The organism is Flavobacterium sp. GW823-FHT04A11, from assembly GCF_058796535.1.
Genome location: NZ_CM179503.1, coordinates 2,998,913 through 3,460,285, shown reverse-complemented (window position 1 = coordinate 3,460,285; position 461,373 = coordinate 2,998,913). Strand labels below are relative to the sequence as shown.

Genomic DNA, 461,373 nt, shown 5'->3' with positions numbered 1-461,373 from the left:
TTACAGAATCCTTTACACTCCAGGTAAATTTTGAATTTTCCGGCAGTTCCGTAGTGATATTCAAAACTTTGAACCGGTTAATTGTATAAGATTCTTTAAGTACTTCTGTTGCATTTTCATTTCCCTGTTCTTCTTCTCTATCCGTTTGGCATGCTATAAATTCCAGTAACAGAATCGAAAGCAACAGGAACTTTAAGGTTTTAAAAGAATTTCTTTTCATGATTTATTTTTTGGTTATAAAAGCGATATGTGCAGGAATATTTCCTGCTGTAGTTTTCCATTTTAATTTTCCTTCGGGTGTAAAACAGTAGATATAACCCGTCACTACATAATTTTGGGCATCTGTAATATAGATTTCCTTAGTTTCAGGATTTACCTGAAGTCCGTACGGAATCATTATTTGTTTGTCTGTACCGTCTGTAATAATTTTATCGTTGATTATTTTCTTCGTTTTGGTGTCTAAAATTCCGTACGTCACTTTATTACTGTTCGTGAGATAACTCCAGGAAACACTGTAGAAATAAAGCAAATCTTCGACCATGCACATTCCTGAAACCGGAATATCGAGCTGCATTTTTTTCTCATCGGTCTGAGAATCTATCACAAAAAGATTGGAAGGCGTGTTGTAATAATCTCCTCTCGAACTCACATAAATATCACCCCTGCTGTCAATTTGCATCGCATAGAGATTGATACCAACGTCGATTTTTTTTGTTTCAGTAAAGGTTTCAAGATCAATTACAGATACGGTTCTGTCATAATTAGGAACTCTGTAACCGCCGGAATTAGCAACATATAGCTTTCCGTTTTGTACTACCATTTGCTCGGGCTGATATCCTACTGTTACTTTTCGTTTTATTTCTAATGTTGTGGTATCGATCTCGGCAACAAAACCAATTTCTGCATTTGGATCAATAGCCACGGGACCCGAATATGAACTTACATAGGCTTTATCTTTGTAAAAAGCGACATACCGACAATTGGGAATATCTATTTTTTTGATGCGTTTTGCTGTCCATTTATCTATAACTTCAACTTTGTTTGAACAATTTATTACCGCATAAACCTTATTGCCGTAGATTTTTATATCATTGCCTACATCGCCTAATTCTTTTACAACAGTCGGATTGCGTTCTGAATAAACATCGGTAGTATAATTTCCTGTCCGATAATTAAAAATATCGATACTGGCTCTGTTCATCCCCATATTTCCCTCATTCAGAAGATAAAAACCTTCTATATTGCCATCACTTCTTGGGGCGGCAACACTTTTATCCGATGACGGAAAAATGGTTTCTTCTTCCCTGCAGGAAATAAAAGAAGCTGTGATCAATAAACCCAGTATTATTTTTGAAGTTATCTTTTTCATAGTTCCATACTGATTATAAATTTCAACGTTCGCCCCGGCATCGGATAATTGTAAATCACTTCATATTGCTGATTGAGCACATTATTGAGTTCTACCGTTCCTTTTAATTTGTAATGATGTAGCGTAAATGCTTTCTGCACCGATAAATCGTGCGTGTACCAAGGCTGTACTTCGTTGATTCTGATATTGTTTACATTGCCGTTGTATCGTTTTCCAACGTATATAAAACTGTAGTTAAAATTCCAGGTTTCGTAATTGGCATTTAGTATTCCGGATCCGCTGTGCCACGGTGTGTACGGAATCTGATCGCCATAAGAAGATAATTGCAAGCCTCCAAATTTGGTATAATCCCTGCTTTCAGAATAGGTGTAAGTAAGATTCGCGGCAAGGTTTAATTTATTAATATGCATTCTCATATTAAGCACAGATTCGATTCCGTGACCTTTTACTTGTCCCATATTGGTCATCATCCAGCGAAATAAATTTCCTGTTGGAGCGGCAATTATTTTGTCTTTGGTATTCGTATAATAACCATCAACCTGAATAGAGAACTTATCGAAAAAGCTTTTTTTGAGAGGCAGATTATAAGTAAATCCAACATCGTACTGATTCATATATTCTGGTTTCAAAGTACTGGAACCAACCATTGTATAATATAAATCATTGAAAGTCGGCATTCTGAAAATACGTTTTGCAAATGCCCTTATCGTAAAATCATAGGCTTTAAAAGGCGTATAACCCAGAAACAAAGCCGGGGTAAATTCTGTTTTATCAGGCGCTTTTGCATTGTTTCGCACTTCTTCCTGTACATGCGTGCCTACAACGCTTCCCAGAACTTTAAATCCGCCAAGTCTGTACGAACTTGCCAGCGAAAATAATGCGGTGTAACGCTGCGGATACGAAAACAAGGTTTGAATTCCTTTTCTGGTGGCGTTTAATCTATTGTATTGAAAATCTGTAGAAAGCGAAATATCCCAGGTTGGTAAAATGCTGTACATATTTACTGCCGATACATAATATTCCTGCTGGTAATAACTATCGTCAGATTGCGCTCCTTCGGTTACGGTTTCGCCAAGTACATTTGTAGTATCTCTGGCAACATAATGCGTATAATCGTAGGCGTATTTTGCCTTGGCCTGAAATTTATATTTAGCTGTAAAATCTTTTATAAAAGTTCCCTGAGAGAAAAAATTCTTGTCGTATTGTCTAAAACCATCTGAAAATTTATTTTCTACAATTGCTCCGGGAGCGCCTCTTTCTGAATCATAATAATACACTTTGGCGTCCCACGAACCGTTCTTTATTTTTCCGTAAAGACCGGATTCTATCCGTAAAGCTTCTATATCACTGTTGTGTCTTGTCGCGGTAGTATCGTAAGCGACAGTTCCGTCAAGGTTATTTCTTTTGTATCTGAATTTATATTCTCCGTTCGATTTTATATATTCAGAACTCACGCTCATGCTGACTTTGTCGCTTAATTTTTGTTCCCATCTAAAAGAAGGATCAAAATAATTGATGGACATTGTTTTAAAACGAACTAATAAATTTGATTTTTTATCGGCTTCAAAAACAGGTCTTTTTGTTCTTAGATAAATGCTTGAAGCCGCAGCAAAGTCTTTTGCCGACTGAAATATTTCACTTTTTTGTCCGTTGTACATGGTAAGGGATTCCATGTCATCCAGAGAATATTTCCCAAGGTCTGTAACTCCGTTTTGAGCGTTTCCCAGTTGAATTCCATCGTAAAAAACCCCAACATGATGCGTTCCCATATTGCGCACATCAACGGTTTTAAGTCCGCCGAGACCGCCATAATCTTTGATTTGAGTTCCTGCAAAATACCGAAGCGCATCGGCAACATTATGGCTGGCGAGATTTTCAAGCAATTCTCCCGAAAGGCTTTGCACCGGAATTACTTCCTGATACGGTTTTCCTTTTAAAATTACTTCTTTTAAAACCCGCAAACTATCATTAGATACTTGGGAATGAAGCAAAAACGGAACAAATAATATAAAAATGAAAAACGCTTTTTTTGTATTATACATCACTTATTTAATTAAATAAACTGCGTGGCTGTACGAATTAAAAAGCAATAAGAGAGAATCCCGCCATGAGGCAGGTTCCGATTATTGTTGTCAACTTTATTCCACGAAAGTTTTAAACTATGTGATTATGGCAGGTCTCCTGACTTGTTCCATCTTTAAACAGCCTTCTCATTTCGCAAGGCGAAACAATGGCATAAGTAACGTTTAAAGACTTATATAGAACTTACAGTAGCGGGTCTGTTCAGGATTTACACCTGATTCCCTTTTAACTGTTCTTTCCTAAATTTTTAGAAAAAAACAGACCAAAATCTGGGGCAAATATATAACTATCTTTATAAAAATTGATAATAATGCCTTTATTTACATTTCTTTATTGAATTTAAAAGAGTTGGATTTCTTCAAATGAACCGTAAATTTGGATCATCACAAAAACAAAAAATCCCATTTTATTATGAATGGGATTTTGTGTTTCAATTTCTGCTCAAGCAGCATTATTATTTTCTAAATATCTAAAATAAAAGCATTTAAGGTATTTTAATTTAATCGAATATTTTATCAAGTTCAATAATAGAAGTTCTTTTTGGAAATACTTTTGGTGCTTTTGCCAATTTGCCGGCTAAAATAGTAGTGGGCAGTGGTTTGAACTTTTTAAACAGTCCTATTGAATTGACTGCATGCAGAATTTTTGCCATAATTTTTTCTCCCAAACGGTCAGAATCCGGCCTTAAAAGTAAACCTGGTCTGAAAATAATATACTGATCAAAACCAAGCGTCGAAATTCGATCTTCCAGTTTTCCTTTTAATTCAGAATAAAACATTTTGCTTTTTGAAGAAGCGCCGTAAGCAGACAACAAAACAAAAGACGAAACGCCATTTTCTTTGCCTAATGTTGCAAATGATGCTGGAATATCAAAGTCAATTTTCCATTGATTTTCTTTTGAGCCTGCAGCTTTTAGAGTAGTTCCCAAACAAGAAAAAATAACATCGCCAACAATTAAATCTTTGTAATGTTCTGTATTGGAGAAATCAACAATTTGCTCTGTAAGTTTTGGATGCGTTTTTCCTGTTGGTCTTCTCACAAAAATTACAACAGATTCATAATTTTCGTCTGCCAAAAGTTCGTCAACCAAAAATTCTCCGGTTGCGCCTGTTGCACCAATCACTAATGCTTTCATAATTTTAGTTTTTAAATAATAATTTCAAAATATTGAGATAAATTAATGCATTTCATCATTATTAAAATCAACCGTATACAATTTCATAGGCTGTGCTTTGCCTCTTAAAAGTATGTCTCCCTGATGTAGATAAGTTACGGGCAAATTTTCCGGAAATGCTTCTTTTATTGCTTCTGAAACAACAAAATCATGATTAAAATCGTTGCATTTACACTGAATTCTCGAAGTTGTATTGAGAAGATCGCCATGATATACAATTTCTTTCTTTACTTTTCCAACCCAGGTGGTTACGGCGTTTCCAATATGCATTCCGGCCTTAAACTTTGGAATCATGTTATAATTTTTCAGGTAATATTCCTGTCGTTTGTTGATACATTCTTTCAAAAGATAAAAACAATACAAACAGCGCTGCTCTTTTAAACCTGTTGCCCTTTTCCAGGTCAGAATAATTTCGTCTCCGGCATATTGATACACTTCTGCGCGCGAGGCCAAAATTGCATCGGTAAAATCGTTAAACAAATCCTGCAATAATTTACTATACTGAATATCCCCCAATTGTTCTGCCATCGTGGTGGATGATTTTACATCGACAAACATAAAAATCCGCTCTTCCTGCATAGGACGATGATATCGACCGGTAAAATAATTAGAGAAAAACCTGTTGCTTAAAAGACTGCTTATTTCTAAAAACAAGATTAAAAAAATCGATGCTCCAAGCGAGAAAATAAAGTCTCCGAACAAACGATTGGCAATGTATTTACTTAAAGCTTCCTGATAAGTAACATGACTTAAAGGTTCTGCAAATACGAGCACAAAAAAAAGTAAAAACAGCAAAATGCAAATACTGTAAATAAGCGCTTTTAAAAGCGTACTGACAATAAAAGAATAATTGTTTAACTGTGTAAATGTCTTTTCAAAAGTGATTACAATAAAGCTGATAAAAACTCCAATAATGGTTCCGGGCAAGAGTTTTAAATATTCATAATCTGCTCCGGCGTCACTAATTATCGTGTAAAATAAACCTATTATACCGCCAGCAATAATTGCTTTAAAAATCAGACTGTATTTTTGATAAAAAGGAATCTTTGGCAATTGCATATCCGTACTTATTTGAAATTTCAACTTCTTTAATAAATAAAAAAAGAGTATTCTAATCAAAAGTAATACAGAATGTTAAGTATAAAAAATTAATCAATAACAATATCCAATTTAAATTTTGAGCCTTAAAACCAGCCAAATTCTAACCAATAACAAGCGGTAAAAGAATCTTCTCTATGACCGCTTGCTAATATTTAAACTGTTGCAGGTTCTTTATAAGTTTCCCAATCCGTATAGCCGTGGGTTCCTAATCCGTAATGCAAATCACGATTTGGAGGCGTTAATTCCCAATTGTTTTCTAAGCGTTCTACTAAATCCGGATTCGAAATAAAAGGCTCCCCAAATCCAGCAATGTCAATTGTTCCGGCATTAATTAACTGTTCTGATTTTTCTCTGTTCATACCGCCTGCCAGAATAATTACACCATCGTACCAGGAACGAAAACGCTCTATAAAACCATCCGGCAAAGCATGACTTCCTTTTGAAAGCTGATCCATTAAATGGATGTATACTATATTTCTTTTCTTTAATTCTTTCGCCAAATAGTTATAGGTTGCGTCTATTTCATCATAATGTGGTAAATCTCCCAAACCTCCGTATGGCGTTAATCTAATACCTGTTTTTTCATTACCAACAGCGGCAATTACGGCATCGACAATTTCGAGTAAAAAGCGGGAACGATTTTCAATACTTCCGCCATATTCATCGGTACGATTGTTTACAAAAGGATTTAAAAATTGCTCTACCAAATATCCATTTGCACCATGAATTTCTACACCATCAAAACCTGCTTCAATTGCATTTTTGGCAGCATTTGCAAAATCATTAACAACCTCTTTTATTTCATTTGAAGAAAGTGCTTTGGGTTTTGATGCCGGAACAAAACCTTCTGTTCCATTTTCATTATATCCCCACGCCGAAGTATTTTTTGCCTGAATATCTGATGGACCAACCGGCGCAATTCCGTTTGGCTGATTGGATGTGTGAGAAACTCTGCCCACGTGCCATAATTGCGAAAATATAATACTGCCTTTTTTATGAACGGCAGCTGTAACTTTTTTCCAGCCTTTAACTTGCTGCTGCGTATACAAACCCGGAATGTAAAGTACTCCTTTTGCGGTTGCAGATATTGCCGTTCCTTCGGTAACAATTAAACCCGCATCTGCGCGCTGTTCATAATAAAGTGCATTATTCTCGTTTGGAATTCCGTCTTCATTTCTGGCTCTTGTCATTGGAGCCATCGAAATACGATTTTTTAGTTGCAAAAAGCCGATTTGTACCGGTTTAAAAATATCTTTTTTCATAATCTTAATTGAATTTTATAATCCTGTTTTGATGATTTGATAGTGAAGAAATTACCTTCTTCACTATCAAAATCTTTTTTTGTTTCCTGTAAAGAAGAATTACTTATTTTTTAATCAGCCAGCTTTCTACGGCTCTTGAAAAATCGGCTACATCAATTGGATGTCTGCTGGTAATTATATTTCCATCTGTTACTACAGAATCTTCAATTACTGTTCCTCCGGCATTTTTTAAATCCGACTGAATATTCCAGTAACCGGTTAATTTTCTTCCTTTTAAGATATCTGCAGATGCTAACACAACCGGAGCGTGACATATTGCAGCTATTAATTTTCCTGATTTATTAAAGTCCTGAACAAATTTAATAACATCTTTATCGTAGCGAAGATTATCAGGATTCCATGCGCCTCCCGGAATAAATACCGCATCGTAATCACTTACTTTTATCTGATCTGCGGTTTTGTCAAATTTTATCCAACCCACTGGCTGTAAGTATTGAATAGCCATTACGTGCGTTTTTGACATTTCAGGAAATGCAAGTCCGTATCGTTCCGGTGCCGGATTAAATTTTGGAGAAACGATCTCTACTTCTGCCCCCAGTTCTTTAAAATACCAAACCGGACCTGTTAATTCGATTTCCTCAAAACCGTCTGCTACCAAAACAGCAATTTTCTTTCCTTTTAAAACCGTTTTGTCTTTTACCGGAGTAAAAAAGAATGCTTTTAAAGCTTCATTTCCCGGTGCATTCAATAATTTTGTTACGGGCATATTTACCACTGCCGACTGAGTAGATAATTGATTTACAACTTCTAACTCGTTACTGTAATTTGTTTTCATTTCTTTAGTTTTTACTTTTACCTGAGATTCTACATTTAATACTGCAAATACGCTTACTATACTTGCTGCGATAATTTTACTTGTTTTCATTTTTCTTAAGATTTAATAATTAATAATTGTGGTTTAAAATTCAATTTTCATGTTATTCCCGAATAAGCGGTGCAAATTCAATTAGGTTGTGAATTCCATCCTGAAACGGTTGCTTTTTTATACTCGTATTGAGGTAATCAATCACGGGCTGAATTGGAGGGAAATTCAAATGATACTGAAACGCATCGTTGCTTCTAAACTTTTCAAAAGTCACAAACTGCGTACTATCATCGTTAAATTGCGATAACTGATATGTGACTACGCCAGGCTCGCTTCTAAATTCAGGCATTGCGGTGTGATACACATTTTTAAAGTTTTCTTCTGTTCCTGGTTTTGCATCTACAAAAAGCATAATAGTTAACTGATTGTCCATCGCTTTACTGGTTCTGCGCCATTCTTCTTTAGAAATTGGTTCTAAATCTTTTACATAAATTACTTTCTCAGGCGTAACTAATGCCGTTTTTTCCAGCGCTTTAATTGTTTTAGCTTTTGAATTGCTTTGAAATTTCCTGAATTCATTTTGATTCTTCCAACGCTCAAATACCCAGATTACCGACTGATTATTTTGTTCGAAATAAGCTTCTGCCATGATATTACTTTCCTTTGAAAGCGATTCTAAAACATATTCGCGAAGTGCTTTTTGAAATTTCTCGTGAAATTCCTTTTTTACTTCATAACGTGTGATTAAAGCTGTCATTTCCTGTTTTGTAAGTTCGTCAACAGAAGTTCTATTGAAAGACTTAGTTGAGGTCTGCGCTGTTAAAAATGTACTGTACAATACTAGCAGGGCTGTAAAAATTATTAAAACCCTTTTAGAAATTAAGAGATCTGTTTTTGCTGTCATAACTTTTAATTTTTTAATGGTTAATATTTCATTTTAAAGTTTACCAAAATTACCATCAGATGCCTCGTGAAGACAAGGAAGCAAATCACAAAAAAAGTGTGATTTAAATCACTTAAAGAAGAAATAAGTGATTGTATTTCTTTGACTTACATAAGTTTATGAATACTTTTTTTTGACGGTATTTGGTTTTATCCGAATTCTTTTAAATTGTTTTTAGTTGTTTTTTCTATTTCCAAATACAAAAACTCCCAGATAATGAAACAGTAAACCCGTTCCCCATGCAGCGGTTTGCCATAAAGGCCATAAATATGTTTTGTCTGTAAAAAACCATATTGCCCAAATAATCGGATTGGTTAATGCAAATACCAATAAGTGAATTCTGAAGCCTTTTTTTGGGTTAATTTGGGCAACTGTGTGCCCGTTTGCTAAATGTCTCATGATGTTTAATTTTAATGTTTGATTATTTCTATTTAATTTGTTTGTTTTATTCAGTAGACCAAAAATGTGTGGGTGCAATCCCTACGGGATATTTATCGGCGGGTGTCTATTTTTTTTCTACCAATATTTAAATCCTAACGGATTATCTTTTAATATTTTCAGATGTTTTGTTATTAATAATTAGATCCTAACGGATTATCTTTTAATGATTCGGATGTTTTGTTATCAACATTTAAATCCTAATAGATTATCTTTTAATGGTTCCGGTATTTTGTTTCAACATTTAAATCCTAATGGATTATTTTAATGATTCAGATGTTTGTTATCAATATTTAAATCCTAACAGATTATTTTTTATGATCGCTATCTTTTTTGCTACCAACATTTAATCTCAAAAATCATATCCCGTAGGAATTACATATTGGTAGAAAAAAATAAATCGCCCACCAAAATATTGTCCCGTAGGGACTACACTTCACGTTATATTAATTTCGTTCCTAATTTTTCAACCTCTTTCAACCACTTATTTCGCTGGTTTTCTGTTGATTTTCGAATAAATCCAAAAGTTGAAAATTTGATCGGGTCAAATCCTACGTAACCAAAAACAATGTCTTTCAGGATTTGATATTGTGATGCACGATAAATCAGATAAAACCACCATTTTGGCGTATCCATCGTAACCAGAAGTCTTAAGCTTTTGCCTTTTAAAAGTTTTTCGGGGAAAATTTTTCCGGAGTGATGTTTGAATGCGAAGTCCGGCAGTAAAATTCTGTCTATAAATCCTTTGGTGATTGCAGGCATAAAACCCCACCAGTTTGGATAAGACAAAACCACGTGATCTGCCCAGGTAATAAGTTCCTGAGAATCAACTAAATCTTTTTCAAGTTGTAAAGCTTCTCCGTTTTTATATCCATCAGAAAGATTTACATTAAAATCCAATTTAGAGATGTAAATCGTTTTGCAGTTTGCTCCTGTGCTTTCTACTCCTTTTCTGTAAGCGTCTAATAATGCATTACAAAAAGAATTTTCAGAAGGGTGTCCAAGTATAAGTAAGATATTCGTTTTCATTGCAGTTCATTTAATTTGACACTGCAAAGATTTTAAATAATGGAGAGGTATTCCTGACACAAAAGTGTCAAAAACTATTTATGGGCTAATTTTTGGCGAATTCTCGTAAGTGATTGTCTTTCAATACCCAGAAAGCTGCAAAGATGAGAAACAGATACTCTGTTAAACAGTTCCGAATGTCCTTTGATAAAGTCAAGATAACGCTCTTCGGCGGTTTGAAAAATGAAGCTTTCAATACGTGCCTGCTGGCGTTTTAAAATTTCCTCGGCAACCAAACGTCCGTATCTTTCAAATCCCGGTAAGTTTTCATAAATCCATTGTAGATTTTCATACGAAATGCAAATCATAGTTGTTGATTCTAAACATTGTATGGTATATTTACTGGGTTTTTGTGTAATAAAAGCCGGATAATGTGTGGCATAATCACCTTCACAATAAAAACCTACCGTGATTTCGTTTCCTTCGTTGTCTATAAAAGAAGAACGCACTAATCCGCTGGCTATAAAACCAATTGCTTTTTGAACTTTACCAAATTGTAGAAAAAAATCCTTTTTGTTTAATTTCTCAATTGTAAATTTAGTTGCAAACTGCGAAATTTCCTCATCTGTTATATCAGGACAAATTTGCCTAATCGAATTTATAAATATCTCAGCTTCTGATTCCATCTTAAATTCAAATAATACTATTTTGTAGTTTTGATAGTTCTTTAACAAAAATAAAGAAAATATAGAACAGTTGTGAAGATTTGAAAGCAGACTCTGAAAAATTCGACACAAAATCAGATCTCATGGCATTCGTTTTCCATAAATCCATATATTTACCGAATTACGTTATGTCAATATCAATTTCTGTAGCGTTAAGACAATTATTTTAAGCAGTCAAGATGGAAAAACAAACCATATCCGTAGCATCGTCAACTTTGATCGATAATCCAATACCAAATAGTAAGATCAAAAAAGCCGATTTATTGCCGGATTTTGAATCTCGTTTAGATTCCATGGAAATGAAAGAAAAGCCTCTTGGCGACATTGGAATTCCGTTTAGAGATTTGACTTCTGCTGCCACTAAAAAAGAAAGTATTGCGAGACTTATTGATAAACTCGATGTTGAAAATAGCATCAGATACCAACGAACTGTTGAAGATACGTATTGCAATGTGTATTCTTATGATTTTTGCTATTTCTCTAAAGTATATGTTCCAACGGTTTGGTGGACAGATGATGCGCTGCAAAAAGTTTTAAACGGACAGGAAGTTGAGGCAGTTTTTGAGCAAACTGTCGACCGAATTTACTCAAGCGCTATACACGATTGGTTTTTAGAATGGGGCGCAAGTTTTGGCTGGAAAAGAATGTTTACTGCAGATGAAATTCAGAATGAAGTAAATACGAATGGCGGAATTGGAATTATTTGTGCCAAAAGAAAAATAAGAGGACTCTCCGGACATATTGTTCCTGTTGTTCCCGAAACGGATTCACATAAAGCGTATCGCGAAAATGGCGTAGTGGTTTATCCGCTGCAATCGCAGGCAGGAAAATTCAATTACAATTATTTTTCAGAAGTTAGAAAAGACTGGTGGAACGATGAATTGTACTCTTCTTACGTGTTTTATTACCATGAATAATAAAAAAATCTTCAATTAAAGTTTAAAATCTGAAAAATATTGATTTTCAATACATTAAGCATTTGCAAATAAGATAATAAAAAACTACTTTTGCAACCTCGAAAAACAGGATTGGCAATAATTATCATTTGGCTTAATCTTCTACTTTAAATTATTGATATAAAATTGATTAATGACAGTAGTAATTTTTATAACCCCATTATAAAAATTTACTTTTTTTCAATCTTTCCGTCAAAACAAGTACAAATTTCTGAGACTAGAATAAATATTCCTATTATTTTAAAAGTAAAATAAAACTTTTAATGGATGCAACAATCATGCTTACTCCGTTAAGGTTTTTTATCTCTGCTATTTAGCAGATTAGATTCGTGTTTTTGAATAAAATTAAGGCCTTTAAAAAAATTAATCAATCATAAAAAAAGAAAGTACGTATAAATGAAAGACAATCAGACAAAAAAATATTATTGGGGAATAGGATTAGAAAACGAAACCTACATGCAGTTTGAAGAATCCCTAATAGTTTCTGGTGAGTTTATACAAGAAAAAATTGGTTTTGAGAAATATAGCATCGACTATAGAAAATGTTATAAACCCGAAAGCCTCGCTCCTATTTTGAAAAAAGCTTTTGATCTGAAGGAAAACTACAAAGTGAGCCGAATGATGAATAGCCATTCTCTGGAAAAACTCGATATTAATTATCAGCACAAAACATTATCGCCAATAAAGCCCTTAATTGATACTGAAACTGGTGAAGTAAGTGCGCAGCCTGTTGAAAATCCAGATTATCTTGGTAAATCAATCATGGAACTTTTCCTTGAAGATCAGCCATATAATATTCAAAGTATGATTACCCAAAGAAATAAAACGATGGGTTCTGTACATTTTGATGGCGATTCTATCGAATTTGTAACGAAATATTTTGAAAACAGAACAATCGCTGATTCGTGTAAAGAATTAAAAGCAACAAAAAAATTGTTTCTGGATAAAATCAATGAATCATCTGTTTTAAACGGAAAATTAAATTTTCCGGATTACAACAATGGTCTTAATATGTTTATGACCAATCAGGAAAACCTGGTTTTGTTTAATAACGGAACGTACCATTTTCATATTACTTTGCCGTCTTTAACAGAAGATAGCAGAATTGTTGATTATAATGAGTTTGAAAAAACGCACGCCAACGCCATTTATTTATTGCAATGGTTTGAGCCTTTTTTCATCGCAACACTTGGAAGTCCGGATATTATGGGCGTGATCAGTGATAAATACAGTCTGGACAAAAAATTTACTTTGGGTTCTATGCGAAATGCAATGTCCCGATACATTGGCGTGGGAACGTATAATAAAGCAATGCCAAAAGGTAAAATTTTAACCTATAATGTTGATGATTTTAGAAAATTACTAAAATTTGAAAAAGAGGAAAATATCTGGTGGCGCGATCAGATTGAAGCTGATATGGAATATGAAATGCTTTCTGAAGTTGGTCTTGATTTTAATCAGGAAAAAATGTACCAAAGCGGTTTCGAATTCAGAAGTTTTGATGAGTTTCCTGCAGAATATTTAAATGATGTTCTTTTCTCTATAATTTTAATTTGTGAGCATTCTTTAAATCTTCCGGATGTACAATGGGGACATGACAGCAAAGCCTGGAACAATCTGGTTTTTAAAACCTTAAAAATGGGTCATGCAACAGATATCAATGAGGAAGAAAAGAAAGAAGTTTTAGATTTACTACAATTGTTAAATCCATCAGATTCTAATTATGACACGTTAAAATCTGAATTTGAAGCGATTGTAATGTTAGACGAATTTTTCTTTAAAATCCTGGCGGTTTTACACGATAAATACAAAGACAATAATGTTTGTTTAGATGCTATGTGCGGACAAAAAACAAACTTTCCGCCAAAATGGGATAACTTTAATAAATACCAGACAGAAAGACATCTAAAGCAAATTGGGTCTTTTTGTGATAATTAAAAGAATAAATACAAATTATTATAGCCCAAGGTTTAAACCTTGGGATTCGGATAAGCTAAAAACCATTTCATTTTTTTTGAAATGGTTTTTTAGTTTTTATTAAACAGGTATTTTTACTTTACTCAGAGAATTCTAAATAGGTTATTTTTGGATTAAACTTAAAACCATAAAATCACCATTATGCCCTGGACAATTCTTGAAAAACTTTGGGAACGCGCTTTGTATCCTTCCAACCGCTCTACAGCTAATGCTTACACGTGGGACAGCGAAATTAAAACTTTATATCAATTGGGCATTAGTATGGAAGCTGCGCTGCAGTTTTTGTATTTTGAAAAACCAGATTTTGAAAGTTTTAAAGTTTGGGTCAACAAAAAACAGAAAGTCGGAAATATGGAATCAGAAGATTTTACAGGGGAAGTTCTCTCTGTTGAAGATCTTCAATTTTGGAATGAAAACGGATATGTTGTTGTAAAAAATGCCATTTCAGAAAAAGACTGTGAAGCTACACAACAAGCTATTTGGGATTTTCTGAAAATGGATCCCAATAAAAAAGAAACGTGGTATAACAGACACGAAGATCAAAAAGGATTAATGCTTAATTTTTCTGACCACGAAACATTAAACAAAAATAGATTTTCGCCAAGAATAAAAAAGGCTTACGAACAGCTTTATAACACGGATAAAATATATAAAACAATTGATAAAGTGAGTTTTAATCCGCCTGAAACTGAAGAATTTAATTTTTTAGGAAGTCTGCTGCATTGGGATACCAGTTTAAAACGTCCGATGAAATTTGGCTTGCAGGGTCTACTCTATCTCACTGATTGCGGTGCTGATGATGGTGCTTTTCATTGCGTTCCGGGTTTTCATAATATAATAAATAATTGGCTGGATAATCTCCTTCCAAATGAAAATCCAAGAGAAAAAGCCATAGAAACTTTACAGCCAAAACATATAATTGGTAATGCCGGCGATTTTATAATCTGGAACAATGCCTTACCGCATTGTGCCACGCCAAACAAAGGGAAAAGCCCAAGAATGGTGCAATATCTGACGTATTTGCCAAATGATTATAATACATCCGGAGAATGGCTTTAATTTTTATTTTCCTTTTAAAATCAAAATTATTCCAAATTTTAGTTATCTTTAAATCCCCCAAATTTTATAAATTGTTTCCTGACCTTCACAACTTTGACTAACCAAAAATCAAAAAATATGAAATGGTTCACCAATTTAACGCTAGAAAAAATTAGAGGGAAATTTTCAAAATCGAACGTTAGTACAGAATCTGTGCATTTTGAAAAGGGAAAAGAACTTTACTTTGCCGACCAATTTCAAGAAGCAATAATACATTTGGACAATGCTATTATTTCGGGTACGCATCATGAAGCTTATAAGTTAAAAGGAAACTGTTTGCAAAAACTGGATTATCATTATAACGCTATAGAAGATTTTGACAAGGCAATTGAAGCAAATCCGCTGGACTTTTCAAATTATTACAGTCGGGCAATTTCTAAAAAAGCCATTTTAGATTTTACGGGACAAATCGAAGATCTTCATAATGCTATTTATTACTACAAGAAAAACACAATTTTAGAAAACTCGATGTTAAGATCTTTTGAAAATGATCTTTTATTTGCTAAAACAAAAATTGAAGGACTTACTAAAAATGCTGCTGAAATAACCAAAATTCCATCTTTGGAAATTAAATCACTCATAAAAGATTCACTGCAGCTTATCAGACAGGTAAAATTAAAAAATGCAGTTTTAAAATAAAAATTCATTCTTTTTTGAATAAATCTATAGGAGTATTTTAATAATACGCATTATTAGCTATTTCAATTTTTCACGAAGCATTTCAATTATTTCATCTTTTTCCTTTAGTTTACTTTCATATTGTTCGATTAATTTTTCTGAAATTGAGGGTAAATTATTTTTAGTTTGTAAATGTTTCCCAGACAAATTCTTTTGCACGTCGAATAAAATAGAAATTGAAGTATCTAATAAAAATGATAATTTAATAATTTCATCAGGATTGAAATATATTTCTCCTTTCTCCCTTCTACTATATTGTGATTGATCTAATCCTAATTCGTGTGCAATATAACTTTGTGAAAGCTTTTTCTCTTCTCTAATAATTTTTACTTTTTCATTTAGTTTCATCGTTTTCATATTCTACTCCAATTATAACATAGAGGATATTTTTTTTTCAAATATACTAATTAATAAAAAGAATTTTCATACAAATTTAAAAATATTGTAAGTAATATATGCTAAAAATATTGCAATGTAATATTGGGTGTTATTCAAATGAGAATAAAATCTACTATAATTTTAATCATTCTTTTTGGTTACTTCTAAAATAATTATAAAAAAATAAGCCCTGAGATTTCAGGGCTTACTTTTATTTTTTCTTGTTCGATTTTGATTTCGATTTTTTAGCTTTCTTTTTAGCAATTTTCTTTGCTTTCGCTTTATCTTTTGCTTTTTTAGCTTTTGCTTTCTTTTTAGCTTTCGCTTTTAATTTTGCTTTTTTCGCTTTGTCTTTCTTTTTATCCAGTTTCGCTTTTTCTTTTTTCTTCGCTACTTGTTTTTTCTTTTTCTCTTTTTCTTTCTCTTTTTCTTTCATCTTTTTATTCTTCTTTTTAGTATTAGATTTTTTTTCATCAGAACCAATTTCTTCTGTTTCAGTTACAACTTCCTGAGAAGCTTCTTCTTCAACTTCTGAAGCTGAAACTTCGGCTGTTTTTACAGCTTTTGCAGCAGGTTTTTTTCTTGTATTGGTCACTTTTGCCTCTGTTTCGCTGGCAGTTATTTCATTTTCAGCAGAAGTATTGCTTGTCTGGTTTTCATCAACAGCAGTTAGATTGTTGCTTTCTGTTTGGTCCTGGGTAACGTTAATGTCTTTTTCTTTCATGCGGCACGTATTTTTAGAATTTTAGATGGGTTACATTAGGTTTATTCTACTTTAATTTAATGTTAATAAACCATTATCAAATATACCGTTAAAAGAAACGCTCCAATGTTAAGCTTTTGCTCTGAGTGAAAACTTAACATTGGAAATCCAGAATACTATCCACAGCGTCCAAAATCGTTTTTCGATGATAATTAAGTAACTATTTCTGCAAATACTATAAGGCAATTTGTTCCCTTTGAAGTTAATTTTGAATAAAAGCAGAATTTATAACACAATTCAGCAATCAATATCAATCTTAAAAAACATCATTATGATAGCAAATAACGACAGAAATTACGATCAGTATGAAAGTAATTTCACAGAAGAAAATCAAAGTTATGTTGATCAATACCAACAAGAACATACTATTGAAGAAAATAATCAGGAAGAAGAATTACGTCTTAATGAAGATCAAAATTATTTAGACAGTGAGTTTTCAAATGCTTTGGAAAGAGATGATGCCGAAGATCTGGAACAAGATTATAACGATGACGCTCTTGAAGAAGATGATCTTGAAGAAGATGATTTGGATGATGATGATTTGGATGATGATGAAGAGGATTTAGACGAAGATGATCTTGACGACGATTTAGTAGAGAAATATGATGAAAATGATCGTGAACCTGAAACTTTTTCAGACGATGGATATAAGATAGACTAATCGAAAACTGAAATCGTATGAATGCAATTGATAATAAAGAAACACTGAAAAAGGCAAATGCACTTATTACTCAAGGTGATAACGAAGGTTTTCTGTCTTTTTGCACCAACGATACAAAATGGACATTTATAGGCGATCAAACTTTAAACGGAAAAGAAAATGTTCGCGAATGGATGAAAACAGCGTACAAACAACCGCCCAATTTTGAGGTAGAAAATATAATTGCAGAAGATGATTTTGTTACCGCAATTGGAAAAATCACAATGAAAAATGAAAAAGAAATAATGACAACTTATTCCTATTGTGATGTTTGGAAATTTCGTGACGGAAAAATGGCAGAACTGCGTGCATTTGTTATTGAAGCTCAATAAAAAAATTTTAATAGAATAAGCCTTTGCAATACCAAAGGCTTTTTTTCAATCCTTCTCTTTTTATAAAATAGATGCAATAAATGCAAAAATTAGATGTTTATATAAGAAGAATAAAATATTTAAAAAGTATGAAAAAAATATTGTTTTTGATAATCATAATTAGTGTTTCAATACAAGGATATGCACAGGATGAACTTAATAACAAAAATAAAATCCAGCCAAAAAATATAGAAAACAAAGAATCTGTTCCGCCAGCGGAAAATTCTCCAAATACAGATCCGACCATTCCAAAAGATGCCATCACTTTAAAAATTAATCCGGATGAACTTTTCAATAATAATGTTCTTTATAAAAAAGAAGCCAATGTACCGGGGATTTTTTATAGAAGAAATGAATATTTGGGAGGTTTTGTAACCAACGCAACCACATCTACGGTTCGCTACAGAGATGCTGCTTTTGTTGATGGCGATAAAATTAAAGTTTATTTAAACGATAAAGTGATCGAGCCGGAAGTTCTTTTGGACGGAGAATTTAAAGGATTCAAAATTAATTTAGTCAAAGGAATGAATAAAATTGATTTTGAAGCCTTAAACGAAGGTTCCGCATCTCCTAATACTGCTGAATTTCAGGTTTTTGATGATAAAGGAGTCGTAATCGAATCCAGTCAGTGGAATGTTGGTAAAGGTTACAAAGCCGTTATCATTTTATATAAAGAATAAGTCAGAGTTATAAATTATTAATTCAAATTAATTAACGGGAAAAAAAGAAAAACTCTTTGATCCCGTTTTTTTATGTTTAACAGAGACAAAAAAAATATTTTACTGAAAATCAAACATTTATAAAACTTTTATTTATTCTTTTTTGTAAATTTGATCTACCTCATAATAATGATTCATACTTTGCAAACTGATTTTCTCCGAGTAAATAAATATCAATGTAAGTTTTAATAAAAAATTAGTTTTTTTTCGTTAACAAAATTACTAACTTAGAAATTATAATAGAATACAAACATTGTTTCAGACACTGTTTTTCTATCCAATTATACAAACGAAATTCTAATAACAATTAAACTTATTTCTTAAATTAAAAAATAAAAATATGCGAGTATCAATCATTCGAAAAAATATAAAATTTACCCCTGATTCAAAAAGAGTAGTTGCACGATATTTTATGAATGGTGAAGAACGGACACAACAAATGGTGAGCCGTATTATGATGCTTGATGAGAAACAGGTATTGCAAACTTTAGAACAGACACTTCGTGAATTTGCCAGGCGTCATCGAAATATTTCGAGTATATTTTTCAAGCACTGCGAAAAAATCAGATACATCATTGAAGGTATGCAGATTGACTACGAAGCACTTTCTGTAGATCGAAAAATGCTTATTGGTTCTTTTTGTACGATGGAATATGCCATTGAATCTGCCGCAATTTTCAACCCGTCTATTATAGAAGATTTTGATCAGTCTGGTCTTGAAGCCGGCGCAAAACGCGTTATTATTTCTTTTCGTGCCACTGGAGAAGGTCATATTTCTTCAATTGTATTCAGACGCGGAATTCTGGACAAGGATAACAATCTTCAGATAATGAAAATTGGAAATAATATTGATAAGGCCGAAATTGAACACAAAACCTTATACAAAAAAGAGCGCTTTTTATTAAAGCTTTCCGAAATGCATACGCAGGACAAATACATTACGCAGATCATGCAGGATTTGCCGGATGAATTTGAGTTCGCTGTATTAAAAAGCATGGTAAATGCTGCATTGGCAGATCCGTCGATTCGTCAGGAAAGAAGAACCGCCTTAGAAGAAATAATCTGGTTAGCCAATTCATTTTATGATCTGCAATTCAAACACGATTCTGATATTACAGAACGTGTTATTTTTCCAATATCAGACTCAGAAAGCCGAGGTATCGAAGACGCCCGTTTTGTTCGCTTTACAGATGATGACGGATCGACGCGTGTAATGGCAACTTATACCGCTTATAACGGTCACACGATATTACCGAAACTTATTTCAACAGAAGATTTTTATAATTTTAGAGTAATGCCTTTGCACGGTGTTGGTGCTCAGAATAAAAACCTGGCATTATTTCCAAGAAAAATAAACGGGAAATTTGCAATGCTTGCCAGAATTGATGGTGTAAACAATTACATCATGTATTCGGAAAGACAAACGCAATGGAACACTCCTATTTTACTGCAAAAACCGCGTTTTACGTGGGAATTGACACAAATAGGAAACTGCGGATCTCCTCTTTGGACGGCTGAAGGCTGGCTTGTAATTACGCACGGAGTTGGTGCCATGCGAACCTATTGTATTGGTGCTTCGTTATTTGATCTTAATGATCCATCTAAAGAAATTGGAAGACTTAAAGAACCTTTACTGTCTCCATTAGAAGACGAGCGCGAAGGTTATGTACCGAATGTCGTATATTCCTGCGGAGCAATTATTCATAACGACAGCCTTATTTTGCCTTATGCTGTTTCTGATTATTCATCGACTTATGCGGTGGTAAATATGGTAGAATTATTGGATGCGTTAAAAAACAGCCACTAAAATATAATTAAACAATTCGACTTTATAAAACTCTCAACAATGTTGAGAGTTTTTTTTTGATTATAATTTCAATATTTCGAATCCTCTTATTTTCCTATAATTCAAAATAAAAAATTAACTGGCAATCATATAAAATTTCATTTTAAAATTATAAGCATTCTCTTTTTATGCGTATTAGATTTGTTATCAATGATTTGAATGCAAAATTCACAACATACATTCTTAAAAAATTACATCATGGATGAATCAAACAATACCTTAAAAAGCTCCAGTATAACTTCAGGCGATAACGTTTCTTTTTGGATTGATTCTTCACCAATTATTTCTTTCGATAAACCGAATAAAGATATTCAGACGGAAGTATTAATTATTGGTGGCGGAATTGCAGGTTTAACTACCGCTTACAAATTGCTTAAAGCTGGTAAAAAAGTAGTTCTTGTTGAAGATGGTTTTATTGGCAGCGGCGAAACCGGACGCACAACAGCACATTTATCTTCTGCGCTTGACGACCGTTATTTTTTTCTTGAAAATACTTTTGGAGAAGAAAAAGCAAAACTTGCCGCCGAAAGTCATGCAGCAGCGATAGATGAGATTGAAAAAATCGTAACCGATTTAAATATCGATTGCTCCTTTAAAAGAGTAAACGGTTATTTATTCCTGCATCCGACAGATAAAGAAGAAAATCTGGATAAGGAATATGAAGCCACAAAAAAAGCAGGATTAAGAACGTCGATCCTAAAAGGAATTCCCGGACTTTTAAATTGCGAAAAACAACGTTGTCTGGCATTTGCAAATCAGGCGCAATTTCATGTTTTACAATATCTTAAAGGTCTTGCAGATGCTGTTATTTCGCTTGGCGGAATTATCTATACAGAAGCACATGCAACCGATATAACCAAAAAAGGCGCAAAAGTAAACGGTTTTACCTTTTCTGCCGAAAATATTGTTGTCGCAACCAATACTCCAGTCAATGATACGCTGACAATGCACACCAAACAGCATGCTTACAGAACTTACGTAATTGGCGGTAAAATTCCGAAAGGGCTGCTTCCCTACTCGCTTTGGTGGGATACGGGAGATCAGGAATCTAAATGGGTTTCTCAACCATATCATTATGTGCGTCTTGAAAATTATGATGACAAATACGATTTGTTGATTTCCGGCGGTGAAGATCATAAAACCGGTCAGGCCGATGAAGAAGGAATTCCGCAATCTACACGATATGACCGATTGGAAGCCTGGACAAGAGAATGTTTTCCAATGCTGGATGATATCACGTACAGATGGTCTGGTCAGGTAATGGAACCTGTGGATTCATTAGGTTTTATGGGGAAAAATCCCGGCGATGATAACATTTATATTATTACCGGAGACTCCGGAAATGGAATGACACACACTACAATTGGCGCCATGATAATCTGTGACAGTATTATGGGCGTTGAAAACAAATGGGAAGATTTATATAGTCCGTCCAGAATTACTTTAAAAACTACATGTGATTTTATAAAAGAAGCCGGCAATATGGCCTCTCAATATCTGGATTGGATAAAAGGTTCTGATTTGAAAAATACTGCCGATTTACCTGCCGGTGAAGGCGCTGTACTTTCTGAAGGATTGAAGAAAATTGCTGTTTACAGAGATTATGACAATACCTTAAAAGCATTTTCTGCCGTTTGTCCCCATTTGGGTTGTGTTGTTCAGTGGAATGATGATGAAAAGTCTTTTGATTGTCCTTGTCATGGTTCGCGATTTGATACAGAAGGAACGGTTATTAATGGTCCTTCAGAAACAGATTTGCCTAAAATTCACATAAAATAAAAAACAATGAAAGCCATCATATTACTGGGAACCTTAAAAAGCAAAGGCCGGTCTAATACGGAAACTCTCGTTGAATTTTTTGGTGAATATCTGACCAAACAGAACATTGAATATGAAGTAATTAAACTTCCTGACCACAATATTCTTCCGGGAACCTACACGCACATGAATACAAAAGATGACTGGCCGGATATTTACAATAAGATTCTGGAAGCCAAAATTCTATTGTTTGCAACACCAATTTGGTGGAACAGCCATTCGTCTGAACTTCAAAGATGTATAGAACGTCTTGATGAAGTTTATGATATTATTTTGGCTGGAAAAGATTCTCCGCTTGACGGAAAAATTGGTGGCGTGATTGTAACCGGCGATTCAGACGGAGTTGAACATGTTACGGGAAATGTTGGCAATTTCTTCTGTAGCATCGGCGTTACGGTTCCGCCTTATACATCGCTTGGCGTTATTTGGGAAGGTCATGCCAAAGATGCAAAAAAGACCAAAACCCAACTTTTAAATTATTACAAACGTACCTACGCCAAAGATGCCGACGCAATGGCGGAATCTCTAAAAAAAGCAGCCAAATAAGCTTACTTAAAAGAAATAAATACAATTAATAAATAATAGCATGGTAGATAACAAAAATAAAAAAATGATCAATGAGCAAATGTCGAACGAAAGAACATTCTTGTCCTGGATTCGTACCGGCATCGGAATTATGGTTTTTGGTTTCGTAATCGTAAAATTTTCATTATTTGTTAATCAATTACCCGCAACTTTTTTTAAGGATTCAGATATTCCAAAAAATGGATTCACCATATTTTTAGGTATTGCATTAGTTCTTACAGGCGCCCTGACTATATTATTATCCTACTGGAAATACAAACAAACGCATAAACTATTACAGGAAGGCGAATATTTATATTCAACCTTGCTTTTGACCATTTTAACGGTCGTAATTTTTGTAATGAGTATTGTAATAATTGCTTATTTAATCATGGCGGCGTATCCGCTTGTTTTTGATTTGTAAGACTGAAAAAGATAACAAACTGTGAATTATGTAATTAGAATTAGAATATTTGTAAAATTTTCCTTTCTTACAATTCTAAATTTGCACTTATACAAACTTAATTTCTTTGCTATGAACACTTATAACCCACAAAATGATTCTTATTTCACAAATAATGAAATTATGCGCACGATCAATACTCAGGATAGTGCCAAAATTCAGGAAAATTTGATCCCTGCAGATGAAAACACATCTTCAAATTTTAGTGCTCAACAATATAAGTTCACTAATGATTTTGACGATGATGATGAAGAAATTGATCCGAATGATTATTATAGAAGACAAAAACTTTATTGGGATATTATTGACCTTTAATTAGTTGACTCAAATAAAATAGTGTACTTCCCGTTTCGATGTTGTTTTTTTTCATGCTGATATTTAACAAAGTTGAACATTCGGAAGTACATTTTTTTTATAGTAAACATTCAAAATACTCCGATATGAATTTTCATATACTTTTACAAATAGTTATTTCTTCGATTGCGGCGACTTCTTTAATGACGCTTTTTAGCTATGTCATTTCGGCAAGTTTTAGAGAATTATATAAAGAACCCGTATTGCTTACTTATATCTTAACGAAATTGCATATTGAAGTATCGCCAAATACGAAAAGCGTTTTAGCGTGGATTTTGCATTACATCATCGGTTTATTATTTGTAATCGCCTATCACTTCATGTGGGTTTATGATCTTGCAGAATTTTCTTGGCGCGTTGCTTTACTATTTGGAGCTATAAGCGGAATTATTGGAATAATTGGCTGGATCATTATGTTTAAAGCCGTGGATCAAAAACCAAACATCGACATTAAAGGATATTATTTACAGCTTTTTTTCGCTCATGTTATTTTTGGTTTAACTGCATTTTTGGTTTACAAAATGTTCTGAAAACTGAAATTTCCTCTTATATAAAGAACTATCTTAAATAATAATAAAATAAAAATTAGAAATTATGGAAACACACACATCATCTTCGATACAGAAAAAGTCAAAACTTAAAAAAAATATATCTGCGCTTGAAAGAGTTTTAATGGTTACAAGCGGTGGTTATCTCTTGTATTCCGGTTTAACACAGGAAAAAAAGAACATTGGAAAAGCCGGTATTGGCGGATCAATGCTTTTAAGAGGACTTTCTGGATATTGTCCTGTATATGATGCAGTTGATCATCTTAAAAATGACAAAGCATCTAATGTAAATATCAGAATTAACAGCGTAATCAACAGACCTATAAGCGAGGTTTATGCTTTTTGGCGTGACTTTGAAAACTTGCCAAAATTCATGAATCACCTTGTTTCTGTTAATCCGGTAAATTATACAACTTCTGAATGGACGGCTAAAGGACCTCTTGGAATTGGAAAAATATCCTGGAAAGCTGAAGTTGTAAAAGATGAAAAAGAAAAATTGATCAGCTGGAATTCATTGCCGGATTCTTCTATTCAAAATGCCGGAAAAGTTGTTTTTAAACAAAAAGGAAAAGCTACTGAAATTGATGTCACTATTTCATACCACGCGCCACTTGGAGTTGCAGGAGAAAGTGCTGCAAAACTTCTTAATCCTTATTTTGAAAAATTGGTAAAAGATGATATTCTGAATTTTAAATCTTATTTGGAATCTCGTTAATACGATTAGTTTTTCAAATAAAAAGAGCCTGTAATGATAGACGTTGCAGGCTCTTTTTATTTGAAAGAAGTATTTTGCATGCTAAGTAGCACGTTTACAGAATATTATGCAGTAAATAATATAAACATTCATTTAAATAGTGTAAGCATTTGATTTATAAGCACTTTAGCTTTGTAAAATAAACTTAAAAACTTCTCATCATGATCACTATAAAAAATAGTTACGCCGAAAGTTCAAGAACATCAGATAAAAAAGCAGAATCAAAAACAACGTCAGCCAGAAGCAACGAAAAACCACATACAGATTATAAAAAGTCAACTTTAAAAAGATAACTAATTATTAAAACTTCAAATTATGATACAAGAACCAAACGAAAATTTTGACCTTGAAAGTCAAAATTTTCAATTAGCAAGCGAGGGAATCAATTCTGAAACTATGGAAAATAAAGATCCCGCTATCAATCAGCATGAAACTGACAGATCTGATTCTGTTTATGAAGAAACTGATATCGACAAAGAATCCAGAAATGAGTACGACCCATATCAGGATGATTTAGACGACGATGATGTAGACGAAAACATTGATGAAGATCTCGATGATGACGGTGATACAGAAGATGATTTTGACGAAAGTGATCGATCTGATTATTAAAAATTACAAATGAATTATAAATTCAAAAGCCTTCAGGATTCTGAAGGCTTTTGAATTTTTTTTTTGATTAGATTTGATTTTGGTGGTGCGTAATTTTTGGTGAGATAAAAGTTAAATTAATGTTCTGTTTTATTTATTACTGGCTATAATTATTGGTTGTTAAACCTTCAGCTACCTGAAAACAGTTATAGTGTCTGCTAGATTTTCTCTATTAATAAACGCTGCAATAAACTCCTGAACTTCGGTAGTACTCTCTTTTGGAGTTTCAAAAGAATTAATGTGAAATTCATCATCCTGATCAAGGATATGAATAATCTCTGTATAACCTCTGGAAATCAAACTACCTTTTAATTTAATTATATTCAACTGTTGTTGACTATCCAACTCTTTACGTACTTTTAGTTTTATAGCTTTTTCCATAGTTAATATTTTAAATTATTAGACGAATAATCATATTCAAATATAAGTATTAATTTTTTTGGATCGCTGTTAAAAATTTAAACGTAAATCACTATTTATCAACATATTATAAACATTATGTTAAATTCTGAAGTTATTCTTATTTTAACATTTTATAAGTTATTTCCTCAAATTTAAAGATTGAAAATGCAGTTTAATTGCGAAATGAAACTCTTTTTACCTAATAATTTTAAAAATCATTGACGTATTATGCGTCTGAAATTTGAATTATTTTCAAGAAAATGCTTTTTCTTAAATAGATATTATGACTTAAAATCTGCCGGAAATGTCGGTTGTTTATTAGTTTCGATTTCATTTTTAAAGTAAAAAAGCCAGTTTTCTTATTTGAAAACTGGCTTTTTATTTTTTTACGATTCGCAGCTGCTGCAGGAAACAAGACTTGTAACAAGTTCTTTTGAAACACTTTGGCTTCTTTGGTAATAAAGACTTTTTATTCCCAGTTGCCACGCTTCGATAATCAAACGGTTGACTTCTTTAATCGCTAGTTCTGACGGAATATTCAGATTGATACTTTGTCCCTGATCTACATATTTTTGTCTGATAGACGCTTGCTGTATAATCTCCAGCTGACTAATTTCCTTAAAGGTTTTAAAGACGTCTTTTTCATGCTGCGTCAGTTGATCCATATGTTGTACACTTCCGCCGTTTAGCATAATTCCTCTCCAGACTTCTTCATTATCCAGCCCTTTTTCCTCAAGGAGTTTTGTCAGGTATTTATTTTTTCGCATAAAATTACCTTTGCTCAAACCAGCTTTGTAATAATTACTGCTAAAAGGCTCAATTCCCGGAGAAGTTTGTCCTAAAATAGCAGATGATGAAGTGGTTGGTGCAATTGCCATAGTCGTTGTATTACGTCTTCCGTAACCTTTTAAAAGTTCCGGTTCGCCATAAATACGCGCTAATTCCTGTGAAGCTTTATCGGCTTTTTCGCTAATATGTTTGAAGATTTCAGTGGTTTTCATTTTGGCTTCCAGTCCTTCAAAAGGAATCATGTTTTTTTGCAGATAAGAATGCCATCCCAGAACGCCAAGTCCAAGTGCACGGTGTCTTTTTGCAAAACGATTTGCTGCCGTAAGATAATAGTTGCCTTCGGTTTTTTCTATGAATTCCTGCAATACGGCATCAAGAAAAAAGATGGCCAGTTTTACAGCTTCAGTATCTTTCCATTCTTCATAAAGCTCCAGATTCATAGAAGATAAACAGCAAATAAAGGATTCGTCATTTCCTGACGGAAGCATGATTTCACTGCATAAATTACTGGCATTTATAGGCAGATTTTTGTCTTTATAAACCTGAGGTTTGTTCTTGTTTACGTTATCGCTAAAGAAGATATAAGGCAATCCTTTTTGCTGACGGCTTTCCAGTACTTTTGCCCAAATCTGACGTTTTTCATCATCGCCATCAATCATTTCCTGCATCCAGTAATCTGGTACACAAATTCCCGTAAACAAGTTCTGAATTGGGTTTCCAATGCTTTTTATCTTCAAAAATTCCTCAATATCCGGATGATCTACATCAAGATATGCGGCAAATGCACCACGGCGAACGCCTCCTTGCGAAATCGTATCCATCGTAGTATCAAAAAGCTTCATGAAACTTACTGCTCCACTGCTTTTTCCGTTATCCGTAACAGCGCTTCCGCGTCCGCGTAATTCACCAAAATAACCCGAAGTTCCGCCGCCAATTTTCGTCTGCATGATTACTTCGCCTAATTTATGGGTAATGCCTTCAATTTTGTCCGGAACATGCACATTAAAACACGAAATTGGCAAACCGCGCTCTGTTCCCATATTGGCCCAAACCGGTGAACTAATGCTCATCCAGCCGCGCTCGATCATTTCTACAAATGAATCTTTTAACTCCGGTTTGTATAATCTTTTTGCGGCAGCTGTACAAATTCTGTCAATTGCGCCTTCTACCGTTTCTCCTTTTAAAAGATAACCACGGTTTAAAATTTGCTCACTTTCAGAGTTTTTCCACCACATTTTATTATCGGCGTAACTTAATGGCGGAATGTTGGTTTCGTTATTGTGTAAGGTATTCATGATATTATTCCGTTTAAAAAAGGTCGTTTGCAGTAATACTTTTATCGTGTTTGGTATATTCAACCGGTCGTTTTGCAAAGAAATCATCAAGGCTGTTGGCGAATACTTCTTCTTCAAACCACGCCATTGCTTTGTAATCTTCGGGAGCGATATTAAATAAGGTTGGAATTCCGATTTGTCCTAAACTTTCGTCGATTCTAAATTTCATGAAGTTCACCAAATCAGCTTTTTTGATGGTTTCTATTTCTCCTTCTTCAAAAATCCAGTCTAAAATATCAGACTCCACTCCTATTGAATGTTTTACCGTTTCTCTGATCAATTCTAAAGTATTGGCATCAAAATAATCCGGAAATTCCTCGCGTATTTTGTTGATGATATAGATGCCGCCGTTTGCGTGAATTTGCTCATCTATAGAAGTCCAGGCGATAATATTGCTCACATTTTTCATGTATCCTTTAAATCTTGTAAAAGATAAAAGAATGGCAAACTGACTAAAAAGCGATACATTTTCAATCAAAATACTGAATAAGATCAGCGAGACCATATATTTTCTATTGTCCTGAGAACGTGTATCTTTCAAAACATCCGAAAGATAATCGACACGTTTGCGAACCACTTCAATATCCATTAATTTTTCGAATTCATCATTATATCCCAAAACTTCCAGAAGACGTGAATACGCTTCAGAATGCCTGAATTCACATTCGGCAAAAGTGCTTCCCAAACCATTGAATTCCGGTTTTGGAAAATGCTCGTAAATGTTTCCCCAAAAGCTTTTTACAGCCACTTCTATCTGGGCAATCGCCAATAAACTATTTTTGATAGCTGTTTTTTCGGCTAAATTTAAATGCGAATGAAAATCCTGCGTATCAGCAGTAAAATCAACTTCTGAATGTACCCAATAGGCTTTATTAATGGCTTCTGTAAATTGTAGTACCTCCGGATATTCAAAAGGCTTATAATTGATTCTCTTATCGAAAATTGACATAATATATAGTATTAAATGATGACGTATCAGAATATAGTGCTCTTTACGAAGTGGGGTTTAAGAAGCGTTTCTATACATACAAAATTAATCCACAGTTCCATTTTTGAACCTCTTTTGATGTTAAAAAACCTGTCAATTATCAACAGCTGTTAAGGCTTCAAAAAAGAGGAAGAATGTACATTTTATCAACAGGAAGAATACGGTTGGTAATGTCCGAATTATCAGTTATTTAAAAAGAATCTAAATAAAGTTATCAACAGGAAAAACAGCTTTGAAAAGAGCTTTCGAAAAAACACTTATCAACAAGAATATTTCAAAAACTGACTTTTTCCTACAAAATACGCTTATTCAAAAAAGATAAAAACGAAATTATTCTTGTCTAAAATGTTCGTGAATTTTTTGATTATGAAATTATTGTTTCAAAAAACAAAATATCATAATTAATTGATTTTAAAAAACTTACACATACCATTTAAATAAAAATCAATTTTCTTGTGAATGAAATATTCTCTTTTTTTAACTTAAAAAAAAGTGCAAATCGAAATAATTTATGAGTTAAAATCCGATTAAGTCAAAAGGTGTTGATTCAACAATATTCTATAAAAAAAGCTTCATGATTGAAGCTTCTTTATAATATGATCTTATGGTTTCTTTCCATAAAGTAAAATTCTTTTAAAAGAATATATCGCGGGAAGTTTAGGAAAATGCGCTGCAATTCTTTCTTTGTATGTTTTAATAAAAAGTTCCTTTTGATCCCCTTCCAGCTTTTCTATATACGGAATCAAAGCAGAACCTGAAATAAAATTATAAAGCGTGTCGTGATCGTTGGCAATTATAGGATATACTTTTTGCATGACCTGGATATCTTCGAGTCCGCCATCAAAAAGTATTTGCGCATAATCATCAATACTCAAAACGGGCGAATCTCTTTTAAAACCGTTTAAATATGATTTAAATGGTTCTCCATTAACCAATTCTAAAAGGATTTTATTGAGTTTATTTTCCGGCTGAACGGGCATTTGAACCGCAAACTGCCCTTTTGGATTCACCAATGCTATCAATTTCGGAAATAATATTTCATGATCATTTGACCATTGTAAAGCAGCGTTGCTAAAAATCAAATCCCATTTTTCGCCGGATTCAATGGTTTCTTCTGTGGTGGCTTTTTTAAAATGTAAATTATCCGTTTCCAATGCTTTTGATTGCTCCAGCATTTCATCAGAAGAATCAACACCTAAAAATGTAACTTCAGGAAATTTATCTGCCAGAATTGCTGTTTGTTCGCCTGTTCCGCAGCCTAAGTCAATGGCTTTCATCGATGCTACAGGTTTTATAAAATCAATTAAATCATAAAAAGGCTGGTAACGAATGTTTTTGAATTTGTTGTAGATTTCTGGATTCCAAGGCATTTCGTGTTCTTTTATTGTTATTAGCTAAGATACGGAATTATTGTTGGCGGAAAAGTGGTTTTTGATTTGTTGTGATATTTGGATTTTAATTCAATTATATAAGTATTTTCTTATTTTTGTATTTTGATAATGTAAGGATGGAATTTTGGAGGAGTTATAATAGGGATGGATTAAATTATGTGAGACGCGATGTACTGCAATGCTGGGGGAGCATGGGATTATATGAATCAAGAATTAAAATATGTATATGGAAAAATTTCAAAATAAATATCGCATTCCATCTGCCCGATTGCAAAATTGGGATTATGGTGCAAATGGCGCCTATTTTATCACAATATGCACCGATAAAATGGGGCATTATTTCGGGGAGGTTATTGAAGGCGAAATGCAATTAAATGATTTAGGAAAATTAGCCCATGAATTATGGCAAGAGATTACAAATCAATTTCCATATATTGAATTGGGTAATTTTATAATTATGCCCAATCACATGCATGGCATATTAATCATAAACAAATCCACTCCAGTACAGACGCGATTCATCGCGTCTCCAAACAACGATAAGGAAAACAAAGAGAAAACCGATAAGAAAACCGATAAGGAAAACGAAGAAAAAGCCAATGAAAAAACCGACGATAAAAAAGGAGGAATCACAAATAACAAAAACCCAATGCTAAATGAAAACATTTCACGTATCATTAGATGGTATAAAGGAAGATGCAGCTTTGAAATGCGTAAAATACATGCCGATTTTAGTTGGCATTCCAGATTCTATGATCATATTATCAAAGATTTCAGATCATTTGAAAATATTCAAACTTATATAGAGAATAATCCCTTCAAATGGGAAGAAGATAAATTTTATAAATAAAAAAGATACATCAATCTAGTGGATTTAGCCATTAGAAAAATTCCAATTAAAAAATTCCAAATTCCAATAAGTACCGGAATTTGGAATTTGGATTTTCTTAAATTGGAATTTTAATTTTTAACTGTAGCCAGATGCACCGCTCTGTATCTGTTGAAAACGATAAAAATAATACCAATAATAAAGATGAGTGAAATATTGGTTAACCCTAACAAAAACTGACTTTTAACGGCGTATAAATTCACAAAACCATAGCTAAATATTGAACTCACAATATACGTTGCACCGCCTGTAAGTCCGCTTGCAACTCCGGCATTTTTAGAGAAACGGCTTAAACAATATCCGTAAATAATATTAAAGATAAAACCGCCACACATATTGATTCCCATGGTAAAAGCGATTAAAGTATAAATATTACTTGCTATCGAAGAAGTAAAAATCATCAGTAAAACCAAAGTAACCTGCACAGAAACTGCAATTGTAACTTTTTTTGCCAAAGGTTTATGAATTAAAGATTTAGCCGTGATTCCGCCCATCATAACCGCCAAACCGGACAATAAAGAACTGTAACCCGTAGTTATGGCTGAATATCCAAAAACACGTTCTACTATAAACGGACTTGATAAACTATAAACGACAACAAGTCCGAAACAAATACCAAGAATTACAATTCCCAAAGTAAAATCAGCTGATTTTAAGATACTTGTATAGGTTTGTGCGATAGACTTTAGTTTAAATTCATGAAAATATTTTAAAGATTCACCGCTATATAAAAGTTCCAGAATCAGAAATAGCAATGATAATCCGCCAAGGAAATAAAAGTTGGAACGCCAGCCAAAACTGTTTTCTAAATAACCTCCTAAAAACGGCGCCATTATAGGTGCACAAGCCCAAATTATAGAAAACAAACTAATGTAACTTTTCAGTTTTTCACCCGAGTAAAGGTCGACAAAATAGGCTCGTTTTGCTATGACGATAAAAGCAATTGCAATTCCCTGAATGATTCGCATGGCATAAATCACATAAATATCAGGAACTAATGCAATAACAAAACTGGTTAATGAAAAAACAGCAAGCGATGCAATACTAATTTTAAAACGTCCGAAACTATCCAGAATACTGCCAATAAAAACCTGGCTTATGCCGAGGCTGAACATAAAAAATACTAACGAAAGCTGAATTGCTCCCGCAGAAACCTGTAAATCTTTTGCCATAGCCGGAAGCGACGGCAAATAAATATCTGTTGCAAATCCGGATAACGGAATTAATGCAAACGCTAACTTGGTGCTAAAACCTTGGTGGTTTTCTTCTAAATTTCTCATTTTCTTAAATTAATTAATAACACAATAGACCGATCGGTCTAAAATTTGGTAAAAAAAACACGAAGTTTACGGATTATCACTAAACCAATTAGTGAAAATTCGTGCAATTCGTGTTTACAAAACATATCTTTCAAATTCTTCTTTTATACTTTCCAGAATAATCGCCATTTGTTGATTATTACCCAATACTTTTCGACATAAAATTCCGCCTTCGATCATAGCAAAAACTTTGATGCTAAATTGTTCAGCGTTTATTTCAGTCGATAATTCTTTATTCTTAATTCCGTCTTCAACTATGGTAAAAAATCTCTTTTGGGCAGAACGAATTGCGTTTTTTACCTGCTCTTTTATAATAGGATTTGTATCGTCAGCTTCAACTCCGAAATTTAATATCGGGCAGCCTTCTGTCATATTTTTGTCGTTTTCATAAACAGCCAGTAAATTAAAAAGTTTGGCTTTCGCCGAATTACCCTTAGATATTGCCAAATCTAATTTACCCGCTAATTGCGATCTTAAATACAAAAAAGATTCGACGCAAATTTCTTCTTTATTTTCAAAGTTGCCGTAGATTCCGCCTTTTGCAAGCTTTGTGGCTTCCATAATATCACTTAATGAAGTTCCGGCCATTCCTTTTTTATTGATTAAAGGAGCCGATGCTTCGATAATAAATTGTCTGGTACGATCTGCTTTGCTCATGATTTCTTCATTTTACACTGCAAATATAGACCGATCGGTCTTAAATAAAAAATGTTTTAACTTTTATTTAAAATAATACCTATATTAATCGTCAGACGCCATTTTTGTCAAGGTTTAAAACGTTGAAAAAGATTATATCATGCGGAACTTATTTTTCGATAATAATTCAGCATCACGGTATCGACTTTTTATGATATAAATTAAAAATCACGTCTTAAAATTTTAAATCTCTAAACACTAATTCCAACCCATAAGATTTTTTTTACAGCCCAGCAAATCCGCGGAAAAAAAGCAAATTATAAAGATTTGATAATGTAAATCAAGACATATTTTGATTAGATTTACGAACGAATTGACCCCAAATAATATTCCAAACAGAATGGCTTACAACACGAATAATTTGATGCGCTTCTTAGATGCTCAAAATAAACTTTACTTAGTTGCACTTTCAGAAATTAAAAAGGGAAAAAAAGAATCTCCATGGATATGGTTTGTTTTTCCACAAATAAAAGGATTAGGATCCAGTGATACTTCAAAATTCTATGAGATTCAAAATGCAGATGAAGCAATCGCCTATTTGGAACATCCCATTCTTGGAAAACATCTTCTGGAAATTACTAAGGAACTCATTAATACCAATGAAAAAAGTGCTTTGGAAATCTTAGGTTTAGATGATGCCGAAAACTTAAAATCATGCATGACTTTATTTGCTAATATTCAAAATACTGAACCTGTTTTTGAGCAGGTAATCGATAAATACTTTGACGGATCGCATGATTTTCATACGATACAACTTTTATATAGTAACTTATAGTAATTTGATTTATTCTTAATGCTAAAAAAATTTAACTGCCAAGTGCGCAAGGATTGGGCAAGGTTCGCTAATTATATTTACACTATTTTTTAACCAAAGAGTTTACTAAGATTTTCACAGAGGTCACAAAGTTGTATTTACAAAGCTTTGCGACCTTTGTGTTTTTACAAACCTCTATAAATAATAAATCTTTGTGCGCTCTGTGGTAAAACTTACTATATTTTTTACCATAAACCTGGAAACCATTATATTGACGGATTCTATAGAAACATCCAAAAAAATTAATTACATATTAATCTTTATTATTTGGAAAAATTCTAAATAAGCAATAACTTTCGCCCTCGAAATCCGCAAGCAGAAGTTTCGGTACCATATACCTATTTGTTTATATCTCACTTATGAAAAAAATAATCCTTACAGCAATATTGTCTGCGTCATTATTTGTAAATGCCCAGCAAAATAAGCTTCTCGACGCCAATTTCTGGAAAACATCTCCTGATTTAGCCACTGTAAAATCTGAAATTGAAAAAGGAAATAATCCAACAGAATTAAATCAATTTGCGTTTGATCCAACCGTTTTAGCCATTAATAACAGCGCTTCAAACGAAGTTGCAAAGTATTTAATTGATCTTCCGGGCAACGGAGTAAACAAAATTACGCACGACAGCAGAAGTTATTTACATTGGGCGGCTTATAAAGGAAATGCAGAATTGGTCCAATATCTAATCGCAAAAGGTTCTGATATTAACATGGAAGACAGCCATGCCGCAACCCCTATTGCCTTTGCATCTGGTACCGGAGTTGTAAATGCCGCTACTTATGATGCTTTTTTTAAAGCAGGAATTGATCCGAAAAAGAAATACGACGGAGCGAGTTTATTATTACTGGCAATTCCGAATGATAAAGATCTTACCACAACTAATTATCTGGTATCAAAAGGATTATCTCTTAAAGATGTCGACAAAAATGGTTACACTGCTTTTGATTATGCGGCAAGAGCCGGAAATATTGCCCAGCTAAAAACTCTTGTAGAAAAAGGGGTAAAATATACAGATAATGCCATAATATCTGCCGCTTTGGGAATGCGCCGCGCAGCAAATCCTATCGAAGTGTATAAATATCTGGTAGACGATCTTAAATTAAAACCTACAGTAACGAACTCAAACGGGCAAACGGTGCTTCATATATTGGCACGCAAAGAAAAACAGTCAGAAATCGTTCAGTATTTTATCAATAAAGGTGTTGATGTAAACAAAACGGATAAAGACGGAAATACGGCGTTTATTTTAGCTTCTGAAGGAAAAGATCCTGAGTTATTGCAGACTTTATTACCAAAAGTCAAAAACATAAATGCTGTCAACTTAAAAGGAGAATCTGCCTTAACACAAGCTGTAAAAAATAGTTCGGCAGAAATTGTTTCTTTCCTAATAAGCAAAGGAGCTGATATTAATGTGAATGATAATAAGGGAAACAATCTGGCTTTTTATCTGGTAGATTCTTTTAAACCGGCCGGGACTCAGAAAGATGATTTTGCTGATAAATTGGCTGTTCTAAAAAGCAAAGGAATTAATTTCGCAGCGCCTCAAAAAGATGGAAACACCGTTTTTCATACAGCCGTAATTAAAAATAATGTTGAACTTTTGAAAAAACTGGAAGGTTTAAATGTTGACATTAATGCCAAAAATAAAGAAGGTTTTACAGCATTGCAAAAATCGGCAATGGTGGCAAAAGATGATGCCTTACTAAAATATTTGGTAGCAGCAGGCGCAAAAAAAGAGATCAAAACAGAGTTTGATGAAACTGCCTATGATCTGGCAAAAGAAAATGAAGTTTTGAAAAAAAATAATATATCGGTTGAGTTTTTAAAGTAAATAATTATACATGAAATCATTATCAAAAATCTGCCTTGTGGTAGTATTCGCTTGTCTTTTCTCCTTTCAGGCATCGGCACAAACTGACAAATACAAATGCATGCTTCAAATGTCTAATTACGTTGGCGAAGGTGCTTATATCGTCGTATCGCTTATTAATCCGAAAGGCGAATATGAAGAAACACTGTCTGTAATGGGCGATGATAAAAAATGGTACAAAAGCATTAAGGAATGGTATAAATTTTATACTAAAAAACCGGATATCAGTGCAAAAACCGGAGCTTCTGTAACGGGTGGAGACCGCAGTGTAACTACATTTGAAATTGATGCTTCTAAAATTAATAAAGGCTACAAACTGCGTTTTGAAACGGCTGTAGAAGACCAAAAATATCATGTAACAGATGCCGAAATTCTATTAACTACAGAAGGAATTGCAGAAAAAGCAGAAGGAAAAGGCTACATTAGATATGTAAAAATCAACAAGATATAACACGCATGACATTATCCGTTTGGAGATACGCGCATTTAACTCTCGCTCTATTTTCTTCTCTATTCTTAATTTTGGCATCCGTTACAGGAACTGTACTTGCCATAGACGCTGCACAGGAGAAAATACAGCCTTATAGCGTGACAAACTTTGATGATTTGACTGTTGCCCAGGTACTTCCCGTTTTGCAGAAAAACTATATGGAAGTGACGGAAATCAGTATCGATCACAATAAATTTACAACACTAAAAGGTCTTGATGACGATGGTAACGATATTGATGCGATCGTCAATCCTCAAACGGGAAAAATTATTGGAAAAACCCAAAAGAAAAGCGAATTTATTCAATGGGTAACGTCCCTGCATCGTTCTCTTTTTTTGCATGAAACCGGCCGATTTTTTATTGGCGTTAATTCGTTTTTGCTGTTTCTTATTGCTATTTCAGGCATTGCATTAGTCGTACAAAGACAGAAAGGCTTTCGCCGATTTTTCTCACAGATTGTCAAAGAGAATTTTGCACAATATTATCATGTTGTTTTAGGAAGATTAATGCTGATTCCTATTTTTATCATTGCACTTTCGGGAACATATCTTTCGATGTTGAGATTTAAGGTTTTCACCGAAAAACCAATTCAGCCGAAAGAAATTAAAGCGACTACAAAAGTTCCGGAAAAAAAGAATATTGCCGATTTTGAAATTTTTAAAAAGACCAAACTTTCTGATGTTCAAAAAATAGAATTTCCTTTTGATGTTGAAGATCCTGAAGAAGTTTTTATACTTAAATTAAACGATCGCGAACTAAAAGTGAATCAGCTTACAGGTCAGATTGTAACCGAAACGCTCTACTCGACTACTGTTTTATTCGAAAATTTAAGTCTTGACCTTCATACCGGGCGTGCCAATATTATTTGGGCAATTGTCCTGGCGTTGGCGTCAGTAAACATTCTGTTCTTTTTATATTCAGGATTTGCAATGACATTCAAACGCAGGGAAACAAAAATCAAAAACAAACACAAAGCAAAAGACAGCCGTTTTATTTTACTCGCCGGATCAGAAAATGGCAGTACTTTTCGGTTTGCCAATGCCATTCACACGCAATTAATTGCCAACGGACATTCGTCTTATTTGGGAGGATTGAATCAATACGAGACATTTCCCGAAGCAGAACATATTATTATTTTTTCTTCGACACACGGTTTGGGCGATGCACCTTCAAACGGAGGAAAATTTTTATCGCTTTTAAATCAACATCCACAGCAAAAAACGGTAAATGTTTCTGTAGTAGGATTTGGTTCTAAGTCGTATGCTGATTTTTGTGGTTTTGCCAGAGAAATAGACAATTTTCTAGTCAAACAAAACTGGGCAAACAGAATACTGGATTTGCATACTATTGATGATAAATCGCCTCTACAATTTACAGATTGGGTAAAAAACTGGAATCAACAAACCGGAATAAACCTCGCGACCGCTCCGGCAACCTATGCACAAAAGCCAACGGGTCTGCAAAAAATGATGGTTATCGAAAAAACAGCGTTGTCTGAAACCGATCATACTTTTATGCTGACGTTACGACCAAGGAAAAAAATCAAATTTACTTCTGGCGATTTGCTGGCGATTTATCCGGATGGAGATGGCAGAGACCGTTTTTATTCGATCAGTAAAAGCAAGGAAAATATACAATTGGTTGTAAAATTACATCCGCATGGTTTTGGATCAGGTTATTTGTATAATCTTGAAATTGATTTTGTGATCAAAGCCAGAATTGTGCATAATGAAGGATTTCATTTTCCGAAAAAAGTGCCAAAAGTGGCCTTGATTGCCAACGGAACGGGAATTGCCCCATTTCTGGGAATGATTGAAGGGAATTCGACTAAAACAGAAACACATTTATATTGCGGTTTTAGAAATGAAACCGACGCAGTTGCCAAATACAAACAATTTGCAGCAGATCAAATTGGGAAAGAAAACCTGAAAAGTTTTCACATCGCTTTTTCGCGTGAGCAAAATGAATGTTATGTGATGAATCTGATTCAAAAAGATGCTGATTTCTTTGCCGATTTATTGAAAACCGGAGGGGAAATTATGATTTGTGGTTCGCTTGCTATGCAGCAGGATGTTGAGAAAATTTTGGCAGCTATTTGTATGGATAAAAACCAGACCGATCTTGCTCATTATAAAGCTAAGAAACAGATTCTTTCTGATTGTTATTAATCATTGTGTTGAAATATTTTTTCTCGCAGATTTAGCAGATTAAGCAAATTTTATCATAATTTACAAGTGTAGTTTGTCATTTCGACGGAGGAGAAATCACATCCAGAGAGCGACGTACTGTGTGTCTTTACTTTATGTGATTTCTCCTCCGTCGAAATGACATAAAATGAGAAAAAAAATCTGCTCAATCTGTAAAATCTGCGAGAAAAATTAAACGCATTTCTTTCATACCCAACTATGTTTGTTTAAAAAAGTGAAACGCCTTTTTTTAAGAATGCAAAATCTATGTTTCTATGTGTTTAAATAAAAATTATGAAAACTAAATATCTCATGAAATCTATAATAACAGTTTTCTTAATAAGCTGTAGTTTTATATCAAATGCCCAAACAATGCGCAAAAGAACCACACTTCTCATGGGTGGTCGCTTCGACATTACCATTGTCGCAAAAGATTCACTGACTGCAGAAAACTCCATAGATACCGTAATTGCAGAAATTACCAGAATAGAAAACCTAATTTCTGACTGGAAACCAACTTCTCAGGTTTCTGAAGTAAATAGAAATGCCGGAATTAGTCCGGTAAAAGTAGATCGTGAAGTTTTTGAATTAACGCAAAGAGCGCTTGAGTTTTCTAAAATTACAAATGGCGGTTTTGACGTTAGTTTTGCGGCTATGGACAGAATCTGGAAATTTGACGGTTCCATGACAACCATGCCTACAGAAGAAGCAATCAAACAATCTGTTGCGAAAGTTGGGTATCAAAATATTATTCTTGACAGTGTTCAATCAACGATCTTTTTAAAATTAAAGGGAATGAAAATTGGATTTGGCGCTCTAGGCGAAGGTTATGCGACAGACCGATGCCGAGATATGATGTTGTTGCGTCAGGGAATAACGGCCGGAATTGTAAACGGCTCCGGCGATATGACGGCCTGGGGAAGACAGCCAAACGGTAAAGACTGGAACATTGGCATGACAAATCCTTTTGACACCAATAAACTTTTTGCCGTTGTGCCTTTAAATGATGGCGCAGTAACAACATCGGGAAGTTATGAAAAGTTTGTTGTTTTAAACGGAAAACGCTATTCTCACATTATAAATCCCGCCACAGGATATCCTTCTACAGGACTTTGCAGCGTTACGGTTTTTGGTCCAAATGCTGAAAAAGCAAACGGTTTCAGCACGTCTTTAATGGTTTTAGGAAAAGAGGCAGGCTTAAAATTAATCAATCAATATCCGGATTATTCGTGCGTTATGATTACCGATAACGGGAAAATCATTAAATCGAAGAATTTTAAAATCGCCAAATTTCATCCGAAGATTTGAGTGTAATCCCTATGGGATATTTTGTTTAGTGGGTTTGCGTTTTTTCTACCAATATGTAAATCCTAACGGATTATCTCTTAGCAATAACTATTACGCTGCTAATAAATAAATCCTGTGACTTATCTCGTAGAGATTATATATTGGTAACAAACTAACTTACAACCAGTATATTGTCCCGTAGGGACTACACATTGGATTCTTAAAACATCGGATATAATCCCTACGGGATAATTATGTGGTGGGTTTGCGTTTTCTACCAACATGTAAATCCTAACGGATTATCTATACTTTGCAAATTAATGCGGAATGTAAATATTAAAAGTTGCCCCTTTTAAAGGTTCTCCGGTTGCTGTAATAAAACCATTGTGATTTTCAACAATCTTCTTTACAATGGCAAGACCAATTCCGGTTCCTTCGTACACATCTTTACTGTGTAATTTCTGGAAAACACCAAATATTTTTTCATTGTGCTGTGCGTCAAAACCAATTCCGTTATCGGCAAAACGAATGTGGCAGTATTTTTTATTTGGAATTAATTTTTCATCCAATTCTGAGCCATTTGCGACGCGACTGCTAATGTCAATAATTAAAGGCACATCTTCTCTGGCAAACTTAATCGAATTGTAAATTAAATTTTCTAATAATTGTATAAACTGAAACGGAATAATACACGCAAGTCCGTGTAAATTGGTTACGATTACGGCATTTTTTTCCGAAATATTTTCATGCAGCGCCTCTTGGACATCGGCAATAACTTTATTCAGATCAATGGTTTCAAAGCTTCTTTCGACAATAGTCGTGCGCGAAAAAGTAAGCAGACTATTGATCAATTCCCTCATTCTGTTTGTAGAATAAAGGATTCTGTTGAATTTTACTTTTCCATCATCAGATAAATTCGGAGCTTCGTTTGCCAATATCAGATTGGTAAAGGTCTGAATTTTTCTTAACGGTTCCTGAAGGTCATGACTTGAAATATAGGTGAATGCGTCGAGTTCTGTATTTTTCTTTTTAAGTTCTTCGGCGTGTTTTTCAATGGCTGCGTATTGGGCTTCGAGCTTTGTATTGGCTTTTAAAATAATTTCATTTAAGGCTCTGGTTTCTTCTTCCTTAGCTTGCAATTCCTGATTTTTTCTGAATAATTCGGTGAAAACCATCACTTTGGCCTGCAAAATTTCCGGAGACAAAGGCTTAATCATATAATCTACCGCACCGGATTGATATCCTTTAAAGATATATTCGGTGGTATTCATGTTGGCAGTTAAAAAGATAATCGGAACATGTTTTAGTTTGTCACTCTGGCGAATTAATTCGGCAGTTTCAAAACCATCCATTAATGGCATTTGCACGTCCATTAATATGATCGCAAAATCCTGATTTTTCAATAGAATTCGCAAGGCATCTTTTCCGGAAGATGCCTCGACAAATTTATATCCTCTGTCGGCGAGGATTACCTGTAATGAAAGCAGATTTTCTTTTTTATCATCTACAATCAAAATTTTGATCGGATTATCTGCAATTATACTTTTCATTGAATAGGGTATTATTTAAGCCACACACGCATTAACGTGGATAATTGTTCAACATTTACAGGTTTCGTCATATAATCTGAAGCTCCGGATTCGATACATCTTTGTCTGTCACCTTTCATCGCTTTTGCCGTTACCGCAATGATAGTCAGATCTTTATGTTTTTCAACTTTTCTAATGCGTTTCATGGTTTCGTAACCGTCCATTTCCGGCATCATGATATCCATTAAAACAATATCAATTGACTCATCTTTATCTAACATGTCAATCGCTTCCTGACCACTTTCTGCACTGATAACATCAAGTCCGTAACGTTCTAATGCAGTTGTTAATGCAAATAAATTTCGAACGTCATCATCGACCAAAAGTACTTTTTTGCCCTGTAATACATCTTCTTTCAAATAGAAAGATTCAATTCTTTCGCGCATTTCTTCCGGAAGTTCTTTATGAACACGATGCATAAATAAAGCCGTCTGGTCGATCAGTTCTTCTATAGAATCTTTGCTTTTTAAAATAATACTATGCGCAAAACGGTTTAATCTGGCTCTTTGCTTGCTGTTTACATCTCCAGCAGAATGCACGATAATGGCCGTTTCCTGACCCGCAATATTATTCTCGAGATCGCTTATCAGGTCTAAACCATCGGCATCCGGTAAAACCAAATCTAAGATAATACAATCAAATGATTTTTCACTGATTAATGCAACAGCTTCTTTTGCAGATTTTGCACTTAAAACAGCAATATCATCACCGGTAACTGCATCTAATATCCTGTTTAGGTCGTTTTCATTGTCGTCAACAACCAATAAATTTTTCACTTTTTTATTTTTAAAATCGTGAATATCATTAAATAAAAGTGTCAGCGAATCATTTTTTACCGGTTTAAGCAGGAAGTTTCTTGCACCACGTTTCAGACCTTTGTTGCGTTCGTCTTCTCCTGAAATAATATAAACCGGAATATGACGCAAATTAAAGTCGGTTTTTAATCGGTCCAGAATTTTCCAGCCACTGGTGTCCGGCATATTCAAATCCATCGTAATCGCATGCGGATGAAACTGATTGATGAAATCGATAACGTCGTTTCCTTTTGTAGTAACGATAGCTTTGATTCCGTTATTATGTGCCTGTTCCAGCATGATTTTGGCAAAAGTCAGATTATCTTCTGCAATTAATAAAACCTTGTCGTCCGGCTTAATATCAGTTCGGTCATCGCCTACTTCATCCACAAAAAACAAATCAATATCAGATCTGTTAAATCGTTCAGAAGGCAATGATTTAATACGGCCTTTTACATCCTTCACTTCTTTTACATCTGTTTCTTCTGCAACGTCCATGTTTTCTATTTCGGCAATATGAACGTATTTTAAAGGAAGGAATAAAGTAAATTTACTACCAATATTCGTTTCACTTTCCAGTTCGATACTTCCCCCTAATAAGTCTGAAAGTCCACGGCTAATCGATAATCCTAAACCTGTACCGCCATATTTACGGCTGGTAGAACCTTCTGCCTGTTGAAACGCCTCGAAGATGATGTTTTGTTTTTCCTTAGAAATACCAATTCCAGTATCTGAAATTTCAAAAGCAACCACTGCTTCGGCATTCTCAAGACTTATATTACTTGTTTTCCAGTTATTATCTGCTTTGTAGATTTTTAGTTTTACTTCTCCTTTTTCGGTGAATTTGAAAGAGTTTGAAAGTAAGTTTTTTAAAATCTGATTTAATCGTTGCGAATCTGTTTCGATCAGTTCCGGCAGATTTTCATCCATAATAATATTGAAACGAAGGTGTTTCGCTGCCGAAATCGGGTTGAAAGTAGACGCCACAAATCGGCTGATTTCTTCAAAACTAATTGGGTTGTAATCCACGGAAATATATCCGGATTCGATTTTCGATAAATCCAGAATGTCGTTGATTAACTGAATAAGGTCATCCCCGCAAGAGTTGATTGTTTTTGCAAACTGAATTTGTTTTTCGGATAAATTCCCGTCGCGGTTTGCAATTAATTCATTCGCCAAAATCTGCAAACTGTTCAGCGGCGTTCTTAACTCGTGCGACATATTCGCGAGGAACTCCGATTTATATTTAGAAGTTAAAGTAAGCTGATCGGCTTTTTCTTCCAAAGCTTTTCTCGCGACTTCGACTTCCTGGTTTTTAAGCTCTACTTCTTCTTTTTGATTTGCCAATAAGAATGCTTTTTCTTCTAATTCTTCGTTGGTATTTTTCAATACTTCCTGCTGGCTTTTCAGCTCGCTTGCCAATGATTGTGATTGTACCAGTAATTCTTCGGTTCTTGAATTCGATTCAATCGTATTCAATACAATACCAATACTTTCTGTTAATCCTTCAAGGAAATCCAGGTGCGTTTCGCTAAAAGTATCCAGCGATGCGAGTTCGATTACGGCTTTTAACTGTCCTTCAAACAATACCGGTAAAATGATCACGTCTTTTGGTTTTGCATCTCCAAGTCCGGAATTGATTTTGATGTAATCTTTTGGAACATTACTCAAAATAATTCTTTCTTTTTCAACAGCAACCTGACCAATTAATCCTTCGCCCATTGCATATTGCGTAGGCGAATTTTTTCTTTTGATATAAGCGTAAGAAGCAATCAGATTCAGTTTTGAATCATCAAAATTCTCGTCTTCCTGTAAAATATAGAAAAGTCCGTGTTGTGCGGTTACAACCGTCGCCAGCTCAGAAAGGATTTTTTTGGTAACCGAATTCAATTCTTTTTGTCCCTGAAGCATTTGGGTAAATTTCGCTAAATTCGATTTCAGCCAGTCTTGTTCCTGATTACGCAATGTTGTTGCTTTCAGGTTCGAAATCATCTGGTTAATCGTATCTTTTAGGGCTTCCACCTCACCTTTTGCTTCAACACCAATTGTTCGCGTTAAATCTCCCTGCGTTACCGCCGATGCCACCTCAGAAATCGCACGTACCTGCGTGGTCAAATTCGCCGCAAGCTGATTTACGTTTTCTGTTAAGTTTTTCCACGTTCCAGAAGCTCCCGGTACATTCGCCTGACCTCCAAGTTTTCCTTCTGCTCCTACCTCACGCGCCACCGTTGTTACCTGATCTGAGAAAGTGGCCAGCGTATCAATCATTTCGTTGATTGTATCTGTTAATTGCGCTACTTCCCCTTTGGCATCAATAGATAGTTTTTGTTTCAGGTTTCCTTTTGCTACGGATGTTACAACTTTCGCAATTCCACGTACCTGAGACGTTAAGTTCGAAGCCATTAAGTTAACCGAATCTGTTAAATCTTTCCAGGTTCCGGCCACCCCTTTTACTTCAGATTGTCCTCCGAGTTTTCCTTCGGTACCTACCTCACGCGCCACACGAGTTACCTCTGATGCAAACGAATTCAGCTGTTCCACCATCGTATTAAAGGTGTTTTTCAAATCCAGAATCTCCCCTTTTACGTCAACCGTAATCGGTTTTGAAAGGTCACCATTTGCCACGGCTTTTGTTACCTCGGCAATATTACGCACCTGATCCGTTAAGTTCGATGCCATCTGGTTCACCGAATCCGTTAAATCTTTCCAGGTTCCCGCAACTCCGGGAACGAACGCTTGTCCGCCCAGTTTTCCGTCAGTTCCTACCTCACGCGCCACACGAGTTACCTCGGATGCAAAGGCACGAAGCTGATCCACCATCGTATTTACGGTTTCCTTCAATTGCAGAATCTCTCCACGAACGTCGGCCGTAATTTTCTTGGACATATCCCCGTTGGCAACGGCAATGGTTACCTCGGCAATATTACGTACCTGAGTCGTTAAGTTACCCGCCATCTGGTTAACGGAATCTGTTAAATCTTTCCACGTTCCGGCAACTCCCGGCACATTCGCCTGACCTCCCAGTTTTCCTTCGGTACCTACCTCACGCGCCACACGAGTTACCTCTGATGCAAACTCACGAAGCTGATCCACCATCGTATTCAGGGTTTCTTTTAGCTGAAGAATTTCTCCACGAACGTCAACGGTAATTTTTCGGGACATATCCCCGTTTGCCACTGCGATCGCCACATCGGCAATATTACGTACCTGAGCGGTTAAGTTACCCGCCATCTGGTTAACGGAATCTGTTAAATCTTTCCACGTTCCGGCAACTCCCGGCACATTCGCCTGACCTCCCAGTTTTCCTTCTGTTCCTACCTCACGCGAAACCCTGGTTACCTCCGAAGCAAAGCCTCGAAGCTGATCCACCATGGTATTAATTGTATTTTTAAGCTCTAAGATTTCTCCTTTTACGTCAACGGTAATCTGGAGAGATAAATCTCCTTTTGCTACCGCCGTTGTTACTTCGGCAATGTTACGTACTTGTCCGGTAAGATTCGATGCCATCTGGTTTACCGAATCTGTTAAATCTTTCCAGGTTCCACCAACACCTTCTACCTGCGCCTGACCTCCCAGTTTTCCTTCGGTTCCTACCTCTCTCGCTACACGGGTTACCTCAGAGGCGAAAGAGTTCAGCTGACCCACCATCGTATTAATGGTATTCTTCAATTCCAGAATTTCCCCTTTTGTATCAACGGTAATCTGGCGCGATAAATCTCCTTTTGCTACCGCGGTTGTTACCTCGGCAATATTACGTACCTGACCCGTTAAGTTGGATGCCATCTGATTTACAGAATCCGTTAAATCTTTCCAGGTTCCTCCAACTCCTTTTACTTTTGCCTGCCCTCCCAGTTTTCCTTCTGTTCCTACCTCAAGTGCCACACGCGTTACCTCAGAAGAGAACGAGTTCAGCTGATCCACCATCGTATTAATGGTTTTCTTCAACTCCAGGATTTCCCCTTCGGCTACAGCCGTAATTTTTTTAGATAAATCCCCGTTTGCCACCGCCGTTGTTACCTCGGCAATGTTACGTACCTGACCTGTTAAGTTCGATGCCATCTGGTTCACCGAATCGGTTAAATCTTTCCAGGTTCCACCAACCCCTTTTACTTTTGCCTGACCTCCAAGTTTTCCTTCTGAACCTACTTCACGCGCCACACGGGTTACCTCAGAACCGAAAGAGTTCAGCTGATCCACCATCGTGTTGATCGTATTTTTAAGCTCCAGGATTTCTCCCGCAACGTTTACGGTAATTTTTTTAGATAAATCGCCTTTTGCCACCGCCGTTGTTACCTCGGCAATATTACGCACCTGACCCGTTAAGTTCGATGCCATCTGGTTTACCGAGTCGGTCAAATCTTTCCAAACTCCACCAACACCTCGTACTCTCGCCTGTCCTCCCAGTTTTCCTTCTGAACCTACTTCACGAGATACACGCGTTACCTCAGAAGAGAATGAGTTCAGCTGATCCACCATCGTGTTAATCGTATCTTTAAGCTCCAGGATTTCTCCTTTTACGTCAACGGTAATTTTTTTCGAAAGATCTCCTTTTGCCACGGCCGTTGTTACATCGGCAATATTACGTACTTGACCCGTTAAATTCGAAGCCATCTGGTTTACGGAATCTGTTAAATCTTTCCAGGTTCCCCCAACTCCTTTTACCTGCGCCTGACCGCCCAGTTTTCCTTCGGTTCCTACCTCTCTCGCCACACGCGTTACCTCTGATGAAAACGAGTTCAGCTGATCCACCATCGTATTAATGGTATTTTTTAGCTCGAGGATTTCTCCTTTTACGTCAACGGTAATTTTTTTAGATAAATCTCCTTTTGCCACCGCCGTCGTAACATCAGCAATATTACGTACCTGACCAGTTAAATTCGAAGCCATTTTATTTACAGAATCGGTCAAATCTTTCCAAACTCCACCAACACCTCGCACTTTTGCCTGACCTCCCAGCTTTCCTTCTGTTCCTACCTCACGTGCCACACGGGTCACCTCCATCGAGAACAAATTCAGCTGTTTTACCATTCCGTTTACCTCTTTTGCAATCCTGAGGAATTCCCCCTGAAGCGGGTTTCCTTCAATAGAAAGCGGCATTTCCTGAGATAAATTTCCCTTTGCCACCGAAGTAATTACGTGTGCAATTTCAATCGTAGGATGCACAAGATCTGAAATCAACGTGTTTACCGAATCCACGCAGGAACTCCACGAACCTCTTGCACCGTCGAGTGCCACACGATTGGTTAATTTTCCTTGTTTACCAATACTTTTCCCCACCTTTTGAAACTCAAAAACCATTCGTTCATTCAGGTCGATAATTTCATTTAAAGTATCACAAATAGATCGTTTTACCCCACTTTGATCCGTTGGAAAACGCTGGGTAAAATTTCCATTTTTTACCTTAATTAAAATCTTTAGAAATTCAGCATCTGTCAAAACAGATTCTTCGAATTCATCATATGTTTTTTTCATAATTCTTTAGGTGAATAATTATGTTTTATGTTTTTGGCTGGTTTTTTAACTCATAAATATAGTCTACAAGTCGCTATAATTCTAAATCTTTTCTCTATTTTCTTTCCTCTATTCTCTTGCTTCTAAAATCTTTCTTCTTGCATCTATTCTCTTTCTTCAATTCTCCACAACTTATATACTCTCAATCAAAATTTTCCTCAAATGAAACTGCACAAAAGCATCCATAGAATCTGATCTTTTTGTATTGTCATTGTAGTTCAGCGGTTTTATAATATACCCTGAAATTCCTAATTTTTCTGCTTCAAAACGATCATCGCCTTCTGAAGAAGTTGTCATTATAAACACTTTTAAATCCTTCAGTTTTTCATCTTCCCGAAGCACTTTCAAAAACTCTATTCCGTTCATTCTTGGCATATTAATATCCAGAAGAATTACATTTGGATTTAATTTTATTTCCGGATCTCTCAGCAGTTTTAAGGCTTCAATTCCGTTATACGCCGAATAAAGTTCGTATTCTATTTCTAATTTTTTTAAAGATCTCTGCACACTTATAATGTCCAGTTCATCATCTTCTACTAATAAAATGGCTGGTTTTTTCATAATCTAACTATTTCTCCAGGTAAAAATAAATTCAGTACCTGCACCCACTTTCGAAACCACAATAATGTGTTCCTGCTGGTCATCTATAATTTTTTTCACAATCGCAAGTCCAACTCCGGTACTTTCCTGTTCATTTTGTTCGCGAAGTGTCTGGAATATTTCAAATATTTTTTGGTGATATTCTACAGCAATACCAATTCCGTTATCTTTTACCGAAAATTCATAAAAATTAGAATATTTTCTACAGCTAATTTGAATTACGGCATCTTCCCGCGGTGTATATTTTACGGCGTTACTAATTAAATTAGCAAAAACCTGTTCGAGTTTTATACGTTCTGTAAACAATTCCGGCAAGTCGCTAATTTCAAGTTTGAAGTTCCTGGGCACAATCGAATCGGCAATTTCATGAACCAGATTATTGGTATTTATCGTTTCCGGCAATACTTTAATATTCAGTCTTGCATAATCCAGTAAACCGTTGATTAAAGCTTCCATTCGTCTGGTTTTCTGCGGAATAATCGCTAAATATCGTTTTAATTCCGGAGAAAGTTCTCCATCCATATCTTCTTCAATCCAGGTAATTACGTTATGAATGCCGCGTATTGGCGCTTTTAAATCGTGCGAAACCACATAAGCAAACTTATTAAGTTCGGCGTTTCTGTTCTTGAGTTCGTGAATGTTTTTATCCAACTTGCTCGACATACTATTTAATGATGATGCCAAAGCAGTTAATTCATCATTTCTGGTATCTTCAATGCTTGTAAATTTTCCTTTAGAAATATTTTCGGCCAGACTAACCATCGAAGAAATTCGTTTTGTGGTAATCTGCATGATATAAAAAGTACTGCAAATACCAACAATAATGGTTAATGTGAGAAAAATGAGCGAAAAAGTTCTGGTGTGTCGCAACGACGTGAGCAGTTCGTCGCTATGGTGCTTTCTTCTTTTGTATTCTATTCGGTCGAATCTGGTAAATTTTTTAGAAATATCATCGTTTATTTTTTTACCGATGTGTTTTTTCATCGAAACTTCGAAGAAATTATCAAATGAATACGGGCCTTTTTTTCTGGCCTCAATTAGTTTTTGTGAATATAAAAGCCAATTTTTATGAAGTTCGTAAATCGAATCTAAAATTTCACGTTGCGAATTTTCATTGCCAACCCGCAATTTTTGCTCGTTCATTAAAAGCGGTACAATCTTAAGACCTCTAAAATAAGCGTCCAGAAAAATATGATCGTCTGTAACCAGGTAACCACGAAAAGCACTTTGCATTTCGATAATCGCTTTGTGGGTTTTGTTTGAAGTACGGATTATTTCTTCTGATCTTGCCAGAAAATGTGAGTTGAGCTGCACTTTTTTTGACATCATATAATTGGTATACGAGTCTGCAACAGAGAGCAAAATTATCAGTGTAAATGCTAAAAGGATTTGGGTAGATAATTTCATTGTTAAAAATTAAACATACATACGATTGCCCTGGAATTTATTTCAGTAATAAAAATAATAAAAAAATAAACAGATAATCACAGAAAATTTTATCTGTTTTAAGCGTGCAACCGTTTAAAAATTTATGCATACTTAATTTCACAGGCGTATTTGCTTAATATTAGTTTTAAAGCATTGAAATTATTGGGTTTAGAAATATAATCGTGGGCTCCAAGCTGCTTGGCTTCCCAGATAATGTCTTCTAGTTGTGAAGTCGAAAAAATAATAACAGGTATTTCTTTTAGTGTTTCCTGTTTTTTTATTTCTGTTAAAAGTTCTAAACCGGACATAACAGGCATATTAAGATCAAGAAAAATAACGTCTGGTTTTATTTCTTGCCTTAATAGCTTTTGAAAAGCTTCAACAGGATCATTTATTCCTGTGTATGATGAAGTAGAAACCGCATTTAGCGCTTCCATAAACAATTCGCAATCATCTAAATCATCATCGATTTGGAGAAATTTTTTATATGCCATTGGTCTTAATTAAAATTTTGAGAACTGGTCCAGAAGGCATTCTACAGCCGTTTCTCTTTCGTTTTTGTGGTATTACTTAAGCCTCATTTTATAAAAAAAATCATGATGCCAATAAATAAAATTCTTGTATGCTTATTGTCTTACATATCAAATGTAATAATTTAATTATTAATCTAACTAATAACTATCGAAATAAATATTTAGACAGAACGGTCAGTTATATATAATTCCTGAAATTATTAAAAGATTTCCAAAAGTTTATTTTTAGTAAAAATTTACTAAACTTTCTTTTTTTGAACGCTTAGTTTTTCAATTTTTTTCAAAAATTCACTGTCAAAATCCGAGTACGCCCGAAGCTTATATTTTTCGTCTCTGATCTTCATTACAAGCTGAATTTTCTTCACCATGAGCCAAATGGGTTCATACCTTTTGTGACCCAATAAATACTGAATTTGCAATACCGAAAACCTGCGTTTTGAAAGTGTCATTAATTCAATACAAATCATCCAGTGCTTTACCGGCAAGTTCGAATTTTCCATAACAGTTCCGGCGCGAAGTCCCATTCTGTTACCGCATTTTTTGCATTGAAATTTTAAATCTGTTTTTCGGAATGAATGCTGATCATGTTCGCATTTTTTACAAATCAAACCTTTTTCAAGACGTTTGTTTTTCAACTCTTCTATGCAGGTTTCTTCATCAGGATATTTTTCAAAAAATGCACGTAATTCCATTCTTACAATTTCTGTTCTACGCTTTAAATATAAAGCAATCTGAAATATCGGGCATTATTATATTTGGAAAAAACAACAAAAAGGGAATACACCATTTGCGTATTCCCTTCCGATAATAAAAAAAAATATAATTACAATTTTTCTTCGATTTCTTTCTTGTATTTATTAAGAATAGATTTTGTCATTCCTAAGTTTGCTTTTGTGGAGTCTACAGCAAGATAAATAAAATATTCTCCATTATCAGAAACATCAATAATATGAATTTGAGAAGTTAACGTAATCATGATATTGTCAATTTCCTGACCATTCAAACTCAATGCTTTTATGGCATTCATTTTTGCTTTTACCACTTCAAGATTATATGCAGAGGCTAATTCAGGATCAAAATCAGCGGCTACAGATTGAGAATGAAAAGACATTCCGCTTTTAATTTCAGCTACAGAAACGGCAATAAAACCTGGTACATTTTTTTGGAGATCTTCTCCGAATTGTTTTAAAAAATCAGACATAGGTATTTTTTTAGATTTGGCTTATAAAACTTTTTTTTATTTTGAAAGGTGCAAAATTATATATCCATTCCTATTTAATTATCCGCTTTGCGTACCCTTAATTCTTTTTTTTATGAAATAATTCATTTTTTGATTCTAATACTTTAAGTCCATAAAAAAACTCCTACTTTTCAGCAGGAGTCTTTCAAACAAATGATCTATTCTAATTTTAAAGTATTCTGATTTTTATGGTTTGGTTTATTTCTGTTCGGCTAAACCTCTTGTTAACCAACCTCTTTTATTTGCGGTTGCAATAGCATAAGGCGTAATCCAGAACAAACTGAATGTGTAAAAAAGACTGTATGAATATGCCCAAAGAGAATCTTTTAAATTGTATCTTTTTGCATAAAACAATACCGGAAAACTTGACACGATTAAGATGCTTAATAAAGTCGAGCTGAAAAATAATACCGGATGAATGGCGATGAAAAAGAACATGAACAATAAAAATGGATAAGACATTAACATTTTTAAAGATTGGTTGATTAGTAATAATCTTGAACCAAATTTTGATCCTTCTCTAAAATTGGTAAAAACAAATTTAGACATCGCAATATTTTCACGAACATTACTTCTCGCCCATCTGATGAACATTTTATATAATCCTGTGTATTCTTCCGGAACATTGGTCAATACGGTAGCATTTCTTTGAAATAATACGTGATTTCCTTGTTTTAAAATCATGTTGGTCATCGCTCTGTCTTCACCAATATCTGATGGCTGCCCCATAAAAGTCTGGTTGATCCATTCTTCCAGGCATCCAAAAACAGCTGTTTTTCTGTAAGCTGCTGCAGCTCCCGGAGTACAAAGTACAGAACCCAGCATACTTTCTGCAGAACGCATGAACTCAAAACTCATTACAAAACTTACGTTTAACATTTTTGGAAGAATCGCTTTTTTATTATTCAAAACCTGAACATTTCCTGCAACGGCTCCACATTTTTCATTAGTCACAAACGGACTTACTAAATTTCTAAGTGTATCTGCTTTTACGATAGAATCGCTGTCTACGGTTACAAAAATTTCTCCTGTTCCTAATTCAAAACCACGGTAAAGTGCGTGACGTTTTCCTTTGTTTTCCGGTTGTTGAAAAATCGTCAAACGATCTCCTAATTTTATTTTTGCCTGTTGCATCCAGTACCATGTATCATCTTTACTACCATCATCTACAGCTAATAATTGCATTTTTTCTGCAGGATAATCGCTGTCTGCCAAACTTAGTAAAGTGTCCCAAACCAATTTTCCTTCGTTATAAGCAGGAACAATAATGGTAGTTGTTGGCAATAATTCATCGCTTACAGACTCGATTGGTTTGTATCTTAGGTATAAGTAAACATTGTAAAAGAATGCTCCTGACTGAAAGAAAAACAATATCATGGTGACAATCAAAAAGGGATAACCCCATGATGAATTGATTCTGTCTAATTGAAACTGATCGAAATCGTCTTGTAAAAGATACACGATAAAAGCGCCTGCGAACATTAAAAGAAATGTTCCGGCAAGTACAAATAAGTTTAATTTATTTGAAGTTCGTGCAATTTTTTTTGTGGTTTTATCGTTATTAATTCGAAAAATAGAACTGTTTAAAAGTTGTTCGTCATTAAGTGTATCGGCTGAAGTATAAAATTGTTTTGAGATAATTGTTTCACTTTCCATATTGTGTCCTATTTTTTATTTTTTATCTAAATGGCTTTTATTAAATGCGGTTTCTGTATTTGTTCTAAAATTGTTTCAGAAACACATTATCTCAGTTAGCAACCCGCATGCCATTCTGTTTTTCAGCTGTAAGTGAGCGTTTTATCTAATATCGCCAAAAAGCATTGTGTATACTTTTTACACAATTTGGTATACACTATACATATTTTGTCCCAGCAAACACAAGTCTTTTATCATATTGTTTTTAGTTTTTTACCGCAGATAACGCGAAGATTTTTGGAATTTTAGTTCGTGGTAAAACACAAAGTTCACAAAGCTGGTTGAATATAACTTTGCGAACTTTGCGTAAATCTTTGCGGACTTTGCGGTAAAAGTCAGCATCCAAAATATTTTTTATTTTTTTTTCTAAATTTTGTCCAATTCTGAAAGTTCAGTTGTCATTAGGGTATAACATTTAAAATTATACACTATGGAAACTAGAATTAATGTATTCGAAAAAGGTCAAAAAGCATTAGGAACTTTATTTGGAATTAGCGGTTATTTGAAAAAATCAGGACTTGAAAAATCTTTGATTGATTTAGTAGATTTCAGAGTATCTCAAATTAATAGTTGTGCTTATTGTTTAGACATGCATTCAAAAGAAGCATTGGCAGCCGGCGAAACTACACAACGTTTATTTGGTTTGAGTGCCTGGAGAGAAACTCCTTTTTATACTCCAAGAGAAAGAGCAGCTCTTGCCTGGGCAGAAGCTGTAACGGCTTGTCACGTACCAGATGAGATTTATTCTGAAGCAAAAACGCAATTTTCTGATGAGGAACTAATTGATTTGACTTTGGCGATTACGACTATCAATACATGGAATCGTATGAATCTGGCTTTTCCTAATAATGTGGGATCTTACAGAGTGGGGCAATTTGGATAAATAAATTAAGGCTGTTTTTTATATGACGTAAAAGATTAAATTTATGTCTTGAATATAAAACAGCTTTTTTATTATTTGCCACAGATTACAGGATTAGAAAGATTTTTTTTCACGCAGATTCTGCAGATTTAATTTTGATAATCTGCGCATATTTGCTTAAATCATTTTTAAAATCTGCGTGAAAAAATTTTATCTCTCGAAGATTCTGCAGATTGAGCAAATTTAATTTTGATGATGATCTGCGCGTATTTGCTTTAATCTTTTTAAATCTGCGTGAAAAAATATTTGAACGCATAGAAAGATTTTTAATTTTTAATTCTAAATTTTTAATTTAAAAAAAACACCAATGAATGAGTTTTTATTAATTTTCAGAAGAGATTTTACAACCAAAGAAATCCAGCCTTCGCCGGAAGAAATGCAGCAGCATTTTCAGCAATGGCAAAACTGGTTTGGTGGTTTGGCGGCACAAGACAAACTCGCAAGACCTTTGCAGCGCTGGGACGGACAAGGAAAAATTGTTACCAATAATAAAGGGGTTACAGATGGCCCTTTTGTAGAAATCAAAGAATCTATTGGCGGAATGATTACCGTAAAAGCAAAAGATTATGAAGAAGCTGCCGAAATCGCCAAAAACTGCCCTATTTTAAATTTAGGCGGAAATGTGGAGATTAGAATGGCGGTTTAGATTTTAGATTTTAGATTTTAGATTTTAGATTTTAGATTTTAGATTTTAGATTTTAGATTTTAGATTTTAGATTTTAGATTTTAGATTTTAGATTTTAGATTTTAGATTTTAGATTTTCCCAATCTTTGTCAAAGTTTTCAACTTTGACAAAGATTTACGTACGATGGTGTCTTTGCGAGGAACGAAGCAATCTCACTACTGAATCGACAAAGATTGCAATTATGCTTATTTATAAAAGGATATTTTCCTAACATAGCCCGAGGTTTCAACCTTGGGATGCCTATTATAGATTACCCGAAACCCGACAGGTTTTTAAAACCTGTCGGGTTTAAAACGTAATGCAATCGCAATAACAAACAGAAAACCAGATTTCAAAATTATGATCGAAAACAAAGAACTCATACCGAATTTATTCAGAACGGAATACCAGAAAATAGTTTCGGTGCTTAGTAATTTGTTTGGTATTCATCATATCGAAATTGCCGAGGATATTGTGAGCGATACTTTTCTGGCGGCGGCAGAAACCTGGGCGATAAAAGGAATTCCGGAGAATCCTACGGCCTGGCTTTATACCGTTGCAAAGAATAAAACTAAAAACTACTTTAAACGAAATGACGTTTTTGAAAAGAAAATTGCGACCGAAATTAAATACAATTCTCCTTTGAACAATCCGGAAATCGAAATTGATTTATCAGAACAAAATATTGCTGATAGTCAGTTGGCGATGATTTTTACGGTTTGCAATCCCTGTAATTCAAACGAAGCGCAGATTGCATTGGCATTGAATTTATTATGCGGTTTTGGAATCAATGAAATCGCTGATGCTTTTTTATCGAATAAGGAAGTGATTTACAAACGAATAAATCGCGCCAAGGAAAAACTCAAAGAAGAAAACATTAAAATTCAGCATCCAAAACCGGTTGAAATTAAGGAACGAATCGATACCGTTTTAAAAACCATTTATCTGCTGTATTCCGAAGGTTATTATTCGACCTCGCAAAATACTACTTTGCGCAAGGATCTTTGTGCCGAAGCCATGCGCCTCACCTACTTATTGCTGCAGAACGATAGTACAAATTTGGCTGCAGCCAATGCTCTAATGGCTTTGATGTGTTTTCATTCTTCACGATTTGAAGCGCGAACTGCTGAAAACGGCGAAATTATTTTGTATCAGGATCAGGATGAATCACTTTGGAATCAGGAATTAATCGAAAAAGGAACTTATTTTTTAAGTAAATCTTCGACGGGTAATATTCTTTCAAAATACCATCTTGAAGCCGGAATTGCGTATTGGCACACGCAGAAAAAAGATACCGTCGAAAAATGGCAGCATATTTTAGAATTGTATAACAACCTTATTATTTTAGAATATTCGCCAATTGTGGCATTGAACAGGACCTTTGCCCTATCGAAAGCAAACAACAAACAAGAAGCGATTATCGAAGCCGAAAAACTACAACTGACTGATAATCATTTCTATTATTCTTTACTTGGGAATTTATATACTGATATCGACAATAAAAAAGCATTACAACATTATGAAACTGCCTTTGGCCTAGCCAAAACAATTTCGGATAAAAATATCATCAGTAAAAACATAAAACAGCTGAATTTCCTTTAATCAAAATTTTTAAAATAACTTTCATAATTTTTGCGATATTTTACATTATTCCCATGTTTTATATCAAAGCATTTTTGATATGTTCTAATTGTTGCTCAACAGCTGTTAAATCTTTAATAAATATTAATTGTTAATATTACAGGAAAACGTATATTTGAGTCAATAGAATTTAAATATCGTGCAAGAACAAAAAAAATCACATAGTTTTATTTTCCCAAAAACTCCTACTGGAGTTGACGGCCTTGATGAGATTACTGATGGTGGATTTCCGAAAGGACGACCAACTTTAATCTGTGGCGGTGCCGGCTGCGGAAAAACATTGTTATCGATGCAGTTCCTTATTAAAGGAATTACAGAATATAACGAACCCGGAGTTTTCATGTCTTTTGAGGAACCTTCGGATGACCTTACTTTAAATGTAAAATCGTTAGGTTTTGACCTTGAAGAGCTTAAAGCCCAGAAAAAACTCGTTGTCGATCATGTCAGAGTCGAAAGATCTGAAATTGAAGAGGCAGGAGAATATGATCTTGATGGTTTATTTATAAGATTAGGTCATGCGATTGACTCTATAAAAGCAACCCGAGTGGTTCTTGACACAATCGAATCTTTATTTGCAGGCCTTGACAATCAGGCGATTCTTCGTGCGGAATTGCGAAGATTATTTCATTGGCTTAAAACCAAAGGCGTAACAGCAGTCATTACGGGTGAACGCGGTGAAGCAACTTTAACGCGTCAGGGATTAGAAGAATATGTTTCTGATTGTGTGATTGTTTTAGACCATCGTGTGATCGAACAGGTTTCGACAAGACGTTTGAGAATTGTAAAATACCGTGGCTCAACGCATGGTACAAATGAATATCCGTTTTTAATTGATGAAGACGGAATTTCGGTTCTTCCTATTACATCGTTAAAACTGAATAATGAGGTCTCATCAGATGTGGTTCCTACGGGAGTTCCGGGATTAGACGAAATGTTTCAGGGCGGCGGATTTTATCGCGGAAGCAATATATTGGTTTCAGGAACTGCCGGTACGGCCAAAACAACTATTGGATGTTATTTTGCCAATAAACAATGTGAAAATAAGGAACGCGTTATCTATTTTGCATTTGAAGAATCTCCGCAGCAATTGGTTCGAAATATGAAATCAATTGGTATTGACCTTGGAAAACATATTAAAAAAGGCAATTTGCAGATTCACTCTTCCCGCCCGTCTTTAAATGGTCTGGAACTGCATTTGCTTACACTTAGAAAACTAATTAAAGAATTCCAGCCTACAACGATAATTATAGATCCTATCAGTAATCTTATTACGGTGGGAAGCGAGCAGGAAGTGCGTTCGATGCTGGTGAGGCTCATAGATATGCTGAAAGCCAATAATATAACGGCACTTTTTACTTCATTAAATAAACAAACGGATAATTTCAGGCCGGATCTTGCCGAAGAATCTGTATCATCATTGGTAGATACCTGGGTTACAGTTCGTGATATGGAAGGAATTGGCGAAAGAAACCGTGGAATTTTTATTGTAAAAGCCCGCGGAATGGGACATTCTAACCAGGTTAGAGAATTTGTGATTACAAGTAACGGAATTGAATTGCTTGATGTAGAATTAGGTCCGCAGGGAATATTAACCGGTTCTGCCAGAAAATCACATCAGTTCAAGAAAACAATTTCAGATATTAAACTGCAAAACGAAATTAGCCGCAAAGACAGGGAAATTGAGCGTAAACGCAAAGTCCTTGAAGCTAATATTGAAGCTCTTAGAACCGAATTTGAGTCTGCAGAAGAAGAATTAAGTATACTTAAAGCAACAGAATTGCTGCAGGAAAAACTGAATTCTAAGAAAAAATAGCCACAAAATGAAAAAAGAAGTCGTAGCCGAATGGCAATTGCTGCTCTATATCGCCGGCCAGACGCCAAAGTCGATAAAAGCGCTTGAAAATATAAAAAAATATGCCGAAGAGCATCTAAAAGGTAAATATAGTATTGAGATTATAGATTTACTTAAAAGTCCGCAGTTAGCTGAAGGTGACCAGATTTTGGCTGTTCCTACTTTGGTTAGAAAATTTCCTGAACCGATCCGCAAAATAATCGGGGACCTTTCTAATGAGGAAAGAGTTTTGGTGGGACTCAATATTAAACCCGTAAAAGCGTTATAATGAACAATCCATCTGATGTTACAAAACCAGAAAAACATAAGTTCATGCTTTTTGTTTCGGGTATGTCTGTAAAATCAGGGCATGCAATAGAAAATTTACGAATAATATGTGATAAATATCTCGCCGATATGTATGAATTACAGATCATAGACATAAGTCGCGACACAGAGCAGGCTGTTATACATCAAATTGTAGCAATACCAACTTTGATTAAAATAAGTCCGGCGCCAAGAAGAATCATTTTAGGTGATTTGTCAGACAAGGAAAAGGTATTGAAAATACTTAATTTAACTGAATAAATTTGGGTGATAATAATAAACATATCGAATCTTTATTAAAAGAGATAGCTGCTTTAAAAGAAGAGCTTTTTGAATCAAATAGTATTGTTGAAGCTATAAAAGTAGGAGATGTTGATGCATTAGTAGTAAATAATAACGGAGTTCCGCAGCTTTATTCTCTAGAAACTGCTGATTATACTTTCAGGCTTCTTATCGAAAAATTCAGGCAGGGCGCTTTAAGTATTTCCAGAAATGGTCTGATTTTGTACTGCAACGATTATTTTGCAGAACTTGTTGGTGTATCTTCAGAAAAAATAATTGGGAATTATATACAGGAATATTTCAATAATACGGATCATTTTACTGCGCTTCTGGAAGCATTGAAATACGGAATTTCGACACACGAAATTCTATTTAAAACCAATTACAGTACAAGAACCTTTCCGGCCTCGATATCTGTAACAGATCTGGAGCCTTCGGTTCAGGGATTGGGAATTGTGGTTACTGATTTAACAGAAAAGAAAAAGCATGAAAATGCCCTGATTCAGCATCAGAAAGATCTTGAGGAAAAGATCAACGAATTAAACCGGATCAATACAAACCTCGAGGAATTCATTCATGTTATTTCGCATGATCTAAAAGAACCGCTTCGGAAAATGGTGATGTACAGTGAAAGGATCAGCGGCAACGAACTTTCAGAAACGGATTCTAAATTCCTGAATGTAATGAGATTATCTGCTTTAAGATTAAACTCTCTTGTGGATGATTTGGTAAATTATTCTTCGCACACGGCAAAAGAAGAACTTACGCAAGTAAATTTAGTCGAAATAATTGCTGAAGTTAATGAGGATTTAGAACTTATCATTAATGATAGAAAAGCCATTATTCAAATTGGAAACTTACCGATATTAAAGGCATCAAAAGTACAGATGCGCCAACTTTTTTCTAATTTAATTTCAAACGCTATTAAGTATAGTAAAACAGATATTCCTCCGTCAATACAAATCTTTCAAACAGATGATTTTGAATCTGAAGATCCCGGAAAGGCTGATAAATTTGTAAAAATTCAGATAAAAGATAACGGTATTGGAATGGAAAAAAACCACCTGCTTAAAATTTTTACCATATTTCAGCGTTTACATGCTAAGAATGAATATTCAGGAAACGGTATTGGGCTTGCGATTTGTAAAAAAATCATGGAAAACCATTCAGGAAATATAACCGTAGAAAGTAAACTGGATGAGGGTACCACTTTTAATCTTTATTTTCCAATACAATAAAATGACAAAAAACAATCTACATATTATTATTGCCGAAGATGACGACGACGACGCAGATGTGATCACTGAAATCTTTAACAAAAATCCTGATTTTAATAAAGTCAGTCTGGTTTCGAATGGTGAAGAACTTCTGAATTATCTAAAAAATACTTCAAATGAAATTCCTGATGTTATTCTTACCGATATAAACATGCCTATTGTTGATGGTATCGAAGCGTTGCAGGAAATTTTAAATACTGATGGACTAAAAACTATTCCGTGTTTTATTTATTCAACAAGTATAAATCCGGCGTATAAAGAAAAATGTGATTTGCTTGGCGTAAAAGCCTATCTTATAAAACCTTATTCTATTGAAGCTTTTGAGGAAATTCCGAGACAAATTGTTAAAATTATTGAACAGTGATTTAACTGCGAAGCCAATTTTACCGCAAAGACGCTAAGATTTACGCAAAGTTCGCAAAGCTAAATTTAACCACAGAGATCGCTAAGATTACACAAAGTTCACAAAGCTAAATTAATATAGCTTTGTGAACTTTGTGTTTTTGTAAAATCCGAAATGTAAAACTCTGTGTACTTTGTGGTTAAATTATAATGAAATCATTTTTCAGAACTTTGCTCAAATCTTTTCAATTTCAATAATTCAGCAGTTACTTTTTTTATCCATTGCTGTTGATTTTTATTACTTCCAAGTACTTCAGAATCATATAAATCCTGATATTTATTGCATTTTTCAATATTTGATTTATAAATTTCATCATATTGGGCAAAATTGGTAATTTTTTTGACGCTTAAACTATCAAACGATTTTCTAATTTTTCTAACGTGTAATTCTGTTATGTCAAAATGCAACTGCTCGTGCGATAACATTCCGGGATCATCGGTTACGGTCCAGGATTTGCTCTTTATAAATTTACTTTCAATTTTATAATTTTTAGCATTGTGAAATTCAAAATCCATAGTTGAACAAGTTACCGCCACGGTAGATTCGACAGGCGCATCCGGCGGAGTTCCTTTAAAATCTTTCCAGATTAATTTTCTGTTTGGAGACCAGACAATTTCATCGCTTACTTCGGTTTTTCTGTTTTTGTAAAATGTTATATTCGAACAGCAAATTACTATAAACAATGGCAATATTAATATCTCTTTTCTAATTCTCATTTTTATTTTTTTTCCTGTTTTATAAAAGCTCAAAGCCTGTCATCATCCTTTTTTCAATTCGTTCAATCTTCTGAATAACTCAAAAGTATCAAATAATAATCAAAACGGCATAAATAATAATTGGTGTAATGATAGTTGAAAACAAATTATACATTTGTCTCACAACAACCAAAAACCGAGCCACGTGAATCTAAAATTCCGCTTAACCGTTTTCTTATTATTTACTTTTATTGGCGGCATTGTTTATGCACAAAATAGTCAGATAGACAGTTTGAAGAGAATTTTGCGTGTTACCAAAATAGATACTTCAAAGGTAAATCATTACAATACAATTGCCGATTTATATAAGGAGATTGATCCTGATTCGACTTTATTCTACGCTCAGAAAGCGGCAGTTTTAAGTGTAAAAACGTCTTATAATTTTGGTTTGGCTACTGCCTATATCAACAAAGGAAATGCGTCTATTATTCTCGGAAATTATCCTGTTGCCTTAAAATATTTTAAAAATGCCCAAACTGAATTTGAAATTGACCTGAAAAAAAATCCGGACAAAAAACAGCTCAAAAAAGGTTTGGCACGTTCCTATGCAAGTTCAGGCGTGGTTTATTCAGAACAAAGCAATTATATTCTCGCTTTAAAAAATCATGAAAAAGCTTTAAAATTATATCAGGAAATTCAGGAACAGCAAAGTATATCCAAGGTTCTTAACAACATTGGTATTGTCTATAAATCGCAGCTAAATTATCCTAAAGCCTTATATTATCTCAAGGAAGCTTACAAACTTCAAATTATTCTGGGTGAAGCAAATGCGCCAATTACACTTACGAATATTGGTGTGATTTATTTTGAAATGGGCGAATATCAAAATGCAATTAATTATTATGGAAAAGCAAAAAAAGCGTTTGAAAAAAGCGATAATAAACGCGGATTTGCACTCTTAAACAATTATCTGGGCGATTATTATACAAAACAAAACAATCAATCTCTGGCGTTAGAATATTATCAAAAATCATTGCATTTATACGAAGAAATCCAGAATAAATTTGGTGCTTCTCTCGCTTTATACAATATGGGATTGTTGTTGCAGAAACAGCAAAAATATAGTGAAGCACTGCCTTTTGCCATTAAATCTTTAGCGTATGCAAAAGAAGTTGGCGTTCAGGATCAGACCTTTCATACAGAGAAATTACTGAGCGAATTGTACGAGTCTCTAAACGATTCTAAAGCGGCTTTGGCACATTACAAAAATTACATTGTGGCCCGCGACAGCATCAACAATCAGGAAACCAAGAATAAGTTTGCCAAAGCCGAAATGAACTACGAATTTCATAAAAAGGAAGTTTTGCTTTCTGAAAAACATAAAAGAGAAATTCAGCTGGTTGTCTTTTCTATTTTGGGAGGATTATTGCTGATTGTTTTAAGTCTGGTTATTTACAACAGAATGCAGGTAAAACGCCAGCTCACATTGAAAAAAGAAGTAGCAGAATACGAACAGAAAGCTTTGCATTTGCAAATGAATCCGCATTTTGTTTTTAATTGCCTGAGTTCAATATCGAGTTTTATTGTTCAGAACGGAACAGATTCTGCCTTGAAATATTTGTCTAAATTTTCAAAATTAATGCGGCTTACGCTCGAATATTCAAAAGGTTCCCTGATCCCGATTGATAAGGAAATTGAAAGTTTGCAGAATTATCTGGAACTCGAACAGCTTCGTTTTCATGATAAATTCGAATTTGAAATTGAATCCACAGAAAACGTCGAATTTAATATGGGATTACCGCCTTTACTGATTCAGCCATTTGTAGAAAACGCTATTTTGCATGGAATGGTTCCCAAAGAAGGAAAAGGAAAAATCAGCGTAAATTTTGATGTTCAAAACCAACAATTAATCTGCACGATTACAGATGATGGAATTGGTTTATCAGAATCAAAACTTTTAAAAGAAAACTCCGTTACGGCGCATCAGTCTATGGCATTGGATATTACAAAAAAACGATTGAAGATTATGGAATCCATCACTTCTAAATCGGCCAAAATAGAGATTATCGAGCTTAATTCGGCAAAACAAAAAACAGGTACAAAAGTTACTTTGTACCTGCCAATTCAATACATACCATAATATCAAAAAGCAATACCAAAATACCAAATACCAAAACCATGATAACAGCATTATTAATCGACGATGACAAACATTTAAGAACCGGTCTAAAAGCGCTTTTAGAACGTTATACAAATGATATTTTTATTGTTGGCGAAGCCGAAAGTGTAAAAACCGGAATCGCTGCGATAGAAAAATTAAATCCGCAGGTTATTTTTCTGGATATTCATTTAACAGACGGAACCGGTTTTGATATTCTGGAACGTCTTTCTAAAGCAAACGGAAAACTGAAATCGCATGTTGTGTTTATTACCGCGCACGAACAATATGCTTTGAAAGCTTTTAAATTCAGTGCTTTAGATTTTATTCTAAAACCGGTTGATCCCGAAGAACTGCAGCTTACAATGGCCAAAATAAAAGAAGCAGTCGGGAAAAATAATTCGTTTGAAAACATTGATTTACTGCTGGAAAACATCCGTAAAAAAGTCGACAATTTCAAAAGAATTGCCTTATCAACCAGTGACGGAATTCATTTATTTGAGGTTTCGGATATTATTCGCTGTGAAGCCAAAATAAATTACACCCAATTTTTCATCAAAAACCATAAACCTGTTTTGATATCAAAAACACTAAAGGAATATGAAGAATTACTGGCAGAACACGGTTTTGAACGCATTCACCAATCGCATTTAATCAATTTATCTTATCTCAAATCATACATAAAAACAGATGGCGGATATGTGATTATGGCGGATAATGCCAATATTCCGATTGCACAGAGCAAGAAAGAAAAGTTACAGGAATTAATTAATTCCCTTTAAAATCATCCCCAAAATTTTCTAACGAACAACTCAAACCATAATTAATTATGAGAAAAAAAATACTCTTAATGGTATTATTGCTTACCGGAATGGTCAATGCACAAATACTTACCTTTACCGATTCTACACTAAAAAACATGCTGGTAAATGGCGGCGATGCTAACTTTACAGCCTATTCGGGCGGAGTTAAAGTAACGAGAATCGACACCAATTTTGATAATCAGATTCAGGTTTCAGAAGCGGCTTTGATTGACAAACTTTGGATAGAAGGCACAAACGCGCCGTTAGTAACCAACATTCAGGGAATTGAAGGTTTTACCAATGTAACCGAATTGGGTTTTAGGGAAATCAGCGTGACTTCGATAAATTTAAACGGAATGTCAAATTTGAAAACTATTTTTGTAAAAAGTCCAACTTTGGCAACAGCCACAGTTTCAGGAATGAATGCACTAACGGGTATAACCTTTATGGAAAACCCGTTAATGACCACTTTAAACATTTCAAACAATCTTGTTTTATATACAATTGTTGCACAGCAAAATCCCGCTTTTTCTACTTTCAACGTTAGTAATCTCCCAACTTTAGGGCAATTGTATCTTGAAAATAATGTGCTAACGGCTTTGGATTTAACAGGTTGTCCTAATTTGGAATATTTTAATGCGGTAAACAATAAACTAACGGCAATGAATGTTTCCGGTTTAACAAAACTGACTACTTTTTTAATTGAAGATAATCTTGACTTTGCTTCTATAAATGCTTCGGGCTGTACATTGCTTAATTTTCCGCAATCTACCTTTTCGCAAATGCAGCAAATGACAACTGCTGATTTTTCTAACTGTTCCAGCCTGGAATATTTACGAATTCCCAATAACATAATTTCCTCTTTAAATTTGTCAGGCTGCGGCGCTTTGAAAGAAGTAGATATAGAAAAAAATCCTTTAAGCACTTTGCCGTTAACGGGTTGTACAGCCATTACCTTTTTAAATTGTACTTTTAATCAGTTAACAGCATTGGATTTAAGCAACTCGCCAAACCTTGTAGAACTTCAGGCTTCGTCAAATTTTATTGCGAATTTAAATCTTAGCGGAACGACTAATTTGAAAAAAGCATTTTTAAGCGCGAATCAAATTCCGTCTCTCGATCTTTCAGGAAACACCAATCTTGAAATTTTGGATATAGATCTGAACCCAATTGGCAATTTAAATCTTTCAGGATGTACAGCACTATCGAACCTCAATATGCCAACGACCACACTTGCAACCGGTGATTTCTCAAATTGCAGTGCCTTAACTTATATTGGAACGGTCAGCAACGCATTAAGTTCTGTAAATGTACAGGGTTGTACAGCGCTTGAAACACTTTCTTTAAGTGGAAAACCATTAGAAATAGCACCATTAACAGCCTTAAATGTTTCCGGATTAACCAATTTAAAAAGCCTTGATTGCAGTTACAATAATCTTGCTTCACTCAATCTTTCCCGTTGCAGCGCTTTAACATCTCTTTTTTCTATAGATACACAAATTACAGCTTTAGATTATTCTGATTCTCCCAATCTTAACGTCTTGAATGTTACCGGAAGCGCTTTAGAAACCATTGATATTTCCGGTTTAACCAATTTTCAGACTTTATCAGCAAGCAATAATCCGAATCTAAAAATGATTTTTGCCAAAAACGGAAAAACCGAAACAATGTTTTTAGGAAGTGCCGACACAAATCTGACCTTTATTTGTCAGGATGAAGCTGATATCCAAACAACAAAAAACTATCTGTTAAGTTTTCCATTGTCAAACGTCGAAGTCAATTCGTATTGTTCTTTTACGCCGGGCGGAAATTACAATACTATTTCAGGAACAGTAGCTTTTGACCTTGATAATAATGGCTGCGATGCCTCAGATGCTAAACAGCCGAATGTAAAAGTGGGACTAAATGATGGTTTTGTACAAAGTGAAACTTTTACCAAAGCTAACGGTAAATATAATTTTTATACCGGAACAGGAAATTTTGCCCTAACGCCGCATCTTGAAAATGCGTCATTATTCAATATTTCGCCTGTTACGCCGTTGCTTTCTTTTACTGATACTAATAATCACGTTGTTACACAGGATTTCTGCATTACCGCAAATGGATCTCAAAACGATGTCGAAATTGTCATTGCGCCTTTTGTACCGGCAAGACCCGGATTTATGGCCTGGTATCAAATTGTGATTAGAAACAAAGGAAATCAAACAGCAAACGGAAGTTTTAATTTTGCATACAATCAAAATTTAACGCAATTTGTGCAGGCAAATATACCAACAGATGTTCAAAACCCTGGATTATTAGGCTGGAATTACGCTAATTTACTTCCTTTTGAAAGCAGAAGTTATTATGTTAGACTAGACATCAATACGCCAACGCAAACACCTCCGGTAAATTTAGATGATGTATTGAATTTTACGGCCACGATAAACCCAATTGCTGGCGATTTAAACCCTGCCGACAACACATTTAACTTTAATCAGATTGTAATTGGTTCTTATGATCCTAATGATATAATATGTCTGGAGGGCAAAAGCGTGTCTCCAGCTACAATTGGCGATTATTTGCATTATGTCGTTAATTTTGAAAATACAGGAACTGCGCCTGCTGAAACTGTCGTTGTAAAAGTCGTTGTCGACCAGACTAAATATGACATTAATTCCCTGCAATTATTAGACACTTCGCATCCGTCAGACATTAATGTTCACGGAAATGTAGTCGAATTTATTTTCGATAAAATCAATCTTGGTGCCGCTAAAAAAGCAAATCTTACAGCCAAAGATCCTCCGGTTAACGGTCACGGAAATGTTTTATTCAAAATCAGAACATTAAATAATCTTATTACCGGCGACGAAGTTGGAAAAGAAGCTGATATTTATTTTGACTATAATACGCCGGTAGAAACCAATAAAGCCGAAACTATTTTCAAAAATTTGGGAACAAAAGACCATCAGGTTGATAAAAGCGTCGCATTATACCCAAATCCAACCAAAGGAAACGTAACAATAAATTGCGATAATACCATAAAACGTGTTGAATTGTTTGATGTTCAGGGAAGAATCCTGCAAAACAAAATAGAAACGAATAACAACACGCAACTTGATATTTCGAACAAGCCAAACGGACTTTATTTCATCAGAATCACAACTGAAAACGGTATTAAAGTCGAAAAAGTAATCAAGGAATAAATTTAGGAAAATCAATATTCCGCATTTAAAAGCCTTCTAAAATCAACCGATTTTGGAAGGCTTTTTTTATTATCCTTTTTTTTCAGGAGCTATTTCCAGCACCCGAGCCTGAAAGTGCGAACTGGCGAAGCAATCCGCTTGTATCTTTTTCCTGCTTAAAGAAAGCAAGAAAAAGGATACCGCTTCTATCTGGGCTAGGGCATCCGTTTTCATAACGACTATTTTCGTACTTTTAATCCCGAACAAAGCACCTTTACCATGACTTTTTACATTAACACAGAACATTTAAAAAAACAAATTGAATATCCAGATCGATATCAGTCTGAAAATCTTCTGAAAAGCTGTGCGATTGTTTTTGCAGCCATTTTCGTGTTCCTTTTATTGTTTGCGCCATTTGGCGTTTATGAGCCTGAATTCAGGGTAAATTACTTCCTGATTTGTTTTTTACATGCTTTTTCGCCCGCTTTAATCCTATTTTTATATTTCGGAACTTTTAATTATATCAATCGAAATCAACCCAAAAACTGGACTTTGTTACACGAATATATTCACGTTGGCGTATTTCTGCTTTTGGCCGGAATTGCCAGTTTTTTAATGCGCGATATCATTTATAACAATCCAAACAATTGGTCGCTGCGCTATTTATGGGAAGAAGTCCGAAACTGTTTTCTCGCCGGCATCCTTTTTTATTTTTTCCTGCGAATGGCGGGTTTTTATTTCAAATCAAAAAAAGGTTCCCCATTTGTACTTCAGTTTGTGCCGCTTGCCAATGAACCCGAAAAAACCAAAATGGCCTCTACCCTTTTCATCAATACGCAGGTCAAACAAGACGATTTCAATTTAAACTTAGAAGATTTGCTTTTCGTTAAAGCCGATGGCAATTATATCGAAATCACAAAATCGAATCACGAAGAAACAACCACAGAACTCAAACGAATTTCGCTCACACAATTCGAAAAACAAATTGAAGACTATCCGCATTTTTTCAGATGCCACAGAACTTATTTGGTCAACATGTTTAAGATCGAAAAAGTAAGCGGAAATTCTCAGGGTTACCTTTTATCATTCCATAATACCGATACAAAAGTTCCCGTTTCCAGAAATCAGATTGAGAGTTTCAATCAGTGTTACAACCAACTCCGCAGCCTGCAGATAGCCTAAGCTTGTCGTTCGTCACAAAAGCTTGTTAGTGATAACAGGAGTGCTTACAACTGTATTTTCTTGTTGTAGGTTTGCCCTCAGTAACACTAAATCAAAACGATTATGACAACCCAAAACACCACTTTATTACCAGATGTACAACAGCCAAATAAGCTCCATTACATCAATAATATCAAAATACTATTGACCATTTTGGTCATTTTACACCACACATTTATTGCTTACAGCACATCAGACGGATGGTATTATACAGAACCCACTACTATTCTTGGAGTGCTTATTCCGGTAAAAATGATGATTAGCATCAACCAGTCTTTTTTTATGGGCTTTTTCTTTATGCTTGCCGCCTATTTTACCGATGCTTCTTTTACCAAAAAAGGCACTTCAAAATTCATCACAGACCGTTTGATCCGATTGGGAATTCCGTTAGTATTTTACGCAGTATTGATTTCGCCATTTACGAGTTATCTGGTGTATTATTTTGCACAGGAACATCATATTACTTTTTTACAATATTTGCAGGGCTACGACACCTGGATGGATATTGGCGTGATGTGGTTTGTATTGGCTTTGCTCCTTTTTACTTTCCTTTACGTTATATCACAAAAGCTTTTCAAAATCAGTTTTGAAAACACATTGCCCGTTCCTACATCCCGAACAATTCTTTTATTTGCACTAGCGTTGGGTCTTGTAACTTTCGTCGTGAGAATTGCGTTTCCAGTTGGCTGGGTTCTCGAACCATTCGGATTCCAACCCGGACATTTCCCGCAATACATCGCTTTTTTTATCATTGGATTATTGGCTGCCAAAAACAACTGGTTCAACGAATTATCTGAAAGAACCAGAAAACGTCTAACGCTTTCTGCCTGGATTTGTTTATTGCTTTTCCCCGTATTTTTTGTCATCAGAATCACCGTAAAAATGCCCGTAGAATGGTACGCAGGAGGTTTTCACTGGCAACAACTATTATACGCCATCTGGGAACAATGGATCGGACTTTCCATTTTAACCGTTCTACTCATCAAAGGAAGAACAAAATGGAATAAATCAACGCCCTTGCTTGCCAAATTAGCGCGCTACAGTTTTGCCACTTACATTTTTCATCCCGTAGTAATTGTCGCCTTTACCCTAGCCGCAAGAAACTGGAATGTAGATCCGGCACTTAAACTTCTTGTAGTTTTACCGCTGATAGTTGCAGGGAGTTTTGCTTTGGGAGGATTGATCTTATTGATTCCCGGGGTTAAGAAGATTATTTAAAAATCATCAATCAAAAAACGGATTTACTAATTGTGGAAAGCTCAACTTTTGGTAGTTGGGCTTTTTTTATTTGGTGTTTTTATAAAACCACGTATAAATACTTGGTGTCTTGTTTTTATTTATTGTTATTCTTGTTGTGACAAATTTTAGTTGATTATGGTTTTCCGTAAATTTTAGAATTTTTGAATAATGATATTTGCTTAAATAATTTAATATGCAACAGATTTTTAATTATGAAAACTTTTACAATAATGCGCAAACAGATTTTAAAAAAGCATTTCAATTAATTAGAGAGCTTGAGAATCTGTTATGGCATGAAATGCATCTTATCGGAAGTAATAAATTTAACGATGGCGAACAGGAATTTATTAAAGAGAGATTAGCAGATGTATTAAAAAGTATTCAATTAAAATTGGAGTTTGCTTATGAGTTTTTAGAACTAAAATTAATGCGCAAAAGTCTTAGAAAAGAAATCTCTAAATATGAAGAAAGCTTTGGTGATTTAATATTCATTCAGTATTTAGATGTTTTTTATTCTCCTGTACTATCAATACTTGAAAAGCATATAAATGCTCTAACGTCTCATCTAAAGTTAGATAAAAGTAAAATAGAAAACGCAAATTCAAAACTTCTTTTAGAACAAATTATTAAAGGTATACCGAAAATGCTAACAGATAGAAAAATTCAGCCCTCAAATGAAATGGAAGTTAGGACTGAAGTTTATTATAATTTAATTCATGTTTTTCCTGATACCGTGAAAGAAATTCCTATTTCAAAAGTCTCAAAAACCTACAAACCTGATATTGGAATTCGAAGTTTAAAAAGTGCAATTGAATATAAATTTGTAGATTCTGAAAAAGAAGCAAAGATCGCAATTGGAGGGATTTTTGAGGATATTCAGGGATATAATGGATCGAAGGACTGGAAAACATTTTATGCTGTAATTTACATGACGGATAACTTTTTTACACAGGCACAAATTGAAGCAGAATTCAAAATGTCAAAAGCTCCACATTCATGGAAACCAATAATTGTATTTGGAAAAGGTCAAAGAAAAAGTAAAAAAAATATTTTATAAGATCTTTAAATTTAAATTATTAGAGAAAACGATATTATCTTTAATAAAATTCCTATAGGTTAATTATACATTGATAAACAAAAGATGTAAATAATAAAATATTATTTATAAATTTAATCATTAAAGCTAATAAGAGTGATACCAAATTTTGACCACAATAATGTCATTCCTCCTCATTTAGGAACACCAACTCAAAAAAATGAATTGAGTCCATATCGTTGTACAACATTAGAGCTTTGTAAAACATTTGCTACATCAAAAGAAAGAGTGGAAATTCTAATAGGCTTATTATTATTTAGAGAAAAAATGAACCTTCTAGATATAAAACAAGGTTTTCAATGGTTAGATGGCAGTTTTACTGAAAATATAGAAATAAGTGAAAATAGAGCTCCTAGAGATTTAGATTTGGTAACTTTTTTTGGTGGAATAACTATTCAAAATCAAGAAATTATAAACGAAAAATTTGCTGAATTTGTAAACTCGGAAATTTCTAAAGAAACTTATAAGTTAGATCACTATCCAGTTGATTACTGTTATAGCCCTGACGTTACGGTTGAAATGACAAGATACTGGATTCAATTATTTACTCATAATCGCGTCGGGGTTTGGAAAGGAATATTGCGCTTGGAATTAAATACTCCTGATATTGACGCTGAATCAATTGATTATCTTAAAAAATTAGTACTATGAGTTTATTTTGGGAAATTGAACAAACAAAAGCTCAGATTGTTGATACTGAAAGAATGCTTGAAATAGTAGGAGAGCATCCTATTATGTCAAAAAGTATTAATGAAAAATTAATTTTTTTACGAAAAAAATTAGAGAATTTCCCAACAGATCTTATTGAACCTAAAATTAAACTTTTATTTAGTGGCGGTGCGGTAAAGGGATCTCTTGGAATAAAGTCAAGATTTGTAAGCAAAACAATTAATCCTATTCAAGAATTAATAAAAACACAAACTTCTTTGGTTCGTTTTGGTGATGTTGGAAAACGTGGCAAAACAAAGAAAAGTGCTTCTTCTGATTTATATTTAACTTCTTTACCTGTTGGCTCTTTTGGAGTTGAATTATCTCAATTGGAATCATATGATTTATTTGGCGAACAAGATGTAGCCACGGCAATTCATCAAGTTATGGAATTAATTCATGCCGCAACAACAAGCGATGATGATTTTGAAGAGGCAATAGATCACACACCAAAAAGAAATATAAATAATTTAAAAAACTTTCTTAAACAAATTGATGAAGAAAATTCTATTCTTAAAATGGAATCAGGTTCTTATGGGATAAGTATATCAGAAGAACAAATTCATAAAGGCTTTGAAAGAGTTAATCTAACTGTAAATGAAAGTGAAGAGGTCTTTTTATATGGAATTTTGAGAGGATTTCTATTAGATACTGGAAAATTTGAAATAAGTACTGAAGATGGTAAAACAATAACTGGAATCATTAGCCCTGAATTAAGTGAGGAACAAATTCTTAATTATGATAAAGATTATTTGAATAAAGCCTGTACGGTACATCTTAATTTTTACAAAACAATTTTCACATCTGGTACAGAAAAATCAAGCTATGAATTATTGGAGATCTTAAATAAAAAATAACTTAATGACCAATATGAAGATTTTCAACTCTTCTGTACAAAAGCCAGTCTGCCGAATTCGTAGCTACAACATAAGCAAAAACAGGTTTAAAAATATTGGAACGAATGCCAAGTTGAAAAAACTTCGCAGAAGGACGATAAATTATAATAAGACCTTTCAAAAATGCCAAATTCAATATTACATCACTGTAACTCCATAAAATTTTCAATAACTTTGCCCAACTTATGCAGGCAAATCTTAGAGAACATATCGAAAAAATAATTCCGCTTAGGGATAATGAGTTTGCGTTTATTGCTTCTCATTTTACCACTAAAAAATTTAAGAAACACCAATTTCTTATTCAGCAAGGTGATCCGGTAAAGTATTCTTATTTTGTTATTTCGGGACTTTTAAAGTTGGTTTATACCGATAATTCCGCCAAACAGCACATTGTTTCTTTTGCTATGGAAGATTGGTGGGAAAGCGATTATTATGCGTTTTTCACACAAACCGAAGCCACAATGTCTCTCGAATGTATGGAAGATACTGAAGTGTTGTGCTGTACACTCGAAGATTATAAAAAGCTTTGCGACGGTTTGCAAAAAATGGAGCGCTTTTTTCTGGAGAAAGCCACTTTCGGTTTTCTGGGATCACAGCGACGCATTATTTCCTGGCAGACTTCCAATTCCAAAGAACGCTACAAACAGCTTTTAAAACAATATCCTTTACTTTTTCAGCGTGTACCAAAAAGCCTAATTGCTTCATATCTTGGCATTTCCCGAGAAACTTTGAGTCGTTTATCTTCTTAAAGTCAGTTTTCAGTCTCAGTCTCAGTTTTCAGTCTCAGTTAATAATTGGGCCGGAAAAATTGGTTTCACGCAGATTTTGCAGATGTCATTAATACATTTCACTTTTAACTCATAATTCATAATTCATAACTTTCTAACTTCTCCATTGTGACATACCTCACTTTATAATCGTGAGAAATGTCAAGACCTGTTTCCATATGTAATGCCCAACTTTGCAGTATCAATTTTAAACTGTAATCGTGAAAAGAACATCAAAAATTTTAGCATTACTATTATTAACCGCGATGCCAATTTTGGCACAAACTAAAAGAGCGAAACAAATGGAAAAAAGAGTAATTAATCCGTGGGAATGGCAAAATGAACGTAGTTATAACCAAGCCGTAGAAGTTAAAAATCCCGAAGGAACCTTGTACGTTTCCGGACAAGCCGCCGTAAACGCTGATGGAACTTCGAGCAATGAAAACATGGAATCGCAAATAAAACTTGCACTGAATAATCTGGAACAGGTAATATCCAAAGCCGGATATGAACCAAAAGAAATTGTTCGTCTGACGATTTATACTACTGATACGGCAGCACTTTGGCCTAATTTCAACATCATTCAGGATTGGATTGCCAAACACGGAGTGCAGCAAGCGACGACTTTAATGGAAGTAAAAAGCCTGTTTGAAACCCTGAAAGTAGAATTTGAAGCTACTGTCGTGAAATAATTTAGCATTTAGTAAGCTTTGTCAAAGTTTGAAACTTTGACAAAGTTTTCGTTACAAGCATATGAGTTTTTATCAAAGTGAAATGACTTTTTTTATTTCGAGAAATATTAAAATTTTCATAATTATTCAATTACACAAAACCAACTTTCCCATTTGCTCGTAAATAAGGGCAAGACGATGTTCCTGAATGAGATAAGTTCAATAACGAGATAAAGTTCAACATTATTGCGTTTTTTGGAAACACATTGAAATTTATCTTATGCCTGGATTGTCGTCTTAATTTTATTCAATTTTTAAGACGATCAAAACTGTGGACAAATTAAACCTTCAAAGATTAAAAAAGACTTTAAATTATCTGGAAAGCAAACAACGCGAACTCAAAAAAAATCATGAAAATGATACCAGAAGCCTGGAATCAACGATTAAATTCATTAAAAAAGACATGATCGAACAATATAAATTATTAGAGTATGATTTATATATCAAACAAGAAGTTAAAGACACTGAGTCCTTTATAAAAAGTGTAAAAGATATTATTGAAAATAACTGCGAAGCTTAATTTTGATTTTTATGGTAAAATTTCCAATTGAAAAATTATTTTCAATTGGAAATTTTCTGTTTTTATTAAATAGCAATCCTCTTCCAATTTCCTCTTCTGTAAACAATCACACTCAATATTGTAATCAGCGTTTCGGCAACAGGAATAGCGATAAAAACGCCGGTTGGTCCCATTTCATAAAAGTGTACCAAAAGATACGCAAACGGAACCTGAAAAATCCAGAATCCGAAAACATTGATCCACGTTGGAGTCCAGGTGTCGCCTGCTCCGTTGAATGTATTGTTTAAAACCATGCCGAGTCCGTAGAAAATAAAACCAATGCTCATAATCTGCAAAGCTTTGACGGCAATATCCACAATCGTTTGATTGTCTGTAAAAAAGGAAATAAAATAATGAGCGCTAAAGAAACAAACTAACATAATAGAACCCATAAAAATCATATTGTATTTGGCCGTTTTATAAACCGACTCCTCTGCCCTACCAATTTCCTGTGCGCCTAAATTTTGCCCAACCAAAGTCGCAACCGCATTGCTCAGTCCCCAGGCCGGAAGAATAAAAAACATCATAATTCTGATCGCCGTCTGATAACCGGATGAAGCATAATCTCCGCCTGTTGTAGCAACAAGATTCGCAAGGAAAATCCAACTGCAGGAAGCAATTACGTATTGTAAAACGCCCGGAGTGGCGAGTTTTATTATGGACTGAATCAATTTGAAATCAGGAATAAAATAACTCCATTTTATTTTCAGAATTCCTTTTCCGTAAAAAAGGAAATAACATTGGTACAAAACCCCAATTCCTCTTCCGATGGTTGTGGCAACCGCAGCTCCCGTCACACCCATTGCGGGAATAAACCAAAAACCGTTTATCAAAATCGGACATAAAATAATGTTCGAGATATTGGCTATCCAAAGACTTTTCATGGCAATAATGGCATTTCCGGCACCTCTGAAAATTCCGTTGATCAGGAAAATCAGCATTACGAAAACACTTCCGCCCATCATGATTTTGGTGTACAAAACGCCATAAACAACAGATGCTGCCGAAGCGCCCATCAAAAGCAGAATTTCTTCGGCAAAAATAAAACCAAAAACACTAATGAAAACATTGATCGCAATAGCAATTACAATGGCCTGAACTCCGGATTTTCCGGCTTGCGTAACGTCTTTTTCACCTATTCGGCGTGCGACGATTGCGGTTGTGGCAATACTGATTCCGATGGCAATCGAATAAATAATCGCAAAAACAGATTCGGTTAAACCAACAACCTGAATCGCATAATTGCTTTCTCTTAAATGTCCCACGAAATATAAATCGACCAATGCAAAAACCGATTCCATTGCCATTTCTAAAACCATTGGAATGGATAAAATCAGGATTCCTTTTCTGATACTTCCGGATGTAAAATCAAATGATTCTGCATGTTGGAGTATTTTTTTTAAACGTTTGAACATAATTTTTTTTATTGCCACAAAGGCGCTAGGGCGCGAAGTTTTTTTGCTCTTTGTGATGTTTTTAATCGCGCAAAGTCGCAGAGTCGCAAAGGTTTTAGCCACTGATTAAGGGATTAAAATGATTAAAAAAATCTGCATAAATCTGCTCAATCTGCGTGAAACAAAAACTTTGCGACTCTGCGACTTTGCGAGAGATATTTTTTTATATAACTGGAATAAACGCAGCCACCGGATTTTTTAATTTTCCGACAAACTGAAGACTGTCAATAGGATCTGCTAAATCTAACATTTGCTTGTTGTTTCGCAATTGCAAACGGTTTAAACAGCATGAATCAAACTCAGAAGCAAACAGATTGTATTTCTCGAATTGTTCCTTTAAATGCGGCTGATCTTCCTGATAATGAGTAATGCAATCAGCAACACAAGACCAGAAATCTTCTTCGGAAAGTGTGTTGCTTTCGGATAAAATAGCAGAAAGAAAACGGAAATAGAACTGAAAAACGTCATTAAAAATGCATAAGATTTTCAACGGTTCTTTCATGTCGATATGAATTCGTTTTACTTTTTCCGGCAACGGAATTTCTCCATTAAAAACCATAACTTCTTCAGTAATATCTTTCATGATCGCTTTTACAGGAACGTGATTTTCTAAAACCAAAATCAGGTTTTCGCCGTGCGGCATAAAAACCATTTCGTGTTGGTAAAAACAATGCAATAGTGGTGAAAGATAAGCGTCGAGATAATTTTTAATCCACAATTTGGCGCTAATTCCCGATTCTTTTATCAACTCACGGACAAAAGAATTCCCGGACTGATCCACATGCAACAAAGCAGCCATTGTCATAATCTTTTGATTTTTAGACAATTTCGGGATCGGACTTTCGCGCCATAATGTGGCCAGCATTTTATTATGCGGAATACTTCGGCCTAAAGGCTCGTATAAAAAATTGCGATAGCCAAGCGTGGCAACTTCGCCTAATAATGTAAATCCTTTTTGCTGTAAATAAGCGTCATTTTCAACCAGATTTGCCACCCATTCTGTTATTGCAGGTGTACTTTCCATATAATACGGTGAAAGTCCGCGCATGAAACCCATGTTGATGACAGAAAGTGCTGTTTTTGCATAGAATTTCTCCGGAGAAGAAATATTAAAAAACGTGCGGATCGATTGTTGTGCCGAATATTCGTCTTCACCATAACCCAGGCAAACCAAATGATTTTCAGCAATATCCGGTGCAAAAATCAAAGCCAGTTTATTGAACCATTGCCACGGATGGACGGGAAAATAATAATAATCTTCTATATTTAAATTTTGAGATTTCAATACATTCTCAAAACATAAAATAGTTTCAGCATCCAATTCCTGCTGCAATACTTTTTGATAATCCAAATCTTCAATTGCCGTAAAAGTGGCTTTGCTCCTATGTCCCGCCAGCCACAACAATTGTACTGGCGCATTGGCTTCAGGAGAAAATGTGGCAAAATCATCAATATTAAAACCGTTTTTACCGCTGTTTGCCACAAAACACGGATGTCCTTCGGTCATGGCGTGTTCAATGATTTGGTAATCAAGTTCCAGTAAATCTTTAGAACTGAATTTTTCGTTCGCAATTTTATAAGCGGTGCTGTACAACGTACTTGTAATTTCTTCCAGATATGTTGGCAACAGGCTTTCGCCGATGCCTAAAACATCTTTGAATTCAATTATAAATTCTAATAAACGCAAAGACGATTCAGCACCATTTTTAGTTTTTTTAATTGAATCAATGGCAATTGACCAATGATTTAACGCTAAAATGGAAGCTTCAAAAGTATATTCTACCGTTTTATCCGGCGAAGAAATGCTGTATAAATCATCGCCTTTTGCAATTGGAACAATCAATAATTCGTGTGCAAATTCACTTAACGTTTTTTTGAGTAAAAGCCTGTTTGCTTTGTCCCAATTTTCTTTTGTTAAGTGCTGTATATTCTGAGTTGGTATTTCCATTTTCATAATTAAACCTGTTGTAATGCCTTGTAATAATCTTCACGCGTGCAAAACTCTAAATGCGCTTTCTTGTGCGGCAATTCTAAAACATGCTGAAAAACAAATCCTGCTCTTTTATTCAGTAAATGAATTTTGTGATTTCGCGCGTCCGGTTCAACGACAATTCTTTTGCTTTTTGAATCAGAAAAAATGAAATCCAGAATTACCGTAAAAATAGTCCAGGTAAAATTCGGGATTGGATTTTCTGAAGGTGCAACCAGAATATGCATGCCTTTATCGCCTTTTAGCGATTGATAATATTTGCCTACAATATCATTTTGAGGATCGTAACATTCTAATAAAAAAGCCACTTTTCCATTAAAAACCCCCATGTAAACCTGCGTTTTTTCTAAAATATTATAATACGTATTTTTGACTTCTTCTACAGAAAAACCATTCATTTCCCAATAAACGGCATAATCACGGTTTACCCAATTGTGAATCAACGGAATATCGGTTTCCATATCAATTGGGCGCAATTCAAAAACACCTAAACCGGGAATCGTTTTTACAAAAACAACATCAGCTGCGACGTCGTTTTCAGGATGAGTTATTATACTATTCATCATCTGTTTAAGGTTTTAAGCGATTATTTTTTTGTACGGTGCAATTGGGTTTTGCAATTTCCCCTGAAATTGTAACAATGCCACAGGATCGTCAAGATCAATCATGGTTTTGTTGTTGTTCAATTGCAGACGGTTTAAGCATGACAATTGAAATTCATTGGCGAACAAATCATATTTTTCGAATTTAGCTTCCAGATGTAGGTTAGCTTCCTGATAATCAGAGATACATTCTGCTACTAATTCCCAAAAACGATTTTCGCTATAATTATCACTCGAAACCAAAATTGCTGACAGGAAACGGAAGAATCCATCAAATACATCAATAAAAATCGACAATAGTTTTACGTCTTCCGGGACTTCAGCATAAATTCTGTCAATGTTTTTCGGAATTTCAACATCCGGATTCAGAATTACGGCTTCTTCGGTAATATCTTTCATGAAAGAGCGTACGGGAACGTGATTTTCTAATCCTAAAATAAGATTTTCGCCATGAGGCATAAAAACCAAATCATATTGGTAAAAACAATGCAATAACGGACTCAAGTAAACCTTGAAATATTCGGCAAGCCAAGCATCTATTGATAAGGATGAAGCTTTTATAATTTCAGAAACTAACGAATTTCCATCTTTATCTAAATGTAAAAATGCTGCCATCGTCATTAATTGCTCTTCATTTTTGAGTTTTGCTACCGGACTTTCTCTCCATAACGAAGCGATCATTTTATTGTACGGATTGTGTTTTCCGAAGCTTTCAAAATACGGATTGATGTAACTTACAGAAGCCACTTCGCCCAACATTCCGAAACCTACTTTTTGCAGGTATTCGTCGCCGCTTAACAATTGATCCAGCCATTCTGCCATTTCCGGAGCTGTTCCTAAATAAAATACCGGCAAACCACGCATAAAGCCCATATTCAGGATTGAAAGGGAAGTTTTTGTATAGAATTTTTTTGGATTGCTTAAATTAAATAACGTTCTGATGGATTGCTGTGCCTGATATAAATCCGGTCCGTATCCCACACAAATCAGTTTTTGTTTGGCAATTTCAGGCGAAAATAAATTGGCCAGTTTATTAAACCATTGCCACGGATGTATGGGAATAAAGAAATAATCAGCTGGGTTTTGACCTTTTTCCTTGATTGTAGCATTAAATTTTGAAATGGTTTCTGCACCTAATTCCTGCTCAATCAAAGTATCATAATCCAGTTTTTTTGTTCCTGCATAAACCGTTCTGTCGCGATGTCCGGCGAGCCATAAAATCTTAAACGGATTTCCGGCTTCGGGTGCATAGGCTTTGTAATCCATGCTGTTGTACCCAATTCTTCCGTTATTGGCCACAAATCCGGGATGTCCTTCCATCATGGCTTGTTCAATGGTTTGAAAATCAGAATTGGCAAGCGATTTTGAAGTGGAATTTTCTTTTAATAATTTATAACAGCTTCCGTAAAGTGTGCTGATGATTTCTTCAATATAAGACGGTAATAATTGCTCTGAAATTCCTAAACTGTTTTTGAATTCCTGAATAAAATCGACAACATCCAAAGTTTCTATTTCCTCATTTTTATATTTCGAAATAGAATTTACTTCGATGTTTAAATGATTCATTGCCAGTTGTTGTGCCGTAAAAGTGTACTTCACCGAATTATCATCAGAAAATAAGGAATAGCTGTTTTCTGTTTCAGATTCTAAAACCGGTTCTATTAAAAGTTCGTGCGAAAACTCACAAATCGCTTTTTTGATCAATAAACGATTGGCTTTTTTCCAAACTTCGGGTTGTATGTGTGTAATGGCTTTTTCCGGAAATTCTAATTGATTTTCGTTATTCATTTCGGTATAATTGAGGTTAAATGAATCTATTTTTTTGATGAATTGTTCGCGTGTACAAAAAGCAAGTAAAGCGGTTTTGTGCGGTAAATTGACAACATGTGCATCTTCAAAACCTACGCGATGGCAGATATCGAACATTTTTTTGTTTCTGATATCCGGTTCAACCACAATACGCTGAATCGTTAAATCCCTGAAAACAAATTTCATAATACTCGAAAAAATATGCCACGTAAACTGATGAACAGGTTTTGTTGACGGCGCCACGATAACGTGCATACCGCAGTCGTATTCCTGAACCGAATAATAATTCCTGATGATATCCAGTTTTGGATTGTATCTTTCTAATAAAAACGAAACTTCACCATTTACCAATCCGATAAAAACATCTGATTCTTTGGTTATTTTTTCATACTCTAAACGAACTTCTTCCAGCGTTTTTCCCTGCATGCCCCAGTATTGCGCATAATCACGATTGACCCAATCATGGATTATCTTAGCATCATTTTCCAGCTGCAACGGACGAAAATCTATCGTGCCGAAATCCGGAATTGTGGTGGTATAAATAGGATTATATGTACTCATTTTATACTGTTTAATTAAATATTTTATTTCATTGTGTGAATTTTAAACACATAGAAACATAGCTTTACATACTGCAGAAAGGCGTTTCACTACTAATACACATCGCTATGTGAAAAAATCATGATTTATAAAACCAGCTTCAATCTCAATCTAAAAAATCTACGTTTCTATGTGTTTAAAACAAAAATCTGCTCAAATCTGTGAAAATTTGCGTGAAAAATTAAATAATTTGTGGCAAAACACTTTGCGAAGACGCACTGCTGTGCGCCTCTACGATAAAAACCTTCTAGATAATAAATCTATGCTTCTATGTGTTTACAAGAACTTCATTACGATTTTTTCGTTTTGAACGTAATTGCGTTTTGATTTCGTTGTAAGCGAGCTGAATGCTGAGACTTGTTGCAATTACTACCGGAAAAAGACCTAGAACCATCCATTGATCCTGATTCCAGAAACCAATAACATACATTCCCCAATTGATCAAAACCCATTGAATTACGTATAAACTTGTTACGTGTTTACTGCAGAAAGTCAATAAATTAAACACCGGATTATTTTCTTTAAAAAGCTGAACCATAATGTTAACCAGCCAGTATAAAACCAGATTTACTCCGAGTATTAAAATACTTCCGCCGGGTCCTAAATGATAATAATCGCCAAAATGATATTCAGGATTGGTGAAGTTTAAAATTCCGCCAAAAGCTATAAAACCAAGACCAACAAAGAGCATTCTCCTGAAAAATATTTCTTGGTTTTCGTTTAATTCTTTGTACCATCTTCCCAAAAACATGCCGATCAAAATAAACGCACTCCACGGAAAAACAGGGAAATAAACATGAAACTGATTGCTGAAAAATAAATCGCAGATATAATCTAATCCCGCAATTCCAACCCTAAAGCCGCTCAATTCTTTTGCAACTGAAATGATTACCAAAGCCACAATCAGCGGCACATATTTACTTTTGCTGAAATGATTGATTAATCCCATGATAAACAAAGTGATTCCGGCCAATTGCAGAATGTCGCCCAAAAGCAAAAAGAAAATTCCCGTTTCTAATGTGCCTGATTGTAAGCCGTAAGCCGAAACGAAAGCTTCGGGAAGTCCGCCAAAAATAAATTCGGGAACCAGAAATTTCAAAATATTCATTCCGTAACCAACTGCCAGAATGTATAAAGCCCTTTTGCAAACAGCCAGAAAACTTTGTCGTCTTGATAACACAAACGAAATTCCCATACTGACTAAAAATATAGTAGTTCCGCGGCCTAACCACAAAATAATTTCTCCCAAAACGGTATTTGTTTGCGTGGCAATTGTACCGTAAATAAGCATCGTGTGCACCATCATCATTAAGATCACACTGGTTCCTCTGGCAAAATCAATTGCGAGAACTCTCTTTTTTTTCTGAATTGTTTCCATAATTATGCGATTGTTTCAAATGCGGGATTCTCAATAACTTCTGACGCCGGAACTCCAAATTCCTGAAAAGCAATTTTAGTTTCGACAGCGTAATGCTCCACTCCCGTTATTTCTTTGATTATGTATGAATTTCTGTAACAAGCCATTCCTAAATCCGGCGTTACAAAACCGTGCGTATGCAATTCAGCATTCTGAACAAAAACTTCATTGCCATTATTATCAATGCTGTAATTTCTGTTGGCTGCAAAACGTCCTTTGTCGTCCCACTGAATTCTATTGGCAATTCCTTCCAGAAACTGAGGCAGTTTATACCCGTAACCCGTTGCTAAAACCAGTGCATTTGTTTTATGACGGTATCTTTTATCTTGTTCTACCTGATGCAATTCCAGTTCGAAAGTATCGTTATTTTCATCAAAAGATGCTTTTGTACAAGCGGCATTGGTTCTTAAATTCACATCAATTTCGGTAATTACTTTTTTGTTGTAAATGGTGTCGAAAATGGTCGCAATCAAGTCTTTGTTGATTCCTTTGTACAATAATTTTTGATTTTTCAGCAAATGATCTCTTTTCTCAGAAGGGAGATTGTAGAAATAATCCACATATTCCGGAGAAGTCATTTCGAGCGTTAACTTGCTGTAATCCATTGGGAAAAAGCGCGACGATCTTGTGATCCAGTTCAGCTGATAACCGTAAACATCAATTTCCTGCAAAAGATCATTAAAAACTTCAGCAGCACTTTGTCCGCTTCCTAAAACCGTGATTGATTTTTGTTTCTGTAGTTCCGCTTTATTCTGAATATAAGTCGATGAATGAATTGCTTTTCCTTTTAAATTTTGACAGGATTTTGGGATATGCGGTGCTGTTCCGGTTCCTAAAACAATCTTTTTTGTTTGGTAAATGGTCGTAACATTCGTTTTAGTGCAAATTGTATTTACGATATAAAGTTCCTGATTTTCATCGTATTCAATTGCCGAAACTTCTGTGTTAAAATGAATATTAGGCAATTTTCTAATCGCCCACTGGCAATATTGATTGTATTCGTTTCTTAACAATAAAAAGTTTTCACGAATGTAAAACGAATACATTTTGCCTTGTTCTTTGATGTAATTCAAAAAACTAAACGGACTTGTAGGATCTGCCAAAGTCACTAAATCTGCCATAAACGGAATTTGCAAGGTCGTGTCCTGTAGCAACATTCCCGGATGCCAGTTGAAGGATTCGTTTTTATCAAAAAACATTCCGTCCAAATTTTCGATTGGTGCGGTTAAACACGCCAGACTCAGGTTAAAAGGTCCTACTCCAACGGCTATAAAATCGTATGTTTTATTTGTCATGATCATTTTAATTTTTTAATGAATATTCGTTTCCGTGATGTACGATTAGATCGATAACTTCCTCAATATCTTTAGTCGTTGTTAACGGATTTAAAAGAGTGAATTTCAGGAATACTTCATTGTAGACTTTTGTACTTGTAATGATGGCTTTTCCTTCGTTGAAAATCGCTTTACGGATGTAACTGTTTACACCGCAATACGATGTTTCTGTTCCGTTTTCAAATGGTGTGTAGCGAAAAACAACGGCGCTTATTTCCGGTTTATTAATGATTTCAAAATCATCTCTGTGTCTTAGCAAATTGGCGGTAAACTGAGCATTTTCAATGGCTTTGTCCATATACGAACTCAAACCCTTTGTGCCTATCATCCTCAAAGTAAACCACAATTTTAAGGCATCAAAACGGCGTGTTGTCTGAATTGATTTTTTGACCATGTTTGGGATTCCCTCGTCTTCCTGTTCTTTCGAATTCAGGTAATCTGCGTGGTATTTGATATAATCGACAAAAGATTTATCTCTCATAAAAAATCCGCTTGAACTTACCGGCTGATAAAAAGTTTTGTGATAATCGATTGTTGCTGAGTCTGATAATTCGATTCCGTCCAGTTTATATTTGTGAATATCACTAATCAGTAAACCGCCGCCATAAGCTGCATCGACGTGAAACCACAAATCGTTTTCATTAGCTACTTCAGCAATTTCTGTTAACGGATCGATAGAACCAAAATCTGTTGTTCCGGCCGTGCCCACAATTGCAATCGGAATATTTCCTAAATCTTTTTGTTGTTGAATTACTTTTCGTAAAGCATTGGTATTCATCTTAAAATCAGGATCTACGGCAACCGGAATCACCGCATTTTGTCCTAATCCTAATAAGCTCAGGTTTTTCTTTAAGCTAAAATGGCTCACTTCTGAACATAAAACCCTGAATTTTGAAGCCTCCGGTGGCAATCCGTCCATTTTTGGATCGAGTCCGTAATGCTTTTTGATATAATGGTCTCTTGCCAAAAGCAATCCCATCATATTGGATTGAGTTCCTCCACTCGTAAAAATTCCGTCGGCATTTTTGGGATAACCTAATTTTTCAAGCGTCCATTCTACCAGTTTCAATTCGATAAAGGTAGCGCCCGTACTTTGGTCCCAGGTATCCATTGACGAGTTTAAGGAAGATATAAAAGCCTCTGCCACAAGTGTTGGCGTAAGAATTGGGCAGTTAAGATGCGCAATGTATTTTGGATTGTGAAAATGAATACAATCGTCGAGATAAATATCTTTTAATTCATCTAAAACATAATCCAGGCTTTTGCCTTTCTTATTTTCTTCAAGATAAATATTGTCAATTTTTCTTTTAATAGTCGAAATACCCGTTCCGGTAAAAGGTGTATTTCTCTCTTTTAAATGATTTCCAATTGTCTTAATGGCTTTTTTCATGCTTTTTCTATAAATCCCGATTGATTTATTATTGTTCGAAAAAATATGCTTATCATGCACATTATCAATTGCAATTTCTTGCTGTAATGTTATTACTTTTTGTGCTTCCATTTGTGGTATTTATTTAGATTGATTCTAAAGAATAATTTTTAGCAAATGTAGATTTGCAGGAAAATTAAATCAATACCACAAAAAAGCGAAAATTGTTTCTATAAATGAGGTAGAGAAAATACCTCACCTATAGTAGGAAATAAAATATAAAACATCATTAAATCATACGAAAATTACTTTATTTTTTTCTCTAAAGCATAGAGTATCAACTCAGAAGTAGTGTGACGCCCCGTTTTTTTCATGATGTTCTTTCGGTGTGTTCGAAAAGTATGAATACTGATAAAAAGATCAGAAGCTATATTTTTACCGTTGTTGCCCTGAGCAATTTGTTTCAGGATTTCAAATTCTCTCAGCGTCAGTTTTTCATCGGTATCTGCAGCAGGCAAAACCAAAACATCCATAAGGGCGTTTAGGGTTTTAGGGCACAAATAGCGTTCTCCGTTCTGGATTTTATAAAGTGCGTCAAAAATGGTTTGCTCTTCGCAATCTTTTGATATAAAACCATTTATATTATCTTTTAAGAAACTGTCTATGGTTTGTTTGTTTTTAAAATAAGACAGAATTATAATTTTGCAGGAAGGATAGTTTATTTTGATGAGTTTTAAATCATCATCATAAAACAAAAAAATGTTATTTGGGTCAATAATTAGGCAATCAATATCATTTTTATCCAAACATTTAAACAATTCTTCTCTTGAATTCACCACTCTTAAATTCGGTGTTTTGACCCTCTTTTTAAGTGTATGCCTCAATCCAATAATGTGTAGGTTTTCAGAATCGGCTATAAGGAAATTTTTCATTTATTATTTAGATTAATTCTAAACAAAATTAATAATAAAATTGATTTATGGAATAACTTATAGTAAAAAAATAGTTATTTTCTTATAATCAAAGTGACCAGTAGTGAAAAGAGGTCAGTAAAATGGGAGAAGTAAAAGTGATTTATTGGGAAAATAAATATTATTTTTGAAATCTAAAACTTACAAATTGTAAGATTTGTCATTTCGACCGGAGGGAGAAATCACATAAAGTGGAGACACACAGCACGTCGCTCTCTGGATGTGATTTCTCCTTCGTCGAAATGACAAAAAGAGAACAATCAAATGAAATGAAGAAAACTAAGAAGCTTACAGAGACTAAAACAGGTGCAAAATATCGTATAGACAAAAAACTAGATATTGTCAAAAATGTAAAAACAACTTCGAATAAATTGGAAGAACTGAAAAGAATGAATTTTCAATTTACAGCATAAATGAAAACGCCTCAATTGAGGCGTTTTCATTTATAATAAGCTAAACAAAATTATACTTTAGCTTTTCTTTTTACCGTACAGCCAATTTCTTTTGTTTCGGTTATGGCCGGTTTTTGATTGCTTTTTAACGATGCAATTACATCTTCAACATATTTTGTTTTTTCGGTTTTTGTTCCTTCCGGATCGTTGTCAATTGCGCCTGTATATTCTACAACTGTTCCTTTTGACGTTTTTGACACTACAAAAAGATGCGGTGTGTGTTTTGCACCGTATTGATCTGTAACGATTTGTCCTTTGTCAAATAAATAAGGGAATGCATATTTTTTTTCTTTTGCCAAGTCCTGCATTTTGTCAAAACTATCTGCTTTTGAAGCTTCAGGATCGTTTGGGTTAATGGCAATTACGGGATATCCCTGCGGTTTGAATTTTTTATCTAAATCGATAATTCTTTGTTCATACGCTTTTGCATACGGACAAGTGTTGCAGGTAAAAACGACAATAAAACCTTTTGCCTCCGGATAACTGGCAAATGAAATTTCTTTGTTGTCTACATTTTTCAATTTAAAATCCGGTGCTGGTTGTCCTGCTTTAAGGGTTGGAGCTTGTGCCTGAGCAAGAAAAGCACTAAAAATTAAGGCAAGTGTGATTAACTTTTTCATGATTATAGTTTTTTATATTCGGTTAGTAATTGTTCGTAAGTAAGTTCGCTTTCTATAAATTTTTTAGTATCGCCTTTTATGAATAATGTCGCGGGAATACTTCCTGACCACGACGGATCAACGCGATCGATATATTCCTGCGGATTGCTTTCGTTTAATAAAAACACCTGATTTTTAAGGTTTTTTCTTTTTACAAATGGCACCACTGCAGATGTCAGTTTTGATTTAAAATCAACACTTACTAATAATACAGCCAGTTTTTCTGATTTATGCTCTGTGTCTAATTTTTCAAAATGTGGCAATTCTTTAATGCAGGGCGCACACCAGGTTGCCCAAAAATTAACCACATACGTACTGTCTTTTCCGGTTTTGATTCTTTCCTGAAGCTGATCTATTGTGATTAGTTTTACTTGTTGACTATAGGATTTCGGTGCGATTGCCAGAAACAGAAAAGCAAGAATAGTAAAAGCTTTAATTTTTTTCATACAAAGGGTATTTGGCTTTTAGTAAGTAAATGTTCCTTACAAATATAAAACTAATCCATTTTTAAAAAATGTTAATTCTTGTTAATAGTTCTTTTTGAGATTAATTTCTGATCAGGTTTAGAATTGTCTATTTCAAACTTCAATTTGTCCGTTTCGGCAAAATAGTACTGTTTATTCTGAGGCTTTCACCGCAATTTTGTCTCATCAATAATTAAAAATATAAAAAATCATGAATTCAAAAACAACAAAAATTATTTACTGGACTGGCGTAGTATTAACTTCTTTATGGTTTGGCGCAAGCGGATTTTTTGAACTTACCACCAACAAAATTGTTTGGGAAATTACTCAGCAACTCGGTTATCCGGCACACTTTATTTACATTCTTGGTGTCATGAAACTGGCCGGTGTTATCACATTGCTGATTTCGAATAAATTGCTTCGATTGAAAGAATGGGTCTTTGCAGGTCTTTATTTTGACATCATTTTTGCTTTCTTTTCCAAATTGGCTGTTTTGAATTTTGCTGCCGGAATTGATGCTATTATTGCTTTTGTAATGGTAAGTGTTACTTATTTAATGTTTAGAAAATTGTATACCACAACTTATGTTGCTGCATAAATAAAACATTGCTTAATTTTTAAACACATAGAAACATAGCTTTTTGTAACGTTGAAAAAAGGCGTTTGACTTAGTTAAAATAAACATAGTCATAGTATTTTAAAAATATTGATTTCTAAAGACACTTCGAATTGAATTTTTAATTTTTAATTCTCAATTTTTAATTCTTTTTAACTCTATGTTTCTATGTGTTTTACATTACTTCTTCTACTTAATTCTTAAAATAAAAAATCATGAAAAAGTTTCTCTTAATTGTCTTAGCTATTATAATTTCTGCTTTATTATTTCTGAGTTGTTTTATGTTTCCGGAGAATGAAATAGCGGTGAAAAATGCTATTGAAAAACTGAAATAATACACTTTCTCAGTTCTTTAAAAAACTAAATGTCTTATGAAACCTAATGCCTTAGCCCCGATAGAAGTGGAAATCCTTTTTGTGGCGGGGTTCGCCACAAAAGATTGAAACGGATAGCGGGAAATAGCTCCTTATTCTGCTTATCTGTTTTCCAACCAACTCAAAAAGGCTGTTGCTTTTTCTTTTCCTACCAATAATTTTTCTTCAGTTGGGATGGTTAATTTGATAATCAGCTTACGCGAAAAATAATGTTCTGCTTCTCGTATTGCGGAAAAATTGATGAGATATTGCCTGTTGATTCTAAAAAACTGAGTTGTCGACAATAGTTTATGAACCTCATCTAATGATTGCGTGATTTGATATTCTGTTTTATCAAATGTCAAAATGGTTGGGGTTTCATTTTTGATATAAAAAAGTGCAATATTCTCTGTTAGAACCGTTTGATATTTATTGTTTTTGAAAACCAAAAAACTGCTTTTGCCTTTATTTTCTCCGGTTCTGGTTAACAGATAATCAAAATCAGGCATTGCTTTTTTATTTCTTTGGAAAAAATTCTTTAGTTCACCTGCTTTTTTAATGGCTTGAGCAATGCTTTCTCTCGAAAAAGGTTTTAGTACATAATCGATTCCGTTTGACTTGAAGGCTTCGATGGCATAATCATCAAAAGCGGTACAAAATATGACCGGCGAAAGTACCTCAACGTTTTTAAATATCTCAAAACACAAACCGTCTGCGAGCTGAATATCCATAAAAATAAGGTCGGGCTGATCGTTTTCCAAAAGATAACTAACCGCTCCGTCAATACTTTGTATGTACGATAAAATCTGGGCATCCGGCCTGATACTCAATATAAGCTGACCAAGTGCTTTGGCTGTTTTTACTTCATCTTCAATTATTACGATAGTCATAAATCATGGGAATTTTTACTTTAAAAATAGTTTCGGTTTTGTCAATTTCAATTTCTCTGTGAATTAAATGACTAAAACGCTGGTTGATATTATCCAGGCCAACTCCGGTTGATACCGCGCCTCTTTTGAGCTGAATTGGGTTTTCGATTACTAAAAAATCATTTTCGGTATATAATTTAATCTGCAAAGGTTTATCCAGGGAAACGACGTTGTGTTTGATACAATTTTCGATCAATAACTGAAGGGTAAATGGAGGAATTGCCGAATCGTACTGCTTTTGATCGATTTCGTTTATCAGTACAAATCCGTCTTCAAAACGGGCTTTTAGGAGATAAACATAGGAATCCAGAATTTGAAGTTCTTCGCGAAGTGTAATTAAATCGAGTTTTCTGCTTTCGAGTGTAAAACGATAAAAATCAGATAGTTTCAGAATAAAATCAGAACTCTGCGGATCCTGAATATCCACCATCGATTTTAAAGTATTAAGGCTGTTAAACAAAAAATGCGGATTAACCTGCTGTTTCAAAAGTTCGTATTGTGCCTCTAAATTTACGGCCTGAGTGCGCTCTAACTCTACCGCAATTTGCTGTGTCTGATAGTTTTGAAACAACAAATGCAGAAACATATAGACGATCAGATTGATTAAAACGCCTCGTAATTCGAACATTATGGGCGCATCCATTTTTGAGACCTGAAATAATTCCTGATGGGCGATTACTAATATTACCATCACCAGGATTCCCATGATGACACTCAAAAGCAGTTTCCAGTTGAATAAACTTTTATGGGTGCGCTGTGAAGTGAATTTTGGCAGGCTGTAGATGTTGTAATACCAGATGAAAATCGAAAACAATAATGTAATGGAGGAGTTTATAATGATGTCCGGAACGGTCGAAAAAGCATCAAATAATTTGGGTATTGAAGCCAGAATCGCCAGTGCTACGGAGCTTCCCCATATAACACGACGCGATACCTGAAAGCGTTTTACTTTTTCCATTTGTTTGTTGTTTTTGATCTTGCTTGTCAAAGATAATGTATTTTGAAAATTATTTAAGTGGTGGATTTAGTTGGTATATTTAACCGCAAAGAACGCAAGGTTTTTTAATATGCTAAGTTTTAGAAAAACGCAAAGTTCGCAAAGCTTTGTTAGCTTTGCGATCTTTTTCATCGCGTTGTCTTGCTTAAAACTTTGCGAACTTTGCGTAAATCTTTGCGCTCTTTGCGGTTAAAAACTTTTATATTGATGAAGATTGAAAAACAGCTTTATCTACGCCTAAAATGGCTCCGGTTTTAAGATCCTGAACAAAACCAATGATTTCGAAATCTTTTGTATTAAAGTTTTTAGGCAAATGATAGACTGTAATTCCTTTCTTTTTCTTCGATAGGGAAATTAAATGAAGCTGATGTACGATTTGGTAATGGGATAAAGTACGATGTGCATTCTCGCCTCTTTTGACATTGATTTTTGCTGATTTTTGAACTATGGCAATCCATAACTGACCGTCTTTTGCAACGCCTTCTACATTGTAATTTATTTCTACATTATTATTGGTTTGGTTTGCCTGCAGGGATAAATCAACAATTGCAGGTTTTAAAAGTGCTGCTTTAACCGCATTTCTAACAACGGTTTCTTGTGAACCAACGTAATCTGCTTTTCCGTTAATGATTAACTGCGGTGTATAAATGGGTTCTTTTCCCAGAAATTGGGCGTAATCATATTGTCTTTTCGTATAATCGGCATTGCTGAAAATATCTTTCCAGCCTTGTTTGTCCCAATAATCAACGTGATACGACAAAACATATACATTTTTTCCTTCGTATTCACTTTGAATTTTCCCCATCAATTCATCTGCGGGCGGACAACTGGAACATCCTTCGGAAGTATATAATTCTAAAAGGGCAAAACCTTTTTTGTTTGGCGTATTTTGTGCAAAAGCAGTGATTCCTAGCAAAAGAAATAACAGGCTTAAAACGGATATTATTTTTATTTTTTTCATAATGTATTTTTATATCAATTATATTTCTGCAAGGTTTTCAAAACCTTGTAGGTTTGATTTTTAAGTTTAGTACTAAATACTTATACCTACAAGGTTTTGAAAACCTTGCAGGATAAAGGCTTTGATTACAAAATATTAATTTCAACATCAATATTTCCTTTTGTTGCTTTAGAATACGGACAAGTTTGATGTGCCATTTCTGTAATTTTTTTGGCAGTTTCTGAATTGATTCCCGGAAGACTTATGTTTAAGCGCGCCTGCAAAGAATATTCTCCATCTGCATTACACAAATCAACTTCGGCGTCTACGGCGGTTTCTGCGGGAAGTTTGATGTTTAGTGTTCCGGCTGCGATTCCCATGGCACCAATAAAACAGGCTGACCATCCCGCAGCAAAAAGCTGTTCCGGATTTGTTCCCGGACGTGAAGTTCCCGGTGAACTTAATTTGATGTTTAACTGATCATCTGAACTTTGAGAAATTCCTTCGCGTCCGCCTGTTGTGTGTGTTTTTCCTGTGTATAAGACTTTTTTCATGACTTTTTAGATTATAGATTATAGATTATTAAATTTTGTAATTTTTGAAATTTGTTTATTTAACCACAGAGTACGCAAAGTTTTTTTATAATAATGGCTTAGTAAAAACACTGAGATCACAAAGCTTTGTGTTATTATCTGAATGTTGAAATCTTAGTGAGCTTTGTGTAAATCTTTGTGTTCTCTGTGGTTAAATTGGAATTTGGAATTTAATTTTTGGAATTTTTAAAATTATCCACATCAATAATAGCCTGTGCAAATGACTTTGGATCTTCTTGTGGTACGTTATGCCCTATTCCTTTTAAGATTCTGTGTTCGTATTTGCCTGTGAATTTATTAGCATACGCTTTTCCATCCGCGAAAGCGCCGTCAAAATCACTTCCTATTGTAATTGTTGGAACTTTAATCGCTGGTCTTTCTGCCAGACGTTTTTCTAATGCATCGTATTTTGATTCTCCCGCTTCCAGAGATTGGCGCCATCTGTAGTTGTGAATTACGATTGCCACATGATCCGGATTATCAAACGATTGTGCGGTTTGATCGTAAGTTGCTTTGTCGAAATTCCAAATTGGCGAAGCGATTTTCCAGATCAGTTTATTGAATTCGTAGGTGTTTTGGCTGTAGCCGATTTTTCCTCTTTCTGTCGCAAAATAATATTGGTACCACCATCCTAATTCTGCTTGCGGAGATAATGGTTTTAAGTTGGCTTCCAGATTTACCACCAGATAACCGCTTACAGAAACCAATCCGTTTAGGCGTTCCGGCCAAAGTGCTGCCATTACAACTGCGGTTCTTGCGCCCCAGTCGAATCCGCCAATTGTGGCTTTTCTAATTTTTAAGGCATCCATCAAAGCAATAATATCACTCGCTAATGCAGCTTGCTGACCGTTTCTAAATGTTGCATCTGAAAGAAATCGGGTTGTACCAAAACCTCTTAAATAAGGCGTAATCACTCTGTAACCCTTTGCTACTAAAATTGGCACCACTTCATTATAACTGTGAATATCATACGGCCAGCCGTGAAGCAAGATGATTGGATTTCCGTTTGCAGGACCTGCTTCTGTGTAACCCACATTCAAAAGTCCGGCATTGATTTGTTTTAAGGTTCCAAGAGCATTTTCTGATTGGGCAGAAATTGGTGCTATGGTAAAGAAAAGTATTGTAATTAGAACTATTTTAGAAAATAGTAAAGCTAATTTTTGATTTATAGTTTTCATCTTATTTATTATTTAATGTTTTGATTATTAGTTAATTTCTTCGTCAAAAGTATTTCGATTACACCCTTTTTACAATAAGAAAAAAGGTGAAACGGACAAATTAAAAGGCGAAACGGACAGTCCAAAACCTGGATTATTTTTGCATAACCAGAATTGGTTTTCCTTTCTCAACAATATAAGTGGCGAGTTCTGAAGCTTTGCTATTTGTATTCTTTTTTGCTGAATGCACTTTTCCGGCTGGAACAAAAAGTACTTCTCCGGCTTTAAGCGTTATTGGTGCTTCGCCTTCCAGTTGATATTCCAGAGAACCTTCGAGAACATAAATAATTTCTTCTCCCGGATGAGAATGGTTCCCAAAAGCGGAATGAGCATCAAAATCAATTCTTGCCTGAACGGATTCTATTCCCGGAATGCTTAAATCGTGTTTTTGTAAATCGGTACGGGTTATGCCGTTTTGTTGTGCTGAAATTGTAGATGGAATTAAAAATGCCGTAAAACTTAAAATGGCAATTGCCGACAACCAGAAGTTTTTGTTTTTATTTGTTTTCATGATTTTAAATTTTTGATATTGTTATTAATTTCTTTGTCAAAAGTATTTCGATAACAAGCGATTTAAAATCACTAAGTAGCCTAAACGGACGAAGTTGATGGTGAAACGGACATTGGGAAAGTTGAAAATTGTTGTCAAGCTTATATATGTAATAAACTCGACAGGTTTAAAAAACATGTCAGGTTTCATACGCGGATTACTTTGGCGGTATTACCTTTGTCAAAGTTTGAAACTTTGACAAAGGTTTGCGCAATTTTTGCCGAGTTACTTGTGGTCCTTCGACTTCGCTCAGGATGACAATATTGGGGTTAATCTGCTGTTTAAAAAACAATAAAGCATAAAAAAAGCCTAATCTATACAATCAGGCTTGGTTCATTTATTTAAATTCGATTATCCTTTTAAGTCATTGAAATAAGCAGAAGTTTCTTCGATTAGCGAATACATTAATTCCTTTGCTTTTTTGTGTTTTAGAATAGGCGAAATCTGTCCGCCCCAAAATAAAATCATATCCCATTTTTGCTGATCTAGAGCTGCTTTTCGCAATGGCGATATTAAAGTCGTCTGTAACGGAAATGGCAGAATATTTTCTTCTTTGCCCATCATTTCTTTGGCGACTCTGCTCGTGATTCCGCGTCCTAATCTTCCGGTGTAGGCTCTTGATAATGTGGTGTATTTTGATGCATCAGAAAATAACATTTCTCTGTGAATTTGCAATGCGTTCGATTCATCGGTGGCGAGAAATGCTGTTCCTATCTGGGCGGCATCTGCGCCTAATGCCAAAGCTGCTGCAACGCCTTTTCCGTTTGCAATTCCGCCAGCGGCGATAATAGGTATTTTGACTTTTTCTTTAATTAATTGTAATAAAACAAAACTTCCCGTTAAGGATGATTCGGCCGGAGCCAAAAAAGAAGGTCTGTGTCCGCCCGCTTCAAAACCTGAAGCAATAATGACATCTACTCCTGAATTTTCCAGAAAAATGGCTTCGTCTAAAGTTGTTGCGGCGCCTACGGTTACTATTCCTTTTCTACGGGCTTCTTCTAAAACATCGGCCGAAGGAACGCCAAACATAAAGCTGAATACTTTTGGTCGAATGTCTAATATAACGTCTAACTGATTTTCGAATCTGGATTGAAACGACGCAGGTTTTTCCGGTAACGGAATTCCAACTTCATCAAAATAAGGTTTATACTGTTCGATGACTTTAGCAAACTTTTCATCTGTTAAACCTCCTGGCGGAATATCATGATCTGAAACCCAAAGATTGATATTATATGGTTTATTTGTTGCCGATTTTAGCTGTTTGTCTACCTCATAAATCTCCTGCGGACTCATGGTATAAGCTCCGTATCCGCCAAGCCCGCCGGCGTTTGATACGGTTGCAGTCAATTCAACCGAAGATAAATTTCCTCCAAACGGTCCCTGCATAATTGGGTAATCGATACCCAGCATTTCTGTTATTTTTGTATGATTCCACATTGCTTTATCTTTTAGAATTATTCGCTAACGTCGGTCAGCATTTTATTGACGATAAGCCATTGTCCGTTAATCTTATGAAAAGATAAAAAATCCACATAATTAAAATCGTACATTTTTACCTTAATTTCGGCTATGGCTATCGAATTTACGACTTTTATAGTCAAAATTTCTCCTTTAAAAGGTTTTCCTGAATCCTTCGGACTTTGTCTATTTTTAACTCCGTTCAGGTATAAATCGACAGTTTTAAAATATGGCTGTCCTTTTACATCTCCATAAACTAATGTTCCGGGATTAAAAATGCTTGCCAATAAGAGTTCGTCTCCTTCATAAATGCCTTTGAAATAATTGTTTTCTATGGCAGTTCTAATGGCTTCTGTATCTGAATTATGATTTTTCATTGTGTTGCTCTTTTGTGCTTTTATCTCCTGTATATTCAAGAGCATAAAAACGATTAATAAAATTATTTTTGATACTAACAGTTTTGAACTTTGCAGTTTCATGATTTTAAAGTTTAAATTACAATACAAATTTCAAAAGAATAGACAAGGATACTATGTGATCAACATCACTTTATGATGAGAACTAATAATCACTCTGTTTAAATTATTAAAAAGATTTGGTACAGCTGTTTTTCAAACCATACCAAATCAATACAGGAGTTTTAGGCTTGATTATTTTATTTTTGATAATAGCTTAGTGGCTACTTCCTCTGAAGATTGCGGATTTTGCCCTGTTAATAATAAGCCATCTTCTACCACATAAGAACTCCAGTCAGAACCTTGAGAATACTTTCCTCCATGTTCTTTTAATTTATCTTCGAGTAAAAACGGTACTACTTTGGTTAATCCAACCGCACCTTCTTCTGTGTTAGTAAAACCAGTTACTTTTTTTCCATCGATCAGGTATTTTCCATTTTTGTCTTTTACATTTACCAAAGCTGCCGGTGCATGACATACAAAAGCAATTGGTTTGCTATTATTGTAAAAATCCTGAATAAGTTGTATTGAATTTTTATCAGTAGCCAAATCCCACATTGGGCCATGACCTCCCGGATAGAAAACGGCTTTGAAATCCTTTTCTTTGACTGAAGTGATTTTTACTGTAGTCGCCAATGCTTTTTGTGCTTTTTTATCTGCATAAAAGCGTTTGGTTGCAGGAGTTTGAAACGATGGGTCATTACTTTTCGGATCAATTGGAGCCTGTCCTCCTTTTGGAGTTGCAATTACTACTTCAATTCCTTTATCTAAAAAGAAAAAATAAGGCGTTGCAAATTCTTCAATCCATGAACCGGTTAATTCTCCAGTGTCTCCTAATTTATTGTGTGAAGTTAAAACAAACAATACTTTTCCTTTTTTGTTTTCCTGTGCGATTGTCGCAAAACTGCTTATTGCAAAAAGCGCAATAAGTACTGATTTAAGTGTATTTTTCATTGTTATTATTATTTTATGTTTCAATGCTTTATATTTTTACAAAGCATTGAAACTGTTACTGTATTTTTGAAATTAGTTTAAATTGTGTCCGGCACCTTTACCACCGTCAACATTGATTATGGATCCGGTGATAAAAGAACTTTTTGCAACGGTGTATACCATTTCGGCAACATCATCGATCTCTCCTACTCTGTTTAGCAAATGTAATCCGGCGTTCTGATCGGCTTTATCACCGTGCATTGGTGTACGAATAACGCCCGGCGCTACTGTGTTAACACGAATGTTTTGTTTTCCAAATTCTGCCGCTAGCTGAATCGTAAGCGCGTGAATAGCACCTTTGCTTGATACGGGAGCACTAGCCGGCCATCCGCCTAATCCGTGGTTTACAAGCGGTGTTCCGATGTTAATTACAACGCCGTCTTTTTGTTTTAGCATTTGCGCAATTGCCGATTGTGTTGTAAAATAAGTTCCTTTTAAGTTTGTTGTCAGGAATTTATCCAGATATGCTTCATCCACTTCAAGGAATGGTTTACTGTCAAATATTCCGGCGTTGTTGACCAATACATCTACTGAACCGAATTTTTCAAGTGCAATTTTTACCAGTTGTTCCCCGGTTTCTTTTTTGCTGACGTCTCCGGCAAACATAGCCAGATTATCGCCTGCGCCAAATTCTTTATAAGTGCTTTCTAAGGCACTTGGCGTTACTGAATTGATGACCACATTATCGCCTCTGTCCAAAAAATATTTGGCGATTCCTTTTCCAATACCGGAGGCTGCTCCAGTAACGATTATCGTTTGTTTTTTCATGATGTTTATTTTTTATCGGCTGTAATGCCTTTTTCTCTTAATACTGATACTTGTTCGCCTGCATAACCCCAATCGTCCAGTTCTATTTCCTGAATCACCACATGTGTTAAATGCGGATCTTTATTCAAAACATCGGTAATTAGGGTGGTAATGCCGCTTATTAATTCCTGTTTTTGCTCGCGGGTTACTCCTTCGCGGGTCAATTCGATTTTTACGTAAGGCATGATTTTAGTTTTTAGATTGTTTCTGAAAAAACGGCTTCGGCAGTAATATTAAAATCTAAATCAAAGTCATTGTAGATTAAAGTATCACCTAAATCTGTAAAGAAATTTCCTGAACGGAATCTGATGTCGTATTTTGTACGGTCAATAACCAGTTTGCCTGAAAGTCTGATTTGGTTGTTATCATTTTCTATTTTGGCATCAAAACCAACAAGATGTGTAATATCTTTTATGGTAAGATTTCCTTCTAGATGATAGGTTTCATTTGAAATTTCTTTTGCTGAAAGAATATCAAATGTTGCAGTTGGGAATTTTTCGATAGAGAAAAAATCATCTGATGCTAAATGTCCTGCAAACTGTGCGTTTGTGGCAGGATCTGTAACGTCAAGAATTTTTATTGTTGAAGTATTAATAACAATTACTCCTTCTTTGATTTTTCCGTCATTTAAAGTCAAAAGACCTTCTTTGATTTCAATTGTTCCATTATGTGCGCCGGTAACTTTTCTTCCGGTCCAATCGATTTGGCTGTTTGCGCTTACGATTTTAAAATTTGTTGTTTCCATTTTTGTGTGTATTTAAGAGTACAGTACAAAGGAACGGCGGGTATGGAAATTGGTTACGTGATGTAGATCACATTATTGTTTAAGGTGCAAAGAGGCAAAGGTTCAGAGGTGCAAAGGTTTTATTTAACGCAGATTTTAAAAGATTTAAGCAGATAAGGGCAGATGATTTTTAACTGTGTGTTTTTTAATGGAGGAGAAAGGTTTTCCTCATTTTTGTCATCCCGAGGAACGAGGGATCTCCACAAGTAATTCTACAAAGATTGGCGACTTTGTTTGAGGAGTTTCTAGTGTGATCTCTCCTTCGTCGAGATGACAAACTACACGAAAAGTTTTGTTCTCGCAGATTTGGCAGATTTTTAATTTTTAATTTTTAATTTTTAAATCTGCGCTTATCTGCTTAAATTATTTTAAAATCTGCGTGAAATAAAATCAGGAGTTATAAAGCCTACTCAATGTTTCTCTTGAAACGCCAAGATAAGCAGCAATTAAATGTTTTGGAACAAGATTGTAAAGTTGTGGATATAATGCCAAAAGCTCTTCGTAACGGGTTTTGACATTGTTATTCATAAAAGATAAAAGTCGTTTTTGGGAAGCGACATATCCTTTGTTGGTTCGCCAACGGAAAAAATGTTCAATTTGATGGAACTCTGAACACAATTTTTCGCGATCTGCGCTGGAAAGACAAAGTACTACGACATCTGTAATGCAATCTATATTTATGGTTGCTTTTGTCTGGCTGTATAAAGCATTATAATCAGATGTCCACCAGGTTGGCATGGAAAATTGAAGGATGTACATTTTAATTTCATCATTGATGAAAAAAGCTTTCAAACAACCTGAAATTACAAAATACTCGCAATCGACTTTATCACCTGCGCTAATAATCGTTTGCCCTTTTTTAAATGACTGTGCTTTAAAGTGCGAAAAGAAATAGTCGAATTGTTCGTCTGTTAACGAAGCGGTTTTGGCGATATGTTCTTTTAGTAGTTCTTTGGAGTCCATGGAAAAAAGGTTCAAAGGTTCAGAGTGACAAAGGTACAAAGGTTTTTTCTTTAAAGGTTCAAAGGTTCAGAGTGACATAGGAACAAAGGTTTATAATTCCTGTTATCTCTTATGAAAACTGGTGCCTAGCCCTGATTGAAACGGAAATCCTTTTTGTTTTTTTCTTTAAAAAATAAAAAGATTGTAGTGGAAAGCAGGAAATAGCTCCTGAAAATTAAACTCCAAATTTTTTGAATTCCAAATTCCAACTAAAAAACGTTGAATAAAACTTCAGCTTACAAGCCTTCGACTTCGCTCAGGGTGACAAGTGTGGAAACTTAGAATCTTAGTCCCGAAACTTCGGGATAGCAACTTAAAAAAAAAAGACGCACTGCTGTGCGTCTCTACGATAAAATCTTTCAAAAACTTAGAGACTTAGCAACTTAGCATCTCAGAACCTTAGCTACTTAAAGAAGAACCATCCCTCCGTCCATGATGAAATCTGCGCCGGTGATGAATTTTGAGGCATCGCTGCTTAGGTGTGAAACCATTTTGGCAACATCTTCGGTGGTTCCCATTTGTTTTAGGGGAAGTTTGTCTACTACAACATCCATGATCGTTTTAACGGTTTCTTTGTCCAAGCCGACTTTGTTCATGACTTCTGTTTCTGTTGGTCCCGGACTTACGGAATTTACTCTGATTTTTCTTGGCGCTAATTCTAATGCCGCGATTCTCATGACAGAATTGATAGCCGCTTTGCTTGAAGAGTAAATAGAAGATCCGGCTCCGCTCATACTTGCTGTGTTTGAAGACAGAAATACAACGGATCCGCCGTCTTTTAAAATTGGAATAAACTTGCTTAGCGTAAAATAAGCTCCTCTAAAATTGATGTTCATAATGCTGTCAAAAAGCGCTTCGGTTGCTTGTTCGACTGTTCCTAAACCGGCAATTCCGGCATTGATAAACAAAATATCAACTTGCCCAAAGTCTTGTGTTACTTTCGCAACTAAATTTTCAGTATCGGCAACATTTGACTGGTCTGCCACAATTGCGGTTACGCCTAATTGTGAAGCGGCGGTTTCGATAGCTTCTTTTCTTCTTCCGGTGATGATAACCGTTGCGCCTTGTTCTTTTAATTGTTTTGCTGTTGCGTAACCTATTCCGCTATTTCCGCCGGTGATTACGGCAACTTTATTTTTTAAATTATCCATTTTTAATGTTTTTAAATTAACGGGACAAAGTTAAATCTGAAAACATATTGCTTTTTTGATGGTATCATGGAGTATACCGGAATTGTTTTTTTACTATATATTTTTTTTCACCATATAAGTTATATAAGTTCATTTAAAAAAGTTTGCTTATAGTTGCAGTGATATAAATCTAACAGAAGCTTTAATTAGGTTTGCTCTTATATTTTCTTATATCACTTATATGGTTTAAAAGAAAAATAAAATGTTTTTTATACTTTAGTAAAAAATAATATAATGGCACGAAATCAGAAGGAAGAATTTCAGGCGCTTCAGGATACGATATATGTTTTGGGTGGAAAATGGAAACTGCCTATCATCAATTCTATCTGCAATGGCAATACCCGATTTACCGAAATTATGCAGAGTATTCCGGGAATAACTTCGAGAATGCTTTCGAAGGAATTGAAGGATATGGAAATGAATAATCTGGTAAAAAGAACGGAAGATCGAGATGCAAAAGTCCCTATTCTTTATGAGTCAACGGATTATTGCAAATCTTTTGGTCCGATTATTACGGAGATGATCAATTGGGGAATTTCACATCGGGATCATATTAAAAAGCAACAAGAAAAGATATAAAGAGCATTAAAAGCACTTTAAAAAAAGATATGGAACATGAATTAATGCCGGATAAAATAGCGACAAGAGAAAACCCAAAATCGAGATTGAGTTTTATTCCGTATGTTTCTGAAGAACCGCTTGTGAAGGGAAAAAGTCGGTTGACGCAGCACATGATTAGCCTGATTATGAAGGGCGAAAAACATATTTACAGCGATGGCAAACCCATTGTAATTAATCCTGCAAACATATTATTGCTTTCTGCGGGCAATTATATTTTTACAGAACGACCAAACGGAAATCCCGGAATAAGAAGTATAATTGTTTTTTTTGATGATGATTTTCTGCAGGACGCCGTGCGCAATAACATCAAACTACCTAAAGATCCTGCCAAGAAAAGGCCGAATATTTTAGTTCCGAAAGACGATTATATCAATAATTTTATTGGTTCTGTGCAATCACTAATTAATGATACCGTTTTTACCGAATCCATGCAAATTGCCAAGCTAAACGAATTGCTGACATACCTGTGTACGCGATTTCCGGAAGAACTTAATAATTTCCAGAATGTTTCGGTAGCCAAAACACCCGAAGAAAGGATTCAGAATGTCATGCAGCAAAATGTTTTTAATGATTTTTCGGTCAGCGAACTTGCGTTTTTCTGTCATATGAGTCTTTCTACTTTTAAACGAAAGTTTCAGCAAATTTACAACCAACAGCCTGCAAAATGGCTGCAACAGCAACGCCTAACGGCGGCAGCCACTTTATTAAAAAACGGATCGAAACCCAGTGAAATATATTTACAGGTGGGATATGAAAATCATTCCAGCTTTTCTCAGGCTTTTAAAGCTCATTTCGGAAAACTACCAAAAGATTACAACTAAAAGTGAACTTTTGGCGACAGGATTATGAACTTTTGGCGCTATCACTTTCCGGCTGTCTCAAAATAACTTTGTGCTATAAAATTATATATGATGAGCACAGCACAAAACAAGGATTTACTTCTACAATACAATAAAGAGGTAATCGAAAAAGGAGACATGGAATTTTTTCAGCAAATTGCTGCCGACGATTTTATCAATCATTCGGCTCCGGAAGGAATGTCAAACGGAATTGACGGTGTTATTTATTTTTTCGCCAATGTTATTCACACCGCCTTAACGGATATTACAGTGAATGTTTTGGATATGGTTGCCGAAGAAAATAAGGTTGCCACGCGAAAAGAAATAACCGGAATTCATACCGGTTCACTTTTTGGAATACCGGCAACCGGGAAAAAAGTAACGATAAAAGTGATTGATATTTTTACGGTTCTGGATGGAAAATTGAAAGAACACTGGGGCGAAAATAATTTTGCTTCGGTTATTCAGTCCTTGCAATAACTAAAGATTTAAGTATTTCAAAAGGGGTTTTCTAATATTTTAGAAAATCCCTTTTTAGTTGTTTGAAAAACATCGAATAAAATAAATGCATTTAAAGTTTATAAATTATACCAATTGGTATATATTTGCATCGTTATTTATTTTCAAGTTATGAGTAAAGCCGAAAAAACCAAGCAATTTATAATCGAAAAAACTGCTCCTATTTTTAATACAAAAGGATACAGCGGTACTTCCATGAGCGATATTACCGAGGCAACCGGACTTACAAAAGGAAGTATTTACGGGAATTTTGAAAATAAGGACGAAGTGGCGCTTGCTGCTTTTAAGTACAATATCAAGAAGCTTCAGGATACTTTTGCGGCTGAAATTGAAAAGCAAAAAACCTTTAAAGACAAATTATTGGTTTATCCCCGATTGTATTCGCATTATTATGATTTAAGGGTTACAAGTGGCGGATGTCCGATTCTGAATACTGCCACAGAAGCAGATGATACGCACCCTTTGTTGAAAAAGAATGTGGAAAGGGCGATTCTTTTATGGAAAGAAAAACTGATGTATTTTATTGAACAAGGCATTATTGCAGGCGAATTTAAAGCTAAATCAATTGACATAGAAAGAACGGCACTAACTATTATCGCGACTATCGAAGGCGCTGTAATGATTGCGAAAGTGACGGGAGATTTAAATAACCTGTCTACAATCATGATTTCATTAAAAAAAATTATAACCGACTTAGAATAAGTCTTTTTTTACATAAAAATATACCGATTGGTATTTAAAAGTAGTAAGTGTCAATGTTAGAAGTCCACCCATAATTGAAAACTCAAAACCCATAACTAATAACTAATAACTAATAACTAATAACTAATAACTAATAACCAATAACTCAAAACTCATAACTCATAACTCATAACCCAAAACTCAAAAAAAATGGAAACAAAAACCAGATTACAAGTATTGCAAGATCATATTGACAAAGAATTTACAGCTTCACCCTCGCCTTTTATGCTTTGGATGCGTCCGATAGTTTTAGCGGCTGAAGATGGCAGTGTCACTTTTCAATATTTGGTGAGAGAAGAAATGTCAAATCCGGTAAAATCATTACATGGAGGCGTTATCGCAGCAATTGCCGATGATTGTATTGGCGCGACGATGTTTTCACTAGCTGAAGAAAATTTTTATACGACTATAAATCTCAATGTTGATTATTTTGCTCCGGCAAAAGTGGGCGATATTATCCTTGCAAGAACATCCATTATCAAAAAAGGAAGACAATTTGTGAATGCACAATGCGAGATTTGGAATGAAGCACAAACCCGATTAATTGCCACCGCCTATTCTAATCTTTTTAAAACGAATGTTGTCAAGCAAATGTTGTAAAATTTCAGATTGGCATTATCAGAATAAATTTTAATCTCCAAAAAAACAGCTGTTTATACTTTAATTAAAAGTTGTTTTTTTAAATAAAAATATACCGATTGGTATGAAAATAATATGACTGAACTAAACCGAAAACTACTGATTTTTACCGTAATCTTAGCCGCCATCATGGAGCTAATTGATATATCGATTGTCAATGTAGCGCTGTATCACATGAGCGGAAACCTTGGCGCAACGCTCGAAGATACTTCTTGGGTGATTACCGCTTATGCCATTGCCAACGTAATTATTATTCCGATTACGAGTTTTTTGAGCGCCAATCTCGGGCGACGCAATTATTATATTGGCTCGATTGTTTTGTTTACTTTCTGCTCGTTTATGTGCGGACATTCGTCGAATATCTGGATGCTGGTCTTTTTCAGGTTTATGCAGGGAATTGGCGGCGGTGCTTTATTGTCTATTTCACAGGTTGTCGTGTTTGAACTTTTTCCGAAAGACAAACAATCAACGGCGGGCGCTTTATTTGGCGCAGGAATTTTTATCGGACCCACAATTGGACCAACGCTCGGTGGATTCATTACCGAGAATTACGACTGGCCGTGGATCTTTTTGATTAATATTCCCATTGGAATTTTGGTTACGCTATCCTGTTATTTTTTATTAACCGAACCGCCTGTAAAACCAGAAAAAGCAAAAGTCGACTGGACAGGAATTGCTTTGCTTGCCATAGGAGTTGGCGCTTTGCAAACTGTTCTGGAACGCGGTGAAGTCGAAGACTGGTTCGAAACGCGATATATTGTCGTCCTGACGGTTATTGCGGTAACAACCCTGCTCCTGTTTATTTATTGGGAATTGCAAGTTGATAAACCCGTTGTAAATCTTAGGGTTTTGAAAAGTAAAACCTTGAGTATTGCCGCGATTTTGACTTTCGTAACCGGATTCGGAATGTTCATTTCTATTTATATAAGTCCCGTTGTGGCGCAGCGTTTATTGAGCTTTTCGCCTTATCAAACGGGATTACTTTTACTTCCGGGTGCTTTGTTTGCGCTTGTCGCCTTGAAACTGTGCGGAACCTTATTGCAAAAAGGCGTTTCTCCGGTGATTATTATCGCTTCTGGATTTCTGCTGTTTATTTATTTCAACTGGCGAATGTCCGGAATCACTTTAAATACGAGTGCACTCGAAGTTTCGACAGCACTTATTTTTAGAGCATTGGGAATGGCATTGCTTACGGTTCCGTTAACCATGCTCGCTGTTTCTTCTCTCGATGATAAAGATGTTGGTCAGGGAGCGGCTTTAAACAATATGATGCGTCAATTGGGAGGTTCTTTTGGCGTATCGATTATTAACACCTACATAGCACACCGATTTGCCGCACACCGAAACGAATTAATCGCCAATGTAACGCCCGACAACGTCAAAGCAATGGAGAGAATTAACGGATATATCAACTATTTTCAACATAAAGGTTTTGCGTACAACGAAGCCAGAATCAAAGCCCTGAAACTTATGGAAGGCGTTGTAACCAAACAATCATCCTTATTAAGTTACAGAGATGCGTTTTTACTTGTTGGTTTGTTTTTTGCCTTTACGTTACCGCTGTTATTATTGGTAATGGGAAAATCTAAAAAGCCAAAAACAAACATAATTCTGTCGGATCACTAATAAAAAAGATGCTAAGATTCTAAGTGGCTAAGTTTCTAAGTTTTCCCTGGTTGTCACCCTGAGCGAAGTCGAAGGCTTGTTAACCTGAATGGACTTCTCCCGGAGTCTTGGGATGCTTAGCATGACAATGAGCTATGATTTTTTAAACAAATGAAATGCCTTTTCAAAGCTTACAAAATCTATGTTTCTATGTGTTTAAACATTATCCACTAAAAATAAATCATAAAAAATTTGCATATATGACCAATCGGTCATATATTTGTACCGTAATTAAAACTTACATAAAAAAGTAAATAACGCTATCATGGCAAAAGGAGAAGAAACCAGACAATTTATCATAGAAAAAGCGGCCCCAATCTTTAACACAAAAGGGATTGCTGCAACGGCTATGAGCGATATTATGGAAGCTACAAAACTCTCCAAAGGAAGCATGTACGTTCATTTTGAAAATAAAGAAGTGCTGGCCTGCGCCGCCGTCGATCATAATATGAAAATATTGGGAGATAAACTTCTGTTTGAAATCAGCAAGGCGAAAACGGCCAAAGAAGAGTTATTTAACTATATCAATTTCTTTAGCAATGCTGTAAATCCGCCACTTACGGGTGGTTGTCCGTTATTGAATTTCGGAACAGAAGCCGATGACACCAACCCTATTGTAAAAGAAAAAATAAACAAAGGGTGTAACGCAAATCAGCAACTACTGACCAACAGCATCAATAAAGGAATTGCCAACGGAGAATTTAAACCGGACTGGAACGCAGCCGATTTTGCAACGGTAATGTTTGCCATGATTGAAGGCGGACATCTCATATCAAGAATGTCAGGCAGTAATGATAAAATGCAGGTTATCACAAAAACCTTAAAGTCTATGATTGAAGAAAACACATTATAATTTTTTTTATCAAAAAAATGACCGATAAGTCATTTTATGAATAGTTTTTGCCACTACTGATAGCTATCGGGATATAGAATTAAAAAGATTTTATTTTTTGAAAACATTATACTATTCTTTGATATAAAAAATGACCGATAAGTCATATTTAAAGAAACACAAATTAACGATTAAACAAATAAACAGTTCAACAATTTACCATTAACAATTAAAAATTAGAAAACATGTCAGTAAAAACAATTTTAATTTCAGGAGCATCAAAAGGATTTGGAAAAGCCTGGACAGAAGCATTTTTAGAAAAAGGATATCAGGTAGCTGCAACAGCCCGAAATATTGATACACTAAACGATTTAAAAGCAAAATATGGCGATGCCATTTTACCGCTAAAATTAGACGTAAACAATCGTGAGGAATCGTTTGCATTAGTAGAAAAAGTAAAACAACATTTCGGGAAAATTGATATTTTGATCAACAATGCCGGTTATGCCTTAAATGGTGCGGTTGAAGAAGCAAGCGAAAGCGAAGCAAGAGCACAATTTGAAACCAATTTCTTTGGTACACTTTGGTTAACACAAGCCGTATTGCCAATTATGAGAAACCAAAAAAGCGGTCATATTATTCAGGTTTCTTCTATTTTAGGAATCGCGACTTTACCGTTGATTGGTTTATACAATGCGTCTAAATTTGCCGTTGAAGGTCTTACTGAAACTTTGGCTCAGGAGGTAAAACAATTCGGAATCAAAGTGACTTTGGTGGAACCAAACGGTTACGTTACAGACATTTGGGGTAACGGATTCAACAGCGAAAGCATCGACGCTTATGACGGAATCAAAAAAGCGGTTGCAGAAGGACATGATCCAGATACTTTCGGAAAAACTAGCGCTACAGTTCCGGCGATCATTAAATTGGTCGAAGCCGAAAACCCACCTTTACGCTTATTCTTAGGAAAAGTAGCTTTGCCATTTGCTAAACAAACGTACGAACAAAAACTAGCAACCTGGGAAGAATGGGCTGACGTTTCTGTAGCAGCGCACGGATAATTTATTTCTGATTTTTTTAAGTTGATTGAAAACGAGATTGTTTCTTTTTAGGAAGAGATGATCTCGTTTTTTTTTAAAGAAAGTCAACTAGTCGTAAATGTGGTTGGTCGGAAATCCCGACCAACCACTCAATATGTTACTATTGCTGGAAAAACTCAAGAAGTTAAAGTAAATCTACACAACCTCGATGTCATTATTTCTGTTTAATACAGAGTTAAATCATAACAAACATTTGGTGAATTAGTCTGTCGCAACAAACAGATAATTTATTTCTCTTTTTTAAGTTGATTGAAAAATGGGATTGTTTCTTTTTAGGAAGGAATGATCTCGTTTTTTTTTATGGAGTTGTTTTGCACTTATACAAGCTCAGGAAGTTTTAGGCATAAACAGATAAAATTGGTTTGATTATTTTTCGCTTTTAACTATTTCATGTCTCAAAAATCGTACTTTTGTTTTTATACAATGCGTAATAAATTGTCCGGTATCAAATCATTTTGAACGCAACATTCATAGCAAAATATGTTTTTATATATTGCTGTTATTACCCTTAACATTACTTTTAAATTATGAGCACACTATCAAAACCAAACCATATAGGGCGAAAAATTAGCCGAATTCGTGAACTTAGAGACATGAAACAAGAAGCTTTAGCACAAGCTTTAGGAACTAACCAACAGGCTATATCTGCTTTGGAAAATAGTGAAACTATAGATGATGAAAAACTTATTGACGTAGCAAAAGCTTTGGGAGTAAGTGTTGAAGCTATTAAAAACTTTTCAGACGAAGCTGCAATTAATTATTTTAATAGTTTCACCGATAATGTTGTGACGACCGGAAGTATTTTTGCAAATAATTGTACTTTCAATCCTTTAGATAAGTTAATTGACGCTTATGATGAAAATAAAAAGCTTTATGAGAGATTGTTAGAGGCAGAAAAAGAGAAAAATGCTTATTTGGAGAAATTGTTAAAGGATAAATAAAGGAATAAAAGTCTTTTGACTTTTTATTGATAGTTATAAAACGAGATTGTTTCTTTTGGGAGAAATGGTTTCGTTTTTTTTATTAGATTTAATAATCCCGTATAAATACGTAGCTGATAAGCATATCTAAGGATATTATACAAAAATTACGCAAGGTCGAAAACCGTGCGCAATTTTATAAAATATATTAGTAGGCTAAATCCTTGCTAATAAAAATCAACTTAACAAGCTATTATCTTTTACAAAGCTTGATACTGTTAATCGATGCGCTCCTAAAATTCTTCCAATACCGCTATATGATATCTTTTTTTTCAAAAGCTTCTTTATTTCCTCCTCTTTACCTGTAAGTTTCAATGTACTGGACTTACTTCCTATTGGTCTTCCCAGAATTACTCCTTCAGCTTTTTTTCTAGCCAAAGCTTCTTTTGTTCTTTGTGAAATTAAATTACGTTCTATCTCAGCTGATAAACCAAAGGCAAAGGCTAAAACCTTTGAATTAATATTATTACCTAGTTCATAACGTTCTTTAATTGTGAAAACTTGTATATCTTTTTCCATACAATCATGAAGAATTTTCATTATCTGCATTAGATTCCTACCCATTCTTGAAAGTTCAGACACTATAAGCATGTCTCCTTTTTTCATTTTATTTAGCAAATGTCCAAACTTTCTTTGTTCCAGTTTTTTAGTAGCACTTATTGTTTCTTCAATCCATTCATCAATCACTATGCTTCGTTCTTTTGCGTAATTTTTGATTTCAAATTTTTGATTTTGCGTAGTTTGTTTGTCCGTACTTACGCGAATGTAGCCATAATTCATATTGAATAAATTAAATAATTAATATGTTTAAATGTACAGTTTCTGAAGTAAGGAAATATATAAATTTTATTATCTATTGTAGTTAGTACTAATCCAGCGATTATTTTAGTCAAAAATCAAGTTTAATCTGTTTTAATTCAGAAAGTTGGGTTGTGCTTGGCACTATTGAGCAAGAAATAAAGAAAAAGATAGAGATAATAGGAATTCCACTAAAAGATTGGGATATTAAAATTAATTATGGTATTAAAACTGGATATAATGAAGCTTTTATTATTGGAGAAGAAGTTAGAAATGAATTAATTACTAAATCACCTAATTGTGATAAAATTATACGACCGATTTTAAGAGGCAGGGATATTCAAAACTATAAAGCAAATTGGCAAAATTTATTTTTAATATGTAGCTTTCCAAGTTCAAATATTGAAATTGAAAATTATCAAACATTAAAAAGTCATTTATTATCTTTTGGGTACGATAGATTAAAACAAACTGGGGAAAAAGGATCAAGGAAAAAAACATCAAATAAATGGTTTGAAACACAAGATCAAATTGGGTATTGGGAGGATTTTAATAAACCAAAAATTATTTGGAAAAGAATTGGTTCTGTGATAAGGTTTTCTTATGATGAAAGCAAAACTGTTTGTTTAGATAGTACTTGCTTTGCTACTGGAAATGATTTAAAATTTATTTTAGGTTTTCTTAATTCTATAATAAGTAAAAGAGAATTATTAAACAATGCTCCCAAAACAGGCACAGGAGATGTTATAACGAGCGTTCAGGCTCTTGAGCCATTATTAATTCCTAAAGTAACTAAAGACGTAGAAAATGAGATAATAAGATTAGTTGATATATGTTTGCAAGAAAAGGAAAAGGATATCAATGCTGATATAAGTAAATATGAAATGGAAATTAATAATGTTTTTTTTGAAACATTTAGTTTTAATGAAGAGGAGAAAAGATACTTGTTAAACTCTAAAATTGATTAATATAGGCTAATTCAAAATCTTCTAATTCATATAGATTAGATACAATTATATCAATTTTATTTTCTAAATCGTAAGTTGATTTATTTTCCTTTTTTAGAATTATAATTTTATCAACTAAATCTTCAATAATTTTTATATTTGATGTTTTTGGTAAAGGTAATTTTTCTAAAAAAACTTTTTTATATCTAAATCCGTCTTCTCCTAATCCTCCTCCAGCATAAAATTTTTTAAAAAAAAATGAAACTGGTTTTGAATTTAGAAGAGCTAAAATATATTTAATATTTTTCCCAAGCATTATGAAACTTGTATCATTTACAAACATTTTATTAATGTCTAGACAGAATTGTGGCTCTCTTACTATTTCCGAATATACAATCTTTTCCGAATCAAAATCCTGCCAATAGGCGCAAGGACGCAACTCCCACCAATAATCTCCTTTGTCTTCACGTTCTAACAGACCCTTTCCTTTAAATTACTTTTTCATACTTTTAATAAAATGTTCATAAATATGAGGGTATGTGTTTCTAAAATAATTTTCAGGCTCATCATTTCCTCTATTAATATCTGTCCATCCACAAGGAATAGTAATTAACCATTTTTTTTGTTTCAACAAATATTTAAAAATATCCCTGCCTCCTAAAATCGGTCGTATAATTTCGCTTAAATCTGTTGAATATGAATGTTGAATTAATTCATCTTTTGTCTTTTCATCTATGATAAAAGCTTCATTATATCCAGTTAAAATTCCTCTGTAAATTTTGATATCCCAATCTTTTAATGGAATACCGATTTTTTCTACTTTTTTCTTGATATTTAATTCTATATCACTTAAGACTGCCCAACTTTCTGAATTAAAACAGATTAAACTTGATTTTTGACTAAAATAATCGCTCATATTATTTATGCTATGATCTTTTTCCAAAATACAAGAATTAGTTTTACCATCGTAAATCGATTTTTTAGAAATTAAAATGTTTGTATCAACAGTTGCAGTATCAAAAACTTGTACTCCCCCAAAATCTATTAAAATTTCAGGATTTGTTTTCTCAACGAAATATTTCCGTAGACTTTGACCATATCCTGCTCTCATCCATTTATTAGAAGTTATAAAAGTTAGCATTCCATTGTTCTTCAAAATATTAAAACCTAATTCATAAAACAGGCTGTAAATATCCCCCATTTTATTATAGGTTTCAAAACCCATTTTTTGTAAAGCATTACTTTCTTCTCCTAATTTTTGTAGCTGAATATATGGAGGGTTTCCAATTACTGCATCAAATCCTTCAAAATCACCATAACTATTTAAAATATCTGGAAATTCAAAACGCCACTCAAAGGCATTTTCAAATATTTTGTTACTTTTAATTTGTTCAATCTCAAAATCTAATCTAGATATTTCTGCTAATACTATTTTTATTTTTTTCTTTCTTTCTGATTCTTCTTTTTTACTAAGTTCAAATAAACCTGTTTGAGAAGTAAGAATAAAGTGTTCTCCCCTAAGTTTGTATAGTTTAGTTAATTTCGGATCATTAGAATTAATTTCAGTTCTAAAATTGGTTTTTATCTCTCCAATTAAAATTTCCATCTCTTTTTTCTGCTGTTTAGTATCTGCATTTCGATAGGTGTCAACGGCACTTTTATAAACTTCAATTGAGAGCTTGCTTTTTTTTAAAGCCTCTTTAATATCAGTATTCAAATTAAAACGGCTGACTAATGAATTACCACATTTTATATTAATATCAATATTAGGAAGTGTCTCTAATTCATTGGTACTTGTTTTGTAATATGCATTTTTAAGCAACTCAATCCATAAACGTAAACGACATATTTTGACTGAATTTGGATTAATATCAACACCGAATAAGCAATTTTCAATAATAGTTTGCTTTTCATTAAATAAGGTTTCTTGTACTCTTCTACTTTCTTCACTTAATGGATTATATTGAAAAAAACTTCCGTCACGGTCATCAAAAATCATTAATTCATCATTTTCAATAATGATTTGGTAATTCTTTAAAAGTCTACCTTGCTTATCACATAATATTTCAAGTTTGCTCTTAATAGAAATGATTTCATTTAAAGCAGAAACTAAAAAATGTCCGGAACCAACAGCTGGGTCACAAATTTTTAAACTATTTATAATAGTATTAGCTTCTGATATATCATATTTTTTATTTTGTAGATCAAGAAAACTATTACAATCCCAACCTTTAATTTCATTAAATTTTTGAACAACTGATCGACGGATAGTTTCCCTACACATATACATGGTGATAAAACCAGGAGTAAAAAAAGAACCATCTCTATATCCATTTATTTTTTCAAAAATTAATCCTAAAACAGAAGCATTAATTAATGTTTTATTGTCTTCTTGAATATCTTCAGAACCTTCACTAGCAAAATCATAAGAATCAAGAAAAGAGATAAAATAATGTAATGCATTTAATTCCCCTGTTCTCTTTTTACCAAGTAAATCTTTAATTACAGTCGAATTTAGTAATGGCAAAGTTTTATTGTGTTCAAGTTGAGATATTGGAAACATTTGATGTTCCAAATCAGTCATTTCAAAAAGGGAACTATTTAAATACGGTACTTTTTCAAATTGTTTTACATCAGAATTTCGTTCATTGGTTCTTTTAGCTAAAACTTGAAAAAATAAAGTATTAAGATCATCATAATCTTTAATTTTTTCAGAATTCAAGAATGCATAGTCCTTGTTTGTTTTCTGATAAGAAATCAATTGGGCTTCTAGTAGTTTTAAAAATAAAATTCGATTTACCCAAGTAATCGTAAGTTCTAATGCAATAGAAAAGAGCCGTTCTTCGTTGTTATTTCCATAAAGCTTTGGATTTTCAAGACGGGATAATTTATCCATACTATCTAATTGCAATATAACATTCTCCAATAAAGAGCCTGAAAAGCGTTTATTTTCTTTATTACGCTGAATGAGTTTTTTACCTCCTTCCTTATTTTCTGTCAGTCCAATAATATGCAATAACTCTGTGTAAAAATTCTTGTCAAGACTATTGCTATCATTTGCAAACGAAAGTTTAAGTAAATGTTCAGGGGATAATAACTTATATAAGGCAATTAATTGTTTATCGTCAATCTTATTAGAATTTCTAAGTGGCTTATCATAATTTCGGATATCAAAATGTGTGTATTCTAAAGTTGCCGGCAAGGCAGCAATAAATGGAGACACTATTTGGTTATAAAAATAATCAGTACTACTTCCTGATGCTCTTTTATTCTCAAAATCAATAAACTGTTTTACAAATCCTTTGTTCTCTGCAAAAAGCTTATTAAAGAGTTGAGCATCAAAAATAAACCATTCATAAATGTTAGTAACTACAAGATTCTTTAGTTCCGTATTTGTATGTATTATTCTTTCTCGCATGTAATAATATACCAATTCATGCAGTGCTTTTTTATTAAGATTGGCTATTGAAATCATTTCTGATTTATTGACCGGACTTTTTGCTTCAATTATAACGCCTACAAAACTTCCGGGCTCTTTTCCATTATGAATAACTAAATCATTACGTCCTTTAGTATTCATAAAATAGTTTGGATCATAATATGTTTTCTTCAAAAATTCAATGACCAAATTTTTATGAAATTCTTCAGATTCTTTTTCATTTATTCTGTCGAGCAATATAATAAGATTGCTTTTAAAAATTTCAATAAAGCTTCTGCTTGGTTTAATTCTTAAAAAAGCTTTACTAATGGCTTTTCTAGGCTCAAGAAGTATAGTATTCATAATTTGCTAGTTTTGTTGGTTCATTACTTCTTTTTCTGATTTTTCTGATCTTTAAAATAATTTTGAATTTTATAGCTTTTTGATATTAAAAAAATTCACAATATCAATATTTAAATCATTCTAAAATTAATTATCGGTTGATTAAAAATTTTATCATAGTTGAGTTAAAATTTTAACAAATTAATAAATAATTAAGAAATATTAAGCAGGTAGAAATACCTGATTTTGTGTTATTTATAAAGATTTTTACGAGATCTGAATAAAAGTTTCAAAGCAAATAACATTAATAAATAGATTATGCCATTACGGAAAACCATAATTAGATAATTTATTTATAAAATCAATATTCTCGGAACTAGAACAACTATACAATTAAAAAAAATTTATTATATAATTTATTTACATGATGTTGCTTTCCTCTATCGGTTGTTTAATAAAAATCCAAATTTATTGTTTACGTGATCTGTTATAAAACCGGTCATTATAAACATTATAATGACCCTAAAAAATTATAAACTTGATTAATAAACATAATCGCCATAAATTTGTCTCATCAAAATCAAACAATTGATTTAAAAAGCTAAAAAAACGATACGCAAAAAGCGTATCGTCTTTATCAAAAACCAAATCAAAATAACCTACAACTCATTCTGCACCACTAACGGATTCGCGTTAATCTCAGCTATCGGAATCAGCCATTGCCATCTTTTATCTGTGGCAGGAACCGTCATGACTCCGTTTACTGTTGAGGAATCGTGGTTTGCGCCTGTTCTGTCCAGTGCTGAATTTGTTCGTTTTAAATCAAAAAATCTAAAACCTTCTCCCCACAATTCTATTCTTCTTTGCAGGAGTATTTCATCAATCAGAGCTTGTCCGGTGTTTAGGGATAAAACATAAGCGGGATTTCTGGTTTTCTCAAAATCAAAAAGTATTGTGGCGGCATCGGGGTGTCCTAATCTTGCTTTTGCTTCGGCTTCTATGAGGTACATTTCGGCTGCACGCATATAAGGAACATCACATCTGCTGTCTCCGGTACTTACAGACAGAAACTTTTGACTCGTATACGGAAATTTAGAAAATGTTCCCGGCAATGCCAGATTGGGATGTTTACCATCTTTACTAAAAATGGTCGAACGCACATCTGTAGACGGAATGATATTATACAACTTGCTGTTTATTACTCTTGGGCAGGAACGTATTACTGTCGAATTATAGTTTCTTGACATAAAAGCTCCAAAATTTCCAAAATAATCTGTCTGAGATTCTGTTATATGGCTTCCCCACATCCATTCTTTGTTATTATAATCATTAAAACCGGCACTATAATCTGCCATAGACATTAAGCTCATTCCTTGTCTGGCTTTATTGGCATAATCTGCCGCCAGTTTCCAGTTTCCCTGAGTCAGGGCGACACGCGCTTTTAATCCCTGTGCTACTTTTAGATTTAAGTGAGAATTATTTGGTTTCGAATATCCAACCAGTAAAATATTTGCTTCATCCAGATCTTTATTAATCTGTGCATAAACTTCTTCAACTGTAGAACGCGGGAAATTCTCGTTGCCAACAGTCAGGATAATCGGAACGCCTAATTGTGTATTATTTTCACCATTTACATATCTTTTACCATATAATTGTACCAATTGAAAATGGCAAAAAGCACGATACAAAAGCGCTTGTCCCTTTACACTATTTTTATCTTCGGGAGAACCGATTGCAGCATCTGCAGCATTTATTATGGTATTTGCATTTCGAATTATCCTGTAATAGGTTCTGTACGGAAATCTGATATCCTGAGCATTTTCATTGCTTACTGCTGACCAGTTATATAGCGCCAGGAACCAACCGTTTACGGCCGGAAAAACAACATCCTCTCCTACAATATCGGTCTGTTGCATTAATCCGCCCAGACCACAATCACTTTGATTGGATTCGTATCTAACATATAACGATCTGTGAATACCATTTAAGGTTGTCATTAAATTAGCTGTGGTTTTTGTAGCAGCATCATAATCTACAAATTCGGTTGGGGTTTTATCCAGAAAATCATCTGAGCAAGATTGCAAAACAGCCATTGACAGGATACAGAATATCAGTTTTATATAATTTGATTTCATAATATTAAAAATTTAAATTAAATCCCATTGTAATTACTCGTGACGGAATATATCGGTTTTGGGTTGTTCCGTTAAAGGTTTGTGTTGGGTCCATTCCCTGGCGTTTTGTAAACAGCAGAAGGTTTTCTCCATTGACATAAAGGGTAGCATTATCAATTTGAAGTTTCGAAATCAAATCTGCAGGTAATTTATAAGACAGATTAATTTGTCTTAAAGCCAGATAATCTGATTTTTCAAGCCATCTGTCTGAAGCAGCAGTAGATTGCGTGCTTCTGTTAATATCTAATCGGGGAACATCTGTAATATCTCCGGCTTTTTGCCATCTTTTTAAAATATCCGTACTAAAAGCAGCTCCATAATTATTTCCTGTCTGCATTAATGCGGCATAATTTGTATCGTACATTAAACCTCCAAACTGATACGCAAACATCACGTCTAATTTAATTCCCTTGTATTTGAAAGCAGTACCAAAACTTCCAAATAAATCAGGAATTGCAGAACCTGCATAATGATACAACGCTTTATTTTGGTCTGTAGTTACGTTTACTCCGTTTACAGTTCTTCCGATAGGATCGTTAGCAACCATTTTTTCAGGATCGGCAACGTATAAAGCATATCCGTCTGCGGGATCAACGCCGTACCAACTTCTTAACCAATAATCATAAATGGATTGTCCCACTGCAAGTTTTTTTGATCCCGAGATTATTTCTTTTTGTGGCAGACTTGTAATTTCATTATGTATCGTAGAAGCGTTTACATTTAAACTCCACGAAAAATCATTTGTTTTAAGAATTATACCATCTAATGAAATTTCAAAACCTCTGTTAAACATAGAACCAATATTTTCTATTCTGTTGTCTAACCCCGAAGACAATGCATTTGGAACCGAAAAAATAAGTCCGTCCGTATTTCTGCGATAATATTCTATTGTTCCTGTAAGCCTGTTTTTAAACAATCCGAATTCTGCCGCCAGATCTTTTTGAGTGTTCACTTCCCATTTCAAATCGGCTGCAGCTGCGGCATTGTTAATTATTCCTCCCTCGCTTCCGTTATCATATCCCAAAGAATAAGTGGCCTGACTTACATAAAAATTTAAACCTGAATTGCTTGTATGAGAATCATTGCCCACCTCTCCTATTGATGCGCGAAGTTTTAAATCATTTATCCAGGAATTATCCGTCAGAAAATTTTCTTTAGAAATTACCCATGCGCCTCCAAAAGACCAAAAATTACCCCATCTGTTTTTCTGAGAAAATTTTGAAGAACCATCCCTGCGAATCGATGCGGATACAATATATTTATCCATATAGTCATATCCTAGTCTTGAAAAATAAGATTCTGTAGCATAATTTCTTGAATAAGAATTTAAATCCGTAATCGTAGCATAGTTTATAAACTCTATAATATCAGGAACTACCTGACCGGTTTTAACGCCTGTTGTAAAGTTTGTTTCATATTCAAAACTCTCATGACCTAACAATGCAGATATAGTATGATTTTCTATTTTTTTAGAATAGTTAAGTAATTGATTATAAGCAATCCCGGTTAGTATTAAATCTTCTTTACTCATTAAACCTGTAGGCGCGCCGTCTCCTATTTCAGGATTATAAGAATAGGTTCTGTTAAAATAAGACTTATCAATAGAAACATTTGTGGTGAATTTGAAATCCTTCAAAAAGCTTATTTCAAAGTAAGTTCTTGCCGAAAGTGCCAGTCCTTTTTCATTATCAGTATTATTTAATGTTTCGTAAACAATATTTCGCCCGTTTGATGCACCGGAACCTCTTGTTGTTGAATATTCTTTTTCGCCATTTGCATCTACTATATAATCACCATTTTCAGCATGATTAAAAACAGGATAAATAGGCCCCATATATCGTACTGTTCTAAAAACATTATTATAAGCAGATGAATTATCTGCTCCGTCAACTGCCAAAGCAGCGTTTGTTAATGATCCTGAAATATTTATTCCGGTTTTAAACCAATTGTTTAAGCTTGTATTTAAATTTAAACGGCCTGTAGTTCTTTCAAAACCTGATTTTTGAATATAACCTTCTTCCTTTAAATGTCCGAGAGAAGCAAAATAATTCGATTTTTCTGATTTTCCCTGATAAGAGAAATCTACATTTTGACGGACTCCAGCTCTTTCCAACTGTTTTTCCCAATTTAAATCTTCCGGATATAATAATTCTGCGTTTGGATTTAACTTTCCGTCTGTACCCACAATATTTCCTCCAGGTACATTAAATGGATTTGTTACCAATACCACCGGAACTCTTGCTGATGCATACGTATTGGCCGCATCAATTTGTGCCTGAGTTGTCATGGGTCTGCTATTTCGGATAGCTTCCCACTCTAAAGGATAATAATCATATGCATTTACCCTGTCGTATTCTTTTATCGATCGCGAAGTCATTCCCTGACTTACGTTTAAAGAAAATTTATCTTTAGTCGATTTTCCTGTTTTAGTCGTTATAATAATAACACCATTTGCAGCTTTTGAACCATAAAGCGAAGTCGAAGAAGCATCTTTTAAAACCGTAAGACTCTCAATGTCATTCGAATTTAAATTGCCTATATCTCCCACAAACGGAACTCCGTCTACAACATACAATGGCGTATTTGACCCGTTAATCGAGCTAAATCCGCGTATTCTGATTTCCGGTGCTGATCCCGGCTGTCCTGAAGAACTTTGAATCTGAACCCCCGAAGTACTTCCTTCTAAAACTGAAAGCGCATTCGTTAAAGGTCTGTTTTCAAGTTTTTCTGATTTAATTTGAGCTGCAGATCCTGTATACGAAGACTTCTTTGCCTTGCCATAAGCAACGACCACAACTTCGTCTAATGCTTTGCCGTCTTCCTGCATTTTCACATTCATAATAGATGAAGTACTAACGGTCATTACCACATCGCGCATTCCCATATAAGAAAATACAAGAATATCACCGGTTTTTACTTTTACGGCATACTCACCGCTTAAATCGGTTTGAGTAGCGTTTTTGGTGCCTTTTACCATAATATTTACGCCGGTAATTGGCCCGACTCCGTCTGAAACAACTCCAGACACCTTTCTTTCCTGTGCATAAGAAAACTGCATGATCAACATCAGTATTGACACTAGAATCCATTTAAATTTTACCCTCATGTTAAATTTTTTATTATTAATAATCAGGTAAATTTGATAATAATTTCTTACAATAACTAATATATTATAGGCTAAAGTTTATTTAATGTAGAAAAAAGACTATAATTTTAATTTAAATGGATTGTGGTCAACGAATACTGGTTTAACCCTATTATTTTTTTCAATAAAAACTTTATAAATATTTATTACGTGATCTGGCATAAAACCTGATATTATAAATATTTTTAATAACCCTAAAAAATTATTAATTTGATTAATAAATATAACCGCCATAAATTTGTCTCATCAAAATCAAACAACTGATTTGAAAAAATTTAAAAACAACTTTAAAAAATAGAAATCATGAAATTTACAAGAAGAGCAAACGCAAACTGGAAAGGTACAGGAATGGAAGGAAAAGGAACCATCAGTACTCAAAGCACAACATTAAACGAAGCACAATTATCATTCAAAACACGTTTTGAGCAAGGTGTAGGAACAAATCCTGAGGAATTAATCGCAGCGGCACATTCTGGCTGTTTTACCATGCAACTAAGCTTTTTACTTTCTGAAGCGGGATTTGTACCGGAAGATTTAGATACGGTAGCAAAAGTTACTTTCGAAGACGGAACTATCACTTTGATCCAATTAGAACTAACCGGAAAAGTTCCCGGAATTTCTGCAGAAGATTTTCAGCAAACTGCTCAAAAAGCAAAAGAAATTTGTCCAATCTCAAAATTATTAAATACTGAAATTACTTTATCAGTTACATTAAATTAAATTCCAAATTGAAAAATTCCAAATTCCAATTGAAAACATATTGCGCATTCACGCTACTCACTTTGGAATTTGGGATTTAAAAAAATGAGAGTTTATATTCACAAAGTCTATAATCTTAATTCTAAAATCTATAATCTAAAATAATTATGAAAACACTATATATAAAAGAACAATTGAATCGTTATTTCTTGTTCGCCGCTTTGATCTTAAGCTTATTATTTACAATAGTAAATGCAAACGCACAGGCTAAAACTGCTGCGCCGAAAATTAAAAATGTCGTATTGGTTCACGGTGCTTTTGCAGACGGTTCAGGATGGCAGGGTTTATACCAAATTTTGACTAAAAAAGGATATAATGTAACTATTGTTCAAAATCCGTTAAGCTCTCTTGAAGATGATGTTGCGGCAACAAATTTAGCCTTAGACAAACAAGACGGACCAACAATTTTAGTAGGACATTCATGGGGAGGAACTGTAATCACTGAAGCCGGAAATCACCCAAAAGTAGCCGCTTTGGTTTATGTAGCCGCTTTACAGCCTGATAACGGAGAAAATTCTATTCAATGGCTGCAAACTGCGCCTCCTGCTCCTGAAAACGGTGTATTGCCTCCGGATGATAAAGGAATCGCTTATTATGACAAAGCAAAATTTCATGCAGGTTTTGCAGGAGATTTAAGCAAAGAACAAGCTGATTTTATGTTTGCTTCGCAAGGTGCATTTCACGCAAAAGGTTTTGGAACACCAATTACAAAAGCAGCCTGGAGAGACAAACCTTCTTACGGAATCGTTGCTACTGAAGACAAAAGTATCAATCCTGATATCGAGCGTGCGATGTACAAACGTTCTAACACAAAAATTACAGAAATAAAAGGTAGTCACGTAGTGTTTATTTCACAACCTGCAAAAGTGGCGAATGTGATTATTGAAGCTTCGAAATAAGTTTTAAATTCCAATAAAAAAATTCCAAATTCCAAGTCTGTAATGATATTGGGATTTGGATTTTTTTTTTGATTTCGAGTAATGACAAATAAGCAGAGTCTTTTTTGGAATCCAAAAGACATTATATTAAGCCGTATCAATTAAACACATAGAAACATAGATTAATATACTTTAAAAAAAGGCGTTTCACTGGCATTAACAAACATAGCTATGTGTGTTGAAACAAGTGAAACGCCTTTACTCATAAAGAAAAGCTATGTTTCTATGTGTTTAAATAAATGCACTCCAATTAATATTGTAGGAGGCAAATTCTGCAATCTTGTCATTCCGACGGAGGAGGAATCTCCACAAGAAACTCTACAAAGATTGGCTACTTTCTATACGGAGCTACTTGCGGAGATTCTTCGTTCCTCAGAATGACAAAATTGCGTGTATTTTTTAAGTAAAATTCCAATAAAAAAATTCCAAATTCCAAATCGTAACAGACTTGGAATTTGGAATTTAAAAATTGGAATTTAATTTTTATCTACATAAACTTACTAACCGCTTTCACAAAATAAGGCGAATCATTCCAGCGTATTTTTCTATAAGCAAAATCTTTTTTGAGCGTATCCGGAAGGCAATCCCAAATGGCTTCGTTCATTTTTTCTAGCAACAATTTCTTCGAAAAAGAATCTGAAACTACCAGACTAATTTCTCTTACGGGAATTGGTTCTTTAAAAGGCTTGAACAATTTTGACGATGCTTCGTTTAGTATCGAAAGCTGGGGAATAATAGCAAATCCCAATTGTGCGCGAACCAGATTTTTCAGTGTTTCTATCGAACTGATATCGTACGTAAACTGCTCTTTTATTTTATCTGAACCTTTTAAGCCGCAGATATCCAAAAGCTGTGCATTATAGCAAAATTCATGGTGAAGCAGCAATAATTCGGTTTTGTCTCCGGGCTGTAATTCATAAAACTCTTCATTTGCCATTGGGTGCAATTCATTCAAATAGGCAACAAAAGGTTCTTTAAAAATAGGATGTTCAATTAAATTCGGGTTTCCTGTTGGCGTTGCCATAATCGCAACATCAATGGCACCGGTTTCTAAATCCTTCATCAACTGTCCCGTATTGGATTCTCTGATGATAAAATGCACTTTCGGAGCCGCTTCTTTCATCGCTTTTATAAACAACGGAATCAAATAAGGCGATAAAGTTGAAATAATACCGAGCTTCAACTCCCCTTCCAGCAAGTTTTTTTCGTTAACCACAAAATCCCGAATCTCATCCGCCTCGCGAAGGATTTTTTTGGCTTTGTTGATAATCTCCGTTCCTAATAGTGTTGGTGTAAGTGGCACTTTATTGCGGTCAAAGATCTTGATTCCAATTTCTTCTTCGAGGTTTTTTAACTGAATCGTAAGTCCGGGTTGTGTAACCATGCAAACTTCTGCTGCTCTTGCAAAATGGCGTTCTTCGTCTAAGGCTACTATATATTTTAACTGCTGAATGGTCATTGATTATAATTTTATTTTATAAAGATAGAAAAATATCAATTTGAATTATAAAACTATCTTGATTTAACCGCAAAGTGCACAAAGTTTTTTTACTTACAGCACTTAGTAAAAACACAAAGTTCACAAAGCTTTGTAAATATAGCTTCGTGAACTTTGTGTAAACCTTTGTGCACTTTGTGGTAAAACTTTGCGGTTAAATCTTCACACCTTAATTCGGCAATTTTGTATCATCCATCAAAGATTCTAATTTTTTCAGTTTCGATCCCCAGAATTCATCAAAGTATGAAATCCAGGTTTTTAGTTCTTCAAAACCATCTTTTTTCAGACTGCAATAACGTTCGCGTCCGCTGTCTTCTATCGAAATAAAACCGGCGTTATTCAGGATTTTAACGTGTTTTGAAACCGCTGGCCTGCTCATGTCAAAATGATCGGCAAGCGAGTTAATAGTCAGGCGGTCTTCGCAAAGCAATAAGAGCATTTTTCTTCTGCTTGGATCTCCAATAACCTGAAAAACATCAAGAGCAGGTGTTGCCATTTTATGCGTTTATTAAGTTGGCGATTTTTTCGAATTTTTCCACCCATCCGTGATTGAAACCATTGAAAAAACCAAGATTTTCTTCTTTGGCAAAACCATTATGTTCGAGGAATACAGTAGTGCCTTCGGCGGTTGATTCCAGTTTCCAGATCACTACAGAATCAAGTGTAATTTTGCCTTCTCCAGGTCCGGCTTTCCAGGAATAGGAAAGTTTTTTAAACGGTTCAATTTCTAATACCGTGCAATAGAAAATCCCGTCGAAATTTAAACTTTCAATTGCATTTGTCCTAAACTGAAAATCAGTTCCTGCAACGGGTTGAAAATTATTTTTCATTAGCCAAAGCTCCATTAAATCGGAGTTGGTCAAATATTGCCAAACCTTTTCAGGAGAATGGGCAAAGAAATACTGATATTTTATGCTTCTTTCCATAATAAGTAACTTTTAAGTTACACAAATATATAGGTAACTTTTGAGTTACGCAAATAATTTAAAAGAAAATGCACAAAATCAATTATTTGTGCATTTTTTAATTTTTATTGAAAATGAAACGATATTATCAGGAATTATAATTGTATTATAAATTTCCAAATAAAAAAGCGATCTAATAGATCGCTTTTTATATTTTTAGGTAAGTTATTGACAACTTTTTATATTGGCAACTTTACGTTTTCCAATGTTTTTTTTGCAAACTCGATTTTTTCCGGAAATAAATTTTTTCCATTAATTTCATCCGCAACTTTCGATAATCTTTTTCTGGTTGCTTTAGACATTGGTGTTATATTTATTTTTGCCTCTGCTTTTTCTTCATTTCTCATAACAATCAATCTTTTATGCTATACAAAATTATCTATTTTTTCTTATAAACCAGTATTGCGGTATATTTATTTTTAGCTACATAATGAACAAATATTTTCTTTTCTTCATCAAATCCATAAAATATATAGTCATTTGAAAACACTTCAATTTTTTTATCTAAGAAATGAATATACATTCTAATTCTTCTGTGTTTATTTTTACAAATTATATGACACTTTTTAGAGCAGGAATTTCGACATTCTTCTTCGAATAATTCCTGACTATCACTACCTTGAATAAAAATGGGAAAATCCGGATATTCATTTAAAAATTTAGGTATTGTGCTTAATACGGTATTGAATACTTTTCTTGCATCACCATTATTACTACTTATTCTATCAGAAATACTTTTAGTTTCAAAATCATAATCTCCAAAACCTAAATTAAATACAATTCCTCCACTTTTAGTTTCAAATTTAGAATATTCAACTCCTTTAATTAGGTTCTTCTTGCCATGACTTTCAAATAGATATTGAACAGTAGTATCATATGGCAAAAAGGAAGTATCATAACTTTCAATATTTATCAAAACTTTTTTGATGCAATGATAACATATTTTGATAAATTAATCATTAAAAATGTAATACAATATTTACAAAATATATTTATATGAATATTTATTTCTTGACTTCACTCTTCAACTGCAGCGCTCTTTGCAAAAAACTTTGGCGTAAAATCTTGTTTTCGGCTTCATTAATCGCCTGAAGCAAATTATTCTGATTATCTGCAATATCACTTAAAACAGTAGTCATAACTGCCCAGACAGGCTTCATTTTTTCGATAAGCTCCTGCCCTTTTTGCGTCAATTGAAGCAAACGTTTACGTTCGTCGACTTTGTCTTTTTTTGACCGAATCAGTTTCTGTTTTTCCAGTTCTTTCAATAAACTTATTGTTGAAGGATGTGTGTAGCCAATCTCATTTGCAATTTCGACCACGCTCAAAACGTCTTTATGATATAAGGTGTAAATGACAGGAAACCATTTCGGCTCAAAGTCAATTCCGTATTCCTTATAAAGCAAAGCTCCGTCTTTACGCAATTGCTCGCTCAAGCGCTGTAATCGCGTTGAAAGGGCTAAAATTCCTGATTCATCAATTATATTCATTTTAATTCTTTTAGATTTAAATGACAAAATACATTGTCGGCACTCATCACCGGAAATTTTTTCGGAAGCGATTCTTTTTCGATTCTAACAAAATGATTTCGTTCGTAAAAACGCAATGCAGCTTCTAAGATCGATACGGTTCCCAAATATAAAGCATCGATTCCTTTTTCTTTGCAATAATCAATCAAAGTGTCCAATAATTTTTGCGCAATTCCATGTTCTTTTCCGCGAAATTCTTTCTTTACAAACATTTTTCTGATAGCCGCTGCATCGTCATCAAATTTAACTAAAGCAATTGTCCCTACCAGTTGCTCATTGATAAAAGCACCCCAAAATCCGCCGCCACTTGTGTGATAAAAGTTTGTTATGTCTAATAAATCCGGCTGATCTTCTAAAGTAATAGCAATATTAAATTCGTTTTGCTGAATATTCAAAACTAAATCTATTACTGCTTTTGAATATTCATTTTCGATTGGAATAATTATCGGTTTCATATTTTAAATTTTTACAATACAAAACTACGTAGTTAACTACATAAAAACAAATTTTGTTTTAGTTTTTATAATTTGCTTTCAAAAAAATAGCTTCTCACGATAAATAAGAGGCTTAATCAACATCTTAGTATATAAAATAGAAGACGCCAATATTCAATTTTGAAGTTTTAGAAGAAAAATGTAAACAATTGTCTTTGTGACAAATAACAAAATAATTTCTTGTAAGAAATTCAACAAGATATACCTTTTTAAAAGTTAAAATGCTACCAGAACAGTACTTTTATTAGGCAGAAGCTTTGTTTTTCACTACTTTTGCAACCCTTTTTTAAAAACTATTATAATTGCAATGGGATATTCAAATAATGATTTAACGCGTTTTTTAGACGCACAAAATAAACTTTATCTTACCGCTTTTTCTGAAATTGAAAAAGGGAAGAAAGAAACCCATTGGATGTGGTTTATATTTCCACAAATAAAAGGATTAGGCAGCAGCGATACTTCTATTCTGTATGCTATTGCCGATATTAAAGAAGCTACTGAATTTTTAAATCATCCTATTTTAGGAAAACATCTTATCGAAATTTCCGAGTTGCTGTTAACTTTCAAAAGAAAATCGGCAGAAGCAATTCTGGGAGATTTAGATGCCCAAAAATTACATTCGTCTATGACTCTTTTTGCACAGGTAGAAAATGCAAATCCGGTATTTCAGGATATATTAGATGCCTTTTTTTCCGGAAAAACAGATTCGGCTACCTTGGAAATTCTAAATTCCAATACTGAAGCTGTAGAAACTGAAATAGTATAGTTGTAGTCATTTTTTGCATTTAATATTCTTCTAAATTTCTCCGGTCATTAGAATATTTTCTTTTACTCCTTTGTTTTTCAGCATTCTAAAGTGCGAACGAACTGCATGATAAAAAGGATATGAAGTATAAGGAAGATCATATTCCTGCGCATAACGCCTTATAATTGGCGTTATATAAGGATAATACGTATGACCAACGCCCGGGAAAAGATGATGCGCCACATGATGCGTAAAACCTCCGTATAAAAAATTGGCGAGTTTACTGTCTGTGCTAAAATCCTTGGTTACAATCATTTGATGCAAAGCCCAGGTTGCCGAAAGATTTCCGTCATCATCCGTTACAGGAAAGTGCGCATCTTCGTCAACATGTGTCGATACAAGGGCTACAACGCCCAGCATACTTCCGCATAAATGCATCGCAAACCAAGCTCCTAAAACCACATACCAACGCTGATTTAAAACAAACATCGGGATAAAAAGCAAATAGATCAGATTAATGACTTTGGCCACAAATAATTTATAGATTTCTTCTTTTGGAATTTCATCCACAACCTTTTTTACGTAGTTGTCTTTCTTCCCAAAAAAATCTTTAAAATCACGAATATAAATCCAGTTTAAACTATAAAGCGGATAAATAAACCACATGTAAATATGCTGGTATTTGTGATAATTAAGTACCGGACTTGTTGGAAAAATCCGGATTATATCGCTTTGTTTGATATCAATATCCCAATCCGGAACGTTTGGATAAGCATGATGCAAACCAATATGACGGCGTATCCAAAGCCAGTGATTGCTGCCAAAAAGTTCTAAGGCATACGTAAACCATTCGTTGTGTTTTGGCTTTTTAAACAATGCTCCGTGCGCCGCATCATGAAATGCATTTATAAACAATACAATCATCGTGATACCGCACAAAATATAAAAGCCATAAAGTAAAGGCGTGCGATTACCAAACAGCAAAATACAGGTGTAAAATAAAAAAAAGAGCACTAAAAGTCCGATAGACTTTATAATATTGATTCGGTACAATAATGAATTTTTTAAAACCGTTTCCTTCACTTCTCGTTGTAACATTTTAAAAAAATCATCGGTACCGGGTTTAAGATAAACCGGGCGTTTTAATTTTTCCATAATGGTTTTTGGCTATAAATTCTGACATCAAATTTAAAAAAAATCTTAAAACCAAATACCAAATTCAGGAAGTTTTAACGCTAAAAATCACTCTTAAAACCCTTAATACTAGTTTTTTAAACTAATTTATGTTTTCTATTTTACTACAAATCCGTTTTCTTTCAAAGCATTTAAAACTTCGGTAATTATGATAGAACGATTTTTTGAACTGTCAGAATTATTTTCAGATGAAACCCAATATCTAACATTTAATTGCGCCACACCACCGGCTATATCTGCAATAAATGCCGAATCGCTATGTTCTTTATCAGTGACTTCATCATGGTTTTTCAGTACTTGTTTTACTAATTCTATTGCATGATTTAAATCAGAACCATATTCAAGTCCAATCGTAAAAGTCTGCAGTAAAAAACCGCTGCTGTTATAATTAATCAATGTATTTTTAATCAATAAAGCATTTGGAATATAAATGATTTTGCTGTCACTTTTAATTTCGGTGTCCCGAAGATTTAAAGTCAGCACTTCGCCTTTTACACCGTTGCTTTCGATAATATCGCCAATAGAAAATGGTCTTTTGAAAGCCAGCAGAATTCCTGCCAGAAAATTTTCTCCAATATCTTTCAGGGCAAAACCAATTACAAAAGCCGAAATTCCTGCTCCGGCCAGCATGCTTTGTGCGATTCCGTTTAAACCAATGATTTTAAACATAATCAGCAAGCCAATTATAATCAAAACCGATTTAATTAATCGGGCAATAAACGTGGCTAATAAATGATCGTGCATTCGAAGTTTCAGCCTTTTATCTGCAAATATTCCAATTCTTGTGGCAATAAACCACGAAACTAAAATTACGACAATGGCCAAAATAAACTTTGGCGTTAAATCGACTATACTATAATAATATCCTTCTAAATGTTTGTAAACGTCCTGAAAAAAATTGTCCATATATTAAAATTAAAGTCTTAAAATTAAAAAAATGACGACCAAAAAAATTATAGAATATTCCTTTAATATTATAAAAAGTTAATATTTCTGCGACTTCGCAATTTGTTAAATTTATTAACTTATAAATAACTTTAGTAGGTAAAAAAATGTTAAATTTGATTACCCAAATCACAATTTACTAAATAGTTATGAGAAAAAACACACTTTTAAAATCAAATCAGATGAGGCAATTTAAATCATTTTTATTGTACGCTTTCTTTTTATTGATTTCGTGGCAGGGCAATTGCCAGTACATTACACAAAACCTCGCACCTACCGCGGTTATTAAAGAAGGTTTATCATTAGAACAATCATCAGACGGAAGAATTTTTATTGCCGAAAGAGCCGGAATTGTCAAAGTTTTTCAAAACAATGCCGTTTCTACGGTTTTTACTGTTACCACAGTTACCGATGCTGAGCAAGGTTTATTGGGACTGACTTTACATCCTGATTTCGCCACAAACGGTTATATTTATGTATTTTACTCGATTGACGAAGCAGGTATAATCAGACACCGAATCGAGAGAATTCAAATCAACGCGTCCAATCAGGTTTTGGGCCGACAGGAAATTTTATTGCTTGAACCTATTGGCGGCGGATTTCACAACGGCGGCGATTTAAAATTCTTTAACGGATTTTTGTATGTAACGGTTGGTGATAGTCAGCAAAATACAAATTCGCAGGATTTAGATACTTATAAAGGAAAGATTTTACGTTTAACAGAAAACGGATTGCCTGCTCCCGGAAACCCTTATTACGGAAGCGGTTCTGTACAAAAACAAAGCATCTGGGTTTATGGTTTTAGAAATCCGTGGCGACTTGTGGCCAATCCGGTAGCCAATAAATTATTTGTTCTCGATGTAGGAACTTCTTGGGAAGAAATCAACGAAATCAGTAATCCAACCATACGAAACTACGCTTGGGGACATCCACAAGGCGGTGACGGAAAACAAACCGAAACGAATTTATTTACCAATCCCATCTTTACCTACGCAACCGGAAGTATTGGAAATGCCTTGACAAACGGTTTATTATACAACCCGACAACGCCTCGATATCCTAATCTTCTTGGAAAATTTATTATTAAAGATTTTGTTCGAAATGCCATTCGTTCTTTCGATCCAAATGTGGCTGATCCCGTTTCTACTGAATTTTATGAAGCGCCACAGCAACAAGCCCTTGGAATGATGTTAGGCAACGACGGCTATATTTATTACTGTGCCTACGGAAATAACGGTTCTTTAATCAAATTGGATTATATCGAAACCGCAGCGCCTACGATTGTAAATCATCCGCAATCGCAAACTATTATGGAAACTTATCCTGTTACTTTTAATGTAACAGCAAGCGGTGTGGGACAAACGTATCAGTGGCAGTTTAATAGCGTCAATATTAACGGAGCCACCGCTGCAAGTTATACGATTGCAAATGTAACTGCTGCAAATGCAGGACAATACAAAGTTATTGTGACCAATACCGCAGGAAATGTAACGAGTAATCCTGCAACACTTACGGTAACTCCGTTTAGTAATGCGCCAACAGTTGATCTTAAATTTCCGTTAGCCACCTTAAAATGGAATGCTGATGATGTGGTAAATTTTGAAGCTACAGCCACAGATATTGAAGATGGCGTATTGCCTGCAAGCGCTTTCTCGTGGAGTATGGATCTTTTTCACGAAGATGTTCCCGGAGCCGGACATTCACATCCCGGTGCAAGTCCGCAAGGCGTGAAATCAGGAACTTTTGTGACTTCCAATCAAGGTGAAAAAACACCAAACGTATGGTACAGATTTACCGTAAAAGTAACGGACAGCAACGGTTTGATAGCAACAAAATTTGTAGATATAAAACCCAATCTTGTTGATGTTACCGTTACGAGTTCTCCGGCATTGCTTAATTTAGAATTCAACCAAAAACCAGTCACTGCGCCTTCAACAAAACAAGTGGTAGCCAATGCAAAACTCCAAACCCTAAATGCCCCAACGCCGCAATATGTAGGCAATATTCGATATGATTTTGATCATTGGAGTCAGGGCGGAACTGCAAACCAGTCATTTCAGGCGCCAGCAACAGGAACTATAACCTATACGGCATTTTATACCGCAACTACCCTTTCTTCAGCACCTTATCAGGGATTAATTGCTCAAATTCCGGGTATGATCGAAGCCGAAAATTATGATATTGGCCCAAGTGCTTTTCTGGATACAAATGGCGGCGGAGATACCGCTTACAGAGCCGGAGACGGCGTAGGAACGGAAGTTTGCAATGAAGGCGGATTTAATATTTCGTACGTAGCAAAAAACGAATGGCTGAAATACACGGCAAGAGTAAATACAACCGGAAATTATGACATAAAACTAAGAGTAGCAACACCATACAATAATAAAGCACTTCATATTGAAGTTGACGGCATAAACGTTTCCGGCAGATTTGCGATTCCGAATACAACCGGATTTCAGGCATGGCAAACGGCAACAATTCCAAATATTCCACTAACGCAGGGTGTTCATGTGATCACGCTTTGGTTTGACGAAGCAGATGTAAACGTCAACAAAATGGAATTTTCATTGTCTGGAAATGCCACAACGCCGGTTGCTGATTTTGAAGTTAATCCGCAAATGGGTTGTATCAATGCCGGAGTTACTTTTACGTCGGTTTCTACTGGCACAATCGATACTTATGTTTGGAATTTTGGCGATGGCGCAACACCCGCAACTGCAACTGGAATTGGACCTCACACAGTTCTTTATGGTACGGAAGGTGATAAAATAGTTTCTCTAACTGTAACCAATACAGCGGGAACGAATAAAAAAGAGATCGATTATATGGTTCACAACTGTACTCTGGGTGTAGATTTTCCTGCTGAAGATTCTAAAAAAGTACTTGTTTTCCCAAATCCTTCCACAGGAATTTACCATCTTTCAAAAGAAATGGACTGGACAATTTATTCTCCTTTAGGCATTAAAATCAAAGAAGGAAAAGGAAATTTAATCAATATATCAGAACAGGCTTCGGGGGTTTATTTCATCAAAAATAAGGCAACAAGCAAAGCAATTCACATTGTAAAACAATAATTATTTTTAGCTGCGAATTCACGAATTACAGTAACTAATTCGTGAATTTGTGCTAAAACCTTTTGTCTCATTTTTATATTATTGTTTTACTTAGAAAGAAGTATAACTTATAAAAAAGAACATTATGGGAAGAATACATTTATTTGAATTTGAAGATCAAAAATGGTTTCCTTCTTTTTTAAGAAACTACGGAACCGATTTTTTACAATTTCTGTCTAATAAAAGCGGAATGTACAAACCCGTCATCCCTTTATTAGAAGATTTATTGAAAGAAAACAAAACCAATACTATAGTTGATCTCGCTTCCGGCGGTGGCGGCGGATTGATTTGGATCAACTGTGAACTGGATAAAAGAATTCATGACCTGAGAATCATCTTAACGGATTATTATCCCAACATTTCGGCTTTTGAATATACCAAAAAACAATCTGATAATTTTGAATATTACAGCTATAGCGTAGATGCCAGACATGTTCCAGCTGAATTAAAAGGTATCAGAACACAATTTTTGTCTTTTCATCATTTCAAACCAAAAGATGCAGCACAAATTCTTCAAAATGCTGTTGATTCCCGTTCTGCAATTGCCATCTTTGAAGTACAGGAAAGAAGTTTTCCCAGTATTCTGGCCATGATTTTCTCTCCTTTAAGCGTTTTAATTACAACTCCTTTTATCAGGCCTTTCAAAATTGGACGGCTTATTTTTACTTATCTCATTCCCATTGTACCGCTTTTTGTTTTGTGGGATGGCATAATCTCTTCTTTAAGAACTTATTCTGTCGAAGAAATGAAAAATCTGGTACAAAATCTCCACCAAACCGAAACTTTCAACTGGCAAATCAACAGGGTAAAATCAGGACCGGGAGTCGTATTATATTTAATAGGAACGCAGAAAAATTAAGATCTTATTCGCTTAAAAAAAGAGAATTCAATATCTTTACTAGATGATAGAAATAGGAATAGACAGTTTTGCTTCGGCAATGTACGGCGACAATAATACGCTTAGTAGTGTTGATGCCATGGAGCAATTGCTTCAAAGAATAGAGCTTGCCGATCAGGTTGGCCTTGATGTTTTTGGAATTGGAGAACATCATAAAAAAGAATTTTTAGATTCGGCTACAGCTGTAATATTGAGTGCGGCTGCCGCACGAACAAAAAACATACGACTGGCCAGCGCCGTAAGTGTTTTAAGCGCTGCAGATCCTGTTAGGGTTTATCAGGAGTTTGCCACTTTGGATTTAGTTTCAAAAGGAAGAGCAGAAATTGTCGTAGGGCGTGGTTCTTCGATTGAAGCGTATCCCCTTTTCGGATTTAATCTGAATGATTATGACGCGCTTTTTAAGGAAAAATTAGAGTTGTTATTGCAAATTCGCGATAATGAATTTGTGACCTGGTCAGGAAAATTTCGTCCTGCAATCAATAATTTACCCGTATATCCAAGAGCTTTACAGCAAAAATTACCGATTTGGCTTGGCGTTGGCGGAACTCCGGAATCTTTTATACGTGCAGGATCGCTTGGTTTGCCTTTGATGGTTGCCGTTATTGGCGGACAAACCTACCGTTTTCGTTCTTTGATTGATTTATATCGTGAAGCCGGAAAAGCTGCAGGTTATAAACCGGAAGAATTGAAAGTCGGCTTACATTCACCGGGTTACGTTTCCGGAACTACAGAAAAAGCAATCGAAGAATATTATCCGGGTTATGCTGAACTTTGGACAAAATTAGGCAGAGAACGTGGTTGGCCGCCCGTAACAAAAGACAAGTTCGATGGTTTAATCGACGATAAAGGTGTTTTAGTTGTTGGAAGTCCGGAGCGTGTTGCTGAGAAAATCCTGATGCACAGCGAATCGCTTGGCGGTATTTCCAGATTTACGTTTCAAATGGATAATGCGGGACTTACGAATAAACAATTAATGAGCGCCATAGAATTCATCGGAACAAAAGTAATTCCTTTGGTTCGTAAGGGTTAATTTGACAAAAAAAAGTACAAAGTTTGTTTCACGCAGATTTTGCAGATTGAGCAGATTTTTTTATTATTTTCATATAGACTTTATTCTAAATTTAAAAATCAAAAAATCTGCGCTAATCTGCCTAAATCCGCGTCATCTGCGTTCAATAACTCTGCGGTTAAACTATTATTCCTCATACATTTCCATCCACAAACGCGTTTCTTCCAGATCGAGTTCTTTTTCTATTTTTCTGAAAATTTCTTCGTTTACAGAACCGGATTTATGCATCGTTTCCAGTTTTGCGCGTTCTACATTCAGTAAATCGATTTGCAATTTGGTAAAATCATTGAAAATCTCTCCGCCCATTACATTTCCTTTTCCGAAGAAATTCGCCGGAAGTTCGGTTTTTTGCAAACGATTAAATTTGACTTCATATTTACTTTTGATATTATGAAGCAAATCATCATTTAATAAAGAAAAATTATCTTCAATATGCGCAATTGTTTCAGAAACAATAACATTTCGAATCTCATATTCTTCTGCCAATATCGAATAACGCTGAATTTTTAATTTCTTAATCACCCACGGAAGCGTTAATCCCTGAATTACCAAAGTCGAAAGTATGACGCAGAAAACCAGATAAATAATAAGGTTTCGCAACGGAAACACCTCCGTATCATTATTAATCGTTAACGGAAGTGCCAAAGCCGCTGCCATTGAGACAACGCCACGCATTCCCGACCATCCGAAAATAATCATATTGCGATAATCAAATTCTTCGTTAAGACGTATTTTTTTGCTGAGAAATCTCGGAACCATTGTCGCCGGAACCACCCATAAAAACCTAACGACAATAACCACCAAACTCACCGAAGCGCCCCAGATAAACAGTGACATTCCGGAATAATCACCAATTCCCGTAATTATTTGGCGCAGCTGCAATCCGATTAAAATAAAGATTAATCCGTTTAAGATATTCGTCAGCACATTCCAGATTGTATTGGTCATAATACGGCTTTCGTGCGTAAATATAGTTCCTGATCTCGCGGAAAGAAACAAACCCGTTGTAACAACCGCCAAAACACCGGAACATTCAAAATGTTCTGCAATCAAATAAGATGCAAAAGGCGTAAGAAGCGTAAGTGTCGCCTCAATAACATCATCACACACAAATTTTTTATGGATAATACTCATTACATAACCTACCACCAAACCAATAGCGATTCCTAAAGTCGACATGATAAAGAAATTCAATCCTGCCTGCCAAAGCACAAAATTACCCGCGGTGATGGCTGCAAGAGCATATTTATACGCTACAAGTCCGCTTGCATCATTTAGCAAACTCTCGCCTTCTAATATCGCAATAAGGCGTGGATGCAAGCCCAGTCCTTTTGTTATGGCTGTCGCCGAAACAGCATCCGGAGGCGAAACAATCGCACCAAGCAAAAAAGCTAATGGCCAGGAAATATCATTAATAAGATAATGTACGGCGACGGCAACGGCAACTGTGGTAAAAAGCACCAATCCAACCGCGGCAAGTGTGATAGGACGAATGGTTTGTTTAAACTCAGACCAGCTGGTATACCACGCTGCGTGATATAAAAGCGGCGGTAAAAATATGATAAAAACGACTTCGGGATTTAATGCAATTACAGGAAGTCCGGGAATAATACTGATCGTAACACCACAAAGAACCAGCACAATAGGAACAGGAAAATTATATCGTTTACTTAAAAGACTCAGGAATGCCACCCCGAATAACAACATGATGATTACTGTAATATTTTCCATTTTTTAGATTTGCTTTGGTCTGATTTTATATTTATTTGGAGAGTACGAATATAATATTTTATCTCATTTTTGTCATTTTGAAAAAGGAGAAATGACAAACTTTTACGAACAGTAAACCCGACAGGTTTTTAAAACCTGTCGGGTTTAACGAACAAAATCCTTGGAATGACAAAAAATAACAACAACAAAAAACGCCTCAATAATGAGGCGTTTTTCAAGTCATGTATTTAATTAGTGGTGATGATCATCATGGGAATGATTATCTTTTTTATTCGAATTTCCTTTTGGACCATTCGAATTATGTTTATTCGGTTTTTGTTTGTCCGAATTATGGTCCTTTACTGGCTTAGTTCCTCTGTTTTTCTGAGGTTTACCTTTATATCCTTTTGGATAACTGGCTACATGTTTTTGATGGTAAGCATAAGGAGCATCTCCTCGGTAATCATTTAAAACTACTTTGTAACCACTGTAAAGATCATATTGTCTGTATCTTGAAGGCAATCTTCTATCACGAACCCATTTACCACTGTTTTCATAAATATACTGGCTTTGGGCAACATCATAATAAGTATCAATATCAGGCAAATAATAATATCTTGTATCATCATAACCCGCCGGTCCCCAACTTGGAGGTGTACCAATATTTACATTGATCGAAACTTGCGCGTGGGCAAAAACACTCATCAAGAGCATTAGTGCAATTCCTAATTTTTTCATTTTTGTGGTATTAAGTATTATTTGATTTGAATATATCGAAAGTAGTGCCAATTATCGGCTTTCTCCTATCCATTATACCGAAAGGCAAAAGCAATCGACGAACACTGCTTTTTAACCGATCTAAACTTTTTCAAATTACTTACTCCATTCAATAAATTAAGAACTTTTATTTCCATCCTCCGCCCAAAGCGCGATATAAGTCAACCAAAGCACGCAACTTTTGTAAATTATCATTAACACCGTTCAATTGTGCAGCAAGAAGGTTTTGTTCTGATGTTAAAACATCTGTATAATTTGTAGCTGAACTATATTCTAAAAGCTGTTGCGTATAATCAACCGCCTTTTGAAGTGATTCAATTTGTTTTTTTCTTGAATCTTCTTTTTCAATTGCCATTTGGTACGAATACATCGAATTCGAAACTTCCTGTCCGGCTACTAAAAGACTTTGTTGAAAATTATTCAGTGCCTGCAATTGTTGTGACTGCGTTGTAGTTAATCTCGCTTTGTTGACACCCTGATTGAAAAGCGGCTGTGTTAATCCGCCAATTATCGAGTAAAAAATAGAATGATCAAAGAAGTCTTTCAATTCCAGATTCGAAAATCCTCCGCTTGCTGTGAGCGTTAAACTTGGATAAAAATAAGTTCTTGCCAAATTTGTATTTTCAAAAGCAACTCTGAAATTAAACTCTGCCTGACGAACATCAGGACGATTTTGTAATAATTGAGAAGGCAAACCTATTGCAAGATTTTCCGGTGTTTGCTGTTCGTCTAAAACACCTCTTTCTATTGGTCCGGGAGCTTGTCCTAACAATATATTCAAAGCATTTTCAGTTTCACGAATATCTTGTTTAATATCCGGAATCAAAACTTCTGCAGCATAACGGTTCGCTTCACTTTGTACAACAGCAGCGCCGGTAACAATTGCACCTTCTTTTAACGCTTTTATTGTTTCAACGTTTTTAACACGGCTTTCTAATGTTTCCTGCGTAATCTGAAGCGATTTATCATAAGACAATAATAAAAAATAATTGTTGGCAATATCAGCAATCAATTGTGTTTGCACCGCTTGTTTTGCAGCATCTGTCGCAAGATAAGTAGCCAAAGCCGCTCTTTTTGTACTGCTTAATTTTCCCCATATATCAGCTTCCCATGAAGTACTTAAACCTAATTTATAAGTTGTAGTTAAGGTATTGATATTGATTCCTGCCGGAAAATTCAAACCTGCTTCTGATTGTTTGGTACGGGTTACATTGGCATCCAGATTCAAGTTTGGATAATACGCCAATTTACTCTGACGCAGACTTGCACGCGCCTGAACAATATTTTCAATGGCATTTTTCAAATTCAGGTTCTGTTCAAGACCTTTCTGAATCAATGCATTAAGTTTTGGATCTTTAAAAACACTTTGCCACGGCATATTCGCCAGATTGGTAGAATCGGCAGAAGCCTGATCACGATAAATCTTATCTGTCGAAAGTGTCGTGGGGCGTTCGTATTTTTTGGTAACGCAGGCACTTAAAAGTGTCGCTGAGATTACCATTAAAATATATTTATTTGAACTATGAGTCATTTTTGTTTTCTTAATTAAATTACTACTCTTTATGAGCTTCTAATAATTGAACTTCTTCATCGTCATCTTCGTCATCATAACCATCTTTTGCCGGGCCACTCACTTTTTCCTGTAAAGTCTGGAAAACGATAAACAATACCGGAATAACGAATACTCCTAAAACGGTTCCGATTAACATTCCGCCAACGGCTCCCGTACCAATCGATTTATTACCAACCGCTCCGGCTCCTGAAGCAAACATTAAAGGCACAAGTCCTAAAATAAAAGCGAAAGAGGTCATTAAAATCGGACGTAAACGCGCTACGGCACCTTCAATTGCAGATTGAACAATTGGTAATCCTTTTCGTCTTCTGTCCAAAGCAAATTCGACGATCAAAATACCGTTTTTCGCCAGTAATCCAATCAGCATGATTAAAGAAATCTGAAGGTAAATATTACTGTTTAATTTGAATATAATCGAGAACAAATACGCTCCCGCCAATCCAAACGGAATTGAAAATAATACGGCAAAAGGCAAAATATAACTCTCGTATTGTGCACTTAACAAGAAGTAAACAAAGACAAGACACAATATAAAGATGAAAATTGTTTCACTTCCTGATGCTAATTCTTCACGTGTTAAACCAGAGAATTCATATCCATATCCTGCAGGTAAATTTTCTGCGGCTACTTCCTGAATTGCTTTAATGGCATCTCCAGAACTAAAACCAGGATTTGGTGCTCCGGTAATCGAAATAGACGTAAATAAGTTGAATCTTGAAATGGATTCCGGTCCAAAAACCCTGGTCATTTTTACAAATTCTGTAATTGGCGCCATTGTTCCTGAACTGTTTCGAACGAAGATTTTATTTAATCCTTCCGTATTCGTTCTGAATTCCGGTGAAGCCTGAATCATAACACGGTATTGTTTTCCGAATTTATTGAAATTCGAAGCATATAAACCTCCGTAATAACCCTGCATCGTAGACAAAATAGAATTGACTGACACGCCTGCATCTTTGGCTTTAGCCAAATTAACATCCATCATATATTGAGGGAAACCAGGATTAAATGGCGTTGTTGCGTATTGAATTTCAGGACGTTTTGAAAGTTTCTCTAAAAATTCAGTATTTACTTTAAAGAATTCAGCTGTTGAATGACCTCCTTTATCCTGTAATTGGAATTCAAATCCACCACTTTGTCCAAATCCCTGAATAGTTGGCGGTGAAATAAAGAAGATACTGGCTTCACGAATTCCGCTTGTTTTAGCAAAAAGCTGCGCAATTACATCATTTACGCTTAGCTCACGTTCATCCCAAGGCAGCAATTTTACAATAACCATACTGTAAGCACTTCCCGCTCCTGCTGTAAAGTTTTGTCCCACAATACGAAGCGTATTTTTAACACCCGGAATCGTGTGTGCAATACTGTCTACTCTTTTGGCCATAATATCTGAACGTTCCATAGAAGCAGATGGCGGTAAACTAATGTTGGCAAAAACAGTACCCTGATCTTCTGCCGGAACGAAAGCTGATGGCGTGGTTTTCATCATATAAAATAAAGCTGCACCGGCAATTAAAATCGAGGCCAATACAATCCATTTTTTAACAGAAAGGAAACTTACCGAACGTTTGTATCGCTCTGTTACATTATCAAAAGCAACGTTAAACGAAGTGTAAAAACGCTGAATAAAACTTTTATGTTTATGATCGTCTGCATGAGGTTTCAATAATAAAGCACATAAAGCCGGACTTAAAGTCAAAGCGTTAATCGCAGAAAGAATAATCGCAACCGCAAGTGTGATACCAAATTGTTTGTAGAAAACTCCGGTAGAACCCGTAATAAACGTTACCGGAATAAATACCGCCGCCATTACAAGGGTAATCGAAATAATTGCTCCCGAAATTTCATCCATCGCATCGATTGTTGCTTTTTTGGATGATTTATAACCGCTGTCGAGCTTGGCATGCACGGCTTCGACAACAACAATCGCATCATCGACCACAATACCAATGGCAAGAACCATCGCAAACAGTGTCAATAAGTTAATCGTAAACCCAAATAAATTCAGGAAGAAAAATGTTCCTACAATCGCAACCGGAACCGCAATCGCCGGAATTAACGTAGATCTGAAATCCTGAAGGAAAATAAATACTACAATAAAAACCAATAAAAAGGCTTCGATCAAAGTGTGAATTACTTTTTCGATTGAAGCATCAAGGTTTTCGTTAACATCCACAAGAAGCGTATATTTTACTCCTTTTGGGAAGTTTTTTGCCGCTTCTTCAATTAATTTTTTAGAATTGTTGATTACGTCACGCGCATTTGATCCCGGAGTCTGACTAATAGCCATCGCCGCAGATTCTACACCGTTTGTTTTAATTGTTGCAGAATAACTTAGCGATCCTAATTCTACTTTTGCTACATCTTTCAATCGCAGCAATTGCCCGTTTCCAACAGATTTGATCACGATATCACCAAATTCCTGAGCGCTTGTTAAACGTCCTTTATATTTGATTACATATTGAAAAGCCTGATTCCCGTTTTCACCAAATTTACCCGGTGCTGCCTCGATATTTTGTTCTGCCAGAGCAGCCGAAATATCGCTTGGAATCAATTTATATTGCTGCATGATATCCGGTTTTAACCAGATTCTCATCGAATAATCTTTGGCACCAAAAACCGTTACATCTCCCACCCCAACAACACGCTGGATTTGCGGAACAAGGTTGATCTTGGCATAATTTTGAAGGAAAGTCTGATCGTATGCTTTATCGTCACTATATAAGGAGAAGATCAATAAGTTACTACTCTGGCTTTTGGTTACCGTAACCCCGGCCTGAGTTACCTCTACGGGTAATAAACTCGTTGCTCTGGAAACCCTGTTTTGCACGTTTACTGCGGCTAAATCAGGATTTGTTCCTACTTTAAAAAAGATTTTTATAGACGCATTACCATCATTTGTTGCTGTAGAAGTCATGTAAGTCATGTTTTCTACACCATTAATTTGTTCTTCCAGCGGAATTACGATACTTTTTAGTACCACATCTGCATTGGCTCCGGTGTAACTTGCCGAAACGTTTACCGTTGGCGGTGCAATATCCGGATATTGGGAAATAGGAAGTGCTATAAGCCCTAAAACACCCAGAATGACAATAATAACCGATATTACTGTCGAGAGTACAGGTCTTTGTATGAATATTTTAAACATGTAATTTTATTTTAAGTCTGCGTAAACAGTTTCAGCATTCTGATTTTGAGTTTTAATCTGAGTTCCTTCTTTAAGAGATGCAACTCCTTCTAAAACAATCTGATCTCCGGCTTCTAAACCACTGGTTACCACATAATAATTTCCTGCACTATTTTCTAAGATCGTAATATTGGTATTTTTCGTTTTGCCGTCTTTTCCAACAGTAACAGCAAACATCTTGTCCTGAAGTTCGAATGTCGCACTTTGCGGAATAATTAATCCGTCTTTTACTTCTTTCGGAATTCTAACTGTTGTGCTGCTTCCGCTTCTGATAACACCTCTTGGATTTGGAAAACGCGCTCTGATATTTACAGTACCAGTTTCGGTATTGATTAATCCGTTTACGGTTTCGATATGTCCTTTTTGGTCGTAAGTAGATCCATCAGAAAGTAATAAGGAAACTGCCGGAAATTGTTTGATTTTTTGTGCCAGTGTTCCGGAACCTTGTGTGAAGTTTAAAAGTACTTTTTCGTTCATCGCAAAATAAGCATAAACGTTTCCAATACTTGAAACTGTCGTTAAAGGATCAGCAGTATTAGAACTTACCAAACTTCCCAGACGAAATGGAATAGAACCCACAACCCCATCAACCGGACTTGTAACGGTAGTATAACCCAAATTTGTTCTTGCATTGACTAAACTTGCATTGGCCTGAGCCAAAGTTGCCATGGCAGACTCATAATTAAATTGAGCTGTTTCTAATTCGTATTTACTAATGATTTCTTTTTCAACAAGAGGTCTAACCTTATTTACGGCTAGTTTTGCTGAACTTACTGCTGCCTGAGCGCTTTTTATACTGGCTGTTGCCGTACGAACTTCCTGCTCAAATTCAGGAGCGTTGATTTTAAATAAAGGCTGCCCTGCTTTTACAACAGCACCTTCATCAACATAAATTTTCTCGATATACCCTTCCACTCTCGGACGGATTTCTATGTTTTGCTGTCCTTGTATACTTGCCGGATAATCAGTAAATAATGTCGCTGATTCTGGCTGTAACGTTAGCGTTTTATATTCTTTAACTTGTGCTGCAGCTGCGGCCTGAGCTGCTTTGTCATCTTTTTTACCACACGAGGCGATTACGATAGATGCTGCTAAAAGGCTTAAAAATGATTGCTTATTCATTGGATTAATGTGTGATTTCTAAATTACGTAAACAAAATAACTAAATTAAGGTACGCAAAAATTTTGGAATAGACGAAAACCCAGACACAATCGATAGATATAAGTTTAGAGCCGATGGATATTTTTGAAATTTAAACAACTGTTTAATTTAAAAATTCATCGGCTATAACGTGGTTTTTAAGGACTGTAAATCTCTCTTTAGCGATTGCTTCAAAATTGCATCCAAATAAAATGTAATATTGTCAAAAAAAATATTAATTATAATGTGGACAAACATCTTTAGACCCTATTTATTTGCAGGATTACACATTCTTGGCTGGTTATTGTTGGGATTTCTAATGCTGTTTTACATCCCTATAACCTGGAATGTAATTCTGCCGTCTGTTTTTTGGCTCTGGCAGATTATTGTATTGGTTTTACTGATTATTATTTTTTATTCTAATGCCAAAATCATTGTTCCGAAAACCATTATAAAAGACAATATTTCTCCTTTTTTAATTTGGGCTTTCCTCACAATTGTTGCCATGCAGGTTATCGCTTACTTTTATACTTCACAAACAGACCTTCATGCAAAAGTTAGTCTTGTTTTGGGTTTCAAAAAAAACAGAAATCCTTATTTTGACAATTATGCTTTTATGCTGACGTTAATGGTTTTAGGAATCAGTACCAGTCTGGCGATGCTTCAGTATTGGCAGAAAGCCGCACAACACAAGCAAAAACTGGAACAGGATAAAACAATGGCCGAATTGGCGATGCTGAAAGCGCAGATTAATCCGCATTTTTTCTTCAATTCCCTGAATAGCATTTATTCCTTAACCTATACAGATATTGAAGATTCCAGAAATGCACTGCACACACTAAGCAGAATGATGCGCTATTTACTTTACAGCACGGAAGAAACAACAACTTTACTGAAAGAAGCCGAATTTATGAGAGATTTTATTGCTCTGATGAAACTCCGCGCCAACAGCAAACTGACGATTACGACAGATATTCCGGAAAAAATTCACGATTATCCAATTGTTCCAATGTTATTACTACCTTTAGTAGAGAATGCTTTTAAGCACGGCGTTCATGCCACGGATAAGAGTGCGATTCATATTTCGCTGAGACAAAAAGGCAGCACGCTTGAATTTGAAGTAGAAAACACGTATTTCGAAAAATCATCCACATCAAATGAAGGCGGAATTGGATTAACCAATACAAAACGCAGACTGCATTTAATTTATCCGCATAAACATTCATTAATCGCCGGCATTGGTAAAAACGGAATGTATAATGTAAAACTGCAAATAACTTTAGAATAATGACAATATTAAAATGTATAGCAGTCGATGATGAACCTCTCGCATTAAAATTGGTGCAGACTTTTATCGAGCAAACGCCTTTTTTAGAATTGACGGCGAGTTGCGATAATGCCGTTGAAGCCCTTTCTTTAATTCGCGAAAAACAGCCGGATCTTGTTTTTTTGGACATTAATATGCCCAATTTAACCGGAATGGAACTTGCCCGACTTTTGCAGGAACAACCCGGACCATTGCCGAAAATTGTTTTTACAACCGCATACAATCATTATGCTATCGAAGGTTATCGCGTAAATGCGATAGATTATCTCTTAAAACCTTTTAGTTACGAAGAGTTTTTGCGCGCTGCAAATAAGGTTTTGCAGATAACCGAAGAATCTTCGAATCAATATCAACCGATTTCTGCAGATGATGAATTTATCTTTTTGAAGGTTGAATACCAATGGGTTCGGATTTCGCTCAAAGATATTTCGTATATCGAAAGTTTAAAAGATTATGTAAAAGTACATTTCGACGATTCTCAAAAAGCCATTCTTTCGCTCATATCTTTAAAAGCACTTGAAGAAAAATTACCTTCATCAAAATTTATGAGAGTACATCGTTCTTATATCGTTTCTCTCGAAAAAATTAGCGCTATCAGCAAAAATTCCATTTTTATTGATAAAGCCGAGATCACCGTAGGCGAACAATACAAAGAAACCTTCAAGGCAATTGTCGACAAATGGATTAAATAGATTAAATAATACTGTTATGGAAAAAAGAGCAAACAAATATTATCTGACGTTAAGTTTAAAACAATACGCAAACGGCGAAACCGAACCTGCAAAAGAACTGGGAATCGAGTTTACGAATCATGACGAAATATTTGGCATAATTGAAAGAATAAAAGACAAGAATATATTCGAAAATGAAGCTGAGGCCACACAATTTGCACTTGGCCTGAAATTATTCAGCGAGATCAAATTGAAACACCGCAAGAATCCTTTATTTGATGAATTAAATGAAGTATTTCCTCTTTTCATGAAAAAGCTTAAGAGCTTATAAATTAAAAAACGCCACGAATTCGCGAATCTAAAAGTTATTAGTTTTAAAAATTCGTGAATTCGTGACGAAAAATATTCATTCGTAACCATTTTATTTTTCTTAATTTAGTTTAAAAAATAAAGTCATGGAAAAAATAACGAAAGAAGATATCAGTCAGGAAGTATTTGATTTGTATGATGATTACGCTCATAACAAAATCAATCGAAGACAATTTGTCGAAAAACTTTCCATTTTTGCTGTTGGAAGTCTTACACTCCCATCGCTTTTGAGTTTTATGACACCCAATTATGTCGACACTCTTTTAGTTCCACCCACAGATCCAAGATTAAAAAGCGGCTATATCAACTACGATTCTCCAAAAGGCGGCGGAAGCATTAAAGGACTTTTGTCTCAGCCCTCAGATACCAAAAAGAAATTAGCCGGAATAATTGTTGTACACGAAAACCGCGGTCTGAATCCTTATATTGAAGATGTGGGAAGACGCGCCGCCATCGAAGGTTTCATTACTCTGGCGCCGGATGCATTATCGCCATTAGGCGGTTATCCCGGCAATGACGACGACGGACGTGAATTGCAAAAGAAAAGAACACGCGAAGAAATGCTCGAAGATTTTATTGCTGCTTATGAATATCTTAAAGCACACAAAGACTGCAACGGCCATGTTGGCGTAGTAGGATTTTGTTTTGGCGGATGGATTTCGAATATGATGGCAGTAAAAATTCCGACTTTAAAAGCAGCAGTTCCGTATTATGGCGGACAGCCCACTAAAGAAGAAGCTGAAAAAATTACAACGCCTTTAATGTTGCATTATGCAGGTTTAGATACCCGTGTAAACGAAGGCTGGCCTGCTTTTCAGGAAGTTCTCAATAAAAATAAAGTCGAAAATACCGCTTATTTTTATCCAAATGTTAATCATGGTTTTCACAACAATACAACGCCGCGATATGATGAAGCCGCAGCCACATTGTCGTGGACAAGAACTATTGATTTTTTTAAGGAGAAATTAAAGTAAAAAACAGCAGATCTTCTCATAAATGACAAATTCAACCGTTTATTTTTATATTCCAAAACAAATCTCTTTGCTTGATTTGAGCGGTGTTGTCGACGTATTTCAGGAAGCAAATAACCTGGGTTTTGATTATGAATTAAAGTTTGTCAGCGCTGAATCTTCCATCAAATCCAATTCAGGATTAGAACTTTCTTCGTTAATTCCTTTTGCAAAAACAGCTCCGCAAAAAGAAGATATTATCATAATTTCCGGTTTTAGCACGCAGCAAATCGATAAACTTTCAGAAGATGATTTGTTTTTTAACTGGCTGCATAACGCAAATAAAAACCAAACTACAATTTGCAGTATTTGTACCGGAGCATTTTTGCTGGCCAAATCCGGACTTTTAGATCATAAAGAATGTACCACGCACTGGAAACTTATTGAAAAATTCAGAAAAGATTTTCCGCTTTTAAAACCTCAAAAAAATACCCTTTTTACCAAATCTGAAAATATTTATACCAGCGCCGGAATTGTGACAGGTATTGATTTGGCTTTATTTCTAATCGAAGAAAGACACGGAAAAGAAAACGCCACCAAAATCGCCAAAGAATTAGTTGTCTATAAACGAAGAAACGGAACTGACGAACAGGAAAGCGTGTATTTGCAAAACAGAAATCATCGCGACGAAAAAATTCATACCATTCAGGATTGGATAATTTATAATTTAGAAAAAACGTCAACGATTGATTTTCTGGCTGATTTGGTTTATGTAAGTCCGCGTAATCTAACCCGAATTTTTAAAAAAGAAACCGGAATTACCATTGCCGAATACCGAACAAAATTAAGAATCGAAAAAGCCAAAAGCCTGCTCGCCAATTCCGATTACAAAATAGAACATATCGCCCATTTGTGCGGTTACAAAACTTCAAAACAATTAAGAATGGTGCTCGAAGAACATGTTGAAGCCTTGCCAACTGTGCTAAAACTTATGCTGTCTTAAAACGACTATTGTTTGTCCTTTTTCGGCAAAACATACCAAAGTACATTTGTATCAAACATTTAAAAACATACAAATGAAACTTAGAGACAAAAATGCCGCATTAATCTTAATCGATGTTCAAAAAGGTTTTAATGACGAAGCTTTTTGGGGAGGAAACCGAAATAACAAAGATGCCGAAACCAAAATTTCCGAAATTCTAGAAAAATGGAGATCGCTTCAATTGCCAATTTTCCATGTTGTACACAGTTCTGTGCATCCAACTTCAAAATTACACGCGTCAAATCCGGGATTTGAAATCAAAGACGAAGCAAAACCAATTGACGGAGAACCTGTAATTGTGAAAAATGTAAACAGCGCTTTTATCGGAACAGATTTAAAAGAAAGACTGGATAATCAACAAATTACAACTTTGGTGATTGTGGGTTTAACCACCAACCATTGCGTTTCTACCACAACCAGAATGGCAGGAAATTATGGCTATGATACTTTTTTAATTGCAGATGCTACGGCTACTTTTGACCGAATTGGAATTAACGGTGAAAAATTTGATTCGGAGTTAATTCATCAAACCACTTTAGCGAGTTTAAACAATGAATTTGCAACAGTTATTAATACCGATAAACTTCTGGAATTGGTATAAAAAATGTAAATTTGGACTATCAATTTTACATCTTTTAAATATAAATAGATAGTCCAGATGTTAAGGCCTTGGGAATTTGAAATTCAACTCAATAAAAAATCAGACAAAGCACTTTATCTTCAAATTGCCGATGCCATCATCAATGCGGTAAAATCAGGTAATTTAACCAGCGGCAATGCGTTACCCGGAAGCAGACAGCTCGCAGGATTACTGAATGTAAACAGAAATACAGTTATTGAAGCCATTGATGTTTTAATTTCCGAAGGCTGGTTAATTACGATAGATCGAAAAGGAACTTTCATCGCCGATATATTGCCTGAAATCATTCAAAAATCTAAAAATCAGGAAAAAAAGACGTCAGCAATTGAAGAAATAAAACCACATCTTGTTTTTGATGACGGACTTCCGGACAGCAGACTCGCTCCTATGAATGATCTGGCACGCGCGTACAGGGAAATTTTCAACAGAAAATCACGCTGGCAAATCATGGGTTACAGCAACGAACTGGGCGATATTGAGTTTAGAAAAGCCATTGTTCAGATGCTGAATTTTAAAAGAGGAATGAACGTCGCTCCCGATCAAATTTGTATTACACGTGGAAGTCAGATGGCGATGTATCTCGCCGCACATTGCCTGTTTACAAAAGGAGATTATGTGATGATTGAAAACCCGGGATATAAACCCGCCTGGGAAGCTTTTGAAAACGCAGGCGCTGTTTTACTTCCGGTAAATGTAGCTTCAGACGGTTTAAATGTAGAAGAAGTCGAAGCGCATTTAAAAAAACACAACAACATAAAAGCCATTTATGTTACGCCGCATCATCAGTTTCCAACAACTGTGACGATGAGTCTGAAGAAGCGATTAAAACTCATCGAACTCTCAAATAAGTACGGTTTTACGATTATTGAAGATGATTATGACAATGAATTTCATTTTGGGCAGCGTCCTATTTTGCCTATTTCGAGTTATAGCAATGCTCAAAACTTCATTTATATTGGTACTTTAAGCAAAATTGTAGCTCCGGCATTGCGAATTGGATATCTGGCGAGCTCGGCAGAAATTGTTCAAAAAGTGGCTAAACACCGAAAAATGATCGATGTTCAGGGCGATAACATTATGGAAGAAGCCGTTTTACATCTTATTAACGAAGGCAAAATCAAAAGACATCTTAAAAAAACCAACCTTATATATAAAGCAAAAAGAGATTTTTTTGAAACCCTTTGTAATCAACATCTTAAAGATAAAGTAACATTCTTAAAACCCGAAGGCGGACTCGCATTTTGGATTGTTCCAAATGCTGATGTAAAAGCAGAAGAGGTTTGTGAAAAACTCTTAAGCAAAGGCATTAAAACAATGCATCCGGAACGATTTAGTTATCAAAACCCAATTTCAGGCTTCAGATTAGGATATGCTTCCTTAACAGAACAGCAAATGGAAGAAGGAATAATAGCGCTTTCAAAATTATTATAAACGTCTGGGTTTATGATCTTGGCAATCCAATCTGATATCGTTTGTTTCTAATTGAATATTCATTAAACGACATTGCTTTTTTCCGTTTTGTTCGGAAAAATAATGACAATTATGACAGGCATTCTGAACATTAATAACTTGTAAATGATTCAATTGTTCGATTAAAGAACTCATATTTTTCCACAAAATCATTTTATCATTTTCATTGACAGAAGCTACAATATCATACAACGGATCAGTATAATTTTCCGTTAAGAGCACTATTTCCAAGCCTTTTGGTGTTAATGCAACAATGTAACTTCTCGAATCACTGGGCTGAATTTCTTTTGTAATGTATTGTTTTTGTTCCAAAATCTTAATCGTATCGCTAACTGTGGCTTTGGATAGATTAAATTCTCTCGCCAGATAACTCACAGTCGATTTGTTTTTAGAATGATTTTTTATAAAGATCAAAAGCTGAATCTGTATCGGACTCAAATTGTGTTTCTTTGCTTTTTCCCACAATAAAATCCTGAAAACCTGAGACAACCGTTCCATTCCTGCTACGATTTTACCTTCAATAGCGCTATTTTGTATTTCTAAATCAAAAACATTTTTCATATCATCATAAATAAAAATAGACTGAAAGCCCCCAAACTTTCAGTCTATAATAATAATCCTCAAGAACTTAACTAGCCACAGATTATCGGATTAAAAAGATTTTGTTTCACGCAGATTTTACAGATTTAAGCAGATTTAATTTGGATAATCATTTGCGTATATCTGCATTAATCTTTTAAAATCTGCGTGAAAAATTTAATTCAATAACAATTCTCCATTTCGATGATCGAATATCCATTTTTAAGGATTTGATTTTCGATTTCAGCGGGCGCTTTATCGATATGGCAAAACGTACATTCCTTTGAAGTCAAAGGCTGACCTTCTTGAAAAATGGTTTTAAGATAACTTCTTCCAAATTCAAAAACGGTATTGGCATCGTCTGTATTTTCATCTACGAGAATATCAAAATGCATCACTTTTCCGTCTTTTCGGGTTACATAAGTATCCCATACTGCTACTTTCATAATTTGTGTTTTTATATTTTATCCCGTTAGATGTACTACATGAAAAATTTTAATTAAACACATAGAAACATAGATTTTTATGATTTGAAAAAGTAAATCATAACGAAACTAGTTTCTCACACATAGTTCCGAAGCTTCGGGATTGTTAATGCAAGCGAAACGCCTTTTTTACTTTCAACAATCTATGTTTCTATGTGTTAAAAATATTACACCAATAGGGGGTTAATTTAGTTATTTGTTTTTCTTTTAAAATAACCTCTCTGAAATATACAAAGAGGTTATTTTCATTTATCCGATGACATCTGCCATAGAAGCACCAAAATTGATATGCAATACATTTCCGGTTGGCGTTACCAATGCCGGAACTGATTTTACACCTGCTTGTTGCGCATCGGCGATTCTGCTTCTGTCTGTTCCAATGTTCACTACTTCAACAGAAGAAGAACCAATTAAATTTAAAATGTCGTGTTCTGCACTAATGCAAACCGGACAGCCTGCGTGATAAAAAATTGATTTGCTCATTTTGATTTGTTTTAAGTTAAACTTTTATTTCTGAGACAAAATTAGTCAGGATACCTAACCATTAAATCATCCAGTTTTGTGATTTATGACGGTTTACTGGTCCAGTTAGAATTTTAATAAAGTAGATTGAATGATTAATTTTAACACATAGAAACATAGATTTTATAACTTATTTAAAGGCGTTTCACTTGTTTAATAAAACATAGTGAGGTCCTTTGAAAAGAAATCTATGTCCCTATATGTTTAATTTTTCTCGCAGATTTTGCAGATAAAGCAGATATAGAAACTAACTAAAATTTTAGCAGATTAAAATAAACCAAATAAATCTGCTCAATCTGCCAAATCTGCGAGAAACTAAAACTTTGATCCTTGCATATTAAGTCCTAAACTGGACTATCTTAAATACTGCAAACTGGATCTTATTTATAATCCAGCTCATTTCTATTTTTGTATTATGAAAGAGGATATACTTTTTAATTTGAAACAGGTTCACCATCGTATCGAAAATGCCTGTCAACTCTCTGGCAGAAAAGCATCAGATGTTCAGCTTTTACTGGCAACTAAAACTGTTCCTGCTCAAAAAATAAGAATCGCAATTGAAGCCGGAGAAACTTTAATTGGCGAAAATAAGATGCAGGAATTCCGCGATAAATATGCGGAACTGAAGGATTTAAAGATAGAACGCCATTTTATTGGGCATTTGCAAACTAACAAAATAAAAGACGTTTTGAAATATGTAACCTGCATTCAATCATTGGATCGATTAAATCTGGCACAGGAATTAGACAAACAACTTCAAAAAGAAGGAAGAACTTTGGATATTTTTATTCAGGTCAATACGTCATTTGAAGAAAGCAAATTTGGATTGTCTCCAAACGACGTAATACCTTTTATTAACGAAATAAAAAAATACGATACGTTAGAAATCAAAGGATTGATGACGATTGGTTTATTAGATGTAGAAAAAGAAAAGATGCGGCCTTCACTCCGATTATTAAGGGAAATCAGGGATGAAATTTATGCTGAAAAAATAGAAGGCATCAATAATTTAAAGCTTTCTATGGGAATGTCGCAGGATTTAGAATTGGCTATAGCCGAAGGTTCAAATATTGTTCGGATTGGAACTTCCATTTTTGGCAATCGATTTTTAGGAAAAGAAATCTGGAACGAGAATATTGCAGAATAAAATCTAATTTTGCAGCAAATAAAACGCTAATGAATCTGTACGAACTTACGGTAAATGATACTGAAAAAATTGTTTTGAATGATTTGCTTTTCAGCGAAGAAAACAAAGCGGCTTTACTGCAAACCATCAAGGAACATCAATATCTGGACGAATTAAAGAAATATAATCTTCAGGTGGATAATAAAATATTACTGCACGGACATTCCGGTTGTGGCAAAACAACAACAGCAAAAGCGATTGCAACTGCTTTAAACAAAAGTATTGTGATCATTAACCTGAGCACTTTAATCAATGCGAGAATTGGTGAAACTTCTAAAAATGTAAAAGCCATTTTTGACAAAGCCATCCGCGAAAAAGCCGTTTTATTTCTCGATGAATTTGATCAGATCGGAAAAAGCCGTGACAGCGAAGACAAAGATGTTGCCGAAATGAAACGTCTTGTCAACACGATTATTCAATTGATGGATTATTTGCCGAGTGAAAGCTTACTTATTTGTGCGACAAACCATTACCACAATATTGATACCGCTTTACTGCGAAGATTTCAATTAAAATTGAAGTTTCAAATGCCAAATGATAGTGAACTGGATGTGTATTATGATAAAATTCTCGCTCCATTTCCTGTTCATTTACAAGACATTCCACTTAAATACGCTATTTCATATGCCGAAGCAAAAGATTATGTGCATACTTCGATGAAGAAACAGATTATCGCAGAATTAGATTTTCAGCATAAAAAAACAGAGTTTAGAAATAAATCCTAAACTCTGTCAATAAATAACTAACCTAACCAAAATAATAAAGTATAATATTTTATCGGCGCCCTCTAAAACCGCCGCCTCCTCTGAATCCTCCGCTTCTAAATCCGCCACCATTAACACCACCGCTGCTTCGCTGGAAATTTTGAAAGTTTCGCGTTTGCGTTTCACCGCGATCTCTTGCAAAATCAGAATGGTTTAAACCTTCAATTGTACTGGCGCGACCTGCATCTCCAAGGGGTTTATTTGGCTGACCCAAAACTTTATCCGGTTTTTGCAGATTATTGTTTTGAATTCGGTCTCCCGCATTTTGAATTTTATCTCCTGAACGCTGCGTAGAACCTAAAGTTCCTGCCTGTGTCCATCCGCCGTTTCCGTTGTTATAATGACTCCAGTTTCCGTTAGCATCTTTTTTATAAACATGACCATCGTGACCGGCGTATAGATTATTATTGGTATGAATCGTAGTTCCGCCGCCTCTGTGATGTGTGATTACGCCTTCATTTCCACCGGAAGTTTTATATCCAACCACACTTCCCTGTCTTGTCGTAATATGTCCGGTTTGCACCCAGTCGCGACCATTTGATGCCGCGGAATGTCCCCATTGTGCATAGGCATTGTGACCTTGCGCTGTGGCTCCGTAATTTCCTGTCCACGGATTATAGGCATGCGCGACGGTTCTGCCTCCGTACCAGCCCTGAACGCTTGCTGCACGGCCATATCTTCCGGTTGCAGGATTGTACCAGGCTGCAGATCCGGCAGATCCATAAGGACCATAAACCGCTCTTCCCGCTGCCCAACCTCCTGTCCACGGGTTATAAACCGCTCCAATACCGTACGTACAAGGCCACGGACGATAAATAGGATACATTGGACCGTAATAAAAATAAGGCGGATAATAAAATCCAGTCCCGTAGGTAAGAACCGCGCCAAACATAGCGCCAACTATAAAAGCTCCAAAATAACCCGCTGTTGTACTGCTTTTTACGGTTGTATCGGTAACATTTGTCTGAGTAACATACGTCACATTATAAACCGGAGAACTTGGCGGAATCGTATAAATTTCTGTTGGAACTGAATTAGTTACCTTCCACGGACCATTTGGATTTGTTGACATAAACCAAACTGCCTGAAAGCACAAATAATACATATCTCCCACTTTGATCACTTTTTCCTGCGTGTTGCTCGCATATTGAAGCGATGTTCCCTCAATTGGTTTAAACTGAGGCGCTCCGTCATAATTTACTTTTGCTTTTGCTTCAGCATCTGCTTTTTTTATGATGGCTGTTGTAGGAACCTGAGCAAGCAAAACTGCATCTGAGGCTTCCTGAGTGCCAGGAACTGACGATAATACACTGGCACGCGGAGAATCTTTAGGGATTTTTGCAAAATCTGCCGGCAAACTAGTCGTTGCATAAGTCCATGGGCCAGTTAATTCTTTAGATTTGAACCATCTGCCTGACAGTAAAACATAATATTGCCCGTCTTTTTCATCGGCAAAAACGTCATTGTCCGTATTGTCAATATACATTAATTGCGTTCCCGGAACTTTTACAAATTTCGGCGCTCCATTTACGGCTATAAGTTCTGCTGGTTTATTGCTAAAAAAGACTTCTAAATTGACATTTTCTGTTTGTGGCGGAATCATCTTTTTGACATCATCAAAGTTTTGTCCGGACGGCAAATCGCTCATTTCCTTTGGTAAACTTTGAGTTTTTGTCCATTTTCCTTTTAAATCTGTAGCTGTAAGCCAGATATTTTCGACCAATAAAAAGTATTTTTTTGAAGATTTATCAAAAAATAAATCCCAGTTTGTGTTTACAACATAACTTAGATTTGATTTTTCAATTGGCGCCAAAACCGGTTCGCCTTCCACAATTAACAAAATGGACGGATTTGTGCTGTAGTAAATTGGCGGTGCATCATTTTTAACAGCCACGCCTTTTGGCGGATTATTGTTATGACTCAAGTCAGCCATAACGCGGTCTAACGCAATTGGATTTCCAGATTTTGGAATCAATTCTTTAAATAATTTTTCCATTTCCGGTTCTTTTTTTTCATCGAGAGCGGGAAATCTGACGTCTGTAACTTCAAAATTTTTAAAAAAAACATTTCTGGAATCTTTATCAACCAAAGTTTCTGCCTGCATAGAAGCGACTCCCAAAACTTCTTTTCCGCCTTTTGGAGTCAGAGAAAAGGCTATTTCTGCCGTTATTTCTTTAAAATCCTTCCATTGATCGACCTGCGGCTGGTAATACACTAATTTTGATCCGTTTATATTTACTTCACGTGGCCAGCCAATATCTGTTGTGGCGATAGAATCTGCCGTTGATGGTTTTACAACTGCTGCAAGTTCTTCGTCTTTTTTATCCTTTTTACAGGAAAACAAAATCAAAACAAAACTAAATACTACTAGTATAGAAAGTCCTTTTTTCATAATTTAATCGATTATTTGATACCATTTTATTTTATTTCAGTCTCGTATGGGTTCTGCGTTTACTCTTTTCTGATCAGGTAAATCAGTATTTCTTCTTCTAATTCTTTGGATAAATTTTCATATTCTAACTTATGACGAAAGTCTTTTTCAAATTTTTTCCTGTATTTTTCAGTATTTGATTTACTGTTACAATAGTCATCGCACATTGTTTTGAATTTATCGTCTACTAAATATAAAATTTTGAGAGAATCGATATATTCAGCAAATTTTGCGTTGTATAATTCGTTAGGAAGAGACATAGATGTTTCTGTATTAAATAATTAGGTAAAATTAAATCCTCAAAACAATACAAACCGATTTATCAAAACGCTGCATTTTGATAACCACTAAATTATCAATAAGTCTTACACGAAATCTTACAAATAGGTTTCATTCTATAAAATGAAACATCAACTGTGCTATTTTGAAACATCATAAAAACGACAAAAGCCCTTTTTAAAGCCAACAGTGTCACCAAAATATATTTATATTAGCATTTGTAAAAAAGCAGAAAATTCAAAACAATCATTGCAATGACAACAGATATTATCGAATTGAATGATTTTATTGTTTTAATTGAGCAGTCAAACGCATCAGAAACATTTGTCCAGAAATGTGAAATTGACGGCGATGCTGTTGGATTTGCTTTTTATGGTTCCGGAAATGTCGAATTAGAAATAAAACACAACCAGCAAACCAAATATCTAACGAATACCACAGGTTTGGCGATTTGCTTTTTTGGAAATCAGAAAGTAGAATTCGCTCATAAAATAGAACCTGACAAGCCCTTACAATCGATTAGTATTTTTTCGAAATTAAAAAACATGCACTTGTTGTCTCCGGCAGAAAAAGAGATTTTTGAGAAACATTTGCCTGATTTATTAAATCCGAAAGAACATTTTGTCAAAGGTCCGTCGTTTTATATGACGCTTGATATGCAGCTTGCCGTTCAGAAAATTTTCAATACCACTTATACCGGAAACACCAGATTATTGTTTTTAAAAAGCCAGATAAATGAATTGCTTTCTCACTTTTACGGCTTACTGGCAAGCGATCAAAAAAGTGATTTTTCGGAGAAAGATAAAAACAAACTTTATGAAGCCAAAGAGATTGTAACACATCAGTATTCGCAGCCGCCATCGATTACTCAACTTTCTAAAATGGTTGGACTTAACAGCAACAAGCTAAAAAAGAACTTTAAGGAACTTTTTGGCATTCCGGTTTTCAAATATATTCAGGAAGAACGGCTTAATAAGGCTTATGAGTTATTGCAAAATAGTGATAAAACTGTTCAGGAATCAGCTTGGGAAGTAGGTTATGAAAGTCTGAGTTCGTTCTCGAATGCTTTTTATAAAAAGTTTGGGTCACGCCCAAATGAAGTCCGACAAAAATGCTTTTCAAACAAATCGTAATTCTTTTGCAACAAATGATTTAATGCATTCCTGAACATCTTTGTATCAATATTAACCTTAAAAAATATTGATATGAAAACAAAGAAAATTTTAGTTCTTGGAGCTAATGGAAAAACAGGAAAACGCCTAGTTAAACGTTTGCAAAATAATGACGGAATAGAAATCAGAACAGGTTCGCGTACTGCAGAAATTCCTTTTGACTGGGAAAATCCTGAAACCTGGAATAGCGTTTTAACGGAAATTGACGCTGTTTATATTACTTTTCAGCCCGATTTGGCGGTTCCATATGCGCCAGAAATCATTCAGAAATTTACTTTTTTAGCCACGAAACTTGGGGTACAAAAAATGGTTTTATTATCCGGACGAGGCGAAAAAGAAGCACAGATTTGCGAGGAAATTATAAAGAATACCGCCAAAAACTGGACGATTGTAAGAGCAAGCTGGTTTAATCAAAACTTTAGCGAAAGCTTTTTTCTGGAACCAATATTAGCCGGTTTTGTAGCTTTGCCCAGAGCTGAAGCGCTTGAACCTTTTACAGATGCTGACGATATTGCTGATGTGGTTGCAGAGTGTCTTTTGCACGACAAACACAACGGACAGACTTATGAACTTACAGGTTCGCGATTACTGACTTTTCCTGAGGCTGTCGCCGAAATTGCAAAAGCGAGCAATAAAGAGATTCAGTTTCAGGCATTATCTTTAGAAGAATACACTCAAATGCTACAGGAATATCAGGTCCCTGAAGATCATATTTGGCTCATCAATTATCTGTTTGAACAAGTTTTAGACGGAAGAAATTCTTATGTGACAAATGACATCGAAAAGGTTTTAGGACGCAAAGCAACTGACTTTTCAACCTATGCAAAAGAAGCCGCAAAAACCGGAATTTGGAACACTATAAATGTCTAAAATTATCGCTATGAAATATCTTCTAATTTTCTTGCCGGGCTTTTTTGTATGGCTTTGCGTGAGTCTTTCCTTCTATATTTTGGGCTTTATTCCATTAATAAATAATTCCTTTAATACACAAGCTGTAATAGTAATGATTTTCATAGTTTTATATTCAAATGAAAGTGCTTTATTTTATTATAAAAACGGAATAAAACTTCACGGATTATTACTTGGAATTATAATGTCGCTAACAGCCTTGTTTTTAGACGCTTTAATAACGGTTCCTTTTGTCGAAATTCCGAATGGAAGGAGTTATTACAGCTTTTTCAGCAGTCCGATACTTTGGATTTTGGCGACCATAAATTGCATTACTGTTTATTGTTTTTGGTTTATAAAAATTAAACCTAAAAGGTAATTTTTGATAAAAAAGTCTTCTTTAAAACGAGAAAAAAATCCAATTTTAGCAAATTGGATTTTTTTTTATTTACTATTCTATTATCAATTTAAATAAATACAATTAAAAATCTGGTTTACAATACAATTATAAAAAAGTTACACAAAAGTTACATTTTTATTTTGATCAAAAAAGCAATAATTTCAGGTCAAAATAAACTTTATTTTTTACAAGCCAAATCTATAACAATCTTAAAAATAAACTTATCTTAAATCTTCTGATTTTCTACCGAAAGTTTGCTAAAAAAATTTACATTTGGAAACCCTAATTCACACAAAAAATTATGATTCTAAAAAGAAGTTTTATTGGTTTACTAATCTTGTTTTTTGGATTGCTTTTTGCGCCGGTCTCCTATTCGCAAACTGACTCTTCAAAAACGGAAAAGCCGAAAAAAGAAACACGTTCAAAATTATTTGAAGAAAGCGCGACCGACAGCGATTATTTAATGGCAATTGAAAAAGCGAGTGCCGCGATGGAAACTGCTTTTAACGATGCCGATTTTGACGGTGCCAGTCATCACCTGTTTGGCGAAATAAAAAGAACCCAAAGCAAACTTGATTTAATTTTAAACAGTCTGAAAGGTGCGAACCCAAATGCGCGCAATCAGCAAATGTATCGCATTGTTCTAAAAGAAATTCAACAACAGCTTGAGGAACAAAACACGGCGATCAACCTGAGAAATCAGAATCTTGAAAAAATCAAAGACCGATTTATTGAGCTTCGTAAGGATAAAACCCTGATGGGGCTGATAAAAGATACGATTCGCCGCAAGCAATTCAAACAGGAATTTGCCAATCTTAGAAAAAGATACAAAGCCACGGACAGCCTGATGACTAAAAATCAGGGGATTTTGAATAACAACAAACGATTGACTGTTGAAAGAAAAATTGCAGTATCAAACGCTTTGATTGCAGTTGAGAATAAACTGGAACAGTCGGGAATTAGTATGCGCAAAAAAGAATATCCTTTTTTATGGAGCATCAACGATTCTGTACCAAAAGAAAAAGTAGCTCAAAATATCGGAGCAAAAGTCATTATCGAAGAAAGTGTGGCAGCTTATTATTTAAGCTATCGCGCCGGCGGATTAATTTCCCTTGCGATTTTGATGGGAATCCTGGGCTGGTACATTTCGCGCAATTTAAAATACCTGAGAGAAAACGGACATGGTGAAAATTTATCGCTTTTTAATTTCAAATATTTAAACAGAGGTGTAATCATTCCGGTTGCGGTTATTGCTTTAAACATTGCCGTTGTGGGCAATTTATATGCTCCTGCCCTGTTTATCGAGTTTCTTCACCTGATTTTACTGGGACTTCTGACGATTCTTTTCAAAAATAAATGGTCGGGTGTTTCCATGCGAAACTGGCTTTTCCTTTTAGGATTGTTTTTTATCCTTTGCTTTTTAGACTTATTTGTGAGCGTAGGCTTATTTCAACGCTGCTGTTTTATCGCAATCAATATTTTAGGCATCAGATATGGTTTGGTACAAATTAAGAGCTTAAAAAGCGAATTATACATCAAAGGATTTTTTAAATGGGCTACGATTCTGTTTATTGGCTTAAATGTGCTTTCAATTCTGCATAACATTTTTGGAAGGGTTTCTATTTCAAACATGTTGAGTTTAACAGCTTTTATTTCGCTTACGCAGATTGTAGCATTGAGCGTTCTTTTGAAAATCATTCTGGAAATCATCATTTTACAAATTTATACCACCAGAATCAAACGCGGAATCGAAAAGATTTTTGATTACGAACATTTATCCGAAACACTTAAAAAGCCGTTTATCATTGTAATTAGCTATATGTGGCTGGTTGTAATTGCTTCAAATTTGAATGTGTGGGAATCTTTACGCACTTCTTTGGCTTCTTTGCTAAGTCATCCCAACACGATTGGAAGCATCACTTTTACGTTAGGAAACATTGTTTTGTTTTTTATCATTATCTGGGTGGCGCATTTACTTCAAAAATATGTGGCATACTTTTTTGGTGAGATTGATGACGAAAATGAAGAAAACATCAACAAAAGACAACATTCTAAATTGCTTATCACGCGACTTGTCGTTTTAATCGTTGGTTATCTTCTGGCAGTTGCGGCTTCGGGAATGCCTTTGGATAAATTAAGCATACTTTTAGGCGCATTAGGTGTCGGTGTTGGACTTGGACTTCAAAATGTAGTGAACAACTTCGTATCGGGTATTATTTTGATTTTTGATAAGCCAATTCAAATTGGAGATGTTATCGATATTAGTTCAGAATCCGGACGTGTAAAATCGATGGGATTGCGTACGACGAAAATCAACGCGCCAAACGGTGCCGAAATTATTATTCCGAATGGTAATTTGTTATCTCAAAATATCACAAACTGGACGTATACCGACAATTTTAAACTGGTTGATATTTCGATCGAAATAACCGGAGAAACAACTCCCGAAGATATTAATGAAATTATTACTAAATCTTTAGAAAGTCTTCCCTTGGTAAATAACAGCAAACCTTCGCAAATTTATTACACTTCTATTTCTGATGGAAAATATAAAATCCTGATCAAGTTCTGGTGTAGTATTTACAGAACTGAAGAAACCGTTAGTGGCGCTCGTCAGACTTTGTATAGTAATTTTAAAGCGAAAGGATTAACTTTTTCAACATAAAATTTTTAATTCATAATTATAAAAAAAGCCGTCAAACGAAATATTTTGGCGGCTTTTTTATTAATGTTTAAGAATACGCAATTTAGTTGCGTTAAATCATGTACCGATTATTAACAGGCTTTTTTTCAATAACTTATTAAACAATTACTTTAAGTCAATGCTGTGACATTTAGTGTAATCCCTACGGGATATTTTTACTTTGAATCTTGTTAATTCTACCAACATTTAATCTACCAACATTTAACTCCTAACGGAGTAATAAAAAATATTCCAGAGAAATTGTTGGGCAGATTAATTTCAAGTTACCACGACCAATGTTCTAAGTGAAATAAAATATCTCCGAGAGATTATATGTTGGGACTACACTTTATGATTAAAATTTCTCAGCAAATTCTTTTGCAAAATCTTCCAATTTTATTTTTCCATCAACAGAATAATTATTACTCAGGAAATCTTGTGAAATTTTTCCGCTTCTTAAACCCGAACCCATTTCTGTATACAAACCTGCAATTTCTTCCGGTAATCCGGCTTGCGTCATTCCTTGTAGAGATTGTTCGTCTGTAAATTCAATCCATGGTAAATCGGTTTTATCAATTGCAGTTCCTAATACTTTCGCTGCATCGCCTGGCGTGCGAACATCGCTGATGATATAACGGACATTTTTTCCTGTTGTCTCTTTTTGTAATTCCTGTGCCGCAGCCGCTGCAATATCTTCCGGGTGTACAAATGGCATTTTTGTGTCTGAAGGATAATTAGCCCCGATAATTCCGGCGCCTTTTATCATTGGCACATCATTATAAAAATTGTTGAAGAAAAATCCGGCACGTAAAAAAGTAACTGCTGTATTTTCTAATTTACTGTAGATTTTTTCGATTTGGTGCAATCCGGCGATTGGACCCGTTCCGTTCTCCTGATCGGCACCAATACTGCTTAACATGACAACCCGCTTTACTCCTGCTTTGTTTATTGCTGCTGCAAAAGCATTTCCTGCGTTCACTGTATTTTCAATTACGTTTGAACCGCCCAGGTTTGGTGGCGTCATCGTAAAAAGGGAATCGGCGCCGGCGAATGTTTCTGCCAAAAAATCGGCGTCCCTAACAGAACCAATTGCTGCTTTTGCGCCTAAATTTTCAATTTCGGTTTTTCTGTCAGCATTACTGCTAATGATTGTTACTGCGTGTCCTGCGGCAATAAGTTCTTTTGCCAATGGTTTTCCGATGTTCCCTAAAGAACCTGATATGATAATTTTCATCTTAAATAGTTTTTTTATTACAGGAACAAAGGTATATTTGTACTTACTTTTATACAAGTACTTACCCTAAAGTATGTATCATGACAGCAATTAAAGAATCTTCGACTATACAGGAAAATAAGCAATATGCTCTGGACAATTGTCCTGTGACGTATGTAATGGAAAAAATTGGAGGCTATTGGAAACCTATTATTCTCTATCATTTATCGACCGGAACCAAGCGTTACAGCGAATTAAAAAGAGAAATCCCGGCAATAACCGAAAAAATGCTGATTCAGCATTTAAAGCAATTAGAAACAGATGGTCTGGTTATCAGGGAAGCAAAACCTGTTGTTCCGCCCTTTGTCACGTACCGATTAAGCAATGCCGGAAACGGTTTAGTGCCTGTTATTCATGCAATGGCCACTTGGGCGTTTCAGGAAAAAGATGGTGTTTTTAGTGTGGAATAAACAAAATTAACAATCCAATATAAATTTAACAAAATCATTACTATGGAAAATAACGGTAAAATTAGAAAGGTTGCTATTGTAGGTTATAACCGAATCCCGTTTGCAAGGGCAAATACATTCTATTCAGATGTTAGTAATTTGCAAATGATGACTGCCACGCTCAACGGTCTTGTAGATAAATATAACCTGAAAGGCGAATTACTTGGTGAAGTTGTGGGCGGCGCGGTGATCAAACATACAATGGATAATAATCTGATTAGGGAATCTGTTATGAAAACGGCTCTTGATCCTGCAACTCCTGCCTGCGATTTACAGCAAGCTTGTGATACCGGTATTGAAAGTGCCATTTATATTGCGAACAAAATTGCGCTTGGTCAAATTGAATCCGGAATTGCCTGTGGCGTAGATTCTATTAGTGATATGCCAATTGCGGTGAGTGAAAAACTGAGAAAAATATTGCTTGGAGCGAGAAAAGCAAAATCGCTTGGAGAAAAAATAAAATTGTTTTTGCAATTAAGACCAAAAGATTTGAGTCCGCTTGTTCCTCGAAACGAAGAAGCACAAACGGGACTTTCGATGGGCGGACATACAGAAATCACTGCAAAATATTATCAGATTCCGAGAGAAGAGCAGGATAAACTCGCGCTTCAAAGTCATTTGAATATGGCAAAAGCGTATGACGAAGGTTTTTTCGATGATATGATTACGCCTTTTAACGGACTTGAAAGAGATAATAATCTTAGAAAAGACAGTACTTTAGAAAAACTGGCAAAACTACCTCCTGCTTTTGATAAAACAAACGGAACGCTTACTGCAGGAAACTCTACTCCGCTTACGGATGGTGCCTCAAGCATACTTTTAGCCAGCGAAGAATGGGCAAAAGAACATAATTTACCTATTCTGGCTTACATCACACATGCTGAATTGGCAGCGGTTGAATATGTAAAAAATCAGCAAAACTTATTGCTTGCGCCGGTATTTGCCGCTACGCGAATGCTGGAAAAAGCAAATATGACTTTGCAGGATTTTGATTTTTATGAAATTCACGAAGCTTTTGCCGCTCAGGTTCTGGCAACTTTAAAAATTTGGGAAAGTCCTGAACTTAGCGCTTCTTTAGGTTTAAAGAAAACGCTTGGTGCGATCGACAGAAGCAAACTGAATGTAAAAGGAAGCAGTCTGGCAGCAGCGCATCCATTTGCAGCTACAGGCGGAAGAATTATTGGGGTGATGGCAAAACTGCTTAACGAAAAAGGATCGGGAAAAGGATTTATTTCGATTTGTGCTGCAGGCGGTCAGGGAATAACGATGATTATTGAGAAGTAATTTTTTTGCCACGAATTACACGAATTTTCACTAATTTATCTTTGCGTATATGCAAATAAATAATTCGCGAAAATTAGTGCAATTCGTGGCAAACTTTTAATTTTAAAAAGCAAATTCTTCAACGCTTGCCAAAGCTTTTGGTAAAGCAGCTTCGGCAAAATCAGGAATTGCGGTTCCTTCTACACGGAAAACAGAAACATCTGTCATGCCTAAAAATCCTAGTACAGCGCGTAAATAAGGCTCTGAGAAATCATAAGATTTGTACGGACCATCAGAAAATATGGCTCCGGATGCAATTGATAAGTATACTTTTTTATTAGTTACCAATCCTTTTGGCGAACCGTCTGCGTAACTAAATGTCGCTCCTGCCCTTGCCACCTGGTCGATCCAGCCTTTTAAAACTGCCGGAATTCCGAAATTGTACATTGGCACACCAATTACGATAATATCAGCTTCTAATAAATCTTTTATTGCTTCGTTTGAATATTGAACTGCTGCTTGCTGTTCTGCTGTATGGGATTCTGCAGGTGTATAAAATGCACCTAAATTTAATCCGTCCAAATATGGTGAAGGGGCTTTTGAAAGATCAGAAGTTTTCACCTGACTATCCGGATATTCAGCTTTCAGTTTTTCAAGAATAGCATTTGACAATTGTATGCTAAACGAAGCATCTCCTTTTAAACTTGAAGTTATATTCAGAATCCTTTTGCTCATAATTTTAGTATTATTTTGTTTTATGATACAAACTTATCTATATTTACTATCTCTTTTATAGTACTATCCCGGAGGATAGCGCTATCCTCGAAGATAGTAACACAAAAAATATGGAAACAGCGACTGAAGTTGAAAAAATTATTGCAGAAAAAAACTGCGAACCCAAAGAATGCATGGCGGCATTATTACCGGTAAGAGATGCTTTGGAGGTTTTAAGCGGAAGATGGAAATTGCCTATTCTAATCGCTTTGTCTAACCGACCGAAACGTTTTAAGGAAATTTCGAAAGACATTAACGGAATTACGGATAAAATGCTTTCAAAGGAACTTAAAGATATGGAAGTAAATAAACTGGTTACAAGAACGGTTTACGACACGTTTCCGCCAACGGTTGAATATGCACGAACGCAACACAGTCAATCGCTTACGAATGTTATTATGGCTTTGAAAGACTGGGGCGAATTACACCGCAAGGAAATTATTGGAAAATAGATTTTTAATTAAAAATTGAGAATTAAAAATTAAAAATCTTTGGAAAACGTGATTTACTAAACGCAGATTTAATCGCTTTTGTCATCCCGAGGAACGAGGGATCTCCGCAAGTAACTCTACAAAGATTGGTGACTTTTGCTGACGGAGCTACTTGCGGAGATCCCTCGTTCCTCGAAATGACAACTGCATGGAAATACTGTGGAAAAATCAGCTAATCTGCGTGAAATAAAATCTAAAATCTGTATTCTAAAATCTGTATTCTATATTCTATATTCTATATTCTATATTCTATATTCTATATTCTATATTCTTTCTTCTAAAATCTTTTTCTCAATGCGAAAATCCAAATGAAATACTCAGGATAATTATTCCGATGACAATCGTGGTGATAACAACGTACAGATAATCTTTTTCTAAAAGGAAAGAAAATAACGAAAGTAAAACACGAAATACCGGCGTAAGAAACAACAGTATTACACCAAAAAATATAATCGACTCCCCGCTTCCGCTGATTACGCCTTGATAAACGGCTGCAATTACTTCAAAAATATTTCTGTCGTTTTCTTTAAATACAGAATAGTTCTCGATATCGTAACCGTGATGCATTAAATAAATGATTCCTCCTATAAAAGCTACTGATAACGAAATCCATACGCCGTAACGCAATAAATTGCCAATAATGGTTTGAAAATCTTTTTCTCCAAATTTTTCCTGTGACATACTTTTAGATTTTTCCATTAAGTCCGTTATAAATCATGTTTATTGCCAAAACAAAAATCAGGCAGGCAAAAAAGATGCGTAGTTTTTTCGGGTTTGTTTTTACTAATATTTTGGCTCCGGCCATTGCGCCAAACAATACGCCAATTACAACAGGCATACAAATTCCGGGTTCGATATAGCCTTTCTGAATGTAAATAACAGAACTCGCCATTGCGGTAACGCCCATCATAAAATTGCTGGTTGTGGTTGAAACCTTAAACGGAATTCGCATGATATTATCCATTGCAATTACTTTAAAAGCTCCCGAACCAATTCCTAATAAACCGGACATCATTCCGGCAAGTCCCATCATGCTGAAACCACCAATAACATTTTTGGTTCCGTAACGCACGACTTGTCCGTCGTGTGTTGGATATGTTCCTTCTAAATGTAGTTTTTTTGCTAATGGACTTGATTCTAAAACGATGTGTTCTTCTTTTTTTCGCAAAGAATTAATTGCCGAGAAAATTAAAGTCAATCCGAATAAAACGGCTATAAATGAAGTTGGTGCAATGGCAGATAGTAAAGCGCCGCCAACTGCGCCAATTGTAGTGGCAATTTCCAGAAAAATTCCCAAACGCATATTGGTTATTCCTTCCTTAACATAAGCAGCAGCAGATCCTGAAGATGTTGCAATTACAGAAACTAAAGCCGCTCCGATGGCATAATGAATATCAACTCCAAGAACGACCGTTAAAAGTGGTATGATAATAATTCCGCCGCCTAATCCTGATAATGAACCTATAAAACCAGCCAGGAAGGCCCCCAGAATCATAATCAGGGTAAATGTAAGTACTGTCATGTGGTATATTATTTGGCAACTAATTTACGAATACATATTGGCTATTTGAATATTATGTTTTGCATTTCTATAATAAAATGCTCACAATTTGAGTAAACTCATTGTTTTTCAACTAAATAAGTGCAATCTTAAAAATGCCTTAAAAATTCTTAAAAATGCAAAAAATAGGCATTTGATTACGAAAATTATGATTTGGATCTGTAATTTGTTCGCTATGAAATAAATACCGCATTTTCATCTTGAATAAAAGCAAAATCCTTCTTCAAAAAATTGATTTAAAAAAAGCGCTTATTCATTGTTTTGTATTATTTTTAGTGCGCAAAAAAAATTGCGTTATTCTTATAAATCCCAAATTTACAAGACTTTAACTTTTAATAATTTATTTATTGATTAAAAAACTACGCTTATGGTAATTTGTATAAAAAGGCTTTATTTATTGTCATTTTTTGTATTGTCATTTGGTTTGCAGGCTCAGACAGCACCTCAAAAAGCTATTATTTCTTCTGCTTACAACTCTCATTCTTCTTTAATATTCAATACAATTGTAAGCACTTTTGTAAAAAACACTATAATTTCTATTAATCAAAAACAGGATATGCAAATGTTTATTCTTACTGTGTTTTTATCCATTTTGATTTTGATTACGGGACTTTTGGTTCAAACTTACAGAAGTTTGCATGCGCAGCGTTTATTAAACAGTAAACAGGATGAAATCAATTCGCAAAAAATTGACAGCATTTTAAAAGAGCAGGAATTAAATCTGATTAAAGCCTGGATTAGCGGTCAGGAAAAGGAACGCGAACTTATTTCGCATGAAATCTATAATACTATTGGCCGAAATTTAGCTGCTATAAAACTACAGCTTAATCATTTGAACAATAGTAATTTAAACAACATTACAAAAATAAACCTACAGCTCGAAGAAACCTATAAACTAGTACGAAACTTATCACATACAATGGTTCCGAAGAAGTTTAGTCCAACTAAATTCTGCGATGTTTTAGATTCCTATCTTGCCAATTTAAGTGTTGCCAGCCAATTAAAGATCTCGTTTCTTACTTTTCCCAAAAAAGAAATTGATGCAATAAGTGAATTGATTCAAATTGAAGTTTTTAAGATTATTCACGATCTTTTAAACAATACGATTAAACATGCAAAAGCTTCTCAGATTGAAATTCAGCTGAATCTTGTTGATAATGATTTGAGTGTTTTATTTACGGACAACGGCACGAATGTGACTGCAGAAAATTATATTCACGGTTTTAGCCTTCTTAATTTAGAATCCCGAATTAATAAACTGCGAGGTTCTTTAATTATAGATTCTAAACAAAAAAAAGGAACCCTGATTAATATCGAAATTCCGGCGTTGTTGCCAACAATTGAGACAAAATCTAAATTTTCTGTAAAAGGAATCAATTTAAAAAATCAGCTTGATGTACTCAAAAGCAGGTTTTAAATACTTCTAAATCTTCTACTTTTTTCATAACCATCTGTAAATTATGAAATTAACAAACGTTTTTCTGTAAACATTTGCAAAAAAATGCCGGTAAATTTGTGATATTAATTATTTAAACCTTAATATTATGAATACTTCAAGTCACAAAACCAGCAGCACTACCGGTGCAAAAATGTCAGACAAAAAATCTGATATGAAATCAACTGCTTCAAAAAGCACTGCTAAGTCTACAACAGACAAAAAAGCAAATTCTAAGAAAAACTAATGTCATAAAAACATTCTTATGAAAATAGAAAAAAGAGAAGATTACGGTCGTCGCGACCGTAATTTTCATCCTACAGAGCAAGATATGATCACTGATAGACAACGAAGTATTCAACAATTGGGATATTGGGATCTTGAAGATGATTTGAGTATTTATAGTGAAACCGACAGCCATCATCCAAGATATGCTAAAAATCCTGATGAAGAGGAACAGATTATTAATCAGGATGATGCCATAACAAACGATGAAAATCAGGAAGAAGCTGACCAAAAACTGGACGACTATTATGATGAGGAAGAAAATGATCTTTATGAAGAAGATGAAGAGGAAGAATTATTCCGTGATGCTGATTTATCCGGTCGTGGAAGTCCTTTTAGAGATGAGTAATAAAATCAATATCTTTAGAAAATATAAAAAAACCGTTAGCTTTAAACTAACGGTTTTTTTATTGATTTGATTATTGCTGTGTTTCTTTATAAACTAAATCGGCAACAGCGTCAACGGCTTGCTGAATAATTTCGTCAGGGCTTCCGTCAAATTTTAATTTTTCTGCGATTTCCTTATCGGGAAAAATAATATGTACAAAAATAGTTCCTACTGGCTTCTCGGGAGTTTCACTTCCTCCGGGACTGGCCAAACCTGTTAAGGCAACACAAATATCTGAATTTACAAAACGATGAAAATTTTGTGCCATCAATTGGGTTACAAGAGCAGATTCCGGCGTATATTCTTCGATGGTTCCTTTTGGAATTAAAAGTAAATCTTCTTTCATCGAGGAATGATAACAAACCAAGCCTCCAATAAATATCTGACCTGAATCCATTACGGCTGCAAAATCATTGCATAATTTTCCTGCCGAAGCACTTTCGACAAAGCTTATCGTCCAGTTTTTTTTTATGAGTGCCTGGCAGCACTTTATAACATTTTCGCTCGGCATATATATATTTCATTTAAGTTTAAAATTATTTTCCCGTTTCATCATGTGGCGCATCTACAGGTTTTGACTGTGATGAACCTTTCTGACGCAAATAAATGGATAGTACAACAATGGCAAATACTGAAACGAATTCGCTTTGCCAATTTTGAAAAGATTCAAACCAAAAGCGTGATTCTCCTAAATAATGCAGTGTGTCTGTTTGTGGTTTCCCCGTAAGGGAATTAACCAGATTTTCGTCTTTACAGCTTCCGTATAAATGCAGAAAAAAAGAAATTACAAACAATAGCATTAACGAAATAGTGAGTGAATTTTTATATAAAAGCAGCCATAACCCGCCTTTTCTGACGGGCCATGGAGCTGATTTTCTTGTTGGCGACGGTTCTCTGTCGACTTCTTCATCTGTGCCAAAACCTTTAGATTCTGATGATCCTTTTTGTTTTAGAAAAATGGTCAGCCAGACAAATAATCCCATCTGTAAAAATTCACTTTCCCAGTTTTCAAAAGTTGCTTCAATAAAATGTCCTGAAGCAAAATAATCACTCATTTTTATGGCATGACTTCCATTTTCAATTAATTCGTTATTGTATTCATGGAAACCAAAAATAGTCTGACCTACCATTGCTCCAATAAAAAGGAGAAAGAAAACTATGGAAAGACTGTTTTGGTATATAAATTTTTTCATTCCTGTTGAAGTATTTATGATAAGTTAGCTTCTCTTTCCCAAAAGCGGTGTTTTGCGATTGCATCAATAAAAGAAGAAGCAAAATAGCTGTCTCCAATTTTATCGCCTATTAAAACGCCCACATCTCTGTTTGGTCTTTCCTGATCATTATTATTAACGAAGGGAAGAATTTCGATTCCCTGACCTTCGGCAGCAATAAATTTGCAGTGTTTGTAAGCGTCGGTTAAAAATTCTTTTACGTCTCCGTTATTTTTTAAATCCAGAATTCCTTTTCCGGCAGGTACAAAGACGGCATCAAAAAGCACAGAAGCTGCGGTAAGATAACTTTGATCTACTTTAATTTCCTCACCATCTTCAGAAACGATTGTTCCTAAATGAGGCGCAATAATTTTTACGACTGCTCCGGCCTCTTTCAAAGCCAGTTTCATTTTGTTTACAGATGCGGCATTTACGCCATCTGCACATAAAAAAGCAATTTGTCGTGTTGCAATAGTATCTTTACCTGTTTCGCTTTTTAAAATACTTAAGGAATCAGAAGTATCGATTTGGCTTTTTACAAAAGTTGGTTCGTATTTTTCGGGATCTGCATCTGCTCCTACTCCATGGTTCATTGGTTTTTCTGTTTGTTTTGGTGTTTTCAAACCTAAACCTTTTGCCACTTTGCTGACCAAAATTGGATCAACACGCGATAATAAACCAAGCATTCTTTCTCTGATCGCAACTGTTTCTACTTTTCCTAATTCAAAGGTTAGTGCTTTGATAATGTGTTCCTGTTCGGTATCAGTCTGGCTTTGGTAAAAAAGTGTTGCCTGACTAAAATGATCCGAGAAACTCGCACTTCTGTCGCGCACTTTATGAGCATCAACGCGTTCGTTAAAACTGGCAAAACCGCCTTCGTCTATTTTAGCCTGAAACGGACAGCCGCCTCCTAATGAATTTGGATGATAACTTACACGTCCTTCTGCAATTTCCTGACGCATGTGTCCGTCGCGCTGGTTATTGTGCATAGGCGAAATAGTTCGGTTTATCGGAATTTCATGAAAATTCGGACTTCCTAATCGTGATAATTGTGTGTCGGTATAAGAAAATAATCGGCCTTGCAATAACGGATCGTTTGTAAAATCGATTCCCGGTACAACATGTCCGGGATGAAATGCAACCTGTTCTGTTTCTGCAAAGAAATTAGCCGGATTTTTGTTCAGTGTCATTTTACCAATTATGGTTACCGGAACAATTTCTTCAGGAATTAATTTGGTTGGATCCAGTAAATCAAAATCATAATTATGTTCGTCGCTTTCCGGAATGATTTGTACGCCTAATTCCCATTCAGGGAAATTTCCGGATTCGATGGCTTCCCATAAATCCTGTTTGTGAAAATCAGAGTTTTTTCCGGATATTTTTTGTGCTTCATCCCATAAAACACTATGAATTCCTAATTTAGGTTTCCAGTGAAATTTTACGAAATGAGATTCGTTATTTTCGTTTACAAATCTGAATGTATGCACGCCAAAACCTTCCATCATTCTCAAACTTCTTGGTATGGCACGATCACTCATTACCCACATAATCATGTGCATAGATTCGGGCATTAGCGAAATAAAATCCCAAAAAGTATCGTGTGCAGAGGCTGCCTGCGGAATTTCGTTATGCGGCTCGGGTTTTACGGCATGAATTAAATCCGGAAACTTCATGGCATCCTGTATAAAAAATACCGGCATATTGTTTCCTACTAAATCAAAAATCCCTTCCTGGGTATAAAATTTTACGGCAAATCCGCGAACATCACGTGCTAAATCTGTAGAGCCTCTTGAACCTGCAACCGTAGAAAATCGAACAAAAACAGGTGTTTTAATACTCGTATCGTTTAAAAAACCTGCCTTCGTATATTTATCTAATGGTTTATAAAGTTCAAAATAACCGTGTGCAGCAGAACCTCTTGCATGTACAATGCGTTCAGGGATGCGTTCGTGGTCAAAATGAGTTATTTTTTCTCTTAATATAAAATCTTCTAATAATGACGGACCTCTTTCGCCGGCTTTTAGAGAATTATTGTTGTCATTGATTTTAACACCCTGATTGGTAGTAAGAAACTGATTTTCAGCACTTGATTTGTTCAATTCCAGATCGTCCTGCTTGTCATTGGGATGATCGGGGTTTTGGTTTGAATTGTTCATCTTGATAGTTTTATAATTTTTAAATAGGCTTTTAACTACCATTTTTTTGATTGCAAAAATGGCTTGATTTGCTATTGTAGCTTTTAAGTCAAACAAATTTAGATGACAATAAATCTAACTGCTTACATCATTGTTAATAAAGCTTACAACATTTAAACATTTGATTATCAACACAAATTACTATGCTGTCATAGTATTAATTTTACGTTTTATTTTCAATAAATGTTAATTATGAAAGTAGAATTGATTTTTCTATAAGAAGTTATTTCGATTTGGATATTAGCTTTGTTAGGAACATTACAGACCATGAATAAAATATTCTATAACTGATATGAAAAATCTTTATCAATTAAAACAATTTCAAATTTTACTTACTATGAAAAATGAAAACAATAAAAATTACGGTCAGGTTGAACGTAATTTTCACCACGACGAGGATACCATTACAGATACACACAATGATGCTTCGGTAAGAGATTTATTTGATAACGATAAAAATCAATACAAAGAAGACGATCTTCAATATAAAGACGAAGAATTGCACGATGTAAATCACGAAACAAACGATTTTAACCGAAACGAAAATATCCCAAATCAGGAACGTGTTATTGATGAAGATGCATTATCTACAAATGATGATGAAGAACTTCATGAAGAAAAACTCGATCAGGAAATTGAAAAAGATGGAGATCTTGATAATAAGCAAGAGGAAAAACTGGAAGAGAATGACGAACATTTTCATGAAAACCATCCAAGGGAATAATTAAAATTAAAAAAAAATTGTAGCAGAAAGCCGTTATGTTAATTCGTAACGGCTTTTTATTGTTTGAAATTGTATAATAATATCATCAAACTATATAAACGTTAAAAACCGTGTCTGTTGTAATTTTAATAGATTGATGCAAACAATTTAAATCTAAAATATATCAATATGGATATTACAACTCAAATTGTATGGTTATTTATTCTGGCTATTCCTATTTCCTGCATTGCCTGGACAGTAACTCACGAAGAAATTTTTAAGGAACCCCGCGAATGGTGCGTTAAAAATTCTCAAAACGGAAAAACGATATTAGTCAGAAAAGCATTTTATCTGTTTACCTGCGAATATTGTTTTAGTCATTACGTCACTATTTTTTTCATTATACTTTGCGATTATAAACTTTTAATAAACGACTGGCGCGGTTATATCATCGCCGGATTTGCATTGGTTTTTGTGGCCAATGTTTATATGAGTCTTTTTGGTTTATTAAGGCAGGCGATTAAAAAGGAAAAAGTGGAAATTAAAAAAATTGAATCAGAAGAAATCCACGAAACAAAAACATTGTTTTAATAAACATGGGAATTATATAACAAATCGAAAAAATTATATAAATAGCAAATTATTCTCACTTTTATTTTTGCGTATAACCGATTGAACAAAAAAACATAAATCAAACAGAATGAAACATTTAAACTTAAAAAATTTAACCTTCATCGTGTTGATTACTTACATAAGTATTAACTGCAGCGGACATTGTGATGATGAAGATTTGAGAAGAGATAAAAAACAAACAGTAGTCATAAAACACACCGATTCTCTACAAGTTATTAATGACTAATTAAAAAAAAGCCTGTAAATATTACAGGCTTTCTCATCTTGCGTTTTACTTATGGCTTTTTATTTGTGCCCGTTCCGGTATCAGTACCAGTACCAATACCACCATCAGAACCTGAGCCTGTGCCCTTACCTGTACCTATACTATCTTTTCGAGTTTTAGTACCGGAAGGACTTGTTGATTTTGACTTACTTTTATGGTCCTTAGCTGTAGGATCTTTATAAGTCGTTGTAGTCTTCTTTGTTTTCTTTTGCACTACTGTATCTGTAGTGGTTTTAGATTGTTTTGTCTTTTTTTGGGTATCCTGCGCCATCGCGGTTCCAAAAAACATGACCAACAGACATGTCAAAAATAAATTTTTCATAATATAAATTTTAATAATTAATAATTTGATCTAAAGCGATGTATATATAAAACATCTGGCTTTGATACAAATTTTGTAAAGAAAAATCACACATGCTTATATGTTAATTAATTGAATCTTACATGATTACCACATCGCAAACAACCTATCATTTTTATTGTATCTTTGATCTTATAATACTTATTAATCATGAACGTTCCTGATAAGAATCACCCCCCAAAAACAATTCAGGATTTTCCCGTAGTTGGCATAGGGGCGTCAGCCGGAGGACTAGATGCCTTCAAAAAAATACTTAAAAAAATACCTGAAAATTCCGGAATGGCCTATGTTATTGTACAACATTTGTCTCCGGACCATTCAAGCAATTTAACCGAAATATTATCTCAATACACCAATGTACCTGTTCATGAAATAATTAACGACATTAATCTTTCTCCCAATAATATTTATATAATTCCGGAAAGTACAAATCTTGTCGCCGAAGATGGCGTTTTAAAATTACACCAAAGAACCCGAAGCGAAAAGAGAAACAAAAGCATTGATATTTTTTTCGAATCTCTGGCTGAGGTTCATAAAAGTTTTGCTATTGGCGTTATTCTTTCCGGTACTGCTTTTGACGGTACAATTGGATTGAAAAAAATTAAGGAATACGGCGGTGCCACTATTGCGCAGGAACCGGAAAGTGCTATTTTTAAAAGCATGCCGCAAAGTGCCATCGATGCTGATGTAATTGATTTTATACTCGCACCCGATGATATTGCAGCGCAATTAGTTGAAATTCGTAAAAGCTATATTACCAATCATGCGTATAGCGAAGATGAGCACATACCTAAAGACGAAGAAGAAATTCTGAACCAAATTATCAACCTTGTTTTTTTAAGAACCGGTAATGATTTTCGTCATTATAAACAACCTACGATAAGAAGACGTATTGCCCGCAGAATGGTTATTTTGAGAAAAGAAACCATGCAGGATTACTATAATTCGCTTCGAAATGATAAAAGCGAGCAGGATTTGCTTTTTAATGATTTCCTTATTCCTGTTACTTATTTTTTTAGAGACGAGAAATTTTTTGAGACCCTGCCAACTTTGGTATTTCCTCAATTAATAAACAATATTGTAAACAATAATTTACGAATCTGGGTTGCCGGTTGTGCTTCCGGTGAAGAAGCGTATTCACTGGCCATAAGTCTTCACGAATATTTGTCTCAAAAAAACCTGAAAGAAGTACGCGTTCAGATTTTTGCTTCGGATATATCCGAAAAAAGTATTGCAAAGGCAAGAGCCGCTTTATATTCCTCTCAGGATGTACAGCAGGTTTCTGAAACGAGACTGCACAATTATTTTACAAAAAGAGACGGACATTATCATATCAATAAGGTAATTCGTGATATGTGCATTTTTGCGGTTCATAATTTTATAAAAGATCCCCCTTTTGCCAGAATCGATTTGGTTTCATGCCGAAATGTTCTAATTTACTTTGATCCTTTTTTACAGCATAAAGTATTGAGTTCTTTTCATTATTCATTGAAAGAAAAAGGATTTCTGTTCCTGGGAAAATCCGAAACAGCCAACAATGCCCAAAATTTATTTGATACTATAGGTAAACATGAAAAAATATATGTTCGCAAATTTGCTCCCGCACGTTATGTGCCCGAAGCTTTTAAACCTGCGCACATTACAACTCGTGATAAAATGGCCTCTCCTAATTTAAAAAGCGTTCCGGAAACTGATTTTAGAAAAATAGCTTCTGATATTTTATTTTCGAAATACACTCCCGCGAGTGTGATTATAAACGAACATTTAGAAATTGTTCATTTCCATGGCGATACAAGTCCGTTTTTACTGCCTTCTCCGGGAAAACCAAATTTTAATATTCTAAAAATGGCACGCGAAGGTCTTAGTTTTGAACTTCGTAATGCTCTTTTGAAGGTAAAAAATGAAAAAGAGAATTTCCGAAAGGAAAATATTACCGTTAAAGATCAAAATTATCTGGCTTCATTTGAAATTCTGACACTTGCCAATAATGATGAGTTTTTGATGGTTCTTTTTCATAAAAAGCCGTTGCCTGTTATAGAAAATGAGAATAAATCAAGTTCAAAAACTTCTGATCAGCAGCGAATAAAGGAATTAGAAAAAGAACTGAGCCAATTGCGCGAAGATATTAAACGCGTTACTGAGGAACAGCAGACTGCTTTTGAAGAATTGCAGACTACAAACGAAGAATTGTTAAGCAGCAGCGAAGAACTTCAGGCGATGAACGAAGAACTGGAAACTTCGACAGAAGAACTGCAATCGAATAATGAAGAATTAATGTGTGTAAATGACGAACTTCTGGATCGCCAGGAACAGCTTATATCCACACGCAACTATTCTGAATCAATTGTAAAAACGATTCGCGAGCCTTTGCTTATTATCGATAAGGATTTTATGGTAAAAAGCGCCAATCCGGCTTTTTATAAATATTTTCAAACTACAGAAGCAGAAACAGAAGGACATTCGTTTTTTGAAATTGGTGACTGTCAATGGGATATTCCTGAATTTAAGGAACTGATTTTTAAAATGCTGGGCGAAAAAGTGTCTATCGAAGACTATAAAGTAGATACGCTTTGTACCGGACTTGGCAAAAAAGTCATGATGGTAAATGCCCGCAAAATTCTAAATACAAAACCCGAAGGAATGATTCTTTTGGCGCTTGAAGATATTACGGATTTGGTGACAACCAATAATTTATTAAAAATTAAAAATGCCGAATTAGAGAAATATAACGAACAGCTTGAAGCTTTTACTTCATCTGCCAGTCATGATTTGCAGGAACCGCTTCGCAAAATTCACATGTTTTGCAAAAGGGTTTTTGACAGCGAAAAAAGCTTGTCAGAATCCGGCAGACATAATCTTGAGCGTGTTTTGTTTTCCGTTCACAATATGAGTCAGTTAATTACGGATCTTATCAATTATTCGAGAATTAATTTTATCGAAAAAGAATTTAAAAGAACCGATATAAATTTACTTTTAAAGAAAACGATTGGTGATATGAAAGATGTGATTGCAGATAAAAAAGCGATTGTTAAAGTCGATTCTATACCAGAATTAAATGTTATCCCGTATCAAATACAACAATTGTTTACCAATTTAATTTCCAACGCGATTAAATACACTAAAGAAGGTGTTGTTCCTGAAATTAAAATAGAAAAAATACTGCCTTCTCCTGAAGAATTAGATGAAGTTGGCGCAGATCCTGAGACTAATTATATCAAAATTTGTGTGAGTGATAATGGAATTGGTTTTGGAAAAAACTACGAATCCAAAATTTTTGATCCTTTTTACAGATTACACAGTGCAGATCAATACAGCGGCAGCGGACTTGGTTTGACTTTGGTTAAAAAAATTATCTCAAACCATAACGGCTTTATAAAAGCGTCGAGCAAAATTGGTCACGGAACATCTATGATGATGTATCTTCCATTATAATTAGAAGTAAAAAGTTAAAAACAGAAAGTAAAAAGCGGTAATCATTGGTTACCGCTTTTTTAATTTTTAAATTCTCCATTGCCTATTTTACTTTTACCATATTGGGTTATAGATTCTGTTTTACTCCAATATTCGATAATAGTAGCAATGACCTGCTTAAATTTTTCGTAGGTGTATGGATTTACCACATAACTTTGTGTTGGCAGCGAATATACATCAAGCACAAAACACTGATTAAAAACAGTTGTAAAAAACAAACACGGGCAATTAAGTTCTATACTCAGATTTTTGTACGGAATATGCGCTGTTTGTTTATCATCCATATGAAGCAATACAATATCGGCAAAAATTAAAAATGCCGAAACATTATTTGATGTCAGATAATTGTAAGCATCGTTCCCGGAATTAAAGCATAAAATTTTATTAGAAACTTTTAGCTCAGAGAAAATCTGCGTAAATAATTTACGATCTCCCTGATTATTTTCTATAAGTACGATAGGTCCTTTTATATTCATAATAATTCCTTTTTTAGTTATAAATAACATCGAAAGCATCATTTTTTGTGTGCAATTGAATTTTTGAAGCACGAAAAAATGATATAGCAAATATTTCAATTTTTCAGAAATTTTGCTTTATAAGATCGTTAACAAAAATTATATAATTTTCATTAAATGGAAATTTACTGAACTCAAATGTTAAATAAATCATTAAAAACTGTTTCAAAACAAACCTAATATCACAACATACAACACCAACAAATACAACCTTTTACCCTGATAATTATATAAGTACAAAATTTAATTCTATAAAGAAAAAACAGGGTATCGTTTTTAATTTTGGAAAAAGAAGAATTTAAATCAAAACATCATGCTTGAAAAAAATTATGATCCGGATAATGATAATTGCCCGGAAAAAGAAACGGTAGAAAATCTTCATAAATCAAAAGTGAATTCTGATAAACATAACCAAACAACAGAAGAATTTAAAAATGATAATCCGAATCGAATTTTAAAAAACAAAAATGATTTGGAGAATCCTGAAGTTCAAACGAAAAAAGATAAATAGATTTAGAAGATTGCGAAAAAAAATCGAGAGGGAAACCTTTGGAACCTTACAAATGTCAAATTAAAATAAAAAACAAAAATCATGGAAAATTTAAATTTCATTAATCCATTACTACACGGAATTATTCCTGAAGAATTAGAACAAAAAGCATTACAACTTTCTACAAAACACTTAGTTTGTGCAGGAGTTGGAACATTAATTGCCGGTGCTGTATTAAAAAAAGCGGGACATCAAAAAACCGGAGCTATGGTTGCGGGTCTTGCATTGCCAATTTTAGCAACAGCAATCTATAAAAAAATTAAAAAATCGTCTGACGAGAAAAAAGCAACCGCTGAAACAGGAACTGATAATGATTCTGTAACAGAACATGCTTAATATAAATAGGTGTACTTCCGGGTTTCACTTTTGTTTTTAGTTTTAAAATTAAATAGCAGAATGACAACTTGGAAGTACATTTTTTAATTTAAATAATTGTCTATGAATTCATAAATACTTTATTATGTCACTTTCCAAATACAACCAAAAGCGTAATTTTAAGCAAACCGAAGAACCAAAAGGCACCATTGGCAAATCTGAAAAAGACCTCATATTTGTCGTTCAAAAACATGCTGCCTCTCATTTGCATTACGATTTCAGGCTGGAGCTGGATGGTGTACTTAAAAGCTGGGCCGTTCCTAAAGGTCCTTCCCTGGATCCTGACGTAAAACGCCTTGCCATGATGGTCGAGGATCATCCCTATAATTATAAAGATTTTGAAGGTTCTATTCCCGAAGGAAATTATGGTGCCGGAAACGTCATTGTCTGGGATAACGGAACCTATACAACGGCCGATGAAACTTCAACATCGGCCAGAAAAACACTAAAAGCAGATTTAAACAAAGGTCATTTGAGTTTTATTCTTAAAGGAAAAAAACTCAAAGGCGAATTCTCGTTGGTAAAACTGCACGGCAAACAGGAAAATGCCTGGCTTTTAATCAAAAAGAAAGATAAATATGCTTCAGATGAAGATGTTTTGATGAAAGACAAATCAGTACTTTCAAGCAAAACATTAGAATCTCTGGAAAAAGAAACTAAGGCAGGAAAGAAATCTGAATCTGAAACTGAAACTGAAGCCGAAGTCGAAGCCGAAAGCAAAATCAAAACTGCTTCCACAAAAACAAAAACAACAAAATCTGCAAAGAAAGAAAAGACGGAAAAAAAAGAAAATAAAAAAACTATAGACTTTGTTTCTCCCATGCTTGCAAGTATTGTCGACAAACCATTTGATGATCCTGAGTGGGTTTTTGAAAACAAATTTGATGGTTACAGAGCAATTGCTACTATAAATAGGGATGAAGTACATTTGTATAGCCGCAACAAAATTTCTTTTGATACTAATTTTAAGCCTGTTTTAGAAGAACTGAAAAAGATAAAACACGAGGCAATATTAGACGGCGAAGTGGTGGTCGAAAATGGTTCCGGAAAAGCTAATTTTCAATTGCTTCAAAATTATCTTAAAACCGGCGAAGGCATTTTAAAATATTATGTTTTTGATATTTTAAACCTCGATGGTTTTGATACAACTAATTTGACTTTACTGGAAAGAAAAGAACTTTTAAAAATATTGTTAGAAAAGTATTCTTTTTCTAACATTCACTACTCTGAACATACGGACGGTAACGGCCTTAAAAGCCTCGAAATTGCAACTAAAAACAAAAGTGAAGGTATTATGGCCAAGAAAGCCAATAGTACTTATTTAGTTGGAAAACGAAGTACTAACTGGCTTAAAATCAAAATTGCACAACAGGAAGAAGCCATTATTATTGGAATTACCGAACCTAAAAACTCCCGTAACTATTTTGGTGCCTTATTGTTAGGACAATATTATGGTAAAAGACTGGAATATATAGGCAAATGCGGAACTGGTTTTACAGAAGAAGTACTGAAGGACTTATATACCAAATTTAAACCGCATTTTATAAAAGAATCGCCTGTTACGCCAAAAGTAAAACTGAAGGACAAAATTCAATGGTTAAAACCAAAATTTGTATGCCAGGTAAAATTTACGGAATGGACGGAAGATTCGCGCCTGAGGCATCCGGTTTATCTGGGATTGAGAGTAGATAAAAAAGCATCTGAAGTTTTTTTGACTTCAAAAAGTAACAATACTTTAAATACAAAAGTTATGGATACAAAAGAAGATTCTGAAAAATCTCCAAAAGATAAAGATTATGACTTAAAGGTTGGCAAAACTACTTTGCATCTTACCAATCAAAACAAAATATATTTTCCTAACGACAATATTACGAAAGGTGAAATTGTACAATATTACAATGAAGTTGCTGATTTTATTCTGCCGTATTTAAAAGATCGTCCGCAATCGATGAACCGTTTTCCTAACGGAATTGAGGGGCCAAGTTTTTATCAAAAAGATGTGGATGAAGATAAGATTCCGTCCTGGATAAAAACCAAAAAAATCTATTCAGAATCAAACGATGAACATTTAAATTACCTGATTTGCAATGATAAAGCGACTTTACTTTATATGGCAAATTTGGGTTGTATTGATATTAATCCGTGGAATTCGACTGTAAAACATATCGAAAATCCGGATTGGCTGGTGATCGATATTGATCCCGCAAATGATAATTTTGAGGAAGTGGTTCAAACTGCCCTAACCGTAAAAGAAGTTATGGATAATCTGGAAACAGAGTGTTATTGCAAAACTTCGGGCGCTTCGGGATTACATGTTTTTATTCCGCTTGGCGCGAAATACGATTACGATTCTATAAAAATTTTAGCCGAATTAATTGCGTCAGAAGTGCAAAAACGTTTGCCTGAAATTACGTCTCTGGAAAGAAGCATCAAGAAAAGAAATAATAAAATTTACGTCGATTATTTACAAAACCGACGCGGACAAACTCTGGCTGCGCCCTACTCTGTTCGCCCCGTTCCCGGAGCACAGGTTTCAACACCTTTAGAATGGAGCGAAGTAACGCCTAAATTACATCCATCGCAATTTACCATCAAAAACGTGTTAAAGCGATTTGAAAAGAAAGGCGATTTATGGACTCCAATTCTAGGAACAGGCGCGAATATCAAGAAGATTATGCATAAACTGGAGAAATGAGTTTTTGAGTTATGAGTTTTGAGTTATGAATTATGAGTTGAATAATGAAACCGATTGATTAATTAATTTCTATTATATAAAAAAAGACAAAAGTTTACATTGTAAACTTTTGTCTTTTTTGTTTGTATTTGCTTACTACTACTCAAAACTCATAACTCATAACTCATAATTCATAATTTATAACTTACTAAGAAGATTTCTTTTTCTCTAAACTTGCTTTCAGCATGCTTAATAAATCATCGCTTTGTTTGTGTACGACTTCTAATTTTGGAGCTTTTGTTTGTTTTTTACCTTTAGCTTTTTGTTTGATTATTTTCAACAGTTTATCGGTATATTCGTCTTTGTAGGCGCTGATATCAAACTTTTCTGTGAGTTGCTCGATTAGTTTGTTTGCCATATCCATTTCTTTAGATGTCTTTTTGGAAGCTGCAGGAACTTTAAGTTCAGCTGTATCCCTGATTTCCTGTTCGAAACGAATTCGGTTTAAGAGAATAACATTTTTATACGGTTTTAAAATCGCAAGGCTTTCTTTGTTTCTTAAAACAAAACTCGTTACTCCCACTTTTCCGCTAGATGCCAGCGCATCGCGAAGCAAGCCATACGCATTCATGGCGCCTTTGTCAGGTTCCAAAAAATAAGGCTGTTCGTAGTAAATACTCTCAATTTCTTTTTCAAGGGCAAAACTCTGAATGTCGATTGTTTTGGTTTTTACAGCATCGGCAGCTTCAAAATCTTCATCTTCAACAATAACATATTTATCATAAATTCTGTAGCCTTTTACAATATTGGCAAAAGTTACTTCCTTGCCCGTTTTTTCGTTTACACGCTTGAATTTTATATTCGAATGATCTTTTTCATCGAGCATGTCCATATCAAGACTACTTTCCTGCACGGCAGAAAACATTTTAATGGGAATATTGATTAACCCAAAGCTTATTGAACCCGTCCATATTGCCCTCATAATTTTTATTTTTTATAGTTAGTTAACCTGAAATGTTTTTAGGAATTTCTTTAAAAATAAATCGCATAGAATACACTATGCGAAAAATCTAAAATCTAAAGTCTAAAATCTAAAGTCTAAAAAATCTCTTTAAATATTCCCTTCAACCCAGTTTAAAGCTTTATTGAATTCTAATTTTTTAAAACCTTTAAATTCTCCCGGAACGATATAACTGAATCCGTTTGTAAACGAAATAATTTCTTCAGAATCTGAAACGATTGCTGCTCTGTTCCATTTACCTAAATTTTTAAGTCCAATCATGGCGTCCTGAAGCCAAGCGCCTGCAGTAAAGTTTTCAAGATCAGTATCTAAAACCAATAAAAAATTGATTTCATTTAGTTGTTTTACTAGTTTTTCTACAGCCGGAACAACCACACTTTTAAAATCTTCCGTAGTTACTTCTGCTAATGCTCTAAAAGCAACAACATTATCTGTTGTATCTATTTGATGTATCATTTTTTCTTGAATTAAATTATGGTAATTTTTTTATTCTTTCTGTTATTGAAATGCCTGTTTTTGAATGAAAAAATGGCATTTGAAAAGTCAACTCAAATGTAAATAATGTAGGATTTTCTATCTTATATTTTATTGTTTTAATTTTACAGAATCTCTATTTATCAGCAGTTTAATTGATTTTTATAGCGCTAATTTTTGATTTTTTCAGGTTAAGTTATTTTCAGAAATCAGGGTAATTTCGATAGTTACTATTGACCAAAAAACAATCATCATGGAAAAAGAAAAACCAAAGAAATTTCCGGAACAAAAACAAGAACTTCCGGGAAACGAATATAAAATGACTCCACAGCCCGAAATTATAAGAGAGAATTATACCGGAAGCGGAAAACTCTTGGGTAAAGTAGCTTTTATAACCGGCGGTGACAGCGGTATTGGCCGAAGCGTGGCGGTACATTTTGCCCGAGAAGGCGCTGATATTGCGATTGTTTATTATAAAGAAGATAAAGATGCGCACGAAACGAAAGCTTTAATTGAAAAAGAAGGTCAGCAATGTTTGATTATCAGCGGAGATTTGAAAGACGAGAAGTTTTGCAAATCGGCTGTGAAGAAATGCCATACTCATTTTAAAAAAATAAATATTATCGTGAATAATGCTGCCATACAATTTCCGCAAAGCGAATTGGAAAAAATAACGTCGAAACAGCTTCATAAAACATTCGAAACCAATATTTATCCTTATTTCTACATTACTCAGGCAGCTTTGCCGTTTTTGAAAGAAGGCGATACAATTATCAATACAAGTTCGGTTACAGCTTATCGCGGCAGCGAACATTTGGCGGATTACGCGAGTACAAAAGGTGCGATTGTAAGTTTCACGAGATCACTGGCTACTATGATTGCCAAAAGAAAAATACGTGTTAACGGTGTTGCGCCGGGACCCATCTGGACGCCTTTGATTGTCGCAAGTTTTGACAAACTCTCTGATTTCGGAAAAGATAATCCGATGGAAAGAGCCGGTCAGCCCTCAGAAGTTGCGCCTGCTTATGTTTTTCTGGCCTGCGAAGACAGCAGTTATATTACCGGACAATTTATTCATATTAATGGTGGAGAAATTGTGGGGTAATTTTTTTTTAGTTGCCACGAATTGCACAAATTTTCACTAATTCTTTATCTTAAAAAAAGCGGATATACTTTGATGAGTATATCCGCTTTTTTTTGCGCTAAACTGAAAGTTTTATTTTGATACGCAATCTTTCTTTTTGTATTTGTTGAACATGTATTCCGTTAAAGGTCTTAAAGTACTATTGGTTTCGGGATGCCTTCCGTTTCCGCATGAATTAAAGAAATCAACTTCACTTTTTATTTTCGCATACCATACAATAGATTCTCCATTTGCATACCAAGTGGTTGTATCGCAAACCGGTATCTTTTTAAAATCCAGAAGATGAGAATCATACAGAATTATTTTATTTTGATTTCCTTCAATTCCATCTTTACAATCTACAACTTCATAGTGATTATCAGACCATTGCATACATCCTTTATTAAAGAATATGAAATAGCCTGCAGTGATTGTTCCTATAGAAGCGAAAATGATTGCCATTGCAATTATGGTTTTTATAAGCTTCCTTGGGATTTTTTTAGAGAATATATTTTTTAAGTTTCCAAAAAATCCCAATTGATTACTTGCTATTAAAGCACCTTCAAATATATCTTCATCTTCACTTTCATGTTCGTTTTCATTTTCTTCATTTTCCTGATTTTTCTTCTCCTCTTTTTCGTCGGTATCTTCAATACTAAAGGCAAATGGAACTTTTGGACCATCAATCGGTTTTTCCGGCAGAATAATCCCAACTTCTCTAAATTTTTTAAAAGGCCTTGGTTGAAAATCAACTAAAATTGCAGCTAATTCTACAGCATACCTGCTGACTGTTTTTTTATCCTCCTTTAAATAAAAAGAAGCAATAGTTCTAAACTTATCTGTTTCGATTCTAAGTTTTTTCTTTGTCTCTGCATCTAGTGCAAAATTAAACGTGAAGAAAGAAAAAAAGGTACTAAAATCATCTTTACTCTCATTCTCTCTAAATCTTTCCCAGCATAAATCTCTAAGATTGGCTTGAGCAGTAGGATGAAAATGCTTCGCGTATTCTCCTTCTTTTTCAATCTCATAATGAGCTCTAATAGCTTTTTCGTAATCTTTAAAAGTAATTTTTTGCATAAGCATTCAGGATTTTTTAGGAATTCTTAGGAATAACTAAGAAACTTAGGAAATAGCAGGAATTCCCGGAATTCCTTGTAAACAAAGGCTTAACGCCGCTATATCTTTGCCATATCAAATTAGTTAAACGTTTTAATCTGCAGGCTAAAACAAATGTACAAAACTAGTTCTATTAAAAGTATGGAAAACCGTAAGACCGAGTTTATCCGGGAAGTATAAATAAAAATCTTACTGTTCTACATACTTCACTTCCCAAACAAAAATCAAAAACATTCCGCAGAGTGCGGTCTGAAAATCAGCAAAAAAAATTTCGATTTCATTATCGAACAGGCTGATCTACGTCAAATTTTTAATAACGAAGTAAGATGAAAAAAGTTTTTATATTAGCGTGTTTAGTAGTAGCCAGTGCGGCATTCGTATCTTGTACAAATGATGAAGAAGATACAACAACTAAAAAAAGTACGATTCCAACATATGCGGATGATCCGGACACAGGCGGAGGACAAAGTGGGCAAACTCCTATCCCACCTCCAAAACCATAATTGCAATTGTAATTGCAAAGGAGAATTAATTACAACTGATACGAGTCCAAGTTAATTAATTTATTAATTTCGGGAAATGAAACTCTTAAAGGTCCATTTCCCGATTTTTATTTTCCTGCTTCTTATAATCATAAGTATCACATCTTGTGAAAAGGAAAATCCCCTTCCTTCAAAGGGAAAAACAAAAAAAACAGATTACAGCCATTACTTAGCATTAGCTGATAAACATTCTGAAAATCAGGTTTATGACAGCGCTTTTTATTACTACAATAAAGCAAGATTAGAATGCAAAACAGACGAAAATGAGAAGATAATATACGCTTTGCTAAAAATGTCTGTTACGCAGCAAATACAAGGTGATTATTCTGGAAGCGAAACGAGCGCAACAGAGGCTATTCCTTTCTTTCAAAAAGAAACCAACTCTTATTATAAAGTAGCAGTTTACAATATTCTGGGAATTAATTATAAAAACATTTTTGATTTTAGTAACGCTATCCACTATTATAATCTGGCCTATAAATTTTCTGAAGATAATTTACAAAAGGCGATTATAAAAAACAATATCGCTGTAATATACATAGAAAGAGGCTCTTATAAACGTGCTTTAGATATTCTTCTCCCTTTAAAAACAAAGGAACTGGTTGATAATCCTGAAAATAATGCACGTGTACTGGATAATATAGGATATTGTTATTATAAATTAGGAAACCCTAAAGCATTAGATTACTTAAAGAAATCACTGCAAATACGACGCGACATAAAAGATCGTTTTGGAATTACTTCGAGTTTGATGCATTTTTCAGAAATCTATGCTGATACAAATCCAAATCTTGCAAAACAATATGCCAATGATGCTTATAAGGAAGCAACTGAAGTAAATAATGTTGATGATCGTTTATCTTCTTTGGGCTTTTTTATTAAGAATTCAAACGGCGATGAATTGAAAAAAACAACGCTTCTTTATCTAAAAATAAATGACAGTATTGTGAAAGCAAGGCAAAAAGCCAAGAACAAATTTGCCAAAATCAAATACGATTCTAAAAAAGAAAAAGACGAAAATCAGAAACTGAAATTAGAACGGGTTGAAAATTTATTAGCACTTCAAAAAGCCAAATATCAAAGAATATTTTTTGTATTGGGAATTATCATTTTAGTTCTAACGCTGATTTATTTGAGAAAATATTATCTAAAGAAAAACAGAATTGAGAAACTCGAAGCTTCTTACGATACTGAAACCAGAATTGCAAAAGATATTCACGATGAATTGGCCAATGATGTTTTTAATGCCATTACTTTTACCCAGACTCAATCTTTAACTAAAGAAGATATCAAAGAAACTTTACTTCAAAAACTCGATCATATTTATGCCCGCGTACGCGGAATTTCTAGAGAAAACAATGATATTCATACCGGATCTCATTATTCGAAAAATTTAAAAGAAATGCTTTCTACTTACAATAGCGAAACCACAAACGTTATCATAAACGGAATTGAAAAAGTAAACTGGAACGCAGTTGATGATCTTAAAAAAGTGGCCATTCACCGAATATTGCAGGAACTTATGGTAAACATGAAAAAACATAGTGGCGCGCCGTTAGTGGCTTTAACCTTTGACAGCAACGGAAAAACAATATCCATTGATTACGTTGATAAGGGAAAAGGCGCCGATAAAAATAAAATTATTAAAAATGGTCTGCAAAATATGGAAAACCGTATTCTGGCCACAAAAGGAACAATTACTTTTGACACTGAACCTGATAAAGGTTTTAGAGTAAATATAAAAATGCCTAAATAAAAGCCTATGTTTAAAAAAGTAATTATAGCCGAGGATCTTGATGCAATGAATTTAGGAATTCAACAAGTATTAAAAGATTTAAATATTGTAGATTTTCAACATTCAAAATACTGCGATGAAGCTTTACTGAAAATACGAAAAGCCATTCAGGATCATGATCCTTATGATTTACTAATTAGTGATCTTTCTTTTAAAACGGATCATCGCAAAGCAGACATTGCCAATGGCGATGAACTGGTTGAGAAAGTTCGTGAATTACAGCCCAATATTAAAATCATTGCTTATTCTGTAGAAGATAAAAGTTACCGTATTAAATCGCTTTTTGACAAGGCCGGAATTGACGCTTTTGTTTTAAAAGGTCTCAATAGCATCGAAGAACTTAAAAAAGCGATTAACCTCGTTTCCACTTCTGATGACAGATATATTTCGCCGGAAGTTGCTTCTGCCCTACAGGAAAAAAATAATTACGAAATAGACGATACAGATATTAAAATTCTAAAGTATTTATCTGCCGGAACTTCGCAGGATGAAATTATAGAAATCTTTAAAAATTCTGATATAAAACCCAACAGCAAAAGCGCTGTAGAAAAAAGATTGTCTAAACTTAAAGATTTCTTTAAAGCCAATAATACCGTTCATTTGGTTTCGATTACAAAAGATATGGGGATTATTTAAATTCCAGTTTTTACTATTATGAAATTTTAAAGCTCCTTCGGGGGCTTTTTTTATGGCTTTAAATTAAAATTTTACGCATTATGGTTTTCCGTAAAATACTGGTTTTAAATAGGTTTAAGTTTGGATAATTAATCCATTTAATTAAAAAAAATGAAAAAAACTATCTTACAAATTGTTACATTATTTAGTATGTTAATACTATTTTCTTGTAAAAGAACTACAGAACCTGTTACAGAATTGCCAATAGATACAGTAGCTGTAGCTATTGATCCAATCGCACCCGCAGTAACTAATAATTGGAAATATCGCCAATCAATTGATAAAATGACATCAAAATCAGTCAAATTCGCACAAATAAAATCAAATGAAAGCTTAGATCTAGAGTTTCCATATGAAGGAATTAATTATGGAGAACTAACATTAAGAAACAAGGATGGTTTAAATATATATTTAAGTATTGATAAGGGACAAATAAGTGGGGGTTACGATAACAATTATATCACAGCTCGTTTTGACAATGATAAGCCAATAAAATTTAGTTATAGTGAACCGCAAGACGGAAGTAGTAATGTTATTTTTATTAATAATGAAACAAAATTTTTATCAAGATTAAAAAAATCGAAAAAAGTGCTTATTTCAATACCTATATATCATGATGGAAATCAAATACTTGAATTTAGCACCATAGATTTAAAATGGTAATTTTTATAAACTATAAAACAAAAATAAATTATGAGAAAAATTATTCTTTTTTTTATTACAGTTACAATATTGGGCTGTTCAAACAAAACTGAATTATTTAGAGAAACAGATTTGTTTGTTAATTCTCTTCAAACAGAATATGAAAGTTATGGAATTTTTGATGATGGAAATTCTAAAACGACTAGCGATGGATTATACACTATTTCTCCAATTGGTCGATTGATAAATGTAAAAATTCAAAAGGTTGTAAGTTCCAAAGAATATGAAGATTTAAAGAAAGATCTTGAGGATTATTATCAGGATGATCCTAGAGTTAATAGCGTCTATATTTGTCAAGCAGGCACTATTATGATTGATTGTAGAAATTAATTAATTTATAATAATAAAAAAGAGAGGAACTAAAACTTCCTCTCTTTTTTATTTAAAAACTTCTTTAAAAAAATATTTAGATTATGGTTTTCCGTAAAATACTGGTTTTGATTGGATTTACCTTTGAATAATTAATTTAAACAACAATCTAAACTAAAAATCATGGAATACAAAGTAGTACCTTTCGTAGCTTCAATCGATCCTAAAAAAGGAACATCTGATCATGTTGCTGAACAATTGGAAAGTTTAATCAAAAATTACAATAATCAAGGTTGGGAATATGTTCGATTAGAAGGAGTTTCAACATTTGTTCATCCGGAATCAGGTTGCTTTGGAGGAAATAAACCCGGTTATACCACAAATCGTCAAATGGTAGTTTTTAAAAGATAATATGAAATATCTGCTTCTGTTTATTATCAAAATGTATTGGAAGATTATTCCTCCTTCTAAAAGGAAAAAATGCATTTTTAAAAAATCCTGTTCCAACTACGTTTTTGAAGTAACCAAAAAAGAAGGTTTCATAAACGGATTAAAAGCATTTCAATTTCGATATAAAAATTGCAGAGGAAACTTTGCAATTTTTAAAAACCCTGTAACGAATAAAATTCAAATGATTCTTCCTTCTCAAATAATAATTGACAGGGAAGAAATTGCCGAAAGATTAATCAATTAAAACTAATCACATTAAAATAAAATATTATGGAAAAATATGCAAATTATAGTGGAACCTCAGGAGTTTCTGCTTACGAAATAGGATCAGACTACATAAGAGTAAAGTTCTCTTCGGGAAGTATCTATCAATATAGTTATAGAAAAGCTGGACAATCACATGTAGCAAATATGAAACAGCTAGCTATAAAAGGATCTGGATTAAATAGTTACATTAATTCACATGTTAAATTTAAATACGATTAAATTTCATAATCACGTATAACTACTCTTTCGTGAAATATTTGTTCTAATTACATTTATCAAAAAAGCCTGTGAAATCTAAAATTACATTATTAGCTTTTGTTCTCTCCTTTTTAGGCTGCAAAAGAGAACTCGAACTTCCGCCTCCAAAAGTAAATTCATTTTATAAAGAGGTAATTACGCCCGAAGATCGGAAAGTGATAACACCCGAGGAAGCCAAAACCTATCACGTAGATACAGAATACCAATATGAATACCGAACGGGGAAATCCGGGCATTATGAATATAATTATGATGTAAAAGGCGTGAATATTAAAGGTGATTCAGTTTTTGGAAACATTAATGTTGAGGGAAAATGCGGCGCCGGAATTTTAATATTTGATTCGATTGCCGATATTGAAATTAAAACCGAATGGATTGAGTACGGAAAACTTAAAGCTACTGACCAAAATGGAAATGAATATTACTTGAAAGTTAAATAACTGCCTTAACCCCAACCTATCTGATGAAATATATAACGATACTCTTATTTTTGGTTTTGAGTTCTTTTCGTCCCGTTGAAACAAACGTCTATATCTGCGGACCAACGGGCGCAAAAAAATACCATTATAAAGAACATTGCCGTGGTTTAACGGCTTGCAGACACGAATTGACAAAAGTATCTCTTTCGCAGGCGCAAGGTTATGGTTTAACGCTTTGCGGTTGGGAAGATTAATTTTAACTATAGATTTGCAAAAACAAATTATAGGACGAAGGAATGTTATTCTTTTGTCCTTTTTTATTTCGTAAACTTTACATATCAATCTATAAACTAATACGTTATTGAAACATTAAAATTCAGATTATTGAAAAAATATTAAAACTGAAAAGAAAATTTATTTAACTTTAACAATAATTAACATATAATTCTGCTGATAGAATTTAAGAAAATACCCAATCAAATTTATAATTTCATACCAAGGCAAAACAGGATTCTCCCAAGATTACATTAGTACTATTTATTTACGCAGTCTATTAATTAACATATAAACGCTATGTCAATGAAATATAATACACTAATATTCGCCTCTTTATTATTATTCAGCGTCCAGATTTTTGGACAGGTTTATACCGAAAAAATTGTAGGACAAAAAAATCAGGAGCTTAAAGACAGTCTTAAAGTCGAGAAATACCCGTATGCATTGCCCATTTGGGGAGAAAAAGTAGCTCAGAAAGGATATAAATTGCCCTACTCTGCCGGACTTTCTGTTAATTATTTCTGGCAGGATTCTGAAATTGTTATCAATGGTTTAGAAGTTGGTTTTAATAATGGTCCGCAAATTAATCTGGATGAAATTGTACGATTTGATAAATCTTCTGTAGAGGCCGGAGCGCTTACGATCAGACCGGATGTCTGGCTGCTTCCTTTTTTAAATGTTTACGGAATTTTTGGAAAAGGCACATCAACAACCAAAATTAATGCAGGAATCTGGATTCCGGATGCGGATAATAACTGGTCGCAAATTGCGAGTTTCAATACCAAAGCTAATTTTGACATCACCACTTTTGGACTTGGATTAACGCCTACTATTGGTATTGGCGGCGGCTGGCTTGCACTTGATATGAATATGTCGTGGAGCGATGTGAGCGCATTAAACAAGCCTGCTTTTTCGTATGTTTTTGGACCACGATTGGGGAAAACTTTTAAATTATACAAACCTGATCGAAATATTGCTGTTTGGGTTGGTGGTTTTAGGGTGCATATTTCAGGTGATACAGATGGAAACATCAATTTATCTGACGTTTTGGAGTTAGACGGCGCTCAGGAAAAAGTAGACAATGGTTTTGAAAAAGTAGCCAAAAACCAAACTAAAGTCGATACTTGGTGGGATTCTTTAACGCCTGCGCAACAAGCAAATCCGGTTAACGTTGCGAAACATAATACAGCAAACAGAGCATTGGAAAGTGCCGGCAACTTTTTAACAACGATCGACGGAGCTCTGAGTACTGCAGGTTCTTCAACGGTGCAATATTCGCTTCAGAAGAGACCAAAAGATATGTGGAATTTTATTGTGGGAACGCAGTTTCAATATAATAAACATATTATGTTCAGGTTTGAAGCCGGCTTTCTGGGCACTCGTACGCAGTATTTAGGCGGACTTCAATATCGTTTTGGACTTTAATTCTTCAAATATGAAAAAAGGTTTATTATTACTTACCGCTCTGTTTTGCATGAGCAACGCACAATCTCAAGTTTTAATTTCCTTAATTTTTGGAGACAAACTCAACTCGCCTTTTTTGGAATTTGGTCTGGATGGCGGCGTCAATTTCTCGACGATTTCTAATATGGAAACTTCAGGAACTGAACTGGGTTTTAATCTTGGTTTTTATTTTGATATTCGATCTAAAAAAAAACCATCATGGATGATTAATACCGGAGTAATCGTAAAATCGCCAATGGGCGCGCACGGAATGCCGGTGTATTCTTTAAACGATGCTAATCTTGATAATACTTTTGCCGGCGGAAGCGTCGACAGGGAAATTCGGTATTTTAATGTCCCGATTTTAATTAAATACCAATTCAAGAATAATATTTACCTCAAAACGGGTCCGCAATTAGGACTTTTGGCGAAAGCCTTTGATAAATTCCATAAAGAATATGATAAGGATGATGTGGTTTATAAACACAATATTCGCGATCAGATTCATGTTATCGATGCCGGAATTGCACTTGGCGCCGGTTACCATATGAAAGTGGGAAATGGTTTGAATATTACGGTTCAGTATTATTACGGGTTAGTTCCTGTGATGAAAGGCGACGGTCCAAACCAATACAACCGTTCCTTATATGTAACAACCGGAATACCGATTGGCAAAGGAAAAGCAGCTCAAAGACGAGCTGAAAAAGAAGCCGAAATGAATAAGGTGATTCTTCCGGAGGATGAGAAGAAATAAATTCAAACTTCGTCTGCGCATTTTTGTGGTAACTCTACGAAATAAAACAGAAAAAACCTGCTCAAATTAATGAACAGGCTTTTTACTAAAAATAAACTAACACAAAAACTTAATTATATCCTTGATTTTGTTTGAAGACTTTTTGGTCAATTACAGTTTGCGGAATTGGAAACAATCTTCTGGAAGGTTGAGAAGCAGCTTTTGCAGTTCCGGCTAAATCATATTTTCCAAAACGAATGCTTTCCGGTCTTCTTTGTAATTCCCAATACAATTCAAAACCTAATTCTTTATACAATTGCTCTGCATCTACAGCAGTAAGAAGCGGTTTTCCAGGAGCATTTCCGTATAATGCTTCTCTTGTTCTGCTGGTACGCAATTTGTTTAAATCGTCTGTAGCTAAACCTGCATTTCCTTTTCTGAAATATGCCTCAGCTCTCATGGCATACATTCCCCCTAAACGGAATAACGGAATATCAACATTACTGTTACCGTTTCCTCCTTCTGGGTCAAATTCGTATTTAAAAACACGTGCTCCCTGATTGATTTCGTTTTGAGCGAAAACAGCTTTTGTAGGATCTGCAAACGTTAATTTTGGTGTAAAATCCATTCTTGTACCCGTGCTCTTTTCCATCACTAACGGAGAAACTTTTATACGGTTACCCACCATTTCAAAAGCTGCAGAAGTCAATAATACAGGTCCATATTGAGGTCCGGCCTGAATTCCTCTGTTAAAATGGAACCAAGGTGTTGCAGGAGAACTTTTAGGTACGATATCAGTAGCAGGAACACTTACATCTGTGCCATCATTCATAAACCAGGTACCATCAGCATAGCGATAATGCTGCTCAAATCTTGGATCATCATGATTTCCATCCCATGAATTATAAAATTCTTCGGTTGTACAGGCTGCATTTGTTCCTCTATTTCCTGCAGATGTTCTCTGATTACGCTCCATACACACATAAGCAAAACTGTTTGAACCGTTACGGATGTAATCTATCTTTTGAGAAATCGCAAAAATAAGTTCTTTACCATTATCATTATCTCTTGCAAAGTTTTTGAAAAAGTCGCTTTCTAAACTAAATTTCCCTGAATCGATTAGCAAAGAAGTGTAATAAATAACACGATCCATATCTGTTCCTGTACCACTTACAGCAGGTTCGTTAAAATTGAAACTTGACGTTGCATTATAACGATCTTTAAATACAGCACGATTCAAATACATAGTAGCCAAAAATGCATAACCGGCTTGTTTTGTAAAACGTCCGTGGTACGTTCTTTGTGTGCCAATGTCCGCCAAATCAGGTAGTAAAGCTTCCACATCAGTAATTAATTTGTCTATTTGAGTATCTGCTTTTAAAATTTGGATGGGAGCATCTACATTCAACGGATCTCTATACGGCGCTTGTCCGTAAAGATCTAATGTAGTGTAGGTGTAATATGCCAAAAGTGCTTTTGCTTCTGCTAAAAATAATGCCTTTTCAGGAAAAGTATTTTCTTCAGATGATTTAATTGCCGTCAATGAACGCGTAATTCCGTTTGTCAATAAATCCCAGTTACCTACTATAATTGCGTTGCTTGAATTCCATGTAAACTCGTGCATGTCTCTCCATTTTCCACCATCTCCCCAGTCACTTCCTCGGGTTGGCAAAATAGCTTCGTCTGTCGTATATTCCTGCATCGCAAAAACAGCTCCGTGATCTGTAAAAGTTCCGTCGCCAAGTCTGTCATAAGCTGCTGCAAGCGAACCAGCAGGATCTGTAGCGTCAGTTCCTAATTTTTCATCCAGTACTGCTTCATCAAGATCTGTACAGCTGTTTAAAAGAAAAATGAAAGAGAATATAGTTAAAATTTTTATGCTAAAAAATGTCTTTGTCTTCATGATTTATAATTTTAAAGTTGCTCCGAAACTGAACGTTCTGGAAGTTGGATAAGCAGCGTAATCTATACCAATAGACTGGTTTCCTCCATTAGATTTTGGACTGTTGATTAACGGATCATATCCTGAATAATGCGTAATCGTAACCAGGTTCTGACCTGTAATGTAAAGCGTTAAACCGTTTAACCAGCTTACGTTTTTCAAATCAAAATTGTACCCTAGACGAGCCGTATTTAATCTGATAAAGTCAGATTTCTCTAAGAAAAGAGTTGATAAAGTTGGCGCATTTGTTGCATTTGCACCAGACTCATAATAATCTGTAGCCACGTTTCTGTCAGATGCAAGGTTGTTGATATTCAAAGCGTTCAATCCTGTATTATTCAACAAATAACCTCCGGTTTGACCAATGATCGAGAATGAAAAACTAAAGTTTTTATACGTCATATCACTGTTAAGTCCGTAGTAAAAAGTTGGTAAAGCGCCTTCGATAATAACTCTGTCGCTGTTATCAATTTTACCGTCATTGTTTTGATCTTTAAAGATGTTTCCGCCTTTACTGTCAAAACCAATATGTTCTAACAAATAGAAAGAACCTGCAGCATAACCGCTTTTGTAAATATTAGCATTTACACCAGATTGTCCAGGGCCTGAAATAGTTCCCGTTAAGATTTCTGAAACTGGTAAATCTTCAATTTTATTGTTTAATGTTGCTCCGTTTACGTCAACATTCCACTTGAAGTTTTTGTTATCGATTAATTTTGTACCCAACATAAACTCAAAACCTTTGTTCACGATTTTTCCGTCGATATTTGTCCAAACCGTTGTAGTTGGTTTTAAAGGACTTGATGGAACGTTTAAGATCGCATCTGTAGTTGTTTTGTTGAAATAATCAAGAGTTCCGTACAATTTATCACTCCATAAACTGAAATCTAAACCTAAATTATATTGCGTAACAACCTCCCATTTTAAGTCAGGATTTGCTGTTCTGGTTACAGAAACTCCGTTTACCAAATTCAAATCATCATATAAATAATATCCGTCAGGACCAGACAAAGAATAGCTTGCCTTTGTCAATTTGTTTTGAACTTCCTGATTTCCGGTTTGTCCCCAGCTTGCTCTTAATTTTAAATTGTTGATTTCCGTTACATTTTCTAAGAAACTTTCTTTAGAAATATTCCATCCCAAAGCAAAAGAAGGAAAGTAACCGTATTTGTTATTATCTCCAAAACGGGTCGAACCGTCCGCTCTCATCGAAGCTGTTAGCAAATATTTATCGTTGAATGTATAATTTAATCTTCCAAAATAAGACTGTAATTCGTTTTCCTGAGCATAACCTGTAGTTCCGGATTGTGTTCCTGCAAAACCTGGATTAATTGATGGTTTTATACCAACTCCCTGAGCAGCAATTCCGTCAATACTGAAACTTGTTCCCGATTTTTCAAATTTTTGATAGGAGAAACCTCCCAAAACTTCAAATTTATGTTTGTCCAATGCTAAATTATAAGTCAGATAATGCTCGATCAAAGAGTTTTTAGAATCCAGATTATTCTGAACATATTTTCCTTTTGGATTTAAATCGGTTACGTTTGGATAAATCGTCGTGTTTCTTTCTGCTGTAGAACGGTCTACACCTACGTTTAATTTATACTCTAATCCGTCAATAATTCTGAAAGAAGCTTCAAAATTTCCTAAAACTCTCAACGTACGCGTTTGATCCTCATAAATACTCAATAAATAAGCAGGATTATAATGCGCGTTCATGTTAAAGTTGGTATACTTTCCGTTAGCATCAAAAACAGATCTTGTTGGGTTTGCCATTAAAGTATGCACAATCAATTGTCCGTTTGAACCACCGTCGTCACTTGTCGGAACTCCGTCATCTTTAGTTTCACTTGCCGTTAGATTCACTTTTAATTTTAAACGTTTGTTGTCTAAAAATGATTCAGCAGCATTAATTCTACCCGAAAGACGTTTAAAATTACTGTTATTGATAATCCCTTCCTGATCCATTTGCGCAACAGACGCATAATAATTCCCTGATTCTGTTTGTTTTGCAAAAGACAAAGCATTATTTGTCGTAATAGCAGTTCTGTAAATAACATCCTGCCAGTCTGTGTTTCCGCCATGATCAAAAGCAGGATCTTTAATTGCAGTTCTGTATTCGTCAGCGCTTAAAACATCTAGTTTATGCGCCACTTTAGAAACTCCTGTATACGTATCAAAAGTCAAAGTTCCCTCGCCTTTTGAGCCTTTTTTTGTCGTCACCAAAACAACTCCGTTAGAACCTCTCGCTCCGTAAATAGCAGCTGCAGAAGCATCTTTAAGAACCGTAATCGATTCGATATCACTTGTATTCAAAAAGTTTAATGGATTTTTTGCAGATGAAGTTCCGAAACCAACGTTGCTTCCTGTCGGGCTTACTTCATCATTCGATAATGGCATACCATCTACCACAAACAAAGGCGTACTTCCACTTCTGATCGATCCAACGCCACGAATGGTAACGTTTACACCAGCTCCGGGCTCACCGCTTGTGTTCACCACACGAACTCCGGCCACTTTTCCCTGAATTAAATTATCTACAGAAACGTTAACTCCTTGTTTAAAGTTTGCAGCTTCTAATTGTGTTACAGCTCCTGTAACGTCTTTTTTAGATTGTTTTCCATAACCTACAACCAAAACTTCGCTTAACTCTGAAGTATTTGGTGCCAACTGAATGGTCATGAAATTCTTTTGAACGCCAACCGTTTTCGTTGTATATCCTAAATAAGCAATTTCGATCGTTTTTCCTTCTGTAACCGAAAGTTCAAATTCACCATCAAAGTTAGAAACAGTGGCATTTTTTGTACCTGTTTCCATAACCGTTACACCCGGCATTGGCACACCGTTTTCGTCGATTATTTTTCCTTTAACTTTAATTTTTTCTGCTTCTGATGTTGCTTTTACAACTGCTTTCTGAATCAAAACCAATTTGCCATTAATGTTATAATTGAAATTGGCTTTTTTAGAAAGATCACTTAAAATTTCAGCAATAGATTCATTGCTGTAATTTACGGTATACGTCGTGTTATCAGCAATAATAGCTTGTCCGTAGCTAAATTTATAGTTCGTTTGCTGGCTTAATTTTGAAAAAATAGAAACTAATGTTGCTTTTTCTATTTTATTTTCTACTTTTGATTTTTTAAGAATAGTCGTACTGTAACCGCTTTGAACGGACAATGACGCCAGAACTAAAAAGAAAATTCCCTTTAGAAGATTTAATTTTTGAAGTTTAAAATACATGATTTAAGTTATTGGTTTTTCGATACTTAATTATTAATCGCAGTTGTTCTCAGCAACTGCTTTTTTTTTGATTTTAGTTCACTTTTACTGTTTCGCCATAAACATTAAATTTTAGATTAGTGATATAATTTATTTGTTTTAATACGCTTTCCAGCGATGCATTTTTTTCAATAAATACCGTTACAGGAGTATTCAAAACGGCTTTGTTTTCGCATTCAAACGTTACTCCGTATTTGTATTGCAAAACCGTGATTACTTGTTGCAGTGTGGCTTCGTTTAGTGTAATATCTTTTGTATACCAATTTGTTACAAAAGCTTTATCGACAGGAAGTTTGGTTAGTTTTTCATCCGAAAACAATGCTTCTTCATACGGAACCAAATCGACACTTTGCCCTTTTGAAGAAACATTTACTTTTCCGGTTACTACAATTACTTCACATTTTGATTTTGACAACTGAATGTGGAATGACGTTCCTAAAACCCTGGTTTTGATTTCTCCCGAAGCAATAATAAAAGGGTGCTTTTTGTCTTTGGCCACTTCAAAAAACGCATTTCCTTTTAGCAGAGAAACTTTTCTCTCGTCTCCTTCAAATTTTTCAGGATATTGAAATAATGAGTTTGCTGCCAGATAGATTTTCGAACCATCACTTAATGCAATAGATTTGGGGATATCTGATGTTTTAAATGTGAGTTGCTTTTCAGTCGCAACAGTTGGTCTGAATAAAAATCCCAAACCAACAAGAAAAAGAATACTGGCAGCGGCCATATATTTAAAGTACGGTTTAAAGGTTTTCTTCTTCTCCATTCGAAGTTGAATTCCTTCATATATATTTTGAGAAATTTCAGTAGAATTTCCCATTACATTTTCATCCCAGTCTGAATTTTGATATTCGCTTAAAGCAAAATCATTCAGCAGATTTTCTTCTGCTTCAGATGTTTTGTTGCGTGTGCTTTTATCGATAAGATATTCTAAACTATGCTTTAATCTTTTTATCATAATACTTATTGTTAGCCTTGGTGTAATTTTTAACACATATAAACATAGTCTCCGCTAATTCTTAAAAGGGCGTTTCACTTACATTAAAAATCATAGCGCTTGTGTCTTGCTATGTGTGAAAACTTGTTTTTTTAATTCCCTTTTTAAAAGAAAAAAATCTATGTTTCTATGTGTTTAAACAAAAATTGCGATTACACTCAAAAGCTTTTGTTACCTATAAGTACCGGAAACAAGAAATCGTACTATCGGGAAATATTATGAAACCATTAACAGAAAGTTATTTTAAAATTTTTGCTGTAAAAGGATAAATGGAGCCAGCCAGGCAAGATCTTTCAAGCCTTCGCGCAATTGTTTTAGTCCTGAAGAAATTTGGTTTTTAACCGTTTGTTTTGAAATTCCCAATTCATCAGCAATTTGATCAATTGTCATATCCTGCATTTTATACATGAGCAAAACCTCTTTTCGTTTTTCAGGAAGTTTGTCTAATAAAGAATAAAGCAAATCCATAACTTCAGGATCGATCGTCGCAAAGTGATCAATTACATAATCTTCGAATTTATCTTCGAGAATCGTTTTGTCGAACTTATTATTCTGGTAATGTTTAAAGACCTGATTCTTTACTGCCCGGAACAAATAAGGTTCGATGGCGTTTATTTCGACATCACTTTTGCGTTCCCATAAATCGACAAAAACATCCTGAACAATGTTCTGTGCCAAGTCATTATCCTGAGTCATCGTATACGAAAACGCCGTCAGCTTTTTCCAGTATTGCGTGTACGTTTTTTCAAAAATTTCAGGGTTTTTCATTGTTTGTGTGGGTAGTATTTTATGATGTAAAATAATAAAATGTTATACCATTGTTTTTTTCCTGAAGGTTAACTTTCAATTAAGGAATCAATGCGTTTGTTTTATTAATACTACTTTTTTCGATGAAAAATCACAATCCGTTTGCGATTTCTTTTTTTTAATCTAACATCAAAACCAATACTTCATGATACTTTAGTAATCTCAAAATTTGACAAAGTTCACCTGTCTCGTCTCTACCCTATTTATTAATTCCTATTATTTCAATCTATGAAACAAATTCTGTTTACATGCCTATTTTCTATAGCTGTAATTTTCCATTCAAATGCCCAAAGCGACGATTTAAAAATCAACCAATTACAGGTTATTGGTTCGCACAATAGTTACAGACATGCCATCGAAACTGATTTATACAATACGATTCAGGCAAAAGATACTTCGCGTTCCTTAAAAGGTTTGCAATACACGCACATCAGTCTTACAGAGCAATTAAATAAAGGTTTAAGAAATCTGGAAATTGACGTTCAGGGAGATCCAAAAGGCGGAAAATTTGCGCATCCAAAAGGTTTGGACATCGCAAAATCTCAAGAAGCGTATGATCCAAATGGTGAAATGAAAAAACCGGGTTTTAAAGTTTTTCATATGATTGATATTGACTTTAGAACTTCGTGTTATACTTTGCAAAGCTGTCTGGCCGAATTAAAAAAATGGTCTGACGCTAATCCGGATCACGTTCCTGTTTTTATTACTTTGGAACCAAAAGATGACGACAGTTTCTTAGGAACAAAAGCAGAGAAATTTACCCCTGAATTATTCGACGCCTTGGATAAAGAACTTCGCAAAGGTTTAGGAAATAAATTAATCACACCGGATATGGTTCGTGGAAAATACAAAACTCTCGAAGAAGCCGTTTTAAATAACAACTGGCCAACGCTTAAAAAAGCAAAAGGTAAATTCCTGTTTATTTTGGACAATAACGGAGCCAAAAGAGATTTGTATGCCTTAAATCATCCGTCATTAAAAGGACGCGCCGTTTTCATCAATGCCGAGCCAGGAAAACCGGAAGCAGCCACTTTATTCCGCAACAACTCTGAAGATCCGCAAATTACAGATTTAGTCAAAAAAGGATATATCATAAGAACCAGAGCTGATTCTGATACCAAAGAAGCCCGCAAAAATGATTATTCGCATTTTGAAGCAGCAAAAAAATCAGGCGCACAAATCATCTCAACCGATTATTATTTGCCAAGCACATTTTTCGATTCTCCTTATCAGATAAAATATGATGACGGAACTTATGTGAGAGTTGATCCGGTTACTGGAGGGAAATAGTATATAGTCTCAGTTTTCAGTTTTCAATCTGGATGAATAAATTTAACCGCAAAGAACGCAAGGTTTTTACACTTTGTTTGTGCTTAGCAAACGCAAAGATCGCAAAGCTTTATCTTATAAAACTTTGCGATCTTTGCGTAAACCTTAGCGTTCTTTGCGGTTAAATCATTTCAAACTCTTAACTTCCCCACTTTTCAAATCAACACTAAAATGATCTGCAGGAACTTCATGCATGAATTTATTGAAGATAGTCAAAAACAATCGCACTTGGTTTTGAAACGGTTTTTCGTTTGAATTATCCTCTTTATGGTTTTCAAAAAACATTTGAGATAAAAGCTTGTATTGTTTTGCTCTTTTTTCGCCAACATCTACCAATGCCAATTCATCTGCGCTGCGGAAACGGTAAAAATCGACCAGAAAATCGTAACCTGTAAAGTTAAAATCTTCTTTTTTAACTTTGTTTTGAGTTAGGATTTTGTTTGTTTTTTGTTCGGCTTCTGCCCATTCTTTTTGGGAACTTTCTTTGTTCTTCAGGATAAAATCAAAGTCTTTATCTGATTTGATATTCGCGAGAACCAATAATTGTTCACCGGAAATATTCAGAAAAAAGTTCTTGAAATCGGAAGGCCAGTCATCTGATAAAAAGCGCAGACGGACTAATTCTTTTAGATGAAAATCAGTAAAATCGTGGTAGTTTTTGGTTTCTAAAATCGCTTTGTTCCAAATGTCTTTTGTTTTTTGCGATTCTAAAAACTGATATTCCATTTTGTACAAATCAAAAAGTTCGCCGTAACGTTTTACTTTATCAATTGTAATGGTTTGTATGTCGACAAGATTGTCTTTTTGAATCGTCAATAGTTTATAAGCCGGAATATAAGCCGCCAGAGAAGGCGTTTGTATATTAACCAAAGTATTTCCTTTTGCCGTTGTGCGAATTCCCGTGTCGTTAATATGCATGTGACCGCCAAAATGAATCTTCAATCCTGCATCGGCAAAAGTTTGCGCTACTTCTTCGACAGGAACTCTATTCAATTGCCATTTGTTTGGCCCAAGTAATTCTTTTATTTCCGCGGAAGCGTCATCATTAAAATCAATCATCGGGAAATGACTAAAAGCAATCAATGTTTTTCCTTGCTTTTTGGCTTCTGCCGAAATTGCTTCAACCCATTTTATAAGGTGTTTTTTATTCGAAAGTACATTATTATAACCCGTACTTGCTTCAGCATAACTTTTAGAATCTTTCGGATCGCCATCGTTTTTCTTCGGAATATAAACGTTGCCGTCAATCGCCATCAACCAAAGTCCGTCAACGGGTTCAACGACATAACTCACGTCCGGAACTTCATAACCCGGCGCGACTTCGTAAACTCTGTTTGATAATTTTGCGGCTTCAGCAGCTTTTTCAAAACTATAATTCTCACTGTTGTAATTTGAAAATGGAGTTGCCCAGAATTTGTACTTTTGATTTGGATAAAAACCGAAATTTTTCAAACCTTCCGTGATTCCTAAATAACCCATTTTAGCAATATCGGCTGTTACGACAACAGGCTGTTCAATGTTTAAATTTGGCTTATACAGGCCTTCTTTGCTATAAATGGGTTGGCTTTTACCTTCTTTTCCTAAAAAATCTTCTTTGCCGGATTCCTGTGCAAATGGCCCAACGGGATCGTGATTTCCGGTGGTGATGAAAAACTCTATACCATATTTTTTTCTGTATTGATCAAGAATTGCTTCTAATCCGCGAACGTGAATGGGCTGACCATCATCTGTATAATCACCGGGAAGTGCCACGTATTTTATCTTTCGCTTTGCGATATCATCCAAAGCGGCAATGAAAGCAAAATAATTTTCGTTGAAGATTCGGGTTGAATGCAATTGAGAAGCCATGGTTCTCAATAAAGTATATTTTCCGGTTTTTGGATTTAAAACGCCTTGATAATCATTGTCTGAGAATTTACCGAACAAATCCTGCAAATGTACATCTGATAAAAAAGCGACTTGAACGCCGTCAAGTTTGCCTTGTTGTTGTGCCGAAATTGTGCCATTACATACAATTAAAAAGAAAATAAATAATGACGAAGTATACTTTTTATAGGTATTTTTTTTTAACATAAGTTCCTTTTTACAAATGTGCATTGTGATAAAATGTTTGGGCATTTTAAAAAACATCTGCAATTTTATCGATTAAAACCCAAAGTTGTTTTACGATAGTGTTACGGAAATAATAAACTTTGAGGTATTTACGCGTATTCAAACCCGACAGGTTTTAAAAACCTGTCGGGTTTACTGGACTGCAAAGAGTTACTTGTGGAGATCCCTCGTTCCTCGGGATGACAAAAACTTCGTTTTTTTTCTCAGACTTAACTAAAATGAGCAAAAGCTTTGTCAAAGTTTGAAAAAGTGTTAACCGTCAGTTCTTTTTGAATTGCCGTTGGTTTTAACCAACGATGAAAAATTTTAATAAAAAGGCTTTAGCCAAAATGACGGCAATATTTGGCTAAAGCCAGAAAAGCATTCTTATGATTTCCGTTGGTTAAAACCAACGGCTATTCAATAAATATAGATACGCAAGCTTTGTCAAAGTTTTAAACTTTGACAAAGCTGTTATTTATCAATAGAAATAATAAACTTTAAAATATCTTCGGTTGTTAAAATATAATCCGGAGTCATATTTAAGATTGCATTTGATGGCATATAAGGCATCTCTGCAGATATTGGGTCCTGAATTACAGTAACTCCGCCAGCATCATGAATGGCTTTTATGCCTTGAGTTCCGTCTGTATTGGAACCGGAAAGTAAAATTCCGATTAGATTTGTACCATAAACTTCTGCCGCAGATTCGAAGGAAACGTCAATGCTTGGTCTGCTGTAATTTACCTTTTCAGAAGTATCGAGGGCAAAAAAATTATTTTTTTCGAATAATAAATGATAGTTAGAAGGTGCAACGTATATAAATCCGTTTGTTAATTGTACTTTATCTTCGATGAGTTTTACGGGTGTCTGCGCTTTTAATTTTATTAATTCTTCGAGCGTTAGGTCATCCGTTCCTCTTCTGTGCAAAACAATTACAAGCGCATAAGATTTGAATACAGGCAAATCAGGCAAAATTTGTAATAATGCATTCAAACTTCCCGCTGATCCTCCTACAATAACGACTCTTTGATTTAATATTATTTTACCTTCCTCCATATTTTTTCTTTCTCTAACTGTTTGTATTTAGTTGTAGATATAGAATATTTTATGGTCTCTTTTGTTCCAAGTGCCAAAAAACCTAAAACAGCTAAACTTTCATCAAATAAATTGATGACTCTTTTTTGCAAATCATTATCAAAATAAATTAAAACATTGCGGCATAATATAAAATCAAACTCATTAAATGAATTGTCTGAAACTAAATTATGCTGCGAGAATACCATTTTTTCTGATAATTCTTCGTTGAATTTTGCAATTCCGTAATTGGCAATATAATAACTTGAAAAATCTTCCTGACCGCCAGAATCACGATAATTTTCTGAGTATTCTTTCATCATTCTTAAAGGAAAAATTCCTTTTTTAGCCGTTTCCAGCACTTTCGAATTAATATCTGTGGCGTATATTAATGATTTATGCAAAAGTCCGGCTTCTTTGAGCATTATCGCCATCGAATACACTTCTTCGCCGGTTGAGCAGCCTGCGTGCCACAAACGTATAAAAGGTTTTGTGGCAAGCAAGGGCAATATTTGACTTCTGACTATTTTATAAAATGTGGGATCGCGAAACATCTCGGTTACGTTTACGGTAATTTCGTCGATCATTCTTCTGTAATATTCAGGATCGTATCTTACTTTTGATAAAAACTCATAAAAATTTTTGAATCCATCCAGCTGATAAACTCTATTGATACGCCTTTTTAAGGATGCTCTGGAATAACTGCCAAAGTCAAAACCATAATATTCGTAAATATCATTTATAAGGGTTTCTAACTCAATGTCTTCTATCATAACAAATTTAAATTTTACTTAAAACGTGCAGTAATTTATCTACGTCTATAGGTTTTGATACGTAATCATCTGCGCCCGCTTCGAGGCATTTTTCCTTATCGCCTGTCATGGCCTGAGCCGTTACGGCAACTACTAAAACTCCCTTGCGGGAAGGTATGCTTTTTATTATCGGAATCGCCTCATAACCATCCATTTCGGGCATCATCATATCGATTAAAATAGCATCTATGTGTTCGTCAGTTCTTAGTAATCTTATTGCCTCTTCGGCGCTTAAAGAAGACAAACAATCAAATGATTTTGCTCGTAATGTGTTTACCAAAGCAAAAATATTTCTTGAATCGTCGTCAATAATCAAGAGTCGTTTTTTGTCCATATCTTCAATTAACATTAAATTTTATCGTATAACCACACTCGCAATAATGATAATAACTGGTCTATATCTACCGGTTTTGTAATATAATCTGAGGCTCCGGCTTTGATACATTTTTCTCTGTCGCCTGTCATTGCTTTTGCTGTTACGGCAATTAATGGCAATGTCAGGAATTTAGGAATTGTTCTTATTTTTTCGGCCGTTTCATAACCATCCATATTTGGCATCATCATATCCAGCAAAACAATATCGGTATCAGGATGTTCTTCTAATACTTTTATGGCATCTTTTCCGTCAAAAGCTGTAATTACATTCATTTTAAAAACTTCAAGCGCTTTGGTCAATGAATAAATATTTCGAACGTCATCATCTACAATCAGAACTTTTTTCTCGTGTAAAATATTGTTTAGTAAATTCAGTTTTTTATACGCATCTCCTTTGCCGTTTGCTCCTTTATTTTCTTCGACTAAATGTAAAAACAACGAAACTTCATCCAGCATTCTTTGATAAGAATGCGCGGTTTTTACGATAATAGAATCGGCATATTTTTTAATTTTAACTTCTTCCTTAAGCGATAAACTTTTTCCTGTAAATACAATTACCGGAAGATTTTCCAGTCCAGGGCTTTTTTTAACGCTGTCTAAAATTTCATACGCATGTTTATCCGGAATTCCCATATCAAGAATTACACAATCAACCTCGCTTTTGTTTAAGGCTTGTAATCCTTCTGTAACTTCGCTTTTTATTTCAGAATTGATGTTGTACGTTTCTAAGAAATAAGCCAAAGCTTTAGCGTGTTTCGGGTTGTCTTCGATAATTAAAACCTTTTGGGATTCTTTGGTAATTATGTGTTCGATGCGGGTAAAAACTTCCGGAATTCTGTCAAAAGCCACAGGTTTGTCTAAGAAATCGACCGCACCTTTTAACAAACTTTCCTGTTTTAATTTGTGCGATGACATAATATGCACCGGAATATGTTTGGTTTGAATGTTGTTTTTTAATTCTTCCAGAACTTCCCAGCCGCTTTTTATTGGCAATTCGATATCCAGTAAAATTCCGATTGGTTTGTACATCAAAGCAAAGTTTAATGCATAATCTCCACGAACGGCAATAACGACTTTGTAACCGTTGTTTCGGCTAAAGGCAAGCAGCGATTTTCCAAAATTCGGATCATCTTCTACAATTAAAATTACTTTGTCACCTTCCACAATAATATCTCTGTCATCCTCGATTTCTTCAGGAATTACAGTAGATAAATATTTGTTTTTAACCTTTTTTAATTCATCAACTTCTTCGTGCGAAATATCAATTGTTGGCGGTGCTTTGTCTACAATTACTTTTCTGCTCATCGTTCCGTAAACCGGAAGACATAATGTAAACGTACTTCCTTTGCCTTCTGAACTATGCAGCACAATTTCGCCTCGAAGTAATTTTGCTAATTCTCTACTAATTGACAATCCTAAACCGGTACCGCCATATTTTCGTTTTGTAGAACCATCTGCCTGTTGAAAAGCTTCAAAAATTAACGGCTGTTTTTCTAACGGAATTCCAATTCCGGTATCTTTTACAATAAAGCAGATTACTTTATCATCGTCGTCATTTATTTTTATTTCAACGCTAACAGAACCTTTTTCTGTAAATTTAATAGCGTTTGAAATTAAATTTTTAAGAATCTGCTCTAATCTCATTTTGTCTGTTTTAATGACAATTGGAGCATCTTTTGAAAGAATATCAAACTTAATTCCTTTTTCTTTTGCTACTTGCGAAAACAAATTCGATAAGGTATCTGTAATTTCTTTTGTTGAAACATCTAAAAATTCAAGCTCCATTTTTCCGGCCTCGATTTTAGACAAATCCAGAATTTCATCAATTAAACCTAATAAACTATTTCCCGAACTCTGAATCACTTTTGCAAATTCAATTTCTTCATTGTTCATGCTTTTGCTGTTATTTTCAGATAATAATCGGCTTAAAAGCAAAATAGAGTTTAAAGGCGTTCTTAATTCGTGCGACATATTCGCCAAAAACTCTGATTTATAACGAGTTGTAAGCTCTAAAGCTTCAGATTTTTTCTGAATTTCATTGTTTCTTTCTTCTAATAAAACACTTCTTTCAGAAAGTTCTTCGTTCGTTTGTTCCAGTTCTTCCTGCTGCACGCGAAGTTCTTCTTCAGATGCCTGCAGTTTTTCTGTCTGCGCTTCTAATTCTGCATTAATAGCTTCTAATTCACTATGTTGTACACGTAATTCTTCAGATTGTGCTTGTGTTTCTTCTAATAATTCAAGAACTCGTTTACGGTTTTGAGTCGATTTTATGGCGATTCCGATATTATTTCCCACAATTCTCAAAAACTCCAGATGCAAGGCAGAAAATCCGTAAATACTCGCCAATTCCAAAGCACCTTCTACTCTGTTGTCAAGCAACGGAACGGCAACAACATGCGTTGGTTTTATTTCGCCCAAAGCATAATTTATCTGAATAAAATCTGATGCAAGTGATTTTAATTCCAAAATTTCACCCGAAATAATACACTGACCCAACAAACCATCTCCTCTTTGAATTGTTTCTCTGTTTTTTGTCGGAATATAACTGTATCCGCCCGTTACAGCAAGTTCATCTCCTTCGATAACATAAAAAACACCAGCACTGCTATTGGTATAATGGCATAAATATTCGATGACATCTTTTGATAATTCCTGCAAGCTTTTATCGCCCAGCATGGCATTATTCAATCCGGCGACACCACTTTGTATCCATTCTTTTTCTGATAATAAACTGAAAGACTCTTTTAAAGCGCCGCTCATATTATTTAATGATTCTCCCACGCTTCCTAATGCATCTGCTTTAGTGTCGTCTACGCGAATATCATAATTACCGTTAGAAATATTTGATGCAATAGAACTGATTGCTTCAATTCTTTGTGCCGTTTCTATATCTTTTTGCTCTAATTCTTTTTGAAGTATTGAACGCTCGTTGTAATCTTTTAAAATTCTGAATAAGAAGACAATCGAAATTAGAAACGCAATAATAAAAGCTACAACAATCAAAACCGTACTGTAAGTTCCGTAACGGTCAGATGTTTCGTTGCGTTCTTTTAAAAGCGATTGTTCTGTATTTTCAATTCGTTTAAAATAAGTTCTTAACTCATCCATCATTGCGCGGCCTTCATTGAGGTCAAATGTGGTATTGTTTTTACCCAATCGCTTTTTTACAATTTGATTGTTTAAATATTTAAAGAAATTTAATCGAAGCGGTTTTAATTGTGCCAATGCCTTTTGCTGAAGCATATTATCAATTGTCAAATCATCTAATTTATCAAAATAAGCATTTGATTCTGCTTCATACGCATTGTATCGATTTACAAATTGCTCATCTCCTGTAATTAAATAGCCGCGCATACTGGTTTGAGCGTCAGTAAGAGATGATGAAGCCTGATTTAAATTGTAAATAACATCCTGAGTATGGTTGACCCAAAAATTACTTTTCAATAAATTTTTTATACTAATAAATGAAGCTGTAGAACTGATCATTAAAACAAGTAATGAAACCAGCGAACTAATTAGTAAATTTCTTTTAAAATTGTTTTTCATAGGTTATAATCCGATTGATTAGATTTGATTAATTTTCATATTGTAGAGGGAGAACCATAATAAAACTGGCGCCTTTGCCCAATTGACTTTTTGCGGTGATTAATCCGTTGTGTTTGTCGACAATTTTTTTGGCAATGGCTAAACCAATTCCCGTACCTTCATACGTTTGGCGGTCATTTAAGCTTTGAAAAATGATAAATATACGATCGAGGTAAATTTCGTCAAAACCAATTCCGTTATCGGTAACTGTAATTCGGCAAAATTTTCCGTCAGGAGAAACTTCTCCGTTAAAATCTTTGGTTTTTATTAATTCTGAAGTAATTTCAATAACCGGAACATCAACATTTCCGGAGAATTTAAGTGCGTTCCCGATCAAATTTTGAAAAACTTGCCGGAGCTGACTCGGAATACTGTCTATAGTAGGAAGTTCACCTGTTTTTATAATAGCATTTTTGCGTTCGATCAGATAATCAAAATCTGAAAGTACTTCCTGCAGAACAATATTTAAATCTGTTTTTTCAGGCTGTACTTTGGATGATAATCTGGAGTATGCCAGCAAATCGGTAATAAGAGTCTGCATTCTTTCTGCAGCTTTTACGGTACGATCTACATAATCAACAGCTTTTTCTTCTTTCGTTAAATAAAGGTCTTTGATTATTTTTATAAAAATTTGGATCTTTCTGATGGGTTCATTCAAATCATGCGAAACTACCCAGGCAAACTGTTGTAATTCGTGATTTTTCATTTCGAGCTCTTCGTTTTTAGAAACCAGTTCTTTGGTTCTTTCACTAATTTTAACTTCTAAATTATCCTGAGCTTCTTTACGAATTTTGATTTCTTTTGAAAGTAAGTCTTTCATTATTTTCAATTGATTCTGCTGATCGTAAATTTTAAGAAATGTTTTTACTTTTAAGATAAGTAAATCGGTATCAACAGGTTTTGTAATATAATCGACTGCTCCCGTTTCGTAACCTTTAAAAATATATTTTTTTTCGATGTTTATTGCTGATAGAAAAATAACAGGAATTTCTTTGGTTCGTTTATTACCGGAAAGAATTTTAACTACTTCAAAGCCATCTAATCCAGGCATCTGAACATCCATGATGATTAGGCTGTAATTAATTTTTAAAATTTTCTTTAAGGCTTCTTCACCAGATTCGGCCGTATCGACCTCAATATCATGCAGTTCAAGTGTTTTTTTTAAGGCAATTATGTTAGCCCGAATATCATCTACAATTAATATCATTTTATTTGGGGAGTAAAACGTTATGAATTAAATTAATTAATTCGGATTTATACTGGTTATACTTATTTAAAAGTTGATTAATTTTTTAAAAACATTCGCTCAAACTTTCAAATTTATAAAAAAAATAAACCTTACTCTTTTATCAGAATTGAAATAAGTTTCATAATTCCCATGTCAACTTTCAGAATTTCCATTTCACCGTGATTTAGAACCTATTAGATTTGTCTTACAAATTGGTAATTCCCATTTTAAGCGTAGCTTTTTTCATTCAAAAGCTAAAAAACAGGATTTATCGGGCTATTCTTTTTTGTGTTGAAGTTAAGATTACATAAAAGAGTCGGCTATATTTAATGTAGAATAGAATTAGAATCAGGAATTTCGAAAGAACCAAAATACTAAAACCGTACATTATGAATCTAACTGATATTATCGGGCTGTTTGCCGGCATTTGCGTCACCATATCCGTAGTACCGCAAATTGTAAAAGTTTGGAAAACAAAAAAAGTCAGGCAAATTTCGCTGTTAACTTTTAGCGTTCTTACTTTTGGAATTGCAATTTGGGTAGTTTATGGAATTCTTAAAAATGATTTACCTATAATTATTACCAACAGCGTTTCGTTGGTACTGAATTTAATTATGGTTTATTTTATCATTTATTATGAAAAGGAAAAGTAATAAAAAATAAAAAACAGCTTGTATAAAAGCTGTTTTTTGATCTTACAAGTTAAAGGTATATTAGGCTGTTTTAGCTAGCGAATTTTCAGGATAATGTTTGTTTAAAATGTGATATCTGTGTTTTAGTAATCTTGGGATGTAGCTTGTACTTCCAAATCCGATTGAATGTAAGACTTCAGAAAAGTTCATTCCCGAGATTCTTTTTAATTCATCAAATTGTCTGTTAGCCAATCCTATAAACGGAGCAATCATGGTTGCATAATTATAACTATGCTGCCCTATCTCTAATTCTAAAATAGTGCTCATGATACTTTTTTGAAGCAGTTTTCTAACAGTTCCTTTTTGAGGAATCGTTCTTAACTCTACTAATTTCTCTGCAATTTTCGGATTTTGTTGTCCTATATAAATGTAGTTTCCGGATTCATTGGTAAACATCTTTTTTAATTGAGAAATCAGTCCAAATGTTTCGTCTTTTGCAGAAACCGTAATTGGCATGATAATTAAAGAAAACTGAATACGTTTGAAACTTTCAAAATACAAAACTGTATTGATAGCCGACATATTATTTAAAATACCGGTTTGTTGTTTTTTAAGGCTTTTTTTCTCGCCGTTTGCACCGAAACTATGTGTTATGCTTCCTTCTTCGCAATAAGCAAAAAATATTGGCGCACCCTGAAAAGATTCAATGCTTAAACTTACATCATTATGAAACATAAGATCAAAATGCATGTATGAAATTTCTTTTTCAAAATGAGTTCCGGTAATTTTTCCTTTTGCCCATTTTGATTTAATAGCTAAATTGTAGTCATTATCATTTGTAGTTAAATCACCACCGAAGCTATCGCTAAGATCATTAAAAATTGTATTGAATTCTCCTGTATTTAAGTAAAGTTTTTTCATCTTTGTTTGGCTTAATAATTTGGTTAGTACTTCTTTACGTACATATTACAATAGCGTTTTTTATTCCCTTATTATAATATTCAAATTTCATACTTATTGCCAGAAAATTTATTATACAATTTCGGAGAGATTTTTCATAATTAATATCTTACGTTTAAAAAGTATTGGTTTACTATTATACTTATTATTTTGAGTGCAAATTCCGGAAAGGTTTTTACCATAGAGCGCACAAAGGTTTTTGAAGTTTCAGGGCGAAGTAAAAACACCGAGTTTTCGAAGGTTTGTGTAAATGCTTGCGTTTTTTTACCACAGAGTGCACAAAGATTTTTGGAGTTTCAGTGCGTGGTAAAAACACAAAGTTCACAAAGCTTTGTGCAAACTTTGTGAACTCTGTGAAAAACTTAGCGAACTCTGCGGTAAAAAAACCTTAGCGAACTTTGCGTAAATCTTTGCGTTCTTTGCGGTTAAACTATTAGGTTTGTGTAAACATTGTGTACTCCGTGGTAAAAAAACCTTAGTTAACTTTGCGTAAATCTTCGCGTTCTTTGCGGTTAAACTATTAAAGCTTTGTGCAAACTTTGTGAGCTCTGTGAAAAACTTAGCGAACTCTGCGGTAAAAAAACTTAGCAAACTTTGCGGTAGAAAAATTCCAGTAAAAAAAAACAGCTATTCCGGAAATGAATCCTGAATAACTGTCTTTCTGCAAAATAAATAACCTAACCTTTTAAGTCAGTTCATTAATATCTGAGTTCTGAGCATAATTCTCTTCAGGAATATCCTTAAAGAATTCTGCTTCCTCAAGATCCGCCATTGGTCCGTAGCCAATTAAATGTGTTCCTTTTACTTTATCATTGGTTTCAATAATATATAAAATCGACATATCATCAGGATCGCTCATTCCTTCATATCTGTGGTGCGCTACTATATGTATATCCTGAGGTTTATACTCTTTTTTTGTTTCTGAATCAATTAAGGTATTATTAGTAAACAAAAAATTGCTGGTATATCCATCATTTTCATATTTTTTTATATAGTCTGTTTCGTGTTTTGCCATTTCTTTTTTCATGATCTGATATTTTTAGTTAAAAAGCTTAGTATCCTTTACTTCAAATTTCACTATTAAAAAAAAATATACTTAACTCTATAGATATAAATTTTACCTCTATTAAAAATTAAAATTAAGTTGATATTTACGTTATCTGTCCAAAGAATTATATAGTTTTCTTTATAAATTAGTATATTTATTGCACTTTATTAATAGCCTAACTTGCTTTTAGTAAAAAGAAAACAAATTTTCATGAAGGATACAAACCAGGATTTTCTGTCTAAGGGAGGCGAAATGGGTGCTTTGACACGTGCCAAAGATTGGAGCAAAACTGTTGTTGGTCCTGTAGAAACGTGGCCTCAGAGCTTGCGGACAACTTTAGGGCTTTTATTAAATTCAAAGTTTCCTATGTTTTTATTTTGGGGTCCTGAACACATTTGTTTTTATAATGATGCCTATCGCCCAAGTCTTGGCAATGAAGGCAAACATCCGTCTATTTTAGGCGAGAATGGCGCCGATTCATGGCCGGAAATCTGGGATTTTATAAAACCGCTTATCGATCAGGTTCTTAGTGAAGGCGAAGCAACCTGGCACGAAGATCAATTGCTTCCTATATATCGTAACGGAAAAATGGAAGATGTTTACTGGACATTTAGTTATAGTCCCGTAAATAACGAAACAGGAAAACCTGCCGGAGTTTTGGTCATTTGCAGTGAAACAACAGAAAACGTAAAGCTGGTTAAGAAACTCGAAGAAAGTAATACCCGATATATCAACAACATTATGCAAACGCCAAGTGCGATGTGCATTTTTAGAGGTCCGGAATATGTGGTTGAAATTGCTAATGAATTAATGCTTGAATTATGGGATCGAAAAGAATATCAGGTTCTTAATAAAGCTATTTTTGAAGGACTTCCTGAAGCAAAAGATCAGGGTTTAGAAAATATTCTGGAGAACGTTTACAAAACCGGAGAAAAATTTGAAGCGCACGAACATCTGGTTAAGCTTCCGCGAAAAGGCAAAATCGAAGATGTATATATCAACTTTGTATATGAAGCCTTAAAAGAACCGGACGGAACTATTTCCGGCATTGTTGCACTTGCCAATGATGTTACGGCTCAGGTTATCGCCAAAAATGCAATATTAGAAAGCGAGAAAAAATTTAGAAACGTCGTAAAACAAGTACCGCTTGGTATCGCCATATTAAAAGGAAAAGACCTGATTGTAGAAATGGCCAATCCTAATTATCTGCAAATAATCGATAAAAGAGAAAATGATATTTTAGGAAAACCGTTATTCGATTCTGTTCCGGAAGCTAAGGAAAGCGTATTTCCGCTAATTTCAAAAGTGTTGGAAACCGGCACTCCTTATTATACAGATGAACACCGGATTATTTTAAATCGTCATGGAAAACAGGAAATATGTTATTTTAATTTAGTTTTTCATCCTTTAAAAGAAGAAAATAATGCGATCTCTGATGTTATTATTGTCGTAAATGAAGTTACCGAATCTATAAAAGCAAGGTATCTTTTAAAACAGAGTGAAGAGGCATTTAGAAAAATAATCATGCAGTCGCCTATTGCAATGGCTATTTTTAGAGGTAAAGACCATATTATAGAAATGGCCAATAATCCTATGATGGAAATTTGGCAAAAAGACGCAGAAGAAACTGTTGGCAGACCTATTGTTGATGTTTTTCCGGAGTTAATAGAGCAAAAATATCCCGAATTATTAGACGATGTGGTGAATAACGGAATAGTCGTTACGGAAACTGAAGCCATCGCTTATGTCGATATCAGAGGAAAACTGGAACGATTTTATCTCGATTACGAATACACACCGCTATTTGAAAAAGAAGGAACGATATCCGGCGTGATGATTACCGTAAATAATGTTACGGATAAGGTTGAAGCCAGAAAAAAAGTTGAAGATGCCGAAGAAAGAGCCCGATTGGCCGCAGAAATTGCCGAAATCGCCACTTGGGATTTAAATATTGCTACTCAGGAATTAATTTATTCTGAGAATTTGCCCGTGCTTTTTGGACGTGAAAAAAACACAAAAGTTACACGACCGGAAATTGTAGCTCAGATTCATCCGGATGATCGGGAAATTCTGGAAAAAGCTTACGAAGTTGCGCTAAAAACCAGTATTTATAAATATGAATCACGACTTATTAAACCTGACAATTCAATTAGCTGGATAAAAGCCCATGGAAAAATATTTTTTGATGAAAATAATGATCCCATAAAAATGATTGGAACAATCATGGACATTACGGATGAAAAAAATAGCCAGGAAATTTTGAGAAAAAACGAGGAAAAATTCAGGTTGCTGGCAAATTCAATGCCTCAGCACATCTGGACGAGTGATGCCTTGGGAAATATAAATTATTTTAATCAATCTGTTTTTACGTATTCCGGACTTGCTGTTGAAGAAATTGAAAAAAATGGCTGGCTGCAAATTGTCCATCCTGATGACCGTGATGCCAATATCAGGGCTTGGGTCGATGCTATAATTACAGGAACTGACTTTTTGTTTGAACATCGTTTTCGTCGTTATGATGGCGAATACAGATGGCAATTGAGCCGCGCGATTCCGCAGAAAGATGCTGAGGGAAACATACAAATGTGGGTGGGAACAAGCACGGATATTCAGGATCAGAAAAATTTTACCGATAAACTTGAAAAAGAAGTTTACGAGCGTACTGCCGAATTAGAGCTGAAAAACAAGGATTTAATTAATATGAATATTGAATTACAATCTTTCGCTTATATCTCCAGCCACGATTTACAGGAACCTTTGCGAAAAATTCAAACTTTTGCAAGTCGTCTCTCTGATTTAGATGAGCAGAATATTTCGGCGAAAGCGAAAACCTATTTAAATCGTATTGAAGTTTCGGCCAAAAGAATGCAGACTTTAATTCAGGATCTCCTCACCTATTCCAGAACCAATTCTGCCGACAGGGTTTTTGTTAAAGTAAATCTCGATGAAATTGCAGAAGAAGTTATCAGCGATTTTTCGGAACGTATTGAAGAAACGCATGCCGTTATTAATCTTCAGTCTTTGGGCGAAGCGACTGTTATTCCTTTTCAGTTCAGGCAATTACTGCACAACTTAATTGGAAATGCCCTGAAGTTTCATAAGAAAGATCAAAATCCTCATATTGAAATTAAAGCCAGCAAAATTAGAGGTTACGAAATAAAAATTCCGGTTACTTATCCGGATAAAACGTATTATCATCTTACAATTTCTGATGACGGAATTGGTTTTGAGGATGAATATAAAGAACGAATTTTTGAGGTTTTCCAGAGATTAAATACTGAAAGTGAATTCTCAGGCACCGGAATTGGTCTGGCTATCGTTAAAAAAATAGTCGAAAACCACAAGGGAGTTATTCGCGCGCACAGCCAAAAAGGCAAAGGAGCAACATTTGACATTTACTTACCAGAATAAAATAAAAAAAACACCAGACTCTTTTGAATTTGGTGTTTTTGTTTTTTTTATAAGAAGCGCTTATGATTTATAAACGAAATTTTGAGGCCCGGGAACAAATTTTTTCCAGTCGATCTCTAAAGCATGTTCTATAGATTTTACAATATCTTTCATTAAAACAGGCTTTGTAATAAAAAGATTTGCGCCAAGTTTCCGGCATTTTTCGATGATTCCCGGTTCATTTGAAGTTGAAAAAATGACAATTGGAATATTTCTTTTTTCGTCAGAATTTCTAAGTTCAGTCAGCACATCAAAACCGTTTTTACCCGGCATATTTAAATCTAAAAAAACTACATGAGGCGTTGGCGGCGGGTTATAAATCGCCTTTAGCAACTTATCTCCACCATTATACGTCAAAAGTTTAATTTTCTTTGGCAATGATTCAACAGCATCGGCGAAAATGCTTAAATCATCTTCATCATCATCTGTATAGAATACGGTTAAATCTGTCATATTATGAAAGTGGGATTATTACGCTCCAAAGATAATCCAAATTAATAAAAATAGCAATTGATTTTAAATTCTCACAAAACTTTAAAATAGAAATCTCATAACTTCTAATTTTAATTCTATAAAAGAAAAAAACACAAAAAACAGCAACTTTACAAATAGGAATTTTTAAATCATAAAATTACTTAATAAGAAGTAAATCAGTGTTTTAAAAATATAATCATAAATAACTTAAAAATACAAAGTCATGGGAGATCATAAAGACCTAACAAACGAATTTGCTGTAGATAAAATAAAAGATCTTGCAGAAAACATAAAAACGTGCATGTTATGTACTTATAACATAGAAAATAAGCTGCAATCGCGACCAATGTCTGTACAAAAAATCGATGATTTGGGACAACTTTGGTTTTTATCTGACAGAAACAGCAGTCAAAATGCCGAAATTACTCAGAATCCAACAGTCGAAATCTTCTTTTCTGAGCCGCATGATAAGTTTTTAACCTTACACGGAACGGCAAGTATTTTATACAATCCGGAAATTATTAAAGAATTATACGATCCGATTATTAAAGTCTGGATGCCAGGCGGTGAAGACGATCCGAATTTGAGTATCATTAAAGTAATTCCGGAAGATGGTTATTACTGGAACAATAAAAACGGTAAAATGGTGGCAATTGCAAAAATGACCGCGGCTTTTGTTACAGGAAAAACAATGGATGACGGTATTGAAGGAAGTTTGAAATTGTAATTTCTTACCGCATAGTTTCTTAACCGCAAAGTTCGCTAAGATTTACGCAAAGGACACAAAGCAAAGATTAAAAACTTTGCGAACCTTGCGTAAATCTTAGCGAACTTTGCGGTTAAATTTTTACAGCTTCCTTAAACTCTATAGCATTTAAAATCCCTGCTTCGCTTGCGGTATTATTAAAATAAATAAAACCTGATTTATGTGCTATTTTTTCTTTGATGTTTTCTAATTCTTCGGTTGAATAACTGGAATAAAACAACTTTTTATTTCCGTGCATGCGAATATATGTTAGCGGAAATTCTGTTAGAATATCTTCAGGTAATCCAGGATAACTTACGCTGCAAAAAGTAATATTATATTGTTGCAAAGCAGTCCAAACATCCTGATTCCACCAGCTTTTATGGCGAAATTCGACTACATTTTTAAAACTTTTATCTAAGATTTTAATAATATTCTGAAGCCTTTCTTCGGAGTAATTAAAACTTGGGGGAAACTGAAAAAGAATACAGCCTAATTTTTCTTCTAAGCCATCATCACAAACATTATAAAATTCTGCGATTAGCTCTTTGCAGTCGACAAATTTTTTAATGTGCGTAATTTCTTTTGGTGCTTTTACCGAAAACAAAAAATTATCAGGTACTTTTTTATACCAGTTTTCCATGATTCGAAGTGTTGGAAATTTATAAAAAGTACCATTCATTTCATAAGTATTGAAATGCCGGCAATAAAAACTGAACCACTCTTTGGTTGGTAAATCTTCGGGATAGAAAATACCTTTCCAAAAACGGTTATTGTAACTGGAGCATCCTATTAGTACTTCTTTTTTCATGTGTGTAATTGTTGACAGTTGGTACAGAAAAAACTACGGCGTTTTTTGACACCGGTATGTTTTTTTATAAACGGAAGATTACATCTCAAACAAATCTTTTTGGTATGGGCAAGCCAGTGCTTTTTTAATTCAAATTTCTTTTTCCAATCCAAAAATTGAAAACTATAAATCGAACATTCGTCAATTATTTCTTCTATTTTATCCGATGGAATTTTCCCCGTTAAAGATTCCGGATGAATCTGACATCGGTACAAAACTTCATTTTTAATAATATTTCCAACGCCCGAAAATATATTCTGATCCAGAACTGCATCGCAAATCATTTGTTTTGGAATTTTCTCCAGACTTTTCTTTGCTTTTTCGGGATTCCATTTAATATTCATTACATCTTCTTCCCAATCATAATGCTGATTAATATCGCCTTCCAGAATTTTTACAGAACAGGTATAAAAATTAAGTTCTCCGTTCCTGAAAACGAGACTTAATCTCGGCGTTGTTTCTTTTCGTTCGTTAATGCGATAAGTACCAAACATTAGCAAGTGAATTTTAACGGTAAAATCATCAAAACACATTAAATAATGTTTTCCCCAGGTTTTAATTTCCTGCAGTATTTTACCTTCCATTCGATCTAAATCTATAGCGCTGTTTCCCGAAACAGAAATTACTTTTTGTCCCGAAAATTGTTCAGTTTCTTCTTTAAGTATTTGTATTGACGGGCCTTCGGGCATAATGATTGTATTTTATTAATGCTTAATTTGAATTTAAAATGAAAAAGTGCAGTTTTTACACTGCACTTTTAAATATCTTTCGAAGTTTATTCTTCGTCTTCTTCTGCTGCTTCTACATTAATTGCGGCTACGGCAACTTCTGTTAATTTTTTATCTGCTCCTTTTTCTTCATCAAGGGTTAATTCTAATAAAGATGCGGCTTCAGTAAGACCAAGTGTTTCAGCAAATTGTCTTAAAGTTCCATAAGTGGCAATTTCATAATGTTCGATCTTCTGGCTGGCAGCAATAATTCCTGCATCACGAACAACGCCAACTTCAGTTTCTTCAAGGATACTCTTGCCTTCTTCAATTAGCCCCTCCATTGCATCACATTTTTTAGCAGTTGCTTTTTTACCAATACTTTCAAACACTTGTTCTAATCTCGTTACATGTTCTTCTGTTTCGGTTAAATGGTTTGTAAGTGCATCAATAAGTTCTGGCGATGTTGCATTTTTTGCCATAAGCGGAAGTGCTTTTGTCAACGCTTTTTCTGCCCAGTAAATATCTTTTAATCCATCTTCAAAAAGTTCTGTTAAACCTGAAGCTGCGCTTGATTTTGGTTTTACTACGCCTGCTTTAACTGTTGGCTTTGCGGTGGTCTGTTTTTTGTTTTTAGTTTCCATAATAGTGTTTTGTTATAATTAATATTTGTTATAATTCTATTTTGATATAATTAATTTTCTAACATAATATATAATGTGTCGAATTATGTAATGTAAAAGTATATTGTAAGATTATCATTTTGTTATAGCTTTTTACTGATAAATTATATTATAATCATCTGTAAATTATATAATTAGCATAATTAATTCTATAATGAATTCATAGTACTTACACAATAGATTTGTATATTATGAACTTTAAAATGCTTATCATGGAAACTACCGATAAAAGAAATAGCGCTGTAGCAAATAAAGATCCGCGTAATCCTAATTTAAACAGACAAAATACAGTGATGAATGAAAAACTGTATAATAATGACGAAATGAAAAAGGCGAGCCGTCAGGAAGAAATTCAAAATTACGGTTCTTCTATTCGAAACGGATATGATCCTAACAAGGCTATTCCGGATCAGGAACGCATTACAAATGAAGATGATCTGGACGATTTAGATGATGATTTTCATCAGCCGGGCGATCTTATAGATGATGCCGATGATTTGAAAGCCGAAGATGAATTTGACAATCCGTCAGATAATGTAAATGATGATTTTACCAACTCAGCAGATGAATTTGATGAGGAAGAAGATGAAGAATATCTGGATGACGAGGAAGAAGAAGAAGAGGAAGAACTTGACGATCACACACATACAACTGGAGATCTTTTGTATGATGAAAATGCAGATAACTTAAACGATGAATTTGACAATCCGTCAGATTCTGAAGAGTTAACAGAATCAGATAATGATTTACAGGAATTGGATCCTGATGACGATGATGATTTAGAAGATGACCTTGAGCCGGATGAAATTGAGGAAGAAGATTCTGGAGATAATTACCCTGATAATGATCCAAGAAAATTTTAATTTCCGGATATAAAAAAGCCGTTAATAATTGTATTAACGGCTTTTTTATGCTTATAACTTTATAAATTTAATCTCCAATCTTAGAAAGTGTCGGTATATCGTCCATTTTTTCTAAACGTTCTGCAAGTCCCATTCTGGCTTCGGTCAATTCCATTTCGGCTTTGCCTAATTCTTTATACCATTCTTCTTTTCCTGTTACAGAATTTTCGATTTTACGCATAATTTCAAAAATTTCGCCTTGCGCTTCCATAACTGCCAGTCTTTTATAATACGTTAAACTTTCGGTCATGTGTGCCAGTGCAATCATGGCGGTTAAAAACGGATGATTGTTGGTAACATTAACATCTTTGATACGGCCGTGTTCCAATTCTACTTTTAAGGCAAAAGCAAACTCTTCCATATTAAATCGTTCGTGTCTGCTATTTGGATTTAAATACGCCTTAATAGCTTCGACGTTATTCATGGTCGAAAGATCGACATCTGTATACTGGTCTTTATGTAAATCTCTGTATACAACAGCTCCAATGGCTCTTGCTTCTTCTATTGTGGGGTCATTTTCGGGATTTTCAAAATCTCTGACTGACCAATCCCAATTTTCCGGATGAACAGGTTTGATGTATTTCTTACAAAAATCTGTTACATCATCTTTCAAACTTACCATTTTGTCATCTCTTTTGATGTAGACATCCTGATAAGCACCACTTTTCGTTCCCATATTTTTATTTGATTATTATTATAAATAAAACGACACATGTACCGATTGGTAATGTGTCGTTTTGTCCCCAACTTGAATCCCTTTTATATATTTCAAAGTTGCCATATAAAAAGAGATTGTGTTAACTCAAAACGATCAATTTTTAGCTCAATCCGTTTTTTATGAAAATTCGGGTTGAAAATTACTTATCAATTCAGAAAAAGCAATTTCTGAATGTGAAAAATGCGGCTGATTGCTGCGGCATTTTCTGGCTCTGTCAAAATATTGCTGAATCGACCCATCTTCATAACTCGCTACAAGGAGCGGATGTACGTAATAATTTTTACATACATTTTTAGTATTTCCCAAAGCTTCGGCTGTAGTTTCAAAAGCTTCAACAATATTCTTTTTTATTTCTTTTTCGTCAGTTGTTGTTCCAATGCTTGCTAAGGTTTCAAAAAATATTAAGGATGCACCCCATGTTCTAAAATCTTTGGCACTAAAATATTTCCCTGTAATTTCATGCAGATATTGATTGACCATGTGACTGTCGAGCACTTTGCGTTCGCCATTTTCATCATAGTATTTAAAAACTTCCATACCCGGAATTTCCTCGCATCTTCCTACCAATTTTACCAATTGTTTGTTTCTGGTTGTTATGGTGTGTTTTACGCCTTTTTTTCCAACAAATTCAAAACGCAGCGTATTTTTATTGATGTTGATATGTCGTTTTCTTAAAGTCGAAAGTCCGTATGATTTATTGTCTTTTGCGTATTTTTCGTTCCCGATTCTAATATGGGTTTCTTCCATTAACCGAATCACAAGCGCGGTAACTTTATTTTTACACCATTCTTTTTGTTCCAAATCCTTATCGACCTGTTCTCTTATTTTAGGAAGGTATTTTCCGAATTCGGCTATTTTATAAAATTTAGTCTGATTTCTAATCAGATTCCATTTTGGATGATAACGGTATTGTTTTCTGTTTTTAACATCCGTTCCTACAGCCTGAAGATGGCCGTTTGATAAATCTGCTATTCGGACATTTTCCCACGCCGGCGGAAGCACAAGACTGCTAAAGCGTTTTAATTCGCTTTTTTGTTTTACGCATCTTCCATTTTTTTTATAAATAAACTCCTCGCCTTCTTTACAACGCTGAATCGTAAGGCTATGATCACTTACATACACCAAATCTAATTTTTCGAGAACCAATTGAGGTGATTGTATCAATTGCTTCATTAATTTTTCCTGAGAGAGTTTTGCATTCATAATTTATGTGGTAGAAAATAAATTTCTGTCTAGTTATTGCGTAATGATTTAATGAGATTGTTTTTATTCATATAAGAACGTCCGGGAACGCCAACTTTTATCGCTTGCTGGTATAATTCCTCTTTTGTCCATTCTTCGTATGGTTTTGCATTACTGCCCTTTTGACCTGCATCAGGCGTGTTGGCAATACGTGCTGCTTTTTCCTTACTATATCCTATCTCTAACAGAGCTTGATATTGCTTTTCGTTTTTAATTCGAGGATCTGGCATGATAATAAAATTTACGGTTAGAAATTCAGTAAAATGTAAGATCAAAGTTCTTTAAAAACCCCTGTGAAGTCGTTATATAATTATTTTCCAGATTTTCATAATTAACTCTACCTCAAATGATTTCCAAAACAAAAAAATCCCATTCGCCGCGACGAAGGGGATTTTTTTGAATTATGGATTATGAATTCTGAGTTATACGTTTTTATTTGCTTGCAGATAAAGATCAATTTCAAGATATTTTTCCTTCATCAAACTCAAGGCAAAAGCTGCTCCGGAAGCTGTAAAAACCGAATAATCAAACGCGCCTTTTATATTTGTAAAAAAGGTCATCGACAAAGCAAAAAGCAATAATAAATAACCGCTAAGTCTGGCAAACAATTCTGTTTTGAAACCTAAAAGCAAGAATATGGCGAAAACAATTTCTGCCACTGTCGCAAGTATTGCAACAGGATTAACCAGACTTTCAGGAATTAAGGGATTTAATAATTTGGTATACGCTACAAAATTATCCCAATTTCCCCAAGCCGAAACTTCTTTACTCCAAAATCCAAATCGATCTGCAACCGCCGAAAGAAAACCAACGGAAAGTGCTAAACGTAAAAATATTTTAACTGATTTTTGATTGATCATTGATGACATGGTTTTGTGGTTTTGTTTGAGGTAAATTAATTCTGTTTTGTTTTAAAATAAAATAATTCGCTTATGGGTTCGTATCCCTTCTTAAAAATTTACTAAACGTAAAATAGATTACTTCTAAATTATAAAAATAAACTTTTACTCTCGTCTAATTTGAGTTGTTAGAAAATTATAATAATTAGTTCGCATATCACTTGAACATTGAATTAATGAAAATCTAGCAATATTAGAATTAAATTTTTCTATATTGGATTCAACTTTTAAATCCTCTTTTAAATGTGAAGTAAAGGATAAAACATAGCTTATTTTTTTATTAAATAGATTCTTAAATTCTTCGAGAGTTAGGTTGTCAATATTATGTTTTTTATCAACCAGAGCAAAATAAACTTTATCTAATATAGATTTTTCCTCTGTTCCTAAAGCTTCTTTTAATCTTTTCGCAGAAATAGTTACCTGATTAGTTAATTCACGCATATTTGAACTGAATCCATATTTAACATGAATTAAATATAAATTTTCATCATCATATTTTAAAATATCACAAAGTTCTAATCCATCTACAATAATGGTGTCAATCACTATATAATTCGAAAGTTCATTATATTGTAAATTATATGATTTTTCTGTTTTAATAACATTTTTATTCCAACTTAAATTTAAAATATGATTTGGGGCAGCATACGTTTTTAGTATATGTTCTGTATTTATTTTTAAATCATTAATAAAAGAATCTCTCAATAAATACCATTTCGTATCAATTAAAAATATAGGTTTCCCTTGAACAGGAAATTCTGTTGATATATGGAATAAAAATCCCGAAGAAATTGTACTTTTTCTCACGTTATTTTGATAGCATGATATTCTAACACCTTGTAAAAAGACTTTAAAATGAAATCGATCATTATCTCCAAATCTTTCTACTGCTCTTTTTAATACTGCATTATATATTTCTGTTCTGTCATTTACTTTCCCAAAAACTGTATAACCATGTTCTTCATCTTTTTCTTTTAATTTAAATTCATCAGCCTCATAAAATTTTTCAATGTTATTTGGATTAGTAAAATCATGTTCAAACCTCTTGTTAGGATTCAAATTGCGGTTATCAATATTTCCAATATCATTGTAGATTCTGTTTATTAATTCAGGCTTACAAAAATTCTCAATAAAATTCTCATCTGTTATTTCTTGATATGAACTAAGATAATCTGATGGAACTAATTCATTTATAATTGTAAGTTCATTTATAATTTTATGTAGGTTTTGAAAATCAACTGCTTTTTTTATTTTAAATGACTTACCAACACTTACTTGTATTCTATCATTTACCTTAATTTTAAGAAAATTAAAATGCAAATCAGATATTTCCTGACTTAGTTTTAAATGTATTTCTTGTGGAATTTTACCAAATTTAATATAATCAATAATTCTATATTTACCTCTAAATTGTTGATTTTCTCCAATAATTGATCCGGTAATACCTCTCGATTTAATTGATGCCAATTCATCACTTTCTGGCTTCATTATTCTCGCATAAATGTTAAGACCAAAAGAATGGTCAATGTAAGGCAAAATGATTTGATAGGAATTCCCTCCAATAATTGTAAAAATATCAAATTCTGTTTCGATAAATAAAATTAATGATAACTTTTGTTGTTTGAAGTCATCTTCTTTTGTTAACTCATTTGGTAGAAACTCTTTCCATTCAGATACAAAATCATTTGTATTAAATACATATAAAAAATATTTTAAATTATCTATTACAGTTTCTTTTAAATTCTCCGAATTAAAACTTGTAACTATAGAATTATTTATTATTTTTTTTATTATTGATTCTGTAGTCTTTAATCTTTTTAAAAGACGATTTTCTTTATCAATCCTATAGATTTTGGGATTTTGTGTCATATTTCGTCATTTAAATTTTAGCATGATAAAAAATATTTTTACAAAAATATTTTTTTAATCTCTAGCTACTTTAAGGAAAACCATATTCCATTAAAATTAATATTTCCACAAGTGTAGTTATAAATTAAAAATTATAACCAAGTATTTATACTGGTTTATTTAAACCGCAATCTTGAAATCCTGTAACATTATTAAAAAATACTGTAAGACATTCCTGCTACAACCTGAATAATTTTACATCATAACATTTAAACCATAAAATCATGAAAAAGTTATTATTAGCAGGAAAAGTTATTTTAGGCGCCGGACTAATCATTATATTCTTGAATTCTTGCAAAAACGAAACTAAACAAGAGGATCCAAAAGAGGTTGCTGAAGATGCTAACGAAGCTAAATTTGACTCTATCGACAGTAAGGAAGATGATTCTGAATTCTTAGTAGATCAGGCTGAAATTAACTTAGCTGAAATTGAAATTGGAAAATTAGCTCAAACTAAGAGTACAAATACTGAAGTGAAAAAATTTGGTCAAATGCTTGTTGATGAACACACTAAATCAGCTTCTGAAGTAAGTGCATTAGCAAAAACTAAAAACTTTACTTTACCAACTTCACTAACTGAAGAAGGTCAGGAAGAATACAAAAAACTAAACGAAAAATCAGGTGTTGATTTTGACAAAAAATTTGCTGACATGATGATCGATGGTCATGAAAAAGCAATTGATAAACTTAAAAAAGCTTCGGAAGATGCTAAAGATCCAGACGTTAGACAATGGGCTTCTAATAATATTGCCGGTTTAACCGCACATTTAGAACATGCCAAAATGCTAAAACAAAATCTGGACAAAAAATAAAAAATTGGTACTGGTATTTTTTTTGAGAAACCCCTTAAGAGTTGAATTGCTTAAGGGGTTATTTTTTTTAAGACGCTAAGTTGCTAAGGTTCTAAGTGACTAAGTTTTTTTTTCTTAGCATCTTAGCAACTTAGAACCTTAGCTACTTTAAGGAAGCTATATCAATCACAAAACGATATTTGATATCTCCTTTTAGTAATCTTTCGTAAGCGTTGTTTACGTCGTTTACGCCAATTAATTCAATATCTGCGGTGATGTTGTGTTCTGCGCAGAAATCTAGCATTTCCTGAGTTTCAGCAATTCCGCCAATGTTTGATCCGGCGAAACTTCTTCTTCCCATTAAAAGACTGAAAGATGTTACAGGAAGCGGTTCCATTGGAGCGCCAACCAAAACCATATTTCCGTCGACTTTTAGTAAATTCAGGTATTCATCTATATTATGTTGTGCCGAAACGCAATCTAAAATAAAATGTAAACTTTTGGCATATTTAGCCATTTGTTCCGGATCTGTCGACAAAACAACTTCATCTGCACCCAAACGTTTTGCATCTTCGGTTTTTGACAATGACGTTGTAAAAACTACCACATGCGCGCCCATCGCTTTTGCTAATTTGATTCCCATATGTCCTAAACCGCCAATACCTACAACTCCTACCCTTTGTCCGGGACCAACTTTCCAGTGTTTTAAAGGAGAATAAGTCGTGATTCCTGCACATAATAAAGGCGCAACTCCGGCAAGATCAAGTTTGTCTGAAATGTGCAAAACATAATTTTCATCGACAACAATACTTTCTGAATATCCACCAAAAGTTTGTCCGCCCAAATGAACATCCGGAGAATTGAAAGTCAAAGTATTTCCAGGCTCGCAAAACTGCTCTAAGCCTTCTTTACAATGTTCACATTCTCTGCAAGAATCAACCATACAGCCAACTCCCGCCAAATCTCCAACTTTAAAGTTTTTTACATGATCGCCTACTTTTGTAATTCTTCCCACGATCTCATGTCCGGGAACAATTGGATAAACAGTACCGTGCCATTCGTTACGAGCAGAATGCAAATCAGAATGGCAAATTCCGCAATACAAAATTTCGATTTCTACGTCGTGTGCCAATACGCCTCTGCGCTTAATATCTAATGTTTTCAACGGTTCTTCGGCAGCTTCTGTACCAAAGGCTTTTACGTTTTTTATTTCCATATTTAAGGGGGTTTAGTTTTTTGTTTGTTTGTTCCAAGTTTATTTGTTTCAGGTTTCAGGTTCAGCGTACCGTAAACCCGACAGGTTTTTAAAACCTGTCGGGTTTAATACACGGATAAAAATGATCCAATAAGTTCAGAATTATCTAATTATCTAATTGAAAAATTATCTAATTAGCCTATTTTTCCAAAACTAAAATACTCTTCATCACTTACGCTTTGTAACCAGCTTCCTGAACCTTTATCAATCTCTGTAATAATCGCGATGTATGAAAATTTACTGAAAGGTGTTGCGCCGTACCAATGTTCGATTCCCGGTAAAATAGTTACTACTTCATCTTTGTGAAGCAATCTTATCGCTTGTCCTTTTTCCTGAAAATATCCAATACCGTCTGTCGCAATAAGCAATTGCAGACTTGGATTAATATGCCAGTTGCATCTTGCGCCGGGCTCAAAAGCAACTTCTTTTATCATAGTATTTTCAGGGTGAATATTGCTGGTTTGTTTTTTATAGGAAACGTCGCCAGTCATATAAGTATTGGGAACTTTCCCTTCTTCGATTACGGTAGAATAGGTTGTTGACATAATTAGTTGTTTTAAGTTAGTTATTGAAAGCTATTGTATTGAGCATCGGTAACGGGTTCCAGCCAGTCTACAATTCCGGATTCGGTATTGGTGCTGATCGCGATGTGGATAAATTCACTGTTTGGAGTTGCTCCGTGCCAATGTTTTATTTTAGGCTGAATGTTTACAACATCACCCACATTAAGCAGCTGAATTGGTTTTCCTACTTCCTGATAATATCCTGTTCCGTTTGTAACAATCAAAATTTGTCCACCCGGATGTGTGTGCCAATTGTTTCTTGCGCCGGGTTCGAAAACGACATTACCAACTGCAGTATTTAAATTTGGGTCGTTTGGCACTAACATTTTAACCCAGGCATTTCCTGTAAAGTAATCTGCCGAAGCTAAATCGCCTTTAGGAAAAATTTCGTTTAATTGATTTTCTGAAGTTTTCATAATTATTTGTTTTTTACTATCGGGAAAACTAAATCAGTAAAGCAAGAATGTGCTTTTAGAAGTTTTAATTTAGTTCGCAGAAAACCGATAAAGGATTAATACTAATTATTTCGACGCAAAATTACTTTAGTAAATACGATCTCAGATAACGATAATCAAACAAAAAATTAAGAATATGAAACAATTTACATTCTCAATGATTTCGGAATTGTTCCTGTAAGTCTTTTAAAGTAGTTATTAAAATAGCTCGGATATTCAAATCCAAGTGAGTAACCAATGTCTGCAATGCTCCAGTCTGTGTGTTGCAATAAGGCTTTTGCTTCGCCAATAATTCTTTCTGTAATATGCGCTGTAGTAGGCTTTCCGGTAATTTCTTTTACCGAACGATTCAGGTGGTTTACGTGTACGGCAAGACTTTGGGCATAATCTTGCGGGGTTTTTAAAAGGAGTGGCTCATCTTTTGTTTCAATTGGAAACTGTCTTTCTAATAAATCCAAAAATAGTGAAGTTATTCTGGAAGAAGCATTTTTATGTTTAAAGAAATTTTCCGAAGGCTGCATTTTCATCGATTCATGCAAAATCAAATTGATATAATTGCGCATCAAATCATCTTTAAAAACATAATCTGTTTCTTGTTCTTCGATCATTTTTACAAAAAGCGAATCTACAAAAACTTTCTGTTCTGCTGATAATGAGAAAATTGGAGTTCCGCCTATTTTAAACAAAGGCGATTCATGAAGGCTTTCAGAACGATCATTTACCTTCAAAAAATCTTCGGTAAAAACGCAGGCGTAACCATGATAAACAGGCGAAATAATATCCCAGGAATATGGAATATGCGGATTTCCGAAGAACAAAATAGTTCCATCAGTTTCTATTCCGCGATCGGCATAATGAATAAGGCTTTTGCTGGTATTAATACAAATCTTGTAGTAATCCCTGCGGTTATAGGTTGGAATTTTACTCACATCACCATTTACTTCGTAAACTTTAAAACCTTTCAGCTTTAAATCGTTTATACCAAGTTCTGTTGCCTGACATTCTATTTGCTCTTTCATTTTACAAAGTTATGAAAATCAAATAAAAGTTGGGGAAAATATTTGTTTCAGGTTTCAGGTTTGTTTTGTTTCAGGTTTGTTTTGTTTCAGGTTTGTTTTGTTTCAGGTTTGTTTTGTTTCAGGTTTTCCTAAAATGATAAACCCGACAGGTTTTAAAAACCTGTCGGGTTCACTACACTCCTATTGTGTCATCTCGACAGAGGAGAGATCACATCCGGAGAGCGACTAACTGTAATTACGTTATGTGATTTCTCCTCCGTCGAAATGACAAACTATCGACAAAGTTGAACCTGAAACCTGAAACAAAACAAACCTGAAACTTAAAATCTTTATCTTTGTTTTCATGAAAGAAGTAAAACCCGTAATAGATTATATCTCAAGATATGTTGATTTGACAGATGCTGAAAAAACGCATCTGGCTACTTTTTTGAAAATTACCAAAGTCAAAAAAAGACAATTTATTGTGCAGCCGGGATTTGTATGCAAACACAAAAGTTATGTTGTAAAAGGTGCTTTTAGAGGTTATTTAGTTGATAATGAAGGCAAGGAACATACGTTGTCTTTCGCTATAGAAGACTGGTGGATATCTGATTACAGCAGTTTGATTTATCAGGAACCTGCGACTTTATTTGTGGAAGCGCTGGAAGATTCGATTCTCATTCAGATTGAATATGAAGATGAGCAGAAATTTTTGGAGGAAATTCCGAAACTGGAAAAATTCGAACGTATTATTACCCAGCGTTCCCTGGCTTATCACCAAAAAAGACTTTTATCAAATTTCACCAAAACAGCCGAAGAACGCTATGACGAATTCATGAGCAAATATTCGGTAATTGCAAAGCGTGTTCCGCAATATGCATTAGCTTCTTATCTGGGTTTTAGTACCGAATATTTAAGTAAAATTCGGAATCGAAAAATTTCTAAATAAAGATTCTGAGGTTCTGAGTCGCTAAGGTACTAAGGTTTCTAAACTTTGATTTTTTAATCCTGGTGTCTTCTGAAAATGTGTTATTATAAACCTTATATTAAATAGATTATATTTAAAAAAGTTAAACTGGTTCAACCGAATTTCCTAAACCAGTTCATTTTTATTCCCTTTATTCTGTCACAAATTTGCATAGTCAATACTGACAAAATAATTTAATACAATAAAAATGAAAACAACATTTAATCTCAACCCTACAGGAATATATTCTTTATTGCTGTTCTTTTTATTTGCTTTCAACTTTAGCATTCATGCACAAAATAAAACTGAGAGTAAAAAAATCCAGATTTTCCATATTCAGAATTATTTCACTGAGGCTTATCTTGTAAAAGGAAATTCAGATAAATTATTATTAATTGATACGGGAGTTCCGCTTCCCGGATATCAGGACAGTTTGGTAAATTCGATCAAAAAACTTGGATTTAAACCTGAGAACATTACGCTAGCAATTGTAACGCACGGACATGGAGATCATGCAGGAAATGCAGCATTTCTACAACAAACTTTTAAAACCAAAATTGCAGGTAGCAAAGCCGATTTAGGCAAATTTACATCTGGAAAAACAGAACTGTCAAAATCGGAAGATGTGAGTATTTGGGGTACCCGACTTCGTCCTTATTGTGATCTAGATTATAAACCTTTTACTCCGGATGTTATAGTAGAAAATAAAACTATTGATCTTGAAAAATATGGTTTTACAGGAAAAATTATTCCAATTAAAGGCGGGCACACGCCGGGTGACTTATTAATTCTTATTAGAGAAAATCTTTTCGTTGGCGATACTTTTGTCGGGACTTTTAAATCTCAAAATGGCGGTCTTGTTCCTGACGGTCATCATGTAAGAGAACATTTTTATCATGAAAACAAACAACTTGCCGACGAAAATCTAAAACGTATCGAGAAAATTGCAATTGATAATAAGGTAAAAACAATTTATCCTACGCATAATGGTCCAGTTTCTACTTCTGAATTAAGCAAATACATTAAAGAAGAACCTTTATTGCAACTTTTATCCAAACAAAATCAATCTTTAACCGCTGAAGATTTCAGAATTGTTTCTTCTGATGAAAACACCGCTGTATTCACTTATATCGAAGTCCTTAAGGCTGAAGGAAGAGAAGCGAAAAATGTTTCTGTAACGGAAAATTATGTAAAAGAAAAAGGCGTTTGGAAGAGGGTTTCTAAGAAAGAGGCTTTGTAGTTTTTTTGTTTCAGGTTTCAGGTTTCAGGTTTCAGGTTTCAGGTTTCAGGTTTCAGGTTTTCCTAAAATGACAAACCCGACAGGTTTTAAAAACCTGTCGGGTTCACTACGTTCCCAGTTTGACAAAACTGAGTGTAAACTTTAGTTTACAGACAAAGTTGAACCTGAAACCTGAAACAAAAGAAACTTGAAACCTAATTTTTTTTTACAAAAAATGCAGCTTCTCTTCTTCTAAATCAAGATGTAAAATATGTTTACGTACAATTTCCTCATCAATTCTCTCGTCTTTATTTTTATCTCTCAGCCATTGCCTTTGAAGGTCGAGGATTTCTCTGTAGACTTTTTTGGCTTCTTCGGTCATTAATATATCTTCATTTCTGGAAGCGCTTGCATCTTCCCATTTTTCTGCTAATTGTTGCAAAACTCTTTCATTTTCAAGATGTTCGCTGTAATTTGTTTTTAAATGATCTAACGCTTGCTGAGAAAGTAATCGTCTTAATTTATTATACATTTCATCGTCTGGCATAATATAATCAGGATCGGGCATATTTATTTTTTTGATAAGCCACGGAAGTGTCAGTCCCTGAAGTAATAAAGTCGTTAATATGACCACAAAAGTGATAAAGAGAATCAAATTTCTTTGCGGAAACGGAGCGCCGCCTTGTGCATAAACCGGAATCGATAATGCTGCCGCCAATGATACAACGCCTCGCATACCCGACCAGCTAATAATTACAATACCCTTATAACCAGGATGTCTGCTGTCTGCAACGGTTATGAAATTTCTGGCAATCAGGGTTACAATTACGGCCGCATAAGCTGATATTATTCTCGCAACAATTAAAACAAACGTAACCAGAAGACCATATCCAATAGCCGATGGAAGACTCACATTTCCTAATCCCGAAGTAATTTCAGGCAAGTCGAGACCAATAAACATAAATATTAATCCGTTAAGTATAAAACAGAAACTTTCCCAAACATTGACGCCACGCAATCGCGAGGTACTGCTTAAAAACGAAAGCCTGTTGTTGGATAATAATAATCCGCCGCTTACAACGGCAAGAACTCCTGAACTATGAATTTCTTCGGCAACGAGGTAAATAATATAAGGTGTTATCAAAGACAATACAATATCGATATTGGCATCTGTGGGTAAATATTTGTGCAGTTTCATAAAGACAAAACCAATCGCCAAACCAACTCCAACTCCTGCCAATACCATCCATCCAAAACTGGTTACGGCATTGTACCAAACAAATTGTCCGGTTCCGGCGGTTATCAGCGCAAAGCGAAATATAATCAAAGACGAAGCATCATTTAATAAACTTTCGCCTTCTAAAATGGATGACATGCGACGAGGCACTTTTACAAATTTCATAATAGCGCCAACACTTACGGCATCGGGAGGAGAAACAATTCCACCAAGCAAGAATCCGAGTGCTAAAGAAAATCCGGGAATAAAATAATTGGAAACCAGCGCAACCGAAAGTGCCGTAAAAAAAACAACTAAAAAGGCAAAACTCGTTATAATACGACGCCATTTCCAGAGTTCTTTCCATGAAATTTTCCACGATGCTTCATATAATAATGGTGGAAGAAATATAAAAAAAATCAGTTCCGGATCAATACGCAACAGCGGAATACCGGGAATGAAACTGATTGCCAATCCCGCTAAAACCAGCAAAACCGGATAAGCAACTTTTATTTTGTTGCTCGCCATAATTAAAAAAAGAATGACAATGACGATACCTAAATAAAACGCAAGATTATTCAACATTGGAGAGTATTATTTAAGAGTGATAAAATTCGAATTAAAACCATTTAATCTTTTAAATATCAAGATAGGAAATATTCTACAGAAAAATAAATCTCAGACTTTTTAATTCTTAGATTTATTTTTAACCTATAGTAACAAGTGTCATCCTGAGCGTAGTCGAAGGCTTTATACCGTAAAAGGGCTTCGACTACGCTCAGCCTGACAGTAATTTAAGATTACATTTTTTAACAGATGTCTATTTAATATTAATCGTACCCGTTTTTAATCCTTTGGCTGTAGCCGATAAAACAACTTCGCCCGAATTTTCGTCTTTCTGAATAATAACTTGTGCATAACCATTAAAAAGTTTTCGTTTCCAGGATTCTGCCGGAGTAATTACCTGAATAATTCCGGGATCAGTATTCATAACATCCCAGTCTTTATTTTTTTGCAAAGGCGGCGCAATAATCTGAATCGTGTTTAAACCTTGTTTTAAAATAGCCGCATTCAGCACATATTTCTGATCATCTTCTGCACTTGCCGGAATTTTATTTCCGTTGACAAAAACGACTGCATTCACACCAATCTTTTTATAAAAGAAAGTAACAGTATTGGTTTTGAGATTATTTTTCAAATCAAATTTACCTCGATACACATACGCCGGCGCCTGATTTTTATAATCTCTGTCTTTAAAAGCTTCTTTCCAGTTATTATCAGCTTCGTTAATCTGACCTGAAATTTCGGCAGAAGCTAATTTTTTCTCCTCAAAATTAGTTATAACAACAAGATCTATGTTATCAATAAATTTATCTCTTTCTAATGAAGTTGGATTGCCATTTCCTACTCCAAGAATTTTTCCTCCTTTTACAGAAAATGTTATTTCGTGATTTGCAGTTGGCACATGCGCCCCTTTTTCATCTGTTGTTTCAGCCGTAACAACCACAACATTAGCGTTGGAAACGTTTTCATTATCAACAGATAATTTGACATTTTGAGCATTCTCTGTCGTTTTCTGAATATCCGAAAGTACTTTTTTTCCGTTTTTATAACCAACAGCTTCCAGCGTTCCGGGCACATATTTTACTTTCCATTCTAAATGTCCGTACTGTTCCATTTTCTTTTTGCCCAGACTTTCTTTGTTTAGGAAAAGTTCGACTTCATCACAATTAGAATGCACCCAAACATCGATTTCTTTGCCTGCACTCCAGTTCCAATGCGGCATAATGTGTAAAACAGGTTCATTTCCCCACCATGATTTCAAATAGAAAACATTGTCTTTCGGGAAACCGCAAACATCCATCATTCCAAAATAAGACGTAACCGATGGCCAGCCATAAGGCGTTGGTTCTCCGCGATAATCAAAACCTGTCCAGATAAACATTCCCGCTAAATACGGTCTTTCTGCATAAAATTTCCATCCTTCTTCAATACTATAAAAACTCGGACGCGGTTTTCTGTCATAAGCACTTTGATAATGTTTGGCATCATCTGTAAAATAAACACCGCGCGTTGCAAAAGTCGAACCTTCCTCCGTTCCCATTCCCGGTTGGTTTTTAAACTCATTTCTATGCGCATCAATATCTCCGTTTCCAAGATAATTATAACCCATAATTTCAACAACAGACGAAATTCCGCTTTTAAAACCGCTGCTAATTCCCACTGTTACAGGTCTTTTAGGATCAATGCTTTTGCTAAAATCCTGCATCACATTTGTAATGCGTTCGCCCACAATATTACCTTCAACATTCCATTCTTCGTTTCCAACAGACCAGCAAAAAATACTTGGATGATTGCGGTCACGTTTGATCATTCGTTCCAAATCATTCAAATGATAATCGTTAATTCCCATCAAACGCGTTTCATCAATAACCAGCATTCCAAGTTCGTCGCAGGCTTTCAACAATTCCGGCGTTGGCGGATGATGCGAACAACGATAGGCATTTGAACCCATTTCTTTTAGTTTTTTAATTCTAAAATACTGCAGTTCATCAGGCAAAGCCGTTCCAATTCCCGCATGATCCTGATGATTATTCGTTCCTTTTAGTTTTACCGATTTTCCGTTAAGGAAAAAACCTTTTTCAGCATCAAATTTTATGGTTCTTATTCCGAAAGAAGTTTCATAACGATCTGTAATTTTTCCTTCCTGTCTAATTTCAGTGACTAAGCGGTATAAATTCGGATTTTCTATATCCCACAACAATGGATTATTTACCGTTAATTTCGAAGTAAAATTGGTTGTTTTATAAAAAGCCGGAGCTATTCCGTTTTCAGAAACAGTAGCAATTTGTTTTCCTCCAGCATCTAAAATTGTCTGAATAATTTCAATCGCACCTTTATAATTTCCTTTGTTTTCAATCGTAACTTCGGCGCTAATTACTGCGCTTTTATCTTTTATTTCTGAAGTTACGTAAGTTCCGTTTTCTGAAACATGAACTGTATTTGTTTTCTTCAAGTAAACATGTCTGTAAATTCCGGCGCCTTCATAAAACCAGCCTTCTTCCATCGATGCATCAGCACGAACAACGATTGTATTTTCGCCGCCATAATTCACATAAGCCGTTACATCATATTCAAAACCATTATAACCACTTTCTTCTGTTCCGAGGAAATAGCCGTTAAAAAACACTTTTGAATTCCTGAAAACACCGTCAAATTTTAGTGAAATAATCTTTCCTTTATCACTTTCAGCAATGTTGATTTTTTTTCGGTACCAGCCAATGCTTTTTTCAGGAAAACCTTTTCCCGCCGTTTTAAATCCGTGACTAAAACTCGCTTTTTCGCTAAACGATTGTTCAACCGCCCAATCATGCGGAAGATCTAGTTTTCGCCACGCGCGATCATCAAAATTTATTGCTGCCGGGCCATCTCCAAATCCGGTTTTGGTTAAGTATGAAAAATATCCCGTTGCATGACCAAAATCTTTTTCGGTATCAAATAAATGTCCAAACGAAAAACGCCAGTCTTTATCGATTAAAATTAAATCTCTCTCTGATTTATTTTGTGCCGAAGTACAATTGAATATCAAAAAAATAAAGCAGAAAAGAATTCCTTTAGGAAAAATAGTCTTCATAAAAACGCGGTTAACGGAAATGGTTTGTAAAATAGCGATAAAAATATTGTTTTTAATTTGATTAAAATAATAGTATTTCATCAAAACATAATTATTTGTGCCTGATTACGGCTGAAAATTAGGCTTTAAAAATTTAGAATCATTCTATGAGGCGTTCATTGGGAGAATATTGATCTTTTGATGTAATTTTATATAGAAATTGAACAAAAATAGTAGTACCATGAGTGTTATTAAAGACGAAAATACGCTTCTAAGCACTATTAAGCGTATAGACCATGAAATTGACAAACTAAATGATCAAAAAATAATTGTTTTTTTTGAGCATCTTGGCCTGAACGAAAGAGACGACGTACCCAAGAATTACCTGGATTTTGAAACCATCCTTATCGTTGTGCCAAACCGACATATTTCGCATGAACTAAAATTTTTTAAATATTCAATCGCAAGACTTTCTTTCGTAACAAATCCGTATGCGAAAAATATTCACGTTTATGATTTTAAGGAATGGGACAGCAAAACCCGAAATAAAACGCAGTTTCAGGTTCGCGAATTTCTAAAAACAAATTTTGGAGGCGTGCGAACTATTATTGATGGTTTGAATTAATATAAAGAAACAAAATGAAGTGGATTACGCGCGAAAGACCAAAAATTGACAGAATTGCGTGTCCCTGGCTCATCAAAAAATTTGTTGATCCTGAAGCTGAATTTATTTATGTTCCTTTTAATGAAGTCCTTGCGAAAGCAAAAGAATTAAACGCAGTTCCGTTTGATATTCCTGATGTAGAATTTACGCATTATAATGACGAATGCACTTTTGACTACATCATAAAAAAGTATCAGATTAAAGATCCTGCGGTATTAATTATGTCGAAAATTGTTCGTGGTGCAGATACTGATCAGCATGGGATCGCAAAAGAATCCGCAGGACTGTGGGCAATTTCTGCCGGACTTTCTTATAATATCACAGACGATTTAGAATTGCTAAAAAACGGCATGATACTATATGATGCTCTATATAGCTGGGCTACGCATCTTTACAAACAAAATCATTTGCAAAATAGTCCCTTCGAAAACTTACTTCACGAAGTCTATAATAAGTTTTTGAATGAAAAGAAATCAAGCAAAAAAACGCCTTCCTGGGTTAAAGATTTAAAAGATATAATTCAGGATCAAATCGATGCTCAGTTTACTTTTGATCTGAAAAAGATTTCTAATGATTTAGAACTCAATCCGTCTTATCTATCAAGGGAATTTTCAAAATATTTTGAAGATTTAAATTTTGGAGAATATGTTCGGAAATTACGAATCGAAAAAGCCATACATCTAATCCAAACTACAACTTATACTTTAACTGAAATTGCATATATGACCGGCTTTTCAGACCAAAGTCATTTTACCAGAATATTCAAATCACAAACAGGAAAAAATCCTTCTTCCTATAGAAAAAATGCACTAAAAAGTAATCCAGATACAAAAGGTAAATAGCGTTCTATTTATAGTTTTTAAGTCTGTATAGTTTTGTTTCTATAAACCAAACTATCATGATTTCGTTGAAACACTTTTTTACTATTGCTTTATTTTCATTGAGCACTATTGCATCTGCTCAAACTACTTATCCTAAAATAACAGGTTATTTCGGCATTCTTCATCCCATAATTACTGTTAGTAATGAGCAGACGAATTTAAATTTCAGAGATTATTATGCCGTAGGTTTTCCAACGGGAATTAACATCTGGAAGAGCTCGAAAATAGGATTTTCATTTGAAATTGTTCCCAATATAAAAGCCGAAAACGGACAAGATAAGGTTACCAATATACTATTTCATCCTGGTGTTTTAGTCGCATTAGGAGACGGTTTTACTTTTGCCGGAAGAGCTGCCTTTGAAAGCAGCGGAAGATATGGCGTAACTCCGGTAATTAATAAAACGGTGATAAAAAGCGAGAATTGCAGCTATTTTGTCGCTGTTCCGCTTCCTGTGCGTTTTGGCAATGATCACCCAGCAAGTTTTACTGTAGGTTTTCAATTTGGAATTGCTTTTTAAAACTTTGATTAAAATTTTAAGGAGCTGTTTCCTGCTGTCCGCTGTATCTTTTGTGCCGAACCCCGGCACAAAAGGATGCCGCTCCCATCAGGGCTAGGACACTCGTTTTCAAAAGAAATTTATTATCCAAAATCACCCACAATCTTTGTTAAAGTTTAAAATTTTGACAAAGATATTTCGCGTCGTTATTTTACCTTTTTATTTCAAAAATAGTAAGAAACTTTTTCTCTAATTTTTCCCGCTTCTTCTCCTCTTTCCATCTCGAATAGAAAGCCATAAAAAGCAAAAACAAATTAACAATTGTAGATGCTCTTCGAAGTCCTTTGGCAAAAAAAAGAAAAAATATGTTGATTGCGAGAATCAGAATTATGGGAGAAAACCTTGCCCAAAGCAGCTTTAGTTTATCGGTTGGTTCAATACTATAATCTACTTTAAGTCTGTTATTAAGATCTTTATAATTCCCTTTTACAATATAATAGGTTGATGAATCTTTTGAATTTACCGTCAGACTAAAACTGTTATCGTCAAAGAATCCATAAAAAGGCTTTATTGCCCCGGAAATAGGAAATATTCTAACCTGACCCAAAATTGTTTTCGGAGAACCAATCTCTGTATTATCCCTTAATCTGGCACGAAATTCTGATATACTGAGTTTTGATTCCATAATTTGATTTGTTTCAGGTTTTCTTTTGTTTCAGGTTTCAAGTTTCAAGAAGAATCTTTGTCAAAGTTTAAAACTTTGACAAAGATCACAATGCGAGTAAACCCGACAGGTTTTTAAAACCTGTCGGGTTTGATGTACGTTGCATGAATTCCAGTTTAAAAGCAAAGTTTGGAAAAACCTGAAACCTGACACAAACTAAACTTTTACGGTGCTAAAATACTCTTCACCTTTTCATTCAAAGCATTTCCGTGAATGTTTTTGGCTACGATAATTCCGTTTTTATCAATTAAAAAGTTTAACGGAACAGATTGCAGCATATAATCGCCAACAACTGGCGAAGTCCAGTATTTTAAATCGCTTACTTGAATCCACGGTAATTTTTGTTTGGCAATTGCTGCCAGCCAAAGCGGTTTTTTAGTATCCATAGAAACACTGTAAATCGAAAATTTTCCCTGATAGGTGTTGTATAATTTTATTAGTTCAGGTTGTTCCTTAATACTGGGTCCGCACCATGAAGCCCAGAAATCAACCAAAACCAAATCTCCTCTTAAGGAAGAAAGTACCACGTTGTTTCCTTTTGTATCCGGAAGATCAATTTCGGGAGCGATATCACCAATATCAGTTCCAACTACCTGAGCTTTTGAATTTGTAATTAAACACAATAAGAATCCTAGAATAAGTAAAGTTTTTTTCATAGTTTGATTTGTTTGGGGCGTTTTTTTTAGTCTCGCAAAATCGCAGCTTTTTTTCAACGCGAGTAGAAATGACAATGTTTTTAAACTTTGCGTCTTTGCGACTTTGCGCGATTAATTTTCACAAGCAAATATAAATTTTCTTTACTAAAATCTTCCAATTTCTTCTCTTCCATCTTAAATTTTTGCTAAATATTTTTTCCTTAATTGGTATATCGGGAAAAGTCGATATATTTGCACCATGGAACATATAGAAATATTTAAGGCACTCTCGAATAAATCCAGATTACAAATGCTGGAATGGCTGAAAGAACCCGAAATAAACTTTCCCGAACAACTTCAGCATGCTGGATTTGAACACGGAGTTTGTGTTGGGCAAATTCAGGCCAAAGCGGGACTTACACAATCGACAGTTTCTGAATATTTGTCGATTTTACAACGGGCTGGTTTTATCGAAGCCACACGCGTTGGGCAATGGACATACTATAAACGCAACGAAGGTGCCTTTGAAGCACTCAGTAAATTAATTCAAACTAATTTGTAAATTACTTATGAGTACAAACAACCTGTTTTCGCCATTTAACTTAAAAACGTTAAATCTTAAAAACCGAATCGTAATGGCGCCAATGACGCGCTCTTTTTCTCCAAACGGAATTCCAACTGACGAAGTAGCTGCTTACTATCAAAAAAGAGCTGAAGGCGAAGTTGGTCTAATATTATCTGAAGGAACTGTTATCGACAGACCATCTTCATCAAACGACGCCAATGTTCCTCACTTTTATGGAGATGAATCTTTAAAAGGATGGAAAAAAGTGATCGAAGAAGTTCATGCTGCAGGAGGTTCAATGGGACCACAAATCTGGCATATGGGAATTATGGATAATCACCATTCAGGATGGGTTCCGCCAGTTCCGTTTGAAGGTCCGTCAGGATTAAACCGTCCGGATTTCAATAATGGAAATACGATGTCTGAAAAAGATATTGAAGATACTATTCTTGCTTTTGGAAAAGCGGCTGCTGATGCTAAAAGATTAGGTTTTGATACGATCGAAATTCACGGTGCGCACGGTTATTTGATCGATCAGTTTTTTAGGGCCGAAACAAATTTACGTACCGATATTTATGGTGGAAAAACACTTCCTGAACGTAACCGTTTTGGAGTTGAAGTGGTAAAAGAAATCAGAAAACAAGTGGGGAATGACTTTGCTGTTATCATGCGTTTTTCTCAATTTAAACCTTCTGATTATAATTATAAACTGGCAAAAAATCCACAGGAATTAGAAGCGTGGCTTACGCCTCTTGTTGACGCCGGAGTTGATATTTTACATTGTTCTCAACGTCGTTTCTGGGAACCTGAATTTGAAGATTCCGACTTGAATTTCGCCGGATGGGCTAAAAAAGTTACCGGAACACCAACAATTACGGTAGGTTCTGTGGGACTTTCAGGAGATTTCTTCGGCGCTTTTGCAGGAGAAAGTTCTCAGCCAACTTCTCTTGAAGAACTAAACAGACGTTTCGACAGAGGTGATTTTGATTTAGTTGCCGTTGGAAGACCTCTTTTATCTGATCCAAACTGGGTTGCAAAAATCAAAGCCGGAAAAACAGATGAATTAAAAGGTTTTAGTAAAGAAGCTTTGGGGGCATTGGTTTTAGAATAAGTTTTTTTTTAAAGGTGCAAAGTGGCAAAGGTTCAAAGGGACAAAGGTTGCACTGGGAACTTTATAATTCTATATACAAAAGGGATGAAACATTATGTTTCATCCCTTTTTTTGAATATCTATAACTAACAAAATTAGAAATTCAATATTTTTAAAAATAGGTTCAGAGTGGCAAAGGTTCAAAGGAAATAAGTTTTTTTTCTCTGTGCCTTTGCCACTTCAAACCTTTGAACCTTTGTTACTTTGAACCTTTGTCCCTTTTTTGAAGCCACTTACGAACTGGTTCATCATATAATTTCAAGCATAAAAATGCTAATACAATACTTGCAATCAGAACGCCAATTCCTAGTGGATAACCTTCCTGCATAGAAACTTTATTATCTACAACCCAAGCGGTAAACCAATAAATTAATGGATAATGCGTGATATAAATTGGATAGGAAATATCGCCAAGAAGTTTGCATATTTTAGTCGAAAAAGCACTTTTTATTTCTCCGCCGGCGCCAATTGCAACAATAAGAGGAAAGACCAAAATAATACAGAAAGATTCATATAAACCGTTCATCCATAAGGTGTTTTCGTCTCCAAATCTTGGCAATGCCAAAACAATCGTGATTAAGATACTGCAAACCCAGAAAGCGCCTTTTATATGAATCAGTTTTCCTAATCGGCAAAGTAAAACTCCGGCAAAAAACGGGTATAATAACCGAGTAAAACCAACATTCATTTGCTCCAAATTTAGTGACCAGCCTCCTATTACATCTCCTTTTGGACCAAAAACGGTGTAATTAATTAACAGTCCGGCAAATATCAGTACAATAACGGACAGTAGTTTATTCGAAAATTTGCGGAAAAACAAGGCGTACAAAATATTAGCAATATATTCGAAAAAAAGCGACCACGCCGGACCATTTAAAGGATGCATTTCGCCCCAGCCTCTGATTTCTAATGATGGCGGAATTGGAAGCAAAGTAAATCCAATAATCATCGTTAGAATCACTTTCCAGACTTCCATTCCGGCGATCATCGGAAACAAAATATCCGAAGCCTGAAAATAGTAAAAGATAGCTCCAATGATCATTCCCATAATTACCATGGGCTGCAGGCGAATTAAACGTCGTTTGTAAAATTCCCATTGTGACATTCTTGCCCAGCGATCGTCATAAGCATAAGCCACAACAAATCCGGATAAAAGAAAAAAGAAATCCACGGCCAGATAACCGTGATTGATGATTTGTTTAAAACGATTTCCGCCGCTAAAAGCTTCAAAAATGTGAAATGCAACAACTAATATTGCCGCAACTCCACGTAAACCGTCGAGAATTTCATAATGTTTTTTTGGTTGAATATCAGTAGAAATAGAACTCATAAATTGTTTATTTTAGATTGCAGATTTTAGATTTTAGAATTGGAATCGATCGGTAGCGAACAGGCGAAGCAATTTAAAAAATTTGGCATTTACTTATTGATGATTTTTCAGCCATTCCAACCTTCTCTGATCTGGTAAATGTGTCACCTTGAAGTTTTCGAATTTAGCTTCAAAACCTTTTCCATCTGGTGAAGCCGCCATTAAACCAACCATAACCGGCGTATTATCTTGTAAAGGTGCATTTCTGGCCAGGATATAATTTTTATCATCAAAAGAATAAAATATTTCAACAGCATCTAATCTTCTCACGACTTTTATCCATACAAATGGTGGTGCTTTTTCTAAAGTTGTCACGCTCCAATCACTTTTATCGTGCGTTACAACCGTGCTAATATTGAATTTTCCATCCACAAATTCAACTCCGGTTTTGATGTAGTTTTTCTCATCAATACGAAGCATTAATCCCATTTGGTCAAAACGGGCAATATAATTTCCGGTTAATTTTACTTTTGCTTCAAATTCTCCTCCATAAGTGGCGTAATAAAAGGGTGCGTCATCAACGGTAAAACCATAATGAGAAATACGCCAGTAATCGCTGTTTGCCGTAACATTCATAATCAAAGCATTGTTTTTAATTTCCCATTTTTCAGGTTCATTAAACCACTGCATTTTGTTCAGGCTTTGCGCCGAAAGATTATGTGCCAGAAATAAAACAATGGCACTAAGTACAATTTTTTTCATATTCTTTAAATTTAAAAGTAAAGTTTTTCTCCAAAAAGTAAAACTTCTAACACCTAACATTTTACATTTAACTTTTTCACCAAAAGCAAAGCTGCAACTTTTTACATTGCAGCTTTACAACCAACCAATTTAGAAATAATGAAACTATTGAAGTGAAAAACTCACTTTAGATTTTATATCTGTTGAAGATGCGCCAACGATTGCTTCAAAAGCACCCGGTTCTGCAACCCAGTCGTGTTTTTTATCATCAAAAAAGCTCAAAGCTGTTTTGTCAATTGTAAAGGTTACTGTTTTTTCTTCTCCCGCTTTAAGCGAAATTTTGTCAAATCCTTTTAATTCCTTAATCGGACGTACTAATGAAGATTTTAAATCACTGATATACAACTGAACAATTTCTGAACCTTCTCTATTTCCAGTGTTTTTTACATTAACAGAAAATGTGATTTTATCATCTGCAGAAACTTGTTTTTTATCAGCTGTCACTTTTCCGTATTCAAAAGTCGTGTAGCTTAAACCGTGTCCAAAAGAGAACAATGGCTTTGCTTTTTGTTTGTCTGCCCAACGGTATCCAACAAAAATGCTTTCTTTGTATGTTACGTCTTCTCCACCAGGAAATTCTCCTAAAGCGTGCGCTCCGTTATCAGATAATTTTACAGGAAAAGTAAAAGTCAATTTCCCTGACGGATTCACATCTCCAACTAAAACTGCTGCCAAAGCATTTCCTGCTTCAGTACCTAAAAACCAGCCTTGTACAATTCCCGGAACTTCTTTTACCCACGGCATTGCCACAGCATTTCCTGAAATATTTACAAACACTATATTTTTATTGACTTTCGCCAATTCACTTATTAATTCATTCTGACCATAAGAAAGTTCTAATCCTGTACGATCGTGTCCTTCATCATCCTGATTTGGGGCTTTGTTCAAACCTCCAATAAACAGCACAATATCAGCATCTTTGGCCACTTTTAAAGCTTCTGCCGTTAATTCTGCCGGAGAACGTTTTTCTTCTAAACTCACTTTTGCAACAACGCCGTTATAATTACTTGTCGGGTCTCCAACATAACCGCGAGCATACACAATTTCAGCCTGATTGCCAATTCTTTTCTTTAAACCTTCAAGTGGTGTGATTTCGTATCTTGCTTTCAGTGAAGAACTTCCTCCACCAACGGTCATCATTTTAATGGCATTTTCACCAATAACCGCGATTTTTTTAGTTTTAGAAAGATTGATCGGCAATATATTATTGTTGTTTTGAAGCAATACAATTCCTTCTTCAGCAATTTTTAATCCTGCTTTTGCGTGTTCTTCTGTACCAAAAGACCCGAAAGGTCTGTTTTTATTCATTGTTGTTAAGAAAGACAAACGTAAAATACGACGTACTTTTTCGTCTAATTCTTTCGTTCCAACTTCGCCTTTTTTAATCATTTCTGAATATGGTTTTGCCAAATAATAGTTGTCATAAGCATTACTTGTTCCCCATGAAAGTCCGTTTGTCCAGGAACCAAATTCCATATCCAAACCATTATGAATTGCTTGTTTTGTATCATGAACTCCGCCCCAATCTGAGACTACAACACCTTTGAAACCCCATTCTCCACGAAGAATGTCGTTTAACAAAAACTCATTATGGCAACATTGCTGCCCTTTATATTTATTGTAAGAACCCATAATTGCCCATGCATCACCTTCTTGTACAGCGGCTTTAAATGCAGGCAAATAAATCTCATACAAAGCACGATCATCAACAATTACGTTTACCGTATTACGATTGGTTTCCTGATTGTTTAAGGCAAAATGCTTCACACAAGCCGCAACGCCGTTTGACTGCACTCCTTTAATATAAGGAACAACCATTTTTGAAGTTAAGAACGGGTCTTCTCCCATATATTCGAAATTACGACCGTTTAGTGGCGTTCTGTAGATATTTACACCCGGTCCTAATAATACATTTTTATTACGGTAACGTGCTTCTTCACCAATCGATTTTCCATATAAAGAAGCCAACTCTTTGTTCCAGGTGGCAGAAAGTGCGGTCAATGCCGGAAAAGCAATACAGGAATCGTTTGTCCAGCCAGCCTGATCCCATTCGTCCCATTTCACTTCGGTACGAATTCCGTGTGGTCCATCAGTCATCCAGTTTTCCGGAATTCCCAAGCGCTGTACGCCCGGCGAACTGAATTTTGATTGTGCATGAATCATGGCAATTTTTTCGTCGGTGGTCATTTTTGAGAGCGCATCAGCAACACGTTCGTCAATCGACTTTGTATCATCAAGATAAACCGGAACTTTGTTTTGGGCATTGATCCCAACCGAAGTCAACAAAAGTAAAACAACAATTGTTTTAATGTTTTTAAACATAACTATAATTTTATTTAAGCATTAAATTATATATAAGATAGTAAGTGGTCAAAAGTACCTTATAATAATATTGTAAAGCTAAAACGTTATAGTATGCATGAGATTTTTAAACGAAAAAAAGTAGTGAAATAAAAAATTAAATAATTGATTATTAAATAGTTAATATTTTTTAAAGGACAAAAAAAGTAGTGATTTTAAAATAAATCGTTACACTTTCAACGAAATTAAACCTATTTTCATGACCATTTCTTCCAAATCATTTCGCGAAACTGCGGCTTTATTTCGAGCTCTGGTTCTATAGTTGTAAATCGTGCTTAAAGAGTAACGAAGAAAGGCGGCAATTTTTACGCTGTCTGTAATTCCAAGTCGGATTAAAGCAAAAATACGAAGCTCTGTATTTAGAAGTTCTCCTTGTTTCAATACGATTTGTTCTTCTTTAATAAGCAAGTCGTTAAAGTCTTTTACAAATGTTGGATATAAATTGAGAAAGATAATATCAAAGTTTTTATACAATTCTTCCAGTTCATTATCAACCAAAGTAGTTGATTTGAGCATTTTATATATTTCGTCAAACTGTTTCGCCGTTGCTTTTTTGTTTAAGATAATGCGATAGTTCTCTAATTTATTGATGTAAGCGGAACACAGATTGAAAAAATGCGCAATATATTCTTCCTTAACGTGATTGGATTCAGACAATTGCGAATTACGCTCCTGCAACTGATTATTGGTTTCGGTAATATCTTTGTTTAATTCGGCTAATTTTTGACTTGTTTCGTATAATTCTCCCCGAATTCTGGAAACTTTTTTCATCTGTTTGTACACATAAATAACCGCCACTATCAAAAATAAAGAAAGCAGACTAATGCATAAAAGGTACAATTGAAGCTCTGTTTTTCGCTTTGCTTCTCTTTCTAAATAAACCGTATTGATGATCGAATAAACTTCTGACATTAAAAGCGTACGAAATTGTACGTTGCAATAAAGCGCATCTTCAATTGCCGATTGTGTGAGTTTATAGGCCATATCGACATCGCCAACTTCATAAAAAACCAAAGCAAGTTCCTGAAGCGACGCATTGTCTTTATTAGCGTTTTTGATATCTGCGGTTGCCGAAAGCGCGTAATATTTTTTTCTTAATTCCAGTTGGTGTGTTCGCTCATAAATACTTCCCAAAAGGTATGTAATCATCGCATATTGGGGATTATCTTCTTTGGTGTTTTTCAGTAAATCCAATAATTGCTTTTCGGCAGCCCGGATTTTTTGCCGGGACATTCCCTGCTGAATTTTATTAATTTGATAGTTTAGCGTATTTGGATCTAAAACCATCAACAGCGAATCACGGTATTTTCTTATCTGCTGAATGTATTTTATGTCATAACTATTTGCCGCATAATGTTCAAAAAATTCGCGATACGCCACATAATACGTTGGAAGTAATGTTTTTGATAATGTTTTTTTGTTGATGCTTTTTAGAATAGCTTCTGATTCACGGTATTTTCCCGAGGAAGAATAAAGCGTTACCAATTGGATATTCGCCAAATCTGATAAATCTTTATTTTGAAGTTCATCAGCAATTTTGAGGTTCTTTTTTACATAAAAAATAGCCGAATCAGAGTTGAATTTCTGGTATTCTGAATATAAAGTTTTGTTGTAATTGTATTCCTGTTCTTTCGTTAAATCAGCCGATTTGATTTTTTTGAAGTTCAAAATACGCTCTTCTTTTAACTCAACATATCGCTGTTTGTTTTTGAGTGCGTCGTTTAGTTTTTTCAAAATAGTATCTATACTATCCGATGAATAAACAGGACTTCCCAAAAGAACGAACAAACAAAAAAACAGATAATTTTTCAAACTAATTAAGATATAATGAGACTTACAAATATAAGAAAGTGTAGAAATAAAAATGCAATATTTAGTAAGTCGCAAATTTTGAATTTAGTAACAAAAAAATTCAACAATTCATATTATAAAACACGTTTTAAAACAAATCAAAATAATGTTTTCGTAGCTTTGTTTGAACTGAATTCCTCATAATATAAACTATTTTCAACATGCCACATTTTGTTATTGATTGTTCTAAAAACGTAATCCGATTAAAATCTGCAGATGACATTATGCAGAAAGTTTTTGATGCTGCAATGTCTAGTGACTTATTTATTGCTTCCGAAGTGAAAGTCAGAATTAACCCTTTTACTTATTATAACAACGGAAATAGTCTCGATGATTTTATTCATGTTTTCGGATATATTATGGAAGGTCGAAATACAGATCAAAAAGCCAGATTATCGAAAGCCATTGTCACCAAACTGAATGAAATTCTTCCTGAAGTTCCAGTGATTTCAATCAATATCAAAGATTTTGAGAAGGCAAGTTATTTTAATAAAACGATGATTTAAAAGTTTGATTTGTTTTTTGATATAAATAAAATTATCACAAAATTACTTTGATATAAAAAAACACAACTTCACTTTGAATTCAAAAAATGAATTCAAAGTGAAATCATATCCTTAATAGATGATTTTATGTACTTAACAACTTATTTAATTAATGAAAATTTTCATGAATTCTATAGTAGAATCATGAAAAATATAAGTGCTTTTGATAATCATATTGAATATAAAACTAAACTTAATGACCTAGAATACAATGTTATTGAAGGAACTTTATTTGAAGAAGAAATTATCATTTATTTTGAGGGTGAAATAAATATAATAAAAGTATTTATAAAATATAGCCTCTTCATTCATCATGAAGAATATTATAATCGAATTATAGCTTTTGAAAAAAAGTTAATGGATTTATTTTCTGATCTAAATTCATTTCATAGAGTTGATGAAATTTTATTTGAAGATTTAATAATTGAAAACGGTGAATCCTGGCATAAAAAAGAAAATGCATTTGAGATTTTTAGTGAATTTCTCGTTGATCAAGAAAAAGGACATTGGCAGAAAATAAAAAATCCTTACTTATCTATTAGCTATTCAGAATTCACCATTATGAATTTTGAATCTTAAAAAAATGAAAACAATAAGCTTTGTCAAAGTTTTAAACTTTGACAAAGCTCATAAAAAGTCTATTCTCTTTACTCTATTTTCTATTTTCTATATTCTCAATTAACAGCAATCGGAGCAGCTAAACAACTTTCCGGAATATCAAAAGCATTTACTAACGCAACGGCATCCGGACGAATATCCCAACAAAGCTGATTTACCATTTTACGAATTGCTTTCGTTTTAACAGCTTCCATATAACCATCTTCAAGGTACCAGCCTTTGTTTTTTTCTATTTGCGAAAGTGCATATAACTGATATAATTTTGTCAAAATTTCTTTTGAATTGATGTCTTCAACGGTCTTAATCGCTTCCTGAAACTGTTCTAAAACAATTCTTTCAAGATACGCCTGAGCAACGTCAATCATTTGATGCTGAACGACATTAAAAGCATCGTAAGCTTCTAAACCGCCATCAACTAACTTTTTAATACGTCGCGCTGCAGAAGCCAGAATTGTTTTTTCTCTGTGAATAAAAGCCTGCAAATGGAATTCAGAATCCAATAAATGTTCATCATCTGTTCTTCTCGTTGCGATTGGGTTTTTCTCAGAAATAGCCACTTTTGCATTTTCATAAACATAATTGATGATTCCCAAAGAGCCCATTTCACCAAAAGCTTTTCTAAATTCTGATAAGCGGTTTTTGGCCACCAATTGCATCAAAACCGTATTATCGCCTTCAAAAGTCGTGTAAATTTCGGTATCGTTTTTTAAAGCATCGATTCTGTTTTCAGATAAATATCCTTTTCCGCCAATTGCTTCACGACATTCCTGTAAAATATCTCTTGTGCTCCACGTCGAATAGGATTTCATTCCGGCTGCAAGGGCTTCAATTTCCTGCATTTGCTCTTCTGTTCTGTTTAAAAAACGATTCGTAAGATATTGCAAGGCAAAATGAACTGCATAAGTTTTCGCTAAATGCGGAAGCAATCTGCGTTGGTGCATTCTGTAATTTAAAATTGGCACTTCTGATCCGCCTTCAGGTCCAAATTGTCGACGTTGATCGCTATATCGAATCGCAATTGTCAATCCTGATTTGGCTGCAGCCAATGCCGAACGCGGAATCCCGATTCGACCGCCAACCAAAGTTCCTAACATCGTGAAAAAACGTCTGTTATCACTCGGAATTGGACTTTCAAATTCGCCTTTATCATTTACGGATGCAAAACGATCGAGCATATTTTCTTTTGGAATCACAACATTATCAAACGAAATTGTTCCGTTATCTACGCCGTTTAATCCCATTTTATGACCGCAATCGCCAATTGTAACTCCGTTTAACGTATTTCCGTTTGTATCGCGCAACGGCACAACAAAAGCGTTTACTCCGTAATCGTGATCGTCAATAATTAATTTCGCAAATACAGTCGCCATTTGACCGTGAACGGCTGCATTTCCAATATATTCTTTTTGAGCATTTTTATGCGGTGTATGAATCGTAAACGTTTGATCGTTATGATTGTAAGTCGCCGTTGTCTCCAGACCCTTTACGTTTGATCCGTGATGTGTTTCTGTCATTGCAAAACAACCCGGAATTTTTAGTGAACCAATGTCTTTAAGATATTTGGCATAATGTTTATCAGTTCCTAAAGACTGAACGCTCATTCCCCACAACCCAAACTGAACACCAAATTTTATTACTAAACTCAAATCGTGATAACTCAATGTTTCCATTATCGCAAAATAATCGGCTATGTTTTCTCCTCCACCGTATTGCTTTGGATATGCCATATTTCCGAGATTTTCTTCAGCTAAAATTTTACACCAATTGTAAACGGTTTGGCGATATACATTGATATCTGTTGAAGTTTCATAAGCAAATTCAGGTCTCGAAATAACTGATTTTACTTTTTTGATAATCGCAGCTTCTTTGCCGTCTAAAAGTTCGGTTATTTTCTGAATATCAAAATTTGAATTGGTTTGAGAAGTCGCCGTAAAAGAATCGGCTTTTGTTTTAAAGTTCTGAATTACTTCTTCACCTAAAACGCCCAAATCATTTTCCAGTTTTAAAAAATCAGGTTTTAATGTTGAAATATCTACATCTTCTTCTGAAAGTGCTTCGGCAATATCAAAAATCGATTTTATAGATGATTTATCTTTTATACTTTTTTCTATATCTTGTTTCCATTGGGACAATTCATTTCGCGATGGCGGATTTGTAATGTCTAATTTAGAAAGCAGCTGTTGTTTTTCTTCAGGCGAAAGCCAGGTTAAATTATTTATGAATTGCTGAATCGTCCAAAATTCTTTTTGGGTTAAAAGATCGTCTGACCACACTAAATAAAATAAGGGAATGAAGGCTTGTAGTTTTCTAGTTTTCATAAGATTTTGAATCTGGTTATTTGTTTTTGTTTGCCACGAATTCCACTAATTTTCGCTAATTTTTTTATGTTGAAATTTTAAAAAATTACGCAAATAAATTTTGATTCGTGCTAATTTGTGAAATTCGTGGCAACATTTTTCACATGCAATATTGCATAAAAAAACAGAAATGAAAAATACTCATTCCTGTTTAAATATCCTGTTAAGATTCTGGTAATTTTATGATCTGTAAAAATAATCGCCACGAATCTGCGAATTTTATAAAGCTAATTCGTGAATTCGTGGCGGAAAATTTTAGTAACTCTTGTACTTTAAATTAATTGAAAAACCAGCCACAACTTCACGAATGTTCATCAAATCTCATTTGAAATCGGACTATGTCAATTTGGAGTTTTCAGGTTCGTGAAGTTTGTGGCGAAACTTTAAATATTTTTTGAAGCCGGTGTATATCTTTGTTTTAATGCAAAAAGATGATGCGAGTTGAAAACGATTACAGCTATAAAAATAATGCTGTAAGCAGTGATTTGTAATACGGTTATGTTTTCGTGATAAACAAAAGTAGCTAATGCAAAGGCAATCATTGGGTTGATGTTTAACAACATTCCAACTGTTGATGAATTAATACCGGAAAGTGCATATAAATTCAGGAACAACGGGAAAATCGTAAACAAAATGGCAATGGTTTCGATACAGAAATAAAACTTAAATTCTGTTGGAACCGGACCGCTGTATGCCGGATAAAAAGGCAGTAATATCAACGCTGCCAATGTAATATGAAATGTCAGGATTATAAATTTATCAAAACCTTTATTGACACGCTGACTTACCAAATAACAAGCGTAAGTAAGGCCAATAATGATGCTGAAAAACATATCCATTATATCGGCATACGACAAAAGTAAACAGCCTGAAATACTTAATCCGACAGAAATCCATTGGGTTTTGCTTAGTTTTTCATGCAGAAGAAAATACGCCAGTAAAGTGGTTAAGATTGGACAAACCAAATAAGCAAGCGATGTGGCTTTTACGCTGACATGATTCATTACATAAATAAAGGTGAACCAGTTAAGCATTAAAAAAACGCTTCCGCCAATGTTTAGTAAAAGTGCTTTTCTTTTTTCAGATTTTGGTAATGCTTTGAAGATTTCGATTGTTTCTTTTACTTTTTTTCGTTTGAAAGCAAATGAAATCAGTAACATCAAAATACTACAGCTAAATACACGAAAAAATAGAATATCTAAAGAGGCATATTCGTGAATTGGTTTTAGTACAAGACTAAAAAATCCCCAAATAGTGTAAGCGGTTATGGCTGCGATGTAGTATTTTGTTGTTTTCACAAGTTATAGTTTTTGGTTTGGTTTTATTCTGAAACAAATTTCACAAAAATAAATAAGCAATACAGATACAGTTTTTGTAAATTGCACCATAACAGTTTTTATTTATGGGAAATTCTAATTACTTATACCTGCAATTTGCTGACCGAATTGAAAAGCAAATCAAATCGGGCGTTTTAAACGTTGGCGATAAACTGCCTTCTATTCGTGAAGTTTGTGCCGAAACGGGTTACAGTATGAGCACTGTGAGTAAAGCGTATTATGAAGTTGAAAGCAGATCTTTGATTGAAGCGCGACCGCAATCAGGCTATTATGTGAGTAATACTTCGGCAAGGATAATTGCAGAACCTACGCCAAGCAGTCCGGTTTTGAAGTCTTTGAATATCGATCGCGAAGATTTAATTGATCAGGTGTATCGCAATATGACGGATAAAAATATTACGATGCTTTCTTTGGGTTTTCCGTCGAATGAACTTTTGCCTATTGCGAAATTAAATAAGGGAATTATTCAGGCGACACGCCAACTCCCAAACAGCGGAACGAGTTATGAAGAAGTGCAGGGAAATCTGAATTTGAGGAAAGAAATTGCACGCTGGTCTTTTACCTGGGGCGGTTCTCTGACTGAAAATGATATTATCACAACACCGGGCTGTACGAGTGCTATCTCTCATTGTTTGATGACTTTAACGAAACCCGGCGATACAATTATTACCGAAAGTCCGGCCTATTTTGGAATTCTGCAACTGGCTAAATCACTGGGTTTGTATATTATGGAATTGCCTACCAATATGACAACTGGAATAGAACTGGAGGCTTTAAAAAAAGCGCTTTCTACAAAAAAAGTAAAACTTTGCCTTTTGATGAGTAATTTCAGCAATCCGTCTGGAAGTATGATGCCGGTTGAACATAAAAAAGAGGTTGTCAAACTGATGGAATTTTATGATATTCCGTTGATTGAAGATGATATTCACGGTGATTTGTATTTTGGATCAAGCCGGCCAACCAATTGCAAAACCTATGATGAAAGCGGAATTGTGCTTTGCTGCAGTTCGGTTTCTAAGACTTTGGCTCCGGGTTATCGCGTGGGCTGGGTTTCTCCGGGGAAATTTAAAAAACAAATTCTGCGTAATAAAATTTATCACACGCTCTCCTCGCCTACTATTACGCACGAGGTTGTGGGCGATTTCCTGAAAAACGGACGTTATGAAAATCACCTGCGTAAGATTCGCCAGATTCTGAATCAAAATTGTAATAATTATATCAATACGGTTCTGGAATCTTTTCCGGAAGGGACAAAAGTAAGTCAGCCTCAGGGCGGATTTTTTCTTTGGATTGAATTAGATAAAAAAATTGATACAGCGGCTTTTTATCATTTGGCGATGCAACATAATATTAGTTTCGCGCCGGGAAGGATTTTCTCTTTTCAGGATCAGTTTTCGAATTGTATGCGATTGAGTTTTGGTTTGCCGTGGACAAATGAATTGCGACATTCGATACAGACTTTGGGGAAATTGCTTAAAACATAGTTTTAGTTTTTTTTTATGATTGCGATAAACCCGACAGTTTTTTAAAACCTGTCGGGTTTGATACCAGTTTGTCATTTCGACGGAGGAGAAATCACATAAAGTAAGGACATACAGTACGTTGCTCTCTGGATGTGATTTCTCCCTTCAGTCGAAATGACAAATAGCCCTTATGAAAACGAGTGCCCTAGCCCCGATAGAAGTGGAAATCCTTTTGTGGCGGGGTTCGCCACAAAAGATTGGAACGGATAGCGGGATTAGCTTCTAATTAAAATTCCAATCTTTTTTAAATTCCAAAATCCAATTAAATGTGAAAATGAAAAAACCAGACAACGCACAAAAGCGTCATCTGGTTTACAATTAAATAGACTAATATAAATTAAAGAACAAAGTACTCGTTTCCGGTAAGCGCTTTAGGCTCAGGTTTAAGATCGAATTCTTTTATGATGTCAAATTCGACCTGAAATTCATTTAACATCTGCATCAAATTCTTTTCAATTGCGTTTGAAATAGCCGTTACAGGCGTATCTGTTGGTCTGTTTTCGAAGGGATCCTGAAGGTGAATTGCCATTCTTTCGATCAAAAAGAAAGTTCCCGCGATAATTGTAATTAACGGAATCGCAAACCAGCTTAATAAATCGATTAAGCCAAAAGGCAATAAAACAATGAACAAACACAATGTCAACCTGATGTACATGCTGTATGTTGTTGGAAAAATCGTGTTTTTAATTCTCTCACATTTCCCCATTGCATCACACAATCTTGTTAAGGTATTGTCGATTTCTACTTGCTGATAGGTGTTGAAACGCTTGTCTTTTCTGGCGTTTCTTAAATCTCTGGCGTGTAGTAAAAGAATCGCATTTGGAATATTCTGATGGTTTTTTACAAAGTTTAATTCTTCTTCGCTAATGAAATTTTTAATGGGTTTTATAGCGTCTTTATTTCGTAAAGCCTGCCCTAAACTGTAACACCATGCAATTTGTCTTTTGGTGAAATTTTCCTTGAAATCATTTGCTTCTACCGAAAAATCAGGATCTTTATAGAACGTTAATACTTGTCTAATCAACGTTCTGGATTCATTTACGATTGAACCCCAGATAATTCTGGCTTCCCACCATCTGTCATAAGCCTGATTTGACTTAAAAGCTAATAGTAAGGATATAATTGTTCCAACCATTGTTGGAATTGCGATTGGAATATCTACAGAGATATTGATGAAATAGTGATGAAAAACTTCGAATAATATGGTATAAGCCATTACAAGACCTAACTCCACCTTAATTTTTCCGAGAACGTACCTCATTGGAATTCTTTTCTTTAATAACATATCTTGAGTTTTAAATTTAACTTAATTGTTTTGAAGTCAGTTTTTTAGGCTAATTCTTCGTAAAGCGATAAAACAGGAAGTCCGAGTTTGTCGCTGCTGTTTTCTTTTTTTGTTTTTTTGAATTTGATTTTTTCGCCTTTACGGGTTTCTACCAATAAATCAATATCGTATTTTGAAATAGCTTCAGATAAATAAGGCGCAAATTGCTCGTAATTATCATCAAAATTGGATGTCTGGCTCACAATTTCATAAGAGAAATTTTGGCTCAAAAAGTGCTGAACATCTTTCACATGCATATTTGCTTTTGCATTTTCGATGTAAAGCGCTTTACTAAAATCGTCTTTAAGAGATTCTGTTCCTAAATGTAAAATTGGGCCTTTTTGGTTTCCGGCTAATTTTACAACATATTGATGAATGCGTTTTGTTTCCTGCTTATAAGAATGAGTTAGGATGACCAATTTTATAGCAAAAGCATCAATAATTCCTTTAAAAATAGGTGCCGAAAGTCCAAATTGATTGTGAATTTTTATTTTGCAGTTTGGCGTGTGCTCGATAATGTAACGGCAGGTTTCCAAAACTTCATCCTGACTTGCAGTTAGGCTGGTTTTCATTTCACGTAAAAATTGTGAAGCCGAAAAGGTGTCCGGCGTATCAGAAACCATCATTAATATAATCTCGCAATTGGTGTTTTTTGCCTGATTAATTGCCGATTTTACAGCGCTGATCGTATCTTGTTCTAGTGTGGTAGGTATAAGAAAATTTTTCATATGTATAATCGTTTAGTTTATACATACAAAATAACACCCTGTAAATTAGAAGGATCTTAATGTAAAATTAGAATTTTCTAAGATTCAACATTAGAATTTTTAATGTTGGATTTTTTAATGTCTTTTTTAAAGACAATTGTTACGATTGTACCTTTATTTTGTTCTGATTGTACCTGAATTTCACCATCGTGCATTCGGATAATTTTTGATGCCAAAGGAAGTCCTAAACCGTAACCTATATATTTGGCCGCAATTTTTCCTCTAAAGAAAGGTTCATACAAATGCGGAATATCTTCCGGTGGAATTCCTATTCCGATATCGTTAATCGAGATTTTAATCGCTTCTGTATTAGCCGAAAGCGTAACAAAAACCTCATTATTGTCAGAATATTTAACGCCGTTTGTAATGATGTTATTCATTGCCAGTTCCAGAAGTGGCTTATTACACGGAATTAAAAGCAAATTAGAATCTTTTGGCGCAAAATTCAGTTTAATACTCACGCGGTTATCCGGATAAATTTTATCCAAATCTGATTTTACATCCATCAATAATTCATCGATTCTGGCGATATCGAGAACTTGTTTTTTCCCGTCGTAACCGGTTTGGGTTAATTTTAATAAACTTTCGGTTAGATTTCCTAATCTCGAAGCCTGACCATAAATATTCTGCAATGATTCGATATATTCTGAAACCTCTCTTTCTTTCAAAAGCATAATTTCAGATTCGGCAATAATTGTTGTAATTGGCGTTTTTAGTTCGTGAGAAGCATTATTAATAAAGTTGGCCTGAATTTCAAAAGAGGTTTCCAATCGGTCCAGCATATCATTAAAGGTATGTGTAAGATCTGAAATCTCATCTGAATTCTTGACTTCAGGCAATCTGTTATGAAGATTTGAAGCACTGATCCGGTTCACTTCTCTGGTAATTCTCGCTACGGGATTAATAACTCTTTTCGCCAGAAAACGGCCTAAAAAGAAAGCTAAAAGTACAAATCCAATTCCGCCAAAAATTAAGATTTTGGCAATATAAATGGTTGTCGTTTTTCCGCGTCGATCCCGTGCGCCCACAATTACAATATATTTCTGATTGTTTTCGGTGAAAACCTGACCTAAATAATATTTACTGTCAATTTCAAAATAGTCTTTTCCTGTTTCCAGAATAGTGGCATAAAATGAGTTGGGTAAATTTAGTTTGGTATTGTAATCAAAACTATTGGCACTGTTTATTTTAAGAACATATTCTTCTTCTTCAATAAGTTCTTCCAGTCCGTTTTTTTTAAGATTGCTGTAGTATTTTATTTTTTCGGGATCGTCCTGAAAATGAATCGAAGCCACGATTTTTGCCCTGTCTTCTAATCTTTTTAAGAAATGATATCTGTTGTTTTCGCGAAATAATACAAAAACTATTATGCATAATAATAATGTACTAAAAGTGGAAAGGGCAACATAAGTAAAAGTAATTTTTTTTCTTATATCCATTTTATGGCTGTATAACATAACCCAAACCTTTCATGGTATGAATAAGTTTGGTTGTGTAAGGTTTGTCTATTTTTTTTCTTAAATAATTGATATAAACATCCACAACATTGGTGTTCATATCAAAATTAATGTCCCAGACATTGTCTAAAATCTGGTCTCTGGATACAATTCGGCCTGTATTTTTGGCCAGATAATACAATAATTTAAATTCCTTGGCTGTTAAAACAATAGATTCTCCTTCGCGTTTTACCGTTTTGGCCTGACTGTTTATTTCTAAATCGCCAATTATGATCGAATCTGTTTTTTCAGTTTCCTGATGCGCTCTTCGGTTTAAGGCATTTACTCTTGCGTCGAGTTCTCCAAATTTAAATGGTTTAACCAAATAATCATCGGCGCCGGCGTTGAGTCCGGTTACAATATTTTCTGAAGTTCCAAGGGCAGTTAAAAGCAAAATGGGAACAAAATTTTTATCGGCACGTAATCTTCTGCAAATTTCGATTCCGTTAATATCGGGAAGCATAACATCTAAAATAACTACATCAAAGTTGTAATTCTGAATCATTTCCAAAGCCGTTTTGCCATCAAGAGCCACGCTGACATCATTGTTGTTTTCAGCGAAACCTTTGCGTAAAATGGAGAGTAGATTTGGTTCGTCTTCGACTATTAGTAGTTTCATTCTAAATGTATTTCTAACAAAAATAGCAATTGAGTTTAAAATATAAATCAGAATAATTTAGAATTATGAATTTATTGTGAAGAAATCAATTTTATGGGAATAAAAATAAATTTCTCATTATTAATATTTACAATACTGCCGAAGTCTTATTTTAAAAGGTCTCGCCCGCATTCAGATAAAATCCTTTTGACTGATTTCCCCAGGAATAATCTGCAATTAGATTCGTTCTGGTAGCTTTATCAATTAAAATGCGCAATCCAATTCCCGCTGCGGGCTGAACAGAGCTAAAAAGTTTTGTATTTGTATCCGGATTACTTGTTGTGACGAAATTAGTAAAAACAGTTCCGCTTAACATTTGATTACACGTTATTGGAAACCTGAATTCTGTGGAAAGGTAAACTAAATTTGTGCCTCTGAATAGTCCCTGCGTATATCCTTCTCCGCTTCTGCTTCGCTGATCCCAGCCAATGGCGGGTAAATTTAAATACGGCACTTTTCCTCTGGTTACAAATTGCCCGTAAGTCCAAATTGCTAAAATATAGCGTTCATTTTTCTGCGAAAGCGGAATAAAATTGCGGTACTCTGTATACAAGACATTACTATAACGCTGATTATTAAACAATACCGGATTAAAACGGTAATTAATATTAGCAAACCAGCCATGCGTTGCATTCACCTGATTATCTCTGGAATCGTAAACCAAATTAAGACTCATGCCGGTTAGAAAATATTCCAGATTATTAAATCCGTATTTTTGGCTGTAATCGTAATGATAGGTGAATTTTTGGTTTTCAATATCCAGTTCTTTATCAGAAATATTAGAATACCAATCGATATTGATTCCGCCGCCCACATAAAAATTCTTTTTTACTTCGAAAGAAGCCGTTTGGTGAAATTTTAAATAATTATAATCCATTGGCTGCGCTAGAGAATCAATGCTAAATCCCGGATCCTGATCTCGCTTAGGCGGAATAATATTCGTTCCGAGTCCATAATTGGGCTGTGAAAAAAGATACAACCGATAATCGCCGCTTAGAAATATTCTGTTGTTTTTTAATAAAATATTGTTTTTGACATTCACCAGCCATTGATTTTTTACGGTATAGGTTATGCCCAAATTTGCGATCGAATATTTATCGGATTTTTGTTTTCCTTTAAAAGTATATTGCGCCACTGCACCAAAGAAAAAGCCGGTTGCCGGTTGTGTACCAATTGCCGGAATAATTAAAAAGAAGCTGTTTTTAACGGGTTTAACGACATAAACAGAATCTTTCTTTTTAAAGATTTCTAATATCGTTTTAGGCGAACAAATTTCCCGATTAATAGAATCATTTTGAGCAATCAAGGCAAATTGAATAAAAAACAGCAATCCGAAGATTTTATATTTTTTGTGAAAGACATTATTTTTTAAAAATTTCACCATCTGAAAGTCTTAATTTTTTGGAACAATAATTAACCTTATTGTAAATATAAGTCTTATTTTCAATGTTTTACAAAATCATTCTCATAAATTCAAAGAGCATTTTAGTAGAAAATTAAAAATACAGCACTTAAAATCCTTCAATATCCTGTCGTAATTATTATCTTTTCACTCTTAAATAATCAGCAAAAATCAGCATTGAAAAAAGAGTCCGAATATTTTCTTGATAAAGAATACGAAACCATAATTTATAGCCGGGATGATCTTAATTTTAAGGATTTTGAATGCTGTGTTTTTAATAATTGCAACTTTTCTGCCTGTACTTTTTTAGCCGTTACTTTTATCGATTGCGTTTTTAATGATTGTGTTTTTAATGAGGCCAAAATCAATTATGTAGCTTTTAGAACGGCTACTTTTAATCGATGTGAAATTAAGGAAGTGAATTTTGCAATGTGCGATAAACTGATTTTTGAGGTTCATTTTTACGATTGCATTCTGGATTTTTCGAAGTTTTATACTTTAAAAATAAAAGGAACAACGTTTACCAATTGCAGTTTAATTGCGGTTGATTTTATGGCTACAGATCTTACAAGCGTACTTTTTGAAAACTGTGATTTATACCGCTCAGAATTTGATAAAGCCATTGCCAACAAAGCCGATTTTAAAACAAGTTATAATTATACTATTGATCCATCAAAAACCAAATTGAAGAAAGCTATTTTTTCTTTGAAAGAAGTGAAAGGGCTGCTGTTTAAGCATGATGTGGTTGTAAGTTAAGTTCAAAGAATAAAAAAAGCCAGTATAAAACTGGCTATTAATATATTTTTACATGGAAATTACCCTACTATAACATCTCTTTTCATGATAAATAATTTTAAATTAATTTATATAAGCAATATTAATAATTAAATGAACTAAAGACAAATTATAAATGTTAATTGTTATACAACACCTAAATCATCTCCAGATTTAAATTTTCGGGATGTTATTGAATCCTTCGAATGAAAATCCTGAACAAATATATTTGTGAAACCAGATAAGGAATGTTTAGCAATTACTGTTAGTCTAATATAAGATGAAGAATCAACCCAATTAGCTTCTATATCTTCAGTTGTTCTAACTCTCATAGCATGCAGGCTATTCGTGTCACTTTTTTTTCTACAAGGAATGTATGAAATAAAATTATCTTTTAATTCGATATCCTTTCCCTGAATATTCATTCCTCCAACTCCACCGACTTGTTTATAAAAAGTAGGTTCAATTCGAATATCAAATATTTCCAAATTTGTTTTATTGATAAATTTGAAAAAGTAATTTGTCTGTCCTTCAAAAGTAACTTTACTTATATGTGGTGATATTTCTATTTTTACTCTCTTCCTTTTTAGAAAACAAATTAAAAATAAATAAGACGACATTACGCCTGTTATAATACTAATAAATATTCCTAAAAGTACTTCTGTCATTTTACCTGATGATTGTTCAGCAAAATTACATTTTTAATTTTAACAAGTAAAATATTATTTTATTTTTATATTACAATTTCTTCTTCATCACATAATCTTCCATTAAATATCCATTTCCAATTTCAATATTGACTTCATCTACAATTTCAAAACCTATTTTTTTATAAAATCCCAAAGCCGAATTAAATCGATTTACGTTTAAAGATAAAATTGTTGAATTGTTTTCTAAAGCTAATTTTCCAATTTCGTCAATCACTTTTTTACCAATTCCTTTTCCTTGTGTTTCCGGTAAAAGATAAATTTTATGGATTTTAGTGATGGTTTGTCCTTTATAATGATGTTCAATTCCGATGAATCCAATATTCGTTTCATCTTCATAAATCATGTAAAATAACTGCTCTTTTTTATCGTATTGTTCTGTTAAAGCTTCAGTAGAATAAAAAAGATCCAGCATATAACTCAATTGCTCTTTTGAAAGGATTTCTCCATAAGTGATTGGCCATGTTATGTGTACTATATTCTGAATTAGCTTAATATCGTTTATTGTCGCTTCTGAAATTGTAATCATATTCTATTTAAAAATGATTTTTATTTGGTGAAAATTTGATTTTCCTGTTCGCTTACTCGTATGAAAGTAGTTCGTTTGGTAAGTTCTTTTAATCGTGAAGCACCAACATATGTACAAGTACTTCTTAGTCCGCCTAAAATATCCAAAACTGTATTAATTACTTTTCCTTTAAAAGGAACCTGAACTGTTTTGCCTTCACTTGCCCTGTATTCTGCAACCCCGCCAACATGTTTGTCCATTGCTGTTGTAGAACTCATTCCGTAAAATTGTTTGAATTTTTCTCCATTCACTTCGATTAATTCTCCTCCACTTTCTTCATGTCCGGCTAACATTCCGCCCAACATTACAAAATCAGAGCCTGCTCCAAAAGCTTTTGCTACATCACCCGGAGTGCTACAGCCGCCATCGCTGATAATGTGCCCGCCTAAACCGTGAGCCGCATCGGCACATTCGATAATAGCAGAAAGCTGCGGATATCCAACGCCTGTTTTGACACGAGTTGTACAAACTGAGCCCGGACCAATTCCGACTTTTACGATATCGGCTCCAGCCAATAATAATTCTTCGACCATTTCTCCAGTGACAACATTTCCGGCAATGATTACTTTATCAGGATATTGTTTTCGGGTTTGTTTTAAAAACTGGACAAAATGTTCTGAATAGCCATTTGCAACGTCTATACAAATAAATTTCAACAAGGGATTTTCAGTTATTATCTGACCTATTTTGGTAAAATCTTCTTTTCCTGTTCCGGTACTTATCGCAATATAATCGTAGAAATCTGGTGTAACTTTATTGAGGAAAGTTTTCCATTCTTCAGGGGAATAATGTTTGTGAATGGCTGTAAAAAGTTTTTCTTTGGCGAGAACTTCTGCCATTTCAAAAGTTCCAACAGTGTCCATATTTGCCGCCATAATCGGAATTCCCGTCCAATTTGTGGTGCTGTGCAAAAATTTAAAATTTCGTTCTAAAGAGACTTCAGATCTGCTTTTAAGTGTTGATCTTTTAGGGCGAATCATTACATCTTTAAATCCTAATTTCAAATCAGTTTCTATTCTCATGGTTTTAAATTTTCGTTACTCTCAAATATACAATTTTAGATTGTTGATTTTAGATTTTAGATTATTTAAAACTTTGAGGTTAATTGGCACGCGCGTTTCGACTACGCTCAACGTGACAAACGTAAAAAAAACTGAGACTGAGACTGAGACTGAAAAAAACTGAGACTGAAAACTGAGACTGAAAACTAAAACCTACCCGTGAATCGTTTCTCCTTTTCCGTAGTTTTTAATAATTGATTCTTCATAAGCAAGCCATTCTCTCCAGCGTTTTTCAACATCAATTCCAACTCCGTATTTTCTGGCGTAAGTGATGAAAGTAGTGTAATGTCCGGCTTCGCTTTCCATTAATTCTCTGTAGAAAACAGCTAATTCTTCGTCCTGAATATTTTCTGATAAAACTTTGAAACGTTCGCAGCTTCTGGCTTCAATCATGGCTGAGAATAATAATCTTTCTACAAGACCTGAAACTCTGCTACCGTCGCCGCTTTTTTTCATATATAAATACAATTCATTTACATAATCGTCTTTGCGTTCACGGCCTAGTTTTAAACCTCTTTTGATAATAATATTGTGAACCTGTTCAAAATGATCGATTTCTTCTTTGGCTAAAGCCAATAAATCTTTAACCAAATCCTGATGTTCAGAGTTATTCGTGATAATTGTAATCGCGTTTGTTGCTGCTTTTTGCTCGCACCAAGCGTGATCGGTCAGGATTTCTTCAATATTTTTTTCTACAATATTTACCCATCTAGGGTCTGTTGGTAATTGTAATCTTAGTACGCCCATGTCTTTTTTTGTTTTATTTGTTTTAGGTTTCATGTTTCACGTTCTTTTAGGAACGAAAAAAGTTTAAAGTTTTGTTTTACGTTTTTTTACGTGTTACAAAACTTTAAACTTGAAACTTTAAACCTGAAACTATATTAGTATACGAAAATCGGTCTTTCGCTCATCATTTCATTTACTTCGTTTGCTACTTCTTCGATAACCGCTTCATTTGTGTGATCAGCTAATACTTTATCGATAAGAGCTACGATAGTTTCCATATCTTCTTCAACTAAACCACGAGTCGTGATTGCAGCTGTTCCTACACGAATTCCAGACGTGATAAATGGTGATTTATCATCAAACGGAACCATGTTTTTATTTACTGTAATTTCTGCTTTTACTAATGCATTTTCAGCTTCTTTTCCAGAAATATTTTTATTTCTTAAGTCAATAAGCATCATATGATTATCAGTTCCGCCAGAAATGATTTTGTATCCTCTTTTTACAAAAGCATCTGCCATAGCATTTGCATTTTTTTGCAATTGCATTGCGTAAGTAAAGAACTCATCTTTTAATGCTTCACCAAAAGCTACAGCTTTAGCAGCAATAATGTGCATTAAAGGTCCGCCTTGATTTCCTGGGAAAACTGCAAGATCTAATAAAGATGACATCATTCTGATTTCTCCTTTCGGAGTTTTTAATCCTTGTGGATTTTCGAAATCTTTCCCCATTAAAATCAAACCTCCACGTGGTCCACGCAATGTTTTGTGTGTAGTTGTAGAAACGATATGACAATGAGGAATCGGGTCATTCATTAATCCTTTTGCAATTAATCCTGCAGGGTGAGAAATATCAGCAAACAAGATTGCTCCTACGCTATCAGCAATTTCTCTGAAACGTGCAAAATCCATATCACGAGAATAAGCAGAAGCTCCCGCGATGATTAATTTTGGTTGTTCTTTAGTAGCAATTTCCTGAATTTTATCATAATCTAAACGACCAGTTTCAGCATCTACACCGTAAAAAACAGGACGGTATAAACGACCTGAAAAGTTTACCGGAGAACCGTGAGTTAAATGACCACCGTGAGATAAATCAAAACCTAAAATAGTATCACCCGGATTTAAACAAGCGTGGTAAACTGCTGTATTTGCCTGAGAACCAGAGTGTGGTTGTACGTTTGCATATTCAGCACCAAATAATTCTTTTGCTCTGTCAATTGCAATTTGCTCAATAACGTCAACTACTTCGCAACCGCCGTAGTATCTTTTGCCAGGATATCCTTCGGCATATTTATTTGTTAAAACAGAACCAGCTGCTTCCATTACTTCGTCACTTACAAAATTCTCCGAAGCAATAAGTTCTAATCCGTGAATTTGTCTGTCTTGTTCCTCTAGTATAAGGTCAAAAATTTGTTCGTCGCGTTGCATTTTTTCGTTTTTCGTTAATTTCCTGCAAAAATACAAAAAAACGTTTGTCAAACTGTTAGATTATGATATATTTGACATAGAATTTTTCAACAAATAATTAACATTCACATGCCAATAACCGCTAACGATACCAAAAGAAAATCATGGTTAGAAGTACCAGAAAATAGTGACTTCCCTATTCAAAATATTCCTTTCGGTGTATTTCTTACTAAAGAAAATGTCGTTACAGTAGGAACTCGAATTGGCGATTACGCTATAGATTTAGGGGCTTTACAACAATTAAACTATTTTGAAGGAATAGATTTAACCGATGATATGTTCATGCAGGACACGCTTAATGATTTTATTTCTGATGGAAAAAAAACATGGCGATTAGTTCGAAACCGTATCGCTGATATTTTCGACGAAACCAATCCACAACTTAGAGATTCAACAAAAGATCGCGATATTGTGATTTTTAAAATCGATGATGTCGAGATGCAATTGCCGGTTTTAATTGGTGATTATACTGATTTTTATTCGAGTAAAGAACATGCAACAAACGTTGGTAAGATGTTCCGCGATCCTGAAAACGCTTTATTACCAAACTGGTTACACATTCCGGTTGGTTACCATGGCAGAAGTTCTACTATTGTTCCATCAGGAATTCCGGTTCACAGACCAATGGGACAAACTTTGCCGGCAGGTGAAAAATATCCTGTTTTTGGTCCGTCCCGTTTAGTAGATTTTGAATTAGAAACCGCTTTTATTACAACCGATGTCAATATAATGGGAGAAAATATCCCAACTTATGAAGCAGAAGATTATATTTTCGGAATGGTTTTACTGAATGACTGGAGTGCGCGCGATATTCAGAAATGGGAATATGTGCCTCTTGGACCCTTTTTAGCTAAAAACTTTGCAACTTCAATTTCACCGTGGATTGTAACTATGGATGCACTGGAACCTTTTAGAACTAAAGGACCAAAGCAAGATCCATCGCCGCTTCCTTATTTACAAACTAAAGGGAAAAAAGCTTTTGATATTCATTTAGAAGTTTCTATACAACCTGAAAATCAGGAAGAAACCATTATTTCTAAATCAAACTTTAAATATTTGTACTGGTCAATGGCACAGCAATTGGCACATCATACTTCAAACGGATGCCGTATAAATTCTGGAGACATGATGGGTTCAGGAACAATTTCAGGTCCTACTCCTGATAGTTTTGGCTCTATGTTAGAATTAACCTGGGGAGGGAAAAATCCGCTGAAATTAAAAGACGGAAGCGAACGTAAATTTATCGAAGATAATGACACGGTAATCATCAGAGGTTTCTGTGAAAATGCTGAAGTAAGACTTGGTTTTGGAGAAGTTTGCAGCCAATTATTGCCACCTTTTATCAGACCGTGAAGAGAAAATAAAATTGATTAATTTAATTCGTTAATCTTTAGAAATAAAAAAAAGCTTGTTAGTGTTCTAACAAGCTTTTTTATTTTAAGCTAAAATTTTTATTGAAATATAATCTAAGGTTTCTCCTGCGGATTTCTTGAAGTATGAAATAAAGAATGAATAACAATATCATTTTCGATAATTTCATAAATAATTACAAAAGGAAACTTTACCAAAGGCAATTCTCGATAATATGGTTTCTTTTTTATTTCAAATAATTTTGGATTTATCTTTAAAACTTTTAGATAAGATTTCAGATAGGATAAAAATTGTTTCCCTAAACCTTTATTTCTGCTTTCATAAAATTTAATAGTTTCGTCTATTTCTTTTTCTGCTAATGGTAAAATTCTAAGATTAAAGACCATATTTAGCATTCAATCGCTGTTCTACTTCTTCCCAAGAACTTGCTTTATTTTCTCTCGAAATATATTTCTCTCTTTCTTCAGCAACTATGTTATAATGAGAATCGGAAACCATAGATTTTTGTTCATCAAGATTTATCGCGTCAAAAACACTTTCTAAAATTTCCAGTTTGGAATCGTCTTGTATGAATTTTCCAAAATCTTTTATTAGTTTTCGTCTTAATTCCTTTGTTTCCATTTTTCTAATATTTACTTCAAATTTAAGCTTTTCAATTTTACCATCAGCTAAAATTTAAGACACTTCAATTAAATCTAAAAAAACTTTGCGACTTTGTGCCTTAGTGGCAATTAAGCCGGAATCTGTTGACTCAAGCAATGTAATGTTCCGAATCCCCAAATGAAATCGATACAGCTTATTCCTATTACTTCTCTGTCCGGGAAACATTCTGATAATATATTTAAGGCAACTCTATCATTGCTATCATTGAACGTAGGAACCAACACACAATTGTTCAGAATTAAGAAATTAGCATAACTCGCCGGTAATCTTAAATCTTCAAAATCTACACGTTTTGGCATTGGTAATGCAACAATTGTTGGCGATTTTCCGTCTTCTAGTTTTGCATTTTGCAAACGTTTCAAATTATCCTGTAATGGTTTGTAATTTGAATCATTTTTGTCTGTTTCTACAATTATAACGATGGTGTCTTCATTTACAAATCGGCATAAATCATCGATATGTCCGTGAGTATCATCGCCTTCTATTCCGTCTCCAAGCCAAATTACGTTGGTAACGCCAAGATATTCTTTAAATACAGCTTCGTAATCTTCTTTGGTAAAATTTTGATTTCGAACCTGAATTGATGGATGCATCAAACATTCTTCTGATGTTAATAAAGTTCCTTTTCCGTTTACATCGATCGCACCGCCTTCAACAATTACGGGTTTTCCTTTATACATCACTTGTGTAAGCGGAACATCAATAAAATCAGCCACTTTAGACGGAACAAATTTATCTAATTGATAGTTTTTGTATTTTGCCCATCCATTAAAATTAAAATTTAAAGCTTCTCTTTTCGAACCATTTTTTACGATAATTGGACCAGAATCACGCATCCAGCTTCTGTTTGTTTTATGAATAATAAAGGAAACATTGGCAATATTTACACGAGCGCTTTCAAGCATTCCGGCTACTTTTTCTTTTAGTTTTTCATCGGCTACGACCAAAAAAACTGTTTCAAAAGTGGCTACTTTTTTAATAAACTCTACAAAAGCCCATTGAACTGCTTCATATTTTCCCGGCCAATCATTTCCGTTATGCGGAAAACACAATACAATTCCTTGTTGTTTCTCCCATTCTGCCGGAAATCTTCTATTATTTGCTGTCATAAAAAGTTTCTAAAATTAAAAGTGTACAAAGATAAACATTCGTGAGGATAATAAAATAGTATAAAACACTCAGATCTGTATTTAGGAAAAATATCTTCTAAAATTAAGTTAAAGATTAAATAATGAAGCCTTAATATACGCTCCACAATCAGGAATTACTTTTGGCGAAACTAAAAACTAAAATAATATGAAAAAATTAAGTCTTTCATTATTAGCATTAATGACAATTTTCGCAAGTTGTAATAATGACGATAATTCTAACAACGAAGAACCAGAAGTTGTTGTCAATGAAAATCCTGCAACCTTTAAAGAAATTGGTTCTGTAACCATTGGCGGAGAAGCTGCAGCAGAAATTTCTGCTTATGATGAAAAAACTAAAAGATTATTTACAGTTAACAATAGCGAAACAAATCAAATTGATGTAATTGATATTTCTGATCCGACAAAACCAACCAAAATTGGTAAAATTGATTTAACTTCTTATGAAGGTGCTTCAAACAGTGTTTCTGTTTTTGATGGAAAATTGGCTGTTGCTTTAGAATCAACTGTTAACAAACAAGCAAACGGAAAAGTTGTTGTTTTCAACACTTCTGATTACAGTTTAATCAAACAAGTTACGGTTGGTGCTTTGCCTGATATGATTACTTTTTCGCCAGACGGAAAATATATTATGACGGCTAACGAAGGCGAACCAAGCACAGACTATTTACAAGATCCAAACGGAACAATTTCTATTATCGATGTAACTAATAATTATGCTGTTACTACTTTAGATTTCTCTTCTTTTAGTAGTCAGGCTACAACTTTACAAAAAGAAGGTTTCAGAATTTCGAAGTTTGCAAAAAGTTTTGCTCAGGATATTGAGCCGGAATATGTAACTATTTCTGATGATTCGAAAACTGCTTGGGTAACTTTACAGGAAAATAACGGTGTTGCAAAAGTAGATTTAACTTCAAAAACAATTATAGCAATTTATCCTTTAGGTTTTAAAGATTATAATACTGCTGATAATGCAATTGACGTAAGCGATAAGGACGACAAAGTTGCTTTTAATCCTTGGAAAGTAAAAGGTATGTTTATGCCGGATGCTATTAGTCATTTTTCTGCAAATAATGTTCCTTATTTTGTTACTGCCAATGAAGGTGATACAAGAGAATATACTGCTTATACTGATTTTAAAAGAATGAAAGACATGACGTTAGACGCAACTGTTTTTCCTGATGCTGCTACTTTAAAATTAGAAACTAATTTGGGAAGATTAAATCTTGTTGCTGATATGGGAGATACTGACGGCGACGGAGATCTTGACGAAATGGTTTCTTTTGGAGCGCGTTCTTTTACAATATGGAATGGAAATACCGGAAAAATCGTTTATGACAGCAAAAATGATGTTGACAAAAAAACATATGAATTAGGTACTTATGATGATAAACGCAGCGATGACAAAGGTTCTGAACCGGAAGCTGTGGTTGTTGCAAAAATGGGAAATCAGAATATATTATTTGTAGGTTTAGAAAGATCTGATGCTTTTATGACGTATGATGTTACAAATCCTGCTGCTCCTCAATATTTACAAACTGTAAAAACCGGTGATGCACCAGAAGGAGTTTTATTTATTCCTGCATCTAAAAGTCCAACAAAAAGAAGTTTGCTTGTTGTAAGCAGCGAGGGTGACGGAACTGTAAAAATCTTCCAACCGGATTTGAAGTAATTCTTCCTCTTTAAATATCAAAAAAGGGACAAATAATATTTGTCCCTTTTTTTGTTTTCTTACATTTTTAGATTTCTTTAACTAATTCTCATAAAAATCAGCCAAAAGGTGGGAATTATATAAAATCGCCATGAAATCTATGGAACACGCGATGCTTATCATTATTTTAAGTTTGTCATGAGTTTAAAAAAACTTACAAAATCAAATTTAAATTAAGATATCATGAAAAAGAAATTAGCTTCAGTAACGCTATTATTACTATCAATTGCAGCAAGTGCACAAAATATGGCAACTACATCAGCTCAACCAACTGTTGACAAACCTGCATATGATAAATGGTCTATCGAACTAAATGGTGGTGTAAACAAACCAACAAGAACAATGACTCCGGGTTATTCTACTGCAACACTTAATCCATTTCACGCAGATTTAGGTGTGAGATATATGTTTAGTCCAAAATTTGGGGTAAAATTAGATGTTGGTTACGATCAATTTAAGGAAAGAGATGATACTCCTGACTTCGAAAGCAGATATGTTAGAGCAAGTTTACAAGGTGTTGTAAACATTGGACGAGCTTTAAATTTTGAAACGTGGACTAACACAATTGGTGTATTAGCGCATGGTGGATTTGGAGTTTCGCAAATAAGCACTGAAACCGGCTTTGGAGGACAAGATTACATGGGGCACGGAATCCTTGGATTAACGGGACAAATCAAACTAAGTAATCGTGTTGCTTTAACAGGAGATCTTACGGGAATTGTTAATGGAAGACAAAACTGGAATTTTGACGGAATGGGGAACACAACAACCGGTTCGTTTGACGGAGTTTTATTAAACGCTTCTGTAGGTTTGACTTTTTACCTGGGTAAAAATGGAAAACATGCGGACTGGGTTGGTGAAGAAGACAGATATGATGAGTTAGAACAAAGAGTTGGATTGATCGAAACTGGTCTTTTGGATACTGATAAAGACGGTGTTGCTGATTTATATGATCTTGAACCAAACACAATTACAGGAGTTGCTGTAAATACAAAAGGACAATCTATTGATAATAACCAAAATGGTGTTCCGGATGAATTAGAAAGCTACCTAGAGAAAACTTACGGACAAAATGGTAAAGGTGCAACAAATAGTACTGTTGAAGAATTAATTAACGGAGGATATGTAAACGTATACTTTGATTTTAACTCTTCTAAACCAACAAATGCTTCTTTATCCGGTGTTGATTTCTTAGTGAAATATTTGAAAAATAATCCAGGTAAATCGGCTGATATTATTGGATATGCTGACGAAATTGGAAACTCAAGCTATAACACTGAATTATCAAGAAAAAGAGCTGAAGCTGTGAAAAAAGTGGCTATAAACGCTGGAATTGATGCTTCAAGATTGAATGTTATTGCTAATGGTGAAGATACTTCTGTGAATAAAAATTCTAAAGAAGCTCGTCAAATCGTGAGAAGAGTAACTTTCCAAGTGAAATAATTCTAAAAAGAATAGATCTAGAAAAGGCAGTTTCAATAATTTGAAACTGCCTTTTTTCTTTTAAATAAAAAAAGGACAAAGTTTACGCTTTGTCCTTTTTTTGTATGCAGATAAATTAGTTATTTATCAATCGCTCTTTTTGTAATATCGCCAAAAGCATCAATTCTTCTGTCTCTGAAAAACGGCCAGTTCTGACGCACATTTTCCTGTAAATCTAAATCTACTTCGGCAATAAGAATTTCTTCTTTATCGTGAGATGCCTGAGCTAAAATTTCACCTTGAGGCCCAGCGATAAAGGAAGCACCCCAAAACTGAATTCCGTCAGTTCCGTCAATATATTGCTCTAAACCAATTCTGTTTGCAGCAGCTACGAAAACTCCGTTTGCAACAGCGTGACCTTTCATAACGTTCATCCAGGCTCCGTATTGGTTTTCTCCGTATTGTTCTTTTTCTTTTGGATGCCATCCAATTGCTGTTGGGTAGAATAAAACTTCCGCACCTTTTAAAGCAGTAATACGAGCTGCTTCCGGATACCATTGATCCCAGCAGATTAATGTTCCAACTGTTCCTTTTTTAGTTTCAATCGCCTGAAAACCTAAATCTCCCGGAGTGAAATAGAATTTTTCATAGAAATGCGGATCGTCCGGAATATGCATTTTGCGGTATAATCCGGCTTCTGTTCCGTCTGCATCAATAATGTAGGCGCTGTTGTGGTAAATTCCGGCCATTCTTTTTTCGAAGAAAGGAACAATAATTACAACTCCTAATTCTTTTGCCAATTCGCTAAAAGCAATAAAAGAAGTACTGTAAAGTGGTTCTGCTAATGCAAAATTGTCTACATCTTCGCTTTGGCAAAAATAATGGCTGCTATATAATTCCGGCAATAAGATAACTTCTGCGCCTTTATTGGCTGCGTCTCTTACCCAGCTGATACATTTTTTAAGATTATTTTCGGCTACGTCGTTAAGATTTAACTGAACAACGGCAATTTTATATTTTCTGTTTGGCATGTCATAAAATTTAGAGTGCAAAAATAGTAATTTTTAGAGGAATGACAAAGCAGGTTAAGATTGCCTTATGAAAACTAAAACTTCTGCTCTAGCCCTGATAGCAGCGGTATCCTTTTTCTTGTTTCTTTAACAAGGAAAAGATATAGCGAATAGCGGGACAAAACGTTTTATGAAAAATGATTTTTCTGCTTCAAAAAAAAACACCGGCCTTTCGACTGGTGTTTTACTATATTTTGATATGAGCTTAAACTGCAGATTGTTTCTTTTTAAAGATCTTTTTAAAAAGATTTATAATTCCTAAAACTACAAAACCTAATACGAGACCAATTACAAATTCTTTTATAATTGTCGGCAATTTAATTGTAGGTACGATATGGTGAAAAAACGGAATATAATGTACGAAGATACCGCCGGCAACTAAAATTAAAGCTATTGTACCTATAACGGTTAAACTTTTAATGACTAACGGAAGCGCTTTTACCAGTATATTACCAATAAATTTTGAGATACTTTTTTCTCTTTTACTAAACTTAATAAGCTTATAACCAGCTTCATCCATTCTAACAATAAGAGCTACAATTCCGTAAACTCCTATCGTTGCAATTACGGCAATGATTGAAGTTACGATTATTTGTTGTGTCAGAGGTTGTCCAATAACGGTTCCTAAAGCTATAATTACAATTTCTACAGATAATATAAAATCGGTTACAATTGCTGATTTTATTTTGCCTTTTTCTGCGGCTAAAATTTCTTCTTCGGTTAAAACTTCTTCCGTAATTCCCTCAGATTCTTCATGCTCGTGCGGGAAAATGAATTCGTAGATTTTTTCGGCTCCTTCATAAGCTAAAAATAGTCCGCCAAGAACCAGAATAACAATAATTGCAACAGGTAAAAATGCACTTAATAAAAAAGCGATTGGCAAAATGATAATCTTATTAAGAAGTGAACCTTTGCTAATGGCCCAAAGTACAGGAAGTTCTCTTGATGAAGCAAATCCTGAAGCTTTTTCGGCATTTACAGCTAAATCGTCGCCAAGAATACCGGCAGTTTTTTTTGCTGCCACTTTACTCATTACTGCAACATCATCCATAATTGCTGCGATATCATCTAATAGTACGAAAAAACCTGATGCCATTCTGTTTCTTATTTATGATCTGTGCCTTATTTGAAATAGTAATTCAAGAAGACAATTTAAATTTTTACTTCTGCGAATCTACCACTTTTGCTTTAATTTATCCTTATTTAACGGCTACATTGTCCCAAAAGAACCCAAATAATTATAAAAACCAAAATTGTTCCGAAGCATCCGCCTCCTAATTTTTTTGCACCGTAACCTGCCAATAATCCTCTAAATAAGTTATTCATAATACTTTAGTTTAAATTAAAATTTTAATATTAGTTAAATTGTAATGTAAAGATCTGAACTTAAAAAAGATTTTTTTTTATATCAATATGAAGAAAAGTTTCATTATTCACGGTTAGTAATTTTATTGCATAAAAAAACACCAGCATCTCTGCTGGTGTTTCCTTCTCAAAAAAATAAAATCAAATAATTATTTTACGGTTTCTGTCTGATTTCTAAAAACCAGTTTCCCATCAAACGCATCAATTAAAATAATACTGTCAGTTGTAATATTTCCTGCCAGGATTTCTTTAGACAATTGATTTAAAACTTCTCTCTGAATTACTCGTTTTACAGGTCTTGCACCAAATTCAGGATCAAAACCTTTGTCTGAAAGATATTTGATTCCCTCCGGAGTTGCATCCATTGTAATGCCTTGTAATGCCAGCATTTTACTAACACTTTTCAGCTGTAAACTCACAATTCTCGAAATATTATCGACTGTTAATGGCGTAAACATTACGATTTCGTCAATACGATTTATAAATTCGGGACGAACGGTTTGTTTCAATAATCCTAAAACTTCCACTTTTGCAGCTTCGGTTGCGGCTTCAACACTTCCTTTCAGGTTTTCAAATTTCTCTTGTATAATCTGACTTCCCATGTTAGAGGTCATAATGATAATCGTGTTTTTAAAATCAGCCAGACGACCTTTGTTATCCGTTAATCGGCCTTCATCAAGAACCTGCAATAAAATATTGAAAGTATCCGGATGCGCTTTTTCGATCTCATCTAACAAAATCACAGAATATGGTTTTCTACGCACGGCTTCTGTTAATTGCCCGCCTTCATCATAACCTACATATCCCGGAGGCGCACCAACTAAACGGCTCACACTATGGCGTTCCTGATACTCACTCATATCGATACGCGTCATGGCATTTTCATCATCAAAAAGATATTCTGCCAAAGCTTTTGCCAACTCTGTTTTACCAACTCCGGTTGTTCCTAAAAATAAGAACGTTCCAACCGGTTTTTTCATATCCTGCAATCCGGCGCGGCTTCTGCGAACAGCGTCACTCACGGCTTCAATCGCTTCTTCCTGACCAACAACTCTTCTGTGCAATTCTTCTTCAAGATGAAGCAGTTTTTCTCTTTCTGTCTGAAGCATTTTCATTACCGGAATTCCGGTCCATTTTGCCACCACTTCGGCAATATCTTCACGGGTAACTTCTTCTTTAATTAACGAAGTTCCTGATTGGTATTCCTGCAATTGTTTCAATAAAACATCAAGACGTTCCTGTGCTTCTTTTATTTTTCCATAACGAATTTCAGCTACTTTTCCGTAATCTCCGTCACGTTCTGCGCGTTCTGCTTCGTATTTAAAATCTTCAATTTCTAATTTTACAGCCTGAATTCCGTCAACAACATCTTTTTCAGATTTCCATTTGGTGTAGATTTCGTTGCGTTCTTCTTTCAGATTAGCCAAATCCATATGCAGGATTTTAAGCTTGCTTTCTTCTTTTTCACGTTTAATGGCTTCAATTTCAATTTCCAACTGCATGATTCTTCGATCCAAAACATCCAGTTCTTCTGGTTTGGAATTGATTTCCATACGTAATTTAGAAGCTGCTTCGTCCATCAAATCGATCGCTTTATCCGGTAAAAAACGATTTGTAATATAACGTTGCGAAAGTTCAACAGCCGCAATAATAGCTTCATCTTTAATCTGAACTTTATGATGTGTTTCGTATTTTTCTTTGATTCCACGTAAAATCGAAATCGCACTTTCAGTATCCGGTTCATCAACCAAAACCTTTTGGAAACGACGTTCTAAAGCTTTATCTTTTTCAAAATATTTTTGATATTCATCTAAAGTTGTCGCTCCAATCGCTCTTAATTCTCCACGAGCCAAAGCCGGTTTCAAAATGTTGGCTGCATCCATTGCGCCTTCTCCTCCACCCGCGCCTACAAGCGTGTGAATCTCATCAATAAACAATACGATATCACCCTCTGCCGCTGTAACTTCTTTTACAACAGATTTTAAACGCTCTTCAAATTCTCCTTTATATTTTGCACCGGCAATAAGCGCTCCCATATCCAGAGAAAAAACAATTTTATCTTTTAAGTTTTCAGGCACGTCACCATCAACAATCCTGTGCGCTAAACCTTCTGCAATAGCAGTTTTACCAACTCCGGGTTCACCAACCAGCATCGGATTATTTTTCGTTCTACGAGTCAGAATCTGCAACACACGGCGAATTTCCTCGTCACGGCCAATAACCGGATCCAGTTTTCCTGTGCGTGCTAACTCGTTTAGGTTTTTAGCATATTTATTTAAGGCATTATACGTTTCTTCTGCCGAAGCCGATGTTACTCTTTCACCTTTTCTAAGCTCTTCAATAGTGGCTTTTAACCCTTTTCCGGTAACGCCCTGATCTTTTAAAATTTGGGCAACTTTACTTTTAGAATCAAAAATAGCAAGGATTAAATGCTCGATCGAAACGTATTCATCGTTCATTTTTTGCGCAATAATTTCAGCTTCATTCAAAGCTTTGTTTGCATCTCGCGAAAGCATGATATCGCCTCCCGAAACTTTTGGAAAACTCTGAATTGTACTGTCTAAAACTTGCAAGAACAATGGAACATTTACGTTGAGTTTTTTCAAAATAAATGGCGCTACATTTTCATCAACTTCAAAAATGGCTTTAAAAATGTGCTCATTTTCTATCTGTTGTTGTCCGTAACGCTGAGCCAACTGTTGTGATAACTGAATGGCTTCCTGAGATTTAGTAGTAAATTTATTTATATTCATATTTTTATACGATTTATGATTGATTTTTTTGTTTTTAAATTATTCGATAACATTAAAATTAGAATTTATTGCATCAAGTTTTAACTTTAAATAGGCTAACTTTGCTTGCATATTTCAAAATATATTCCATACTAAAATTACAGACAAAATGGCACTTAAAACAGCTTTTTAGCTAATTTTTAACGTCAAAAAGTCATAAAACAAGTCAAATATGAGTTTTTTAAATTCAATCTTCGGAAATTCAGAGAATACAGATTCTCCAAAAAGCAATATAAACTGGACAGAATTAACTGACGTATTACAGTTACAGGAAATTGAAGCCATATCGAATGAAAAGCCGGTTGTGATTTTCAAACATAGCACAAGATGCAGCATTAGCAGAATGGCTTTGAAACAATTTGAAAGAGAATTCGATTTAAACGATACAGTGGATGCCTATTTTTTAGATTTAATTGCACACCGCGATATTTCAAATGAAATTGCGCAAAGATTTAATGTATATCATGAATCTCCGCAATTAATTTTAATTAAAAACGGAAAAGCAGTTTACGATGTCTCACACAGCGATATTGATGCTGAGGCGTTGAAAAATAAAGTGTCGTAATTTTATGGATGTCCAGACGGCTTATCAAAAAACAATAATTTTTGCCACTCTCAAACATTTAGAAAATAATCAGACTATTGGAGATTCCAATCTTCCTTATGTTATTCATTTGAGCAATGTTGCGATGGAAATTTTAATTGCGTCAAATCATACAGCAGATTTTGACTTATATTATGCCACTCAGGTTGCATTATTGCACGATACTTTAGAGGATACCAATACAACATTTGAAGAATTAGAGCGTGAATTTGGAATTGAAGTTGCCGAAGGAGTTTCTGCTTTGACAAAAAACGACAATTTACCAAAAGAAGAAAAGATGCTGGACAGCCTAAAAAGAATTTCAAAACAGAGAAAAGAAGTCTGGGCTATAAAATTGGCAGATAGAATTACAAATCTGCAGAAACCACCGAAAAGCTGGGATAATCTTAAAAGAATAAATTACAGAAAAGAAGCTTTAATTATTTTAGAGAAATTAAAAGGCGGAAACGAGTATTTAGAAAATCGCCTGAAAATAAAAATAGAAGAATACGAACAATATCTTGATTAACCTTATTCTTTAATGAAATAAAAAACGCTGCAAATTGAAATTGCAGCGTTTCGTTTTTTATTACTATTTAAAAGCTTCCATCGGAACCACCACCGCTAAATCCTCCTCCTCCAAAATCCATTGGAGAATCTGTTTTAATTTCTGGTTTTAAACCAAATGTCGAAGCGACTATTAAAGTTTGCGCATTTAAGAAAGCATTCGAATTATTGATTCTGTCCGGTTTAAATGTCAATCCGTTTTCTTTATTTTTTAATTTTTGAATGGAGAAATATGCAATTCCAAATAATACTAATCCACCAAGCGTCAAAGCAACTTCAATTGGCAAAACTGAGTAATAAAATCGGATTGTAAAAATGGTGAAAGCAATGGCTAAAAAGCTGATCCAAAGCATAATTCTGTCTTTTGTTTTTAATGCCTGGACAAGATAAACTATTGGAACAATAAGCGTAAAAGCATAAAAGAAATAAGCAAACGGAATATCCTGCCCGGGAAGAACATCTGTTCCTAAAAGTTCTGACGAAAGTTCTCTTACAACCAAATAGTTACAAGAAAGATAAAACAGCACCAAACAGAAACTATTGGCAAATAAAAGTCCGCTATAATAATAAACTTCACTCAGATTTTTGATGCTTTTCTTTGTAAAAAAATAAAATCCGGCTGAAACTAACATTGCAGCAAAAGGCAAAATTGATTTTCCGATATCTCCAATTTCATACAATCCAAAAAATAAAACTGCTGTGCACGACAAACAAAATACAACCATCGAAGGCAAATGCAAATATCGTTTATAGGTTATAAATGAAGCTATTGCAACAACTATGGCAGGGACTAAACCTGTATTAAAGTCTTCTGTAGTTAAAAAGACTGCTCCGCCAATATTTAAAAGTATTCCTAAAATAAAAGCATCGTCTAAGCCGTGTCTGTAAAATTTTTGATTGGCTAATAATTCTGCACCCACAATACCAATTATGACAAAAAGATAACAGCAAATTTTAAAGAAACTTTCTGCACCGGATAATCCTACCAGTGAAATCATACTGCAAATGGATGAATACAGAAATGATCCCAGTAAAAAGAAGCCCAAGCGAACTAAAATATTGTTTTGAACCTTGAATGAGGGCAATTCATTTTTAATGATTTTCTTTTGCTCTTTGCTTATAAATCCTGCATTTTCAAGAGAATCTGCTTCTTCAATTAAAGCTAAATTGTTTAGTAAATTTTTATCGTGTATAATCATTCGGCGATTTCTTTATTGAAGTTTTTAATTAGTTTGATAAACAACACGATCGAAACTATAAAATAAGCGGGTAAAAGGATAATAAATAACATCCATATATCAGAAAAGTCAATTTTTTCAAAGATTCTGAATATAAAAATATTAATTCCGATGTAAGCATAAATAATCATAAAAACGTAGAGCGAAATTGCTTTAAGCTGATGACTTATTTTGTAAAAATAAACAGAAGAACCTGCCAAAATTAAAGCAAAAAGAAACCAGATCATTTCATCTCCAACCATATTACTTATCGACGTAATACTTATAATATGAAGTGCAAATGTGAGATAAACCAGAGCAAAATGAGTTTTTAAATTGTTTTTGAAACTGTAAATCGTCCAGGCAATAAGCAAAACTCCCAAACCAATCGCCGAATAACTCAAACTTTGATTCGCATAAAAATTATTACTATCATTGAAAATATCCTGTGGCGTAACCGAAAGACCAATATAAGCCGCTAAACCTGTAACCGCAATGGTTAAAACGCTTTTGTTATCGAAATAATAAGCACAAAAAAAGCTGACAATTGTGGGAACTAAAGTTGCGACACCATAATGCGTTCCAAAAGCCTCATATTGAAACTGCACATAGCCTATAAAAATACAAGTCAGAATGTTGGCAATCAAAACCAGATATTCAAGAAACGGAATTTCAAATGTGGTTTCTATTTTTTGAAAACCTTTCGAATTTTTAAAACAGTAATAAAAACAACCGCAGGTAATCGCAAATAAAATAGAAAGTAAAGCGATGTGACCAATGCTATCGATATTATCGTAAATAAGAATCCCTATTCCGGAAGTAAACATTAAAACTGCGATAGATAGCAAAAGTTTTAATTCTACATTTAAGGAGAAAATATTCAGACTTCGGTATTGCTTAATTTCCTGAAACTGGTTTTCAGTTATGAGATTTCTTTCTAAAAGCGATATAGTAGCCTTATTATCAAACTTATTCATAATTTATCTTTAAAAGGTCTTAATCAAAAATAGTCTTTTTGTTTGAATAAAACTTATTAAAATGTCTTACAAATTATTTAGTAATTGAGAATTATAATAATATTTTACAAAAATTATTAATTGTAAACTATATTAAATTAAATTCGTGCAATCGATTACATTAAAAAACTATCTAAACAAAAACCACAAAAAATTATTTTACAAATGAAAAAAAACATTCTTTTACTCTTTCTATTATTTAGCCTATCTAATCTTTCCGCACAAAATTATTTTATGAATTCTCCTGAAGGATTTGGTGCTGCAACTACAGGCGGCGGGAATTCTGCTCCGGTGATTGTTAGCACTTACACTGATTTGGCAGCAAAAATAAAATCTGATACCCCGGCTGTAATTTTGGTGTCGGGAATAATTACCATTCCAAGTGGAAAACCTATTCAGGCAGTTGTCACCAATAAAACAATAATTGGTTTGCCGGGTGCAAAACTTGTCAATGAAAATCAATCAAATCCCGGAGCCGGAATTTTGTATTTAAAAACCGGATCTGATAATGTGATTATAAGAAATCTAATTTTTATTGGCCCGGGATCGTATGACATTGACGGACAAGATAATCTAACGGCAGATTGCACGAATCTTTGGGTAGATCACTGCGAGTTTCAGGATGGCCAGGACGGAAATTTTGACAATAAAGGAAAAGCGGATAATGTCACTATTTCCTGGTGTAAATTTACATATTTGAAAATGGCAAAATCCGGAGGTTCCGGTGGCGCTGATAATCACAGTTTCAGCAATTTAATTGGTTCAGGCAAGAATGATTTCCCTGCTGATGGGCATTATAGTATTACCTTCAAAAATTGCTATTGGGCAGAAGGATGCAAACAAAGAATGCCTCGTGCCAGAAATGCTGAAATTCATATTTTAAATTGCTACTATAATACATCAGAAACCGGTTCTGTCGCAATTGGTTTAGGCGGAGGAGCTAAAAATTCAACGTGTTATGTGGAAGGTTGTGATTTTGCAAAAGTAGAAAAGGCTTTTAAAGAATATATCAGCACAGATGGAGGAACAGTTGGAATTGTTTTTGATCATTGCCGTAAAGGTTCTTCGGATTTTGGAACAGCAGTAAGCAAGCCAACTTATCCTTACACAACAATTCCGCTTGAAAAAGTAGAGGAATATGTCGCTAATAAATCGTGTGGCGCCGGAGCTACACTTCAGGTTAATTCTAATGGTTTAATTGCTACAAATTGCAGTAACAAAAGTTAAGCAGCGATTAATTTACATATAAAAAAAGCCGATTTGTAAATAATACAAATCGGCTTTTTTGTTGATGAAAGATGTTTAAAACGCTGCTTTCATTTTATCTTTAATAGCATCCAAACACAAATTATTAATACTGCCTTCGTGTGTGTGTTTTGTTTCTTTTGGAGATTGATACGTTCCGGCTTCCAATTGTTCTGCAACTGCTTTGTATGCATCTCTAAACGGCATTCCTGCTAAAACCATTTCATTTAAAGTATCAACTGTAAAAAGGTAATCGTATTTTTTATCTTTTAAAATGTTGTCTTTTACGGTAATATCCTTTACAGAAAAAATCGCAATATCCAGACATGCTTTTAAGTTTTGAAGCGCAGGAAATAAACCTTCTTTCAAAAGCTGTAAATCTCTGTGGTAACCACTTGGCAAATTATTGGTAATTAAGGTGATTTCGTACGGAAGCGCCTGAATCTTATTGCATTTCCCTCTGATTAATTCGAAAACATCAGGGTTTTTCTTGTGTGGCATAATGCTCGATCCTGTTGTAAGATGCGCCGGCAAGCCGATAAAATCAAAATTTTGGCTCATATACAAACAAACGTCCATTGCAAATTTTGATAAAGTTGCCGCAACACTGCTCATCGCAAATGCAACTGTTTTCTCTGCTTTTCCACGGCTCATTTGAGCGGCAACAGCGTTGAATTTCAATGTTTCAAAACCTAATTCCTGTGTTGTAAAAGTTCTGTTGATTGGGAAAGAACTTCCGTAACCTGCCGCAGAACCTAATGGGTTCTGGTCTACGATTATTGAAGCTGCATTCAGCATCGTTACATCATCAATTAAACTTTCTGCGTAAGCAGAAAACCACATTCCGAATGACGATGGCATGGCGATTTGCAAGTGTGTATATCCCGGCAATAAAACATTTTGGTGTTTCTCTGCCGATTCAATTAACAAGTCAAACAATGTTTTAACTTGTTCTTTTAAAGCTTTTAACTCATCTTTTAAATATAAATGGACGTCTACTAAAACCTGATCGTTACGAGAACGGGCCGTGTGGATTTTCTTTCCGGCATCACCCAGTTTTACAGTTAAAAGATATTCGATTTTAGAATGTACATCTTCAAAACTATCTTCAATTTCGAAATTTCCGATTACAACATCAGCGATGATTTCGTTTAAAGCATCAACTAAAGAAGTCGTTTCTTCCTGAGTTAACAAACCAATCTGCCCTAGCATTTTAGCATGTGCAATTGAACCTAAAGCATCATATTTTGCGAGTACCAAATCAAGCTCACGATCGTTTCCAACGGTGAAATGTTCGATTTGTTTATCTGTTGGTATTCCTTTTTCCCAAAGTTTCATAGGTAGTATTTTTTTTCGCCACGAATTCACGAATTATTTTTGATAATCTATGAAGATATAAATTCGTGAATTCGTGGCGGTTTTTCTTTTCTTATAATTTAAAGAAATCAGTTAGTATTTTGATATACAAGTCGACTCCTTCTTCGATTTCGTTGATGAAAATAAATTCGTCTGCTGAATGTGACCGTAATGTTTCTCCTGGTCCTAATTTTAATGACTGACAACTCAAAACAGATTGATCTGAAAGTGTTGGTGAGCCGTAAGTTGTTCTTCCTAAAGCGATTCCGGCCTGAACTAAACCGTGTGCAACCGGAATTGATGACGCATTTAAATGCATTGATCTTGGTGTAACTTCGGCGTTTACATTGGCTTTTACCACTTCCAGAATTTCGGTATTTGAGTAACGATCCGTTACACGAATATCAACAACTAAATCACATTCTGATGGAACGACATTATGCTGTTTTCCGGCGCTGATTTGCGTTACGGTCATTTTTACGGGACCTAAAACATCTGAGATTTTATCGAATTTATAGTTTTTAAACCATTCCATTACCGGAATTGCTTTGTATAATGAATTATCGTCGTTTTGATGTGCAGCGTGACTTGCGGTTCCTTTTACTTTTACGTCAAGAACTAACAAACCTTTCTCAGCCACAGCCAATTGCATTAAAGTTGGTTCGCCAACAATAGCGCAATCCAACTCCGGTAAATGTTTTAAAACGCTGTTTAAACCGTTTTTTCCGCTGCTTTCTTCTTCGGCGGAAGCCACAATTACAATATTATGAGATAAATTTTGATTTTCGTAAAAATGTACAAAAGTCGCCAGTAACGAAACTAAACATCCTCCGGCGTCATTGCTTCCCAGACCAAATAATTTTCCGTCTTCTTCGATAGCTTTAAAAGGATCGTTTGTATAAGCCTGATTCGGTTTTACGGTATCGTGATGAGAATTCAGCAAAAGTGTTGGTTTATTTTGGTCGAAATATTTATTGAAAGCCCACACATTATTGTTTTCTCTTTTAAAAGGGATTTCGTTTTGATTGAACCAATTCTCTATCAAAAGTGCCGTTTGATCTTCTTCACTTGAAAATGAAGGCGTTTCAATTAGATTTTTCAATAAGTTAATTGCCTCTTGGGTAAGCGTTTCTATATTTTTCATAGGTGTAGGTTCTTTGCCACGAAGGCACAAAGTCACAAAGTTTTTAATTGAATCTTTTAATCGATTTGTGACGATTTTAATTTGCGCAAATTTCTAAAATTAATATTTAAAATGCCTTGCGCGCTTGTATTTTTTTGCCACGAATTGCACAAATTTTCGCTAATTTTTTCTAAATCTTGATTCGTGAAAATTCGTGTAATTCGTGGCAACTCATTCTATAACGTAATTGTGGTGTGCAGAACATCTGGATTTTGAAGCATTTTATGATGCCCAATTTTGATTTTCTGAACGCCTCTTGATAAACTATTGAAGCAATTATCCAGTTTTGGAATCATTCCGGAATGGATTACTTTTTCTTCTTTTAGTTTATTGTATAATTTTTCGTTGATTTCTGTTATTACAGAATTATCATCTTCTGAATCCTGTAAAACACCTTGTTTTTCAAAACAATAGGTTAAAGTAACATCAAAAACTTCTGACAATGCAATTGATAATTCACTCGCAATTGTGTCAGCATTTGTATTTAATAATTGTCCGTTTTTATCGTGTGTAATCGCACAAAAAACTGGTGTAATTCCGGCTTCTAATAAAGTTGCTAATAATTTGGTATTGACTTGTTTTACATCGCCTACAAATCCATAATCGATTGTAGGGTGATTTCGTTTTGTCGATTGAATCAAATTCCCGTCAGCACCTGAAAAACCAATTGCGTTATTATCTTTTGCTTGCAATTGTGCCACAATATGTTTGTTGATTTGTCCGGCATAAATCATCACGACAACATCAAGCATTGGAGCGTCGGTAATTCGTCGTCCTTCAATCATTTGCGGAACCAAACCAATACTCTCCGCCATCTTTGTAGCCGATTTTCCACCGCCGTGAACTAAAACTTTATAACCTTCGATTTTAGAAAAATCAGTTAAGAATTGTTCTAACTCGGTTGGATTATCAATTATATTGCCGCCAATTTTTATTACTTTAACGTTCATTTCTTTCAAGGTTCATAGGAACAGAGCTTCATAGGAACAAAGGTTTTATTACGGTTTAAAAACCTCTGAACCTTTGTCTCTTTGAGCCTTTGTACCTCAAATTATAACTTTTTTAAAATTTTCTGTAAAACCAATTGTGCCGAATACGTTCTGTTATTCGCTTGTTGAATTACGATTGAATTTTCACTGTCGATCACTTCATCAGTCACAATAACATTACGACGAACTGGAAGGCAATGCATGAATTTTCCATTATTTGTCAAAGCCATTTTTTCTGCGGTAACAGTCCAGTTTGTATCACTGTTGGTTACTTTTCCGTAATCGTTGAAATTACTCCAGTTTTTCACGTAAACGAAATCAGCATTTTCAAATGCTTTATTTTGATCGTATTCTATTTTGCAGTCTTTAGTAATTTCAGGACTTAATTCGTAACCTTCTGGATGCGTGATTACAAAATCCATGTCTTCTTGCATTTGCATCATTTCTACGAATGAATTCGCAACTGCCTGAGGCAATGCTTTTGGATGCGGCGCCCACGAAAGCACTACTTTTGGTTTGTGTTTTGTCTTGTATTCTTCCATTGTAATGGCATCCGCCAAAGATTGCATTGGGTGACGCACAGCACTTTCCATGTTTACAATTGGCACAGTTGCATGTTTCAAAAATCCTGAAATTACCGTTTCAGCATAATCTTTTTCTTTGTCGACTAAACCTGCAAAAGCACGAATTGCAATAATATCACAATATTGAGAAACTACTTCTGCAGCTTCTTTTATATGTTCTGATGCTCCGGAATTCATTACGGCTCCGTCTTCGAATTCTAAAGTCCAGCCTTCGTTGGTAAAATTCATTACCATAACATTCATTCCTAAGTTTATAGCCGCTTTTTGAGTACTCAAACGCGTTCTTAAACTTGGGTTGAAAAATAACATTCCTAAGGTCTTATCTTTCCCTAATTTTTTATTTTTAAGCGGGTTCTTTTTTATTTTTAATGCGCTTTTTACCCATTTTGATAATGAGTCGATATCTTGTATTGAAATATAATTCATCTCTTTTTGTATTGTGTTATTTAGACGCGGATTAAACAGATTCGCTAAGCGAAAACGCGGATAAAAACTGATTTTTTCTTTTTTTTTACTTTCTTATTTTTCTGCTATTTTCGAAAACTTTCCGTTTGAATTCTGGTTTCTTTCCGAAATTTAAGAGTAAACCGACTTCACAATTTGTTCCTCTTAAATAATTTAATATTTGATTTTCAAAAGCTGGTGCAATACTATCAGCCGCTTTTAATTCAAGAATAACTAAATTTTCAACAATTAAATCTGCATAATATTCTCCAACTTCTATTCCTTTATAATAAACTTCTATTTTTCTTTGAGCTTCAACATTTAAACCTTTAGTTTTTAATTCCAAGTATAGAGAATTTAAATAAACTCTTTCTAAAAATCCATATCCTAATTCATTATATACTTCATAAAAAGTTTTAATAATAACATCGGTTAACTCTTCCTGTAACAATTCCATAATTTTAAAAATTTGAATGAAATATACTACATATTTATTAGAATTAAATAGAAAATCCGTTTTTTATCCGCGTTTTCGCGAAGCGAATCTGTCTCATCCGCGTCATAATCATACTATTTTTGTAAAAGGAATTTCGTCCTTCAAAGCTTTTAAAATAAAATTATCATTTAATCCATTCACAATCCAGGTTTCAATGTTGGCTGCTTTTGCAATTCCGGCGGCTTCGATTTTGGATTGCATTCCGCCTGTTCCGTGTGATGATTTTGATTCGCCGATTTCTTTTTCTAATACTTTCAGATCATTTACCAATTTAATGGTTTCAGGATTTTCATCGTGAATGGAATCTTTCGTGTAAATACCGTTTGTATTGGTTGCAATTATCAGAATATCAACATTTAGCAAAACCGCCGTTAATGCTGCTAATTTATCATTATCTCCAAACCGAATCTCATCTGTGGCAACGGTATCATTTTCATTAATAATCGGAATGTAATTGTTCTCGACCAAAACATTTATGGTATTGACAATATTTACTTTCGATTGCTCTTTTTCGAAATCAGAATAAGAAAGCAAACATTGAGAAGTCAATAATCCTAAATCGCTGAAATTTTCATGAAAAATCCGCATTAAATGGGGCTGACCAATTGATGCTAAAGCTTGTTTTAACGCAATTTCTTTGCCTTTACTTTCTAGTTTTACAAATTGTTTTGCGGCTGCGATTGCTCCTGAACTTACAATTACAAATTCGTAATCTTTGTTTAAAGCGGCGATTTGCATACCAATATCTTCGATCTTTCCCCGCGAAATATGGTTGGTTTCTTTGGTTAAAGTATTACTTCCTATTTTTAATAAAATCCGTTTTTTGCTCATGTTTTTCTAAGTGGCTAAGATTCTGAGATACTAAGAATCTAAGTTTTTTTTAATCTCAATTGGACATTTTCTAATTATCTAATTGACAAATTATCTCAATTATCTAATTTGCCCTTCCCCGTAAACGTACCATTTGTTTGTTACAAGATGTTGTAAACCAATTGGTCCGCGTTGATGCAATTTATCTGTACTTATCGCTAATTCACCGCCTAAACCAAATTGTCCTCCATCTGTAAAACGGGTTGACGCATTGTGATAAACGGCCGCAGCATCAATAGATTCCATAAATTTCTTTGCACTTTTGTCCTCTTTTGTAATTATTGCAGCTGAATGTCCGCCACAATATTTATTAATTTTTTCGATTGCATGTTCTTCAGAATCAATTGTTCCGATGACAATTTTATAATCCAGAAATTCTTCGTACCAAATATCTTCGTTTTGAAGTGTTTCCGTATTTTCGAAATTTTGTAATGACTTATCAACGATAACTTCCACTTTAGATTCTATTAAAGCTTCGATTAACATTGCTGTAAAACCTTCAAAATTGGGTAATTCTGAATCAATTAAAACTTTATCTAAAGCATTACAAGCTGATATTTTAGATGTTTTAGCATTTAAAATTACTTTTAAAGCCAAATCCGTATCAGCATCTTTATGAACGTAAACAAAATTATTTCCGCGTCCGCTTACAATTACCGGACAAGTTGCGTGCTTTTTGACAAACTCAATTAATTTTTCTCCTCCTCTCGGAACAATTAAATCTACTTTTTGAGTTGGTTTTTCTAAAAATTGCTGCGTTTCTTCCCGATTAAAATTGAGGTATTCAACCCAATCTTTCGAAACTCCATTTTCTTCAAGCGCCTGATGCCATAAAGCAACAATTTTTAAATTTGATCTTAAAGATTCTTTTCCTCCTTTTAATAAAATCTTATTTCCGGACTTAAAGGCAATTCCGCCAGCTTCAATCGTAACGTCGGGACGAGATTCGTAAATAATTAATATCGTACCAAAAGCAGCGGTTTTATTGACCACTTTGATTCCATTATCATGAACAAAATGAAAACGCTCAACTCCAACCGGATCTTCTTGCGAAGCCAATTGATTCAACGATAAAATCATCTCGTCGACTTTTTTATCATCAACTTTCAGGCGTTCTTCCATCGCTAAATCCGAGCCGTCATAAGCCAGTAAATCTTCCTTATTAGTGAGAATTATTTGACTCCGCTCCTCTCCGACCAGCTTTGCCATAGATCGCAAAACCAGATTGCGTTTTTCAATTGATAATGGATTCATTTTTTTGGTTTAATTGGTCAATTCGTGTAATCGTGTAATCGTTAATTCGTTTATTTGTTTAATCGATTAAACGATAAACGATTAAACAAACATTATAGTTCTTCCAAGCTTTCTTTTAAAGCTTTTACAAACGTATCAATATCAGCTTTTTTCACAGTTAATGGCGGTAAAATTCTCAACAGATTTTTGTTGTTGGCACTTCCTGTAAAAATATGTTTTTCGATAATTAGTTTTTTTCTCAACGCTGCAACATCAAAATCGAATTCGACTCCCAGCATTAAACCTTTTCCTTTTACTTGCTTGATTCCCGGAACTTCTTTGATTTTTTCTAAGAAATATGCATAAACTTCGTTTACATTTTTCTGCAAATCCAGTTTTTCAATTACATCCAAAACCGCAATTCCTGCTGCACAAGATAAGTGGCTTCCGCCGAAAGTGGTTCCTAATAATCCGAAACTTGCTTCAAATTTTGGAGAGATTAAAATGGCTCCTACCGGAAATCCATTACCCATTCCTTTTGCAACTGAAATAATATCAGCGTTGATTCCGTGATGTTGGAAAGCGAAGAATTTTCCACTTCTTCCGTAACCCGATTGCACTTCGTCTAAAATCAAAACAACATCATGTTTTTTACATGCTTTTTCCAAAGCCTGAAAAAATTCTGTTGTTCCCTGATCTAAACCTCCAACTCCCTGAATTCCTTCGATAATTACTGCTGTAACATCGCCTTTGGCCAATTCAGCTTCAACCAATTCGATTTGGTTCAGAGGTAAAAAAGTAACTATTTGCTGAGCATTGATTGGCGCAACGATTTTCTTATTATCTGTAACAGCAACGGCTGCAGAAGTTCTTCCGTGAAAAGAATTATCAAAAGCTACAACTCTTGATTTTCCGTTATGGAAAGAGGCTAGTTTTAATGCATTTTCGTTCGCTTCAGCTCCGGAACTGCATAAAAACAATTCGTAATCTTCTAATCCTGAAAGTTTACCTAATTTCTGAGCCAACTCAACTTGTAGGGGATTCTGAATCGCATTCGAATAAAATCCTAAATGATCTAATTGATTTTTTAGTTTTTCAACATAATCAGGTTGCGTGTGGCCAATCGAAATTACACCATGTCCGCTATATAAGTCTAAATATTCCACTCCGTTATTGTCTGTAATGGTGCAGTCTACTGCTTTTACAGGAGTTATGTCATAAAGTGGGTATACGTTAAATAAATTCATTTTTTGTTGTTTAATTGTTTAACCGTTCATTTGTTTAATCGATTAACCGAATAAACGATTAACCGTTTTGACAACAATTTAAAATCCGCTTGGTTTCAAATGTAAACCTGTGGTTTCTTCAAGTCCGAACATTAAATTCATGTTTTGAATGGCTTGTCCTGAAGCACCTTTGGTTAAGTTGTCAATAATTGACGTGATTAAAATCCGGTTTCCTTTTTTCAGTAAACTGATAATACATTTGTTGGTTTGCACGACTTGTTTCATATTGATGTTTGTCGTTGTCACGGTTACAAATGGTTCGTTCTTATAAAAATCTTCGTATTTGGCAACAGTTTGTTCAAGAGTTTCGTCAGATGTTGTATATAAGGTTGCAAAAATTCCTCTTGGAAAATCTCCTCTGTTTGGAATAAAAAGCAATTCACTTTCAAAATCATCCTGCAACTGAACCAGACTTTCTGAGATTTCTCCCAAATGCTGGTGTTCAAAAGCTTTATAATGCGACATATTATTATTTCTCCAACTAAAATGCGAAGTTTCTGAAAGTCCAACTCCAGCGCCTGTGCTTCCGGTTGTTGCATTAATATGAACGTCGTTATTCAATAAATTATTTTTAGCTAAAGGCAATAAAGCCAATTGAATAGCTGTAGCAAAACAACCCGGATTTGCAATAAAATTTGCTTTTTTTATGTCTGATTTATTCAGTTCCGGCAATCCGTAGATAAAATCTTTTCCTTCGAAATGAGCATCTTTGTTCAATCTAAAGTCATTTCCTAAATCGATGATTTTAGTGTGGCTTGCAAACTGATTTTCCTGCAAAAATGAAATCGATTTTCCGTGTCCAAGACATAAGAAAACAACATTTACATCCGGATTTATCTTATCAGTAAAATTCATTTCAATATCTCCCATCAAATCGTGGTGCGCTACAGAGAGCGGTTTACCCGAATTTGTTGTGCTGTAAACAAAATCAATGTTTACATTGGGATGATACATTAATATTCTGATAAGTTCTCCGGCCGTGTAGCCCGAACCACCAATTATTCCGATATTAATCATATTTTTTACTTTTTAAATATATTGTTAAATCGAATTCGATTTTTAATATCTTTTGTGTTTTTAGATTAGCCAATTTTAAAAAGTTGTCTAATCTCCTAGTTTTTTTTAATCAATAGCCAAAACAAATTTTGCGGATACAAACTTTATGTAATATGCTTTTATCTGCTCAGGACTTAATGATTGTGTGTCATGTGGAGATTCAACATTATAAACTTCTGTATAAGTAGAATTTGCACCAATTTCAATATATGGAGGAACTCTTTTAATAGGAGTTAATATCAATCCGTTATAATTGGCAGTTACGCTGGATGTTCCTTTTACAGCAACATTATTTGGGTTATTATATTTTATTTCATAATGTAATCGAGATGAATTATTACCTGTGTCGGCTGTAAATTCAAATAATAAAACTTCATAGGTAATCTCTTTTAATTCTTCTTTTTCAGGTGCGACAGTATCACTTGAGCAGCCCAGAAACATTAAAAGAATTGGAAATAGAAAAAATACTTTTGCTTTCATAAAAATTAAGTTTTATTTTTTGAATAAATCATCACAAATTAATCGTGTTCTAAATGGTTTACAGATGAAAATATGTTTTGTGCATTTCCTAAAATCTTAATAAATCCTTTTGCATCGTCAGACGTCCAGGCGTTGTTCATTTCTCCGTATTGCCCGAAACCTGTGTTCATTAAATCATTTTTAGATTCAATTCCGTCAAGCGAAAAATGATATGGTTTTAAAGAAACTGTTACCGTTCCATTTACTGTTTTTTGTGTGTCTTGTAAAAATGTTTCGATATTACGCATTACCGGATCTAAAAACTGACCTTCATGAAACAACATTCCGTACCAGTTTCCTAATTGTTCTTTCCAGTATTGCTGCCATTTTCCAAGTGTATGTTTCTCTAATAAATGGTGCGCTTTGATGATAATTAACGGAGCAGCAGCTTCAAAACCAACTCTTCCTTTAATCCCGATAATAGTGTCTCCAACGTGAATATCTCTACCAATTGCATAAGCATTTGCCAGTTTTTCCAACTTCACGATATTATTTTCAGGAGCATCTTTTTTACCGTTTAAAGCCACTAATTCTCCTTGTTCAAAATGCAAAGTCACTTTTTCTTCGCCTTCTTTTTGCAATTGTGACGGATAAGCTTCACTTGGCAAAGGCTGGCTTGAAGTTAAAGTTTCTTTTCCTCCAACACTTGTTCCCCAAAGTCCTTTATTGATGGAATATTGTGCTTTTTCCCAAGAATAGTGTACGCCATTTTTAGCTAAGTAATCAACTTCTTCCTGTCTTGATAATTTCAAGTCTCTGATTGGTGTGATAATTTCAATTTCCGGAGCAATAGTCTGGAAAATCAAATCAAAACGAATCTGGTCATTTCCTGCACCTGTACTTCCGTGTGCTATGGCGCTTGCTCCTACTTTTTTAGCATATTTAATGGCTTCAATTGCTTGAAAAACACGCTCTGCACTTACTGATAATGGGTAAGTATTGTTTTTTAATACGTTTCCGAAAATCAAATATTTAATCGCTTTATCGTAATATTTGTCTATGATTGTAAGATTGGCGTGTTGCGCACTTCCTAATTCGTAGGCTCTTTTTTCAATCGCTGTTAATTCTTCTTCACTAAATCCTCCTGTATCTACAAGTACGGTATGAACTTCGTATCCTTTTTCATTTTTTAAATATTTCAAACAATACGAGGTATCTAATCCTCCACTATAAGCTAATACAACTTTTTTCATTTTTTATAATTTAGGCTAATACTTTCGTATTTAGCAAGTTTGAGATTTCTTTTTCTAGTTTCTATTCTTAAGATAAAAAAAACAAAGACAGTATTTTGTTTAAGAATAAGGCTTGTTTTATTTTCTTTAATCTGCTCAAAACAACTTCGTTAAAAGGATGTCTTGGCGGATCTTTTGGTTTATCTTTTGGATCGTACAACATTCCTGTACACAAGCACATTTTGTTTTCTTTACTTTGAAGAATTTGAAAATTGGTACAGGTTTTACAACCCGCCCAAAAACTTGGATCTGTTGTCAATTCCGAGAATGGAACAGGTTTGTACCCCAAATCAGAGTTGATTTTCATTACAGCCAAACCGGTTGTAATCCCGAATATTTTTGCGTCAGGATATTTCTGCAGGGAATAATCAAAAACTTTCGATTTGATCTGTTTTGCCAAACCTAAGTTTCTGTAATCCGGATGTACAATTAAGCCGGAATGTGCCACGAATTTTCCATGTTCCCAACTTTCGATATAACAAAAACCTGCAAATTTTCCATCTGCCAAAGCAATCATCGCATCACCGTTCGACATTTTTTTCTGAATGTATTCAGGAGTTCTTTTAGCAATCCCCGTACCTCTTAATAAGGCAGATGATTCTATCGTATCGCAAATTTCCTGTGCGAATTTGAAGTGTTCTTCCTGAGTTACAACAATAGAGATTTTCATTTCAATAGTTGAAGTTAGAGTTAAAAATTAAAACGTATTGTTTAGTTTGAAATCCGGAAAAACATCCAATAAAAATAGACAAAATAGAAGTAACATTCTCAAAATCAAAAACTTGATTTAGAAAAAATTTAATATAAGATGTACTTTTAGTATATGTTTGTCCAATGGACAAATTGTGTGATTTCAAAATGAAAAATGAATATAAATAAATACGCGGCGAAAAACTCTGTGAATACTATAGAGATAGCATCCGTACTTCGGGAGAAGTTACAGGTGAGTTTGTCCGTGACAAAGAAGTTATATGTAAACTTATTTTATTCATCGGTGCAAAAGTACACTATTTTTTAATTTACAAAACAAAAAAATAAAATTCTAACATTTTTTTAATGTAATGTTATTTTTTTTTAAAGAGGCTAAGGTTCTGAGTTTCTAAGATTCTAAGTTTTCTGAAAAACTCAAACTTGAAACGTGAAACTTGTAATTGAAAAAAAACAAAAAACCCGATAGTCATACTGTAACTATCGGGTTTTTAATATTTTACAAATATTTGATTTAGTTCTTTGTAAACGGAATTACTTGTCCATTTCCTAAAACAATCATATCAAATCCGGTTTTTGCTTCATTAAATTTGAATTTTAAACCTGCTCTTTTCGATTGAAAAGTGTCTTTTTCACCTGCAACCGGCTCAACAGAAAACTTAGGATAATTAGTGATTTCAGCACTAAGAACACTGTTTTTTTCTGAGAATTCAATTTTTAAAGGTGCTTTTGAAGTAGAATAATTCCCGATGTAACCATCCAGAATAATATCTTTTTCAACTTTTCCCTTTCCCACAGTCCACACATTATTACTTTCGTTATAATCTGGAAATGCGTGATCAGGATCTAATGTAATGCTTTCTATTTCTTCTGTAGAATTATGTTTGAAAGACCATTCATTGTTACGCTGCCAGATTTCTACAGGCAATTTAACTCTCGTTACTTTTCCGCTTTTTGTTTTTACATCCAAAACAATTGGCATTGGCATTTTGTCGAAATTTTCAACTGTAATCACAACTCCTTTTGCCGGATCATTTTTTACATATTTAATAGAATTGATTCCCTGGTCAAAACGCCAGTTGTTTACGAACCAGCTTCTCCAGAACCAGCTTAAATCTTCTCCCGCAACATTTTCAATTGTTCTGAAAAAATCATCCGGAGTTGGATGTTTATAAGCCCAACGCTCCACATAAGCGCGTAATGATTTGTCAAAACGCTCTTGTCCTAAAACTTGTTCTCTCAAAATTACCAAACCTGCACTTGGTTTTGCATAACATAAAACACCAATATTAGCTTCCTTCATATTATCAGGAGAACTCATAATAGTTTCTAGTTTTGGACTTGTATAATATTCTGCATCTTCGTGCAAATTAGCAGCAGGCTGTTTGTATTCGCCATTATTGAAATCATAAGAACTTACAGAATTGATAAAAGTATTAAAACCTTCATCCATCCAGGCAAAATAACGCTCGTTTGAACCTACAATCATCGGGAACCAAATATGTCCAAATTCGTGATCTGTAACTCCCCATAAATCATCTCCTTTAGATTTCCATCCACAGAAAACAATTCCCGGATATTCCATTCCGCCTTCATTTCCTGCTACGTTTGTTGCTGCCGGATAAGGATATTCAAACCATCTTTTTGAATAGTTTTCTATTGATGATTTTACATATTCTGTAGAACGTCCGTAGGCACCGTTTCCGGCACTTTCTACCGGATAAGCAGATAAGGCTAAAGATTTTTTACCACTTGGCAAGTTTATTTTTGCTCCGTCTAAGATAAAAGCCGGAGACGATGCCCATGAAAAATCACGCGCATTTTTAATTTGATAATGCCATGTTTTTTCGCCTGTTGCATTGGTGTTTGCAGTTGCAGCAACTTCTTCTGCAGAACGAATCATAACTGTTTTGTCGCTTTGTTTCGCTTCTGTATAACGTTTAAATTGCTCAGCAGGCAATACTTCGGCTCCATTTAATAATTCACCCGAACCTACCACATAATGATTTGCCGGAGTTGTGATTTTTACATCAAAATCACCATATTCTAAGTAAAACTCAGAAGCTCCTAAATAAGGCGCAGTATTCCAGCCTCTTACGTCATCATATACGCACATACGCGGGTACCATTGTGCGATTGTGAAGATTTTTCCGTTTTGAGTTTCTAAAACTCCCATTCTGTCTGATCCTTCAAAAGGTGCGATGAATGAGAATTCGATTTTAATTTTTACAGATCCTCCTTTTGAAGCCAATTCTTCAGGAAGAAAAATTTGCATTCTTGTATCTGTAACAACATATTTTACATCAGTTTCTGTTTTTTTCTTTCCAGAAATTACTTTTACTGATTTTATTTTATTTCCTCCGTCAAAAACCTGACCCTGAGCTCCGTTACGGCTTCCGGTTAAAGGCACAACAGCGTTTCCTCTTGAATCTTCTTTGAATAAATTCTGGTCTAAATTCAACCAGACAAACCCTAATTTATCAGGACTATTATTTGTATACGTAATTTCGTCTGTACCAACAATCTCGTTTGATGTTGCATTCAATTTTGCCGTTATTTGATAATCGGCTCTGTTTTGCCAGTATTCTGCTCCCGGCTGACCGCTGGCAGAACGGGTTGATGTACCATTTTTAGTGTAAAAATGTGGTGCAAAAGCATCATGGTAATTGTAATTATTAACAGGAGTAACTGCTGTTGTAGCTGGCGTTTGCTGTGCCCAAACAGAAGAAATCCCCACAAACAAAGCCATGGTTAATAAGGCTTTTGAAGATTGTTTTTTCATATTTTTTAGCTGTTTATGTAGCAAATTAATGAAAAAAAAAGCTATTCGCAGAGAAAAACTTAACCTTAAATTAAAATTTAGCAAAAATTTATAAAAAAAATAATTTGAGCCATTTTCCTAAAAAAACTTAATTTTATAAAATATATTTACATCACTTTTAAAACTAATTCTTTTCAATTATACTATTTTGAATACAACTATATCAAATTCAACACTTAAAGCTTCGATCAAACATGCCGGAGCTGAATTATTTTCCTTAAAAAACAACCAAAACAAAGAATATATCTGGGAAGGCAATCCTGATTTCTGGGGAAAACATTCACCGGTTCTTTTTCCGATTGTGGGAACTTTAAAAAACAACATTTATACAATTAATGATAAAGAATATCAATTGTCAAGACATGGTTTTGCACGCGATATGGAATTTGCATTAATTAATAAAACTGAAAATAGTGCGACTTTTTCTTTGCAGTCAAATGCTGAAACACTAAAAAAATATCCTTTTGAGTTTGAGTTACAACTTATTTATACGCTTAAAGAAACTACTTTGGATATTGAATATAAAGTAATTAATAAAGGGGAAAGTAAAATGCCTTTTTCTATAGGCGCACATCCCGCAATTGCATTACCGGAAAATTTTGAGAATTATGCTTTTAAATTTGAGAAAGAAGAAGTTCTTAAATACTCACTTTTAGAAAATGATTTGATTTCGAATAAAACAGAAACTTTAGAAACGACAAATAATTTAGTTCCTTTAAACTATAAATTATTTGAAAATGATGCTTTGGTTTTTAAAACTTTAGAATCAAATTCGCTTACTATTCTTGAAAATTCAAAGCCTTATGTAAAAGTTGATTTTGCAGATTTTCCAAGTTTAGGAATCTGGACAAAAGATCAGGCTCCGTTTGTGTGTATTGAGCCGTGGTTTGGATATTCAGATACGGCCGAAAATTCAGGTGATTTATTCGAAAAAGAAGGAATTTTGATTTTGGGTGCCAAACAAACATTTAATTCAAAATTCAGTATACAAATATTATAAAATTAAAAAAATGCTGGAATTTAATTTTTCTCCATTTCCAATTATAGAGACTGAACGTTTACTTTTAAGAAGGATTACGAATGACGATGTCAACGAAATTTTTGATCTGCGTTCGAATCCCGAAACTATGAAATACATTCCGAGACCTTTAGTGAAAAATACTGAAGATGCACTCGCCCATATTGCCATGATCGATGAAAAAATTGATACCAATGTTGGAATTAATTGGGCACTAACATTAAAAGGAAATCCGAAATTACTGGGTGTGATTGGCTTTTACAGAATGCAACCCGAAAATTATCGTGCTGAAATCGGGTATATTTTATTACCGGAATTTCATGGAAAAGGTATTATCCCTGAAGCCGTAAACAGATTAAACAGATATGGTTTTGATTATTTGAAATTACATTCTATCGAAGCGGTTATTGATCCTGAGAATTTTGCTTCGGAAAAAGTATTGCAAAAATGTGGTTTTGTAAAAGAAGCCCATTTTAAAGAATCTGAATTTTATGAAGGGCAGTTTTTAGATAAAGTAATTTATTCGTTATTAGATAAGTAACCATCTATTACAAAAAAAATGTAGTTAAATACAGTATTTTCACAATAGCAAGTACAGTATTGCGTTATATTTGCACGCGAAATAAGTATTGAAATCTTATTTCTTTGCTCCGAAATCTCTCTTTATGAAAAAATTATTTGTGCTGTTTGTTCTTTTCTTTTCAATTCAATTGCAAAGTCAGACTTACTTGAAATTTAACGCAGCCACTGCTCTATTTGCAATACCAAATATTGGAATTGAAACAAGTATAGGCGAGAAAACTACTTTTAGTGTTGATGTTATGGCTTCTTTTTGGGAATCTTTTAATGGACATTCTCCAATGAAATTTTACACTCTAACGCCAGAAGTTCGTTACCATTTTAAAGAAAAATACAAGGGATTTTATGTTGGTGTGCATGCTGGACCGGATGTTTACGAACTGCAAAAATGGAATTATTGGGACAGCGCTAGATACGAACATGGTTTTGGTTATCGTTTAGGTGCTACTATTGGTTATAACATCAAACTAAACGAAAAATTTGTTCTCGATATTTTTGCGGGAGGTGGCTGGCACCAGGGTTTTTATCATGGCTATTACAACGACGGAACTCCCGGAAGATATGAGAAAGCACAGAACTGGAACAAAAGTGGCGAATGGCTCCCTTATCGTGGTGGTGTTATGATTTCGTATAAATTATAATTAGACCGTAAACTTCGGTAAAGTCTTTACATACAATTCTTCTACTTTTTTGCGCGCCCAATCGGTTTTTCTTAAAAAAGTTAAGCTTGATTTTATACTTGGATTTGAAATAAAACATTTTATCGGGATTAATTCTCCCAATGTATCAAAACCATAATGAGCGACTAACTTTTCTAAGATTGCCTGAAGTGTGATTCCGTGTAATGGATCTTTGGATTGATTTTGCATTTTTTACTTTTAAAATAATATAAAAGACCGTACTCAAAAAAGTACGGTCTTTCTTTTTTACAAAATTAACGATTTGAAATTAAATCAATCGACTAGTATTTAGAATATAAATTTAAATCCGACAGAAAGTGGCGTTGTTAAACTAGTTCCTCCGGCTAAATATGCTGAATCAACATTTGCCATATGCGCTAATCCAAAATTAGTTACGGTAGTTTTTTCACCAACTGTAGGGTCAATTGTAGTTGATGTAAAATTCGCCAGATCATAAGAAAACTCAACTGAGAAATTTTTCGTTACGAAATAATCAAAACCTCCTGATACAGATAAACCAAACTGGTTTATTTTTGTGTCACTTTCTTTTTCTTTACCCGTAATAACAGGTAAAGCTGCTTGTCCGAAGAAATAAAGAGAACCAGCTATATTCCAATATTTTCGTGCTAATGGCTCAATTACAATTAAATCTGTTTTTGCTGCCGTCCCCGCTTTTGAATCTGACTTCATATTAATATACCCCAATCCTGCTCCAACTGCTACTGATGGCGTAATAAATGTACCAACAATTGGAATTACCGATAAATTTGTGTTTTTCACATCTGCCGTTTTAGTTTGCTGGTAACCAAATTGAGATGTTGCAAACCACGCTCCCTTTAAACCCTGAGCTGAATCCTGAGCTTTCGCAGTTAAACCTACTAATACAATACTGATTAATGTTACAATTTTTTTCATTTTATAGTTTGTTAAATTATTTAACAAACTTACCAGTAAGGCTTTTTCTTAAAAATGATTAAAATCATAGATTAAAAAAAATCTTTAACTATCTTAGATTCCATTTTAATTATCTTAGGACTACAAAAGTTTTTAATTTTGTTTTACATTTGCACACTATGTTAAAAACAGTCAATATACTTAATAAAAGAGCTCGATTTGATTATGAAATCATCGACACTTATACTGCCGGAATAGTTTTGACCGGAACAGAAATAAAATCTATACGTTTAGGAAAAGCGAACATTACCGAAAGTTTTTGCGAATTCAGTAATCTGGAACTTTTCGCTATTAATACTTACGTTGAAGAATATTCTTTTGGAAATCAGTTCAATCATAAATCAAGAAGCGAACGAAAATTACTTTTAAATAAAAAAGAATTAAAAAGCCTTCATAAAAGTGTTCAGGCAAAAGGATTAACGATTGTTCCGTTAAAGTTATTTACCAACGAAAAAGGTCTTGCAAAACTGCAAATTGGTCTTTGTAAAGGAAAGAAAAATTACGACAAACGTGAATCGTTGAAAGAGCAGGACACAAAACGAGATCTTGATCGTATTAAAAAAGCATACAACTAAATCTTAATTCGCTGTAAAAGAACGATTTTAAATATTTTATTCTTATTTTTACTACAATAATTTTAAAAATAAGATATGAAAAGGTATTTAATTCTATTAGCTGCTATTATCCTTTCGGGTTGTGGCAGTAATACTTCGATTGTAAACAGTTGGAGAGATCCCAAAATAACTGTTGCTCAGGAACATTTTAAAAAAGTTTTGGTTGTTGTTTTAGTAAAAGACGAAGCTTCACGAAGAGTTGCCGAAAATAGAATTGCTGCCAGTAATGAAATTTTTAAGACTTCTTATCAATATTTAAACGAAACCACTTCAAGCCTCACTAAGGAGCAAAAATTAAAAATTCTACAAGACGAAAATTTTGACGGAGTTGTAACAATGCGTTTGGTAAGTACTGAAAAAGAAACCAATTATGTTCCCGGAACTTATACCGGAATGTATTATGGCGGTTTTGACGGTATATATAGCGGTATGTACGGATATGGTTTTGGGAATTGGTACGGAATGTATTCTACAGACTTTTACGATCCCGGATATTATCAGGAAACTACTTCTTATTTAGTAGAAACCAATATTTTTTCATTGAAAGAAAATAAATTAATCTGGACAGGAACTACAAAATCAGATTACGTGACCGATTTAGGTCAGACAGTTGATGCTATTATGCAGGCTGTTGTTGGCGAAATGAGAAAAGACGGTTCTTTGCCTCCGAACTAGAAACAAAAACAAAAAGCGATATCTTTAAAGTATTGCTTTTTTTGTGACATAATAAATGACTAAATTTGTCACGACTCAAATTTTCATATAAATGAAATCACTTTTAAAAAATGCCAGAGAAAAGAAAGGATTAAAAACGAGAGAAGTGGCACAACTTCTTGGAATTGATCAGGCATTAATCAGTAAATTTGAGTCGGGAACCAGAAAACCTACTAAAGGCCAAATAACCAAATTAGCACAGCTTTTAGAAATTGATTATGAAACATTAATGATTGTCTGGCTTAAGGAAAAAATACTTTACGAAATTGGTGATGAAGAATTTGCTCTAAAGGCTTTGCTTTTAGTTGAACAAGAAATTCAAAAAAATAAAAAAGAAATCAATTCGATAATAATATCATCTGTCCAAACGATTTTAGACGAAATTGAAATATTAAAAAATAAAATACAATCTTTTAATCATTTTGAGTTACGCCAGATTTCAAAAGCATTAGAATTAGAATTTATATTTAAAAGCATTCGTTTAAATGGAAATCCTTTAACATTAGAAGAAACTAAATCTATCCTAAATGATGGTTTGACAATCAAAGGCAAAAGCATGCAAAATCACCTTGAAGCTATTAATTTTCAGGAAGCTGTATTATATATTAAAGATTTAAGTCAAAAGAAGACATCTTTAAATGAAAAAGATTTACTTATAATGCACAATTTGATATTCAAAGAAATCGAATCTGAAAATTCGGGAAAATATAAAAATGATTCATTAGTTATGCGTGAAATGAATCAATTTTATAACTGGTATGAATTGCAAAAAAATAATTTACATCCAATAATTCTCGCATCTGAAGCACATCTAAAAATACTCGAAATCAATCCTTTCGTAAATGGAAATCTTCAAATGGCGAATTTAATATTAAACTGGATTTTACTTCAATATAATTACACATTTGCTTCAATAGAAGAAAATAACATAAATGAATATTTTTCAATTTTGGAAGAAAGTCAACTTCAGAACGATAAATCTATATTCATTAATCATATCGTTAAAATTGAAAAAGAAAATCTAAAACGAGCCATAGAATTAGCTATAAAATAAAAGCCCGACTTAAACCGGGCTTTTTATTAATTTTTATCTTCTAACAAAGGCACAAATCGAAACTCTCCAAATTCATGTTTTTCAAATTGTGTTTCGTTTTTGCGAATTAATAAAGTCATGATCTGGACATCTTCTCCTAACGGAATAACAAGCCTTCCTCCTATTTTTAATTGCGCCATTAAAGGCTGCGGAATAAATGGTGCACCGGCTGTAACTATAATACTATCAAACGGAGCATGATTTGGCAACCCTTTATAGCCGTCTCCAAACGATAAATGTTTTGGACGAATATTTAATTTTGGAAATAAATTTGAAGTTGTTTTAAACAATTCATTTTGTCTTTCTATACTATACACCTTTGCGCCCAACATAAACAAAACGGCCGTTTGATACCCTGATCCGGTACCAATTTCGAGTATTTTATGATCTTTTTTAACTTCTAACAATTGCGATTGAAACGCAACTGTATAAGGTTGCGAAATAGTTTGACCAGCTCCTATAGGAAATGCCTTATCCTGATAAGCATAATCTTCAAAACTGGAATTCAAAAAAAGGTGTCTTGGGATTTTTTTTATCGCATCCAAAACCGCTCTGTCAGTAATTCCTTTTTGTTCTAAAGTGCTTACTAATTGATTACGAAGTCCTTGATGTTTGGCAGTATCTTTCAAAATGGGTTTATTTTATTTTTGTAAAATTAATAAACTAAATACTAAATCAAATATTGATTTTTAATTATTAAATCGCTAAATCTTTATTGCATTCATTTTTACATTCAACAAATAAATTCTATTTTTGTTTAAAATACATTCTCATGTTAAAAGTAGGAGTTTTAGGTGCTGGTCATCTAGGTAAAATACATTTACGCTTATTACAACAATCTGACAAATATGAATTAGTTGGATTTTACGACGAAAATCAAGAAAACGCCGAAAGAATTTCAAAAGAATTTGGCTATAAAAACTTCAGCACAATTGCAAAATTAATCCACGCTGTTGATGTAATCGATATTGTAACGCCAACACTTTCTCATTATAAATGTGCAAAAGTAGCGATCAAATCAGGAAAACACATCTTTATAGAAAAACCAATCGCCAATACCGTTGAAGAAGCCGAAGAAATTATCGCTTTGGCAAAAGAATACAACGTAAAGGGTCAGGTTGGTCATGTCGAGCGTTTTAACCCTGCTTTTATTGCTACAAAAAACATGATCGAAAATCCGATGTTTATAGAAACACATCGTTTGGCCGAGTTTAATCCGCGTGGTACAGATGTTCCTGTGGTTTTGGATTTGATGATTCACGATATTGATGCTATTTTGAGTGTAGTTCATTCAAAAGTAAAAGATATTCATGCCAGTGGTGTTTCTGTAATCAGTGATACTCCTGATATTGCCAATGCCCGAATTGAATTCGAAAATGGCTGTGTTGCGAATTTAACGGCAAGCAGAATTTCGATGAAAAACATGCGTAAAACACGTTTCTTTCAAAGAGATGCCTACATTTCTGTTGACTTTTTAGAGAAAAAATGTGAAGTAGTCCGTATGAAAGATGCGCCAGAAACTCCTGGAGATTTTGATATGATTCTGCAAAATGCCGAAGGTGTAAAAAAACAAATCTACTTTACTAATCCTGATGTTGAGCAAAACAACGCAATTCTTGACGAATTAGAATCATTTGCAAATGCTATCAATACTGATACTACGCCTGTTGTAACGCTTGAACAAGCTACAGATGCTTTAAGGGTAGCGTATCAAATTATTGATTGTTTCGATAAATAATATAATTTTAAAAAATAAAATTAGCCACGAATTCACTGCTTAACTAGTGAATTCGTGGCTAAATCATAAATATAATACCAATAAAAAAATGAAAACTATAGCTGTAATTGGTGCAGGAACAATGGGTAACGGAATTGCTCATACATTTGCACAAAGTGGTTTTACCGTAAAACTTATTGATGTTTCTGAAAAATCATTAGATAAAGGAATGGCAACGATTGCCGCTAATTTAGACCGAATGTTGTCTAAAGGAACTATCACTCAGGAAGATGTTGCCAAAACAATCACCAATATTATTACCTATACTGATATTAAAGATGGAGTTGTTGGCGTTGATTTAGTAGTTGAAGCTGCTACAGAAAATGTAGAGTTGAAACTGAATATCTTCAAGCAATTAAACGAAGCTTGTTCTCACAATACTATTTTAGCTACCAATACTTCTTCAATTTCAATTACACAAATTGGAGCCGTTGTTGCACATCCTGAACGCGTTATCGGAATGCACTTTATGAATCCAGTGCCCATTATGAAATTAGTTGAAATCATTCGTGGATACAATACCAGCGATGAAGTAACTAAAATTATCATGGATTTATCCGTAAAATTAGGCAAAACACCAGTTGAAGTAAACGATTATCCAGGTTTCGTAGCAAACAGAATTTTAATGCCTATGCTAAATGAGGCAATTGAAACGTTATATAATAAAGTTGCCGGGGTTTATGAAATTGACACTGTTATGAAATTAGGAATGGGACATCCGATGGGACCGCTTCAACTAGCTGATTTTATTGGTCTTGACGTTTGTCTTGCAATCTTAAACGTTATGTACGAAGGTTTCAAAAACCCTAAATATGCGCCTTGCCCATTATTGGTAAATATGGTGAGAGCCGGAAAGTTAGGAGTAAAATCTGGTGAAGGTTTTTATGATTACAGCGAAAGTAAAAAAGCTGAGAAAATTTCTAAGCAGTTTGTTTAAGGATTTTAAATATGATAACATTTGAGAGCGAATATAAAAATTTCAATCAACGCCTTTTTACAGTAAGAAATTTGGCATTCGTAATTGAATTCTTTATTTATTTATCTCTAATTTTATTTTTTAATCTTCCAAAATTTTATACAATTATAATTGGGTTGTTTCTATTAGCAATCTGTGGCTTTATAATTATTAATAGAAGTAAAAGCAATGTTGATATAATAACTTTAGAAGAAAATAGTATTATATTACATGGTGAAACGTTTAATACGCAATGGATAAAATCACTAAATATAAAACAAACTTCTATCAAAATACAGAGTAATGGTTCTTCTAGGCGAGGATTATGTGGTGCAAATTTTTACCTAAAAATAAAAACCAAAGAAGATAATTACATCATAAATTCATTCGAAACATATTCTGATGAAGGAATAATACAGATCTTCAATGAATTTAAAAAATCCAAGAATGAAAAGATAATTGTAGACGAAAGACTAATTATATTGAGAATTCAAGAAAAAATAGAAAAATGTCAATAGCATCAAATTTAAATACAATCAAAACAAGTTTGCCTGAACATGTAACATTAGTTGCCGTTTCAAAAACCAAACCTGTTTCTGACTTAATGCAGGCTTACGAAGCCGGTCAACGCATTTTTGGAGAAAACAAAATCCAGGAAATGGCTGATAAGTACGAAGAAATGCCAAAAGATATTCAATGGCACATGATTGGTCATGTTCAAACGAATAAAGTCAAATTTATGGCGCCATTTGTAAGTTTGATTCATGGTGTTGACAGTTTGAAATTATTACAGGAAATCAACAAACAAGCTTTAAAAAACAACAGAATTATCGATTGTTTGCTTCAAATACATATCGCTGAGGAAGAAACTAAATTTGGTTTAGACGAAAATGAATTAAATGAACTTATTTCTTCGTCTGAGTTCAAAGAAATGAAAAATATTCGTACCTTAGGTTTAATGGGAATGGCAACATTTACAGAAGATCAAAACCAAATTAAAAAAGAATTCCAGCATTTAAAATCGATTTTCGACTCCATTAAAACATTGCAGACTGAAAACTGCAAACTGAATACTATTTCAATGGGAATGTCCGGTGATTACCAACTTGCCATAGAATGTGGCAGTACAATGGTACGAATTGGAAGCAGTATTTTTGGAGGAAGATAAACTTACTAACTACCGTGAAGATGCACTACTGTGCATCTCTACATACAACTGAATACATAATTTGTACGCAATATTAGACATAGAAACTACTGGTGGCCAATTTAATGAAGAAGGAATTACCGAAATTGCCATTTATAAATTTGATGGACACGAAGTAGTTGATCAATTCATTAGCCTTGTCAATCCTGAAATTCCAATTCAGCCCTTTGTGGTAAAATTAACCGGAATTAATAATGCTATGCTGCGTTCTGCTCCAAAGTTTTTTGAAGTCGCAAAAAGAATTATAGAAATTACTTCAGATTGTATTATTGTGGCCCATAATGCTTCTTTTGACTACCGAATCTTACGCACGGAATTCAGACGATTAGGTTATGATTTTGAAGCCAGAACGCTCTGTACTGTAGAACTAGCCAAAAAATTAATTCCGGAACAGCCTTCTTATAGTTTAGGAAAACTCGTTCGCGCACTTGGAATTCCAATGGCAGACAGACATCGCGCCAGCGGAGATGCTATGGCAACCACAAAACTTTTTAAAATGCTTCTGGAAAAAGATCTGGAAAAAACAATCGTAAAAGATTTTATAAAGCTCGAAGTCGAAAAAGGAATTTCTCCTAAATTGATGGATTTAGTTGGACAAATGCCTTCTAAAACCGGTATTTATTATATTTATAATGAAGGCGGTACATTAATTTATATCGGCAAAAGCCAGAATATTCGAAAAAGAGTAAATCAGCATTTTACAGGAATCACGACCAAAAGCAAAAAAATTCAGGCCGAAGTTTTTACTATAACTTATGATGAAACCGGAAGCGAATTAATTGCATTATTAAAAGAAAGCGAAGAAATAAAAGTAAACCGTCCAAGACATAATCGTTCACAGAAAAAAACTTTTTTTCCGTTTGCCTTATATGCAGAAAAAGACGCCAATGGATATCTGAACTTAAAACTTCAAAAAGCAGATGGCCGTAAAAAGGAAATTACATCATTTATTTCTTTGCAGGAAGGTAAAAATATGCTTTTCAAATTCTCTGCAAATTATCATTTGTGCCAAAAACTGACAGGTTTATATCAAACCAAAAAAGAATGTTTTCAATATAAAATCAAAGAGTGTGATGGAGCTTGCATTGGTGAGATTACACCTGAAATATACAATGCTCGTGTACAGCAATTTATCTCAGAACATAGTTTTGAAAACAAAAGCATGATTATTATTGACAGAGGCCGTAACGTAAACGAACGCAGCGCAGTATTAATCGAAAATGGACAATACAAAGGATATGCTTTTTATGATTTGAATTATCAAATTATGAATAGCGATATTTTAAAGAATATTTTGATTCCGATGCAAAACAATCGTGATGTCAAAAACATCATCCAGCAATACATCCGTAAAAGTAAATCAGTTAAAATTCTAAATTTTTAACAAATAAAAACTTTCATTATCTTTGACGGTATGAAAAAAACAAAATCAAAATACGAGATTTTCAGAGAAAAAATCAAGATCATTCTTTATGGTACCAATACAATTTTAGGACGAATGTTCGATTTGGTACTTCTTGGATTGATTTTATTGAGCGTTCTTTTGATTATGATGGAAACAGTTCAGGGAATCAATCAAAAATATCATTCACAACTTATTATCTGCGAATGGGTTATCACCGGATTTTTTACCATTGAATATATTTTAAGGATAATTTCAATTCAAAAACCCGTTAAATATGTTTTCAGCTTTTACGGAATTATAGATTTACTGGCCGTTTTGCCTATGTATTTGTCTATATTTTTTCCCGGCGCCAGCATACTTTCCATCGTTAGGGCATTGCGCTTTTTCCGATTATTCAAAATCCTGCATATTCCGCAAATATCACATCAGTCTTATCAACTTCGCGAAGCCATCGAAGCCAGTAAAGAAAAAATTCTCGTTTTCATATATTTTGTGCTAATAAGTACCATACTAATTGGTTCTATAATGTATTTGGTAGAAGGCAAACAATCTGGATTTACAAGTATTCCGATGAGTATTTATTGGACTATTGTAACTTTAACGACAGTTGGGTATGGCGATATTTCTCCGCAAACTCCTTTAGGACAATTTATTGCAGCTTTAGTAATGATTTTAGGTTACGGAATTATAGCCGTACCAACCGGAATTGTAACAGCAGAATTTGCAAAAAGCAGTCTCAAAAACAACAGCGTAAGCGGAAAAAGAACCTGCAAAAATTGTAATTCGCAAACCCATTTTGATAGCGCAAAATATTGTTATGAATGCGGAACAGAATTACCGAATTAATTTAAGAAGCAATTCCAGCTGTACATTACAACTCCTCCTTATCTTTGTTGTTTTTTTAAGGCATAAAAGGAGCTTCTAAAGTCGCTCTTTTATCCCAAAAAAAACGAACAAATATAAGTCCGGGGTTTCCATTTCCATCTGGGCTAAAAAATATGAAACATTTAATCACCATTGTCGGACCAACCGCTATAGGCAAAACAGCCTTGAGTATTGCTTTGGCACAACATTTTAACTGCGAGATAATTTCTTGCGACAGCCGTCAGTTTTTCAAAGAAATGACTATTGGTACCGCTGTTCCAAATCAGGAAGAACTTAATTCAGCCACACATCATTTCATTCAGAATAAATCAATTTTCGAAAATTATACCGTTGGCGATTACGAAAAAGAAGCACTTTTAAAACTGGAAGAATTGTTTCAAAAAAATGATTTCGCAATTTTAATTGGAGGTTCAGGTTTATATGTCGATGCTATTTTAAAAGGCTTTGATGAATTTCCCGAAATTGATCCTTCAGTTAGATCTGAAGTAAATTCAAATTACGAAAAACTGGGAATCAATTATTTACAAGAGCATTTACAGCTTTTAGATCCGGAATATTATCAAAAAATAACTTTAGAAAATCCGCAGACTTTACAGAATCCGCAACGCATTATGCGTTTTGTAGAAGTTTGTATCGGAACCCAAAAACCCTATTCTTCTTTTTTAAATCAAAAGAAAAACAACAGAAACTTCACTCCTATTTTAATCGGTTTAGAAGCAGACAGAAATATCATTTACAACCGTATTAATCAGCGTGTTGACATCATGATGAACCAAGGTTTACTGGAAGAAGCAAAAGCACTTTATCCAAATAAAGCGTTAAATGCCCTGCAAACCGTGGGTTATAGAGAATTATTTAGTTATTTTGACGGAGATTTCTCTTTGCCATTTGCCATCGAAGAAATTAAGAAAAATACCAGACGTTTTTCCAAAAGACAACTTACCTGGTTCAAAAGAAATGAAACCACAAAATGGTTTGATTATGCCACGGATCGAAAAGAAATAATAAATTACATAGAAAATCTTCTAAGGTAAAAATCTATTTTCTATAATCTATATTCTTTTTTCTAAATAAATATTCTAAAATTTAAAATTACAAAATGCCAATATCACCAAATTTCACATCGGTTTTAAGCAAAGACTGGGAAATCAATTTTACGCAATGCACGCCAAACGGCTTTTTAAAATATACAGACTTATGTAATATTTTACAACTCACCGCCGCGGCACATTCTGAAGTTGGCGGAATCAGCTTTTTTGACATGCAGGAATTTCACCAGGCTTGGGTTTTAAGCCGAATGCGCGTTGAAATTAGTGCTTTACCAAAATGGCAAGATGTTGTAACAGTTAAGACCTGGATCAATAGTTTAGAAAATTCCCGTTCGGTTCGTGCGCTTGAAATGTATGTTAATGGCAAAAAAATAGTAGGCTGCGAAACCTATTGGGCCGTTTTTAATACACAAGCGCGTCGCCCTGAACCATTAGCTTTGCCTTACGAGCATTTTGAATTATTCCCTGAAAATCGTGCTACAAAAGAAGGTTTTTCGAAAATAAATATCAACCATGAAAAAGGCGCTATTTTTGAAAAGACAGTTTATTTATCAGATTTAGATATTGTAAATCACGTAAATAATGTCAAATATTTAGAATGGTGTTTAGATCATGTTGATGAAAAAAGAATCCTGAAACAACAAGTGAAAAGTTTTGAAATGAACTTTATGAAAGAGCTTTCCCTAAAAGATAAAGTTGTCATTCATGAAAGTGAAGATGATGATCACACAACAGCAACCTTCAGCATTACAAAAGGCGAAAAAACCTGTTTTGCTTTAGAATTGCACTGGAAATAATTATTGCTCACAGATTAAACGGGTTGAACGGGTTTACACCGATTTTGGTTTATTAAAATTCGTGTAAATTAGTGCAATTCGTGGCAAAAAAAAACAAAAAACGATGCAATTTTGCATCGTTTTTGTTTCATCTCAAAATTATTTTGATTTCTTTTTAGAATCCTTTTTTGATTTTTTAGGTTTCTTTTTATCCTTCATCAAATCAATTTTTCCTTTGATTCTCTTTTCTGTTTCTGCAATATCCGAATCAAAAGTGAACTGTAAGGAACTAAGTTTAGCTTCTTTAATTGCTCTCAATGCTTTTTTAAACTCCCGCTTCGCTTCTAAAAGAATCGCTTTCTTTACAAAAATTTCAGATTTGTTTATTCCTTTTATAGTTAATGCAAAATCAATAAGTTTTTGAGCTTCTTCATAATCTTCATTCAAAATTAAAGTTTGTAAATAGTGCGGATATACTTCAAATGCATGAATATTTATAGCTAAAGCTTCCTGAAAATAAGACTTAGCTTCCTCATAATTCCATAATTGCTCTGCCTGAATTCTTCCGTACAAACACAAAACCATCGTGTTTTTATCATTATAAGAAGAAGCATAATCTAAAGATTCGATAGTTCCTTCAAGCCAATACGGATAATTATCCAAAGCCTGAAAAAGGTATTTATCAATTGTTTTCATTTCGTAAGTCTGTTTTTAATTTCTGTCGAATTCCTTTGTAACTTTTCTCGATTTTATTCTTTTTAAAATCACTTCCGGTAAAAACCCTCACAGGATTTCCACGTTGAATATTCAGTTGGTTTTCCCATTGTTTACCAACATGATTTTTGAGTTGCTGTAAGGTTTCGTCTTCTAATTTTTTTAATAATCTTTCTGTTGCCAGTTTTTTGTTTTGGTGTTGCGAACGGCTGTCCATCGAAACGACTGCAATTCCGGTTGGAATATGTGTTGCTCTAATCGCCGAACTCACTTTGTTTACATGCTGTCCGCCGGCACCTGAACTTCGCATTGCCTGATACTGAATGTCATTTTCTGAAATTGATGCATTGTTCTGCGGTTCAATCTCAAAAATGCCTATAAACCAGTTTTTGCGTTTGTGCATTTTGCGAAACTGGCTCTGCCCAATCCATTGAATTGTTCCAATCCAGGAAGCAGCAAAACCTGCAGCATTTTTTCCTTTTACAGAAATTGTTGCCGTTTCAACAGTTCCATTTTCCTGACCAACTTCTCTTTGCAGTAAAGTAGTTTCCAATTGTTGCTCTTCGGCTTCTTCCAAAACTTTTTTAAGCACTTGGGCAACTACCCAAGTGCATTCTGCAGGTCCACGACCCGATGTTATCTGAATTATTTTTTCCATTTTAATTTCTTTTATCGATCCATTCTAACGATTTTCGGAGTGAAAGTTCCCAGAACTTCAACCAAATCTGTTTGGTTTGCCATCACTTTTGTAATGTCTTTGTAAGCCATTGGGGCTTCATCAATATTGCCGCCAATTAAGGTTACATCATTAGCTTTCAATACCTTTTTAATTTCACTTTGCGTAAAAGTGGCTTTGCATTTAGCTCTCGAAAATAAACGTCCGGCACCGTGCGAAGCTGAATTTAAACTTTCTGGATTTCCTTTACCTTTCACAATATATCCCGGAGCTGTCATTGATCCCGGAATAATTCCTAACTGACCTTCTGCAGCCGGAGTTGCGCCTTTTCTGTGCACGATGCATTCCTGTCCGTTTACCATTTCCTTCCACGCAAAATTGTGGTGATTTTCAATCGTTACTACTACTCGCTTTCCTATTGCTTTTGCAATTCGTCTGTGAATATCGTCGTGACAAGCTTTTGCATATTCTCCCGCTAAATTCATCGCTAACCAATATTCCTGACCATCATGCGTGTTCAAATCAAGCCAGGCCAGATGCTGCACATTTTTTGGTAACGGACATTGTTTCGTTGCCAGATAGGTATAATGTTTGGCAATATTTGCACCTAAGCCACGTGAACCGCTATGCGACAAAACTGCAAAATATTCACCAACGCCTAATTTCCATTCATTCTCTGGATTATCAATTTTTGCTACGCCAAACTCGACAAAATGATTTCCTCCTCCTGAACTTCCCAATTGCTTATACGCTTTTGGTAAAAGGTTCTTTAGCAACGGAATATCCTGAAACTCGCTTCTGTAAAAAACATCATGATCTGCCTTCGCAGCATGCGTTTCATTCATTCCGAATTTTGTATTGTCTTTTAAAATTGCTTCTAACTGATGTTCTTTTCCTTTGAAATGCGAAGCCGGTAAATCAAAAATCGACAGGCTCATTCTGCATCCAATATCGACTCCAACTCCGTATGGAATAACGGCATTATCTGTTGCCAAAACTCCGCCAATCGGTAATCCGTAACCTGAATGTGCATCCGGCATTAAAGCTCCAGCAACTGAAATTGGCAATTTTAAAGAATCATACAACTGAAATTTAGCCTGTTGATCAATTTCATTTTCACCAAAAATCGTAAAAGGTGCTCGGGTTGCCTTCAACTGATGCATCCTAACCTGAACCGGGTTAATTAAACCTTCAACTACTTTTCCCCAGGTTCCATTTCCTTCAAATTTTTCAGGATGTAGTAAAACCTCTTTCGCTTCTGTTAGAATGGATTCCTTTTTTTCTCTTTTTCTATATCTGTTTATTTGCCCTAAAGCAATATTTATTGAATTGTTTTTTGGAAAGCCTAATTTAATCAGGTCTTTTCCGTATAATTTATTTCCCATAAATTTTTATTAAATATTGTTTGTTGGCAAGCAGATGTCTCCAAAATTTAATTTGAATAAAACATAAGCATGCTGAATCTTTTACCTTTGGGTAAATATTAAACTGTCTTTCGGGAAAATTTGAAGTGTCTAGAATAAAAAAAGCCCGAAACTAAATGTCTTCGGGCTTTTTTATATATCTAAAAATGAATTTCTAAGATTGAAATAAGCCACGAAGAAGCGCTGCACCAAATCCGTTTGGTGTGAAGCTTTGAGATGATGATGTAAATACAAACATTTTCTTCGTTTTTAAAGGGTTATTATTTTTTTCGTGTGCAAATATTGTGAATACTTTTTTGAATTTCCAAATTTAATTTAAAGAAAATTTGGATTAAAAATATCCCATACCTTTTTGTGAACTGAATTTCACAAGTTATCTACCTGAATACTAAATCACTAGCCCTGATAGAAGCGGTATCCTTTTTCTGGCTCCTTTAGCCAGGAAAAGATACAAGCGGATAGCAGGAAATAGCTTCAAATTATTTTAATCTCAAAAATAAATATCAAAAAAAAATCAAAATTCTATTTTTCGGCCTCTTGTCATTTCTCGTTCCTCGAAATGACAAGATTGGGCATAATTAATTTCTCAAAAATAAACCACAAAAAAACCCTGATTTCTCAGGGCTTGTATGTTTTTTAGGTGGCTTTTTTGTTATTCAGTTACTTTGCTTTTAACAACTAATCTGAAACCTTCTCCGTGAATGTTAAGGATTTCAACATCTTCATCAGATTTTAGATATTTTCTAAGTTTAGCAATGTAAACGTCCATACTTCTTGAAGTAAAGTAGTTATCATCTCTCCAGATTTTTGTTAAAGCTAATTCTCTTGGCATTAAATCATTTTCATGAAGAATTAACATTTTAAGCAATTCGTTTTCTTTTGGAGATAATTTTATTGGCTCTTCGTTTTCAAAAGTTAAGAATCTAAGTTTAGAATTTAAGTGGAATTTACCAATATTAAATTCAAACTGTACTTGCTCTGCTTTAGTATCAGCCGATTTTCTTTGAATAATAGCCTTGATTTTCATTAACAAAACTTCTGAGTCAAAAGGTTTGTTTAAGTAATCATCAGCACCGGCTTTATATCCTTTTAACACATCTTCTTTCATAGATTTTGCTGTTAAAAATATAATTGGCACTTCGCTATTTTTCTCTCTAATCTCTTTTGCCAAAGTGTAACCATCTTTATAAGGCATCATTACGTCAAGAATACATAAATCATATACATCTTTCTTGAATTTCTCGAAACCTTCCATACCGTTTTTAGCTAAAGTAACTTCAAAGTCATTTAACATTAGATAATCTTTAAGAACTGCCCCAAAATTAAGGTCATCTTCTACTAAAAGTATTCTTTTGTTATTATTTTCCATATTTTAATTTATTAATGGTATTTTTATTATAAAGGTGCTACCTTTTCCTTTTTCGCTTTCAACATATACTTGACCATTGTGATCCTCAACTATTCTTTTTACATAAGCCAGACCTAAACCGTGGCCTTTTACATTATGTAAATCTCCGGTATGCTCTCTGTAAAATTTCTCAAAAACTCTTTTTTGAGCTATCTTACTCATACCAAGTCCGTTATCTTTAACTTTTATCAGAATCATATCTTTAATATTTTCTGTAAAAATTTCAATTTCAGGAACATCAGGAGAATATTTTATTGCATTTTCTAAAATATTAACCAAAACATTTGTAAAATGAACTTCATTTACTAAACAAGTTGTTCTGGCAGCATTTAAGTGTTTTACAACTGTACCGTGTCTGTCTTCCAGAATTAGATTTACGTGCTCAATTGCGTCATCAATTATATCATGAATTGCAGTTGGTTCCTTTGTAATATCAAGTTCTCTTTTTTCCAGTTTAGAAATACGAAGTACATTTTCTACCTGAGCGTGCATTCTTTTATTCTCATCCCTAATCATTTGAAGATATCGATATACTTTTTCTTTATCTTCAATAATTTTTGGATTTCTTATCGCATCGAGTGCTAAATTTATGGTTGCAATTGGAGTTTTAAACTCATGCGTCATATTATTTATAAAATCTGTTTTGATTTCAGAAATATGCTTTTGACGCAATAATTGGTTCAATGCACTTGTATAGGCTACTATTATAATCAGTGTAAAAACGATTGATAATATGGTTATACTTAATAATTCTGATAATAAAAATTTCTTTTTGTGTGGAAATGTTATGAATAATTCATATTTACTATTTCCTTCATTATCAGTATATATTGGTATATGATAACTGGCATCTTTGTCATAATGAAAGCCATCAGATTTTATTTTTGTAGCTATACCGCTATTGAGCACTCCAAACTCGAATTTGGTTTTAACACCGTATTCTTCTAATTCTTTTTTTAACAGTTTTTGTAACTTGTCTTTTGTAATTCTGCCTTCAATTGGAGTTAACGAAGCAATATCTTTATATTGTATCTGTTGCTGAACTTTATTTAAAATATCTAAACTTCCAGATTTTTCAATCTTTAAATCCGGTATAATACTTTGTCCTAAAGTATTGTTATCGATATTGTTATTGTTGTTATAAATTTCAGTTACTCTTTTTGAGCTAAAATTTTTAAATCTTTCGCTGCTGAACTTTTTATTAAAAAGCGATCCGCTTATATCATAGTCTTCTGATGTAAGGGTATTAGAATAAACTATTGTTTTATTAGTTTTTGTATTTCTTTGCACATACAAAACTTCCAGTAAATCTTCCTTTTTTGGAATTTTGCCTGTACTGTCTTTTATGCGGTTGTATTTGTCATAAAAACTATATTCTTCCTGCTGTTCAAGTTTATCAGCAACATTCCCAATTACTTGGGTAACGTGGTATTTAAATTGTTCATCATTGTTTTTAAACGAAGAATTGAACCAAAATACCTGAACAAGAATTATCCCTATTAAGGACAAACTCATCAATAAAACAAGTATTCTAAAAAATAATTTATTCATCGAAACAAAATTAATATTTTAACAATATACTAAATAATACATTAACCAAATATTAACATTTAAGACTGATTTTGTTTTATATCTAAAATTTTAAGAATTTTAACAACTTCTTCCTTAGCATTTTTAAGATTATCGTTATTAATTACAAAATTGCTTCCAGAAATTCGTTTTTCATCATTCCACTGCATCTCCATTCGGCTTAAAACGTGCTCCCGGGTGGTATTATCGCGTTTTAAAACTCTTTCAATTCTTACTTCTTTTGGAGCTGTTACTGTTATTACAACATCACATTCTTTATATCTTCCGCTTTCAAATAAAATAGCAGCTTCATAAATGACGTAGGCATTGTTTTTATGCTGCAATAACCATTCCTCAAAATCCTTTTTTACAGCCGGATGTACTATTCCGTTTAATTGCGCTAATTTATCTTTATCATTAAAGACAATTTCAGCAAGTTTAGCACGATTTAAAATATTGTTTTCAAAAAGGTTTTCACCAAATAAAGTTTTTATTTGTTTAACAATATTTTCAGATTGCATTACTCTTTTTGCACCGTCATCTGCAATATATACGGGTACACCCATTTCCTGAAAATAATTGGCGATGGTTGTTTTTCCACTCCCTATTCCGCCTGTCAAACCAATAACTTTTGTCATACTATACTTTAAAAAACATACGAGGAAAAGCTTCTTGTGGTTTTTTCTTTAAAATGATGATTTTTATGAAAGATTCTAAAAAGCCTATTCCGTAACCGTAAAATTGTTTCCAAACCGCAATAATAGATAAATATCCAATTTTAATACTTCTATTCTGAATGCTTGCTGTAAGAAAAATTATAACGAAATATACGAAATATAATTGTAATAAAATATCTATATTGAATATTAATAGTAAAAAAGCTAATAATAATCCTAATATAAACACGGTTGGAAAGAAGAAAGTAAGCTTATTATGTTCTGGATACCAACTATTTAATATTGGTCTTGCCTTACCAAATTTATTTACCTGAATGGCAAATTTTTCCCAGTCAATTCTGCGTTTATGATAGACAAAAGCCTCAGGAAACAGTCTGGTTTCAAAACCTAAATTCCATAAACGAATAGATAAATCAGGATCTTCGCCAGGATGAATATTACCAAAACCTTTTGAAGCTTCAAAAGCCTTTTTCGAAATTCCCATATTAAAACTGCGAGGCTGAAACTTATTGATTTTTTCTGATCCGCCACGAATTCCTCCAGTTGTAAGAAACGATGTCATTGCAAAATTAATCGCTTTTTGAATGTTCGAAAAACTGGCTAATGCTTTATCAGGACCACCAAAACAATCTACATAACTTTTATTCAGCTCTTTTCTAACTTCTGTTAAGTAATTTGGCGGGATTATACAATCTGAGTCAAAAATGATAAAGTAATCACCTCTGGCTTTTTGCATTCCAAAATTTCTCGAATCTCCCGGTCCTGAATTCTCTTTAAAATAATAAGAAATGTTTAGTTTTCCCTGATACGTCATCACAACATCTTTACAAGGAATTGAAGAACCATCTTCTATCAGAACAATTTCAAAAGCTTCATTATAATCAGATTTTGTTAAGCTTTCTAAAAGTTCATCAACTTCATCCGGACGATTATACACGGGTATAATTAGAGAAAAAATCATAGTGGAAAAGGCGTTATTAAAGTAGCAATTGTTTTAAATTTCAATATTTCAGCAAAGATATGTTATATTAACAAAAAAACCATTCGCAGCAACGAATGGTTTTTATTTGTAGTACTAATTTGTACTTATTTTATACTTTCAATATCAACAACTTCATTTGCTTCGGCTTTATAATCAACACCAGCAAATTCAAATCCAAATAAATTTAGGAAATCGTTTCTATATCCTGCTAAATCACCAATTTGAGGTAAAGTTTCAGTAGTTGCTTCTAACCAAAGTTTTGCCACTTTTGCCTGAACATCATCACGCATTTCCCAATCGTCGATTCTGATTCTTCCTTTATCATCTACAGGAACTTCTGATCCTGAATATAATCTGTCTTTAAATAAACGTTGAATCTGTTCGATACATCCTTCGTGAATTCCTTCTTCTTTCATAATTTTATATAAAAGAGAGATATATAATGGAATAACAGGAATTGCAGAACTTGCTTGTGTAACCAACGCTTTGTTTACAGAAACATACGCCTTTCCTCCTATTGATTTCAAACTGTCTGTGATAGAAAATGCAGTAGCTTCCAAATGGTCTTTTGCACGACCAATTGTTCCTTTACGGTACACAGCTTCTGTCAATGATGGTCCGATATAAGAATAAGCAACTGTTACAGCTCCTTCAGCTAATAAATTTTCAGCTTTTAAAGCATCCATCCACATTGCCCAGTCTTCACCGCCCATTACGGCAACTGTGTTTTCAATATCTTCCTCATTTGCAGGAGCTATTGAAACTTCAGTCACATTTCCTGTATGAAAATCTACTGTTTTGTTTGTAAATGTTTGTCCGATTGGTTTTAGAACAGAACGATGCGTAACTCCTGTAACCGGATGCACACGAACTGGCGAAGCCAAACTATAAATTACAAGATCAACTTGTCCTAAATCTGCTTTTATTAAATCTAAGGTTTGTCTTTTTATTTCGTTTGAAAATGCATCTCCGTTGATACTTTTTGCATACAAACCTGCTTTATGAGCTTCATTCTCAAAAGCTGCTGAATTATACCAGCCCGGAGAAGCAGTTTTTCCTTCAACCGGCGGTTTTTCAAAAAATACTCCAATTGTAGCTGCATCAGACCCGAAAGCACTTGTAATTCTTGAAGCCAATCCGAAACCTGTTGAAGCACCAATAACCAGTACTTTTTTTGCTCCGTCAATTGGACCTTTTGATTTTATATATTCTATTTGATTTTTTACGTTTTGCTCGCTTCCTTTTGGGTGTGCAGTCAAACAAATAAATCCTCGCATTCTAGGTTCTATAATCATCTTGTAATTATTTATTGTATTAATTCAATTTCAGTTTTAATTTTTCAAAAATAGACATTTTATCCTTAACCCTTTTCATGTTGGCGTTCATATTGTCAATAAAATTTGGGTTTAAAGCATTTTTCTTAGCCAATTTGTAATAGTTATAAGCCGCAGTATACTGATTTTCATACTCTGCCATTCTTCCTAATTCGCTGTTGAAAGATGAATGATCTACATTTTCAAGATTGTTAAATGTAAAATCAATGTGCTCTTTTGCTTCTGCATATCGACCAATATCGATTAACAAATAAGTATAATTCAAATAAGGAGCAGGATATTTTGGCTCAAATTTCATAGCCAGTTTATAATGATAAATTCCTTTATCATAATTACTTAACTTGTTGTAGTAAATCCATCCTAAATGATTGTGGGCTTTTCCAAAATCAGGATATTGAGACAGTATTTCTTCAAGCATTTCTTTTCCGTCGGCAATATTTCCTTCAGATATTAGTGAATCTGCTTTAATAAATTGATTTTCGTAGAAACTTAAACTTTCCATAAATTATCTTAATTTAATAATTCTTTTGCGTGATTTAATGCCGAATCAGAAATATTAGCTCCTGAAAGCATTTGTGCTATTTCTATAATACGTTCGTCCGGCGCTAAAAGTTTCAATTCAGATTGTGTATCATCAGCAACGGTAGATTTGAAAACTTTAAAATGCGAATCGCCTTTTGCTGCAATCTGAGGTAAATGTGTAATGGCAAATATCTGCATTTTAGCGCTCATTTCTTTCATGATTTCTCCCATTCTAATGGCAATTTCGCCCGAAACTCCGGTATCAATCTCATCAAAAATCAAAGTTGGCAATTTTGAATATTGTGCCAAAATTGCTTTAACAGCCAACATTATACGTGACATCTCTCCGCCTGACGCTACTTTTTTCAATAAACCAAAATCTGTTCCTTTGTTAGCCGAGAACAAAAACTGTAATTCGTCTTTTCCGTTTTGAAAATAGGTTTCTGATGGCAAAAGTTCCATTTTAAAACGAACATTTGGCATTCCCAAAGTCTCTAAAATCGAAATTAACTGATTTGATAAAACCGGAATAGCGTTTACTCTGTTTTGATGAATCGTTGCTGAAAAAGCATCTAACTCAATTACCTTTTCTTCAATTGATTTTGATAAAGCCGCTATTTCTTCTTCGATATTACCCAATTCAAGAACCGCATTTTCAAGATTTGACTGAATTTCAATTAATTCATCTACAGAAGTTACCTGATGTTTTTTCTGTAAATTATAAATCAACTGTAATTTTTGATTGGTCAATTCTAATTTTTCAGGATCATTCAATAATTTTTCAGAAGCATTTTGCAATTCTCTCGAAACATCATCAAATTCAATCGCAACACTCGTAATTCTTTCAAATAAATTTTGATATTCAGATGAAAACGGAGCAATTTTCTGTAAAGAAGCTTTGATTTCATTTAAATTATGAAAAACGCCAAATTGCTCTTCATTTGCAAGTACCAATGATTTATCGATTGATTCCTTAATAATTTCAACATTATTAAGCTTTTCAAAATCAGATTCCAGTTCTTCCTGTTCTCCTGATTTTAATTTGGCCGCAATCAATTCGTTTAATAAAAAAGTATTGTACTCCTGTTCTTTTCCGGAATCACTTTGTTTTTTTAGTAAAGCGTTTAATTTCGATTTATCTGATTTGTATGTTTTTAATAATTTTTGATAAGCCGAAATGGTATCAAAATTATTAGCGATGGCATCAATTATTTTAAACTGAACACTTTCATCTGACAATTCCTGAGTTTGCTGCTGCGAATGTATATCAATCAAAAACAAACTTAAATCCTGCAATTCCTGAAGATTTACGGGACTGTCATTAATGAAGGCGCGTGATTTTCCAGAAGGTAAAATCTCACGTCTTATTATAGTATCATCTTCATAATCAAGATCATTTGCCTGAAAAAACTCTTTTAGATTGTATTTTGAAATTTCAAATTGGGCTTCAATTACACATTTTTCTTCTTTATTTTTTAATGAAGTCAAATCAGCTCTTTTTCCTAAAACCAATCCTAATGCTCCTAAAATAATGGATTTACCAGCACCTGTTTCACCTGTAATGATAGAAAAACCTTTTGAAAAATCAATAGACAATTTTTCAATCAGGGCATAGTTTTTAATCGACAGCGAAGTTATCATAAGATAAATATGTAAAAATAAAATTAATGAAGAAAGTTAAAATTGAAAAATCAATTAAAATTTAATTTGAGACCATTTAGTAGAATTCAAAGGCGAAACTTTATTCAAAACATCCGTTAAATCTGTAACCGGAATACTTGGTCCGCCGGAGAAAATAGAAACAATTTCATCTGATTTTGCATCAAAAAATACCCGTGTCAAAAAAGCGTTTGGTTTAACTGAGTTTAATTTCCCTATTAATGCAATTGATGATTTGACTTTTTCTTTTGATGCTTTTAAATCTACAGTCATATTATCCAATCCAGTATGATATAAAAACAGAGTCTGGCGTAAATCACTGTAAGTTGGTGACACCAAATCACTTATTAAATAATAACGATTTTGAAGCCCGTCAGACTGGCTCCATCCTTTCGAACCGCCTTGTTGTGCTACGTTTGCTATATTTTGAGCTGTTTCAAAATACGGACTTCCGGCACCCATCTGGAAAGTATCTGCGTCTAATCCTAAAATTATATAACTGTAAAAAGAAATCACAGAAACTAAATTTGACTCAAAAGTTGTTGGATTAAACAATAAAGGTTGATATTCCGTGTAATTGAAGTTAAAATCTTTATCATTAAAATTAAAAACCGGCGAAGAATAAGTCGAGTTATAAATTAATCTTGAAGATTGTACCTGAATTGTACCCGAAAATTGATCTGAACTATTTGACGAAAGTGTAATATACATCGAACAATTGATTCGCTCATTTTGTTTCAAAACCGATCCTGTCCAGTCTGTTTTATTTACAAATTCAGACAATGAAGTCTGAAGTGTTTTAAAAACCTGCTGATTCGGGTTTGGGAGTCTTTCTGTATTTATAGTTACAGTACAATTTAGCTGTTGTGCCTGTGCAAAGCCAAATATTAAAAATACCAAAAGAGTAACTATTTTATTGTTCATACAAATATAATATTTGCTTTTATCGCAATACGACTTAGCTATTTTTATTCCTTTTTTTGATTAAAAAATCTGTGGTATTTAAGAAAAATGTGAAATTACTTTATTTAAAATATCTTCAGCAACAGATTCTTTTGCTTTTAATTCCATTGGCTCAATTTTAAAATTTTTATCAATAAAAGTAACTTTATTGGTTTCTTTTTTAAAACCTGCCCCTTCATCCTGTAAAGAATTAAGAACTATCAAATCTAAGTTTTTTTTCTGAATTTTCAGCTTAGCATTTTCAATTTCATTTTCGGTCTCTAAAGCAAATCCAATTAAAAACTGATTTTTTTTAATTGCACCCATTGATTGTAAAATATCTTTAGTTTTTTCGAGTTCAATAGAAAATTCACTGGCTGCTTTTTTAATTTTCTGAACAGCAACTGTTTTCGGTTTATAATCAGCAACAGCAGCCGCAGCGATCGCAACATCTACATCATTAAAATAGGCATGACATGCATCGTACATTTCCTGTGCTGAAATTACATTTACCAATTCTATAGAAGTATTTTTAACTTTATAATGTGTTGGCCCCGAAATTAAAATAACATCTGCACCTAAATTAGCTGCAGTATTTGCAATGTCAAACCCCATTTTTCCCGAAGAATGATTCCCTATAAAACGTACAGGATCTATTGCTTCGTATGTAGGTCCGGCAGTAATTAGTATTTTTTTTCCTTTTAATGGCAATTTACTTTCTAAATCTGCTTCAAGAAAAGCTATAATATTTTCCGGTTCTGCCATTCGTCCTTCGCCGGATAAACCGCTTGCTAATTCCCCGTTTTCTGCAGGAATCATTACGTTTCCAAATTGTTTTAAAGCATTAAAACTTGAAATTGTTGACGGATGTTTGTACATATCCAGATCCATTGCCGGAGCAAAATAAACAGGACATTTAGCCGATAAATAAGTAGCAATTAAAAGATTATCACAGTTTCCTGTTGCCATTTTAGACAACGTATTTGCTGTTGCAGGAGCAATTATCATTAAATCGGCCCAAAGACCTAATTCAACGTGATTGTTCCAGACTGCATCTTGATCATCTTCATTAAAGAAAGTAGAATGTACAGGATTTTTTGATAACGTAGATAACGTAAGTGGAGTTACAAAATCCTTAGAAGCAGGTGTCATGATCACCTGGACATGTGCACCTGCTTTTATAAAGAGTCGTACTAATGTGGCTGTTTTATACGCTGCAATTCCACCAGAAACTCCCAGTAAAATTTTTTTTCCGTTTAAAACTGACATTATACTGTATTATTTGTTTGAACTTCTGTGGTAAGTTTTACCGTCTAGCCATTCCTGAACAGCTAACGCATGTGGTTTTGGTAATTTTTCGTAAAATTTAGAAACTTCAATTTGTTCTTTATTTTCAAAAACTTCTTCAAGACTGTCATTATAAGTAGCAAATTCTTCTAATTTCTCAGTTAATTCTTTTTTAATTTCAGAATTAATTTGGTTTGCTCTTTTAGCCATAATGGTAATTGCCTCATACACATTTCCTGTTGGCTCTTCAATAACTGTTTTATTGTATGTTATTGTATTTACAGGAGCATTCGTCTTTTTTAAATCCATGACTTTATTTTATTTAGTAAATTTTTGTAAATCAGTTTCAACTCTGGCATTCATTTCGTCTGCCTGTTTTTTGTATTTTGTAGCGCTGTTAAACTTAATCAAGTTATTGTAAGCTACTTTAGCAACATTTAAACGTTCCTGCATTTTTGAAGGTACACTGTTTATTGCCAATTGATATGCTGAATCGTATTTGTAAAACAATGCATCTTCTTTAAAAGGTGTTCCGGGAAAATCAGCGATAAAATTATCAAAAGCAATTAATGCCGATTTATAATCTGAAATCGTATTGTATCCTTTTGCATTTTCATATGCTTTTTTCTCTAATTTACCATTCAAAACCTGAACCGCGGCATTTGCCTGAGGCAGATATTCTGAATTTGGATAATTATCAATAAAAGCTTGTAATTTCTCTAAAGCTTTAACTGTATCTGTCTGGTCTAAACTGTAAACAGGAGATAATTTTGAATAGCTGTAAGCTCCCAAAAATGCTGCTTCCTGAACTTTTTCGCTTCGTGGATAACCAGAAACAAAACTTTCAAACTGATAACCAGCTAAATAATATTGTTTTGTTTTATAATAAGACTGAGAAAACATATAAAATAGTTTTTCTGCCTGAGGTTTACCTCTATATGTAGGTGCTAATTGCTCAAAAAGGCGAATTGCTTTATTGTATTTACCTGCCTCATACATTTTTGTTGCTATTTCAAACTTTGCCGCAACATCTTCATTTTTTAATGCTTTCTGGTAATCACTACAAGAACAAAAAAGGACAACAACAATTAATAGAGATACTATTTTTTTCATTTTCTTACTTTTATTATGATTTCTTAGACAATTGTGCCAAAGCAAAATCACACCGAAGTTCCGGTGGCAAATTTAGTTATTAATTTAGCTACTACAAAATATTTTTTGGTATATTAAAATACCCTTAATCCTGCTCTACTTTGATGCTGTGTTTTACAAATTCGTTTAATCTGTTTGCCAACGAATCATCGACAGAAACCAGTGGCAAACGAACTGTATTCTCAGCAATACCAAGGGCTTCAAACACTTGTTTGATTCCGGCAGGATTTCCCTGTTCGAAAATCATATCAATACAATCTGATAAAAAGTATTGTGTTTTAAACGCCTCATTTACTTTTTTATTCAGACCTAAACGAATCATTTCTGAAAATTCTTTCGGAAAACCTTGCCCGATTACTGAAATTACGCCTGCTCCGCCCGCTAAAACAATCGGCAAAGCGATCATATCATCTCCGGAAATTACAAGGAAATCTTTTGGTGCATTTTTTATCAGTTGCATCGCTTGTGCCATATCTCCGGCAGCTTCTTTTATCGCTACAACATTGTCAAAATCTTTTGCAAGGCGAATTACTGTTGATGGCAGAATGTTACTTGCCGTTCTTCCTGGTACGTTATATAAAATTACCGGAATTGGAGATGCTTCGGCTACAGCCTTAAAATGCTGATAAATGCCTTCCTGCGTTGGTTTATTATAATAGGGTGAAACAGAAAGAATAGCTTCAAAAGCAGAAAAATCTCTTGTTTTCAATTCTTCCACAACCTGCATTGTATTGTTACCTCCAACACCAAGTACCAAAGGCAATCTTCCTTTATTAATATCAATTACTGCATTAATAACCTGTTCTTTTTCTGCTTGTGTAAGGGTAGCATTTTCTGCTGTTGTACCCATTACTACAAGATACTCAACTCCTCCGTCAATCGAAAAATTAACGATTCGCTGTAAAGCTTCAAAATCAATTGAGAAATCTTTTTTAAATGGTGTTACAAGTGCAACGCCTGTTCCTATTAATGATTGCATATTCTAATTTATATTTTATTTTATACTTTTTAAATACTTAAACAGTTCAGAAATGAAAAGTTTATAATTCTCTAAATCAGTATTTATCATCCATCGATTTAATTTTTCATCGACTGATGCAAACCCGACTTTAAACCTCGCTTTTGATTTGCTTGTTATCATCATCAAAATTGGTTTTTCGATTTCATAATAACTAATCAAAAGGTCAAATTCTGTCTCGACAAATTCTGTTAGAAAATCTACTGTGATTCCGCCCTTCCAATTGATGTGTTTTTTACCAAAAGTAGTCTCAGAATACGTTTTTTTCTTCTTTAATTTACCTCTATACGAAACAAATTTTATGTTTTCCGGCGCAATTCCATTCCCGATTAATTCATTGATTAACTCTTTTGAATGTCTAAACTTACTCTCATCAACCAGTAACCCAATTGTTTGCACATTACTTGTAAATACTTCGTTTTTGACCTTATTCAGGTTATTATTTAATGATTTTTTTACAAAAAATTCCTTTATATAATTTAAAAACATAGTACTTTTACAAATTACAAAATTAATTATTTAAGTCGCATTTAAGATGGTAAAACTAAAAAAGTATAACGAAGTTTTAAAACTTTTTGTTATATTCTTAACACTTTTTTTTATAGTTTCTTGCAGCAACAAAAACTACAATTTAACTAAGATTGAAGGAAAACAACTTCCGATAACTGAAAAAAACGCTCAAACCCCTGAAATTGAGAGCTTCATTAAACCTTACAGAGATCATATTAATAAAGATTTAGACAGTGTTTTAGCGTATTGTCCCGAAACTTTAGATAAAAGTACGGGAAAATGGCAAACTACAATTGGTAATTTAATGGCTGATGTTTGCGTAGAAAGAGGAAATCTTGTTTTTAAGGCGCGTGAGAAAAAAAGTATCGATTTATGTTTATTGAATCATGGCGGGATAAGAGCCATTTTACCTAAAGGAAATGTGACCAGCAGAAGTGCCTTTGAAATTATGCCTTTTGAAAACAGTTTGGTTGTGATGGCGTTAAAAGGAGATCAGATTCTTGAAATCGCTTCTTATATTATTAAGGAGAAAAAACCGCAGCCATTATCTGGTATGACTTTTACAATTGCAAAAGACAAAACCGCAAAAAATATTTTAATTCAGGGAAAACCTCTTGATCTTAATAAGATTTATTACGTTGCTACAAATGATTATTTGGCCAACGGCGGTGACAGCATGAATTTTTTCGCTAAAAGCGTTCAAAAATTTGATTTGAATTATAAACTTCGAAATGTATTGATCGACTATTTTAAAGAAGTTGATACGATTCCGGTACCAAGAGATATCCGAATTACAGAAGAATAAATTTTAAAAAAGTTAGCCATAAATTATATTAGTTTTCACGAATATATAAATAAAAATTAGTGCAGATTCGTGCAATTCGTGGCAGAAAAAAAATACAGCATAAAAATATCGTTTTCCAAAAACACATAAAATGAAAAGAAGAGAATTTATCGAAAAAACAGCTGCAAGTACCGCTTTATTGAGTTTAGGTTTGTCATTAAGCAGTTTTGAAACTAACGATATTAAACATTTAACTGTTTTGCATACTAATGATGTTCACAGTCATATAGATCCGTTTCCGGCTGATGATCCTCGTAATCCAAATAAAGGCGGTGTTTCTCGTCGTGCAGCACTTATAGAAACTATTCGTAAAGAAAATCCAAATGTGCTTTTGCTTGATGCGGGTGATATTTTTCAGGGAACTCCGTACTTTAATTATTATGGCGGTGAACTTGAGTTTAAATTGATGAGCATGATGAAATATGATGCTTCGACTATTGGAAATCACGATTTTGATAATGGTCTTGATGGTTTGTACGCACAAATGCCTCATGCTACTTTTGAATTTATCAACTCAAACTACGATTTTAAGAATACAGTCATGAACGGACTTGTAAAACCGTATAAAATTTTTAATAAAAACGGAATTAAAGTAGGCGTTTTTGGTGTTGGAATCGAGCTTGCAGGTTTGGTAGACAAACAAATGTATAAGGAAACGGTATATAACGATCCTGTAGAAGCGGCACAGGATATGACACAATTATTAAAGAAACAGGAAAAATGTGATTTGGTAATTTGTCTTTCGCATTTGGGTTATAACTACAAAGATGACGAATCTAAAATCTCTGATTTAAAATTCGCAGCCTTAACTCAGGATATCGATTTGATAATTGGCGGACATACGCACACTTTTTTAGATAAACCAACTATTGTCAAAAACAAAGCAGGCGAAAATGTTTTGGTAAATCAAGTGGGATGTTACGGAATCAATTTAGGGCGTATCGATTTTTATTTCGATAAGAATAAAGCACATACTAATGAAGGAAAATCAATTATCGTATAATATTTTTTTATACGATTTTGCTTTTTCAAGAAAATAAGCGACCATAAAATAGTACGCTAAAATTTGCGTACTATCGCGAATTACAGTAAGTATAATGGAATGCGAAAAATATTTACTGAAAACATAAAAGATATCTGAAAATATATAGCAGATAGCCATTAAACTCATTAAGAAAGTTACATAACTTCCTTTTGTAATGTAATTTACAAATGCATAATAACTTAAAAGGCTCAAAACAATTCCGTAAAAAGTATAAAGCCAATTGAACTTTTTCATGCTGTCTGACTGTAAACTTAACACAGAAAACAGCAAGTAAACAATAAAAATGACCACAATTGATATTGGTAAAATATCTTTTTTACGAAGTTTTATTCTTTCATGACCCACAATAAAAATCCTTATCAGCAATATATAAACAATCAGAAAACTTACTACTCCGCCAATTTCTGAGATTTCAATATCCATCAATTCAAAAACTTGTCCTATAAAACAAAATGCAAAAATAAGTCCTTCAGTTTTTCCTATTTTATAATGGCTGCTAATTAAAAAATAGAAAAAAATTGAAGGCAACACAATGGCTTTGGCATAAACCGCCAAAACATCATGTTGCATACAATCAAATATAATGGTAAACAACAACGCTAAAAAATACAAAATCAACGAAGGTTTATTCGCTTTCATTTAGTTTGTTTATAAAATCCTTTTCAGATAATATAGGAATATTTAATTTAGTGGCTTTTTCTAATTTAGCTGGGCCCATATTATCTCCGGCAACTACAAAATCTGTTTTTGCAGAAATGGAACTTCCTACTTTTCCACCATTGTCTTCGATTGTTTTCTTTAATTCATCTCTTGAAAATTGTTCAAAAACACCTGAAACTACAAATGTTTTTCCAATGAATTTTTCCGTTGCATCTGGGTTTATATTTTCAACAATTTCAAATTGGACTCCGTAACTTTTTAATCGTTCAATGATTCTTTTATTGGCTTCATTCTCAAAAAACTCAATTACGCTTTTGGCAATTCGCTCGCCAATTTCGTCTACTAAAATCAAATCCATTAAAGAAGCCTGACTTAATGCATCGATTGTTTTATAATGTTTGGCTAGTTTTTTAGCAACGGTTTCACCAACAAAACGAATTCCGAGTGCAAAAAGAACGCTTTGAAACGGAATTTCCTTTGATTTTTCTACGCCATTTACCAAATTCTCGGCTGATTTTTGCGCCATTCTTTCCAGGTGCAAAATATCATCCACTTTCAATTCGTATAAATCCGCATAATTATGAACTAAACCATTTTTGTAAAGTAAGGCAACCGTTTCGCCGCCAAGACCTTCAATATCCATGGCTTTTCTTGAAATATAATGCTGAATTCTGCCTATAATCTGCGGCGGACAACCATAAAAATTAGGGCAATAATGATTGGCTTCTCCCTGATTTCTAACTAATTCTGTCTGGCATTCGGGACAATGTGTGATGTATTTTGTAACTTCTGAATTTTCAGGACGTTTATCTAAATCTACAGCGATGATTTTAGGAATGATTTCTCCTCCTTTTTCAACAAAAACAGTATCATTTATTCTAATATCTAATTTTTCAATTTGATCTGCATTGTGTAAAGAAGCTCTTTTTACAATAGTTCCTGCCAATTGCACGGGCACTAAATTGGCAACCGGAGTAATGGCTCCTGTACGGCCAACCTGATAGGTAATGGAATTTAATTTGGTGGAAACCTGTTCTGATTTAAATTTATAGGCAATTGCCCAACGTGGCGATTTTGCGGTATAACCCAGTTCTTCCTGGTGTTGAATGCTGTTTACTTTTATTACAACTCCATCAGTTTCATAAGGTAATTTATGCCTGTGTACATCCCAGTAATCAATGAAGTCGAAAACTTCCTGCATATTGTTAACCAATTTTGCTTCACTTGGAACTTTAAATCCCCATTTTTTTGCAGATTCAAGTCCTTCAAACTGAGTAGAAAAAGGCAAATTATTTCCTGTTACAAAATACAATAAACATTCTAACGGGCGTTTTGCAACCTCAGCACTGTCCTGTAATTTTAAACTTCCTGAAGCAGTATTTCTTGGGTTTGAATATGGCGTTTCTCCTATTTCGATTAATTCCTGATTCATTTTTTCGAATCCTTTGTATGGCAGAATAATTTCGCCTCGAATATCGAATTTATCCGGAAAATTTCCTTTTAATTGTAAAGGAACTGATTTGATCGTTTTAATATTATTAGTAACCTCATCACCCTGAAAACCATCTCCACGCGTTAAAGCCTGAACTAATTTTCCGTTTTCGTATGAAATACTGATTGAAGCTCCGTCGTATTTTAATTCGCAGGTATATTGAAGATTTACATTTCCCAGAACTCTTTGAATTCTGTTTTCCCAATCGATTAAATCTTCTTTTGAATAGGAATTATCCAAAGAATACATGCGGTATTGGTGTGCAATGGTTTTGAAATTTTTAGTGACCGTTCCTCCTACTCTTTGCGTTGGCGAATTCTCGTCAAAAAATTCCGGATGTTTGTTTTCTAAATCCTGAAGTTCCTTTAATTTAATATCAAAATCATAATCTGAAATTGTGGCATTATCAAGTACATAATAATTGTAATTGTGTTGATTAAGTTCGTTTCGTAAAGCCTGAATTGTCTCTTGAATACTCATAAAATATTAAAATGGTGCTGATTGTAATTTAGAATAACTGTAACCTCAAAATTAGGATATTTTTGTTGAAAAGCACTTAAAAACAAAAAGTTTTAAAAATCAAAAATCAAGCTGCAAATAAATGCAACTTGATTTTCTTCTTGTCCATTATCCTTTAAAAAAATCAACAAATCTTAAAAAGGATCAAACAAAAACCAACTTCCAAATGGTTTTAACATTATATTCAGGACTGATAAAAAAGTTTAAGTATAAACTTTCAGATGTAATTATTTTTAAACACATAGAAACATAGCTTATAGAAATGAATAAAGACATTTCACTTTACATTAAAGAACATAGCTATGTGTGAGAAACTTGTTTTTTTTATTTTTTTAAAGCATAAAATCTATGTTTCTATGTGTTTAATTAAATTTTTACTGCATTACATTCAACGGGTTAAATAATAATACTTTTTATTTTTGAATGATGATAAAATCAGAACGTCTGTTTAAGACATGTTCTTCATCGGTACATTTAACCCCGTTTTTACATTTATTGATTAATCGGCTTTCGCCATAACCTATTGCGCTTTCTATTCTTGACGCATCAATATTTTGTGAAATAAGATAATCGCGGGTTGATTTTGCTCTGTTATCTGAAAGTTTTAAGTTATAAGCATCTTTTCCGCGAGAATCTGTGTGAGATTCAATTTTGATACGGATGTTTGGAAATTTCTGCATCACAAAAACAACTTTTGCCAATTCTTCTACCGCTTTCGGAGTGATATCAAATTTGTCGTAATCAAAATAAATTGGATTCACATCGACTTTTTCCACTCCTTTTTTCTTCACAACCAAATCGTCGTAATTGCTTAGTTCGAAATTAATATTCGGAATTTCGCCTTCGTTTTCCAATGTCGTTTCTACCGTTTTTTCATCGCTGCTGTAATTTGGTTTTGCAGCAATCATTTTAACTGTTTTTCCGCACGGAACCACTAAAGCATATTTCCCTTCGTAATTGGTTTTTGTTTCGCCAAGAATATCACTGAAAGAATTATAACCCATAATAGTCACATCTGTGAGCGGTTTTTTGGTTTTTCTGTCTACCGCCATTCCGGAAATAGTCTGGTTGCAAACCGGATCTCCTTTTGTAAAGGAATAGATATCGTCATCCCCTTTTCCTTCTGCTCTGTTGGAAGACATATAACCTGCGTGACCGGTTTTGTCAATTATAAAAGCAAAATCATCTTTATTACTGTTTATTGGTGCTCCCAGATTTTTTGGGTCTGAAAAACTTCCATCAGATAAAAATTTACTTTCATATATGTCCAAATCACCTAAACCGTAATGCCCATCAGAAGAAAAATAAAGCATTCCTTTACTGAAATATGGAAAAACATCGTTACCAAGGGTATTAATTTTTGGTCCCAGATTTTGCGGTGAACTCATTGTGCCGTCATCTGAAATTTTGACTACATACAAATCGCTTTCCCCAAATCCGCCTGGCATATCTGAGGCAAAGAAAAGCCATTTTCCATCTTCGCTTAAAGAAGGATGTCCTACGGAATAATCATCACTGTCGAAAAATACTTTTTGAGGATTCTCCAGTTTATTTCCATCTAAAGTTCCTTTTATAATCTGGAAGTTATTGATTTTTGAATCATCTACAACCAATTTATTTTTTTTGACAATGTTGGTTGTATAGTAAATTGTTTTTCCGCTGGCATCAAAACTGGCTGTTGCTTCGTGGTATTTTGTCATTACGTTTGGTAAAAATACCGTTTCGTTAAACAAACTCGCATCGGCCGGATTTATTTCGGCAACATATAAATTCAAAAATGGCTGATTGTTCCAGGTATACAATTTTTCACTGAATTTTGTTGTATCTCTTGCGGAGGTAAAAACAATTTTGTCCTGAAAAAAAGCGGTTCCAAAATCAGATTTAGTAGAATTTATAGCCAGATTTTTGATTTCATAAAGCGATTTCGATTTCGCGAGACTGTCCAATTGGAATTTTTGAACCAAATATCGATTGATCTCATTTTTATCGCCTTTTTTATCCAGATATTCTTTTGTCACTCTATTGGCTTCGTCATAATCCATTACGGCTTTCATGGATTGAATATAACGCAGATAGTAAATATCGGTTAAATTATTTCCCTGCACTTCGTATAATTTTCTGTACCATTTAAGTGCATTTCTTGAATCGGAAATAAAGTAATACGAGTCGGCTGCATTCTTTAAGGTTTGTGCCGAAGGACTTTTTATGTTTGCCAAAATTTCTTCGTAGGCTTTTGAAGCATCAGCATAAGAATAATTTCTAAACAATGCATCGGCCTTTTTTAAATTAGTGGTCTGAGCCAAACAAACCGTGAAGCTCAATACCAAGCTAAGGATATATAGTTTTTTCATAAGGTTTGTTTTTAGAAGAATCGTGGGGATTTAATTTTACTTTCGCCTCTGTTAAATTGGTAACGCAATATGATTTCGTGCGAACCGTCGTTGTATTTGTTCAGGTCGCTCACGGTGTAATCAAAAGCATATCCGATGTAAAAACTTCTGGAGATTTGAAATCCTGCCAGAACACTTACAGAATCATCTGTTCTGTAAGCTCCACCGATTACAAATTTTTCTGCAATCATAAAATTCGCCGAAACATCTGCAGTAATTGGTGCTCCGCTTACGGCTTTTACCAAAAATGCTGGTTTGAATTTTAAATTCGGATTCAAATCAAAAACATAACCTCCCATTAAATAATAATGCAAACGATCATAATCTATTGATTCCTGCACATCATCATAATAGCTGTTTTCTATAAAATTAGGAATTGAAGCTCCTATATACCACTTATCTGTATAATAATAAATCCCTGCTCCAACGGCCAATTTCATCTGATTGTCGATATTCTGGTTTAACAAAACATCGTTATTATTATAGTATCTTCCTTTTGACCAGTCTACGTTTAGCATTCTCATACCGGCTTTAAATCCAAAGGCTAACCTTTTTTCATATCCAAGAGGTACTGAATAGGCGAAGTTTCCGTCAAGATACAATTCATCAGATGGTCCAATTTTGTCGTTAACCACACTTAATCCCAAACCAATGTTTTCGTTGGCAAGAGGTCCGTGAATGGAGAATGATTGTGTTTCTGGCGCTCCGTCTATACCAATCCATTGTGAACGATATAAAAGTGTTGCTTCCAATGATCCGGTAGACCCCGCATAAGCAGGGTTTACGGCCATAGTATTGTACATATATTGTGTGTACTCCGGATCTTGTTGTGCACTTGCACTAAATGTTATAATAGAACATATTAAGATTAAATATATTTCTAATGATTTTATATATAGTTTCATAACGATACTTATTTAGTTAAATTAATTAGAGGATTAATAATGGCGCTTATCTCATGATAGATAACCATCCTTTTTTAACCTTTCCGTCTCCCATGTCTATCACATAAAAATAAGTACCTGTAGGCAGCATATCTCCTCTATTTATAACTCCGGATACATTTGCAGTTCCGTCCCAGTCGTTTTCATATCCTTTTTTGCTGTATACTAATGAACCATATCTGTTATATACTTTTAATTCATTGTTTGGATATGATTCGATACAATCAATTCTGAAAAGATCGTTTGCTCCGTCACTGTTTGGCGTGAACTCGTTATAAACCGTTAAACAAATTGGTTCTACAAAAGCAGAGGCCGTATTGTTTGTTGGATCAACATCTAATGGAGTTGAAATTTCGATCGTTGCTACGTTGGTGTAATCACCGCTTGGCATTACTGTAACTCTGATTTCAAGTGTTTCGCTTTCTCCTGCATTTAATGTTGGAATTGTCCAAAGTCCTGTTAAAGGATCGTAAACTCCGTTTGTTGTTGAAGTTGATACTAATTCGTATCCACTTGGAATTAAATCACTAACAATGGTGTTAATAATAGTTCCCTGACCAACATTGTTTACGGTTACTGTAAAGATGATTTCTTCGCCAAAATTAGGAGTTGGATTACTAACTGTATTCGTTATCGTAAGATCTGAACATGTTGCTACTGTAACGTTTAATGTTTTTGTAGTGGTTTCATCACATGTGTTAGTATAGGTAACTGAAACTGTTCCAGAACCAACATCTCCCCATGCAATTGTCACAGATCCGTCTGCATTTCCTCCACCTGAAGTTACTGTTCCTGTTCCGCTAGTGATTGACCATACATAATTTGATTTTCCATTTGCTACTGAATAGGTTATGCCCTGGAAAACACATGGTGTATCATCGCTTGCGGTAATAGGATACATCGCATCATTTATGAAACTTACCGCTATTGCTAAACGTGTTGCATTAGTACAACCATTTGTTGTATTGTTAAGGGTTGTTGCATAATACGTTGTTGCTGTAAGTGGTGTATTTGCTGCTAATGGTGTTCCACCTGTTGCAGTGCTGTACCAAACTACATTTGCCTGATTTACCTGAATATTAGCAACGGTTGGCGCTGCTGATAAACAAAATTCCTGCGTTGTATCTGTTGTGGTTACCACTTCCGGTGTATTTACATTTACTGTAACTACTAATCGTACAGGGTTTTCACATCCTATAGGGCTTGAAATTGCTCCGTAATATGTTCCTGTCGCCAAAGCTGTTGTTGCTGGTATTGCAGTTCCGCCTGTTGCGGTGCTGTACCAAACTACATTTGCTTCGTTTACCTGAATGTTAGCAACTGTTGGTGCATTTATTGAACAGAAATCCTGTGTATTATCTGTAGTTGTTGGCGTTGCAGTAGGATTATTAATAGTTACGGTTACCACTAATCTTGTGGTACTTTCACAACCTGAAGCAGGATCTAAAATGGCTCCATAATAAATTCCGTTTGACAGAGCTGTTGTTGCAGGAATTGCAGCACCGCCTGTTGGCGTACTATACCATACTACATTTGGCTCATTAACCTGAATGTTCGCAACTGTTGGCGCATTAGAAATACAGAAATCTTGTGAATTATCTGCAGTTGTTGGTGTGCCCGGATCAGTTACTGAAATAGTTACTGCTAATCTTACAGCGCTTTCACAATTTGTTACAGGATCTAAAATGGCTCCGTAATAAACTCCGCTTACCAGAACGGTTGTTGGTGCAAGAGCTGTTCCGCCGATTGCAGTTGTATACCAAACTACATTTGCTTCATTTACCTGAATATTGGCAACTGTTGAGGCATTTATTAAACAGAAATTCTGTGTGTTATCCGTCGTTGTTGGCGTTCCCGGATCAGTTACTGAAATAGTTACTGCTAAGCGAACTGAACTTTCACAACCTGTTACAGGATCTAAAATAGCTCCGTAATACACTCCACTTGTCAAAGCTGTTGTTGGTGCAAGAGCAGTTCCGCCAGTTGCATTCGTATACCAAACCACATTTGCTTCGTTTACCTGAATATTGGCAACTGTTGGCGCATTTACTAAACAGAAGTCTTGTGTTGTATCGGCAGTTGTTGGCGTCAACGGATCGGTAACGGTGATTGTTACGGCTAATCTTGTTGCACTTTCACAACCTGAAACAGGATCTAAAATGGCTCCGTAATAAATTCCGTTTGCCAGAGCTGTTGTTGATGCGATTGCAACTCCACCAGTTAAAGTGCTATACCAAACTACATTTGGTTCGTTTACCTGAATGTTCGCAACTGTTGGCGAATTCACTAAACAGAAATCTTGTGTATTATCTGTTGTAGTTGGTGTACCCGGATCAGTTACTGAAATAGTTACTGCTAATCTTACAGCGCTTTCACAATTTGTTACCGGATCTAAAATGGCTCCGTAATATACTCCGCTTGTTAAAGCAGTTGTTGGTGCAATTGCTGTTCCGCCTGTTGCGGCGCTATACCAAACTACATTTGGTTCGTTTACCTGAATATTGGCAACTGTTGGTGCATTTACCAAACAGAAGTCTTGTGTATTATCAAGAGTTGTTGGCGTTCCCGGATCAGTTACTGAAATAGTTACTGCCAAACGAACTGAGCTTTCGCAACCTGTTACAGGATCTAAAATAGCTCCGTAATACATTCCACTTGTCAAAGCAGTTGTTGATGCAATTGCTGTTCCGCCTGTTGCAGTGCTATACCAAACAACATTTGCTTCATTTACCTGAATATTGGCAACTGTTGGCGCATTTACTAAACAGAAGTCTTGTGTTGTATCGGCAGTTGTTGGCGTCAACGGATCGGTAACGGTGATGGTTACGGCTAATCTTGTTGCACTTTCACAACCTGAAACAGGATCTAAAATGGCTCCGTAATAAATTCCGTTTGCCAGAGCTGTTGTTGATGCGATCGCAACTCCACCAGTTAAAGTGCTATACCAAACTACATTCGCTTCGTTTACCTGAATATTAGCAACTGTTGGTGCATTTACCAAACAGAAATCTTGTGTATCATCTGTTGTAGTTGGTGTGCCCGGATCAGTTACTGAAATGGTTACTGCTAATCTTACAGCGCTTTCACAATTTGTTACCGGATCTAAAATTGCTCCGTAATATACTCCGCTTGTTAAAGCAGTTGTTGGTGCAATTGCTGTTCCGCCTGTTGCGGCGCTATACCAAACCACATTTGGTTCGTTTACCTGAATATTGGCAACTGTTGGTGCATTTACCAAACAGAAATCTTGTGTATTATCTGTCGTTGTTGGCGTTCCCGGATCAGTTACTGAAATAGTTACTGCCAAACGAACTGAACTTTCGCAACCTGTTACCGGATCTAAAATTGCTCCGTAATACATTCCACTTGTCAAAGCAGTCGTTGATGCAAGAGCAGTTCCTCCAGTTGCAGTTGTATACCAAACTACATTTGCTTCGTTTACCTGAATATTGGCAACTGTCGGTGCATTTACCAGACAGAAGTCTTGTGTTGTATCGGCAGTTGTTGGTGTCAACGGATCGGTAACGGTGATTGTTACGGCTAATCTTGTTGCACTTTCACAACCTAAACCATCAACAAGAGCACCATAATAAATTCCGTTTGTTAATGCAGTTGTGGCAGGAATCGCTGTTCCGCCTGTTGCTGCATTATACCAGATTACTCCGGTTTCATTTACCTGAATATTGGCAACTGTTGGCGCATTCACTAAACAGAAATCTTGTGTATTATCTGTAGTGGTTGGTGTGCCAGGATCGTTTACAGTAATCGTTACTGCAAGACGAACTGAACTTTGACAGCTTGTTACCAGATCTAAAGCAGCTCCATAATATACTCCGCTTGTTAAAGCTGTTGTTGGAGGAATCGCTGTTCCGCCTGTTGCGGTACTGTACCAAACTACATTTGGTTCGTTTACCTGAATGTTTGCAACTGTTGGCGCATTTACCAAACAGAAATCTTGTGTATCATCTGTAGTGGTTGGCGTTAACGGATCGTTTATTATTACGGTTGCAGCCTGAAGTGTTCCTGCGATATTTTCACAAGTTGTATCACTTGAAACTCCAACATAATAAGTAATCGGACTCATAGCACGTGTTAAACCGGAAATTGTTAATGCTCCGGCAGCGCTAATAGTATAAGCTGCCCCATTTATAATGGTTCCATTTGCAATAGGCTGTGTTTTTGCATTATCAAAATACCATGTAAATACAGGATTCGTTAATGTACTTGCAGTTGGTGTTAATACCGCTGCGACATCATGACAAACTGTTACATCATCTACTGCAATATCATTTTCATTTGATGGAGGCAATATTGTAAACGTAATTTGTTTTCTGTCTGCTTCAGCGGTTTGACAAAACTCATCAGAACTTACTCCGACATAATAAGTATATGTTCCCGGAACTAAACCATTTACAACTAATTGATTTGTTGTTTCTCCCGGAATTAACTGAGCTGTTGTTCCGTTAAAAGAATACCAGTAGTAAATTGGGTTTGTTAATGCCGGTGTTCCGCTTAATGTTGTTGCTAAAGTTACGGTTCCTGTTGGAGAACAAATTGAAGTTGTTGTGGCTCCGTTTAACGTAATATTTGTTAAAGCATTTTCCGGAGTTGAACCACTTACCTCAACTGTTACTTCTCCTCTCGCAAAAGTTTCACAACCGTAACGAACAGGCTGTATGTAATATTTATAAATTCCTGCTGCTAATGTGCTTGGAACTGTATAAGTAACTCCCGTTGCCACAACTGAGCCACCTGTTGGTGAATCATACCATGTATAAGTTGAACACGCATCTTCAGGAATCTGGAGCGTGACAGCTGCTCCCGGACAAACGGTTACTTTATTATTTATGTCGCTGCCAATGACTTTTGTATTTCCTACGCGTTCAACAGTATGAACTCTAAGGAATTCCAAAACTCCGGCAACTCCTCCAAAACGAATTCTAACGCGATCGTAAGGTTCTGGCTGAGAAGATACAAGTACCATTGACATTGTATTTCCAGGCAACAATCTTACACTTAAGAATGTACTTGTATTTTGAATTGGAGCTCCCACCGCAACATTACCTAAATAACGCTGAATGGTAAATCCTGTCAATAAATTTACATCTAATAAAACGCCTGGTTTTGAAACCACGATTCTTAATGTATCGCTTGCAATCGCAGGTGTTTTAAACGCAACTGTTAAATCGGCTGCAGCCAAAGCACCAACTCCGCTGTACATTGTTGCAAAAGTTGTAATATCATTATCGGCAACATTCCAGGAATCAGTAACACCAACCGTAGCTGTTAACGCTCCTATTGGAAGTCCTAAATCTGTAGCTCCATAATAAACATCCTGAATATCTCCGGGAGTACAGGTTACCGTTGGAACTGATCTGTTATAATAAGCATCAAATACTTTTGTGTTTTGAGCCACACTTAATAAAGAAGCTGACTGAATTCTCACTCCATTATAATCTTGTGGTCCTGTACCATCTGCCGGAACAAAAGTATATTCGAAACTATTATCACCGGATAATAAATTCAATAATGATCCTGAAACTGATTGTAAAGGTCCGATATCAACTCCATTCAAAGTTCCTACTACTGAGAGGTTTTGTCCTACTGCAACTGCACTATACTCAGATCCTAATTTAATAGTTACCGGAGTACCTTTTACAATATTGGCTGGCCACGTCAAAGTTTGCCAGGTTGTACCAACTCCTAAAAGTCCTAATCCTGTTGTTATAGTTGAATACGTTTGAGGATTGCCATCAACAGCATTTGCTCCGTTGGTAACTCCTCCAGTTATAATAGAACCTGAAGTCTGCGCATTTGCATATACTCTTTCTGTTAATGACTGACAAGTATTTGGATTGATAACATTAACAGAAACAGTTCCTGTTACTGTACAATTAAGTGCGCTTGTTGCCACTACTGTATACGTGTAAACTCCCGGAGTATTTAAAACACCAGTTGTAAACGGAGGTCCTGCTATGGCATTTCCTTGTGGATCAAACCAGGTTAATGTTCCGTCTGAAGTAGCGTTTAAAGCTACTGTCGAACCAACATTTACAGAAATTGAAGGCGTTACAACCAAAGTTGGCAGCGGGTTAATAGTTACTGTTACTTGTTGAACAGCAGACGGACATGTAACCCCGTTACCCTGAGCCTGAATGGAATAAACACCGCTTGTATTTACATTCGCTGCAGCATTTGCAGGTAAAACATTATTTGACGGATCGTAAAAAGTATAAGTTGTGTTTCCTGTTGTATCGAAACCTGTAATGGCATTTGCCAAATTCACAGTTCCGCAACCTACTAAAGGCGTAGCAATAACTGCTAAAGGTGTAACAGTTGGAAAAGTAACCGTTACTTGTTTTAAAGTATTGATATCATTTTCGCAAGTAGCACTATTTACAACAGCAAGATAATAGTTATAAGGTGCTCCGGCAGCAGTTAAACCCGCGATTGCTAATGATCCTGTTGTAGGATCTTTAACAAAAGTTGCTCCCGGTTGTCCGGCAACTGTAGAACCTGATATAATTTCCTGTGTTTTATTTTGATCTGTATAATATCTAAATTGTGCTCCAACCAAAGGTGATGTTGGAGACAATGTAATTTCTCCCGCACATGAAGCTTCCTGCGGACTCGGTATTGTTACATCTGCAGCAGTTGCAAATGGCGCCACAGTAACCGTTACCGGCTGGCGAACGCTGTTGATACAAGTTCCGCCGCGGGTTGCTTCTAAATAATAAGTTGTAGTTGCAGTTAAATTTGGCGTAGTATATACTCCTGTTGCAGAAAGTTGAGTTCCTGCACTTGCAGCATTGTACCAGCTAAATGTTTCACCTAATACCGGAGAAGTAGCTGTTAATGTAGCCTGTTGTCCGTTACAAATTGGTGAGGCAGCGCCTGTAACAGTAGCATTACTAAATCTGTATGAAGCTCCGTAAATATCTAAGCCAGTTGCTACAGTTGCCACACCTCCTAATCGAACTTCTACAGCTGTGAAAGGTCCGGCAGCTACAAAACTAGCTTTTAAACGCGTAGATGATAATAGTTGAATATCAACTAAAGCCCCAATATTTGTCTGATCAGCATTTGGAGTTGCTCCATTATAACTTCTTAAACTTATGTATGAAAGCGCTGTTACATTTACAATTCCGGCCGGAATTCCTAACTCCACATCTATAATATCACCCGCTTGTCCCGGAGTAGAAAATGTCAGCATTTGCTGGATGTAATCGGTTACTAAGCCTGCAACAACTGAAAGATTTGCTGCTGTTGCCGGATTGGCATCTATAGAATTTCCTTCATTTGCAGAAGTACATAATAAACATCCTGTAAGTCCGCCTCTTGAAGTTACCTGAGCATTTACCTGCAAACAAGTACTGATCGTGTTACTTATTATAACATTAATGGCAGTTCTTGCACTGCTTGTACAGCCTGATGTTGTATTTCTTGCCGTTACGTAATAAGTTTGATTTCCTGTTAATACCGGCGTTGTGTAAGTAGTTGTGCCACTTGCAACTGCTACTCCACCCGTTGGTACAGTATACCAGTCGAAAGTAACATTCGAATCCGGACTTGAAACCTGCAAAGTTGCAGTCTGCCCTGACTGAATTACGACATTTGATGATGCGGCAACCGGTGCAGCAGGCAACGGGTTAACTGTTACAGTAACTGCAGTACGGGTTGCACTTGAACAACTTCCAATCCCAGCTTCAACATAATATGTTGTATTAGCAGTTAAATTGGGAGTTGCAAAAGAATTTCCTGTAAATAGCAGATTTCCTGCCGTAGCTGCATCATACCAGTTATACACAGTACCCGCAACTGGCGCCTGCACATTTAATGTCGTCGTTTGTCCGCTGCAAATAGTCGTACCAGCTGCGTCAATAACAGGAGCTACCGGATTATCGATTGATATCGCTACCGGAAAACGCTCACTATTTACACAACCATTTCTGGCTATTTCTATATAATAAGTTGTCGGAGCAGTTAAAACTGGTGTTGTATAAGTTGCAGTATTGGCAAGAGATGCTCCTCCTGTTGCTGCAGCATACCAATTAATAGTTTCTCCAACTGCAATATTTGCCACCAAAGTAGTCGTTTGTCCGCTACAAATAGTAGTATTGCCCGCTATAGTTGGTGCTTTATATCTGTAAGTAGCCTGATAAATATCCACACTTGTTAAAACAGTGGCCAATCCTCCCAATCGAATTTCAACACGATCAAAATTAGCCCCTGCAACCACACTCGCTCTAAAACGATTACCTGATAGTAATTGTAAAGTTATCAGCGGATTATTAATTAAGATTCTGTCGTTATTAAAAGTTGCTCCATTATAAGTAGCCAAACTAATAGCACCTAATAATTGAACATCAGCAAGTCCGCCTGGTAATTCTAATTCAACATCAACAATATCACCCGCTTTCCCCGGATTATTAAATTGCAAAGTCTGCTGAACCCATCCGTTTAATAAACCAACAGGAACCGAAAGTCTCGCTGCTGTTGCAGGATTTCCATCCACAGAATTATTAGGATTTGTACTGCTGCACAATAAACATAAACCGTTTTGAAGTGTTTGCTGACTGCCGGCTTCTAAACATCCGCCTAAAGCTGATGGTATAACTGTTACCGTTACAGGAACTCTTGTTGCACTTACACAGTTTCCTGCCGCGCTTTGAGCTTCAACATAATATGTTTTTGTAGCGGTTAAAACCGGAGTTGTGTATGTTGCTGTATTGGTTGCAAGTGCAGTTCCGCCTGTTGCAACATCATACCAATTTAAAGTAACTCCTGCCTGAGAAGTCGCAGCATTTAAAGTAGCGTTTTGCCCGGATTGAATAGTAACACTTTGCGTTAAAACCGTTGGAACATCAGGAACAGCATTCGAAATTACATCAACCTGAGTTCTTGCAGGGCTTAAACAGCTTCCTATTGCAGCCTCTACATAAAAACTGGAAGTTCCCAAAGGCACCGTTGGAGAATAAGAAGTTCCGGAAGCCAATGCGACACCTCCGGAAGCTACATTATACCAATTATAAGTAGTTCCCGGAATAGGATTAATAACCGATAATGTGGTTTGTTGAGTTGTTCCGGTTGAACAAATTGCCGTACCAGTCGTGCTAATCGCGGGAGCAACAGGATTTGATACATTAATAACAACAGGTACTCTTTCATTTCCTTCACAACCTGCCGCTCTTGTAACTCCTATATAATAAGTTGTATTGGCAGTTAAAGTTGGCGTAGTATAAGAATTTGTAGTTGCCAACGCTGTTGTTGAAGTTGGAGAACTATACCAGGCAACTGTAGTTCCGGCAGCCGGAGTTGCTGTTAACGTCGTAGCTGAGCCTGAACAAATTGTTTGATTTAAACCTCCTGTAACAGTTGGCGCAGCAAATTCTAAACGTACATCATAAATTCGCAAATCAGTTAGTACGCTTACCAAGCCTCCTAACTGAACCTGAACCTGATTGGCATCACCTGTCAGAGTATATCTTACTACTCCAATAGTGTTTCCCGGCAATAGTGCAACATTTAGCAAAGGATTGTTTACTGCTAATGCAGCACCAACATTGGTACCATTTAATTTTGGCTGAATTGTACCTGTAGATAACAATGACAGATTAAGTAAACCTGCACCGCTTCCTATATACAATACAATCTGATCGCCTGCCCGGGCGGTTTGGTTGAGAACCAAAGTCTCCTGCGCAGAGCACAAAACCCCAACAACCGTACTCAGAGTTGTAAATGTCGTTAAGCCCGCGTCATTGTCGTAGGCCGCCGTAGGATTAGTTACACTTGAACCAATGCATACACCAGAAACACTGTTTGTATTTGATACTGGTCTGCAAAAAGTTTGTGCAACTGCATTATTACATAGAAGTAATAAAAACAATAGTCCTAACAATCTCTTCTGAAAGATGAGACTACAAAAAGTAAAGAATTTTTTCATAATTTGGAAGATTAGAAAATGGACAATAAAATACCTGTTGCGAAAAGCATGTATGCTTAAGCAATTATAAAAAACGTTAATAATCAATTAGTTAAATCCGAAATTTAAAATCTCCTGTTGTCAGATTTTAAATTAGATTTCATGAAAAAATCATGTTGTATTGTGTATACCAAAGTATACGAAAGAGTATTTTTTATCCCCTGAGAATAAAAGATAGCTCAAAACTTTTGGACAATACTGATCTGCATCAGCCTTCCAAACGGAGTGATTTGTACTAGGACTAATTTTCATAAAAGAATTTTAGTTTAGATAATATGGGGGATTTTATTAATATAGAGAATGACTCAATATCATAGAAAGTTGATTAGGCGATCTACAAATTTGTTATTTAGAATTTAGATTCTAAAAATTGAATCATGATTTTTTTCTGCGAAAGCAAATTGAATTTAAAATTAAACACAACAATACTTTTCATTTACAAATCCTCTACCGGGGTTTGGAAATAAAAAGCGTCCTTTATGTTTAAAATTATAAAACAAATTTGCAATTGAATTAAAATTGACTTTTGGAGTAAATTTGATTTTATCCAAATTATTAAGAAATAAAGCCAAAATGATAAGTATACTTAACGCAAATTTGATAAAGAGAGTAGATGTCAATTCCATAAATTAAATGAATTAAGTTATATTAAAAATTTTCACTTTAATAAGACATCAAAAACAGTAATTAATATTATTTGATAAAACAATTCAACTATGTTATTGGTGTCATTTGCGAAAAGTACAAAAGTGATTTTGTTTAACTTTTCTTTTACTAAAATTAAGAAAAACCAAAATATAAAACAAGAATAAAATTCCTATATTTTTAAAATGATGAAATTTTTAAAAATAAGAAACCCTACAAAAACTCAATAAAATCAAGGCTTTACAACAGAAAATGAAGTGTTAGAGAAATCATAAAAAAAACGATATTTTTTTATAAAAATGTTAAAATGTAAGTTTAGGATTACTTTTTATATTTTATAACACGTTGAACAACAGCTAAAAAATATTATTTGAAAAGTAAAACTTACATATTTTTATACAAATCCAAAACTTTGCACATTTCGAAAAAAACAGGTAAAAATACGGGGTAAAAAAAACAGAAAAGTTTAAACAAAAGTTAAATCACCTAAAAAAGGTAAATAATTTAACATCAATCATTTACCTTTTTAAAAATTTAACTATAACGATTAAGCTTCAATAATGGTATTAATTTGCTTAAACAACTGTCCGTCACTCAAAAAAGCACCTTGCTGAATCAATTCAAAAATAGAAGCATTTCTATCTTCAGTGAATACTTTTTTCCCTACTTTCATTTCAATCGTTTCAGTAAACATATTATCACTTAGCCATTGCAAACCTTCTTTAGTTAAAAAATCAGTTTCCGGAACCAACGATTTTAAAACGATAGATTGAACATGTTCTTCAAAACACTGAAATAAAAAGATATGGTTTTTAGAAAAATGTTCTAAAAATTCAGCTCTCGACAAAACACCTTCCCAAATTAAATCTGAAAAAACATCCAGTTCCTGTTCTGCTACTTCTGGTTTATTTATCTTAATAGAATCCCACTCTGCTTTATCAATTGCCTGTGTAGCCAAAAAACTGGCAAATTCTGCATGCAATTCATCAAATTGCTCTTTTGTTAATCTTGCGTATTTCATTATCTTTTCTTTTATTAAAAACACTTATAAGGCTTTATGAATTTATAAACGTAAAATATAGTCCATAAAAAAGCCCTCACAAATGCGAGGGCAAATTTATAACTTTTTTTTGCTTACTAGAAGATATATCTGATACCAAATTGCGCCTGCCATCTAGATGTTAAACTGGCATCATAACTAAACGTTTTGGTTTGCGTGTTATTAAAAGTATATGTTGGCGTATTTCCAACTACTGTAACTCCAATTGGCTGAACGCTTGTAGGAACCTGAACAACTCCCCAATCAGAATTAATTAGATTTCCGAAATTCAAAATATCGATACTAAACTGAATCGTATTCTTTTTCTCCGATGCCGATGAAACCCTGAAATTATAATCCTGTAATAATTTCAGATCACATCTTCCTCTCCACGGCGATATTGCTCCATAACGCTCTGCATATTGCCCTCTCCTGTCTCTCATATATTTATCCTGAGAAATATATCGGTCAAAAGCTTCGCCTTGTCCAGGCGCGCTAAAGTTCATCAACGCAATTTCTGCTGTTGTAGGGATATAAATTAAATCATTTACACTAGAACCGTCCCCGTTAATATCTCCTCCGTAGGTGTAGTTAAAACGTCCGCCCTGAGCATATTCAAGAAATGTCGAAACAGTTGTTGCCCATTTGTCTTTTCCATATTTCCATTTTTTAGAAGCAACTCCAATAAAACGATGATTATCTCCGTATTTTGAATTCGAAAGAACTGCAGTATTCACATTTCCCAAAGCCGGATTAAATGAAAAAGCATCTCCCGTAATTTCAGCCTCAATAGAGTTCACATCTTGTGATTTTAGATAATTGTATGCGACACTTGCATATAAACCATTTTCAAAAGTTTTCTGCAATTTAACCGATGCGTTAAAAGCGCTTCCTTTATCAGAATTTGTCATGACATAAGCATTATTAGCGCCATGATCTGCCGCAACATAAATTGCTCTGTTGTCAACGCCGGCCAAAACTCCCGTTGGATCCTTTAATCCCCAGTTTTGAACCTGCACCGCATTTATATCTTTATTATAAGATAAATCAACCGTTACAATGTAGTTACTTTCAAATCTATGATCGAATCCTAAACTTGATCTCCAGACTTGTGGCCATTTATAATCAGGATCCATAATCTGGAAGAAACTGTCATCAGCACCACTTACCTGATTTCCTAACCAGACAAACGGAATTCTTCCTGTAAAAATTCCGGAACCTCCACGAAGCTGAGAAGTTGCATCTCCTTTTACATCCCAGTTAAAACCAACTCTTGGCGACCAAAGGATTCTGTCACTTGGCAAATCGGTAGAAATTAATTTCACAGCCTGACCCGTTTGCGGATCGTAATAATCGATACTATTATCTCTTCCTGAACCGCCGTTATCCGTGTCAATATATTTCTGAATCAAATCTGCCGTATTAAAATACAAAGGTTTATCAATTCTTAATCCTACAGATAATTTAAAATCATCATGTAAACTAATATCGTCTTGCGCATAAAAAGCTAATTGACCTACATTTAATTCAGCCAGTTTCCATCCGCCATCAGTTCCAACTTCAAAATTGCTTTTGGTATTATAAACATCCTGAGCATATTGCAAATTTTGCGCAATAATACTGGTTGCATAAGGCTGTGCAGCATCATTTAGGAAATCCTGTGTGGTGAAATAAGGAGTGAAAAAAGTTCCTGCATAACCATTCGGGTTTCCGAAATTATCATAACCGCCCAGATTAAAAGAGTTTTTAAATCCGAATTTTTCGAAAGAAGCACCAAAAGTAAACGCATGTTTACCAACTGCGTAAGTCAAATTATTAGTAATCTGAATCACTTTTTGATCTAAAGTATTATTGATCGAAAATGGTTCATGTCCTGCAATAATATAATTTGATCCTGCTCCATCCTGAATATTAATTACCGGTGCCGGAACAGAAAACGGAACCCTGTAGTCATTAAAATGAGAATATCCTGCCTGAAATTTATTCGAAACTTTCTCGCTGAATTTTGAGTTCAATTCAATTAAAAAAGAACTTAGATTATTATTAATCTGGTATCCCGAATTTTGAAATTGCAAAATCGATGCATTCGGACCTCTAAATCCAAGGGCTGTCGGATGCGCCGGTTTATCTTTGGAAGCATCCAGAAAATTATAAATAACAGCCAGTTTATGGTTATCGGTAATATTCCAGTCCACTTTAATAATTCCTTTATTGGAGTTTGATTCGTGAATAAATCCCTGATAAGCGCCCGGGTCATATCCTAAGCCTTTCAACGCATTTGAAACTGCAATCAAATCAGATTCTAAAACTCTCGATTCATTAATTCCCGTAACGCCATCATTATTATTGGCTACAAAATTGGAACCTAAATCGCTTCTTTTATCAATTTCAAAATTTCCAAAAATGAATAATTTATTTTTAATAATGGGAGCTCCCAAACTAAAACCCGCCTGAGTTTGTTCTAATGTTGGTACAAATATTTTTTCTCCTTTAATTTTGCTTCCCGTTAAATCCTGATTTCTGTAAAATGCATAAGCGGTTCCATGAAACTCATTCGTTCCTGATTTTGTAACGGCATTTACAGAAGCGCCTGTAAAACCGGACAAGGTTACATCATAAGGAGCAGTCGCAACCTGAATTTGTTCGATTGCATCTAATGAAATAGGCTGTGCACCCGTTTGTCCTCCCGGAGTTGCAGCATCCAATCCAAACGGATTATTAAATACCGCACCATTTAAAGAGTAATTGTTATACTGATCATTTCTTCCTCCAAAAGATCCGCCGCTTGCAGTTGGCTCTAAACGAGTAAAATCCTCAGCCGATCTGGAAATTGTTGGTAATGCCGTTAATTCTCTTCTGCCAATAGTAGTTTCTGCACCGGTTTTTCCGCTTTTAAAAACTTTATCTTTCGCAACTACCTTAACTTCTTCCAGCGCCTGACTTGCATCAGCTAAAATTACATCTATATTAAATGGTTTTCCTAAATCAAGATATATGTCATTGTATTCCTGATCCTGAAAGCCTACAAAAGTCACTGTAATTTTGTAAGGCCCGCCAATTCTCATATTCAAAATATTAAACCTTCCGTCTTCATTGGAAACAGCTGAATATTTTCCGCCAGTCGGAGTATGAATGGCTAAAATACTAGCTCCGGGTAAAAGCTCGTTGGTTGAACTTTTTACAATACCCTTAATACTCGACGTTGTTGTTTGCCCTGTGACCGTGGTTAAGGCCAGCAAACATACCATTAATGCAAAGATTTTTTTCATTTTCCTGATTTTGAGTGAGTTATTTCATTCAAAATTAGGCAAAAAAAAACCACTCCTAAGAGTGGTTTTTATATTTTATTAACAAGAAGTTAACAAAATGTTATTTTTCAGCTACAATCTCGTATGGTAAGTCAACGATAACATCTCTGTGTAAACGGATGCTAGCAGAATATTTTCCTGTACGTTTTACGATTCCGCTTGTGATGAATTTTCTATCAATAGCGTTACCTGATTTCTCTAAAGCTTCAGCAATGTCGATGTTTGTGATAGAACCAAAAAGTTTCTCTCCACCAGCTTTTGCAGTAAGTTTAATTTCAAGAGCTTTTAAAGTTTCAGCTAATGCTTTTGCATCAGCAACAACTTTAGCTTCTTTGTGTGCTCTTTGTTTTAGGTTTTCAGCCAAAACTTTCTTTGCAGAAGGTGTAGCCAATTGCGCGAATCCTTGAGGAATTAAAAAGTTACGACCGTAACCAGCTTTTACTGATACTACATCATCTTTAAATCCTAAGTTTTGTACGTCTTGTTTTAAAATAAGTTCCATGTTGTTGTCCTTATATTTTAGAAGTTAGGTTCTGCATAACAGAAACCAGCGACTAGAGAGTTTTTAATTATTTTAATAAATCGGCCACGTATGGCATTAAAGCTAAGTGACGAGCTCTTTTTACAGCTACAGAAACTTTTCTTTGGTATTTTAATGAAGTTCCAGTTAAACGACGAGGAAGAATTTTTCCTTGCTCATTAACGAATTTCAATAAGAAATCAGCATCTTTATAATCAATATATTTGATTCCTGATTTTTTGAAACGACAATACTTTTTAGTTTTGTTAGTTTCGATGTTTAAAGGCGTTAAATATCTGATATCTCCGTCTTTTTTTCCTTTTGCAGATTGCTCTATTGTAGACATAATAATTAAGCTTTAGTAGATTTTAATTTTGCTCTTCTTCTCTCCGCCCATGAAATAGCATGTTTGTCTAAACTTACAGTTAAGAAACGCATAACTCTTTCGTCACGTCTAAATTCAGTTTCAAAAGCAATTAGAACTTCTCCAGCTACTTTGAATTCGAATAAATGGTAAAAACCACTTTTTTTGTTTTGGATTTCGTAAGCCATTTTTTTCAGACCCCAATCCTCTTTCGATACCATTTCAGCTCCTCTACTAGTAAGAAATTCTTCAAATTTCGTTACTGTTTCCTTCACCTGAACCTCAGATAAAACGGGATTTAAAATGAAAACAGTTTCATAATGATTCATAAATACAATATTTATTTGTTAAAATTGGGTGCAAAAGTAATTATAATATTTAAATAAACAACTCTTTTTTACGTTTATTCGTTGTAATGTAAAAAATAAACGCCAAATTTAGTTTTTTTACTAAAATAATAATATATTTACTACTGCTATCCCGATTTTATTTAAATTTTAAATGTTATGAAACTAAACTGTGTTGTTGTAGATGATAGTTCTATACAAAGGACGATTATTGCCAAATTAGTCAATAATCATCCCGGTTTGCATTTAATTGGTGACTTTTCAAACGCAATTGAAGCTAAAAGCTGTATTGCCTTAAATAATATAGATTTAATATTTCTAGATATAGAGATGCCTGTTATTAATGGTTTTGATTTCCTTGACGGATTAAAAACAAAACCACAAATTATATTTATCACATCTAAGGCAGAATATGCTCTGAAAGCCTTTGATTATGACGCCACCGATTATCTTCAAAAACCTATCGCCGTAGATCGATTTAATGCTTCTGTAAAAAGAGCAATAGATATGCATTTACTTAAAAAAGATGTCAAAGAAGAAGAAGGAGAACATATTTTCATCAAAAGTAATCTAAAAAAACTCAAAATTTTCACCGCAAAAATCAAATGGATTGAAGCTTTTGGAGATTATGTAAGAGTTGTAACTGAGGATGATAGTAATCTGGTTCTTTCTACAATGAAATCTTTTGAAAACGATTTATCAAAAGATAAATTCATTCGTGTACACAAATCTTATATTATTAATATTGATAAAGTAGAACGCTTTAACAGCAAATTTGCCGAAATTGGAATTACAAAAATTCCATTAAGCCGAAACAAAAAAGAAGATCTGGTAAAAGCATTATCTACCCCGTCTTAATAAAAATCGACGTTTACAACTGTCTTAATAGCTCTGTATTGAGCAACAGCCTCAAAACTATTCAACATTTTCTGAATAGTTTTTTTTGTGCCTCCTAACGGCAGATTCTGAGGGATTTTTATCAAAATAGTTCTTATATATTCATTTCGTATTCTGCTGATTGCCGGCTCTTCCGGACCTAAAACAGGCATATTCAAATTTTGACTCAAAACCTGATACAGCCACATCGAACCTTCTTTCAATTTATCAAAATCACGATGTTTCAGAGTCAGTTTTATAATTCTGAAATAAGGCGGGTATTTATAAATCTGGCGATCATACAATTGCTCCTTATACATACCTAAATAATTATGTGTTGTAACCTGCTGTATGGTATTATGATCCGGATTATAAGTCTGAATAACAACTTTTCCCTGTTTTTCTGATCTTCCTGCCCTTCCCGCAACCTGTGTCATCATTTGAAAACTACGCTCAAAAGCTCTAAAATCAGGATGATGCAGCATATTATCGGCATTCATGATACCAACCAGACTTACATTATCAAAATCCAGACCTTTGGCCAGCATTTGTGTTCCGACCAGAATATCAATTTCCCGATTTTTAAACGAATCAATAATTTTTTCGAAACCATACTTTCCACGTGTAGTATCCTGGTCCATTCTTCCGGTTTTTGCATTCGGAAAAAGAGAAATTAATTCTTGCTCAATTTGCTCTGTTCCAAAACCTTTCGTTGTTAAATCTATACTCGAACAACTGTGGCAATGCGTTGGTTTTGCAATTGAGTAGCCGCAGTAATGACAACGCAATTGATTTTTATGTTTATGAAAAGTCAGACTCACATCGCATTGCTGACAATGCGGAACATGACCACAAGTCATACATTCTATGATAGGCGAATAACCGCGTCTGTTTTGAAACAAAATCACTTGTTCGCCCAAAGACAACGCTTCTGCAATTTCCTCTATTAAAAGATCGCTAAAATGCCCGGTCATTTTTTTTCTGAAGTGTTTGTCTTTTAAATCAACCAAAAGCACTTCAGGCATTCGAACATTATTAAAGCGCTCCGTAAGCGTCACCAAACCATATTTGTCCGTTTGTGTATTAAAATAGGTTTCAATACTTGGCGTTGCAGAACCTAAAAGCACTTTGGCATTATGAAAATTCGCCAAAACTATTGCTGCATCTCTTGCGTGATATCTTGGCGCAGGATCGGTTTGCTTAAAAGTCTGCTCATGCTCTTCATCGACAATTAATAATCCTAAATCAGAAAAAGGCAAAAACAAAGACGACCTTGCTCCTATTATAATTTGAGCTTTATTTGCATTTTCAAGCGTTTGTTTCCAGACTTCTACCCTTTCATTATTACTGTATTTCGAATGAAAAACAGCCACTTTATCTCCAAAATGAAGTCTTAAACGAGAAACCAATTGTGTTGTCAAAGCAATTTCCGGAAGCAAATACAAAACTTGTCTTCCCGTTGCCAGATATTCTTCAATTAGTTTAATATAAATTTCTGTTTTTCCGCTTGACGTAACACCGTGAAGCAGACAAACTTCTTTCTCTTCAAAATTTTGTTTGATTGCTGTAAAAGCCGTTTCCTGCGCGGCACTTAATTGCAATTGTTTCTCTGAAGCTTTTCCATCAAAAGAAACCCTGTCTTGCTGTAAAAGATATTCCTCAAAGATTTCTTTATCAATTAAAGCTTTTACAACTGCTGCAGAAGAATTCGAAACTTCGACAAGTTTTTTTACCGTTATAGGTTTCTTTTCTGAAGCACGTAACTGAAAAAAAGCTAAAACAATTTCCTTTTGTTTGTTGGCATTTTTCAACACTTCCAGTAATTCGTTTAAACCTTGATCTGATTCATATTTAGAATGTAATTTCACATAACGAATCAATTTTGGCTTGTAACTTTCTTTTATTTCTTCTTCTAAAACAATAATATCCTTGTCCATCATTTTTTGAAGAATGGGGAAAATATTTTTTTTATTTAAAATAGAAATAATCTCCTGAACTTTTAAAGAACTCTGATTTTGCAAGGCTTCATAAACCAAAAATTCTTCGTCAGAAAGTTCGTTTTGATTTACAATAACATCTGTTTTATGCGAAATAATAGTTTCACTTTCCAACAATAATCCACTTGGAAAAGCGCCGCGATAAACATCGCCAATTCCGCACATATAATAATTAGCAACCCAAAGCCAGTGTTTAATCTGAATTTCGGTTGCAATAGGTTTTTCGTCTAATATTTGATGAATTTCTTTTGCATCATACAAAGTTGGTTCGTTTTGATGCGTATCAATAACCAGAGCTGTATAAATTTTGCTTTTACCAAAAGGTACCGCAACCCGCATTCCTTTTTTAATGAAATGAAATTCGGCCTCAGAAATACGATAAGTAAAGGTTTTGGCTAAGGAAAGTGGTAAAACAACTTCGACAAAAAACATGGAGATAATTTATAGGATTTGAATAATTTAAAATTATTCTGAAAGCATTTTTTCTACTTCAGTTTTAAGAATTGGAAGCTGTTTAATAACGATTCCCCAAATTATATCATCAGATACTGAGTCGTAACCATGAATAATTCTATTTCTTACTGCAACAATTTTTCTGGAATCTGAAATTTGAATTTCACTGTTTTCTTTTAAAATTCTATTCATTGCTTCACCAATGATTTCTATATTCCTTTCAACTGCACGTTTTGTGCGTAAATCATTTTGATATTTTTGAAATTGCATTGGCTGACCTGTAAAATAGCTTTCAATTTCATTTATAGAACTTAAAATATCAAACAACCACGTTTTAATATTATTATCCATAAATTAATTGTCTTTGTTTATCAAGATTCTGCTTAAAATAAGGGTTTTTAATCGCTTTTTCTTCCAGTAAATCAATTGGTCGTTTTAAAATTTCTTCTAATGAAAACTTAAGATCAAAATAATTATCGGCATAATCCAAAACATCTAAATTTTGAAAATCGACTACTAAATCTACATCACTTTTATCATCAAACTTTTCTGTAAGTACGGAACCAAAAGCATATAAAGCCTTTACTTTATGACTTTCACAAAGTTTTGATATATCCGATAAATGATTTTTTAAAAAGTTCATTAGTCTTAATTTAATTTTCAAATATAAGCAAAAATTACTTTTTATTTAATGCCTTAGCAGAAGCAGCATTATAATCCTGAACTAACTTTAAAGTATGATTTAAAGATTGCGTATTTTTCCAGTCTTCGTGACCCGGAATAATATAAATTGGTTTTTTAAATTTTGTCTGCACTTTTTTAATAGATTTCTCCCATTCTTTCACGTCAGAATTAGCCAGATATCCTAAATCTTTTGCCTCAGCACTTTTTATAAAACAGGCTCCATAAAGCACTTTTTCTTTATCAAACCAAACCACAATATTATCTGGTGCATGTCCTTTTCCCGGATAGTATACTTCAAAAGTATGCTGACCAACAGTAAATGTAGTATCATTAGGAACTATATATTCAGCTCTTTTCTTGTTTTCCTTTTTAAGAATCTCGTCTGTTAATTTGCCCGAATACGTTTTTACACCCTTTTGTCTGTAAAATTCCAGACCGGCCGACCTGTCATCGTGAGAATGCGTTGCAAAACACATCACGACATCTTTTTTATGTCTCGCTTTAATAGTATCTAATAAAGGCTGAAATTGTGTTTCATCCCAAGGTGCATCAAACAATACAACTCCTTTATTAGTAACAAGATACATGGCGTTTGCAGAAATCATGGTTCCATCATAATCATGAAAGGTTCTATAAACATAAAAGTCACCCGTAAGATGACTTATTTGTAATGGCGAATTCTTAGTTTGTGCAAAAGTATTTGACAGCACTAAGAATAAAATTATTGATGCTAATTTTCGCATTTTATTTTATTAAATTAATTCTTTGCTCTTACCCAGTACTGTGTTCTTCCCATGATAGCAATTCCCACGTAACCGCGAAGTTTTAGTTTATCAGCAGATTCAAGTTCTATATAACACTTGTATTTTTTACCGTTTGTAGGATCCAAAATTGTTCCTCCGCTATATTCAGAACCGTCTTTCTTAAGACCGTTAATGATCACCATACCCAGAATTGGTTTGTTTTTGTCGGCGCCTTCACATTTGGCGCAAACATCTTTTTTATGATCGGCACGAAGTATGTCTACCACCTTACCGTATATCTTTCCTGATTTTTCGTAAATCTCTACTACTGATTTTGCTTCTCCCGTTTCATCATCAATTGTTTTCCATTTTCCAATTACACTTTGGCTTTGAATTGTACCTAATGTTAGAAAAAACAACCCAATCGTTAACATCCAATTTTTCATACTATTTATTTTTTTTTTGTTTTAATTTTCTGATACTAGCGTTCAATTCAAACCCTAAAAGCAGAATCATACAGTTTATCCAAATATAAAACATTAGAATTAATAATGTGCCAATAGAACCATAAAGTTCATTATATTTTGAGAATTTTATAACCCAAATCCCAAAAAAGAATGAAGATATAACAATTAAGACCGTTGTAAAAACAGATCCAATACTAATAAAAGGTACTTTGCTGTATTGTTTTGTTCCGTAACGCAATAATATTGAGGATGTTACTAAAATCATTGTCAAAACAAACAAATACCGGCCCAAAATGATAAGGGGAATACGATCACTCAAGACATCCTGAATAATTGTCTTTTGAATAAATACCTCAAAAACAACAATTGTTGCCACAGTTACAAATAATATAATAGTCATAACCAGCGAAATAGCCAGGGCGACTAAATATTGACTAAAAAATCCGCGTTTATCAAAGACATGTTTCGATGATTCAAAACCACTTAAAATTCCGTTTACACCATTTGCCATCAAAAAGATAGAAAGCAAAAATCCCGAGGATAATAATCCGGAATGACTATTATTTAAAATATCACTGATGATTTTATTAATGGCGTCATAGGTATTTGGCGGAACACTTTGCTGCACAAACAACAAAAAATCGGCCTGGAAATTATCAATTGGAATAAAAGGAATTAAGTTTAAAATAAATAAGGCAAATGGAAATAAAGCCATAAAAAAGCTAAACGAAACGGCACTCGCATGATAAGAAAAAGCCCCTTCGAGTATACCAAGTGTATACATTTCGAGCAAATCGTACAGCGAAAAACCTTCCAGCCAAGGCAATTTTATATTCTTAAAAAACCGGACTATCAATCGTACTACCGGTACTTTTTCGAGCCGAGCTTCTATCTCCTGAGACATATTTTTGATTTTAGATTGATGAGTTCAGATTTTAGATTTTAGTCCAATCCCGAAACTTAGAGCGGGAAATATTTTTTAAACTCATAACTTATAACTCACAACTCCTAACTTAAAAAGCCTTTAGGCTTAAATCCATATTATAAACAGAATGCGTCAAAGCTCCCGAAGAGATATAATTAACACCGCATAAAGCATATTCACGAATGGTTTTTTCGTTGATATTTCCAGAAGATTCTGTTTGGCATTTGCTGCCAATTAAAGCCACTGCAGTCTTAGTATCTTCGTAATTAAAGTTGTCGATCAAAATTCTATGAACGCCTTCACTCAATAAAATTTCACGGATTTCATCTAAATTTCTGGCTTCAACAATAATTTTCAAATCTAAATTATTGGCTTTTAAAAATTCCTTAGTTTTTTTGATTGCCAAAGTTATTCCGCCCGCAAAATCAATGTGGTTGTCTTTAAGCATCACCATATCATACAATGCAAAACGGTGGTTTTCACCGCCTCCAATTTTCACTGCCCACTTTTCGGCAACTCTAAAATTTGGTGTTGTTTTACGTGTATCTAATATTTTTGCGCCCGTTCCTGCCAAAAGCGCTGCGTATTGATTGGTTTTTGTAGCAATTGCAGACATACGCTGCATGGTATTTAAAACGACTCTTTCTGATTTTAGAATTGATTGTGAACTTCCGGAAACCTCAAAAACAACATCACCATATTCTACATGCGTTCCATCTTCTATATACGTCTTAACTTTTAGCTTTGGATCTACAAATTCAAAAATCATTTTCGCCAACGCGACACCGGCAATAATTCCCTGATCTTTTACTAATAATTTAGCCTGACCGTGCGCCGTATCCGGAATACAAGCCAATGAACTATAATCTCCCGTGCCTACATCTTCTCGAATTGCGTTGCTAATCAATAATTGTAATTCGGCTTGAAATTGTATTTCGCTAATCATTTTTCTTAAATTTTATGAAATGCTAAAGTAGAACATATTTTGTGGATTTGAAAGTGTACTGTCTGTGAAAAATTTATTAAAAATAAAAACGCCTATTTAAATTATAAGGAAAACGCTTATTTTTTAAACACATAGAAACATAGATTTAATACTTAAAAAAAGGCGTTTCACTTCGCATGAATTCACATAGCAACATACATTGAGCTATGTGTTAAAATCTGGATTTTTTAAAAATACCTTTTCTATATAATTTAAAATCTATGTTTCTATGTGTTTATAATTTCATGTAGAATCTCTAATTTTAATTGGAAACATTAAATATCTTTGAAGTTCATTCAAACAAAATCATGGGATTAATTAAAGATATATATTCGGTTAGTTTTTACGAAAAATTTGGTCAGGCTGTCGCCGAAGTAAATCCGGCATTTGATAAACAAAAATTTATCGAAAGCATTTATGAAGGCGATTTTGCCCAAAAAGAATGGAAAGACCGCATGAAACATACTACAGTAGTTTTGCATCAATTCATGCCTGAAAATTTTCCCGAAGCCGTTTCTTTAATTGATAAAATCATCGAAAATTTAAAGAAAAACAATTTTACAGATGGAAATCTGGCCTTTATCTTTTTTGCCGATTACATCGAAAAATATGGTTTAGACGACTTCAAAACTTCGGCGAAAGCCTTTGTATCAATCACACAATTTATAAGCTGTGAATTTGCCGTGCGACCTTTTATTTTAAAATACAAAGAAAAAATGATCGAAGAAATGACAAAATGGTCACTTCACGAAAATCATCATGTTCGAAGATTAGCCAGCGAAGGAAGCCGACCGAGATTACCGTGGGCAATGGCGATTCCGTTTTTGAAAAAAGACCCTGCTTCTATTCTTCCTATTTTAGAAAATTTAAAAAATGATCCATCAGAATATGTACGCCGAAGCGTTGCTAATAATTTAAACGACATCGCAAAAGACAATCCTGAAATTGTCTTGGAAATTGCAGCAAAATGGAGAGGAAAAAGCAAAGAAACCGACGCAATTATCAAACACGGCTGCAGAACTTTATTAAAACAAGGACATCCTGAAATCCTGAGCCATTATGGTTTAGAAAGCACTAATATTAAACTTTCTGCTTTTGAAATAAAGACTCCAAAAGTAAAAATTGGCGATTATCTGCAGTTTCAATTTCACTTGAACAATAAAAATAATGAAGCCAAAACCATTCGTTTAGAATATGCAGTTCATTACAAAAAATCAAAAGGACATCTGGCGAAAAAAGTCTTTAAAATCAGTGAGAAAATCTATCAGCCTAATCAAATCACTAAAGTGGAAAGAAATCAATCTTTCAAATTAATAACAACACGTGTTTTTCATACAGGAATGCATCAATTGTCTATAATCATTAACGGTACAGAAAGTGATGCTTTAGAATTTGAATTGATTGAATAGCGTTTTTTAAACACATAGAAACATAGTTTTGATTGTCAATAAAGTCTTTTCACTTAAAATTAAAAGCTTAGCTCTGTGAAAAATCTGGATTTTCTAAGATTTCTTCAACACTTAATTTTAACCTATGTTTCTATGTGTTAAAACAATTACGCAAAAACAAGTTTGTTATTATTATCTAAAAAAATACAATCTATTTAAAATCATCAGCATTTTATCTTTATTTTTACTGCGTGAAATGGATTAACATCATATTATCGGTTTACTTAATCGTCCTGTCGTCTTTGCCTTGCGAAGATAAGATAGCGAGCGAAACAAACTCGCATACAACCCAAATAGTAGATCAGTCACACGATCAATCTCACGAAACCGGATCAGATCTTTGCCCGCCCTTTTGCAGCTGCAATTGCTGTATGGCACAAGTATTAAATGCTGCGCCCGTTATTTCATGGAGTTTTAATAACGATTCTTCACTTATTAAAAAGCCATTATCTTCTTATTATTCCACTTCTGTTTCTAATTTCTACGGAAGTATCTGGCAGCCGCCCCAACTAGTATAATGTTTTGCCCGTCCCGACGCTTTGGGATATGGGTGAATTGAGTATTGTGGTATTTCCACAAACAAACGGACGAATTCTGTCCCGATTTCTCATACATTATATCTTAAAAAATGTTAGATAAAATTATACAATTCAGTATAAAGAATAAATTCATTATACTGCTGCTTACCCTAGTATTGATAACCTGGGGAAGCATTTCACTTAAAAATTTACCGCTAGACGCACTTCCTGATATTACCAATAATCAGGTTCAGATTATTACGACCGCGCCTACACTTGCCAGCCAGGAAGTAGAGCAATTAATTACGTATCCGCTGGAACAGGCCGTAAAAACGATTCCGAAAATAATCGAACTTCGAAGCATTTCCCGTTTTGGATTATCCGTCGTAACCGTTGTTTTTGAAGAAGATGCCGATACCTATTGGGCACGCGAACAGGTTTTTCAACGCTTGAAAGAAGCCGAAGAAAATATTCCAAAATATGCAGGAACACCAGAATTAGCACCAATTACAACAGGACTTGGCGAAATTTACCAATATGATGTCTATGCCAAAAAAGGCTATGAAAATAAATACGACGCTACAAGTTTAAGGACCATTCAGGATTGGATTATTGTTCCGCAATTGCAAGGTGTAAAAGGCGTTGCCGAAGTAAGTACCTGGGGAGGAAGCGTAAAACAATACGAAATCGCAGTTGATCCCAACCGCTTAAACAGCGCAGGAGTTACGATTACCGAAATTTTCGACGCCCTTGAAAAAAACAACCAAAATACCGGAGGCGCCTATATCGAAAAAGATGAGTTTGCTTATTTTATCCGTGGTGTCGGAATGGCTTCGGGAATTAAAGATATAGGCAATATTGTGGTTAAAAACAGAAACGCCACTCCTATTTTGATTCGCGATGTAGCAACAGTTCAGTTAGGAAATGCTATTCGTTTTGGCGCTACAACCAAAGACAGAAAAGGCGAAATCGTAGGCGGATTAACGCTAATGCTGAAAGGAGAAAACTCTAAAGCCGTTGTAGAACGTGTGAAAGAAAAAATGATTCTGATCAATAAAATGCTTCCCGAAGGTGTTGTTGCCGAAGCTTTTATAGACAGAAGTAAATTAGTCGATAATGCCATAGGAACTGTTACCAAAAACTTACTCGAAGGAGCCTTAATCGTGATTTTTGTACTGATTTTATTTCTGGGAAATCTTCGTGCCGGATTAATAGTCGCTTCTGTGATTCCGTTAGCGATGCTTTTTGCCGTCATTTTAATGAATGCTTTCGGCGTAAGCGGAAATTTAATGAGTTTAGGAGCAATTGATTTTGGAATTATTGTCGATGGCGCCGTAATCATTGTCGAGGCAACCATGCATCATTTGCAGAAGCTGAAAAACAAAAAACAATTATCACAATCTGAAATGGATGAAGAAGTATATGCATCGGCTTCAAAAATTAGAAATAGCGCGGCATTTGGAGAAATTATCATTTTGATCGTTTATCTGCCCATTTTGGCTTTGGTTGGAACCGAAGGAAAAATGTTTAAACCAATGGCCATGACCGTAGGATTTGCCGTTATTGGCGCTTTTGTTTTATCGCTGACTTATGTGCCGATGATGAGTGCGATGTTTCTATCCAAAAATACAGAACACAAATCAAATTTTAGTGATCGAATGATGGACTGGTTTGAAAAAACATATACCTCATTTTTAGAGAAAGCATTGCGGTTTAAAAAAGCAGTTTTAGGTGTTGCATTTGCCTTTTTTGTTGTTGCCATTATCATTTTTCAAAACATGGGCGGAGAATTTATTCCAACCATTGAAGAAGGAGATTTGTCTATAAATGCTACTATTATGACGGGAAGTTCATTATCGCAAATGATAAAAACTACAACGCAATATGAGAAAATGCTGAAAGCTAAGTTTCCCGAGATCAAAACCATAGTATCTAAAATTGGAAGCGGTGAAATCCCGACAGATCCAATGCCGATAGAAAGCGGTGATTTAATTATTGTCCTGAAAGACAAAAAAGAGTGGACCAGCGCTGATAATTGGGAAGATCTGGCACATTTAATGAAAGAGGAAATGGAGAAAATTCCCGGTGCCAATATTGAAGTTTCGCAACCCATCCAAATGCGTTTTAACGAATTAATGACCGGAAGCCGAAGTGATATTGCCATTAAAATATTTGGCGATAATCTCGATGTTCTCGAAAGAAAAGCCAATGAATTAATTCAGAAAATCAATAAAATTGAAGGCGTTGGTGACTTAAAAGCGGATAAAGTAAGCGGTTTGCCTCAAATTACAATTAAATATGATTATGATAAAATCGCTTTGTATGGTTTGAATATTGAGGATTTAAACAAAATTCTGCGTTCGTCTTTTGCCGGAGAAGCCGCAGGAAAAATTTACGAAGAAAACAAACGATTTGATATTGTGGTTCGAATGAACAAAGACAATCGTACCGATATTAATGATGTCAGCAATTTATTTATTCCGTTGCCAAACGGCATGCAAGTGCCGCTTTCGCAGGTTGCTATTGTCGATTATGAGCAAGGTCCGGTTCAGGTAATTCGGGAAGATGGAAAACGCAGAATCACAATTGGACTCAATGTTCGCGGACGTGACGTAAAAAGTGTTGTAGAAGAAATTCAGCAAAAACTGGATAAAAACTTCAAACTTCCCGCAGGATATTATGTTACCTACGGCGGACAATTTCAAAACCTGATCGAAGCCAATAAACGACTTTCTGTTGCATTACCAATTGCGTTGGGTTTAATTATGGTCTTGCTTTATTTTACTTTTAAAAGCGTTAAACAAGCCATATTAATTTTTACTGCGATTCCGCTTTCTGCAATTGGCGGTGTCTTTGCTTTATGGATGCGAGGTATGCCTTTTAGTATTTCTGCAGGAATTGGTTTTATTGCTTTATTCGGAATTGCGGTTTTAAACGGAATCGTATTGATTTCTTACTTCAATCAGCTAAAATCCGAAGGCATTAGCAATCCTTTACAACGAGTTTTAATTGGTACAAAAACAAGATTGCGTCCCGTTTTAATGACGGCAGCAGTAGCTTCTTTAGGTTTTCTGCCCATGGCATTATCAACAAGTGGCGGTGCTGAAGTGCAAAAACCATTGGCCACAGTGGTTATTGGCGGATTATTTTCTGCCACCTTATTAACGCTGATTGTTTTACCAATACTGTATTTATTATTCGAAAAGAAGATTAAAACAAAGAAGACAATGATAAAACCAATAATAACACTCTTTTTATTGCTGATAAGCTGTTTTTCTTTTGCCCAAAATCAGCCCGTAACATTGGAAAAAGCGATTGAAATGGCAAAATCAAACAGTATCAACCTGAAAATTGCCAACAAGGAAATCGAAAAACAAACGGTACTTAAAAAAACGGCTTTTCAGGCAGATCCTTTGCAATTGCAATATCAGGGCGGACAATTTAATACTGCAGATTATGACAGCAACGTTTCTGTACAACAATATTTCCCTGTCGGAAAAATTACCAAAGCCAACCGCCAGTTACAGGAAGAATTGGTAAAACTGGCAGAAAAACGAAAAGCAATGTCTGAATATGAAATTGAAAAAGCCGTGACATTAGCTTATTACCAATATTTATATGGCGTTTCTGTTCAAAAATTAAACACAGAATTATTGGATGTTTATGCCTTATTTCTTAAAAACGCAGAACTTCGTTTCAAAACCGGAGAAAGCGGTAATATCGAGGTAATTAGTGCAAAAGCAAAGATGAAGGAAATCGAAACCCAAAAAGCACAATTAGAATACGATTTGGCCATTTATCAGAGACAATTACAGTTTTTTGTTCAAACGAAAGAAAATATAATTCCTGATACAACTTCTCCGTTGCAATTTTCTGCTCTAACTGAATCTAATAAATCAAAAGTGCAGGGTTTACTGACTGATTATCATCAACAGCAAATTTCTGTTTATCAAAAAGAAGTCAATACATTTAAGGCACAGCGAACGCCAAAATTGGGCGTTGGTTATTTTGCCCAGACTATCGAAACCAAAGCGTTGTTTCAGGGTTTTACGGCCGGTTTACAAATTCCGCTTTTTGGCGGAGTGAATACAGCCAAAGCAAAAGCTGCAGAAATAAGTATGGCACAATCGGAACTGGAATTAGAAAAAAGTCAATTTTCATTGGAATTGCAAATGCAGGAACTCAAAAATGAATTTGATAAACAGGAAAAAGGGTTGCAATATTATAAAACAGAAGGGTTGCAATATGCAGAACAAATCATCGCAACGGCACAAAAAAGTTATGCAAATGGAGACATGAGCTACTGGACGTATATCAGTTTTTTAAATCAGGCCATTGACATCAAAAAACAATATGCCGAAACGCTGAATACATACAATCAAAGTGCGATTCGATTACAGTTTCCATCAATTTCCAATAATTAATATTCAAATAATGAAAAATATAACAAACACAATCAGTCGTACTTCTACCCTGTTTTTTATTGCTTTTTTGATGTTACTAATCACATCCTGCAACCAAAAGAAAGAGGAAGAAACACATGAAGAAGAAGAAAAGGAAAGTGAAATCGCTTTAACTCCGGCGCAATTTAAAACGGTGGGAATCAAATTTGGAAAAATTGAAAACCGCAACCTGAATACCGTTATTAAAGCAAATGGATATACAACGGTTCCTCCACAAAAATCAGCAAAAATCGCCACATTATTAGGCGGAACAGTCAAAGATATTTTTGTTCTGGAAGGCACATTTGTAAATAAAGGAAAAGTTTTGGCTACCATTCAAAACCTGGAAGTGGTGGGAATGCTCGAAGATTATAAATCGGCTGCAGCCAATATTGAATATTTGCAATTAGAATACAATCGCCAGAAAACTTTGTCTGATGAAAATGTAAATCCGCGAAAAACATTTCAGGAAGTAAAAGCAAAATTAGCCGTAGAAAGAGCAAAAGCGCAAGCTGCCAAAAACAGATTATCGGCTCTAAATGTAAGCACATCTAGCAATAGTGCCTTAATTCCTATTATTGCTCCAATAAGCGGTTATGTGGGAAATATTAATATTGCCAAAGGTGCATTTGCAGAAACCGGAATCCCTTTGTTTGAAGTCGTAGATAACAGCCAAATGCACCTGGATTTGAATGTATATGAAAAAGATCTGGGTTCTATTTCAATTGGTCAGGAAGTAGATTTTATCCTTACGAATCAATCTAATAAATCGATAAAAGGAAAAATATTTGGGATCAATAAATCGTTTTCTAACGAAAGTAAAACTGTTGCCGTTCATGCTAAAATCAATCCTGATGATGCAAAAGGCTTAATTTCAGGAATGTACGTTTCTGCCAACATCAATCTGAATAATGCAACAGTTCCTGCTTTACCAAAAGGAGCCATTGTTAAAAATGGCGATAAATTTTTTATCTTTATAAAGGAAAACAATGTTGCGGAAAAAAACACAAAACATAATCCTAAAGAGTCTGAAGAAATACATTTTAGCGCCATAGAAGTTATTCCCGGCGCTACAGATATGGGTTTTACCGAAGTAAAATTTATAACTTCAATTCCTTATGATAGCCAAATTGTTACAGAAGGAGCTTTTTATTTATTATCCGCACAAAAAGGTGGCGGAGAACACACACATTAATAGAAATTTATGATACATACTTCAGATACAAAATGCTGTGAAACAGATCAAAAAACGGCTGTTCAAAAGAAAAATGCAGGCTGCTGTTCTCATGATGAAAATGAAACTCACGACGACCATGACGGACACGATCATTCTATAGGAAATCAAAATACGCTTCAATTGTTTGCTCCGGCTATCATTAGTTTTATTTTACTGATTATCGCTATTGTTTTTGATAATTATTATCCACAAACCTGGTTTACAGGATGGATTAGAATAATTTGGTACGCAATTGCGTATTTACCTGTTGGTCTTCCGGTAGTCAAAGAAGCTTGGGAAAGCGCTATAAAAGGATCTTTTTTCTCCGAATTTTTACTTATGGCAATTGCCACAATTGGTGCTTTTGCTATTGGAGAATATCCTGAAGGTGTTGCCGTTATGTTGTTTTATGCTATTGGAGAAAATTTTCAGACACTGGCCGTTACAAGAGCCAAGGCAAATATTAAAACATTATTAGACCAGCGTCCGGATGAAGTTAGTATTTTAGAAAATAATCAGCCGAAAATCGTTAAAGCAAAAGAAGTTCAAATTGGCGCGATTGTTCAGCTTAAGCCCGGTGAAAAACTAGGTTTAGATGGTGAATTATTATCTGATAATGCGTCGTTTAATACCGCAGCTTTAACCGGCGAAAGTAAACCTGATACCAAAACCAAAGGTCAAAGTGTTCTTGCCGGAATGATTAATCTGAATTCTGTTGCCGAAGTAAAAGTTACAACTTTATACAAAGACAGCAAATTATCTAAAATCTTAGAAATGGTTCAGGATGCGACTGCCAAAAAAGCGCCAACTGAATTATTCATTAGAAAATTTGCCAAAATCTATACACCATTTGTGGTTTATGCAGCGATTGCCATCTGCTTTCTGCCGTATTTTTTTGTTGATAATTACGTTTTTAGAGACTGGCTTTACAGGGCATTAGTGTTTTTGGTAATTTCATGTCCGTGTGCCTTGGTGATTTCTATCCCGCTAGGATATTTCGGCGGAATTGGAGCAGCGAGCAAAAACGGAATTCTGTTTAAAGGTTCTACTTTCCTCGACACAATGGCTGCTATTCAGATCGTGGTCATGGATAAAACCGGAACATTGACAAAAGGAGTTTTCAAAGTTCAAAAAGTAGTACCAAACGAAATAGCAGAAAGTGATTTAGTAAAATATACAGCCGCACTCGAAACTAAATCAACACATCCCGTAGGAACTGCGATAATCGAATATGCAAATGGAGCTGAAAAAGAAGCTGTTGTTACAGATGTAGAAGAAATTGCCGGTCACGGACTAAAAGGAAAAGTCGATGGCAATGAAATTCTGGCAGGAAATATCAAATTAATGAAGAAATTCAACATTGATTATGATGCTGAAATCGATGCTACGCCTTTTACCATAATTGTAATTGCCATCAACCAAAAATATGCCGGATACTTTTTAATTGCCGATGAAATCAAGGAAGATGCAAAACAGGCGATTCAGAGTTTACATCGAATAAATGTAAAAACGGTTATGCTTTCCGGCGATAAAAGTGCTGTTGTAAGCGCCGTTGCAAAAGAGCTTAATATCGATGAAGCTTATGGAGATTTATTACCTGAAGATAAAGTCGAAAAAGTGACTTTTTTCAAAAACCAGAATTTAAAAATTGCCTTTGTTGGCGATGGTGTAAACGATGCCCCGGTTGTGGCGCTTGCTCATGCCGGAATTGCAATGGGAGGTTTGGGAAGTGACGCTACTATTGAAACTGCCGATATCGTAATTCAAAATGATCAGCCCACAAAAATTTTTACTGCTATAAACATCGGTAAAAAAACAAAACAAATTGTCTGGCAGAATATTGGTCTTGCATTTGTTGTGAAAGCTATTGTACTAATACTTGGTGCCGGAGGTTTGGCAACAATGTGGGAAGCTGTTTTTGCAGATGTTGGCGTTGCGCTGCTTGCGATATTAAATGCAGTAAGAATTCAGAAAATGAAATTTTAAAAATACTGGAATACTAATAAAAAAGGACGTTTGTACAAATGTCCTTTTTTGCCTATATGTAATCTTAACACATAGAAACATAGGTTTAAAAGACGTTAAAAGACGTTTTACTCATTTTAAAAAACATAGCTATGTGTAAGAAACTTAGTTTCTTTTCATATTCTTATTTATAGAACATGAAAATCTATGTTTCTATGTGTTTAATTCCTTATTTTTATATTTCAAAAAATCAAAAACAAATTTTCTTAATCTAAATTAAGCCAAAGATTGTCGCTACAAGTATAAATTTGCTTCAACCAAAACAAAGAACATGTCAAATATTAGTTTAATCATCGAAGAACGCGCTGCCAATATTGGCAATTTTATGGTAGGCAGATTATTGCCTTTCCGTGAAAAAAGAGCTGTTGGACCATTTGTATTTATCGATCATATGGGACCGGCACATTTAAATCAATACGAAAATATGGATGTTCCGCCGCATCCGCATATCGGACTTTCAACTTTGACTTTTTTGTTTGAAGGAAGCATTATGCACCGCGATAGTTTAGGGACGGAATTAGAAATAAAACCAGGCGCCGTAAACTGGATGACCGCCGGAAAAGGAATCGTTCATTCTGAAAGAACGCCTGAATATTTAAGACATTCTGATAAAATACTTCACGGTTTGCAGATTTGGGTGGCTCTTCCAAAAGAATTAGAGCAAATGGATCCAAATTTTGCGCATGTCGAAGCTGATGATATTCCGAGTTGGGAAGAAGACGGTGTTTCCTATAAATTAATTGCCGGAGAAGCTTTTGGCAAAAAATCACCCGTTCCGGTTTATAGTCCGTTGTATTTTATTGAAATTAAAAGTAGCCAGGCGAAGAAAATCAATATTGGTAAAGATTTATTCGGCGAAAGCGGATTGTATATTTTAGAAGGAAGCATTAAAAGCGGTGAACACGTTTATGATCCGAAACAAATTTTAATTACAAACGACAGCACTTTATGTGAGTTTGAATTAGCCGAAAAATCAACCGTTTATATTTTTGGCGGACAAGCATTTCCTGAAGAACATTTTATCTTTTGGAATTTTGTTTCTTCGGATAAAAACCTAATCGAAAAAGCAAAAAAAGACTGGACAGAACAAACCTTTCCGAAAGTTCCGGGCGAAACTGAATTTGTGCCTTTACCTGAACCTAGAATTAAATAAATATGAATACCATTTCAGCAAAAATAGATACCCGCTTGTATCGAACGGAAATCACATCAGCCAGCGAAAATGTTTTAATTTCTGATGAACCTCAGGAATTGGGCGGTAAAAATTTAGGATTAAATCCAACAGAACTTCTGGCAGCATCACTCGCTTCCTGTACCGTAATTACGCTGCGAATGTACATTAATCGCAAACAATGGAATGTTTCTGAAATTGATGTCAAAATTGATTTTGAAAGAGATTCAGAACGAAATGTATCTTTATTTACCCGAAAAATTGAAGTAATCGGCGAGATTGACGATACACAAAGACAACGTTTAGAAACCATTGCCAACAGTTGTCCAATTCATAAAACATTAACGCACGCAATTGAAATCAAAACCACATTAATATAATTATCATGGAAATTCAACAAATAAACGATATAAAAAGAGGCCATTTTGAAGCCACAGAAGACGGAAAAGAAGCCGGAAAAATGACGTATACCTGGGCCGGAGATTCTAAATTCATCATCGATCATACCGAAGTAAGTGATGCATTCGGCGGAAAAGGCGTTGGCAAAAAACTCTTAATGGCAACCGTAGATTATGCCAGAAATAATAACCTGAAAATTATTCCGCTTTGTCCTTTTGCAAAAAGTGTTTTTGATAAAACGGAAGAAATTCGTGATGTATTGTTTTCTTGAGGTTCAAAGCTACAAAGGTGCAAAGGTTCAAAGTTTTTATTTTATTGACGTAGAGACGCACTGATGTGCGTCTTTTTTTATTTTTAATAATTTCTTGTAGACTTTGTTCCTCTGATCTTTGAACCTCTGTCACTCTGAACCTTTGAACCTTTAAAAAAAACATTTTTTAAATCTCCTCCAAAACCTGTATATTTGCATGTAATTTAAACTTAGAGTATGTCAAGGATAATTACACTTTTCTTTTTTTTCATAGCGCAAATCGGCTTTTCTCAAACGGCTGAAAATTATTTAGAAAAAATCAGAAATAACGAAGCTCTCTTAACAGCTTTCTTTCAACAAATGCCAAAAGGCGGCGATTTACACCATCATTTTTCAGGATCAATTTATGCAGAACCTCTTTTGGAAAGAGCCATTGCAGAAGATTTCTATTTGAATCTTGAAAATATGGAAGTTTCTAAAACCAAACCTGCCAAAGGAAACTGGGAAACTTTTTCTTCGCTAAAAAATAATGGAAAACTGGCTCAATACGAACAACAAGTCATGCAAACCTGGTCGGCTAAAGATTATAACGGTTCTGTCCCTTCTAATGATTTATTCTTTGATTCTTTTCAAAAATTTGAACCCACTATTGCAGGTCATTTTGCAGAAGGAATGCTGGAATTGAAAAAACGTGCCATTGCTGAAAATGTATCTTATATCGAAACACAATTATCTACAATTCCATGTGATATGAATATTGCTGATTTAACAGATTTCAATTCAAAATTGCGTAAGGCAGCAACTCAGAAGGATGAAAAAGCGGTTTTAAAAATTTTAGACGAATTGTATAAAGCCCTTCAACAAAAAGATGCTAAAAAATATGCTGAAGATTTCAATACCAATTTTATAGCAAAACTGCATAAAGATTTAAAAATTGATGACGACCGTTTTACAATGCGTTATCAAAATTTTGTGCTCCGTTTTATGGATCCGGTTGATTTATTCAAAAACCTGACGATTGCTTTTATCTCTGCAAACGACAGTAAACTGGTTGCGGGTGTAAACATTGTTTCTCCTGAACATGGCGAAAATTCCATGAAAGATTACTGGTTGCACATGGTGATGTTTAAATACTGCCATTCAAAATATCCGGATGTAAAATATACGCTTCACGCGGGTGAATTAACTTTAGGTTTGGTTCAGCCCGAAGATTTAACCTGGCATATAAACGATGCTATTTATATTGCAGGAGCAAACAGAATTGGTCACGGTGTTGATATTGCTTACGAAGCAAATTCGTATGATTTATTGAAATATATGTCTAAAAATAATATTCCGATTGAGATTAATTTGACTAGTAACGAATTCATTTTGAAAGTAAAAGAAAATAGACATCCTTTTACACTTTACAAGGAATTTAATGTTCCAATCGTAATCAGTACAGACGATGCCGGAATTTTAAGAACCAATATGACGGAACAATATGTTTTGTTAGCCAAAAGATATCCTGATGTTTCATACGCTACAATAAAACAATATGTTTACAACAGTATCAATTACAGTTTTATCTTGGACGCATCGGTCAAAAAACAATTATTAAAAGATTTGGATTCAAGATTTAAAACTTTTGAAGCTAAATTTTCTAAAAACTAAATCGATAATCTGGTCGTAAATTGCACGCAGATTAGAACAGATTAAAGCGGATTAACGCAGATTATTTTAAAAAAAACTGCCAAATCTGCGAGAGAAATTAAGTCCCGCAGATTTAGCAGATCAAGCAGATTAGCACAGTTTTTTAATTTTTAATTCGTGCTCATTCGTGCAATTCGTGGCAAAAAAGAATAACTAAATGAATATCAAACTTATCGCCATAGGCAAAACCGACAATAAATCGCTTCAGACTTTGATTGACGATTATACCAAACGCTTGTCTTTTTATATCAAATTTGATCTGGAGATTATTCCGGATATCAAAAACGTAAAGAATTTATCTGAAAGCCAACAAAAGGAAAAAGAAGGCGAATTGATTCTGTCAAAATTAACACCAACAGATCAATTGATTTTATTGGATGAAAACGGAAAAAACTTCTCCAGCGTTGGTTTTTCTGAAGAATTGCAAAAGAAAATGAACTCCGGAATCAAAACCCTTGTTTTTGTAATTGGCGGTCCTTACGGATTTTCGGATACGGTTTACAGCAAAGCGCAAGGGAAAATTTCGCTTTCATTAATGACGTTTTCGCACCAAATGGTTCGGTTATTTTTCATCGAACAATTGTATCGAGGATTCACGATTTTACGCAATGAACCTTATCATCATCAGTAAAAGTTTTGTTTCAGGTTTCTTTGTTTCAGGTTTGAGAACTAAAAAATGAATTCTTTTGGAATTTCGTCGTTATAAGAATCTAATTTTCTGAATTCAATTTTATTTTCAATGTATTCCTGATAACTCATATTTTTATCGAACAACAAATATACTTTTGGCTTTACAAAAAATGCTATTCGGCCAATATGTTCTAAGGTTTCTTCTTTTTTAGTTTCTTCATTATTTACCAAAACAATGTTACTTCCTTTCTTAAAAGTAATTACTAAGTCACCATTTGTTGGTTTTTCCATTGCATAATACACTTTCGTGAAAGGCAAAAAAGCTAAATTCTTCCCAACAGAATCCGCGTAGGAATAATAATTTTCGGCTTTTTCGTTTTTATGAGCTTTTTCGGCACGCTTTTTTTCCTGAAGTTTCATTACTTCCGGAATTACCAATTTTAAAGGCAAACGTTTGTCAATATTGAAAATCCAATTGGTTGAAATGATGCTGTTTTTTCGGTTTACATCTGCGATAGTGTCTTTTCCTTCTGTTTTGAAAAAGATATAAATCGGTGAAAGATCCTGAACGTCTTTTACAATAGAAGTATTTGATTTTGGAAGTAAAACATCTTCTTTAGTTGCGCAGGAAAAAAGAAGAAAAGCAATAAATAAGGTAAAGTATTTCATATGGTTATTATTTTTTAAACATAATTTTTGTCATCTCGAACGAAAAGAATGGATTAAAATCTATTCCAAAGTAAGCACAATATTGTCATTCCGAGGAACGAGGAATCTCCGCAAGAAACTCCTCAAAGAAAAGCAATTTTTTGTCGATTTAGCAACAGCGATTCTTCATTCGAAATGACAAACTAAACGATTTTTGCTATTATATATTCATTTTTTCAAACAAAGTAACACATTCCATTGCTTCTTTTACATCATGAACACGCAGGATTTTTGCACCTTTCGTTAAAGCAATTGTATTTAGAAATGTTGTTCCGTTTAAGGCTTCTTGTGGGGTGATTCCAAGTGTTTTGTAAATCATGGATTTTCTCGAAACGCCTGCTAAAACAGGTAATTCCAATAAATTGAAAAGTTCCATTTTTTGTAAAACTTCATAATTCTGATCTGTTGTTTTCGCAAATCCAAAACCGGGATCTAAAATTAAATCATTGATTCCGAGACTTCTTGCTTTGTTTACTTTTTCAGAAAAATAGAAAAGCATTTCTTTTACAATGTCATCATAATGTGTCAGACTCTGCATCGTTTGCGGATTTCCGCGCATGTGCATCATAATATACGGCACATTATATTGCGCAATTACATCAAACATTTTATCGTCTAATTCTCCTGCTGCAATATCATTTATAATCGCTGCACCGCTTTCTATACTTGCTTTTGCAACTTCAGCTCTAAAAGTATCAATCGATAATAAAGCGCTGGGGAAATGTTTTAAAATCAATTCAATTGCAGGAACAATTCGGTCAATTTCTTCTTGTTCCGATACAAATTCTGCACTTGGTTTACTTGAATAGGCACCAATATCAATAAATGTCGCGCCTTCAGATAACATTTTATCTACCTGCGAAATAATCTCGGCTTCGTTCTTATATTTCCCTCCGTCAAAAAAGGAATTTGGCGTCACATTCAAGATTCCCATTACTTTAGGAATCGACAAATCAATAAGTTGGCCTTTACAATTAATCAACATTTCGTTTAAGTTTTAATTTGTTTCAGGTTTCAGGTTCTTGAACTTGCGCAATCTGCATCAACTTGAAACCTGAAACTTGAAACCTTAATTATATTATTTTTGCAGTTTCAAGTTGCTGGCATTAACATTTTGTTTACAAAAAACTTGAAACAAAGAAAACCCGAAACTTGAAACTCTTTAATATTATGCCTATTTTTGAAGAAATTTTAGCAAATATACAGCAATAAATGAAGAATACTTCCCTTGAATTTGATAATGTAATTACGGTTTGCCGAACTCTCTTTATCAATAAAATGAAAGATTATGGTAGTGCATGGCGCATTTTAAGATTGCCTTCACTGACCGATCAGATATTCATAAAAGCACAAAGAATCAGAAGTCTACAGGAAAATGAAATCCGTAAAGTGGATGAAGATGAAAAAGGAGAATTTATCGGAATCATCAATTATTCGATTATGGCTTTGATTCAGCTGGAATTGGGAGTTGTAGAACAGCCTGATCTTGATGTAGAAAAAGCAACCGAATTATACGACGCTAAAGTTAAGTTAACCAAAGAGTTAATGGAAGCCAAAAATCACGATTACGGCGAAGCCTGGCGTGACATGCGCGTAAGTTCATTGACAGATTTGATTCTGCAAAAATTACTTCGCGTAAAGCAAATTGAAGATAATAAAGGAAAAACTTTAGTTTCTGAAGGTATTGATGCTAATTATCAGGATATGATTAATTATTCTGTTTTTGCATTGATACTAGACCCATTGAAATAAAAATTTAGCCACGAATTTACTAATCAACACGAATTAATTTGTGACAATTCGTGGCGAAAAAAAACACAAAACCATGAAAAACATCATTACTCAATTTTCAAGATTATTTGTCGGCGTATTATTTATTATTTCAGGATTAATTAAACTGAATGATCCCGTTGGATTCTCTTATAAACTGGCTGAATATTTTAGTGAACCGGTTTTTAATATGCCATTTTTAGAGCCTTTGGCTTTAGGATTAGCCATATTTTTAGTGATTTTAGAAGTCGTTTTAGGAGTTATGCTTCTGGTTGGCTACAAATCAAAATTAACGATTTGGGCTTTATTACTTTTAATCGTTTTCTTTACTTTCCTTACCTTCTACTCTGCTTATTTTGATGTAGTTAAAGATTGCGGTTGTTTTGGAGACGCTTTGCATTTAACGCCTTGGCAATCTTTTACAAAAGATATTGTATTGCTTTTCTTTATTTTGATTTTATTCATCAACAAAAAATTCGTAAAACCTTTATTTTCAAATACTGTAACCAATATCATAACTTTTGCGAGTGTTGTATTGTGCATTATTATGGCAGTTTGGGTTTTAAATCACAATCCTATTAAAGATTTCCGTCCTTATAAAGTAGGAACAAACATCGAAAAAGGAATGGAAATTCCGGAAGGCGCTCCAAAATCTGTAGTTGAAATGACATTTATTTATAAAGTAAATGGCGTTGATAAAGAATTTACCGAAAAAGATTTAGCAAATATTCCTGAAGGTGCAACTTTCGTTGACAGAAAAGACAAAGTAATTACGGAAGGTTATGTTCCGCCAATTCATGATTTTTCGATGACAAAAGACGATTCTGATTATAAAGAAGAATTTTTAAAAGAACCTAAATTGCTAATTTTTGTAACGTATGATTTGACTTTATCAAATCCTGAGGGAATGAAAAAATTAGAAGCTTTAAATAAAGAAGCGAAAGCAAAAGGGTATAAAGTTATTGCAATGACAGCTTCAGGAGCTGATGAAATTGCAAAAGCCAAAAAACAATATGGTTTAAATGTTGATTTTTACTTCTGTGATGCAACGACTTTAAAAACAATCGAAAGAGCAAATCCAAGTATTGTAGTTCTGCACAACGGAACTGTAGCTCAAAAAGTTCACTATAATGATATTGATGATTTGAAATTATCTGATGTTGCTTATGGGATTTAATAAATGTAAATAAATAACAAGAACGCCAATATTCTATCTTAGATTTATTGGCGTTTTTTTTGCCTGAATATTTTATTTTATCATAAAAATTAACGTAAACTATTTTTCTTACATTTGTTAAAACTATTCCAAAGACCAAACTTATTTATGAAACAATTTCAAGGATTCTTCTTTACTTGTTTATTCACTATACTTTCTGTTTGTATAGGTTTTAGCCAGGAAAAAACATCTAATCAGAACCAACGTTATATCTTCTTTTTCCATAATAAATTTGTTGAAGAAAATGACTTGAATACCCCACATCCAGAATATGGCAAAGCCGAATACAACGAAATACTAGCTTCATACAAAAAAGATAATTTCATCGTTTTTAGTGAAAAAAGAAGCAAAAACACTAACGCTGCCCGATACGCCGAAAAGATCGTCAAGCAGATTAAAAAATTAATTAAAGAAGGCATTTCTCCAAATAAAATTACCGTTATCGGAACTTCCAAAGGCGGTTATATTGCGCAATATGTTTCTACTTATCTCGCAAATCCTGATGTGAATTTTGTTTTTATCGGATGTTTTAGAGATTCCGATATTCAGGAAATTCCGGATATTAATTTCTGTGGAAACATTTTGACGATTTATGAAAAATCAGATATTTATGGTGTTGATGCTACTAAACGAAAAGAAACTTCGAAACTGAAAATAAATCATTTCAAACAAATTGAATTAAACACCAATCTTAAACATGGCTTCTTATTCAAAGCTTTGGATGAATGGATTTTACCCAGTAAAAAATGGGCAAATGGTGATTATGAATTGAATTAAAAAAAAACTAAACCTATAACTAATTAACCAAACCACTTTTATGAAACAATTATTTAAACTATCTTTTTTATTTCTTTTAATGGCTGCTTTTGGATGTGACGCTGACGGAAATCACGTTGATTGCACAACTCCTCCAGAACGCTTTATCTTTGAATTTATTGATAAAGATACAGGTAAAAATTTATTTGCTACCGGAGATTTTGATGCGACAAAACCTGTAACTATAGTTGATTTGACTACAGGTAAAGTGATACAAACTTTATACATGAAAAGCGATAATTTATATCGTATTGTTATTGATTCTATTGGCTGGCAAACAGGAGTATTTAATTACTCTATAAATTATGATGGAAAAAGTGTTTTAGAATTGCACGTGTCGGCTGAGAGAGTAAGTGAAAACCATTGTAATTTTACCAGAATCAAATCTGTAGAATTTAATAAAACCGGAGTTGAATTTGATAAAACTACGGGAGTTTATAAAATCCCTTTTACTGAAGCAAATTAAAAATATTTTATCGAAACAAAAAGGGCATGATTTTATGCCCTTTTTTGTTTTTTAGAATTAGTGGAAAAGTAATATCCAGACGTTTTTTTGAAACTTTACATTGCTTTAAAACCTAAAAAAAATATTTTTCTTCTCTCTTCTCCGTCTGTTTTGAAACAAAAAAAATAAAAACTGACTTTTTCAGGCCAACTATTACGATTTCATTCCCTGTTTTTTAACCGAAATTTCCTGTTTTGTGATAAAATAAACGACTCTTCAAATTTTGTTAATCTCCATTTGGCATTCGATTTGTTTGATTAACTTTGTTCGGAACCTTAATTTATGAAATTGCCCTGATTTGAATTTGCAGATTCATTCCGGAAAAGCAATTCATAATATTTTAAAACTTTAATTATAATATGAAACAAATAGCTTTAGTTCTTATTGCATTTATTACTTTTTCATGCTCACAAGCTCAGAAAACAAGTTTTTCGAAAGAGGCTTTGTCTGAAAAATTATTAACTCTTGATGGAGGTCAGACTTCTTTCAAAAACATTTTAAAAAAATACAAAGGTAAAACTTTGGTTATCGAAGTTTGGGCTTCATGGTGCGGCGATTGTGTAAAAGCAATGCCAAAATTAAAAGAATTACAAGCCAATAATCCTGACGTTTCTTACTTGTTCCTTTCGGCTGATAAAACGGCTGACAAATGGAAAGCAGGAATTGAAAAACACGAATTAAAAGGCGATCATTTTATGATGAACGACGGTATGAAAGGTGTTTTTGGAAAAGCAATTGACTTAGACTGGATTCCGAGATATATTATCGTTGATAAAACAGGTAAAATTGTTTTATACAGAGCAATCGAAACTGATTTTGATAAAATCAATGAAACATTGCAAGGTTTAAAAGCAAAATAATTGGCTTTAAATTCCACAAACACAAAAAAACAAAAGATTAAATAAAAACTACCAAAATGAGAAAAAAGATTGTTGCAGGAAACTGGAAAATGCATAAAAACGCAGGACAAACTGAAGAATTATTAAACGAATTAATTACTAAAATACCAGCTCAAACTACTGCTCAGGTAATTGTTGCTCCAACATTTGTAAACTTACAAGCTGCTGCTGCAAAAGTAAAAAACACAACTATTGGTGTTGCTGCACAAAACGTTCACCAAGCTGAAGGTGGTGCTTTTACAGGAGAGATTTCTGCTGATATGTTAACTAGTATTGGTGTAAACACCGTAATTCTTGGTCACTCTGAGCGTCGTGCTATTTTTCACGAAACTGATGCATTAATCGCTAACAAAGTAGATACTGCTTTGAAACACGACATGACAGTTATTTTCTGTTTTGGAGAAGAATTAAAAGATCGTCAGTCTGGAAATCACTTTAATATTGTGGAGAACCAATTGCGTGACGGAATTTTTCATATTACAAAAGAATCATGGTCTAAAGTTGTTTTAGCTTATGAGCCTGTTTGGGCAATTGGAACCGGAGAAACTGCTTCACCGGAACAAGCGCAGGAAATGCACGAATTTATCAGAGAAACAATCCGTAAAGCTTTTGGAGCTGAAATCGCTGATGAAGTTTCTATTTTATACGGTGGTTCTGTAAAACCGGATAACGCTAAAGAAATCTTCGGTAAACCAGACGTAGACGGTGGTTTAATTGGAGGTGCTGCCTTAAAAGCAGAAGACTTTTTAGCTATCGTTACGGCTATCTAATTTTAGATTTTAGATTTTAGATTTTAGATTTTAGATTTTAGATTTTAGATTTTAGATTTTAGATTTTACTATAAAAAAAGCGTTCGCTGTGCGAACGCTTTTTTTATATACTTACTTGTCCTTCTACTCAAAGTCAAGCTTAAATTATCTTATATCACTTATATGGTGAAAAAAAAGTCAATTTATAAATGCCTGTAATAACGGACAATTGTACTTTTTAAAAGTTGGTGTTGTTTTGTAAACCGAATAAAAATTAACCAGCTCCTTCCCTGCCTTAAATGGATTTTTTTCTTCTTCATCCGCAGAAACCAGATTCGCGTAATGACTGTAATAATTGCATTCAAAAATCATTAAACTGGCTAAGGCTTTTTCGTTGTTACTTCTGGACATTTTCAAGGCTTTTTCATAATACATTTTAGCCATTGTTAAACTGTAATAATTGCCTTTTTGGTATGATTTCTCCTTTTCAGTATTGTCTCCGTAAACATAATCAACATATGATTCTCCTGATGTCCAGTCGTATGCCACCATCATCCAGGAATTCCCTAAATACGAAACATTAAAATAAGCATGCGCCAATTGCAAATTAGCCAAAGCCGTATTTTGCTTTTTTAACTGAATTAATTTGGCAATAAAATCGGCTTTATTAAAACGGTAATCGAATTTTCGTTCTTTGTCTTTTTGCAGGATTTTAGGCGTAAACGGATTCTCATTCAGGTAATCTGCAAAAGCATAATTCTTCTCCCAAAAATCTTTTGGCATGCTTGAAAAAGTTTCATAAGCCAATTCTAAATTGTTATTTCTAAAGGCTATCGTTCCTTTTAAATCTTTGTAATAGTCAATATTTGGTGCTATGGTTCCTGAACAAAGGTATTTTTCAAAAGGTGTTTTATCTTCTTTTTGTTGTAAAGCTATCAATTTATCGACATCTTCTACGGTTGCAGTTCGGTCGAAATAACCAATAGAACTATAGAAATAAGGATTATTGTAAACCGAATATTCTCCTTCGTTTTTAAGATCTGATTTCATCATTAATAATCCCGCCGTAACACGATCGCCTTGTTTTGCAAAATCTGCGCTGGCAATTCGGTATAAACTGTATAGATTTTTAAATAATCCGTTATCTGTTTCTACCAAATTTTCAACAGAATCAAAGTAGTTGAAAAGTTGATTTTGAACTGTCTCGTTTTTCAAATCATCTTGTTTTAACGAAACCAAAGCCAACTGAATATTTTTCTGCATTTGGATCGAAGCATTCGCTTTATCAGAAATCATATTGGTATATTTTTTCCCTAATTCAATTTGATCGTCCATAAAACAAAGCTGCGCAATTGCCGCAGTAATATAATCTTTTTGCTCGCCCGAAGTTTGTTCGCGAATCGCAATCAAAAAATATTCTAATTCTCTTAAATATAATATGTCTTTATTAAAGTTTTCTTCTTTTGCTTTTGCATAATCTTCATACCAATTAGTTCCTTCAAATACAACCGAAGGAGTTCCATCAGTTGTATATTCCGGTGTAAAAATCCAGTCTTCAAGTTTGTTGACTTCTCTTCCAATCAAAAAGCTGAAATTAATACTGTTTGGACTCAATTTAAAAACTTCCTGAATTGTTTTTAAATCCGGCGCAGGATTTCGAAAACTTTCTATAGAAAGAATTACGCTTCGTTCTTCATCATTTTGGGCTAATGCCAAAGTTTGTTCGGTTAATTTCCAATTATAATGCAGTAAAACGGCAAATGATTTTTCTTCGCAGGAAGCAAAAACTTTACTCAATAAATAATTTTGTAAAGGAAAATCTTCAATACATAAAGCCTTATAATACAAAGCCCAGGGTTCTAAAATGGTGTTTTTGTTTTCTGTAAAATAAGTGTCATATAATCGAATCACTTCATTTTTATCTTCCGCATAAAAACTATATCTGAGCATTAAAAAAGCATAACGCTGTTTTAAAAACGAATCTTTTGCGGTTTTGATTTTCTTCTCAAAGTCTTCTAAATCTGCCAGTTTATGGTCTTTACTGCCATAACCAACTTGTTCCCAAGATTCCCATTTTACGTCATTATTACTGTTGTATTCCAGTTTTTTAGCAAATAAAATATAGTTTAAAAACGCTTTGTTTTTTGATAATAACAACGCCTCTATAAAAGTATTTTTTTCGAATACTTTTTTTAATGATTTAGATTTAAAAGCGTTTTCAAATTGTTCAGAATCTGTTTCATACAAAATCGTATGAACATCTTTTGGATCGATCGTATTGCCAAGTTTTTTCTTCCATTCCAAACAATTCAATTCCTGATCGACGCCGGAAACTGTATTAGTCGAATAGTAATAATCTGCTGAATAATAAAAAGGTGTTAGTTTAAAGAAACCTTCTCGCTGTGCTTTAAACAAAGCCAATCTGCTCGTTTCCGGCGAAACACTCCAACCACAGGCAAATGAAACCTGAAAGCTTAAAACTAAAAGTAAACTGCTAAAAACTTTCATAATAACCTGATATATTTTGGGTTCCATAATCGTTGATGTATTTTTTATCAAAAGAGAAAAACGTCACTTTCGTTTGATTATCAATCTTAACTTTATCTTTTAAAACAGAAATCATTTTCCCGATTTCATCTTCTGAAATTTTTTCAATTCTGATTTCATCTCCATTTCGCAAATACGTTTGGCCAATCAAAACATCGTCCTGCAGCACATATTTCGAGTCTGATGTTTTCTTCAGTTTCATCGAATCGTTCCGCAATTGATCATAATCTGATAAAATTCCTTTAAACTGATTTCTCCTAAAAACTACCGCCCAACTGTACAACGGCAAAGCAATATCAAGTTTTAATTTATATTGATCGTGTGTAATATATTCTGCCAATTCGTCGCTGGTTCCTATCGAATTTTTAGTTTTAAAATCTTCAGGTTTTGTCAAATTGTAACACATTAGCAAACCTTTATCAACTGGCGGAATTCCGGCTTTTGATGCATATTTATATTGCCAAAGTCTTATAGTTGCTGAAATTTTTGCAGTTGGAAATCCCTTTTTGATTTGCTGCAATAAATAGAAATAATTGTTTTTAGATTTTTCTGTCCAGTCACAATCGATTAGAATTTCCTTAAAATCAACTTTTAGTTTCGCTAATTCAATCGCTTTTACTGAATCATAATTGATGCGTTTATAGTTTTGCTGCTTGTAATAATCTTTCGGGTAAACAATGGCGTTGGCAATTTTATCGGCTTTTGTTTCATTCATTTTTATGCCAATTTGCTCCACGCGTTTTGCAATTCTGCCTGCGAGGCTATCCAGTTGATTTTTATTGGATTGCAAAACCACTTCATTGGTTATAAAAATACTGGGCGTGATTTCAGGATTACTTTCATTTAGTCCAATATTTTGGATTGTCGCAACCGGCAGAGGTTCTTTTGCATACGGATTCCAATCAATATCAAAAAAACGGACATACAAGTGTTTTACGTTCAATTCCCTTATTAAAGAATCGTCTTCTTTTTCAAAATTCAAATTGGTTTTCCAATAACAAAATGACCTGACAACTTCGTGTTCTTTCTCGCAGCCAGCTCCATTTAAGAGGGCAAAAAGCAAAATAAAAATGATACTCTTCATATTTTAAAACCTATTCAAATTCAAATCAAAATTAACATTAATCTTTCTGAGAATCTGATTTATTTTTAAAGAACTTCAACTTTCGATTCTTACCTTTGCAAAAAAATTATTTATGTCGAATATATATTTAGGATATCATTTTACGATTGAACCAAAAGAACCGGGTTCAGAAATTTTAATTGCTGAATTAGGCGAAAAAGCGTTTGAAACTTTTACAGAAACTGAAACGGGAATTTCGGCTTATGTGAAGAAAGATTTATGGGATGAGAATATTCTGGATGACATTTATATTTTTGAATCTGAAGAATTTAAAATTGAATATACCGTTGAAGAAATCGATCAGGTAAACTGGAACGAGGAATGGGAGAAAAACTTTGAAGCGATTGATGTTGACGGAAAATGCCATGTTCGTGCTCCTTTTCACGAAAAAACAAATGCCGAATTTGATATCGTAATCGAACCAAAAATGAGTTTTGGAACCGGTCATCACGAAACGACACACATGATGATTCAGCATTTACTTGAAATGGATGTGAAAGGTTTGAAAACGCTTGATATGGGTTGCGGAACTGCGATTTTAGCTATTTTGGCTGAAATGAAAGGTGCTGAGCCAATTGATGCGATTGACATTGACAATTGGTGTTATTTGAATTCTATCGAAAATGCGGAACGCAATAATTGCAAACATATTACCGTTTATGAAGGCGACGCTGCTTTATTGACCGGAAAAAAATACGATTTGATTATTGCTAACATCAACCGTAATATTTTGCTGAACGATATGCAAAGTTATGTTGATTCTTTGAACCCAAAAGGAATTATACTTTTTAGCGGTTTTTATGAAGAAGATATTCCTTTTATCGATGCTTCCTGCACTGAAAAAGGATTGACTTATGTTAAAAAGTTTCAAAGAAACAACTGGGTTTCATTAAAATACGTAAATTAGTTAGTAATTACAACAGTACAAAAACCTAAAAAACATGAGTACTAAAGAAAAAGTAAGAGAAAGAGTTCGCGAGAAAGAAGCGACGGGTTTTAATAACGAAATCATTGTTTATAACGACGATGTAAACACTTTTGATCATGTTATCGATACTTTGATGCGTGTTTGTAATCATACACCGGAACAAGCAGAACAATGCTCATTAATTGTACATTACAACGGAAAATGCACCGTAAAAACAGGTCCGCTGGACAAACTGAAGCCACAATGTACACAACTTTTAGAAGCCGGATTGAGCGCTGAGATTGTTTAATTACGAATAATTTAAAAATTGTTATAAAATATTCTATATTTGAATATTTTATAACAATTTTTTTATGGAAGAATACGGAAAGATATTAATTATCGCTACGCCTATTTTTTTAGTTTTAATTATATTCGAAAAATTATACGGCATCTATAAAAAAGAAGACACTGCACCTTTAATTGACAGCGTATCAAGTATTAGCTCCGGAATTACTAATTCTGTTAAGGATGTTTTGGGTTTAAGTCTTACCTTTATTTCTTATGAATGGCTGGTTTCTAAAATTGCCGTTTTTCATCTTGAAGCTTCCGTTTTATCTTATTGTATTGCCTTTTTCGTTATTGATTTTTACGGATATTGGAGTCACAGATTAGCGCATCAAATTAATTTTCTTTGGAATAAACATGCGATTCATCATAGCAGCGAGGAATTTAATTTAGCCTGTGCTTTGCGCCAACCCATTGCGAGCTTGGTTAATTTGTTTACTTTTTTATTGATTCCCGCCGCTTTATTGGGCGTTCCGGCTACCGTAATTGCGATTACGCTGCCATTGCATTTATTTTTACAGTTTTGGTATCATACCAAACACATTAAAAAAATGGGTTTCATCGAACACATTTTGGTTACGCCATCTCATCATCGTGTCCACCATGCTATAAATCCGGAATATTTAGATAAAAACCATTCGCAGATTTTTATTTTCTGGGATAAACTTTTTGGTACTTTTCAAGCTGAATTAGATGATGTTCCGCCTGTTTTTGGCATTACAAGACCGGCACAAACCTGGAATCCTATTAAAATTAATTTTCAGCATCTTACATTATTAATTAAAGATGCCTGGCGTGCCGAAAACTGGAAAGATAAACTCACTATCTGGTTTAAACCAACCGGCTGGCGACCAGAGAATTTTGAAGAAAAATATCCGGTACACAAAATTGAAAATGTTTACAATTTTGAAAAATATGGTACACAAAATTCTCAAAAACTAATTTATTGGTCAGTGGCTCAAATGCTGATTACGCTATTATTCGTCACTTATTTATTTGATAATATTGCCAAAATTGGTTTGCCAAATATCTTTATTTATGGCTTTTTTATTTTGATTACTATTTACAGCTACTCAGAATTGATGGATAAAAGTAAATATGCCGTTTTTTGGGAGGGATTACGCTTTATAATTGCAATTGCGATTATACTTTATTATGGAGATTGGTTTGGATTAAATCAGGTTTTTTCTTTTGCAAATTATGTCATTTTCAGTTATTTGAGTTTTTCATTTCTAGCCACAATTTATTTTGTCACTGTCGATTTTAAAACCACTCAAAATCTACTAATCAATTCTTAACATCATCATGAAACATACTTTATTTTTTAAAATTTATATTGCCGTTAGCTGTATTTATCTCATTATTTTATTTTCGGGAAATGAATCTTTAGATTTATATTTAAAACCTGTTTTAATTCCGTTATTGGGATTTGCGGTTTATGCCTATAAAAGATTTCCATCACGAAATACGCTTTTGGCAGCGCTGGCATTTTCATGGATTGGCGACGTTATTTTGTTATTTGCTGATATCGCCGAAATCTATTTTATTTTGGGATTAGTTTCTTTTCTAATTTCTCACATTATTTATTGTACACTTTTTAACAAACAAGAGCACACTGGAAGTAGAAATAATATTGTTTTTAGAATTGGATGTGGTGTAATTGCTGTTTATTTAATTGGAATGCTTTTGGTTTTATTACCTACCTTGGGTGACTTAAAAATTCCGGTTATTGTGTATGCTTTTGTGATTTCTACAATGGTTTTATTTGCTTTTAATGGCTTTTTAACCTGGTCTAAACCCGGAAATAAATATGTTTTTGCAGGAGCAGTAATTTTTGTACTTTCTGATAGTATTCTGGCTATGGATAAATTTCATGCTCCAATAGAAAAAAGTGCTTTTATCATTATGCTGACCTATCTTCTGGCACAATATCTGCTTGTAGATGGTATATTAAAACTGAATCCTAAAAAGACGGAATAGGTAATTTATTTTTTCACGCAGATTTGCAAATTGAGCAGATTTTATTTTTTTAATCTGCATCTCAATAATTAATTTTTAAATGAATTGAAATTTGTAGAAATTCGTGAAATTTTTGGCATAAAAACCTTTTACATTTGTACCACTAATATCAATAACCATGAAAAAAATAGCGCTTTTTATTGTTTTACTAATTTCTGTAACTTCGTGTATAAGTACAAAATCGACTTTGAAAAATGTAGATGATAACGCGCCTGATTTAGTTTTAAAGAAAGACAATACTTTTGTAATTACTCTTTTTAGCAAGGACAAAAAATACGGTTACGATCCTGATTATCCTGTGAATATTTTTTACAGAAACACCAGAGACGAAGCTTTAAATGAAACTCGTTTCTTAAATGCGTTAGCCGGACCAAATGGTGAAAAAATCACTTATACCCGATTAGAAACCTGTTGTCCTTTTCCAACTAAACGAAGCGATATGGGTGCCGGATTCTTAAATGTTTATGAGTTAAAATGGGCAGGACAAAAAAAACCGGTTATACTTTATCTGAATATTTATGAAAAAGGAATTTTAATGGTTCCGATGGGGTTGAGTTTGAAGAAGGAGTAGAAAACACAAAAACTAATCAAAAACGAACATTTTTAATGGTTAAAACTAAAATAGCTTTTATAATTTTTACAGTTTTAACTGTAATTATATTTCCTTATTATATTTTTATTCTCAGTATTGATTCTGATTTTTTAAATTCAATAATTCCCGGGTGGTATACTACTATTTTTCCGGCAAGAATAATTTCAAATCTATTTAAGTTTTTAATTCTTGTTGTTATTTCGTTTTATTATTGGAAGTTATCTAAAATTGAAAATGAAATAAATTTAAAAAAATTTCTAATTCATTTTTTCCTGACCATTCCAGCGATTTTAATTGCAAAATTAAATGTATATGAGTTTTTTAGAATGTTTTCATATAGTCCTGAAAGCTTTTTATCACTAATTAAAGTGGTAGTTTATATTAATATTTTAGTTAATATTTTATTTTTTATCGGACAGGTTTTCTTTCTACAATTATATACAAGAATTATAAAAAAATGATACACAAACTATTTTTTCTTATATTATTAGTATTTCAAACTTCTTATTCTCAAGATATAAAAATTAAGGAAAAAGAATTATTTAAAATATTTAAAAAAACAATTATTCAGGATAAAAAAGGAATAATTCAAATCAGTTCTAATCCATGGTTTACTGATAATTCAAATGATAATTACTTTAAAAAGGATACTATTATCTTTATAAATACCAAAAGTTATAATAGAAATTACTGCAAAATAATCAATTGGAATTTCTATAAAAAAAATGCTTTAATAATTGGTGATGCTGACTATTGCAACGAACCTCCTAGCCAAAAGGTAACTAAACCTAAAGATTGGATTAAATTAAAAACTTATAATTCTAAAAATGATTTGATTTTAGAATTATATAATCAAAATACGTTAGTAGAAAAATTTAAAGTTTTATCAGTTGAAGAAAACCAATCAAAATATAATAAAGATCAAACTGATTATATTTTAAAGCTTCTGAGGATAAAAACTATAAATAATTAAATAAAACATTCATGCACACGAAGGAGTTTATCATTCGACGGGGAATAACCGATAATTACCCTCGAAAATTAATTTTAACTGAAAATGAATTAAAATTTGACAGCAAAGATTTAAAAAATAATTCTTTTATAACTTTTCAAAAAAATGAAATTGCCGAATATAATTTTGGGGTAAAATGGATGAGATATAAATTTGTTTTTGGAAGAGAATATGTTATATTAATTCGTAATCACGATAATCAAATTATTAAGATTAATTTTAAAACTTATTTTGGCAGAAAGAAAAATGAATATCATAAACTGTGTAATGAAATTTTAACCTCTTTGTGGGAACTATATTTTAGTGAAATAGCAACCAATTATATTCAGAGACATGAAGCAGGAGAAGAAATTAAAATTGGACAAGTAACAGTTACAAAAGATGGCTTAACAATTCTTAGCACTGCTTCACTGAAACCTAAAAATGAATATATTTCCTGGGATCAAGTCAGAATAAAAAATTATGTTACCTATTTTGCGATTTACTCTAAAAATGATGCAATAAATGTAAACCGAGGTTATAGTTATTTAAACGATTGGAATACCAATGTTTTACATAGTGTTGTTAAAACTCTTTTAAAGAGAAAAGGAATTGAAAATGATTAAGTTTTAATAAACTTATAGAAATACTTACTTTAAAAATCCCTGAAAAATAAGTTAAATTAAATCTTTCCTTTCATAAATGCTTTAATTTTGATTGTATTGATAAAATGCAAAAAAATTAAAATGGAACAATTAAAAAATAACTATAAAATTGAAGCTTCTAGTTTCAATTTACAGCAATATTTAAAGAGAATCAATTTTCAGGGAGAAATTCAATTGAATATAGAAGGCATAAAAAAATTGATGCAGAGTCAAATATTTAGTGTGCCCTTTGAAAATATCGATGTTCAGGCCGGGAAAGCTATTTCTTTACTTGGTGATGATATTGTAACCCAGATTGTGAATAAAAATCGTGGCGGATATTGCTACCAAATTAATGGTATATTTTCGTTGATGCTTCAGGAAATTGGTCTTCCGCATTATTATATAGCAGTTCGTCCGTTGGTTAATCCTGCTCCGAATGCTAAAACGCATTTGGCAATAATTGCGACAATCGAAAATGAAGAATATCTGATTGATCTGGGATTTGGCGGAAACAGTATTAGAGAGCCTTTAAAGCTGAGTGAAATTGGAACTGAAATCCAGCATGGTTCTGACACTTTTACTTTGGTTAAAACAGAGGAAGACGAATATTTACTGCAAATACAAACTGGGCAGGAATGGACTAATTTGTATTCGTTTGATTTGACACCACAGAGATGGATCGATTTTAAACCTGCCAATTATTTCAATTACTCGCATCCGGAGTCGGTTTTTACCCAGAAACTAATTGTGGTTTTACAAAACCCTTTGGGTAAAAAAATATTATCAAAAAATTCCTTAAAATCAGTGGTAAACGGAATTGCTGAAATTATCACTTTTGAGGATGATCAACTGGATACTATTTTGGAAACAGAATTTAATTTGAAGGTATAATTAGAAGTTATTTTGCGGAATAATTTCTCATGAAATCCTATAATTCCACAAGAGTTTTAGCCCTGATAGCAGCGAAAATCCTTTTTTGAGAAAGCCTGTTTTTTCTGGTTTTTGCAGAGCGACCGGAGGAAGCTCCTGCAAAGACCAAGAAAAAAAGGGTTTAGAGAAAAAGATTGTAGCGAATAGCAGGATTAGCTTCTTAAAATAATCTTAAATCTTCATCTCGTATTCATAAATCATGACTACCTTTGCACTGTCAAAAAATCATATTATGAACATACAACATATTCCAAAAATTAAGCATACTGATAGTGGGAATTTCTTTTTATTGGCGGGACCTTGCGCTATTGAAGGAGAAGAAATGGCTCTCAGAATTGCTGAAAAATTAGTTGGTATCACCGACAAACTTCAGATTCCTTATGTATTTAAAGGATCATTTAAAAAAGCCAACCGTTCCAGAATTGATAGTTTTTCGGGAATTGGTGACGAAAAAGCATTAAAAATTTTAAGAAAAGTTTCTGAAACTTTTCATATTCCAACTGTAACAGATATTCACACGAATGAAGATGCTGATATGGCTGCGCAATATGTTGATGTTTTGCAGATTCCTGCTTTCTTAGTACGTCAGACTGACCTTGTTGTGGCGGCTGCAAATACCGGAAAAGTGGTGAACCTGAAAAAGGGACAATTTATGAGTCCGGAAAGCATGAAACATGCTGTGCAAAAAGTGTTAGACTGTAATAATGAGAATGTTATAGTTACGGATCGTGGTACTATGTTTGGTTACCAGGACATGATTGTTGATTATAGAGGAATCCCTACTATGCAACAATATGCAACAACGGTTCTTGATGTAACGCACTCGTTACAACAACCTAACCAAACTGCCGGTGTTACGGGCGGAAGACCTGATATGATTGAAACTGTAGCCAAAGCGGGTATTGCTGTGGGTGTTGACGGTATTTTTATCGAAACTCACTTTGACCCTGCTAATGCAAAAAGCGATGGCGCTAATATGCTGCATTTAGACTATTTTGAAGGTTTAATGACTAAGTTGGTTGCCATTAGAAAAACAGTTAATTCATTCTAATTTTAATACTATTTCATTGAAAACAAAAATTTTATTTTTCTTTCTGATGTGTATTTCATTAAACACATTTGCTCAGGAAGAAATAGCAGTAGAAAGATATACAGCACATAACAAAGGAAAATTCTTTGTTTCCTGGGGAGGAAACAGAGATAGCTACACAAAATCTGATGTAAACTTTAGAGGTAAAGATTACAACTTTACAGTGGCAGACATGAAAGCGCATGATAAACCAAAAGGATATCATATTGATTATGTAAATCCGGCAAACATGACGATTCCTCAAACTAATTTTAGAATGGGGTATTTCATTAACGATCATTATAGCGTTTCTATTGGTTGGGATCACATGAAATATGTGATGACGCAGAATCAAACGGCAAATGTTACGGGTTATATTAATTTACCTGCTGATCAGCCCGGATCTATTCACAACGGAGTTTATAATAACACTCCTGTAGATATGTCTCAAGGTGGTGCTGCAGAAGGTGGTAATCCGGATACTAATACTGCTTTTTTAATGTACGAACATACAGATGGTTTGAACTATATTAATAGTGAGGTTTCCAGACATGACGATATTTCGAAATGGTTTGGTTTGCCAAATATAGATAAGGTTCAAATTAACTTAACTGAAGGTTTAGGCGGAGGAGTTTTATATCCTAAAACGAATGCAACCCTTTTAGGAAAAGAACGTCACGATGATTTTCACGTTTCCGGTTTTGGATTCTCTGCAAAAGCCGGAATCAACTTTACTTTTTACAAGTATTTTTATTTACAAGGCGAGCTAAAAGGTGGTTACATCGACATGCATGATATTAGAACTACGGTAAGTAATGAGGATAAAGCTTCACAACACTTTTTATTCTTTCAGAGGATTATTGCTGTTGGAGGAATTTTCAGAATCTAATATTTCTCAAAAAAATATTTAAAAAATAGCTATCATTTATTTGGTAGCTATTTTTTTTATTATTTACTTTGCAATACAAAGTACTTTTTATTTATTTTTATTTAGTAAAAAATAAACAAATGCAAAACACAAAAAATAGTACTTTTAGAGCTTAAAATTAGATCATGAAAAAATCAAGATATCTTTTTCCAGTCGTTACATTTTTACTCAGCTTTTGCTGTGCTTTATTTGTTGCCATGAAGGTTTTTCCAAATAATCCGTTTTCGGGAACTAAACCTGAGACTAAGATGTTTGATAAAATTCAGGATGGCGATATTATTTTTCAAACTTCTGAATCTAAACAATGTGAAGCGGTGCGAATTGCTACTAATTCTAAATTTTCGCATTGCGGAATCGTGTTTTTTATAAACGACAGACAGTTTGTTTATGAAGCGGTTCAGCCAGTTAAAATTACGCTGTTGGACGAATGGATTTCTCATGGAAAAGAAAACAAATATTTGGTTAAAAGATTGAAAAATGCCGAAAAGGTTTTGACTGTAGAAACCTTACAGAAAATGAAAGATTATGGCCAGCAATTTAACGGTAAACAATATGACGCTTATTTTGAATGGACAGATAATAGAATTTATTGTTCTGAATTAGTTTGGAAAATTTACAAAACCGGAGCTGACATTGAATTGTGCCCGCTTCAACAATTAAGGGATTTTAATTTGAAGGATGAAAGAGTGCAAAAAATATTAAAGGAAAGATATGGAAATGAGATTCCGCTTGACGAAAAAGTAGTCTCGCCTTCTAACCTTGCAGATTCAAAATTATTAAAAACAGTAATCGATACGTACTAAAATCTAAAAAGCTGATTCAGATAAAAATTGGCTTTTTTATTTCTTAATTTACTTTGAAATTCAAAGAACTTTTAATTTATTATATGAAAGATTATCTTATAGAGAAAATGTATGAATGGTCGAGAAAACCGTATCAAAAGTATTTTAAAAAAAGTATTCCGTGGGAAATTGATAAGGATAAATTGCTGCAATATCCTAAAGATTCGCTTGGATTTGGATTAGGAGATTTTCTGAACAAAAATCATTTTGATATGCAGCCAAAACTGGAAGATCATGATGTTATTCATGTTTTAACGAACACCGGAATTTCGGTTGCCGATGAAATCGGAATGCAATATTATCTTTTGGGAAACGGAAAGAAAAGTTTGTATTTATATGTTGTTATTCTATCCGGAACTCCATTTTACATCACTCAGATAAAGTACTTTTTGCAGCAATATAAAAAAGGGAAACGAGCACTTCCCTTCCATTATCTGGATTTCTCAAAGATGCTTTCTGTACCTGTTGAATCAATTCAAAAAACATTTAATATTTAAATTATGAAAACCACTGATGAACCTTTTGAAGAAAAACAATCAACTGAATTGGCAATTGGCAGTTTTATTGTCAGCACGATTTTATTTGTACTTTATATTGTTACAAATGCTAGTTCTAATGTTTTAATTATTGCCTTTCCATTTGTTGTTTCGGCAATAGTTCTTAATGCCATAATGTTATTTCATCTTATTGATAAGTTTATTTCCTTACCCGAATATAGAAAAGATATTGCAGTTAAAATTTTAATTCTGCTGTCTAATATCCCCATTACACTTTTGTATTATTCGATTGTAATGAAAGTCTAATAAAAAAAGAAGCAGTCTCAAATTGAGGCCGCTTCTTAAAATTAATAAATGGATGAAATAAATGACTACTTAAAAAAATAACCAATAGTTATTTGGAGAACTCTGTTTTTCATATCATTGTCAATGAAATGATTTGTATCTCCGTCTTTGAATACATTTGAATAAGAAATATTATATCTTAAATCTGTATAAAATTTATCTTTAAATTGATACCCCAATCCAACATTTACAGAAGTATCTATTCCGCTTGAATACTCTTTTAAATCGAAACTTTCCTGATTATCATAACCTAAAAAGTTATCCTTATACTTATTATTTGCTTTTAAAAGTATCCCGATCTGAGGTCCGGCTTGTACGCTTAAACCTTCGATTACGTAATATTTTAGCATTACAGGAATGTTTAAATAATTCAGTTTAATAGTGCTTTGATAATTCGAATTTGTAACATCAGAATCTGAAAAGGAAATTTTTGTTCCTTGCTGACTATACAAGATTTCAGGTTGAAGAGAAAATTTTTTCGTCATTGGAATTTCGACCATAACTCCTGCAGTAAATCCGGCTTTGCTTGATGAATCTAATTCACTTTCGTCAAAAGTAAGCGTAGCAAGATTCAAACCTGCCTTGATTCCCAATTTGACTTTTTGGTCCTGAGCAATGGCACTCGCACTCAAAAATAGTGTGCATAAAATTATTATAGTTTTTTTCATTTTTATTCGTTTTAAGAATAGCAACTCTCAAAAGTGAGAGCTGCTATGTTCTACCTGTAATTTGTTACTTCTTAATAATTTTTGCTGTATATTTTTTGCCTTGTACATGGCAGTCTAAAACATAAACTCCAGGATTTAATGTACTTACATTTATATTTGATGGAATACTTGTATACGTTTTACTCCAAGCTTCTTTACCATCCATTGCAAAAATTTTGATTTGTGCTTCTCCTTCAATTTTATCTGCTAAGAAGATGTTTACAGTATCAACAGCCGGATTAGGGAATACTCTGAAAGAATTCGTTATTTTCCCCACCAACATTCCTTTTGAATCAAATGGCGCCGAAATACTATTACAACCATTACTGTTTGTTATCTGAAGGGTATAATTTCCTTCCCAAACTGTGATTATAGATTTTTCGGTTGCATTTGGTATTGGCCTGTCATTTAAAAACCATTGATAAGAACTTCCATCAACTGAAGAAGTTAATTTTTTATCACCAATAACTTTAATTTCCGGTACAATACTGTTTTCCGTAATGGCAATAGTAGTACTGAATGTTTGTCCAATTCCATTTTCATTAAAAACAGTTACAAAATAATCTCCACTTTCTGTAGCAGTATAAGTTGGATCTGTAGAGCCGTCGAACCATTCGTATGATGCGTAATCTCCCGGAGATAAAACAACTTCAGGTCCACAAACATCTCCGCTTACTAAATCTGATTCGAAAATATCAAAGATTACCTTTAAGGTTTCTGTAAGTGTACATCCATTTTTCGTCACCACGCTTACTTCATAATCTCCCGCCTTATTTATTTCAATGCCACTAGAAACCTCGCCTGTTTTCCATTTGTATGAAGCAACTTTTAATTTACCAGCATTAAAATTAGTCTGTGCATCAACATATAAGCTTTTACCTTCATATCCATGAATTACTGATTTGTCAAATATTTTAAAATCTGATGTAACTCCCTGATAGATATAATTTGTTATTTCATTATTTTGTGGGATACCATCATTTTCCAATTTCGCAATAACATTAAATACATGAGAATCTCCGCTTGTATCCAGTTTAGGCTGCTTCTTGAAAATATATTCTATGCTTTCACCCATCGGAATTTCTGCTTCAATAGGCTCTGAAACTACTTCATCTGTGTTGATATATTCTAAATCTAATTGAATACTGTTTGCCGGAATTGCAATTTGTCCTTCATTTGTCAGTTTCACTTTAAATTCAGATCCGCCACAGATATCTTTTGGTGACAATATTTGTACCGATACATCTAAAACCGGTTCGCTAATTATTTTTAAATCATCTAAAACCATGTAAGAGAATCCACCTTCTTTTGCATGTGTAAATCGCAGCATTATAGATTTTCCTGCATATTTAGTTAGGTTTACTGCTCCTTTTTTCCATTCTGTGTCTGAATAAGTTCCTTGCTTAGAATCTCTCCAGATCTCAGTCCATTCGCCGCCTGTCGTTTTAATATCAATGCTAAGGGAATTGATATAATTGCTTTGCATTCCGTAATAAAATTCTAAAGAAGTTGCATTTGCAGCTAACTTATACATTGGCGAAACTAACTCTCCTTTAACAGCGTAATACTCAAGCTGATTGTAAAGCATTGTTGCCGCAGTATCTCCTGTATGATCTTTTTTAGGAAGCGTTAGATTCGTATTATCAGGGGCAGTCACAGCTCTCCACGGATAATTATCATCACTTTCATTGGAAGCATATCCTTTTGATCCAAATATTGAGCCCTGGGCTATATTTGAAAAGTTTTCAGCATCTAATTGTAGTGCCTGACCAACAACCTGAAAAGATTTTGTAAGCGTTGCTGCCTGATCTTTTGCCTGACCGTTTGTTATTATTTTTACAGTAACTTCATAATTTCCTGCTGGTAATTGCGGAAAACCATCTAGTGTATAAACAATAGTCTGGTATTGCAGGATCTGATCATTTCGCTCTAATACAATTGGTTCACCCACAGCTTTGCCATTTTGGGTAATTTGATATTCAATCGTAGCTTTTTCAACTTTTTTGTAAAATACATTTCTTGCCGCTACAAAAAATTGGTGAGAAGGTGCATCTTCATAAATAATTTCAGGTACACTTAGATTAGACAACTGTAAATATTCTGATTTCTCTGTAATTTTGATATTATCCACAGCAAAACCATCAGCATATAAGCCATTATCATCATGTTTGAATGCTACCAGAACACAAGGTTTTCCTGCATACGGAGTCAAATCTACATGATATTCGATCCAGTTATTAATGTAATACATTTTAAAAACCGTATCCCAGGTTTTACCGCCATCGGTACTTACTTTTACATATCCGTCTGAAAGTCCTGCTCCATCTCCAAAGCCATCAAATGTTAAATGTGCTTCTTTATAATTACTCAAATCTAAAACAGGAGACGTTAACATGTCATTTGAAGAATCACAACTACAAATATCATCGTTACTCGCCATAAATTTTGTATGCTCTGTTAAGTAAAAACTTGGAGATCTTAAATCTAAATCTGTCCCCAGTTTCCAGCCTGCAGCGCCTTTGTTTTCAGACGTTCTCCATCCCTTATATCCATTAGGATCTTCAAAATCCATAAGATAAGGAAGCGCAGTAATTTTCATATCTTCATTATTCCAGTTATCGTAATTAAAAGTATACGAATTATCTTCTGGTCTTATATCCTGAGTCACATCATTAGGAAAAACAGAAACTTTAATGGTATTATCGCCAATGTTTTTTAAATCAATATTCGGAATAGTATATGTTATGGTATCTCTAAACTTGGCAAAAACTAATGATACTTTTTCTGTTTTTGAATAGACTTCATTTTGCAAATTATCAAGAATTTGTACGGCAACATTAACCTGCTCTGCTTTTGTCGCAAAATTATTGATAATTTTAGTTGTTACTGATGCATTCTGATTGTCAATTTTACAACCACCAGCATCTATACTTGCAGCTAAAAGCACTAAATCATAAGGCGCCTCCTCTACATGGATATTATCAATAAAAGCTCCTAAAAATCCATCGTTATAATCATCTGTGGCAACACGGAAACGAACAGCTCCTTTTTTACCTGCAAGTTCAGTTAAACGAACACCAATTGGTTTTTTCTCAAAATCATTGTTAATTCCGGTAAACCATGGACCCGATAATACCCCTTGATCATCGTGATGTAAAGTAGAAGGATAATCGATACCTGTAATTTTTTTCCAGTTTTGATTATCTTCAGAATATTCAAGAATTAATCCGTCATATCCGTTATGAAACAATGAAATAAGATCAAACTCAAGATATGGGAACGCAATATTGGTAAAATCAAATACCGGCGATTGTAAAGTAAAATCAGCGTTTAATGCCATTCTTTCGCTGGTTCCAAGTTGCTCTGTAGCCCACAAATATTTAGAATTAGTATCTCTAAAAGTATAAGCAGATGCCTGCCAAATAAATTTTTGATTGGTAGCCAATGATTTTGAATACCAGCCTCCCGGCGTTCGTTCAAAATCCTGATTGTAAGGAAACTGCGTGATTATACCACTGTACGAAGCACCTATACCGCTATTATTAGCTGCAACAGGATCCTGACTATAGGATACAAAAGCTTCATAAGTATGCAAGCCTGCTGCTGATAAATCGATTGTGCCATCAAAAGAAACTGTCATTTCTGTGTTTCCTTTAAATGCGGTACTCAGCGTAATATCTTTCCAGATAATTTCATTTCCCGGGGCTGTATTTACATATCCTACTTTTAACTGAGATCCGACTAGTATATCCTTACAGCCCACATTGTAGATTGTTGCCGTTAATGCATGATTTGCTGACAACGCTGTGCCTGTATATTCCGGAAGATTTAATCCTAAAACCTTAAGGTCAAAATCTTTTTGCTCAGGAACAACCATAAAACTTGTAGTAAAAGAGATTCCGTCTTTTGCGCCAAATTCTGTAACAGGGTCAAAATCAAATTTAACTTCTACATAGTTTAACTTCGTTGTGCTAATTTGGTAAGGAAGTTTTTCCTGAACTTTTACAATCGTTTCTTCGCCTGATGCCAAATCTTTATCAAAATTAATAACTCCATTGTTGCTATAAATTTCATTCAATCTGCCTCCAAAACCCGGAAACATTAATCTCAACTTATAGTTTAAAACCTCATTTGCTTTAATTAAAGTTGAACCTGTATTTTTAATTTTGATATAAAAAGGCTCATCTCCTTTTAAAGAACCACAAGAAGCAACAGGTTTTTCATAGGAAATTAGGGCTATTTGTTTATCTGCATATTGAGTTCCAATACCAATCGCATACCAGGCATTACTAACTTGTTTGTATTCATCAGAACTAATTCCGTACAAATCTTCCGTAACCATTAAAGTTGCCTGACGCATATCGCTAAAGTTTGAAGAAGGCGATAAATATTCCGTAAGCGTTATGTAGGCAATTTTTTCTGCCTTAGCAAGACCAATTGCTTTAACATCATAACTATTTTTAAGGTCATTTACACCCTGACCGCCTTCGCTTAAAAGGTAAAACCAGTAATTAGTGATTCCGCTGTTAATGTGCACACCGCCATTATCGTATGAAACGTTTGTTGGACTTACCCAATTTATTCCTCCGTAAGTGTCAGGCTGACTCTGAGCTTTAGGGTTAGACATATTCCTCATGCTGCCATGTGTATACAATTCACTCCCCAGCCTCCATACATCTTCTTTTTTATCTTTTCCAACATAAAATTCAACAGCTACACCAAAAATGTCGCTGAAAGATTCATTCATGGCGCCAGATTCTCCCTGATAAATTAAACCCGCAGTAAAACGTGTTACACCGTGCGTCAATTCATGCGCTGTGATTCCCAAACCAACATAAGGATTATTATCAAGACCATCTCCAAACTGCGCCCATCCGCCAGTCCATGAAGCATTTTCGACATTAGTCCCTAAATGGGCAAGACCAATAATTGTCATTCCTTTGTCGTCGATACTGTTTCGGTTAAATTTTTCGCCATAATATTCGATGGTTTTTTGCATTCCCCAATGAATATCCATAGCAACTTCATCATGACTTTTATTATATAAATCATTCCAAATATTATCATCATCCACAAAATCAGTGATTACTTCATCTGAAGCCTGATCTGCGTGATTCATGTTCATGGTATACATTGGCACATTATATTTTCCCTGCAGCCCTTCCAGTCTGTATCCATCAGCATATTGTTTGGTATTAAAACTTACTTCTCCGGAATATCGCGATTTTCCTTTCCCTAAACTCTGGCCTGCAAATTCAGCATCACTGCTTAGATTTATGGTAAGAATTACTTTTCCGGAGTTTGCATCGACATACATTGTCTGGCTTGATTGCGGATTGGTCGCATAAATATCAAATTTCCATGCCAGGTAATATTCTTTTAATTGGGAAGAAAAATTAGGTCCGACATAAACCAATTCCCCTTTTGGTTTTTCGCTTATCTTTTTATCAAGTAAAGCACCTAATTTTTTACTTTCCCAAATATATTGTTTCGCATTTACTTTTCTAAGTGCATTCTCTAAAGCTGTGGCTGCATTTATTTTATAATTGCTGTTTAAAGACAATTTTTTGGCCGTAGATCCAAATGCATCAATCTTCGCTTTATTTTCACGAATTTTATAAATCGCCCCTTCAACAGGAATAGAATTATGCAATTGCTGATACGTAGCCAGCGTTCTGCCATGATTATCAGAAATTGATTTTAACTGCATTTTATCCGATTTGGACAATTCAAAATCTGCTTTTTTAACTTCGAATATATTCTTCGCGTTCAAATTTGAAGATTTGGCAAAAGACTTTACGTTTGTTTTAACGGAATCCTGTGCGTTTGTTTTCGCAATACTATTTGTTAGATTTTGACCAGATAAATTTTGGCTTTGCTGTTCTTGTTTCAGCACTGATTCGCTTTCCGCTGCAGAAAGTTCTTTACCCTTTATCTTTTCTTCTTTCGGAGTAAAAAGATTATTTGAATCACTATTCTGACCAGAATTTGGGTCACTTGTTTTCTTAGAAACCTGAGCTTTTGTCTGGCTTGTAACCGGCGATCCTAATGCTGTTATTGCATTGCCCTTTAGTTTGTTTGGAAAAGGGGACTGAGCCATTCCTACGGAACAGACAAAGAATCCTAACAAAACAAACAGATACCTGGTTTTGAAGTAAATTTGGTTCATTCGTTTGAATTTAAAAATTAATATTATGGTTTTGTTGGTTAATAATCTGCTTTACCGGTTTATAGCAAAACCAATAAGCAGTTTGATCAAAATCAATTCGGGGTTTGATTTTCAGGATTATCTTTTGTTATTTTTTGCAGAATCTTTAAAAGAATTTCCTTTTTCGTTTTTGCTTCTTCTAAAAGCTGTTCTAAACTTTTAGGAGATTCCTTCTTCTTTTTTCCGTTCATTTTAATTTATTTACATCGATTGGGTAAATGTAGAACGGAGTCATAGGTTTTGAAAAAAAAGGACTATTGCAAAAACACTCGCGGGCAAAAAAGTATCACCAAAAAAACACTCATAAAAAAATAAACCAAACTAAATCAGATCATTAGTTTGGTTTTTATTTTATGTTTATTCAGATTTAAATGTATTGAGATAAGTGGAGAGATTGACCTTTTCATTAGTCAAATCGAACTTTTTACGAAGTCGTGTTCGCGCATTTTCGATCGCTTTAAAAGATTGACCTGTAATTTGAGAGATCTCTTTTGTCGTTAAATCAAGATACAAAAGAGCACACAGCCTTCTGTCTTTTGGAGTAAGAGAAGGATAATCGGTATTTAATTTTTCAAAGAAAGATTGATGTACCTGCTCAAAACTTATTTCAAATTCTTTCCAGATGTCTGTATTCAAATTCTTTTCCAAACGCTTCAGTACTATATCAATTGCCTGTTGCATTTCTTTATTAATGGTTTTGAGTTTAATTTGTTTAAGATCCATAAGAATTTCATTAATACTATCTGTACGATGTATTTCTGACATTGCTTTGCCTATCAGCATCATATTTTTTGCTTTCAGACTTTGATCTAAAGCTTGCATATTGGTTTTTAATTTTTCTTTTTCAAGCTGATTTTTAATATTTCTGTTTCGGTATTTAATCAGTAAAATGATCAGAATCAATATACCTACAACTAATATTAGTCCCACTAAAGAATACTTGAAAAGCCTCTTTTGTTCTATAAGCGTTTTGATTTGGGTTCGGGCTTTGTAATCCTGTTCCAGCTTTATTCTTTCAATGTTTACTGCTTTTTCTTCCATATTTATGCTGTCTTTGATGGCATTATATTTCTGAAAATAATAAACAGCATTTTTATAATCTTCTTTAATTACATAAACCTCATAAAGCATTTTATTAAGGTTTAAACCCGAAGAACTATAGGTGTTTTCTTTGCATAATTCTAAACCTTTCTTTGCATTTACAATTACGATATCATAGTTTTTTTCTTTTAAGTTATATTCAGAAAAAGACTGATATACAAAAGCCTGCAGTAAATTATCAACGTGATTGTTTAATAGAGAAAAAGCTTTATCAAAATACGCATCAGCCTTTGCCTTATTTTTTTTTAAGACATAAGCTCGTGCTAAATTTGTAGAAACGTAAACCTTTAGATCGTCGTCTTTTAAGCTTTTATTTACTACTTCCGCCTTATGAAAATAATACAAAGACGAATCTAAATTTCTGCTTAAATATAAGGTTCCTATATTGTTTAAAATTTTTACCAGTTTTACATCATCCTTCTTTGACTTTTGAAAGCGATACACATTTAAAAAATATTGTAATGCTTTTTCCTTGTTTTTTCCCTGTGCATAAATAATCGCAAGATTATTTTCTAATTTGGATACTTCCTCAAGATTGTCATTTTTTTTGTATAAATCATAGGCTTTCAAATAATACTGAAGGGCAACATCTAATACCTCTCTGGCAGAATACATTTTACCTGATGTAATGTAAACGCCAGCCAGAGTACTCTCTGGTTCTTTTGTTTTTTTAGCTTCAGTCTCAGCCAGTTCTATGTATTTTATAGCTCTGTCCCAATCTGTTTTTTGCAGTCTTAATGCAATTTTAGTGCACAGTTCTACTTTTTTCAAATGATCGCTAATAGTATTTACACTATCGATCATCTCTTTTGTAGAAGATTGTGAGTAAATGCTAAAAGAAAGAAGAAGAAAAAATATAGAAAATAATCGTGTCATAATATATATAAAAAACTCAAAAAGAAAAGTTTCAAATTTAAACAAAATATAGGATTAATAATACACAAATAACTAAATAAGAAATAGCATTTATCGTGAATTTGAAAGTATAACTATTTTAAACAACTATTATTATAATTAAAGTCATTCAATTAAAAAGCCGTCTCAAATTAAGTCTTGAGACGGCTTTTATTTTATTATTTAAAAAAAAATTAATTCGCAGTTGGAAGAACAATTCCCGTTTGGTCTAATAAATAAATTAAACTGGTCATTGTTGCCGCTCCAAGTTCTAATTCTCTTTTATTTACAGCGTCAAATTTATCATTTGCTGCGTGGTGATAATCAAAATAACGTTGAGAATCTGGTTTTAAACCTGCCTTAACAATCGTTTTAGAAGTTAAATGATCAATATCAGATCCTGCATGTCCAATTGTAAAACTGTGAACCAAATACGGTTCAAAAAAGTCTTTAAATCCTTGTATCTTTTTAAAATTGGCATCATCTGACTGAATAGAAAATCCTCTTGGACTGAATCCGCCTGAATCACTTTCTAAAGCAAAAATATGATTCTCGTTCTTTTGTTTTGCAACTTCTTCGTATTTAGCACCACCTTTTCCACCGTTTTCCTCATTCATAAATAAAACCACACGAATCGTGTTTTTTGGCTTATAGTTCAGATTTTTAAGTATACGAACTACTTCCATACTTTGCACTACTCCTGCTCCATCATCCTGAGAACCGTCGGCTAAATCCCATGAATCTAAGTGACCACCAACAACCATAATGTTTTCAGGAGTTACTGTTCCTGTCAATTCTCCAATAACGTTATACGACAATGCATCAGGCAATGTTTCGCAAGATTGTTTGAAATAAAATTTCAAAGCAGGATTACTTTTTAAAGATTTACTCAATAATTCAGCTCCGTTTGTACTTATTGCAGCCGTTGGAATATATTGCTCTTTTGGCAAATCACCATAACTTTGAGCTCCTGTATGAGGAAAATCGTCTAAACGTAAATTCATCGAACGAACAATTGTTCCCACAGCTCCAAGTTTTGCAGCTTCTTTTGCTCCTGCAAATCTTTGGTCTACACAAGCTCCGTATGATTTAAAAGTTTCAATATTTTCAGGTTCCATTGGTCTGTTAAAAAACACAATTTTGCCTTTTACTTTATCTCCTAATTCACCAAGTTCTTTTATACCCTGAACCTCGATAACCTCTGCCGTAAGTCCTGTTTTTGCTGTAGCTACAGAACCTCCCAAGGCACAAATCGGCACTACGGTTTTAATTTTTCCATCAAGAATATAAGCCGTTTCTTTTTCACCGCGAACCCAATGCGGCACCATAACTTCTTGTAAATACACTTTATCAAGTCCTAAACTTTCCAGTTGTGACTTGGTGTAATTAACTGCCAGCTGTGCATTTTGAGATCCTGATAAACGGGCTCCAATATCGTTTGACAAATACTCTAACCAAGTATAACATTTTGACTCGGTTAAGGCTTTTTTATAAAATAATTTAATGTTTTTTTCATCGTTTGATTGTGCAAAAGATGTCAATCCGTTTAAAACTAAAACAGTTAAAAGAATCGTTTTTTTCATAGGTTAATGGCTTTTTTCAGGTTACTTAATCTGCTATGTGATAGCTACGCAAAGGAACAAAATTCTTTTTATAACTCATGGAAATTTTAGCGAACCTTTTCTGAAAAATAGTTATAAAAATTATTTTACCTCGATAAGTTTAACCTTTGTACTGATTCCGTTTTCATTAAAAGCTTCAACCGTAAAATAATACTTCGTTCCTTTATCTAAACCTCTAAAATCATACGAACTTTCATCATATACCATAATCGTATTGTATAATTTATCCGGAGCAATTCCGTAATAAATATTATATCCTATGGCATCAGTTTGTTTTTTCCAGGTAATCATTGCATTACGGGAATCTTTGGCATTTCTATTAATTTTAAAATCAGAAACCGGTTTTGGTTTTGCTGCTAATCCGTTTCCGAAAACCCTGAAATCCGATACAGCAAATAATCCCGAAGCATTATGAATGTTTTCCATTTTGATGTAGCGCGCCTCGATTGGTTTTGATAATTCTACATAATCATGCGGAACATCTTTATCATTTTGAGATTTATCAACTACCAAAGTCCAGTTTACAGCATCATCAGACATGAATATTTTGTATTGATAATAAATATCCATTGCTTTATTGTATTGCGTTGCTTTATGATCTGCATAATTGATTTGCAACGCATTAATCTGCATTTTTCTTCCCAGATCAAGCTGTAACCATTCCCCCGCATTACTTGTTTTCGCAGACCAGTACGTCTGAATATTTTCATCGGTTAAATTATTGGCACCATAACAAAATTTCTCGTAGACTTTTTTGCCTCCGTTATCCATTCTGTGTGTCTCCACTTCCATACATTCTTCAGAAGAAGAAACTGTTACCGGTTTTTTATACGATAATAACATCCAGCCAGAAGAAGCTCCTTGCTCATGATTTCGCAGTTGTGTTGGCAATTTTATCGGGAAATCTCCATAAGATGTATTCGAATACATGACATCATCTTTATCAAATCCGGCCGGAAACATATCGATACGACGCTCAAAACGGTCTTTTATCGAAATTTTACAGGTTCCCGTATTCCAGTAATTTCCATAAACATCCGCAAAAGTATTTCCGTGTCCGGCACCAATTACAAATCCCCCCGGTTTATACGACATCGGATTGTGTTTTTGATATACAAATGGCCCTAACGGATTATCACCTACATGAACTCCGTTTGCATACCCTTTAAATTCAGTTGCAGGAGCACCGTATTGCATGTAATATTTACCATTGTGTTTGGTCATCCAGGCACCTTCAATAAAATTTCCCCAAGGTGCAGGTTCCATGTCATTATTGGGTCCAAAACGTTCCCAGCCATGCGAAGCCGGATCTAAACCAACAACCGCTTTTGCCTGACCATAAGGTTTTTGAATATCTTCAACTTCAGTTGCGGCATATAATTTTGCATAATCTGCCTGATTTCCTTTTGGAAGCCATGTTTTATAATCTACTTCAACGCCTATAAGAGGTAATTTTCCACTTGAACCGTAGTACATGTATACCTTTTTGTCATCATCCTGAAAAATGGCAGGATCCCATGTTGGCAGCATTGCTTTATCAACGTGTCGTAACCATTTTCCAGATTTTGGATCCGCAGTTTTCCAAACCGGATGATCTTTTTTCCATGTTGATCCGACATAAAACAAAGTATCATTTACCACCCATGCCGCTGGCGCACATTGGTCATCATCGCCCGGCTGTCTTTGAAAACTTCCATAAACAAAATTCCAGTCAGACATGTCTTTACTCCAAAAGAAACCTGCCTGATTGGTAGCAAATAAATAATATTCGCCTTTGTACGTAATAATAACCGGATCTGCACTCGAACGGCGCGATTCAGGAATTCCGTTGTGATTAAATGTCGTATAATTGTACCCAATATTGATTGGATTACAATAAGTTGATGCCGGTTTATTAGGATCAAACCATTCCGTTTTTCCAGGAATACTGGATTTTTGTGCCCAGATAGTGCTATTAAATCCTATCAAAAGCAGCAAAAGCGATATAGACGATAGTTTATACATTTCTTTTTATTTTTATGTGATGAGTTATTCGTTAGGAGTTATTTGTTAAAAGTATTCTTAACCCTTAATTCTTTACTCTTTACTCTTTACTCTTCACTCTTTATTCTTTACTCTTTATTCTTTATTCTTTACTTTTTATTCTTTACTTTTTATTCTTTACTCTTTATTCTTTACTCTTTATTCTTTACTCTTTATTCTTTACTCTTTCCATCAACAATTCCGGTTCATTCGTTGTGATATAATCAAATTTGTTTTTAATGATCCAGTCCATAACGGCAGCATCATTTACGGTCCAGACATTTAATGTGATATTATTTTCTTTGGCTTCTTTTATCCATTCCGGATGTTTTTGAAAAACCGAATAGTGAAAATCTACACCGGATATATTGTCTGCTTTTACTTCTTTTGGAGATTTATTTCCTTCCAGATATTGCAGAGAAGTTTTAGCATCTACTTGTCGAATTTGTTTCAGAATCTCATAATCGAAACTGATGTACGAAGTAATTTTATCCGCTTTAAGTTTCTTTATGACTTCAACTGTTTTTAATGCCGTTTCTTTTCCCCTTTGTTTACTTATTTCCGAAGGCTTTATTTCGCAAACCAAAAGTGTGTGTTTATTATCTTTTTTGCCTTCTGTGATGTACTCGTGCAAAGTGGGAAGCTTTTCTCCATTTGAAAGTTTAAATTTTATCAAATCGGCATAATTTGTTTCCTCAATAAGAAGCTTGTTATAATGTGCATCGTGATTGATGACGAGTGAATCATCGGCGGTTCTCCAAACATCAAACTCTGAGCCAGCCAGTTTTAAATCAATTGCATGTCTTAAAGAAGCGATTGAATTCTCGGGTAAATTATTGGTTTTCCAGGCTCCGCGATGCGCGACAACTGCGTTTTTCTTCGCATTACAAGAAGAAAAAACAACCGACATCATCACAAAAAGAAAAACGCTAAATATTTTGATAGTATTCATTATACAGAAAAATTAAAATTGTAAGATTTAAATATTTTTTTTTGTAAGATTAAAAAGTTATAAAAAAGCCCTCCGTATAACCAGTACGAAGGGCAATTACTAATTAACAAACCAACTATTTAGTTAACTCAAAACTAACTTTCTTATCGGCATTTGAATTTCCTCCAACGAAAACATCAAACTGCCCCGGTTCTGCTACAAATTGTAAATCAGAATTATAAAATTTTAAATCTTCAACAGTAATATCAAAAGTCACTGTTTGTTTTTCTCCTTTTTTAAGTGTTATTTTTTGGAAATTTTTCAATTCTCTAACTGGTCTTGTTACAGAACCTACTAAATCTCTGATGTATAACTGTACGGTTTCTTTACCGTCATAATTTCCTGTGTTTGCAACGTCAACCGTAACTTTTACCTTTCCGCCGGCATTCATTTTATCAGATGAGATTTTCACGTTTGAATATTCAAAAGATGTATAACTTAAACCAAAACCAAATGGGAATAATGGCTCGTTTCTTTCATCGATATAATTTGATCTGAATTTTTCGAATTTACCTTCTGTATTAGAAAGTGGTCTTCCAGTATTTTTGTGTGCATAATAAATTGGCAACTGACCAACGCTTCTTGGGAAAGTTGTTGTTAATTTCCCTGAAGGATTTACATCCCCAAATAAAACATCAGCAATAGCATAACCTGCTTCGCTTCCTGCAAACCAAACGTTTAAAATAGCTGGTACGGTTGCATTTTCGTCATTAATTACTAACGGACGTCCGTCGAATAAAACTAAAACAACTGGCTTTCCTGTTTTTAATAATGCATTTAATAAATCTTTTTGTGCTTGCGGAATTTCTAAATTCGTACGGCTGCTTGATTCTCCACTCATTTCAGCAGATTCTCCCAATGCAGCTACAATTACATCGGATTGATTCGCTACTTTTAAAGCTTCCGCTAATAATTCTTCTTTCGAACGTGCATCTCTGTGTAAAGTTTTACCAAACATTGTTGCATTCGTTTCAAAAGTTTCATCGTAATCTAAATTACTTCCTTTTGCATATAAAACTTTTGTTCCGGCTCCGGCAACTTCTTTGATTCCAGCTAATAACGAAATCGCATTTTCCATTTTTGTAGCCACACTCCACGTTCCCGGCATGTTTTCTTTAGCATCTGCTAATGGTCCGATAAGCGCAATCGTTCCTGATTTTTTAAGAGGCAACAGCTGATTTTGATTTTTTAATAAAACCAATGACTGAGCTGAGATTGATCTTGCTTCTTTTCTGCTGCTTGCTGTAAAAATTTCTGTTTTTGCTCTTTTTTCATCGCAATATTTATATGGATCTTCAAATAATCCTAAATCATATTTTGCTTCTAAAATTAGTTTTACGGCATTGTCAATTTGTGAAATTGTAACTCTCTTTTCGTCTAATGATTTTTTCAAAGTTGTTAAGAAACCTTCTCCAACCATATCCATTTCAACACCTGCGTTTAAAGATAAAGCAGAAACATCTTGTAAATTACCCATTCCGTGTTCGATCATTTCAGGAATTCCTGTAAAATCTGTTACCACAAAACCTTTAAAACCCCATTGTTTTCTTAAAACATTGGTCATTAACCATTTGTTTCCTGTTGCAGGAATTCCGTCAACTTCATTAAAAGAAGCCATCACAGAACCTACACCGGCATCAACGGCTGCTTTGTAAGGAGGAAAATAATCATTAAACATTCTGATATGACTCATATCAACAGTGTTGTAATCACGTCCGCCTTCCGGAGCTCCGTATAAAGCGAAGTGTTTTACACACGCTAAAATCGAATTGTTTTTAGATAAATCATGTTGCTGATATCCGTTTACCATTGCTTTTGCAATCTGGCTTCCTAAGTATGGATCTTCTCCAGAACCTTCAGAAACTCTTCCCCAACGAGGATCACGGGAAATGTCTACCATTGGCGAAAAAGTCCAGTTGATACCATCAGCACTTGCTTCCTGAGCTGCAATCTGAGCACTTCTTTCGATCAGATTCATATCCCAGGTACAAGATAATCCAAGCGGAATTGGAAAAGTCGTTTCGTAACCGTGAATCACATCCATACCAAAAAGCAATGGAATTTTTAAACGGCTTTGTTCTACGGCTATCTTTTGTACTTCCTTAATTTTTTGTACCGATTTGATATTGAATAAACCTCCAACTTTTCCTTCGGCAATATTTTTTGCAACATTAGAACTATTAGCTTGTCCTGTAGTTATATCTCCAGAAGTTGGTAAATTTAACTGACCCAGTTTTTCGTCTAAAGTCATCTTTGAAATTAACTCGGCTACAAACTCAGATTTTGGCTTAATTTTTACGGTATTTTTAGTGTTCTTTTTTTGGGCGTAACCCAAAACAGCACATCCTAAAAATAGTAAGACTAATTTCTTTTTCATTCTATTGTTTTTATTTATTTGTATTTGTTTTATTCTGTTTAAGCATCCAGTTATAAATCTCCGGATTGTCATAAACTTTTGTCCAGCTGTCATGTCCTGCGTCATCAAAAATGGTCAACTGAACATCTTTTGCATTACATTTTTTTAATTCTTTATAAATGCTGATTGCGTAATCAACCTTTACCACATCATCTAATAATCCATGGAAAATACGAGTTGGAATATTGGCAATTTTACAGGCGCTTTCCAGTTCTATAAGATCAACAAAACCAGAAATAGGAACTATTGCCGCAAACTTTTCCGGATAGGAAAGTGCTAAATTCCAGGCTGCCCAGCCTCCGGAACTTAAACCGGTAACATATATTCTGTCAGCATCAATTTTATTTTCTTTCTGAATTTTTAAAATCAATTCATAAATAGATTCAATGCTCCATTTCTCATTTTCCTTGCATTGCGGAGCCAAAACGTAAGCGTCTAATTCGTGTGTTTTTAAATATTTTAAAGGCCCGTGAATTTTTACTTTTTCAATATCAGTTCCTTTTTCTCCATCACCCGATATAAAAACTACTAATGGCTTTTTATCCTTTGTATTGGCCGGTTTGTGTAAGGCATAACCCAATTCATAATTGGCCATGATAACCGTTTTTATTTTTCCATTTGTTTCGCTTTGGGCAAAACCCATTACAGAAAACAAGAGAATTAATAACGTAGCTTTATATTTCATTGAGAATGTTATTAAAATCCGTATTTCCCGGATTTGAAACCAAGCTTAACTAATCCTTGTTTTACTTCCGGAGCGTTCATGAATAATTTCCATAGTAAACCCGTACGATAATTTTCGATCATTACGACTTCCGGTCCCTGATCGATTGCTAAATAACGTTTTGCAACCCATTTATTCTGTAAACTTAAAGCGTCATAAAAACCGGCATTTCCCCAGGTTTCTTTTTTATGATTATCATATAAATTGCGAATTACCGCCATAGATTCTTTTGGTGTGTAAACAATCGAGCTTATTGCTGCCGTTGGCGACATAACGCCCTGATCGTTGCTTGGCATGTGTGCATTGTAGCCAATTGATCCGTCAGGATTTCTTGAATACGAAGCGCTTAATCCCCAGTAATCGGCACCATAACCATTCTTCGGATTTTCTACACAATACTCATAATTGATTTTGGTTTGATTTACGTTCAAATCCCAATAATTCGCGTATTTATCGCTCAATTGAGTTGGATCAAGTCCTACATAAGAATAATGTGCCCAAAATAAAGGTCCGCCAAATTCCTCAGCTCCATTGTGTTTTAAAATCAAGGGAATATTGTATTTTGTTTTTGCTGAAACAATTCCTCCGCTCCTTGCCCAGCCTTCATGATAGGCTTTTGCATCAATTGTGTGCGTTGGCGATGAGGCTGCCAAAACATAAGTGATTAAACATTCGTTATATCCTTCAAGCGGAAAATTCATTTGCCAATCGTATGATGGCGACCAATGCCAGTACAAAACGTTTTTGTTGTTTGTATACCAATTCCATTCTACACCTTTCCAAAGTGCGTCATATTTTTGAGCAACAGCTTTTTCCTTTTCAGAACCGTCTTTCAGATATTCGCGAACTGTAATCATTCCCGCAACCAAAAATGAAGTTTCAACTAAATCTCCACCATTATCCTTGGTTCCAAAAGGCTTTACTTTTCCTGTATTTCCGTCTATCCAATGTGACCATGCTCCGTGAAAACGATCGGCTTTGCCTAAAAAGTCTACAATTTTGTTAAGTCTCTCAACACCTTGATCTTTTGTAATATATCCTTGTGAAATTCCGGAAACAATAGCCATTAAGCCAAAACCTGAACCTCCTGTTGTTACAATATTTGCATCATTGTCAGGATAAATTCCATCCGGATGGTAACGTTCTCTTGCTAATCCAGAGTTTGGTTCTGCGTAATCCCAGAAATACTTAAAGGTTTCTTTTTGAACCACGTTTAAAAGTTGTTCATCAGTTAATTTCTCCGTAGCAGTATTTCCTTCTGTATTCTCTTTTTGCTTGTCAGTATTTGAACCGCAGCCAAAAAAAGTAAAAGCTATTATTAAAACCGAAATTCTAATCATTGTAAAAAAATTATGGAATTTATAAATAATCACTTCCTTCAAAATTGAAGGAAGTGATTTAAAAAATTAATTTGAGTAAAGAGGATTTTGTTGTGATAATCCTGCGGCTTCTCTAATAAATGAAGATGGAACCGGAAATACTTCATTCTTACCTTCTGTAAAAGTTTTTCCATCAATCGCAAAAGCTGCTTTTGCTTGTCCAGTTCTAACTAAATCAAAAAATCTATCGTGTTCAAATGCTAATTCAACTCTTCTTTCTTTCCAGATTGCGGTTCTCACATCACCTTGTGATACTGCAGGAGTGTCTCCCAAATTAGCTCTATGTCTAATTTGATTTAATAATGGAATTGCATCACCTGTTTGTCCTAATTCATTCAAAGCTTCAGCTTTCATCAATAAAACCTCTGCATATCTTAAGTATCTGATATTTGCGTCAGCTTTACCTTGATCTGTATAATTAGAAGAATATGCTTTATAATTTGCTGCTTTTGGAAAACCAGCAGTTATTTCTTCTTTAGTAAGTGCAGGAACTATGCGTCCATCATATAATGTTGAACCTGGAAAAATAATTGTTGCTGCCTTTCTTACATCTCCTGGCTCATAAGCATTTATTAAACTTTGAGATGGAGCATTGAACCCCCAACCCCAACCTCCGTTGCTACGGATGCCCTGAGATACAGAATAGTTATCGATACCTAATGCAGGAGCTGCACCTACGGAATTAATTTCAAAAATTGATTCAGGACCAAATTCGCCGGTAACTTTATACATTGAAGCATAATCGCCAACAATAGAGTAGCCTGTAACTTTATTACAATTATCTACAACCTGTTGCCACTTCTTTTGATATAAACTAACTTTAGCAAGTAAGGCATAAGCTGCACCTTTTGAAGCTCTTGAAACATCAGATGATGCGTAAGCAGATTTCTCAGGCAATGCTGCTGCTGCCTCAGTTAAATCTTTTTCGATAAAAGCATAAACTTCCGTAGGAGTTTTACGTGTTAATTGCATAATTCTATCCGCTTCAACTCCCGGAACCGGTATATGATCAATAAGCGGAACTGCTCCGTAACATTTTACTAAAGTAAAGTACATAAATGCTCTTAAAAACTTAGCTTCTCCTACAAGTCTTGATCTTAAATCACTGTTTGCCTTATCTAATTGCGGAACTATTACTATAGCTTGATTTGCTCTGTTGATACCAACATAATTTGCTTTGAAAATAGTTTCTACAGATGGATTTGATCCTTCATAAGTAAGTGCATCTAAAATATCCTTATCAGCACCTGTATCACCTGGTATAGAGCCTTTATCAGCGTCATCAGATGCAATACTTGAGATTCCGTTCCAAGCAAAAGAAGACATTTCCCAACTTAAAAATTCATTGTAAACAGAAGTCACAAATGATTTTGCACCAATGTCATTATTATACAATTCTAAATCTTCTACCGGAATAGACTGACTTGGTTTAACATCTAAATAATCATCAGAACAACCTGCAAAGATGAGGGCTGAGAAGACCGACATCGTTATATATATTTTTTTCATGTTTTTAAAATTTAAAATTAGCACCAATTACAAATGATCTTAATGCCGGATAAGCATCTAATTCTACACCCTGGCTTTTTGTTGGATCTCCATCACCATTTAATTCAGGAGTGAAACCTGAGAATTTTTGAGTGATAAATGGATTAATTGCATTAATGTAAATTCTGCAAGAGGTAATAAATTGATCTTCTTGAAGCGGTAATTTATAGCCTAGTGTAATATTATTTATTCTGAAGAAATCTCCAGATTCCATATAATAAGTCGAAGCTACAGGAACTTGATTAAATGGTGCAGGATTTGTAGATGTTGTATTAGTTGGTGTCCAGAAATTTGTGGCAACCGAAGCTTCTACATTTTCTCCAGAGAAACGCTGCGCTTTTTTACCATTGTAAACTTTAGCTCCACCAGTACCATAACCATCAACAGAGAAATCAATGCTTTTGTAAACTAATCCTAAAGTAACCCCATAAGTTGAGCTAGGTAAAACTGAACCAAAATATTTTTTATCCTTGTTACCATCCAAAAGATTTTGGGTTACTTTTTGGCCTGCTGAATTATAATATAACATACTTCCATTAGCTGGATCTACTCCTGCATATTCATATAAATAGAAGCTGCCCAATGGTCTGCCTACAGATGAATAATCAAGTATTTTAGTATCCTGACCATTTCCTAATCCTCCACCAATTGTTGGTACGATTTGCGTATCAGTTATCTTTGCTAATTCATTTTTATTGTAAGCATAATTACCACCAATCCAGTAACTTAAATTATCATTGATTTTGTCATCCCAACGTAGAGAAATTTCATATCCTTTATTAGAAACTTCACCAACGTGTCTTGCTGCTTGTTGATCAATTCCAGAAGTCATTAAAGGTTTAGTATATAAAATAGTGTTTTTAGTTTCTTTATCATATACATCAAAAGATCCTTTTAATCTGCTATTTAAGAATTCAAAATCCAATCCAGCAGAGGTTTCTTCTACAATTTCCCAAGATAAAGTTGGATCTACCTGAATATTGATTGTATTTCCATTTGCATCTAGCCCAGGGAAATAATAACCATAACCAGATGAGAAGGTTTGCGCATTAAGCGGTACATTTTGGTTACCTAATTTACCCCAACCACCTCTAAGTTTAATCAAATCAACTCCTTTAATATCAGACAAGAAGTTTTCTTTAGTCATAATCCAACCTAAACCAAAAGAAGGAAAAGTTCCCCAACGATAATCATTACCATAATTAGAAGATCCATCACGTCTCACAGTACCGGTAACCAAATATCTGTCTAACAACTTATATTGGAAACGAGCAAAATAAGATGCTAATTTTAATTCATTATAATTTTCATCCTGATATTTAAGTATATCAGCAGCAAAATTATACTGATCTCCTACTGGCGCCCAGTAATTAGAATCAGGAGTTACATTCTTTCTGTCAATTGTTAATTTTTCTTTATGCCCTCTTACATTTGTTTCAATACCTGCAGTTACTTCTACATCATGAATTTCTGCAAATACTTTATTATAAGTCAAATAATTAGACAAATTCCAGTTAAAATATTGTTCTCTCCCTTTTGTCAATACATTTATGTTTCCTGAAGTTGGATAGTTGCTTGCAATACGAGTCGGATCTGCAGCTAACCATTTACCTTTAGTATCAACATAATTATATTGCTTCCAGTTATAATATTCACCATTAAATTGAGATGTGAACTTTAATCCGTCTGTAATAGAATAATCTAATTTTAGACCTCCTTGCAACATCACACTACGCTGTTGTTCATCATAAAAATTCAATTGAGAAACCGGATTTTCTACAGTGTTAAAAGCAGACCCTGTTTCACTAGCTACACCATTAGATACAAATGGTACTCCGTATTTTCCATCAGGAAAATAAACCGGAACAATTGGAGATTGTCTGTAAGCATTAGTAAATGCACTAAGAGGTTGTGGGGCAGATTTTACAGAACTGAAACTAAAGTTTTGACTTAATGTTACTTTTTTAGAAATCTTATATTCATTATTGTTTCTAAAAGTTGTACGCCCATAATCCATACCATTCAAAATAGCCTTTTCTTCATAGTTGCCAACACTAAAAAAGTATTTAATGTTTTCAGACGATCCTGAAACCGAAATGTTATTTTGAGTATAACTTCCTGTTCTGGTAATCTCATCAAACCAATCAGTATTTACCGGTTGATTTGTAGCAAATGTATTAGCTCCCAACGCTGCATTAGAATAAGCAGCAAATTGATTGCTATTGGCCATTTTTACTTTTTTTAATGGAGTTCTTACTCCACCAAAACTTTCAACTTCAACAGTAACCTTGTTTCCTTTACCACTTTTTGTAGTAATCATAATTACACCATTTGCACCTCTGGTTCCATAAATAGCCAAGGATGAAGCATCTTTAAGGATCTCGTAAGAAACAATATCATTTGTGTTAATATTGTTAATATTATCTGTAGGCATTCCGTCAACAACATATAAAGGAGTTCTTCCTCCTAATGCCGTACCTACACCTCTAATAACCACAGATGGAGTACTGCCAGGTGCATCGGATGAAGTAACCTGAACTCCCGCAGCTTTTCCCTGAATAGCTTGTGAAGCATTCATTACTTTAGTTCTGGCAACTTCTTCTCCTTTTAATGAAGATATTGCCGTGGTATTATCAATTTTCTTTCTCGTACCATATCCAATTACAACCACTTCTTTTAAAGCAGTATCGCCTGCTTCTTTTAAAGTAATTGACATTGGTGTAGCTGTTGCCGGTACAGAAACTGCGTCAAAACCTAACATTGAGACCTTTATAATCTCACCCACTTTGGCATTTATCGTAAAATTTCCATCGAAATCAGTATCAGCAGAAGCTTTTGAATCCGGCGCGCTAATAATCGCTCCGGGAACTCCCATTCCGCTGCTATCTACTACTTTTCCTTTAATTGCTTGTCCAGACATATATGCTGGAAGAAGCAAGAGCGCTAAAAAGCTAAAAATAAAATTTTTCATACAGTTCGTAATCGTTTAAGTTAGTAGAGCCAAATTAAACAATTACAACGTTGTAGTACATCAAATACCACTACTACATAGCTACATCATTATGTTAAATCAATTATGTATACTACTAATTTTCAGTATTTTAAATGTTAAATTATTTTCATTAACATTACCTTATGATGTAGTAATGATGTATTGTAATTATATAAAAAATGATGTAGAAAAATATAATATCCGTAAAAAACAAATGCAAATCTTACAGACTTAATAAAAACTTTGAGAGGTTTTCGTCCTGGGTGAGATTTAATTTCTTTCTTAGGCGATATCTGTGCAATTCTACACCTCTGAAAGAGATATTCATCATAGGTGCAATTTCTTTAGAAGAGAGGTTCATTTTTAGATAAACGCACAATTTTATATCTTTTGGAGTTAAATTTGGATACTTTTTAGAAAGATTAATAATAAACTCATTATGGATTTGATTCAGATTGGTTTCAAAAATTTCCCATTCGTGTTTATTGACTTCATTAATCTTAATTGCTTTTTTGATTTCACTTTTAAGCTTATTAAAATCTTTCTCTGAATCCAGAATACTTTGAATATTTTCGATCATTTCACTTTGCTTGGCTATAGACAAAGATTTTCCGGCGACTTCAGATGATTTTGTCTGAAGTTCAAGTTCCAGAATATGTTTTTCGTACTCTTGAATATTTAATTCATTTTCTGCTTTTAATTCCATTTCAAGAATTTCGCGCTGATGTTTCAATTCTTCTGCCTGTAATTTTAATTTTTGCAGATAACGAAGTTTATTCCATTTATAATAGAAAAATAAAACGGTTCCTATTACTAATAAATACAATAGAATCATCCAAAAAGAAAAATACCACGGCTGTGCCACTTTAAATTCAAAGTTGGACACTCTGTCATAACTCGCTCCGTCATGTTTGTATACTTCAATAGTATGGTAACCGCTGCTTAAATTATTCAGCAAAATTAATCCATCAGAAATTGGCGTAAATTCTTTGCTTTTATTCAGTCTATAGAATAAATTTGGTTTACTGGCGCCATAAATTCCGGATATAATATTGATTTTAAGTTCTGTATTATATTTAATTCTGGAATCATTTTCAAGTAAATTTCCATTATTAAAAGCTTCAACCTTAATTTCTGTATTTTGTTTGTTTTCATATTTCAACTGAAGAGATATGAAACCGTCATCAAGGTTTAGTAAATAATGATTGTTATTTTTAAAAATTCGTAAGTTATCGTTGATTAGCTTTCCTTTATAATATTTCTCCTGAATTATATTCCAGACAAATTTATTTCCGTTGACATAAATATGATACAAAATTCCATTTTGAAGTACCATAAAATGATCTTCATCTATGCTAATAACATCGGATACATTTTTAAAATTCTCATTAAACAATTCATTTTCCTCCAATTTATTGGTTATCGAATTGTGAGTATACCAGGTATTGTTTATTAAAAAGAGGATTTCGTTTCTAAATTCAAATATCTTAACGCCAAAATCATTTTTGATTTTACTGAGCTGAGTTGCGTTTTCAATTTTTTTAGTTTTATAATTATCATCATATAAAACACGATATAATCCGCGATAATTATCTGCCGCCCAAATTTCATTCTTCTTATTTTGAGCAACATATTTTATAGGTTTCGAAAGATCATTGATTCTTTTATATTGGGTTAAATCTGCAAGATTATCATAAACCAAAACTCCACTGTAAGTCGATTGAAAATAAGTATCATTAATACTGCTTTTTGATAAATTCCAGCCACCGCTTACTTTGTTTATTTTGCTGAACGAGCCATTATCATAAGAAAATGTTCCGTCATTATGACCAATAATATATTGATTGTTGATTTTCGTGATATTCCACGCTTGTCCCTGTGTATTTGGGATCATTTTGAATTTACCGGAATCAAATTCAAAAACGCCATGATTTGAAGCTATTAAATAACCCTTATTTGTTGTGGCAACAGAATAAATCGACCCTAATGTTCCTGAATTATCATAAAAAAATGAGATAGGCGAATTTACTTCAACATGTGCAATTCCGTTATCCAATCCCAGCCATAAATCATTTTCTTTATCAAAACCAATGCTCAGAATAGAGTTATTCATCAAAACATTACTTCTGTCAATATTTTTATAAGTATTTGTATTAAAATCATAAATAAAAACCCCTCTGTTTCCTGTTCCTACAACAAGTTTATTCGTTTTGATAAATTTGGCAACGTTAATTGTTGCCGCTTTTAAAGTTTCATTTAAAGGATTATTCCATGGTTTTAAACCTTCTTTTTCGATGGTAAAAATTCCTCTTTTCTGGGTAAAAATATACGATTTGCCATTATATTTTTCAATCGCGTGAACTACGGTGTTTTTTAAAACATTCCAGCCTATTGGATTCGAAATTTTTGACCCATCCATTTTAAAAAGACCTTTTTCTACAGAAGCAACATAGACATTGTTATTTATAACAAAACAGTAAGAAATTAAAAAAGGAAATTTAATTTTTTGAATATGCTTGCCACTGTAAATAAAAATATCATTAAAAGACTGAAAATAAATGGAACCATTAAATCTGAAAATTTTCCAAATTTCCTCATTGTCTTTTTCATCAAATAAATGGAGGTTTTTTGTAATGGAAACATACCTCATTTTACCATCTTTTCTATACCAATACCCAAATTCCTTATAAGATCCGGAATAAATTTTATCGCCTTCAATCATAATAGAGCGAATAATGGTTTTATTTGGCAAGGTATATTTTTCCCACATTACACCATCATATCGCAATAAATAATGGTTATTGGCAAAATACATGGCTTTATCATTTCCCTGAGCCACATTCCAGATTTGATTGTCGCCCTGATAATCAGATTTATTATAGTTTTCTACGAAAGGAAGTAACTCTTGTGCTTGAATTTGAAAAGCAATGAAAAAGAAGAAAAATGATTTTATATATATTGATTTCAAAGTATTCGGATTTATATTCAAAGATACTGACAAATATTTAATATCTAAAAAGTAAAAAGCTCCTCGATTGAGAAGCTTTTGAGTCAAAATTTATATTTTAAATTAGTTTTCAAGCAATTGATACACCTGATTTGCAATTTCGAATTCTTCATCAGTTGGTACAACCAAAACTTTTGTTTTTGAATTTGCTGTGCTTATTTCTCTAATGGCTTTTGAACGAATCTGATTTTTCTCGTTATCTAATTCAATTCCAAAATAATCCATATCTGTACAAACCAGTTTGCGCATATAAGAGGAATTCTCACCAATTCCGGCCGTAAATATAATAGCATCCAGACCATTTAAAGCAGCGGTGTAAGATCCAATATATTTTCTGATTCTGTATGCGTTCATTAATAAAGCCAATTGACAATCTGTATTTCCTTTTTCGGCTTCTGCTTCAATATCACGTAAATCACTATAGCCTGTAAGCCCAAGCATTCCGCTTTGTTTCAGTAAAATAGCATTTACTTCATCAGCAGTATAATTTAAATTTTTAGTGAGATAAAAAATAACAGACTGATCAATATCACCGGCACGAGTTCCCATAATTAAACCATTTGAAGGCGAAAAACCCATTGTATGATCAATACTTTTTCCGTCTTTAATGGCGGTCATACTACAGCCGTTTCCTAAGTGAATGGTGATTATTTTCGAATTATCTTTTAAATAAGCAATCGCTTTTTCAGATACATATTTATGACTTGTTCCGTGAAAACCATAAACGCGGACTTTATTTTCTGTTAAAAGATAATTTGGAATAGCATATTTATAAGCTTCAACAGGAATTGTCTGATGAAAAGCGGTATCAAAAACGGCTACTTGTTTTGCATCTGCAAAAATTTCTTCGGCAACTGTAATCCCAACTAAATGAGCGGGATTATGTAAAGGCGCTAATTCTGAAAGTTCTTTTATTTTTTCTTTAACTTCTTCTGTAATAATTGTTGTGTCCGAAAAATAACTTCCTCCATGCACCACGCGATGACCAACTGCTCCAATTTCTGAAGTCGATTTTATAACTCCTTTTTCTGTATCCAAAAGCATATCGGCAACTTTTTGCAAACCTACTTTATGATTCGGAATGGGTAATAGTTCTTCAATTGAATCTGACGAAGTTTTAAAGGTTACATTTGAAGTTTCCAATCCAATTCTGTCGATCATACCGCTGCAAATTACTTCGTTTGTCGGCATAACCATTAATTGATATTTTATTGAAGAGCTTCCTGAGTTTATAATTAATATTTTCATTTTCGAGTATTTTGCCACTAAGGCGCTAAGTCACTAAGTTATTTTTTGTGACGAAACTCCAGAGTTTTTCTGATTTTTAATTTCTAATTTTTAATTGATTATAATCCCTGCGCTTGAATTGCTGTAATAACTACCGTATTTATAATATCGTCTACAGTGCAGCCACGGCTTAAGTCGTTTACCGGCTTGTTTAAACCTTGTAACATTGGCCCAATAGCCAGGGCTCCGGTTTCTCTTTGCACTGCTTTATAGGTATTGTTTCCTGTATTTAAATCAGGAAAAATAAGTACGCTCGCCTGCCCTGCCACTTCAGAATCCGGCATTTTGCTTAAACCGACGGCGCGATCTACTGCGGCATCATATTGAATTGGCCCTTCAATTTTTAAATCAGGACGTTTTTGTTTTACAATTTCGGTTGCGGTTCTTACTTTTTCTACTTCATCTCCTTTTCCTGATGATCCCGAAGAATAAGAAAGCATGGCGATTTTTGGTTCTATTCCAAAAGCCGCACTCGATTCTGCTGATGAAATCGCAATTTCGGCCAATTGTTCTGCAGTTGGATTTGGATTTATTGCGCAATCTCCAAAAACAGAAACTCTGTCTTCTAAACACATAAAGAATACGGATGAAACTACAGAAGAATTTGGCTTGGTTTTAATGAATTGCAACGCCGGTAAAATAGTATGTTGGGTAGTATGTGCAGCTCCGGAAACCATTCCGTCAGCGTGACCTTTATACACCATCATAGTTCCAAAATACGAGACGTCTTCCATTAAATCCCGCGCCATTGTAATACTTACATTCTTGTTTTTTCTAAGTTCATAATACGTATTGGCGTAATCGTCGTAGTTTTTAGATTCTATTGGATTAATGATATTTACTTTAGAAAAATCAAAAGTGATTCCTAGTTCGGTAACTTTACTTTCGATCTGTTTTTTGTCTCCAATTATCGAAATATCAACTACATCCATATCCAATAATCTTGAAGCTGCGATGATAATTCGGTCGTCATTTCCTTCCGGTAAAACAATATGTTTGCGATGTTGTTTGGCTCTTTTCACCATATTGTACTGGAACATTTTTGGTGTCATTCCTTCCGGTACAAAAGTGATTAATCGTTCGGATAAAGCTTCATTATCCACATATTTTTCAAACGTGCTGATCGAAGTTTCAATTTTATGCGTATTGTTGGCATAGATTTTCGATTTTATAGATCCAATTTTATTGGTAATATGATACGTTCCGCCATCAACAGCAATAATAGGAACAATCGCCGAAAGTCCTTCTATAAGTTTCAAAATGCTTTCTTCCGGAACAATATTGCCAGTTAGAATAATTCCTGAAATTGTTGGATAATTAACTGATTCATTGGCTTGTAAAGCGCCTAAAATAATATCAGAACGGTCTCCTGGCGTAATTACAAGTGCATTATCATTTAAGTGAACTAAATAATTGTGCAATTGCATGGCGCCGACGCTAAAATGTCCGATTTCATTATTGAGATAATTTTCTCCAAATAAAACCTTAGCATCCAGCTCATTTACAATTTCCTGCATCGTTGGATTATCCAAGCTCGAAATTATCGGAATTGTATTCACTAAAACATTCGAAGGCAAACTTTTCTGAAGACTTTTTGTAACCAGTTCTATGTTTTCCGGCTGTACTTTATTCGCAAAAACAGACAAAACTTCCACATCTTTTACTTTAAAAGAATCATAAACCAAATAAAGGCTGTCTACTAATTCCTCTAATGTTTTTCCAACTCCAGAACCAATAATTATGGTTGGAATTCCAAGATTTTTGGCGATTAAAACATTCAAATCCAATTCTATAGAAGTTCCTTCGCCGGTAAAACTGGTTCCTTCCACAAGAACAAAATCAAAACGTTCTTCGAGCTTTTTATATTTTTCGATAATAAGGTCTAAAACCTCTCCTATTTTTCCTTTATTTTTTTTCTTGATCAGTTTGCTTTTCGTGATGGCATACGCATCTTCAAACTTAATATCAAGGTCAAAATAAGACAAAACCGTTTCAATATGATTGTCTAATTCGCCATCGACAAAATCTTCGACTATCGGCCTGAAATAACCTACTTTGGCCGTTTTACCAATCAAAATACTCATCAAACCGAGTGTTATGATCGATTTTCCGCTATTTTGGTCGCTTGTGGCGATATATATTGCTTTACTCATAATTTATATTTTGAAACTAAATATTATGTATTTAATTATAGTTTAGAATTAAAACCAACGTCTTTTTTTGAAATAAATGATTAATCCCAAGACAAGCAGAAACATGATTCCCAATACCACAAAATAACCGTTTTGGGTCTTGAGTTCCGGCATGTTTTCAAAGTTCATTCCATATACTCCCACAATAAACGTCAGCGGAATAAATATTGCCGAGATAATAGTCAGCGTTTTCATGATTTCATTCATTTTCCGACTTTGTTCCGAAAAATAAAAATTAGAAGCGCTTTCTAATGCGCTCATATCCGATTCTATTTGTTCTAACAGCTCTAAACTTTTTTGATGTAAGCGTATAAAAAAATTGAAAGTGTCTTTCTGTATTAAAGAATTGGTATCATCATCTTTTATCGTTTTCAAGTAATACAGCGAATCCCGAAGCGGTACAATAGAACGTTTTAAAAAATTGAAATTATCGCGATGGTTTTCTATTTTTTCCAAAATAACAGGATCAGCGCCTTTTTTGGTTAAATTGATTAAATCCTCAATTTTCTCTTCTTCATCTTCAATTGTAATGTAAAAATTTTCCATAACGGCATCTAATAATAAATACAGTAAATAGTCTACTTTTTTAGTCCTTACAATTCCTGCATGTGTACGAAGACGTTCCCGAATATGAGCAAAAAAATCGCTTCGTTTTTCCTGAAACGAAATTAAAATTCCCTCTTTCAAAATAAAACTGATTTGCTCCACACTAATATTATCTGAATATTCAGAAGGTAAAAGTGATTTTATATTGAAGAATAACACATTTTGCTGTTCTTCTAATTTGGTTCTTTTGGTAGTATTTAAAATATCGGCGAGTAAAAAATCGTCCAGTTTAAAATGAGCACCAATGGTTTTTATAAGATTGATATCATTTAAACCGTGAACATTAAGCCAGTTATTTTTAGTATAATCAAAGCAGGAATTCAAAGCCTGAACGGTAAACTTATCATATTCAACAACATCGGCATCATCATATACAAAAAGCTGCATTTCGGTTTGATGCTCTTTGTGTGTACCTGTATATTCTAAAGTTATATGTTGAAGCTTGCGTCCCTTTTTGTATTTGATCTTTCTCATTCAAAAAAATTTACAATAGTAATATTACGAAAAAGAATCCGAATGGGAAATGACAATTATCATTTTGATGGGAAAGATTAACAAATAATCCTGATTTTAAAAAGTAATCTTTTTATTACTTTTAAATATTCAAATGTAACAACAAAACATAAAAAAACCGGATTATTTCTAATCCGGTTTTTACTATTATTAAAGAAGAATTATTTTACTTCTTCGAATTCAACGTCTTCAACATTGTCACCTTGCGATTGCTCTTGTTGTGGAGCTGCTTGTTGACCTTGTTCACCTTGAGCATACATAGCTTCTGTAGCTGTTTTCCAAGCTGCATTGATGTTGTCAAGAGCCGTTTGAATAGCTGGAATGTCTTGAGATTGGTGAGCCATTCTCAATTCAGTTAAAGCGTACTCTACAGCAACTTTGTGATCGTCAGCTAATTTGCTTCCTAACTCTTTCAATTGACTTTCTGTTTGGAAAATCATGCTGTCAGCTTCGTTTAATTTCTCAGCTCTTTCTTTAGCTATTTTGTCAGCGTCAGCGTTAGCTTCAGCATCTTTTTTCATTTTTTCGATTTCTTCAGCTGTTAATCCAGAAGAAGCTTCGATACGGATATCGTGAGATTTTCCTGTTCCTTTATCAGTTGCAGAAACTTTGATGATACCATTCGCATCGATATCAAAAGTAACCTCGATTTGAGGAACTCCTCTTGGTGCTGGTGGAATACCATCTAAGTGGAAACGACCAATAGTTTTGTTATCAGCAGCCATCGCTCTTTCTCCTTGCAATACGTGGATTTCAACAGATGGTTGAGAATCAGCAGCAGTAGAGAATACTTGAGATTTTTTAGTTGGAATAGTTGTGTTAGACTCAATTAATTTAGTCAATACACCACCCATAGTTTCGATACCTAAAGAAAGAGGTGTTACGTCAAGTAACAATACATCTTTTACATCTCCAGATAAAACTCCACCTTGAATAGCAGCTCCAATAGCAACAACTTCATCAGGGTTAACACCTTTAGATGCCTTTTTACCAAAGAATTTTTCCACTTCGTCAGCAATTCTTGGCATACGAGTAGAACCTCCAACAAGGATTACTTCGTCGATATCAGATGTAGATAAACCTGCATCTTTTAATGCTTTAGCAACTGGCTCCATAGAACGTTTTACTAAAGTATCAGATAATTGCTCAAATTTAGCTCTTGATAATTTTTTCACTAAGTGTTTTGGTCCAGAAGCAGTAGCAGTTACGTAAGGTAAGTTGATTTCAGTTTCAGCAGAAGATGATAATTCAATCTTAGCTTTCTCTGCAGCTTCTTTCAAACGTTGCAATGACATTGGATCTAAACGTAAATCAATACCTTCTTCAGATTTGAATTCGTCAGCTAACCAGTCAATAATAACCTGGTCAAAATCATCTCCACCTAAGTGAGTATCACCATTTGTAGATAATACTTCAAATACACCGTCTCCTAATTCAAGAACAGAGATATCAAAAGTACCTCCACCTAAATCGTAAACAGCAATTTTTTGATCAGTTCCTTTTTTATCTAATCCGTAAGCAAGTGCAGCAGCAGTTGGCTCGTTGATGATACGCATAACTTTAAGACCAGCAATTTCACCAGCTTCTTTAGTAGCCTGACGTTGTGCATCATTAAAGTAAGCAGGAACAGTAATAACCGCTTCAGTTACAGTTTGACCTAAATAGTCTTCAGCAGTTTTTTTCATTTTTTGAAGTGTCATTGCCGACAATTCTTGTGCAGTGTATAAACGACCGTCAATATCCACACGTGGTGTATTGTTGTCACCTTTTACAACACTGTAAGGAACTCTTTTTGCCTCATCCTGAGTTTCAGCAAAAGTGTGTCCCATAAAACGTTTAATAGAAGCAATCGTTTTTGTAGGATTCGTTACCGCTTGTCTTTTTGCAGGATCACCTACTTTAATTTCTCCACCTTCAACAAAAGCGATGATAGATGGCGTTGTTCTTTTTCCTTCTGCGTTAGGAATAACAACTGCTTCGTTACCTTCCATTACAGAAACACAAGAGTTCGTCGTACCTAAGTCAATTCCGATTATTTTACCCATTTTTTATATATTTAATTTTGATATACATTTTATAACTCAGGTGGCATAAGTCAATCTTTGTGCCAATATAAAAAACCAAAGTAAATTGTCAGTTTTCATGTCGGCACTATAAAAATCATCTGACAACATGACATTTTTAAAACCTGACATTCGTGGCATATCAGCACTTTACGTGTCATTATCAGGAGCTGTTTCCTGCTATCCGCTATATCTTTTACGGCGAACCCCGCCGTAAAAGGATGCCGCTCCTATCAGGGCTAGGGATTTAGGTTTCATTAGAAAATTATCATAATCTGATACTATAATATCTTTCCATACTTTTAAATAAAACCCGAAATACTTACATTAGCATTTTTCTAAATTATCCAAATGGAAAACTACAGCATCATTATTTTTATACTCGCCATCGTAATTGGTCTTTCCGCTTTTGCCGATAAAGCAAAATTACCCTACCCCATTCTTCTGGTAATTGTTGGAATCGCAATTGGTTTTATTCCCACAATGACAGAAATTCAAATCAATCCCGAAATTATCTTTCTGATCTTTCTGCCACCTTTATTATATGATGCGTCTTTTAATATTTCTCCAAAAGATTTCAAAACCAATATTAATACCATCAGTACACTGGCCATAACTTTGGTTTTCCTTACCGCATTTTGGATTGCTGTAGTGGCTCACTATATGATTCCAAATATAACCTGGCCTCTCGCATTTGTACTAGGCGCAATTCTTTCAGCCACCGATGCCGTAGCCGCTATAAGTATTACAAAAGGACTCGGAATACCTCATAAAACGATTACAATCCTGGAAGGCGAAAGTCTTATAAACGATGCATCGGCACTTGTGGCCTACCGTTTTGCCGTTGCTGCCGTATTGGGCTCCACTTTTATTATATGGAAAGCAACACTGCAATTTGTATTTTTATTAGGAGGCGGTTTCCTTGTTGGTTTTATAATGGCAAAAATCCTTGCTTTTATATTAAGCAAAGTCCATAAAAATGTAAACGTTACCATCAGTCTTATGCTCTTGATGCCCTTTATAGCTTATTTAGTGGCAGAACAATTTCATGTTTCAGGCGTAATTGCAGTAGTAATTTTAGGGCTGGCAATTGCCCGTTTTAGTAAAAAAATATTTCCTGAAAGTTTAAAAAACAGTTCACGAAGTTTATGGGATATTATCATTTTTATCTTAAATGGTTTAATCTTTATCCTAATCGGACTTAATTTCAGATACATTTTAAAAGACATTGATAACGACATGATTTTGCCTTATATTGGTTATGCTTTTATCATTACAATTGTCGCTTTATTAATTAGAATGGTCAGAATATTTCTTCAAAAAATTAACCTTCAAAAAGCTTTTCAAAAAAACCATAAAGGAAAAAGAAAAATAAGTGAAGATGCCCTTTTGGATTTCAACAATAGTATTATTCTCGGCTGGTCAGGAATGCGCGGTATTGTATCTCTTGCCATCGCGATCGGACTTCCAAAATTCCTTGAAGACGGCAGCCCTTTTCCGGAAAGAAATACTATTATTTTCATCTCAATTGCTGTCGTGCTTTTTACTCTCATCGGACAAGGACTTACGCTTCCGTGGATTGTAAAAAAATTAAATAGTAAGAAGGAATCTTAAAATTAAGTACATTCGTTGAAAAAACATATGGAAGAAAAATACCCTTTTATGATTGAAAGAATACAATCAATACTAATTGATTCTGTTTTAATAATAGCATGTATGATCATTATTTCTGATATTTTATCGAACTTTAAAAATGTACCAGATTCATTAAGGGCTTTTTTATTGATCTCTCTTTTCTTGTACGAACCTATTGCGACAACTTTTGGCGGAACAATTGGAAATAATATTAAAGGAATTAGAGTTCGAAAAAATTCGAATGAAGATCAAAAAATTAGTCTTTTTCAAGCAATAATTCGTTATTTTTTTAAGTTTCTATTAGGCTGGCTATCTTTTCTTTCTATATTTTCAAGTAGTAAAAAGAGAGCTATTCATGATATTATAAGCGGTACTGTAATGATTAAAATTCAACCAATATCGGTGAAAAAATCAAGTTAAAATATAGACAAACAGCATTATTTAAATATCTTAAATTTATTTAATCCATGAAAAATACTATTGCAGTTTACGGCGCTTACGGACACACGGGAAAATTCATCTTAGCTGAGCTTAAAAGACAAGGTTACAAACTAATTCTTTCCGGCAGAGATCAGGAAAAGTTATTAGATTTACAAAATGACTATCCTGATTCCGTGATAAAAGCAGCCAATATTCACGATACTAATTCATTAGACGAAGCATTTTCCGGAGCAAAAATTATTATAAATTGTGCCGGTCCATTTCTGGATACAGCAAAACCTATTATAAAATCGGCTTTGCGTTTAGGAATTCATTACATCGATTTAAGTGCCGAACAAAAAGCTGTTTTAGATGTATTCGAACAATTTTCTGAACAGGCAAAATCAAAAGAAATCTTAGTTATTCCTGCCGTAGCTTTTTATGGCGGATTAGCTGATTTATTAAGCACTGCAATAACTCAGGATTGGAATGAAATTGACGAGATAAACGTTTATATCGGCTTAGATTCCTGGCATCCAACAAAAGGAACCAGATTAACCGGAGACCGCAATCATTATATAAGACTGACTTTAAAAAACAAGCAATTACAAGAACTTCAACCGGGTTCACCAATAAAATGGGATTTCAAAAATCCTATTGGAATTAAAGAAGCTGTTGCGTTACCGCTTTCCGAAATTATTACCATTTCGCGCCATTTAAACGTAAAATCAATCAATACATTTCTAAGTCAGAACTCTTTGGATGATCTTCGAAACGAAGCTACGCCAGAGCCTAAACCTACCGACGAAAAGAATAGATCGTCTCAGCTTTTTTCTGTTGAAGTTGTCGCAACAAAAGACAATAATAAGAAAACTATTTTGGCGCAAGGCCAGGATATTTACGCCGTAACAGCGCCTTTGGTTGTCGAAACGGTAAACAGAATACTATCCGGAACAACAAAGAAAACCGGCGTAACAACAATAGGCGAAGTATTCGATGCATCCGATTTTCTAAACGCTTTAAATGAAGATGATATCACAATTTCAGCCATTGAAGAATCTAAAATTAAATAATTAAAATGCCAAAATCTCTATTTCTTTTTGTCTTTCTTTTTTCTGCAATGTTAGCTGCCCAAAATAATTTTTCCAAAGAAATTACAAAAGTAAAAGGCGATTTAAACAAAGATGGTTTATCAGATTATGTTCAGGTTTTACAAGATACCGTAAGTGAAACTGCGCCTTATAAACTCGAAATATATTTTGCCGAAACCAATGGGAATTTCAAAAAAGTAGTTTCTACAGTAAAAGCAATCGACGCGCAATATCCCGAAGGAAGAAATGGATATTCTAACGGAAATTCCTTTTATGAAATCACCATTACAAAAGGAATTTTAAGCATTCACAATGAACTTATTCGGGGCAATTTTGAACATAAATTCAGATATCAGAATGGAAATTTTGAATTGATTGGTTTCTCTGAAGTTTATTCTGACGGGCAGGGAACAATGAGCAATATCGATTTTAATCTTTCAACGGGAATCCGCATTAAAACAACAGAACCTTACGGCGAAGACGATTTCCCGAAAACAAATACCAAAAAGAAAATCATGATTCGACCATTGCCAAAACTACAGGATTTCGCACCTTTTAAAACCGAATATTATTAATATTAAGTACATTATGTCAAGCTTTGTCAAAGTTTAAAACTTTGACAAAGCTCAAAATGGGTTAATCAACTCTATCGGCTATGTTTGTTGATGCAAGTGAAACGCCTTTATCCATTTCTACAAACTATGTTTCTATGTGTTAAAAAATATTACACTCAGCGGATTTAACTTTTCAAAAAAGTTGCCTTTGCTTTTTTATTTGTACTTTCGATTTTCAAAAAATTATAAATAAAAAATGGCTTCATTTACCAAACAAATATCTTTTCGCTGGTCAGATCTTGACCCCAATTTTCATGTTAGACATAGTGCTTATTACGATTTTGGTGCACAACATCGTATCGAAATTCTCGAAGAATTAGGCTTAACTTTAAAAGTGATGCAAACGCAGGGTTTTGGACCTGTTTTGTTTAGAGAAGAATGTGTTTTTAGAAAAGAATTAAAACTTTCAGACAAAATATTCATTCACACCAAAACTTCAAAAATGAAAGCCAATGCTTCGCGCTGGTCTATCATTCATGAATTTAGAAAAGAAGATGACACGCTTTGTGCCGTAATTACTGTTGATGGCGCGTGGATGGACACAAAATTGCGTAAACTGGCTTCTCCAACGCCTGAAATTGCTATTCAAGCTTTAAGTATTTTTCCTAAAACGGATGATTTTGTTGGTCTTTAAATTAAAATCACACTTATAAATATTAAAACCGTTACAAATGAATGTAACGGTTTTAATATTAGAAAAAATTGCTGAGTGTGATTTATTTAACACATGAAACATAGATTTTAAAAACTTAAAAAAGGCGTTTTACTTTTCTAAATACATAACTATGTTTGAGAAACTAGTTTCTTTTTGTACTCTTTTTTGATAAATATAAGCCTATGTTTCTATGTGTTTAATAAAGCTTTAGGATCATTTGTTTACAAATATTATTCAGCCAAAATTTTAAAACTCTTATTTAAATCTTCAGAAGAAATATTTAATACATACATTCCTGATATTTTTTTATTGCCAATGTTTAAAGCAAAAAGTCCATTTCCATCCGAAGTGATTTTTTCTTTCAGAATAATTTTTCCCGTCATATCGCTTAAAATTGCCGTTGCAGAAGACGATCCGTAATTCGGAATATTGATGAAAATCTGGTCTTTTACAGGATTTGGATATACAATCGCATTATTCTTGTTTTGAGTAAATTTATCCGTACTTAAAAAATCCTGATTAAACAATTCCAATACTTCGGTCGTATTTAAAGGATAATTAAAAATCTGAAGCTCATCAAATTGCCCTTTATAAGGCGCAGGCGCAGTTCCTGATGCAAGTTCAAGCTCTCCGATATTTCCTATTACTAAATCTGTTTCTTCAGAAATTCCGGTAACAGCAGTTTCATCGAGTTCAGCTGAAAAAACGCCGTTGGTATAAATCCTCATTTTATGAGCAATAACATCTCTCATAATCACAACATTTACCCAGTCATCTGTAAAATATTTGGCTGCCGCTGTTGTGACTTCTTTTTTGGTTTTATCATCATCGATCGCAAAACGCAAAAGACCGCCTTTGATTTCGATATTATATCTTCTTCCTGTTGCGCCCGTTGTGGTATTCTTGGTAAACGAACCTTTGCACAACACATAAATACTCGTTGCCGAAGAACTTGGCAATAAAGCCGGAGCTGCTTTCATCCAGAATGAAACCGTAAACGAATTTTTATCAAACAATAAATGATCCTGATTTGGAATATTTACCATCGATTTATTATTTGCCGAAGTCGAAAAATCAATTGCATTATTGGCTTTTCCCGGCACTCTTACATTAGCATTATCATATGCAACATCCAGCACACCATGATTGGCATAACTGGTAATATCTGTAATTTGCTCTCCCTGAGACGCTGCTTCTTTAAACGGCCAATGACCAACCAAACCTGGCGTAAGCGCGCGGAAACTCCAAACATCTCCCGTTGCGGTTCCTTTGTCATTTACAGCGTCAATTCTCCAGTAATAATTTATTGCCGGACTCAAACCTGTAACAGCATAAGACGAACTGGCAGTATAAGCAATATCACCCAACTTCGTCAAATTTGAAGGATTTGTGCCAAAATAAACCGAATAAGTTGTCGTGTTGGAGCTTCCACTCCATTTTAAAGTCAAATTGCCACTTGTGAGTTCTGCATTAACAAATCCTGAATTAGGAATTGGAGCACTTGCCTTAGTTGGTGCTAACGGAATTGGCGGTGTTGTTAACGATGCCGTTTCATACACCGAAGATTCTGTATTATTTGTTGCTTTTATACGATAATAATATTTCGTATTTGGCAATAAACCCGTGTCATTATAAGTCGTTGTATTTGCACCCAATGTAGTGATTACTGAAAAATCAGTACCATTTAAAGAACGTTCAATGACATAATTATTCTCATTTGTAGCGCTGTCAATCCAGTTAACGGTTAAAGAACTCGCAATCGGAATTTCTGTCGAAACCACATTTGTAAAATTTATATTCGAAGGCGGAATAATAAAATCCGGAGGCGTTTCATTTGTTAATCCGTTAATATAAACTTCAATATTAAGGTACGGCGCATGCGATGAACTTACCGATAAAGCATCAGCGGTATTTTTATCTAATTCATTTGCATCTTCCCAGGCGTCGGGCATTCCGTCATTATCCGTATCCAAAGGAGCCGGCGCGCCATAAACATGTCCTGCGCCGCCGTTAATAAAACCAAATTGCTGCGTTAAGTCTGTTTGAACATAAACGTAAGTTGCCGCTGTTCCTTTCGACATCAAATCAGAAACCATTAAATTATCAACCTGATCACGTCTCGGATAAGAAGCGCCAACGCCTGAAACTATCTTATTATAAGCATCTTCAGCGCTTAAAGTGGTATTTTTCATTGGATAATCATACGGTGTTGACAAAATCGTCGCAATATCTCCCGTAGGATATCCCGTTAAATCCGAAGGAACCAAAGTACCGTTTAAAACACCGTCTTTATTATTATCGAAATAATTTCCGGAACCGTACAAAGAAAAATTATCATTTCCGCGATTAAAAGGCGTCGAAATAGTCGTGCTGGTATTAGGTCCGCCAATAAAATAATTATTGATAATATTTACATCAGAACTTCCGGCAGAATCGCCACCCATAATATACGCATCGCCGGATTCGGTATGTCCGTAAGTATTACCATAATTTCCCCAATTATAAACAACATTGTTTACAAACTCGTTGATGCCTTTTATCTTATTATTTCGCGTTTTGTTACAGATATATAAATTTCCAATCAGACTAATCTTTCCGCCGGAAGGCTGTATCAATCCACCTGCAGAATGATTATGACGGTGTAAGCCCTGCCCGATAATAGAATTCTGAATGGTAATATTATCCGGACTCAGACCTTTATTATCCCAATTGATCGAAAAAACTTCATCAGTTCCCCACGTAAAAGTCATGTGATCAAAAATCATATTGGCACCGTTTGCAAGTCCTGATGCATCCTGATTTTGAGCCGTTCCGCCGTAACGAATCCTGAGATATCGCGCAATTGTGTTACTCGCTCCCGTAAAGGTAACTCGTGTCCCTAAAAATACAATTCCCTCGCCGGTTGCCGTTTGTCCTGCAATCGTCGTATTGCTTGCCACAACAACCTGAGACAATAAATTCACAATACCGCCTACTCTAAAAATTACAAATCTTCCTTCCTGACTCACCGCATCCCTAAAAGAACCCGGGCCACTGTCGTTTAAATTGGTTACCAGATAAATTTGAGGATTTGCCGCGCCTCTTGCACCCGTGGTAAATCGCCCAAAACCAGTTGCTTCAGGAAAAGCTAACGTTTGAGCTTGTAGATTAACAAAACTGTTAATAAATCCATATATCATAAAAATTTTGACTAAAAATTTAAATGATTGGTTACTTTTTTTCATAAATTTTGGTTATATGTTAGTATAACTAATTTACTTAGAAGCAAAAAAGAGCGCATCCTGTCCTATCCTGCTTCATCTTACTAATCCTCAATATATTATACTTTTCAGATTTATGAATTATCACTTTTACCCATTCAAATAGATCCTAAATTTGTAGAACTATTACTGCTAATAATAGGCAGATGAGTACAAAACTTCGTAAATTAGCTTTTCTAACTTTTAGAATTTTTATAAAAACTAAAAAGCTTATGATCGATTTTACAAAAGATTTTAGAATAGCTATCATTATCGGCATTATTGCCGTTACCACAATTATTTTAGGCGCAGTAACAGAAAAAGTATTGCGTTATTTTTTGTATCGAAAATTGACCGATAAAGAATATGATGCAACCGGATTTAGGTTTTTAAAACATCTAATTATCACCGTAATCTACATTTTAGGATTTGCCTTTGCCTTAATCCAAATTCCTGAATTTAAGATTATCGGGCATTCGTTTTTAGCCGGTGCGGGAGTAATTTCTCTGGTTGCTGGTTTGGCGTCTCAGCAAGCTTTGAGTAATATTGTAAGCGGTATATTTCTGGTTATTTTTAAACCTTTCAGAATCAACGATAAAATCACCATTAATAATTTCGTTGGTACGGTTGAAGATATTAATTTGAGACAAGTTGTTTTAAAAGATGCCGAAAACAACCGAATCATTATTCCAAATTCTGTCATTAGCAATCAGATTATCGTGAATACCAATATGCATGACACAAAATGCTGTAAAATAATCGAAATCGGTATTGGTTATGAATCCGATGTTGATAAAGCGCTGGAAATCATGAAAGATGAAATTGCAAAACATCCTCTTTTTATAGATACCAGAACCGCCGAAAACAAGAAATCAAAAACTCCTTTGGTCGTTGCACGCGTAGTCGCTCTGGCAGATTCAAGCGTTACCTTAAAAGCTTGGGCGTGGGCAAAAAATTCAACAGATGGATTTGTCATGTATTGTGATTTATTGCAAAGCATCAAAAAACGTTTTGATGAATCTGATATTGATATTCCCTATCCGCAGCGGGTTGTAACATTCAAGAAATAGTTTCTTTCAAGTTTTTTCTGATAACTTTAAGATTTTAAGTTTTGCCTTTAAAATCGTAAACCTTAATTTTATAGTTAATGCAAACCAATACTAAACTGAAATGAAAAATATACTATATATACTCTTTATGCTTCCTTTCCTATGTTTTTCGCAGCAGGAAAAGATAAAAGCACTCGATATTAATTTAACCAATTATGAATATCCATTTCCGGTTCAATTTTTAGAATTAAGCAATCAGCGTCAGCTTTTAAAAATGGCGTACATGGATATTAAACCCGAAAATTACAATAATAAAAATATTGTGCTGTTACACGGTAAAAATTTCAATGGCGCTTATTGGGAAACCACCATAAAAGCGCTTACAAAAGAAGGTTTCCGCGTAATTGTTCCGGATCAGATCGGTTTTGGAAAATCTACAAAACCAGAAAATTATCAATATAGCTTTCAGCAATTTGCGCTAAATACCAAGAAATTACTCGATCATTTGGGAATTGAAAAAACTACTATTTTAGGTCATTCTATGGGCGGAATGTTAGCCACAAGATTTGCCTTGATGTATCCTGAAACAACTCAAAAATTAGTACTCGAAAATCCAATTGGTCTAGAAGACTGGAAACTCGTTGTTCCGTATCAAACCATAGATTCGTGGTATGAAAGTGAATTAAAACAAAATTATGAAGCCATCAAAAAATACCAAATGGCGAATTATTATGATGGAAAATGGAATGCTGATTTCCAAAAATGGGCAGAACTAAGCGCAGGCTGGACTTCGGCTCCAAATTACGACAGAGTGGCCTGGAATTCCGCTCTTATGTACGATATGATTTTCACACAGCCTGTTGTATATGAATTCAAAAACATCAAAAGTCCCACTTTACTAATCATCGGAACAAGAGATAAAACAGCCATAGGAAAACAATTCGTTTCTGAAGAAGTCAAAAAAACATTAGGAAATTATGCTGAATTAGGGAAGAAAACGCAAAAGACTATTCCGAATTCTAAACTAGTAGAAGTTCCAAACACAGGGCATTTGCCACATATTGAATCTTTCGATCAATTTATAAAACCATTAATCGTATTTTTGAAATCGTAATTTTTTTGTTCGCCACGAATTGCACGAATGATCACGAATTATTTTTGCAAGGTTTACGTATAAAAAATTAGTGTAAATTCGAGTAATTCGTGGCAACCCTTTTTTAAAATCAATAATCTCAAACCAAAATATTATGTTTACAATCGAACAAATAAAAGAAGCACATGCCAAGGTAAAAAGCGGTGCTGATTTTCCAAATTACATACAGGATTTAATTATTTTAGGCGTAAAAGGATATGACACTTTCGTGAATGACGGGCACGTAGAATATTACGGTGTCAACAATTATAGTGTTACTGCCGATGAAAAATATCCTGAAATTAAAGTCGAAGCCGTTGCAAATAAAGAACGTTTTATCGAATTTTTAGTGATGCATCAGGACGGACAAACCGATTATCTTACTTTTTGCAATCATGCAGCACAATGCGGAATTGCAAAATGGAGAGTTGATATTATCGAAATGACCTGCACGTATTTTGATAAAGCAGAGAATGAAATACTGATCGAAAAAATCCCTGATTAATCAAAAAATTCAATGCTAACTTTAGATAAGAAAAAGTATTCAACAACTAAAAAAAGTATTTTATTAATACTTTTTTTAGTTTGTTTTACAGCATTTCCGCAACATAAAAAAAGTAATTCTAAATTTAAAGTAATCGCTTTTTATACCGCAAAAAATGATCAGGCACATATTAGTTTTGTGCATGAAGCCAATAAATGGTTTCCAAAAGCAGAGCAGGAAAATCATTTTGAATATGATTCCACCAGCAATTGGGATAATCTAAACGCGAAATTTTTAGCCAAATATCAGGTTGTTTTATTTCTGGACACAAGACCGGAAACTCAAAGTCAAAGAGAAGCATTTCAGAAATATATGGAAAATGGCGGCGGCTGGATTGGTTTTCACTTCTCGGCTTTTGCCTTAAACGATTCCGATTATCCACAAAACTGGAATTGGTATCACAATACTTTTCTAGGTTCAGGTGAATATGGAAGCAATACCTGGCGGCCAACATCGGCGGTTTTACGAGTTGAAAACCAACATCAAATCACAAAAAATATTCCCAAAACCTTTACATCTGCGCCAAATGAATGGTACAGATGGAGTAACGATTTAAGAAAAAATCCGGATATTAAAATTCTTTTAGCCATCGACGAATCCAGTTTTCCATTAGGAACAGGGCCAAAACAACATGAAATTTGGCACAGCGGTTATTATCCTGTAGTCTGGACCAATACGAAATACAAAATGCTCTATGTAAATTTGGGACATAATGATATTGATTATGAACATGGAACTAATAAAACTCTTTCTTATACTTTTGCAAATGAAACGCAGAGCAAATTAATTCTGAATGCATTACTTTGGTTGGGAAATTCTAAAAAATAAAATTTATTTAAGATGTCAGATAAAATTTCACCTATTATAAATCCTGAAGATTTAATACAACTTAAGGATTCAGCAGAAATTATTTTAATTGATGCCAGAGCCGGAATCAATGCCGAAGAGAATTATGCAAACGAACATTTAAAAAATGCCCGTTACGTTGACTTAAATCGGGATTTAGCAACAGTCGCAGATCCTGCAAAAGGCGGAAGACATCCTTTGCCTTCTTTTGAAAAGTTCTCTGAAATACTTTCAAAACTCGGAATTTCACCTCAAAGTCATGTCATTATTTATGACGATAAAAACGGATCAAATGCAGCTGCTCGTTTTTGGTGGATGTTAAAATCTATTGGACACAAAAACGTACAAGTTTTAAACGGAGGTTTGCAAGCAGCAATGAAAGCTGGCTTTCAAACTAGTTCAGAAATTGAAAGCTTTGAAACGACTCGAAATTATCCAATTACAAAATGGAACTTGGCTCTTGCCGATATTGGAGAAGTAGAAAAAGCCAGAAATAACGATGAGAATATTGTAATAGATGTCAGAGATAAAAATCGTTTTGATGGTTTAACAGAACCCTTAGATTTAATCGCAGGACATATTCCGGGCGCAATAAATGTTCCGTTTAGTGAGAATTTAGATGAAAATGGTTTTTATAAATCAGCAGAAGTTTTAGCTAAAAAGTATACTGAAATTTTAGGTGATACAAAACCAGAAAATGTAATTGTACATTGCGGTTCAGGAGTTACGGCTTGTCATACTTTATTAGCAATGGATTATGCGGGAATCGAAATTCCAAAACTTTACGTCGGGTCCTGGAGCGAATGGTCCAGAAATGATCGTGAAATGTTTACACAAAAAACAGAGTAAAATTCATTGAAAAGAATTCAAAAATAAACAGGTTTCTAACACATAGCTATGTGCATTTAAATAAGTGGAAATGCCTTTTTTAAGTTTACAAAATCTATGTTTCTATGTGTTAAAAACATACACAACGATTTAAAAATACAAATACAAAAATGCAGCATTGGGATATACTTTTATCAAACTTAGTCAATAAAAAAGCCTTTATACAAACAATACTTTCAGGCGAAGCAAAAGGAGAATTAGCGATTTTCAACAATCAAAAAGGAATTTTGTTTTCTGATATTGCAATCGAAAAATTCATCGAAAAAGAATACCAATACGATTCAGTAGAAGCTTCTCCGGAATCGCACAGACAATTGCGTACTTTTTCTTCCGGCGAACGCAAGAAAGAATTCCTGAAATACTGCATTAATCAAAAACCGGATTTCATCATTTTCGATAATCCGTTTGATCATTTAGATCAGGCTTCACGCGTAATTCTGGCAGAATCACTAAAAGATTTATCTAAAATTATTGCAATTATCCAAATCGTAAATCGCGTTACAGATGTGCTCAATTTTGTTGAGAACAAAGCTCAGATTAAAGACAATACTTTTGAATTACATCCTTTTTCACAAACTGAAAATCATTTTAGAACATTAAATACCGCTGCAATTCCAAAAGCAATTGAACCGCATTCCTTCCACGAAAGTGTATTAATAAAAATGGAAAATGTTTCAGTTAGTTATGACGAACGTAAAATTGTAGACAACATTTCGTGGACCATCAAACAAGGTGAATTCTGGCAGTTAATTGGTCCGAACGGTTCGGGAAAAAGCACCATATTATCTTTAATAACAGGAGATAATCCAAAAGGATTTGGTCAGAATTTGTATTTGTTCGGAAGAAAAAAAGGAAGTGGAGAAAGCGTTTGGGACATCAAAAAGCAAATCGGAATCTTTGCCACTTCCATGACCGATTTATTTCAAAAAGGACATACTTTAGAAGAAATGATTCTGTCCGGATTTTTCGATTCCATCGGACTTTATATCGAACCAACGACGCATCAAAAACAAATTGTTTCCCAATGGCTTGAAGTAATCGAAATGACCCATTTAAGAAAAAAACGATTCATAGACCTTTCTATCGGCCAGCAAAGAGTTGCTTTAATTGTTCGTGCCGTTTTAAAACATCCGCCATTATTGATTCTCGACGAACCTGTAGAAGGTTTGGACGACGAAAATGTAGATTTAGTCATTCAGCTTATCAACACCATAAAGCAGGAAACAAACGTGAGCATTTTATGCGTTTCACATCGTATAGAACCTGGCCTAGCTCCTACTTCGGTATTCGAACTTTTACCATCTCCAACCGGATCAATTGGTAAAATAAAATACCATTCAGAATTAAATTAAAACACAAATTCCACTAATTTACACGAAATTAATCTGTGCAATTAGTGGAATTTCTATATTCTATATTCTATATTCTATATTCTATATTTTATATTCTATATTCTATACTCTTTATTCTAAAATCTAAAGTCTAAAATCTAAAGTGACTTATTCTTCCTCTTCCGTATTATGCGATTTCACATAATTACGCCATTTATCAATACAATCCTGAAAATCCTGAGGTAATTCAGTATCAAAACGCATCATTTCACCAGTATTGGGATGCACAAAACCAAGTGTTTTAGCATGCAAAGCCTGACGTGGCAACGCTTTAAAACAATTCTCGATAAACTGTTTGTATTTTGTAAACGTAGTTCCTTTCAAAATCAAATGACCGCCGTAACGTTCATCATTAAACAACGGATGTCCGATGTGTTTCATGTGCGCACGAATTTGGTGCGTTCTTCCGGTTTCTAGTTTGCAGGAAATCAAAGTCACATAACCAAAACGTTCCAGCACTTTATAATGTGTAATCGCCGGTTTTCCAATTTCAGGATCAGCAAAAACAGCCATTTGCATGCGGTCTTTTAAATGTCTGGCAAGATTTCCTTCAATCGTTCCTTCCTCTTCGGCAACATTCCCCCAAACAAGCGCAATATATTCACGCTCAGAAGTTTTAGCTTCAAATTGTTTTGCCAAATGTGTCATTGCCGCTTCGGTTTTGGCAACCACCAAAAGTCCTGATGTATCCTTGTCAATTCTATGAACCAAACCTGGACGTTCGCTGCTGTTCATTGGCAAATTATCAAAATGATGCGCCAAAGCATTAACCAAAGTTCCTGTATAATTTCCGTGACCCGGATGCACAACCATTCCCGGTTCCTTATTAATCAATAAAAGCGCGTCATCTTCATACACAATATTCAACGGAATATCTTCCGGCAGAATATGGTTTTCAAACGGCGGATGCGATAACATAACCGTCACAACGTCAAACGGTTTAACTTTATAATTTGATTTTACCGGAATATCATTTACAAAAATATTTCCTTCAGTTGCGGCGTTTTGAATTTTGTTGCGCGTCGCATTCTGAATCAAATTCATTAAATATTTGTCAATACGCAAAAACGCCTGACCTTTTGGGACTTCAAATCTAAAATGTTCGAATAATTCGTCTTCCAGATCTAAATTTTCAATATTATTGTTCATCTTTTGGGGTTTCTGGAGCTGGCTCAGCTAAGCTGTCTGTTGCCTGACTTTCATCTACATAAGTTGCTTTTCCGTCACCTAAAACCAAGTCGATTTTAGAAGCTTTCAGCACACGGTCTCCTACTTTTAAGTTTCTTCCTTTGTAACGCATTTCCAAAACCATATCTTTTCCTAAATTCGGAATATAGGTAATCGTTCCCGCTTCAAGCCCTAAAGCCTTCAAAGTTGGAACCGCTTCACGATATGTTTTTTCGATTAAATCCGGAATTCTAACAGACGAAAATCCGGACGCATTTATTTTAATATATATTTTTCGACCCTCTTTTACTTTTGTTCCCGGCAACGGATCTTGCTCAACAACACTGTATTTAGGAAATCCGCTTCGGTAATCAACACTATCCAAAAGCACATAATCCAGGTCTAATTCATCCAATTTTGATTCTACTTGCTCCTCTGTCAATTTAGACAAATTCGGAACCGTAATTTCATGTCCGTGATCAGTTGTAAAAGTCAACCAATGCATAAACAAATAACCTAAAACGGCAATAATAGCAGCCGCACCCAATATTTGTAAAAAAAACACACGGCTTGTTAAATACTTACGTAAACTCATAAATTTATTTTTAGTTGTCGCAAAGATAAAGCTATTTCGTTTCAAAAAAAATGATAATTTTGTTTAAAACAAGAAAGTCACAAGATTGTCATCCTGAGCGAAGTTGAAAGATGATTTTGGGATTTGGAATTTGAATTTGGAATTTAAATTTTAAGGAGCTGTTTCCTGCTGTCCGCTGTATCTTTTGCGCCGAACCCCGGCACAAAAGGATGCCGCTCCCATCAGGGCTAGGGCTTTAGGTTTCATAAGAAGATTTCGATATTTTCAGACTGAGCAAAGTCGAAATCACAATCTTGTCAGAATGAGGGAAACCGAAGTCACAATTTTGTCAGACTGAGCGGAGTCGAAGTCCCGCAAAGTGATTCAATTCCGCTCAGTCTGACAAACGAAACGAACAAAAAAATTAGTGAAAATTAGTGCAATTCGTGGCAAAAAAAAACGATTAAACAAATACACCATATAACGATTAAACATCAAATCAATGAAAAACATAGCCATCATCATGGGCGGATATTCTAGCGAATATAAAATCTCACTTATCTCAGGAAACGTTGTATATCAATATCTTGACAAAACAAAATACAACGGATTCCGCGTTCATATTTTTAAAGAAAAATGGGTTTATGTAGACGCAAACGACGCTGAATTTCCAATCGATAGAAATGATTTTTCTGTTACGGTAAATGGAGAAAAAATCACTTTTGACTGTGTTTTCAATGCAATTCACGGAACTCCGGGCGAAGATGGATTAATGCAGGCTTATTTTGAATTATTAGGTATTCCGCAATCTTCCTGCGATTATTACCAATCGGCATTGACGTTCAACAAACGTGATTTGTTATCCGTTTTAAAACCGTACGGAATCAAAACCGCAATTTCTTATTACTTAAACAAAGGCGATATTATCAATACAGATGAAATAGTTAAAAAAGTAGGTTTGCCATGTTTCGTAAAACCAAATAAAGCCGGTTCAAGTTTTGGAATCTCAAAAGTAAAAACCGCTGAAGAATTGCCAATCGCCATTGAAGTAGCGTACAAAGAAGACAACGAAATCATCATAGAGAGTTTCCTCGACGGAACAGAAGTTTCTGTTGGGGTAATCAATTATAAAGGAGAAATCAAAGTTTTACCCATTACAGAAATTGTATCAGATAATGATTTCTTTGATTATGAAGCCAAATACGAAGGAAAATCACAAGAAATTACACCAGCACGCATTTCAGACGAACTAACACAAAAAGTAGGTGAAACTGCAAAACGTGCTTACGAAGTCTTAAAAATGAAAGGTTTCTCAAGAAGCGAATTCATCATCGTAGACAACGAACCATATATGCTTGAAATGAACACAATTCCGGGTTTAACAACCGAAAGTTTGATTCCGCAGCAAGCAAAAGCAGCCGGAATTTCACTTGAAGATTTGTTTACTAATGCAATTGAGTTAGCGCTTGCTTAAAGAAAGTTTCTAAGGTTCTGAGATTCTAAGTTACTGAGATCTTGGAATCCTAGAACCTTAATTTCAATCACACAATATTGTCAGACTGAGCGGAGTCGAAGTCCCGTATGCTGAATCACTTTGCGGGACTTCGACTCCGCTCAGTCTGACAATCAATAAAAAAATAAGCAACTCAAAACCTTAGCCACTAAAACAAAAACCTTTGAACCTAAAAAATCTTAGTAACTTAGAACCTTAGCAACTTAGCACCTTTAAAAAAATGAAAGAAATATTCGAATGGAATAGAATTTTTTACAATGATTTGCCCGAAAATTTCGCTTTAGAAGTTATATTTCGTTCTACAGTAATGTTTACTATTTTGTTGTTGACCTTAAAACTGGCCGGCAAAAGAGGTGTTAAACAATTGTCGATTTTCGAAACCGTAATTATTATTGCGTTGGGTTCAGCAGCCGGCGATCCAATGTTTTATGAAGATGTTGGTATTGTACCCGCTGCAATCGTATTTACCGTAATTATTATTTTGTATCGAGGTGTAACTTGGCTGACAGGAAAGAGCAAAAAATTTGAAGAATTCATAGAAGGCAAAACCGAATGTTTAATTAATAATGGTAAATTTTCTATCGCTACTTTCAAAAAAGAAAGTCTGGCGCAGGATGAATTTTTCTCAGAACTTCGCATTAAATCTATCGAACATCTTGGTCAGGTAAAACATGCTTTTATAGAAACAAGCGGAGAAATAAGCGTATTTTTTTATGAAGATGAAGAGATAAAATACGGTTTACCAATCTTACCCGCTGCATTCAATAAAAAAAATAAAATTATTGAAAATGATGGTATTCACGCGTGTACATTTTGTGGTCATACCGAAGAACAAAAACCCGGAACCGCTACATGCGAAGTCTGTAAGAAAGACGAATGGGTTCCTGCGATAAAAACAAAAAGAATAACGTAAGATAAAATTCTAATTTTCATCCCGAAGCTTCGGGACCAAAAAGCTTCAAAATCTTTTAATTTCTTAAAAATAAAAAATCTTAGAAACTTAGTTACTCAGAACCTTAGAAACTAAAAAAACTTTGAACCTTTGCAACTTTGAACCTCTGAACCTTAAAAACAATGAGAAAAGCCATATTCCCGGGATCATTTGACCCTATTACACTTGGACACGAAGATATTATCAAAAGAGGAATTTCACTTTTTGATGAAATCGTAATCGCCATTGGTGTCAACGCCGAAAAAAAATACATGTTTTCACTTGAAGAAAGAAAGCATTTTATCGAACAGACTTTCAAGGACGAACCAAAGATTTCGGTTATTACTTATGAAGGTTTAACAATAGATTTAGCCAAAAAACAAAAAGCTCATTTCATATTAAGAGGTTTGCGCAATCCCGCCGATTTCGAATTCGAAAAAGCCATTGCACACACCAACAGAAAGCTTTCTAAGATAGAAACCGTATTTTTATTAACCGCCGCAAGTACATCTTATATCAGTTCAAGCATTGTTCGTGATGTATTGAGAAATGGCGGTGAATATGAAATGCTGGTTCCGGATGCGGTTAGGGTAAAAAAATAACACAAATACAAGTCATTGCGAGGAACGAAGCAATCACACTAATCAAGAATCTTAATAAAAGATATACCTGATGAGATTGCTTCGTTCCTCGCAATGACAAAAATCAGCGCGAATCGGTTTCACCTGTAAAATCCGTGCGCCAAAACACAAACTTGCAAGCGAAGCAAATTATAAGTAATTTCGCATTTTTAAATAAACAATCAATAATGAGCATCGAAAGAGAATTAAACAAACGCAGCGGGTCAAAATGTGAACTTTGCGGAGCCGAAGAAAACCTAAAAGTATATACCGTATTGCCAACTAAAAAAGGCGGACTTGATGAAAGTATCCTTGCGTGTACTACTTGTATTGACCAAATTGAAAACCCTGATAATGTAGATTTAAATCACTGGAGATGTCTTAACGACAGCATGTGGAATGAAAATGTTGCCGTGCAAGTTGTTGCGTGGAGAATGTTAAGCCGTTTGCGTGCTGCAGGATGGCCGCAGGAATTGCTTGATATGATGTATTTAGACGAAGATACGCTTGCTTGGGCACAAGCAACCGGAGAAGGCGAAGATGACGAAAATAAAATCGTTCACCGTGATAGTAATGGCGTAATTTTAGAACACGGAGATTCTGTAGTTTTAATCAAAGATCTTAAGGTAAAAGGATCAAGTATGGTGGCAAAACAAGGAACTGCAGTTCGTAACATCCGTTTAGATCATGAAAATGCTGAATACATCGAAGGAAAAGTTGATGGACAGCAAATTGTAATTATCACGCAGTACGTTAAAAAGATATAATTTTAAAGTGGCTAAGGTTCTGAGTTGCTAAGATTCTAAGTTTTTTTAACTTGAAACCTGAAACAAAAAATAAACCTGAAACAAAACAAAAAAGGCTATTCAAATCTGAATAGCCTTTTTTAGTTTTATACTTAAAGTAAATTATTTTTGGAATAATTTATTGATCTGATCTTTTACGAATGGCTCAGAAACACTGCTTGTTGCAGAAGAAGCTTCTTTTGAAGAAACCATGAACTGAACTGTAGCTTTCTCAGGAAGAACACTTCCTGTGTAGTGCAACCAAATATAGTTATTTGGTAATTCTAATTTAATATCATACAAAGGGCTTGCAGTAAAACCGCCCATAATGATATTATAAAGGCTATTGTAATCGTTGTTTACGTTTTTGAATGAAAACTTTCTTAATGCAGAAGATTCATCATCATTTTGAATACTAGTGTAATAAACAGTATATTCATCTCCAATTTTTTGAATATAGTTGTTATTTACTTTTCCTAATTTCTCAACAGGAACAGTCTCAAGAACCTTAATCTGTGCAAACGAAACAACACTAAAGAACAAAGTGGCAAGGGTAATAATCTTTTTCATAACGGAATTTGGGGTTAATTTGTACTACTATAATAAACGCCGAAATTATGAAAAATTACTTCTAAAAACACTCTTTTATTAACATTAAATTGTGATTTTTGTTTAAATCTGTTTCTATTCCTAGCAAAATTCACGCAACTTTTTAATAATCAATAAATTATATTTAAAAAATTAATTATTAGAACTTTATATTTTTATAAAAAAGTTCTAATAATTTAATAAATTACCTTTCCTCTTCCTTCTTTACAACTTTACGAGCCACTTCAATTTTGAACTTTTTACCTTTCATTTTCTCGTCTTTTACGTTCTTCAGCAAGTCTTTTACTTTATTAAATCTTACGGCTGCAAACGAAATAAAATCTTTTACTTCAATTAAACCTAAATCGCCTTTTTCAAGTTTTCCTTTTTGAGAAAAGAAACCCACGATGTCAATTTTATTCAGTTTTGTTTTTTTACCGCCACTAATATAAATTGTCTGGTATTCCGGTGGTTTTGGTAAGGTCGTTGCATTTTCGACATTCAAAACTTCCATTCCGTAGTCGATATAATCCAGTTTTTTTTCACTTTCGTGAATGATGGTATATGCTGTTCCAGTTGCCTGCATACGCGCTGTACGACCGTTACGATGCGTAAATTCGTCTTCTTTTAAAGGTAAATGATAATGAATAACGTGTTTCATTTCCGGAATATCCAGTCCGCGGGCAGCAAGATCTGTTGTAATTAAGTAACTCATGCTTCCGTTTCTAAACTGAATCAACGCACGCTCACGTTCGTCCTGATCCATTCCGCCATGATAATAGGTAGAATAAATTCCCTTTTCGTTTAGTGTATCGCTGATACGTTCTGCAGCATCACGATGATTACAAAATATAATAGCCGATTGCGATTTTAGCGAACAAATTAAATTAAATAAACTTTCCAATTTATCTTTTGCCGGCGAAACAATCATTTTCATCGAAAGATTCGCTTTTTCTTCTTCCTCCGGAATAAAATCTAAAACCGTTGGATTGATCACTCGCGTATATCTCGGAATCTCAATATCTGAAGTTGCTGAAACCAAAACACGTTTGTTCAGCTTCGTTAATTTACCAATGATATAAGACATTTGCTCGTGGAAACCCAATTGCAGTGATTTGTCAAATTCGTCTAGAATCAACGTCTGAATTTTATCGGTACGGAAAGTATCTCTGTCGATATGATCTGCAATTCTTCCCGGAGTTCCAATTAAAACTGCCGGCGGATTGCTTAAATTTTTGATTTCGGTATCAATGGAATGTCCGCCATAGCAGATATTCACTTTGTATTGCGTTCCCATTTTTTTCCAAACCTGCTCGATCTGCAAACCTAATTCGCGCGAAGGCACTAAAATTAAACATTGAACCGAAAGAATTTCGGGTTGTAATAATTCTAAAACCGGTAACAAAAAAGCCAGTGTTTTTCCTGATCCTGTTGGAGAAAGAAGTAAAACATTATTGTCGTTTAAAATTGCGTCCTGAGCAACTTCCTGCATTTCGTTTAGGGTCTCAATTCCTAAGTTCGAAAGTATATTGTTGGAATGGTGATTTTTATTCATTTTGCAAAAGTAGTCAAAAAAAGTTGTTTCAAGTTTCAGGTTTTCTTTGTTTCAAGTTTTTTTTAACCGCAAAGAGCGCCAAGTTTTACGCAAAGGCCGCAAAGTTATATTTGCACAACTTTGCGAACTTTATTTTTACAAACCTAATATATTAAAAACCTTTGCGCTCTTTGCGGTAAAATGCCAAAGTTGCTCTACCCTCATTTCAACCTGAAACTTGAAACCTGAAACAAATAAAACTTTATATTTGACTTTTCTATTAAAACCAAAATCATGAAATTTTTCACCATTATCCTTTCACTTTTCACCATCACAATTTTCGCTCAGAACAATAAAAAATACGATACTTTTTTTGAAAAAGGAAACGGAAATCAATCTGCTACTTACGAAGAAACTATCGCCTATTTTAAACTTTTAGCGCATGATTTTCCAACGATTCAAATTAAGGAAATGGGGTTGACAGATTGTGGTGAACCTTTACATATGGTCGTTTACAATCCTGAAAAAGAATTTGATTTTGAAAAAATCCAGAAAAACAAAGCCGTACTTTTTATCAATAACGGCATTCACGCCGGCGAACCTGACGGAATAGACGCTACAATGCAATTCTATAGAGATCTGGCAATTGGAAAACTAAAAGCGCCAAAAAACACCGTGCTTGTTACAATTCCGGTTTATAATATTGGCGGTGCTTTAAACCGAAATTCTACCACAAGAGCCAATCAGGACGGACCGGAAGTTTATGGTTTTAGGGGAAATGCCCGAAACTACGATCTAAATCGGGATTTGATGAAATCAGACACTCGAAATACGAAGAGTTTTGTGGAGATTTTCCAGAAAATAAATGCAGATGTTTTTATTGATAATCACGTCAGCAATGGTTCTGATTACCAATACAAACTGACTTATATTATGACGCAGCATAACAAACTGGGAACTGTTTTGGGCGATTTTATGAATAACGAAATGATGCCCGCTTTAGTCAAAGATTTGCAAAATAAAAAGATTGAAACAACGCCTTATGTGGATTCTTTTAAAGATACGCCCGACAAAGGTTTTGGTCAGTTTGTTGATAGTCCGCGATATACAACGGGTTATACTTCGTTATTTAATACGATTGGTTTTGTGGTAGAAACCCACATGCTGAAAAAATACGCCGAACGTGTAAAAATGACTTACGAATACACAAAATCAACTTTGGATTTTACCGATGCCAATTATCAAAAAATAAAAGAGCTTCGCGTTAAAAATTTAGAGCAATATCAGCCTAAAAAACCATATACTTTAAAATGGGAATTAGACAGCACAAAAGCAACCACTTTTTCGTTTTTAGGTTATGAAGCCGGATACAAAAAAAGTGACGCTACAACGGGAAATCGCTTGTATTATGACCGAAAGAAACCCTACAAAAAAGATGTCCCGTATATCAAAGAATTCAAATCAGTAAAAGACGTTGTTATACCATCTGCTTATATCATACCGCGTGGATATTGGAATATTATTGATCTTTTAAAGAACAATAATATCTCCTTTAACCAATTGAAAAACGACACTATTATTGAAGTTGAAAGTTACAGAATTGCCGATTTTAAAACAGTTCCTTCTGCTTATGAAGGTCATTATCTACACCGAAATACAACGGTAACTTCTAAGATTGTAAAAATGAATTTTGCCAAAGGAGATTATTTCGTGCCAACAAACCAAAAAGGTGTAAAATATCTACTTGAAGCTTTTGAACCGGAAGGTGTTGATTCGTTTTTTAACTGGAATTTCTTCGATCCTATTTTACAGCAAAAAGAACATTACTCTGAATATATTTTTGAAGATACAGCAGCGAAAATCTTAAAAGATAATCCAGCTTTAAAAGCCGAATTAGAAACTAAAAAACAAACTGATGCTGAATTTGCGAAGAATCCTGAAGCGCAATTAGATTGGATTTACAAACATTCTGTCTATTATGAAAAGGCGCACATGCAATATCCTGTTTATCGTGTTTTGTAGATTTTTTTAATTGGTACGTTTTTTTAACGCAAAAGATCATATAAGAGCGTGGTCAAAAAATTACAAGAAAACTACAATTGAAGTTGGAGAACCGGATCTTTCATTTGCTGCATTTTGGAAATTATATTCATCTAATCCCCTTTCAAAGAAAAAGCTAGCTTTGGAAAGATGTAATAAATTGAAAGAAGTTGATCGCATTAAAATCTTTTTAAAAATGCCTGAATTTATAAAAGAGAAAAACAAACAAAAGGAGCGTTTTCCTTATGCAGAAGTTTATATAAATCAAAGATGGTAGGATCAATATCTACAATGGAAAGCGGCTCATAAATGAGCCGCTTAATTGTGGAGAGTACAGGATTCGAACCCGTGGAAGTGTAACCTTCTTCTGATTATTAGACAGATGCCTTAAACCACTCGAGCCAACTCCAAAAAAATAATATTTTACTCATTTGGAATCATCGTGAAGCTAAAAATCATCATTAATAATGTCATTAAAAACATCATCTATACCATATACTCTATCAAACAATATTTGATATAGATCTTTAAAAGTTTCGTACGCTTCAACCGTATTTAATTGTTTTGTAGAATAACTTGCAATGTTTGGTATTGGTGATCCCCAAGATCTACTATTTATAATATCAGTTAAATCTTCGCCAACCAAATCATCAGGTTTAGCAGGGAAAAAATTGATAACATAAAATTCATTCCAAGTCTCACTTACCTTTTGTATTGACCATTTATGCTTACCATCATAAAGAAAATAAAATTCTTGACCTTCTGCAATTACATTTGTAATCTTATCTTTATTGGCAATCATTGAATTTATGACTAAAACTATTTTCATCTTTTTAAATATTATGTAATTGAATCTCCAAAGTTTGATACATCTAAATTTCGAACACATTCTTTTAACTCACTTACTAAGCTTCTTTTTTGAGGTTCTTCTAATCGTACTGGATTACGGGTAAAATTATTTATTTTTTTAAGTTGGTCTGCCAATTTTTCTTTTAAATACTTATTTCCCAGTATATGACCTTCGATCTCATGTAGCAGATTAATTACTTCATCTTTTTGGTCTGGAGTAGTAGTTTTAAAATCATTAAGTTTCTCAATTTTATACTTTAGGTCAGCTAAGGTTAATTGATTTGAATAATTCAAAATAAAATTGAATGCACTTTTGATTTTATCCTTATTAGTTATAAAAATGTAGATAGCTAAACCAGCAGTTATGATGGTCATAGTATTACCTACTATATTTATAATTAAGTCAATTAATGTCCAAAAAGCTTTATCCATACTACAAACATAACAAATAATCTTAAAATGTAAGATTAAAACGAATAACATTTTAATTCAAAAGTTACGGTAATCAGTAAACTAAAATAAAAACAACTTAATACATTTGAAATAGTGCAGATAAATATTAAAACATAATTGATAAAATTATGAAGAACTTCCTTTAACACTTAAAGAAATTGACACAAAGTACAATTGAAAAAATTACTGGTAATATGCATTGCATTCATAATAATTTCACTAATATTTACTTATTTTTTTTATGTTTGTTTCAACTAAAACCTCACCAATGAGCCTTTCCATATCAGATTTAATACAAAGTACAATAGATTCTTCAAAGGAGCGAATAAAAACCCCAATTACGGGAGCTTATATTTGCTCCTTTGTTATTTATAATTGGCAACCATTATTAATTTTATTATTTTCCGACTGTACTATTGAGGCACGGATTGGAGAGGCTAAGCCATATTTCAAAACTATTTCATTTCTATGGCCATTGGCTATGGCACTTTTTTTTACAATTCTAATTCCACTTTTAATGTGGGGGTTGGATAGTATAAATATGTTTGCAAAGAAAAAAAGATTGGCTAAAAGTTTTCAAAATAGAAGAAATCTAATAAAAGAAAAAATGGATATAGCTGATGATGTAAATGCATTAAAACATAAAGAATCAGGTAATAAGGAAATCCAAGACTATATTGATCAGATTAAGGCTTTAGAAGATTCAAAAACTCAATTAGAACAATCAATAGCGCAAATTAGAGAAACAGATAAACTTACAATAGAACAATTAAATCAGTCACTTGCAGAATCTAACACGATGATTCAAAATTTAAGAAATACAATGAATCATGAATCAAATCGAGATATTGTTTATGAAGAAACTATCGATGGACAGGAAATCAGAGAAACTATAGCGGGGATATTCCGAAAGACAAACATTACTAGTGAAGGTCAAGTTTTAGAATCAAATGAGGGTAAACTAAACTTTATGTTAATGGGTGGCTACATAGAAAAATCCGACTCAGGTTATCGTTTAACTAAAAGAGGAAAGAGTCTATGGAATCTTCTAAATTGATTAATGCATAATAAATTTCAAAATTTACCTTTAAAACAAATAAAATGAAAAAAATAATTATACTCGCACTTTTTCTTTTAGCTAATTTTAGTCATGCTCAAGAAGTATCCCCGCTAGCGCGAGCGTCCCGCTCGTGAACGCAATCAAAATCAAGATAATTGAAAAATAGTCACGAGCGGGACGCTCGCGCTAGCGGAAACTGTAAAATATAAAAGCCTAGTAAAAATATATTTACTAGGCTTTTAAATTGTATAAGAAATGAAAGAATTATTTATCCTTCAATATATTCTGCAAAAACTCAACTTTGTCTTTTTCAGCCTGAACTAGACGTTCGTAAAGTTTTTTATTTTCTTCGTAAGCCTCAACTAACTTATCAAGTGGATTAAAATTACAGGTATTATTATTTCCGAAATTAGTGCCATGACTTCCACTATTATCATAGAAATTATTAAAAAAATTAATTGCAGCTTCGTCAGAGAAATTTTTAAGCGCTTCAACACTTACTCCCAAAGCTTTTGCTACATCAATAAGTTTTTCATCGCTAATATTTTCGCTATTTTCAAGAGCAGATATGGCTTGTTGGTTTGTGCCTAAAGCTTGTGCTAATGCTTCTTGTTTCATATCACGAAGTTCACGAATTCGGCTTATTTTTCGCCCTATATGATTTGGTTTTGATATTGTGCTCATAATTCAAAGATAATATTAAGGTTAATAACAGGCAATAGATAAAAAACACATTTTGCTATGTACGATACTGTCAAAATGATTGGGTATAATCCCTATTTATTGCTTATTGTGTGTTGAACAAAAGTACGATTTTTGAGACATGAAATAGTTAAAAATCAAAAATTATAAACCTAAAAGCCGAAACCTGAAACAAGGCTAAAAGACAAAGTGTAGCTTTGCGTGAGGGATAGAAGCTGGCTACCGAAGTAGCGCGGATAGCCCGACAGTATTTAAGAAAAGGCCTAATGAACGCAAAGTTGATTAGGCCTTTTTTTAAATAGTGGCACGCCCAAATTAAGGTTCTAAGTGGCTAAGTTTCTGAGGTGCTAAGTTTATAAAACTCTATTTCTATACTCTTTTTTCTATACTCTTTCTTCTATACTATTTCTTCTTAATTAAGAAACAGTGTTCTCTTCTTCAAAAAGCAATTTGATGTTTTCGTAAGAGTTTTTTAGGGCTTCTTTGATTTGCTCGGGGTTTAACCAGGCTACTTTTTCGATGCCTTCGTTGGCCTGACCAACCGGAGTTCCTTCAAAATCGGATTGCATTTCGAACCAATGCGTGATTTTGAGTTTGTATTTTCCGTTGCGTTTGAAAACGTGATAGGTTTTTTCGAGTTTATCGGTGATGCGGAGTTTGCCTACGCCGGTTTCTTCTTCGACTTCGCGCATGGCGGTGTCTTCAATTTCTTCTCCTTTTTCGATTCCGCCCTTTGGTAAATCCCATTTTCCGTTTCTGAAAATGAATAAAACTTCGCCTTTTTTATTGTATACAAGGCCTCCACCCGCTTTATTAACATGGATTTTGGCTTTTAAAGTCTTCATAATTTCCTTTTCGTCAGGATAATACAAATAAGCCTTTTGAATTTTATTTTGAAACATTTTGACGATAAGATGCTCGATATCAATACTCTCTAACAAGAATAATTGAAAATCGGTCTCTTTCGAGATCTCATTTGTCAAAAAAAGTGGTTTGTCGTTCACAAAAACTTTATACATTTGTAGTATGATTTTTAATAAAGATACTGCCGAAAAAACAGCCGAATTGCTTTTGCAAATAAATGCAATTAAATTGAATCCCGAAAATCCTTTTACATGGGCTTCTGGTTGGAAATCTCCTATTTATTGCGATAATAGGTTAATTCTTTCATTTCCGAGCATCCGAAACTATGTTCGTGATGAGTTTGCGAAAAATATTGAAAAACAATTTGGGAAACCAGATGTTATTGCCGGTGTTGCCACTGGAGCTATTGGAATTGGGATTCTTGTTGCCGAAAGCCTTGGATTGCCATTTGTATATGTGCGTCCGGAAGCGAAAAAACACGGAAGACAAAACCAGGTTGAAGGTTTTTTACAAAAAGGCCAAAATGTTGTGGTTGTCGAAGATTTAATTAGCACAGGAAACAGCAGTTTGATGGCTGTGGAAGCTTTGCGCAATGAAGGTGCCAACATAAAAGGAATGGCGGCGATTTTTACGTACGGTTTTCCTGTTGCAGAAGAAAACTTCAAAAACGCTAATATTGACTTGTTTACGTTAAGTAATTACGAGAATTTACTGGACTTAGCGGTTCAAAAACAATATATTACCGAAGACCAACAATCGACTTTGCAGGAATGGAGCGAAAGTCCGTCGACTTGGTTGCAGGATGAGGAGTAATTTTTAGATTTTAGATTTTAGATTTTAGATTTTAGATTTTAGATTTTAGATTTTAGATTTTCCAAAAAAAAAATCGCTTTGCTCTTTTTTTTGGAATTTGGGATTTAGAAATTGGAATTTAATTAATTGCGGAAAAAAAATACAGATAAAAAAAAATAAAAAATATGAACTTAGAAAGTCCAAAGGTTACTGTTCAGAAATCAGCTCAGGAATTATTTGATTTGTTGACTGATGTTAAGAATTTCGAAAAATTAATGCCGGATAATATCGCTAAATTTGAAGTTATTGGCGAAGATGCTTTTATTTTTGGATTGAAAGGTATGCCGGAAATAAAATTAAAAATGAAAGAGAAAGTAGCGCCAAACAAAATCGTTTTGGGAGCTGCAAGTGATAAACTTCCGTTTACTTTGGTTTCGAACATCGAAAGTGTTTCTGATGCTTCAAGCGCTGTTCAATTGCAATTTGATGGCGAATTTAACGCTATGATGGCCATGATGATCAAAGGACCAATCAGTAAATTCATTGAAACTTTGGCAAACAATATGACGAAGCTTTAAATTTCAATTATTAATTGTGAATTATAAATTATAAATGCCTGATTTAACGATCGGGCATTTTTTTTGCACAGATTAAAGGGTTATTTTTTCACGCAGATTTTGCAGATATAGCAGATTTGTTCTCCCGCAAAGACGCAGAGTCGCAAAGTTTTTCCATTTAGAAAGTTTAAAGTAAGACTTTGCGAGATTATTAAAAAAAAACTTAGAATCTTAGCACCTCAGAACCTTAGCAACTTAGTAAAGCATTTGCACTTCCTTTATATCAAATTCTGAAACAGAATCATCTTCTAATAAAATCTGAATTTTTCCGATTGGAGAAACGCCCTGAATGATTCCCATAAAGTTTTGTCCGGAGCCGTTTTTAAACGGCATTGGAATTCCTTTTCTAAATAAAGTATTGAAATATTGTTTCCAGAAAATGGCTGAATCTGTTTCCCAAGCCTCTATTTTTTGTTGTATTTTTTCGATTATTAGAGCCGGAAGAAGATCTTTGTCAAATGTGTTTCCGGCAATAACTGCCAGTGATGACGCATTTGGTAATTCGGTGAAATTGGTCTGATTTACATTTAAGCCTAATCCTACGACTGACACGATTCTGCCATCGCTTTTTAGGGTATTTTCTATAAGTATGCCACCGATTTTTTTATTGTATGACATAATGTCGTTTGGCCATTTTATACTTAAATCAGGAATATCAAGAGATTTTAAAGTTTCGATAACGGCTAATGAAACAATAATACTTAAATTAAAAACCTGTTCGTTATCATAGAGAAAATCCTTTACCAAGGCACTCATAATTAAGTTTTTACCTGATTCAGATTGCCATTTAGACCCCATTTGCCCCTTGCCTTTTGTCTGATTTTCAGCCGTTACGACGGTAAAATTATCAAGCTCGTCCTGACTTGCTAGGGCTTTTAGGAAATCATTTGTTGAATCTATGGCATCGAGTTTGATTAGTTTCATTAAAATAATTTATTATACTTAATTTAATATTTTGTTAAGGTTCAAAATTAATCACAAAAATTGGTAACTTTACAAAATCATATAAAATAATTCATGGCGAAAAAGACTATTAATAATGATGTTCTATTGGCGAACATAATCAAAGGAATTGAAGAAGTAAAAGGAAATGATATCGATATTCTTGACTTAAGAGACATAGACACGGCTGTTTGTGACTATTTTGTTATATGCAACGGTAGCTCTAATACTCAGGTTAACGCCATTGTGAACTCAATTCAAAAAACAGTATCAAAAGACTTAAAAGATAAACCGTGGCACGTAGAAGGAACCGATAACGCTGAATGGGTTCTGATGGATTATGTGCATATCGTGGTACATGTTTTCCAGAAACACATTCGTGAATACTATAATATCGAGAGCCTTTGGGGTGACGCCAAAATAACTACAATCGAAAACAAATACTAAAGAAAATTTCTTCTAATGGCTAAAGATAATAATCCAAATCCGAGTAAATTTAAAATAAGTCCCTGGTTAATATACACTGCAATACTTCTAGTTTTTTTATTTATAAGCTTTGCAACCGGTGGATCTAACTTAAGCGAACCTGCTCAATTAACTTCTTCTAAATTCAATGTATTATTAGAAAAAGGACAAATTGAAAAAGTAATCGTTTATAATAAAGCTGAGGCTGAAGTATATTTAAACGCTGCAGCTCTTAAAGATGCTGCCAATAAAAAAGTAGCTAAAGATATTTTTGACAGACCAAACAAAGGTCCGCACTATACTTTAGAAATTGGTAACGATCAAATTTTTCAGACTAAACTGGAAAAAGCGGTTGGAGAAGGCAAACTGAAAGATTTTAATTTCCTTCAAAAAAACAACTGGAGCGATATTTTAATCAGCTTGCTTCCTATCATCATCATTATTGGTGTATGGATTTTCATTATGCGTAAAATGTCAGGCGGTGCCGGTGGCGGTGGCGGACAAATTTTCAATATTGGAAAATCAAAAGCGAAACTGTTTGATGAAAAAACAGATATCAAAACTACATTTAAAGATGTTGCCGGTTTAGAAGGTGCAAAAGAGGAAATACAAGAAATTGTTGAATTCCTTAAAAACCCTGAAAAATACACGAATCTTGGAGGTAAAATTCCAAAAGGTGCTTTACTTGTAGGACCTCCGGGAACTGGTAAAACATTGCTTGCAAAAGCTGTTGCCGGTGAGGCTCAGGTTCCTTTCTTCTCTTTATCAGGTTCTGATTTTGTGGAGATGTTTGTAGGTGTTGGTGCTTCACGTGTTCGTGATTTATTCAAACAAGCTAAAGAAAAATCTCCTGCTATTATCTTCATCGACGAAATTGATGCTGTTGGTAGAGCAAGAGGAAAAAGTAATATGTCTGGCGGAAACGACGAAAGAGAAAATACTTTGAACCAGTTATTGACAGAAATGGATGGTTTTGGTACAAACTCTAATGTAATTGTTTTGGCTGCGACAAACAGAGCTGATGTTCTTGATAAAGCCTTAATGCGTGCAGGACGTTTTGACAGACAAATTTTTGTTGACTTACCGGACATTCGCGAAAGAGCTGAAATCTTTAAAGTCCATTTAGCGCCTATCAAAAAAGTAGAAGGTCTTGATCTTGATTTCCTTGCAAAACAAACCCCGGGATTCTCTGGTGCTGATATTGCCAATGTTTGTAACGAAGCTGCCTTAATTGCTGCCCGTAACAACAAAGCTGCCGTAGACAGACAAGATTTCCTAGATGCTGTTGACAGAATCATTGGCGGACTTGAAAAGAAAAATAAAATTATTACTCCAGAAGAGAAAAGAGCAATCGCAATTCACGAAGCTGGTCACGCGACTGTAAGCTGGATGTTAGAGCATGCTGCACCGCTTATTAAAGTAACTATTGTGCCTCGTGGGCAAAGTTTAGGAGCTGCATGGTACTTACCGGAAGAAAGACAAATCGTAAGAACAGATCAAATGTTAGACGAAATGTGTGCTACAATGGGCGGAAGAGCTGCTGAAAAAGTAACTTTTGACAGAATTTCAACCGGAGCATTAAGCGATTTAGAAAAAGTAACACGCCAGGCTCGTGCTATGGTAACGATTTACGGTTTGAATGATAAAATCGGAAATGTTACGTATTACGATTCAAGCGGACAAAGTGAATACAACTTCTCTAAACCATATTCTGACGAGACAGCGAAAGTTATTGACAAAGAAATTTCAGAATTAATTGAAGGTCAATACCAAAGAGCAATTCAAATTTTAGAAGAAAACAAAGACAAGCTAAATCAATTGGCTGATATCTTAATTGAAAAAGAAGTTATTTTTAAAGATGACTTAGAAACGATTTTCGGAAAACGTACTTTTGACAAAAATTTGGAAGAAGTGGTTTCGTAAATTGTACTTAAATATGCAATATTTTTTAAAATCTTAATTCAAAATAGCCTTTTGAATTAAGATTTTTTTATCTTTGAACGTTTTCAATTAACATGTAAAGTATTTCATATAAAAATGAATTTTTTCAAAAAAATATTTGGTTCCAGCGATGCCGCTTCTGATGAAGAAAACGAAAGTGAATATGCAGGTTCTCCTGTTCAGGATAGTCATTTGTCTATAGATGAAAGATTCATTTTTAACTTTAAGAAAAATGGTGGTAAATTTTTGTATTGTGAAAACAAACAAGAAGTAGCTGAACAGTTTGAAAATATCCTTGAAGAAAACGATTGGTTCGAAAATGAAGTTTTATGTTACGAGCCTGCCCTTTTTAGTTTATTAGAAGAGAATAAATTACCTTATCATTCTCCGGCTAATCCAAAATTTTTACTTGCAACCTGCGAAAACCTAATTGCTGATGAAGGTTCTATTTTATTTTCATCAAAACAGATCAAACAAAATAAACCAAACGAGTTACCGCCAAACATTGTAATTATAGCCACAACAAGCCAGATGCTTCCAATGAAAAGCGACGGACTTAGTGCTATCAAACGCAAATACGAAAGAGACTATCCTACCAATATTACCACAATAAAATATTTCGAAAAAGCTAAAGAAGAAGATTTTACACAATACGGAAGTGTTGCCAAAAATTTGTATTTACTGCTTTTAGAAGATCTTTAAGATGAATGAAACTCTCAAGAGGACCATTTCTGGTGCTGTTTATATCGCTTTACTTGTAACTTCAATTTTGTTTTCTACAGAGAGCTTTATCATTCTTTTTGGCATTTTTTTGGTTATAGCAACTTATGAATTTTGCAACTTAGTTAAGATCAACAAGTATTTTGCTATACTATTTGTTTCTCTTTTTTATTCGACTGTTTCCCTGATCAGTTTTTATAAAGCTGAAACTCAAAATTATATCAGCAAACTTTTAAAAGAAGATATTTTAATTACCCTTGATACAGATATGTTATTTCTTGTATTGCTTGTAATTACATTAGTTGTATCTGTAAAATGTATTGTATTTTTATTTGATGATACTCAAATCATCAGCAAAATATCCAAATACGTTTATCTGATAGGATACATTATGCTTCCCTTCCTTTTTATTGTAAAGATTTCTTTTGGAATAAAAGATTACAATCCCAAAATCATTATTGGATTATTTATTCTGATCTGGACAAATGATACTTTCGCTTATTTAGTAGGCAAGTCTATTGGAAAACATAAATTATTCGAACGCATTTCTCCTAAAAAAACCATCGAAGGATTTCTTGGCGGAGTTGTTTTTGCTGCACTTGCCGGTTTTTTAATTTCAAAATTCTATATTCGCCCAAATCCTGAATTTAGCAGTAAATCTATTTTAATATGGATGATTATTGCTTTGATTGTTAGTGTTTTTGGAACAATAGGAGATTTGATTGAATCAAAATTTAAAAGAATTGCAGGCGTAAAAGACAGCGGTTCGATAATGCCGGGACACGGAGGTGTTTTAGATCGATTAGATAGTGTTATATTTGTAGCACCAGTTATATATTTATTTTACCAAATTTTATATTATGTTTCATAAAGAGGGAGGCCCGTCCATTTTATTAGGTACTGTTTTTGCAGTTGCTGTGCTTTTAATTGCTGACAAATTCATTGATATTACCTGGCTAAGAATGCTGGTACAAATTGCCGGCGTTGTAGTTTTGATTATCATTCTGCAATTTTTTAGAAATCCGAAAAGAATCGCAATCAGAAACAGCGATCACATTCTTGCTCCGGTAGACGGAAAAGTTGTGGTAATTGAAGAAGTTTATGAAGGTGAATTTTTTAAAGACAAACGTTTACAGGTTTCGATCTTTATGTCACCTATAAATGTACACGTAACGCGTTATGCGATGGACGGTATTATTAAATTCAGTAAATACCATCCTGGTAAATTTTTGGTAGCATGGCATCCAAAAGCCAGTGAAGAAAACGAAAGAACGACGGTGGTTATCGAAAATGAAACTTTTGGTCAAATATTATACAGACAAATTGCAGGAGCTTTAGCCCGCAGAATTGTAAACTACGCACAAGAAGGAATGCAGGTTGTTCAGGGTACTGATGCCGGATTTATTAAATTTGGTTCAAGAGTAGATTTATTTTTACCTTTAGGTACACCAATTAATGTAGAATTGAACCAAAAAGCAATTGGCGGTAAAACAATTATTGCTACAAAAGCTTAAATGACGCAAAAAGATTTAGATACTCGCTTTTTAGAGGCTGTAGAAACTGCTTTAAAGATGACACAGGCTTCGCTGCCGCAAGATGTGCAGTTAAGGCTTTATGCGTATTACAAACAGGCAACTTTTGGAACCGCAGTATACAATCAATCTGAGAATTTTGATTTGCGTGATGCATTTAAAACCAATGCATGGATGCAAATTAGCCATATTTCAATTGACGAGGCAAAAGAAAATTACATTGCAATAATTAATTCTCTAACATCAAAATAATTTCTATCATGAAGAAAATCATCACGTGTTTGACTATTTCGGCTTCATTTTTACTATTATTTTCTTGTAATGATAATAATAAGCTAACTGAAGTAGTTGAAGTTCCTTTGCCAACAAAAGAGGAAAAAATAACAATTGGCAGTCCTGACGAAGTAAAGGCAGAACCCGGTTCTTTCGGACTTACCAAATTGCCTTTTCCTTACGATGGATTGGCACCGGATATTCGTTCTCTAACTTTAGAAACGCATTATTCAAAACATTATGTAACGTATACCAATAATCTAAACAAGGAAATTGTTTCTACTGAATATGAAAATATGCCTATTGAGGATATTTTGAAAAAGCTGGATCTTAATAATGCCAAGCTTCGTCAAAATGCCGGTGGATATTACAATCATACGATGTATTTTAATCTTTTAACACCAAAAGAGCAAACTCCAAAAGATACTCTTATTGGCGCCATCGATAAAGAATTTGGTTCATTTAGCAATCTTACGAATCAGTTTAAAGGTCAGGCTACAAAACAATTTGGGTCCGGCTGGGTTTGGTTAGTCGTTGATAAACTTGGGAAACTTCAGGTAACTACAACAGAGAATCAAGACAATCCTTTAATGAAAAATGCCCTGATTCCGGGAACTCCAATTTTAGGAATTGATTTATGGGAGCACGCTTATTATCTCGATTATCAAAATAGAAAAGGCAGTTATATAGATGCTTTTTACAAACATATTAATTGGGAAAAAGTAAACGAAAATTATGTCGAAGCTTTGAAGAAAGTTAAGAAAGTATAAAACAGAAAAGCTGATACAAATAAAGTATCAGCTTTTTTTTTGCGTTAAAAACTTTCAAATTAATTCAATTCGGGATTAATTGAAATAAAAGCTGATTTCTGTTTTTTACAAAAGAAAATTGTGCTACCTTTTTATTACAAAAATTTAGCAATGAACAACATGACAGATATAGCAAAACGTTTTCCGGAAAACCCATTAATATTACCTGCCGATTTATCCCCAAGCAAAGAAGGATTAGAAATTACCTGTTTATTAAATCCGGGAGTATTTCAGTACCAAAACAAAACCTGGTTAATAGTTCGCGTAGCAGAAAGACCCAAACAGAAAGAAAATATAATATCATTTCCAATCCTTACAGAAACGGGAGCCATTACAATTGTTGAAATTGCCACAAACGATCCTGATTTATTCGCAACTGATTCTCGTGTGATAAATTATAAAGGAGATGATTATTTAACGACACTATCACATCTGCGCTTATTATGCAGCGAAAATGGACGCGATTTTTATGAACCTGAAGGTTATCCTCAATTAGTTGGCGAAGGTATTTTAGAAGCATTTGGAATAGAGGATTGCCGCGTTTCGCTGATTGAAGGAACTTATTACTTAACCTTTACATCAGTATCCAGCAATGGTGTTGGTGTTGGTTTACGCACTACAACCGACTGGAAAAATTTCCAAAAACAAGGCATGATCTTTCCTGCTCATAATAAAGACTGCGCGATTTTTGAAGAAAAAATAAATGGCTTGTTTTACGCTTTACACCGTCCGAGCAGTGTAGATATTGGCGGTAATTACATCTGGATTGCATCGTCTCCCGATGGTATTCACTGGGGAAATCATCATTGCATTATCAGAACACGAAAAGGACTTTGGGACAGTAAAAGAGTGGGCGCCGGAGCTGCACCTATAAAAACAGAACAGGGTTGGCTAGCCATTTACCACGGGGCAAATTTTGAACATCAATATTGTTTGGGCGCTTTTTTAATGGATTTAGAAGATCCTACAAAAGTTATTGCAAGAACCGAAGATCCCATTATGTCACCTACTACAACTTATGAATTGATCGGCTTTTTTGGAAACGTTGTATTCACAAATGGCCATATTGTAGAACCAGATGGAGATACTATCACCGTCTATTATGGTGCTTCTGATGAATATGTTTGTGGTGCAGAATTTTCGATCAAAGAGATTTTATCACTTCTAAAACCAATTAATATTTAAACTTATAGCTGAAATTTTAGTTTCGATAGTAAACCTGACAACTTTTAAAGCTGTCAGGTTTAAAATTTTAGTCTATTTTACTTCAAAAATAAAAGATTCCGAAGGCGCAATTTTTATTCTTGCCATTCCTTCTCCATTATTTACTTTTAATAAAAATTCATTCTTGAGATACAATTGATCTGTTAATTTGTACTCGCCGTCTTTTAAATTCCACTTTGAAATAATATCTGACGGAATTTTCAAATCAAATTCACTTGTTTTATCCGAAGAAAAATTCGCGACAACAATCAGTTTTTGATTTTCTGACCAACGTACATACGAATAAATCGATTCGTCATAACCGGGATTTTCCTGTCTGTTTGCAGATTGAATTTCCTGAAAGCTTCCCATTAAAGCGGAACTATTAATCGAAAAGTTTAATAATCGTTTGTAGAAATCACGTAAATTTTTCTCTGATTCAGAAAGCTGTCCTCCATCGAATTTTCCGTCATTCATCCAACGCTGATGATTTGGAACTCCGATATAATCGAAAATAGAAGTTCTCGAATGCGTTCCAAATCCTGCATTTTCATTTCCGGCCTCGCCTACTTCCTGACCAAAATAAACCATTGTTGGCGAAGTACTAATTGTTGTTGAAACTACCATTAAAGGTTTTCCTCTTTCGGGAGTTCCGGCAAATTCAGGACTTGCTAATCTTTGTTCGTCATGATTATCCAGAAAATGAAGCATATGATGTTCAATATCCGACATTCCTTTTTGAATATCTGATAATCCATCAGGCGAAGATTTTCCACGAATAATATCTTTTAGTTTATCATACGTTTCAACTTTATCATACAAATAATCCATTTTTCCTAAACGGATGTAATTTCGATATTCGTTTGGATTATAAACTTCCGCCAATAAAAAAGCGTTTTGATTTTTCATTTTGATAGCAGAATTCATATAACTCCAGAATTCATACGGAACCATTTCGGCCATATCATAACGAAAACCGTCTACACCTTTTGCTGTCCAGTAAAGCGCGATAGATTTAAACTTTTTCCAGGAATCCGGAATGTCTTTATCCTGCCAAAAAGCAAAATGTTCCTGATACGATTTCTGATCAAATCCGGCAGGAAGCTCGGGAAAATCTTTAGAACCATCCGGACGAATTCCGTAATTTACTTTTACTGTTTCGTACCAGTCATTTTGATCCGGTTTTACTTTTCTCGAACCGTTTCCTGTCCATTTTGCAGGATTTTCATCGAAGAAACCATCAATCATAGGATTCTTTTCTCCATTTAACGGAATATCTCCATCGGGAATTTCAAAATGATTATTGGGAATGTAATAAAAATTATTATTTCTGTCGTATTCTACGTTTACGTTATCATCAGCACCAAAATCTTTTACGCCTTCCGGATTATTTTTTCCCTGATATTTTCTCGCAATATGATTGGGAACAATATCGATAATTACTTTTAGTCCGGCTTTGTGAGTTCGTGCAATTAAATCTTCAAATTCCTGTAATCGATTCGCCGGATTTACGGCCAGATCCGGATTTACATTATAATAATCTTTAACTGCATAAGGCGATCCTGCACGGCC

At 34.2% G+C, this 461,373-nt stretch carries 417 protein-coding genes, 1 tRNA gene, 1 pseudogene and 1 riboswitch (2 of these 420 only partly in view); of the genes and pseudogenes, 194 read left to right on the top strand and 225 right to left on the bottom strand.

Annotated elements, in window-relative coordinates; translation table 11 throughout:
- From AC3QL1_RS14935 to AC3QL1_RS14885, 11 genes are all read right to left on the bottom strand, one after another.
- Positions 1 to 220, bottom strand: partial view of a cell surface protein gene (locus AC3QL1_RS14935; RefSeq protein WP_492492548.1) — the 5' portion only. It extends 992 nt beyond the left edge of the window; only the first 220 of its 1,212 coding nucleotides appear in the window; its start codon is at positions 218 to 220; the stop codon falls past the left edge of the window.
- 3 nt (positions 221 to 223) lie between these two features.
- The gene (locus tag AC3QL1_RS14930) at positions 224 to 1,369 is read right to left on the bottom strand and encodes a YncE family protein (RefSeq protein ID WP_492492547.1); all 1,146 of its coding nucleotides are present in this window, start codon (positions 1,367 to 1,369) and stop codon (positions 224 to 226) included.
- Positions 1,366 to 3,411: a TonB-dependent receptor gene (locus AC3QL1_RS14925; RefSeq protein ID WP_492492546.1), complete on the bottom strand. Its 2,046-nt coding sequence runs from the start codon at positions 3,409 to 3,411 to the stop codon at positions 1,366 to 1,368. The genes AC3QL1_RS14930 and AC3QL1_RS14925 overlap by 4 nt, the downstream gene beginning before the upstream one ends.
- Positions 3,412 to 3,523: 112 nt before the next feature.
- Positions 3,524 to 3,733, bottom strand: a riboswitch (cobalamin riboswitch).
- A gap of 217 nt (positions 3,734 to 3,950) precedes the next feature.
- Positions 3,951 to 4,586 (bottom strand): NAD(P)H-binding protein, encoded by a 636-nt coding sequence (locus AC3QL1_RS14920; RefSeq protein WP_492492545.1) that lies wholly within the window; start codon positions 4,584 to 4,586, stop codon positions 3,951 to 3,953.
- A gap of 42 nt (positions 4,587 to 4,628) precedes the next feature.
- On the bottom strand, positions 4,629 to 5,708 hold the full coding sequence (locus tag AC3QL1_RS14915; RefSeq protein WP_492492544.1) for an adenylate/guanylate cyclase domain-containing protein: 1,080 nt from the start codon (positions 5,706 to 5,708) through the stop codon (positions 4,629 to 4,631).
- Positions 5,709 to 5,878: 170 nt separating this feature from the next.
- Positions 5,879 to 6,988: an alkene reductase gene (locus AC3QL1_RS14910; protein WP_492492543.1), complete on the bottom strand. Its 1,110-nt coding sequence runs from the start codon at positions 6,986 to 6,988 to the stop codon at positions 5,879 to 5,881.
- Positions 6,989 to 7,091: 103 nt separating this feature from the next.
- On the bottom strand, positions 7,092 to 7,913 hold the full coding sequence (locus AC3QL1_RS14905) for a DJ-1/PfpI/YhbO family deglycase/protease (protein WP_492492542.1): 822 nt from the start codon (positions 7,911 to 7,913) through the stop codon (positions 7,092 to 7,094).
- A 52-nt stretch (positions 7,914 to 7,965) separates the two neighbouring features.
- Positions 7,966 to 8,757 carry a putative quinol monooxygenase gene (locus AC3QL1_RS14900; protein WP_492492541.1) on the bottom strand — a complete coding sequence of 264 codons (792 nt, stop codon included), beginning with the start codon at positions 8,755 to 8,757 and terminating at the stop codon, positions 7,966 to 7,968.
- 213 nt (positions 8,758 to 8,970) lie between these two features.
- A complete protein-coding gene (locus AC3QL1_RS14895) occupies positions 8,971 to 9,195 on the bottom strand; it encodes a 2TM domain-containing protein (RefSeq protein ID WP_492492540.1) in 225 nt (74 codons plus the stop codon).
- A gap of 480 nt (positions 9,196 to 9,675) precedes the next feature.
- Positions 9,676 to 10,263: an NAD(P)H-dependent oxidoreductase gene (locus AC3QL1_RS14890; protein WP_492492539.1), complete on the bottom strand. Its 588-nt coding sequence runs from the start codon at positions 10,261 to 10,263 to the stop codon at positions 9,676 to 9,678.
- Positions 10,264 to 10,337: 74 nt separating this feature from the next.
- Positions 10,338 to 10,928 (bottom strand): Crp/Fnr family transcriptional regulator, encoded by a 591-nt coding sequence (locus tag AC3QL1_RS14885; protein WP_492492537.1) that lies wholly within the window; start codon positions 10,926 to 10,928, stop codon positions 10,338 to 10,340.
- A 218-nt stretch (positions 10,929 to 11,146) separates the two neighbouring features.
- Between AC3QL1_RS14885 and AC3QL1_RS14880 the strand changes: the two genes are divergently transcribed.
- The 4 genes from AC3QL1_RS14880 to AC3QL1_RS14865 all read left to right on the top strand — a co-directional run bounded on the left by AC3QL1_RS14880 (position 11,147) and on the right by AC3QL1_RS14865 (position 15,637).
- Positions 11,147 to 11,884, top strand: coding sequence for a hypothetical protein (locus tag AC3QL1_RS14880; RefSeq protein ID WP_492492535.1), 738 nt, complete (start codon positions 11,147 to 11,149; stop codon positions 11,882 to 11,884).
- 435 nt (positions 11,885 to 12,319) lie between these two features.
- Entirely contained in the window at positions 12,320 to 13,861 is a 1,542-nt protein-coding gene (locus tag AC3QL1_RS14875) for a hypothetical protein (protein WP_492492533.1), read from the top strand.
- A 180-nt stretch (positions 13,862 to 14,041) separates the two neighbouring features.
- Positions 14,042 to 14,959, top strand: a complete 918-nt coding sequence (locus AC3QL1_RS14870; protein ID WP_492492531.1) for a phytanoyl-CoA dioxygenase family protein — start codon at positions 14,042 to 14,044, stop codon at positions 14,957 to 14,959.
- A gap of 117 nt (positions 14,960 to 15,076) precedes the next feature.
- Complete coding sequence (locus AC3QL1_RS14865) at positions 15,077 to 15,637, top strand: tetratricopeptide repeat protein (protein WP_492492530.1); 561 nt, start codon at positions 15,077 to 15,079, stop codon at positions 15,635 to 15,637.
- A gap of 57 nt (positions 15,638 to 15,694) precedes the next feature.
- Here the strand turns inward: AC3QL1_RS14865 and AC3QL1_RS14860 are convergent, their stop codons facing one another.
- Positions 15,695 to 16,024 (bottom strand): helix-turn-helix transcriptional regulator, encoded by a 330-nt coding sequence (locus AC3QL1_RS14860; protein WP_492492528.1) that lies wholly within the window; start codon positions 16,022 to 16,024, stop codon positions 15,695 to 15,697.
- Between the two features lie 241 nt (positions 16,025 to 16,265).
- Positions 16,266 to 16,778, bottom strand: a complete 513-nt coding sequence (locus AC3QL1_RS14855; protein ID WP_492492526.1) for a hypothetical protein — start codon at positions 16,776 to 16,778, stop codon at positions 16,266 to 16,268.
- Between the two features lie 310 nt (positions 16,779 to 17,088).
- On the opposite strand from AC3QL1_RS14855, the gene AC3QL1_RS14850 reads away from it, so the two are divergent.
- The 12 genes from AC3QL1_RS14850 to AC3QL1_RS14795 all read left to right on the top strand — a co-directional run bounded on the left by AC3QL1_RS14850 (position 17,089) and on the right by AC3QL1_RS14795 (position 25,566).
- Positions 17,089 to 17,478 carry a hypothetical protein gene (locus AC3QL1_RS14850; protein WP_492492524.1) on the top strand — a complete coding sequence of 130 codons (390 nt, stop codon included), beginning with the start codon at positions 17,089 to 17,091 and terminating at the stop codon, positions 17,476 to 17,478.
- A 17-nt stretch (positions 17,479 to 17,495) separates the two neighbouring features.
- Positions 17,496 to 17,849 (top strand): nuclear transport factor 2 family protein, encoded by a 354-nt coding sequence (locus tag AC3QL1_RS14845; protein WP_492492523.1) that lies wholly within the window; start codon positions 17,496 to 17,498, stop codon positions 17,847 to 17,849.
- A 128-nt stretch (positions 17,850 to 17,977) separates the two neighbouring features.
- Positions 17,978 to 18,568, top strand: coding sequence for a hypothetical protein (locus AC3QL1_RS14840; protein ID WP_492492521.1), 591 nt, complete (start codon positions 17,978 to 17,980; stop codon positions 18,566 to 18,568).
- Positions 18,569 to 18,947: 379 nt separating this feature from the next.
- Positions 18,948 to 20,414, top strand: a complete 1,467-nt coding sequence (locus AC3QL1_RS14835) for a glycoside hydrolase family 130 protein (protein WP_492492520.1) — start codon at positions 18,948 to 18,950, stop codon at positions 20,412 to 20,414.
- Positions 20,415 to 20,651: 237 nt separating this feature from the next.
- The gene (locus AC3QL1_RS14830) at positions 20,652 to 22,232 is read left to right on the top strand and encodes an FAD-dependent oxidoreductase (protein WP_492492518.1); all 1,581 of its coding nucleotides are present in this window, start codon (positions 20,652 to 20,654) and stop codon (positions 22,230 to 22,232) included.
- A gap of 6 nt (positions 22,233 to 22,238) precedes the next feature.
- Entirely contained in the window at positions 22,239 to 22,817 is a 579-nt protein-coding gene (locus AC3QL1_RS14825; protein WP_492492516.1) for a flavodoxin family protein, read from the top strand.
- A gap of 40 nt (positions 22,818 to 22,857) precedes the next feature.
- A complete protein-coding gene (locus tag AC3QL1_RS14820) occupies positions 22,858 to 23,259 on the top strand; it encodes a YidH family protein (RefSeq protein WP_492492514.1) in 402 nt (133 codons plus the stop codon).
- A gap of 111 nt (positions 23,260 to 23,370) precedes the next feature.
- Positions 23,371 to 23,613 carry a hypothetical protein gene (locus AC3QL1_RS14815; protein WP_492492512.1) on the top strand — a complete coding sequence of 81 codons (243 nt, stop codon included), beginning with the start codon at positions 23,371 to 23,373 and terminating at the stop codon, positions 23,611 to 23,613.
- Positions 23,614 to 23,738: 125 nt separating this feature from the next.
- Entirely contained in the window at positions 23,739 to 24,182 is a 444-nt protein-coding gene (locus AC3QL1_RS14810; RefSeq protein ID WP_492492510.1) for a hypothetical protein, read from the top strand.
- 64 nt (positions 24,183 to 24,246) lie between these two features.
- The gene (locus AC3QL1_RS14805; protein ID WP_492492508.1) at positions 24,247 to 24,915 is read left to right on the top strand and encodes an SRPBCC family protein; all 669 of its coding nucleotides are present in this window, start codon (positions 24,247 to 24,249) and stop codon (positions 24,913 to 24,915) included.
- Between the two features lie 200 nt (positions 24,916 to 25,115).
- Positions 25,116 to 25,247: a hypothetical protein gene (locus tag AC3QL1_RS14800; protein ID WP_492492507.1), complete on the top strand. Its 132-nt coding sequence runs from the start codon at positions 25,116 to 25,118 to the stop codon at positions 25,245 to 25,247.
- A 22-nt stretch (positions 25,248 to 25,269) separates the two neighbouring features.
- The gene (locus AC3QL1_RS14795) at positions 25,270 to 25,566 is read left to right on the top strand and encodes a hypothetical protein (RefSeq protein ID WP_492492505.1); all 297 of its coding nucleotides are present in this window, start codon (positions 25,270 to 25,272) and stop codon (positions 25,564 to 25,566) included.
- A gap of 171 nt (positions 25,567 to 25,737) precedes the next feature.
- Here the strand turns inward: AC3QL1_RS14795 and AC3QL1_RS14790 are convergent, their stop codons facing one another.
- The 4 genes from AC3QL1_RS14790 to AC3QL1_RS14775 all read right to left on the bottom strand — a co-directional run bounded on the left by AC3QL1_RS14790 (position 25,738) and on the right by AC3QL1_RS14775 (position 30,488).
- A complete protein-coding gene (locus AC3QL1_RS14790; RefSeq protein ID WP_492492503.1) occupies positions 25,738 to 25,986 on the bottom strand; it encodes a hypothetical protein in 249 nt (82 codons plus the stop codon).
- Between the two features lie 407 nt (positions 25,987 to 26,393).
- Positions 26,394 to 28,091, bottom strand: coding sequence for a ribonucleoside-diphosphate reductase subunit alpha (locus AC3QL1_RS14785; protein ID WP_492492501.1), 1,698 nt, complete (start codon positions 28,089 to 28,091; stop codon positions 26,394 to 26,396).
- 13 nt (positions 28,092 to 28,104) lie between these two features.
- A complete protein-coding gene (locus AC3QL1_RS14780; RefSeq protein WP_492492499.1) occupies positions 28,105 to 29,079 on the bottom strand; it encodes a ribonucleotide-diphosphate reductase subunit beta in 975 nt (324 codons plus the stop codon).
- A gap of 641 nt (positions 29,080 to 29,720) precedes the next feature.
- Positions 29,721 to 30,488 carry a methyltransferase domain-containing protein gene (locus AC3QL1_RS14775; RefSeq protein ID WP_492492498.1) on the bottom strand — a complete coding sequence of 256 codons (768 nt, stop codon included), beginning with the start codon at positions 30,486 to 30,488 and terminating at the stop codon, positions 29,721 to 29,723.
- A 247-nt stretch (positions 30,489 to 30,735) separates the two neighbouring features.
- Between AC3QL1_RS14775 and AC3QL1_RS14770 the strand changes: the two genes are divergently transcribed.
- Positions 30,736 to 31,359: a transposase gene (locus AC3QL1_RS14770; RefSeq protein WP_492492496.1), complete on the top strand. Its 624-nt coding sequence runs from the start codon at positions 30,736 to 30,738 to the stop codon at positions 31,357 to 31,359.
- A 110-nt stretch (positions 31,360 to 31,469) separates the two neighbouring features.
- Here AC3QL1_RS14770 and AC3QL1_RS14765 read toward each other — a convergent pair whose 3' ends face one another.
- Positions 31,470 to 32,678 carry an MFS transporter gene (locus AC3QL1_RS14765; protein WP_492492494.1) on the bottom strand — a complete coding sequence of 403 codons (1,209 nt, stop codon included), beginning with the start codon at positions 32,676 to 32,678 and terminating at the stop codon, positions 31,470 to 31,472.
- Positions 32,679 to 32,792: 114 nt separating this feature from the next.
- Positions 32,793 to 33,374 (bottom strand): TetR/AcrR family transcriptional regulator, encoded by a 582-nt coding sequence (locus AC3QL1_RS14760; RefSeq protein ID WP_492492493.1) that lies wholly within the window; start codon positions 33,372 to 33,374, stop codon positions 32,793 to 32,795.
- 331 nt (positions 33,375 to 33,705) lie between these two features.
- On the opposite strand from AC3QL1_RS14760, the gene AC3QL1_RS14755 reads away from it, so the two are divergent.
- The 5 genes from AC3QL1_RS14755 to AC3QL1_RS14735 all read left to right on the top strand — a co-directional run bounded on the left by AC3QL1_RS14755 (position 33,706) and on the right by AC3QL1_RS14735 (position 40,082).
- Complete coding sequence (locus tag AC3QL1_RS14755; protein WP_492492491.1) at positions 33,706 to 34,188, top strand: DUF1810 domain-containing protein; 483 nt, start codon at positions 33,706 to 33,708, stop codon at positions 34,186 to 34,188.
- Between the two features lie 398 nt (positions 34,189 to 34,586).
- Complete coding sequence (locus tag AC3QL1_RS14750) at positions 34,587 to 36,059, top strand: ankyrin repeat domain-containing protein (RefSeq protein ID WP_492492489.1); 1,473 nt, start codon at positions 34,587 to 34,589, stop codon at positions 36,057 to 36,059.
- 10 nt (positions 36,060 to 36,069) lie between these two features.
- The gene (locus AC3QL1_RS14745; protein WP_492492487.1) at positions 36,070 to 36,549 is read left to right on the top strand and encodes a DUF2271 domain-containing protein; all 480 of its coding nucleotides are present in this window, start codon (positions 36,070 to 36,072) and stop codon (positions 36,547 to 36,549) included.
- 5 nt (positions 36,550 to 36,554) lie between these two features.
- On the top strand, positions 36,555 to 38,756 hold the full coding sequence (locus AC3QL1_RS14740; RefSeq protein ID WP_492492486.1) for a PepSY domain-containing protein: 2,202 nt from the start codon (positions 36,555 to 36,557) through the stop codon (positions 38,754 to 38,756).
- Between the two features lie 330 nt (positions 38,757 to 39,086).
- On the top strand, positions 39,087 to 40,082 hold the full coding sequence (locus tag AC3QL1_RS14735) for an FAD:protein FMN transferase (protein ID WP_492492484.1): 996 nt from the start codon (positions 39,087 to 39,089) through the stop codon (positions 40,080 to 40,082).
- 296 nt (positions 40,083 to 40,378) lie between these two features.
- Here the strand turns inward: AC3QL1_RS14735 and AC3QL1_RS14730 are convergent, their stop codons facing one another.
- The 8 genes and pseudogenes from AC3QL1_RS14730 to AC3QL1_RS14695 form a co-directional block, all read right to left on the bottom strand.
- Positions 40,379 to 41,611 carry a sensor histidine kinase gene (locus tag AC3QL1_RS14730; RefSeq protein WP_492492482.1) on the bottom strand — a complete coding sequence of 411 codons (1,233 nt, stop codon included), beginning with the start codon at positions 41,609 to 41,611 and terminating at the stop codon, positions 40,379 to 40,381.
- An 11-nt stretch (positions 41,612 to 41,622) separates the two neighbouring features.
- Positions 41,623 to 47,916: a HAMP domain-containing protein gene (locus AC3QL1_RS14725; protein ID WP_492492481.1), complete on the bottom strand. Its 6,294-nt coding sequence runs from the start codon at positions 47,914 to 47,916 to the stop codon at positions 41,623 to 41,625.
- A gap of 171 nt (positions 47,917 to 48,087) precedes the next feature.
- Positions 48,088 to 48,516 carry a response regulator gene (locus AC3QL1_RS14720; RefSeq protein ID WP_492492479.1) on the bottom strand — a complete coding sequence of 143 codons (429 nt, stop codon included), beginning with the start codon at positions 48,514 to 48,516 and terminating at the stop codon, positions 48,088 to 48,090.
- 3 nt (positions 48,517 to 48,519) lie between these two features.
- Complete coding sequence (locus AC3QL1_RS14715) at positions 48,520 to 49,962, bottom strand: ATP-binding protein (RefSeq protein ID WP_492492477.1); 1,443 nt, start codon at positions 49,960 to 49,962, stop codon at positions 48,520 to 48,522.
- Positions 49,963 to 50,084: 122 nt separating this feature from the next.
- Positions 50,085 to 50,477: a response regulator gene (locus tag AC3QL1_RS14710; RefSeq protein ID WP_492492476.1), complete on the bottom strand. Its 393-nt coding sequence runs from the start codon at positions 50,475 to 50,477 to the stop codon at positions 50,085 to 50,087.
- Between the two features lie 284 nt (positions 50,478 to 50,761).
- Positions 50,762 to 51,208, bottom strand: a pseudogene (locus AC3QL1_RS14705) (transposase family protein); the annotation flags it as partial.
- 131 nt (positions 51,209 to 51,339) lie between these two features.
- A complete protein-coding gene (locus tag AC3QL1_RS14700) occupies positions 51,340 to 51,717 on the bottom strand; it encodes a hypothetical protein (RefSeq protein WP_492492475.1) in 378 nt (125 codons plus the stop codon).
- A gap of 237 nt (positions 51,718 to 51,954) precedes the next feature.
- Entirely contained in the window at positions 51,955 to 53,412 is a 1,458-nt protein-coding gene (locus AC3QL1_RS14695) for a glycosyltransferase family 2 protein (RefSeq protein WP_492492473.1), read from the bottom strand.
- 469 nt (positions 53,413 to 53,881) lie between these two features.
- On the opposite strand from AC3QL1_RS14695, the gene AC3QL1_RS14690 reads away from it, so the two are divergent.
- The 8 genes from AC3QL1_RS14690 to AC3QL1_RS14655 all read left to right on the top strand — a co-directional run bounded on the left by AC3QL1_RS14690 (position 53,882) and on the right by AC3QL1_RS14655 (position 60,760).
- Positions 53,882 to 54,334, top strand: coding sequence for a carboxymuconolactone decarboxylase family protein (locus AC3QL1_RS14690; RefSeq protein ID WP_492492472.1), 453 nt, complete (start codon positions 53,882 to 53,884; stop codon positions 54,332 to 54,334).
- A gap of 346 nt (positions 54,335 to 54,680) precedes the next feature.
- Positions 54,681 to 55,019 (top strand): YciI family protein, encoded by a 339-nt coding sequence (locus tag AC3QL1_RS14685; RefSeq protein ID WP_492492470.1) that lies wholly within the window; start codon positions 54,681 to 54,683, stop codon positions 55,017 to 55,019.
- A gap of 382 nt (positions 55,020 to 55,401) precedes the next feature.
- Positions 55,402 to 56,640 carry an RNA polymerase sigma factor gene (locus tag AC3QL1_RS14680; protein ID WP_492497583.1) on the top strand — a complete coding sequence of 413 codons (1,239 nt, stop codon included), beginning with the start codon at positions 55,402 to 55,404 and terminating at the stop codon, positions 56,638 to 56,640.
- A gap of 178 nt (positions 56,641 to 56,818) precedes the next feature.
- The gene (gene kaiC, locus AC3QL1_RS14675; RefSeq protein ID WP_492492468.1) at positions 56,819 to 58,492 is read left to right on the top strand and encodes a circadian clock protein KaiC; all 1,674 of its coding nucleotides are present in this window, start codon (positions 56,819 to 56,821) and stop codon (positions 58,490 to 58,492) included.
- Between the two features lie 7 nt (positions 58,493 to 58,499).
- Complete coding sequence (locus AC3QL1_RS14670) at positions 58,500 to 58,799, top strand: circadian clock KaiB family protein (RefSeq protein WP_492492466.1); 300 nt, start codon at positions 58,500 to 58,502, stop codon at positions 58,797 to 58,799.
- Entirely contained in the window at positions 58,799 to 59,098 is a 300-nt protein-coding gene (locus tag AC3QL1_RS14665) for a circadian clock KaiB family protein (protein ID WP_492492465.1), read from the top strand. Before AC3QL1_RS14670 ends, AC3QL1_RS14665 begins: the two co-directional genes overlap by 1 nt.
- 2 nt (positions 59,099 to 59,100) lie before the next feature.
- Complete coding sequence (locus AC3QL1_RS14660) at positions 59,101 to 60,357, top strand: sensor histidine kinase (protein WP_492492463.1); 1,257 nt, start codon at positions 59,101 to 59,103, stop codon at positions 60,355 to 60,357.
- 1 nt (position 60,358) lies between these two features.
- The gene (locus AC3QL1_RS14655; RefSeq protein WP_492492462.1) at positions 60,359 to 60,760 is read left to right on the top strand and encodes a response regulator; all 402 of its coding nucleotides are present in this window, start codon (positions 60,359 to 60,361) and stop codon (positions 60,758 to 60,760) included.
- A 194-nt stretch (positions 60,761 to 60,954) separates the two neighbouring features.
- Here the strand turns inward: AC3QL1_RS14655 and AC3QL1_RS14650 are convergent, their stop codons facing one another.
- The gene (locus AC3QL1_RS14650; RefSeq protein WP_492492460.1) at positions 60,955 to 61,515 is read right to left on the bottom strand and encodes a hypothetical protein; all 561 of its coding nucleotides are present in this window, start codon (positions 61,513 to 61,515) and stop codon (positions 60,955 to 60,957) included.
- Between the two features lie 184 nt (positions 61,516 to 61,699).
- Between AC3QL1_RS14650 and AC3QL1_RS14645 the strand changes: the two genes are divergently transcribed.
- From AC3QL1_RS14645 to AC3QL1_RS14635, 3 genes are read left to right on the top strand one after another with little or no spacing between them, the layout of a single operon-like run.
- The gene (locus AC3QL1_RS14645; RefSeq protein WP_492492458.1) at positions 61,700 to 63,634 is read left to right on the top strand and encodes a tetratricopeptide repeat-containing sensor histidine kinase; all 1,935 of its coding nucleotides are present in this window, start codon (positions 61,700 to 61,702) and stop codon (positions 63,632 to 63,634) included.
- A 38-nt stretch (positions 63,635 to 63,672) separates the two neighbouring features.
- Positions 63,673 to 64,434, top strand: a complete 762-nt coding sequence (locus AC3QL1_RS14640; protein ID WP_042563725.1) for a LytR/AlgR family response regulator transcription factor — start codon at positions 63,673 to 63,675, stop codon at positions 64,432 to 64,434.
- A 47-nt stretch (positions 64,435 to 64,481) separates the two neighbouring features.
- A complete protein-coding gene (locus tag AC3QL1_RS14635) occupies positions 64,482 to 67,640 on the top strand; it encodes a T9SS type A sorting domain-containing protein (RefSeq protein WP_492492456.1) in 3,159 nt (1,052 codons plus the stop codon).
- A 69-nt stretch (positions 67,641 to 67,709) separates the two neighbouring features.
- On the opposite strand, the gene AC3QL1_RS14630 is transcribed toward AC3QL1_RS14635, so the two are convergent.
- Positions 67,710 to 67,853, bottom strand: a complete 144-nt coding sequence (locus AC3QL1_RS14630; RefSeq protein WP_492492454.1) for a hypothetical protein — start codon at positions 67,851 to 67,853, stop codon at positions 67,710 to 67,712.
- Positions 67,854 to 67,898: 45 nt separating this feature from the next.
- Between AC3QL1_RS14630 and AC3QL1_RS14625 the strand changes: the two genes are divergently transcribed.
- From AC3QL1_RS14625 to AC3QL1_RS14590, 8 genes are all read left to right on the top strand, one after another.
- On the top strand, positions 67,899 to 68,801 hold the full coding sequence (locus AC3QL1_RS14625) for a LytR/AlgR family response regulator transcription factor (protein WP_492492452.1): 903 nt from the start codon (positions 67,899 to 67,901) through the stop codon (positions 68,799 to 68,801).
- Between the two features lie 102 nt (positions 68,802 to 68,903).
- Positions 68,904 to 70,058 carry an acyltransferase family protein gene (locus tag AC3QL1_RS14620; protein ID WP_492492451.1) on the top strand — a complete coding sequence of 385 codons (1,155 nt, stop codon included), beginning with the start codon at positions 68,904 to 68,906 and terminating at the stop codon, positions 70,056 to 70,058.
- A 319-nt stretch (positions 70,059 to 70,377) separates the two neighbouring features.
- Positions 70,378 to 71,136, top strand: a complete 759-nt coding sequence (locus AC3QL1_RS14615; protein ID WP_492492449.1) for a PD-(D/E)XK nuclease domain-containing protein — start codon at positions 70,378 to 70,380, stop codon at positions 71,134 to 71,136.
- A gap of 135 nt (positions 71,137 to 71,271) precedes the next feature.
- The gene (locus tag AC3QL1_RS14610) at positions 71,272 to 71,826 is read left to right on the top strand and encodes a DUF6932 family protein (protein WP_492492447.1); all 555 of its coding nucleotides are present in this window, start codon (positions 71,272 to 71,274) and stop codon (positions 71,824 to 71,826) included.
- Positions 71,823 to 72,740 (top strand): hypothetical protein, encoded by a 918-nt coding sequence (locus AC3QL1_RS14605; RefSeq protein ID WP_492492445.1) that lies wholly within the window; start codon positions 71,823 to 71,825, stop codon positions 72,738 to 72,740. Before AC3QL1_RS14610 ends, AC3QL1_RS14605 begins: the two co-directional genes overlap by 4 nt.
- A 224-nt stretch (positions 72,741 to 72,964) precedes the next feature.
- A complete protein-coding gene (locus AC3QL1_RS14600) occupies positions 72,965 to 73,528 on the top strand; it encodes a Crp/Fnr family transcriptional regulator (RefSeq protein ID WP_492492443.1) in 564 nt (187 codons plus the stop codon).
- A gap of 320 nt (positions 73,529 to 73,848) precedes the next feature.
- Positions 73,849 to 74,238, top strand: coding sequence for a RidA family protein (locus AC3QL1_RS14595; RefSeq protein WP_492497581.1), 390 nt, complete (start codon positions 73,849 to 73,851; stop codon positions 74,236 to 74,238).
- Between the two features lie 310 nt (positions 74,239 to 74,548).
- Complete coding sequence (locus AC3QL1_RS14590; RefSeq protein ID WP_492492441.1) at positions 74,549 to 74,797, top strand: hypothetical protein; 249 nt, start codon at positions 74,549 to 74,551, stop codon at positions 74,795 to 74,797.
- 65 nt (positions 74,798 to 74,862) lie between these two features.
- Here the strand turns inward: AC3QL1_RS14590 and AC3QL1_RS14585 are convergent, their stop codons facing one another.
- From AC3QL1_RS14585 to AC3QL1_RS14550, 8 genes are all read right to left on the bottom strand, one after another.
- Positions 74,863 to 76,251 (bottom strand): MATE family efflux transporter, encoded by a 1,389-nt coding sequence (locus AC3QL1_RS14585; protein ID WP_492492439.1) that lies wholly within the window; start codon positions 76,249 to 76,251, stop codon positions 74,863 to 74,865.
- 202 nt (positions 76,252 to 76,453) lie between these two features.
- Complete coding sequence (locus AC3QL1_RS14580; protein WP_492492437.1) at positions 76,454 to 78,244, bottom strand: IucA/IucC family protein; 1,791 nt, start codon at positions 78,242 to 78,244, stop codon at positions 76,454 to 76,456.
- Between the two features lie 2 nt (positions 78,245 to 78,246).
- Positions 78,247 to 78,846, bottom strand: a complete 600-nt coding sequence (locus AC3QL1_RS14575; protein ID WP_492492435.1) for a GNAT family N-acetyltransferase — start codon at positions 78,844 to 78,846, stop codon at positions 78,247 to 78,249.
- Positions 78,847 to 78,858: 12 nt separating this feature from the next.
- A complete protein-coding gene (locus tag AC3QL1_RS14570) occupies positions 78,859 to 81,252 on the bottom strand; it encodes a GNAT family N-acetyltransferase (protein WP_492492433.1) in 2,394 nt (797 codons plus the stop codon).
- A gap of 307 nt (positions 81,253 to 81,559) precedes the next feature.
- A complete protein-coding gene (locus AC3QL1_RS14565; protein WP_492492431.1) occupies positions 81,560 to 82,669 on the bottom strand; it encodes a heparan-alpha-glucosaminide N-acetyltransferase domain-containing protein in 1,110 nt (369 codons plus the stop codon).
- Between the two features lie 2 nt (positions 82,670 to 82,671).
- Entirely contained in the window at positions 82,672 to 84,003 is a 1,332-nt protein-coding gene (locus tag AC3QL1_RS14560) for a lysine N(6)-hydroxylase/L-ornithine N(5)-oxygenase family protein (RefSeq protein WP_492492429.1), read from the bottom strand.
- Positions 84,004 to 84,010: 7 nt separating this feature from the next.
- On the bottom strand, positions 84,011 to 85,543 hold the full coding sequence (locus AC3QL1_RS14555; RefSeq protein WP_492492427.1) for a pyridoxal phosphate-dependent decarboxylase family protein: 1,533 nt from the start codon (positions 85,541 to 85,543) through the stop codon (positions 84,011 to 84,013).
- A gap of 173 nt (positions 85,544 to 85,716) precedes the next feature.
- A complete protein-coding gene (locus tag AC3QL1_RS14550) occupies positions 85,717 to 86,343 on the bottom strand; it encodes a LuxR C-terminal-related transcriptional regulator (RefSeq protein ID WP_492492425.1) in 627 nt (208 codons plus the stop codon).
- Between the two features lie 308 nt (positions 86,344 to 86,651).
- Here AC3QL1_RS14550 and AC3QL1_RS14545 point away from each other — a divergent pair, with 308 nt between their 5' ends.
- A complete protein-coding gene (locus tag AC3QL1_RS14545) occupies positions 86,652 to 86,795 on the top strand; it encodes a hypothetical protein (RefSeq protein ID WP_492492423.1) in 144 nt (47 codons plus the stop codon).
- Between the two features lie 50 nt (positions 86,796 to 86,845).
- On the opposite strand, the gene AC3QL1_RS14540 is transcribed toward AC3QL1_RS14545, so the two are convergent.
- Both AC3QL1_RS14540 and AC3QL1_RS14535 read right to left on the bottom strand, forming a co-directional pair.
- Positions 86,846 to 87,454, bottom strand: a complete 609-nt coding sequence (locus AC3QL1_RS14540; protein WP_492492422.1) for a thioredoxin family protein — start codon at positions 87,452 to 87,454, stop codon at positions 86,846 to 86,848.
- A 2-nt stretch (positions 87,455 to 87,456) separates the two neighbouring features.
- Positions 87,457 to 87,939 carry a TlpA family protein disulfide reductase gene (locus tag AC3QL1_RS14535; protein ID WP_492492420.1) on the bottom strand — a complete coding sequence of 161 codons (483 nt, stop codon included), beginning with the start codon at positions 87,937 to 87,939 and terminating at the stop codon, positions 87,457 to 87,459.
- Between the two features lie 229 nt (positions 87,940 to 88,168).
- On the opposite strand from AC3QL1_RS14535, the gene AC3QL1_RS14530 reads away from it, so the two are divergent.
- Positions 88,169 to 88,555: a DoxX family protein gene (locus AC3QL1_RS14530; protein ID WP_492492419.1), complete on the top strand. Its 387-nt coding sequence runs from the start codon at positions 88,169 to 88,171 to the stop codon at positions 88,553 to 88,555.
- Between the two features lie 493 nt (positions 88,556 to 89,048).
- On the opposite strand, the gene AC3QL1_RS14525 is transcribed toward AC3QL1_RS14530, so the two are convergent.
- From AC3QL1_RS14525 to AC3QL1_RS14460, 14 genes are all read right to left on the bottom strand, one after another.
- On the bottom strand, positions 89,049 to 89,816 hold the full coding sequence (locus tag AC3QL1_RS14525) for a LytR/AlgR family response regulator transcription factor (RefSeq protein WP_492492417.1): 768 nt from the start codon (positions 89,814 to 89,816) through the stop codon (positions 89,049 to 89,051).
- On the bottom strand, positions 89,797 to 90,813 hold the full coding sequence (locus tag AC3QL1_RS14520) for a sensor histidine kinase (protein WP_492492416.1): 1,017 nt from the start codon (positions 90,811 to 90,813) through the stop codon (positions 89,797 to 89,799). The genes AC3QL1_RS14525 and AC3QL1_RS14520 overlap by 20 nt, the downstream gene beginning before the upstream one ends.
- 238 nt (positions 90,814 to 91,051) lie before the next feature.
- Positions 91,052 to 91,813 carry a DUF1223 domain-containing protein gene (locus AC3QL1_RS14515; protein ID WP_492492414.1) on the bottom strand — a complete coding sequence of 254 codons (762 nt, stop codon included), beginning with the start codon at positions 91,811 to 91,813 and terminating at the stop codon, positions 91,052 to 91,054.
- A 125-nt stretch (positions 91,814 to 91,938) separates the two neighbouring features.
- Complete coding sequence (locus tag AC3QL1_RS14510; protein ID WP_492492412.1) at positions 91,939 to 92,346, bottom strand: organic hydroperoxide resistance protein; 408 nt, start codon at positions 92,344 to 92,346, stop codon at positions 91,939 to 91,941.
- Positions 92,347 to 92,555: 209 nt separating this feature from the next.
- Positions 92,556 to 93,563, bottom strand: coding sequence for an alpha/beta fold hydrolase (locus AC3QL1_RS14505; RefSeq protein WP_492492410.1), 1,008 nt, complete (start codon positions 93,561 to 93,563; stop codon positions 92,556 to 92,558).
- Positions 93,564 to 93,696: 133 nt separating this feature from the next.
- A complete protein-coding gene (locus AC3QL1_RS14500) occupies positions 93,697 to 94,113 on the bottom strand; it encodes a cupin domain-containing protein (RefSeq protein WP_492492408.1) in 417 nt (138 codons plus the stop codon).
- 390 nt (positions 94,114 to 94,503) lie between these two features.
- Positions 94,504 to 95,589, bottom strand: coding sequence for an NAD(P)H-dependent flavin oxidoreductase (locus AC3QL1_RS14495; protein WP_492492407.1), 1,086 nt, complete (start codon positions 95,587 to 95,589; stop codon positions 94,504 to 94,506).
- 17 nt (positions 95,590 to 95,606) lie between these two features.
- On the bottom strand, positions 95,607 to 95,987 hold the full coding sequence (locus tag AC3QL1_RS14490; protein WP_492492405.1) for a nuclear transport factor 2 family protein: 381 nt from the start codon (positions 95,985 to 95,987) through the stop codon (positions 95,607 to 95,609).
- Positions 95,988 to 96,260: 273 nt separating this feature from the next.
- Positions 96,261 to 97,019: a type 1 glutamine amidotransferase domain-containing protein gene (locus AC3QL1_RS14485; protein ID WP_492492403.1), complete on the bottom strand. Its 759-nt coding sequence runs from the start codon at positions 97,017 to 97,019 to the stop codon at positions 96,261 to 96,263.
- Positions 97,020 to 97,091: 72 nt separating this feature from the next.
- Positions 97,092 to 97,826: an SDR family NAD(P)-dependent oxidoreductase gene (locus tag AC3QL1_RS14480; protein ID WP_492492402.1), complete on the bottom strand. Its 735-nt coding sequence runs from the start codon at positions 97,824 to 97,826 to the stop codon at positions 97,092 to 97,094.
- 5 nt (positions 97,827 to 97,831) lie between these two features.
- The gene (locus AC3QL1_RS14475; RefSeq protein ID WP_337965954.1) at positions 97,832 to 98,050 is read right to left on the bottom strand and encodes a tautomerase family protein; all 219 of its coding nucleotides are present in this window, start codon (positions 98,048 to 98,050) and stop codon (positions 97,832 to 97,834) included.
- 11 nt (positions 98,051 to 98,061) lie between these two features.
- The gene (locus AC3QL1_RS14470; protein WP_492492400.1) at positions 98,062 to 98,610 is read right to left on the bottom strand and encodes a YceI family protein; all 549 of its coding nucleotides are present in this window, start codon (positions 98,608 to 98,610) and stop codon (positions 98,062 to 98,064) included.
- Between the two features lie 429 nt (positions 98,611 to 99,039).
- Positions 99,040 to 99,612, bottom strand: a complete 573-nt coding sequence (locus AC3QL1_RS14465) for a Crp/Fnr family transcriptional regulator (RefSeq protein WP_492492399.1) — start codon at positions 99,610 to 99,612, stop codon at positions 99,040 to 99,042.
- A 446-nt stretch (positions 99,613 to 100,058) separates the two neighbouring features.
- Positions 100,059 to 100,802: an SDR family oxidoreductase gene (locus tag AC3QL1_RS14460; RefSeq protein ID WP_492492397.1), complete on the bottom strand. Its 744-nt coding sequence runs from the start codon at positions 100,800 to 100,802 to the stop codon at positions 100,059 to 100,061.
- A gap of 273 nt (positions 100,803 to 101,075) precedes the next feature.
- Here AC3QL1_RS14460 and AC3QL1_RS14455 point away from each other — a divergent pair, with 273 nt between their 5' ends.
- From AC3QL1_RS14455 to AC3QL1_RS14415, 9 genes are all read left to right on the top strand, one after another.
- Complete coding sequence (locus AC3QL1_RS14455) at positions 101,076 to 101,420, top strand: winged helix-turn-helix transcriptional regulator (RefSeq protein ID WP_492492396.1); 345 nt, start codon at positions 101,076 to 101,078, stop codon at positions 101,418 to 101,420.
- A gap of 29 nt (positions 101,421 to 101,449) precedes the next feature.
- Entirely contained in the window at positions 101,450 to 102,283 is an 834-nt protein-coding gene (locus AC3QL1_RS14450) for a helix-turn-helix domain-containing protein (protein ID WP_492492395.1), read from the top strand.
- A gap of 90 nt (positions 102,284 to 102,373) precedes the next feature.
- Complete coding sequence (locus AC3QL1_RS14445; protein ID WP_492492393.1) at positions 102,374 to 102,781, top strand: ester cyclase; 408 nt, start codon at positions 102,374 to 102,376, stop codon at positions 102,779 to 102,781.
- A gap of 150 nt (positions 102,782 to 102,931) precedes the next feature.
- Positions 102,932 to 103,522, top strand: a complete 591-nt coding sequence (locus AC3QL1_RS14440) for a TetR/AcrR family transcriptional regulator (protein ID WP_492492391.1) — start codon at positions 102,932 to 102,934, stop codon at positions 103,520 to 103,522.
- Between the two features lie 189 nt (positions 103,523 to 103,711).
- Positions 103,712 to 104,161 (top strand): PaaI family thioesterase, encoded by a 450-nt coding sequence (locus tag AC3QL1_RS14435; protein ID WP_492492389.1) that lies wholly within the window; start codon positions 103,712 to 103,714, stop codon positions 104,159 to 104,161.
- 114 nt (positions 104,162 to 104,275) lie between these two features.
- Positions 104,276 to 105,826, top strand: a complete 1,551-nt coding sequence (locus AC3QL1_RS14430; protein WP_492492387.1) for a DHA2 family efflux MFS transporter permease subunit — start codon at positions 104,276 to 104,278, stop codon at positions 105,824 to 105,826.
- A 304-nt stretch (positions 105,827 to 106,130) separates the two neighbouring features.
- Positions 106,131 to 106,718 (top strand): TetR/AcrR family transcriptional regulator, encoded by a 588-nt coding sequence (locus AC3QL1_RS14425; protein WP_492492385.1) that lies wholly within the window; start codon positions 106,131 to 106,133, stop codon positions 106,716 to 106,718.
- A 224-nt stretch (positions 106,719 to 106,942) separates the two neighbouring features.
- Positions 106,943 to 107,758, top strand: a complete 816-nt coding sequence (locus AC3QL1_RS14420) for an SDR family NAD(P)-dependent oxidoreductase (protein ID WP_492492384.1) — start codon at positions 106,943 to 106,945, stop codon at positions 107,756 to 107,758.
- A gap of 566 nt (positions 107,759 to 108,324) precedes the next feature.
- A complete protein-coding gene (locus AC3QL1_RS14415) occupies positions 108,325 to 108,738 on the top strand; it encodes a helix-turn-helix domain-containing protein (RefSeq protein WP_492492382.1) in 414 nt (137 codons plus the stop codon).
- A gap of 216 nt (positions 108,739 to 108,954) precedes the next feature.
- On the opposite strand, the gene AC3QL1_RS14410 is transcribed toward AC3QL1_RS14415, so the two are convergent.
- A complete protein-coding gene (locus AC3QL1_RS14410; RefSeq protein ID WP_492492380.1) occupies positions 108,955 to 109,557 on the bottom strand; it encodes a master DNA invertase Mpi family serine-type recombinase in 603 nt (200 codons plus the stop codon).
- 152 nt (positions 109,558 to 109,709) lie between these two features.
- On the opposite strand from AC3QL1_RS14410, the gene AC3QL1_RS14405 reads away from it, so the two are divergent.
- A complete protein-coding gene (locus AC3QL1_RS14405) occupies positions 109,710 to 110,543 on the top strand; it encodes a TaqI-like C-terminal specificity domain-containing protein (RefSeq protein WP_492492379.1) in 834 nt (277 codons plus the stop codon).
- On the opposite strand, the gene AC3QL1_RS14400 is transcribed toward AC3QL1_RS14405, so the two are convergent.
- The 4 genes from AC3QL1_RS14400 to AC3QL1_RS14385 form a co-directional block, all read right to left on the bottom strand.
- A complete protein-coding gene (locus AC3QL1_RS14400; protein WP_492492377.1) occupies positions 110,530 to 110,961 on the bottom strand; it encodes a TaqI-like C-terminal specificity domain-containing protein in 432 nt (143 codons plus the stop codon). The genes AC3QL1_RS14405 and AC3QL1_RS14400 overlap by 14 nt on opposite strands.
- Positions 110,962 to 111,015: 54 nt before the next feature.
- Positions 111,016 to 114,303 carry a DUF7149 domain-containing protein gene (locus tag AC3QL1_RS14395; protein ID WP_492492376.1) on the bottom strand — a complete coding sequence of 1,096 codons (3,288 nt, stop codon included), beginning with the start codon at positions 114,301 to 114,303 and terminating at the stop codon, positions 111,016 to 111,018.
- Positions 114,304 to 114,941: 638 nt separating this feature from the next.
- Positions 114,942 to 116,417 (bottom strand): RagB/SusD family nutrient uptake outer membrane protein, encoded by a 1,476-nt coding sequence (locus AC3QL1_RS14390; RefSeq protein WP_492492375.1) that lies wholly within the window; start codon positions 116,415 to 116,417, stop codon positions 114,942 to 114,944.
- Between the two features lie 4 nt (positions 116,418 to 116,421).
- Positions 116,422 to 119,535 carry a SusC/RagA family TonB-linked outer membrane protein gene (locus tag AC3QL1_RS14385; protein WP_492492373.1) on the bottom strand — a complete coding sequence of 1,038 codons (3,114 nt, stop codon included), beginning with the start codon at positions 119,533 to 119,535 and terminating at the stop codon, positions 116,422 to 116,424.
- 369 nt (positions 119,536 to 119,904) lie between these two features.
- Between AC3QL1_RS14385 and AC3QL1_RS14380 the strand changes: the two genes are divergently transcribed.
- Positions 119,905 to 120,321 carry an OsmC family protein gene (locus AC3QL1_RS14380; RefSeq protein WP_042564539.1) on the top strand — a complete coding sequence of 139 codons (417 nt, stop codon included), beginning with the start codon at positions 119,905 to 119,907 and terminating at the stop codon, positions 120,319 to 120,321.
- Positions 120,322 to 120,467: 146 nt separating this feature from the next.
- On the top strand, positions 120,468 to 121,259 hold the full coding sequence (locus tag AC3QL1_RS14375; protein WP_492492371.1) for an alpha/beta hydrolase: 792 nt from the start codon (positions 120,468 to 120,470) through the stop codon (positions 121,257 to 121,259).
- Positions 121,260 to 121,785: 526 nt separating this feature from the next.
- Here AC3QL1_RS14375 and AC3QL1_RS14370 read toward each other — a convergent pair.
- The 7 genes from AC3QL1_RS14370 to AC3QL1_RS14340 all read right to left on the bottom strand — a co-directional run bounded on the left by AC3QL1_RS14370 (position 121,786) and on the right by AC3QL1_RS14340 (position 125,745).
- A complete protein-coding gene (locus AC3QL1_RS14370; RefSeq protein WP_492492369.1) occupies positions 121,786 to 122,757 on the bottom strand; it encodes a hydrogen peroxide-inducible genes activator in 972 nt (323 codons plus the stop codon).
- Between the two features lie 208 nt (positions 122,758 to 122,965).
- Positions 122,966 to 123,292, bottom strand: coding sequence for an ArsR/SmtB family transcription factor (locus AC3QL1_RS14365; protein WP_492492368.1), 327 nt, complete (start codon positions 123,290 to 123,292; stop codon positions 122,966 to 122,968).
- 1 nt (position 123,293) lies between these two features.
- Positions 123,294 to 123,722, bottom strand: coding sequence for an SRPBCC family protein (locus AC3QL1_RS14360; protein ID WP_492492367.1), 429 nt, complete (start codon positions 123,720 to 123,722; stop codon positions 123,294 to 123,296).
- 218 nt (positions 123,723 to 123,940) lie between these two features.
- Positions 123,941 to 124,108, bottom strand: coding sequence for a hypothetical protein (locus AC3QL1_RS14355; RefSeq protein ID WP_492492365.1), 168 nt, complete (start codon positions 124,106 to 124,108; stop codon positions 123,941 to 123,943).
- A gap of 32 nt (positions 124,109 to 124,140) precedes the next feature.
- Positions 124,141 to 124,677 (bottom strand): DUF6934 family protein, encoded by a 537-nt coding sequence (locus tag AC3QL1_RS14350; protein WP_492492364.1) that lies wholly within the window; start codon positions 124,675 to 124,677, stop codon positions 124,141 to 124,143.
- Between the two features lie 88 nt (positions 124,678 to 124,765).
- Complete coding sequence (locus AC3QL1_RS14345; protein WP_492492363.1) at positions 124,766 to 125,251, bottom strand: MarR family winged helix-turn-helix transcriptional regulator; 486 nt, start codon at positions 125,249 to 125,251, stop codon at positions 124,766 to 124,768.
- A complete protein-coding gene (locus AC3QL1_RS14340) occupies positions 125,248 to 125,745 on the bottom strand; it encodes a GNAT family N-acetyltransferase (RefSeq protein ID WP_492492362.1) in 498 nt (165 codons plus the stop codon). Before AC3QL1_RS14340 ends, AC3QL1_RS14345 begins: the two co-directional genes overlap by 4 nt.
- A 346-nt stretch (positions 125,746 to 126,091) precedes the next feature.
- Between AC3QL1_RS14340 and AC3QL1_RS14335 the strand changes: the two genes are divergently transcribed.
- Positions 126,092 to 126,550: a DUF1810 domain-containing protein gene (locus tag AC3QL1_RS14335; RefSeq protein ID WP_492492360.1), complete on the top strand. Its 459-nt coding sequence runs from the start codon at positions 126,092 to 126,094 to the stop codon at positions 126,548 to 126,550.
- Between the two features lie 30 nt (positions 126,551 to 126,580).
- Here the strand turns inward: AC3QL1_RS14335 and AC3QL1_RS14330 are convergent, their stop codons facing one another.
- Both AC3QL1_RS14330 and AC3QL1_RS14325 read right to left on the bottom strand, forming a co-directional pair.
- Entirely contained in the window at positions 126,581 to 127,684 is a 1,104-nt protein-coding gene (locus AC3QL1_RS14330; protein WP_492492358.1) for a fatty acid desaturase family protein, read from the bottom strand.
- Between the two features lie 135 nt (positions 127,685 to 127,819).
- Positions 127,820 to 128,629, bottom strand: a complete 810-nt coding sequence (locus AC3QL1_RS14325; RefSeq protein ID WP_492492356.1) for a mechanosensitive ion channel family protein — start codon at positions 128,627 to 128,629, stop codon at positions 127,820 to 127,822.
- A gap of 221 nt (positions 128,630 to 128,850) precedes the next feature.
- Between AC3QL1_RS14325 and AC3QL1_RS14320 the strand changes: the two genes are divergently transcribed.
- The 3 genes from AC3QL1_RS14320 to AC3QL1_RS14310 all read left to right on the top strand — a co-directional run bounded on the left by AC3QL1_RS14320 (position 128,851) and on the right by AC3QL1_RS14310 (position 133,709).
- Complete coding sequence (locus tag AC3QL1_RS14320) at positions 128,851 to 131,742, top strand: PQQ-dependent sugar dehydrogenase (RefSeq protein ID WP_492492354.1); 2,892 nt, start codon at positions 128,851 to 128,853, stop codon at positions 131,740 to 131,742.
- A 124-nt stretch (positions 131,743 to 131,866) separates the two neighbouring features.
- Positions 131,867 to 132,640 carry a hypothetical protein gene (locus AC3QL1_RS14315; RefSeq protein ID WP_492492353.1) on the top strand — a complete coding sequence of 258 codons (774 nt, stop codon included), beginning with the start codon at positions 131,867 to 131,869 and terminating at the stop codon, positions 132,638 to 132,640.
- Positions 132,641 to 132,686: 46 nt separating this feature from the next.
- Positions 132,687 to 133,709 (top strand): LLM class flavin-dependent oxidoreductase, encoded by a 1,023-nt coding sequence (locus AC3QL1_RS14310; RefSeq protein WP_492497580.1) that lies wholly within the window; start codon positions 132,687 to 132,689, stop codon positions 133,707 to 133,709.
- A 165-nt stretch (positions 133,710 to 133,874) separates the two neighbouring features.
- Here AC3QL1_RS14310 and AC3QL1_RS14305 read toward each other — a convergent pair whose 3' ends face one another.
- The 5 genes from AC3QL1_RS14305 to AC3QL1_RS14285 all read right to left on the bottom strand — a co-directional run bounded on the left by AC3QL1_RS14305 (position 133,875) and on the right by AC3QL1_RS14285 (position 142,117).
- Entirely contained in the window at positions 133,875 to 135,479 is a 1,605-nt protein-coding gene (locus tag AC3QL1_RS14305) for a Na+/H+ antiporter (protein WP_492492352.1), read from the bottom strand.
- Positions 135,480 to 135,710: 231 nt separating this feature from the next.
- Positions 135,711 to 136,196, bottom strand: coding sequence for a hypothetical protein (locus AC3QL1_RS14300; RefSeq protein WP_492492351.1), 486 nt, complete (start codon positions 136,194 to 136,196; stop codon positions 135,711 to 135,713).
- 166 nt (positions 136,197 to 136,362) lie between these two features.
- Entirely contained in the window at positions 136,363 to 137,766 is a 1,404-nt protein-coding gene (locus tag AC3QL1_RS14295) for an efflux transporter outer membrane subunit (protein WP_492492349.1), read from the bottom strand.
- Positions 137,767 to 137,788: 22 nt separating this feature from the next.
- The gene (locus AC3QL1_RS14290; protein WP_492492348.1) at positions 137,789 to 140,956 is read right to left on the bottom strand and encodes an efflux RND transporter permease subunit; all 3,168 of its coding nucleotides are present in this window, start codon (positions 140,954 to 140,956) and stop codon (positions 137,789 to 137,791) included.
- A gap of 6 nt (positions 140,957 to 140,962) precedes the next feature.
- Entirely contained in the window at positions 140,963 to 142,117 is a 1,155-nt protein-coding gene (locus AC3QL1_RS14285) for an efflux RND transporter periplasmic adaptor subunit (RefSeq protein ID WP_492492346.1), read from the bottom strand.
- 263 nt (positions 142,118 to 142,380) lie between these two features.
- Between AC3QL1_RS14285 and AC3QL1_RS14280 the strand changes: the two genes are divergently transcribed.
- From AC3QL1_RS14280 to pdxR, 7 genes are all read left to right on the top strand, one after another.
- Positions 142,381 to 143,424, top strand: coding sequence for a sensor histidine kinase (locus AC3QL1_RS14280; RefSeq protein ID WP_492492345.1), 1,044 nt, complete (start codon positions 142,381 to 142,383; stop codon positions 143,422 to 143,424).
- Positions 143,424 to 144,155, top strand: coding sequence for a LytR/AlgR family response regulator transcription factor (locus AC3QL1_RS14275; RefSeq protein ID WP_492492343.1), 732 nt, complete (start codon positions 143,424 to 143,426; stop codon positions 144,153 to 144,155). The genes AC3QL1_RS14280 and AC3QL1_RS14275 overlap by 1 nt, the downstream gene beginning before the upstream one ends.
- A gap of 16 nt (positions 144,156 to 144,171) precedes the next feature.
- The gene (locus AC3QL1_RS14270; protein WP_492492342.1) at positions 144,172 to 144,465 is read left to right on the top strand and encodes a DUF3861 domain-containing protein; all 294 of its coding nucleotides are present in this window, start codon (positions 144,172 to 144,174) and stop codon (positions 144,463 to 144,465) included.
- A 124-nt stretch (positions 144,466 to 144,589) separates the two neighbouring features.
- Complete coding sequence (locus AC3QL1_RS14265; RefSeq protein WP_492492341.1) at positions 144,590 to 145,477, top strand: dienelactone hydrolase family protein; 888 nt, start codon at positions 144,590 to 144,592, stop codon at positions 145,475 to 145,477.
- 22 nt (positions 145,478 to 145,499) lie between these two features.
- A complete protein-coding gene (locus AC3QL1_RS14260; RefSeq protein ID WP_492492339.1) occupies positions 145,500 to 146,456 on the top strand; it encodes a GlxA family transcriptional regulator in 957 nt (318 codons plus the stop codon).
- A gap of 73 nt (positions 146,457 to 146,529) precedes the next feature.
- Positions 146,530 to 147,096, top strand: coding sequence for a cysteine hydrolase family protein (locus tag AC3QL1_RS14255; RefSeq protein ID WP_492492337.1), 567 nt, complete (start codon positions 146,530 to 146,532; stop codon positions 147,094 to 147,096).
- A gap of 57 nt (positions 147,097 to 147,153) precedes the next feature.
- Positions 147,154 to 148,566 carry a MocR-like pyridoxine biosynthesis transcription factor PdxR gene (gene pdxR / locus AC3QL1_RS14250; RefSeq protein ID WP_492492336.1) on the top strand — a complete coding sequence of 471 codons (1,413 nt, stop codon included), beginning with the start codon at positions 147,154 to 147,156 and terminating at the stop codon, positions 148,564 to 148,566.
- Here the strand turns inward: pdxR and AC3QL1_RS14245 are convergent.
- The 3 genes from AC3QL1_RS14245 to AC3QL1_RS14235 form a co-directional block, all read right to left on the bottom strand.
- The gene (locus AC3QL1_RS14245) at positions 148,561 to 149,166 is read right to left on the bottom strand and encodes a MarR family winged helix-turn-helix transcriptional regulator (RefSeq protein ID WP_492492335.1); all 606 of its coding nucleotides are present in this window, start codon (positions 149,164 to 149,166) and stop codon (positions 148,561 to 148,563) included. The two genes, pdxR and AC3QL1_RS14245, sit on opposite strands and share 6 nt — an antisense overlap.
- Before the next feature lie 200 nt (positions 149,167 to 149,366).
- Positions 149,367 to 149,630: a DUF2024 family protein gene (locus AC3QL1_RS14240; RefSeq protein WP_492492334.1), complete on the bottom strand. Its 264-nt coding sequence runs from the start codon at positions 149,628 to 149,630 to the stop codon at positions 149,367 to 149,369.
- Positions 149,631 to 149,918: 288 nt separating this feature from the next.
- Positions 149,919 to 150,152 (bottom strand): thioredoxin family protein, encoded by a 234-nt coding sequence (locus tag AC3QL1_RS14235; RefSeq protein WP_492492332.1) that lies wholly within the window; start codon positions 150,150 to 150,152, stop codon positions 149,919 to 149,921.
- A 454-nt stretch (positions 150,153 to 150,606) separates the two neighbouring features.
- Between AC3QL1_RS14235 and AC3QL1_RS14230 the strand changes: the two genes are divergently transcribed.
- Positions 150,607 to 151,338 (top strand): YggS family pyridoxal phosphate-dependent enzyme, encoded by a 732-nt coding sequence (locus AC3QL1_RS14230; protein ID WP_492492330.1) that lies wholly within the window; start codon positions 150,607 to 150,609, stop codon positions 151,336 to 151,338.
- A 29-nt stretch (positions 151,339 to 151,367) separates the two neighbouring features.
- Positions 151,368 to 152,102 (top strand): AAA family ATPase, encoded by a 735-nt coding sequence (locus AC3QL1_RS14225; RefSeq protein ID WP_492492329.1) that lies wholly within the window; start codon positions 151,368 to 151,370, stop codon positions 152,100 to 152,102.
- Between the two features lie 49 nt (positions 152,103 to 152,151).
- Here AC3QL1_RS14225 and AC3QL1_RS14220 read toward each other — a convergent pair whose 3' ends face one another.
- Together AC3QL1_RS14220 and AC3QL1_RS14215 are read right to left on the bottom strand one after the other, a co-directional pair.
- Entirely contained in the window at positions 152,152 to 154,533 is a 2,382-nt protein-coding gene (locus AC3QL1_RS14220) for a hypothetical protein (protein WP_492492327.1), read from the bottom strand.
- Positions 154,534 to 154,592: 59 nt separating this feature from the next.
- Positions 154,593 to 154,832: a hypothetical protein gene (locus AC3QL1_RS14215; RefSeq protein WP_492492325.1), complete on the bottom strand. Its 240-nt coding sequence runs from the start codon at positions 154,830 to 154,832 to the stop codon at positions 154,593 to 154,595.
- 273 nt (positions 154,833 to 155,105) lie between these two features.
- On the opposite strand from AC3QL1_RS14215, the gene AC3QL1_RS14210 reads away from it, so the two are divergent.
- From AC3QL1_RS14210 to AC3QL1_RS14195, 4 genes are all read left to right on the top strand, one after another.
- Positions 155,106 to 155,984 (top strand): helix-turn-helix domain-containing protein, encoded by an 879-nt coding sequence (locus tag AC3QL1_RS14210; RefSeq protein WP_492492323.1) that lies wholly within the window; start codon positions 155,106 to 155,108, stop codon positions 155,982 to 155,984.
- A 72-nt stretch (positions 155,985 to 156,056) separates the two neighbouring features.
- Entirely contained in the window at positions 156,057 to 156,893 is an 837-nt protein-coding gene (locus tag AC3QL1_RS14205) for an NmrA family NAD(P)-binding protein (protein ID WP_492492322.1), read from the top strand.
- A gap of 10 nt (positions 156,894 to 156,903) precedes the next feature.
- The gene (locus AC3QL1_RS14200) at positions 156,904 to 157,290 is read left to right on the top strand and encodes a DUF5367 family protein (RefSeq protein WP_492492320.1); all 387 of its coding nucleotides are present in this window, start codon (positions 156,904 to 156,906) and stop codon (positions 157,288 to 157,290) included.
- 322 nt (positions 157,291 to 157,612) lie between these two features.
- Entirely contained in the window at positions 157,613 to 159,976 is a 2,364-nt protein-coding gene (locus AC3QL1_RS14195; RefSeq protein ID WP_492492318.1) for a mechanosensitive ion channel family protein, read from the top strand.
- Positions 159,977 to 160,349: 373 nt separating this feature from the next.
- On the opposite strand, the gene AC3QL1_RS14190 is transcribed toward AC3QL1_RS14195, so the two are convergent.
- Entirely contained in the window at positions 160,350 to 161,228 is an 879-nt protein-coding gene (locus AC3QL1_RS14190) for an SDR family oxidoreductase (RefSeq protein WP_492492316.1), read from the bottom strand.
- Positions 161,229 to 161,308: 80 nt separating this feature from the next.
- Here AC3QL1_RS14190 and AC3QL1_RS14185 point away from each other — a divergent pair, with 80 nt between their 5' ends.
- Entirely contained in the window at positions 161,309 to 161,677 is a 369-nt protein-coding gene (locus tag AC3QL1_RS14185) for a winged helix-turn-helix transcriptional regulator (RefSeq protein WP_492492315.1), read from the top strand.
- Positions 161,678 to 161,719: 42 nt separating this feature from the next.
- Positions 161,720 to 163,000, top strand: coding sequence for an acetyl-CoA C-acetyltransferase (locus AC3QL1_RS14180; protein WP_492492313.1), 1,281 nt, complete (start codon positions 161,720 to 161,722; stop codon positions 162,998 to 163,000).
- 102 nt (positions 163,001 to 163,102) lie between these two features.
- On the opposite strand, the gene AC3QL1_RS14175 is transcribed toward AC3QL1_RS14180, so the two are convergent.
- Positions 163,103 to 163,714 (bottom strand): FMN-dependent NADH-azoreductase, encoded by a 612-nt coding sequence (locus AC3QL1_RS14175; protein ID WP_492492311.1) that lies wholly within the window; start codon positions 163,712 to 163,714, stop codon positions 163,103 to 163,105.
- Positions 163,715 to 163,824: 110 nt separating this feature from the next.
- Here AC3QL1_RS14175 and AC3QL1_RS14170 point away from each other — a divergent pair, with 110 nt between their 5' ends.
- Positions 163,825 to 164,205: a winged helix-turn-helix transcriptional regulator gene (locus tag AC3QL1_RS14170; RefSeq protein ID WP_492492309.1), complete on the top strand. Its 381-nt coding sequence runs from the start codon at positions 163,825 to 163,827 to the stop codon at positions 164,203 to 164,205.
- 330 nt (positions 164,206 to 164,535) lie between these two features.
- Here the strand turns inward: AC3QL1_RS14170 and AC3QL1_RS14165 are convergent, their stop codons facing one another.
- The gene (locus tag AC3QL1_RS14165; RefSeq protein WP_492492307.1) at positions 164,536 to 164,925 is read right to left on the bottom strand and encodes a DUF1634 domain-containing protein; all 390 of its coding nucleotides are present in this window, start codon (positions 164,923 to 164,925) and stop codon (positions 164,536 to 164,538) included.
- A gap of 4 nt (positions 164,926 to 164,929) precedes the next feature.
- A complete protein-coding gene (locus tag AC3QL1_RS14160; RefSeq protein WP_492492306.1) occupies positions 164,930 to 165,766 on the bottom strand; it encodes a sulfite exporter TauE/SafE family protein in 837 nt (278 codons plus the stop codon).
- 406 nt (positions 165,767 to 166,172) lie between these two features.
- Here AC3QL1_RS14160 and AC3QL1_RS14155 point away from each other — a divergent pair, with 406 nt between their 5' ends.
- The 3 genes from AC3QL1_RS14155 to AC3QL1_RS14145 all read left to right on the top strand — a co-directional run bounded on the left by AC3QL1_RS14155 (position 166,173) and on the right by AC3QL1_RS14145 (position 167,874).
- The gene (locus tag AC3QL1_RS14155; protein WP_492492304.1) at positions 166,173 to 167,222 is read left to right on the top strand and encodes a sensor histidine kinase; all 1,050 of its coding nucleotides are present in this window, start codon (positions 166,173 to 166,175) and stop codon (positions 167,220 to 167,222) included.
- A gap of 127 nt (positions 167,223 to 167,349) precedes the next feature.
- Positions 167,350 to 167,487, top strand: a complete 138-nt coding sequence (locus AC3QL1_RS14150; protein WP_492492302.1) for a hypothetical protein — start codon at positions 167,350 to 167,352, stop codon at positions 167,485 to 167,487.
- 84 nt (positions 167,488 to 167,571) lie between these two features.
- A complete protein-coding gene (locus tag AC3QL1_RS14145) occupies positions 167,572 to 167,874 on the top strand; it encodes a hypothetical protein (RefSeq protein ID WP_492492300.1) in 303 nt (100 codons plus the stop codon).
- A 70-nt stretch (positions 167,875 to 167,944) separates the two neighbouring features.
- Here the strand turns inward: AC3QL1_RS14145 and AC3QL1_RS14140 are convergent, their stop codons facing one another.
- From AC3QL1_RS14140 to AC3QL1_RS14130, 3 genes are read right to left on the bottom strand one after another with little or no spacing between them, the layout of a single operon-like run.
- Positions 167,945 to 168,424: a CinA family protein gene (locus AC3QL1_RS14140; RefSeq protein ID WP_492492298.1), complete on the bottom strand. Its 480-nt coding sequence runs from the start codon at positions 168,422 to 168,424 to the stop codon at positions 167,945 to 167,947.
- A 25-nt stretch (positions 168,425 to 168,449) separates the two neighbouring features.
- Complete coding sequence (locus AC3QL1_RS14135) at positions 168,450 to 169,106, bottom strand: DUF6766 family protein (protein WP_492492296.1); 657 nt, start codon at positions 169,104 to 169,106, stop codon at positions 168,450 to 168,452.
- 14 nt (positions 169,107 to 169,120) lie between these two features.
- On the bottom strand, positions 169,121 to 171,280 hold the full coding sequence (locus AC3QL1_RS14130; protein WP_492492294.1) for a catalase: 2,160 nt from the start codon (positions 171,278 to 171,280) through the stop codon (positions 169,121 to 169,123).
- A gap of 376 nt (positions 171,281 to 171,656) precedes the next feature.
- Here AC3QL1_RS14130 and AC3QL1_RS14125 point away from each other — a divergent pair, with 376 nt between their 5' ends.
- Positions 171,657 to 172,043 carry a hypothetical protein gene (locus AC3QL1_RS14125; protein ID WP_492492292.1) on the top strand — a complete coding sequence of 129 codons (387 nt, stop codon included), beginning with the start codon at positions 171,657 to 171,659 and terminating at the stop codon, positions 172,041 to 172,043.
- A gap of 168 nt (positions 172,044 to 172,211) precedes the next feature.
- The gene (locus AC3QL1_RS14120) at positions 172,212 to 172,613 is read left to right on the top strand and encodes a hypothetical protein (RefSeq protein WP_492492291.1); all 402 of its coding nucleotides are present in this window, start codon (positions 172,212 to 172,214) and stop codon (positions 172,611 to 172,613) included.
- Positions 172,614 to 172,930: 317 nt separating this feature from the next.
- On the opposite strand, the gene AC3QL1_RS14115 is transcribed toward AC3QL1_RS14120, so the two are convergent.
- Positions 172,931 to 173,242 carry a hypothetical protein gene (locus tag AC3QL1_RS14115; RefSeq protein WP_492492290.1) on the bottom strand — a complete coding sequence of 104 codons (312 nt, stop codon included), beginning with the start codon at positions 173,240 to 173,242 and terminating at the stop codon, positions 172,931 to 172,933.
- A gap of 189 nt (positions 173,243 to 173,431) precedes the next feature.
- Here AC3QL1_RS14115 and AC3QL1_RS14110 point away from each other — a divergent pair, with 189 nt between their 5' ends.
- Entirely contained in the window at positions 173,432 to 176,713 is a 3,282-nt protein-coding gene (locus AC3QL1_RS14110) for a CheR family methyltransferase (RefSeq protein WP_492492288.1), read from the top strand.
- Between the two features lie 59 nt (positions 176,714 to 176,772).
- Here the strand turns inward: AC3QL1_RS14110 and AC3QL1_RS14105 are convergent, their stop codons facing one another.
- A complete protein-coding gene (locus tag AC3QL1_RS14105) occupies positions 176,773 to 177,228 on the bottom strand; it encodes a response regulator (protein ID WP_492492286.1) in 456 nt (151 codons plus the stop codon).
- Between the two features lie 352 nt (positions 177,229 to 177,580).
- Between AC3QL1_RS14105 and AC3QL1_RS14100 the strand changes: the two genes are divergently transcribed.
- From AC3QL1_RS14100 to ligD, 3 genes are all read left to right on the top strand, one after another.
- Positions 177,581 to 177,778, top strand: coding sequence for a hypothetical protein (locus AC3QL1_RS14100; RefSeq protein ID WP_492492284.1), 198 nt, complete (start codon positions 177,581 to 177,583; stop codon positions 177,776 to 177,778).
- Between the two features lie 81 nt (positions 177,779 to 177,859).
- Positions 177,860 to 178,153 (top strand): PrgI family protein, encoded by a 294-nt coding sequence (locus AC3QL1_RS14095; protein WP_492492282.1) that lies wholly within the window; start codon positions 177,860 to 177,862, stop codon positions 178,151 to 178,153.
- A 124-nt stretch (positions 178,154 to 178,277) separates the two neighbouring features.
- Positions 178,278 to 180,887 (top strand): DNA ligase D, encoded by a 2,610-nt coding sequence (gene ligD, locus AC3QL1_RS14090; RefSeq protein ID WP_492492280.1) that lies wholly within the window; start codon positions 178,278 to 178,280, stop codon positions 180,885 to 180,887.
- Positions 180,888 to 181,074: 187 nt separating this feature from the next.
- On the opposite strand, the gene ku is transcribed toward ligD, so the two are convergent.
- Together ku and AC3QL1_RS14080 are read right to left on the bottom strand one after the other, a co-directional pair.
- Positions 181,075 to 181,848, bottom strand: a complete 774-nt coding sequence (gene ku, locus AC3QL1_RS14085; protein WP_492492278.1) for a non-homologous end joining protein Ku — start codon at positions 181,846 to 181,848, stop codon at positions 181,075 to 181,077.
- Between the two features lie 129 nt (positions 181,849 to 181,977).
- Complete coding sequence (locus AC3QL1_RS14080) at positions 181,978 to 182,343, bottom strand: SpoIIAA family protein (RefSeq protein ID WP_492492276.1); 366 nt, start codon at positions 182,341 to 182,343, stop codon at positions 181,978 to 181,980.
- 271 nt (positions 182,344 to 182,614) lie between these two features.
- On the opposite strand from AC3QL1_RS14080, the gene AC3QL1_RS14075 reads away from it, so the two are divergent.
- Entirely contained in the window at positions 182,615 to 183,466 is an 852-nt protein-coding gene (locus AC3QL1_RS14075; RefSeq protein ID WP_492492275.1) for an SDR family oxidoreductase, read from the top strand.
- 111 nt (positions 183,467 to 183,577) lie between these two features.
- On the opposite strand, the gene AC3QL1_RS14070 is transcribed toward AC3QL1_RS14075, so the two are convergent.
- On the bottom strand, positions 183,578 to 184,561 hold the full coding sequence (locus tag AC3QL1_RS14070) for a hypothetical protein (RefSeq protein WP_492492273.1): 984 nt from the start codon (positions 184,559 to 184,561) through the stop codon (positions 183,578 to 183,580).
- A gap of 365 nt (positions 184,562 to 184,926) precedes the next feature.
- On the opposite strand from AC3QL1_RS14070, the gene AC3QL1_RS14065 reads away from it, so the two are divergent.
- The 12 genes from AC3QL1_RS14065 (at position 184,927) to AC3QL1_RS14010 (ending at position 192,490) form a co-directional block, all read left to right on the top strand.
- Entirely contained in the window at positions 184,927 to 185,103 is a 177-nt protein-coding gene (locus tag AC3QL1_RS14065; protein ID WP_492492271.1) for a hypothetical protein, read from the top strand.
- A 76-nt stretch (positions 185,104 to 185,179) separates the two neighbouring features.
- Positions 185,180 to 186,898 carry a tetratricopeptide repeat-containing sensor histidine kinase gene (locus tag AC3QL1_RS14060; RefSeq protein ID WP_492492269.1) on the top strand — a complete coding sequence of 573 codons (1,719 nt, stop codon included), beginning with the start codon at positions 185,180 to 185,182 and terminating at the stop codon, positions 186,896 to 186,898.
- A 6-nt stretch (positions 186,899 to 186,904) separates the two neighbouring features.
- Entirely contained in the window at positions 186,905 to 187,573 is a 669-nt protein-coding gene (locus AC3QL1_RS14055; RefSeq protein WP_492492268.1) for a response regulator, read from the top strand.
- A 150-nt stretch (positions 187,574 to 187,723) separates the two neighbouring features.
- Positions 187,724 to 188,275 carry a hypothetical protein gene (locus tag AC3QL1_RS14050; RefSeq protein ID WP_492492266.1) on the top strand — a complete coding sequence of 184 codons (552 nt, stop codon included), beginning with the start codon at positions 187,724 to 187,726 and terminating at the stop codon, positions 188,273 to 188,275.
- A gap of 30 nt (positions 188,276 to 188,305) precedes the next feature.
- Positions 188,306 to 188,644 carry a hypothetical protein gene (locus tag AC3QL1_RS14045; protein ID WP_492492264.1) on the top strand — a complete coding sequence of 113 codons (339 nt, stop codon included), beginning with the start codon at positions 188,306 to 188,308 and terminating at the stop codon, positions 188,642 to 188,644.
- Positions 188,645 to 188,806: 162 nt separating this feature from the next.
- On the top strand, positions 188,807 to 189,034 hold the full coding sequence (locus AC3QL1_RS14040) for a hypothetical protein (protein WP_492492263.1): 228 nt from the start codon (positions 188,807 to 188,809) through the stop codon (positions 189,032 to 189,034).
- A 1-nt stretch (position 189,035) separates the two neighbouring features.
- The gene (yidD, locus tag AC3QL1_RS14035) at positions 189,036 to 189,317 is read left to right on the top strand and encodes a membrane protein insertion efficiency factor YidD (protein ID WP_492492261.1); all 282 of its coding nucleotides are present in this window, start codon (positions 189,036 to 189,038) and stop codon (positions 189,315 to 189,317) included.
- 26 nt (positions 189,318 to 189,343) lie between these two features.
- A complete protein-coding gene (locus AC3QL1_RS14030; protein WP_492492259.1) occupies positions 189,344 to 189,559 on the top strand; it encodes a hypothetical protein in 216 nt (71 codons plus the stop codon).
- A 68-nt stretch (positions 189,560 to 189,627) separates the two neighbouring features.
- Entirely contained in the window at positions 189,628 to 190,038 is a 411-nt protein-coding gene (locus AC3QL1_RS14025) for a hypothetical protein (RefSeq protein WP_492492257.1), read from the top strand.
- Positions 190,039 to 190,061: 23 nt separating this feature from the next.
- Entirely contained in the window at positions 190,062 to 190,271 is a 210-nt protein-coding gene (locus AC3QL1_RS14020) for a hypothetical protein (RefSeq protein ID WP_492492256.1), read from the top strand.
- A 325-nt stretch (positions 190,272 to 190,596) separates the two neighbouring features.
- The gene (locus tag AC3QL1_RS14015) at positions 190,597 to 191,718 is read left to right on the top strand and encodes a hypothetical protein (protein ID WP_492492255.1); all 1,122 of its coding nucleotides are present in this window, start codon (positions 190,597 to 190,599) and stop codon (positions 191,716 to 191,718) included.
- 10 nt (positions 191,719 to 191,728) lie between these two features.
- Positions 191,729 to 192,490, top strand: coding sequence for a porin family protein (locus tag AC3QL1_RS14010; protein WP_492492253.1), 762 nt, complete (start codon positions 191,729 to 191,731; stop codon positions 192,488 to 192,490).
- Between the two features lie 109 nt (positions 192,491 to 192,599).
- On the opposite strand, the gene AC3QL1_RS14005 is transcribed toward AC3QL1_RS14010, so the two are convergent.
- The 4 genes from AC3QL1_RS14005 to AC3QL1_RS13990 form a co-directional block, all read right to left on the bottom strand.
- Positions 192,600 to 194,372 carry a RagB/SusD family nutrient uptake outer membrane protein gene (locus AC3QL1_RS14005; RefSeq protein ID WP_492492251.1) on the bottom strand — a complete coding sequence of 591 codons (1,773 nt, stop codon included), beginning with the start codon at positions 194,370 to 194,372 and terminating at the stop codon, positions 192,600 to 192,602.
- Between the two features lie 3 nt (positions 194,373 to 194,375).
- Positions 194,376 to 197,651: a SusC/RagA family TonB-linked outer membrane protein gene (locus AC3QL1_RS14000; RefSeq protein WP_492492249.1), complete on the bottom strand. Its 3,276-nt coding sequence runs from the start codon at positions 197,649 to 197,651 to the stop codon at positions 194,376 to 194,378.
- A 73-nt stretch (positions 197,652 to 197,724) separates the two neighbouring features.
- Entirely contained in the window at positions 197,725 to 198,648 is a 924-nt protein-coding gene (locus AC3QL1_RS13995; RefSeq protein WP_492492247.1) for a FecR family protein, read from the bottom strand.
- 282 nt (positions 198,649 to 198,930) lie between these two features.
- Positions 198,931 to 199,455: an RNA polymerase sigma-70 factor gene (locus AC3QL1_RS13990; RefSeq protein WP_492492246.1), complete on the bottom strand. Its 525-nt coding sequence runs from the start codon at positions 199,453 to 199,455 to the stop codon at positions 198,931 to 198,933.
- Between the two features lie 267 nt (positions 199,456 to 199,722).
- On the opposite strand from AC3QL1_RS13990, the gene AC3QL1_RS13985 reads away from it, so the two are divergent.
- Positions 199,723 to 200,784 (top strand): phosphatidylinositol-specific phospholipase C1-like protein, encoded by a 1,062-nt coding sequence (locus AC3QL1_RS13985; RefSeq protein ID WP_492492244.1) that lies wholly within the window; start codon positions 199,723 to 199,725, stop codon positions 200,782 to 200,784.
- A 165-nt stretch (positions 200,785 to 200,949) separates the two neighbouring features.
- Here AC3QL1_RS13985 and AC3QL1_RS13980 read toward each other — a convergent pair whose 3' ends face one another.
- The 6 genes from AC3QL1_RS13980 to AC3QL1_RS13955 form a co-directional block, all read right to left on the bottom strand.
- On the bottom strand, positions 200,950 to 202,896 hold the full coding sequence (locus tag AC3QL1_RS13980) for a metallophosphoesterase (protein WP_492492243.1): 1,947 nt from the start codon (positions 202,894 to 202,896) through the stop codon (positions 200,950 to 200,952).
- Between the two features lie 492 nt (positions 202,897 to 203,388).
- Entirely contained in the window at positions 203,389 to 203,973 is a 585-nt protein-coding gene (locus tag AC3QL1_RS13975) for a chemotaxis protein CheB (protein ID WP_492492241.1), read from the bottom strand.
- The gene (locus tag AC3QL1_RS13970) at positions 203,955 to 204,764 is read right to left on the bottom strand and encodes a CheR family methyltransferase (RefSeq protein ID WP_492492239.1); all 810 of its coding nucleotides are present in this window, start codon (positions 204,762 to 204,764) and stop codon (positions 203,955 to 203,957) included. The genes AC3QL1_RS13975 and AC3QL1_RS13970 overlap by 19 nt, the downstream gene beginning before the upstream one ends.
- Before the next feature lie 7 nt (positions 204,765 to 204,771).
- Complete coding sequence (locus AC3QL1_RS13965) at positions 204,772 to 205,152, bottom strand: response regulator (RefSeq protein WP_492492237.1); 381 nt, start codon at positions 205,150 to 205,152, stop codon at positions 204,772 to 204,774.
- Positions 205,152 to 208,724: a response regulator gene (locus tag AC3QL1_RS13960; protein ID WP_492492236.1), complete on the bottom strand. Its 3,573-nt coding sequence runs from the start codon at positions 208,722 to 208,724 to the stop codon at positions 205,152 to 205,154. Before AC3QL1_RS13960 ends, AC3QL1_RS13965 begins: the two co-directional genes overlap by 1 nt.
- A gap of 28 nt (positions 208,725 to 208,752) precedes the next feature.
- On the bottom strand, positions 208,753 to 209,970 hold the full coding sequence (locus AC3QL1_RS13955) for a hybrid sensor histidine kinase/response regulator (RefSeq protein ID WP_492492234.1): 1,218 nt from the start codon (positions 209,968 to 209,970) through the stop codon (positions 208,753 to 208,755).
- A gap of 410 nt (positions 209,971 to 210,380) precedes the next feature.
- On the opposite strand from AC3QL1_RS13955, the gene AC3QL1_RS13950 reads away from it, so the two are divergent.
- A complete protein-coding gene (locus tag AC3QL1_RS13950; protein WP_492492232.1) occupies positions 210,381 to 210,644 on the top strand; it encodes a SemiSWEET family sugar transporter in 264 nt (87 codons plus the stop codon).
- A gap of 60 nt (positions 210,645 to 210,704) precedes the next feature.
- On the opposite strand, the gene AC3QL1_RS13945 is transcribed toward AC3QL1_RS13950, so the two are convergent.
- Both AC3QL1_RS13945 and AC3QL1_RS13940 read right to left on the bottom strand, forming a co-directional pair.
- The gene (locus tag AC3QL1_RS13945; RefSeq protein ID WP_492492230.1) at positions 210,705 to 211,544 is read right to left on the bottom strand and encodes a hypothetical protein; all 840 of its coding nucleotides are present in this window, start codon (positions 211,542 to 211,544) and stop codon (positions 210,705 to 210,707) included.
- A 724-nt stretch (positions 211,545 to 212,268) separates the two neighbouring features.
- Entirely contained in the window at positions 212,269 to 212,610 is a 342-nt protein-coding gene (locus AC3QL1_RS13940; RefSeq protein ID WP_492492228.1) for a hypothetical protein, read from the bottom strand.
- A 231-nt stretch (positions 212,611 to 212,841) separates the two neighbouring features.
- Here AC3QL1_RS13940 and AC3QL1_RS13935 point away from each other — a divergent pair, with 231 nt between their 5' ends.
- Positions 212,842 to 216,042: a PAS domain-containing protein gene (locus tag AC3QL1_RS13935; protein WP_492492226.1), complete on the top strand. Its 3,201-nt coding sequence runs from the start codon at positions 212,842 to 212,844 to the stop codon at positions 216,040 to 216,042.
- 60 nt (positions 216,043 to 216,102) lie between these two features.
- Here AC3QL1_RS13935 and AC3QL1_RS13930 read toward each other — a convergent pair whose 3' ends face one another.
- Complete coding sequence (locus AC3QL1_RS13930) at positions 216,103 to 216,534, bottom strand: response regulator (RefSeq protein ID WP_492492225.1); 432 nt, start codon at positions 216,532 to 216,534, stop codon at positions 216,103 to 216,105.
- 244 nt (positions 216,535 to 216,778) lie between these two features.
- On the opposite strand from AC3QL1_RS13930, the gene AC3QL1_RS13925 reads away from it, so the two are divergent.
- A complete protein-coding gene (locus tag AC3QL1_RS13925; protein WP_492492223.1) occupies positions 216,779 to 217,282 on the top strand; it encodes a pyridoxamine 5'-phosphate oxidase family protein in 504 nt (167 codons plus the stop codon).
- A gap of 112 nt (positions 217,283 to 217,394) precedes the next feature.
- Here AC3QL1_RS13925 and AC3QL1_RS13920 read toward each other — a convergent pair whose 3' ends face one another.
- From AC3QL1_RS13920 to AC3QL1_RS13910, 3 genes are all read right to left on the bottom strand, one after another.
- Complete coding sequence (locus AC3QL1_RS13920; protein WP_492492222.1) at positions 217,395 to 218,111, bottom strand: DUF72 domain-containing protein; 717 nt, start codon at positions 218,109 to 218,111, stop codon at positions 217,395 to 217,397.
- On the bottom strand, positions 218,108 to 218,839 hold the full coding sequence (locus AC3QL1_RS13915) for a DNA-formamidopyrimidine glycosylase family protein (RefSeq protein WP_492492220.1): 732 nt from the start codon (positions 218,837 to 218,839) through the stop codon (positions 218,108 to 218,110). The genes AC3QL1_RS13920 and AC3QL1_RS13915 overlap by 4 nt, the downstream gene beginning before the upstream one ends.
- Positions 218,840 to 218,925: 86 nt before the next feature.
- The gene (locus AC3QL1_RS13910) at positions 218,926 to 219,501 is read right to left on the bottom strand and encodes a YciE/YciF ferroxidase family protein (RefSeq protein WP_492492219.1); all 576 of its coding nucleotides are present in this window, start codon (positions 219,499 to 219,501) and stop codon (positions 218,926 to 218,928) included.
- A gap of 251 nt (positions 219,502 to 219,752) precedes the next feature.
- Here AC3QL1_RS13910 and AC3QL1_RS13905 point away from each other — a divergent pair, with 251 nt between their 5' ends.
- The gene (locus AC3QL1_RS13905) at positions 219,753 to 220,403 is read left to right on the top strand and encodes a hypothetical protein (RefSeq protein WP_492492217.1); all 651 of its coding nucleotides are present in this window, start codon (positions 219,753 to 219,755) and stop codon (positions 220,401 to 220,403) included.
- Between the two features lie 67 nt (positions 220,404 to 220,470).
- Here the strand turns inward: AC3QL1_RS13905 and AC3QL1_RS13900 are convergent, their stop codons facing one another.
- The 5 genes from AC3QL1_RS13900 to AC3QL1_RS13880 form a co-directional block, all read right to left on the bottom strand.
- The gene (locus AC3QL1_RS13900) at positions 220,471 to 221,118 is read right to left on the bottom strand and encodes a DUF5661 family protein (protein WP_492492215.1); all 648 of its coding nucleotides are present in this window, start codon (positions 221,116 to 221,118) and stop codon (positions 220,471 to 220,473) included.
- 159 nt (positions 221,119 to 221,277) lie between these two features.
- Positions 221,278 to 222,363, bottom strand: a complete 1,086-nt coding sequence (locus tag AC3QL1_RS13895) for a DNA topoisomerase IB (protein ID WP_492492213.1) — start codon at positions 222,361 to 222,363, stop codon at positions 221,278 to 221,280.
- Positions 222,364 to 222,392: 29 nt separating this feature from the next.
- Entirely contained in the window at positions 222,393 to 222,632 is a 240-nt protein-coding gene (locus AC3QL1_RS13890) for a DUF7218 family protein (protein WP_492492211.1), read from the bottom strand.
- A 192-nt stretch (positions 222,633 to 222,824) separates the two neighbouring features.
- Positions 222,825 to 223,271, bottom strand: coding sequence for a DoxX family protein (locus tag AC3QL1_RS13885; protein ID WP_492492209.1), 447 nt, complete (start codon positions 223,269 to 223,271; stop codon positions 222,825 to 222,827).
- A gap of 135 nt (positions 223,272 to 223,406) precedes the next feature.
- Complete coding sequence (locus AC3QL1_RS13880; RefSeq protein ID WP_492492208.1) at positions 223,407 to 225,170, bottom strand: hypothetical protein; 1,764 nt, start codon at positions 225,168 to 225,170, stop codon at positions 223,407 to 223,409.
- A gap of 263 nt (positions 225,171 to 225,433) precedes the next feature.
- Between AC3QL1_RS13880 and AC3QL1_RS13875 the strand changes: the two genes are divergently transcribed.
- A complete protein-coding gene (locus tag AC3QL1_RS13875) occupies positions 225,434 to 226,021 on the top strand; it encodes a DUF4142 domain-containing protein (RefSeq protein WP_492492206.1) in 588 nt (195 codons plus the stop codon).
- A gap of 142 nt (positions 226,022 to 226,163) precedes the next feature.
- Here AC3QL1_RS13875 and AC3QL1_RS13870 read toward each other — a convergent pair whose 3' ends face one another.
- From AC3QL1_RS13870 to AC3QL1_RS13855, 4 genes are all read right to left on the bottom strand, one after another.
- Positions 226,164 to 227,216, bottom strand: coding sequence for an NAD(P)-dependent alcohol dehydrogenase (locus tag AC3QL1_RS13870; RefSeq protein WP_492492205.1), 1,053 nt, complete (start codon positions 227,214 to 227,216; stop codon positions 226,164 to 226,166).
- A gap of 173 nt (positions 227,217 to 227,389) precedes the next feature.
- Positions 227,390 to 227,800 (bottom strand): cupin domain-containing protein, encoded by a 411-nt coding sequence (locus AC3QL1_RS13865; protein ID WP_492492204.1) that lies wholly within the window; start codon positions 227,798 to 227,800, stop codon positions 227,390 to 227,392.
- A 20-nt stretch (positions 227,801 to 227,820) separates the two neighbouring features.
- Positions 227,821 to 228,234, bottom strand: coding sequence for a (R)-mandelonitrile lyase (locus tag AC3QL1_RS13860; protein ID WP_492492203.1), 414 nt, complete (start codon positions 228,232 to 228,234; stop codon positions 227,821 to 227,823).
- Between the two features lie 185 nt (positions 228,235 to 228,419).
- Positions 228,420 to 229,292: a helix-turn-helix domain-containing protein gene (locus tag AC3QL1_RS13855; protein ID WP_492492201.1), complete on the bottom strand. Its 873-nt coding sequence runs from the start codon at positions 229,290 to 229,292 to the stop codon at positions 228,420 to 228,422.
- Positions 229,293 to 229,635: 343 nt separating this feature from the next.
- Between AC3QL1_RS13855 and AC3QL1_RS13850 the strand changes: the two genes are divergently transcribed.
- Positions 229,636 to 230,220: a Crp/Fnr family transcriptional regulator gene (locus AC3QL1_RS13850; RefSeq protein ID WP_492492200.1), complete on the top strand. Its 585-nt coding sequence runs from the start codon at positions 229,636 to 229,638 to the stop codon at positions 230,218 to 230,220.
- A 226-nt stretch (positions 230,221 to 230,446) separates the two neighbouring features.
- Positions 230,447 to 231,478, top strand: a complete 1,032-nt coding sequence (locus AC3QL1_RS13845) for an MBL fold metallo-hydrolase (protein ID WP_492492198.1) — start codon at positions 230,447 to 230,449, stop codon at positions 231,476 to 231,478.
- A 205-nt stretch (positions 231,479 to 231,683) separates the two neighbouring features.
- Here the strand turns inward: AC3QL1_RS13845 and AC3QL1_RS13840 are convergent, their stop codons facing one another.
- Together AC3QL1_RS13840 and galA are read right to left on the bottom strand one after the other, a co-directional pair.
- The gene (locus tag AC3QL1_RS13840) at positions 231,684 to 233,258 is read right to left on the bottom strand and encodes a Na+/H+ antiporter (protein ID WP_492492197.1); all 1,575 of its coding nucleotides are present in this window, start codon (positions 233,256 to 233,258) and stop codon (positions 231,684 to 231,686) included.
- 235 nt (positions 233,259 to 233,493) lie between these two features.
- Positions 233,494 to 236,307, bottom strand: a complete 2,814-nt coding sequence (galA, locus tag AC3QL1_RS13835; protein WP_492492195.1) for a beta-galactosidase GalA — start codon at positions 236,305 to 236,307, stop codon at positions 233,494 to 233,496.
- 220 nt (positions 236,308 to 236,527) lie between these two features.
- Between galA and AC3QL1_RS13830 the strand changes: the two genes are divergently transcribed.
- Genes AC3QL1_RS13830 through AC3QL1_RS13820 form a run of 3 tightly spaced genes read left to right on the top strand, consistent with a single transcriptional unit; the run spans position 236,528 to position 238,349 of the window.
- Positions 236,528 to 236,911 carry a hypothetical protein gene (locus AC3QL1_RS13830; RefSeq protein ID WP_492492193.1) on the top strand — a complete coding sequence of 128 codons (384 nt, stop codon included), beginning with the start codon at positions 236,528 to 236,530 and terminating at the stop codon, positions 236,909 to 236,911.
- A gap of 14 nt (positions 236,912 to 236,925) precedes the next feature.
- Entirely contained in the window at positions 236,926 to 237,792 is an 867-nt protein-coding gene (locus tag AC3QL1_RS13825) for a chromate resistance protein ChrB domain-containing protein (protein ID WP_492492191.1), read from the top strand.
- Positions 237,793 to 237,848: 56 nt separating this feature from the next.
- Complete coding sequence (locus AC3QL1_RS13820; protein WP_492492189.1) at positions 237,849 to 238,349, top strand: hypothetical protein; 501 nt, start codon at positions 237,849 to 237,851, stop codon at positions 238,347 to 238,349.
- 190 nt (positions 238,350 to 238,539) lie between these two features.
- On the opposite strand, the gene AC3QL1_RS13815 is transcribed toward AC3QL1_RS13820, so the two are convergent.
- Positions 238,540 to 239,013 (bottom strand): hypothetical protein, encoded by a 474-nt coding sequence (locus AC3QL1_RS13815; protein ID WP_492492188.1) that lies wholly within the window; start codon positions 239,011 to 239,013, stop codon positions 238,540 to 238,542.
- Positions 239,014 to 239,216: 203 nt separating this feature from the next.
- Positions 239,217 to 239,708, bottom strand: coding sequence for a TlpA family protein disulfide reductase (locus AC3QL1_RS13810; protein ID WP_492492186.1), 492 nt, complete (start codon positions 239,706 to 239,708; stop codon positions 239,217 to 239,219).
- Between the two features lie 238 nt (positions 239,709 to 239,946).
- Between AC3QL1_RS13810 and AC3QL1_RS13805 the strand changes: the two genes are divergently transcribed.
- A complete protein-coding gene (locus AC3QL1_RS13805; RefSeq protein WP_264537251.1) occupies positions 239,947 to 240,249 on the top strand; it encodes an ArsR/SmtB family transcription factor in 303 nt (100 codons plus the stop codon).
- Between the two features lie 7 nt (positions 240,250 to 240,256).
- The gene (locus AC3QL1_RS13800) at positions 240,257 to 241,363 is read left to right on the top strand and encodes an NADH:flavin oxidoreductase (protein WP_492492184.1); all 1,107 of its coding nucleotides are present in this window, start codon (positions 240,257 to 240,259) and stop codon (positions 241,361 to 241,363) included.
- Between the two features lie 238 nt (positions 241,364 to 241,601).
- Here the strand turns inward: AC3QL1_RS13800 and AC3QL1_RS13795 are convergent, their stop codons facing one another.
- From AC3QL1_RS13795 to susR, 4 genes are all read right to left on the bottom strand, one after another.
- On the bottom strand, positions 241,602 to 242,732 hold the full coding sequence (locus AC3QL1_RS13795; RefSeq protein WP_492492182.1) for an acyltransferase family protein: 1,131 nt from the start codon (positions 242,730 to 242,732) through the stop codon (positions 241,602 to 241,604).
- 93 nt (positions 242,733 to 242,825) lie between these two features.
- Entirely contained in the window at positions 242,826 to 243,473 is a 648-nt protein-coding gene (locus tag AC3QL1_RS13790) for a DUF1349 domain-containing protein (protein WP_492492180.1), read from the bottom strand.
- A gap of 144 nt (positions 243,474 to 243,617) precedes the next feature.
- On the bottom strand, positions 243,618 to 245,834 hold the full coding sequence (locus AC3QL1_RS13785; RefSeq protein WP_492492178.1) for a glycoside hydrolase family 3 C-terminal domain-containing protein: 2,217 nt from the start codon (positions 245,832 to 245,834) through the stop codon (positions 243,618 to 243,620).
- A gap of 207 nt (positions 245,835 to 246,041) precedes the next feature.
- Entirely contained in the window at positions 246,042 to 247,685 is a 1,644-nt protein-coding gene (susR, locus tag AC3QL1_RS13780) for a SusR family glycan utilization regulator (protein WP_492492176.1), read from the bottom strand.
- 200 nt (positions 247,686 to 247,885) lie between these two features.
- Here susR and AC3QL1_RS13775 point away from each other — a divergent pair, with 200 nt between their 5' ends.
- Positions 247,886 to 248,230: a 5-carboxymethyl-2-hydroxymuconate Delta-isomerase gene (locus AC3QL1_RS13775; protein ID WP_492492175.1), complete on the top strand. Its 345-nt coding sequence runs from the start codon at positions 247,886 to 247,888 to the stop codon at positions 248,228 to 248,230.
- Positions 248,231 to 248,413: 183 nt separating this feature from the next.
- Positions 248,414 to 248,848 carry a hypothetical protein gene (locus AC3QL1_RS13770; protein ID WP_492492173.1) on the top strand — a complete coding sequence of 145 codons (435 nt, stop codon included), beginning with the start codon at positions 248,414 to 248,416 and terminating at the stop codon, positions 248,846 to 248,848.
- 95 nt (positions 248,849 to 248,943) lie between these two features.
- Here AC3QL1_RS13770 and AC3QL1_RS13765 read toward each other — a convergent pair whose 3' ends face one another.
- Both AC3QL1_RS13765 and AC3QL1_RS13760 read right to left on the bottom strand, forming a co-directional pair.
- Positions 248,944 to 251,205: an acyl-CoA dehydrogenase family protein gene (locus tag AC3QL1_RS13765; protein ID WP_492492171.1), complete on the bottom strand. Its 2,262-nt coding sequence runs from the start codon at positions 251,203 to 251,205 to the stop codon at positions 248,944 to 248,946.
- A gap of 422 nt (positions 251,206 to 251,627) precedes the next feature.
- A complete protein-coding gene (locus AC3QL1_RS13760; RefSeq protein ID WP_492492169.1) occupies positions 251,628 to 252,542 on the bottom strand; it encodes an EamA family transporter in 915 nt (304 codons plus the stop codon).
- A 104-nt stretch (positions 252,543 to 252,646) separates the two neighbouring features.
- On the opposite strand from AC3QL1_RS13760, the gene AC3QL1_RS13755 reads away from it, so the two are divergent.
- Positions 252,647 to 254,065 carry an aminotransferase-like domain-containing protein gene (locus tag AC3QL1_RS13755; RefSeq protein WP_492492168.1) on the top strand — a complete coding sequence of 473 codons (1,419 nt, stop codon included), beginning with the start codon at positions 252,647 to 252,649 and terminating at the stop codon, positions 254,063 to 254,065.
- A gap of 376 nt (positions 254,066 to 254,441) precedes the next feature.
- Here the strand turns inward: AC3QL1_RS13755 and AC3QL1_RS13750 are convergent, their stop codons facing one another.
- The 5 genes from AC3QL1_RS13750 to AC3QL1_RS13730 all read right to left on the bottom strand — a co-directional run bounded on the left by AC3QL1_RS13750 (position 254,442) and on the right by AC3QL1_RS13730 (position 259,733).
- On the bottom strand, positions 254,442 to 255,389 hold the full coding sequence (locus AC3QL1_RS13750) for a bestrophin family protein (RefSeq protein ID WP_492492166.1): 948 nt from the start codon (positions 255,387 to 255,389) through the stop codon (positions 254,442 to 254,444).
- Positions 255,390 to 255,433: 44 nt separating this feature from the next.
- Complete coding sequence (locus AC3QL1_RS13745; RefSeq protein ID WP_492492164.1) at positions 255,434 to 256,156, bottom strand: hypothetical protein; 723 nt, start codon at positions 256,154 to 256,156, stop codon at positions 255,434 to 255,436.
- A gap of 77 nt (positions 256,157 to 256,233) precedes the next feature.
- The gene (locus tag AC3QL1_RS13740; RefSeq protein ID WP_492492163.1) at positions 256,234 to 257,634 is read right to left on the bottom strand and encodes an ATP-binding protein; all 1,401 of its coding nucleotides are present in this window, start codon (positions 257,632 to 257,634) and stop codon (positions 256,234 to 256,236) included.
- Between the two features lies 1 nt (position 257,635).
- Complete coding sequence (locus tag AC3QL1_RS13735; protein WP_492492161.1) at positions 257,636 to 258,310, bottom strand: response regulator transcription factor; 675 nt, start codon at positions 258,308 to 258,310, stop codon at positions 257,636 to 257,638.
- A gap of 151 nt (positions 258,311 to 258,461) precedes the next feature.
- Complete coding sequence (locus tag AC3QL1_RS13730) at positions 258,462 to 259,733, bottom strand: BamA/TamA family outer membrane protein (RefSeq protein WP_492492159.1); 1,272 nt, start codon at positions 259,731 to 259,733, stop codon at positions 258,462 to 258,464.
- Between the two features lie 195 nt (positions 259,734 to 259,928).
- Between AC3QL1_RS13730 and AC3QL1_RS13725 the strand changes: the two genes are divergently transcribed.
- Positions 259,929 to 260,507, top strand: a complete 579-nt coding sequence (locus tag AC3QL1_RS13725) for a pentapeptide repeat-containing protein (RefSeq protein WP_492492157.1) — start codon at positions 259,929 to 259,931, stop codon at positions 260,505 to 260,507.
- Between the two features lie 164 nt (positions 260,508 to 260,671).
- On the opposite strand, the gene AC3QL1_RS13720 is transcribed toward AC3QL1_RS13725, so the two are convergent.
- From AC3QL1_RS13720 to glyA, 5 genes are all read right to left on the bottom strand, one after another.
- Positions 260,672 to 261,193, bottom strand: a complete 522-nt coding sequence (locus AC3QL1_RS13720; RefSeq protein WP_492492155.1) for a hypothetical protein — start codon at positions 261,191 to 261,193, stop codon at positions 260,672 to 260,674.
- 70 nt (positions 261,194 to 261,263) lie between these two features.
- Positions 261,264 to 261,761 (bottom strand): GNAT family N-acetyltransferase, encoded by a 498-nt coding sequence (locus AC3QL1_RS13715; protein WP_492492153.1) that lies wholly within the window; start codon positions 261,759 to 261,761, stop codon positions 261,264 to 261,266.
- Between the two features lie 20 nt (positions 261,762 to 261,781).
- Positions 261,782 to 262,822, bottom strand: a complete 1,041-nt coding sequence (locus AC3QL1_RS13710) for a GMP reductase (protein WP_492492151.1) — start codon at positions 262,820 to 262,822, stop codon at positions 261,782 to 261,784.
- A gap of 192 nt (positions 262,823 to 263,014) precedes the next feature.
- The gene (locus AC3QL1_RS13705) at positions 263,015 to 263,641 is read right to left on the bottom strand and encodes a MiaE family protein (RefSeq protein ID WP_492492149.1); all 627 of its coding nucleotides are present in this window, start codon (positions 263,639 to 263,641) and stop codon (positions 263,015 to 263,017) included.
- Positions 263,642 to 263,742: 101 nt separating this feature from the next.
- Entirely contained in the window at positions 263,743 to 265,017 is a 1,275-nt protein-coding gene (gene glyA / locus AC3QL1_RS13700; protein WP_492492147.1) for a serine hydroxymethyltransferase, read from the bottom strand.
- A 108-nt stretch (positions 265,018 to 265,125) separates the two neighbouring features.
- Between glyA and fahA the strand changes: the two genes are divergently transcribed.
- Entirely contained in the window at positions 265,126 to 266,409 is a 1,284-nt protein-coding gene (gene fahA / locus AC3QL1_RS13695; protein ID WP_492492145.1) for a fumarylacetoacetase, read from the top strand.
- Between the two features lie 113 nt (positions 266,410 to 266,522).
- Here the strand turns inward: fahA and AC3QL1_RS13690 are convergent, their stop codons facing one another.
- From AC3QL1_RS13690 to AC3QL1_RS13680, 3 genes are all read right to left on the bottom strand, one after another.
- Positions 266,523 to 266,813, bottom strand: coding sequence for a type II toxin-antitoxin system RelE/ParE family toxin (locus AC3QL1_RS13690; RefSeq protein ID WP_492492143.1), 291 nt, complete (start codon positions 266,811 to 266,813; stop codon positions 266,523 to 266,525).
- On the bottom strand, positions 266,803 to 267,048 hold the full coding sequence (locus tag AC3QL1_RS13685; protein ID WP_492492141.1) for a hypothetical protein: 246 nt from the start codon (positions 267,046 to 267,048) through the stop codon (positions 266,803 to 266,805). Before AC3QL1_RS13685 ends, AC3QL1_RS13690 begins: the two co-directional genes overlap by 11 nt.
- Before the next feature lie 110 nt (positions 267,049 to 267,158).
- Positions 267,159 to 268,199 carry an agmatine deiminase family protein gene (locus AC3QL1_RS13680; RefSeq protein WP_492492139.1) on the bottom strand — a complete coding sequence of 347 codons (1,041 nt, stop codon included), beginning with the start codon at positions 268,197 to 268,199 and terminating at the stop codon, positions 267,159 to 267,161.
- 187 nt (positions 268,200 to 268,386) lie between these two features.
- Between AC3QL1_RS13680 and AC3QL1_RS13675 the strand changes: the two genes are divergently transcribed.
- Both AC3QL1_RS13675 and AC3QL1_RS13670 read left to right on the top strand, forming a co-directional pair.
- On the top strand, positions 268,387 to 269,910 hold the full coding sequence (locus tag AC3QL1_RS13675; RefSeq protein WP_492492137.1) for a choice-of-anchor I family protein: 1,524 nt from the start codon (positions 268,387 to 268,389) through the stop codon (positions 269,908 to 269,910).
- 222 nt (positions 269,911 to 270,132) lie between these two features.
- Positions 270,133 to 271,392, top strand: coding sequence for an OmpA family protein (locus tag AC3QL1_RS13670; protein WP_492492135.1), 1,260 nt, complete (start codon positions 270,133 to 270,135; stop codon positions 271,390 to 271,392).
- A gap of 119 nt (positions 271,393 to 271,511) precedes the next feature.
- Here the strand turns inward: AC3QL1_RS13670 and AC3QL1_RS13665 are convergent, their stop codons facing one another.
- From AC3QL1_RS13665 to clpB, 4 genes are all read right to left on the bottom strand, one after another.
- Positions 271,512 to 272,402: a carbon-nitrogen hydrolase gene (locus AC3QL1_RS13665; protein WP_492492133.1), complete on the bottom strand. Its 891-nt coding sequence runs from the start codon at positions 272,400 to 272,402 to the stop codon at positions 271,512 to 271,514.
- Positions 272,403 to 272,646: 244 nt separating this feature from the next.
- Entirely contained in the window at positions 272,647 to 273,537 is an 891-nt protein-coding gene (locus AC3QL1_RS13660; protein WP_492492132.1) for a DUF808 domain-containing protein, read from the bottom strand.
- A 107-nt stretch (positions 273,538 to 273,644) separates the two neighbouring features.
- Complete coding sequence (locus AC3QL1_RS13655) at positions 273,645 to 273,767, bottom strand: hypothetical protein (protein ID WP_264537223.1); 123 nt, start codon at positions 273,765 to 273,767, stop codon at positions 273,645 to 273,647.
- 188 nt (positions 273,768 to 273,955) lie between these two features.
- Complete coding sequence (gene clpB, locus AC3QL1_RS13650) at positions 273,956 to 276,559, bottom strand: ATP-dependent chaperone ClpB (RefSeq protein WP_492492130.1); 2,604 nt, start codon at positions 276,557 to 276,559, stop codon at positions 273,956 to 273,958.
- 211 nt (positions 276,560 to 276,770) lie between these two features.
- Between clpB and ytxJ the strand changes: the two genes are divergently transcribed.
- Positions 276,771 to 277,163: a bacillithiol system redox-active protein YtxJ gene (gene ytxJ, locus AC3QL1_RS13645; protein WP_492492128.1), complete on the top strand. Its 393-nt coding sequence runs from the start codon at positions 276,771 to 276,773 to the stop codon at positions 277,161 to 277,163.
- 4 nt (positions 277,164 to 277,167) lie between these two features.
- Positions 277,168 to 277,710 (top strand): HD domain-containing protein, encoded by a 543-nt coding sequence (locus AC3QL1_RS13640; RefSeq protein WP_492492127.1) that lies wholly within the window; start codon positions 277,168 to 277,170, stop codon positions 277,708 to 277,710.
- A 67-nt stretch (positions 277,711 to 277,777) separates the two neighbouring features.
- Here AC3QL1_RS13640 and AC3QL1_RS13635 read toward each other — a convergent pair whose 3' ends face one another.
- Together AC3QL1_RS13635 and AC3QL1_RS13630 are read right to left on the bottom strand one after the other, a co-directional pair.
- Positions 277,778 to 278,947, bottom strand: coding sequence for a hypothetical protein (locus AC3QL1_RS13635; RefSeq protein ID WP_492492125.1), 1,170 nt, complete (start codon positions 278,945 to 278,947; stop codon positions 277,778 to 277,780).
- A complete protein-coding gene (locus AC3QL1_RS13630; protein WP_492492123.1) occupies positions 278,944 to 279,942 on the bottom strand; it encodes a DUF2157 domain-containing protein in 999 nt (332 codons plus the stop codon). Before AC3QL1_RS13630 ends, AC3QL1_RS13635 begins: the two co-directional genes overlap by 4 nt.
- A 273-nt stretch (positions 279,943 to 280,215) precedes the next feature.
- Between AC3QL1_RS13630 and AC3QL1_RS13625 the strand changes: the two genes are divergently transcribed.
- On the top strand, positions 280,216 to 281,208 hold the full coding sequence (locus tag AC3QL1_RS13625) for a pectate lyase family protein (RefSeq protein ID WP_492492121.1): 993 nt from the start codon (positions 280,216 to 280,218) through the stop codon (positions 281,206 to 281,208).
- Positions 281,209 to 281,283: 75 nt separating this feature from the next.
- Here AC3QL1_RS13625 and argH read toward each other — a convergent pair whose 3' ends face one another.
- The 13 genes from argH to AC3QL1_RS13560 all read right to left on the bottom strand — a co-directional run bounded on the left by argH (position 281,284) and on the right by AC3QL1_RS13560 (position 295,964).
- Positions 281,284 to 282,564 carry an argininosuccinate lyase gene (gene argH, locus AC3QL1_RS13620; protein WP_492492120.1) on the bottom strand — a complete coding sequence of 427 codons (1,281 nt, stop codon included), beginning with the start codon at positions 282,562 to 282,564 and terminating at the stop codon, positions 281,284 to 281,286.
- 91 nt (positions 282,565 to 282,655) lie between these two features.
- Positions 282,656 to 283,726, bottom strand: a complete 1,071-nt coding sequence (locus AC3QL1_RS13615) for a M20 family metallo-hydrolase (RefSeq protein ID WP_492492119.1) — start codon at positions 283,724 to 283,726, stop codon at positions 282,656 to 282,658.
- A 215-nt stretch (positions 283,727 to 283,941) separates the two neighbouring features.
- On the bottom strand, positions 283,942 to 284,715 hold the full coding sequence (gene argB, locus AC3QL1_RS13610; protein ID WP_492492117.1) for an acetylglutamate kinase: 774 nt from the start codon (positions 284,713 to 284,715) through the stop codon (positions 283,942 to 283,944).
- 101 nt (positions 284,716 to 284,816) lie between these two features.
- Positions 284,817 to 285,764, bottom strand: coding sequence for an N-acetylornithine carbamoyltransferase (locus AC3QL1_RS13605; protein ID WP_492492116.1), 948 nt, complete (start codon positions 285,762 to 285,764; stop codon positions 284,817 to 284,819).
- Positions 285,765 to 285,849: 85 nt separating this feature from the next.
- Entirely contained in the window at positions 285,850 to 286,239 is a 390-nt protein-coding gene (locus AC3QL1_RS13600) for a GxxExxY protein (RefSeq protein ID WP_492492114.1), read from the bottom strand.
- Positions 286,240 to 286,347: 108 nt separating this feature from the next.
- The gene (gene proB / locus AC3QL1_RS13595; protein ID WP_492492112.1) at positions 286,348 to 287,109 is read right to left on the bottom strand and encodes a glutamate 5-kinase; all 762 of its coding nucleotides are present in this window, start codon (positions 287,107 to 287,109) and stop codon (positions 286,348 to 286,350) included.
- 99 nt (positions 287,110 to 287,208) lie between these two features.
- A complete protein-coding gene (locus AC3QL1_RS13590; RefSeq protein ID WP_492492110.1) occupies positions 287,209 to 288,402 on the bottom strand; it encodes a glutamate-5-semialdehyde dehydrogenase in 1,194 nt (397 codons plus the stop codon).
- Between the two features lie 92 nt (positions 288,403 to 288,494).
- Positions 288,495 to 289,628 carry an aspartate aminotransferase family protein gene (locus AC3QL1_RS13585; protein ID WP_492492109.1) on the bottom strand — a complete coding sequence of 378 codons (1,134 nt, stop codon included), beginning with the start codon at positions 289,626 to 289,628 and terminating at the stop codon, positions 288,495 to 288,497.
- Positions 289,629 to 289,706: 78 nt separating this feature from the next.
- Positions 289,707 to 290,684, bottom strand: a complete 978-nt coding sequence (gene argC, locus AC3QL1_RS13580; RefSeq protein WP_492492107.1) for an N-acetyl-gamma-glutamyl-phosphate reductase — start codon at positions 290,682 to 290,684, stop codon at positions 289,707 to 289,709.
- Positions 290,685 to 290,789: 105 nt separating this feature from the next.
- Positions 290,790 to 291,203 (bottom strand): hypothetical protein, encoded by a 414-nt coding sequence (locus tag AC3QL1_RS13575; protein WP_492492105.1) that lies wholly within the window; start codon positions 291,201 to 291,203, stop codon positions 290,790 to 290,792.
- 38 nt (positions 291,204 to 291,241) lie between these two features.
- Positions 291,242 to 292,435 (bottom strand): argininosuccinate synthase, encoded by a 1,194-nt coding sequence (locus AC3QL1_RS13570; RefSeq protein ID WP_492492103.1) that lies wholly within the window; start codon positions 292,433 to 292,435, stop codon positions 291,242 to 291,244.
- Between the two features lie 67 nt (positions 292,436 to 292,502).
- Positions 292,503 to 293,144 carry a GNAT family N-acetyltransferase gene (locus tag AC3QL1_RS13565; protein ID WP_492492102.1) on the bottom strand — a complete coding sequence of 214 codons (642 nt, stop codon included), beginning with the start codon at positions 293,142 to 293,144 and terminating at the stop codon, positions 292,503 to 292,505.
- A 552-nt stretch (positions 293,145 to 293,696) separates the two neighbouring features.
- A complete protein-coding gene (locus tag AC3QL1_RS13560; RefSeq protein WP_492492100.1) occupies positions 293,697 to 295,964 on the bottom strand; it encodes a M1 family metallopeptidase in 2,268 nt (755 codons plus the stop codon).
- 187 nt (positions 295,965 to 296,151) lie between these two features.
- Here AC3QL1_RS13560 and AC3QL1_RS13555 point away from each other — a divergent pair, with 187 nt between their 5' ends.
- From AC3QL1_RS13555 to AC3QL1_RS13545, 3 genes are all read left to right on the top strand, one after another.
- The gene (locus AC3QL1_RS13555; protein WP_492492098.1) at positions 296,152 to 297,003 is read left to right on the top strand and encodes an aldose 1-epimerase family protein; all 852 of its coding nucleotides are present in this window, start codon (positions 296,152 to 296,154) and stop codon (positions 297,001 to 297,003) included.
- 10 nt (positions 297,004 to 297,013) lie between these two features.
- Entirely contained in the window at positions 297,014 to 297,562 is a 549-nt protein-coding gene (locus tag AC3QL1_RS13550) for a GNAT family N-acetyltransferase (RefSeq protein WP_492492096.1), read from the top strand.
- A 124-nt stretch (positions 297,563 to 297,686) separates the two neighbouring features.
- Positions 297,687 to 298,241: a DUF3575 domain-containing protein gene (locus tag AC3QL1_RS13545; protein ID WP_492492095.1), complete on the top strand. Its 555-nt coding sequence runs from the start codon at positions 297,687 to 297,689 to the stop codon at positions 298,239 to 298,241.
- Here AC3QL1_RS13545 and AC3QL1_RS13540 read toward each other — a convergent pair whose 3' ends face one another.
- Together AC3QL1_RS13540 and AC3QL1_RS13535 are read right to left on the bottom strand one after the other, a co-directional pair.
- The gene (locus AC3QL1_RS13540; RefSeq protein WP_492492093.1) at positions 298,242 to 298,469 is read right to left on the bottom strand and encodes a VF530 family protein; all 228 of its coding nucleotides are present in this window, start codon (positions 298,467 to 298,469) and stop codon (positions 298,242 to 298,244) included.
- A gap of 99 nt (positions 298,470 to 298,568) precedes the next feature.
- Positions 298,569 to 299,195 (bottom strand): outer membrane beta-barrel protein, encoded by a 627-nt coding sequence (locus tag AC3QL1_RS13535; RefSeq protein ID WP_492492091.1) that lies wholly within the window; start codon positions 299,193 to 299,195, stop codon positions 298,569 to 298,571.
- A gap of 158 nt (positions 299,196 to 299,353) precedes the next feature.
- Here AC3QL1_RS13535 and smpB point away from each other — a divergent pair, with 158 nt between their 5' ends.
- The 3 genes from smpB to AC3QL1_RS13520 all read left to right on the top strand — a co-directional run bounded on the left by smpB (position 299,354) and on the right by AC3QL1_RS13520 (position 301,616).
- On the top strand, positions 299,354 to 299,809 hold the full coding sequence (gene smpB, locus AC3QL1_RS13530; protein WP_492492089.1) for an SsrA-binding protein SmpB: 456 nt from the start codon (positions 299,354 to 299,356) through the stop codon (positions 299,807 to 299,809).
- A gap of 75 nt (positions 299,810 to 299,884) precedes the next feature.
- A complete protein-coding gene (locus AC3QL1_RS13525) occupies positions 299,885 to 300,523 on the top strand; it encodes a hypothetical protein (protein WP_492492087.1) in 639 nt (212 codons plus the stop codon).
- Between the two features lie 91 nt (positions 300,524 to 300,614).
- Positions 300,615 to 301,616, top strand: coding sequence for a helix-turn-helix domain-containing protein (locus AC3QL1_RS13520; RefSeq protein ID WP_492492086.1), 1,002 nt, complete (start codon positions 300,615 to 300,617; stop codon positions 301,614 to 301,616).
- 26 nt (positions 301,617 to 301,642) lie between these two features.
- Here the strand turns inward: AC3QL1_RS13520 and AC3QL1_RS13515 are convergent, their stop codons facing one another.
- Entirely contained in the window at positions 301,643 to 302,284 is a 642-nt protein-coding gene (locus AC3QL1_RS13515) for a protein-L-isoaspartate(D-aspartate) O-methyltransferase (protein ID WP_492492084.1), read from the bottom strand.
- A gap of 143 nt (positions 302,285 to 302,427) precedes the next feature.
- Between AC3QL1_RS13515 and AC3QL1_RS13510 the strand changes: the two genes are divergently transcribed.
- From AC3QL1_RS13510 to AC3QL1_RS13475, 8 genes are all read left to right on the top strand, one after another.
- A complete protein-coding gene (locus tag AC3QL1_RS13510; RefSeq protein WP_492492083.1) occupies positions 302,428 to 303,393 on the top strand; it encodes a Gfo/Idh/MocA family protein in 966 nt (321 codons plus the stop codon).
- A gap of 88 nt (positions 303,394 to 303,481) precedes the next feature.
- Positions 303,482 to 304,369 carry a 3-hydroxyacyl-CoA dehydrogenase family protein gene (locus tag AC3QL1_RS13505; protein WP_072971110.1) on the top strand — a complete coding sequence of 296 codons (888 nt, stop codon included), beginning with the start codon at positions 303,482 to 303,484 and terminating at the stop codon, positions 304,367 to 304,369.
- Positions 304,370 to 304,380: 11 nt separating this feature from the next.
- Positions 304,381 to 304,905, top strand: coding sequence for a hypothetical protein (locus AC3QL1_RS13500; RefSeq protein WP_492492080.1), 525 nt, complete (start codon positions 304,381 to 304,383; stop codon positions 304,903 to 304,905).
- Positions 304,896 to 305,555 carry a YggS family pyridoxal phosphate-dependent enzyme gene (locus AC3QL1_RS13495; RefSeq protein ID WP_492492079.1) on the top strand — a complete coding sequence of 220 codons (660 nt, stop codon included), beginning with the start codon at positions 304,896 to 304,898 and terminating at the stop codon, positions 305,553 to 305,555. The genes AC3QL1_RS13500 and AC3QL1_RS13495 overlap by 10 nt, the downstream gene beginning before the upstream one ends.
- A gap of 61 nt (positions 305,556 to 305,616) precedes the next feature.
- A complete protein-coding gene (locus tag AC3QL1_RS13490; RefSeq protein WP_492492077.1) occupies positions 305,617 to 306,978 on the top strand; it encodes an exonuclease domain-containing protein in 1,362 nt (453 codons plus the stop codon).
- Positions 306,979 to 307,008: 30 nt separating this feature from the next.
- Positions 307,009 to 307,845: an ion transporter gene (locus AC3QL1_RS13485; protein ID WP_492492075.1), complete on the top strand. Its 837-nt coding sequence runs from the start codon at positions 307,009 to 307,011 to the stop codon at positions 307,843 to 307,845.
- A gap of 152 nt (positions 307,846 to 307,997) precedes the next feature.
- Entirely contained in the window at positions 307,998 to 308,918 is a 921-nt protein-coding gene (gene miaA / locus AC3QL1_RS13480) for a tRNA (adenosine(37)-N6)-dimethylallyltransferase MiaA (protein WP_492492074.1), read from the top strand.
- A 65-nt stretch (positions 308,919 to 308,983) separates the two neighbouring features.
- Positions 308,984 to 309,730: an acyl-[acyl-carrier-protein] thioesterase gene (locus AC3QL1_RS13475; RefSeq protein WP_492492073.1), complete on the top strand. Its 747-nt coding sequence runs from the start codon at positions 308,984 to 308,986 to the stop codon at positions 309,728 to 309,730.
- A 138-nt stretch (positions 309,731 to 309,868) separates the two neighbouring features.
- Here the strand turns inward: AC3QL1_RS13475 and AC3QL1_RS13470 are convergent, their stop codons facing one another.
- The 16 genes from AC3QL1_RS13470 to AC3QL1_RS13395 all read right to left on the bottom strand — a co-directional run bounded on the left by AC3QL1_RS13470 (position 309,869) and on the right by AC3QL1_RS13395 (position 325,562).
- Positions 309,869 to 310,405: a hypothetical protein gene (locus AC3QL1_RS13470; RefSeq protein WP_492492072.1), complete on the bottom strand. Its 537-nt coding sequence runs from the start codon at positions 310,403 to 310,405 to the stop codon at positions 309,869 to 309,871.
- Complete coding sequence (gene prfH, locus AC3QL1_RS13465; RefSeq protein WP_492492071.1) at positions 310,392 to 311,081, bottom strand: peptide chain release factor H; 690 nt, start codon at positions 311,079 to 311,081, stop codon at positions 310,392 to 310,394. The genes AC3QL1_RS13470 and prfH overlap by 14 nt, the downstream gene beginning before the upstream one ends.
- An 11-nt stretch (positions 311,082 to 311,092) precedes the next feature.
- Positions 311,093 to 312,484, bottom strand: coding sequence for an RtcB family protein (locus tag AC3QL1_RS13460; protein ID WP_492492069.1), 1,392 nt, complete (start codon positions 312,482 to 312,484; stop codon positions 311,093 to 311,095).
- 691 nt (positions 312,485 to 313,175) lie between these two features.
- Complete coding sequence (locus tag AC3QL1_RS13455) at positions 313,176 to 313,892, bottom strand: response regulator transcription factor (protein ID WP_029269611.1); 717 nt, start codon at positions 313,890 to 313,892, stop codon at positions 313,176 to 313,178.
- Positions 313,893 to 313,895: 3 nt separating this feature from the next.
- On the bottom strand, positions 313,896 to 315,482 hold the full coding sequence (locus AC3QL1_RS13450; RefSeq protein ID WP_492492067.1) for a sensor histidine kinase: 1,587 nt from the start codon (positions 315,480 to 315,482) through the stop codon (positions 313,896 to 313,898).
- 59 nt (positions 315,483 to 315,541) lie between these two features.
- Entirely contained in the window at positions 315,542 to 316,138 is a 597-nt protein-coding gene (gene coaE / locus AC3QL1_RS13445) for a dephospho-CoA kinase (protein ID WP_492492065.1), read from the bottom strand.
- 1 nt (position 316,139) lies between these two features.
- Positions 316,140 to 317,138, bottom strand: a complete 999-nt coding sequence (locus tag AC3QL1_RS13440; protein ID WP_492492063.1) for a glycosyltransferase family 2 protein — start codon at positions 317,136 to 317,138, stop codon at positions 316,140 to 316,142.
- A gap of 125 nt (positions 317,139 to 317,263) precedes the next feature.
- On the bottom strand, positions 317,264 to 318,454 hold the full coding sequence (gene fabV / locus AC3QL1_RS13435) for an enoyl-ACP reductase FabV (protein WP_492492061.1): 1,191 nt from the start codon (positions 318,452 to 318,454) through the stop codon (positions 317,264 to 317,266).
- 19 nt (positions 318,455 to 318,473) lie between these two features.
- Positions 318,474 to 318,995 carry a hypothetical protein gene (locus AC3QL1_RS13430; RefSeq protein ID WP_492492060.1) on the bottom strand — a complete coding sequence of 174 codons (522 nt, stop codon included), beginning with the start codon at positions 318,993 to 318,995 and terminating at the stop codon, positions 318,474 to 318,476.
- Positions 318,996 to 319,003: 8 nt separating this feature from the next.
- On the bottom strand, positions 319,004 to 320,656 hold the full coding sequence (recN, locus tag AC3QL1_RS13425; RefSeq protein WP_492492058.1) for a DNA repair protein RecN: 1,653 nt from the start codon (positions 320,654 to 320,656) through the stop codon (positions 319,004 to 319,006).
- 54 nt (positions 320,657 to 320,710) lie between these two features.
- On the bottom strand, positions 320,711 to 321,598 hold the full coding sequence (gene porD, locus AC3QL1_RS13420) for a type IX secretion system protein PorD (RefSeq protein WP_492492057.1): 888 nt from the start codon (positions 321,596 to 321,598) through the stop codon (positions 320,711 to 320,713).
- Between the two features lie 78 nt (positions 321,599 to 321,676).
- Complete coding sequence (gene coaBC / locus AC3QL1_RS13415) at positions 321,677 to 322,885, bottom strand: bifunctional phosphopantothenoylcysteine decarboxylase/phosphopantothenate--cysteine ligase CoaBC (RefSeq protein ID WP_492492056.1); 1,209 nt, start codon at positions 322,883 to 322,885, stop codon at positions 321,677 to 321,679.
- 9 nt (positions 322,886 to 322,894) lie between these two features.
- Positions 322,895 to 323,212, bottom strand: a complete 318-nt coding sequence (locus AC3QL1_RS13410; protein ID WP_008463064.1) for a DNA-directed RNA polymerase subunit omega — start codon at positions 323,210 to 323,212, stop codon at positions 322,895 to 322,897.
- 9 nt (positions 323,213 to 323,221) lie between these two features.
- Complete coding sequence (locus AC3QL1_RS13405; protein ID WP_492492054.1) at positions 323,222 to 324,016, bottom strand: outer membrane protein assembly factor BamD; 795 nt, start codon at positions 324,014 to 324,016, stop codon at positions 323,222 to 323,224.
- A gap of 124 nt (positions 324,017 to 324,140) precedes the next feature.
- A complete protein-coding gene (dapA, locus tag AC3QL1_RS13400) occupies positions 324,141 to 325,034 on the bottom strand; it encodes a 4-hydroxy-tetrahydrodipicolinate synthase (protein ID WP_492492053.1) in 894 nt (297 codons plus the stop codon).
- 15 nt (positions 325,035 to 325,049) lie between these two features.
- Positions 325,050 to 325,562, bottom strand: coding sequence for a DUF6913 domain-containing protein (locus AC3QL1_RS13395; protein ID WP_492492051.1), 513 nt, complete (start codon positions 325,560 to 325,562; stop codon positions 325,050 to 325,052).
- A 46-nt stretch (positions 325,563 to 325,608) separates the two neighbouring features.
- Between AC3QL1_RS13395 and AC3QL1_RS13390 the strand changes: the two genes are divergently transcribed.
- Together AC3QL1_RS13390 and AC3QL1_RS13385 are read left to right on the top strand one after the other, a co-directional pair.
- The gene (locus AC3QL1_RS13390; RefSeq protein WP_492492049.1) at positions 325,609 to 326,388 is read left to right on the top strand and encodes a 5'-nucleotidase C-terminal domain-containing protein; all 780 of its coding nucleotides are present in this window, start codon (positions 325,609 to 325,611) and stop codon (positions 326,386 to 326,388) included.
- 130 nt (positions 326,389 to 326,518) lie between these two features.
- Positions 326,519 to 327,430, top strand: coding sequence for a bifunctional metallophosphatase/5'-nucleotidase (locus AC3QL1_RS13385; RefSeq protein WP_492492048.1), 912 nt, complete (start codon positions 326,519 to 326,521; stop codon positions 327,428 to 327,430).
- On the opposite strand, the gene AC3QL1_RS13380 is transcribed toward AC3QL1_RS13385, so the two are convergent.
- The 10 genes from AC3QL1_RS13380 to rpsF all read right to left on the bottom strand — a co-directional run bounded on the left by AC3QL1_RS13380 (position 327,416) and on the right by rpsF (position 349,664).
- Positions 327,416 to 328,111 (bottom strand): lysoplasmalogenase family protein, encoded by a 696-nt coding sequence (locus AC3QL1_RS13380; protein WP_492492047.1) that lies wholly within the window; start codon positions 328,109 to 328,111, stop codon positions 327,416 to 327,418. The genes AC3QL1_RS13385 and AC3QL1_RS13380 overlap by 15 nt on opposite strands.
- Positions 328,098 to 330,104: an NAD-dependent DNA ligase LigA gene (ligA, locus tag AC3QL1_RS13375; protein WP_492492046.1), complete on the bottom strand. Its 2,007-nt coding sequence runs from the start codon at positions 330,102 to 330,104 to the stop codon at positions 328,098 to 328,100. Before ligA ends, AC3QL1_RS13380 begins: the two co-directional genes overlap by 14 nt.
- Before the next feature lie 452 nt (positions 330,105 to 330,556).
- Positions 330,557 to 332,494 (bottom strand): OmpA family protein, encoded by a 1,938-nt coding sequence (locus tag AC3QL1_RS13370; protein WP_492492044.1) that lies wholly within the window; start codon positions 332,492 to 332,494, stop codon positions 330,557 to 330,559.
- Between the two features lie 11 nt (positions 332,495 to 332,505).
- Complete coding sequence (locus AC3QL1_RS13365) at positions 332,506 to 333,438, bottom strand: PorP/SprF family type IX secretion system membrane protein (protein ID WP_492492043.1); 933 nt, start codon at positions 333,436 to 333,438, stop codon at positions 332,506 to 332,508.
- Positions 333,439 to 333,484: 46 nt separating this feature from the next.
- Positions 333,485 to 343,420: an Ig-like domain-containing protein gene (locus tag AC3QL1_RS13360; protein ID WP_492492042.1), complete on the bottom strand. Its 9,936-nt coding sequence runs from the start codon at positions 343,418 to 343,420 to the stop codon at positions 333,485 to 333,487.
- 1,231 nt (positions 343,421 to 344,651) lie between these two features.
- Positions 344,652 to 345,125 (bottom strand): DUF6495 family protein, encoded by a 474-nt coding sequence (locus tag AC3QL1_RS13355; protein WP_492492040.1) that lies wholly within the window; start codon positions 345,123 to 345,125, stop codon positions 344,652 to 344,654.
- Positions 345,126 to 345,241: 116 nt separating this feature from the next.
- Positions 345,242 to 348,412 carry a TonB-dependent receptor gene (locus AC3QL1_RS13350; RefSeq protein ID WP_492492038.1) on the bottom strand — a complete coding sequence of 1,057 codons (3,171 nt, stop codon included), beginning with the start codon at positions 348,410 to 348,412 and terminating at the stop codon, positions 345,242 to 345,244.
- A gap of 100 nt (positions 348,413 to 348,512) precedes the next feature.
- Positions 348,513 to 348,953, bottom strand: a complete 441-nt coding sequence (rplI, locus tag AC3QL1_RS13345) for a 50S ribosomal protein L9 (protein ID WP_294932810.1) — start codon at positions 348,951 to 348,953, stop codon at positions 348,513 to 348,515.
- 67 nt (positions 348,954 to 349,020) lie between these two features.
- Positions 349,021 to 349,317 carry a 30S ribosomal protein S18 gene (gene rpsR, locus AC3QL1_RS13340; protein WP_002987043.1) on the bottom strand — a complete coding sequence of 99 codons (297 nt, stop codon included), beginning with the start codon at positions 349,315 to 349,317 and terminating at the stop codon, positions 349,021 to 349,023.
- Positions 349,318 to 349,322: 5 nt separating this feature from the next.
- Positions 349,323 to 349,664 (bottom strand): 30S ribosomal protein S6, encoded by a 342-nt coding sequence (gene rpsF / locus AC3QL1_RS13335; protein WP_007810575.1) that lies wholly within the window; start codon positions 349,662 to 349,664, stop codon positions 349,323 to 349,325.
- Positions 349,665 to 349,841: 177 nt separating this feature from the next.
- Here rpsF and AC3QL1_RS13330 point away from each other — a divergent pair, with 177 nt between their 5' ends.
- Positions 349,842 to 350,540, top strand: coding sequence for a LytR/AlgR family response regulator transcription factor (locus AC3QL1_RS13330; RefSeq protein ID WP_492492037.1), 699 nt, complete (start codon positions 349,842 to 349,844; stop codon positions 350,538 to 350,540).
- On the opposite strand, the gene priA is transcribed toward AC3QL1_RS13330, so the two are convergent.
- The 7 genes from priA to nadC form a co-directional block, all read right to left on the bottom strand.
- On the bottom strand, positions 350,537 to 352,987 hold the full coding sequence (gene priA, locus AC3QL1_RS13325; RefSeq protein ID WP_492492035.1) for a replication restart helicase PriA: 2,451 nt from the start codon (positions 352,985 to 352,987) through the stop codon (positions 350,537 to 350,539). The two genes, AC3QL1_RS13330 and priA, sit on opposite strands and share 4 nt — an antisense overlap.
- A 33-nt stretch (positions 352,988 to 353,020) precedes the next feature.
- Positions 353,021 to 353,359 (bottom strand): HepT-like ribonuclease domain-containing protein, encoded by a 339-nt coding sequence (locus tag AC3QL1_RS13320; RefSeq protein ID WP_492492033.1) that lies wholly within the window; start codon positions 353,357 to 353,359, stop codon positions 353,021 to 353,023.
- A complete protein-coding gene (locus AC3QL1_RS13315; RefSeq protein ID WP_492492032.1) occupies positions 353,352 to 353,651 on the bottom strand; it encodes a nucleotidyltransferase family protein in 300 nt (99 codons plus the stop codon). The genes AC3QL1_RS13320 and AC3QL1_RS13315 overlap by 8 nt, the downstream gene beginning before the upstream one ends.
- Positions 353,652 to 353,685: 34 nt before the next feature.
- Positions 353,686 to 354,435 (bottom strand): subclass B1 metallo-beta-lactamase, encoded by a 750-nt coding sequence (gene bla-B1-FLAV / locus AC3QL1_RS13310; protein WP_492492030.1) that lies wholly within the window; start codon positions 354,433 to 354,435, stop codon positions 353,686 to 353,688.
- 14 nt (positions 354,436 to 354,449) lie between these two features.
- On the bottom strand, positions 354,450 to 354,881 hold the full coding sequence (locus AC3QL1_RS13305; RefSeq protein ID WP_492492028.1) for a DUF2147 domain-containing protein: 432 nt from the start codon (positions 354,879 to 354,881) through the stop codon (positions 354,450 to 354,452).
- Between the two features lies 1 nt (position 354,882).
- Positions 354,883 to 355,806: a YihY/virulence factor BrkB family protein gene (locus tag AC3QL1_RS13300; RefSeq protein ID WP_492492026.1), complete on the bottom strand. Its 924-nt coding sequence runs from the start codon at positions 355,804 to 355,806 to the stop codon at positions 354,883 to 354,885.
- A 109-nt stretch (positions 355,807 to 355,915) separates the two neighbouring features.
- Complete coding sequence (nadC, locus tag AC3QL1_RS13295; RefSeq protein ID WP_492492024.1) at positions 355,916 to 356,773, bottom strand: carboxylating nicotinate-nucleotide diphosphorylase; 858 nt, start codon at positions 356,771 to 356,773, stop codon at positions 355,916 to 355,918.
- 347 nt (positions 356,774 to 357,120) lie between these two features.
- On the opposite strand from nadC, the gene AC3QL1_RS13290 reads away from it, so the two are divergent.
- The 10 genes from AC3QL1_RS13290 (at position 357,121) to rlmH (ending at position 370,604) form a co-directional block, all read left to right on the top strand.
- The gene (locus AC3QL1_RS13290) at positions 357,121 to 358,221 is read left to right on the top strand and encodes a DNA alkylation repair protein (protein WP_492492023.1); all 1,101 of its coding nucleotides are present in this window, start codon (positions 357,121 to 357,123) and stop codon (positions 358,219 to 358,221) included.
- Between the two features lie 230 nt (positions 358,222 to 358,451).
- Positions 358,452 to 358,778, top strand: coding sequence for a DUF6660 family protein (locus tag AC3QL1_RS13285; RefSeq protein ID WP_492492021.1), 327 nt, complete (start codon positions 358,452 to 358,454; stop codon positions 358,776 to 358,778).
- A gap of 110 nt (positions 358,779 to 358,888) precedes the next feature.
- Complete coding sequence (locus AC3QL1_RS13280; protein WP_492492019.1) at positions 358,889 to 363,202, top strand: CusA/CzcA family heavy metal efflux RND transporter; 4,314 nt, start codon at positions 358,889 to 358,891, stop codon at positions 363,200 to 363,202.
- A gap of 10 nt (positions 363,203 to 363,212) precedes the next feature.
- Positions 363,213 to 364,415 (top strand): efflux RND transporter periplasmic adaptor subunit, encoded by a 1,203-nt coding sequence (locus tag AC3QL1_RS13275; protein WP_492492017.1) that lies wholly within the window; start codon positions 363,213 to 363,215, stop codon positions 364,413 to 364,415.
- A gap of 9 nt (positions 364,416 to 364,424) precedes the next feature.
- Positions 364,425 to 366,422 (top strand): heavy metal translocating P-type ATPase, encoded by a 1,998-nt coding sequence (locus AC3QL1_RS13270; protein ID WP_492492015.1) that lies wholly within the window; start codon positions 364,425 to 364,427, stop codon positions 366,420 to 366,422.
- A gap of 310 nt (positions 366,423 to 366,732) precedes the next feature.
- Positions 366,733 to 367,614 (top strand): pirin family protein, encoded by an 882-nt coding sequence (locus tag AC3QL1_RS13265; RefSeq protein WP_492492013.1) that lies wholly within the window; start codon positions 366,733 to 366,735, stop codon positions 367,612 to 367,614.
- 2 nt (positions 367,615 to 367,616) lie between these two features.
- Positions 367,617 to 368,012 (top strand): OsmC family protein, encoded by a 396-nt coding sequence (locus tag AC3QL1_RS13260; protein ID WP_492492011.1) that lies wholly within the window; start codon positions 367,617 to 367,619, stop codon positions 368,010 to 368,012.
- Between the two features lie 5 nt (positions 368,013 to 368,017).
- Complete coding sequence (locus AC3QL1_RS13255; protein ID WP_492492009.1) at positions 368,018 to 368,302, top strand: GNAT family N-acetyltransferase; 285 nt, start codon at positions 368,018 to 368,020, stop codon at positions 368,300 to 368,302.
- Positions 368,303 to 368,518: 216 nt separating this feature from the next.
- A complete protein-coding gene (locus AC3QL1_RS13250; protein ID WP_492492007.1) occupies positions 368,519 to 369,934 on the top strand; it encodes an amidohydrolase family protein in 1,416 nt (471 codons plus the stop codon).
- 196 nt (positions 369,935 to 370,130) lie between these two features.
- Complete coding sequence (rlmH, locus tag AC3QL1_RS13245) at positions 370,131 to 370,604, top strand: 23S rRNA (pseudouridine(1915)-N(3))-methyltransferase RlmH (RefSeq protein ID WP_029269532.1); 474 nt, start codon at positions 370,131 to 370,133, stop codon at positions 370,602 to 370,604.
- Positions 370,605 to 370,642: 38 nt separating this feature from the next.
- Here rlmH and AC3QL1_RS13240 read toward each other — a convergent pair whose 3' ends face one another.
- Together AC3QL1_RS13240 and folP are read right to left on the bottom strand one after the other, a co-directional pair.
- A complete protein-coding gene (locus AC3QL1_RS13240; protein ID WP_492492005.1) occupies positions 370,643 to 371,272 on the bottom strand; it encodes a hypothetical protein in 630 nt (209 codons plus the stop codon).
- Positions 371,273 to 371,471: 199 nt separating this feature from the next.
- A complete protein-coding gene (folP, locus tag AC3QL1_RS13235; protein ID WP_492492003.1) occupies positions 371,472 to 372,296 on the bottom strand; it encodes a dihydropteroate synthase in 825 nt (274 codons plus the stop codon).
- 227 nt (positions 372,297 to 372,523) lie between these two features.
- On the opposite strand from folP, the gene AC3QL1_RS13230 reads away from it, so the two are divergent.
- The 6 genes from AC3QL1_RS13230 (at position 372,524) to tpiA (ending at position 377,287) form a co-directional block, all read left to right on the top strand.
- Complete coding sequence (locus AC3QL1_RS13230) at positions 372,524 to 373,063, top strand: DUF1599 domain-containing protein (protein ID WP_492492001.1); 540 nt, start codon at positions 372,524 to 372,526, stop codon at positions 373,061 to 373,063.
- Between the two features lie 73 nt (positions 373,064 to 373,136).
- Positions 373,137 to 374,258 carry a BT_3928 family protein gene (locus tag AC3QL1_RS13225; RefSeq protein WP_492491999.1) on the top strand — a complete coding sequence of 374 codons (1,122 nt, stop codon included), beginning with the start codon at positions 373,137 to 373,139 and terminating at the stop codon, positions 374,256 to 374,258.
- A 147-nt stretch (positions 374,259 to 374,405) separates the two neighbouring features.
- Positions 374,406 to 375,074 (top strand): alpha/beta hydrolase, encoded by a 669-nt coding sequence (locus tag AC3QL1_RS13220; RefSeq protein ID WP_492491998.1) that lies wholly within the window; start codon positions 374,406 to 374,408, stop codon positions 375,072 to 375,074.
- 40 nt (positions 375,075 to 375,114) lie between these two features.
- A complete protein-coding gene (locus AC3QL1_RS13215; RefSeq protein WP_492491996.1) occupies positions 375,115 to 375,579 on the top strand; it encodes a hypothetical protein in 465 nt (154 codons plus the stop codon).
- 398 nt (positions 375,580 to 375,977) lie between these two features.
- Positions 375,978 to 376,478 (top strand): TlpA family protein disulfide reductase, encoded by a 501-nt coding sequence (locus tag AC3QL1_RS13210; protein ID WP_492491995.1) that lies wholly within the window; start codon positions 375,978 to 375,980, stop codon positions 376,476 to 376,478.
- A gap of 56 nt (positions 376,479 to 376,534) precedes the next feature.
- A complete protein-coding gene (gene tpiA, locus AC3QL1_RS13205) occupies positions 376,535 to 377,287 on the top strand; it encodes a triose-phosphate isomerase (RefSeq protein ID WP_492491993.1) in 753 nt (250 codons plus the stop codon).
- Positions 377,288 to 377,464: 177 nt separating this feature from the next.
- Here the strand turns inward: tpiA and AC3QL1_RS13200 are convergent, their stop codons facing one another.
- Both AC3QL1_RS13200 and AC3QL1_RS13195 read right to left on the bottom strand, forming a co-directional pair.
- Positions 377,465 to 379,801, bottom strand: a complete 2,337-nt coding sequence (locus AC3QL1_RS13200) for a hypothetical protein (RefSeq protein ID WP_492491991.1) — start codon at positions 379,799 to 379,801, stop codon at positions 377,465 to 377,467.
- Positions 379,761 to 380,897 (bottom strand): hypothetical protein, encoded by a 1,137-nt coding sequence (locus AC3QL1_RS13195; RefSeq protein WP_492491990.1) that lies wholly within the window; start codon positions 380,895 to 380,897, stop codon positions 379,761 to 379,763. Before AC3QL1_RS13195 ends, AC3QL1_RS13200 begins: the two co-directional genes overlap by 41 nt.
- Positions 380,898 to 381,009: 112 nt before the next feature.
- Here AC3QL1_RS13195 and prmA point away from each other — a divergent pair, with 112 nt between their 5' ends.
- The 13 genes from prmA to AC3QL1_RS13130 all read left to right on the top strand — a co-directional run bounded on the left by prmA (position 381,010) and on the right by AC3QL1_RS13130 (position 391,012).
- Positions 381,010 to 381,843, top strand: a complete 834-nt coding sequence (gene prmA, locus AC3QL1_RS13190; protein ID WP_492491988.1) for a 50S ribosomal protein L11 methyltransferase — start codon at positions 381,010 to 381,012, stop codon at positions 381,841 to 381,843.
- A 34-nt stretch (positions 381,844 to 381,877) separates the two neighbouring features.
- The gene (locus tag AC3QL1_RS13185; protein WP_492491986.1) at positions 381,878 to 382,153 is read left to right on the top strand and encodes an ATP-dependent Clp protease adaptor ClpS; all 276 of its coding nucleotides are present in this window, start codon (positions 381,878 to 381,880) and stop codon (positions 382,151 to 382,153) included.
- Between the two features lie 64 nt (positions 382,154 to 382,217).
- Positions 382,218 to 383,489 carry a sterol desaturase family protein gene (locus AC3QL1_RS13180; RefSeq protein ID WP_492491984.1) on the top strand — a complete coding sequence of 424 codons (1,272 nt, stop codon included), beginning with the start codon at positions 382,218 to 382,220 and terminating at the stop codon, positions 383,487 to 383,489.
- A gap of 7 nt (positions 383,490 to 383,496) precedes the next feature.
- Positions 383,497 to 384,171 (top strand): lysoplasmalogenase, encoded by a 675-nt coding sequence (locus AC3QL1_RS13175; RefSeq protein ID WP_492491982.1) that lies wholly within the window; start codon positions 383,497 to 383,499, stop codon positions 384,169 to 384,171.
- Positions 384,172 to 384,328: 157 nt separating this feature from the next.
- Complete coding sequence (locus tag AC3QL1_RS13170) at positions 384,329 to 384,781, top strand: 2-dehydro-3-deoxyphosphooctonate aldolase (RefSeq protein WP_492491981.1); 453 nt, start codon at positions 384,329 to 384,331, stop codon at positions 384,779 to 384,781.
- A gap of 478 nt (positions 384,782 to 385,259) precedes the next feature.
- A complete protein-coding gene (locus AC3QL1_RS13165; protein ID WP_492491979.1) occupies positions 385,260 to 385,775 on the top strand; it encodes a hypothetical protein in 516 nt (171 codons plus the stop codon).
- 11 nt (positions 385,776 to 385,786) lie between these two features.
- A complete protein-coding gene (locus AC3QL1_RS13160) occupies positions 385,787 to 386,419 on the top strand; it encodes a hypothetical protein (protein ID WP_492491977.1) in 633 nt (210 codons plus the stop codon).
- 120 nt (positions 386,420 to 386,539) lie between these two features.
- Positions 386,540 to 387,331, top strand: coding sequence for an arylamine N-acetyltransferase family protein (locus tag AC3QL1_RS13155; protein WP_492491975.1), 792 nt, complete (start codon positions 386,540 to 386,542; stop codon positions 387,329 to 387,331).
- A 271-nt stretch (positions 387,332 to 387,602) separates the two neighbouring features.
- Positions 387,603 to 388,421 carry a 3-deoxy-8-phosphooctulonate synthase gene (kdsA, locus tag AC3QL1_RS13150; protein ID WP_492491973.1) on the top strand — a complete coding sequence of 273 codons (819 nt, stop codon included), beginning with the start codon at positions 387,603 to 387,605 and terminating at the stop codon, positions 388,419 to 388,421.
- 16 nt (positions 388,422 to 388,437) lie between these two features.
- The gene (locus tag AC3QL1_RS13145; protein ID WP_492491972.1) at positions 388,438 to 389,328 is read left to right on the top strand and encodes a hypothetical protein; all 891 of its coding nucleotides are present in this window, start codon (positions 388,438 to 388,440) and stop codon (positions 389,326 to 389,328) included.
- Between the two features lie 164 nt (positions 389,329 to 389,492).
- Positions 389,493 to 390,170 (top strand): YiiX family permuted papain-like enzyme, encoded by a 678-nt coding sequence (locus tag AC3QL1_RS13140; RefSeq protein ID WP_492491970.1) that lies wholly within the window; start codon positions 389,493 to 389,495, stop codon positions 390,168 to 390,170.
- 83 nt (positions 390,171 to 390,253) lie between these two features.
- Entirely contained in the window at positions 390,254 to 390,706 is a 453-nt protein-coding gene (locus AC3QL1_RS13135; RefSeq protein WP_492491969.1) for a hypothetical protein, read from the top strand.
- Positions 390,707 to 390,709: 3 nt separating this feature from the next.
- On the top strand, positions 390,710 to 391,012 hold the full coding sequence (locus tag AC3QL1_RS13130; protein WP_492491967.1) for a hypothetical protein: 303 nt from the start codon (positions 390,710 to 390,712) through the stop codon (positions 391,010 to 391,012).
- 65 nt (positions 391,013 to 391,077) lie between these two features.
- On the opposite strand, the gene AC3QL1_RS13125 is transcribed toward AC3QL1_RS13130, so the two are convergent.
- The 17 genes from AC3QL1_RS13125 to dnaK all read right to left on the bottom strand — a co-directional run bounded on the left by AC3QL1_RS13125 (position 391,078) and on the right by dnaK (position 423,305).
- Positions 391,078 to 391,719, bottom strand: coding sequence for a porin family protein (locus AC3QL1_RS13125; protein WP_492491966.1), 642 nt, complete (start codon positions 391,717 to 391,719; stop codon positions 391,078 to 391,080).
- A 64-nt stretch (positions 391,720 to 391,783) separates the two neighbouring features.
- A complete protein-coding gene (locus AC3QL1_RS13120; RefSeq protein ID WP_492491964.1) occupies positions 391,784 to 397,927 on the bottom strand; it encodes a M4 family metallopeptidase in 6,144 nt (2,047 codons plus the stop codon).
- A gap of 92 nt (positions 397,928 to 398,019) precedes the next feature.
- On the bottom strand, positions 398,020 to 398,157 hold the full coding sequence (locus AC3QL1_RS13115) for a hypothetical protein (RefSeq protein WP_492491963.1): 138 nt from the start codon (positions 398,155 to 398,157) through the stop codon (positions 398,020 to 398,022).
- Between the two features lie 166 nt (positions 398,158 to 398,323).
- Positions 398,324 to 399,871 (bottom strand): tetratricopeptide repeat protein, encoded by a 1,548-nt coding sequence (locus AC3QL1_RS13110; RefSeq protein ID WP_492491961.1) that lies wholly within the window; start codon positions 399,869 to 399,871, stop codon positions 398,324 to 398,326.
- Positions 399,872 to 400,155: 284 nt separating this feature from the next.
- On the bottom strand, positions 400,156 to 401,544 hold the full coding sequence (locus AC3QL1_RS13105) for a M20/M25/M40 family metallo-hydrolase (protein ID WP_492491959.1): 1,389 nt from the start codon (positions 401,542 to 401,544) through the stop codon (positions 400,156 to 400,158).
- A gap of 120 nt (positions 401,545 to 401,664) precedes the next feature.
- Positions 401,665 to 403,587, bottom strand: a complete 1,923-nt coding sequence (locus AC3QL1_RS13100; RefSeq protein WP_492491957.1) for a discoidin domain-containing protein — start codon at positions 403,585 to 403,587, stop codon at positions 401,665 to 401,667.
- Between the two features lie 184 nt (positions 403,588 to 403,771).
- On the bottom strand, positions 403,772 to 404,557 hold the full coding sequence (locus AC3QL1_RS13095; protein WP_492491955.1) for a glycerophosphodiester phosphodiesterase family protein: 786 nt from the start codon (positions 404,555 to 404,557) through the stop codon (positions 403,772 to 403,774).
- A gap of 115 nt (positions 404,558 to 404,672) precedes the next feature.
- The gene (gene bglX, locus AC3QL1_RS13090; RefSeq protein ID WP_492491954.1) at positions 404,673 to 406,973 is read right to left on the bottom strand and encodes a beta-glucosidase BglX; all 2,301 of its coding nucleotides are present in this window, start codon (positions 406,971 to 406,973) and stop codon (positions 404,673 to 404,675) included.
- A gap of 10 nt (positions 406,974 to 406,983) precedes the next feature.
- Positions 406,984 to 407,697 carry a carboxylesterase family protein gene (locus AC3QL1_RS13085; protein ID WP_492491952.1) on the bottom strand — a complete coding sequence of 238 codons (714 nt, stop codon included), beginning with the start codon at positions 407,695 to 407,697 and terminating at the stop codon, positions 406,984 to 406,986.
- 11 nt (positions 407,698 to 407,708) lie between these two features.
- Positions 407,709 to 409,076, bottom strand: a complete 1,368-nt coding sequence (locus tag AC3QL1_RS13080) for a glucoamylase family protein (RefSeq protein ID WP_492491950.1) — start codon at positions 409,074 to 409,076, stop codon at positions 407,709 to 407,711.
- A gap of 66 nt (positions 409,077 to 409,142) precedes the next feature.
- Positions 409,143 to 410,624 (bottom strand): RagB/SusD family nutrient uptake outer membrane protein, encoded by a 1,482-nt coding sequence (locus tag AC3QL1_RS13075; protein WP_492497578.1) that lies wholly within the window; start codon positions 410,622 to 410,624, stop codon positions 409,143 to 409,145.
- A 4-nt stretch (positions 410,625 to 410,628) separates the two neighbouring features.
- Positions 410,629 to 413,634: a SusC/RagA family TonB-linked outer membrane protein gene (locus AC3QL1_RS13070; RefSeq protein WP_492491948.1), complete on the bottom strand. Its 3,006-nt coding sequence runs from the start codon at positions 413,632 to 413,634 to the stop codon at positions 410,629 to 410,631.
- 244 nt (positions 413,635 to 413,878) lie between these two features.
- The gene (locus tag AC3QL1_RS13065) at positions 413,879 to 416,623 is read right to left on the bottom strand and encodes a LuxR C-terminal-related transcriptional regulator (RefSeq protein ID WP_492491946.1); all 2,745 of its coding nucleotides are present in this window, start codon (positions 416,621 to 416,623) and stop codon (positions 413,879 to 413,881) included.
- A 102-nt stretch (positions 416,624 to 416,725) separates the two neighbouring features.
- The gene (locus AC3QL1_RS13060) at positions 416,726 to 417,910 is read right to left on the bottom strand and encodes an acetate/propionate family kinase (RefSeq protein ID WP_492491945.1); all 1,185 of its coding nucleotides are present in this window, start codon (positions 417,908 to 417,910) and stop codon (positions 416,726 to 416,728) included.
- A 98-nt stretch (positions 417,911 to 418,008) separates the two neighbouring features.
- Positions 418,009 to 420,102 (bottom strand): phosphate acetyltransferase, encoded by a 2,094-nt coding sequence (pta, locus tag AC3QL1_RS13055; protein WP_492491944.1) that lies wholly within the window; start codon positions 420,100 to 420,102, stop codon positions 418,009 to 418,011.
- Between the two features lie 48 nt (positions 420,103 to 420,150).
- Positions 420,151 to 421,221, bottom strand: a complete 1,071-nt coding sequence (gene corA, locus AC3QL1_RS13050; protein ID WP_492491942.1) for a magnesium/cobalt transporter CorA — start codon at positions 421,219 to 421,221, stop codon at positions 420,151 to 420,153.
- Between the two features lie 200 nt (positions 421,222 to 421,421).
- Entirely contained in the window at positions 421,422 to 423,305 is a 1,884-nt protein-coding gene (dnaK, locus tag AC3QL1_RS13045; RefSeq protein WP_492491940.1) for a molecular chaperone DnaK, read from the bottom strand.
- 369 nt (positions 423,306 to 423,674) lie between these two features.
- Here dnaK and AC3QL1_RS13040 point away from each other — a divergent pair, with 369 nt between their 5' ends.
- The 5 genes from AC3QL1_RS13040 to AC3QL1_RS13020 all read left to right on the top strand — a co-directional run bounded on the left by AC3QL1_RS13040 (position 423,675) and on the right by AC3QL1_RS13020 (position 427,717).
- Complete coding sequence (locus tag AC3QL1_RS13040) at positions 423,675 to 424,937, top strand: Na+/H+ antiporter (RefSeq protein WP_492491939.1); 1,263 nt, start codon at positions 423,675 to 423,677, stop codon at positions 424,935 to 424,937.
- A 27-nt stretch (positions 424,938 to 424,964) separates the two neighbouring features.
- Positions 424,965 to 425,378, top strand: a complete 414-nt coding sequence (locus tag AC3QL1_RS13035; RefSeq protein ID WP_492491938.1) for an RDD family protein — start codon at positions 424,965 to 424,967, stop codon at positions 425,376 to 425,378.
- Positions 425,379 to 425,425: 47 nt separating this feature from the next.
- Complete coding sequence (locus AC3QL1_RS13030; protein WP_492491936.1) at positions 425,426 to 426,451, top strand: saccharopine dehydrogenase NADP-binding domain-containing protein; 1,026 nt, start codon at positions 425,426 to 425,428, stop codon at positions 426,449 to 426,451.
- A 5-nt stretch (positions 426,452 to 426,456) separates the two neighbouring features.
- Positions 426,457 to 427,044, top strand: coding sequence for a hypothetical protein (locus tag AC3QL1_RS13025; protein WP_492491934.1), 588 nt, complete (start codon positions 426,457 to 426,459; stop codon positions 427,042 to 427,044).
- Positions 427,045 to 427,279: 235 nt separating this feature from the next.
- On the top strand, positions 427,280 to 427,717 hold the full coding sequence (locus AC3QL1_RS13020; RefSeq protein WP_492491932.1) for an acyl-CoA thioesterase: 438 nt from the start codon (positions 427,280 to 427,282) through the stop codon (positions 427,715 to 427,717).
- A gap of 251 nt (positions 427,718 to 427,968) precedes the next feature.
- Here the strand turns inward: AC3QL1_RS13020 and AC3QL1_RS13015 are convergent, their stop codons facing one another.
- On the bottom strand, positions 427,969 to 430,917 hold the full coding sequence (locus AC3QL1_RS13015) for a LamG-like jellyroll fold domain-containing protein (protein ID WP_492491930.1): 2,949 nt from the start codon (positions 430,915 to 430,917) through the stop codon (positions 427,969 to 427,971).
- A 227-nt stretch (positions 430,918 to 431,144) separates the two neighbouring features.
- On the opposite strand from AC3QL1_RS13015, the gene AC3QL1_RS13010 reads away from it, so the two are divergent.
- The 6 genes from AC3QL1_RS13010 (at position 431,145) to AC3QL1_RS12985 (ending at position 436,788) form a co-directional block, all read left to right on the top strand.
- Positions 431,145 to 432,047: a mechanosensitive ion channel family protein gene (locus AC3QL1_RS13010; protein ID WP_492491929.1), complete on the top strand. Its 903-nt coding sequence runs from the start codon at positions 431,145 to 431,147 to the stop codon at positions 432,045 to 432,047.
- A 100-nt stretch (positions 432,048 to 432,147) separates the two neighbouring features.
- Positions 432,148 to 433,140, top strand: coding sequence for an alpha/beta fold hydrolase (locus AC3QL1_RS13005; protein ID WP_492491928.1), 993 nt, complete (start codon positions 432,148 to 432,150; stop codon positions 433,138 to 433,140).
- 133 nt (positions 433,141 to 433,273) lie between these two features.
- On the top strand, positions 433,274 to 433,663 hold the full coding sequence (locus tag AC3QL1_RS13000; RefSeq protein WP_492491926.1) for a DUF1398 domain-containing protein: 390 nt from the start codon (positions 433,274 to 433,276) through the stop codon (positions 433,661 to 433,663).
- A 12-nt stretch (positions 433,664 to 433,675) separates the two neighbouring features.
- Positions 433,676 to 434,530 (top strand): ThuA domain-containing protein, encoded by an 855-nt coding sequence (locus AC3QL1_RS12995; protein ID WP_492491925.1) that lies wholly within the window; start codon positions 433,676 to 433,678, stop codon positions 434,528 to 434,530.
- 12 nt (positions 434,531 to 434,542) lie between these two features.
- Positions 434,543 to 435,397 carry a sulfurtransferase gene (locus tag AC3QL1_RS12990; protein WP_492491923.1) on the top strand — a complete coding sequence of 285 codons (855 nt, stop codon included), beginning with the start codon at positions 434,543 to 434,545 and terminating at the stop codon, positions 435,395 to 435,397.
- A 149-nt stretch (positions 435,398 to 435,546) separates the two neighbouring features.
- Positions 435,547 to 436,788 (top strand): ATP-binding cassette domain-containing protein, encoded by a 1,242-nt coding sequence (locus tag AC3QL1_RS12985; RefSeq protein WP_492491921.1) that lies wholly within the window; start codon positions 435,547 to 435,549, stop codon positions 436,786 to 436,788.
- A 147-nt stretch (positions 436,789 to 436,935) separates the two neighbouring features.
- Here AC3QL1_RS12985 and AC3QL1_RS12980 read toward each other — a convergent pair whose 3' ends face one another.
- Both AC3QL1_RS12980 and AC3QL1_RS12975 read right to left on the bottom strand, forming a co-directional pair.
- Complete coding sequence (locus AC3QL1_RS12980; protein ID WP_492491919.1) at positions 436,936 to 437,976, bottom strand: RluA family pseudouridine synthase; 1,041 nt, start codon at positions 437,974 to 437,976, stop codon at positions 436,936 to 436,938.
- Positions 437,966 to 438,589 carry a PASTA domain-containing protein gene (locus AC3QL1_RS12975; RefSeq protein WP_492491918.1) on the bottom strand — a complete coding sequence of 208 codons (624 nt, stop codon included), beginning with the start codon at positions 438,587 to 438,589 and terminating at the stop codon, positions 437,966 to 437,968. Before AC3QL1_RS12975 ends, AC3QL1_RS12980 begins: the two co-directional genes overlap by 11 nt.
- A 481-nt stretch (positions 438,590 to 439,070) precedes the next feature.
- Here AC3QL1_RS12975 and AC3QL1_RS12970 point away from each other — a divergent pair, with 481 nt between their 5' ends.
- The 4 genes from AC3QL1_RS12970 (at position 439,071) to AC3QL1_RS12955 (ending at position 442,399) form a co-directional block, all read left to right on the top strand.
- Positions 439,071 to 440,042 (top strand): D-alanine--D-alanine ligase, encoded by a 972-nt coding sequence (locus tag AC3QL1_RS12970; protein WP_492491917.1) that lies wholly within the window; start codon positions 439,071 to 439,073, stop codon positions 440,040 to 440,042.
- 259 nt (positions 440,043 to 440,301) lie between these two features.
- Positions 440,302 to 440,994, top strand: a complete 693-nt coding sequence (locus AC3QL1_RS12965) for a DUF421 domain-containing protein (RefSeq protein WP_492491915.1) — start codon at positions 440,302 to 440,304, stop codon at positions 440,992 to 440,994.
- Between the two features lie 161 nt (positions 440,995 to 441,155).
- Positions 441,156 to 441,614, top strand: a complete 459-nt coding sequence (gene coaD, locus AC3QL1_RS12960) for a pantetheine-phosphate adenylyltransferase (protein WP_492491913.1) — start codon at positions 441,156 to 441,158, stop codon at positions 441,612 to 441,614.
- 206 nt (positions 441,615 to 441,820) lie between these two features.
- Positions 441,821 to 442,399 (top strand): PhnA domain-containing protein, encoded by a 579-nt coding sequence (locus tag AC3QL1_RS12955; protein ID WP_492491912.1) that lies wholly within the window; start codon positions 441,821 to 441,823, stop codon positions 442,397 to 442,399.
- A 141-nt stretch (positions 442,400 to 442,540) separates the two neighbouring features.
- On the opposite strand, the gene AC3QL1_RS12950 is transcribed toward AC3QL1_RS12955, so the two are convergent.
- Both AC3QL1_RS12950 and AC3QL1_RS12945 read right to left on the bottom strand, forming a co-directional pair.
- Positions 442,541 to 442,987, bottom strand: a complete 447-nt coding sequence (locus tag AC3QL1_RS12950) for a hypothetical protein (RefSeq protein WP_492491911.1) — start codon at positions 442,985 to 442,987, stop codon at positions 442,541 to 442,543.
- Between the two features lie 223 nt (positions 442,988 to 443,210).
- The gene (locus tag AC3QL1_RS12945; protein ID WP_492491909.1) at positions 443,211 to 444,560 is read right to left on the bottom strand and encodes a DEAD/DEAH box helicase; all 1,350 of its coding nucleotides are present in this window, start codon (positions 444,558 to 444,560) and stop codon (positions 443,211 to 443,213) included.
- Positions 444,561 to 444,833: 273 nt separating this feature from the next.
- On the opposite strand from AC3QL1_RS12945, the gene AC3QL1_RS12940 reads away from it, so the two are divergent.
- Complete coding sequence (locus AC3QL1_RS12940; protein ID WP_492491908.1) at positions 444,834 to 446,561, top strand: M14 family metallopeptidase; 1,728 nt, start codon at positions 444,834 to 444,836, stop codon at positions 446,559 to 446,561.
- Positions 446,562 to 446,571: 10 nt separating this feature from the next.
- Positions 446,572 to 446,856 carry an LvrA C-terminal domain-related protein gene (locus AC3QL1_RS12935; RefSeq protein ID WP_492491907.1) on the top strand — a complete coding sequence of 95 codons (285 nt, stop codon included), beginning with the start codon at positions 446,572 to 446,574 and terminating at the stop codon, positions 446,854 to 446,856.
- Between the two features lie 48 nt (positions 446,857 to 446,904).
- Here AC3QL1_RS12935 and AC3QL1_RS12930 read toward each other — a convergent pair.
- The 3 genes from AC3QL1_RS12930 to AC3QL1_RS12920 form a co-directional block, all read right to left on the bottom strand.
- Positions 446,905 to 446,988: transfer RNA gene (locus AC3QL1_RS12930), tRNA-Ile, on the bottom strand.
- 39 nt (positions 446,989 to 447,027) lie between these two features.
- The gene (locus AC3QL1_RS12925; protein WP_492491905.1) at positions 447,028 to 447,408 is read right to left on the bottom strand and encodes a hypothetical protein; all 381 of its coding nucleotides are present in this window, start codon (positions 447,406 to 447,408) and stop codon (positions 447,028 to 447,030) included.
- A gap of 11 nt (positions 447,409 to 447,419) precedes the next feature.
- The gene (locus AC3QL1_RS12920; RefSeq protein WP_492491904.1) at positions 447,420 to 447,860 is read right to left on the bottom strand and encodes a hypothetical protein; all 441 of its coding nucleotides are present in this window, start codon (positions 447,858 to 447,860) and stop codon (positions 447,420 to 447,422) included.
- Positions 447,861 to 448,149: 289 nt separating this feature from the next.
- Here AC3QL1_RS12920 and AC3QL1_RS12915 point away from each other — a divergent pair, with 289 nt between their 5' ends.
- On the top strand, positions 448,150 to 448,938 hold the full coding sequence (locus AC3QL1_RS12915) for a hypothetical protein (RefSeq protein ID WP_492491902.1): 789 nt from the start codon (positions 448,150 to 448,152) through the stop codon (positions 448,936 to 448,938).
- A 267-nt stretch (positions 448,939 to 449,205) separates the two neighbouring features.
- On the opposite strand, the gene AC3QL1_RS12910 is transcribed toward AC3QL1_RS12915, so the two are convergent.
- Together AC3QL1_RS12910 and AC3QL1_RS12905 are read right to left on the bottom strand one after the other, a co-directional pair.
- The gene (locus AC3QL1_RS12910; protein ID WP_492491900.1) at positions 449,206 to 449,625 is read right to left on the bottom strand and encodes a helix-turn-helix domain-containing protein; all 420 of its coding nucleotides are present in this window, start codon (positions 449,623 to 449,625) and stop codon (positions 449,206 to 449,208) included.
- Between the two features lie 434 nt (positions 449,626 to 450,059).
- Entirely contained in the window at positions 450,060 to 450,662 is a 603-nt protein-coding gene (locus AC3QL1_RS12905) for an NUDIX hydrolase (RefSeq protein ID WP_492491899.1), read from the bottom strand.
- Positions 450,663 to 450,669: 7 nt separating this feature from the next.
- Here AC3QL1_RS12905 and pyrE point away from each other — a divergent pair, with 7 nt between their 5' ends.
- Both pyrE and AC3QL1_RS12895 read left to right on the top strand, forming a co-directional pair.
- Positions 450,670 to 451,320 (top strand): orotate phosphoribosyltransferase, encoded by a 651-nt coding sequence (pyrE, locus tag AC3QL1_RS12900; protein ID WP_492491898.1) that lies wholly within the window; start codon positions 450,670 to 450,672, stop codon positions 451,318 to 451,320.
- Between the two features lie 164 nt (positions 451,321 to 451,484).
- Positions 451,485 to 451,877: an SRPBCC family protein gene (locus AC3QL1_RS12895; protein ID WP_492491897.1), complete on the top strand. Its 393-nt coding sequence runs from the start codon at positions 451,485 to 451,487 to the stop codon at positions 451,875 to 451,877.
- Between the two features lie 234 nt (positions 451,878 to 452,111).
- Here the strand turns inward: AC3QL1_RS12895 and AC3QL1_RS12890 are convergent, their stop codons facing one another.
- Positions 452,112 to 452,840: a biotin--[acetyl-CoA-carboxylase] ligase gene (locus tag AC3QL1_RS12890; RefSeq protein ID WP_492491895.1), complete on the bottom strand. Its 729-nt coding sequence runs from the start codon at positions 452,838 to 452,840 to the stop codon at positions 452,112 to 452,114.
- 93 nt (positions 452,841 to 452,933) lie between these two features.
- Here AC3QL1_RS12890 and rsfS point away from each other — a divergent pair, with 93 nt between their 5' ends.
- The 8 genes from rsfS to AC3QL1_RS12850 all read left to right on the top strand — a co-directional run bounded on the left by rsfS (position 452,934) and on the right by AC3QL1_RS12850 (position 459,783).
- The gene (gene rsfS / locus AC3QL1_RS12885; protein ID WP_012024667.1) at positions 452,934 to 453,305 is read left to right on the top strand and encodes a ribosome silencing factor; all 372 of its coding nucleotides are present in this window, start codon (positions 452,934 to 452,936) and stop codon (positions 453,303 to 453,305) included.
- Positions 453,306 to 453,320: 15 nt separating this feature from the next.
- Positions 453,321 to 455,246: an ATP-dependent zinc metalloprotease FtsH gene (gene ftsH, locus AC3QL1_RS12880; RefSeq protein ID WP_492491893.1), complete on the top strand. Its 1,926-nt coding sequence runs from the start codon at positions 453,321 to 453,323 to the stop codon at positions 455,244 to 455,246.
- Positions 455,247 to 455,360: 114 nt separating this feature from the next.
- A complete protein-coding gene (locus AC3QL1_RS12875; RefSeq protein WP_492491891.1) occupies positions 455,361 to 455,966 on the top strand; it encodes a lactate utilization protein B/C in 606 nt (201 codons plus the stop codon).
- Between the two features lies 1 nt (position 455,967).
- The gene (locus tag AC3QL1_RS12870; RefSeq protein WP_492491889.1) at positions 455,968 to 456,855 is read left to right on the top strand and encodes a phosphatidate cytidylyltransferase; all 888 of its coding nucleotides are present in this window, start codon (positions 455,968 to 455,970) and stop codon (positions 456,853 to 456,855) included.
- Positions 456,845 to 457,498 (top strand): phosphatidylserine decarboxylase family protein, encoded by a 654-nt coding sequence (locus AC3QL1_RS12865; protein ID WP_264537091.1) that lies wholly within the window; start codon positions 456,845 to 456,847, stop codon positions 457,496 to 457,498. The genes AC3QL1_RS12870 and AC3QL1_RS12865 overlap by 11 nt, the downstream gene beginning before the upstream one ends.
- The gene (locus tag AC3QL1_RS12860) at positions 457,499 to 457,768 is read left to right on the top strand and encodes an acyl-CoA-binding protein (protein WP_042564262.1); all 270 of its coding nucleotides are present in this window, start codon (positions 457,499 to 457,501) and stop codon (positions 457,766 to 457,768) included. It abuts the gene before it with no gap.
- A gap of 8 nt (positions 457,769 to 457,776) precedes the next feature.
- Complete coding sequence (locus AC3QL1_RS12855; RefSeq protein ID WP_492491887.1) at positions 457,777 to 458,559, top strand: superoxide dismutase; 783 nt, start codon at positions 457,777 to 457,779, stop codon at positions 458,557 to 458,559.
- A 150-nt stretch (positions 458,560 to 458,709) separates the two neighbouring features.
- Complete coding sequence (locus tag AC3QL1_RS12850) at positions 458,710 to 459,783, top strand: glycoside hydrolase family 130 protein (protein ID WP_492491885.1); 1,074 nt, start codon at positions 458,710 to 458,712, stop codon at positions 459,781 to 459,783.
- A gap of 72 nt (positions 459,784 to 459,855) precedes the next feature.
- On the opposite strand, the gene AC3QL1_RS12845 is transcribed toward AC3QL1_RS12850, so the two are convergent.
- A protein-coding gene (locus AC3QL1_RS12845) for an alpha-amylase family glycosyl hydrolase (RefSeq protein WP_492491884.1) crosses the window boundary here: on the bottom strand, positions 459,856 to 461,373 show its 3' portion. The gene runs 354 nt beyond the window's last position; the window shows 1,518 of its 1,872 coding nt (coding positions 355-1,872); its start codon lies off the right edge, out of view — the gene reads right to left on this strand; it ends in the stop codon at positions 459,856 to 459,858.

What these genes read in the sequence shown, in the direction of transcription:
- AC3QL1_RS14930 (WP_492492547.1), bottom strand. Translation starts at nt 1,369, where the DNA reads ATGAAAAAGATAACTTCAAAAATAATACTGGGTTTATTGATCACAGCT.
- AC3QL1_RS14925 (WP_492492546.1), bottom strand. Translation starts at nt 3,411, where the DNA reads ATGTATAATACAAAAAAAGCGTTTTTCATTTTTATATTATTTGTTCCG.
- AC3QL1_RS14920 (WP_492492545.1), bottom strand. Translation starts at nt 4,586, where the DNA reads ATGAAAGCATTAGTGATTGGTGCAACAGGCGCAACCGGAGAATTTTTG.
- AC3QL1_RS14910 (WP_492492543.1), bottom strand. Translation starts at nt 6,988, where the DNA reads ATGAAAAAAGATATTTTTAAACCGGTACAAATCGGCTTTTTGCAACTA.
- AC3QL1_RS14905 (WP_492492542.1), bottom strand. Translation starts at nt 7,913, where the DNA reads ATGAAAACAAGTAAAATTATCGCAGCAAGTATAGTAAGCGTATTTGCA.
- AC3QL1_RS14900 (WP_492492541.1), bottom strand. Translation starts at nt 8,757, where the DNA reads ATGACAGCAAAAACAGATCTCTTAATTTCTAAAAGGGTTTTAATAATT.
- AC3QL1_RS14895 (WP_492492540.1), bottom strand. Translation starts at nt 9,195, where the DNA reads ATGAGACATTTAGCAAACGGGCACACAGTTGCCCAAATTAACCCAAAA.
- AC3QL1_RS14890 (WP_492492539.1), bottom strand. Translation starts at nt 10,263, where the DNA reads ATGAAAACGAATATCTTACTTATACTTGGACACCCTTCTGAAAATTCT.
- AC3QL1_RS14885 (WP_492492537.1), bottom strand. Translation starts at nt 10,928, where the DNA reads ATGGAATCAGAAGCTGAGATATTTATAAATTCGATTAGGCAAATTTGT.
- AC3QL1_RS14880 (WP_492492535.1), top strand. Translation starts at nt 11,147, where the DNA reads ATGGAAAAACAAACCATATCCGTAGCATCGTCAACTTTGATCGATAAT.
- AC3QL1_RS14875 (WP_492492533.1), top strand. Translation starts at nt 12,320, where the DNA reads ATGAAAGACAATCAGACAAAAAAATATTATTGGGGAATAGGATTAGAA.
- AC3QL1_RS14870 (WP_492492531.1), top strand. Translation starts at nt 14,042, where the DNA reads ATGCCCTGGACAATTCTTGAAAAACTTTGGGAACGCGCTTTGTATCCT.
- AC3QL1_RS14865 (WP_492492530.1), top strand. Translation starts at nt 15,077, where the DNA reads ATGAAATGGTTCACCAATTTAACGCTAGAAAAAATTAGAGGGAAATTT.
- AC3QL1_RS14860 (WP_492492528.1), bottom strand. Translation starts at nt 16,024, where the DNA reads ATGAAACTAAATGAAAAAGTAAAAATTATTAGAGAAGAGAAAAAGCTT.
- AC3QL1_RS14855 (WP_492492526.1), bottom strand. Translation starts at nt 16,778, where the DNA reads ATGAAAGAAAAAGACATTAACGTTACCCAGGACCAAACAGAAAGCAAC.
- AC3QL1_RS14850 (WP_492492524.1), top strand. Translation starts at nt 17,089, where the DNA reads ATGATAGCAAATAACGACAGAAATTACGATCAGTATGAAAGTAATTTC.
- AC3QL1_RS14845 (WP_492492523.1), top strand. Translation starts at nt 17,496, where the DNA reads ATGAATGCAATTGATAATAAAGAAACACTGAAAAAGGCAAATGCACTT.
- AC3QL1_RS14840 (WP_492492521.1), top strand. Translation starts at nt 17,978, where the DNA reads ATGAAAAAAATATTGTTTTTGATAATCATAATTAGTGTTTCAATACAA.
- AC3QL1_RS14835 (WP_492492520.1), top strand. Translation starts at nt 18,948, where the DNA reads ATGCGAGTATCAATCATTCGAAAAAATATAAAATTTACCCCTGATTCA.
- AC3QL1_RS14830 (WP_492492518.1), top strand. Translation starts at nt 20,652, where the DNA reads ATGGATGAATCAAACAATACCTTAAAAAGCTCCAGTATAACTTCAGGC.
- AC3QL1_RS14825 (WP_492492516.1), top strand. Translation starts at nt 22,239, where the DNA reads ATGAAAGCCATCATATTACTGGGAACCTTAAAAAGCAAAGGCCGGTCT.
- AC3QL1_RS14820 (WP_492492514.1), top strand. Translation starts at nt 22,858, where the DNA reads ATGGTAGATAACAAAAATAAAAAAATGATCAATGAGCAAATGTCGAAC.
- AC3QL1_RS14815 (WP_492492512.1), top strand. Translation starts at nt 23,371, where the DNA reads ATGAACACTTATAACCCACAAAATGATTCTTATTTCACAAATAATGAA.
- AC3QL1_RS14810 (WP_492492510.1), top strand. Translation starts at nt 23,739, where the DNA reads ATGAATTTTCATATACTTTTACAAATAGTTATTTCTTCGATTGCGGCG.
- AC3QL1_RS14805 (WP_492492508.1), top strand. Translation starts at nt 24,247, where the DNA reads ATGGAAACACACACATCATCTTCGATACAGAAAAAGTCAAAACTTAAA.
- AC3QL1_RS14800 (WP_492492507.1), top strand. Translation starts at nt 25,116, where the DNA reads ATGATCACTATAAAAAATAGTTACGCCGAAAGTTCAAGAACATCAGAT.
- AC3QL1_RS14795 (WP_492492505.1), top strand. Translation starts at nt 25,270, where the DNA reads ATGATACAAGAACCAAACGAAAATTTTGACCTTGAAAGTCAAAATTTT.
- AC3QL1_RS14790 (WP_492492503.1), bottom strand. Translation starts at nt 25,986, where the DNA reads ATGGAAAAAGCTATAAAACTAAAAGTACGTAAAGAGTTGGATAGTCAA.
- AC3QL1_RS14785 (WP_492492501.1), bottom strand. Translation starts at nt 28,091, where the DNA reads ATGAATACCTTACACAATAACGAAACCAACATTCCGCCATTAAGTTAC.
- AC3QL1_RS14780 (WP_492492499.1), bottom strand. Translation starts at nt 29,079, where the DNA reads ATGTCAATTTTCGATAAGAGAATCAATTATAAGCCTTTTGAATATCCG.
- AC3QL1_RS14775 (WP_492492498.1), bottom strand. Translation starts at nt 30,488, where the DNA reads ATGCCTTGGAATCCAGAAATCTACAACAAATTCAAAAACATTCGTTAC.
- AC3QL1_RS14770 (WP_492492496.1), top strand. Translation starts at nt 30,736, where the DNA reads ATGGAAAAATTTCAAAATAAATATCGCATTCCATCTGCCCGATTGCAA.
- AC3QL1_RS14765 (WP_492492494.1), bottom strand. Translation starts at nt 32,678, where the DNA reads ATGAGAAATTTAGAAGAAAACCACCAAGGTTTTAGCACCAAGTTAGCG.
- AC3QL1_RS14760 (WP_492492493.1), bottom strand. Translation starts at nt 33,374, where the DNA reads ATGAGCAAAGCAGATCGTACCAGACAATTTATTATCGAAGCATCGGCT.
- AC3QL1_RS14750 (WP_492492489.1), top strand. Translation starts at nt 34,587, where the DNA reads ATGAAAAAAATAATCCTTACAGCAATATTGTCTGCGTCATTATTTGTA.
- AC3QL1_RS14745 (WP_492492487.1), top strand. Translation starts at nt 36,070, where the DNA reads ATGAAATCATTATCAAAAATCTGCCTTGTGGTAGTATTCGCTTGTCTT.
- AC3QL1_RS14740 (WP_492492486.1), top strand. Translation starts at nt 36,555, where the DNA reads ATGACATTATCCGTTTGGAGATACGCGCATTTAACTCTCGCTCTATTT.
- AC3QL1_RS14735 (WP_492492484.1), top strand. Translation starts at nt 39,087, where the DNA reads ATGAAATCTATAATAACAGTTTTCTTAATAAGCTGTAGTTTTATATCA.
- AC3QL1_RS14730 (WP_492492482.1), bottom strand. Translation starts at nt 41,611, where the DNA reads ATGAAAAGTATAATTGCAGATAATCCGATCAAAATTTTGATTGTAGAT.
- AC3QL1_RS14725 (WP_492492481.1), bottom strand. Translation starts at nt 47,916, where the DNA reads ATGAAAAAAACATATGATGAATTCGAAGAATCTGTTTTGACAGATGCT.
- AC3QL1_RS14720 (WP_492492479.1), bottom strand. Translation starts at nt 48,516, where the DNA reads ATGAAAAAACCAGCCATTTTATTAGTAGAAGATGATGAACTGGACATT.
- AC3QL1_RS14715 (WP_492492477.1), bottom strand. Translation starts at nt 49,962, where the DNA reads ATGAAATTATCTACCCAAATCCTTTTAGCATTTACACTGATAATTTTG.
- AC3QL1_RS14710 (WP_492492476.1), bottom strand. Translation starts at nt 50,477, where the DNA reads ATGGCATATAAAAAATTTCTCCAAATCGATGATGATTTAGATGATTGC.
- AC3QL1_RS14700 (WP_492492475.1), bottom strand. Translation starts at nt 51,717, where the DNA reads ATGTCTGATTTTTTAAAACAATTCGGAGAAGATCTCCAAAAAAATGTA.
- AC3QL1_RS14695 (WP_492492473.1), bottom strand. Translation starts at nt 53,412, where the DNA reads ATGGAAAGTGAAACAATTATCTCAAAACAATTTTATACTTCAGCCGAT.
- AC3QL1_RS14690 (WP_492492472.1), top strand. Translation starts at nt 53,882, where the DNA reads ATGGAAACTAGAATTAATGTATTCGAAAAAGGTCAAAAAGCATTAGGA.
- AC3QL1_RS14685 (WP_492492470.1), top strand. Translation starts at nt 54,681, where the DNA reads ATGAATGAGTTTTTATTAATTTTCAGAAGAGATTTTACAACCAAAGAA.
- AC3QL1_RS14670 (WP_492492466.1), top strand. Translation starts at nt 58,500, where the DNA reads ATGAAAAAAGAAGTCGTAGCCGAATGGCAATTGCTGCTCTATATCGCC.
- AC3QL1_RS14665 (WP_492492465.1), top strand. Translation starts at nt 58,799, where the DNA reads ATGAACAATCCATCTGATGTTACAAAACCAGAAAAACATAAGTTCATG.
- AC3QL1_RS14655 (WP_492492462.1), top strand. Translation starts at nt 60,359, where the DNA reads ATGACAAAAAACAATCTACATATTATTATTGCCGAAGATGACGACGAC.
- AC3QL1_RS14650 (WP_492492460.1), bottom strand. Translation starts at nt 61,515, where the DNA reads ATGAGAATTAGAAAAGAGATATTAATATTGCCATTGTTTATAGTAATT.
- AC3QL1_RS14640 (WP_042563725.1), top strand. Translation starts at nt 63,673, where the DNA reads ATGATAACAGCATTATTAATCGACGATGACAAACATTTAAGAACCGGT.
- AC3QL1_RS14635 (WP_492492456.1), top strand. Translation starts at nt 64,482, where the DNA reads ATGAGAAAAAAAATACTCTTAATGGTATTATTGCTTACCGGAATGGTC.
- AC3QL1_RS14630 (WP_492492454.1), bottom strand. Translation starts at nt 67,853, where the DNA reads ATGAAAACGGATGCCCTAGCCCAGATAGAAGCGGTATCCTTTTTCTTG.
- AC3QL1_RS14625 (WP_492492452.1), top strand. Translation starts at nt 67,899, where the DNA reads ATGACTTTTTACATTAACACAGAACATTTAAAAAAACAAATTGAATAT.
- AC3QL1_RS14620 (WP_492492451.1), top strand. Translation starts at nt 68,904, where the DNA reads ATGACAACCCAAAACACCACTTTATTACCAGATGTACAACAGCCAAAT.
- AC3QL1_RS14615 (WP_492492449.1), top strand. Translation starts at nt 70,378, where the DNA reads ATGCATCTTATCGGAAGTAATAAATTTAACGATGGCGAACAGGAATTT.
- AC3QL1_RS14605 (WP_492492445.1), top strand. Translation starts at nt 71,823, where the DNA reads ATGAGTTTATTTTGGGAAATTGAACAAACAAAAGCTCAGATTGTTGAT.
- AC3QL1_RS14600 (WP_492492443.1), top strand. Translation starts at nt 72,965, where the DNA reads ATGCAGGCAAATCTTAGAGAACATATCGAAAAAATAATTCCGCTTAGG.
- AC3QL1_RS14595 (WP_492497581.1), top strand. Translation starts at nt 73,849, where the DNA reads ATGGAAAAAAGAGTAATTAATCCGTGGGAATGGCAAAATGAACGTAGT.
- AC3QL1_RS14585 (WP_492492439.1), bottom strand. Translation starts at nt 76,251, where the DNA reads ATGTTCAAACGTTTAAAAAAAATACTCCAACATGCAGAATCATTTGAT.
- AC3QL1_RS14580 (WP_492492437.1), bottom strand. Translation starts at nt 78,244, where the DNA reads ATGAAAATGGAAATACCAACTCAGAATATACAGCACTTAACAAAAGAA.
- AC3QL1_RS14575 (WP_492492435.1), bottom strand. Translation starts at nt 78,846, where the DNA reads ATGATGAATAGTATAATAACTCATCCTGAAAACGACGTCGCAGCTGAT.
- AC3QL1_RS14570 (WP_492492433.1), bottom strand. Translation starts at nt 81,252, where the DNA reads ATGAGTACATATAATCCTATTTATACCACCACAATTCCGGATTTCGGC.
- AC3QL1_RS14565 (WP_492492431.1), bottom strand. Translation starts at nt 82,669, where the DNA reads ATGGAAACAATTCAGAAAAAAAAGAGAGTTCTCGCAATTGATTTTGCC.
- AC3QL1_RS14560 (WP_492492429.1), bottom strand. Translation starts at nt 84,003, where the DNA reads ATGACAAATAAAACATACGATTTTATAGCCGTTGGAGTAGGACCTTTT.
- AC3QL1_RS14555 (WP_492492427.1), bottom strand. Translation starts at nt 85,543, where the DNA reads ATGGAAGCACAAAAAGTAATAACATTACAGCAAGAAATTGCAATTGAT.
- AC3QL1_RS14550 (WP_492492425.1), bottom strand. Translation starts at nt 86,343, where the DNA reads ATGAAAAATTTCCTTATAGCCGATTCTGAAAACCTACACATTATTGGA.
- AC3QL1_RS14545 (WP_492492423.1), top strand. Translation starts at nt 86,652, where the DNA reads ATGAAGAAAACTAAGAAGCTTACAGAGACTAAAACAGGTGCAAAATAT.
- AC3QL1_RS14540 (WP_492492422.1), bottom strand. Translation starts at nt 87,454, where the DNA reads ATGAAAAAGTTAATCACACTTGCCTTAATTTTTAGTGCTTTTCTTGCT.
- AC3QL1_RS14535 (WP_492492420.1), bottom strand. Translation starts at nt 87,939, where the DNA reads ATGAAAAAAATTAAAGCTTTTACTATTCTTGCTTTTCTGTTTCTGGCA.
- AC3QL1_RS14530 (WP_492492419.1), top strand. Translation starts at nt 88,169, where the DNA reads ATGAATTCAAAAACAACAAAAATTATTTACTGGACTGGCGTAGTATTA.
- AC3QL1_RS14525 (WP_492492417.1), bottom strand. Translation starts at nt 89,816, where the DNA reads ATGACTATCGTAATAATTGAAGATGAAGTAAAAACAGCCAAAGCACTT.
- AC3QL1_RS14520 (WP_492492416.1), bottom strand. Translation starts at nt 90,813, where the DNA reads ATGGAAAAAGTAAAACGCTTTCAGGTATCGCGTCGTGTTATATGGGGA.
- AC3QL1_RS14515 (WP_492492414.1), bottom strand. Translation starts at nt 91,813, where the DNA reads ATGAAAAAAATAAAAATAATATCCGTTTTAAGCCTGTTATTTCTTTTG.
- AC3QL1_RS14510 (WP_492492412.1), bottom strand. Translation starts at nt 92,346, where the DNA reads ATGAAAAAAGTCTTATACACAGGAAAAACACACACAACAGGCGGACGC.
- AC3QL1_RS14505 (WP_492492410.1), bottom strand. Translation starts at nt 93,563, where the DNA reads ATGAAAACTATAAATCAAAAATTAGCTTTACTATTTTCTAAAATAGTT.
- AC3QL1_RS14500 (WP_492492408.1), bottom strand. Translation starts at nt 94,113, where the DNA reads ATGAAAACAAATAAAAACAAAAACTTCTGGTTGTCGGCAATTGCCATT.
- AC3QL1_RS14495 (WP_492492407.1), bottom strand. Translation starts at nt 95,589, where the DNA reads ATGTGGAATCATACAAAAATAACAGAAATGCTGGGTATCGATTACCCA.
- AC3QL1_RS14490 (WP_492492405.1), bottom strand. Translation starts at nt 95,987, where the DNA reads ATGAAAAATCATAATTCAGATACAGAAGCCATTAGAACTGCCATAGAA.
- AC3QL1_RS14485 (WP_492492403.1), bottom strand. Translation starts at nt 97,019, where the DNA reads ATGAAAAATACACTTAAATCAGTACTTATTGCGCTTTTTGCAATAAGC.
- AC3QL1_RS14480 (WP_492492402.1), bottom strand. Translation starts at nt 97,826, where the DNA reads ATGAAAAAACAAACGATAATCGTTACTGGAGCAGCCTCCGGTATTGGA.
- AC3QL1_RS14475 (WP_337965954.1), bottom strand. Translation starts at nt 98,050, where the DNA reads ATGCCTTACGTAAAAATCGAATTGACCCGCGAAGGAGTAACCCGCGAG.
- AC3QL1_RS14470 (WP_492492400.1), bottom strand. Translation starts at nt 98,610, where the DNA reads ATGGAAACAACAAATTTTAAAATCGTAAGCGCAAACAGCCAAATCGAT.
- AC3QL1_RS14465 (WP_492492399.1), bottom strand. Translation starts at nt 99,612, where the DNA reads ATGGACTCCAAAGAACTACTAAAAGAACATATCGCCAAAACCGCTTCG.
- AC3QL1_RS14460 (WP_492492397.1), bottom strand. Translation starts at nt 100,802, where the DNA reads ATGGATAATTTAAAAAATAAAGTTGCCGTAATCACCGGCGGAAATAGC.
- AC3QL1_RS14455 (WP_492492396.1), top strand. Translation starts at nt 101,076, where the DNA reads ATGGCACGAAATCAGAAGGAAGAATTTCAGGCGCTTCAGGATACGATA.
- AC3QL1_RS14450 (WP_492492395.1), top strand. Translation starts at nt 101,450, where the DNA reads ATGGAACATGAATTAATGCCGGATAAAATAGCGACAAGAGAAAACCCA.
- AC3QL1_RS14445 (WP_492492393.1), top strand. Translation starts at nt 102,374, where the DNA reads ATGAGCACAGCACAAAACAAGGATTTACTTCTACAATACAATAAAGAG.
- AC3QL1_RS14440 (WP_492492391.1), top strand. Translation starts at nt 102,932, where the DNA reads ATGAGTAAAGCCGAAAAAACCAAGCAATTTATAATCGAAAAAACTGCT.
- AC3QL1_RS14435 (WP_492492389.1), top strand. Translation starts at nt 103,712, where the DNA reads ATGGAAACAAAAACCAGATTACAAGTATTGCAAGATCATATTGACAAA.
- AC3QL1_RS14430 (WP_492492387.1), top strand. Translation starts at nt 104,276, where the DNA reads ATGACTGAACTAAACCGAAAACTACTGATTTTTACCGTAATCTTAGCC.
- AC3QL1_RS14425 (WP_492492385.1), top strand. Translation starts at nt 106,131, where the DNA reads ATGGCAAAAGGAGAAGAAACCAGACAATTTATCATAGAAAAAGCGGCC.
- AC3QL1_RS14420 (WP_492492384.1), top strand. Translation starts at nt 106,943, where the DNA reads ATGTCAGTAAAAACAATTTTAATTTCAGGAGCATCAAAAGGATTTGGA.
- AC3QL1_RS14415 (WP_492492382.1), top strand. Translation starts at nt 108,325, where the DNA reads ATGAGCACACTATCAAAACCAAACCATATAGGGCGAAAAATTAGCCGA.
- AC3QL1_RS14410 (WP_492492380.1), bottom strand. Translation starts at nt 109,557, where the DNA reads ATGAATTATGGCTACATTCGCGTAAGTACGGACAAACAAACTACGCAA.
- AC3QL1_RS14395 (WP_492492376.1), bottom strand. Translation starts at nt 114,303, where the DNA reads ATGAATACTATACTTCTTGAGCCTAGAAAAGCCATTAGTAAAGCTTTT.
- AC3QL1_RS14390 (WP_492492375.1), bottom strand. Translation starts at nt 116,417, where the DNA reads ATGAAATCAAATTATATAAAACTGATATTCTGTATCCTGTCAATGGCT.
- AC3QL1_RS14380 (WP_042564539.1), top strand. Translation starts at nt 119,905, where the DNA reads ATGAAATTTACAAGAAGAGCAAACGCAAACTGGAAAGGTACAGGAATG.
- AC3QL1_RS14375 (WP_492492371.1), top strand. Translation starts at nt 120,468, where the DNA reads ATGAAAACACTATATATAAAAGAACAATTGAATCGTTATTTCTTGTTC.
- AC3QL1_RS14370 (WP_492492369.1), bottom strand. Translation starts at nt 122,757, where the DNA reads ATGACCATTCAGCAGTTAAAATATATAGTAGCCTTAGACGAAGAACGC.
- AC3QL1_RS14365 (WP_492492368.1), bottom strand. Translation starts at nt 123,292, where the DNA reads ATGGCAACACCTGCTCTTGATGTTTTTCAGGTTATTGGAGATCCAAGC.
- AC3QL1_RS14360 (WP_492492367.1), bottom strand. Translation starts at nt 123,722, where the DNA reads ATGGAAAGAAGCATAAAATATCAGTATTTCTTTGCCCATTCTCCTGAA.
- AC3QL1_RS14355 (WP_492492365.1), bottom strand. Translation starts at nt 124,108, where the DNA reads ATGAGAAATGAAGAAAAAGCAGAGGCAAAAATAAATATAACACCAATG.
- AC3QL1_RS14345 (WP_492492363.1), bottom strand. Translation starts at nt 125,251, where the DNA reads ATGAATATAATTGATGAATCAGGAATTTTAGCCCTTTCAACGCGATTA.
- AC3QL1_RS14340 (WP_492492362.1), bottom strand. Translation starts at nt 125,745, where the DNA reads ATGAAACCGATAATTATTCCAATCGAAAATGAATATTCAAAAGCAGTA.
- AC3QL1_RS14335 (WP_492492360.1), top strand. Translation starts at nt 126,092, where the DNA reads ATGGGATATTCAAATAATGATTTAACGCGTTTTTTAGACGCACAAAAT.
- AC3QL1_RS14330 (WP_492492358.1), bottom strand. Translation starts at nt 127,684, where the DNA reads ATGGAAAAATTAAAACGCCCGGTTTATCTTAAACCCGGTACCGATGAT.
- AC3QL1_RS14325 (WP_492492356.1), bottom strand. Translation starts at nt 128,629, where the DNA reads ATGGACAATTTTTTTCAGGACGTTTACAAACATTTAGAAGGATATTAT.
- AC3QL1_RS14320 (WP_492492354.1), top strand. Translation starts at nt 128,851, where the DNA reads ATGAGGCAATTTAAATCATTTTTATTGTACGCTTTCTTTTTATTGATT.
- AC3QL1_RS14315 (WP_492492353.1), top strand. Translation starts at nt 131,867, where the DNA reads ATGGGAAGAATACATTTATTTGAATTTGAAGATCAAAAATGGTTTCCT.
- AC3QL1_RS14305 (WP_492492352.1), bottom strand. Translation starts at nt 135,479, where the DNA reads ATGGAAAATATTACAGTAATCATCATGTTGTTATTCGGGGTGGCATTC.
- AC3QL1_RS14300 (WP_492492351.1), bottom strand. Translation starts at nt 136,196, where the DNA reads ATGAAAAAATTAGGAATTGCACTAATGCTCTTGATGAGTGTTTTTGCC.
- AC3QL1_RS14295 (WP_492492349.1), bottom strand. Translation starts at nt 137,766, where the DNA reads ATGACTCATAGTTCAAATAAATATATTTTAATGGTAATCTCAGCGACA.
- AC3QL1_RS14290 (WP_492492348.1), bottom strand. Translation starts at nt 140,956, where the DNA reads ATGTTTAAAATATTCATACAAAGACCTGTACTCTCGACAGTAATATCG.
- AC3QL1_RS14285 (WP_492492346.1), bottom strand. Translation starts at nt 142,117, where the DNA reads ATGAATAAGCAATCATTTTTAAGCCTTTTAGCAGCATCTATCGTAATC.
- AC3QL1_RS14280 (WP_492492345.1), top strand. Translation starts at nt 142,381, where the DNA reads ATGTGGACAAACATCTTTAGACCCTATTTATTTGCAGGATTACACATT.
- AC3QL1_RS14275 (WP_492492343.1), top strand. Translation starts at nt 143,424, where the DNA reads ATGACAATATTAAAATGTATAGCAGTCGATGATGAACCTCTCGCATTA.
- AC3QL1_RS14270 (WP_492492342.1), top strand. Translation starts at nt 144,172, where the DNA reads ATGGAAAAAAGAGCAAACAAATATTATCTGACGTTAAGTTTAAAACAA.
- AC3QL1_RS14265 (WP_492492341.1), top strand. Translation starts at nt 144,590, where the DNA reads ATGGAAAAAATAACGAAAGAAGATATCAGTCAGGAAGTATTTGATTTG.
- AC3QL1_RS14260 (WP_492492339.1), top strand. Translation starts at nt 145,500, where the DNA reads ATGACAAATTCAACCGTTTATTTTTATATTCCAAAACAAATCTCTTTG.
- AC3QL1_RS14255 (WP_492492337.1), top strand. Translation starts at nt 146,530, where the DNA reads ATGAAACTTAGAGACAAAAATGCCGCATTAATCTTAATCGATGTTCAA.
- pdxR (WP_492492336.1), top strand. Translation starts at nt 147,154, where the DNA reads ATGTTAAGGCCTTGGGAATTTGAAATTCAACTCAATAAAAAATCAGAC.
- AC3QL1_RS14245 (WP_492492335.1), bottom strand. Translation starts at nt 149,166, where the DNA reads ATGAAAAATGTTTTTGATTTAGAAATACAAAATAGCGCTATTGAAGGT.
- AC3QL1_RS14240 (WP_492492334.1), bottom strand. Translation starts at nt 149,630, where the DNA reads ATGAAAGTAGCAGTATGGGATACTTATGTAACCCGAAAAGACGGAAAA.
- AC3QL1_RS14235 (WP_492492332.1), bottom strand. Translation starts at nt 150,152, where the DNA reads ATGAGCAAATCAATTTTTTATCACGCAGGCTGTCCGGTTTGCATTAGT.
- AC3QL1_RS14230 (WP_492492330.1), top strand. Translation starts at nt 150,607, where the DNA reads ATGAAAGAGGATATACTTTTTAATTTGAAACAGGTTCACCATCGTATC.
- AC3QL1_RS14225 (WP_492492329.1), top strand. Translation starts at nt 151,368, where the DNA reads ATGAATCTGTACGAACTTACGGTAAATGATACTGAAAAAATTGTTTTG.
- AC3QL1_RS14220 (WP_492492327.1), bottom strand. Translation starts at nt 154,533, where the DNA reads ATGAAAAAAGGACTTTCTATACTAGTAGTATTTAGTTTTGTTTTGATT.
- AC3QL1_RS14215 (WP_492492325.1), bottom strand. Translation starts at nt 154,832, where the DNA reads ATGTCTCTTCCTAACGAATTATACAACGCAAAATTTGCTGAATATATC.
- AC3QL1_RS14210 (WP_492492323.1), top strand. Translation starts at nt 155,106, where the DNA reads ATGACAACAGATATTATCGAATTGAATGATTTTATTGTTTTAATTGAG.
- AC3QL1_RS14205 (WP_492492322.1), top strand. Translation starts at nt 156,057, where the DNA reads ATGAAAACAAAGAAAATTTTAGTTCTTGGAGCTAATGGAAAAACAGGA.
- AC3QL1_RS14200 (WP_492492320.1), top strand. Translation starts at nt 156,904, where the DNA reads ATGAAATATCTTCTAATTTTCTTGCCGGGCTTTTTTGTATGGCTTTGC.
- AC3QL1_RS14195 (WP_492492318.1), top strand. Translation starts at nt 157,613, where the DNA reads ATGATTCTAAAAAGAAGTTTTATTGGTTTACTAATCTTGTTTTTTGGA.
- AC3QL1_RS14190 (WP_492492316.1), bottom strand. Translation starts at nt 161,228, where the DNA reads ATGAAAATTATCATATCAGGTTCTTTAGGGAACATCGGAAAACCATTG.
- AC3QL1_RS14185 (WP_492492315.1), top strand. Translation starts at nt 161,309, where the DNA reads ATGACAGCAATTAAAGAATCTTCGACTATACAGGAAAATAAGCAATAT.
- AC3QL1_RS14180 (WP_492492313.1), top strand. Translation starts at nt 161,720, where the DNA reads ATGGAAAATAACGGTAAAATTAGAAAGGTTGCTATTGTAGGTTATAAC.
- AC3QL1_RS14175 (WP_492492311.1), bottom strand. Translation starts at nt 163,714, where the DNA reads ATGAGCAAAAGGATTCTGAATATAACTTCAAGTTTAAAAGGAGATGCT.
- AC3QL1_RS14170 (WP_492492309.1), top strand. Translation starts at nt 163,825, where the DNA reads ATGGAAACAGCGACTGAAGTTGAAAAAATTATTGCAGAAAAAAACTGC.
- AC3QL1_RS14165 (WP_492492307.1), bottom strand. Translation starts at nt 164,925, where the DNA reads ATGTCACAGGAAAAATTTGGAGAAAAAGATTTTCAAACCATTATTGGC.
- AC3QL1_RS14160 (WP_492492306.1), bottom strand. Translation starts at nt 165,766, where the DNA reads ATGACAGTACTTACATTTACCCTGATTATGATTCTGGGGGCCTTCCTG.
- AC3QL1_RS14155 (WP_492492304.1), top strand. Translation starts at nt 166,173, where the DNA reads ATGGTAATTTGTATAAAAAGGCTTTATTTATTGTCATTTTTTGTATTG.
- AC3QL1_RS14150 (WP_492492302.1), top strand. Translation starts at nt 167,350, where the DNA reads ATGAATACTTCAAGTCACAAAACCAGCAGCACTACCGGTGCAAAAATG.
- AC3QL1_RS14145 (WP_492492300.1), top strand. Translation starts at nt 167,572, where the DNA reads ATGATCACTGATAGACAACGAAGTATTCAACAATTGGGATATTGGGAT.
- AC3QL1_RS14140 (WP_492492298.1), bottom strand. Translation starts at nt 168,424, where the DNA reads ATGCCGAGCGAAAATGTTATAAAGTGCTGCCAGGCACTCATAAAAAAA.
- AC3QL1_RS14135 (WP_492492296.1), bottom strand. Translation starts at nt 169,106, where the DNA reads ATGAAAAAATTTATATACCAAAACAGTCTTTCCATAGTTTTCTTTCTC.
- AC3QL1_RS14130 (WP_492492294.1), bottom strand. Translation starts at nt 171,280, where the DNA reads ATGAACAATTCAAACCAAAACCCCGATCATCCCAATGACAAGCAGGAC.
- AC3QL1_RS14125 (WP_492492292.1), top strand. Translation starts at nt 171,657, where the DNA reads ATGAAAAATGAAAACAATAAAAATTACGGTCAGGTTGAACGTAATTTT.
- AC3QL1_RS14120 (WP_492492291.1), top strand. Translation starts at nt 172,212, where the DNA reads ATGGATATTACAACTCAAATTGTATGGTTATTTATTCTGGCTATTCCT.
- AC3QL1_RS14115 (WP_492492290.1), bottom strand. Translation starts at nt 173,242, where the DNA reads ATGAAAAATTTATTTTTGACATGTCTGTTGGTCATGTTTTTTGGAACC.
- AC3QL1_RS14110 (WP_492492288.1), top strand. Translation starts at nt 173,432, where the DNA reads ATGAACGTTCCTGATAAGAATCACCCCCCAAAAACAATTCAGGATTTT.
- AC3QL1_RS14105 (WP_492492286.1), bottom strand. Translation starts at nt 177,228, where the DNA reads ATGAATATAAAAGGACCTATCGTACTTATAGAAAATAATCAGGGAGAT.
- AC3QL1_RS14100 (WP_492492284.1), top strand. Translation starts at nt 177,581, where the DNA reads ATGCTTGAAAAAAATTATGATCCGGATAATGATAATTGCCCGGAAAAA.
- AC3QL1_RS14095 (WP_492492282.1), top strand. Translation starts at nt 177,860, where the DNA reads ATGGAAAATTTAAATTTCATTAATCCATTACTACACGGAATTATTCCT.
- ligD (WP_492492280.1), top strand. Translation starts at nt 178,278, where the DNA reads ATGTCACTTTCCAAATACAACCAAAAGCGTAATTTTAAGCAAACCGAA.
- ku (WP_492492278.1), bottom strand. Translation starts at nt 181,848, where the DNA reads ATGAGGGCAATATGGACGGGTTCAATAAGCTTTGGGTTAATCAATATT.
- AC3QL1_RS14080 (WP_492492276.1), bottom strand. Translation starts at nt 182,343, where the DNA reads ATGATACATCAAATAGATACAACAGATAATGTTGTTGCTTTTAGAGCA.
- AC3QL1_RS14075 (WP_492492275.1), top strand. Translation starts at nt 182,615, where the DNA reads ATGGAAAAAGAAAAACCAAAGAAATTTCCGGAACAAAAACAAGAACTT.
- AC3QL1_RS14070 (WP_492492273.1), bottom strand. Translation starts at nt 184,561, where the DNA reads ATGCAAAAAATTACTTTTAAAGATTACGAAAAAGCTATTAGAGCTCAT.
- AC3QL1_RS14065 (WP_492492271.1), top strand. Translation starts at nt 184,927, where the DNA reads ATGAAAAAAGTTTTTATATTAGCGTGTTTAGTAGTAGCCAGTGCGGCA.
- AC3QL1_RS14060 (WP_492492269.1), top strand. Translation starts at nt 185,180, where the DNA reads ATGAAACTCTTAAAGGTCCATTTCCCGATTTTTATTTTCCTGCTTCTT.
- AC3QL1_RS14055 (WP_492492268.1), top strand. Translation starts at nt 186,905, where the DNA reads ATGTTTAAAAAAGTAATTATAGCCGAGGATCTTGATGCAATGAATTTA.
- AC3QL1_RS14050 (WP_492492266.1), top strand. Translation starts at nt 187,724, where the DNA reads ATGAAAAAAACTATCTTACAAATTGTTACATTATTTAGTATGTTAATA.
- AC3QL1_RS14045 (WP_492492264.1), top strand. Translation starts at nt 188,306, where the DNA reads ATGAGAAAAATTATTCTTTTTTTTATTACAGTTACAATATTGGGCTGT.
- AC3QL1_RS14040 (WP_492492263.1), top strand. Translation starts at nt 188,807, where the DNA reads ATGGAATACAAAGTAGTACCTTTCGTAGCTTCAATCGATCCTAAAAAA.
- yidD (WP_492492261.1), top strand. Translation starts at nt 189,036, where the DNA reads ATGAAATATCTGCTTCTGTTTATTATCAAAATGTATTGGAAGATTATT.
- AC3QL1_RS14030 (WP_492492259.1), top strand. Translation starts at nt 189,344, where the DNA reads ATGGAAAAATATGCAAATTATAGTGGAACCTCAGGAGTTTCTGCTTAC.
- AC3QL1_RS14020 (WP_492492256.1), top strand. Translation starts at nt 190,062, where the DNA reads ATGAAATATATAACGATACTCTTATTTTTGGTTTTGAGTTCTTTTCGT.
- AC3QL1_RS14015 (WP_492492255.1), top strand. Translation starts at nt 190,597, where the DNA reads ATGAAATATAATACACTAATATTCGCCTCTTTATTATTATTCAGCGTC.
- AC3QL1_RS14010 (WP_492492253.1), top strand. Translation starts at nt 191,729, where the DNA reads ATGAAAAAAGGTTTATTATTACTTACCGCTCTGTTTTGCATGAGCAAC.
- AC3QL1_RS14005 (WP_492492251.1), bottom strand. Translation starts at nt 194,372, where the DNA reads ATGAAGACAAAGACATTTTTTAGCATAAAAATTTTAACTATATTCTCT.
- AC3QL1_RS14000 (WP_492492249.1), bottom strand. Translation starts at nt 197,651, where the DNA reads ATGTATTTTAAACTTCAAAAATTAAATCTTCTAAAGGGAATTTTCTTT.
- AC3QL1_RS13995 (WP_492492247.1), bottom strand. Translation starts at nt 198,648, where the DNA reads ATGATAAAAAGATTAAAGCATAGTTTAGAATATCTTATCGATAAAAGC.
- AC3QL1_RS13990 (WP_492492246.1), bottom strand. Translation starts at nt 199,455, where the DNA reads ATGAAAAACCCTGAAATTTTTGAAAAAACGTACACGCAATACTGGAAA.
- AC3QL1_RS13985 (WP_492492244.1), top strand. Translation starts at nt 199,723, where the DNA reads ATGAAACAAATTCTGTTTACATGCCTATTTTCTATAGCTGTAATTTTC.
- AC3QL1_RS13980 (WP_492492243.1), bottom strand. Translation starts at nt 202,896, where the DNA reads ATGTTAAAAAAAAATACCTATAAAAAGTATACTTCGTCATTATTTATT.
- AC3QL1_RS13975 (WP_492492241.1), bottom strand. Translation starts at nt 203,973, where the DNA reads ATGGAGGAAGGTAAAATAATATTAAATCAAAGAGTCGTTATTGTAGGA.
- AC3QL1_RS13970 (WP_492492239.1), bottom strand. Translation starts at nt 204,764, where the DNA reads ATGATAGAAGACATTGAGTTAGAAACCCTTATAAATGATATTTACGAA.
- AC3QL1_RS13965 (WP_492492237.1), bottom strand. Translation starts at nt 205,152, where the DNA reads ATGTTAATTGAAGATATGGACAAAAAACGACTCTTGATTATTGACGAC.
- AC3QL1_RS13960 (WP_492492236.1), bottom strand. Translation starts at nt 208,724, where the DNA reads ATGAAAAACAATTTTAAAAGAAATTTACTAATTAGTTCGCTGGTTTCA.
- AC3QL1_RS13955 (WP_492492234.1), bottom strand. Translation starts at nt 209,970, where the DNA reads ATGATATTAATTGTAGATGATATTCGGGCTAACATAATTGCCTTAAAA.
- AC3QL1_RS13950 (WP_492492232.1), top strand. Translation starts at nt 210,381, where the DNA reads ATGAATCTAACTGATATTATCGGGCTGTTTGCCGGCATTTGCGTCACC.
- AC3QL1_RS13945 (WP_492492230.1), bottom strand. Translation starts at nt 211,544, where the DNA reads ATGAAAAAACTTTACTTAAATACAGGAGAATTCAATACAATTTTTAAT.
- AC3QL1_RS13940 (WP_492492228.1), bottom strand. Translation starts at nt 212,610, where the DNA reads ATGAAAAAAGAAATGGCAAAACACGAAACAGACTATATAAAAAAATAT.
- AC3QL1_RS13935 (WP_492492226.1), top strand. Translation starts at nt 212,842, where the DNA reads ATGAAGGATACAAACCAGGATTTTCTGTCTAAGGGAGGCGAAATGGGT.
- AC3QL1_RS13930 (WP_492492225.1), bottom strand. Translation starts at nt 216,534, where the DNA reads ATGACAGATTTAACCGTATTCTATACAGATGATGATGAAGATGATTTA.
- AC3QL1_RS13925 (WP_492492223.1), top strand. Translation starts at nt 216,779, where the DNA reads ATGGGAGATCATAAAGACCTAACAAACGAATTTGCTGTAGATAAAATA.
- AC3QL1_RS13920 (WP_492492222.1), bottom strand. Translation starts at nt 218,111, where the DNA reads ATGAAAAAAGAAGTACTAATAGGATGCTCCAGTTACAATAACCGTTTT.
- AC3QL1_RS13915 (WP_492492220.1), bottom strand. Translation starts at nt 218,839, where the DNA reads ATGCCCGAAGGCCCGTCAATACAAATACTTAAAGAAGAAACTGAACAA.
- AC3QL1_RS13910 (WP_492492219.1), bottom strand. Translation starts at nt 219,501, where the DNA reads ATGGAAACTAAAAACAAAAAACAGACCACCGCAAAGCCAACAGTTAAA.
- AC3QL1_RS13905 (WP_492492217.1), top strand. Translation starts at nt 219,753, where the DNA reads ATGGAAACTACCGATAAAAGAAATAGCGCTGTAGCAAATAAAGATCCG.
- AC3QL1_RS13900 (WP_492492215.1), bottom strand. Translation starts at nt 221,118, where the DNA reads ATGGGAACGAAAAGTGGTGCTTATCAGGATGTCTACATCAAAAGAGAT.
- AC3QL1_RS13895 (WP_492492213.1), bottom strand. Translation starts at nt 222,363, where the DNA reads ATGAATGCAAAACTCTCTCAGGAAAAATTAATGAAGCAATTGATACAA.
- AC3QL1_RS13890 (WP_492492211.1), bottom strand. Translation starts at nt 222,632, where the DNA reads ATGCCAGATCCTCGAATTAAAAACGAAAAGCAATATCAAGCTCTGTTA.
- AC3QL1_RS13885 (WP_492492209.1), bottom strand. Translation starts at nt 223,271, where the DNA reads ATGTCATCAATGATCAATCAAAAATCAGTTAAAATATTTTTACGTTTA.
- AC3QL1_RS13880 (WP_492492208.1), bottom strand. Translation starts at nt 225,170, where the DNA reads ATGACACAAAATCCCAAAATCTATAGGATTGATAAAGAAAATCGTCTT.
- AC3QL1_RS13875 (WP_492492206.1), top strand. Translation starts at nt 225,434, where the DNA reads ATGAAAAAGTTATTATTAGCAGGAAAAGTTATTTTAGGCGCCGGACTA.
- AC3QL1_RS13870 (WP_492492205.1), bottom strand. Translation starts at nt 227,216, where the DNA reads ATGGAAATAAAAAACGTAAAAGCCTTTGGTACAGAAGCTGCCGAAGAA.
- AC3QL1_RS13865 (WP_492492204.1), bottom strand. Translation starts at nt 227,800, where the DNA reads ATGTCAACAACCTATTCTACCGTAATCGAAGAAGGGAAAGTTCCCAAT.
- AC3QL1_RS13860 (WP_492492203.1), bottom strand. Translation starts at nt 228,234, where the DNA reads ATGAAAACTTCAGAAAATCAATTAAACGAAATTTTTCCTAAAGGCGAT.
- AC3QL1_RS13855 (WP_492492201.1), bottom strand. Translation starts at nt 229,292, where the DNA reads ATGAAAGAGCAAATAGAATGTCAGGCAACAGAACTTGGTATAAACGAT.
- AC3QL1_RS13850 (WP_492492200.1), top strand. Translation starts at nt 229,636, where the DNA reads ATGAAAGAAGTAAAACCCGTAATAGATTATATCTCAAGATATGTTGAT.
- AC3QL1_RS13845 (WP_492492198.1), top strand. Translation starts at nt 230,447, where the DNA reads ATGAAAACAACATTTAATCTCAACCCTACAGGAATATATTCTTTATTG.
- AC3QL1_RS13840 (WP_492492197.1), bottom strand. Translation starts at nt 233,258, where the DNA reads ATGTTGAATAATCTTGCGTTTTATTTAGGTATCGTCATTGTCATTCTT.
- galA (WP_492492195.1), bottom strand. Translation starts at nt 236,307, where the DNA reads ATGAAGACTATTTTTCCTAAAGGAATTCTTTTCTGCTTTATTTTTTTG.
- AC3QL1_RS13830 (WP_492492193.1), top strand. Translation starts at nt 236,528, where the DNA reads ATGAGTGTTATTAAAGACGAAAATACGCTTCTAAGCACTATTAAGCGT.
- AC3QL1_RS13825 (WP_492492191.1), top strand. Translation starts at nt 236,926, where the DNA reads ATGAAGTGGATTACGCGCGAAAGACCAAAAATTGACAGAATTGCGTGT.
- AC3QL1_RS13820 (WP_492492189.1), top strand. Translation starts at nt 237,849, where the DNA reads ATGATTTCGTTGAAACACTTTTTTACTATTGCTTTATTTTCATTGAGC.
- AC3QL1_RS13815 (WP_492492188.1), bottom strand. Translation starts at nt 239,013, where the DNA reads ATGGAATCAAAACTCAGTATATCAGAATTTCGTGCCAGATTAAGGGAT.
- AC3QL1_RS13810 (WP_492492186.1), bottom strand. Translation starts at nt 239,708, where the DNA reads ATGAAAAAAACTTTACTTATTCTAGGATTCTTATTGTGTTTAATTACA.
- AC3QL1_RS13805 (WP_264537251.1), top strand. Translation starts at nt 239,947, where the DNA reads ATGGAACATATAGAAATATTTAAGGCACTCTCGAATAAATCCAGATTA.
- AC3QL1_RS13800 (WP_492492184.1), top strand. Translation starts at nt 240,257, where the DNA reads ATGAGTACAAACAACCTGTTTTCGCCATTTAACTTAAAAACGTTAAAT.
- AC3QL1_RS13795 (WP_492492182.1), bottom strand. Translation starts at nt 242,732, where the DNA reads ATGAGTTCTATTTCTACTGATATTCAACCAAAAAAACATTATGAAATT.
- AC3QL1_RS13790 (WP_492492180.1), bottom strand. Translation starts at nt 243,473, where the DNA reads ATGAAAAAAATTGTACTTAGTGCCATTGTTTTATTTCTGGCACATAAT.
- AC3QL1_RS13785 (WP_492492178.1), bottom strand. Translation starts at nt 245,834, where the DNA reads ATGTTTAAAAACATTAAAACAATTGTTGTTTTACTTTTGTTGACTTCG.
- AC3QL1_RS13775 (WP_492492175.1), top strand. Translation starts at nt 247,886, where the DNA reads ATGCCACATTTTGTTATTGATTGTTCTAAAAACGTAATCCGATTAAAA.
- AC3QL1_RS13770 (WP_492492173.1), top strand. Translation starts at nt 248,414, where the DNA reads ATGAAAAATATAAGTGCTTTTGATAATCATATTGAATATAAAACTAAA.
- AC3QL1_RS13765 (WP_492492171.1), bottom strand. Translation starts at nt 251,205, where the DNA reads ATGAAAACTAGAAAACTACAAGCCTTCATTCCCTTATTTTATTTAGTG.
- AC3QL1_RS13755 (WP_492492168.1), top strand. Translation starts at nt 252,647, where the DNA reads ATGGGAAATTCTAATTACTTATACCTGCAATTTGCTGACCGAATTGAA.
- AC3QL1_RS13750 (WP_492492166.1), bottom strand. Translation starts at nt 255,389, where the DNA reads ATGTTATTAAAGAAAAGAATTCCAATGAGGTACGTTCTCGGAAAAATT.
- AC3QL1_RS13745 (WP_492492164.1), bottom strand. Translation starts at nt 256,156, where the DNA reads ATGAAAAATTTTCTTATACCTACCACACTAGAACAAGATACGATCAGC.
- AC3QL1_RS13740 (WP_492492163.1), bottom strand. Translation starts at nt 257,634, where the DNA reads ATGGATATAAGAAAAAAAATTACTTTTACTTATGTTGCCCTTTCCACT.
- AC3QL1_RS13735 (WP_492492161.1), bottom strand. Translation starts at nt 258,310, where the DNA reads ATGAAACTACTAATAGTCGAAGACGAACCAAATCTACTCTCCATTTTA.
- AC3QL1_RS13730 (WP_492492159.1), bottom strand. Translation starts at nt 259,733, where the DNA reads ATGGTGAAATTTTTAAAAAATAATGTCTTTCACAAAAAATATAAAATC.
- AC3QL1_RS13720 (WP_492492155.1), bottom strand. Translation starts at nt 261,193, where the DNA reads ATGACAGAAGTACTTTTAGGAATATTTATTAGTATTATAACAGGCGTA.
- AC3QL1_RS13715 (WP_492492153.1), bottom strand. Translation starts at nt 261,761, where the DNA reads ATGATTACAATTTCAGAAGCGACAATAAACGATATTAAGCTAATTCAG.
- AC3QL1_RS13710 (WP_492492151.1), bottom strand. Translation starts at nt 262,822, where the DNA reads ATGAGAATAGAAACTGATTTGAAATTAGGATTTAAAGATGTAATGATT.
- AC3QL1_RS13705 (WP_492492149.1), bottom strand. Translation starts at nt 263,641, where the DNA reads ATGAAACCTAAAACAAATAAAACAAAAAAAGACATGGGCGTACTAAGA.
- glyA (WP_492492147.1), bottom strand. Translation starts at nt 265,017, where the DNA reads ATGCAACGCGACGAACAAATTTTTGACCTTATACTAGAGGAACAAGAC.
- fahA (WP_492492145.1), top strand. Translation starts at nt 265,126, where the DNA reads ATGCCAATAACCGCTAACGATACCAAAAGAAAATCATGGTTAGAAGTA.
- AC3QL1_RS13690 (WP_492492143.1), bottom strand. Translation starts at nt 266,813, where the DNA reads ATGGTCTTTAATCTTAGAATTTTACCATTAGCAGAAAAAGAAATAGAC.
- AC3QL1_RS13685 (WP_492492141.1), bottom strand. Translation starts at nt 267,048, where the DNA reads ATGGAAACAAAGGAATTAAGACGAAAACTAATAAAAGATTTTGGAAAA.
- AC3QL1_RS13680 (WP_492492139.1), bottom strand. Translation starts at nt 268,199, where the DNA reads ATGACAGCAAATAATAGAAGATTTCCGGCAGAATGGGAGAAACAACAA.
- AC3QL1_RS13675 (WP_492492137.1), top strand. Translation starts at nt 268,387, where the DNA reads ATGAAAAAATTAAGTCTTTCATTATTAGCATTAATGACAATTTTCGCA.
- AC3QL1_RS13670 (WP_492492135.1), top strand. Translation starts at nt 270,133, where the DNA reads ATGAAAAAGAAATTAGCTTCAGTAACGCTATTATTACTATCAATTGCA.
- AC3QL1_RS13665 (WP_492492133.1), bottom strand. Translation starts at nt 272,402, where the DNA reads ATGCCAAACAGAAAATATAAAATTGCCGTTGTTCAGTTAAATCTTAAC.
- AC3QL1_RS13660 (WP_492492132.1), bottom strand. Translation starts at nt 273,537, where the DNA reads ATGGCATCAGGTTTTTTCGTACTATTAGATGATATCGCAGCAATTATG.
- AC3QL1_RS13655 (WP_264537223.1), bottom strand. Translation starts at nt 273,767, where the DNA reads ATGAATAACTTATTTAGAGGATTATTGGCAGGTTACGGTGCAAAAAAA.
- clpB (WP_492492130.1), bottom strand. Translation starts at nt 276,559, where the DNA reads ATGAATATAAATAAATTTACTACTAAATCTCAGGAAGCCATTCAGTTA.
- ytxJ (WP_492492128.1), top strand. Translation starts at nt 276,771, where the DNA reads ATGAGTTTTTTAAATTCAATCTTCGGAAATTCAGAGAATACAGATTCT.
- AC3QL1_RS13640 (WP_492492127.1), top strand. Translation starts at nt 277,168, where the DNA reads ATGGATGTCCAGACGGCTTATCAAAAAACAATAATTTTTGCCACTCTC.
- AC3QL1_RS13635 (WP_492492125.1), bottom strand. Translation starts at nt 278,947, where the DNA reads ATGATTATACACGATAAAAATTTACTAAACAATTTAGCTTTAATTGAA.
- AC3QL1_RS13630 (WP_492492123.1), bottom strand. Translation starts at nt 279,942, where the DNA reads ATGAATAAGTTTGATAATAAGGCTACTATATCGCTTTTAGAAAGAAAT.
- AC3QL1_RS13625 (WP_492492121.1), top strand. Translation starts at nt 280,216, where the DNA reads ATGAATTCTCCTGAAGGATTTGGTGCTGCAACTACAGGCGGCGGGAAT.
- argH (WP_492492120.1), bottom strand. Translation starts at nt 282,564, where the DNA reads ATGAAACTTTGGGAAAAAGGAATACCAACAGATAAACAAATCGAACAT.
- AC3QL1_RS13615 (WP_492492119.1), bottom strand. Translation starts at nt 283,726, where the DNA reads ATGAAAAATATAGAAACGCTTACCCAAGAGGCAATTAACTTATTGAAA.
- argB (WP_492492117.1), bottom strand. Translation starts at nt 284,715, where the DNA reads ATGAACGTTAAAGTAATAAAAATTGGCGGCAATATAATTGATAATCCA.
- AC3QL1_RS13605 (WP_492492116.1), bottom strand. Translation starts at nt 285,764, where the DNA reads ATGAATTATATTTCAATACAAGATATCGACTCATTATCAAAATGGGTA.
- AC3QL1_RS13600 (WP_492492114.1), bottom strand. Translation starts at nt 286,239, where the DNA reads ATGGAATTGTTACAGGAAGAGTTAACCGATGTTATTATTAAAACTTTT.
- proB (WP_492492112.1), bottom strand. Translation starts at nt 287,109, where the DNA reads ATGAGCAAAAAACGGATTTTATTAAAAATAGGAAGTAATACTTTAACC.
- AC3QL1_RS13590 (WP_492492110.1), bottom strand. Translation starts at nt 288,402, where the DNA reads ATGAATCCATTATCAATTGAAAAACGCAATCTGGTTTTGCGATCTATG.
- AC3QL1_RS13585 (WP_492492109.1), bottom strand. Translation starts at nt 289,628, where the DNA reads ATGAATTTATTTAACGTATACCCACTTTATGACATAACTCCTGTAAAA.
- argC (WP_492492107.1), bottom strand. Translation starts at nt 290,684, where the DNA reads ATGATTAATATCGGAATAATTGGTGGTTCGGGCTACACGGCCGGAGAA.
- AC3QL1_RS13575 (WP_492492105.1), bottom strand. Translation starts at nt 291,203, where the DNA reads ATGAAAGCAAAAGTATTTTTTCTATTTCCAATTCTTTTAATGTTTCTG.
- AC3QL1_RS13570 (WP_492492103.1), bottom strand. Translation starts at nt 292,435, where the DNA reads ATGAAAAAAGTTGTATTAGCTTATAGTGGAGGATTAGATACCTCGTAT.
- AC3QL1_RS13565 (WP_492492102.1), bottom strand. Translation starts at nt 293,144, where the DNA reads ATGAAAATCTCTATTGTTGTAACTCAGGAAGAACACTTCAAATTCGCA.
- AC3QL1_RS13560 (WP_492492100.1), bottom strand. Translation starts at nt 295,964, where the DNA reads ATGAAAAAACAATCTTCAAAAGCCTTATTAACCATGGCTTTGTTTGTG.
- AC3QL1_RS13550 (WP_492492096.1), top strand. Translation starts at nt 297,014, where the DNA reads ATGCTGGAATTTAATTTTTCTCCATTTCCAATTATAGAGACTGAACGT.
- AC3QL1_RS13545 (WP_492492095.1), top strand. Translation starts at nt 297,687, where the DNA reads ATGAAAAAATTATTTGTGCTGTTTGTTCTTTTCTTTTCAATTCAATTG.
- AC3QL1_RS13540 (WP_492492093.1), bottom strand. Translation starts at nt 298,469, where the DNA reads ATGCAAAATCAATCCAAAGATCCATTACACGGAATCACACTTCAGGCA.
- AC3QL1_RS13535 (WP_492492091.1), bottom strand. Translation starts at nt 299,195, where the DNA reads ATGAAAAAAATTGTAACATTAATCAGTATTGTATTAGTAGGTTTAACT.
- smpB (WP_492492089.1), top strand. Translation starts at nt 299,354, where the DNA reads ATGTTAAAAACAGTCAATATACTTAATAAAAGAGCTCGATTTGATTAT.
- AC3QL1_RS13525 (WP_492492087.1), top strand. Translation starts at nt 299,885, where the DNA reads ATGAAAAGGTATTTAATTCTATTAGCTGCTATTATCCTTTCGGGTTGT.
- AC3QL1_RS13520 (WP_492492086.1), top strand. Translation starts at nt 300,615, where the DNA reads ATGAAATCACTTTTAAAAAATGCCAGAGAAAAGAAAGGATTAAAAACG.
- AC3QL1_RS13510 (WP_492492083.1), top strand. Translation starts at nt 302,428, where the DNA reads ATGTTAAAAGTAGGAGTTTTAGGTGCTGGTCATCTAGGTAAAATACAT.
- AC3QL1_RS13505 (WP_072971110.1), top strand. Translation starts at nt 303,482, where the DNA reads ATGAAAACTATAGCTGTAATTGGTGCAGGAACAATGGGTAACGGAATT.
- AC3QL1_RS13500 (WP_492492080.1), top strand. Translation starts at nt 304,381, where the DNA reads ATGATAACATTTGAGAGCGAATATAAAAATTTCAATCAACGCCTTTTT.
- AC3QL1_RS13495 (WP_492492079.1), top strand. Translation starts at nt 304,896, where the DNA reads ATGTCAATAGCATCAAATTTAAATACAATCAAAACAAGTTTGCCTGAA.
- AC3QL1_RS13485 (WP_492492075.1), top strand. Translation starts at nt 307,009, where the DNA reads ATGAAAAAAACAAAATCAAAATACGAGATTTTCAGAGAAAAAATCAAG.
- miaA (WP_492492074.1), top strand. Translation starts at nt 307,998, where the DNA reads ATGAAACATTTAATCACCATTGTCGGACCAACCGCTATAGGCAAAACA.
- AC3QL1_RS13475 (WP_492492073.1), top strand. Translation starts at nt 308,984, where the DNA reads ATGCCAATATCACCAAATTTCACATCGGTTTTAAGCAAAGACTGGGAA.
- AC3QL1_RS13470 (WP_492492072.1), bottom strand. Translation starts at nt 310,405, where the DNA reads ATGAAAACAATTGATAAATACCTTTTTCAGGCTTTGGATAATTATCCG.
- prfH (WP_492492071.1), bottom strand. Translation starts at nt 311,081, where the DNA reads ATGGAAAAAATAATTCAGATAACATCGGGTCGTGGACCTGCAGAATGC.
- AC3QL1_RS13460 (WP_492492069.1), bottom strand. Translation starts at nt 312,484, where the DNA reads ATGGGAAATAAATTATACGGAAAAGACCTGATTAAATTAGGCTTTCCA.
- AC3QL1_RS13455 (WP_029269611.1), bottom strand. Translation starts at nt 313,892, where the DNA reads ATGGAAAATAATAACAAAAGAATACTTTTAGTAGAAGATGACCTTAAT.
- AC3QL1_RS13450 (WP_492492067.1), bottom strand. Translation starts at nt 315,482, where the DNA reads ATGAATAAATTATTTTTTAGAATACTTGTTTTATTGATGAGTTTGTCC.
- coaE (WP_492492065.1), bottom strand. Translation starts at nt 316,138, where the DNA reads ATGACAAAAGTTATTGGTTTGACAGGCGGAATAGGGAGTGGAAAAACA.
- AC3QL1_RS13440 (WP_492492063.1), bottom strand. Translation starts at nt 317,138, where the DNA reads ATGATTTTTTCTCTAATTATACCCGTGTATAATCGTCCGGATGAAGTT.
- fabV (WP_492492061.1), bottom strand. Translation starts at nt 318,454, where the DNA reads ATGATTATAGAACCTAGAATGCGAGGATTTATTTGTTTGACTGCACAC.
- AC3QL1_RS13430 (WP_492492060.1), bottom strand. Translation starts at nt 318,995, where the DNA reads ATGGAAAGTTTAAGTTTCTACGAAAATCAATTTATTAAAGCAGATTCA.
- recN (WP_492492058.1), bottom strand. Translation starts at nt 320,656, where the DNA reads ATGATAACTTCGCTGTCGATTAAAAACTATGCCCTGATTGAAAAATTG.
- porD (WP_492492057.1), bottom strand. Translation starts at nt 321,598, where the DNA reads ATGAACAATAAAATAGTTACTCTTTTGGTATTTTTAATATTTGGCTTT.
- coaBC (WP_492492056.1), bottom strand. Translation starts at nt 322,885, where the DNA reads ATGTCAGTTTTAAACGGAAAAAAAATTTTACTGGGAGTTTCTGGTGGA.
- AC3QL1_RS13410 (WP_008463064.1), bottom strand. Translation starts at nt 323,212, where the DNA reads ATGGATTTAAAAAAGACGAATGCTCCTGTAAATACAATAACATACAAT.
- AC3QL1_RS13405 (WP_492492054.1), bottom strand. Translation starts at nt 324,016, where the DNA reads ATGAAAAAAATAGTATCTCTATTAATTGTTGTTGTCCTTTTTTGTTCT.
- dapA (WP_492492053.1), bottom strand. Translation starts at nt 325,034, where the DNA reads ATGCAATCATTAATAGGAACAGGCGTTGCACTTGTAACACCATTTAAA.
- AC3QL1_RS13395 (WP_492492051.1), bottom strand. Translation starts at nt 325,562, where the DNA reads ATGTTTTTAAATTATATAAAGGAATTTTTTGTAAAAAAATCATTAAAT.
- AC3QL1_RS13390 (WP_492492049.1), top strand. Translation starts at nt 325,609, where the DNA reads ATGGTAAAACTAAAAAAGTATAACGAAGTTTTAAAACTTTTTGTTATA.
- AC3QL1_RS13385 (WP_492492048.1), top strand. Translation starts at nt 326,519, where the DNA reads ATGAAAAGAAGAGAATTTATCGAAAAAACAGCTGCAAGTACCGCTTTA.
- AC3QL1_RS13380 (WP_492492047.1), bottom strand. Translation starts at nt 328,111, where the DNA reads ATGAAAGCGAATAAACCTTCGTTGATTTTGTATTTTTTAGCGTTGTTG.
- ligA (WP_492492046.1), bottom strand. Translation starts at nt 330,104, where the DNA reads ATGAGTATTCAAGAGACAATTCAGGCTTTACGAAACGAACTTAATCAA.
- AC3QL1_RS13370 (WP_492492044.1), bottom strand. Translation starts at nt 332,494, where the DNA reads ATGAAAAAACTATATATCCTTAGCTTGGTATTGAGCTTCACGGTTTGT.
- AC3QL1_RS13365 (WP_492492043.1), bottom strand. Translation starts at nt 333,438, where the DNA reads ATGAAACTATATATAAAATCATTAGAAATATATTTAATCTTAATATGT.
- AC3QL1_RS13360 (WP_492492042.1), bottom strand. Translation starts at nt 343,420, where the DNA reads ATGAAAAAATTCTTTACTTTTTGTAGTCTCATCTTTCAGAAGAGATTG.
- AC3QL1_RS13355 (WP_492492040.1), bottom strand. Translation starts at nt 345,125, where the DNA reads ATGAAATACGCAAGATTAACAAAAGAGCAATTTGATGAATTGCATGCA.
- AC3QL1_RS13350 (WP_492492038.1), bottom strand. Translation starts at nt 348,412, where the DNA reads ATGAAAAAAATCTTTGCATTAATGGTATGTTTGCTGGCCTTAACCACG.
- rplI (WP_294932810.1), bottom strand. Translation starts at nt 348,953, where the DNA reads ATGGAACTTATTTTAAAACAAGACGTACAAAACTTAGGATTTAAAGAT.
- rpsR (WP_002987043.1), bottom strand. Translation starts at nt 349,317, where the DNA reads ATGTCTACAATAGAGCAATCTGCAAAAGGAAAAAAAGACGGAGATATC.
- rpsF (WP_007810575.1), bottom strand. Translation starts at nt 349,664, where the DNA reads ATGAATCATTATGAAACTGTTTTCATTTTAAATCCCGTTTTATCTGAG.
- AC3QL1_RS13330 (WP_492492037.1), top strand. Translation starts at nt 349,842, where the DNA reads ATGAAACTAAACTGTGTTGTTGTAGATGATAGTTCTATACAAAGGACG.
- priA (WP_492492035.1), bottom strand. Translation starts at nt 352,987, where the DNA reads ATGTTTTTTGTCGAAGTTGTTTTACCACTTTCCTTAGCCAAAACCTTT.
- AC3QL1_RS13320 (WP_492492033.1), bottom strand. Translation starts at nt 353,359, where the DNA reads ATGGATAATAATATTAAAACGTGGTTGTTTGATATTTTAAGTTCTATA.
- AC3QL1_RS13315 (WP_492492032.1), bottom strand. Translation starts at nt 353,651, where the DNA reads ATGAACTTTTTAAAAAATCATTTATCGGATATATCAAAACTTTGTGAA.
- bla-B1-FLAV (WP_492492030.1), bottom strand. Translation starts at nt 354,435, where the DNA reads ATGCGAAAATTAGCATCAATAATTTTATTCTTAGTGCTGTCAAATACT.
- AC3QL1_RS13305 (WP_492492028.1), bottom strand. Translation starts at nt 354,881, where the DNA reads ATGAAAAATTGGATGTTAACGATTGGGTTGTTTTTTCTAACATTAGGT.
- AC3QL1_RS13300 (WP_492492026.1), bottom strand. Translation starts at nt 355,806, where the DNA reads ATGTCTCAGGAGATAGAAGCTCGGCTCGAAAAAGTACCGGTAGTACGA.
- nadC (WP_492492024.1), bottom strand. Translation starts at nt 356,773, where the DNA reads ATGATTAGCGAAATACAATTTCAAGCCGAATTACAATTATTGATTAGC.
- AC3QL1_RS13290 (WP_492492023.1), top strand. Translation starts at nt 357,121, where the DNA reads ATGGGATTAATTAAAGATATATATTCGGTTAGTTTTTACGAAAAATTT.
- AC3QL1_RS13280 (WP_492492019.1), top strand. Translation starts at nt 358,889, where the DNA reads ATGTTAGATAAAATTATACAATTCAGTATAAAGAATAAATTCATTATA.
- AC3QL1_RS13275 (WP_492492017.1), top strand. Translation starts at nt 363,213, where the DNA reads ATGAAAAATATAACAAACACAATCAGTCGTACTTCTACCCTGTTTTTT.
- AC3QL1_RS13270 (WP_492492015.1), top strand. Translation starts at nt 364,425, where the DNA reads ATGATACATACTTCAGATACAAAATGCTGTGAAACAGATCAAAAAACG.
- AC3QL1_RS13265 (WP_492492013.1), top strand. Translation starts at nt 366,733, where the DNA reads ATGTCAAATATTAGTTTAATCATCGAAGAACGCGCTGCCAATATTGGC.
- AC3QL1_RS13260 (WP_492492011.1), top strand. Translation starts at nt 367,617, where the DNA reads ATGAATACCATTTCAGCAAAAATAGATACCCGCTTGTATCGAACGGAA.
- AC3QL1_RS13255 (WP_492492009.1), top strand. Translation starts at nt 368,018, where the DNA reads ATGGAAATTCAACAAATAAACGATATAAAAAGAGGCCATTTTGAAGCC.
- AC3QL1_RS13250 (WP_492492007.1), top strand. Translation starts at nt 368,519, where the DNA reads ATGTCAAGGATAATTACACTTTTCTTTTTTTTCATAGCGCAAATCGGC.
- rlmH (WP_029269532.1), top strand. Translation starts at nt 370,131, where the DNA reads ATGAATATCAAACTTATCGCCATAGGCAAAACCGACAATAAATCGCTT.
- AC3QL1_RS13240 (WP_492492005.1), bottom strand. Translation starts at nt 371,272, where the DNA reads ATGAAATACTTTACCTTATTTATTGCTTTTCTTCTTTTTTCCTGCGCA.
- folP (WP_492492003.1), bottom strand. Translation starts at nt 372,296, where the DNA reads ATGTTGATTAATTGTAAAGGCCAACTTATTGATTTGTCGATTCCTAAA.
- AC3QL1_RS13230 (WP_492492001.1), top strand. Translation starts at nt 372,524, where the DNA reads ATGAAGAATACTTCCCTTGAATTTGATAATGTAATTACGGTTTGCCGA.
- AC3QL1_RS13225 (WP_492491999.1), top strand. Translation starts at nt 373,137, where the DNA reads ATGAAAAACATCATTACTCAATTTTCAAGATTATTTGTCGGCGTATTA.
- AC3QL1_RS13220 (WP_492491998.1), top strand. Translation starts at nt 374,406, where the DNA reads ATGAAACAATTTCAAGGATTCTTCTTTACTTGTTTATTCACTATACTT.
- AC3QL1_RS13215 (WP_492491996.1), top strand. Translation starts at nt 375,115, where the DNA reads ATGAAACAATTATTTAAACTATCTTTTTTATTTCTTTTAATGGCTGCT.
- AC3QL1_RS13210 (WP_492491995.1), top strand. Translation starts at nt 375,978, where the DNA reads ATGAAACAAATAGCTTTAGTTCTTATTGCATTTATTACTTTTTCATGC.
- tpiA (WP_492491993.1), top strand. Translation starts at nt 376,535, where the DNA reads ATGAGAAAAAAGATTGTTGCAGGAAACTGGAAAATGCATAAAAACGCA.
- AC3QL1_RS13200 (WP_492491991.1), bottom strand. Translation starts at nt 379,801, where the DNA reads ATGGAACCCAAAATATATCAGGTTATTATGAAAGTTTTTAGCAGTTTA.
- AC3QL1_RS13195 (WP_492491990.1), bottom strand. Translation starts at nt 380,897, where the DNA reads ATGAAGAGTATCATTTTTATTTTGCTTTTTGCCCTCTTAAATGGAGCT.
- prmA (WP_492491988.1), top strand. Translation starts at nt 381,010, where the DNA reads ATGTCGAATATATATTTAGGATATCATTTTACGATTGAACCAAAAGAA.
- AC3QL1_RS13185 (WP_492491986.1), top strand. Translation starts at nt 381,878, where the DNA reads ATGAGTACTAAAGAAAAAGTAAGAGAAAGAGTTCGCGAGAAAGAAGCG.
- AC3QL1_RS13180 (WP_492491984.1), top strand. Translation starts at nt 382,218, where the DNA reads ATGGAAGAATACGGAAAGATATTAATTATCGCTACGCCTATTTTTTTA.
- AC3QL1_RS13175 (WP_492491982.1), top strand. Translation starts at nt 383,497, where the DNA reads ATGAAACATACTTTATTTTTTAAAATTTATATTGCCGTTAGCTGTATT.
- AC3QL1_RS13170 (WP_492491981.1), top strand. Translation starts at nt 384,329, where the DNA reads ATGAAAAAAATAGCGCTTTTTATTGTTTTACTAATTTCTGTAACTTCG.
- AC3QL1_RS13165 (WP_492491979.1), top strand. Translation starts at nt 385,260, where the DNA reads ATGATACACAAACTATTTTTTCTTATATTATTAGTATTTCAAACTTCT.
- AC3QL1_RS13160 (WP_492491977.1), top strand. Translation starts at nt 385,787, where the DNA reads ATGCACACGAAGGAGTTTATCATTCGACGGGGAATAACCGATAATTAC.
- AC3QL1_RS13155 (WP_492491975.1), top strand. Translation starts at nt 386,540, where the DNA reads ATGGAACAATTAAAAAATAACTATAAAATTGAAGCTTCTAGTTTCAAT.
- kdsA (WP_492491973.1), top strand. Translation starts at nt 387,603, where the DNA reads ATGAACATACAACATATTCCAAAAATTAAGCATACTGATAGTGGGAAT.
- AC3QL1_RS13140 (WP_492491970.1), top strand. Translation starts at nt 389,493, where the DNA reads ATGAAAAAATCAAGATATCTTTTTCCAGTCGTTACATTTTTACTCAGC.
- AC3QL1_RS13135 (WP_492491969.1), top strand. Translation starts at nt 390,254, where the DNA reads ATGAAAGATTATCTTATAGAGAAAATGTATGAATGGTCGAGAAAACCG.
- AC3QL1_RS13130 (WP_492491967.1), top strand. Translation starts at nt 390,710, where the DNA reads ATGAAAACCACTGATGAACCTTTTGAAGAAAAACAATCAACTGAATTG.
- AC3QL1_RS13125 (WP_492491966.1), bottom strand. Translation starts at nt 391,719, where the DNA reads ATGAAAAAAACTATAATAATTTTATGCACACTATTTTTGAGTGCGAGT.
- AC3QL1_RS13120 (WP_492491964.1), bottom strand. Translation starts at nt 397,927, where the DNA reads ATGAACCAAATTTACTTCAAAACCAGGTATCTGTTTGTTTTGTTAGGA.
- AC3QL1_RS13115 (WP_492491963.1), bottom strand. Translation starts at nt 398,157, where the DNA reads ATGAACGGAAAAAAGAAGAAGGAATCTCCTAAAAGTTTAGAACAGCTT.
- AC3QL1_RS13110 (WP_492491961.1), bottom strand. Translation starts at nt 399,871, where the DNA reads ATGATCGATAGTGTAAATACTATTAGCGATCATTTGAAAAAAGTAGAA.
- AC3QL1_RS13105 (WP_492491959.1), bottom strand. Translation starts at nt 401,544, where the DNA reads ATGAAAAAAACGATTCTTTTAACTGTTTTAGTTTTAAACGGATTGACA.
- AC3QL1_RS13100 (WP_492491957.1), bottom strand. Translation starts at nt 403,587, where the DNA reads ATGTATAAACTATCGTCTATATCGCTTTTGCTGCTTTTGATAGGATTT.
- AC3QL1_RS13095 (WP_492491955.1), bottom strand. Translation starts at nt 404,557, where the DNA reads ATGAATACTATCAAAATATTTAGCGTTTTTCTTTTTGTGATGATGTCG.
- bglX (WP_492491954.1), bottom strand. Translation starts at nt 406,973, where the DNA reads ATGAAAAAGAAATTAGTCTTACTATTTTTAGGATGTGCTGTTTTGGGT.
- AC3QL1_RS13085 (WP_492491952.1), bottom strand. Translation starts at nt 407,697, where the DNA reads ATGAAATATAAAGCTACGTTATTAATTCTCTTGTTTTCTGTAATGGGT.
- AC3QL1_RS13080 (WP_492491950.1), bottom strand. Translation starts at nt 409,076, where the DNA reads ATGATTAGAATTTCGGTTTTAATAATAGCTTTTACTTTTTTTGGCTGC.
- AC3QL1_RS13075 (WP_492497578.1), bottom strand. Translation starts at nt 410,624, where the DNA reads ATGAAAAAAATATATATAACGATGTCGGTCTTCTCAGCCCTCATCTTT.
- AC3QL1_RS13070 (WP_492491948.1), bottom strand. Translation starts at nt 413,634, where the DNA reads ATGAAAAATTTTATTTTTAGCTTTTTAGCGCTCTTGCTTCTTCCAGCA.
- AC3QL1_RS13060 (WP_492491945.1), bottom strand. Translation starts at nt 417,910, where the DNA reads ATGAAAATATTAATTATAAACTCAGGAAGCTCTTCAATAAAATATCAA.
- pta (WP_492491944.1), bottom strand. Translation starts at nt 420,102, where the DNA reads ATGAGTAAAGCAATATATATCGCCACAAGCGACCAAAATAGCGGAAAA.
- corA (WP_492491942.1), bottom strand. Translation starts at nt 421,221, where the DNA reads ATGAGAAAGATCAAATACAAAAAGGGACGCAAGCTTCAACATATAACT.
- dnaK (WP_492491940.1), bottom strand. Translation starts at nt 423,305, where the DNA reads ATGGGTAAAATAATCGGAATTGACTTAGGTACGACGAACTCTTGTGTT.
- AC3QL1_RS13040 (WP_492491939.1), top strand. Translation starts at nt 423,675, where the DNA reads ATGGAAAACTACAGCATCATTATTTTTATACTCGCCATCGTAATTGGT.
- AC3QL1_RS13035 (WP_492491938.1), top strand. Translation starts at nt 424,965, where the DNA reads ATGGAAGAAAAATACCCTTTTATGATTGAAAGAATACAATCAATACTA.
- AC3QL1_RS13030 (WP_492491936.1), top strand. Translation starts at nt 425,426, where the DNA reads ATGAAAAATACTATTGCAGTTTACGGCGCTTACGGACACACGGGAAAA.
- AC3QL1_RS13025 (WP_492491934.1), top strand. Translation starts at nt 426,457, where the DNA reads ATGCCAAAATCTCTATTTCTTTTTGTCTTTCTTTTTTCTGCAATGTTA.
- AC3QL1_RS13020 (WP_492491932.1), top strand. Translation starts at nt 427,280, where the DNA reads ATGGCTTCATTTACCAAACAAATATCTTTTCGCTGGTCAGATCTTGAC.
- AC3QL1_RS13015 (WP_492491930.1), bottom strand. Translation starts at nt 430,917, where the DNA reads ATGATATATGGATTTATTAACAGTTTTGTTAATCTACAAGCTCAAACG.
- AC3QL1_RS13010 (WP_492491929.1), top strand. Translation starts at nt 431,145, where the DNA reads ATGAGTACAAAACTTCGTAAATTAGCTTTTCTAACTTTTAGAATTTTT.
- AC3QL1_RS13005 (WP_492491928.1), top strand. Translation starts at nt 432,148, where the DNA reads ATGAAAAATATACTATATATACTCTTTATGCTTCCTTTCCTATGTTTT.
- AC3QL1_RS13000 (WP_492491926.1), top strand. Translation starts at nt 433,274, where the DNA reads ATGTTTACAATCGAACAAATAAAAGAAGCACATGCCAAGGTAAAAAGC.
- AC3QL1_RS12995 (WP_492491925.1), top strand. Translation starts at nt 433,676, where the DNA reads ATGCTAACTTTAGATAAGAAAAAGTATTCAACAACTAAAAAAAGTATT.
- AC3QL1_RS12990 (WP_492491923.1), top strand. Translation starts at nt 434,543, where the DNA reads ATGTCAGATAAAATTTCACCTATTATAAATCCTGAAGATTTAATACAA.
- AC3QL1_RS12985 (WP_492491921.1), top strand. Translation starts at nt 435,547, where the DNA reads ATGCAGCATTGGGATATACTTTTATCAAACTTAGTCAATAAAAAAGCC.
- AC3QL1_RS12980 (WP_492491919.1), bottom strand. Translation starts at nt 437,976, where the DNA reads ATGAACAATAATATTGAAAATTTAGATCTGGAAGACGAATTATTCGAA.
- AC3QL1_RS12975 (WP_492491918.1), bottom strand. Translation starts at nt 438,589, where the DNA reads ATGAGTTTACGTAAGTATTTAACAAGCCGTGTGTTTTTTTTACAAATA.
- AC3QL1_RS12970 (WP_492491917.1), top strand. Translation starts at nt 439,071, where the DNA reads ATGAAAAACATAGCCATCATCATGGGCGGATATTCTAGCGAATATAAA.
- AC3QL1_RS12965 (WP_492491915.1), top strand. Translation starts at nt 440,302, where the DNA reads ATGAAAGAAATATTCGAATGGAATAGAATTTTTTACAATGATTTGCCC.
- coaD (WP_492491913.1), top strand. Translation starts at nt 441,156, where the DNA reads ATGAGAAAAGCCATATTCCCGGGATCATTTGACCCTATTACACTTGGA.
- AC3QL1_RS12955 (WP_492491912.1), top strand. Translation starts at nt 441,821, where the DNA reads ATGAGCATCGAAAGAGAATTAAACAAACGCAGCGGGTCAAAATGTGAA.
- AC3QL1_RS12950 (WP_492491911.1), bottom strand. Translation starts at nt 442,987, where the DNA reads ATGAAAAAGATTATTACCCTTGCCACTTTGTTCTTTAGTGTTGTTTCG.
- AC3QL1_RS12945 (WP_492491909.1), bottom strand. Translation starts at nt 444,560, where the DNA reads ATGAATAAAAATCACCATTCCAACAATATACTTTCGAACTTAGGAATT.
- AC3QL1_RS12940 (WP_492491908.1), top strand. Translation starts at nt 444,834, where the DNA reads ATGAAATTTTTCACCATTATCCTTTCACTTTTCACCATCACAATTTTC.
- AC3QL1_RS12925 (WP_492491905.1), bottom strand. Translation starts at nt 447,408, where the DNA reads ATGAAAATAGTTTTAGTCATAAATTCAATGATTGCCAATAAAGATAAG.
- AC3QL1_RS12920 (WP_492491904.1), bottom strand. Translation starts at nt 447,860, where the DNA reads ATGGATAAAGCTTTTTGGACATTAATTGACTTAATTATAAATATAGTA.
- AC3QL1_RS12915 (WP_492491902.1), top strand. Translation starts at nt 448,150, where the DNA reads ATGAGCCTTTCCATATCAGATTTAATACAAAGTACAATAGATTCTTCA.
- AC3QL1_RS12910 (WP_492491900.1), bottom strand. Translation starts at nt 449,625, where the DNA reads ATGAGCACAATATCAAAACCAAATCATATAGGGCGAAAAATAAGCCGA.
- AC3QL1_RS12905 (WP_492491899.1), bottom strand. Translation starts at nt 450,662, where the DNA reads ATGTATAAAGTTTTTGTGAACGACAAACCACTTTTTTTGACAAATGAG.
- pyrE (WP_492491898.1), top strand. Translation starts at nt 450,670, where the DNA reads ATGATTTTTAATAAAGATACTGCCGAAAAAACAGCCGAATTGCTTTTG.
- AC3QL1_RS12895 (WP_492491897.1), top strand. Translation starts at nt 451,485, where the DNA reads ATGAACTTAGAAAGTCCAAAGGTTACTGTTCAGAAATCAGCTCAGGAA.
- AC3QL1_RS12890 (WP_492491895.1), bottom strand. Translation starts at nt 452,840, where the DNA reads ATGAAACTAATCAAACTCGATGCCATAGATTCAACAAATGATTTCCTA.
- rsfS (WP_012024667.1), top strand. Translation starts at nt 452,934, where the DNA reads ATGGCGAAAAAGACTATTAATAATGATGTTCTATTGGCGAACATAATC.
- ftsH (WP_492491893.1), top strand. Translation starts at nt 453,321, where the DNA reads ATGGCTAAAGATAATAATCCAAATCCGAGTAAATTTAAAATAAGTCCC.
- AC3QL1_RS12875 (WP_492491891.1), top strand. Translation starts at nt 455,361, where the DNA reads ATGAATTTTTTCAAAAAAATATTTGGTTCCAGCGATGCCGCTTCTGAT.
- AC3QL1_RS12870 (WP_492491889.1), top strand. Translation starts at nt 455,968, where the DNA reads ATGAATGAAACTCTCAAGAGGACCATTTCTGGTGCTGTTTATATCGCT.
- AC3QL1_RS12865 (WP_264537091.1), top strand. Translation starts at nt 456,845, where the DNA reads ATGTTTCATAAAGAGGGAGGCCCGTCCATTTTATTAGGTACTGTTTTT.
- AC3QL1_RS12860 (WP_042564262.1), top strand. Translation starts at nt 457,499, where the DNA reads ATGACGCAAAAAGATTTAGATACTCGCTTTTTAGAGGCTGTAGAAACT.
- AC3QL1_RS12855 (WP_492491887.1), top strand. Translation starts at nt 457,777, where the DNA reads ATGAAGAAAATCATCACGTGTTTGACTATTTCGGCTTCATTTTTACTA.
- AC3QL1_RS12850 (WP_492491885.1), top strand. Translation starts at nt 458,710, where the DNA reads ATGAACAACATGACAGATATAGCAAAACGTTTTCCGGAAAACCCATTA.